Source organism: Thermoflavimicrobium daqui (assembly GCF_003313465.1).
GTDB lineage: Bacteria > Bacillota > Bacilli > Thermoactinomycetales > Thermoactinomycetaceae > Thermoflavimicrobium > Thermoflavimicrobium daqui.
The window spans coordinates 1-461,373 of sequence record NZ_KZ845664.1; the positions used below are offsets into that span (position 1 = coordinate 1).

358 protein-coding genes, 1 tRNA gene, 1 rRNA gene, 7 pseudogenes, 6 CRISPR repeat arrays, 3 riboswitches and 2 other annotated features (1 of these 378 only partly in view) are annotated in these 461,373 nt (G+C 38.7%); of the genes and pseudogenes, 290 read left to right on the forward strand and 77 right to left on the reverse strand.

Annotated elements, in window-relative coordinates; translation table 11 throughout:
- Together DL897_RS03380 and DL897_RS03385 are read left to right on the forward strand one after the other, a co-directional pair.
- Nucleotides 1–323, forward strand: a 16S ribosomal RNA gene (locus DL897_RS03380); the annotation flags it as partial.
- A gap of 782 nt (nucleotides 324–1,105) precedes the next feature.
- Nucleotides 1,106–2,398, forward strand: a pseudogene (locus DL897_RS03385) (nucleobase:cation symporter-2 family protein); the annotation flags it as partial.
- Between the two features lie 231 nt (nucleotides 2,399–2,629).
- On the opposite strand, the gene celB reads toward DL897_RS03385, so the two are convergent.
- Together celB and DL897_RS03395 are read right to left on the reverse strand one after the other, a co-directional pair.
- Nucleotides 2,630–3,919, reverse strand: coding sequence for a PTS cellobiose transporter subunit IIC (gene celB / locus DL897_RS03390; protein WP_113657747.1), 1,290 nt, complete (start codon nucleotides 3,917–3,919; stop codon nucleotides 2,630–2,632).
- 68 nt (nucleotides 3,920–3,987) lie between these two features.
- A complete protein-coding gene (locus tag DL897_RS03395) occupies nucleotides 3,988–4,290 on the reverse strand; it encodes a PTS sugar transporter subunit IIB (RefSeq protein ID WP_113657748.1) in 303 nt (100 codons plus the stop codon).
- A 728-nt stretch (nucleotides 4,291–5,018) separates the two neighbouring features.
- Nucleotides 5,019–5,277, forward strand: a binding site (T-box leader).
- A 206-nt stretch (nucleotides 5,278–5,483) separates the two neighbouring features.
- Nucleotides 5,484–5,743: a binding site (T-box leader), on the forward strand.
- Between the two features lie 103 nt (nucleotides 5,744–5,846).
- On the opposite strand from DL897_RS03395, the gene ilvE reads away from it, so the two are divergent.
- The 6 genes from ilvE (at nucleotide 5,847) to ilvD (ending at nucleotide 12,856) form a co-directional block, all read left to right on the forward strand.
- Entirely contained in the window at nucleotides 5,847–6,746 is a 900-nt protein-coding gene (ilvE, locus tag DL897_RS03400) for a branched-chain-amino-acid transaminase (protein ID WP_113657749.1), read from the forward strand.
- A gap of 30 nt (nucleotides 6,747–6,776) precedes the next feature.
- Complete coding sequence (ilvB, locus tag DL897_RS03405) at nucleotides 6,777–8,474, forward strand: biosynthetic-type acetolactate synthase large subunit (protein ID WP_113658145.1); 1,698 nt, start codon at nucleotides 6,777–6,779, stop codon at nucleotides 8,472–8,474.
- Nucleotides 8,474–8,704 carry an acetolactate synthase small subunit gene (gene ilvN, locus DL897_RS03410; protein WP_113657750.1) on the forward strand — a complete coding sequence of 77 codons (231 nt, stop codon included), beginning with the start codon at nucleotides 8,474–8,476 and terminating at the stop codon, nucleotides 8,702–8,704. The genes ilvB and ilvN overlap by 1 nt, the downstream gene beginning before the upstream one ends.
- Nucleotides 8,705–8,771: 67 nt before the next feature.
- Nucleotides 8,772–9,758, forward strand: coding sequence for a ketol-acid reductoisomerase (locus DL897_RS03415; protein WP_113657751.1), 987 nt, complete (start codon nucleotides 8,772–8,774; stop codon nucleotides 9,756–9,758).
- A gap of 28 nt (nucleotides 9,759–9,786) precedes the next feature.
- Nucleotides 9,787–11,052, forward strand: a complete 1,266-nt coding sequence (ilvA, locus tag DL897_RS03420; protein ID WP_113657752.1) for a threonine ammonia-lyase IlvA — start codon at nucleotides 9,787–9,789, stop codon at nucleotides 11,050–11,052.
- 118 nt (nucleotides 11,053–11,170) lie between these two features.
- The gene (gene ilvD / locus DL897_RS03425) at nucleotides 11,171–12,856 is read left to right on the forward strand and encodes a dihydroxy-acid dehydratase (RefSeq protein WP_113657753.1); all 1,686 of its coding nucleotides are present in this window, start codon (nucleotides 11,171–11,173) and stop codon (nucleotides 12,854–12,856) included.
- Between the two features lie 493 nt (nucleotides 12,857–13,349).
- Here the strand turns inward: ilvD and DL897_RS03430 are convergent, their stop codons facing one another.
- Nucleotides 13,350–13,601: a hypothetical protein gene (locus tag DL897_RS03430; protein WP_113657754.1), complete on the reverse strand. Its 252-nt coding sequence runs from the start codon at nucleotides 13,599–13,601 to the stop codon at nucleotides 13,350–13,352.
- Nucleotides 13,602–14,010: 409 nt separating this feature from the next.
- On the opposite strand from DL897_RS03430, the gene DL897_RS18105 reads away from it, so the two are divergent.
- The gene (locus tag DL897_RS18105) at nucleotides 14,011–14,157 is read left to right on the forward strand and encodes a hypothetical protein (protein WP_168188623.1); all 147 of its coding nucleotides are present in this window, start codon (nucleotides 14,011–14,013) and stop codon (nucleotides 14,155–14,157) included.
- Nucleotides 14,158–14,175: 18 nt separating this feature from the next.
- On the opposite strand, the gene DL897_RS03435 is transcribed toward DL897_RS18105, so the two are convergent.
- Together DL897_RS03435 and rsgA (DL897_RS03440) are read right to left on the reverse strand one after the other, a co-directional pair.
- Nucleotides 14,176–14,856 carry an adenosylcobinamide amidohydrolase gene (locus DL897_RS03435; protein ID WP_168188624.1) on the reverse strand — a complete coding sequence of 227 codons (681 nt, stop codon included), beginning with the start codon at nucleotides 14,854–14,856 and terminating at the stop codon, nucleotides 14,176–14,178.
- Between the two features lie 142 nt (nucleotides 14,857–14,998).
- On the reverse strand, nucleotides 14,999–16,075 hold the full coding sequence (gene rsgA, locus DL897_RS03440; protein ID WP_113657756.1) for a ribosome small subunit-dependent GTPase A: 1,077 nt from the start codon (nucleotides 16,073–16,075) through the stop codon (nucleotides 14,999–15,001).
- Nucleotides 16,076–16,326: 251 nt separating this feature from the next.
- Between rsgA (DL897_RS03440) and DL897_RS03445 the strand changes: the two genes are divergently transcribed.
- From DL897_RS03445 to DL897_RS03505, 13 genes are all read left to right on the forward strand, one after another.
- Entirely contained in the window at nucleotides 16,327–17,016 is a 690-nt protein-coding gene (locus tag DL897_RS03445; protein ID WP_168188625.1) for a TraR/DksA C4-type zinc finger protein, read from the forward strand.
- 160 nt (nucleotides 17,017–17,176) lie between these two features.
- Nucleotides 17,177–17,665 carry a signal peptidase II gene (lspA, locus tag DL897_RS03450; protein ID WP_113657758.1) on the forward strand — a complete coding sequence of 163 codons (489 nt, stop codon included), beginning with the start codon at nucleotides 17,177–17,179 and terminating at the stop codon, nucleotides 17,663–17,665.
- Complete coding sequence (locus DL897_RS03455) at nucleotides 17,666–18,604, forward strand: RluA family pseudouridine synthase (RefSeq protein WP_113657759.1); 939 nt, start codon at nucleotides 17,666–17,668, stop codon at nucleotides 18,602–18,604. It begins immediately after the preceding gene.
- Between the two features lie 448 nt (nucleotides 18,605–19,052).
- Entirely contained in the window at nucleotides 19,053–19,586 is a 534-nt protein-coding gene (pyrR, locus tag DL897_RS03460) for a bifunctional pyr operon transcriptional regulator/uracil phosphoribosyltransferase PyrR (protein WP_113657760.1), read from the forward strand.
- A 127-nt stretch (nucleotides 19,587–19,713) separates the two neighbouring features.
- Entirely contained in the window at nucleotides 19,714–21,081 is a 1,368-nt protein-coding gene (gene uraA / locus DL897_RS03465; protein ID WP_145962185.1) for a uracil permease, read from the forward strand.
- A gap of 31 nt (nucleotides 21,082–21,112) precedes the next feature.
- Entirely contained in the window at nucleotides 21,113–22,030 is a 918-nt protein-coding gene (locus tag DL897_RS03470; protein ID WP_113657761.1) for an aspartate carbamoyltransferase catalytic subunit, read from the forward strand.
- Nucleotides 22,027–23,328, forward strand: coding sequence for a dihydroorotase (locus DL897_RS03475; protein WP_113657762.1), 1,302 nt, complete (start codon nucleotides 22,027–22,029; stop codon nucleotides 23,326–23,328). The genes DL897_RS03470 and DL897_RS03475 overlap by 4 nt, the downstream gene beginning before the upstream one ends.
- 134 nt (nucleotides 23,329–23,462) lie before the next feature.
- Entirely contained in the window at nucleotides 23,463–24,557 is a 1,095-nt protein-coding gene (gene carA / locus DL897_RS03480) for a glutamine-hydrolyzing carbamoyl-phosphate synthase small subunit (protein WP_113657763.1), read from the forward strand.
- Nucleotides 24,550–27,771, forward strand: coding sequence for a carbamoyl-phosphate synthase large subunit (gene carB / locus DL897_RS03485; protein ID WP_113657764.1), 3,222 nt, complete (start codon nucleotides 24,550–24,552; stop codon nucleotides 27,769–27,771). The genes carA and carB overlap by 8 nt, the downstream gene beginning before the upstream one ends.
- Before the next feature lie 84 nt (nucleotides 27,772–27,855).
- Nucleotides 27,856–28,584 (forward strand): orotidine-5'-phosphate decarboxylase, encoded by a 729-nt coding sequence (gene pyrF, locus DL897_RS03490; RefSeq protein WP_113657765.1) that lies wholly within the window; start codon nucleotides 27,856–27,858, stop codon nucleotides 28,582–28,584.
- Nucleotides 28,581–29,168 carry an orotate phosphoribosyltransferase gene (pyrE, locus tag DL897_RS03495; RefSeq protein ID WP_168188626.1) on the forward strand — a complete coding sequence of 196 codons (588 nt, stop codon included), beginning with the start codon at nucleotides 28,581–28,583 and terminating at the stop codon, nucleotides 29,166–29,168. The genes pyrF and pyrE overlap by 4 nt, the downstream gene beginning before the upstream one ends.
- Before the next feature lie 308 nt (nucleotides 29,169–29,476).
- Entirely contained in the window at nucleotides 29,477–29,704 is a 228-nt protein-coding gene (locus DL897_RS03500; protein WP_113657767.1) for a hypothetical protein, read from the forward strand.
- Between the two features lie 512 nt (nucleotides 29,705–30,216).
- Entirely contained in the window at nucleotides 30,217–30,876 is a 660-nt protein-coding gene (locus DL897_RS03505; protein WP_113657768.1) for a hypothetical protein, read from the forward strand.
- A 260-nt stretch (nucleotides 30,877–31,136) separates the two neighbouring features.
- On the opposite strand, the gene DL897_RS03510 is transcribed toward DL897_RS03505, so the two are convergent.
- Both DL897_RS03510 and DL897_RS03515 read right to left on the reverse strand, forming a co-directional pair.
- Nucleotides 31,137–31,925 (reverse strand): basic amino acid ABC transporter substrate-binding protein, encoded by a 789-nt coding sequence (locus DL897_RS03510; RefSeq protein WP_113657769.1) that lies wholly within the window; start codon nucleotides 31,923–31,925, stop codon nucleotides 31,137–31,139.
- A 48-nt stretch (nucleotides 31,926–31,973) separates the two neighbouring features.
- Entirely contained in the window at nucleotides 31,974–32,834 is an 861-nt protein-coding gene (locus DL897_RS03515; protein WP_113657770.1) for a basic amino acid ABC transporter substrate-binding protein, read from the reverse strand.
- Nucleotides 32,835–33,693: 859 nt separating this feature from the next.
- On the opposite strand from DL897_RS03515, the gene DL897_RS03520 reads away from it, so the two are divergent.
- On the forward strand, nucleotides 33,694–34,107 hold the full coding sequence (locus DL897_RS03520) for an Imm30 family immunity protein (protein WP_113657771.1): 414 nt from the start codon (nucleotides 33,694–33,696) through the stop codon (nucleotides 34,105–34,107).
- A 147-nt stretch (nucleotides 34,108–34,254) separates the two neighbouring features.
- Here the strand turns inward: DL897_RS03520 and DL897_RS03525 are convergent, their stop codons facing one another.
- A complete protein-coding gene (locus tag DL897_RS03525) occupies nucleotides 34,255–34,785 on the reverse strand; it encodes a dihydrofolate reductase family protein (protein WP_206186479.1) in 531 nt (176 codons plus the stop codon).
- Between the two features lie 112 nt (nucleotides 34,786–34,897).
- Between DL897_RS03525 and DL897_RS03530 the strand changes: the two genes are divergently transcribed.
- Nucleotides 34,898–35,863, forward strand: a complete 966-nt coding sequence (locus tag DL897_RS03530; RefSeq protein ID WP_113657772.1) for a helix-turn-helix transcriptional regulator — start codon at nucleotides 34,898–34,900, stop codon at nucleotides 35,861–35,863.
- A gap of 64 nt (nucleotides 35,864–35,927) precedes the next feature.
- Here the strand turns inward: DL897_RS03530 and moaA are convergent, their stop codons facing one another.
- The 7 genes from moaA to moaC are packed head-to-tail and all read right to left on the reverse strand — an operon-like array spanning nucleotide 35,928 to nucleotide 40,446.
- The gene (moaA, locus tag DL897_RS03535; protein WP_113657773.1) at nucleotides 35,928–36,944 is read right to left on the reverse strand and encodes a GTP 3',8-cyclase MoaA; all 1,017 of its coding nucleotides are present in this window, start codon (nucleotides 36,942–36,944) and stop codon (nucleotides 35,928–35,930) included.
- 38 nt (nucleotides 36,945–36,982) lie between these two features.
- The gene (gene moaD / locus DL897_RS03540; RefSeq protein ID WP_113657774.1) at nucleotides 36,983–37,219 is read right to left on the reverse strand and encodes a molybdopterin converting factor subunit 1; all 237 of its coding nucleotides are present in this window, start codon (nucleotides 37,217–37,219) and stop codon (nucleotides 36,983–36,985) included.
- Between the two features lie 20 nt (nucleotides 37,220–37,239).
- The gene (locus DL897_RS03545; RefSeq protein WP_113657775.1) at nucleotides 37,240–37,638 is read right to left on the reverse strand and encodes a molybdenum cofactor biosynthesis protein MoaE; all 399 of its coding nucleotides are present in this window, start codon (nucleotides 37,636–37,638) and stop codon (nucleotides 37,240–37,242) included.
- Nucleotides 37,639–38,136, reverse strand: a complete 498-nt coding sequence (gene mobB / locus DL897_RS03550) for a molybdopterin-guanine dinucleotide biosynthesis protein B (RefSeq protein WP_113657776.1) — start codon at nucleotides 38,134–38,136, stop codon at nucleotides 37,639–37,641.
- 6 nt (nucleotides 38,137–38,142) lie between these two features.
- Entirely contained in the window at nucleotides 38,143–39,441 is a 1,299-nt protein-coding gene (locus DL897_RS03555; RefSeq protein WP_240627254.1) for a molybdopterin molybdotransferase MoeA, read from the reverse strand.
- A 46-nt stretch (nucleotides 39,442–39,487) separates the two neighbouring features.
- Nucleotides 39,488–39,967: a molybdopterin adenylyltransferase gene (gene mog, locus DL897_RS03560; RefSeq protein ID WP_113657777.1), complete on the reverse strand. Its 480-nt coding sequence runs from the start codon at nucleotides 39,965–39,967 to the stop codon at nucleotides 39,488–39,490.
- On the reverse strand, nucleotides 39,964–40,446 hold the full coding sequence (gene moaC / locus DL897_RS03565; RefSeq protein ID WP_113657778.1) for a cyclic pyranopterin monophosphate synthase MoaC: 483 nt from the start codon (nucleotides 40,444–40,446) through the stop codon (nucleotides 39,964–39,966). The genes mog and moaC overlap by 4 nt, the downstream gene beginning before the upstream one ends.
- A 297-nt stretch (nucleotides 40,447–40,743) precedes the next feature.
- On the opposite strand from moaC, the gene mobA reads away from it, so the two are divergent.
- From mobA to DL897_RS03580, 3 genes are all read left to right on the forward strand, one after another.
- Nucleotides 40,744–41,343, forward strand: a complete 600-nt coding sequence (mobA, locus tag DL897_RS03570) for a molybdenum cofactor guanylyltransferase (protein WP_113657779.1) — start codon at nucleotides 40,744–40,746, stop codon at nucleotides 41,341–41,343.
- Nucleotides 41,344–41,400: 57 nt separating this feature from the next.
- Nucleotides 41,401–41,751 (forward strand): Na-translocating system protein MpsC family protein, encoded by a 351-nt coding sequence (locus DL897_RS03575; RefSeq protein ID WP_113657780.1) that lies wholly within the window; start codon nucleotides 41,401–41,403, stop codon nucleotides 41,749–41,751.
- 240 nt (nucleotides 41,752–41,991) lie between these two features.
- Entirely contained in the window at nucleotides 41,992–43,290 is a 1,299-nt protein-coding gene (locus DL897_RS03580; protein ID WP_240627255.1) for an L-lactate MFS transporter, read from the forward strand.
- 161 nt (nucleotides 43,291–43,451) lie between these two features.
- Here the strand turns inward: DL897_RS03580 and fdhD are convergent, their stop codons facing one another.
- The gene (gene fdhD / locus DL897_RS03585; protein ID WP_113657781.1) at nucleotides 43,452–44,240 is read right to left on the reverse strand and encodes a formate dehydrogenase accessory sulfurtransferase FdhD; all 789 of its coding nucleotides are present in this window, start codon (nucleotides 44,238–44,240) and stop codon (nucleotides 43,452–43,454) included.
- A gap of 139 nt (nucleotides 44,241–44,379) precedes the next feature.
- Here fdhD and DL897_RS03590 point away from each other — a divergent pair, with 139 nt between their 5' ends.
- The 3 genes from DL897_RS03590 (at nucleotide 44,380) to DL897_RS03600 (ending at nucleotide 48,046) form a co-directional block, all read left to right on the forward strand.
- Complete coding sequence (locus DL897_RS03590) at nucleotides 44,380–44,745, forward strand: Na-translocating system protein MpsC family protein (RefSeq protein WP_113657782.1); 366 nt, start codon at nucleotides 44,380–44,382, stop codon at nucleotides 44,743–44,745.
- A 447-nt stretch (nucleotides 44,746–45,192) separates the two neighbouring features.
- The gene (locus DL897_RS03595; protein WP_113657783.1) at nucleotides 45,193–46,533 is read left to right on the forward strand and encodes a VWA domain-containing protein; all 1,341 of its coding nucleotides are present in this window, start codon (nucleotides 45,193–45,195) and stop codon (nucleotides 46,531–46,533) included.
- Between the two features lie 256 nt (nucleotides 46,534–46,789).
- Nucleotides 46,790–48,046, forward strand: coding sequence for a vWA domain-containing protein (locus DL897_RS03600; protein ID WP_113657784.1), 1,257 nt, complete (start codon nucleotides 46,790–46,792; stop codon nucleotides 48,044–48,046).
- A gap of 73 nt (nucleotides 48,047–48,119) precedes the next feature.
- Here the strand turns inward: DL897_RS03600 and DL897_RS03605 are convergent, their stop codons facing one another.
- A complete protein-coding gene (locus tag DL897_RS03605; protein ID WP_113657785.1) occupies nucleotides 48,120–49,844 on the reverse strand; it encodes an Rqc2 family fibronectin-binding protein in 1,725 nt (574 codons plus the stop codon).
- Between the two features lie 381 nt (nucleotides 49,845–50,225).
- On the opposite strand from DL897_RS03605, the gene DL897_RS03610 reads away from it, so the two are divergent.
- The 3 genes from DL897_RS03610 to dapF all read left to right on the forward strand — a co-directional run bounded on the left by DL897_RS03610 (nucleotide 50,226) and on the right by dapF (nucleotide 54,717).
- Complete coding sequence (locus DL897_RS03610) at nucleotides 50,226–50,759, forward strand: hypothetical protein (RefSeq protein ID WP_113657786.1); 534 nt, start codon at nucleotides 50,226–50,228, stop codon at nucleotides 50,757–50,759.
- A 191-nt stretch (nucleotides 50,760–50,950) separates the two neighbouring features.
- A complete protein-coding gene (locus tag DL897_RS03615; protein ID WP_113657787.1) occupies nucleotides 50,951–53,689 on the forward strand; it encodes a calcium-translocating P-type ATPase, SERCA-type in 2,739 nt (912 codons plus the stop codon).
- 182 nt (nucleotides 53,690–53,871) lie between these two features.
- Nucleotides 53,872–54,717, forward strand: a complete 846-nt coding sequence (gene dapF, locus DL897_RS03620) for a diaminopimelate epimerase (protein WP_113657788.1) — start codon at nucleotides 53,872–53,874, stop codon at nucleotides 54,715–54,717.
- A 39-nt stretch (nucleotides 54,718–54,756) separates the two neighbouring features.
- On the opposite strand, the gene DL897_RS03625 is transcribed toward dapF, so the two are convergent.
- Nucleotides 54,757–55,533, reverse strand: coding sequence for a DUF3153 domain-containing protein (locus DL897_RS03625; protein ID WP_168188627.1), 777 nt, complete (start codon nucleotides 55,531–55,533; stop codon nucleotides 54,757–54,759).
- A 499-nt stretch (nucleotides 55,534–56,032) separates the two neighbouring features.
- Here DL897_RS03625 and DL897_RS03630 point away from each other — a divergent pair, with 499 nt between their 5' ends.
- The 7 genes from DL897_RS03630 (at nucleotide 56,033) to DL897_RS03655 (ending at nucleotide 61,644) form a co-directional block, all read left to right on the forward strand.
- On the forward strand, nucleotides 56,033–56,410 hold the full coding sequence (locus tag DL897_RS03630; RefSeq protein WP_113657790.1) for a GntR family transcriptional regulator: 378 nt from the start codon (nucleotides 56,033–56,035) through the stop codon (nucleotides 56,408–56,410).
- Nucleotides 56,410–57,267, forward strand: a complete 858-nt coding sequence (locus DL897_RS03635; RefSeq protein ID WP_113657791.1) for an ABC transporter ATP-binding protein — start codon at nucleotides 56,410–56,412, stop codon at nucleotides 57,265–57,267. Before DL897_RS03630 ends, DL897_RS03635 begins: the two co-directional genes overlap by 1 nt.
- A gap of 7 nt (nucleotides 57,268–57,274) precedes the next feature.
- Nucleotides 57,275–57,904, forward strand: coding sequence for an ABC-2 transporter permease (locus DL897_RS03640; RefSeq protein ID WP_113657792.1), 630 nt, complete (start codon nucleotides 57,275–57,277; stop codon nucleotides 57,902–57,904).
- Between the two features lie 255 nt (nucleotides 57,905–58,159).
- Nucleotides 58,160–59,569, forward strand: a complete 1,410-nt coding sequence (locus tag DL897_RS03645) for an amino acid permease (RefSeq protein ID WP_113657793.1) — start codon at nucleotides 58,160–58,162, stop codon at nucleotides 59,567–59,569.
- A 155-nt stretch (nucleotides 59,570–59,724) separates the two neighbouring features.
- On the forward strand, nucleotides 59,725–59,883 hold the full coding sequence (locus DL897_RS18110; RefSeq protein WP_168188628.1) for a hypothetical protein: 159 nt from the start codon (nucleotides 59,725–59,727) through the stop codon (nucleotides 59,881–59,883).
- Between the two features lie 84 nt (nucleotides 59,884–59,967).
- Nucleotides 59,968–60,609 (forward strand): hypothetical protein, encoded by a 642-nt coding sequence (locus DL897_RS03650; RefSeq protein ID WP_145962186.1) that lies wholly within the window; start codon nucleotides 59,968–59,970, stop codon nucleotides 60,607–60,609.
- Nucleotides 60,610–60,702: 93 nt separating this feature from the next.
- A complete protein-coding gene (locus DL897_RS03655) occupies nucleotides 60,703–61,644 on the forward strand; it encodes a hypothetical protein (protein WP_113657795.1) in 942 nt (313 codons plus the stop codon).
- Between the two features lie 99 nt (nucleotides 61,645–61,743).
- Here the strand turns inward: DL897_RS03655 and DL897_RS03660 are convergent, their stop codons facing one another.
- Nucleotides 61,744–63,363, reverse strand: coding sequence for a putative polysaccharide biosynthesis protein (locus DL897_RS03660; RefSeq protein WP_113657796.1), 1,620 nt, complete (start codon nucleotides 63,361–63,363; stop codon nucleotides 61,744–61,746).
- 349 nt (nucleotides 63,364–63,712) lie between these two features.
- Between DL897_RS03660 and DL897_RS03665 the strand changes: the two genes are divergently transcribed.
- The 21 genes from DL897_RS03665 to spoVM all read left to right on the forward strand — a co-directional run bounded on the left by DL897_RS03665 (nucleotide 63,713) and on the right by spoVM (nucleotide 86,233).
- A complete protein-coding gene (locus tag DL897_RS03665) occupies nucleotides 63,713–64,606 on the forward strand; it encodes a YicC/YloC family endoribonuclease (protein WP_113657797.1) in 894 nt (297 codons plus the stop codon).
- A gap of 134 nt (nucleotides 64,607–64,740) precedes the next feature.
- Nucleotides 64,741–65,007: an extracellular matrix/biofilm regulator RemA gene (gene remA / locus DL897_RS03670; RefSeq protein ID WP_113657798.1), complete on the forward strand. Its 267-nt coding sequence runs from the start codon at nucleotides 64,741–64,743 to the stop codon at nucleotides 65,005–65,007.
- 12 nt (nucleotides 65,008–65,019) lie between these two features.
- Nucleotides 65,020–65,622, forward strand: a complete 603-nt coding sequence (gene gmk / locus DL897_RS03675; protein WP_113657799.1) for a guanylate kinase — start codon at nucleotides 65,020–65,022, stop codon at nucleotides 65,620–65,622.
- Nucleotides 65,623–65,636: 14 nt separating this feature from the next.
- On the forward strand, nucleotides 65,637–65,840 hold the full coding sequence (gene rpoZ / locus DL897_RS03680) for a DNA-directed RNA polymerase subunit omega (protein WP_113657800.1): 204 nt from the start codon (nucleotides 65,637–65,639) through the stop codon (nucleotides 65,838–65,840).
- A 445-nt stretch (nucleotides 65,841–66,285) separates the two neighbouring features.
- Complete coding sequence (gene coaBC, locus DL897_RS03685; RefSeq protein ID WP_113657801.1) at nucleotides 66,286–67,494, forward strand: bifunctional phosphopantothenoylcysteine decarboxylase/phosphopantothenate--cysteine ligase CoaBC; 1,209 nt, start codon at nucleotides 66,286–66,288, stop codon at nucleotides 67,492–67,494.
- A complete protein-coding gene (gene priA, locus DL897_RS03690; protein WP_338067071.1) occupies nucleotides 67,484–69,994 on the forward strand; it encodes a primosomal protein N' in 2,511 nt (836 codons plus the stop codon). Before coaBC ends, priA begins: the two co-directional genes overlap by 11 nt.
- A 23-nt stretch (nucleotides 69,995–70,017) precedes the next feature.
- Nucleotides 70,018–70,494, forward strand: coding sequence for a peptide deformylase (gene def, locus DL897_RS03695; RefSeq protein ID WP_113657802.1), 477 nt, complete (start codon nucleotides 70,018–70,020; stop codon nucleotides 70,492–70,494).
- Nucleotides 70,491–71,432 (forward strand): methionyl-tRNA formyltransferase, encoded by a 942-nt coding sequence (fmt, locus tag DL897_RS03700; protein WP_113657803.1) that lies wholly within the window; start codon nucleotides 70,491–70,493, stop codon nucleotides 71,430–71,432. The genes def and fmt overlap by 4 nt, the downstream gene beginning before the upstream one ends.
- Nucleotides 71,429–72,790 carry a 16S rRNA (cytosine(967)-C(5))-methyltransferase RsmB gene (gene rsmB, locus DL897_RS03705; RefSeq protein ID WP_113657804.1) on the forward strand — a complete coding sequence of 454 codons (1,362 nt, stop codon included), beginning with the start codon at nucleotides 71,429–71,431 and terminating at the stop codon, nucleotides 72,788–72,790. Before fmt ends, rsmB begins: the two co-directional genes overlap by 4 nt.
- 102 nt (nucleotides 72,791–72,892) lie before the next feature.
- The gene (locus tag DL897_RS03710) at nucleotides 72,893–74,503 is read left to right on the forward strand and encodes a spore germination protein (RefSeq protein ID WP_240627256.1); all 1,611 of its coding nucleotides are present in this window, start codon (nucleotides 72,893–72,895) and stop codon (nucleotides 74,501–74,503) included.
- Entirely contained in the window at nucleotides 74,500–75,693 is a 1,194-nt protein-coding gene (locus DL897_RS03715) for a GerAB/ArcD/ProY family transporter (protein ID WP_113657805.1), read from the forward strand. The genes DL897_RS03710 and DL897_RS03715 overlap by 4 nt, the downstream gene beginning before the upstream one ends.
- A gap of 230 nt (nucleotides 75,694–75,923) precedes the next feature.
- Entirely contained in the window at nucleotides 75,924–77,066 is a 1,143-nt protein-coding gene (locus DL897_RS03720; protein ID WP_113657806.1) for a Ger(x)C family spore germination protein, read from the forward strand.
- 177 nt (nucleotides 77,067–77,243) lie between these two features.
- Nucleotides 77,244–78,296, forward strand: coding sequence for a dual-specificity RNA methyltransferase RlmN (gene rlmN / locus DL897_RS03725; RefSeq protein WP_113658152.1), 1,053 nt, complete (start codon nucleotides 77,244–77,246; stop codon nucleotides 78,294–78,296).
- 176 nt (nucleotides 78,297–78,472) lie between these two features.
- Complete coding sequence (locus DL897_RS03730; protein ID WP_145962187.1) at nucleotides 78,473–79,249, forward strand: Stp1/IreP family PP2C-type Ser/Thr phosphatase; 777 nt, start codon at nucleotides 78,473–78,475, stop codon at nucleotides 79,247–79,249.
- Nucleotides 79,250–79,272: 23 nt separating this feature from the next.
- Complete coding sequence (gene pknB, locus DL897_RS03735) at nucleotides 79,273–81,033, forward strand: Stk1 family PASTA domain-containing Ser/Thr kinase (protein WP_276308556.1); 1,761 nt, start codon at nucleotides 79,273–79,275, stop codon at nucleotides 81,031–81,033.
- A 396-nt stretch (nucleotides 81,034–81,429) separates the two neighbouring features.
- On the forward strand, nucleotides 81,430–82,947 hold the full coding sequence (gene pknB / locus DL897_RS03740) for a Stk1 family PASTA domain-containing Ser/Thr kinase (protein ID WP_420824109.1): 1,518 nt from the start codon (nucleotides 81,430–81,432) through the stop codon (nucleotides 82,945–82,947).
- A gap of 184 nt (nucleotides 82,948–83,131) precedes the next feature.
- Entirely contained in the window at nucleotides 83,132–84,019 is an 888-nt protein-coding gene (rsgA, locus tag DL897_RS03745) for a ribosome small subunit-dependent GTPase A (protein ID WP_113657810.1), read from the forward strand.
- A gap of 3 nt (nucleotides 84,020–84,022) precedes the next feature.
- A complete protein-coding gene (rpe, locus tag DL897_RS03750; protein ID WP_113658153.1) occupies nucleotides 84,023–84,673 on the forward strand; it encodes a ribulose-phosphate 3-epimerase in 651 nt (216 codons plus the stop codon).
- 85 nt (nucleotides 84,674–84,758) lie between these two features.
- Nucleotides 84,759–85,310, forward strand: coding sequence for an energy-coupled thiamine transporter ThiT (gene thiT / locus DL897_RS03755; RefSeq protein WP_113657811.1), 552 nt, complete (start codon nucleotides 84,759–84,761; stop codon nucleotides 85,308–85,310).
- A 10-nt stretch (nucleotides 85,311–85,320) separates the two neighbouring features.
- Nucleotides 85,321–85,974 carry a thiamine diphosphokinase gene (locus DL897_RS03760; protein ID WP_168188629.1) on the forward strand — a complete coding sequence of 218 codons (654 nt, stop codon included), beginning with the start codon at nucleotides 85,321–85,323 and terminating at the stop codon, nucleotides 85,972–85,974.
- Nucleotides 85,975–86,146: 172 nt separating this feature from the next.
- Nucleotides 86,147–86,233, forward strand: coding sequence for a stage V sporulation protein SpoVM (gene spoVM / locus DL897_RS18980; protein WP_113657813.1), 87 nt, complete (start codon nucleotides 86,147–86,149; stop codon nucleotides 86,231–86,233).
- Nucleotides 86,234–86,680: 447 nt separating this feature from the next.
- Here spoVM and rpmB read toward each other — a convergent pair whose 3' ends face one another.
- On the reverse strand, nucleotides 86,681–86,869 hold the full coding sequence (gene rpmB, locus DL897_RS03770) for a 50S ribosomal protein L28 (protein WP_113657814.1): 189 nt from the start codon (nucleotides 86,867–86,869) through the stop codon (nucleotides 86,681–86,683).
- A 610-nt stretch (nucleotides 86,870–87,479) separates the two neighbouring features.
- On the opposite strand from rpmB, the gene DL897_RS03775 reads away from it, so the two are divergent.
- From DL897_RS03775 to coaD, 10 genes and pseudogenes are all read left to right on the forward strand, one after another.
- On the forward strand, nucleotides 87,480–87,845 hold the full coding sequence (locus tag DL897_RS03775; protein ID WP_113657815.1) for an Asp23/Gls24 family envelope stress response protein: 366 nt from the start codon (nucleotides 87,480–87,482) through the stop codon (nucleotides 87,843–87,845).
- Between the two features lie 11 nt (nucleotides 87,846–87,856).
- A complete protein-coding gene (locus tag DL897_RS03780; RefSeq protein ID WP_240627257.1) occupies nucleotides 87,857–89,557 on the forward strand; it encodes a DAK2 domain-containing protein in 1,701 nt (566 codons plus the stop codon).
- A gap of 85 nt (nucleotides 89,558–89,642) precedes the next feature.
- Nucleotides 89,643–90,500 carry a DegV family protein gene (locus DL897_RS03785; protein ID WP_113657816.1) on the forward strand — a complete coding sequence of 286 codons (858 nt, stop codon included), beginning with the start codon at nucleotides 89,643–89,645 and terminating at the stop codon, nucleotides 90,498–90,500.
- Between the two features lie 71 nt (nucleotides 90,501–90,571).
- Nucleotides 90,572–91,228 carry an L-serine ammonia-lyase, iron-sulfur-dependent subunit beta gene (gene sdaAB, locus DL897_RS03790; protein ID WP_113657817.1) on the forward strand — a complete coding sequence of 219 codons (657 nt, stop codon included), beginning with the start codon at nucleotides 90,572–90,574 and terminating at the stop codon, nucleotides 91,226–91,228.
- Between the two features lie 248 nt (nucleotides 91,229–91,476).
- Nucleotides 91,477–91,653, forward strand: a pseudogene (locus DL897_RS18585) (L-serine ammonia-lyase, iron-sulfur-dependent, subunit alpha); the annotation flags it as partial.
- Complete coding sequence (recG, locus tag DL897_RS03800; protein WP_113657819.1) at nucleotides 91,650–93,698, forward strand: ATP-dependent DNA helicase RecG; 2,049 nt, start codon at nucleotides 91,650–91,652, stop codon at nucleotides 93,696–93,698. The pseudogene DL897_RS18585 and the gene recG, both read left to right, overlap by 4 nt.
- A gap of 244 nt (nucleotides 93,699–93,942) precedes the next feature.
- Entirely contained in the window at nucleotides 93,943–94,749 is an 807-nt protein-coding gene (locus tag DL897_RS03810) for a sulfite exporter TauE/SafE family protein (protein WP_240627258.1), read from the forward strand.
- Between the two features lie 225 nt (nucleotides 94,750–94,974).
- A complete protein-coding gene (locus DL897_RS03815) occupies nucleotides 94,975–95,280 on the forward strand; it encodes a hypothetical protein (protein ID WP_113657821.1) in 306 nt (101 codons plus the stop codon).
- A gap of 456 nt (nucleotides 95,281–95,736) precedes the next feature.
- Nucleotides 95,737–96,321: a 16S rRNA (guanine(966)-N(2))-methyltransferase RsmD gene (rsmD, locus tag DL897_RS03820; protein ID WP_276308557.1), complete on the forward strand. Its 585-nt coding sequence runs from the start codon at nucleotides 95,737–95,739 to the stop codon at nucleotides 96,319–96,321.
- A 1-nt stretch (nucleotide 96,322) separates the two neighbouring features.
- Nucleotides 96,323–96,814, forward strand: a complete 492-nt coding sequence (coaD, locus tag DL897_RS03825; protein ID WP_113657823.1) for a pantetheine-phosphate adenylyltransferase — start codon at nucleotides 96,323–96,325, stop codon at nucleotides 96,812–96,814.
- Between the two features lie 21 nt (nucleotides 96,815–96,835).
- Here the strand turns inward: coaD and ylbJ are convergent, their stop codons facing one another.
- A complete protein-coding gene (gene ylbJ / locus DL897_RS03830) occupies nucleotides 96,836–98,056 on the reverse strand; it encodes a sporulation integral membrane protein YlbJ (protein ID WP_168188630.1) in 1,221 nt (406 codons plus the stop codon).
- A 221-nt stretch (nucleotides 98,057–98,277) separates the two neighbouring features.
- Here ylbJ and DL897_RS03835 point away from each other — a divergent pair, with 221 nt between their 5' ends.
- The 25 genes from DL897_RS03835 (at nucleotide 98,278) to DL897_RS03955 (ending at nucleotide 126,080) form a co-directional block, all read left to right on the forward strand.
- Nucleotides 98,278–99,048 (forward strand): patatin-like phospholipase family protein, encoded by a 771-nt coding sequence (locus tag DL897_RS03835; RefSeq protein WP_113658156.1) that lies wholly within the window; start codon nucleotides 98,278–98,280, stop codon nucleotides 99,046–99,048.
- Nucleotides 99,049–99,068: 20 nt separating this feature from the next.
- Nucleotides 99,069–100,133, forward strand: coding sequence for a SepM family pheromone-processing serine protease (locus DL897_RS03840; RefSeq protein ID WP_168188631.1), 1,065 nt, complete (start codon nucleotides 99,069–99,071; stop codon nucleotides 100,131–100,133).
- A gap of 98 nt (nucleotides 100,134–100,231) precedes the next feature.
- Nucleotides 100,232–100,741: a YceD family protein gene (locus DL897_RS03845; protein ID WP_113657826.1), complete on the forward strand. Its 510-nt coding sequence runs from the start codon at nucleotides 100,232–100,234 to the stop codon at nucleotides 100,739–100,741.
- Between the two features lie 85 nt (nucleotides 100,742–100,826).
- Nucleotides 100,827–101,009 carry a 50S ribosomal protein L32 gene (rpmF, locus tag DL897_RS03850; protein ID WP_113657827.1) on the forward strand — a complete coding sequence of 61 codons (183 nt, stop codon included), beginning with the start codon at nucleotides 100,827–100,829 and terminating at the stop codon, nucleotides 101,007–101,009.
- Between the two features lie 133 nt (nucleotides 101,010–101,142).
- On the forward strand, nucleotides 101,143–101,724 hold the full coding sequence (gene fapR, locus DL897_RS03855) for a transcription factor FapR (RefSeq protein ID WP_240627259.1): 582 nt from the start codon (nucleotides 101,143–101,145) through the stop codon (nucleotides 101,722–101,724).
- On the forward strand, nucleotides 101,724–102,710 hold the full coding sequence (gene plsX / locus DL897_RS03860; protein ID WP_113657829.1) for a phosphate acyltransferase PlsX: 987 nt from the start codon (nucleotides 101,724–101,726) through the stop codon (nucleotides 102,708–102,710). The genes fapR and plsX overlap by 1 nt, the downstream gene beginning before the upstream one ends.
- Before the next feature lie 8 nt (nucleotides 102,711–102,718).
- Nucleotides 102,719–103,708, forward strand: a complete 990-nt coding sequence (locus tag DL897_RS03865; protein ID WP_113657830.1) for a beta-ketoacyl-ACP synthase III — start codon at nucleotides 102,719–102,721, stop codon at nucleotides 103,706–103,708.
- A 12-nt stretch (nucleotides 103,709–103,720) separates the two neighbouring features.
- Nucleotides 103,721–104,662: an ACP S-malonyltransferase gene (fabD, locus tag DL897_RS03870; protein WP_113657831.1), complete on the forward strand. Its 942-nt coding sequence runs from the start codon at nucleotides 103,721–103,723 to the stop codon at nucleotides 104,660–104,662.
- 23 nt (nucleotides 104,663–104,685) lie between these two features.
- Nucleotides 104,686–105,429 (forward strand): 3-oxoacyl-[acyl-carrier-protein] reductase, encoded by a 744-nt coding sequence (gene fabG, locus DL897_RS03875; protein WP_113657832.1) that lies wholly within the window; start codon nucleotides 104,686–104,688, stop codon nucleotides 105,427–105,429.
- Nucleotides 105,430–105,652: 223 nt separating this feature from the next.
- Complete coding sequence (locus tag DL897_RS03880) at nucleotides 105,653–105,889, forward strand: acyl carrier protein (protein ID WP_113657833.1); 237 nt, start codon at nucleotides 105,653–105,655, stop codon at nucleotides 105,887–105,889.
- An 87-nt stretch (nucleotides 105,890–105,976) separates the two neighbouring features.
- Nucleotides 105,977–107,230, forward strand: coding sequence for a beta-ketoacyl-ACP synthase II (gene fabF / locus DL897_RS03885; protein ID WP_113657834.1), 1,254 nt, complete (start codon nucleotides 105,977–105,979; stop codon nucleotides 107,228–107,230).
- A gap of 3 nt (nucleotides 107,231–107,233) precedes the next feature.
- Nucleotides 107,234–107,935, forward strand: coding sequence for a ribonuclease III (gene rnc / locus DL897_RS03890; protein WP_240627260.1), 702 nt, complete (start codon nucleotides 107,234–107,236; stop codon nucleotides 107,933–107,935).
- A gap of 885 nt (nucleotides 107,936–108,820) precedes the next feature.
- Nucleotides 108,821–109,573, forward strand: coding sequence for a hydrogen peroxide-dependent heme synthase (gene hemQ / locus DL897_RS03895; protein WP_113657835.1), 753 nt, complete (start codon nucleotides 108,821–108,823; stop codon nucleotides 109,571–109,573).
- A 186-nt stretch (nucleotides 109,574–109,759) separates the two neighbouring features.
- Complete coding sequence (locus DL897_RS03900) at nucleotides 109,760–110,329, forward strand: L,D-transpeptidase (protein ID WP_113657836.1); 570 nt, start codon at nucleotides 109,760–109,762, stop codon at nucleotides 110,327–110,329.
- A gap of 341 nt (nucleotides 110,330–110,670) precedes the next feature.
- On the forward strand, nucleotides 110,671–111,432 hold the full coding sequence (locus DL897_RS03905) for an arylamine N-acetyltransferase family protein (RefSeq protein WP_113657837.1): 762 nt from the start codon (nucleotides 110,671–110,673) through the stop codon (nucleotides 111,430–111,432).
- Nucleotides 111,433–112,189: 757 nt separating this feature from the next.
- Nucleotides 112,190–113,254: a helix-turn-helix transcriptional regulator gene (locus DL897_RS03910; RefSeq protein ID WP_113657838.1), complete on the forward strand. Its 1,065-nt coding sequence runs from the start codon at nucleotides 112,190–112,192 to the stop codon at nucleotides 113,252–113,254.
- Between the two features lie 121 nt (nucleotides 113,255–113,375).
- A complete protein-coding gene (cas10d, locus tag DL897_RS03915; RefSeq protein ID WP_113657839.1) occupies nucleotides 113,376–116,315 on the forward strand; it encodes a type I-D CRISPR-associated protein Cas10d/Csc3 in 2,940 nt (979 codons plus the stop codon).
- Nucleotides 116,315–117,334: a type I-D CRISPR-associated protein Cas7/Csc2 gene (gene cas7d / locus DL897_RS03920; protein WP_113657840.1), complete on the forward strand. Its 1,020-nt coding sequence runs from the start codon at nucleotides 116,315–116,317 to the stop codon at nucleotides 117,332–117,334. The genes cas10d and cas7d overlap by 1 nt, the downstream gene beginning before the upstream one ends.
- Entirely contained in the window at nucleotides 117,229–117,993 is a 765-nt protein-coding gene (gene cas5d, locus DL897_RS03925) for a type I-D CRISPR-associated protein Cas5/Csc1 (protein WP_145962188.1), read from the forward strand. Before cas7d ends, cas5d begins: the two co-directional genes overlap by 106 nt.
- Before the next feature lie 3 nt (nucleotides 117,994–117,996).
- Nucleotides 117,997–120,102, forward strand: a complete 2,106-nt coding sequence (cas3, locus tag DL897_RS03930) for a type I-D CRISPR-associated helicase Cas3' (protein WP_113657842.1) — start codon at nucleotides 117,997–117,999, stop codon at nucleotides 120,100–120,102.
- A gap of 1 nt (nucleotide 120,103) precedes the next feature.
- Nucleotides 120,104–120,709 carry a CRISPR-associated protein Cas4 gene (gene cas4, locus DL897_RS03935; RefSeq protein ID WP_168188632.1) on the forward strand — a complete coding sequence of 202 codons (606 nt, stop codon included), beginning with the start codon at nucleotides 120,104–120,106 and terminating at the stop codon, nucleotides 120,707–120,709.
- Entirely contained in the window at nucleotides 120,691–121,683 is a 993-nt protein-coding gene (cas1, locus tag DL897_RS03940) for a CRISPR-associated endonuclease Cas1 (RefSeq protein ID WP_113657844.1), read from the forward strand. Before cas4 (DL897_RS03935) ends, cas1 begins: the two co-directional genes overlap by 19 nt.
- A 10-nt stretch (nucleotides 121,684–121,693) precedes the next feature.
- Entirely contained in the window at nucleotides 121,694–121,969 is a 276-nt protein-coding gene (gene cas2 / locus DL897_RS03945) for a CRISPR-associated endonuclease Cas2 (RefSeq protein WP_113657845.1), read from the forward strand.
- Between the two features lie 206 nt (nucleotides 121,970–122,175).
- Nucleotides 122,176–122,513: direct repeats of the CRISPR family, unit length 37 nt.
- 245 nt (nucleotides 122,514–122,758) lie between these two features.
- Nucleotides 122,759–123,157: a DUF5367 family protein gene (locus tag DL897_RS03950; protein WP_113657846.1), complete on the forward strand. Its 399-nt coding sequence runs from the start codon at nucleotides 122,759–122,761 to the stop codon at nucleotides 123,155–123,157.
- Between the two features lie 325 nt (nucleotides 123,158–123,482).
- Nucleotides 123,483–123,816: direct repeats of the CRISPR family, unit length 37 nt; unit sequence GTATCAATAAAAAACACCTCATTAAGAGGATTGAAAG.
- 851 nt (nucleotides 123,817–124,667) lie between these two features.
- The gene (locus DL897_RS03955; protein ID WP_113657847.1) at nucleotides 124,668–126,080 is read left to right on the forward strand and encodes a carbohydrate-binding protein; all 1,413 of its coding nucleotides are present in this window, start codon (nucleotides 124,668–124,670) and stop codon (nucleotides 126,078–126,080) included.
- 273 nt (nucleotides 126,081–126,353) lie between these two features.
- On the opposite strand, the gene DL897_RS03960 is transcribed toward DL897_RS03955, so the two are convergent.
- Nucleotides 126,354–127,949 (reverse strand): bifunctional metallophosphatase/5'-nucleotidase, encoded by a 1,596-nt coding sequence (locus tag DL897_RS03960; RefSeq protein ID WP_420824110.1) that lies wholly within the window; start codon nucleotides 127,947–127,949, stop codon nucleotides 126,354–126,356.
- Nucleotides 127,950–128,422: 473 nt separating this feature from the next.
- On the opposite strand from DL897_RS03960, the gene DL897_RS03965 reads away from it, so the two are divergent.
- Nucleotides 128,423–129,217, forward strand: a complete 795-nt coding sequence (locus DL897_RS03965; protein WP_113657848.1) for a serine hydrolase — start codon at nucleotides 128,423–128,425, stop codon at nucleotides 129,215–129,217.
- A gap of 264 nt (nucleotides 129,218–129,481) precedes the next feature.
- On the opposite strand, the gene DL897_RS03970 is transcribed toward DL897_RS03965, so the two are convergent.
- The gene (locus tag DL897_RS03970) at nucleotides 129,482–131,182 is read right to left on the reverse strand and encodes a bifunctional metallophosphatase/5'-nucleotidase (protein WP_240627262.1); all 1,701 of its coding nucleotides are present in this window, start codon (nucleotides 131,180–131,182) and stop codon (nucleotides 129,482–129,484) included.
- 101 nt (nucleotides 131,183–131,283) lie between these two features.
- On the opposite strand from DL897_RS03970, the gene DL897_RS03975 reads away from it, so the two are divergent.
- The 3 genes from DL897_RS03975 (at nucleotide 131,284) to DL897_RS03985 (ending at nucleotide 134,693) form a co-directional block, all read left to right on the forward strand.
- On the forward strand, nucleotides 131,284–131,622 hold the full coding sequence (locus DL897_RS03975) for a tRNA-binding protein (RefSeq protein ID WP_113657849.1): 339 nt from the start codon (nucleotides 131,284–131,286) through the stop codon (nucleotides 131,620–131,622).
- Nucleotides 131,623–132,286: 664 nt separating this feature from the next.
- A complete protein-coding gene (locus DL897_RS03980) occupies nucleotides 132,287–133,678 on the forward strand; it encodes a tetratricopeptide repeat protein (protein ID WP_168188633.1) in 1,392 nt (463 codons plus the stop codon).
- Nucleotides 133,679–133,826: 148 nt separating this feature from the next.
- Entirely contained in the window at nucleotides 133,827–134,693 is an 867-nt protein-coding gene (locus DL897_RS03985) for a tetratricopeptide repeat protein (RefSeq protein ID WP_113657851.1), read from the forward strand.
- Between the two features lie 61 nt (nucleotides 134,694–134,754).
- Here DL897_RS03985 and DL897_RS03990 read toward each other — a convergent pair whose 3' ends face one another.
- The gene (locus DL897_RS03990) at nucleotides 134,755–135,873 is read right to left on the reverse strand and encodes a hypothetical protein (RefSeq protein WP_113657852.1); all 1,119 of its coding nucleotides are present in this window, start codon (nucleotides 135,871–135,873) and stop codon (nucleotides 134,755–134,757) included.
- Nucleotides 135,874–135,995: 122 nt separating this feature from the next.
- Between DL897_RS03990 and smc the strand changes: the two genes are divergently transcribed.
- Together smc and ftsY are read left to right on the forward strand one after the other, a co-directional pair.
- Nucleotides 135,996–139,586: a chromosome segregation protein SMC gene (gene smc, locus DL897_RS03995; protein ID WP_113657853.1), complete on the forward strand. Its 3,591-nt coding sequence runs from the start codon at nucleotides 135,996–135,998 to the stop codon at nucleotides 139,584–139,586.
- Between the two features lie 11 nt (nucleotides 139,587–139,597).
- The gene (ftsY, locus tag DL897_RS04000) at nucleotides 139,598–140,602 is read left to right on the forward strand and encodes a signal recognition particle-docking protein FtsY (protein ID WP_113657854.1); all 1,005 of its coding nucleotides are present in this window, start codon (nucleotides 139,598–139,600) and stop codon (nucleotides 140,600–140,602) included.
- Between the two features lie 87 nt (nucleotides 140,603–140,689).
- Here the strand turns inward: ftsY and DL897_RS04005 are convergent, their stop codons facing one another.
- Together DL897_RS04005 and DL897_RS04010 are read right to left on the reverse strand one after the other, a co-directional pair.
- Nucleotides 140,690–141,421 (reverse strand): ion transporter, encoded by a 732-nt coding sequence (locus DL897_RS04005; protein WP_338067072.1) that lies wholly within the window; start codon nucleotides 141,419–141,421, stop codon nucleotides 140,690–140,692.
- Between the two features lie 326 nt (nucleotides 141,422–141,747).
- Complete coding sequence (locus tag DL897_RS04010; protein ID WP_113657855.1) at nucleotides 141,748–142,377, reverse strand: YdcF family protein; 630 nt, start codon at nucleotides 142,375–142,377, stop codon at nucleotides 141,748–141,750.
- 145 nt (nucleotides 142,378–142,522) lie between these two features.
- Here DL897_RS04010 and DL897_RS04015 point away from each other — a divergent pair, with 145 nt between their 5' ends.
- The 26 genes and pseudogenes from DL897_RS04015 to DL897_RS18590 all read left to right on the forward strand — a co-directional run.
- Nucleotides 142,523–145,012, forward strand: a complete 2,490-nt coding sequence (locus DL897_RS04015) for a DrmE family protein (protein WP_113657856.1) — start codon at nucleotides 142,523–142,525, stop codon at nucleotides 145,010–145,012.
- Nucleotides 145,009–146,754, forward strand: a complete 1,746-nt coding sequence (locus tag DL897_RS04020) for a nuclease-related domain-containing DEAD/DEAH box helicase (RefSeq protein ID WP_276308558.1) — start codon at nucleotides 145,009–145,011, stop codon at nucleotides 146,752–146,754. Before DL897_RS04015 ends, DL897_RS04020 begins: the two co-directional genes overlap by 4 nt.
- A 1-nt stretch (nucleotide 146,755) precedes the next feature.
- Nucleotides 146,756–150,157: a hypothetical protein gene (locus tag DL897_RS04025; RefSeq protein WP_113657858.1), complete on the forward strand. Its 3,402-nt coding sequence runs from the start codon at nucleotides 146,756–146,758 to the stop codon at nucleotides 150,155–150,157.
- Nucleotides 150,157–152,013: a DUF1998 domain-containing protein gene (drmB, locus tag DL897_RS04030; protein ID WP_168188635.1), complete on the forward strand. Its 1,857-nt coding sequence runs from the start codon at nucleotides 150,157–150,159 to the stop codon at nucleotides 152,011–152,013. The genes DL897_RS04025 and drmB overlap by 1 nt, the downstream gene beginning before the upstream one ends.
- 32 nt (nucleotides 152,014–152,045) lie before the next feature.
- Nucleotides 152,046–153,287: a DNA cytosine methyltransferase gene (locus tag DL897_RS04035; RefSeq protein ID WP_113657860.1), complete on the forward strand. Its 1,242-nt coding sequence runs from the start codon at nucleotides 152,046–152,048 to the stop codon at nucleotides 153,285–153,287.
- Nucleotides 153,288–153,449: 162 nt separating this feature from the next.
- The gene (locus tag DL897_RS04045; protein ID WP_113657862.1) at nucleotides 153,450–153,782 is read left to right on the forward strand and encodes a putative DNA-binding protein; all 333 of its coding nucleotides are present in this window, start codon (nucleotides 153,450–153,452) and stop codon (nucleotides 153,780–153,782) included.
- 30 nt (nucleotides 153,783–153,812) lie between these two features.
- Nucleotides 153,813–155,165, forward strand: a complete 1,353-nt coding sequence (ffh, locus tag DL897_RS04050) for a signal recognition particle protein (RefSeq protein ID WP_113657863.1) — start codon at nucleotides 153,813–153,815, stop codon at nucleotides 155,163–155,165.
- 29 nt (nucleotides 155,166–155,194) lie between these two features.
- Nucleotides 155,195–155,455 carry a 30S ribosomal protein S16 gene (gene rpsP, locus DL897_RS04055; RefSeq protein WP_113657864.1) on the forward strand — a complete coding sequence of 87 codons (261 nt, stop codon included), beginning with the start codon at nucleotides 155,195–155,197 and terminating at the stop codon, nucleotides 155,453–155,455.
- Nucleotides 155,456–155,487: 32 nt separating this feature from the next.
- Nucleotides 155,488–155,742: a KH domain-containing protein gene (locus DL897_RS04060; RefSeq protein WP_113657865.1), complete on the forward strand. Its 255-nt coding sequence runs from the start codon at nucleotides 155,488–155,490 to the stop codon at nucleotides 155,740–155,742.
- Nucleotides 155,729–156,259 (forward strand): ribosome maturation factor RimM, encoded by a 531-nt coding sequence (rimM, locus tag DL897_RS04065; protein ID WP_113657866.1) that lies wholly within the window; start codon nucleotides 155,729–155,731, stop codon nucleotides 156,257–156,259. Before DL897_RS04060 ends, rimM begins: the two co-directional genes overlap by 14 nt.
- An 11-nt stretch (nucleotides 156,260–156,270) precedes the next feature.
- Entirely contained in the window at nucleotides 156,271–157,017 is a 747-nt protein-coding gene (trmD, locus tag DL897_RS04070) for a tRNA (guanosine(37)-N1)-methyltransferase TrmD (protein ID WP_113658159.1), read from the forward strand.
- 104 nt (nucleotides 157,018–157,121) lie between these two features.
- Nucleotides 157,122–157,472: a 50S ribosomal protein L19 gene (gene rplS, locus DL897_RS04075; RefSeq protein WP_113657867.1), complete on the forward strand. Its 351-nt coding sequence runs from the start codon at nucleotides 157,122–157,124 to the stop codon at nucleotides 157,470–157,472.
- Nucleotides 157,473–157,640: 168 nt separating this feature from the next.
- Nucleotides 157,641–158,213, forward strand: a complete 573-nt coding sequence (lepB, locus tag DL897_RS04080) for a signal peptidase I (RefSeq protein WP_113657868.1) — start codon at nucleotides 157,641–157,643, stop codon at nucleotides 158,211–158,213.
- Between the two features lie 141 nt (nucleotides 158,214–158,354).
- A complete protein-coding gene (gene lepB, locus DL897_RS04085; protein WP_145962190.1) occupies nucleotides 158,355–158,933 on the forward strand; it encodes a signal peptidase I in 579 nt (192 codons plus the stop codon).
- 13 nt (nucleotides 158,934–158,946) lie between these two features.
- Nucleotides 158,947–159,861 carry a ribosome biogenesis GTPase YlqF gene (ylqF, locus tag DL897_RS04090; RefSeq protein ID WP_113657870.1) on the forward strand — a complete coding sequence of 305 codons (915 nt, stop codon included), beginning with the start codon at nucleotides 158,947–158,949 and terminating at the stop codon, nucleotides 159,859–159,861.
- Entirely contained in the window at nucleotides 159,815–160,624 is an 810-nt protein-coding gene (locus DL897_RS04095) for a ribonuclease HII (RefSeq protein WP_113657871.1), read from the forward strand. Before ylqF ends, DL897_RS04095 begins: the two co-directional genes overlap by 47 nt.
- A 24-nt stretch (nucleotides 160,625–160,648) precedes the next feature.
- A complete protein-coding gene (locus DL897_RS04100; RefSeq protein ID WP_168188636.1) occupies nucleotides 160,649–161,014 on the forward strand; it encodes a YraN family protein in 366 nt (121 codons plus the stop codon).
- A gap of 240 nt (nucleotides 161,015–161,254) precedes the next feature.
- Nucleotides 161,255–161,741: a CRISPR direct-repeat array (repeat unit 29 nt; unit sequence GTTTTATATTAACTATGTGGAATATAAAG).
- A 269-nt stretch (nucleotides 161,742–162,010) separates the two neighbouring features.
- Entirely contained in the window at nucleotides 162,011–162,751 is a 741-nt protein-coding gene (cas6, locus tag DL897_RS04105) for a CRISPR-associated endoribonuclease Cas6 (RefSeq protein WP_113657873.1), read from the forward strand.
- A 14-nt stretch (nucleotides 162,752–162,765) separates the two neighbouring features.
- Complete coding sequence (cas8a1, locus tag DL897_RS04110) at nucleotides 162,766–164,487, forward strand: type I-B CRISPR-associated protein Cas8b1/Cst1 (protein ID WP_113657874.1); 1,722 nt, start codon at nucleotides 162,766–162,768, stop codon at nucleotides 164,485–164,487.
- Entirely contained in the window at nucleotides 164,480–165,382 is a 903-nt protein-coding gene (gene cas7i, locus DL897_RS04115) for a type I-B CRISPR-associated protein Cas7/Cst2/DevR (protein ID WP_113657875.1), read from the forward strand. The genes cas8a1 and cas7i overlap by 8 nt, the downstream gene beginning before the upstream one ends.
- Nucleotides 165,382–166,038, forward strand: coding sequence for a type I-B CRISPR-associated protein Cas5b (cas5b, locus tag DL897_RS04120; protein ID WP_113657876.1), 657 nt, complete (start codon nucleotides 165,382–165,384; stop codon nucleotides 166,036–166,038). The genes cas7i and cas5b overlap by 1 nt, the downstream gene beginning before the upstream one ends.
- A 42-nt stretch (nucleotides 166,039–166,080) precedes the next feature.
- The gene (gene cas3, locus DL897_RS04125; protein WP_113657877.1) at nucleotides 166,081–168,402 is read left to right on the forward strand and encodes a CRISPR-associated helicase Cas3'; all 2,322 of its coding nucleotides are present in this window, start codon (nucleotides 166,081–166,083) and stop codon (nucleotides 168,400–168,402) included.
- Between the two features lie 12 nt (nucleotides 168,403–168,414).
- Nucleotides 168,415–168,933 carry a CRISPR-associated protein Cas4 gene (gene cas4, locus DL897_RS04130; RefSeq protein ID WP_113657878.1) on the forward strand — a complete coding sequence of 173 codons (519 nt, stop codon included), beginning with the start codon at nucleotides 168,415–168,417 and terminating at the stop codon, nucleotides 168,931–168,933.
- Entirely contained in the window at nucleotides 168,930–169,913 is a 984-nt protein-coding gene (cas1b, locus tag DL897_RS04135) for a type I-B CRISPR-associated endonuclease Cas1b (RefSeq protein ID WP_113657879.1), read from the forward strand. Before cas4 (DL897_RS04130) ends, cas1b begins: the two co-directional genes overlap by 4 nt.
- A 1-nt stretch (nucleotide 169,914) precedes the next feature.
- Nucleotides 169,915–170,178, forward strand: a complete 264-nt coding sequence (gene cas2 / locus DL897_RS04140; RefSeq protein WP_113657880.1) for a CRISPR-associated endonuclease Cas2 — start codon at nucleotides 169,915–169,917, stop codon at nucleotides 170,176–170,178.
- A 206-nt stretch (nucleotides 170,179–170,384) separates the two neighbouring features.
- A CRISPR array of direct repeats spans nucleotides 170,385–171,528; the repeat unit is 29 nt; unit sequence GTTTTATATTAACTATGTGGAATATAAAG.
- Between the two features lie 53 nt (nucleotides 171,529–171,581).
- Nucleotides 171,582–172,010: pseudogene (locus DL897_RS18590) on the forward strand (RNA-guided endonuclease TnpB family protein); the annotation flags it as partial.
- A gap of 95 nt (nucleotides 172,011–172,105) precedes the next feature.
- Here the strand turns inward: DL897_RS18590 and DL897_RS18050 are convergent.
- Nucleotides 172,106–172,174: transfer RNA gene (locus DL897_RS18050), tRNA-Glu, on the reverse strand.
- Between the two features lie 120 nt (nucleotides 172,175–172,294).
- Between DL897_RS18050 and DL897_RS04145 the strand changes: the two genes are divergently transcribed.
- On the forward strand, nucleotides 172,295–173,410 hold the full coding sequence (locus DL897_RS04145) for an SDR family oxidoreductase (RefSeq protein ID WP_113657881.1): 1,116 nt from the start codon (nucleotides 172,295–172,297) through the stop codon (nucleotides 173,408–173,410).
- A gap of 59 nt (nucleotides 173,411–173,469) precedes the next feature.
- Here DL897_RS04145 and DL897_RS04150 read toward each other — a convergent pair whose 3' ends face one another.
- Complete coding sequence (locus DL897_RS04150) at nucleotides 173,470–175,080, reverse strand: esterase/lipase family protein (protein WP_113657882.1); 1,611 nt, start codon at nucleotides 175,078–175,080, stop codon at nucleotides 173,470–173,472.
- Nucleotides 175,081–175,699: 619 nt separating this feature from the next.
- Here DL897_RS04150 and DL897_RS04155 point away from each other — a divergent pair.
- Complete coding sequence (locus tag DL897_RS04155) at nucleotides 175,700–176,500, forward strand: GNAT family N-acetyltransferase (RefSeq protein ID WP_113657883.1); 801 nt, start codon at nucleotides 175,700–175,702, stop codon at nucleotides 176,498–176,500.
- A 181-nt stretch (nucleotides 176,501–176,681) separates the two neighbouring features.
- Here DL897_RS04155 and DL897_RS04160 read toward each other — a convergent pair whose 3' ends face one another.
- Nucleotides 176,682–177,743: a bifunctional transcriptional activator/DNA repair enzyme AdaA gene (locus DL897_RS04160; protein WP_113657884.1), complete on the reverse strand. Its 1,062-nt coding sequence runs from the start codon at nucleotides 177,741–177,743 to the stop codon at nucleotides 176,682–176,684.
- Nucleotides 177,744–178,148: 405 nt separating this feature from the next.
- Here DL897_RS04160 and DL897_RS04165 point away from each other — a divergent pair, with 405 nt between their 5' ends.
- The 9 genes from DL897_RS04165 (at nucleotide 178,149) to DL897_RS04210 (ending at nucleotide 193,786) form a co-directional block, all read left to right on the forward strand.
- Nucleotides 178,149–179,675, forward strand: coding sequence for a YifB family Mg chelatase-like AAA ATPase (locus tag DL897_RS04165; protein WP_113657885.1), 1,527 nt, complete (start codon nucleotides 178,149–178,151; stop codon nucleotides 179,673–179,675).
- Between the two features lie 899 nt (nucleotides 179,676–180,574).
- A CRISPR array of direct repeats spans nucleotides 180,575–181,860; the repeat unit is 37 nt; unit sequence GTATCAATAGAAAACACCTCATTAAGAGGATTGAAAG.
- A 1,058-nt stretch (nucleotides 181,861–182,918) separates the two neighbouring features.
- Nucleotides 182,919–183,707 carry a prolipoprotein diacylglyceryl transferase gene (lgt, locus tag DL897_RS04175; protein ID WP_113657887.1) on the forward strand — a complete coding sequence of 263 codons (789 nt, stop codon included), beginning with the start codon at nucleotides 182,919–182,921 and terminating at the stop codon, nucleotides 183,705–183,707.
- 644 nt (nucleotides 183,708–184,351) lie between these two features.
- A CRISPR array of direct repeats spans nucleotides 184,352–184,678; the repeat unit is 39 nt; unit sequence CTATAACAATGGAAAACACCTCTTATAGAGGATTGAAAT.
- 768 nt (nucleotides 184,679–185,446) lie between these two features.
- Complete coding sequence (locus DL897_RS04180) at nucleotides 185,447–186,271, forward strand: transketolase (RefSeq protein WP_113657888.1); 825 nt, start codon at nucleotides 185,447–185,449, stop codon at nucleotides 186,269–186,271.
- Nucleotides 186,272–187,216, forward strand: coding sequence for a transketolase family protein (locus tag DL897_RS04185; RefSeq protein WP_113657889.1), 945 nt, complete (start codon nucleotides 186,272–186,274; stop codon nucleotides 187,214–187,216).
- An 11-nt stretch (nucleotides 187,217–187,227) separates the two neighbouring features.
- Nucleotides 187,228–188,661, forward strand: coding sequence for a four-carbon acid sugar kinase family protein (locus DL897_RS04190; RefSeq protein WP_113657890.1), 1,434 nt, complete (start codon nucleotides 187,228–187,230; stop codon nucleotides 188,659–188,661).
- Nucleotides 188,661–190,370: a thiamine pyrophosphate-binding protein gene (locus DL897_RS04195; RefSeq protein WP_113657891.1), complete on the forward strand. Its 1,710-nt coding sequence runs from the start codon at nucleotides 188,661–188,663 to the stop codon at nucleotides 190,368–190,370. Before DL897_RS04190 ends, DL897_RS04195 begins: the two co-directional genes overlap by 1 nt.
- A 147-nt stretch (nucleotides 190,371–190,517) precedes the next feature.
- A complete protein-coding gene (locus DL897_RS04200) occupies nucleotides 190,518–191,405 on the forward strand; it encodes a sugar phosphate isomerase/epimerase family protein (RefSeq protein ID WP_240627263.1) in 888 nt (295 codons plus the stop codon).
- A 130-nt stretch (nucleotides 191,406–191,535) separates the two neighbouring features.
- Nucleotides 191,536–192,306, forward strand: a complete 771-nt coding sequence (locus tag DL897_RS04205) for an IclR family transcriptional regulator (protein ID WP_113657893.1) — start codon at nucleotides 191,536–191,538, stop codon at nucleotides 192,304–192,306.
- 244 nt (nucleotides 192,307–192,550) lie between these two features.
- On the forward strand, nucleotides 192,551–193,786 hold the full coding sequence (locus DL897_RS04210; protein WP_113657894.1) for an allantoate amidohydrolase: 1,236 nt from the start codon (nucleotides 192,551–192,553) through the stop codon (nucleotides 193,784–193,786).
- A 317-nt stretch (nucleotides 193,787–194,103) separates the two neighbouring features.
- Here DL897_RS04210 and DL897_RS04215 read toward each other — a convergent pair whose 3' ends face one another.
- The 6 genes from DL897_RS04215 to uraD form a co-directional block, all read right to left on the reverse strand.
- The gene (locus DL897_RS04215; protein WP_113657895.1) at nucleotides 194,104–194,628 is read right to left on the reverse strand and encodes an SRPBCC domain-containing protein; all 525 of its coding nucleotides are present in this window, start codon (nucleotides 194,626–194,628) and stop codon (nucleotides 194,104–194,106) included.
- A 92-nt stretch (nucleotides 194,629–194,720) separates the two neighbouring features.
- Nucleotides 194,721–195,065 (reverse strand): ArsR/SmtB family transcription factor, encoded by a 345-nt coding sequence (locus DL897_RS04220; RefSeq protein WP_113657896.1) that lies wholly within the window; start codon nucleotides 195,063–195,065, stop codon nucleotides 194,721–194,723.
- 312 nt (nucleotides 195,066–195,377) lie between these two features.
- Nucleotides 195,378–195,896, reverse strand: coding sequence for a thiol peroxidase (gene tpx, locus DL897_RS04225; RefSeq protein WP_113657897.1), 519 nt, complete (start codon nucleotides 195,894–195,896; stop codon nucleotides 195,378–195,380).
- A 321-nt stretch (nucleotides 195,897–196,217) separates the two neighbouring features.
- The gene (gene uraH / locus DL897_RS04230) at nucleotides 196,218–196,574 is read right to left on the reverse strand and encodes a hydroxyisourate hydrolase (RefSeq protein WP_113657898.1); all 357 of its coding nucleotides are present in this window, start codon (nucleotides 196,572–196,574) and stop codon (nucleotides 196,218–196,220) included.
- Complete coding sequence (gene pucL, locus DL897_RS04235) at nucleotides 196,574–197,575, reverse strand: factor-independent urate hydroxylase (protein WP_338067073.1); 1,002 nt, start codon at nucleotides 197,573–197,575, stop codon at nucleotides 196,574–196,576. The genes uraH and pucL overlap by 1 nt, the downstream gene beginning before the upstream one ends.
- Nucleotides 197,575–198,051 carry a 2-oxo-4-hydroxy-4-carboxy-5-ureidoimidazoline decarboxylase gene (gene uraD, locus DL897_RS18945; RefSeq protein ID WP_338067074.1) on the reverse strand — a complete coding sequence of 159 codons (477 nt, stop codon included), beginning with the start codon at nucleotides 198,049–198,051 and terminating at the stop codon, nucleotides 197,575–197,577. Before uraD ends, pucL begins: the two co-directional genes overlap by 1 nt.
- A gap of 259 nt (nucleotides 198,052–198,310) precedes the next feature.
- Between uraD and DL897_RS04240 the strand changes: the two genes are divergently transcribed.
- Both DL897_RS04240 and DL897_RS04245 read left to right on the forward strand, forming a co-directional pair.
- Nucleotides 198,311–199,507, forward strand: coding sequence for a PucR family transcriptional regulator (locus tag DL897_RS04240; protein WP_113657899.1), 1,197 nt, complete (start codon nucleotides 198,311–198,313; stop codon nucleotides 199,505–199,507).
- A gap of 333 nt (nucleotides 199,508–199,840) precedes the next feature.
- The gene (locus tag DL897_RS04245) at nucleotides 199,841–201,190 is read left to right on the forward strand and encodes a nucleobase:cation symporter-2 family protein (protein WP_240627264.1); all 1,350 of its coding nucleotides are present in this window, start codon (nucleotides 199,841–199,843) and stop codon (nucleotides 201,188–201,190) included.
- Nucleotides 201,191–201,238: 48 nt separating this feature from the next.
- On the opposite strand, the gene DL897_RS04250 is transcribed toward DL897_RS04245, so the two are convergent.
- Nucleotides 201,239–202,012, reverse strand: a complete 774-nt coding sequence (locus DL897_RS04250) for a PucR family transcriptional regulator (protein ID WP_168188637.1) — start codon at nucleotides 202,010–202,012, stop codon at nucleotides 201,239–201,241.
- Between the two features lie 267 nt (nucleotides 202,013–202,279).
- On the opposite strand from DL897_RS04250, the gene DL897_RS04255 reads away from it, so the two are divergent.
- The 4 genes from DL897_RS04255 (at nucleotide 202,280) to DL897_RS04270 (ending at nucleotide 206,895) form a co-directional block, all read left to right on the forward strand.
- Nucleotides 202,280–203,518, forward strand: a complete 1,239-nt coding sequence (locus DL897_RS04255) for an ArgE/DapE family deacylase (protein ID WP_240627265.1) — start codon at nucleotides 202,280–202,282, stop codon at nucleotides 203,516–203,518.
- Between the two features lie 184 nt (nucleotides 203,519–203,702).
- The gene (locus DL897_RS04260; RefSeq protein ID WP_113657903.1) at nucleotides 203,703–205,055 is read left to right on the forward strand and encodes an allantoinase; all 1,353 of its coding nucleotides are present in this window, start codon (nucleotides 203,703–203,705) and stop codon (nucleotides 205,053–205,055) included.
- A gap of 315 nt (nucleotides 205,056–205,370) precedes the next feature.
- Nucleotides 205,371–205,751 carry a hypothetical protein gene (locus tag DL897_RS04265; RefSeq protein ID WP_113657904.1) on the forward strand — a complete coding sequence of 127 codons (381 nt, stop codon included), beginning with the start codon at nucleotides 205,371–205,373 and terminating at the stop codon, nucleotides 205,749–205,751.
- Between the two features lie 241 nt (nucleotides 205,752–205,992).
- The gene (locus tag DL897_RS04270) at nucleotides 205,993–206,895 is read left to right on the forward strand and encodes an acetamidase/formamidase family protein (RefSeq protein WP_113657905.1); all 903 of its coding nucleotides are present in this window, start codon (nucleotides 205,993–205,995) and stop codon (nucleotides 206,893–206,895) included.
- Nucleotides 206,896–207,083: 188 nt separating this feature from the next.
- Here DL897_RS04270 and DL897_RS04275 read toward each other — a convergent pair whose 3' ends face one another.
- The 3 genes from DL897_RS04275 to DL897_RS04285 form a co-directional block, all read right to left on the reverse strand.
- Nucleotides 207,084–208,937 (reverse strand): ankyrin repeat domain-containing protein, encoded by a 1,854-nt coding sequence (locus DL897_RS04275; RefSeq protein WP_113657906.1) that lies wholly within the window; start codon nucleotides 208,935–208,937, stop codon nucleotides 207,084–207,086.
- A gap of 12 nt (nucleotides 208,938–208,949) precedes the next feature.
- Nucleotides 208,950–210,749, reverse strand: coding sequence for an ankyrin repeat domain-containing protein (locus DL897_RS04280; protein ID WP_113657907.1), 1,800 nt, complete (start codon nucleotides 210,747–210,749; stop codon nucleotides 208,950–208,952).
- Between the two features lie 120 nt (nucleotides 210,750–210,869).
- A complete protein-coding gene (locus DL897_RS04285; protein WP_113657908.1) occupies nucleotides 210,870–212,024 on the reverse strand; it encodes a GNAT family N-acetyltransferase in 1,155 nt (384 codons plus the stop codon).
- Nucleotides 212,025–212,125: 101 nt separating this feature from the next.
- On the opposite strand from DL897_RS04285, the gene DL897_RS04290 reads away from it, so the two are divergent.
- Nucleotides 212,126–212,836: an aspartate/glutamate racemase family protein gene (locus tag DL897_RS04290; protein WP_168188638.1), complete on the forward strand. Its 711-nt coding sequence runs from the start codon at nucleotides 212,126–212,128 to the stop codon at nucleotides 212,834–212,836.
- A gap of 37 nt (nucleotides 212,837–212,873) precedes the next feature.
- Here DL897_RS04290 and DL897_RS04295 read toward each other — a convergent pair whose 3' ends face one another.
- Nucleotides 212,874–213,680 (reverse strand): GPP34 family phosphoprotein, encoded by an 807-nt coding sequence (locus tag DL897_RS04295; RefSeq protein ID WP_113657910.1) that lies wholly within the window; start codon nucleotides 213,678–213,680, stop codon nucleotides 212,874–212,876.
- Between the two features lie 300 nt (nucleotides 213,681–213,980).
- Between DL897_RS04295 and DL897_RS04300 the strand changes: the two genes are divergently transcribed.
- A complete protein-coding gene (locus DL897_RS04300) occupies nucleotides 213,981–216,179 on the forward strand; it encodes a DNA topoisomerase III (protein WP_113657911.1) in 2,199 nt (732 codons plus the stop codon).
- A gap of 162 nt (nucleotides 216,180–216,341) precedes the next feature.
- On the opposite strand, the gene DL897_RS04305 is transcribed toward DL897_RS04300, so the two are convergent.
- Nucleotides 216,342–217,394 carry a M14 family zinc carboxypeptidase gene (locus DL897_RS04305; protein ID WP_113657912.1) on the reverse strand — a complete coding sequence of 351 codons (1,053 nt, stop codon included), beginning with the start codon at nucleotides 217,392–217,394 and terminating at the stop codon, nucleotides 216,342–216,344.
- A 456-nt stretch (nucleotides 217,395–217,850) separates the two neighbouring features.
- Between DL897_RS04305 and DL897_RS04310 the strand changes: the two genes are divergently transcribed.
- The 5 genes from DL897_RS04310 (at nucleotide 217,851) to DL897_RS04330 (ending at nucleotide 224,551) form a co-directional block, all read left to right on the forward strand.
- Nucleotides 217,851–218,537 carry a hypothetical protein gene (locus tag DL897_RS04310; RefSeq protein WP_113657913.1) on the forward strand — a complete coding sequence of 229 codons (687 nt, stop codon included), beginning with the start codon at nucleotides 217,851–217,853 and terminating at the stop codon, nucleotides 218,535–218,537.
- Nucleotides 218,538–219,055: 518 nt separating this feature from the next.
- Nucleotides 219,056–220,960 (forward strand): threonine--tRNA ligase, encoded by a 1,905-nt coding sequence (gene thrS, locus DL897_RS04315; protein ID WP_240627276.1) that lies wholly within the window; start codon nucleotides 219,056–219,058, stop codon nucleotides 220,958–220,960.
- A gap of 390 nt (nucleotides 220,961–221,350) precedes the next feature.
- Complete coding sequence (locus DL897_RS04320; RefSeq protein WP_113657915.1) at nucleotides 221,351–221,764, forward strand: cupin domain-containing protein; 414 nt, start codon at nucleotides 221,351–221,353, stop codon at nucleotides 221,762–221,764.
- A 283-nt stretch (nucleotides 221,765–222,047) separates the two neighbouring features.
- Nucleotides 222,048–223,100, forward strand: a complete 1,053-nt coding sequence (locus DL897_RS04325) for a coiled-coil domain-containing protein (protein WP_113657916.1) — start codon at nucleotides 222,048–222,050, stop codon at nucleotides 223,098–223,100.
- Nucleotides 223,101–223,330: 230 nt separating this feature from the next.
- On the forward strand, nucleotides 223,331–224,551 hold the full coding sequence (locus DL897_RS04330; RefSeq protein WP_113657917.1) for a cytochrome P450: 1,221 nt from the start codon (nucleotides 223,331–223,333) through the stop codon (nucleotides 224,549–224,551).
- 614 nt (nucleotides 224,552–225,165) lie between these two features.
- On the opposite strand, the gene DL897_RS04340 is transcribed toward DL897_RS04330, so the two are convergent.
- Nucleotides 225,166–225,954 carry a L,D-transpeptidase gene (locus tag DL897_RS04340; protein ID WP_206186481.1) on the reverse strand — a complete coding sequence of 263 codons (789 nt, stop codon included), beginning with the start codon at nucleotides 225,952–225,954 and terminating at the stop codon, nucleotides 225,166–225,168.
- Nucleotides 225,955–226,405: 451 nt separating this feature from the next.
- On the opposite strand from DL897_RS04340, the gene DL897_RS04345 reads away from it, so the two are divergent.
- A complete protein-coding gene (locus DL897_RS04345; protein WP_206186482.1) occupies nucleotides 226,406–227,917 on the forward strand; it encodes a golvesin C-terminal-like domain-containing protein in 1,512 nt (503 codons plus the stop codon).
- Nucleotides 227,918–228,202: 285 nt separating this feature from the next.
- Nucleotides 228,203–229,366, forward strand: a complete 1,164-nt coding sequence (locus tag DL897_RS04350) for an MFS transporter (protein ID WP_113657919.1) — start codon at nucleotides 228,203–228,205, stop codon at nucleotides 229,364–229,366.
- Nucleotides 229,367–229,525: 159 nt separating this feature from the next.
- Here DL897_RS04350 and DL897_RS04360 read toward each other — a convergent pair whose 3' ends face one another.
- Nucleotides 229,526–230,401 carry a hypothetical protein gene (locus DL897_RS04360; RefSeq protein ID WP_145962192.1) on the reverse strand — a complete coding sequence of 292 codons (876 nt, stop codon included), beginning with the start codon at nucleotides 230,399–230,401 and terminating at the stop codon, nucleotides 229,526–229,528.
- A gap of 301 nt (nucleotides 230,402–230,702) precedes the next feature.
- Here DL897_RS04360 and DL897_RS04365 point away from each other — a divergent pair, with 301 nt between their 5' ends.
- Nucleotides 230,703–231,053 carry a carboxymuconolactone decarboxylase family protein gene (locus tag DL897_RS04365; protein ID WP_240627266.1) on the forward strand — a complete coding sequence of 117 codons (351 nt, stop codon included), beginning with the start codon at nucleotides 230,703–230,705 and terminating at the stop codon, nucleotides 231,051–231,053.
- A gap of 107 nt (nucleotides 231,054–231,160) precedes the next feature.
- Here DL897_RS04365 and DL897_RS04370 read toward each other — a convergent pair whose 3' ends face one another.
- Nucleotides 231,161–231,895, reverse strand: coding sequence for a PIG-L deacetylase family protein (locus DL897_RS04370; protein WP_113657923.1), 735 nt, complete (start codon nucleotides 231,893–231,895; stop codon nucleotides 231,161–231,163).
- A gap of 899 nt (nucleotides 231,896–232,794) precedes the next feature.
- Here DL897_RS04370 and DL897_RS04375 point away from each other — a divergent pair.
- Nucleotides 232,795–233,244: a hypothetical protein gene (locus tag DL897_RS04375; protein ID WP_113657924.1), complete on the forward strand. Its 450-nt coding sequence runs from the start codon at nucleotides 232,795–232,797 to the stop codon at nucleotides 233,242–233,244.
- Nucleotides 233,245–233,379: 135 nt separating this feature from the next.
- Nucleotides 233,380–233,991 (forward strand): PH domain-containing protein, encoded by a 612-nt coding sequence (locus DL897_RS04380; protein ID WP_113657925.1) that lies wholly within the window; start codon nucleotides 233,380–233,382, stop codon nucleotides 233,989–233,991.
- Between the two features lie 266 nt (nucleotides 233,992–234,257).
- Here the strand turns inward: DL897_RS04380 and DL897_RS04385 are convergent, their stop codons facing one another.
- Nucleotides 234,258–235,526 carry a dicarboxylate/amino acid:cation symporter gene (locus DL897_RS04385; RefSeq protein ID WP_113657926.1) on the reverse strand — a complete coding sequence of 423 codons (1,269 nt, stop codon included), beginning with the start codon at nucleotides 235,524–235,526 and terminating at the stop codon, nucleotides 234,258–234,260.
- A gap of 144 nt (nucleotides 235,527–235,670) precedes the next feature.
- On the opposite strand from DL897_RS04385, the gene DL897_RS04390 reads away from it, so the two are divergent.
- From DL897_RS04390 to DL897_RS18985, 9 genes and pseudogenes are all read left to right on the forward strand, one after another.
- Nucleotides 235,671–237,080, forward strand: coding sequence for a sigma-54 interaction domain-containing protein (locus DL897_RS04390; protein WP_206186483.1), 1,410 nt, complete (start codon nucleotides 235,671–235,673; stop codon nucleotides 237,078–237,080).
- 283 nt (nucleotides 237,081–237,363) lie between these two features.
- Nucleotides 237,364–238,785 (forward strand): GntP family permease, encoded by a 1,422-nt coding sequence (locus DL897_RS04395; protein ID WP_113657927.1) that lies wholly within the window; start codon nucleotides 237,364–237,366, stop codon nucleotides 238,783–238,785.
- Between the two features lie 25 nt (nucleotides 238,786–238,810).
- On the forward strand, nucleotides 238,811–239,581 hold the full coding sequence (locus tag DL897_RS04400; RefSeq protein WP_113657928.1) for a 3-hydroxybutyrate dehydrogenase: 771 nt from the start codon (nucleotides 238,811–238,813) through the stop codon (nucleotides 239,579–239,581).
- A 742-nt stretch (nucleotides 239,582–240,323) separates the two neighbouring features.
- A complete protein-coding gene (locus DL897_RS04405) occupies nucleotides 240,324–240,686 on the forward strand; it encodes a Na-translocating system protein MpsC family protein (RefSeq protein WP_240627267.1) in 363 nt (120 codons plus the stop codon).
- Nucleotides 240,687–240,800: 114 nt separating this feature from the next.
- Nucleotides 240,801–241,328, forward strand: a complete 528-nt coding sequence (locus tag DL897_RS04410; protein WP_113657929.1) for a carbonic anhydrase — start codon at nucleotides 240,801–240,803, stop codon at nucleotides 241,326–241,328.
- 307 nt (nucleotides 241,329–241,635) lie between these two features.
- The gene (locus tag DL897_RS04415) at nucleotides 241,636–243,171 is read left to right on the forward strand and encodes an NADH dehydrogenase subunit 5 (protein ID WP_113657930.1); all 1,536 of its coding nucleotides are present in this window, start codon (nucleotides 241,636–241,638) and stop codon (nucleotides 243,169–243,171) included.
- Complete coding sequence (locus DL897_RS04420) at nucleotides 243,168–245,798, forward strand: DUF2309 domain-containing protein (protein ID WP_113657931.1); 2,631 nt, start codon at nucleotides 243,168–243,170, stop codon at nucleotides 245,796–245,798. Before DL897_RS04415 ends, DL897_RS04420 begins: the two co-directional genes overlap by 4 nt.
- 124 nt (nucleotides 245,799–245,922) lie before the next feature.
- Nucleotides 245,923–246,189: a hypothetical protein gene (locus DL897_RS04425; protein WP_113657932.1), complete on the forward strand. Its 267-nt coding sequence runs from the start codon at nucleotides 245,923–245,925 to the stop codon at nucleotides 246,187–246,189.
- A gap of 124 nt (nucleotides 246,190–246,313) precedes the next feature.
- Nucleotides 246,314–246,391, forward strand: a pseudogene (locus tag DL897_RS18985) (IS3 family transposase); the annotation flags it as partial.
- A gap of 159 nt (nucleotides 246,392–246,550) precedes the next feature.
- Here DL897_RS18985 and DL897_RS04435 read toward each other — a convergent pair.
- Nucleotides 246,551–247,762, reverse strand: a complete 1,212-nt coding sequence (locus DL897_RS04435) for a NupC/NupG family nucleoside CNT transporter (protein WP_113657933.1) — start codon at nucleotides 247,760–247,762, stop codon at nucleotides 246,551–246,553.
- Between the two features lie 251 nt (nucleotides 247,763–248,013).
- On the opposite strand from DL897_RS04435, the gene DL897_RS18010 reads away from it, so the two are divergent.
- The 14 genes and pseudogenes from DL897_RS18010 (at nucleotide 248,014) to DL897_RS18125 (ending at nucleotide 312,368) form a co-directional block, all read left to right on the forward strand.
- Complete coding sequence (locus DL897_RS18010; protein WP_145962193.1) at nucleotides 248,014–248,253, forward strand: hypothetical protein; 240 nt, start codon at nucleotides 248,014–248,016, stop codon at nucleotides 248,251–248,253.
- Nucleotides 248,254–248,744: 491 nt separating this feature from the next.
- Complete coding sequence (locus tag DL897_RS04440) at nucleotides 248,745–249,575, forward strand: aldo/keto reductase (protein WP_149917157.1); 831 nt, start codon at nucleotides 248,745–248,747, stop codon at nucleotides 249,573–249,575.
- Between the two features lie 695 nt (nucleotides 249,576–250,270).
- A complete protein-coding gene (locus DL897_RS04445; protein WP_168188639.1) occupies nucleotides 250,271–251,110 on the forward strand; it encodes a polysaccharide deacetylase family protein in 840 nt (279 codons plus the stop codon).
- A gap of 263 nt (nucleotides 251,111–251,373) precedes the next feature.
- Nucleotides 251,374–255,030, forward strand: coding sequence for a dynamin family protein (locus DL897_RS04450; RefSeq protein WP_113657935.1), 3,657 nt, complete (start codon nucleotides 251,374–251,376; stop codon nucleotides 255,028–255,030).
- Between the two features lie 191 nt (nucleotides 255,031–255,221).
- Nucleotides 255,222–255,515 (forward strand): annotated as a pseudogene (locus tag DL897_RS18455) (transposase family protein); the annotation flags it as partial.
- Between the two features lie 96 nt (nucleotides 255,516–255,611).
- Nucleotides 255,612–256,649, forward strand: a complete 1,038-nt coding sequence (locus DL897_RS04460; RefSeq protein WP_113657936.1) for an amidase domain-containing protein — start codon at nucleotides 255,612–255,614, stop codon at nucleotides 256,647–256,649.
- A 596-nt stretch (nucleotides 256,650–257,245) separates the two neighbouring features.
- Nucleotides 257,246–257,437, forward strand: a riboswitch (Lysine riboswitch).
- Nucleotides 257,438–257,584: 147 nt separating this feature from the next.
- Nucleotides 257,585–259,036 carry an amino acid permease gene (locus DL897_RS04470; protein WP_113657938.1) on the forward strand — a complete coding sequence of 484 codons (1,452 nt, stop codon included), beginning with the start codon at nucleotides 257,585–257,587 and terminating at the stop codon, nucleotides 259,034–259,036.
- Between the two features lie 875 nt (nucleotides 259,037–259,911).
- Nucleotides 259,912–267,000, forward strand: a complete 7,089-nt coding sequence (locus DL897_RS04480) for a non-ribosomal peptide synthetase (protein ID WP_113657940.1) — start codon at nucleotides 259,912–259,914, stop codon at nucleotides 266,998–267,000.
- Nucleotides 267,001–267,309: 309 nt separating this feature from the next.
- Nucleotides 267,310–278,157, forward strand: coding sequence for a non-ribosomal peptide synthetase (locus DL897_RS04485; RefSeq protein WP_113657941.1), 10,848 nt, complete (start codon nucleotides 267,310–267,312; stop codon nucleotides 278,155–278,157).
- A gap of 59 nt (nucleotides 278,158–278,216) precedes the next feature.
- Nucleotides 278,217–297,374, forward strand: coding sequence for a non-ribosomal peptide synthase/polyketide synthase (locus tag DL897_RS04490; RefSeq protein WP_113657942.1), 19,158 nt, complete (start codon nucleotides 278,217–278,219; stop codon nucleotides 297,372–297,374).
- Nucleotides 297,371–308,977, forward strand: coding sequence for an amino acid adenylation domain-containing protein (locus DL897_RS04495; RefSeq protein ID WP_113657943.1), 11,607 nt, complete (start codon nucleotides 297,371–297,373; stop codon nucleotides 308,975–308,977). Before DL897_RS04490 ends, DL897_RS04495 begins: the two co-directional genes overlap by 4 nt.
- Before the next feature lie 218 nt (nucleotides 308,978–309,195).
- A complete protein-coding gene (locus DL897_RS04500; protein WP_113657944.1) occupies nucleotides 309,196–309,990 on the forward strand; it encodes a thioesterase II family protein in 795 nt (264 codons plus the stop codon).
- Nucleotides 309,991–310,537: 547 nt separating this feature from the next.
- Nucleotides 310,538–312,205 carry a tetratricopeptide repeat protein gene (locus DL897_RS04505; RefSeq protein WP_113657945.1) on the forward strand — a complete coding sequence of 556 codons (1,668 nt, stop codon included), beginning with the start codon at nucleotides 310,538–310,540 and terminating at the stop codon, nucleotides 312,203–312,205.
- 13 nt (nucleotides 312,206–312,218) lie between these two features.
- Nucleotides 312,219–312,368: a nucleoside triphosphate pyrophosphohydrolase family protein gene (locus DL897_RS18125; RefSeq protein WP_168188640.1), complete on the forward strand. Its 150-nt coding sequence runs from the start codon at nucleotides 312,219–312,221 to the stop codon at nucleotides 312,366–312,368.
- 218 nt (nucleotides 312,369–312,586) lie between these two features.
- On the opposite strand, the gene DL897_RS04510 is transcribed toward DL897_RS18125, so the two are convergent.
- Together DL897_RS04510 and DL897_RS04515 are read right to left on the reverse strand one after the other, a co-directional pair.
- Nucleotides 312,587–313,612, reverse strand: a complete 1,026-nt coding sequence (locus DL897_RS04510) for an HNH endonuclease family protein (protein ID WP_113657946.1) — start codon at nucleotides 313,610–313,612, stop codon at nucleotides 312,587–312,589.
- A 467-nt stretch (nucleotides 313,613–314,079) separates the two neighbouring features.
- Entirely contained in the window at nucleotides 314,080–314,784 is a 705-nt protein-coding gene (locus tag DL897_RS04515; RefSeq protein WP_168188642.1) for a 4'-phosphopantetheinyl transferase family protein, read from the reverse strand.
- A 286-nt stretch (nucleotides 314,785–315,070) separates the two neighbouring features.
- Here DL897_RS04515 and DL897_RS04520 point away from each other — a divergent pair, with 286 nt between their 5' ends.
- The 3 genes from DL897_RS04520 (at nucleotide 315,071) to DL897_RS04530 (ending at nucleotide 317,627) form a co-directional block, all read left to right on the forward strand.
- Complete coding sequence (locus tag DL897_RS04520) at nucleotides 315,071–315,679, forward strand: TcaA NTF2-like domain-containing protein (RefSeq protein WP_113657948.1); 609 nt, start codon at nucleotides 315,071–315,073, stop codon at nucleotides 315,677–315,679.
- Nucleotides 315,680–315,851: 172 nt separating this feature from the next.
- Complete coding sequence (locus DL897_RS04525; protein WP_113657949.1) at nucleotides 315,852–316,562, forward strand: YiiX/YebB-like N1pC/P60 family cysteine hydrolase; 711 nt, start codon at nucleotides 315,852–315,854, stop codon at nucleotides 316,560–316,562.
- Between the two features lie 69 nt (nucleotides 316,563–316,631).
- Nucleotides 316,632–317,627, forward strand: coding sequence for a hypothetical protein (locus DL897_RS04530; protein WP_113657950.1), 996 nt, complete (start codon nucleotides 316,632–316,634; stop codon nucleotides 317,625–317,627).
- 70 nt (nucleotides 317,628–317,697) lie between these two features.
- Here the strand turns inward: DL897_RS04530 and DL897_RS04535 are convergent, their stop codons facing one another.
- Complete coding sequence (locus DL897_RS04535; protein ID WP_240627268.1) at nucleotides 317,698–318,906, reverse strand: cytochrome P450 family protein; 1,209 nt, start codon at nucleotides 318,904–318,906, stop codon at nucleotides 317,698–317,700.
- Nucleotides 318,907–319,113: 207 nt separating this feature from the next.
- On the opposite strand from DL897_RS04535, the gene DL897_RS04540 reads away from it, so the two are divergent.
- The gene (locus tag DL897_RS04540; protein ID WP_168188643.1) at nucleotides 319,114–319,980 is read left to right on the forward strand and encodes a cupredoxin domain-containing protein; all 867 of its coding nucleotides are present in this window, start codon (nucleotides 319,114–319,116) and stop codon (nucleotides 319,978–319,980) included.
- An 86-nt stretch (nucleotides 319,981–320,066) separates the two neighbouring features.
- Here DL897_RS04540 and DL897_RS04545 read toward each other — a convergent pair whose 3' ends face one another.
- The gene (locus DL897_RS04545) at nucleotides 320,067–320,450 is read right to left on the reverse strand and encodes a hypothetical protein (protein ID WP_113657953.1); all 384 of its coding nucleotides are present in this window, start codon (nucleotides 320,448–320,450) and stop codon (nucleotides 320,067–320,069) included.
- A gap of 190 nt (nucleotides 320,451–320,640) precedes the next feature.
- A riboswitch (ZMP/ZTP riboswitch) is annotated at nucleotides 320,641–320,724 on the forward strand.
- Nucleotides 320,725–320,786: 62 nt separating this feature from the next.
- Between DL897_RS04545 and DL897_RS04550 the strand changes: the two genes are divergently transcribed.
- The gene (locus tag DL897_RS04550; RefSeq protein ID WP_113657954.1) at nucleotides 320,787–321,644 is read left to right on the forward strand and encodes a bifunctional 5,10-methylenetetrahydrofolate dehydrogenase/5,10-methenyltetrahydrofolate cyclohydrolase; all 858 of its coding nucleotides are present in this window, start codon (nucleotides 320,787–320,789) and stop codon (nucleotides 321,642–321,644) included.
- Between the two features lie 106 nt (nucleotides 321,645–321,750).
- Here the strand turns inward: DL897_RS04550 and DL897_RS04555 are convergent, their stop codons facing one another.
- Together DL897_RS04555 and DL897_RS04560 are read right to left on the reverse strand one after the other, a co-directional pair.
- A complete protein-coding gene (locus DL897_RS04555) occupies nucleotides 321,751–322,605 on the reverse strand; it encodes an AraC family transcriptional regulator (RefSeq protein ID WP_113657955.1) in 855 nt (284 codons plus the stop codon).
- A gap of 238 nt (nucleotides 322,606–322,843) precedes the next feature.
- Nucleotides 322,844–323,719 (reverse strand): YitT family protein, encoded by an 876-nt coding sequence (locus tag DL897_RS04560; protein WP_113657956.1) that lies wholly within the window; start codon nucleotides 323,717–323,719, stop codon nucleotides 322,844–322,846.
- Between the two features lie 540 nt (nucleotides 323,720–324,259).
- Between DL897_RS04560 and DL897_RS04565 the strand changes: the two genes are divergently transcribed.
- Entirely contained in the window at nucleotides 324,260–325,579 is a 1,320-nt protein-coding gene (locus tag DL897_RS04565; RefSeq protein ID WP_240627277.1) for a hypothetical protein, read from the forward strand.
- Between the two features lie 120 nt (nucleotides 325,580–325,699).
- A complete protein-coding gene (locus DL897_RS04570; protein ID WP_113657958.1) occupies nucleotides 325,700–326,692 on the forward strand; it encodes a lipoate--protein ligase in 993 nt (330 codons plus the stop codon).
- Nucleotides 326,693–326,779: 87 nt separating this feature from the next.
- On the opposite strand, the gene DL897_RS04575 is transcribed toward DL897_RS04570, so the two are convergent.
- The gene (locus DL897_RS04575) at nucleotides 326,780–329,101 is read right to left on the reverse strand and encodes a S9 family peptidase (protein WP_113657959.1); all 2,322 of its coding nucleotides are present in this window, start codon (nucleotides 329,099–329,101) and stop codon (nucleotides 326,780–326,782) included.
- A gap of 387 nt (nucleotides 329,102–329,488) precedes the next feature.
- Here DL897_RS04575 and DL897_RS04580 point away from each other — a divergent pair, with 387 nt between their 5' ends.
- A complete protein-coding gene (locus DL897_RS04580) occupies nucleotides 329,489–330,007 on the forward strand; it encodes a GbsR/MarR family transcriptional regulator (protein WP_113657960.1) in 519 nt (172 codons plus the stop codon).
- Between the two features lie 301 nt (nucleotides 330,008–330,308).
- On the opposite strand, the gene DL897_RS18130 is transcribed toward DL897_RS04580, so the two are convergent.
- Genes DL897_RS18130 through DL897_RS04590 form a run of 3 tightly spaced genes read right to left on the reverse strand, consistent with a single transcriptional unit; the run spans nucleotide 330,309 to nucleotide 331,605 of the window.
- Entirely contained in the window at nucleotides 330,309–330,470 is a 162-nt protein-coding gene (locus tag DL897_RS18130) for a GNAT family N-acetyltransferase (RefSeq protein ID WP_168188657.1), read from the reverse strand.
- Between the two features lie 53 nt (nucleotides 330,471–330,523).
- A complete protein-coding gene (locus DL897_RS04585; protein WP_338067075.1) occupies nucleotides 330,524–330,727 on the reverse strand; it encodes a GNAT family N-acetyltransferase in 204 nt (67 codons plus the stop codon).
- Nucleotides 330,724–331,605, reverse strand: a complete 882-nt coding sequence (locus tag DL897_RS04590) for a LysR family transcriptional regulator (RefSeq protein ID WP_113657961.1) — start codon at nucleotides 331,603–331,605, stop codon at nucleotides 330,724–330,726. Before DL897_RS04590 ends, DL897_RS04585 begins: the two co-directional genes overlap by 4 nt.
- Before the next feature lie 105 nt (nucleotides 331,606–331,710).
- Here DL897_RS04590 and DL897_RS04595 point away from each other — a divergent pair, with 105 nt between their 5' ends.
- Nucleotides 331,711–332,919 carry an MFS transporter gene (locus tag DL897_RS04595; protein WP_113657962.1) on the forward strand — a complete coding sequence of 403 codons (1,209 nt, stop codon included), beginning with the start codon at nucleotides 331,711–331,713 and terminating at the stop codon, nucleotides 332,917–332,919.
- 23 nt (nucleotides 332,920–332,942) lie between these two features.
- Here DL897_RS04595 and DL897_RS04600 read toward each other — a convergent pair whose 3' ends face one another.
- A complete protein-coding gene (locus DL897_RS04600) occupies nucleotides 332,943–333,602 on the reverse strand; it encodes a TetR/AcrR family transcriptional regulator (RefSeq protein WP_113657963.1) in 660 nt (219 codons plus the stop codon).
- Nucleotides 333,603–334,033: 431 nt separating this feature from the next.
- Between DL897_RS04600 and DL897_RS04605 the strand changes: the two genes are divergently transcribed.
- Together DL897_RS04605 and abc-f are read left to right on the forward strand one after the other, a co-directional pair.
- Nucleotides 334,034–335,182 (forward strand): FAD-dependent monooxygenase, encoded by a 1,149-nt coding sequence (locus DL897_RS04605; protein ID WP_113657964.1) that lies wholly within the window; start codon nucleotides 334,034–334,036, stop codon nucleotides 335,180–335,182.
- A 395-nt stretch (nucleotides 335,183–335,577) separates the two neighbouring features.
- Nucleotides 335,578–337,404, forward strand: coding sequence for a ribosomal protection-like ABC-F family protein (gene abc-f / locus DL897_RS04610; RefSeq protein ID WP_113657965.1), 1,827 nt, complete (start codon nucleotides 335,578–335,580; stop codon nucleotides 337,402–337,404).
- 121 nt (nucleotides 337,405–337,525) lie between these two features.
- Here the strand turns inward: abc-f and DL897_RS04615 are convergent, their stop codons facing one another.
- A complete protein-coding gene (locus tag DL897_RS04615) occupies nucleotides 337,526–338,380 on the reverse strand; it encodes a Cof-type HAD-IIB family hydrolase (protein ID WP_113657966.1) in 855 nt (284 codons plus the stop codon).
- Nucleotides 338,381–338,572: 192 nt separating this feature from the next.
- Here DL897_RS04615 and DL897_RS04620 point away from each other — a divergent pair, with 192 nt between their 5' ends.
- From DL897_RS04620 to DL897_RS04695, 16 genes are all read left to right on the forward strand, one after another.
- Nucleotides 338,573–340,081, forward strand: coding sequence for a coproporphyrinogen III oxidase (locus tag DL897_RS04620; protein WP_113657967.1), 1,509 nt, complete (start codon nucleotides 338,573–338,575; stop codon nucleotides 340,079–340,081).
- 265 nt (nucleotides 340,082–340,346) lie between these two features.
- Nucleotides 340,347–341,240 carry a hypothetical protein gene (locus DL897_RS04625; RefSeq protein WP_113657968.1) on the forward strand — a complete coding sequence of 298 codons (894 nt, stop codon included), beginning with the start codon at nucleotides 340,347–340,349 and terminating at the stop codon, nucleotides 341,238–341,240.
- Between the two features lie 388 nt (nucleotides 341,241–341,628).
- Entirely contained in the window at nucleotides 341,629–342,120 is a 492-nt protein-coding gene (locus DL897_RS04630) for a HEAT repeat domain-containing protein (RefSeq protein ID WP_113657969.1), read from the forward strand.
- Nucleotides 342,121–342,543: 423 nt separating this feature from the next.
- Complete coding sequence (locus tag DL897_RS04635; RefSeq protein ID WP_145962194.1) at nucleotides 342,544–342,786, forward strand: hypothetical protein; 243 nt, start codon at nucleotides 342,544–342,546, stop codon at nucleotides 342,784–342,786.
- 325 nt (nucleotides 342,787–343,111) lie between these two features.
- Nucleotides 343,112–343,304: riboswitch (cobalamin riboswitch) on the forward strand.
- 172 nt (nucleotides 343,305–343,476) lie between these two features.
- A complete protein-coding gene (gene cobJ / locus DL897_RS04640; protein ID WP_113657971.1) occupies nucleotides 343,477–345,117 on the forward strand; it encodes a precorrin-3B C(17)-methyltransferase in 1,641 nt (546 codons plus the stop codon).
- A gap of 119 nt (nucleotides 345,118–345,236) precedes the next feature.
- Nucleotides 345,237–346,076, forward strand: coding sequence for a sirohydrochlorin chelatase (locus DL897_RS04645; protein WP_113657972.1), 840 nt, complete (start codon nucleotides 345,237–345,239; stop codon nucleotides 346,074–346,076).
- A 24-nt stretch (nucleotides 346,077–346,100) separates the two neighbouring features.
- Nucleotides 346,101–346,883, forward strand: a complete 783-nt coding sequence (gene cobK / locus DL897_RS04650) for a precorrin-6A reductase (protein WP_113657973.1) — start codon at nucleotides 346,101–346,103, stop codon at nucleotides 346,881–346,883.
- A complete protein-coding gene (locus DL897_RS04655; RefSeq protein ID WP_113657974.1) occupies nucleotides 346,876–347,535 on the forward strand; it encodes a precorrin-8X methylmutase in 660 nt (219 codons plus the stop codon). Before cobK ends, DL897_RS04655 begins: the two co-directional genes overlap by 8 nt.
- Nucleotides 347,532–348,635, forward strand: a complete 1,104-nt coding sequence (locus DL897_RS04660) for a cobalt-precorrin-5B (C(1))-methyltransferase (protein ID WP_113657975.1) — start codon at nucleotides 347,532–347,534, stop codon at nucleotides 348,633–348,635. The genes DL897_RS04655 and DL897_RS04660 overlap by 4 nt, the downstream gene beginning before the upstream one ends.
- The gene (gene cbiE, locus DL897_RS04665; protein WP_113657976.1) at nucleotides 348,632–349,873 is read left to right on the forward strand and encodes a precorrin-6y C5,15-methyltransferase (decarboxylating) subunit CbiE; all 1,242 of its coding nucleotides are present in this window, start codon (nucleotides 348,632–348,634) and stop codon (nucleotides 349,871–349,873) included. Before DL897_RS04660 ends, cbiE begins: the two co-directional genes overlap by 4 nt.
- The gene (gene cobI, locus DL897_RS04670; protein WP_113657977.1) at nucleotides 349,870–350,580 is read left to right on the forward strand and encodes a precorrin-2 C(20)-methyltransferase; all 711 of its coding nucleotides are present in this window, start codon (nucleotides 349,870–349,872) and stop codon (nucleotides 350,578–350,580) included. Before cbiE ends, cobI begins: the two co-directional genes overlap by 4 nt.
- Nucleotides 350,574–351,365: a precorrin-4 C(11)-methyltransferase gene (gene cobM, locus DL897_RS04675; protein ID WP_113657978.1), complete on the forward strand. Its 792-nt coding sequence runs from the start codon at nucleotides 350,574–350,576 to the stop codon at nucleotides 351,363–351,365. The genes cobI and cobM overlap by 7 nt, the downstream gene beginning before the upstream one ends.
- The gene (locus tag DL897_RS04680) at nucleotides 351,362–352,462 is read left to right on the forward strand and encodes a cobalt-precorrin 5A hydrolase (protein ID WP_113657979.1); all 1,101 of its coding nucleotides are present in this window, start codon (nucleotides 351,362–351,364) and stop codon (nucleotides 352,460–352,462) included. Before cobM ends, DL897_RS04680 begins: the two co-directional genes overlap by 4 nt.
- Complete coding sequence (locus DL897_RS04685; protein WP_113657980.1) at nucleotides 352,459–353,868, forward strand: cobyrinic acid a,c-diamide synthase CobB; 1,410 nt, start codon at nucleotides 352,459–352,461, stop codon at nucleotides 353,866–353,868. The genes DL897_RS04680 and DL897_RS04685 overlap by 4 nt, the downstream gene beginning before the upstream one ends.
- A complete protein-coding gene (cobO, locus tag DL897_RS04690) occupies nucleotides 353,865–354,407 on the forward strand; it encodes a cob(I)yrinic acid a,c-diamide adenosyltransferase (protein WP_113657981.1) in 543 nt (180 codons plus the stop codon). Before DL897_RS04685 ends, cobO begins: the two co-directional genes overlap by 4 nt.
- Nucleotides 354,408–354,442: 35 nt before the next feature.
- On the forward strand, nucleotides 354,443–355,951 hold the full coding sequence (locus tag DL897_RS04695; protein ID WP_113657982.1) for a cobyric acid synthase: 1,509 nt from the start codon (nucleotides 354,443–354,445) through the stop codon (nucleotides 355,949–355,951).
- A gap of 295 nt (nucleotides 355,952–356,246) precedes the next feature.
- Here DL897_RS04695 and DL897_RS04700 read toward each other — a convergent pair whose 3' ends face one another.
- From DL897_RS04700 to DL897_RS04725, 5 genes are all read right to left on the reverse strand, one after another.
- The gene (locus DL897_RS04700; RefSeq protein WP_113657983.1) at nucleotides 356,247–357,116 is read right to left on the reverse strand and encodes a diacylglycerol/lipid kinase family protein; all 870 of its coding nucleotides are present in this window, start codon (nucleotides 357,114–357,116) and stop codon (nucleotides 356,247–356,249) included.
- Nucleotides 357,117–357,702: 586 nt separating this feature from the next.
- On the reverse strand, nucleotides 357,703–357,978 hold the full coding sequence (locus tag DL897_RS04710; RefSeq protein ID WP_113657985.1) for a hypothetical protein: 276 nt from the start codon (nucleotides 357,976–357,978) through the stop codon (nucleotides 357,703–357,705).
- A 39-nt stretch (nucleotides 357,979–358,017) separates the two neighbouring features.
- Entirely contained in the window at nucleotides 358,018–358,305 is a 288-nt protein-coding gene (locus DL897_RS04715) for a hypothetical protein (RefSeq protein WP_113657986.1), read from the reverse strand.
- A gap of 248 nt (nucleotides 358,306–358,553) precedes the next feature.
- Nucleotides 358,554–358,964, reverse strand: a complete 411-nt coding sequence (locus DL897_RS04720; protein ID WP_113657987.1) for a hypothetical protein — start codon at nucleotides 358,962–358,964, stop codon at nucleotides 358,554–358,556.
- A gap of 148 nt (nucleotides 358,965–359,112) precedes the next feature.
- Nucleotides 359,113–360,105: a CotS family spore coat protein gene (locus tag DL897_RS04725; protein ID WP_168188644.1), complete on the reverse strand. Its 993-nt coding sequence runs from the start codon at nucleotides 360,103–360,105 to the stop codon at nucleotides 359,113–359,115.
- 1,101 nt (nucleotides 360,106–361,206) lie between these two features.
- Here DL897_RS04725 and DL897_RS04735 point away from each other — a divergent pair.
- Both DL897_RS04735 and DL897_RS04740 read left to right on the forward strand, forming a co-directional pair.
- Complete coding sequence (locus tag DL897_RS04735; protein WP_113657990.1) at nucleotides 361,207–361,836, forward strand: tetratricopeptide repeat protein; 630 nt, start codon at nucleotides 361,207–361,209, stop codon at nucleotides 361,834–361,836.
- Between the two features lie 216 nt (nucleotides 361,837–362,052).
- Nucleotides 362,053–362,814 (forward strand): MBL fold metallo-hydrolase, encoded by a 762-nt coding sequence (locus DL897_RS04740; RefSeq protein ID WP_113657991.1) that lies wholly within the window; start codon nucleotides 362,053–362,055, stop codon nucleotides 362,812–362,814.
- Nucleotides 362,815–362,906: 92 nt separating this feature from the next.
- On the opposite strand, the gene DL897_RS04745 is transcribed toward DL897_RS04740, so the two are convergent.
- From DL897_RS04745 to DL897_RS04755, 3 genes are all read right to left on the reverse strand, one after another.
- Nucleotides 362,907–363,980, reverse strand: coding sequence for an NAD(P)H-dependent flavin oxidoreductase (locus DL897_RS04745; RefSeq protein WP_113657992.1), 1,074 nt, complete (start codon nucleotides 363,978–363,980; stop codon nucleotides 362,907–362,909).
- Nucleotides 363,981–363,995: 15 nt separating this feature from the next.
- Nucleotides 363,996–364,418, reverse strand: coding sequence for a hypothetical protein (locus tag DL897_RS04750; RefSeq protein WP_113657993.1), 423 nt, complete (start codon nucleotides 364,416–364,418; stop codon nucleotides 363,996–363,998).
- 115 nt (nucleotides 364,419–364,533) lie between these two features.
- Nucleotides 364,534–364,953 (reverse strand): cupredoxin domain-containing protein, encoded by a 420-nt coding sequence (locus tag DL897_RS04755; protein WP_113657994.1) that lies wholly within the window; start codon nucleotides 364,951–364,953, stop codon nucleotides 364,534–364,536.
- Nucleotides 364,954–365,229: 276 nt separating this feature from the next.
- Between DL897_RS04755 and DL897_RS18805 the strand changes: the two genes are divergently transcribed.
- The 18 genes from DL897_RS18805 to DL897_RS04840 all read left to right on the forward strand — a co-directional run bounded on the left by DL897_RS18805 (nucleotide 365,230) and on the right by DL897_RS04840 (nucleotide 385,026).
- Nucleotides 365,230–365,361 (forward strand): hypothetical protein, encoded by a 132-nt coding sequence (locus DL897_RS18805; protein WP_276308553.1) that lies wholly within the window; start codon nucleotides 365,230–365,232, stop codon nucleotides 365,359–365,361.
- Nucleotides 365,362–365,710: 349 nt separating this feature from the next.
- On the forward strand, nucleotides 365,711–366,877 hold the full coding sequence (gene sucC / locus DL897_RS04760) for an ADP-forming succinate--CoA ligase subunit beta (RefSeq protein ID WP_113657995.1): 1,167 nt from the start codon (nucleotides 365,711–365,713) through the stop codon (nucleotides 366,875–366,877).
- A gap of 48 nt (nucleotides 366,878–366,925) precedes the next feature.
- Nucleotides 366,926–367,831 carry a succinate--CoA ligase subunit alpha gene (gene sucD / locus DL897_RS04765; RefSeq protein ID WP_113657996.1) on the forward strand — a complete coding sequence of 302 codons (906 nt, stop codon included), beginning with the start codon at nucleotides 366,926–366,928 and terminating at the stop codon, nucleotides 367,829–367,831.
- Nucleotides 367,832–368,096: 265 nt separating this feature from the next.
- Nucleotides 368,097–369,194 carry a DNA-processing protein DprA gene (gene dprA, locus DL897_RS04770; protein WP_145962196.1) on the forward strand — a complete coding sequence of 366 codons (1,098 nt, stop codon included), beginning with the start codon at nucleotides 368,097–368,099 and terminating at the stop codon, nucleotides 369,192–369,194.
- A gap of 419 nt (nucleotides 369,195–369,613) precedes the next feature.
- A complete protein-coding gene (gene topA / locus DL897_RS04775) occupies nucleotides 369,614–371,689 on the forward strand; it encodes a type I DNA topoisomerase (RefSeq protein WP_113657998.1) in 2,076 nt (691 codons plus the stop codon).
- A gap of 13 nt (nucleotides 371,690–371,702) precedes the next feature.
- Complete coding sequence (gene trmFO / locus DL897_RS04780; RefSeq protein ID WP_113657999.1) at nucleotides 371,703–373,016, forward strand: FADH(2)-oxidizing methylenetetrahydrofolate--tRNA-(uracil(54)-C(5))-methyltransferase TrmFO; 1,314 nt, start codon at nucleotides 371,703–371,705, stop codon at nucleotides 373,014–373,016.
- Nucleotides 373,017–373,091: 75 nt separating this feature from the next.
- Nucleotides 373,092–373,631 carry an ATP-dependent protease subunit HslV gene (gene hslV / locus DL897_RS04785; protein ID WP_113658000.1) on the forward strand — a complete coding sequence of 180 codons (540 nt, stop codon included), beginning with the start codon at nucleotides 373,092–373,094 and terminating at the stop codon, nucleotides 373,629–373,631.
- Nucleotides 373,632–373,633: 2 nt separating this feature from the next.
- Complete coding sequence (hslU, locus tag DL897_RS04790; RefSeq protein WP_113658001.1) at nucleotides 373,634–375,046, forward strand: ATP-dependent protease ATPase subunit HslU; 1,413 nt, start codon at nucleotides 373,634–373,636, stop codon at nucleotides 375,044–375,046.
- Between the two features lie 23 nt (nucleotides 375,047–375,069).
- Nucleotides 375,070–375,846 (forward strand): GTP-sensing pleiotropic transcriptional regulator CodY, encoded by a 777-nt coding sequence (gene codY, locus DL897_RS04795; protein ID WP_113658002.1) that lies wholly within the window; start codon nucleotides 375,070–375,072, stop codon nucleotides 375,844–375,846.
- 162 nt (nucleotides 375,847–376,008) lie between these two features.
- Entirely contained in the window at nucleotides 376,009–376,713 is a 705-nt protein-coding gene (gene rpsB, locus DL897_RS04800) for a 30S ribosomal protein S2 (protein ID WP_113658003.1), read from the forward strand.
- 106 nt (nucleotides 376,714–376,819) lie between these two features.
- Nucleotides 376,820–377,482 (forward strand): translation elongation factor Ts, encoded by a 663-nt coding sequence (gene tsf / locus DL897_RS04805; protein WP_113658004.1) that lies wholly within the window; start codon nucleotides 376,820–376,822, stop codon nucleotides 377,480–377,482.
- 89 nt (nucleotides 377,483–377,571) lie between these two features.
- Nucleotides 377,572–378,309: a UMP kinase gene (gene pyrH, locus DL897_RS04810; RefSeq protein WP_113658005.1), complete on the forward strand. Its 738-nt coding sequence runs from the start codon at nucleotides 377,572–377,574 to the stop codon at nucleotides 378,307–378,309.
- A complete protein-coding gene (frr, locus tag DL897_RS04815; protein ID WP_113658006.1) occupies nucleotides 378,299–378,856 on the forward strand; it encodes a ribosome recycling factor in 558 nt (185 codons plus the stop codon). The genes pyrH and frr overlap by 11 nt, the downstream gene beginning before the upstream one ends.
- A 133-nt stretch (nucleotides 378,857–378,989) precedes the next feature.
- Nucleotides 378,990–379,772, forward strand: a complete 783-nt coding sequence (locus DL897_RS04820) for an isoprenyl transferase (protein WP_113658007.1) — start codon at nucleotides 378,990–378,992, stop codon at nucleotides 379,770–379,772.
- A 23-nt stretch (nucleotides 379,773–379,795) separates the two neighbouring features.
- Nucleotides 379,796–380,599, forward strand: a complete 804-nt coding sequence (locus DL897_RS04825; protein WP_113658008.1) for a phosphatidate cytidylyltransferase — start codon at nucleotides 379,796–379,798, stop codon at nucleotides 380,597–380,599.
- 14 nt (nucleotides 380,600–380,613) lie between these two features.
- Nucleotides 380,614–381,771, forward strand: coding sequence for a 1-deoxy-D-xylulose-5-phosphate reductoisomerase (locus DL897_RS04830; protein WP_113658009.1), 1,158 nt, complete (start codon nucleotides 380,614–380,616; stop codon nucleotides 381,769–381,771).
- 200 nt (nucleotides 381,772–381,971) lie between these two features.
- Nucleotides 381,972–383,222, forward strand: a complete 1,251-nt coding sequence (gene rseP / locus DL897_RS04835) for an RIP metalloprotease RseP (RefSeq protein ID WP_113658010.1) — start codon at nucleotides 381,972–381,974, stop codon at nucleotides 383,220–383,222.
- A 91-nt stretch (nucleotides 383,223–383,313) separates the two neighbouring features.
- Nucleotides 383,314–385,026 carry a proline--tRNA ligase gene (locus DL897_RS04840; protein WP_113658011.1) on the forward strand — a complete coding sequence of 571 codons (1,713 nt, stop codon included), beginning with the start codon at nucleotides 383,314–383,316 and terminating at the stop codon, nucleotides 385,024–385,026.
- Between the two features lie 62 nt (nucleotides 385,027–385,088).
- Here DL897_RS04840 and DL897_RS04845 read toward each other — a convergent pair whose 3' ends face one another.
- Entirely contained in the window at nucleotides 385,089–385,907 is an 819-nt protein-coding gene (locus DL897_RS04845) for a hypothetical protein (protein ID WP_113658012.1), read from the reverse strand.
- 34 nt (nucleotides 385,908–385,941) lie between these two features.
- Nucleotides 385,942–386,556: a hypothetical protein gene (locus DL897_RS04850; RefSeq protein WP_113658013.1), complete on the reverse strand. Its 615-nt coding sequence runs from the start codon at nucleotides 386,554–386,556 to the stop codon at nucleotides 385,942–385,944.
- Nucleotides 386,557–387,042: 486 nt separating this feature from the next.
- Between DL897_RS04850 and DL897_RS18135 the strand changes: the two genes are divergently transcribed.
- The 25 genes from DL897_RS18135 (at nucleotide 387,043) to DL897_RS04965 (ending at nucleotide 408,011) form a co-directional block, all read left to right on the forward strand.
- Entirely contained in the window at nucleotides 387,043–387,198 is a 156-nt protein-coding gene (locus DL897_RS18135; RefSeq protein ID WP_168188645.1) for a hypothetical protein, read from the forward strand.
- Nucleotides 387,199–387,362: 164 nt separating this feature from the next.
- Nucleotides 387,363–387,512 carry an eL43 family ribosomal protein gene (locus tag DL897_RS18140; protein WP_168188646.1) on the forward strand — a complete coding sequence of 50 codons (150 nt, stop codon included), beginning with the start codon at nucleotides 387,363–387,365 and terminating at the stop codon, nucleotides 387,510–387,512.
- A 189-nt stretch (nucleotides 387,513–387,701) separates the two neighbouring features.
- On the forward strand, nucleotides 387,702–388,163 hold the full coding sequence (gene rimP, locus DL897_RS04855; RefSeq protein ID WP_113658014.1) for a ribosome maturation factor RimP: 462 nt from the start codon (nucleotides 387,702–387,704) through the stop codon (nucleotides 388,161–388,163).
- A 22-nt stretch (nucleotides 388,164–388,185) separates the two neighbouring features.
- On the forward strand, nucleotides 388,186–389,316 hold the full coding sequence (gene nusA, locus DL897_RS04860) for a transcription termination factor NusA (RefSeq protein ID WP_113658015.1): 1,131 nt from the start codon (nucleotides 388,186–388,188) through the stop codon (nucleotides 389,314–389,316).
- 38 nt (nucleotides 389,317–389,354) lie between these two features.
- Nucleotides 389,355–389,627: an RNase P modulator RnpM gene (rnpM, locus tag DL897_RS04865; RefSeq protein ID WP_113658016.1), complete on the forward strand. Its 273-nt coding sequence runs from the start codon at nucleotides 389,355–389,357 to the stop codon at nucleotides 389,625–389,627.
- On the forward strand, nucleotides 389,624–389,920 hold the full coding sequence (locus DL897_RS04870; RefSeq protein ID WP_113658017.1) for a YlxQ family RNA-binding protein: 297 nt from the start codon (nucleotides 389,624–389,626) through the stop codon (nucleotides 389,918–389,920). Before rnpM ends, DL897_RS04870 begins: the two co-directional genes overlap by 4 nt.
- Nucleotides 389,921–389,940: 20 nt before the next feature.
- Nucleotides 389,941–392,376, forward strand: coding sequence for a translation initiation factor IF-2 (infB, locus tag DL897_RS04875; RefSeq protein ID WP_420824107.1), 2,436 nt, complete (start codon nucleotides 389,941–389,943; stop codon nucleotides 392,374–392,376).
- Nucleotides 392,348–392,659 (forward strand): DUF503 domain-containing protein, encoded by a 312-nt coding sequence (locus DL897_RS04880; RefSeq protein ID WP_240627269.1) that lies wholly within the window; start codon nucleotides 392,348–392,350, stop codon nucleotides 392,657–392,659. The genes infB and DL897_RS04880 overlap by 29 nt, the downstream gene beginning before the upstream one ends.
- Before the next feature lie 21 nt (nucleotides 392,660–392,680).
- A complete protein-coding gene (gene rbfA / locus DL897_RS04885) occupies nucleotides 392,681–393,031 on the forward strand; it encodes a 30S ribosome-binding factor RbfA (RefSeq protein ID WP_113658020.1) in 351 nt (116 codons plus the stop codon).
- 1 nt (nucleotide 393,032) lies between these two features.
- Complete coding sequence (locus DL897_RS04890; RefSeq protein ID WP_113658021.1) at nucleotides 393,033–393,992, forward strand: DHH family phosphoesterase; 960 nt, start codon at nucleotides 393,033–393,035, stop codon at nucleotides 393,990–393,992.
- On the forward strand, nucleotides 393,989–394,894 hold the full coding sequence (gene truB, locus DL897_RS04895; protein ID WP_240627270.1) for a tRNA pseudouridine(55) synthase TruB: 906 nt from the start codon (nucleotides 393,989–393,991) through the stop codon (nucleotides 394,892–394,894). Before DL897_RS04890 ends, truB begins: the two co-directional genes overlap by 4 nt.
- On the forward strand, nucleotides 394,881–395,825 hold the full coding sequence (locus DL897_RS04900; protein ID WP_240627271.1) for a bifunctional riboflavin kinase/FAD synthetase: 945 nt from the start codon (nucleotides 394,881–394,883) through the stop codon (nucleotides 395,823–395,825). Before truB ends, DL897_RS04900 begins: the two co-directional genes overlap by 14 nt.
- A 140-nt stretch (nucleotides 395,826–395,965) precedes the next feature.
- A complete protein-coding gene (rpsO, locus tag DL897_RS04905) occupies nucleotides 395,966–396,235 on the forward strand; it encodes a 30S ribosomal protein S15 (protein WP_113658022.1) in 270 nt (89 codons plus the stop codon).
- Between the two features lie 127 nt (nucleotides 396,236–396,362).
- Nucleotides 396,363–398,492 (forward strand): polyribonucleotide nucleotidyltransferase, encoded by a 2,130-nt coding sequence (pnp, locus tag DL897_RS04910; RefSeq protein ID WP_113658023.1) that lies wholly within the window; start codon nucleotides 396,363–396,365, stop codon nucleotides 398,490–398,492.
- A 99-nt stretch (nucleotides 398,493–398,591) separates the two neighbouring features.
- Nucleotides 398,592–399,557 (forward strand): polysaccharide deacetylase family protein, encoded by a 966-nt coding sequence (locus tag DL897_RS04915; RefSeq protein WP_113658024.1) that lies wholly within the window; start codon nucleotides 398,592–398,594, stop codon nucleotides 399,555–399,557.
- A gap of 190 nt (nucleotides 399,558–399,747) precedes the next feature.
- Nucleotides 399,748–401,001 carry a M16 family metallopeptidase gene (locus tag DL897_RS04920; protein WP_113658025.1) on the forward strand — a complete coding sequence of 418 codons (1,254 nt, stop codon included), beginning with the start codon at nucleotides 399,748–399,750 and terminating at the stop codon, nucleotides 400,999–401,001.
- Nucleotides 400,994–401,437, forward strand: a complete 444-nt coding sequence (dut, locus tag DL897_RS04925) for a dUTP diphosphatase (protein WP_113658026.1) — start codon at nucleotides 400,994–400,996, stop codon at nucleotides 401,435–401,437. The genes DL897_RS04920 and dut overlap by 8 nt, the downstream gene beginning before the upstream one ends.
- A 20-nt stretch (nucleotides 401,438–401,457) precedes the next feature.
- Complete coding sequence (locus tag DL897_RS04930) at nucleotides 401,458–401,643, forward strand: aspartyl-phosphate phosphatase Spo0E family protein (protein WP_168188647.1); 186 nt, start codon at nucleotides 401,458–401,460, stop codon at nucleotides 401,641–401,643.
- 339 nt (nucleotides 401,644–401,982) lie between these two features.
- Nucleotides 401,983–402,234 (forward strand): YlmC/YmxH family sporulation protein, encoded by a 252-nt coding sequence (locus tag DL897_RS04935; protein WP_113658028.1) that lies wholly within the window; start codon nucleotides 401,983–401,985, stop codon nucleotides 402,232–402,234.
- A gap of 128 nt (nucleotides 402,235–402,362) precedes the next feature.
- Nucleotides 402,363–403,268: a dipicolinate synthase subunit DpsA gene (dpsA, locus tag DL897_RS04940; RefSeq protein ID WP_113658029.1), complete on the forward strand. Its 906-nt coding sequence runs from the start codon at nucleotides 402,363–402,365 to the stop codon at nucleotides 403,266–403,268.
- A complete protein-coding gene (locus tag DL897_RS04945; RefSeq protein ID WP_113658030.1) occupies nucleotides 403,258–403,860 on the forward strand; it encodes a dipicolinate synthase subunit B in 603 nt (200 codons plus the stop codon). The genes dpsA and DL897_RS04945 overlap by 11 nt, the downstream gene beginning before the upstream one ends.
- A gap of 101 nt (nucleotides 403,861–403,961) precedes the next feature.
- A complete protein-coding gene (locus DL897_RS04950; protein WP_113658031.1) occupies nucleotides 403,962–404,996 on the forward strand; it encodes an aspartate-semialdehyde dehydrogenase in 1,035 nt (344 codons plus the stop codon).
- Between the two features lie 20 nt (nucleotides 404,997–405,016).
- On the forward strand, nucleotides 405,017–406,246 hold the full coding sequence (gene dapG / locus DL897_RS04955) for an aspartate kinase (protein WP_113658032.1): 1,230 nt from the start codon (nucleotides 405,017–405,019) through the stop codon (nucleotides 406,244–406,246).
- Between the two features lie 16 nt (nucleotides 406,247–406,262).
- Nucleotides 406,263–407,135: a 4-hydroxy-tetrahydrodipicolinate synthase gene (dapA, locus tag DL897_RS04960; RefSeq protein ID WP_113658033.1), complete on the forward strand. Its 873-nt coding sequence runs from the start codon at nucleotides 406,263–406,265 to the stop codon at nucleotides 407,133–407,135.
- A 315-nt stretch (nucleotides 407,136–407,450) separates the two neighbouring features.
- On the forward strand, nucleotides 407,451–408,011 hold the full coding sequence (locus DL897_RS04965; RefSeq protein WP_113658034.1) for a TVP38/TMEM64 family protein: 561 nt from the start codon (nucleotides 407,451–407,453) through the stop codon (nucleotides 408,009–408,011).
- Nucleotides 408,012–408,091: 80 nt separating this feature from the next.
- Here DL897_RS04965 and DL897_RS04970 read toward each other — a convergent pair whose 3' ends face one another.
- Complete coding sequence (locus tag DL897_RS04970; protein WP_113658035.1) at nucleotides 408,092–408,556, reverse strand: Hsp20/alpha crystallin family protein; 465 nt, start codon at nucleotides 408,554–408,556, stop codon at nucleotides 408,092–408,094.
- A 175-nt stretch (nucleotides 408,557–408,731) separates the two neighbouring features.
- On the opposite strand from DL897_RS04970, the gene DL897_RS04975 reads away from it, so the two are divergent.
- Nucleotides 408,732–410,402 (forward strand): ribonuclease J, encoded by a 1,671-nt coding sequence (locus tag DL897_RS04975; protein WP_113658036.1) that lies wholly within the window; start codon nucleotides 408,732–408,734, stop codon nucleotides 410,400–410,402.
- A gap of 107 nt (nucleotides 410,403–410,509) precedes the next feature.
- Here the strand turns inward: DL897_RS04975 and DL897_RS04980 are convergent, their stop codons facing one another.
- A complete protein-coding gene (locus DL897_RS04980; protein WP_168188648.1) occupies nucleotides 410,510–410,842 on the reverse strand; it encodes a tyrosine-type recombinase/integrase in 333 nt (110 codons plus the stop codon).
- Here DL897_RS04980 and DL897_RS18810 point away from each other — a divergent pair.
- The 7 genes and pseudogenes from DL897_RS18810 (at nucleotide 410,829) to DL897_RS18145 (ending at nucleotide 414,773) form a co-directional block, all read left to right on the forward strand.
- On the forward strand, nucleotides 410,829–410,987 hold the full coding sequence (locus DL897_RS18810; protein ID WP_276308554.1) for a class I tRNA ligase family protein: 159 nt from the start codon (nucleotides 410,829–410,831) through the stop codon (nucleotides 410,985–410,987). The two genes, DL897_RS04980 and DL897_RS18810, sit on opposite strands and share 14 nt — an antisense overlap.
- Before the next feature lie 35 nt (nucleotides 410,988–411,022).
- A pseudogene (metG, locus tag DL897_RS04985) lies at nucleotides 411,023–412,500 on the forward strand (methionine--tRNA ligase).
- Nucleotides 412,501–412,548: 48 nt separating this feature from the next.
- On the forward strand, nucleotides 412,549–412,662 hold the full coding sequence (locus DL897_RS04990; protein ID WP_240627272.1) for an amino acid--tRNA ligase-related protein: 114 nt from the start codon (nucleotides 412,549–412,551) through the stop codon (nucleotides 412,660–412,662).
- Between the two features lie 140 nt (nucleotides 412,663–412,802).
- Nucleotides 412,803–413,225 carry an ASCH domain-containing protein gene (locus tag DL897_RS04995; RefSeq protein ID WP_276308560.1) on the forward strand — a complete coding sequence of 141 codons (423 nt, stop codon included), beginning with the start codon at nucleotides 412,803–412,805 and terminating at the stop codon, nucleotides 413,223–413,225.
- A gap of 85 nt (nucleotides 413,226–413,310) precedes the next feature.
- On the forward strand, nucleotides 413,311–413,718 hold the full coding sequence (locus DL897_RS05000) for an NUDIX domain-containing protein (RefSeq protein ID WP_168188649.1): 408 nt from the start codon (nucleotides 413,311–413,313) through the stop codon (nucleotides 413,716–413,718).
- Between the two features lie 79 nt (nucleotides 413,719–413,797).
- Nucleotides 413,798–414,538: a metallophosphoesterase family protein gene (locus tag DL897_RS05005; protein WP_113658040.1), complete on the forward strand. Its 741-nt coding sequence runs from the start codon at nucleotides 413,798–413,800 to the stop codon at nucleotides 414,536–414,538.
- Nucleotides 414,539–414,614: 76 nt separating this feature from the next.
- Nucleotides 414,615–414,773, forward strand: a complete 159-nt coding sequence (locus DL897_RS18145) for a hypothetical protein (protein ID WP_168188650.1) — start codon at nucleotides 414,615–414,617, stop codon at nucleotides 414,771–414,773.
- Between the two features lie 884 nt (nucleotides 414,774–415,657).
- Here DL897_RS18145 and DL897_RS05010 read toward each other — a convergent pair.
- A pseudogene (locus DL897_RS05010) lies at nucleotides 415,658–415,789 on the reverse strand (His/Gly/Thr/Pro-type tRNA ligase C-terminal domain-containing protein); the annotation flags it as partial.
- 414 nt (nucleotides 415,790–416,203) lie between these two features.
- Between DL897_RS05010 and DL897_RS18990 the strand changes: the two are divergent.
- Nucleotides 416,204–416,317 (forward strand): transposase, encoded by a 114-nt coding sequence (locus DL897_RS18990; protein ID WP_113658168.1) that lies wholly within the window; start codon nucleotides 416,204–416,206, stop codon nucleotides 416,315–416,317.
- A 120-nt stretch (nucleotides 416,318–416,437) separates the two neighbouring features.
- Here the strand turns inward: DL897_RS18990 and DL897_RS05020 are convergent, their stop codons facing one another.
- Entirely contained in the window at nucleotides 416,438–417,046 is a 609-nt protein-coding gene (locus DL897_RS05020; RefSeq protein ID WP_113658041.1) for a TetR/AcrR family transcriptional regulator, read from the reverse strand.
- Nucleotides 417,047–417,192: 146 nt separating this feature from the next.
- Here DL897_RS05020 and DL897_RS05025 point away from each other — a divergent pair, with 146 nt between their 5' ends.
- From DL897_RS05025 to DL897_RS05040, 4 genes are all read left to right on the forward strand, one after another.
- A complete protein-coding gene (locus DL897_RS05025) occupies nucleotides 417,193–418,626 on the forward strand; it encodes a cytochrome P450 (RefSeq protein ID WP_113658042.1) in 1,434 nt (477 codons plus the stop codon).
- Nucleotides 418,627–420,263: 1,637 nt separating this feature from the next.
- Entirely contained in the window at nucleotides 420,264–422,177 is a 1,914-nt protein-coding gene (locus DL897_RS05030; RefSeq protein WP_113658043.1) for an OPT family oligopeptide transporter, read from the forward strand.
- A gap of 6 nt (nucleotides 422,178–422,183) precedes the next feature.
- Nucleotides 422,184–422,549, forward strand: coding sequence for a PqqD family protein (locus DL897_RS05035; RefSeq protein WP_113658044.1), 366 nt, complete (start codon nucleotides 422,184–422,186; stop codon nucleotides 422,547–422,549).
- An 89-nt stretch (nucleotides 422,550–422,638) separates the two neighbouring features.
- Nucleotides 422,639–422,818 carry a hypothetical protein gene (locus DL897_RS05040; protein WP_113658045.1) on the forward strand — a complete coding sequence of 60 codons (180 nt, stop codon included), beginning with the start codon at nucleotides 422,639–422,641 and terminating at the stop codon, nucleotides 422,816–422,818.
- On the opposite strand, the gene DL897_RS05045 is transcribed toward DL897_RS05040, so the two are convergent.
- Nucleotides 422,815–423,639 (reverse strand): SDR family NAD(P)-dependent oxidoreductase, encoded by an 825-nt coding sequence (locus tag DL897_RS05045; protein ID WP_113658046.1) that lies wholly within the window; start codon nucleotides 423,637–423,639, stop codon nucleotides 422,815–422,817. The two genes, DL897_RS05040 and DL897_RS05045, sit on opposite strands and share 4 nt — an antisense overlap.
- Before the next feature lie 18 nt (nucleotides 423,640–423,657).
- Nucleotides 423,658–424,746 (reverse strand): class II aldolase/adducin family protein, encoded by a 1,089-nt coding sequence (locus DL897_RS05050; protein WP_113658047.1) that lies wholly within the window; start codon nucleotides 424,744–424,746, stop codon nucleotides 423,658–423,660.
- 293 nt (nucleotides 424,747–425,039) lie between these two features.
- On the opposite strand from DL897_RS05050, the gene DL897_RS05055 reads away from it, so the two are divergent.
- The 21 genes from DL897_RS05055 to DL897_RS05155 all read left to right on the forward strand — a co-directional run bounded on the left by DL897_RS05055 (nucleotide 425,040) and on the right by DL897_RS05155 (nucleotide 449,867).
- Nucleotides 425,040–425,858 carry a GPP34 family phosphoprotein gene (locus DL897_RS05055; RefSeq protein WP_168188651.1) on the forward strand — a complete coding sequence of 273 codons (819 nt, stop codon included), beginning with the start codon at nucleotides 425,040–425,042 and terminating at the stop codon, nucleotides 425,856–425,858.
- A 310-nt stretch (nucleotides 425,859–426,168) separates the two neighbouring features.
- Nucleotides 426,169–426,891 carry a ClpP family protease gene (locus DL897_RS05060; protein ID WP_113658049.1) on the forward strand — a complete coding sequence of 241 codons (723 nt, stop codon included), beginning with the start codon at nucleotides 426,169–426,171 and terminating at the stop codon, nucleotides 426,889–426,891.
- Nucleotides 426,888–427,112 carry a YlzJ-like family protein gene (locus DL897_RS05065; protein WP_113658050.1) on the forward strand — a complete coding sequence of 75 codons (225 nt, stop codon included), beginning with the start codon at nucleotides 426,888–426,890 and terminating at the stop codon, nucleotides 427,110–427,112. The genes DL897_RS05060 and DL897_RS05065 overlap by 4 nt, the downstream gene beginning before the upstream one ends.
- Before the next feature lie 74 nt (nucleotides 427,113–427,186).
- Nucleotides 427,187–429,502, forward strand: a complete 2,316-nt coding sequence (locus DL897_RS05070; protein WP_113658051.1) for an FtsK/SpoIIIE family DNA translocase — start codon at nucleotides 427,187–427,189, stop codon at nucleotides 429,500–429,502.
- A 184-nt stretch (nucleotides 429,503–429,686) separates the two neighbouring features.
- Nucleotides 429,687–430,715: a BMP family lipoprotein gene (locus DL897_RS05075; protein WP_113658052.1), complete on the forward strand. Its 1,029-nt coding sequence runs from the start codon at nucleotides 429,687–429,689 to the stop codon at nucleotides 430,713–430,715.
- An 84-nt stretch (nucleotides 430,716–430,799) separates the two neighbouring features.
- Complete coding sequence (locus DL897_RS05080; protein WP_113658169.1) at nucleotides 430,800–432,299, forward strand: ABC transporter ATP-binding protein; 1,500 nt, start codon at nucleotides 430,800–430,802, stop codon at nucleotides 432,297–432,299.
- A 4-nt stretch (nucleotides 432,300–432,303) separates the two neighbouring features.
- The gene (locus DL897_RS05085; protein ID WP_276308555.1) at nucleotides 432,304–433,365 is read left to right on the forward strand and encodes an ABC transporter permease; all 1,062 of its coding nucleotides are present in this window, start codon (nucleotides 432,304–432,306) and stop codon (nucleotides 433,363–433,365) included.
- 5 nt (nucleotides 433,366–433,370) lie between these two features.
- Nucleotides 433,371–434,294 carry an ABC transporter permease gene (locus tag DL897_RS05090; protein ID WP_113658170.1) on the forward strand — a complete coding sequence of 308 codons (924 nt, stop codon included), beginning with the start codon at nucleotides 433,371–433,373 and terminating at the stop codon, nucleotides 434,292–434,294.
- A 222-nt stretch (nucleotides 434,295–434,516) separates the two neighbouring features.
- Nucleotides 434,517–435,818: an EF-P 5-aminopentanol modification-associated protein YfmF gene (gene yfmF / locus DL897_RS05095; RefSeq protein WP_113658053.1), complete on the forward strand. Its 1,302-nt coding sequence runs from the start codon at nucleotides 434,517–434,519 to the stop codon at nucleotides 435,816–435,818.
- Nucleotides 435,805–437,097, forward strand: coding sequence for an EF-P 5-aminopentanol modification-associated protein YfmH (gene yfmH, locus DL897_RS05100; RefSeq protein WP_113658054.1), 1,293 nt, complete (start codon nucleotides 435,805–435,807; stop codon nucleotides 437,095–437,097). Before yfmF ends, yfmH begins: the two co-directional genes overlap by 14 nt.
- A gap of 101 nt (nucleotides 437,098–437,198) precedes the next feature.
- Complete coding sequence (gene ymfI, locus DL897_RS05105; RefSeq protein ID WP_113658055.1) at nucleotides 437,199–437,948, forward strand: elongation factor P 5-aminopentanone reductase; 750 nt, start codon at nucleotides 437,199–437,201, stop codon at nucleotides 437,946–437,948.
- A 128-nt stretch (nucleotides 437,949–438,076) separates the two neighbouring features.
- Nucleotides 438,077–438,331 carry a DUF3243 domain-containing protein gene (locus DL897_RS05110; protein WP_113658056.1) on the forward strand — a complete coding sequence of 85 codons (255 nt, stop codon included), beginning with the start codon at nucleotides 438,077–438,079 and terminating at the stop codon, nucleotides 438,329–438,331.
- A 147-nt stretch (nucleotides 438,332–438,478) separates the two neighbouring features.
- Nucleotides 438,479–439,249, forward strand: a complete 771-nt coding sequence (locus DL897_RS05115; RefSeq protein WP_113658057.1) for a DUF3388 domain-containing protein — start codon at nucleotides 438,479–438,481, stop codon at nucleotides 439,247–439,249.
- Between the two features lie 25 nt (nucleotides 439,250–439,274).
- Nucleotides 439,275–440,294 (forward strand): helix-turn-helix domain-containing protein, encoded by a 1,020-nt coding sequence (locus DL897_RS05120; protein WP_113658058.1) that lies wholly within the window; start codon nucleotides 439,275–439,277, stop codon nucleotides 440,292–440,294.
- 40 nt (nucleotides 440,295–440,334) lie between these two features.
- Nucleotides 440,335–441,051 (forward strand): helix-turn-helix domain-containing protein, encoded by a 717-nt coding sequence (locus DL897_RS05125; RefSeq protein ID WP_113658059.1) that lies wholly within the window; start codon nucleotides 440,335–440,337, stop codon nucleotides 441,049–441,051.
- A gap of 182 nt (nucleotides 441,052–441,233) precedes the next feature.
- A complete protein-coding gene (locus DL897_RS05130) occupies nucleotides 441,234–442,679 on the forward strand; it encodes a helix-turn-helix domain-containing protein (protein ID WP_168188652.1) in 1,446 nt (481 codons plus the stop codon).
- Between the two features lie 119 nt (nucleotides 442,680–442,798).
- On the forward strand, nucleotides 442,799–443,716 hold the full coding sequence (locus tag DL897_RS05135; RefSeq protein ID WP_168188653.1) for a helix-turn-helix domain-containing protein: 918 nt from the start codon (nucleotides 442,799–442,801) through the stop codon (nucleotides 443,714–443,716).
- Between the two features lie 325 nt (nucleotides 443,717–444,041).
- On the forward strand, nucleotides 444,042–444,629 hold the full coding sequence (gene pgsA / locus DL897_RS05140; RefSeq protein WP_113658062.1) for a CDP-diacylglycerol--glycerol-3-phosphate 3-phosphatidyltransferase: 588 nt from the start codon (nucleotides 444,042–444,044) through the stop codon (nucleotides 444,627–444,629).
- Nucleotides 444,630–444,650: 21 nt separating this feature from the next.
- Nucleotides 444,651–445,904 carry a competence/damage-inducible protein A gene (locus DL897_RS05145; protein ID WP_113658063.1) on the forward strand — a complete coding sequence of 418 codons (1,254 nt, stop codon included), beginning with the start codon at nucleotides 444,651–444,653 and terminating at the stop codon, nucleotides 445,902–445,904.
- On the forward strand, nucleotides 445,901–447,490 hold the full coding sequence (locus tag DL897_RS05150; protein WP_113658064.1) for a DEAD/DEAH box helicase: 1,590 nt from the start codon (nucleotides 445,901–445,903) through the stop codon (nucleotides 447,488–447,490). Before DL897_RS05145 ends, DL897_RS05150 begins: the two co-directional genes overlap by 4 nt.
- Before the next feature lie 625 nt (nucleotides 447,491–448,115).
- Nucleotides 448,116–449,867, forward strand: a complete 1,752-nt coding sequence (locus tag DL897_RS05155) for an ABC transporter ATP-binding protein (RefSeq protein ID WP_113658065.1) — start codon at nucleotides 448,116–448,118, stop codon at nucleotides 449,865–449,867.
- Nucleotides 449,868–450,054: 187 nt separating this feature from the next.
- Here the strand turns inward: DL897_RS05155 and DL897_RS05160 are convergent, their stop codons facing one another.
- The 3 genes from DL897_RS05160 to DL897_RS05170 form a co-directional block, all read right to left on the reverse strand.
- Nucleotides 450,055–450,369, reverse strand: a complete 315-nt coding sequence (locus DL897_RS05160; protein WP_113658066.1) for a metal-sulfur cluster assembly factor — start codon at nucleotides 450,367–450,369, stop codon at nucleotides 450,055–450,057.
- Between the two features lie 109 nt (nucleotides 450,370–450,478).
- Nucleotides 450,479–450,901 (reverse strand): hypothetical protein, encoded by a 423-nt coding sequence (locus DL897_RS05165; RefSeq protein ID WP_113658067.1) that lies wholly within the window; start codon nucleotides 450,899–450,901, stop codon nucleotides 450,479–450,481.
- Between the two features lie 181 nt (nucleotides 450,902–451,082).
- Complete coding sequence (locus DL897_RS05170) at nucleotides 451,083–451,541, reverse strand: MarR family winged helix-turn-helix transcriptional regulator (protein ID WP_113658068.1); 459 nt, start codon at nucleotides 451,539–451,541, stop codon at nucleotides 451,083–451,085.
- A 1,046-nt stretch (nucleotides 451,542–452,587) separates the two neighbouring features.
- On the opposite strand from DL897_RS05170, the gene ahpC reads away from it, so the two are divergent.
- From ahpC to DL897_RS05190, 4 genes are all read left to right on the forward strand, one after another.
- On the forward strand, nucleotides 452,588–453,151 hold the full coding sequence (gene ahpC / locus DL897_RS05175; RefSeq protein ID WP_113658069.1) for an alkyl hydroperoxide reductase subunit C: 564 nt from the start codon (nucleotides 452,588–452,590) through the stop codon (nucleotides 453,149–453,151).
- A 12-nt stretch (nucleotides 453,152–453,163) separates the two neighbouring features.
- On the forward strand, nucleotides 453,164–454,693 hold the full coding sequence (gene ahpF, locus DL897_RS05180; protein ID WP_113658070.1) for an alkyl hydroperoxide reductase subunit F: 1,530 nt from the start codon (nucleotides 453,164–453,166) through the stop codon (nucleotides 454,691–454,693).
- Between the two features lie 372 nt (nucleotides 454,694–455,065).
- Complete coding sequence (locus DL897_RS05185) at nucleotides 455,066–458,107, forward strand: SAM domain-containing protein (protein ID WP_113658071.1); 3,042 nt, start codon at nucleotides 455,066–455,068, stop codon at nucleotides 458,105–458,107.
- Nucleotides 458,107–461,373 carry the 5' portion of a DEAD/DEAH box helicase family protein gene (locus DL897_RS05190; protein ID WP_113658072.1) on the forward strand. Its footprint extends 375 nt past the window's final position, so the window shows 3,267 of its 3,642 coding nt (coding positions 1–3,267); it begins with the start codon at nucleotides 458,107–458,109; its stop codon lies beyond the right edge, outside the window. The genes DL897_RS05185 and DL897_RS05190 overlap by 1 nt, the downstream gene beginning before the upstream one ends.

Genomic DNA, 461,373 nt, shown 5'->3' on the forward strand with positions numbered 1-461,373 from the left:
GCGATACCGCGAGGTGAAGCCAATCCCAAAAAGCCAGTCTCAGTTCGGATTGCAGGCTGCAACTCGCCTGCATGAAGTCGGAATCGCTAGTAATCGCGGATCAGCATGCCGCGGTGAATACGTTCCCGGGCCTTGTACACACCGCCCGTCACACCACGAGAGTTTGCAACACCCGAAGTCGGTGAGGGAACCTACCCACCCCACAAAGTACTACTTTGCGGGGAACCCCGGGAAGGACCCAGCCGCCGAAGGTGGGGCAGATGATTGGGGTGAAGTCGTAACAAGGTATCCCTACCGGAAGGTGGGGATGGATCACCTCCTTTCTACGGAGTATCTTTATCGATACAAATTTTTGAATCGAAACCTCTCGGGTCATGTTCTCACCTTTAGTTTTCAAGGAATATAAAAAAAACCTCTTTATAACTCCGTATGAGTTATAAAGAGGTTTTTTTCGTAATTAAAAAGGATAATAATAGATTAATACTTATATGAGCATGCTGCATAATTCAATTCAGAACTTAACCTAGCTCATTCCTAGAATTAGAGAGAATCACCTTTATGTAGGATCAATTTTTCTTGCAGGGACAAGAGTTTCTAAGAGCAAATCTCTAAGAAACTCTATTGATCGATTAAGGCTATGGAAGTGAGTAGGGAAGCGATAAGCAGTTTTTTTAGAAGGGCAGCCTCTATGTAATAAAATAAATATATTGACTGACTAATGATTTTGTATTATTATACTATGTAAAATTAGTATACTATTGGAATTATATTTTTAATTTGTATTTACTTTTGAAAACGGTTTCTTATAAAAATGATTAACTAAAATAACAACAAAGTCATTTTCTCCTTTGGGGATAAATTCGCTAAGGTCGATTTATCTACCAATATGATATAAAATAGGTAGCTTAAACTCTGTTAATCGGGGTTTTACTGCGCCATAGAGCTAGGGGACTGTCTGTTCCTCTATTTCTATGGTGTTTTTTATATATAACGAGATAGCTGCATAATGGATCTCTTATCCGTTCTCACCTCACTCATGTAGCTTAGAGTATAAGGGATTATTTATGCAACCATCTGAAATCATTTAAAATAGGGGGATCTGGCTGTGGAACAACAAAAGTTACCTTTATGGCGTACAACTACACTAGGGCTTCAACATATTTTAGCCATGTATGCTGGAACCATTGTGGTCCCATTAATTGTAGGGCCTGCAATTGGTTTGAATGAAAAAGAACTAGCTTATTTAATCTCGCTTGATTTTTTAGGATGTGGAATTGCTACGCTCCTTCAGGTACTAGGAGGGAGATATTTTGGTATTAAGTTACCGATCGTACTTGGTTGTGCATTTCAAGCTGTAGCACCAATGATCGCTATTGGAAAATCTTCAGGTATACCCGCTATATATGGGGCGATTATCGGATCAGGTATAGCGGTATTTCTACTTTCCAATGTTTTTGGTAAAATTTTGAAATTTTTCCCTCCAGTTGTAACAGGATCAGTTGTGACAATTATTGGGATTACCTTGATACCTGTAGCAATTAATCATGCGGCGGGAGGTATGGGTAAACCAGGCTTTGGAAGTCTTGAAAATTTGGGAATGTCTCTATTTACTTTAGCACTTGTTATCATTATTAATCGAGTTTTTAAAGGATTTATTCAGTCGATTGCTGTATTACTTGCATTAATTATCGGCACGATTGTAGCAGGATTTCTAGGGATGGTTGACTTAACCCCGGTAAAAGAGGCTGGATGGGTGCAATTAGTGCAACCTTTCTATTTTGGGATTCCTAAGTTTGAATGGTCAGCGGTTATTGCTTTAACTTTGGTATCGCTTGTTTCCATGATTGAGTCAACAGGTGTGTTTATTGCTTTAGGTGAAGTTGTTGAGAAAAAAGTGGGCCCAAATGATATCAAAAAAGGATTACGTGCAGAAGGTATGGCTCAAATCATCGGTGGTGTCTTCAATTCTTTCCCTTATACTTCTTTTTCGCAAAACGTTGGGCTTGTAGCTTTGTCACGTGTAAAAAATAATAGTGTTGTTATAGCGGCTGGATCCATTTTGATTCTCTTAGCCTTTTTTCCGAAAATTGCTGCTATCACTACCCTCATTCCTGATGCCGTATTAGGTGGAGCTATTCTTCCCATGTTTGGTGTAGTTTGTGCATCAGGTATTCGGATGTTATCTAAGGTCGATTTCTCTCGTAATGAAAATCTGATTATTGTAGCTGCCTCGATTGGAATGGGCTTAGGAGCTGCTGTTGTTCCAGCATGGTTTAAAGGAATGCCAGAAAGCTTTCGCTTGTTCTTTGAGAGTGGAATAGTAGTAGGGAGTTTAATGGCTGTTCTACTAAATATTGTGTTTAATGGGGTCAAAACAAAACCCGAACTAAAAGAAGAAGGTAAGAGCCAGATTAGCGATTCTGAAGAAAGTGAAGCAGTTGATCACCATCATAGAGGGAAAGAAACAGAAGTTGTTGCGAGTGACCAATTAAGTGAGTCGAAACCCGTTTAAACTAAATGGAACGAATAGTTGGATTAATCCATATTTAAAAAATAATAAGCCCGTACCACTTGACGCAGTGATACGGGTACTTTTTTACGATTGAAGACGAATAACGATGTTGTTCATTTATGATGCATTTTCCTGCTGTTTTACTGCTTGATTATCTCCCATTTTGATAAATGGTAAGTATAAAACGACTGCGATAACAAAGTTGATCACTTGTAAGATGACTCCAGATATTGCTCCACCGGTAACCAGATAACCACTAATAATGGGTGGTACATTCCAAGGGACTAAAGCAACGGCTTTTGGAACGAATCCGGAAGAAATAGCTAAATAGGTAATAATCGTAAGTACTACTGGGATAAGAATAAAAGGAATAATCAAAATAGGATTTAAAACAATGGGTAAGCCAAAGAGTACGGGTTCATTGATGTTAAACAACCCAGGTGCTCCAGATAAGCGACCCATCATACGATATTGTTGACTTTTTGCTACTATAAAGATAGCTGCAATAAGGGCAAGTGTGGTTCCAGCCCCACCCATGTGCACAAATACATCAAAAAATGGTTTGGTAATTGTATGAGGTACATCGGTAGCAGCTACCCCTTTTCCAAATGCTTTAATGTTTTCTTCTAATGCTGGTAAATAAACAGAATCCATAATAGGACCGAGTATATTTGTGCCATGTAGACCAAAGGACCATAATAAATGGATGAGGATAGCTACGATAATTGCTGAAGGTAATGAACTGGATAATATTGAGGTTAGTGGTTTTTGAATCGTATTAAAGATAATCTCAAATAAGCTGATTTTTGCAAGTACATTAATTATAAGATTAATAGCAGACATCAAGATGAAGATAATGGTTGCAGGAAGTAAGTCAGCAAAAGAACGTGCGACTCCATCTGGTACTCCTTTTGGCATTTTAATGGCAAGAGATTTGACTTTAACTAATCTCCGATATAATTCTGTAACGATAATAGCAATCAAAATGCTAACAAATAAACCTTGTGCTCCTAACCATGCTAGAGTAAGACCCGAAGCATCTTTAGTAGGAGGTACAAAAATAATCGTAGAACCGAAAGAAAGAACTGCTGCTGAGATGGCATTCACTTGATACGATTTAGCGAGATTATAACTAACACCTATTCCGACGAGAATGGCAAGGATAGCAAAAGAACCATTCCAAATACCGCTACCGAGCTGCTTCCATGTTTCACCAAAGGCACTAGCCATTGCTTTTTGGAAGGCTTCGATTGGTAAGCCATTAATTAGTACCGCAAATGATGCAATAATAATTAGTGGCATAATTAAAACAAATCCATCACGAATAGCAACGAGATGACGTTGAGAACCAATCTTTCCGGCAATTGGCACAAAATGTTTCTCAAGTGCTTGAATAAATCTATTCATTTTTTCCTCCTTAATAAAATAGATGTTATCGCTTTCAAATGACATAAAATTAAGCTATTAATAAATAATTACTTTTTTAATGTGAGTACATGTTCGATTACTGCTTCACCATTAACAGTGCCGTAGTGCATTGGGTTGACGGTGTCAACGGGAACACCATAAGGTTCAGCTTGTTTTTGGATATCACTTAATAGATAACGGACTTGAGGTCCTAGCAAAATAACATCAACTTCATTAATAAAGTCGTGAAGTTGTGAAGCTGGTGCTGCCCATATTTTGGCATCCATTGATTTTTTTTGCGCTGCTTCTTGCATTTTCTTAACCAAAATACTAGTAGACATCCCTGCGGAACATAGAAGTAAAATTCGCATGTAAATCCTCCTTAGAATAGGTGATAAGTACTATTAATAAAAAAGCCGAAAAACATAAACGGATAGAGTAAATCCATAACATGATCCAACCAGAATCATCAACCTATGCGCAATTGGTGTTATTTTGGCAAAATTCACGCACATTTTGGATATCCCATTATTAAGAAATAAAAAGATATACCGACTCTGATCAGATGGATGACGTTTTAAATCCGCTTATTTTTCGGCTCGTGCCTGTATAGAACAGTAACACGCCAAAGGTATTGTTTTTTATTGATTAGTTTTAATAATAAACAAGATCATAATCAATTTCAATGATTTTTTGTATCCTTTTATAATATTATGTTCTTTCAATAATGAACTGGTGGGTCAGAAAAATTGAGATAAATATCCTATATTTTCCATGATTTATATACTATGGTTGTGTCTATTGGTATTGCTCTCTTAATTCATGCCACATGCTGCGTTATTTTGCATATGATAGATTCCTATCATTTACTTCAAAAGAAAATAATTATTGAACATTTGTAAGATCTCGACTGATACTTTTTAGCTTCTTCTGATCAAAAAACCTTATTTTAAGCATGATATTAGGGGTTCAGGGTTATGAAAATAAAGTGGATTAGGGACAACCTAAATAGAAAAATAATTATTGACATTGTTGTTAGAGAGTTTTATAATCACAATAACAAGAAACACAAACAAAAAGAAATGATTTGAATATAGATTTAAAAGCGAAGAAAAGGAAAGTAGAAGAAGCTATGAATGCTCAGAGAGCTATCCCAAGGCTGAGAGGATAGTCATCATTCTTCTTTGAACGTCGTCTTGGAGCCTTGTTCTTGAAAAGGAGTTTCCTTAGTAGAGAAACAACGGAATGGTTCACGTTATAGAACTAAAGTCCAGCGATCGGGCTCGGACTTAGTGAGTCTGTTTTTCGTGAGGAGAACAGAGAAGCTGAGTGGTACCGCGAGAACTCTCGCCTCAGTAATGTAAACCGCACTTCATATGTGCCAAGTGCGTGTTTGCTTGTTGAGGCGAGAGTTTTTTATAAGCTAAATGGGCATTGCTCATAGTAATTCTTTGAAGATAGCTTATAAAAAGCCCACTTTATAAAAAATCTAACTCTTATTCTAGCTAAATCAATTAGATTGATATGACTTATTGATAGACAAAACTAGACCTATCAAACATAAGTAAAAGCAATGAAAAGGAAGAGTAGAAGAAGGCAATGATGCACAGAGAGCTATCCCTAGGCTGAGAGGATAGACATCATCCTTTATCGAACATCGCCTTGGAGCTGTACTCTTGAAAGGGAGAACATCCTAAGTAGAGAGAAAACGGAATGGTCCACGTTATCGGACTAAAGTCCAGTGATCGATTCGGACTTAGTGAGTCTGTTTTTCGTGAGGAAACAGAGAAGCTGAGTGGTACCGCGAGAACTCTCGCCTCAGCAAAGTGACACACGCGACGGGTAAAAAACGTCTGAAGTGTGATGCTTTGCCGAGCGAGGGTTTTTTATTTATACGCTTTCATTCCAAAAAGAAAGGAACTTGAAAATGAAAGAATATTTGGTCTATATCAATGGTAATTTTGTTCCTCGAAGTCAAGCTACTGTGTCTGTCTTTGATCATGGGTTTCTATATGGAGATGGAATTTTTGAAGGAATTCGCAGCTATGAAGGGAATGTCTTTTGTCTTCGAGAGCATATCAAACGGTTATATGAATCTGCAAAGTCAATTTTGCTAGATATTCCAATGACTCCTAAGGAAATGGAAGAAGCGATCGTAGAAACTTTACAACGAAACTCTTTGGCAAATGCATATATCCGTGTTATTGTTTCCCGTGGGAATGGTGATCTGGGGTTAGACCCAAGAAGCTGTATTCATCCAAATGTGATTATCATAGCTGAAGCGTTAGCGATTTTTCCTAAAGAGTTTTATGAAAAAGGACTTCGTATTGCTACTGTCCCAACACGACGTAATATCCCAGATGCACTCAATCCAAAAATTAAATCACTAAACTATCTCAATAATATCCTGATCAAATTAGAGGCAACTCAAGCCGGTGTATTTGAAGCATTAACATTGACACAAGATGGATATGTATGTGAAGGCTCTGGAGATAATGTATTCATTGTAAAAAACGGCAAAATTATCACACCACCTACGTACTTAGGAGCACTTGAAGGAATTACGCGTAACATCGTCATTGAGCTGTGTGAAAATTTAGGAATACCTTGTAAAGAAGAACCTTTTACTCGTCATGATGTATATGTGGCTGATGAAATTTTTCTCACTGGAACAGCAGCAGAAATGATTCCCGTGATTGAAGTAGATTCTCGTATCATAGGTGAAGGAAAGCCTGGGCCGGTAACGAAGCAGATTATTACCGAGTTTCGTAAACAAACCAAAGTTAGAGGTACAAAAGTACCTGGTCTTAGCCCACTAACTGCATAAACCGAAAGGAAGTGAGCTAAAGTGAAAACAATGCAAAAGCAAAGTATAAAAATGATGTCAGGTGCACAGATGGTCATTGAAACACTAAAGCGTTTAGGAATCGACACGATTTTTGGATATCCTGGTGGAGCGATTTTACCGATTTATGATGCTTTATATCATAGTGGAATTCATCATATTTTAACACGCCATGAGCAGGCAGCTATTCATGCAGCAGAAGGTTATGCCCGAGCTACTGGTAAAGTGGGTACTGTCATGGCTACCTCAGGTCCGGGAGCTACTAATTTAGTTACAGGAATTGCTGATGCATTTATGGACTCAACCCCAGTTGTGATCATTACAGGTCAAGTTGCAACTGCGATGATTGGTACCGATAGTTTTCAAGAAGTAGATGTCATAGGCATTACCATGCCGATTACCAAGTATAGCTATCAGGTAAAAGATACAGCAGAACTACCACGTGTTTTATGCGAAGCTTACTATCTCGCTGGATCTGGTAGACCCGGTCCTGTTGTCATTGATATTCCGAAAGATGTTTCCCAACGAACAGCTGAGTTTCAATATCCCGAAAAACTAAATCTTTTAGGATATCAACTACCACCAGAGCCAGATCTGGACTTAATCGAACAAATTCATGCAGCAATAACCCAAGCTAAGCGTCCACTCTTATATATCGGTGGGGGGGTGATCCATGCTGAAGCTGCAGAAGAGGTTGTTCAATTGGCTCGAAAAGCTAGAATCCCAGTTACCTCGACTTTAATGGGATTAGGAGCATTTCCACCTGATGATCCACTTTTTCTGGGAATGTTGGGTATGCATGGTACTTATGCAGCTAATATGGCAGTATTTCACGCAGATCTATTAATCGCTTGTGGTGTTCGTTTTGATGATCGAGTTACCGGCAAGTTAGACCGCTTTTCTCCCAACTCAAAGAAAGTGCATATTGATATAGATCCTGCTGAAATTGGCAAAAATGTTGCCATTGATTATCCATTAGTTAGTGATGTAAAAAAAGCACTTCAAGCATTATTAAAAAATCCACCTGTTGTTCATTCTGAAAAATGGATAGAGCAAGTACAAACATGGTATCACGAATACCCTTTGCATTACAAGCAGGAAAATACATCTTGTATTAAACCACAGTTAGTTATTGATACTTTGAGTCGATTAACAGATGGAAGAGCTATTATTACCACTGAAGTAGGCCAACATCAGATGTGGGCAGCTCATTTTTATCAGGCAAAAGCTCCACGAACTTTTATCACTTCAGGTGGTTTAGGGACAATGGGGTATGGTTTCCCAGCGGCGATGGGGGCACAGATTGCTAGACCCGACGCAACGGTGGTCTGTATTGCTGGAGATGCTTCATTTCAAATGAATCTGCAAGAGTTACAGACGATTGCTGAACGTAATTTGCCTGTAAAAGTGTTTGTTATTAATAATCATTTTATGGGTATGGTTCGACAATGGCAGGAAATGTTTCACGATAATCGATTGTCTGAATCAAAAATTGGAAATCCAGATTTTGTACAAGTTGCAGAAGCATTTCAAGTCAAAGGTATCCGTGTAACGACTGCTGAACAAGTTGAAGCAGCGATTCAAGAAGCTTTAAGTATCTCTGGACCTGTAGTCGTTGATTTTGTAGTAGAAGAGGAAGAAAATTTATTTCCGATGGTACCCCCAGGTAAAGGGAATGATGAGATGTTGGTCAAAGGGTGGGATGAGTAATGAGGCATACAGTAGAGTTACTTATGAAAAATAAAACAACAGCATTATCTAGGGTACTAGGTTTATATACCCGACGAGGACTGGAAATTGATCAATTAACATTTAATGAAATGGAAAATCCAGAACTCTCGCATATGTCTATTACTATGAAATGTGATCCCAGTGTTCTGGATCAGATGGTGAAACTATTGGACAAACAAATTGATGTTCTTCAAGTACAAAAGGTTTAAGATGAATAGTCAGATCACGTAAAACAATCAAAATCATCAAAATAGTTACAAATAAGGGGAGATTATGATGAAAATGTATTATGACAAAGATGTGGACTTAAATGTATTAAGTGGAAAAACCGTAGCGATTGTTGGTTATGGATCTCAAGGACATGCACAAGCGCAAAATCTACGAGATGCGGGTGTAAAAGTTATTATTGGTTTACGCCAAGGTAACTCTTGGAAGCAAGCTGAAGCGGATGGATTTGAAGTCATGACGGTTCGTGAAGCGGTTAGAAATGCGGATCTCATCCAAATCTTGATCCCAGATGAACACCAAGCTAAAACTTATCGTGAGGAGATCGCTCCCGAACTTGAGAGCGGAAAGATGTTGATGTTCTCACATGGCTTTAATATTCATTTTGGTCAAATTGTCCCACCAGCGGATGTCGATGTAGCGATGGTCGCTCCAAAAGGCCCTGGCCATTTGGTTCGTCGTGTATTTGAAGAAGGATTTGGGGTACCTGCACTCCTTGCCATCCATCAAGATGCGACTGGGCATGCCAAAGAAATGGCTCTTGCTTATGCAAAAGGAGTTGGTGGAACCCGTGCAGGGGTATTTGAAACGTCGTTCCGTGAAGAAACCGAAACCGATCTTTTTGGAGAGCAAGCTGTTTTGTGTGGTGGGGTAAGTGCTCTAGTTAAAGCAGGATTTGAAACGCTCGTAGAAGCAGGATATCGTCCGGAAATTGCCTATTTTGAATGTTTGCATGAGTTAAAATTAATTGTTGACTTGATGTATGAAGGTGGCTTAGCTCGTATGCGTTATTCGATCTCTGATACGGCTGAATTTGGGGATTATGTAAGTGGACCACGTATTGTTACAGATGAAACGAAAAAGGCAATGCGCCAAGTGCTCACAGAAATCCAAGAAGGTGAATTTGCGAAAAAGTGGATTCTGGAAAATCAAGCAGGTCGTCCAGCTTATCATGCAATCAAGCGAAAAGAAGCCAACCATCCAATTGAGAAAGTGGGTGCAGAGTTACGTGAAATGATGAGCTGGCTGAAAAAGTAATTATCTTTTTGCGGGGGAATAAGCCGATATGAGTGAAACAGTAACACTGAACAGTGTAACCGTAGAAGATATTGTTTTAGCAAATCATGTGTTAAAAGATGTGGTAGGCAAAACTCCTTTGCAAAAAAATAAGCGTCTATCTGAGCGCTATAACTGTCAGGTTTACTTAAAACGAGAGGACTTACAGATTATCCGCTCATTTAAGATCAGAGGAGCTTACCACTTCATCCGTAATCTATCTGCTGATGAGCTAAGACGGGGAATTGTGTGTGCGAGTGCAGGAAATCATGCACAAGGTGTGGCTTATTCGTGTCATGATCTAAAGATTCGTGGAAAAATCTTTATGCCCTCAACCACACCCAGTCAAAAAGTTTCTCAGGTGAGATTATTTGGTGGCGAATATGTTGAAGTCATTCTAACTGGAGATACCTTTGATGATGCATTTGCGGAAGCGATGCTTGTTTGTGATAAGGAAAATATGACGTTTGTCCATCCATTTGATGCACCAGAGGTGATCGCCGGTCAGGGCACCGTTGGCTTTGAGATTATGAATGATATCAGGGAGCCTATTGACTATGTATTTGTGAGCATTGGTGGAGGAGGATTGGCTGCTGGGGTAGGAACTTATATTAAAGGGATCAGTCCTTCTACCAAAATCATCGGTGTAGAGCCAGCGGGTGCTCCAGCAATGAAACAAACATTGGCTTTGGACGAGTTGGTTACTCTCCATCAGATTGATAAGTTTGTTGATGGTGCAGCAGTACAGCAGGTAGGTAGACTTACTTCGGAGATTTGTAAAGAAGTTTTAGACGATATCATCGTTGTACCTGAGGGGAAAGTTTGTACGACTATTTTGGAGTTATATAACGAAAATGCCATTGTAGCAGAACCGGCAGGTGCACTACCACTGGCTGCACTCGACACTTACCAAGATCAAATTCAAGGGAAAAATGTCGTTTGTATCATAAGTGGTGGAAATAATGATATTGATCGGATGCAGGAGATCAAAGAAAGATCCTTATTATATGAGGGATTAAAGCACTACTTTATTATTAGCTTTCCACAACGAGCTGGTTCTTTGCGCGAATTTATCAATCAAGTATTAGGACCTACCGATGATATTACTCATTTTGAGTACACCAAAAAGAATGATCGTGAAAAAGGTCCAGCATTGGTAGGGATTGAGCTTAAAAATAAAGAGGATTATCATGGGCTGATTAGGCAGATGAGGCAGCATCAAATTCATTATATAGAAGTAAATAAAGACTCGAATTTATTTCATTTATTGGTATAAAGATGGGCTTCTGGTCTTTCGGTCAGTCGTGTTTTAAAAGGTTGTGATCGAAAGACCAGTAGTTTTTATTACAGAAATAACGATAGGATTTAATCCTAAGGAGTAGGGAGGAAGATATATGAAAAAGATGAGAAGCGATATCATTAAACGTGGGTTTGATCGGGCCCCACATCGAAGCCTGTTAAGAGCAACAGGCGTTATTCAAGATGACTCAGATTGGGATAAACCATTTATCGCGATTGCAAACTCCTATATTGATATTATTCCAGGACATGTACATTTACAGGAGTTTGGAAAGTTGGTTAAAGAAGCAGTGCGGGAAGCTGGAGGTGTCCCGTTCGAATTTAATACCATTGGAGTAGATGATGGGATTGCTATGGGGCATATTGGCATGCGTTATTCACTCCCTAGTCGAGAGCTAATCGCCGACTCGATTGAAACAGTTGTTTCCGCACACGCTTTTGATGGCCTAATCTGTATTCCCAATTGTGATAAGATTACACCTGGCATGATGATGGCAGCACTTCGTGTCAACATTCCAACGATCATTGTAACAGGTGGGCCTATGAAAGCAGGTAAAACCTCTGATGGTCGCTCCATTTCCCTCGCTTCCGTCTTTGAAGGAGTTGGAGCACTACAAGCAGGGAAAATTACGGAGAAAAATCTAGAGGAACTAGAGAAATATGGTTGTCCAACATGTGGCTCCTGTTCAGGAATGTTCACTGCGAATTCGATGAACTGTTTGGCCGAAGCGATTGGATTGGCACTACCAGGAAATGGGACTATTTTGGCAGTTTCTGAAGATAGAAGAGAGTTAATTAAACGAGCGGCAAAACAAATCATGCATCTGATTGAGATCGATCTAAAGCCAAGAGATATAGTTACAGAAGAAGCGATTGATAATGCCTTTGCATTGGATATGGCAATGGGTGGATCATCGAATACTGTATTACATACACTGGCTATTGCCAATGAGGCAGGTCTCGATTATTCACTCGATCGAATCAACCAAGTAGCAGAGAGAGTTCCTCATTTGGCTAAGATTAGTCCAGCATCTGAGTATCATATTGAAGATGTGCACAGGGCAGGTGGTGTTTCCGCTATTTTACATGAGCTGAGTAAAAAAGAGGGAGCTTTGTATCTGAATACAAAAACAGTAACGGGAAAAACCTTAGGTGAAAACATTGCTGGACATGAAATTAAAGATCAAGAAGTGATTCGCCCACTTAATCATCCACATTCGGAAAAAGGTGGATTAACGATCCTATTTGGGAATCTTGCACCTGATGGGGCGGTTATTAAATCGGGGGCGGTACAGGGTGGCATACGACAGCATGTTGGTCCTGCGGTTGTATTTAACTCACAAGATGAAGCTCTTGAAGGAATTTCTACTGGTAAGGTTAAAGAAGGAGATGTTGTTATTATTCGCTATGAAGGACCTAAAGGTGGACCAGGGATGCCAGAAATGCTAGCTCCCACTTCACTCATAACGGGGATGGGGCTTGGTGCTAAAGTAGCTCTGATCACAGATGGCCGCTTTTCAGGAGCAACCCGGGGACTGAGTGTAGGTCATATTTCCCCTGAAGCAGCAGAAGGTGGGCCCATCGCATTGATTGAAGATGGAGATATCGTGGTTATTGATATCCCAGAACGAAAACTTGAGGTAAAAGTTTCACCAGAAGAAATGGATCGGCGTCGATCCCGATGGACTGGCTTTAAATCGAAAGTCAAAACAGGATTTCTTGGGCGTTATTCAAAGCTTGTTACATCAGCAAGTACGGGTGGCATCCTTAGAATCGATTGAATTTTATAGAAAAAGATGAAAATTCATGATAATTGCCGACAGGAGACTCGCCGTTTCAAAGGCGTAGAGGAATGGTGGCGTTGTTCGGTATCCCCTATATAAGGGGATGCTTAGAACAACAATTTTTTCTTGCAGGTCCTCCTTTTAAAGTGATATCAGTTGGGTACTTTTTGTACTAAAGGCACTCCTAACTTTAAATACAGGGACTGTATCAGCATGACTGATGTAGTACGGGTAGCTGTCAACCTGCCCACGATGTATCGTCAATTCAAGGCAGGAGTCTCCATGCCGTTTGTACTGCTGGATAGATACAAGCTCACCATTTCAATGATGAGTAGTTGACCTTTAGTGAATATAGTATCTCTATTGGACATTCAAGTTACTGGAAGGCTGTTGACAAACTATCACTAAGGAAACTTTGTCAACAGCCGATATTTTTCCTTTTATTTTGTAGATGGTTTGAATATACTTCTTTATTTCTTATCTTTGTAGTCTAAAAAATAAAGATTGGAACAAAGAAGCGGAACGGGATAAAGATGGGAAAAATAAATCTAAACCAACTCGTATGTGTTTGTCTATTGCTTCTTTGTGTTGAATATTGAGCTGGTATAAATATAATTCCATTTTTCCGAACCTCTTTAATTGTCCCATAAAGGACTTTCCCATTTTTAAGAAGAAGCTTAGTAGGCTTTCCAATATGCTGAAGATTTAATTGATGTGGTGGAACATATTTAAACTTTTTCATACTTCTCCCCCTCATTCAATTTCGTACATACACATAGGTTCAAAGATCATATTTTTGAATCGACTCGACTCGGGACTAAGTGTTTCAAAAGCATAGACTTAAGGAGTTATCTTGGACTTTGAAATCTAATGGTCAGCTCAAAAAGATAAATGACTGATTAAGAGGGTAACTGCTATTTTATATAGAATCATATGTAATAATAAGAAAATTGGAACAAGGTGAAATAACCAAATTTAGCATATAGGAAAAGAAAGAGGCTCATATGAGTTGAATAAGGGGGATACTTTTTGCCTAAATTGTAGCATGATATGAGGAAATGGATCATATATGTACGTTAATGTGATTCTGTACTGTATATGATCGCATTGATTATTTTATTAGATTGGAATTTTCTATTAGAGGTTATTGCATGAATCAGCCACGGATCACTTCCTCACTAACTACCGCCCAATATCAGTCAAAAGTCGATTCTAGACAAAAACCATTTGCGGCTTCGAGTAGGAATGATCTAGGTTTTGAGTCGAATGATGCAACATGCTCTAGTATTCATATCTAGTAGAAAAAACTTGCATATCTAAAATAGCTCTTGGAGTCCTATCTGATACACCGTCTGGTAGACTAATTCGCCGATAGCACTACCCAGTGGGCTTAGAATACCAGTGTATTCATGAAGATAGCGACCGATTGACTGCTGAGTACTGGCAATAACAATGGCATCCGTGTTGGTGCCAGTGGCAAGATGACCATCCTGATCTTTCACTCCTAAATCTTGTAAAGCTGCACTTTTGGCTTCAGTAGCAGTGATAATGGCGTTAACCATAGCATAAGAAGTGAGAGATCCGTCGATTACAATGATGATATTGATCGTTCCAGGTAAAGGATTCCAAGTATGAGTAGCGATTTTTTTACCTGCACGTGTGGCGTTTCCAAAACCGGCGGTTGTCCAGACAGCTAGACGAAAGAATTCGTTTTCACGAGTCTGGAATGTCCCCCTTTCAATATAAGCTGCAGTAAGTAGAGTAACTGTATCGGTCAAGGAAAAGCCATTTTCTTTTAACCAAGTTTGTGTCTCTTGTCTAGGGCTTACTGGGCAGTAGGACTTAGGTACATGACGGTTTACAATCGTAGTTGCTTGTTCTTTACCAATAATAGCGCTAGTTAATACTTGCAAAGGTTGAGCAGACTGGATCACAAGATATTCGGGATTGGCTTGATAAGAGATTGGCCAACTTGAAGCCGTAAATACAGTATTCATCATATAACCTTCCTTTAAAGATAGCGAATGAGTAGAAATTAGTTTAGGAGACCAACTGAATATAATTAGTAGTCACTATTCCCATATAGGGTGGTTTTCCTTTTCTGGAAATACAGAAAAGGAAAACCAAGTAGAGGTAGCTTTATTTTAATCTTTTTTTATTTTTAAGATGTTGGCGCTGTTCATGAGATCTTTGTTTCCAAAGTTTTTTCTCTTCTAGTTCTTTCTTTTTATCTGTTTTCCTAGCGTGATAATCGAGTTCTTTTTGTAACTTAAGAAAAGAAATATATCGCTCTAGCTTTAATGTTCCGTCGCGTAAGGCTTGCAAAATGGCACAGTCTGGTTCAGATTGATGTGAACAATTTCGAAAATGACAGGAATCGGCAAGTATTTGAATATCAGTGAATGTCTCATCCATTCCAGTGTGAATATTCCCAATTTGAATTTCTCGCATACCTGGTGTATCGATTAGACAGCCGCCGTGAGGAAGAGGAATTAGCTCACGATAGGTAGTGGTATGCCTTCCACGTCCATCTTTCTCCCGAATGGCTTGTGTTTTTTGGACTTCCTGTCCCACAAGTTGGTTAGCGAGTGTTGACTTTCCAACACCAGAGGAACCAAGTAAGCCAATAGTTTGTCCAGATTGGAGATAGGTAGTTAATTCGTCTATACCTTGATTCATGTAGACACTAATGCAATGAATGGGTACACCAATAGCAATTTGTTCGACTTGTCTTCGTTTTGAGTCGATATCATAACATAGATCGGCTTTGCTTAAAATAATAATTGGCTGAGCTCCACTCTCCCAAGCGAGAATTAGATACCTCTCAAGTCGTCGCATATTTAAGTCTTCATGAAGGGATTGTACCAAAAATACTGTATCCATGTTGGCACAAACGATCTGTTTTTCTATAGTGGATCCTACAGCTTGTCGCCAAAAAGTGGTGCGACGCGGAATAACACGATGAATGACCGCTTTTGATTCCTCTTTTTGCAAGGTAAGCGCAACCCAATCACCAACGCATGGATAATCAAAAGAATAGACAGCTCCAAAACGGAATTTTCCAGAAATCGAAGCTAAAACTTCTCCATGTTCAGTAATCACACGATAAAGACGTTTATGTTGTAAGATAACTCGCCCTAATTCAAACCCCTCTTTGGATAATATTTCTTTAATTTGGTTATGTTCAGACTTCCAACCATAATTTTTAAGAATCAATTGAATTTCCTCCCTGTGTATTAGGTTTCACAGGGAAATTTATTTTTAGATGAATAAGGTTTCCCTGTGATTCTCTTTCGTTTTAGCTTCAATCCATATCATATTGACATCACTCCTTCGAATTGATGTATTCAAACTATAAAGGAATATTTACTTATTTTAGCATACGAGAGACAAACTTAACCAACATGTTTTTAACGATGAGAGGACAGACTGTAAACAAGAACTTGGAGTGAAGGATGGCGAACAGGATGATCAATGAAAACGAGCGTAGACAATTGATTGAGCAACTAATTAATGAAAAAAGACAATTGGAAAGTCGATTAAATCGCACCCGTCATTATGGACTTGAGACAGGGATGAACGATTCAGTTGGCGAGCTCTCAGGATATGATAATCATCCAGCTGATTTAGGGAGTGAAATGTATGAACGAGGGAAAGATTTAGCCTTAAATCAAGCTGATGAAAGACATTTACATGAAATCGAGGAAGCGTTAGGGAGAATGGAATCAGGAGAATATGGTTATTGTAAAGTATGTCATCAAGCCATTCCATTTGAGAGATTGGAGGCAATTCCCACGACTGCTTATTGTAAAGAGCATTCACCTGAACAAATTTCCTCCATAAAACGTCCTATAGAAGAAGAAGTCATGGGATTTTATCAACATAAATTTATGGATCGTAGTGATTATAATGGTTATGATGGAGAAGATGCTTGGCAAGAAGTTGAGCAATATGGGACTTCAAATCCACCCGATTATTTTCAAGATGGTGAGAGTTATAATGAGCTTACTATTGATCATAATGAGCAGCGTGGTTATGTCGATTTAGTCGAAGGTTTTACTATCACTGATATGGACGGAAATAGCCCTGAAATCACCGAAATCACGCATAATGAGCCGTATCGACTGAAAGATCATGAAGAAAAAGAACGTTTTTAAGAGATAGAGTTTACAGCGGTTCGTTATATAAAAATAACGAATCGCGATTTTTGCCCGTTATTCTTTATATCGTCATTTAACCTATTTTCTTGTCTCTTCTTTGTTAGCTATGCTACAATCAGGTGGTAAATTGAACTGAGGAGACAGGAGGAAGAGTGGTTTGCGCTACTTTTTATTAGCTATAGTAATTGTAGCATTGGATCAATGGTCGAAATGGCTTGTGGTAAGCAAAATGGTTTTAAGTGAATCAATTCCTATTATAGATGGCTTCTTCTATATCACCTCGCACCGAAATCGAGGAGCAGCTTTTGGAATTTTGGAAAATCAACAATGGTTATTTATTATCGTTACTTTTCTTGTTATTGGTGGTGTAATCTATTATATCTGGAAAGAGAAAAAAAGTTCACAACAACCTGTGATGCTGTGGGCACTTTCCCTTATTTTAGGTGGTGCAATTGGAAATCTAATTGATCGAATTCGTTCAGGTGAAGTCGTTGATTTTATTCATTTACAATTTGGTAGTTATCATTATCCGATTTTTAATATTGCAGACTCAGCGATCGTCATTGGTGTTATCCTATTTGCGATTTTTATGTTATTTACCCCAGATATAGAAAAAAAGAAAAATCAAGAGGTGGGGGAGTCTTAAGTGGAGGAACACTTTGAAGAATATTCATGGTGTATTGAAGAGGGACAAAGTGGTGAAAGATTAGATAAGGTTGTATCTACTTATCAAAGTGATTGGTCACGTGTTCGTGTTCAAGATTGGATTAAGCAAGGATTTGTAACGGTAGATGGTTTGAATAAGAAAGGGAACTATAAAGTAAAAACTGGAGAAGTCATTAAGGTCCAAGTACCTCCTGTCGAAGAACTGGATGTAGAACCGGAAGCAATCCCTTTAGATATTTATTATGAGGATGATGATGTCCTTGTTGTTAACAAACCGAGAGGGATGGTGGTTCATCCAGGACCTGGAAATCCATCAGGTACTTTAGTGAATGCTTTGCTTGCGCACTGTCAGGGAGAGCTATCGGGTATTGGAGGCGTAGCACGACCAGGGATTGTACACCGGATCGATAAAGATACTTCAGGCTTATTAATGGTAGCAAAAAATGATATTGCTCATCACTCCTTAGTGGAACAGTTAAAAGAACACAGTGTTGAGCGGTTATATGTAGCGATTGTACATGGTCTTATTCCACATCAACATGGGATGATCGAGGCTCCGATTGGACGTGATATGCAACATCGACAAAGAATGACGGTTGTTGAACGAAATGGAAAGCATGCAGTTACTCATTTTTCAGTACGTGAACGATTAAAAGATACGACTTTGATTGAATGCCGTTTGGAAACAGGACGAACTCACCAAATTCGTGTTCATATGAAGTATATTGGTTATCCTCTTGTTGGTGACCCGGTGTATGGACCTAAGAAAAATCCATACCCCATCGCAGGACAAGCTTTACATGCCCAAGTAATCGGTTTTACACATCCGCGAACGGGTAAAAGAGTGCGTATCGAAGCCGAGCCCCCTGAGGATTTTCAAAAGGTTCTTCGTATTATGCGATCCCAGAAGAAAGATTAAAAATGAAAACAAAAGACTCTGAAATAAACCGTATCACATACTGAACTATCAATTTTTCAGATAAGGGTACGGTTTTTATCTTAACGAGATCAGTGGAAAGGTTTTTAAATATTTAAAGCTAAAGTCCTTTAAATAAGAGGTTTTAGGACGTTCGTATATAGGTAATGAGGTGTTAAAAAGGGAATACCAATATTCCCCTCCTTATTATATTTGACATTACCCATCGTTTGGGAGATAATACTTTTAGTCAAAGAAAGGAACCTTTAAATCCAGTCCCGTGAGGCTGGCAAGGGCACGGATCTATGAAATTGATAGGAGAAGACAGGTGACTTGTATCCTTTTTGGAAAACCATCGGAGAGGGTACAAAGAATCGCCTGCTGATCCCTTGTGCTTCTTGTCCAGTCACGGATAAGAAGTTTTTTTATATCTAAAGAAAGGGATGAAATCATGGCTGGTGACAAAGAGATTTTAGATGAAGCGGCTATTCGCCGAGCACTGACTCGCATCGCCCATGAGATTATCGAGCGTAATAAAGGTGTAGAAGAGTGTGTTTTGATCGGCATTCGAACAAGAGGAATTTTCTTGGCACGTCGATTGGCTGAACGTATCGAGCGAATCGAAGGTGTAATGCCTCCCATTGGAGAACTAGATATCACTCTTTATCGTGATGATTTAACAGAAAAAAGCTCACAACCTGAAGTAAGGGAAACCCAAATTCCTGATATCACAGGCAAAAAAGTGATTCTGGTAGATGATGTCTTGTATACAGGGCGTACTGTACGAGCGGCGATGGATGCAATCATTGATCTAGGTCGCCCGCAAATGATTCAACTAGCTGTCCTGATTGATCGAGGTCATCGTGAGTTTCCCATCCGCCCTGACTATGTAGGAAAGAATGTACCAACGTCTAAAAAAGAAGTCGTATCCGTTTATGTTAATGAAGTGGATGGAAAAGATCATGTTACGATCACAAGTGAATAACCCCTTTTAAGACGGTCCCGTGAGGCTGGCAAAGGGAGATAATAATACTTTTTTGGAGAAAGTATGTCTCTTTGCCGTGTCTAAGGCAAAGAGTTTTTTTATACTCAAATATAAGGAGTTGATTCTTTTGAAGAAAGCGATTCTTATGGATGTCCATGAAAAGCCCCCACTTCATCAGTGGTTTTTCCTTAGTATGCAACATTTATTTGCTATGTTCGGTTCAACGATTTTGGTTCCACTTTTAACGGGGCTAAGTCCGGCAATTGCTCTCATGTCAAGTGGAATCGGAACGATCGCTTATCTGATTGTCACACGAGGGAAAATTCCCGCATATCTCGGTTCTTCATTTGCTTTTATCGTACCCATTATCACGGTTTCTCAAGGAGGAAAAAATTTAGGGGATGCGTTATTCGGTTGTTTTTTAATCGGACTCATGTATGGGATTATCGCTTTATTAGTCACAAAGTTTGGCGTGAAATGGTTAGATCAATTGCTTCCGCCAGTGGTGATTGGTTCGGTTGTTATTGTGATTGGACTTGCGCTCGCAGGAACAGCCGTCGATATGGCTAGTAAAAAAGATGTAATTCAAGCAGTGCCAACCACTGCGGCTCAATTGCAAAGCTTACCAGGCTCGATTAAGAATGTAGATTTAGCTCATGGAACTGTTACTTTAAAGGTGTACTCTCTGGAGTATTTTATTGTAGCTCTTGCAACTTTAGCGTTAAGTATCATCGCTCTGCTGTTCTTCCGCGGATTCTTGAAAATCATCCCGATTTTAATAGGAATTATCGGTGGTTATATGGTTGCTTATTGGATGGGGATGGTTGATCTTACACCGGTTATACAAGCGAAATGGTTTGAGCTACCTAAATTTACGACTCCCACAGTGTCGTGGAAAGCTGCGATCGTGATGATTCCAGTAACGTTGGTGGTCTTAGCAGAACATATCGGTCATCTATTGGTTACCTCTAACATTATGGAGCGCGACTTAGCTAAGGATCCTGGACTTCACCGTTCTCTATTTGGTGATGGAATAGCTACCATGATTGCGAGTTTAATCGGTGGACCACCAGCTACAACGTATGGAGAGAATATTGGAGTAATGGCGATCACAAGGATTTTCAGTGTGTTTGTAATCGGCGGGGCCGCTGTACTCGCGATTTCCTTTTCCTTCATCGGAAAATTATCAGCTTTACTCCATTCCATTCCTACACCAGTGATGGGTGGCGTCTCTATCTTGCTCTTTGGGATTATCGCCTCGGCAGGACTTCGCACCTTGATTGATAATCGTGTTGATTTTACCAATCAGCGCAATATGGTTATCGCTGCGGTAGTCTTGGTGATTGGTATTGGTGGTGCGGTACTAAAGTTCGTGGATATTCATATCGAGCTCGAAGGTATGGCTCTAGCTACTGTCATCGGTATTCTACTCAATCTTATTTTGCCGAAGCAAGATGAAAGAGAAGCTATACAATCAACAACCGAGACTGCTTAATTAGGCAACAACACAATGGGAGGGAGTTCATATGCTTTTGGAACAAACACATTTAATAGATACAAAAGATCTTTCCCAAACAGAAATTGAAGAGATCTTAGAAAGAGCAGCATTCTGGGAACAAAATCGAGCTAAAAACCTCGTACCATTTGCTGGGCGTTTTGTGGCCAATCTATTCTTTGAGCCAAGTACACGAACTAAATTTTCTTTTGAGGTCGCTGAAAAACGATTAGGGCTTGAGGTGCTTAACTTTAGTACAGCCCATTCAAGCGTAGCGAAAGGTGAATCACTTTATGATACGGTGAAAACGCTCGTTTCACTTGGGGTTGAAGCGGCAGTGATTCGTCATCAAGAGCCAGAAGTCATCTCCGAACTCTTAGAGAGAGATACAGGTTGTGTAATTGTGAATGCGGGTACAGGTAAAACAGCCCATCCTACACAAGCTTTGCTCGATCTATATACGATGAAAAAACACTTTGGTCATGTCAGTGGGCTAAAGGTAGCGATTGTAGGAGATATTGCGCATAGTCGGGTGGCACGTTCCAATCTATGGTGCTTAGGAAAAATGGGGGCACAAGTGATGCTAAGCGGTCCGCCAGAGATGAGAGATCCTGACTTGGAGAAGTTTGCCCCTTATGTACCATTTGATGAAGGTTTACAAGTAGCAGATGTAGTGATGATGCTCAGAATTCAATTAGAACGTCATCAGGATCCAATCTTTCATGCTCAAGATCAATATCATCAAATGTTTGGTCTAACAAAAGAAAGACTGAATCGGATGAAGCCTGGTGCAGTTATTATGCACCCTGGTCCGTTTAATCGTGGGGTAGAAATTGCAGATGAACTAGTTGAACATCCTCGTTCCAAAATTTTTGAGCAAAAGGCAAATGGAGTATTTGTACGAATGGCTGTCTTAGAAAAAGTACTCCAAGGAGGGCAAGAATTATGAAAACTTTGTTGAAAAATGGGCTAATGCTGGACGAGCAGAGTAAGAAGCTGGTGAAAAGAGATATTTTGATTGATGGAGAGATCATTGCCAAAATCGCATCTGAGATCGAAGACGAAGAAGCCATGCAAATAGAAGTCGCTGAAAAATTGATTACTCCAGGTTTTATCGATCTACATGTGCATTTACGTGAACCCGGTTTTGAACAGAAAGAAACGATCGAAACAGGAACTTATGCAGCAGCGCGCGGTGGATTTACCACGGTGGCTTGTATGCCCAATACACGCCCCCCTATTGACTCTGTCCCTATTGTTGAAGAAATTCTAGAGAAGGCAGAGGAAGCGGGCTATGCACGTGTACTTCCGATCGGGGCGATTACTGTACGTCAGCTTGGCCAAGAGTTAACGGATATGGAAGCTTTGAAAAAAGCGGGTGTGGTTGCTGTATCCGATGATGGTGTAGGGGTACAAAGTAGCAAAATGATGAAAGAAGCGATGCGAAAAGCTTATGCTTTAGGGTTACCTGTGGTAGCGCATTGTGAGGATAACAGCTTAGCCAAAGGCGGCTGTGTCCATGATGGAGAATTTGCAAAGCGATATGGCCTACAAGGGATTCCTAGTGAAGCAGAATCAATTCATGTGGCTAGAGATATTCTACTCGCTGAAGATATTGGGGTACACTACCATGTTTGTCATATCAGTAGTGAACAATCTGTTCGTCTTGTTCGTGAAGCAAAAGCACGAGGACAAAAAGTAACAGCCGAGGTCACACCTCATCACTTATTACTTTGTGATGAAGATATTCCTGAACCCAACCCAATGTTTAAAATGAATCCGCCGCTTCGCTCGAAAAAAGACAGAGAAGCCTTAATCCAAGGGTTAAAAGATGGCACGATTGATGTGATTGCGACAGATCACGCTCCACATACGCTACTTGAAAAGCAACAGGGAATGGAACGTGCACCATTTGGGATTGTAGGTCTAGAAACAGCATTTCCTCTTCTATATACGAATTTAGTAAGAACAGGAGAGCTAACTTTAGCAGAACTTATCGAAAAAATGACCCGAAAACCTGCGGAATTATTTGGTCTCCCTTATGGTGTACTTGCGGAAGGAAAAGTTGCTGATATGACAGTGATTGACCTTGAATCAGAACGACCCATTGATCCAAGTGCCTTTAAATCCAAAGGTCGGAATACTCCTTTTGCTGGAACCTATGTTTATGGTTGGCCAGTGATGACCTTTTATAAAGGAGTTAAGACTTGGGATCAAGCAGATATCTTTGTCACCTTTGAAGAATAAGAATTGAAAGAAGGAAGATGCCCCAACCCGATTATAGTGATGGATTTCACTTTAAGCAGGATACCTAAGGTGAAATCCATCAAAGGGGCAAGGTGATTGGTATCATCATATTATCTCAATTGGAGGGACACTTGATGAAAGCGCGGTTAATCTTAGAAGATCGAACAGAGTTTATAGGGACTTCTTTTGGAGCGAAAGGAGAATCCTTGGGTGAGGTCGTGTTTAATACCAGTATGACAGGTTATCAAGAAATTTTAACTGATCCATCTTATTGTGGACAAATTATTACGATGACTTACCCTTTGATTGGAAACTATGGACTAAATCGTGATGACTATGAATCTTTAAAGTCCAATGCCCATGGCTTGGTGGTTCGTGAGTACCAAGAGTTTGCCAGTAATTGGCGGAATGAGATATCGATCGGTGATTGGCTGAAAGAGCAAGGAATTATCGGAATATCTGGCATCGATACCCGTATGCTAACGAGAAAACTACGCAAGCATGGAGTGATGAGAGGATTGCTTACCACGAGTGATGAACCAACGGATGTTTTAATCGAGCGTCTTAAAAATAGTCCACACATGCATGATCAAGTAGCTAGGGTTAGTACTAAAAGCATTCATATTTCTCCCAATTCGGGTAAGCGAGTGGTGTTGCTAGACTTTGGTGCCAAGCATAATATCAAGCGAAAACTGGCTGAATTGGGATGCGAAGTCATATCTGTACCATATCACACCTCGGCTACAGAAATTCTTCGTTTCCGTCCTGATGGAATCATGTTGTCCAATGGACCTGGGGATCCCAAAGATGTACCCGAAGCGATTGAAACGATTAAAGAACTACTTGGAAAAGTACCGATCTTTGGAATCTGTATGGGACATCAATTGATTGCGCTCGCTTGTGGAGCAGATACGGATAAATTAAAGTTTGGCCATCGTGGTGGAAACCACCCAGTCAAAGAGCTAGAAACAGGTCGAACAGTAATTACACCACAAAACCATGGCTATGCTGTTACTCATGAATCTCTGGAAGGGACTTTACTCGAAGCAACCCATATCGCATTAAATGATGGAACGGTTGAAGGGATATGTCACAAAGAGTATCCTGTTTTCTCTGTTCAATATCATCCAGAGTTTGCACCAGGACCACGTGATTCTGAATATCTGTTTGCTCATTTCATAAATTTGATGGATGCATTTGCTAAGAAAGGGGAAGAAGTATATGCCTAAGGATCAAAAGCTTTCAAAAATCTTAGTGATTGGCTCCGGACCCATCGTGATCGGACAAGCTGCCGAGTTTGACTATGCAGGAACACAAGCTTGTCAAGCTCTTCGGGAAGAAGGAATCGAAGTCGTATTAGTTAATAGTAACCCAGCGACCATTATGACAGATACAGATATGGCCGATCGCGTTTATATTGAACCACTCACACCCGAGTTTATTACCCAAGTGATTCGAAAAGAAAGACCGGATGGACTTCTTCCCACTCTTGGAGGACAAACTGGACTAAATCTTGCCGTAGAATTAGCTAAACAAGGTGTACTGAAACGCGAAGGAGTAAAGCTTTTAGGGACCGATCTTCGTGCGATTACTTGTGCTGAAGACCGCGAACAATTTCGTGATTTGATGAAAGAGCTTGGGGAACCGATCCCACCAAGTACGATTGTGCATACGATTGATGAAGCAATCACTTTTGCAAATGAGATAGGGTATCCGGTCATTGTTCGCCCTGCTTATACTTTGGGGGGAACAGGTGGTGGAATCGCCAAAAATGAAGCGGAACTTAGAGAAACCGTAGATAATGGCTTACGTTATAGCCCGATTACGCAGTGCTTAATTGAAAAGAGCATTGCAGGTTACAAAGAGATCGAATATGAAGTGATGCGTGACGCGCAAGACAACTGTATCGTTGTATGTAATATGGAAAACTTTGATCCCGTAGGTGTTCATACTGGAGATAGTATTGTATTTGCACCTAGCCAAACGTTATCGGATCGGGAGTATCATATGCTGCGCGACTCAGCCCTTAAAATTATCCGTGCCCTTGACATCCAAGGTGGTTGTAATGTGCAGTTTGCACTTGATCCACATAGCTTTAATTACTATGTCATTGAAGTAAATCCACGGGTAAGCCGTTCTAGTGCACTCGCTTCGAAAGCGACAGGATATCCAATCGCTCGGATTGCTGCGAAAATTGCGGTAGGATATACACTGGATGAACTGAAAAACCCGGTTACGGGTCAAACGTACGCCTGCTTTGAGCCTGCTCTTGACTATGTTGTCAGTAAAATACCACGTTGGCCTTTTGATAAGTTTGTTTCCGCCAACCGGAAGCTAGGTACGCAAATGAAGGCAACAGGTGAAGTGATGGCGATTGGCCGGACTTTAGAAGAATCCTTACTCAAAGCGGTTCGTTCCTTGGAAATTGGTGTTGATCATATTCATCTTCCAGAAGCTGGTGAATTAAGTGATGAAGTGATCAGAAAGCGTTTGGTCGAGGTCGATGATGAAAGAATCTTCTTACTAGCCGAATGGTTCCGACGTGGCTATTCACTCGAAGAGGCGCATCAGCTAACCAAAATTGATCGTTACTTCCTATATAAGCTCAGCAAGATTATTGATCTGGAACGTGACCTACAAGCAAATGGGCTTGATAATGAGAAACTCCTCCAAGTGAAACGAACTGGATTTACGGATAAAACGATTGCAAGACTGGTAAGTGTATCAGAAGAAGAAGTACGTAAACTACGTCAATCACTAGGAATTCGTCCTGTCTATAAAATGGTAGATACTTGTGCTGCCGAGTTTGAAGCTGCTACACCTTACTATTACTCCACTTATGAACAAGAAGATGAGGTTGAAAAAACAGACAAGAAAGCGGTACTAGTACTCGGATCCGGTCCCATTCGAATCGGACAAGGGGTTGAATTCGACTACGCCACTGTTCATGCCATCTGGGCCATTCGTCAAGCTGGGTATGAAGCGGTCATTATCAATAATAATCCAGAAACGGTATCAACCGACTTTAATACTTCTGATCGTTTATATTTCGAGCCACTCTATAAAGAAGATGTTCTCCATGTGATTGAAAAAGAGAAACCCGTTGGTGTTATCGTTCAATTTGGTGGACAAACTGCCTTAAATCTGGCTTATCAGCTTCGCGAGGAAGGCATTTCGATCTTAGGAACCTCGCTTGATGCAATTGATCGGGCTGAAGATCGGAAACGTTTTGAAGAATTGCTACGTCAGACTTCGATTGCGCAACCACCCGGTGCGGCGGTTACCTCGATTGAAGAGGCAGTCACAGCGGCAACTCATATCGGTTATCCAGTTTTGGTACGTCCTTCTTATGTCTTGGGTGGACGTGCGATGGAAATCGTTTATAGCGAAGAGGAATTGCGTGCTTATATGAAAGAGGCTGTGAAGATAAATCCTGAACATCCTGTCTTAATTGACCGCTACCTCCAAGGAAAAGAGTTAGAAGTGGATGCGATTTGTGATGGCGAAGAAGTGCTTATTCCTGGAATCATGGAGCATATCGAGAGAGCAGGAGTACATTCAGGGGATTCGATTGCTGTATATCCACCCCAATCACTTACCTCAGAACAAAAAGAGCGGGTATTAGAAATTACAACGAAAATTGCCAAAGCACTGGATACAAAAGGGTTAATTAATATCCAGTTTGTATTACACAAAGAGGAAATTTATGTACTGGAAGTAAACCCACGTGCTTCACGGACAGTACCTTTCTTAAGTAAAGTGACAGGGATTCAAATGGCTCAAGTGGCAACGAATATTATTCTAGGCAAAAGCCTCAAAGAGCAAGGATATACAGGAGGAATCTGGCCAGAAAGCCGTGAAATCGCGGTCAAAGCCCCCGTCTTTTCCTTCGCAAAACTACGTCGAGTTGATATCACCTTGGGTCCTGAAATGAAATCGACAGGTGAAGTGATGGGACGGGATCTCGATTATGCTCGGGCTGTTTACAAAGGCTTGATTGCATCTGATATCACTCTTCCACGTTTTGGTACTGTTATTGCTACCATCGGAGATAAGGAAAAAGAAGAAGCGATTTCGCTCATTCGCCGTTTTAACCAGCTAGGCTACCGAATTGTAGCGACACAGGGAACAGCACAAGCATTGCAAGAAGCAGGGATAATGGCAGAAGAAGTAAACAAACTCAAAGAGGGATCACCTCATATTCTTGATCTCATTCGTCAAGGTGAAGCTGATTTGGTCATTAATACATGGACTCGTGGTAAAACACCAGAGCGGGATGGATTCCGGATTCGTCGCGAAGCAGTGGAACATGGCATTGCTTGTCTGACCTCTTTGGATACAGTCGATGCCTTACTCACCACTCTTGAAGCGATTTACCTCTCAGCTGAACCGATTGGTCAGCCTGTGCAGCGTAAAGCAAATAAAGAACTGGTTACGGTATAACCAAATCATTGATCCGATTTCCTGAAGCAGAGGAGATCGGATCTTCTCAAGTAAAGAAACATTCTTTGAAAGGGGAATAGGGAGATGGAGATACAGAAACAGGTGATTATCGCCCTAGACTTTCCAGAAAAAGAGCAGGCGGAAAAAATGCTCACACACTGGGATGGGAAGGAAAAGCCGTTTATTAAAGTAGGATATCAGCTATTTTATCGAGTGGGTCCAGAGTGGGTGGCAAAGCGTAAAGAAGAAGGATACTCCATTTTCCTTGACTTAAAGCTACATGATATCCCCAATACAGTAGCAAAAGGTGTGGAATCCATTTGCTGTCTTGGTGTTGATTTTCTTACCATTCATGCTAGTGGAGGAAGACAGATGATCGAGGCGGCTCGTGAGGCTGCTGAGAAAAAGACTAGCGGAGAGCGGATTCGCCTCTTAGCTGTTACACAGCTAACGAGTACAGATCAATCCATGCTCAATGACGAGTTGGGAATACCAGGAACGATTACCGATTCGGTAGAGCGCTATGCGAAGTTAGCCTATGAGTCGGGAGCAGATGGAGTCATCTGCTCTGGGCAAGAAGCTAGCTTGATCAAAGCAGCAACATCATCTCATTTTTTAGCTGTTACACCAGGTATTCGTCCACTTGGTCATGATGTACAAGATCAAAAACGTGTAGTGACACCAACAGCTGCAATCCAAAATGGGGCAGATCATCTGGTCATAGGGCGACCGATTACAGGGGCACCATCACCGATTACAGCTTATGAAAACATTCTTTCTGAAATCAAACAAGCACGGGGGTTATCTTTATGACAAAAACATGGTCGTTATCAGAAGCTATCAAACGTACTGGTGTACTCAAAGAAGGACACTTTCTCTTATCTTCCGGTCGGCATAGTGCTAGATACATGCAATGTGCTCAATTATTACAACATCCTCAAGAAGCAGAAGCAGTGGGCCAGGCACTCTCTGATCTATTTAAAGATCAAAAAATTGATCTGGTGGTCGGTCCGGCGCTCGGTGGTGTGATTATTGCCCATGAAGTAGCTAGAGCCTTAGGAGTTCGTTGCTTGTTTACGGAACGAAAAGCAGGAACGATGGAGTTACGCCGTGGCTTTACGATTCAGCCTGGTGAGCGTGTCCTCGTGATTGAAGATGTAGTCACAACAGGTGGTTCAGTCAAAGAAGTAATCAAGGTATTAGAAGGGTTAGGGGCGGAAATCGTAGCGATTGGCTCCATGGTCAACCGGAATCAAGGACAAAATCCATTTCAATATCCCTATCAAGCATTAACTGAAATCCATATCGAAAGCTATACTCCAGAAGAATGTCCACTCTGTCAACAGGGTATTCCAGTGATTAAGCCTGGAAGTCGGAGTACATTGAAGGAAGCATAATCTTCCATTATAAAAAGTTGTACACTTCCCGAAAAAGCTTGTATCACGTCTAAAGTGGTACAAGCTTTTTGTATGTCTCTTCGTTTCTAGGATTATTATAGTGGACTAGAATGTAGATGAATTCTCGTCTTTTTTATTTGAAATTAATTTGAAAATATTATTATAGAAGAGGTAGTTTTTCTATAATAGTTAAATTTAATATAAGATAGATTAAGTTAATAGGTTAAAAAGAAATTGTTTCAGGACTGTTGATTTATATAATATTGGAATAGGCTGAGGGCATACTTTCAAATAAGGAGAAAATCAACATGATGCAACCCAAAGAGAAGTTTGATCATTTGTTTCAAAAACTATCTGAGGAAGATAAAAGGAGTTTACTAGACTATATGGAGTATTTGGTTACCCGGGCAGAACAAAAGATATGGGAGGATATTCCTGATTTTGATCATCCTTTTTCGGAAAACCAACCTGCAAGTAACCGTGAGAAAGAAGAGTACCTTACTTTGGAAGAGTTAAAGAAAGAATTAAACCTATGAAGTTTTTGCTGCAAACGAAAAGACACCTCACAGAGTGTGAAATAGATGATCATACTTTGTGAGGTGTCTTTTATCTAGAGTAACTCGGATAAAGAATGAATCTTCTCTTTTATGATTGCTTGGGCTCCCCATTCAAATGGTGAGCTTGTATCTGTCCAGCAGTACAAATGTCAAAAAGACTCCTCCTTTGAATTGACGATACATCGAGGGCAGGTTGACAATTGAAAATAAATTTAGAAATATGGTATTGATAACGATGGAACAAAATAAACTCATGTTGGAACTCGTTATTGAGTGGTTACATCGGGTAAAGGAATATAAAAAAGGGTAACAAATGGTTAAAAGCTTAGTAATTTATCAATGAATGTTTAAGTCTAGGAGAATGGATTGCATTACGATATGATAAAATAGAAAAACAAACTGTATGGATATAGTAATCATAAACAAAATACATAAAAAAGTATATTTATTTTCGATTTGTAAGTACCATGAACTAGATAAGAGGTAATGTCGTGAATGCACAAAGTATCCTAAATCAGATTGAAGAGCTACTTTTTTCCGAACAAGATGGATTGTCTACTGACATGCGATCAGGTAGAATGTTTGAAGCTGAAAGGGTTGAAAAGGTTTGCGAAAGTATTCGAGAATTGGGAAGGTTGTACGCTGACTTAGATGTTTTTCCAGCAGCAAAGCTTTTAGTTGAAACCTACCCAGAATTTGTTGATTTTGCAGAAATTGTTCGGATTAAAACAGAAGACCCAGAGCAAGTAGAGTTTGTTTTAGAATGTGGTACAAAGATTCGTGACGAGATCAAAGCATGTTTAAAAGTAGATGAATTTACTGAACGACTGAAATACAACCCGATTTTATATGCGTTGATTGCTCAATTTACCAAGGAAGGAAATCTATTTTTTAAGTTGGCAAATGGTGCAGGACTTGATGAACCAGCATGTAGAAAAATTCTTAAACTAATGAAAATGTTTTGTGATAAATGGTATCAGGAGAATAATACGAGAGAGCTACCTAAAGTCGTAATAAGCATGATGATTACACTAATGAGTATCAACACATATATATATTGGTACGAAAATGAATTGAAAAATGAAGAAGAAGCAGATCGAATTGAAGAAATCTATGATGAGATCGCTCAAGCGGTTGTAAGTTGTTTTTAGTATTTCGATGTATTATATTCTGAAACAGAATTATAATCTATAAAAAGTAGTCTGTTTATATGAGACTACTTTTTATGTACAATGAAGGCTATTAAATGGCATGGAAATATTTCTAGTAAATATCCGTGTTGTCGATTTGCATAAAGATGGGTTTTATCGAAGGTATATTTTCGTTATGTGACTAATCATGTTTAGTACGATGACTGCTAAACAAAAAAATCACCCAATTCAATTGAATTGGGTGACTATTTGAAATATAGTTATTCCTTTCCGAAGTATTTTTCATATATTTTATCATAAGTACCATTTTCACGGATTTTCTTTAAGCCTTCATTCATTTTGTTAAGGAGCTCTTTGTTCCCTTTTTGAACCAAAATGCCGTATTGTTCTATTGGCAAAGAAGAATCTTCGACAGTTTTAAATTTATCTTGTCCCAGCTTTTTGAGATAATCAATGGCTACCGCTTTATCAGTTACTACTGCATCTAAGCGCTTTAATTGTAGATCATCAATTGCACCAGGCGTATCATCATAACCTTTGAGATTTGAATAGGTTTTACCGAATGCATTTTTTACGACTTCTTCTCCCGTTGTACCAGCCATGACACCGATTTTTTTACCATTTAGCTCTTTGAGTGTTGAGATACTAGAACCTTTTGGGAGAAGAATTAATTGTTTAGCATCAAAATAGGAGTCACTAAAATCATATTTTTTCTTACGATCTTCTGTAATTGTAATAGCAGCCATTGCTACATCTGCTTTTCCACGATCAATACTATCAAAAACGGCATCCCAGCCCATATGTTTCTTTTCTATATCAAGACCGATTTCTTTGGCAATTGCGTCTATAACGTCTATGTCAAATCCAGTAAGTTTTCCATCCGGCCCGACTTTTTCAAAAGGAGGAAATTGAGCCTCTGTTGCAAAGCGGATTTTTTTAGTTTCTTGTTGGGGGCTATTCGCTTCTGAAGAGGGGGTTGATTGACATCCTATTAAGAGAAGACTCATAGCTATAAAAGCAGTAATAAAAATGGATAGACTTTTACGCATTCTTCATCGCTCCTTGAATTGGATCAATATAGCATTTGTTGTTACTATTTACTGATCACCAAAATATTTTTTATAGATTTGATCATAGGTTCCATTTGACTTGATTTTTGCTAAACCTTCATTTAACTTATTCAGAAGTTCTTTGTTCCCTTTCTTTACCATGATTCCATAACTTTCAGCAGGGAAAAATGGATCTTCGATTGCTTTAATTTTTGTGCTACCAATTTGAACGACAAAGATAGCTTTTTCATTTTTGTTTGTTAGGGTTTCTTGTTTTTTAATTTCAGCCTTTTGTAGTGTTTTTATATAATACTGGACTACTGCGCTATCTGTAACTACTGCATTTAATCGACCTGCTTCTAACTCTTTAATAGCAGAGGGGATATCATCAAATTCCTTTAGCTTTGAGTAATTTTCACCAAATTCTTTTTTAACAGCTTCAGATCCTGTTGAGCTTACTAGTGTCCCGATTTTGCTTCCTCGTAAATATGAAAGTGAGCGAGCGTTTGATTCAATGGGGACTAAAATTAATTGTTTAGTCGTAAAATATGGATTGGTAAAGTCGTATTTCTTTTGTCGTTCGGGAGTAATCGTAATAGAACATATGGATGCATCTGCTTTACCTTGTAATACTTCGGTAAATATAGGATCCCAGCCTACATGTTTGAAATCAGCATCCATTCCCACCTCCTTTATAATGGCATTAAAAATATCTACATCAAATCCAGAAATCACCCCATTTGTCCCTAGAGTAGTAAAGGGAGGAAATTGAGCATCTGTCGCAATTAATAATCTCTTCCCATTTGCAGAACTTTCCTTTCCGCCAAAGCCAATTTTCATATTACAACTAGTAAGAAAAAATATACTAGCTATAAGAAAAATAAAGGGAAAATTCCAAGCTTTTTTCATTACCTTTTTACCTCCAATAGCTTTGGATTTAAATATTTAAAAGGTGTACTTAAATTGCTTGAACTTACTTTCGTCCCATTCTTAGCTCATGGAATTTCTCAGTGCTTATCTCTGGAGATAATCTTATTAAGAGGCTAAGTCCAGCATATATAAGAGTGATTATTCCCTCATCCGTTAATAGTTTAATTTTTTATTGGATTATGTAATATACTTTGGATAATAAACCGATAATGCTCTCCCTCTCCTATGTATCTATTTAGATACTCCTAGAAATGGAATTAAGGTTGTTTAATTAGAAAGGGAAAAGCTAGATATATTAGTAGCTTTAATTGCAGATAAAGATTAATTTTATTCTGATATAATTTGTCCTCATTTTATTATTATTTATCCTTATTCATCAATTCAAAATTATACTATATGGATTGTGATATCGGCTATCTTTTATTTTCTATTTTGTAAACGCATTTTTTTCTTTATTATCCTTATTTATCTAATTAATTTATTTGTAGAATGGAACCTCTTATAAAGTCGAGGTTGCCCTCTTAATCAGTCGCTCACCGTTTTTGAACTCACTCCCTCTTAAGGTTTGGCGCAAAAGTCGATCCTATACAAAAACGATTCGCGGCTTCATCTAGGAATGATCTAGGTTTTGATTCGAATGATGCAACAGGCTCAAAATCGACTTTTCATCTATAAAAATAAACATTTCTTTAAATGGAACACTAGGAAGTTCTATTGAAGGAATAAAGGAGTAGGATGAGTTTAAAAAGGGGACGAATTAAGAAGATAACCTTTATAATAAAAAAATGATAGACTTAGAAAATAGCTAAATATCTTAGAAAGAGAAAGGTGATATTGGATGTCAAAAGAGATGTGGGTACAAACTCTTCAGGAGAACCGCTTACTTCGTTCTACTGATGAAATACAAGCTTTTGAAAATGCTTTAGAAACATTAGCCAAAGAAGATGCTAGAGAGGTAGCAATCAATCTTTATACTGTACTTGATGATCGTTGTGAACACTTTAAGGTAATGTGGAGACTTCTTCACTTTTTAGAATCGATTGATAAAACTGGAGAGGCTTTTATACAAGCGATTCCCATGATGAGCCATTCACAGGAATGGACTAAAACGCTATTATCACGTATTGCCAATCATCCGGAGTCACGAGTTCAGTTTCTCCAACATTTCAAGCTCGCTCCTACCTCTACCCAGCAGTATATTGAACAGCTTCTGGAACAGATGATGCAAGAGGATATGGAAAGTGAGTCTTAAATCAGGCATAGAAAAAGTGATGATCTATGTATCTGATTAGCATGATGTAATATTCTAAACTTAACGTAGATTAAAAATGCCCGCATCATTTTACATGAGATACGGGCATTTTTAAAAATTGAACAGATTACACACTTTCTACTAGGGCTATCGCTTTACTTCATAATGGATCATGATGCAGTCACCGAAACGGGAATGGCTTTTCAATTTCAAGAGAGTTTCAACGTTGTTTTTGTTGAATAGGGGAATTCCTTTACCGATTAAAATAGGCACTATAGTAATGATATACTCATCGATTGCGTCTGATTCTATGAAGCTCTCAATTAGTTTGCCACCGCCTACCAACCAGATATTGCCCTCAGACTGTAGTTTTACCTTTTTAATAAAAGAACTGATTTCTTCATTGATAAACTCTACGTTCTCATTACTGCCAGATGTGCTCTTAGAAAATACATAGCATTTTTTATCCGGATAAGGAAAGGAATCGGATAGTTCTGGCAGCTGATCATATGTTGATTTTCCCATAATCACAGTATCGATGGACTTGTAAAAATCGGGGAAACCATATTCTTCAGGATTTGACGGAGAGTTTTCAAGCAACCAATCAATATCACCATTTTCGCGTGCGATATAACCATCTAGGCTCATGGCAATGTAAACCACTACTTTTTTATGCAATAATAATGCCTCCTTAAGATTTTTGTTATGGGGAAGATCAAAGGGATATATTTATACTACATGATAAAAGATGACATCTATTGTCATCTTTTAAAAAAAGGTGGATGTCCAAATGCGTGCAGATCGGTTAATGTTAATCCTACTGATCCTCCAGCAAAAAGGAAAAACAACTACCCAAGAGCTCGCACAGGAATTGGAAGTTTCCAGTCGTACTATCTTGCGTGACATGGATGTTCTTAGTGGGATGGGAATCCCGGTTATTGCAGAACGGGGGAAAAATGGAGGATGGAGGCTTTTGGATGAATATCGTAAAACATTACTCACATTGAAGAAAGAAGAGATGGCCTCCCTTTTTCTCTCCTTTCCGGAAGCTTTACTAAAGGATTTGAGAATCGACAAGCCCTTTCAAATAGCTCGACAAAAGTTATTTTCCGCTCTTCCTTCTATGGTGGAACCCCTTGTACAAAAGTTTTGGGAACGGATCTATATTGATACAGAGCCCTGGAAGGAAAGCAACAAAAGAAATGATTGGATCGAGCCGATCTTACTGGCAGTGTGGGAGGAGAACCAGCTGCAAATAACTTATGAGCGAGCAGACGGACAAAAAAAAGAGCGAGTGATCAAACCACTCGGTCTGGTAGCACGAGGTAATCAATGGTATCTGGTAGCTATAAACGAGGATAATCAAATTCGAAGTTTCAAGTTAAACCGAGTTCGTTCTGTAACTATTTTAGATAAGCGATTTGAACGCCCAATTGGATTTAATATGACTACATACTGGAAGCAAACAAAGAGTGAGTTTGTCGCGAACTTACCTCGATACATCGTCCAAGTAGAATTATCCCCTTATACGTTTCAACGGATCAAATGGACGGATCGTTTTGTAAGGATTTTAGACGCTGGTCCACCCTTGTCAACTGGATGGATACCCGCTACTCTCCGGTTTGATACTGAACAAGAAGCAGCAGAAACGATACTTGGATTTCACAGTCAGGTCAAAGTCCTTTCGCCCACTTCCTTAAGAGAAAAAGTCAAAGAAATGGCTCGAGCAGTGTTAGACTTTTATGAAAGGAAGTGAACTACATTGCCATTAAATAAAGCCCCCCTTGATTTATAGGGGGGATGTGTATAAAATCGTTTTTTTATCCACCGATATAAGACATTTCAATTTTTTGACGGTGGGATTGTCTGGTCTGTTGAAGGCGCTCTTCCGAATAGCGATCCATCCGAGCTTGCCAAATTTCTATGATCTTGGCTTTGACTTCTTCATCGGTTGCGCCTGAGCGAACATATTCGAGTAGATTATATCCGCTTGATGCAAATAAGCAAGTATAAAGATGTCCATCAGATGAGAGACGAGCTCGAGTACAAGAAGTGCAAAATGGTTCGGTAATCGAAGATATCACACCAAACTCTTTATGGGTTCCTATATAGCGGTAGCGAGTAGCTACTTCTCCAAAATAATTGGGATTTATCTTTTCGATAGGCATTTCCGCATGAATTCGTTCGACAATCTCTTGTTTCGAAATAACTTGTTTAAGATTCCAGCCATTGGTATTACCTACATCCATAAACTCGATAAAGCGTAGAATAGTCTCTGTGTCTCGGAAATATCGAGCTACAGTGATAATCTCATCATCATTGATTCCCTTCATGACAACCATGTTGACTTTGACTTCTAAGCCGGCTTGATGAGCGGCTTCAATCCCATCTAAAACTTGTTGAACATGGTGATAGCGAGAATTAAGTTGGGAAAACCTTTCGTTATCTAGGGTATCTAGACTTACATTAATCCTTTGTAATCCTGCTTGCTTAAGCTTTAGAGCTAGATGGGGTAAGAGGACGCCATTGGTCGTCAGAGCAATATCTTCGATCATTTGAGTCGAAGAAATCATTCGAATTAGTTCTGGTAAATCTTTTCTTAAAAGAGGTTCCCCACCAGTGATACGAATTTTTGTGACACCTAAGGATGCAAAAATTCGTACGATCCTTGATATTTCTTCAAAACTAAGTAATTTGTGCTTAGGTAAAAAGACATAGTCGCGGCCAAAAATCTCTTCGGGCATACAGTATTGGCAACGAAAATTACAGCGATCTGTAACTGAAATACGCAAGTCTTTGAGTGGACGACCCAATTTATCCAAAATTCGCTGTTTCATCAGGAACACCCTTTTTACTATATAATCAGATAAACGGTTTACCCTCCGCTAACAGGCGGTATGAGAGCAACAGTATCATCTGGCTTAATCCTTGTATTGTTTGTGGCATAGGATTGGTTGATGGCGACCATACAAGCCTGAATTTGTTCTTGATGTAAAGGATATTGTTCACTTAGTTTTTCACGTAATTGACTGACTGTTATCGTAGATGAAGACGGAAATTCCAAGCTTTTTCCTAACTGTTCACCCAACTGGGCAAAGAATAGGATCTTCATATAATCTCCCTCCCTTGAACTTAAACCCAATATGAACCATCATCACCAAACTCTTTTTTCCAAATCGGGACGATTTCTTTTAGTTTTTCAATCGCATAGCGACATCCTTCGAAAGCGGCTTGACGATGGGGGGCAGATACAGCGATCACAACGGCGACTTCTCCGATGTCTAATCGTCCAATTCGGTGCACGATAGAAACATGAGAGCAGTCAAATTGTTCAAGTACTTCGTTCCCAATTTGTTGCAGCATTTTTTCAGCCATTTCTTCGTAAGCTTCATATTCCAAATATAAGGTTTTCTTGCCTTGGGTTAGTTCACGTATCGTACCCATAAAGGTACAAATTCCCCCACAGTTGGGATCCAATACAGAAGAGATTACTTTTCCTACGTCGATCGGCTCTTTAATTATAGCATACACCTATAGATACACCTCGCTTAGTCTTTGCATCAAGTAATTGGATAAGCCCTCCAGCTCGCTAATATTCCACACAGGGAGGGAAGGGTGCTTTAGTGGAAACCATGAAACGATTGCGATGACATTTGTCAGATGTTGAAGTAGAGAAAGATCTTCTTTTGTTTTCGTCATCAGAACCTTTTGGTAATTTGCTTGTTTAAATCCCTCGACGATTAGAATATCCAAGTCAGACATCATCTGAATCAAGTGGGATAGCTCGGTTGGTTGCTGTTTGAAAATCGCTGTTTTTTGTTTAGACGTGATAGCGATCTGATGTGCACCTGCTTTACGATGCTTCCAAGTGTCTGTTTCAGCTATATCCAATTCAAAGTCATGACCATCGTGTTTGATTGTCCCAATACGAAAGCCTTTGTGTGACCACTCTTGAATCAAATGGCAAATTAATGTTGTCTTACCTGAATTTTTGTATCCGACCACTTGGAAAATTTTGGGTGTCGTCAACGTGGATCACTCCATATTTTTTAGTGAGATGGCTTGAACGATATCCCCAGTGGATGCGCCACGCCCGCCAGCTGGAATGATAATTAAACAATCGGCATCTTTAATCGTCAAAGTGATGCTAGATTTTTCGACTCCAACAGGTCTGACATATACTTTTCCATTTTGATAAGAGGTGATCCCACGAACATAACGATCGAAAGGGCTTGGTTTACTAAAATCCTCCAAAAGAGTTGCTGTGAACATAGGTAGCTCTAAATTTGTTTTACCTTGCATTCCCCATATCGTGGGGCGGACAAATAATTCAAAACCGACAAAGCAGGCACCAGGATTACCAGATAGGGCAAATAGAAATTGTTGATTACGGACTCCGACTGTTGTGGGACTGCCTGGTCGCATGGCTAGCTTATTAAATAGCATTTGTCCATCCCATTCAGCAAAAATATCAACTAAAATATCGTAATCACCTACCGAGACACCACCTGTAGTGATCACGAAGTCCACTTCATCCAATGCCTGTAAAATGGCGGATTTCGCTTGTTGAACATCATCAGGAAGTTTTAGTTGAGAAATCGGTTTAGCTCCAGCTTGTTGAAGTAAACTTAAGAGTAGATATCCATTACTATTCCGAATTTTCCCTGGAACTAATGGCTCATCCACATCTAATAGCTCTGATCCTGTTGCAAAAATAGCCACTTTTGGTTGTTGATATACTGAAACTTCAGCATAACCAAAGGTGGCGAGAAGGGCGATAACGCCAGCATTAATTTTTGTTCCTTTCGGGAGAATCAAGGTTCCTTTGTTAATTTCAGACCCGATCGGGGCAATATTTTCCCCTTGAGGAATTGCTCTGGGAATGGAAATATAGGTTTTTCCGTCTTTTTCTAATGTGTTAGTCATCTCAATCATTACGACTGCATCTGCACCATCAGGGACAGCTGCACCTGTCATTATACGTGTAGCTTTTCCAGAAGAGATGGTTTTTCTGGGCACGGAACCGCAAGGTATCTCCTCGATCACTTCTAGCCATACTGGATTTTCTCGCGATGCCTTTTGAGTATCCGCAGTATAAATTGCAAACCCATCCATTCCTGAGCGTCGGAAGTGGGGGAGATCATCACTTGCCAAAATATCTATTGCTAAATAACGTCCATCACTTTCCGTAAGTGGGATGGTTTCTACTTTACCTGTTTGAATATGCGAGCGAATCCGATTTTGCGCTTCCATCACTTTGATTGGTTTACGCCCAAATCGTAACGAATGGGAGTCCTTATTTTTATCTGGGGGCTCGTTTGTTTGCATAGACATATTGATACCTCCATACGAAAACAAAATGATTGAGGTGGCTAAGAAGCTAGTCGTGACTGACATTCTTTGTTAAAACTTGTAAAGCGTGAGGCAAAACATCCACAATGACAGCGAAACACTCCTTGACTCCTTTTGGACTACCTGGAAAATTAATGATCAAGGTTTGATTGCGAATGCCTGCAATTGCTCTTGATAATATAGCAAATTTGGTATTGGTTAAAGTAGCGGAGCGCATTGCTTCGGGAATTCCAGGGACTTCTTTATGAATCACTGCTTTCGTGGCTTCAGGTGTGACATCACGTGGTGCAAACCCTGTCCCACCTGTAGTGAAAATGAGGTCGCATTTTTTTTCATCAGCTAATTGGACTAAGGTTTCCTCGATCGTTTTTTGATCATCAGGTATGATTTCATAAGCGATCACTTCCCATTGATTACACAGCTCTACTAGAGCTGGTCCGCTTAGGTCAATCCGTTCGCCAGTAGTACCTCGATCACTGACAGTAATGATTCCGATTTTCCAACTCACTGTGAATCAGCTCTTTCCTGATGAATATAGTCACTTTTGCCACCTGTTTTTTTCACTAAGTATGTAGGACCAATTGTCATTTCTTTATCAATCGCTTTACACATATCATAAATCGTTAAAGCAGCAACACTGACCGCTGTTAATGCTTCCATCTCTACTCCAGTAACCCCAACTGTTTTGACTGTTGCCTCAATTTCAAGCGTATCTTCTGCAACTTTCTCAAAATGTAGATCAACTCCTGTTGTAAAGATGGGGTGACACATCGGAATGAATTCAGAAGTTTTTTTGGCGGCCATAATTCCAGCTACTTGTGCTACAGCGAGTACATCGCCTTTGGCTATTTTTTTCTGCTCAATGGTGTGAAGTGTGTTTGGTTTCATGACCACACAAGACTTAGCTATAGCGGTTCGAGTAGTGGCTTCTTTGTGTGAAACGTCTACCATTTTTGCTCGTTGTTGTTGATTAAAATGAGTAAGCATATCATCTTCCTTTCATTATCAACAAAAAAAGAAAAAAAGTGAAGTATAATTGAAATGACAGCCTGTCGATCAGTTTCTATTACAAAAGCAAAAAGTATTTCATTTGTGTCAGGTTAAATAAATAAGTAAAAGAATTAAGACATAAGGGTTGGAATCCATATTAATCATTGCATAACATTATTAATAATGCAATGACTAACATTTACAAAGAGATATGATTAAATTATACTATAGTTTGCTTTTCTTGAATAAATTTCCTTTGTTTTGCCTTTTAAATCTCTGGAGAAGAGTGAGTGTATGATAACAGGAGTTATTTTGGCTGGTGGACAAAATCGACGTATGGGGGGCTATCCCAAAGCACTACTATCTTTTCAGGGAGAGCTGTTGATACAACGTCAAATGAGAGAAATGCAAAAAGGCTGTAGGGAACTATTACTGGTTACCAATCAGCCTACTTTATATAAAAAAATAGTACAGCCAAAAGTACACATCATTCAAGATGAGGTTCCTTTTCAGGGACCACTTGGTGGAATGCGTGTTGCTTTGTCAAAGGCCAGCTATGACCATGTTTGGATCGTGGCTTGCGATATGCCGTATCTATCGAGTCATATTGCTCACTGGATGGTAAAATCACAAAAAGAGATGGATTATGATGCGGTAGTTCCTGTTATTAGAGGGAAGATACACCCTTTATACGGAATTTATCATCGACGCTGTAAAAAGATAGTACAAGATTTATTACAAGAAAGCTCACGCCGCGTCATTGGATTATTAGATCGTATTGACTGGTTAGCACTTGATGAAGCATTTTTTCAGCATAAAGGGTTTGATTTACGCTTTGTAACAAATGTAAATACCCCAGAAGACTATCAGCAAGAAATATCGAAACAGGATTAGAGGAAATAAAAACTTTGTATTTATACGGGCGGTTAGAAGTCGAGGTGATTATGAATAGTGGGAAAAAAAGAGGCGCAATTTAATGAGATTGTAAGAAAAGTTCGTAAAGAGCATTTTGGAAAAGGTCCTGAGCGGATCAAAACAACCTTTGTGGATAATATGGCTATTTCTATTTTACATGGAAATCTAACACCCACTGAGAAGTTTATCGCACAAACTGCTCAGGGAGCGGAATTAATCCATACAGCACGTACCAAAATGATTCAGCAAGTATATGCAGATAAAATTCCAGAGGGTATGGAAGAATTAGTGGGAGCAAAGTTAATGAATCTATTTTCAGATATTAATATTGAAGAAGATATAGCAGTATCTGTATTCATATTTGACCGAAAAATTCAAGATAAATAGTACTATAAAATATGAAAATTTCTTGACATATTTAATGAAATAATTTATTATCAATAATAGCATGATGAATAAATGAACAATTCGTTTATTAATTATGCATGTAAGCGTTTGCTAGATGGTAACTCCTATATTCAGTTTTGTAGGGGTATTATCCGGCATGAAACAGTCTCTCTATAGGAAGAGAGTTGTTTTATGTCGTTTTTTTTGTTTGTTATTAGAAAATGTATTGGAGGAAGTATAGTGAAAAATGGAAAGAATCGATGGTTGATTGCTGCATCAGCAGTAGGAATTCATATCTCTATCGGCTCTGTTTATGCATGGAGTGTATTTACAAAACCGCTCATGAGTCAGTTTGGATGGAGTACCAGTCAAGTTTCTTTGACGTTTAGTATCGCCATTTTGTTTTTAGGTTTATCTGCAGCTTTTTTGGGTCATTTTGTAGAAAAGTATGGACCTAGGAAATCAGGGATTTTATCTTCTATTTTCTTTGGTTTAGGGATGATTGGAGCAGGTCTTGCTATTCATTTTGAATCTTTAACTCTTCTGTATATCTGTTATGGTGCTTTGGGAGGAATAGGACTTGGAGTTGGATATATCACTCCTGTGTCTACTTTGGTGAAATGGTTTCCAGATCGACGTGGGTTAGCAACAGGTCTAGCCATTATGGGATTTGGCTTTGCTTCTCTCATTAGTAGCCCGATTATGCAGAAATTAATTGTTTCGATAGGGATTGCTAATACCTTTTTTATTTTAGGAGCCATTTATTTTGTTATTATTTTTGCATCGGCTCAGTATTTGGCACCACCACCAACAGGATGGTTACCAGAAGGTTTTAAGGAAAAGCAACAAGCTGGTCAAGTAGCAGTTAAACAGGACTTAGCACAACTCACTGCTAATGAAGCTGTGAAAACGCGTCGTTTTTGGTACTTATGGATCATGTTATTTATTAATATTACTTGTGGGATTGCTATTCTTTCTGTGGCATCACCCATGGCACAAGAATTTGCAAAAATGACACCGATGGCTGCTGCAACTGTAGTTGGTTTATTGGGGCTGTTCAATGGCTTGGGACGTATTGGTTGGGCTTCATTATCTGATTTTATCGGACGTCCTACTACATATATGGCCTTTTTTATCATTCAAATTGCAGCTTATTTCATACTACCGTCTATTTCAAATGCGCTATTATTCCAAATTTTACTATTTTTGATTATTACTTGCTATGGTGGTGGCTTTGCATCAGTTCCAGCATATATTGGCGATATCTTTGGTACGAAACAACTTGGGGCTATTCATGGCTATATCCTCACAGCTTGGTCTGCAGCCGGTTTAGCAGGTCCTATCTTTACTGCTTGGATTAGAGATACGACACAAAGTTATGTCAATACTTTATATGTTTTTGCAGGTCTTTGCATTGTCGCCTTTTTGGTCTCTTTATTGATTCTTTTTGATATCAAGCGACTGCGTCAAATGAATCAGCAAGGTGAAACAAAAATGAGTGATAGAGGTATAAACACGAAGGAAAGTGTAGTAGAATGAGGAGCTACCTATAAAGCTTTTGGATATTCCTTTTGGCTTCTTTTTGGTTTCATAACATCTGAGAAAAATCGTTTGCAAGGTTTATGGTGATCCCTTGAATAGAATGGTCAAAAATGTCGGACGTGATAAGGAAGATATACTAATCACGTCCGACTTGTTGTTCATGCACAGATAATTCGCTGAGGATGTGTGTAAACATTTAATTTTCGATTCCGGATAAAGCCCACCGTTGTAATGCCAAGATCCTCTGCCATTTTTAAAGCGAGATCAGTAGGCGCTGATTTGGATAAAAGGATACTGACACCAATTTTAGCTACTTTTAATAGAACTTCTGAAGAGATTCGACCACTAAAAGCGATAAGTTTATCATGTAATGAAAAAGGATTTCTAATCCAGTATCCATAAAGCTTATCTAAAGTGTTATGCCGACCTATATCTGTCCGAGTGATCATGATCGATTCTTTATCACAGAGGGCTGCGTTGTGTACACCTCCTGTATTTTGAAAGTCGGATGAGGACGATTGGAGACTTTCCATCAGATGAAAACATTGTTCGGTGGTCACTTGTATTTGACTCATCACGGTTTTCACGGTTTTTACGTCATTATGGAAATAAAAAGATTGCCTGCTTTTACCACAACATGAGCCAATAAATCTTTTTGAATAAAACTCTACACCAACAGGTTGTTTATTTGTTGTTTCAACATAAGCGAAACCACGTTGTTCATCGATATGAATAGACTGAATTTCATGATGGAAACGAATAATTCCTTCAGCAGCTAAAAAACCAATCACCATATCTTCTAAATCAGAAGGAGTACATACAAGTGTAGCAAATTCATTCCCGTTTAGGATAAGCGTAAGAGGATATTCTACAGCGATCGAATCTTCTAAGTCTAACATGGAATTTTCATCATATTTAAGAATATTTCGTTTGGATATTATACTCATCTTTCATCCCTCATTGTTATAAATATTGAGGAGCATGTAGCTCTATTATATAATGAATACAAGTATTTAGGCAGAGATAGATAGGAAAATGAAGTGTTCGGAAAATAAAAAAATGATTACTAATATAGGATTGAATATCATGAAGAATTATGAATTAGAATTTAGCAACCTAGTTAAAGCCTTTCGTAAAAAGTCGATGGGTAAAGGACCGGTAAAAGTAACGACCACATTTTGTAAGCACTGGGCGATCTGCGAATTGGTAGGTAATTTGACTCCTGTAGAAAAGTTTATCGCTCAAGAAGCGGAAGGAAAACAGATTGTACGATCAGCCCGCACAGAGATGGTTAAGGAGATTTACAAAAAAAGTCATCCACTCGAGATCGAGACGCTTTTGGATGCCAAGCTAGTGGATTTATTTGTGGATATTAATATAGATCGAGATGTTGGCATTTCGGTTTTTGTGTTTGATCAGAATATTGAAGAAAAATTTCGAGTTAACAAGTAATCGAACCATGTTGCATAATTTGCTCAAAAACCTAGATCATTTCCTAAGATTATTTGTATAAGATCGATTAAAGGGAAGAGGGCCTAGTTAAAAATCCCCTCCATTCACTACAGCTGTGAATGGAGGGGGTTTATCTAATTAATGCGTAAGATTGTAGAATATCTCTTAGCACCAACAATATGATAATAGCTATGACCATTGCGATTAAAGCTGGATTGATATCCATATAGACAAACTTATGTGAAGTAGAAGGAAAAAGAAAGGGTAAATACAAGTCATTAGGGCTTTTTAAGGAATGAAAATCAGAATAATCTGAGCTCCCCTTTTGTGTTATGACATTTTTTCTAAAGGAGCGAAGAGTTTGAAGGGACATCGTATCAAGAAATTTCTGTGCAAAAGATCTATCTTAACGGAAAAAGATTTATTAAAGATGGGAGGAATTGAGGATTGGATAGAAAGAATTATCTGCTAATTTTAATCAGTTTGATGATAGGAGCTCTTACCGCTTGTACTTCTTCAGGAATTAGTCCAAAGGAAATAGCAATGACTCCTAAAATAACAAAGCAAAAAAATGAAAAAAAAGAGCCAGCTAAAGAGGCTAAAGGAATGCTTCTTGAAGGACCTGGTAAATGGTCAGGAGATCAATATGATCAAGGAAAGGTAAACCAAAGTTTAGATCAAATATCAGGACAAATGAGTTCGATAGAAGCTTATAGTTATTTACTTCAATTACTAGCTGAAGATTATCGATCAGCTACAGAAAAGCTAGACCGTTTTAATCCCTATCTTACGCCTAAATTAAAGGAGAAACCAGGGAAATCTACAAACCAAAAGATACATATTGCCATTTTATTAGATTCGAGTGGGAGTATGGGTCAAGTAGTAAATGGTGGACAAAAAATGAAGTTGGCTAAAAGGGCAATTCAAGAATTTGCTGCTAAACTGCCAAAAGAAAGCTCTATTTCCTTACGAGTGTATGGTCATCTAGGAAGTAATGAAGCCAAAGATAAAGAAATATCTTGTAAGAGTAGTGAATTGGTTTATGCTCAAGATTCTTACCACCATGAAAGATTCACAAGTGCTTTACATCGTTTTGATCCAACTGGATATACTCCTTTAGCACGAGGATTACAAGAAGTTAGGAAAGATTTACCTCCTGCTAAGGAAGGAGAACAAAATATTGTCTATGTAGTTAGTGATGGTGAAGAGACATGTGGAGGAGATCCAGTTGCAGAGATTGTTAAACTAAAGCAAGCACCAGTAAAGGCGATAGTTCAAGTGATTGGTTTTGATGTAAATGATCAAGGACAACAAGCATTAAAAGAGATGGCCCAAGCAGCTGATGGTACATATACAACTGTGGATTCAGGAGCAGCATTACAAAACTACTGGCGTAGTGAGCATACTCGGCTATTATTTGATTGGTTAGGTTGGCGAGCGGCCAATGAATTGGAGTTAATCACTTTAGCAAAAGATAAGAAAGATGAATTGGAAAAAATTGCTTCTCCCCGAATTGTTTTAGGTGGTAAAGATCAGAAAAGCCTTCTCTATGCACTAGCTTCTCAAGAAAAACAAAGACTAATGGAGGCTGCCAATTACCTGATTAAAAAAGGGAAGATAGCTGACGGAAAGTTACTGCAGGAAAAGATTTCCTATCGGTATAGGGCCATTGAACTGTATGTAAGAAAGAGATATCATCAATTATTAGAAACGATTGAGAAAAATCAACAACATTACCAAAAAGCGATTCAAGATCAATATCAGCAGAAAGAAAATGAGTATGATTAATATAAGAAGGTTTAGCATAAGATTCATCAAATAGGAAAAAAGTGATTTATCCTTTTTTCAATTTATCATTTACAATAAATGAGATAAAAAATGAACATGGGGCATGTCTGTTTAAGCTTTTTTAACTGACATGCCTAATTACTTTTTAGATATAAGGCTGAAAAAATGCTGATGTCCTCATGAGATTGACTTATTTAAAACAATAAGTAATTCCTAGAGGGCATCCTGATATTGAAAAAAGGAAGAGGGAGAAAGCTTGTTTAAGAAAAGATGGCTAATCGTTATCAGTTCATTATGTTTTATCCTTTCTAGCTGTTCAAGTATGGGATCTTCTGTTAAAGACCCTAAGCATGAGAAAAAATGGGCAACCGATGCTAAGACGTTCTTGCTTGCTGACTCAGGGGAATTGGCTGGTAGTAAATATGATGAAAAAAAGCTTTGGGAAAAAATTCAAGATTTACCTAGTGAATTGACGGCAGAAAAAGCTTATCGAGAATTGGTCTATCTTCTTGCTGAAGATTATCGTCCATTGGTAAAAGAATTGAATCAATTTAAACCGGAATTTCAAATAAGTCCAGTAAAAAGTGAAATGATGCATAAAAAGGTCCAAAAAATCAATCTAGCTATCGTTTTTGACTCGAGCCAAGCTGTAAATCGTAAGATAAATAATCAATTAAAACTTAACTTAGAAAAGATGGCTATCCAAAACTTTGCTACCTCTTTCCCTCGGTCATCTCATTTGACCATTCGAGGTTTTGGGGGGAAATTCCAAGCCTCTTCTAGCTGTGACAAAACGGATATCGCTGACCCTAACTCATTTAATAAATTTCAAGCAGGAGGATCAACCGCACTGGCTCAAGGTCTAATGGATGCAGGAGAAGATTTGGCGAAAAGGAGAAAAGCGGATAAAAATGTAATTATACTGATTGCTGGAGGAACTGATTCATGTAAGAAAGATCCAGTAAGCATGGCAAAAACGCTACATCAAAAAGAGGACTTAAAGGCGGAGATTCATGTCATTGGGCTAGGTACAACTCCAAGCCAAAGCACCAAACTTAAACAGGTGGCTAAAGCTGGTGGAGGAAAGTTTATCCTTGCTCAGTCTGTCTATGATATTGAGAATACATTTAGAGATAATATATATGCTGGTTGGGATTATTATGTAAATAGCTGGAAAGTGAAAAATGTTTATGCATTAAATGATTTCCAAACCAAAATCAACGAAAAAATTGAAAGATTAGTAGGGCTAAATCCTTATAAAAGTCGATTTTACCAGTTAAAAGTCAAAGAAACACAACACTTGCAAAAAGGTCTTGAGCTAATGATTGCAGCCCAAAAAATAGATCCGAAGCAAGCTAGTCAACTCAATGAAAAAATAGACAAACGCTATGATCTGATTCAAAATTTTTATTATCAACAGTATCAGGAGAAAAAGAAATTCATTGACCAACAAATTCAAAAAAGTAGCCAGGAAATCGATAAAATGTATATAAAAGCTCAAAAGATGAACTAAGAATCCTTGTGAAAACGAGGTTACTAATCCATATCGAATAGTAACCTCGTTTTTCTTGATCAATTTCTTTTCCTCAATGTTTTGGCTTGTGGGAGAGTATCTCTCTTACTTTTTGTTCATCAGGTGTTACAAATAGGGTACGTTGTTGTACGTAGTGAACAAAACCAGGTCGTGCACCAGTAGGTTTTTTCACATGCTTAATTAGGGTATAGTCAACGGGAACTTGGCTTGACTCTCTCGCTTTACTGAAATAAGCTGCTAGCATCGCTGCCTCTTGTAACGTGGTCTCACTAAAAGATTGACTACGAATAACGACATGAGAACCTGGGATATCTTTGGTATGGAGCCATGTATCCGTAGCCGAAGCGAGTTGATGGGTTAAATAGTCATTTTGTTTATTATTACGCCCCACCATGACTAATGTATGATCTGAAGAGTAAACAGATAAGGGTGTGGGCATTTCTTTCTTTTTGCGTTTTTTTGTGGGTTTTTGTCCTCCTTTTAGCCATCCTTCTTCTTGTAGCTCTTCGCGGATTTGTTCCACTTCTCTTCGTGTAGAGTTCATAAGTTGCACGAGGACGGATTCAAGGTATTCGATTTCTTCTTTGGCTTTTTGGATTTGTTCTTCATTCCATTTTTTTGCAGCTTTTAGCTTATTATACTTTTTGAAATAGCGCTGTGCGTTTTCAGAAGGAGTAAGGATCGGATTTAGCTGAATAGTTACTTCCTTACCTTCTGGATCATAATAGTTTACTACCTGAGCTTCTTGATCTCCACGCTTGAGCTGATGCATGTAAGCAGTAAGGAGTTCACCATAAATGCGATAAGAATCGGCTTTGGTTGTTTCAAGAAGTTCTTTTTCTAATATCTTGATTTTCTTGGTGTTTTTGTCGATATCATTTTGTAGTTTACGCATTAAATCTTGGGTCTGTTGTTTAATGCGATCACGCTCTGCTTTTCCAAAATAAAAAGACTCCAAACAAGCACTCATTGTAGCAAAAGTGCGCTGCTCGCCTTCTACGTGTGTAATTGGAATCGCACTAAACACACTTTTATTCGCTGTATGGATAGCCGTTGGTTGATACTTGTGCCTACGAATTTGCTCCATGACTTGGTGAAAGGACTGCCATAGTTTTTCACGACTACCAAGCTCAGCCCGGTGAGTAATTTCTTTAGCGATGAGTGGACCGATACCGGTAAAGCGTTGCATTATTTGCTTATCCAATTGACCACGATTGTAGTCAAAACCGGCAATAAATGTGTTTTTATCCACTTCAAGTGGATTTTTTTTAGCTTGATCTGGTGGAGGTGAGTAAGTAGATCCTGGTAAAACCTGTCGGTGTTGACTGATTGCTGGTGTCACACGACGAATAGCATCCAATATGGTATCTGTTTCTGGATCAAGTAAGATGAGGTTACTATGCCGTCCCATGATTTCTATCACAATGCGTCGTGTTACTTCATCTCCTAATTCATTTCGGGTGCGAAAATTGATATGGATGACCCGTTCCATTCCAATCTGTTCGATTGACTGAATAATGGCTCCTTCACAATGTTTACGCATGAGCATACAAAACATGGGCGGTTCGGTAGGATGATCCATGTTTTCTTCGATTAAATGAACCCTTGGATAAGCTGGATGAGCTGATAATAGTAAACGATGATTTTTTCCAAAAGCACGGATATATAGTAAAATTTCGATTTCACTTGGTTGATATACTTTGGTAATCCGACCACTTGACAAAGTTTGGCTTAATTCATAAACGATGGCTCGAGTCATAATTCCATCAAAAGACATGGAACATTCCTTCTTTCATTTTTAAACTCATTCATCCATTTTACTAAATTTCAAGGGAAATGTCTTTGTGTTTGAGATGATCGAAGTTAAATATATATAGAAGAAAGGATTTAGGATTCTATATGATATCTTCATTTCAAATTAAATTATGTAACGCAATCTGATTTAATAAAATTGTAGAAAATCTATCTTTTTATCCCCTTAACAGTTATCTAGATCAAAGGTATGCTGATTAAGAGAAAAAAGTAGATGGTTATCCAATAGTAAAAAGAGGTGTCATTAACCTAGTTAAAATAAGTTCATTCAACCTGTTAACTCAACAAGTGAAGTTTGAATTTGTTCATAAAAGTGATGTAAAGGTATGAATAGGGGGTTACTGGATTGTCGGCTAGTAAATGGAAACGACTCATCCTGATAGGGGGATTGATTTCTCTATTGTTAACTGCTTGTAGTAGTACCGAATTATCTCAACCAGAGGAAGCATATATTGATTATTTAAATAAAATTCAAAGTGAAGATGCAAAAATATATACAAAAGGTCTCTCCTATATCTACTATGGAAAGAATAAGCAGGCCAAAGTTAATTATGAAGGGCTTAAATATGAAACAAAGTGGAAAAAAGGAGGAAAGAGGCACTCTTTTCGTATCATGATCGCGGTCCATCCAGAAGATTCACCTTTTGATTCTACGGCAACACTTCTGTTTAAATACCCTAAAGAAGATTGCAAGAGAATGGGTAAACTGGTAGGAAATGAACAGCAAATTCCTAAGTCCAATAAAATCTATCAAGTTCATTTAAAAAAAGTGGATGATCAGTGGAAGATTGATTTAACCCGTCCGGGTACAGAGTTAAAGAAGCAAATCGAAGATATTGACTGGAAAGAAGCGAAGATGAAGCTAGAGATACCGAAGTAAATATGTAGGAAGTGGCCCTAGATGTTTGAGGGCTATTTTTATTTGCTTAAGTTTTAACTCAAAGGGCTCTGTGGTTCTCCCTTCCTCCAATTCTTGAATTTAGAATATATAAAAAATATTCCTATTATATCATTTTTGACAGCTCGTCTGAATACATATGAGCTAGAGAAAGTGGTATAAAGGAGGAAATCATGTTGTCGGATCAAGCACGGTGGGTTGATTGGGAAGCGGAGAAAGTTACTTCACACTTTCATGTAGATCCTACACTCGGACTTAATGAAAAAGAAGTGGAAGCACGACTAAAGGAAGTGGGGCCTAATCAGCTAGTAGAAGGGGAGAAAACGTCATATTTATCTGTATTTATAGCCCAATTTAAAGACTTTATGGTCTGGGTCTTACTTGTTGCGACCATTATTTCTGGTTTGTTGGGTGAATATACAGATGCGATTGCGATTATTGCTATTGTTATCATAAATGCTATCTTGGGATTTGTTCAAGAAGTACGGGCAGAACGTTCATTAAGTGCACTTAAAAAGTTATCCGCTCCAACAGCTCGTGTCCTCAGAGAAGGACAGTGGACTCGTGTTGATGCTTCTAGGCTGGTTCCTGGAGATATCATTAGTTTAGAAAGCGGAGATCGTATACCTGCAGATCTACGCTTCTTAAAAGCAGAGAATTTATATATTGAAGAGTCGGCTTTAACAGGGGAGTCCGTTCCGGTTCAAAAGATATCTGCAAAGCTATCGAAAGCGGATGTTCCTCTAGGAGATCGTAAAAATATGGGTTATATGGGCACCATGGTGGTTCGTGGCACAGGAACCGGAATTGTGGTTTCTACAGGAATGGCCACGGAAATGGGACGGATTGCCCATTTGATTGAGAGTACGGAAGAGATGGAAACTCCGCTGCAGCATCGTTTGGAACAACTAGGAAAAGTTCTTGTCATCGTTGCTTTGATGCTTACAGCATTAGTGGTGGTAACGGGGATTTTACATGGGCATGATGGATATAAAATGTTTTTAGCAGGTGTAAGCCTAGCCGTTGCAGCCATTCCCGAGGGATTGCCGGCGATTGTGACGATCGCTTTAGCATTAGGGGTTCAACGAATGATAAAAAAGCGTGCGATTGTACGAAAACTACCTTCTGTTGAAACTCTAGGTTGTGCGACCGTTATCTGTTCTGATAAAACAGGAACCTTAACTCAAAACAAAATGACAGTCACACATATTTGGACGGATAATCATGTTGTTCAAGTTTCGGGGAGAGGGTATCAGCCAGAAGGTCAATTTCTCCACGAGAATAAAGAACTGAATTTATCAACGACCCCGTCTTTGCGAAGGTTACTAGAGATTGCTGTACTTTGTAATAATGCCCAGTTAATCTGCAAGAAAGCAAAAGGTGGACTGCTTCGAAGAAAGCAAGAAGATTGGGGGATTGACGGAGACCCCACTGAGGGAGCATTATTGGTAGCAGGAGCTAAGGGAGGATTCTCCCAAAGCGGAATGAGTCATGAATGGAAGCGGATCAAAGAATATCCATTTGATTCAGAGCGGAAAATGATGTCAGTGATCGCGATGAATCAGCGTGGCAAGCAATTCGTATTTACCAAGGGTGCACCAGATATTTTATTAGCTCGTTGTACCCAAATTTATCACCAAGGGAAAATCATGGCTTTAACACCAACTATACGAGCAGAAGTGCTAAAGAAAAATGATGAGTTAGCGCGGATGGCCCTTCGAAATTTGGCCTTTGCCTATAAGGAGTTAACACCACAAGAAGCATCATCCAGAAGTTCTCATGTGGAACAAGGTTTAACCTTTGTGGGACTTGCTGGAATGATTGATCCACCTCGTGAAGAAGCAAAAGAAGCGATTCGTGTATGTCGGCGTGCCGGCATTAAAACGGTCATGATTACAGGAGATCATCAAACGACTGCCGAAGCGATAGCGGTGGAGCTAGGGATTAAGCAGCCAAATGGACTTACTATCAATGGACAAGATCTTAATTCGATTAAAGAAAAGGAATTCTTGCAAAAGGTGAATGACATCGATGTTTATGCAAGAGTTTCTCCCGAACATAAACTCAAGATTGTGAAAGCCCTGCAAGAGAAAGGACATGTTGTGGCGATGACAGGAGATGGGGTTAATGATGCCCCAGCGATCAAAGCTGCCAATATCGGTATTGCGATGGGTGTTACTGGTACAGATGTATCAAAAGAAGCCTCTTCTTTAATTTTGGCGGATGATAATTTTGCGACGATTGTTTCTGCAGTTGAAGAAGGGCGTCATATCTATGATAATATCCGAAAGTTTATCAGTTACTTATTGGCCAGTAATGTGGGGGAAATATTGGTCATGTTTTTAGCGATGCTAGGTGGATTTCCTTTGCCTCTTGTACCCATCCAAATTCTCTGGGTTAACCTGGTTACTGATGGTTTACCAGCGATGGCTTTAGGAGTAGATCCCGCTGAAGAGGATACCATGTCACGACCGCCCCGAGATAGTAAAGAAAGTATTTTTGCGCGCAGAGTGGGTTGGAAAATTGTCACACGTGGACTTTTAATTGGGCTATGTTCGCTCGCAGCATTTTGGATTACCTATACGGAATATCCAGAAAATCTGGTTCTTGCACAAACAGTAGCATTTGCTACCTTAGTTATGTCACAATTGGTTTATGTGTTCGATTGTCGGTCGGCTGGTTCAATTTTTAGTCGCACGCCTTTTGATAATAAACCGTTATTACTCGCTGTTGTTTCTTCGATTCTCTTGTTACTGGTCGTGATTTATTACACACCGTTACAGCCTATATTCCATACAGTGCCCCTAGGTATTCGTGAATGGATCTTAATCTGTGTTACTTCTGTCTTACCTGTAAATATTGCAGGAATCTTAGATCAAATTCGACCTGTAAGAAAGCTAATTAATGGATAGTCCATTTTATCATTTGCTAGGAGTGTTGATTTACATAATAATGGAAGTTGTAGAGGGTTTATAGTCGAAAATGCCTCTTTACTTGGCCTATTTTGGTTAATCAACACTACTAATTTCTCGATCTGATCATCTTGATCATTTAAGGTGCAATTTTGATCGTACAACTTGAGGTGAGAACATCAATGCAATTTACCAAAATGCATGGACTAATGAATGATTTTGTCATTACCATACATGATACAATCCCTGCTAATGTAGAGCAATTAGCAAGGACGATTTGTCATAGGAGAATAGGAATTGGTGCTGACGGGCTTGTATTTATTCTTCCATCTGAGTTAGCTGAGTTCCGCATGCGTATTTTTAATGCGGATGGCTCAGAGTCGGAGCAATGTGGGAATGCTCTACGCTGTGTTGCTAAATATTATGCCGAAAGAATAGTGACTACTAAGCCAAGTCAATGTACAGTCGAAACAGGGATTGGGATACAAAAAGTTTGGCTTGAATATAGAAATCACCAAGTTACACAGATTCGTGTAGATATGGGGGAGCCTATCTTACAGGCGGAGCAAGTTCCAGTTCTTCACCAAGAGCCCATAGTCATTCGCCAACCGATTCAAGCCGGATCACATACTTTCCATTTTACGGCAGTCTCTATGGGGAACCCTCATGCTGTAATTGAAGTGGAAGATCCTTATCAGATCCCACTTGAAACTTGGGGACCATTGTTAGAAAAACATGAATGGTTTCCACGACGTACCAATGTGGAATTTATTTCGATTCAGTCCCCCCATGAGATGACAATGCGTGTATGGGAGAGAGGTGCTGGTGAAACGATGGCCTGTGGTTCAGGGGCTTGTGCAGTGGTTGTAGCAGGAGTGCTGACGGAAAGATGTGATCGTAAAGTCACTGTTCACTTAAGAGGTGGCGATTTAGAGATTGACTGGAATGAGGAAGACCGCCATGTCTATATGACCGGACCAGCTGAGTACATTTTCGAAGGAAATTGGGTATCAAAAACGAATATTTAATATAAAAAAAAACCGCCTTTTTGGCGGTTTTTTTGCGTTCTAAGCAGCTCTTCTTGCTCTTCTCTTTCTTTTCTTTCTACCCATGACGATCAACAAGACAATGACAAAGATGATAATAATTCCCCAAGTGAACGGATTAGGGATATCTTTAGCCATATAAATATGATTATCACCAGTCGGATTCATCTTCCAAGTTAAGGTTTTTCCATCTTCGGAAACACTTGTTGCATTATGGTCGGTTGCCTCTACAGGTAAGGTTAAAATAAAGCGTAAGTTCATTTTATCAAAGACTATTTTTTTAAACTGTTCAGGAATGTTATTCAGTGCAGTACTTTGCATTTTGGATGGATCAAAGTGAGCATCTAGTTTGAGTGTGGAAAAGAATAATCCCCAGTCAATGGAATAACCAGAACCACTTCCATTCGTATTGGCTAGGGTTGTCGAATTTTGTAAAGAAGCTGCTTGTGTCGTTGCCCATTGATAAGCCGCTTGTAAATCACTACCTAAGCTGGTAGGAGGTTCTTTAATAAAATTATCTACATTTTTCGTAGCTTTCCAGCCTTTTTTCTCACCTTGTGTTATTTCTTGAATCTGAAAGCCTTGCTGTGCCAACTTTTCTTTCGTTTGATTGATTTGGTTGTTTTGTGTACCAGACATGAATTGATTGGCTAACTCAGATGTTAAAAAGGTTAATTCATATGTACCTGACAAATCAGCATTTAACTTAACATGTGCATCAACATCGACACAGCCTGTAAGTAAAATAGCAAACAATACACAAATAAGAATTGTAAGAGGTAATTTCTTTTTATTCAATATCATTTCTCCTTCTTAATATCATCACTGGATAAACAATTATGAAGAGCAGCTTGCCTAAGTATATTCGTATTTTATACTAACTGAACGAGAGGGACAACTAAATAAAAATGAAGTGATTTTCTTTGTTTCTTTAAGAAAAAACTGAAATAAAGCCCTATAAAGATAATGTTCGTATATGAATTGTTCGATGATTTGTCGAATTAGACTTTATAATCGACTTCGTCACTTTTGGTGTAATGATCTCAACGACCTTCATTTTTTTTTAATGGGAATATATGTAGAGTTCAGGGCTGATCATAAGTGGTAAGTATCAAGAGGTATCTTTGATAGAGCCATCTATGGCTAAACAAGAATCCGTCTTATTTTCATACTATTATGATAAATTATATCGAACTTGACGACTAGCGAAAACAGTTGTAATCTGTACATGTGATATATATACAGTATAAACGGAGAGTACAATATAAACGATGTTCGATCTGGATAGAGGTGGGACATGAAAATTATTATTAGCAATTCATCATCAGATCCGATTTATGAGCAAATCGCCAAGCAAATTCGTGATGACATCCTAAAAGGAAAGCTGATGGGTGGTGATGTATTACCTTCCATTCGAGTGTTAGCCAAAGAGCTCGGAATTAGTGTGATTACCACAAAGCGTGCCTATGAAAAATTAGAGCAAGAAGGATTTGTGGAAACAGTAGGAGGTAAAGGGACTTATGTTGCAGAGCAAAATAAAGATTTAATCAGAGAAAGACAGCTTCGTATTTTAGAAGAAAAAATCGTTGAAATGATAGAGGTAAGTAAAACAGTAGACATTACTTATGAAGAGTTATTGCAAATGATTCGTGTGATTTATCAGGAGGTTGAATAATGACACTCGCATTAGAAGTTAACCATGTAAGTAAAGCATATCAAGATTTTATGATCGAAGATTTAAGTTTTTCGGTTCCAAAAGGTTACATTATGGGATTAATTGGTCCCAATGGTGCAGGGAAAAGTACAACCATTAAAATGATCTTAAATTTAGTGAAGAAGGATCGGGGATCTATCAAAATTTTTGGATTCGATCATATCGAGCATGAAATAAAAGTGAGAGAACGGATTGGAATGGTATTTGATGAAAATCATTTTTATGAAGATTTAACTTGCGCGCAAGTGAAAAAAATAATTGCTCGATTCTATAAGAATTGGGATGAGCGTATTTACCACAACTATATGAAACAGTTTCAATTGCCACATGATAAAAAAGTCAAAGAACTATCTAAAGGAATGAAAATGAAATTTGCGATTGCTATGGCTTTATCACATCATGCGGAGTTGATCATTATGGATGAACCGACAGCTGGATTAGATCCAATTGTCCGAAGTGAAGTTTTGGATATTTTACAAGAGATTGTACTGGATGAGAATAAATCGGTTTTATTTTCCACACATATCACGACGGATTTGGAGAAAATTGCTGATTATTTAACTTTTATTCATGATGGGCAAGTCGTTTTTTCTGAGGCGAAAGATGATGTTCTTGAACATTATTGGCTGGTCAAGGGGGATGATTCCTTGCTCGATCAAGACCGTAGGCATTTATTTGTAGGGATTAGAAAATCGGACTATGGCTTTGTCGGCTTAACGAGAGATGTGGAGCAAGTTAGGGGAAGCTTGAAAAATTCGGTTATTTATGAAAAACCATCACTGGAAGAAATTATGATCTATACGGTTAAAAAGGGGTGATGATTTGATGCTAAATCTATTGATCAAGGATATATCTATTCAGCTGAAAACAATTCTCTTCTTTCTATGTTTTACTATTGGAAGTTTTATTTTTCTTGAAGTAAATGTTTATATGATCATACCGATTTTGAGTGCTATTTTACTAACTGTCGGCTCAGTTGGGATAGAAGAAAAAAACAATAGTGAAAAATTAGTGCTTAGTCTCCCCTTGAAACGTTCTACCATCGTATTAAGTAAATATATGAGTGTTATGATTTACTTTGGAGGAGGAATGCTCCTCGCTGTTTTATTTGGGAGCTTATTGGTAAAGATCGGGATCGCCAGAGTACTTAAATATGTGTCTTTTGATGACGTCATTCTATCTCTGATGATTACGATCTTGTATGCATCTTTGTATTTACCGATTATATTTAAACTGGGTTATAAGCAATCACGGCTCTACGTTTTTATGATGGTCATGCTTCCTTCAATGGCTACCTTGATCATAAGCGATTATCCTGATCTTACGAAGAAACTGGTTTGGTTGTCCTATGTACCGCATAAAATGCTGATGTTTGGAGTGTTTCTATTCCTTTTCATGATCTATGGTATTTCCATGTTCTTTTCCGTTCGATTCTATGAAAAGCGGGATTTCTAAGAAGTGCATAAAATAAATATAGACAAAAACAAGCCATTAAAATAAGGAGATGGCTTGTTTTTGTTTTATATTTGATTGAAATTTTGTTTCAAATGATGCTACATTGCTCTAAATAATTAATTATTGACATAAATAGATAAATTATTATTATTAATGAGAAGATATGAATGGAATAGCTAAATAGGACTATTTAGTCAATAGGCTTATGTAAAAAGAATATTAAGGTGTATCTGTATTTTTTTATGGAGGAAGAAAATGAGTTTATTTCGTAGGAAAAGTATTGAAAGTCTTGTCCAAGATAGCTGTCAGAAAAGCAAGCTTAAGCAGGAATTGGGAGCTTTGGATTTGATATTTTTGGGAATAGGTGCCATGATTGGAACTGGAATTTTTGTATTGACAGGAATCGAATCTTTAAAGTCAGGCCCTGCATTGCCAATCTCTCTTATTCTTGCGGGAATTGCTTGTATACTAGTAGCATTGGCTTATGCAGAGTTAGCTTCAATATTCCCAGTAACTGGATCTGCTTATACTTATACTTATGCTACTTTCGGTGAAATGATTGCTTGGATCATCGGTTGGAATCTGATATTGGAGTATCTATTTGTAGTTAGTTTCGTATCGGTAGAGTGGTCAGGATATGTTCAGCTTTTACTCTCGGGACTTGGGATACACTTATCGACTGCTTTCGCTGCTGCTCCATTTTCGATCCCCTTTGCAGATACGTATTTTAATTTACCTGCATTTACAATCATTATGTATGTTACTTTTATACTAGCGCAGGGGACAAGTAGTTTAAAGCGTATCAATCATATGATGGTAATCATTAAGGTAAGCGTTATTCTTCTATTTGTGATAGTGGCAGTTTGGTATGTGAAGCCTGACAATTGGAAGCCATTTACCCCATTTGGTTATGGTGGTGTTATGACAGCAGCAGATTCGGTCTTCTTTGCTTATATCGGTTTTGATGCGATCGTTTCAGCAGCTGAAGAGACAAAAAACCCTAAAAAGGATTTGCCCAAAGGCTTACTCATCTCTTTGGGAATCTGTATTTGCTTATATACCATGGTTACGGCAGTTATGACAGGGATTGTTCCCTTTCAAATGTATGAGATTAACTTGTCGTGGCCTATTGCTTTGGTATTAGAAACTACGGGACAAAATTGGATAGCGGGTTTTATTGATTTAGGAGCTATTTTGGGTATGACCACAATTTTACTGGTCATGTTATATGGACAAACTCGGATATTTTTTGCGATGTCTCGTGATGGGCTTTTGCCTAAACGCTTTTCACAGGTTAATGAAAAGCATCGTGCGCCAGTTCAGGCAACATGGCTGCTAGGAACGATCGCAGCTTTCGCTGGTGGAATACTACCTCTTAGTAAGCTTTCTGAACTTATCAACATGGGTTCTCTTTTTGCTTTTACATTGGTATGTATAGTAGTCATTGTGCTTCGATATAGTAACCCTGATTTACCACGCGCTTTTCGAAGTCCAGGTGTTCCCATATTACCTTTGATAGGGGCAGGTATCTGTATTTTTCTAATGAAGGACTTACATCTACGAACATGGCTAGTCTTTGGTGTTTGGTCATGCTTGGGACTGATCATTTATTTTACATATTCAAGAAAAAATGCTGTCATGGGTAAAGAGAGTTCAAAAAGATAGAAGGAAAATAAAGTGAGCGTTTTTCATTGTAAGAGAGAATCGTTAATGAGGGAGTTTTATTTAAAAACCCCTCGTTCTTTTTATTTATTTTCCCTATAATAAAAATAGATAGTATATTGGTTTTATTTAAAAATTTCTGGGAGTGAGGTCTGAGTATGAAGCGCTTTCTAGTCATGCTAACCAGTATCATCTTATTGATTGGTATGCAGTTTCCTAGCTCTGTACAGGCTAAACCTAGTGATTATTCCGAATTTAATCAAAAGTTTAAACAAGGAACAGAAATTCCTGGTGTAGATGGTTATTGGGTTCCTTAAGGGCTTACCTATTATCCACAAAAAAACTGGTTGATCACTTCAAACTACTATAATAATGGCAAAAAGAATTCGCCAAAGACAGCGATGATTGCCATTATTGATTTATCATCGAAAAAATTAGTGAATACGATTCAGTTAATAGAGCTAGGTGGTCCAGGAGCAATAAAGCATAGAGGACATGTCGGAGGTATTACCATTGCTGGTGACTATCTCTGGATTTCTTCGACTATTGGTGATTTAAAGTATCTATATTCGTTGTCTTTAAGTAAAGTAGAGCAAGCAAAAAATGGTGACTTAGTTAAAATGGATAGAAAGTATGGTGTGCGTGCTGCTTCAGCGATTACTTATAAAAATGGCGAACTATGGTTGGTAGAATATAAGAAAGGCTCTTGTAAAAAGGACTATAGTCATAAAAATAGTTCTGCGAAGTTGTATCGTTATAAAGTGAATACAGACGGTAGTATCAAAAAAGTTGGCGATTTTAAAATCCCTGATAGAGTACAAGTAATGATGATCACGGATACAGAGTTTTTCTTTAGCCGTTCTTGTGGACGTACAAATCCGAGTGATCTGACTATCTATAAGAATCAAAACGGCAAATTAGGAAAGTTTGTTAAATCAGTAAAAATGCCACCAATGTCGGAAGGGATCGTACAAGTAGTCCCAACTATTTTGTTGAGAGTCAAATATGAGTTACAATTTTATGAAATAATTAATATTCAATAAATAACTCTCGTGTTTCGTTATTATTTTTTGTATTATGGGAATGTACTGTCCGTTTTGGATGTCCAACAAACAGCTTTTTTGGAGGTCTGGTATATGAAACGTTCTTTAGCAATCCTAACGAGTCTAAGTTTACTAGTTTGTTTGCAGCTTCCGAGCACTACAGTCGCTGGTGCTGGTAAATATGATCATTTCAAAAAAACATTTAAAAAAGGACCACAAATTCCCGGTACATCGAAGGATAGCTACAAGTGGGTTCCTCAAGGGCTTACTTATTACCCACAAAAGAAATGGATGTTAACCTCTAGCTATTGGCATGATGCTAAGAAGAAAACGAAAAAGCCAAGTACCATTTCGATTATTGATCTACCATCTAAAAAATTTTTACGAAACTTTTACTTACTTGAACCCAATGGTTCCAAACATATGGGCCATGTTGGAGGTATTACTGTTAGTAATAATTACTTATGGATCGCTTCATCTGTTAGTGGTGGGTCCTATCTATACCGTATCTCTATAAGTAAGGTGGAAAAAGCAAAAGATGGCGTATCAGTAAAAGCGGATAAAAAGTTTAAAGTACCGACATCCTCTACCATTACTTCTAAAAATGGACAACTCTGGATCGGACAATATACTAAAGGGGCCTCATGTGCATACGATAATAAGAAGACTAGTAACTTATATCGTTACTCTGTGGATTCCAAAGGTAATATCAAACTAGTAACTCAATATAAAATACCTGACCAAGTACAAGGAATGATGATCACAGACGATCAGTTCTTCTTTAGTCGCTCTTGCGGACGTAAAAATGAAAGTTATCTGAGTATCTATAACAAATCAAATGGAGGACCTGGAGGACTGAAAAAATCGATCAGAATGTTACCAATGTCTGAGGGAATTGTGCAAGTAGGAAGTAATATGTATGTGAACTTTGAATCTTGGTCGCCACTGTATCGATTGGGCGAAGATGGAAATGGGAAAGCAGTAGAGCCAACGAAATACATTCATTATGTCCATATTAAAACGGTACAGCGTTAAACAGTTGATCGAAGTAAAACTTCTATGGATAAAAAAGTCTAGTATCGGCAAGAATCGATACTAGACTTTTTTGCTTTACGAATAACCCTATCTATCATCTTATCCTCTAACTAAACGAAGTCGTTTTAAGATGGGAAGCAAACGACCACCCATCGGCATGAGCCGCACTTCGCTTTCATCTAAAGCTTTGGTTAAGAAGAGGGCAAGGAAGAAGATGATCGCACCTAAAATCCCTAAACCAATACTAATGCCCGTATTGAGTACCCGATCGGTTAATTGGGCTGCATCGAATACAAAATGCTCCAGTACATAATAGGAAAAGAATAGACCGATCGACATAATGATCCCACTGAGTGTCGGTTTGAAAAAGAGACGGAAAAGCTTGACTTTCGCTTGTGATTTTTCAAGAACCGCCCACATATTTAAAATACAGATGACCAGATAGCAGATAACCATGGATAGAGCTGATCCTGCTATACCAATGATCGGTATGTAGATAAAGTTTCCAATCACTTTTACTACTCCACCAATAAGCATATTCCGAACAGGGATTTGATTATGCCCCATCCCTTGTAAGATACCTGTACTCGCTGTAGCAACTGTACTAAAAATAGCTGCAAAAGCTAATACAGCGACGGGAAATGCTCCTTTTGCATCTTTGTACATCATAATATTAAGAGGGCTTGCTAACATAGTAACCATTAAACTCATCGGTAAGCTCATAATATAAGTCATTTTCCAAGCTTGGGAAATAGTTCGTCCTACAGCATCCATCTCTTTTTTGGTGATATAAGCCGTTATGGCTGGTACTAAGGTTAGTGAAATAGCCGTTGAGAAGGATTGAATTAAGTTGACAAAAGGTTCTCCCCGACCATAGATACCAAATAAAGTGATGGCCTCAGAGGGACTATGTCCCATCCATTGTAAGATACGAGGGACGGTAGCAGAGTCCATCAGCTGAATTAAAGGGAAAACGAGCTGTCCTAATGTGATGGGTAGTGAGAAAATCAGAATTTTTTTAATTAATCCCCCGATTGGTTCAGGTTCGGTAGAGGGTTGTTCCTGCACTTTTTTACGCCACTCGCGTTTATCACGAAACTGATAGCCAAGGACAATGAGTAAACCGGCAATAGCTCCGAAAAGAGCCCCTGAGGTAGCACCAGCAGAAGCTACTTCGGCAGAAGCACCCGTTTTGACTAAATAGTAAATTAAAATAATCATCGTTATGACGCGAAAGAATTGTTCGATCACTTGCGAAATTCCGGTTGGCATCATATTTTGATATCCTTGAAAGTATCCGCGTATGACAGCCATAGAGGGTACGAAAATAATCGTAATGGCGAGTACTTGTAACGACATTTTAGTTGCTGGGACTTCTAAAATCGTAGTTGCGATAAATTCAGCTCCGAAAAAGAGAATGGCTGCAATGACCAAACCTGTAATGGTAAGAATGATCGATGCCGCTGTTTGAACACGTCGAGCATTCAGATGATCATTTTTCGATATACGTTCGGAGACAAACTTTGAAACGGTGAGTGGAACCCCAGCAGAAGCAATCATCAATAAAAAGGAGTAAAACGGAAAAGATGCTTTATATAAGCCGACGATCTCATCTCCGGCAATATTTTGGAATGGAACCCAAAAAAGAGCCCCCATCAAGCGAGATATGAGTATCGCAAGACTTAATATGAGTGTACCTTTGACAATCTTATTAGCCATGTATGCTACTTCCTTCTGCTATAGATTAAACACTTTTCCTATTTTAGCAGCTTTCGAGAATAAAGCATATAAAGCAACTTATTTATTCGAAAAAACTTAAATATATGAGTATGTTACTAATATGATAAAGAGTTCTTCTACTTCTTAGAAATAATTAACTCGTCTAATGAGCTGTTTCTCTGTGGTTTTTCCTTCATACTTATACTGGGTAAGATCAAGACAAAGTCATGGAACTAGAAAAGGAAATTCCGACTTATCAATTGTCTCGATCGATCGGTTTAATATATGATTGATTTTCCCTTTGATATACGAACTTGCATTTTTCATGGATTAAGGTGAAAATAGGGACATGATGATTAATAGTGAATTAAATAGTATGACAGGTTTTGGGCGGGGCGAAACCGAAGTGGATCAAGTTCGCTTTATTGCGGAGATTCGCTCTGTAAACCATCGCTTCCTTGATATTGTTGTTCGATTACCAGCTGGATGGTTATCCTATGAAGAGGTAATTAAACGTCTGGTAAAGAAATATGTTAAAAGAGGGAGAATTGATGTTTTTATTTCTGTTGATGGACAACTCCATCCAGAAAAAAATGTATCGATTGATTGGAAATTGGCAGATGGATATATTCAAGCGAGCCAAGAAATGAAAGAACGTTTCAAGATAAATGGAGAACTAACTTTATCTGACTTTTTCCGTCTCCCTGATATTTGGTTGGTTGAAGAAGGAAAATGGGATGAAGATAAATACGCCCCACTACTGCTTTCATGTGTAGAGAAAGCATGTGACGCACTTAAATCGATGCGCATGCAAGAAGGTGGAAATCTAGCTCAAGATCTAGCATTACGTACGAATCAAATTAGTCAGATTGTAGATCAAATGGAAGAGTTAGCTCCAACCGTGTCTATGCAGTTACAGAATCGTTTATACGAAAAGTTAAAAGAGTGGATGGATGGAAATAAAGAGTTAGAAGAGCGTCTCTTAAGTGAAATTGCTATTTTCGCAGATAAAGCAGATATTACAGAAGAACTTACTCGTTTAAGAAGTCATGCCAAACAATTCTATCAATGTCTATCATCGAGGGAGCCAATTGGACGACAACTGGACTTTTTGCTACAAGAAATGAATCGAGAAGTGAATACTATTGGTTCAAAAGCAAATCATCAAACAATTAGTCTACTTGTTGTCGAGGCAAAAAGTACACTCGAAAAAATGAAAGAACAAGTACAAAATATTGAGTAGAGTAAGGAGAATCAGCTCGTCTCATTGATTCTTGTGAAAAAACCGTCTAAAATAGCCTAGTAGGATTACAATTTGTCAATGAGATCTGGGAGTTCGATCTACGCTGTCATTATTTACAAGGAGGGCACTATAACTTGGGAATCAAATTAATAAATATTGGTTTTGGCAATATTGTGTCGGCAAATCGTATTGTGTCCATTGTGAGCCCGGACTCCGCTCCGATTAAAAGAATTATCCAAGAGGCTCGTGAGCGCGGTGTGTTGATTGATGCAACATATGGACGTCGCACTAGAGCTGTCATTATTACGGATAGTGATCATGTTATTTTATCAGCTGTGCAGCCTGAAACAGTTGCGCATCGGTTACAGAGCAAGGAGCATCCTGAAGAGATAGTGGAGTAGGAAGGACAAGTCATGAAAGCACATTATCAAACACAAGGTTTTTTGATTATCCTTTCAGGCCCGTCTGGTGTAGGGAAAGGTACAGTTTGTACTGCACTTCGAAAGCGCATGCCAGAACTGGCCTATTCTGTATCTGCTACTACTCGCGCACCGCGTGAAGGAGAAAAAGATGGCGTTAACTACTTTTTTAAAACGGTGGAAGAATTTAAGCAGATGATTGAAAATGAAGAGCTGATCGAGTGGGCACAATATGTAGATAATTACTATGGAACTCCACGTCACTTTGTCGAAGAAACGCTCGCATCAGGGAAAGATGTGATATTAGAAATCGATGTTCAAGGTGCCCATCAAGTGAAGGAACGCTTCCCTCATGCAATCTTTATTTTTTTATTACCACCAACGATCGAAGAACTAAAAAATCGGATTATTGGTAGAGGAAGCGAAACAGAGATAACTCTAGCCCACCGTTTGAATGCTGCAACAGATGAATTTAAACAAATTAATCAGTATGACTATGTTGTCATTAATGATGAAGTGGAAAAAGCATGTGAGCGCGTGGAAGCTATTATCAAAGCAGAACATTGCCGAGTGGATCGCTTGGTGATGACAGAGTAAAGGAGTGGATTTTCATGCTTTATCCATCCATTGATAAACTGATGAGTAAAGCAGATAGCAAGTATTCATTGGTCGTATTGGCTGCAAAACGTGCACGCCAACTGTTGGATGGTTCAGAACCACAGCTTAAACCCTATTCCAAAAAGCATGTAGGAGCAGCCTTAGAGGAAATTGTCAAAGATATTCTAGTTGCCCCTGTCGAAAATCGTAGAAAATAACCTCGAGTAGGTTAAATAGCATAGAGCAGTTGCAGTTCCATTGTCTAGGTTATGTCTAGATTAAAGCCGCGAATCATTTTTGGATGGTATCTACTTTTTTCCTTAAAGCGACAAGAGAGTCTCCAAAGTGGAACTCTATGGCGATGAGCGATGGATTAAGAAGGTAATCCCATAAAAGAAGCTTGAAAGTCGGGTTTCTCTTATGCAATTTTAGACTTCAAGGGGCTAAAAGCAAGGAGAGAAACCCATCTTAATTTCATTACGAATAGCACGAATTTATACTTGAATTTAAAGGGCAATCTTTATGATGAAAAAAGACCGAATCAATAAACATGGGCAACCTTTTTTAGGTTGTTATTTTTATTTGGGCTTTGTCATGTTAATCATAAGTGGCTGTTAGTAAAAACAGCCTTAAAAAATTATATTAGAGGAGTACAGATCAGATATGCGTGGAAAACGAATAGTGATCGGCATATCAGGTGGAATTGCTGCATTTAAAGTTGCCTCTGTGGTAAGCCAGTTATCACAGCGTGGTGCCGATGTGCGTGTGATCATGACTACATCAGCGACTCAATTTATTACCCCGCTTACCCTGCAAACCTTATCGCGAAATCATGTGTTTATCGATACATTTGATGAGAAAGACCCATCTGTTGTCTCCCATATTGACCTTGCGGATCATGCCGATTTGTTTGTCATTGCTCCAGCAACAGCTAATGTCATTGGAAAAGTGGCTCATGGTATTGGTGATGATATGCTAACCACCACACTACTTGCCACCACGGCTCCCATTGTGATGTGTCCGGCTATGAATGTGCATATGTATCAAAATCCCTTGGTACAAGCGAATATGGAGCGACTTCGTAAGCTAAAAGTCCAGTTTATTGAGCCAGCTGAAGGACAATTAGCTTGTGGTTATGTAGGTAAAGGACGTCTTGCTGAACCTGAGGAAATCGTTGAATGGATTGAACGCTTTTTTACTTCAAACAATCATGTAAAAACATTAATAGGAAAAAAGGTATTGGTAACAGCCGGTCCTACTATTGAACCATTAGATCCTGTTCGCTATTTTTCTAATTATTCCTCTGGAAAAATGGGCTTTGCCTTGGCAGAAGCAGCCGCTTTAGCTGGAGCTGAAGTTACATTGATTAGTGGTCCAGTATCTCTTCCCACTCCTCCACAGGTTCGGCGAATTGATATTGTTCAGGCTGAAGAGATGAAAGAAGAGGTTCTTCAAGCCCTTCCACAGATGGATGTCATTATTAAGTCTGCTGCAGTTGCGGATTATCGACCCCAAAAGATATATCATCAAAAGATGAAAAAAGTACAAGAAGAATTAACGGTTATCTTAGAAAAAACACCAGATATTGCCACTGAAGTTGGGAAAAGAAAACTAGCTCATCAATTGTTAGTAGGGTTTGCCGCAGAAACTCAGGATGTTGAAACATATGCATTAGGTAAACTAAAGAAAAAAGGGATGGACTTGATTGTCGCGAATAATGTGGCAGAGCCTGGTGCAGGTTTTGGTATTGATACGAATATTGTGACTGTCTATGACCAAGAAGGTGTGGTTAAAGCTTTTCCAAAAATGTCGAAAAAAGAATTAGCTGTCGAGCTCATCACTCTGATCGGAGATCGATTACATGGTAAATAAAGAAATGCGTGTGGCTGAAGTGATTGTAGATGTACCTACCCATGATACGGATCGTCCCTTTGATTATCTAATACCAGCAGAATTACAAGAGGAAATCCATATAGGAAGTCGTGTACAAGTTCCTTTTGGACATCGCAAGGTCATAGGATATTGTATTGGATTCAAAACGACTTCTTCATCCATACGTCTGAAGTCGATTTACGATGTTATGGATTTGGTACCTCCGCTTACTCCAGAATTAGTCGAGTTGGGAAAAGTAATGGCGGATGAATATCTATGTCCTACCATTACTGCACTTCAGTCCATGGTTCCCGCTGTCTTTAAAGGAAGTTATCAAAAAGTGATTCATCCTTCTTCAGAGATGTCTGAAAATATATTTTCGCTCCTTAATCCGGCTGAACAGCAACTCTTTAAAATACTTGCAGCTCGTGGTGAATATACGTGGGAGGAAGCATGTAAAATTCCTAATATGACGAGACGTCTCTTACGAAAACTAGTTGCGGAAAAAAGAATTTTTGTGACAGAACGAATTGAAGATCGTATAACCAAACAAAAGGTGACATGGGTATGGGGAAAAGACATCCATAAGCTCAAGGCTGCCCTGTCTTCTTTATCTGCACGAGCTATTCGACAGAAAGAGGTTTTACAGTATTTTATTGATCATCCAGATGAAATAGAGCTACCTAAACTTTTAGCCCGATTACAAACCACAAGATCAACAGTCAAAAAGTTAGTTGAACAAGGCTGGCTTTATTGGGAAGAGCGTGAACAGTATCGAGATCCTTATAAAAATCGGCAATTCGAACAAACCACTCCCTTGCCATTAACTCCTGAACAGCAGCAAGCTTTAGCTGGTATTTCGAAACCCATTATCGAAGAGAAGTTCCATACCATTTTATTGCATGGTGTAACGGGAAGCGGAAAAACAGAAGTATACTTACAGACTATTGAGGAAGTTTTACGTCAAGGAAGAGAAGCGATTGTTCTTGTACCTGAAATTTCTTTAACTCCTCAGATGGTCCAACGTTTTAAAGGACGTTTTGGTGAACGAGTGGCTGTTCTACATAGTCGCTTATCAAATGGTGAGCGCTATGATGAATGGCGTAAAATTCGGCGTGGTGAAGTACAAGTAGCAATAGGAGCACGTTCGGCTATTTTTGCCCCATTTCAACATATAGGCTTAATTATTATTGATGAGGAGCATGAAACATCATATAAACAAGAAGAAAATCCAAAATATCATGCCCGTGACATTGCATTATGGCGAGCACAAGCTCATCATGCTACACTAGTACTCGGTTCAGCTACACCTGCTGTAGAAAGTTATTATCATGCCCGTACAGGAGAGTATGAATGGATTCAACTTAAAGAGAGGGTGCATGGTCGACCTTTTCCTCAAGTACAAGTTGTAGACATGAGAGAAGAATTACGACTGGGTAATCGTTCCATGTTTAGTGGGGCTTTGACAGGCTCTTTGATCGAGTGTATGAAGCGTGGTGAACAAGCTGTTCTCTTTTTAAATCGTAGAGGTTTTGCTACTTTTGTCATGTGTCGAGAATGTGGGGAGACGATCACTTGTCCACATTGTGATATTTCCTTAACCTATCATCAAACGAATCAAACAGTCCGTTGCCATTATTGTGGCTATGCAGAAGGATTACCACAAATTTGCCCGCACTGTCAAAGTAAACATATTCGTCATTTTGGTACCGGAACCCAACGTGTAGAAGCAGAGCTTAAACGCCAATTTCCGGGGATACAAGTGATTCGGATGGATGTGGATACGACAAGCCGTAAAGGTGCCCATGAAAAGCTACTGTCTCAGTTTCGCGAAGGAAAAGCACAAGTATTACTAGGAACCCAGATGATTGCCAAAGGACTTGACTTTCCCAAAGTGACATTAGTAGGAGTGATTGCTGCGGATACAATGCTTCATTTACCCGATTTTCGAGCAGCAGAGCGAACTTTTCAGCTTTTAATGCAAGTAGGTGGGCGAGCAGGGCGTCATGAGCAACCAGGTAAAGTAGTGATTCAAACGTACAGTCCCGAACACTATAGCATTCGTCTAGCCGCCTCTTATCAGACTGAAACCTTTTATCATCAAGAATGCTTAATTCGAAAACGACATAGTTATCCTCCATTTTGCCGTTTATTTACGATTTTGCTTAGTTATCCAGATCGTTTGGGTCTTATGAAATACGGACAAGAGATTGTACAATTTATTCGAAACCATGCACCAACAAACTGTCAATTATTAGGACCGGTTCCACCAACCATCCCAAGGTTAAAGGATCGTTATCGGCTCCAAGTATTAATTAAGTTTCAAGCTGATCCAATAGTTACTGCCCGCCTGAAGCAAACTTTGCACAAACTTAGAAACTTATTTGATGATAAAGAGTTACGTATAAGTATGAGTCGTGAAATGGTAGATCTCATCAGTGATAGAAAAGTATTGATGAGGGAGCAAAGTGAAGAAATAGAGATATTATCGAAACATTGAATGTGAAGGGATGTTAATTAAAAATGGCTATCCGTAAAATTGTTCAATATCCAGATCCGATTCTAAAGCAAAAATCAAAAACAGTAACCAAGTTTCATGATCGACTTCATAAACTACTCGATGATATGGCAGAAACGATGTATGATGCATCAGGAGTAGGACTGGCAGCACCACAAGTAGGTATTTTAAAACGAGCGATTGTCGTTGATATTGGTGATGGATTAATTGAGATGGTCAATCCAGAGATTGTCGAAAAGAGTGGGGAACAAATATCACCACCAGAAGGATGTTTAAGTATTAAAGGACTACAAGGTGATGTGAGACGCGCACAAAAAATTAAAATAGTGGGGCAAGATCGCTATGGTAATCCAATGGAATTAGAGGCAGAGGGTTACTTGGCACGCGCTTTTCAGCATGAAGTGGATCATCTAAATGGAATTTTGTTTATTGATATTGCGGACCGTGTATTCCGACCCGTAAAAGAGGAGGAAGAGGCGTGATTCGTATTGTATTTATGGGCACCCCTGAATTCGCGGTGCCTTCTTTAGAGATGCTGATTAAAGAAAAGTATGATGTCATTGCTGTAGTGACACAGCCCGATCGACCTAAAGGGCGTAAAAAAATATTAACTCCTCCCCCGGTTAAAGAAGTCGCGCAAAAATATCAAATTCCTGTTTATCAACCAGAGCGTATTAGAAAACCCGAAGAAATGCAGAAGATTCTCGATTTGAAACCTGATTTAATCGTGACTGCTGCTTTTGGGCAAATTCTACCTAAGGAGATCTTGGAAACTCCTCGATTCGGTTGTATTAATGTTCATGCCTCCTTATTGCCAAAATATCGTGGAGGGGCTCCTATTCATAAAGCGATTATGGAAGGAGAAAAAGTGACAGGTGTAACGATCATGTATATGGTGGAAAAACTAGATGCAGGGGATATGATCGCACAGCGTGAAGAGCCGATTACTCCTACTGATCATACAGGAACGATGTATGAGAAATTAAGCATTGTCGGAGCCGAGTTATTAAAAGAAGTATTGCCACCACTGATTGCTGGTGAAATAGAGGCAATTCCGCAAGATGATAAACAAGCAACTTTTGCTTATAATATCCGTCGTGAAGACGAAAAGATTGATTGGACAAGACCTGCTGTAGAGATAGCCAATCAGGTAAGGGGGCTTCACCCTTGGCCTGTTGCTTTCACTATGTGGCAAGGAAAACCCTTTAAAGTTTGGTGGGCAGAGGTAAGCGTCGAGGAAACTGATGCGATGCCAGGAACGATTCTACAACTAGAAGAGACAGGGATTTTGGTTGCTACAGGTTATGGAGCGCTTATTTTAAAAGAGGTACAACCTGCTGGAAAAAGAAGAATGGATGTAGCAGAATTTGTCCGCGGACGACAGATGCAGATCGGGGATCAATTAGGTGATAATGAATGAGAACAAAATCAGCTCGTGAATGGGCACTCGATATTCTATTGAAATGTGAACAACATCACTCCTATAGTAATTTATCTTTAAACCAAGCCTTACAAAAAAGCCAATTGGATGCTCGAGATAAACGGCTAGTTACAGAGCTTGTGTATGGTTGTATTCAGCGTTTAAATACACTCGATTGGATCATCAATCAATTAGTTAAAAAAGGATTATCTTCATTAAAACCATGGGTTAGACAAGCGTTACGCTTAGGTATCTATCAACTTCGTTACTTAGATCGGATTCCAGAGCGAGCAGCTGTCCATGAAACAGTGAATTTAGTTAAAAAAAGAGGTCATCAAGGTATTGCTAACCTAGTAAATGGGGTACTTCGAGCATATTTGCGTCAGAAAAATAACTGGAAGTTCGAAGCACCACACACCCTGCAAGAGCTTTCTCTCGCTTATTCCCATCCTGAATGGCTGATCAAGCGTCTAGAGCAAGTCTATGGTAGCGATACATCTCGGGAAATTTTGGCTGCTAATTTACGACCAGTCAAAGTGAGCCTACGTGTTAATTCACTTAAAATCGATCAAGAATCATTTATCGAGCGCTGGCATGAAAGTGAAATGGGTGAAGCGATCCCATCGGAAATGATGCCTGATGCTGTCCGAATCGAGCAAGGCGGAAATCCCGCTTTTAGTTTACTCTTTCAGCAAGGATTTTGTACGATACAAGATGAAAGCTCCATGTTAGTTAGTCGGGTGTTGGCTCCTAAACCAGGGATGAATGTATTAGATGCGTGTGCAGCACCTGGTGGAAAAACGACTCACTTAGCGGAACTAATGAACAATGAAGGCTCCATAGTCGCTTGTGATATCCATGCACATAAAATTGATTTGATTCAAGCCAATGCGGAGCGTTTAGGTATCAAGATCATTCATCCGAAGAAGATAGATACGAGAAAGTTGGCTCAAGAAAGAGCGTCAAAAGCTTTATTTGATCGGGTATTGCTTGATGCGCCATGCTCAGGTCTTGGTGTTATTCGACGAAAGCCAGATATCAAGTGGAGTAAAGAATCAAGTCAAGTAGAGGCGTTAGCTCAAATACAAAAAGAGTTACTGGAAGCTGTTGCTCCACTTGTTCGACCTGGGGGAGTTCTTCTTTATAGTACATGTACTTTAGAACCCAGAGAAAACCAAGAGCAAGTAGCACGATTTTTACACACACATCCGGATTTTGTTCCTGATCCTCATTTCGAAGAATATTTACCACCAGCGGTAAAGAAAAAAGCACAGGGGGGTAATGGTTGGGTACAAATCTTACCACATCACTTTGAAAGCGATGGTTTTTTTATCGCTAGACTATTAAAAAAAGAATAATTTCTTCACGGATAAAGATGATATTTGTTTGATACAGATGTCATCTTTTTTTGCTGTATTTTTTTTTTAGTTCAAGGACAAATTAAGAACGTGGTGATGCGAATGAAAAATCGATCTTTTCGATTGAATCGATCTAAAAAGAAGAAAAAAATTCTAGAAAAACGTTATGAAGAAAAACTGGAAAATAAAGTAGGAAACTTAGGGATTTACGCAGACGTAGAGGAAAATGTGAAATACATCGAAACCCTGTTAGGCAAGGCTGGCGACTTGAAAATTCGCCAATTTACCATCCAATATAAGCCAGAGACAAAAGCGGCAATGCTATATCTAGATGAATTGGCAAGTAGAGATGCCAACCAAGATTTTGTATTACGTCCCCTTATGACTTATAGTGGTCTTTTCTATAAAGATACTAAAAAGGATGTCTGGGAGTTGGCTTATGAAAGCCTAGTTCAAGCAGGTGAACTAAAAGTCGAACAAGAGATGAAAGAAGCGGTCGATGCGATCCTGCGAGGGGACACGGTTTTATTTATTAATGGTTATGAGAAAGTGATGGTCATTGGTACATGTGGCTGGAAAACTAGGGGAATTGGCGAGCCACGAGCTGAATCTGTCGTTCGTGGTCCAAGAGAAGGACTGAGTGAAACCCTTTTATTTAGTTTAGGAATGATACGCCGTCGGCTTAAAGATCCTGACTTACGTGTGAAGATGTATAGCATCGGTAAACGAACAAAGACATCTGTTTCACTTATTTATCTAGAAGGAGTCGTTCAACCGGACATTTTAAAAGAGGTAAAAAATCGTATACAGCGGATCGATATTGATGGTGTGCTAGAAACAGGCTATATCGAAGAGTTTATTCAAGATCAGACCTGGTCACCGTTTCCACAATTGCAAAATACAGAGCGACCTGATGCTGTGGTAGCTCATCTATTGGAAGGAAAAATAGCTATTCTAGTTGATGGTACACCACATGCACTGATTGCGCCTGCTGTTTTTACACAATTTTATTATAGCCCTGAAGATTACTATGAGCGTTTTCACATTGCAACCTTTTTAAGATTGATTCGGTTAGTTAGTTTTTTTATTTCACTGATGTTACCTGCTTTATATATCGCGTTCGTCTCATATCATCCAGAAATGATACCTTCTAAGTTGCAGTTCAAAATGGCTTCAGGGCGAGCGACAGTACCTTTTCCTTCCATTATTGAGGCATTGCTGATGGAAATCAGTGTAGAGATATTACGTGAAGCAAGTATTCGTCTTCCAGGTCCGATTGGTCCAACAATTGGTATTGTAGGAGCATTAGTAATTGGAGATGCGGCTGTTTCCGCAGGGTTAGTTTCGCCTGCGATGGTGATTGTTGTTGGTTTAACAACGATTAGTTCTTATGCCAATCCCAGTTATAATGCAGCGATATCTGTTCGACTTTTACGCTTTCCGCTGATGATTTCAGCAGGAATTTTTGGTTTATATGGTGTTATGTTAGGACTTGTTCTTTTACTGCTTCATCTAGTCCAATTACGTTCCATGGGTATTCCGTATATGGCTCCTTATACACCACTGAATACCTCTGACTTCAAAGATACATTAGTGCGGATGCCATGGAAATGGATGGATAAACGACCTTCTTTCTTCCATCCTAAAGATAGTCAGCGGCAAGAAGAGAAGTCTGAGGCACAAGATCAAAAGAATGGGGGAGAAGCCTCATGAATAAGCCGGAATCGGGTAATTCATCACAGAGTGGTGTAACCCCTTATGAATCCTTTGCTTTTATTTATATGTCTATCTTAGGTTCAGGTATTTTTTTTCTACCGAGAACTGCGGCAGAAGTAGCTGGACCTGATGGGTTTTGGGTCATTCTTGTTTCTGGATTCATAGCAACGATCTTTGTCTATTGCTTAAGTAAGTTGTGTCAACGTTTTCCAAGACGTACCTGTATTTCTTTTATACCTGAAATTTTGGGTCCTTCCCGGAATCCGCAATTTGGAAGGATATTAAGTTTCCCGTTTTTTATCCTATTAGGGTTCTACTTGTTGTTTCTTATTGCTACCAATATACGTATTTTCGCTGAAATATTAAAGATTGAAGCCTTAAAACGGACTCCTATTGAGGCAACCATCTTTATTTTAATTTTTAGTATTGCATTTGCAGCGAAGACAAAGCCCTATATTTTATTAAAAATGAATGAGTTTTTAGTACCGTTTACTCTAATTCCCATCGTGATCTTGCTTTTTGCTGCGTTTCAAAATGGTGAGATTTTGAACATGTTACCGATGTTTCAAATGAACTTAAACTTTTTCGGTAATGCGATCTTCATCTTTATCTATGTTTTTGTCGGTTATGAAATTATGTTGATTATGGCGGGATATTATCAAAATACAGACAAGTCCTTGAAAAGTCATTTATGGGTCATGCCATTTATCACGATGATATTCGGGATTACTTTTTTGACTTCCTTAAGTGTATTTGGTCCCTATGAGATAGTCAAAATCATGTCTCCTACACTCGAGCTAGCGAAAGAGACGCGATCGCCCATGCTTATTTTAGAACGACTTGAAGCGGGGGTTCTCATCATTTTTTTGATTAACATTTTTACCACTGTCGCAAACTTCTATCATGTTTTAGTGCGAATGATTACCGAAATCTATCGATTCCCTGAAAAGGCGAATACAACCATCACATGGATTCTCTTTCCGATTGTTTATGCCCTAGCCGTTTATCTAAAAAACATTCAAGAATTGGAACGTTGGATTGATTGGCTAAGCATTACTCATTTTATAGTTATTGGATTTGCTATTTTGTGTTTGGTCATTGCTGTCATCAGAAAAAAGAAAGGTTCCCCTGCACATGAACTAGATCACCCTGGAAAGAAGGTTCAGGAAAGTGAAGATGTCTCTTGATGGATTGGTTTATGAAATCCTTCTATTTATTAATGAAGATTGGGGATGTTGATTTGCATAATCATTTGAAGTTGTAGAGGGCATATTTCGCTACGAAGCAAGACATTCATGAGACTAATTTCGTCGAAAAATGCCCCTCCCCATTACCTATTTCGGGGTTAATCAACACGATGAATTAAGATAATAGATTGATTAAGTCGTCTATGTGATTCACAGAGAGGAGAAGTAGGATGCCTCAAGCGTATATACGTAGCTTCTTACTGATTAGTATTCTTAGCTTATTTGTAGTTGGTTGTTGGGACCGACAGGAGATCGAGGAGAGAATGTCTGCCACTGCGATTGCATTAGACCGTGATCCGTCTGGCTATGAGCTTACGATGCAAGTTCCTATTCCAACACAAATTGCAGGTGGTGGCGGAGGCGGCGGAGGTGGTGGAAATGGAGGAGGTGGTGGAGCAAGCGCAGTAGATATTTTTTCGGCTAAAGGAAGAACATTAATTGAAGTGATAAGTTCCTTGGAAAGACAATCGACAAAGCCGATTTACTTAGGAAATATGCAATTGATGCTATTTGGAGAAAAGCAAGCGAGACAAGGGATTGGTTCGATATTCGATATGACGAAAAGAAATCCTGAAGTTCGAAGACAGCTATGGCCTGTGGTAGTAAAGGGAAAAGCGAAGGACGCAATAATGACACAGACCAAGCTAGAGCAAATATCAAGTAATTATTTCAGAGAAACCTTAGAAACGGGGATCAAAGAAGAAATAGTTCCAAATACATACTTGGGAAAGGTATATGTTGAATTATCGACTCCATCCAGACAAGTTCCTATTATCAATTACTTTACACCGATGAAAGATAAGTTTGAATGGAGCGGACTTGCAGTTTTTGATCGGGATAAGATGATTGGAAAGATTGAAGCGGCTGAGGATATCAATGCTTTACTTCATATGCGTTATGAAAAAAAAGGAGGATATTCATCTGTATCTTGTCCAAAGGAAAAAGGAGTGATTATATTTCAACCTGAAAAAATCACTAGGGATGTAAAAATTTCGAATCGGCCTGAAGTACAGGTAAATATTGAGATTTGGGGAATAGTCGTAGAGAAAAAGTGTTTTTATAATCTGAGTGGAAATCAATCACTTTCAGCGCTCGAAAATTATTTAAAGAGGGACTATGAAAAAAATGCAAACCGCTTGATTGATCTTGCGCAGAAGAAATGGAAAGTGGATATTTTTCATTTTAGTGAATTTGCTCGAGCTTATCACCCAGGATTATGGAAAAAAGTACACTGGGAGAAAAGTTTTCCACAAATACCTGTTCGCGTTCATTATAAAGTTAAAGTACGAGGAGTAGGAGGAAAAGTGAAATAGATTTTTGACAAGTGCTTTATAATATTTAAAAAACTATTCATAAATTGCTATGAACTTTACTCTTATTCCCTTTTCTTTCAGCCATAGGATTGATATAATAAGAAAAGTTTTTTAGCAACTCATTGAGAGTAGAAATTCATAATGGATGGTTGATAGAAGGAAATCGATGTAAATATGATGAAAAAAACATTTGCTTATAATTATAGTTATGATCAATGGGAAAGTTGGATCAATGAACACAATCATCCTGTTTATCGTGCCAAACAGGTAATGGATTGGCTTTATCAAAAGAGAGTTGAATCATTTGAAAAAATGAGTAACTTACCTAAATCCTTAAGATCACAACTAACTGAGTCCTTTGAGTTACACCCACTTAAAGTGATTACTATACAAAAATCGCAAGATGGGACAGTAAAATTTTTGTTTGGATTAGCTGATGGGCATGCAATTGAAACAGTAATTATGCGGCATAATTATGGAATCAGTGTTTGTGTAACAACTCAAGTAGGCTGTCGAATTGGTTGTACTTTTTGTGCGTCTACCTTGGGTGGATTGAAACGTAATTTAACTGCAGGAGAAATCGTTGCTCAAGTAATCATGGCACAGAAACACTTAGATGTCTCAAACGAACGGGTTAAATCGGTCGTAATCATGGGATCAGGTGAGCCATTTGAAAACTATGAAGAAACGATGAAGTTTATCCGAATAATAAATCATGCTCATGGATTAAAAATTGGACAGCGTCATATTACCGTTTCAACGAGTGGGGTAGTTCCAAATATTTATCGCTTTGCCGATGAAGATTGGCAAGTAGGGTTGGCAATTTCTTTACATGCACCCAATCAGGACTTGCGTTCAAGTTTGATGCCAATCAATCGTCGCTTTCCGTTGGCAGACTTATTAGATGCTTGTTGGTACTATCTTAGGAAGTCTGGACGTAGATTAACTTTTGAGTATGCGCTAATTGGTGGTAAAAATGATCAGGACGAACAAGCGCATGAGCTAGGTAAATTATTGCAAGGTATGAATTGCTTGGTTAATTTGATACCTGTTAACTTTGTACCTGAAAGGAACTATACCCGAACACCTCGTGATCAAATTTTTAAATTTAAACGGATCTTAGATTCTTATAAAGTAAATACAACCATTCGTAGAGAGCATGGGCATGATATCGACGCCGCGTGTGGTCAATTGCGGGCAAAGAATAGTCAGTTGATTCAAGGAGAGTAAACTGGATATAAGAGATTTTATTATTTTAAGAGGATGATCGATGCAAGGCGTTTAATTTTAAAAAGGAATAGATACAATTAATTAATATTTTGTTGCATAATCTTATTACAATCATTCATTCCTCTTTAAATCGTCAGCAAGATGGTACCACACAGATAGGGAAAGGGGTAGCCGGAATGGAGATAGCACGGCGTACAGATATCGGCCGAGTGCGCGATCTCAATGAAGATAGTACCGGTCTCTTACAAGTAAAAGCCGGAAGTATTATAGCTGTTCTAGCTGATGGCATGGGTGGACATCAAGCCGGTGATGTTGCTAGCCAAAAGGCGGTCGAAGAAATTACGAATTACCTACAGTCAGCAGACTTAGATTTAGCGACTGAAGAAAAAGGTGAGCAATTACTCCTAGCGGTTGGAACAGCCAATAATTCAGTTTATAAATTAGCTAGTCAAAACTCCCAGTTTAAAGGAATGGGAACGACGGTAGTAACGGCTATTGTGGATACAAAAGAAGTTGTTTTGGCTCATGTAGGGGATAGCCGTGCTTATATGTTGCATAAAGGCGGACTGTATCAACTTACTGAAGATCATTCTTATGTCAACTTACTAAAACGATTAAAGCAAATTACTGAAGAAGAAGCTCGAAATCATCCGCAACGCAATATGCTTGTCAGAGCAGTTGGTACTAATAAAGAGGTAGAAGTTGACTTAATTGATACCCCATGGATCAAGGATGATATCTTGCTTTTGTGTTCCGATGGTTTAACTTCGATGATAAGTGAACGTGATATTGGTATTGTTTTAAGTAACACATCGATGTCTATTGATCAAAAAGCAGATCAACTGATACAGATGGCATTGGATGCAGGGGGGAAAGATAATATTTCACTTATCTTAATTAAACATACAGGTAGCTCAAAAATACAGATGGCTCAACCACATAATTGGGGCTGAGGGGGAACGAGATCATTATGCAAATGGAAGGGAAGAAGCTAGGGGGTCGCTATGAAGTGATCAGCCGCATAGGTGGCGGTGGGATGGCGGTAGTATATAAGGCGCGTGATATACTACTAAACCGTTTTGTAGCGATTAAAATCTTAAGTGAATCCCTTAGTAATGACTCAGAATTTATCCGACGATTTAGCCGAGAGGCACAAGCTGCAGCTAGTTTGTCACATCCAAATGTTGTGAATGTGTATGATGTAGGGCGAGATGGGTATATCCACTACATTGTCATGGAACTTGTAGAAGGTCCTACATTGAAAGACTATGTATTAGAGCGTGGTCCTCTCCCTGTAGAAGAAGCTGCCCGGATTGCGATACAAATTTGTGATGGTTTAGCTCATGCACATGATAATCAAATTGTCCATCGTGATGTAAAACCGCATAATATCTTGCTCCATAGAAATGGGCAAGCGAAAGTGACCGACTTTGGAATTGCACGTGCAGCTAGCTCATCGACAATTACCCAGCAAGGTTCGGTGATGGGGTCTGTACATTATTTTTCACCAGAACAAGCTAGAGGTGGCCAGATTGGAGAAAAGTCAGATATTTATTCATTAGGTGTTGTATTATATGAAATGTTAACAGGAGAACTCCCATTTGATGGAGATTCTGCTGTAAGTATTGCGATCAAACATTTACAAGAAGAGCCACTTGATCCAAGACAGGTTAATCCCAATGTCCCTGACCATATGGCGACCATTATCTTGCGGGCTATGCACAAAGATCCAAATATGCGATATACTTCAGTGCGTGCGATGATGAAAGATTTAGAATATGCTCTACAAATGGGAACGCATCAAACTAGAAATGTATATACTGGAAGAATCGAAGATGCTTTTCAAGAAATCCCCTTGGATGATGATTCATCAACGTCTTTCCATCAAAAAAATACACAGCAATCGCCTATCCAACGACCTGGGATTCGAACGAATAACTCGATGAATACTCGAAAAGGTAGTCACCAGAAAGTTGGGGATCAGACACGTGCACGGCTCAAAATATTGGATGTACCGGCAGATGAAAATAAAACAATTCTGCAAAAGACGATGGTTTACCTTCAGGAAGAATTAACTTGGTGGCAAAAGTTATTGTTTGGCCTATTTACTTTTTTTGTCATTATTTTCTTGGCCTTTTACGGATTTAATAAGATCTTAACCCTTTTTGGAGGGGCAAAGGACTCATCACAACCTGCGGATACAGGGAACACAGTATCTGTATCACAGACAGTGAAACTCCCTGAGTTAAAAAATATGAAAAAAGATCAAGCCATTGAGAAAATAAAAGAATTGGGACTAGAAATCGATCAAGTGGAAAAAAAAAGCGATGAAGTGAAACCAAATCATGTAATACGAACAAAACCAGAGGGTGGAGCTGAGGTGAAAAAGGGCTCCACCGTTACCCTTTATATTACCCCAAAAGGAATGAAAGTGGATAATTATATAGGTATGTATGAACAAAGCTCGAGAAGGCAGCTACCTAGGTCAGGAAATGGTTACAAGATTAAGATGCACTACTGTAATGGTGGAAAGAAAGGACAAGTTTATCAGCAACATCCCTCAGCAGGTGATTATATCCAAGAAGGTGGAACTGTAGAAGTTTGGGTCGGATCAGGAAATCATTCATGTAGGAAACAACCACCTAAAGTTTCTGTGAATAAAATATCTCGATTTGTAGCTTCTGCAGATTCAAGATTTCATAAATCTGCAGATTTTATTTTTTATATGTTAGTATAATACATAAGAATAGATTAGTATAAGTATTTGTATGCTTACATGTATCTATTCTCGCCTGTCGTACGGATAAACATCATGCTGTGAATACTAACATATGGCCGAAGAAATTACGAATTATTTACAATCGGCTCAATAGGATTTACCTAAGGAAGAAAAAAGTGAACAATTACTCTTAGCAGTATATACAATCCTATTGTATATAATTGGCTAGTCAGAGTTTCCCATTTGCAGCAATAACCATAAAGGTAATGATCTTCTAGCTTTGATACTAAAGATTACTGATCATAAATACTGTATAATGGGATGGATCAACAAATAAATTGACTAGGTAAAGAAGTGATGGATGAAGCTCAACCTCATGATTGGGGCTTTAGGAGGAATAAGATCATCATGCGAATGGAAGGGAAGAAGTTAGGAGATCGCTACGAAGTGATCAGCCGTATCGGCGGCGGAGGAATGGCTGTCGTATATAAGGCAAGAGATTTATTATTGAATCGCATGGTAGCGATTAAAATATTAAGTGAATCCCTTAGTAATGATTCAGAGTTTATCCGGCGATTTAGTCGTGAAGCACAAGCAGCAGGTAGTTTATCACACCCCAATGTGGTTAATGTTTACGATGTTGGAAGAGAAGATTTCATTCACTACATAGTGATGGAACTGATTGAAGGTCCTACTTTAAAGCAATACATCTTGGATCAGGGGCCACTTTCAGTTGAAGAATCTGCTCGGATTGCGATGCAAATCTGTGACGGATTAGGGCATGCTCATGATAACCAAATTGTGCATCGTGATATAAAACCACATAATATAATGCTTCATAAACATGGGCAAGCGAAAGTGACCGACTTCGGAATTGCGCGTGCAGCTAGCTCTTCGACGATTACCCAGCAAGGATCGATGATGGGATCTGTGCACTATTTTTCACCCGAACAAGCAAGGGGAGGACAAATCGAAGAACGGTCCGATATTTACTCGTTAGGTGTTGTATTATACGAAATGTTGACGGGTAGACTTCCGTTTGATGGGGACACTGCTGTAAGTATTGCGCTAAAACACTTACAAGAAGATCCAGAAGATCCACGAAAGTTTAATCCAAGCATACCTGATCATGTGGTGTCGATAGTTTCACGTGCGATGCAAAAAGATCCAAACATGCGTTATCCTTCGATACATGCCATGCGACAGGACTTAGAGCAAGCTCTTCAATTCATGTCTAATCATACCTATTCTTCACCGCAACATTACCAAAATAAACCACCGTTTCAACAGTTTGAAAGAATGAATAAGTCTGAAAAACCAAAGCCCTATGTAAAGCCAGATCCCCCAAGGAGAGAAAATAAATCTTTCGTGGGAAAGATCGTGGTCCAATTTAAAGAGGGATCATCCAAAACACTAAAGCTACTATTTGGTTTTGTTGCTATTTGTGCAATCATTTTTTTAGCCATTAATTGGTTTGATGAAGATTCCTCAACAACAGGTGGTACTGCATCAGCATCCGAATCGGTTCAGATACCTGATTTAAAAAATATGAAGAAAGATAAAGCGATAGAGGAATTACAAAAGCTAGGATTAGAAGTTGAAGAGAAAGAAGAAAAAAGTGATAAAGTTAAAGCGAATCGCGTAGTTAAGACCGAGCCGGAAAGCGGAGCTGAAGTAGAGAAGGGCACCACGATCACCCTGTATGTGACACCTGAAGGAAAGAAAGTGGAGAAGAATTATGTTGGACTTTGGGAAACTAGACTAGATAAATCAGAAGTGAAGCACTGGTATTGTAATGGTGGCCAAGAGGGGAAAGTATATCACCAATACCCTAAACAAGGTGACTACTTAAATGAAGGTGAAAAAGTACAGGTTTGGATTGGATCTGGTAATAGCCAGTGTCAAAAGCCGCCAATAACCTCTGACAATTAATATCTCATTTTATGATTTCTGCAGATTCATGGTTTCATGGGTCTGCAGATTTTGTTTTTCTGTTAGTATAATACATAATATAAGAGGATAATGTAGTTGTACTTATTTTGAGGGGCTTTTAAATAATAAAAGGATAAAAGTACGGATACATTTTTCTAAATGAAGGGAATAAGGAGGTTGTTTGATGCCGCAAGGGCAAATTTTTAAAGCAATTAGTGGATTTTACTATGTACGTACTTTGGATGGAGAGGAGTTGGAATGTCGAGCTAGAGGGGTGTTTAAGTTTGCTAAGAAGAAAGTGAAACCTTTGGTAGGAGATATGGTCGAAGTAGAAAAAACAGGGGAAGCAGAAGGCGTAGTCGTCTCGGTAGAGCCTAGACAGACTGAATTACTGCGCCCACCAATTGCGAATGTGGAGCAAGCGATTGTCGTCTGTTCATTACGTGAACCACCATTTCAACAAATGCCATTAGATCGATTTTTGGTTCATGCTGAACGTGAGGGTTTAGAGATTGTTATTTGTTTAACCAAATATGATTTGATCGAAGATGAACATGAAGTTGCACAAATCCGAGCTATTTATCAAGCGGCTGATTATCCAGTTGTTACGACAAGCATTCGTACAGGGCAAGGTGTTGAAGAGTTACAAGCGTATTTAAAAGACCGAGTATCTGTATTTGCTGGTCAATCTGGGGTTGGCAAGTCGTCTTTATTAAATCAACTCCTTCCAAGTAAAGAGTTGCAAACCGGAGCGGTAAGTCGTAAGATTGGACGGGGACGACATACGACTAGACAAGTTGAATTACTACAGCTGTCTCATGGTGGACTCGTAGCAGACACACCAGGATTTAGCCAGCTCACTTTTCATGGTATGGAAGCAGAAGAGCTGGGCTCTTGTTTTCCAGAGATTCATAAAAACGCTTCAGCTTGCCGTTTTCGAGGTTGTCTACATATCAATGAACCTCACTGTGCCATTCGGCTCGCTGTCGAAAATAAGGATATGGATGAGTCGCGTTATCAGCACTATCTACAGTTCTTACAGGAAATTAAACAGCAACCAAGGAGGTATTAAATGATGATTAAGATTGCTCCATCGATTTTATCGGCAGATTTCGCGAGATTAAAAGAGGAAATTGATGAAATAGAAAAAGCAGGAGCGGACTGGATTCATATAGATGTGATGGATGGTCATTTTGTCCCTAATATTACACTGGGACCATTGGTTGTTAATGCGATTCGCCCCCATACATCATTACCACTTGATGTTCATTTAATGATTGAAGAACCTGATCGTTATATTTCGGACTTCGTAAAAGCAGGAGCGGACTATATTTCCGTGCATCAAGAAGCTTGTCCTCATTTGCATAGAACGATTTATCATATTAAAGAGCAAGGAGTAAAAGCAGGTGTGGTGATCAACCCAGCTACTCCTGTTGCATTGATTGAACCGATCTTAGCAGATGTGGATCTAGTTCTTTTAATGACTGTCAATCCAGGATTTGGTGGGCAAAAATTTATTGCAAGTGTACTACCAAAAATTGCTCAAGTTCGTAAATGGATGGAGGAGAAAGGCCTAGATATCCCCATCGAGGTCGATGGTGGAGTCAATCAGGAAACGGCAAGACAAGTCGTAGAAGCAGGTGCAAATGTATTAGTAGCTGGCTCGGCGATCTTTGGAGCAAATGATCGCAGGAAGGCTTTAGCGGAAATACGTGCGACTAAATAAAAAATAGAGCCTGTTCATGACATTGAATCATAAAATAATTCATTTGTTTGTGTATTTATTATTTGAAAGATAGAGGGAGAATACCATGAACCCATTATCAAAAAAGCTAGTCACCTTGATCGAAATAGCGATAATGGCTGCGATTGCAACTGTTTTAGATAAATTGGCTATTTATCAAGCACCTTATGGTGGATCCATTACCTTAGTGATGATTCCCATATTAGTTGTAGGACTTCGCAGAGGATTATGGGCTGGAATGACAGCAGGACTATTAACCGGGATTTTACAATTGCTTTTGGGAGGATATATTGTTCATCCCATCCAGTTACTTTTAGATTATCCAATTGCTTTTGGCGCACTGGGTATAGCGGGTTTAGTTCATTTAAAACAAGGTCAAAATAAAAATCGCCAAATACTTTTAAGTGGTATTGGTATTTTCATAGCGGGACTCGGACGTTTGCTCAGCCATTTTGTGTCAGGAATCGTTTTTTTTGCAGACAGTGCTCCGAAAGGGCAAAGTCCTTATCTATATTCATTTGTTTATAATGCCGCCTATATGGTTCCAAATATGATTCTTGCACTTATTGTAGCGATTATTTTAATTTATACTGCACCTCAATTAGTGTATCGTCGTTAAGATGAAAAGAGTGGTAGTAGTAGGCGGTGGTGAACTCGTACATTTGGATCTTATGCGGATTAAACCGGAGCAAGATTTTATCATTACTGCAGATGCTGGTCTCCTTCCCCTCGTGGAAGCAGGAATTACACCACATTTGGCTGTTGGTGATTTTGATACCCTCGGTTTGGATAGACTCACTTGGCTTAAGAAGCTAGGTATTCCTTTTATACAGCTGCCTTTCGAAAAAGGAATGACTGATCTTCATTTTGCCGTGGAAGAAGCTCTAAAAGTAGAGCCAGATGAAGTCGTGATTTTAGGTGCCTATGGAGGAGCACGTATTGATCATGCTTTAGCTAATATTGGCTTGCTGGAATGGATTGAAGAACAAGGGGGAAAAGGGGTCATTTATCATCATACAAATCGCCTCCGTTTGTTGGTAGCACCTATCAAAATCTATTTGAATCAAGAGGTAGGCTATTCATATGTTTCGCTTCTGCCAATCAGTAGGAGGGTGGAAGGTATTACAACTTCAGGAATGCGCTACCCTCTACAAAATGGAGTATTGATACGCGGTAGGACATTAGGGATTAGTAATGAGTTGAATGAACGGACAGCTCACATTGAAATCCATAAAGGGAAATGTTTGTTGATTGAAAGTAGTGATCATGCCTTCAATCAGTAGGACGGAGATAAAGAGATATAGTCGAAAAGGCTACTTATGCAAAGTAAGCTCTTCCAATCAATAAGGAAGAGCTTTTTTGTATGCTTCTCATGTTCTAGGGACATATTGAACTCTATAGAATATAAATAAATGGAGGTATGCAACCGTAACCGATTAGATTGGAGGGAAAATAGTGAGATTTTATACCGTTAAGCTTCCGAAGTTTTTGGGTGGTGTGGTCAAGGTTTTACTAAATATATTTGCTAAAAAAGAACAATAATATAAAAGTTTGTGGTTTTCCCCTCCTCTTGAGGGGTATTTTATTATGAGTAAAGAATCATTTGAGCTTAAACGAATTGATATACCGATTTTTGATTTAAAATGATGAAGCAGAGTGTAAGTTTGGTGTATATAAAAAACCTGTAGCTATGGGAGTTTCTTACTAGTTGTAAGGAAGAAGCTTCTTTCTACAAAAGGCTTTTCTCCCTTAATCGCTCTTGAGTAAAACCATATCACTTTTTCACAGATGTGAGCCTAAAGAATGCAAATTTTGTTTAAAGTATGTTCTATTATGTTCTATGAATCACCACAGGAGCGAACAAAGTTTAATTCATCTCACCTCTTATGAAGGTGGGGGCAACTTGTATAAACAGGTGAAAAAATGAAAACCTAGTATCTAGAGGTAGATAGATACTAGGTTTATTTCCAGAGTATATTGGAAAAATGATTACACACGGGTAACTTTACCGGATTTAAGTGCTTTGGTGCTAACGTAGACGCGTTTCGGTTTCCCATCTACGAGAATACGTACTTTTTGTACATTTACGCCCCATTTTCTTTTGTTTTTACGGTTGGAGTGGCTTACTTTGTTTCCGGTTGAACCTGATTTGCCAGTAATAAAGCAACGACGTGCCAATATGTCCACCTCCTGTTCTTTGTCACGTACCAGTTCGTACTAAATACCAAGACATTGTAGCATATCTTTAACTTATTTCGCAAGATGAAGAAAAAAGGGGAGGTTTTTCTGTTTTTCGGGAAAGGTATATAAAGTCAGGGTTGTTGATTAACTAAACATTGTAAAAGTAAGAAGGGTATTTTTCGGCTAAGAGACCTCTTGGGAGAGGACCGTATTACTTTTTGTAGGATATCGATGGGAGCGTGGCGAAAACATGAGTTTATACTCTCTTTATATTAGGTAAATCAACATGACTAATATAAAGTGTACAAATTTTGTAAGATGAAAAGAGTTGTCTCTTTCCATCTCTGACACGTTATTGTACAATTGTGCTAGCGAAAATGCCGAACCTCATCGATGTCTAGCATAAACAAGCAGCATTGCGTAGTTGGTCGCGCAGGAAAATCAAATTGCAAGGGAGGATAGCGTTGCAATAGATCAAAGGCTTAATATCTTTGATTTGTACGGCAATTTTGTCGGAAGTTACGCCTTAGGAGTGTTGTACCAAACGCGAGTAACGAAAAATAGTGAAAGTGGGCACGATGAATAAGGAAATTGCAACGAATTCACTATGAACTTAGAAGTAAACTCAACATTAGGACCGATTTATGTTACAGATTCTGTCATTGCGAATATCGCCGGGGTTGCGGCAATCGACTGCTATGGGCTAGTTGGAATGGCATCTCGCAATCAACTAAAGGATGGAATTACAGAGCTATTAGGTAGAGAAAATTTGAGCAGAGGAATTGAAGTTAGGCAGGAGAACGGTGAATATATCATTGATATATATATTATTGTGGGCTTTGGTACTAAAATTTCTGAAGTAGCCCATAATGTACAAGCGAAAATTAAATATACCCTTGACCAAATGCTTGGGGTGAAGGTAGATCAAGTCAATATTTTTGTGCAAGGAGTTCGCTTGTTGAATGAAGAGTAAGGAGGAGCACGGTGACACAGCAACAAATCAATGCAACACTTTTTCTGAATATGATGCAGGCAGGAGCGCAAAACTTAAATCGTCGGGTTGAAGAAGTTAACGCGCTGAATGTTTTTCCAGTTCCAGATGGTGATACAGGAACAAATATGAATTTAACTCTATCTTCCGGCGTTGCTGAAATGGAAAAACACGCTACAGCGAATACGGTTGGTGAATTGGCAGGCGCTTTATCAAAAGGTCTGTTGATGGGGGCACGCGGAAACTCAGGTGTCATTTTATCCCAATTATTTCGTGGTTTTGCTAAGGCGATTGATCATAAAGAGGAAATCAATGCCATTCAGCTAGCTGATGCGTTCCAACGGGGTGTAGAGACGGCTTATAAAGCAGTGATAAAGCCGGTTGAGGGGACGATTTTAACTGTAGCTCGAGAGGCTGCTGAAGCAGGAATGCGCCGTTCATGGTATGCAGAAAGTCCAGCAGCGATCTTAGAGATTATTTTAAATGAGGCTCGCCGTTCTCTTGCGCGTACACCTGAATTGTTGCCAGTTTTAAAGCAAGCAGGAGTTGTTGATGCTGGAGGACAAGGGCTTATTTATGTTTATGAAGGAATGTTTCAAGCGCTTACAGGCGAAATAAAAATCGATGAAAAGCCTACTAATAAGCAAGAAGAGATGGATTCGCTAGCTTCAAAAGCTCATCATGCAAATGCTCAATCAAAAATTGATCCTGCTCAAATTGAATATGGTTATTGTACAGAGTTTATGATTCAGCTTCATACAGACAGACGTCCAACAGAAAAATTTGAAGAGACAGCTTTCCGTCAAGCAATGACTCAATTTGGCGATTCTTTACTAGTTGTTGCTGATGACGAATTAGTAAAAGTACATATTCATGCAGAATATCCTGGGGACGCAATGAATTATGCTATGAAGTATGGAGATTTAACCCGAATTAAAATTGAGAATATGCGTGAGCAATATGCAAATGTAACCGAAGGACACGATTATACCCTTTCAGCGGGTACAGAAAAGGAAGTTCCTGCCGAAATAGAACATAAGCGCTATGCTTTGATAGCGGTAGCTGCTGGTACGGGCATTGCGGAAGTATTCCGTAGTATGGGTGTAGATGTGGTAATTGAAGGCGGACAAACGATGAATCCAAGCACAGAAGATATCGTTAAAGCGATGGAACAAATTTCTGCGGACCACGTTTTTATTCTGCCAAATAATAAGAACATTATTTTGACCGCTGAACAAGTAGATGAACTAGTAGAGCCCACAGTAACTGTTATTCCAACGAAAACGATTCCACAAGGGCTAGCTGCTTTGTTATCCTTTAATTCCGAACAGGAGCCAGAAGAAAATAAAAAGCAAATGATTGCAGGTTATCAAGCCGTTCGCTCTGGTGAATGTACATATGCAGTTCGGGATTCTAATATCGGTGGAATTGATATTGAAGCAGGTGACTTCTTGGGAATCCAAGATGGAAAAATTGAAGTGGTTGGAAAAGAAATGCTTGATACAGTTCGTGAGTTATTACGAAAAATGAATGCGGATGAAGCAGATGTAGTTACTGTATTCTATGGCAAAGATGTGACTAAAGCTCAAGTTGAAGAATTCCAAAGTAAATTAGAAGCGGAGTTCCCAGAGGCTGAATGGGAATGGCATGATGGTGGACAACCACTTTACTATTTCCTCTTTTCTGTAGAGTAATGATGTTTGTCTAAAGATAGAGGTAAAGGAGGGGATTCTGCTATGTTCTACCTCTTAGGTAGAGGAAAAGTAGCAGAGTATTGACATGTCTAAAGTGAAGGTTATTACGGATAGTTCCGCAGATATTCCTGAACAGCTGCAAAAAGAATTAGAGATTAGTGTGATTCCATTAAAAGTGCATATGGATGGGAAAAGTTATGGAGTTGAGCTACAAGCAGAAGATTTTTATCAAAGGCTAAAGCAGGCTTCCCAGCTTCCAACAACTTCCCAGTCTTCACCTCATGAACTTTGTGAGGAGTATCGGGAAGCTGCTCGAATGGGTGCGAAGCAAATTTTTTCTATTCATATCTCTTCGATGATGAGTGGTACTTATCAATCTGCTCTGATTGCGAAGGATATGGTGAAAGAAGAAGGAATTGAAGTTACAGTATTTGATTCAAAATCAGTTTCCTATGGTTTGGGTATGCTTGTAGTCGCTGTTGCTCGTGCAGCGCAAGAAGGTAAGTCGATCGAGGAATGCCAAAAGATTGCCGAAAAAGTAAGAGATCATACAGAGCTATTTTTCTTGGTAGATACCTTGGAATATTTACAAAAAGGTGGACGGATTGGAAAAGCTTCTGCACTTTTTGGTTCACTACTTAATATTAAACCGATTTTATCGATTAGCCGTGAAGGTGAAGTTTTTCCGATCGATAAAGTTCGAGGTAAAAATAAAGCGATTGGCCGCTTATTTGAGCTAATGCAACAGAAAGTACCCTCAGGTTCCCCTGTATCGGTAGGGATCATGCATGCAGATAATTTGATAGAAGGCGAAAAGTTATTAAAAAAAGTGGAAGAACTTTATGATGTACGAGAAAAAGTGATCACAACGGTTGGCCCCGTTGTAGGAACCCATGCCGGACCAAAAACAGTGGCAATTGTGCTTATTCCTTTGAAGGACTAATACATTTATTTATTCATTTATTTTGTACGCCTCTTCACTTAGTAAATACCTACGCTGAAAAGGAGGCATTTATGAAATATCGCTCTGTTTTTGATATTATTGGTCCGGTGATGATTGGACCATCCAGTTCACATACTGCTGGGGCAGCTCTCATTGGTCGTACAGCACGGAAAATCTTTGGCCGTAAGCCCCAAAAAGTGGTTATTACTTTATATGGTTCTTTCGCCCAAACATATCGCGGTCATGGGACTGATATCGCCTTGGTAGGAGGCTTACTCGATTTTGAGCCTTCCGATAAACGGATGATAAATTCCTTAACAATCGCCAAACAAATGGGAATGGAAGTTATTTTTAAAGAGTCGGCTGAGCTGACAGATCACCCTAATACAGCTCGTTTATATATCGAAGATGAAGAGTTTAGTGTTGAAGTGGTAGGTATTTCAATCGGTGGCGGTAAAGTGGAAATTACGGAACTCAATGGATTCGAGTTAACATTAACCGGAAGTGCCCCTGTTTTATTGGTGCTGCATAAAGATCAATTTGGTGCTGTAGCTCGTGTGGCTACAGTACTTGCTAAACATGAAATAAATATAGCTTATATGCAAGTGGCTCGTAAGGAAAAAGGAGCCTTAGCACTCATGTCAATTGAAACGGATCAATTCGTTGAGGAAAAAGTGCAAGAGGAAATTAGACAATTGTCGGGGATCGCGAGAGTAACTGTTCTTTAAATAGAAAGTCGCTACATAAGGAAATTTTGACAAGTAGCTAGCCGCCGTAAAAGAAACGGCGGCTTTCTTTGGAAAGGAAGTGAAGAAGAAAGATGAAACTTCAGAGTGTTGCAGAGGTTGTAACGATTGCTGAAGCAGAGGAAAGGAAAATCTCTGAGATCATGATTCAGCAAGAAGTACAAATAAATCGCCCCAATGAGGAAATTTTTGCTGAAATGGCTGATGGTACGCCATCTCATCCGGCAGAGGCAGTTGTAGGTGTGAAAAGTGTGATACCAACGGATGAAGTTATTTCAGCCATGTATAAAATGGGTCAAATGATGCCTGTAGCCCTGAAAGAAACTGCTTTAGGTGGACTTGCTACTACTCCAACTGCTCGTGCTTTTAAACAGAAAATCTTTGGGTTGGAAGCGAAAGACTTATGAATCTTGCAGAGGTCTCTGTCGATGTTTTAACGGGAGTAGGAGAGAGTCGAAAAAAAGAGCTGGAAGGGTTAGGAATTGAATCAATTGCGGATCTGCTTTCATATTTTCCTTATCGTTATGAGGATTATCGTTTAACTGATTTAATCACCGCAGAAAATGAGCAGAGAGTAACTGTTCGGGGGCGTGTTTATACTCAGCCAAGTGTAAGATGGTATGGTAAAAGTAAGTCACGCATGCATATCAAGTTGGATATCAATGGTGTATTTGTAAGTGTGATTTGGTTTAATCAAGCTTTTTTAAAGGATAAAATTCGTTCAGGTCAAACCATTCTTATATCAGGGAAATGGGATCGCCAGCGTTTACAAATTACAGCGGATCGTACGATGATTAGTGAAGAAGAACAGAAGAAATTAATCGGGCAACTTGAACCCATTTACTCCGTAGTAAGTGGTGTAAAAATGAGCTGGCTTCGAAAGCTTATCCACCAGGCTTTTGTGGAGTATGGAAAATATATTCAAGAGAACCTACCTGCTGAGTTATTAAGTCGATACAAGCTATTGCCTCGAGCTAAAGCGATGTATTTTATACATTTTCCGAAAGGACCAGCAGAAAATCATCAGGCCAGAAGGCGAATTGCTTATGAAGAGTTATTCTTATACCAATGTAAATTAATGTGGTTAAGGCGGATTCAACGAACAAAGATAGAAGGAATTGCTCATTCATTCCCGAGCGAAAAGGTAGAGCAATTTATACAAGGTTTAGCTTTTCCGCTAACCGGTGCACAGAAACGTGTCGTTCAGGAAATTTTAGATGATATGAGACAACCTATCCAAATGAATCGACTCGTACAAGGAGATGTAGGATCTGGAAAAACGGTAGTGGCGGCTATCGCTCTTTTTGCTAACTATTTAAGTGGATACCAAGGGGCTCTAATGGTACCTACTGAAATTTTGGCAGATCAGCATACTGCATCATTACAGCAATTACTTGCTCCTTTTCATATACGTGTGACCTCCTTAACGAGTAAGATGGCTGTAAGAAAACGTCGAGAAGCCTTATCTGAAATCGAGTTAGGGTTAGCTCATATTGTAGTAGGCACACATGCATTGATTCAAGAGCCAGTTGTCTATAGAAATTTAGGCCTTGTCATTACGGATGAGCAACATCGTTTTGGTGTGAAGCAAAGAGCAGCTCTTAGAGAAAAAGGTATCTCACCCGATGTATTATTTATGACTGCAACGCCAATTCCCCGGACCCTAGCGATTAGTGCATTTGGTGAGATGGATGTTTCAACCATCGATGAGATGCCTGCAGGTCGCAAACCTATTGATACCTATTGGGTAAAAAAAGAGATGTGGTCAAGAATTATTAGGTTTATAGAGAAAGAATGTCAGAAAGGGCATCAAGCTTATGTTATTTGTCCATTAATTGAAGAGTCGGAAAAACTTGATTTGCAGAATGCCCAAGAGGTATTTGAGCAGTTAACTGTGGAATTAGCTCCTATACGGGTAGGATTGTTACACGGTAGGATGAACTCAGCAGAAAAAGAAGAAGTGATGAATGCCTTTGCCGTAAATGACATCCAAGTTTTGATCTCAACCACAGTTGTTGAAGTGGGAGTCAATGTACCGAATGCTACTTGCATGGTGATTTATGATGCAGATCGTTTTGGACTAGCTCAGTTGCATCAGCTACGTGGACGGGTTGGACGCGGTGAAGGTGCATCGACTTGTATTTTAGTTGCTGATCCGAAATCAGAAGCAGGAATCGAACGGATGAGAGTAATGACAGAGACGACAGATGGATTTGAAATCTCTCAGCGTGATCTGGAGCTAAGGGGACCTGGTGACTTTCTGGGGGTAAAGCAAAGTGGTCTTCCTGACTTTAAAGTGGCAGATATTAGCGAAGATGGAAAAATTCTTGAGGTTGCAAGAAATGATGCAGCCCAAATTGTTTTAAGTGAAGACTTTGTAACCCAAGAAGATTATCGGAGCCTATATGAGTGGCTACAAACTGAAAAACTTGAATCGATGAACTTTGATTAGACACAATGTCCACTTATGATCTTTGGTAGTGAAGAAAGCGGTAAATTTTTATTGGATAAAAGTGGCATGAAGGAAAAACTAGATCAAAATGAAAAAAATAGTATAATGAATAATTGGATCCAGTTATTTTTGGTTCATTTCATAGCGAACAAATCGGTTGACAATCTCCACAAGAAAAAATACCATTTATTGTTAGGCACCCCTATTTGGGGTGTTGCTTTTTATATATAGGGGAGGAAGTATCTTGACTGAGTTGATGCAATATCTTGTCCTATTGCTAATTGGTTTAGTCGGGGCTTTTTTTTCTGGTTTACTTGGAATTGGTGGAGCAATCATTCATTTTCCTCTTTTGTTATATATTCCAAAGTGGCTAGGCATCGGAGAGCTAACACCAAGTGAAGTTGCAACAATCAGTATGTTTCAAGTCTTTTTTGCATCCTTAGCAGGGATATGGTCTTTTTATAAGCAAGGACAGCAAAAACAAACTTTGTTTCATAAGAAATTAATCGTTGTGATGGGAAGTACAGTTCTTTTGGGAAGCTTCATAGGAGCATGGGGATCGAAGTTTCTGTCTAATCAGGTCATTCAGTTGCTTTATGGGATTCTAGCCATTATCGCACTTCTGATGATGTTAGTACCCAATCGACATCCTCCTAAAAGAGCAGGAGAAGAAGTTTCTTTTCATTCATGGCTGGCTGGAAGTGTCTCATTCATCGTCGGAGTTTTCTCAAGTATTGTGGGAGCAGGAGGCAGCTTTATTTTATTGCCTTTTATGTTCAGTATATTAAAAATCCCAGTCCGTATTGCGATGATTTCCTCTTTGGTCATTGTATTGATATCTTCCATTGGAGGTGTGAGTGGAAAGTTGCTTGTAGGGCATATTCCATTTTGGGAAACATGTTTTACTGTCCTAGGCAGCTTATTAGGAGCTCCTCTTGGAACACGTATTAGCACCATGCTACATACCAAATATTTACGGATGGTATTTATTCTATTTATTCTTATCGTTGTTGAGCAGATTTGGAGCCGAATTCTTGGAGCATTTTTTTGAGGTATTTCGATGAACTCTATTATTTTCTAGTGTTATATTAGGTAAGGTAGTATCAGCAGATGCATATACATGATATGTTTAAAATACATAGTATAGTATGAGATCAAATGACAGACCCGGCTTTCCTTTTCCAATTGAATAATCGTAAGGCGAAAAAGGAAATCCACCACATAAGAAAATTTTTTCTACAAGGTAAGGTTTTATTTATGAAGTGGGGGGATCGCTGTGAAAGATGTTTTATACAGAGAGATTGCTGATGGGATTAACCAGACAGTAGGTAGAAAAGCGGTATCTGTAGAGCAATTAAAGAAAATTGTCGATGAAGGTAAGTATATTCGGCAGTCTCAAGGGAGTATGGCTTTATATCAGTTTGCACAAGAAATTCCATATCGATTTTTAACTGAAAGAGAGGCAGAAAAACTAAAGAATTCACCGAATTTTTCTGATCTATCTACCAAAACAATTGAGCTTTTATTGCTAGAACGTGTAATTACTCCATTTGAAGCTAGAATGATGAGACGATATATTTAAAATAGGTTCTTAATAAAAAAGTGGCTCGCGTAATGGACGCGAGCCTATGCTATCTTTCATCGGATGTGAAAGATACGATATGGGAGAGGAGAAACCGGAGGAAGAGCTTATGGGGAAACGTAAGTCTTCTCCGTAGTAAGACAGCTTACTTGCTGCCATTACTATGATTGCCGATATTTTTATTTTTATACATAGAAGAGGGTGTATTTCTAAAGCTAGTAGTATTGACATACCAAATTTAAGTGACGGAAAGAGGTTATGTTTTGGTAGTAGCAAAAAATACACTCTCTAGTTTTTATACTGAATGGTTAATCAATAGTCTTATTCTCCAAGCAAACTTTTTATCTGCCACCTATCGTTTTGGGATGGGCTTTTATTGATTAAACTATTTCGTAACTTTGTCATGGAATATTTTTTAATAAAATTATCTCTTTATGATAGGATAAAAATGTCATCATAAATTGTAGAGGATGTTCATTTATGCGAATTATTGCAGGGACTGCAAAAGGAACACGCTTGAAGATGGTTCCAGGTCAACATGTTCGACCAACAGCAGATCGCGTAAAGGAGTCGCTTTTTTCGGTGTTGGGTCCTTTCTTTGAAGGAGGATGGGCGTTAGATTTATTTGCAGGTACAGGCTCACTAGGTTTAGAAGCATTAAGTCGTGGGATTGAGCACACGATTTTTATCGATCAGTCTCGGACCAGTCTCGATATCGTTCGGAGTAACGTTAAGGCTTGTAAAATGGAGAGTCAAGCTGAATTTTACTGTAAGGATGCGCGGGCTGCACTTCGGGTATTAGAGCAGCGTGGCATTCAATTCCGATTGATTTTTTTGGATCCCCCCTATCAAAAACCATTACTCCTTCCCATTTTAAAACAAATTTCTAAGAGTCAATTACTTGCTGATGAGGGAGTGGTCGTGGCTGAACATCTGTCACGTCAACAACCACCTGCTTGTGTCGATTTACTTACTTCATACCGTCAATTGTCTTATGGAGATACGATGATTACTTTATATCGAAAAGGGAGGCACTCATAGCGTGAAGGTTGCAGTATACCCAGGAAGCTTTGATCCGATTACGTATGGTCATCTAGATATTATCGAACGAAGTGCAAAGATATTCGACCATGTAGTCATTGCTGTACTAATTAACTCAGCAAAGCAACCATTATTTACAGTCGATGAACGTGAACAGATGATCCGAAAAGCGACACAGCACTTAAAAAATATAGAAGTGGATAGCTTTGAAGGCTTATTAGTTGACTATATGCGCAAACGTCAGGCAAAAGTGATTTTAAGAGGATTAAGAGCTATTTCGGATTTTGAATATGAATTACAAATTGCTTCGATTAATAAAAAGTTAAGTGAAGAGGTAGAAACTCTATTTTTAATGACGAATAACCGTCATTCTTTTATTAGTTCCAGTATGGTAAAAGAAGTAGCAAGATATCATGCAGACATAAAGGATTTAGTTCCAGAACATGTTGAACAGGCACTTCTTAACAAATTTAGTCATCATAAAACCCGCTAAAAATAATAAAGATAGCGGGCTTTAACGAATAAAACGTTTGCGAGTATTACGGAGTAAAAATCCGATCCAAAAAATAAGGCATATAATTGTGAAGGATTGTAGAATCTCCTCAAACCCCCAAAGCTGATAAATAGAAGGGTTCGCAAAAGTAGGAAGATCATGTGGGAGTCGCGAAAGATACGGTTTAAGCGGATCCCATATCAGTAATGTGATGATCCCTGCTAAAAGGCCATGAAGAATACGTGCAAAAAAGTAAGGTAAGTAGCGGATATCAGTACGACTTAAAATACTAGCAATTTGTGCTTGAATGGAGAGTCCATTCCAGCCAAAAAATAAACTAACAATGACCAATTGGTATACCAATGGGATGTGTGAAGGGCTCTCGCTAACCATTTGTGATCCGATCGTAATCTCAAAAACCCCAGCAAGAAAGGGGACAGATAGTTGATAAGGAAGTTGTAACCAAGTAAATAGATGAGCAACTGCATCTGATATGAAATGAAGTAACCCAATATGATTCATCAGATAAACAAGCACTGAGAACATCATGATAAATCCGCCGATTAATAGCAAGGTTTGTACAGCTGATGTAACAGATTCTCCTAGTAGTTGACCGAGAGGTCGTCCATCTTTGACTCGGGCACGATGCATTTCTTTGAGAGCACGAACGATCAGAAACTCGGACTTTTCTTTTTGGGTGGGTGTAGGTGGTGCTTGTGATTCATGAAAACGCATCAGTAATCCTACGAGTATACTACTCCCATAGTGAGCAAGTGCTAAGACCAGCCCGACAGAAGTGCTTTCAAAAAAGCCAACTCCTACAGCACCAAAAATAAATAAGGGACCTGTTGTACTTGTAAATGAAACAAGGCGTTCTCCTTCTGCTCGGCTAATTAGTTTTTGTTCCCTCAAACGCGCGGTTAACTTTGCTCCCATGGGGTTACCTGAAATTAATCCTACAACCATGACAAAAGCACCCACACCTGGTACGCGAAATACCGGACGCATAAAAGGCTCAAGCAGAATGCCGATAAAATGAACAACTCCAAAGCTCATCATAACTTCGGCAACGATAAAAAATGGAAGCAAGGCCGGAAACACGACTTCCCACCAAATTCTTAAGCCACGTAATGATGAAAGAAAGGCTTGTTCAGGATACATAATTAAAATGGCTCCTAAAAATAGCGCAGTGAAAGCCAGAACAATCGATTGCAAACGGCGATGGAGAAGGCGTGGAACCATACTCATTCTCCTCTCACGGACAGAGCATGTTGCATGAATTGATCAAGAAAACATGTAACGCTTAAAGTGAATCGTTTTGTGTAGAGTTTAAAAACGATCAGTGGTTGATTATAAATAGAGCAACCTCGGACAAATAAAAGGTCATTAACATGTCTACGTACTTAGAGGCTTGTTTATACCTATTTCAGTGAATCTTAAAAAGATTTGAAGGTGAAGTGTGATTGAATAGGCCAAAGATTGGACTCGCTTTAGGCTCAGGATCTGCTCGAGGATTAGCCCATATTGGTGTATTAAAAGTACTAAAACAGGCAGGAGTCCCCATTGACTTTGTCGCAGGAAGTAGTATGGGGGGCTTTATTGGAGTTTTATTTGCAAATGGGATCGATCCAGAAATGATGGAAAATTTAGCGATCCATTTAAAGCGTAAGCACTTGTTAGATTTAACTGTTCCTGGGTTTGGATTTATATCGGGAGATAAGATTAAAGATCTGATTTATTTATTAACTCACCGGAAAAATCTGGAGCAGCTAAAAATACCGACAGCAGTTGTAGCTACTGATTTACTAACAGGCGAAAAAGTGGTTTTCAAAAGTGGTTCAGTAGCAGATGCTGTTCGCGCAAGTATATCGATCCCAGGTGTATTTACCCCTGTAATTAATGAGAGGCAAATTTTGGTAGATGGTGGTGTCGTCGATCGTGTTCCTATTTCAACCGTTCGAGAAATGGGGGCAGATATTGTCATTGCTGTTGATGTACTTCCACAAATAAATCAACCTGCTCGGATAAAAAATATAGTTGATGTCATTATGCAATCATTGGAGATTATGGAAAGGAGAATTTTTGATCAACAATTATTATCTGCTGATGTGCTCATTCAACCTGATGTTTCCGAAATTAGCCCTGCTTCATTTAATCGTGTTGAAGAATGTGTACAAAAAGGAGAAGAAGCAGCAAAAGCAGAGTTGGAGAAAATTCGCAAATTGATCTGGTAAGGATGCAAGGAGAGAAGAACTTGAAAAAAACAAAACAACTAGTCATATTCGGCATTTGTATAGGCTTAATTCTGGTTGGGGTGGTACTTGCTTTTTTTACCCCTGTTTCTTATTTTGCTATGTTTCCTGGAGACGCAATTGATACGCATCAATATGTAAAAGTGGCGACAAAACAACCTAATGAGAAAGGAAAATTCTTATTAACCACTGTGTCGTTAAAAAGAGCAAGTGTCCTTGACTATCTCTTTTCATTTACTTCACATGAAATGAAACTGGTCCCAGAATCAGACATTAAAAGCCAAGATGAGTCTGATAAAGAATATGAACGAAGACAAGAAGAAAATATGCGTGAATCACAAAATCACGCTATTATTTCAGCCTATCATCAAGCAAAAAAGCCGATTAAGGTTGAACATGTTGGTATAGAGGTGTTTGAGTTAACCCAAAATGCCAAAAGTGGATTGAAGGAAGGAGATTTAATTCAGGAGCTTGATCATCAAAGTATGAAAGAAAGTGTGAAGTTGCTTCAGTATTTACAAAATAAAAAAGCAGGTGAGCAAGTTGAAGTGAAATTTACCAGAAAAAATAAGCCAATGATACGAAAGATAAAGTTGGTTTCCTTACCTGTCCCCAAAGGGCAAAAGCCTAGAGCAGGTTTGGGTATTGTTCCAGTTGATCGGGTAAAAGTTACTTCAGATCCACCTGCAAGGATTAAAACGGAAGAAATTGGTGGGCCTTCCGCAGGTCTTATGTTTTCATTAGAAGTAATGGATCAGTTGTTACCAGAGGATTTAACACGTGGATATACGGTAGCGGGAACCGGAACTATTAATGAAAAAGGTGAAGTAGGACAGATTGGAGGCATTGAGTTTAAAGTGATTGCCGCAGATAGGAAAGGTGCTCAAATTTTCTTTTGCCCTAAAGACCAGCAATCGGGAGATAATAATGAAAAAATAGCGAAAGAAATGGCAAAGAGAATTAATACAAAGATGAAAATAGTTCCAGTATCGACCCTGTCAGAAGCCGTACAATATTTACGTAAACAGCCAACAATTGCACTTGCTACAAAAAGATCCGTTGCTTAGACGAAGGGGAACATAGGAGTCGCTGTCAATGAAAAAACCTTGACAGGAATGAGAAGATTGACATATAATATCCCTGTTTTCATACAAGGAGTGGAATCATGCAAATTTCCCTGCAAAAATTAAAACAGGATCAACCTTTCATAATCACAGAGTCGATATCATTAGATATTCGTAATGAAGTTGCTGGATTAAAGGGATTAGATCCGGTTCAGGTGACGGTCCAATTAGAGAAGCAGGATGCTCATCTTTTTTTAGTACAAGCACATGAGCAAACCAAAGCAACATTAACCTGTTCACGTTGTTTGACCGAGCTAGTGCTTCCAATCGAGGCGGATTGGGCAGAGTTATTTACAGATGTAGAATATATGGCTAGAGAAACAGATGATCAGGAGGTTTTTCTGATCAAAGAACAAACCATTGATTTGCTTCCGTTTATTCGTGAAGCCTTGCTACTGCAAATCCCATTAGCTCCAATTTGTCGTGAGGATTGCAAAGGTATTTGTCCTCAGTGTGGAGTTGATAAAAATATCGAAGATTGTGGTTGTGATACCACAAGGATTGATCCACGTTTAGCTAAGTTGCAGGAATTACTGAAGAGAAACGAATGACTAGCGGACTTCTCACGTTCTTAAATTTGTTGTATAATGGGCAAAGTTGCCTTTCCTTAGGAATTTGGCAGGGGGGTGAAAGAAAATGGCAGTACCTTTTAGACGTACTTCAAAAACACGTAAACGTAAACGTCGTACTCACTACAAACTAAATGCTCCTGGTGTGGTAAGCTGCCCACAATGCGGTGCACCTAAGCTTGCGCATCGTGTATGTAAAGAGTGTGGTTACTACAAAGGCGTTGAAGTTGAAGGAGTTGCAAATGTATAATCCTTCATAAAGCAAGGGTCGGCTCAATTTGAGTCGACTTTTATTTTTTCTATTGTCAAAAGGATTTTTTTTTTATATACTCTTAATTAGTACTTGGTACTAAAATGTGGTATTAAGAGGGGGTAACTCCGCTGTGCGTTTATCTAAAAAAGAAAGACAAAAAAAATTAACCCAAGCATTAGAAGAAGATCCTTTTTTAACTGATGAACAGATGGCCAGATTATGCCAAGTCAGTATTCAAACTATTCGACTCGATCGAATGGAGCTAGGCATACCAGAACTAAGAGAACGAATGAAGCACATGGCGGAGAAAAACTTTGATCGAGTTCGATCGCTTTCACCGAAAGAAATTATTGGTGAAGTGGTCGATTTACAATTAGATCATAGCGGGATATCGATTTTAGAGATCACTGAAGAGCATGTTTTTGAGCGGAATGGAATTGCACGTGGACATTATATCTTTGCTCAAGCAAACTCGTTAGCGATTGGGTTAGTGGACTCGGAAATTGCTCTAACAGCCAATGCTCAGATTCGCTTTGTTCGTCCTGTCTATTTATCCGAAAAATGTGTTGCTTATGCGAAAGTTTTAGATAATGAAAATTCTTCCCGAACCAAAATTGAAGTGAAGATCAAAGTAAATAATGAGCTAGTATTTCATGGTATATTTGATGTGTATCGAGCATTGGAAACACGAGTGGCTAAGGAGGAGTCCTAATGCGAATTGCCTTTGATTTACACGGTGGAGATTATGCCCCTCATTCGGTAATTGAAGGTGTTTCGATTGCTGCTAAAAATTGGAGAGATACGACATTCGTTTTAATAGGACAAGACCCAGATCTTGTACCACCAGGATTGGATCATATTGAATTTCATCAAGTGACAGAGCATATCGATCCTGATGATGAACCTGTCCGATCTGTTCGCCGAAAAAAAGATTCCAGTATCGTTGTTGGTTGTCAGATGGTGAAAAATAAGGAAGTGGATGCTTTTATCAGTGCTGGAAATACAGGCGCACTCATGGCAGCAGGGCTCTTTTATACGGGTCGAATAAAAGGGATTGAGCGTCCAGCTCTAGCTCCTGTCTTTCCAACACTGTCTGGTAAAGGCATCCTCGTTTTAGATGTGGGAGCAAATCCTGAAGCTAAGCCAGAACATCTTCGTCAGTATGCAATTATGGGAAGCATATACGCCAGCAAGGTTCTTGGCTTTGAAGAACCAAGAGTAGGGTTATTAAATATAGGAACCGAGACAGGAAAAGGAATTCAACTAACCAAAGAAGCCTTTAAACTATTAGAAAAGGAGTCGTCGATTCGTTTTATAGGAAATACGGAAGCAAGAGATGTATTATATGGTCCTTGTGAAGTGTTAGTATGTGACGGATTTAGTGGGAACATCTTGCTGAAGAATGCAGAAGGAGTAGCCAAGGCGATCTTTGAAAAACTAAAGAGTGAATTTACACGCACATGGATTAATAAATTGGCAGCATTGATTTTATCACCAGGACTAAAGCGTTTTAAAAAAGAAATGGACTATAAAGAGCATGGTGGAGCTCCTTTGTTGGGGTTAGCAGGACCTATAATCAAGGCACATGGCTCTTCAGATGCGAAAGCTATTTTTAATGCAGCACGTCAAGCGCGCTTATTTGTCACACAACAAGTGACAGAGCAAATGAAGCAAGAGTTTGCTAAAACGAAGGAGTGAATAATGCGATGAATTCTGTAGGTATTTTAGGAACAGGTGCTTATTTACCAGAAAAGGTGTTAACTAACGCTGATTTGGAAAAATTGGTAGATACAAGCGATGAATGGATTGTCTCACGTACTGGAATTAAAGAAAGACGAATTGCAGCACCTGATGAAGCTTCTTCTGACCTAGCTGTAAAAGCAGCTGAACAAGCATTACGTCGAGCAGGGATCGGTGCAGAAGAGATTGATCTAATTATAGTTGCAACAGTAACTCCAGATATGTCTTTTCCAGCCACATCTTGCTTGGTACAAAATCGCTTAGGAGCTAAGAAAGCAGCAACCTTTGACCTTTCGGCTGCGTGCACTGGTTTTTTATATGGAATAAGTACAGCGGCGCAGTTCATTACAACAGGTGTCTATCGCTATGCACTTGTTATCGGCGTAGAGTGTTTGTCTCGTATCGTCGATTGGTCTGATCGTTCTACTTGTATTTTATTTGGAGATGGTGCTGGTGCAGTTGTACTAGGACCTGTTGAAGATGGTTATGGATTTCAATCCTATGAGCTTCGTGGGGATGGTTCTGGTGGCGATCTGTTAAAACTAACAGCAGGTGGTTCGCGTTTACCAGCAACAGAAGAAACAGTTCAATCGCGTTTACATACGTTATCGATGGAAGGCCGTGAAGTATTTAAGTTTGCAGTTCGAGTAATCGGTAGTGCTACAGATGAAGCGCTTAAAAAAGCGGGTTTAACTAAAGAAGATATTGATTTTCTCATCCCTCATCAAGCGAATATCCGCATTATTGAATCGGCAATTAAACGATTTGGTCTAAGTGAGGAGAAGGTGATTGTAAACGTAGATCGTTATGGTAATATGTCTTCTGCATCGATTCCTGTAGCTCTTCATGAAGCTGTGGAACAGAAAAGATTGCACAAAGATGACACAATTGTGCTATGTGGTTTTGGGGCAGGCCTAACTTGGGGTGCTACTGTATTAAAATGGTCCCTAGAGTAAGGAGGAGAATATATGGGTAAATTGGCTTTTATCTTCCCAGGCCAAGGGTCACAAAAAGTAGGGATGGGTCGAGAAATTGCAGAGACGAATGAGCTCTCTAAGCAAATATTTGTAGAAGCGGATCGTGTGCTGGGTTATGAACTTTCCAAGCTTTGTTTTGATGGGCCAGAAGAAGAGCTACGCTTAACATACCATACACAGCCTGCTATCTTAACAACCAGTATTGCTTTGTATCAAGCTTTCCAAGAAGCGGGTATTACACCAGATTATGTAGCAGGACATAGTTTGGGAGAGTACTCCGCTCTTGTAGCTGCTAAAGCCATCTCCTTTTCAGAAGCAGTTTCAATCGTACATAAGCGTGGAACATATATGGATCAAGCTGTCCCTGCAGGAGTTGGTGCCATGTCGGCTATTTTACATTTGGATCGAGACAAATTGAACCGAGTGTGTCAAGAAGTAAGTAAGTCAGACTTTGTGGTTGAACCTGCAAACTTTAATTCTCCTGGCCAGATTGCCATTTCTGGACATGCTGAAGCAGTAAAGGTTGCTGGAGAGAAAGCTTTAGAAGCTGGTGCCAAAAAAGTAGTCCCATTATCGGTTAGTGGACCTTTCCATTCTTCTCTGATGAAACCAGCAGCCGATCGATTAGAGGAAGCTTTGGAACAGGTAACCATTCATGATGCACAGGTTCCAGTTGTTGCCAATGTTACTGCACGACCTGTTCAATCGGCGAGAGAAATTCGTCAGCTCTTAATCGATCAGGTGGCTTCACCCGTTTTATGGGAAGATAGTATCCGATTTATGGTGGATCAAGGTGTAGATACATTTGTGGAGATCGGGGAAGGCAAAGTTTTAAGCAGTTTAGTTAAAAAGATTCATCGAAAAGCACGCGTTCTTTCAGTACAAAATCCAGACACACTGGAGCAGACGATCGAATCACTCCAATCAAAATAATGGATAAATGGAGGAAACCATCCATGTTAAAAGAAAAAGTAGCTGTGGTTACAGGCGGTTCACGTGGAATTGGACGATCCATTGCTATTAATCTAGCCCATGCTGGTGCTGATGTCGTCATCTTTTATGCTGGAAACCAGCAAGCAGCTGAGGAAACACTACAACAAATTCAAGAAACAGGTCAAAAAGGGTTGGCTCTTAAGGTAGATGTTTCAGATAGTGAGCAAGTGAATGCAGCTTTTAAAGAAGTTGTGTCTACTTTTGGACGGATTGATATTTTAGTGAATAATGCAGGAATCACACGTGATAATCTCCTTATACGAATTAAAGAGGATGATTGGGATCAAGTGATTGATACAAATCTTAAAGGTGTCTTCTTATGCACGAAAGCAGTAAGTCGTCCCATGATGAAACAAAGAAGTGGACGAATCATTAATATTAGTTCCGTAGTAGGATTGACTGGAGGTGTTGGTCAAGCTAATTATTCGGCAGCCAAAGCTGGAATTCTAGGTCTAACCAAATCGACCGCTAAAGAACTAGCGAGTCGCGGAATTACTGTTAATGCAGTAGCTCCTGGGTTTATCGTAACGGATATGACAGATGTACTTCCAGAAGAAGTAAAAAAAGAAGCACTGGATCGAATTCCACTCAATCGCTTTGGAAGTGCAGAAGATGTTGCAGAACTTGTCAAGTTTTTAGCAAGCGATGCTGCTAGCTACATTACAGGCCAAACGATTCAAGTAGATGGTGGTCTTGTTAACTCTTAATTTGAACTCTTTAAAAATAGCAAATTACTATTTGTTGCATGCGTAATTATATTGTGATATGTAGATTATATTACTTTAATTATGCAGAAAACCTTGAGTTCTAGGAGAGTAACTTTTCTTGAGGATAACATGGTACAATCTATTTTCATTTAGCTACCAAATAAGTAAAAAAGATGCAATGGTTTTTTCACTTGTGTATACTACATAAGGGAGGTGAAATGAGATGGCAGAAACCACTTTTGAGCGTGTGAAAGGTATCATCGTAGAGCATCTCGACGTTGATAAAGAAGCAGTAACGCTTGATGCGTCTGTAAAAGATGACTTAGGTGCTGATTCTCTTGATGTAGTAGATTTAATTTTGCAATTCGAAGATGAGTTCGGCGTTGAAATCGCTGATGAAGAGGCTGAGAAAATCTCTACTGTTGGAGATATCGTAAATTATATTGAAAATAACTTGTAAATACTTAAATAAAGTCCCGCTCATACGGGACTTTATCCTACTTCATGCTCCGAGATGGATAGTAGTTTGGAGAGGCAGGAGATTAACATGACAAAAAATCGGGTCGTTATTACAGGGCTTGGCGTAATTACCCCGATCGGTAATAATGTATCTACCTTTTGGAATCATTTAATTTCTGGTAAATCCGGTGTAGGGCAAATTACAGCATTTGATACAACTGATTTTCCTGTTCGTATTGCCGCAGAGGTAACCGATTTTGATCCCCTCAATTACATTGAAAAAAAAGAAGCAAGAAAAATGGATCGCAACGTTCAATTCGCAGTGGCTGCAGCACAACAAGCGATTAAAGATGCAGGCCTAGAATTGAACCAGATTGATCCGGAACGGTTTGGAGTTTATATTGGTTCAGGAATCGGTGGTTTAAATACTTATGAAGAACAATTTAAAGTCTTACTAAATCGTGGGCCCAGACGAGTAAGTCCTTTTACGATACCAATGATGATAACCAATATGGCTGCTGGACAAGTTTCCATTCGTTTTGGTGCTAAAGGTCCCAATAGTACGTCCGTGACAGCCTGTGCATCTGGAACCCATTGTATTGGCGATGCTTTCCGATTATTGAAGTATGGTGACGCAGACGTTATGCTGGCAGGTGGTACAGAAGCAACGATTACTCCATTTGCTTTTGCTGGTTTTTCTTCGATGGGAGCACTGTCCACTCAAAATGATAACCCAACGAAGGCAAGTCGCCCATTTGACCGGGAACGTGATGGTTTTGTGATGGGAGAAGGTGCTGGAGTTTTGGTTTTAGAAACTTTAGATCATGCTTTAAAACGTGGTGCAAATATTATTGCTGAGATTGCCGGTTATGGTATGACAGCGGATGCATATCACCTAACTAGCCCAGATCCAACTGGAGATGGTCCAGCTCGTAGTATGAAAAAAGCTTATGAGGAAGCAGGACTGAATGCAACCGATGTTGATTATATTAACGCACATGGAACTTCAACACAGCTTAATGAAAAATATGAAACTCTTGCTATCAAAAGAGCATTTGGTGAACATGCATATCAGTTAGCTGTAAGCTCGAATAAGTCGATGATCGGCCATTTATTGGGTGCTGCTGGAGGAGTAGAGGCTGTAGCTACTGCTTTAACTTTAAAGCACCAAATTATTCCACCAACCATTAACTATGAAAATCCTGATCCAGACTGTGATTTAGATTATGTACCAAATGAAGCGCGTAAAGCATGTGTAAGGACAGCTATCTCCAATTCACTCGGATTTGGTGGGCACAATGCGAGTATTCTACTGAAAGCATATGAGGAAGTGTCACAATAGGTGATGAAATATCGCATGAATTTATCGCAGTTGGAACGGTTAATCAATGTTACTTTTCAAAACAAGAAACTGTTCCAACAAGCATTTACTCATACCTCTTTCGCCCATGAACGGAAAAATCATGGTATAGAGCTGGATAATGAAAGGCTTGAATATCTAGGTGATGCTGTACTTGAGCTTGCTGTTTCGGAGTATCTCTTTCATCGCTATCCAGATATGAGTGAAGGAGAGCTTACACGAACGCGGGCTAGGGTAGTCTGCGAGCCTTCTCTTGCTTCTTTTGCAAAGGAGCTTAACTTTGGACAATATGTGAGGCTAGGTAAAGGAGAAGAAATGACGGGAGGACGAACACGCCCGTCACTACTCGCCGATGTTTTTGAGGCATTTATCGGGGCGCTCTATCTAGACCAAGGACTGGATGTTGTTCGGAGTTTCCTCGGTGCCGTGGTTTTTCCAAAAGTGAGCGAGGAGTTTCTTACTCGCGTGATGGACGCCAAAAGCCAACTGCAAGAGTTGGTTCAACAAGAGCGAGTAGGTCCATTAGAATACCGCATTGTCGATGTACAAGGCCCAGCACATGATCGTCATTTCGTCGCAGAAGTATATCTGGATCAAGAACGGTTGGGAAGAGGCTCGGGACGATCAAAAAAGGAAGCAGAACAACAAGCTGCTACCCAAGCTTTGGAAAAGTGGAAAAAAAGGTAAAGTCGATCAACATGAAGATGTTGTCGTGCTCTTGTAAAGAGGCTCTTAAATGGAAAGGAATATCATTGAAGAACTTCTTTACAAGAGCTGATTGATAGGCTATGCTGCTCGTATATGGATATTTGAAAAATATGAAAATCCGCTCCTCTTGATGAGGATTAAACAACCACTCCTTTTGTTTGTTGTTTATGTATTTGTAGTTACCATATTTTCTTCTCTTCATTATCACATTTCATATAAGGATGAATGAGACTAAACAGTTATTCATAATAAAACCCTTGCTACTCCAGCAAGGGTTTTATTATATAAGTTTGCTTACTATATCCGTTTTTTTCTCTAAATATTCGTCTTACCAAGTAACTAAATTTTGTCCGCAAGCATTATAGATTATTAAACCTAAGATAAGGAATGAATACTTTACTTTCCAGCTTTAACGTGACATTTATGTGAAATATTGATCAAGATATTTTATTTATGAACATAATTATATAACATTTACATTAGATCGGTTAATAAAGATACAAAAACCTTTACCCTTGACTACAAAAAAATTCTAATTTATTCCAAATATCCATCCAAATGTTTATAAGTTTGTCTAAGTGAGATTTGTAGTCAATCATCAATAAGTGCTATGATGTAAAATAGCTTGTGATGAATTTAGAGTGATATTCATTAGCAAAGTTATGGTGGAGAGAGAAGCAAATAAAATCTAGCTTCTCATAGATGAGACAAGATATATACATGGATGAAGAGCTGATGGCAAATGCGATTTTCTGTTCATGTTGTTTACCCTTTGGGAGTAAAACCAGACAAGGATATCGCTAGATAATGAAACTTTGTCAACAAGCTGATTGATAAACACATAGATAAAGGAGTGTATTTGACATGAGTCACAACAATGTCTTGCATACCTTAGAAGGCTGGTATGCTTTACATGATTTTCGTCAAATCGATTGGGCTTTATGGAAGGAAGCATCAGAGGAAGAGCGTCAAGCAGCGATTGATGAGTTATTAGGGCTCATGAAGACTTGGACGACCCATGAAGAAGAGAAAAAAGGAAGCACATCTTTGTTTGCAATGTTAGGGCACAAAGCAGATTTAGGCTTTATTTTCTTACGTCCTAACCTACAAGAATTAAATCAAGTGAAGACGGAGTTCAATAAAACAAGATTTGCCGACTATACCATCCCTAGCACCTCCTATGTTTCCGTGATTGAATTAAGCAACTATGTGAATAATCCAGGTGAAGATCCAAAAGCAGATCCAAGAGTACAAGCTCGCCTATACCCAACGCTCCCTAAAACCGGTCATGTCTGTTTCTACCCGATGAATAAAAAGCGGGAAGGAGAAGATAACTGGTATATGCTCCCGATGGAAAAACGGCGTGAGCTTATGAAGTCTCATGGTATGTATGGACGTAAATATGCTGGTAAAGTTCAACAGATGATTAGTGGTTCCATGGGAATGGATGACTGGGAATGGGGTGTTACTCTCTTCTCTCAAGATCCACTTAACTTCAAACATATCGTATATGAAATGAGATTTGATGAAGTGAGTGCACGTTACGGTGAATTCGGATGGTTTATCGTTGGAAATGCACTGGACGAGCAAGCACTTATCGATTTATTGAAAATATAAATCATAGATAAGTAAAAAACGACCAAACCATGTATTTGTATATGGTTTGGTCGTTTTGGGTTATTTGACTTAATTTCTATGGTCTTAAGTTTTTAATTTTGTCTCATTTACTCTATCCAATTATATATAATATCGTGTAAAATTTGAATAGAATAAATACAATGGCTTAAGGGAGAATATTTAAAAGTGAAGAGAGTTAAACAGTTTATCGCAGTGTTAACCCTGTTGATTATGGTATCCTTGGGTATTCAAAATCCTGCACCAGCAGAGGCGGCACCACAATATAAAATTGAAGTGAATAAAAGAACACATCTGTTATATTTATATAAGGGTGATAAGGTGACCGATGTATTTAGTGTTGCTGTCGGGAAAAAAGGAAGCCCAACACCAGAAGGAACATTCGCCATCATCACCAAATTTAAATGCCCGCAGTGGAAGCAAGTTCCAGGGTGTACTTCTCGAAATCCATTAGGAAAATACTTTATGGGAATTAAAGTTAGCCCGAAAGATCAAGGGCGGATATATGGAATCCATGGAAATAATAATCCCGCGTCGATCGGAAAAAGCACCACACTAGGTTGTGTACGGATGAATAACCCTGCTATTGAATATATTTTTAATAAAGTGCCCAAAGGTACCCTCGTATGGATACACAGTGGAACCAGTAATCGGAAGTGGAGAGGTAAATCCGTCGCGCAATATCGTTCTGTTCCGTCAGATACAACGAATAAAAAGCTAGACCATGCTAAGATATAGACTGATAGCTTAAGACCGATAAACAACCGATTATTCTATTTTTAGTTGGACGACACTTATTTGTTTTATAGTGGATGGGATGGACAAGAAAAATCATTCATCAATAAGTTAAGCTTACCCAGCATGTTTTGGGTAAGCTTTTTTTAATAGACAGGGATTTGTTTATACTAAGTAAAGAAATGCTTGAAAGTCCCTTTTGGATTATAATTAGATTGGGAAACCAATAGCAGTTATTTATCTTTTCGTAGTTTATAGGCTATACCTAGTGAAGAGAGCAAAGTAGCTGATATAGAGTTCTTTTTTCTATGTAGATAATAGCATATAACCGGAGGGGGACAATCATGAATCCATGGATTGAGTCTTTGTTTAAACGAATTCAATACCGAGGGGACAAGAATGTCCAGTTCGAAGACTTAAGTGAGCTAATGCTTCAATTCGCTAAGCATGTCCCTTTTGAAAATATAAGCATTATTCAGGGAGAAGATTTGGCTATTCATGCCGATCAATTGAAAAGAAAAATCATCGATCAGAAGCGTGGTGGAGTATGTTATGAGCTAAACCCAATCTTTTATAATCTCTTAAAAGAGCTTGGTTTTGACGTTCAGATGATTTCAGCTACCATCTCTGGTAACGAAAAACAGGATCTGATTGGAACACATATCGCCATATCACTGATCCATAATCAAGAAAAATATATCATCGATGTAGGGTTTGGCTCCAACCTTGCCTTAAAACCGATCCCTTTTACCGGAGAATGGGTAAAGTCTGTGACGGGTGAATATCGGGTTCGCAAGGAAAAAACGAAGTGGGGAGATTATATTTTAGAAAAGGCTCGCAATGGAGAAGTAGAAATTAGCTATTTCTTTGATCTAAAACCCATTGATGAATCCTACTTAAATCATGTGAAAGATCTCATAACGAATCATCCGAACTCTCCGTTTAATAAATCCCTGTTGCTAGCCAAAATCACGGAAAAGGGTCACCAGACATTAACAGAGAATAGCTATACAGTTACCCAAAATGGTGAGAAAAATAAACAAAGTATTGATTCCACTCAGTTTAAACAGTTAAGTAAAGATCAATTTGGTATTGTATTGGAGTAGGTAGGTAAATCACTTTGTGGCTCTGGAATGGTAGGAAAATCAAGTTGTAATTTGAGTAAGAAAAGTGTAATATTTTCTAATAAGAGAAATTGAATTTCCGAACACCCTATGCTTCGGAAAAGTCCCAAGGGGTGTTCGGAAACGTGAAAGTCCTAGATATATAAGGGCTGAACTTAATTGTCAGACAGCTCTTAGCAGCGAAAATATACCTCGATAACCCGAAAAAGGCAGAGGTGTTCGGAAAGTAATCTGTGAAGCCTGTGATATCAAGGACTCTGACGACCGCTATATCAATAGAAAACACCTCATCAAGAGGATTGAAAGTGTATGGGGCAAGTTTCACTACCCAAAATGAATAAAGATATCAATAGAAAACACCTCATCAAGAGGATTGAAAGAGAGCAGACATCGAACAGGAGTTATGCTTTATTCCTGAAATATCAATAGAAAACACCTCATCAAGAGGATTGAAAGAGAGCAGACATCGAACAGGAGTTATGCTTTATTCCTGAAATATCAATAGAAAACACCTCATCAAGAGGATTGAAAGGAGACGCGAGACCATAGAAAGCTACTCGGTTAAATTGATATCAATAGATTAAAACTTAGTAAATCTATTGCTAGTTTGATTACGACTTCAAAGAGTAATGCATATATTCTGAATGGATATTCGCTAGTGAAATAAAAGAATGGAAAAAATGCCATTCTTTTTTTATTCTAACTATAGAAGAATCATTGATTAGAAAGGAAGGGAAACGTGTCAAGGCATACAAATCATCTCAGCCGATTGTTCTCGATAATTGCAGAATTGCTCTTAGACCCAGGACCTTACACAATTAAGGAGACAGCAGAAAAATATGGTGTTACAGAAAGACAAATTCGTAATGATCTTAAAAGATTGATGGAATTTTTAAATGATGCAAATCAAAAAGATTATATTATTCATAGGAAAGGGTTTTATGAGGGGAACTTTTCACGAAGTGTAGCCAATTTAAAACCAGAGGTGCGCTTATATTTATTTCTCGCTCTCAGACAAATAGAGCCGATGTTACCAGAAGAAGGAAAGCAGGCTTATGAACTTTTGTTAAAACATGCTTTTTCCGTATTACCACATCAAGATATTCATCGATTAAAAGAATGGTCGCGATTTTACCATATTAGCACTTATGGTTATCCAAAAGAGAGGAAGCATTTTTATGAAGCGCTTCATGAGATTTTTGAGGCCATTTATTATGGAAAGACGATTTCTTTCATCAAAAACGGTAAAAAACGATATTTTGATCCATATGCGGTCTATTATGTCAAAAATAATTTTTACCTTATTGGAACCTATTATCAAATAAATAAAAAAAATCTTTTACTCACTCGCTTAGATCGTGTAAAAGATTTAAAGAAGCTTTCTGAGCAACAGTCACCGTTATTACCTGAGTGTTATCATCGTCTTGAAGATGTGCGTTACAACAAGGAGCAAAAAGCAAAAAGTTTTATTTCAAGTATGCTTGAAGCAGAGAGAGATCAGAGTAAACCATCCGATTATACATTTTATATTCTAGATCAAAAAGTTTTAAACCGAATTTATGAAAAGCAGTGGCATGCCAGTCAGGAGATAAAGTTGATCTCAAAAGAAATAGTTTTAGGTAAGCGGAAAGTACTAGCAGAACTCAAATTTAAAAAAGTGGAAAGTCCAACTGAATTAAAAAAATGGGTATTAGGCTGGGGAAGTGCTATTTATGTAAAACAACCCGTATCTTTTAGGCAAGAAATTGAGCAGGAGATTAAACAGATGGTTAGTCTCTACCCAATAAACTCTTTTTTTAAATGAATAGTCAGTCTATTCGGAACCGGAAATATATTGTAGTTCCGATTCTCTTTTCATATACAAATGAATTACTTGCTATAGGGCGTTAGAAAGTAGGATAATCAGATCAGGAGGTGACGATGTATTGGGAATTTATGATTTTGCACAAAAATTATTAAATAACTTTGCGGAGCTAACTTTTAAGGGAGAGAGGTTAGCAGAGAGTCTTGCTAAATACTATAATTACAATCCTACCCGTAATCTATTGGATCAGTCCATGTGGGATCATATTCGTTCGGGTATCGAAGCATATTTATCTTTAACTCAATATTTAGAACGGTATGATCTTCCATGGGATGAGCGAGAGATGAAAGTTGCTTTGATTGGATATGCACTCCATGATTTGCATAAAAGTTCACTAGAGAAGAAAGGGTCAGAATATGGGCTTCCACCTGCCGATATCGAAGTAATTCGAGATCAACTATGTCAAGGATTGGAGATAGATCCAACTGAAATACCAGCTGAATTTATCAGAGTGGCAGGCGTTTCTAGCTTTTCTAATAAAATGGGGGATTTTAGTCACTTACCATTTACCTATCCGTGGCTGGAATTATATCATTGGATCAAACTAATGGATAAAGCAGCATCTATTACTAGTATTGCAGAATGCCAAGATGGAAAAACTCTTCATAATTTAACTCAACTATTACGATATTTGTTACCTAAAGCATTAACCGAAAAAATGCGAATCGAGTATCATTATGTACAAGATATACGTGGGATGATTAGTTCATTACTTCATGCGGGGATGGCAGAAGTAATGAAAGAGAAAGGCTATTATCCCTGGCTACGATTTGGTGATGGAACACTCTATCTTTCCTTCGAACAGGAAGAACTTTTCAAAAAAGAAGATGTAGCCAAAGAGTTAGTCCAATATTTTTTTCAGTCCATCAATCAGCAAGCAGATGAAGTAAACTCTAAAGACTTATATGATTCAAAATCTTACCGCTGTCAAACATTAGCTTTTATGATTTATAGTAAGCCAGAACAATTTGCTTATTTCTTTTATCAGCTTAGTATGGAAGGAAAAGCGAAAAATTTCCCAAGTACTAAAATTTCGGAGAAGCAACTTTCCAATTATAAAGTAAAACGGATAGAGGATATTTATGAAAAGCTGGGAATTGATCCTTCCTTCACAGAGGATTTACAAGAAAAATGGTTTTTCACTTCCAAATATTTCGCCTTTTTCCATCGGCTAATACAAAGAGTGAATAACCAAAGCCAATGGGAAGCAATTCAAGTATTAGCTAATTATCTACAATTAGAAATTGAAGATATGTATAAAGTTGTGCCTTCCAGACTCGACGGGAAGCATATGGATTTGCCTATTTGGTTATCTTATCGCTACTTAAAGTCTTTATCTATACAGGGAAAACCGGTTGAAAAAGTTCATATTGAAGAAATCAGAGAGATTGTACGAGAGATGGGAATTGACCTTTTAAGCGATCTCATCAATCCAGAGATTTGTGTAGAGATTGTGGATCAAGAAATGAAGATCTCCCAAGAACTTGATAACTATTTTGGTGAACAACTAATTTTATCTTGGGATAAACAGCGTAAGCTCAACCTGATTCAGGATAAAGAACTGTTAAAGCCTAGAAAGGCGAATCAAGGGAATGTTTGTAATTTATGTAATCGACATATTATTGGGAAAGATAAATCAATAAGAGAAGGTATTATCCAAGATATTATTCAAGTCTATAGTAACCGATTGTTACCAAAAGAGAAAAGTGTAAGTGCCTTACATTGGTGTGGTATTTGCATGTTCGAGTATCTTTTACGCCAATTGTTTGGTATGCAACGTTTTGAGAAGAAATTTTTAGCACATCGTATTTATTTGTTTGCGATTCCTTCCTTTCAATTAACAGATATAGCTTTGGTCCATCTGTATGAAGAATTAAAAACGATCTATGGGGCTATTGTCGTTCATGATCGGAAAGAGCAAATATCTTGGCAAGCGCCTTTGGTACAGCAAGATCATAGAAATCTTCGGAAAATGATTCGAGAATATTTCCGGAAGTATAGCGAATCTTTTCGATTGGAAATGGAAGAGCGTGGGAAACCACGAAGCAATCAAGATTTATTTATAGCAGGTTTTCCTAGTAATGTGATGCTATTCACTTATGACTGTTATAAATTTGATGAAAAGCTGGAACGCACTAGAGAAGAAGCCTGGATGAAAGCTTTAACTGCAGCATTATCACTCAATAAATTATTTGGTTTTCGGATCATGATTACCGAAAAGCCATTTTTAACCCTCTCTGATATTCGCGATATTCACTATGCTGTGCATTTAGATGCTCCTCCTTATAAACTTGCTAAATGGATTCAACAAAATATAGGAACGAATGTTTCGGAACTAGCGATCCCGATTGAGCATGCGACTAATATTCTATATCAACTGGCTTATATGTGGGAAGTGCATCAAAATATTCATCCTTATGATGTAAAAAAACCTACAGATAAACAAATATCGGAGGTTCTTCATCAAATTGAAACTCATGGAATTCCAGGATCTTACTTTTTTAAGCGACAGGATGTTGAAGGAAAGTATGTAAGTGAAACTTTTATTCGCTCATGTGTAGAAGTAAACCAGAGTATGGGAGGAAAGATGATGGGACTTGCACAAGAGATCGCCTTAGTCTCACTGAAGTTATATAGTCCAGATTGGAAACAAAACGGACGAGCTCATCGTTTTGAAAACTTATACCGTACTGTAACGAAAGGAATCCGTGAAGGTAGAGATCTCAGCCAGTTACACGGACTGGTATTAAAGAGACTGGAAAGACTGCATGACCAAAGTAAGAATAACAAAGACTTGATTCCCTATCCGGTTAATTTAGAGAGAGTAGAAGAACTAATTAATCTCATTTATCATCGCTTTTTTATGGAAGAATGTGGAGGGAGTTTAGCTAAACTAAGTCACAAAGAAAATCAGTTAGCAGATGGTATTTACTTTGAAACCTATCGTGAGGTTCAGAAAAGAATTCAAGAAAAAATAAAAAGTCAGGAGGACAAAGCATAATGGAAAATTGGAAGGATTCATATGTAAGAGATATTTTGTCAACACACTTATTAACACAAATCCCTTTATCTCCCCGTCGAAATTATGCAAGTATCGTGGTATTGCGTGAATTTGAGTCAACGGCTGTATTAACTACTGAAGGAGAAAGGTTAGATGTAGAGGTTGTTCGAGCTGGGCAGAAGCAAACGGAGCTGATTTCACGGGTTCTTTTACAAAAAAGAAAGCAGGTAGCGATGGAGCGACGAACAGGTCGAGCGTTTAATCGTAAGCTAGGTTGGGCAGATGAATGTGATTTTATGAGTAAGATGTGTGGAAGCTGTCCAGATTGCCTAATTTATGGTTTTGCAGCGAGTAGTAGCGAAGGATCGCAAAAATCCCGTATCTTAACAGATTCAGGCTTTTCGATCCGTCCTTATGATGCATTACAACGTTCCATCACTTTAAATGCCATACAAGATCGTACCCAAGGTGGAGTAGCTGGGAGTGCATTTGCCGAGCGAGAACATATTCGCCCACAGGCATATTTTCCAACCATTGAAACGGCTGTGGATGTAACTCCAAGCGAATTTGCTTATATTCTTCGTAACATTCTAACTACAACACGATATGGGGCAGAAAATCAACGTCAAGGATTTGTGAAAAACCATTTGGTTGCGTTGCTCTTTGGAGAGACTGAGGTGATCTCAAATCTTGCATTAGTTCAGCATTTATATGACCGATTGGCCGAAGAAAATAGTGGAAGTATAAATGAAGTGCCTCTTGATTTACAAACACTAAAAACCCGAATGGAAGAATTACTTTCGGACATTGCTGAAGAGGCTTACTTGCCAGTGCAACTTTATACGGGGGAATCATTACAAAACATCTTACAAGGTTTACGCTTTTTATGGCGTAATGAGGAGGCGAAGCATGAGTGGTTACAAGAGCTAAAAAACGATCAACAAACCTATCTGGAAAAGAGAGAGAACAAAGGGAAGAAAGAGAAAAAAGGGAAGGGGAAGAAAAAAGAGGAATCTTAGAAAAGCATTATGCTTATCGTCTTGAATTGACCCTCGAAGATTATTTATTTTTTGCCAGTATGGAAAAAGGAAGAGTGGCAGAAACTGCTCCTCTGATTCATAATTACGCACTCGCTTTTGCTCTAGGCTGGACCAGTTCTCCTTATTATCATGAAAAACAGGTTCCGCAATATCCGAGTCAATTAGATCCTCTAAATAGTAAAGGATTGTATATATTTCCAGCCATGGCGACCAAATATACATCTCGACTCATGCAATATAATACCTTGGATGAAACTTGGACTTTAGTGAAAAAAAAGAGCATTGGCTATCCAAACTGGGGATTTATCAAATGTTTGTCTCCTGGTTCAAAATTTTACACTTATGTATTAAGTGCTGATCCGATCCATTTCCCTAATCAAATTCGGTTAGGGAAATGGATGAGTTCTGTATCCCTTCAGCTGAAAGAGGTTTCGTTGCAAAAAAGTATGTGCAAACAATGTGATCACACTATGAATGTAAAGGACTTACCACATCTCCCTGTTTATTTTACATCCCTTTACAATATACTCCCTACTCGGGTGATTCAAGGTATGGTGTGGGATGAGGAGATACAAGGATATCGAATTGGAGAGGAACAAGTATTTTTACCTGAGGCTGCTTTTTGGTGGAGGGATTAGGTCATGATTCGATTAAAAGCAGAAAGAGCATACACATATGATGTACCTTTTGTGGGAGAGATCAAGCCCTATGCACATCAGATTGTACAATTAGAGCTAGTCCAGCAGGTGATACAAAAGGGACAAAAAGCTATCATCTGGAATGAAGCAATGACGGGAGCAGGGAAAACACTAGCGAACTACAGCTATTTGACAAAAAAACCTCGGGTTAAGGCATTAGGGATTTATCCTGTGAATGAATTGGTAAAAGATCAATTTGAGTCGGTTCATGATAAAAAAAGTTTACCTTTATCCAAGTGGGATGAGGTAGCCGTGTGGACAGCTGAGGAATTAAGAAAGATTCGAAGACCAGGACAGAGAAAAATAGAACAACTGTTAGAGACGATGGGGAAAAGTTATCGTGCTGTTTTATCCAACCCGGATCACTTAATGTTAATTGCCCAAGAGCGATTGTTTTCACCAAAAAAAGGCGAAAATCCCCTTCTTTTCTATCATTTGCTCCAATTTAACATGCAAATTTTTGATGAGTTTCACTTATATGATATTAGCCAAGTTAATTTTTTAGTCCAATGGATGGCGCTATTAGATACAATCTCGCCGAATCCACATGCTTTTCTATTATCTTCAGCAACACCTCGTAAGGAGTTTTTCCAATTAGCTAGCAATCTTGATTTACGAATTTATAGGGTTCAGGAAGAAATAGAAAAATGGTTAGATGAGAAGAAACCGAAGCGTAATGGTGAACGAATTTTTTTAGAACCCTTACAAATTTCCATTCAACCATCGATGCTCGACTATTGGGGAACTTATGAGAAGATCTTGGAACAATGGCATGAAGTTGAGTCTTACTTAAAAGAATATCCACAAGCAAAAGGATTAATTATTCTCGATTCCATTCATGAGGCACAGATGCTGGCTCAAGAGTTGCGTGGCCGAGGATATGATGTGGGTGAAGTGCATGGATTATCTGATCGAAAACAGAGTAGGCGGGAGTTAGGGAAACCGATAACTGTAGCTACTGCAACTGTTGAAGTTGGGGTTGACTTTAAAGGCGACATACACAAGGACTTTTTGATCTTTGAAGCGCGTAACTCAGGAAGTTTTATGCAACGTTTGGGAAGAATCGGACGTGGAAGTCGGGAGAAACCAGAGATTCCTCTATATGTATGGGCTTATGTTCCTTATTATGTGGCAGAAAATCTAAAAGAATATACCAACCAACAGATGTCACGAAAAGAGTTACAGGAGATGATTGTAGGTACCTATCGACACTTCCAAAGCTTCTATCCCTACATTCAAAAGGTAGGTGGCATGAATCTCGTTCATCACTATCATTTACTAAAGAGACATCATATTGACCGAGAAACAAATCAAGTTGTTCAAGCGATACAAGAGACAGTAGAAAAGATGTATGATGAAGGATTTGGTTCGCAAAATGAAAGATATCAGCGATGGAAGAGAGAGAAGATCATAGAACCGGTTATTCATTTTCGTGGGCATAATACGATGGAAGGAACATTATACCCTGATAAAGACCCCGAAGAGTTAGAAACCTTTTATCCGGATATTTGGTTTTGGGATGAAAATATACCCGGAAAAATAAAGAAGTATGATTTTAACTATCTACTACGACGTAGACGTGTCCGTTTTATTTCTAAAGAGGAGATTATCCATCGTGTAAAAGAGTATTTTCATGGAGCAGAATTGGAAGAGATATTGGCTGAGTTACAAAAAGATCGTGTCCTTGGTTATGCAGAAGTACTAGGCATCCGCGACAAAGCAGCCAAGCTCTATTGGAAATTACCAGTGATAGCGAATCGCCTGAAGAGAAGAATTACTCGGCTTGACCGATTAATTTTAGAAGTTGAGGACTCACCAGAATTAAAAGAGCAATTGTATTCATTATTTCAATCAGAGGAAAAAAAGTCATGGATTGTATTTTTTACCCCACAGTCAGTCAAGGAATTAAGGGAAACCCTTCGTCTTCCGCCGATGTTCCGCATATATCCTGCACGAAATTGGCAAGGGAGAGAATGGAGTATTGCCTTTAATTCAGATGCATTTCAATTATGGAGTCTTTTAGGTGAGACAGAAAATGGAGTGTTTTAAGATGAATGAACTTTTTATAGAAGGTCATGCCATTAATGCTTATGTATACTGTCCAAGGCGCTGTTACTATGAATATGTTGAAAGAGTATTCTATCATAACGTGTATACGATTCACGGAAAGTTGCTTCATGAACATGTCGATGAGGTAGGACAAGAAAAAAGGGGAGAGAGACAATTATATCGTTCTCTCTTCCTCCAGTCTCAAAAACTGGGACTTAGTATCCGCTGTGATGTGGTAGAAGAGAAAAACGGTTGTCTATATCCTGTGGAATATAAGCGTGGTCAATTAGCTAATTGGGAAAATAATCAAATGCAGCTTTGTGCCCAAGCTCTCGCATTGGAAGAATTAATTGGCAAGGAAGTTCCCTTTGGTTATCTGTTTTTTTATGGTTCATTTCGTAGACAAAAAGTAGAGTTTACTACAGAACTCAGAGAAAAGACTATCGAGATCATTGCTGTAATTCGTAAGATGTACCAGGAGAAAAACTCGCCACCTTCGGGGATTGATGACTGGAGTCGATGTAGACATTGTAGTATGGTTGACTACTGTTTACCACAAGACAGAGCAAATTTGAAAGGGAAAGTATTATGGGAACTTTTTATCTGACAGAGCCTTATTGCTTTGTGCGTAAGGAATCTGAACGACTTAAAATATTTAAAGATAGAAAATTAGTCAAGGAAGTTAAAGTTAACGAGTATATTCGTTTTTTTATTCATGAATCCTCAACATTAACCACAGATGCTTTACTTCTTTTAGCAGAAAAGGAGAAAGAAGTGATCTATTTTTCGGGTAACCAGTTTGCTGCAAGATTGGTTGGAAAGGAAAATAAAAATGTTCGGTTACGAATTGCTCAAGTAGAAGCACATCTATCAGATCAGAAAAGTTTAGAAATTGCACGTTACTTTGTGTTAGCCAAATTAAAAAATACCCGGGTTAGCTTACAACGATTTGCACGCCGGAAAAAGATAGATTTGGATTCTACTATCCTTTTTTTAAAACAGGTCATGGAGAAAAGCTTACTGGCTGAAAACTTAGATCAACTAAGAGGACTTGAAGGAGTTGCTGCTAAGGAATATTTCCGAGTATTCCCAGGATTATTATCAAGAAAAGAATTCTCTTTTCTTGGGCGAAGTAAGCGACCGGCAAAAGATCCAGTGAATGCCTTATTAAACTATGGGTATGTGCTCTTAAAAGCTGAAATCACCAGCGCTTTATTTTCTGCTGGCTTAGATCCGTATATTGGTTTTTTGCATCGTGAGAGATATGGGAGAGAATCATTAGCACTTGATATGATGGAAGAGTTTAGGGCTATTTTGGTAGATAATTTAGTAATAAAAATGATTAATCAAGGGATTATTAAGCAAAAAGATTTTGATCAGAATTATGAGGAGCCACGTTTAACAGATCAAGGACGTCGCCGCTTTTTACTTGAATTTGATCAGCGACGTAAAGATGAAGTTTTTCATGAGCTATTAAAGCAGAAGTTAAGCTATCGAGAAATAATTCAAAAGCAAGCACTTTTGTTAGCAAAATATCTTAAAAATGAAATGGATGATTATTATCCTTTTCTAACAAAGTAGGTGAGTTTAAATGAAACGAGTTGTCAGTTATGATATTATTGATGATAAACGTCGAAGTCGAGTGTTTAAATTACTTAAAGACTATGGAAAATGGGTGCAATATTCTGTATTTGAACTAGACTGTAAGGAACAAGAGTGGGTGGCCATTGAATTTCAGTTGACTAAGCTTCTTAAACAAGACGATTCACTATGTATTTATGAGATTTGTAAGAGTTGTAGTCAACGAACATTATATAAAGGAAATGTTTTATTGCAATTGGAAACAGAAAAGTGTAATATTTTCTAATAAGAGAAGTTGAATTTCCGAACACCCTATGCTTCGGAAAAATCCCAAGGGGTGTTCGGAAACATGAAAGTCCTTGATATATAAGGGCTGAACTTAATTATCAGACAGCTCTTAGCAGCGAAAATATACCTCGATAACCCGAAAAAGGCGAGGTGTTCGGAAAGTAATCTGTGAAGCCAGTGATACCAAGGGTTCAGACGATCGCTGTATCAATAAAAAACACCTCATCAAGAGGATTGAAAGATGAAACAGATATTTATGGCGGTAAATTTTTTAACCGTATCAATAGAAAACACCTCATCAAGAGGATTGAAAGTGACCGTTCATTACATGTATAACACGGTCATAGATATGGTATCAATAGAAAACACCTCATCAAGAGGATTGAAAGACAAGTACCTTGCTAGAAAGCCCGCAGCTGCAATGGTATCAATAGAAAACACCTCATCAAGAGGATTGAAACCAGAGTAGGTATATCCTAAATCAATCATACTTTTCTTCTCGATATATCAATAGAAAACACCTCATCTAGAGAATTGAAACGCCGTATTCTCTTTGGCTACGTTTTGTATAATCCAAGGTGCTGATTGAGACTGTTTTTAAAATTTATTTAATATTTTCTCGACTAAGTTTTTTATTAGATCGTAAGAATTCAAGATTCAAAGTTCAAAACGATTGGAGCTTTTTTATTTTTGGTTAATTAGATGTTTGCAAATAAAATGCCTTATTATATATTAAATTTGTACAACTCTATTTCATAAAAACATAAACAGAAATGAGGCAAGTGTTATGCTGGCGAGAAATCTAAAATGGACACTTGTATTTTCGTTGGCAATTTGGGTAGCGGCAATTTCATTTTTTATCTTTTTTGGACATGTTGTTCTTATTGATCCGGATCAAGAAGGGTTTTTGCTTCGTTTTCTCTTATTGGAGATCATGACAGGTGTGGCTTTGTATGGGGTCATGTTGATTTATCAGCGCTGTGATCACTCCAAAGATGCGGTGATTAAGTTGGGGATTTGGGGTTCAGCGATTGGACTGTTTTTAGATAGTTTTGCGATCTGGCACCATTCGATCTTTTTGCCCAATCTTTCAAATGGACAAGTGATGGCCTTTACAATTTGGTTGGGGTGTGCTTATGCACTATATCTTATGATTCCTGTATGGATGCGTCGCGTGAAGAATTAAATATAATGATGTGAAGGATTGACTCATTATTTATATCTAGGGGTTTGTTGTTTTTGATATAACAATATAAAGAAAATCGATTATTGCAAATAGACACAGAAAAGTGTAATATTTTCTAATAAGAGAAGTTGAACTTCCGAACACCCTATGCTTCGGAAAACTCCCAAGGGGTGTTCGGAAACATGAAAGTGCTTGATATATAAGGGCTGAACTTAATTGTCAGACAGCTCTTAGCAGCGAAAATATACCTCGATAACCCGAAAAAGGCGAGGTGTTCGGAAAGTAATCTGTGAAGCCAGTGATATCAAGAGCTCTGACGACCGCTGTATCAATAAAAAACACCTCATTAAGAGGATTGAAAGTGCGGAAACGCTGGGAAAGAGAAGGGGCTGGGGAGGGTATCAATAAAAAACACCTCATTAAGAGGATTGAAAGAACAATACTTATGACTACTTTTACGAGGTTATACTGTATCAATAAAAAACACCTCATTAAGAGGATTGAAAGTGGGATTCCGCGCCATGCTAAGTATCGTCTTGCTATGCCGGTATCAATAAAAAACACCTCATTAAGAGGATTGAAAGGTCCTCGTTGCTTGCGAAGATTGGCTAACACTTTTAAAGTATCAACAGAAAACACCTCATCAAGAGGATTGAAAGGTACTTAAAAAACAAATGGTTCTCCTCGAACAGGTCTGTATCAATAGAAAACACCTCATTTTATTTTCGTTGACAATATTACGATAATTATCTCCCCAACCTTAGTTCATCTTCAAATGGGTATGAAATCTTAGTAGAGGGATAGTTGAAAAGCGAATAAAGGTACTTTTTGCTTATAAAGCCTTCTATCTTGCTATTGGACTGATCCAAGTTCGATATGATAGGGGGCTTTTTATATAAACAAACTGTGTTCGTGGGGATTTCATCAATTGGACAAATTAGATTTTCATTTATTCAGCTTCTTCCTTTTTATGTGTTCAGTGATTTCTTATTTAATAGAGATTTCCATATTTATAAATAATAACATTATAATATTATATTCTAAAATAGATTCATATATAGTATAATGATAAGTATAAATAATCTAAATATATATAATTGATAATCGAGGTGGTGATTAAAGAAAATAGGGACAAGCCAATTAGAGAAGTTTGGTTAGATGTTGTATCAAGCTCTTTGTCTATATTTTAGAAAGGGAGGGAATTGCTACGATACATGGGATAGATGCCCATTGTGAAAAAATGGATTCTATATATTATGGTCAAGATTAAATCGGACAGACATGATACAACATGGGGTCAAAATCCCGAGTAGGATGAGGTTAAATTAATACACGACTCTATTTATATAAAGAATATTAAAATAGTATGTTTATATACGAAGTTCATAAGGATATGAATCGGGTTTTTATAGCAATTAAACTTGCAATGTTATGAATAGGAAAGAAACATTCATATGAAAAATACTGGATCATCGGTTATCTATGTCCATGTTTTGAGTAGCAGACTGAAATGCATTTGAATAAGCGAAAATCATTAGTTATAACGACGGTGTTGCTATTGTTACTCATGCTTGTTCCTGTAAGTGCTTTCGCGGCGAATGAGTGGCAGATCAATACTTCGTATCAAGTTGGGGATCAGGTGACTTATAGTGGAAAGTTATATCAATGTATACAAGCTCATACATCACTCGCGGGATGGGAACCGCCCAATGTACCTGCATTATGGAAATATGTGTCGGATGATCAAAATGATACCGAGCCTCCTACAGCTCCGACGAATTTAACATCACCAAGTCAATCATCGAGTAGCATTACGCTTTCTTGGTCAGCAGCACAGGATAATGTGAGAGTAGCTGCTTACGATATTTATCGTGGTTCTGATAAGGTTGGATCTGCTACAGGGACAGTTTATACAGACTCAGGATTAAAACCAGATACTTCTTATATCTACTATGTACAAGCAAGAGATGCAGCCGGAAACGTTTCAGAAGCGAGTAATTCAATCACGGTGAAGACGAAAGAGGCGACAACGCCAGGTCCTAGTCCATTACCAGATAAAAACTTATTTGTAGGGTATTATGAGTCGTGGAACGAGCCTTGGGATATTGGTGATGATCCTACTAAAGCTCCACTGGCTAATCTACCATCAAGCTATAATGTAGTGATGTTAGCGTTTGTGAAGCCAGATATTCAGTATAGTGGGAACCATAATCTTCAAGGTACTGGGCTTGAGTTTTCCTATGGTGGAGAAATGTTGTATAAAGTCATTCAAGTGTTAAAACAGAGAAATCCAGAGACGAAAGTGATTGCCTCGGTAGGAGGAGCAACTTATTGGAACTGGGATAAAGTGAATTTTAAGGATTTAAAACGGTTTGTGGATGACTTTGGTTTAGATGGGATCGACTTAGATTATGAACCAAATCGAAGCTTTGGCTGTAAGCAAAATAATGGGAAAGTATCTTGTGAGACGGATGCTGAATATGTTTCGCTTATCAAAGGTGCACGGGCAGAATTTCCGAAAGGAAAATATATTCTTGCGGTTACACCTTGGGGAGTAGGTGCTTTTGGTGAAGATAAATGGGTGAATGACTTTAAGTTTGAGTCCTCAGGTTCATTTATTAACCCGATGAAACAAGCTGGAGATCAAGTTGATTTGGTCAATCCAATGGGGTATAACGCTGGGGTTGACTTTGATCCCAAGAGTGCAGCTGATGCTTTTAAACATTATTTCCAAGGAAAAGTAGCAATGGGTGCGATGGTTCCTCCAGAAGATTGGGGTGGTCATGTATGGACACCAGAGAAAGCTAGGGATGTTGCCAAATATATGTCCGATCAAAAGTATGGGGGCATGATGCTTTGGAGTATCCACCGCGACCGAAATAAAGCATTAACCAACGCCATTGCGCAAGGTTTAGGGCTGTAAGATTGAATGGATAGGGATTTCCTCATCATTGCAAATTCATTTCGAGCAGATCATGGACTTTTTGGTTGCGATGGGTGTTGGTTGTTTTTGATAGGCAGAAACCTGGTAAATAAGCCTGCAATATCTCAGAGACTTTTACCATAAGTAAAAAGAGAATAATAAGTGGTCCTTCTGGTTGATATAAAGTAGAATATACCGAAGCTTTATAAGCATATATAAAAAACGCCCCAGTCTTGGTTTATATCAAGAGGCAGGGGCGTTTTGTTATGAATATTACTGAGCTAGCTTAATTCGTCCTTCAATCTGAGCTGAGAAAGGTTGAGGGAGTTGTTTGACATATTCGACAAGTGCGTCCAGATCAGATTGTCCTGTGACTCGATCCGTTCCTTCCTTGAATACAGTAAAATTATCCCCACCATCCGCTAAGAAGTAGTTAGCTGTAACGGTATATGTTTGGTTTGGATCGATGGGGGTTCCATCTGCTTTTTTCACTTCGATAATCCGGTCATTAGCGGGACGGTTTGGATCCCATGTGTAGGTTAAGCCGGAAACATGTAAAATATGTGGGCGGTTTGGATCAGAAAATATTTGATTTAGGGCTTGTTTAATTTGTGCACCCGTTAGTTTCATCGATACTAGATCATTATTAAATGGTTGCACAGTATATAGATCACCGAAAGTGACATCGCCTTCAGGAATATCCGCACGAACCCCACCTGGATTCATGAAGGCAAAGTCGGTATTCATTTTCCAGCGCTGAGCATCTGCGATTAGGTTTCCAGCAGCGGATTCACCTGCTTCGTTGGTTTGCTTGGTAATAGGAACGGAAGCTTTTCCGATCACTTGATTCACAATGGGAGCCACTTTTTGTTGATATTTTTTTACCATGCGATCTACGATTGGATCAGGTGTTACTCCTTCGTGTTTCGTAAAGACAATTTCGCCTTTTTTCGAGACAACATCTTTCGTCTTCCGGTCGATAATCAAGTCAACATCAGCGATTGCTTTTCCATAGTTTAAGCCTTGAACGACTAATTTGCCATTAATCGTTCCATTTAGATAGCTATGTGTGTGACCGGAGAAAACGACATCGATTTCTGGATCTAATTTTTTGGTAATGTCTGCGATACGACCGGTAATCTCTTTGGAATTTTTATCTTCAAAACCACCTTCATGTAGTAAAACCATGATGGATTTAACACCCATTTTCTTTAGCCGTTTGGCCTCACGGTTGATCGCTTCGACTTCATCGATAAACTCCACATCTTTTACTCCACTGGGAACAACGATTTTAGGTGTTTCAGTGGTTACTGCTCCGATGAAGCCAATTGGAATGCCTTTTACACGTTGAATGGTTGAAGGTGGTAAAATAGGTCGCTTACTCTTTTTATCTATCACATTTGCAGCAACATAAGGGAAGCGGGCACCTTTAAAATAACCTGTTTGAGGGTGATATCCTCCGTAAATCAGGCGTTTCATCTCTTTGAGCCCTTCATCAAACTCATGATTCCCTACTGTTCCTACGCTTACACCCATTTGATTTAATACTTCAATGGTAGGCTCGTCTTGCAATAGGGCAGAGGTGGGTGGGCTAGCTCCAACTGCATCCCCATTATGAACGATGAGAGTATGGGGATTTTGTTTCTGCCGTTCTTTTAAATAAGTTGCCAGATAAGCAGCAGTTCCAGCAGGCTTGCCGTCGACTTTTTGTATAGTATCTAGCTGACCATGGAAGTCATTCATGCTTAGAATTTGTACTTCTACTTGACGATTTCGTTTGTTGTCAGCATCTTTGGCTGCTGCTTCACTGAAAGGAGTTAGAAAAGAGGCAGCGAGCAGTGTAAATGTAGTCGCCCCAATGATCCCCATTTTTTTGTGAAATTGAAATTTCACACAATTCACCTCTCCAATATAGATAAATATTTGTATAAACCCCATTTTAAGGATAGTTTGTATAGGGTCTGTTTAGATTATATAAAGAAACAATTTAATTTTGCAAATGGATTTGTATTTTATGTCGATGTTAAATGGTATCTAAAGTCAGAAAGATATTTTATAATGGTGAGTGTTTAATAGGCCATGATTGAAAGCGGTTTCAAAAAATACATTTAGGGAAATAGAATGCAGTGACATATTTGTTTTGCTGTTTTAAAAGGAATAAAGGTAAGTATTCCAACCATTTATTGGATAATAAATGCTATTTTAGTAAAATATCAAAAGGAACAGCAGATAATTAATGATTATATCCATTATTTAATAAATAGTCATGCGAAATAATATAATGAATATATTTGGTATAACAATGATTAGTTGCTTTCTTCGAAGAGAGGAGTCAATATAAAATGGATATCACTTTATTGGAAACGCAAATAAAAAAATATGTAGACTCTTTTGATGGAAAAGTAGGAGTGGCGATTCAAACCGAAGCAGGCTCCATTCACTATCGTGAACATGAACCTTTTTTAGCAGCAAGTTTAATCAAAATACCCATTATGATTGAAGCATATCGCCAAGTACAAGCAGGAAGGTTGGACTTATATCAATTATATAAAGTTCCATCCAATCAACGTGTAGGAGGGTCAGGTGTTTTATTTAATTTAGGAGAGGAAATTCATGTTTCTTTACAAGATTTAATTTCGTTGATGATTATGATATCTGATAATACAGCAACCAATTTCATTATTGACCAAATTGGTATTGATACAGTGAATGACTTGGCATCAGAATTAAAATGCGATCAGACCATGCTAGGAAGAAAACTCATGGATTATACCGCCAAAAAAAGAGGATTTGAAAACTTTACTTCCGCATATGATATGGTCCATTTTTTTAAGGAAATGGTCGAGGGAAATAGCCTTCATCCTGAATATAAGCGCCTAATATTAAAGTCATTACGTGCTCAACAGTTTCAAAGTAAGCTACCAGGAAAATTTCTCGATGATCTAGGTGAGGGAGATTTTATCGCTCATAAAACAGGAGAGATGACGAACTATGAGCATGATGCAGGAATTTTATCTGTTGGTGGAAAAGTGGCTTATATTGCTGTGCTAACGTCAGATGGACCTGATGCATTTACACGAAGAACATTGATTGCAGATATTGGGAAAGCGGTATTTGACTTTATGAAAAGGGGATAGTGAAACATAGGAAGAAATGCCATTTGTGATTTGATTGATAAATTGTAGGTCAAATCATAGATGGCTTTTTTTGATTTGTAACGATTTATAGAGAATTTGATATGATGATGGGGACGTAGGTGGATTGATCTGCTTTTTAGGTTGGACATTGACAAGAAGCATGGGGTTATTTTCAAGAAAAAAGAAAGATGTAGAGGTATAATCATTCAAACAAACGCCTAAAGATAGCTAGCTCTTTAGGCGTTTGTTTCGATTCTTAAAGATTTAATCCACTTTTCCACCGATTACTTTCCAGTTATGATCTACTTGTGCTGAAATGGTTTTATGCTTGCGAATATAGTCTGTAATCAAGTCGGTCATTTCCACTTGAATATCTTTGACAACAGGCTTTCCAGCAAACATTTTATAATTTCCTCCACCTGAAGCTCGGTAGTTATTCATAACAACCTCATAATCTTTATCCATCTGAATCGGATTACCATCCATGTCTTTCAGTTCGACGATTCGGCTACCCTCTGGTTTAGAAACATCGATGGTGTAGCGGATTCCTTCCCACATGTCATAGTTATAATGTTGGACTTTAGGGCTGATAAACTTAGGATTCACTTCGACGGGCTGATTGCCACTATTTTGCTTAAAGTAAGTTGCAGTTTGTTCTAATGCGTCTTTGATATCTTTTCCTTTGACTTTAAGAACTTGTAAAGTATTCGAATAAACATAAGTGCTTAATACATTGCGTAAGGTAATGTTTTTGGGGAATCCGGTAGCTTCATTATTAAATAAAGCAGTGGATGAGATTTTGGCACCACTTTCTTCCATTTGGATTCGATTGATTAGTTCGATAATCGCTGTATCATGTGTACGAGTGCTGTGATGATCTTTAATCGTAAGATCCCCCTCAGCTTGACCAATTACTTCATCCAACATTTTTTGGGTATTTTGTTCATAAGTTTGGGTGAGTTTTAAAACTTCTGGATCTGGCTTTGCTTTTTCTGCTTCTAATAGTTTGGCCTTTTTATTGGTAACAGTCCAACGGTTATTTTCTTTCTTTAAGTCTAAATCAACAACAGAAAGATGGGATCCCCATTTATTAGGCTCGGTGATTAATACCCCATTTACTCTGAAATCATCAATAGGAGTATGCATATGTCCTGCAAGAATGACATCAATTCCTTTCACTTGGGTAGCTAGTTGATAAACTTGGTTTTCCCCATCGGTTTGGCTAGAAGCTTCGATTTTTCCCTCTTTGGTTTTGGTGTGTTCTAAGCCTCCATGATAAGAGACAAAGATTACGTCTGCTTTTTCTTTTTCTTTCATAATCGGAATCCATTTTTTTGCTGTTTCAACTACATCATGGAAGTCAAGATGCTTAATGTTGTCAGGTCTTTCCCAATTAGGTACTTTTTGTGTAGTAAGACCCAATACACCTACACGAACTCCATTTTTCATAGGGATGATTTGGTAAGGTTTCGTATATACTTCCGATGTTCCATTTTTGACGGTATTTGCAGATAGCCACGGAAATTTGGCCTCCTTCATGGCTTTTTCCATAATTTTTGGACCATAATTATATTCGTGATTTCCGATAGCCATCGCACTGTATCGAAGATGATTCATCGTTAGCATCATCGGGTCGATGGGTTTATTATCGACGTAAGCATGATGGTATTCGAGTGGCGAACCTTGAATCGTATCGCCACTATCCAAAAGAAGTGCCTCGGGGTTTTTCTTACGTACATCTTTGACAAGAGTGGCAATCTTGGCAAGTCCAATGTCAGCAGGCTTGTTTGTTCCATAATCGATTGGGGTGACATATCCATGTAGATCACTGGTAGACATAATCGTGAGATGGGTAGTTTGTGTCTTCTCTGTTTGAGTTGTGGATGGTTGGCAACCTAGTAGCGTGATTGAGGATAGGAGAGTGCCGCACGCAACCATTCTCAAAGTGCGAACTGTTTTTTTCATACCGTTGTCTTCCTTTCTTTACTGGCTTTGTTGTTGAAAAGGTTAAAACATTGTAAAATCATTTCAAATAAATCTAACTGAATCATATAGGAGTGAACAAGATGTCTTCAATTACTTATGAAGATTTTGCTAAAGTGGAGCTGCGTGTCGGTAAAATCATCCAAGCTGAACCTTTTCCTAAAGCGAGAAAGCCGGCTTATAAACTATGGATTGATTTTGGGAAAGAAATAGGAACGAAAAAGACCAGTGCTCAAATTACCGACTTATATCAATTGGACGAGCTTATGGGGAAAAAAGTGATTGCCGTGACCAATTTTCCAGCAAAACAAATTGCCGACTTTATGTCAGAAGTATTAGTACTAGGGGTCGCGACTGAAGCAGGAGCCGTATCGTTGCTTCAGATTGATCATGATGTACCACTGGGCAATCGAGTATATTAGTTATTTGGATAAATTTTAATAATTCTCCCCTTTATATTGTAAATATGAGTAAATTTTTATTTTATATAAAATGAAATGAAGGAGTAACATGGCATTTTTGGACCATGTTACTCTTTTATATAGGGCTATCTCTGCACTGTTTCGGTAAACGATGCTGCCATCCTGACGAGTAAAGAGGATTTTGACGATACGGTTTTAGATAGTGGGCGTATTCACCTTTCCAACTGAAAGAAATATCTACTCAAAATCTGATTATACCTTAAATTGCGTAATTCGGATATTTTCTAGAGATTAAAAATATCGATCAAGGCCAAAAGACATAACTTTTTAATACCCATCAGTAAAATATTTTTAAACTAGATAAGAATTAAATATATAAATATTAGCGATAAATACATTTCAATATATTAATAATTTTATAAATAAAAGGTTATAAACAATTTTAATTAATATATCTACTATTTTTAATAGTCGGGGTGTAAATATGAATATGTTTTTTGGTAAAATAGAAGCTACTTTAACCATTTAGAAGTAAAATTCTGTTTTAGACCCAATCCACATTGTTCTTGTTGGAAGGCATTTCATTTTTGGATCACTATTCTATCAATATATGATGCGTAGTATACTTAATTTAGTATAAATAGGCAAAATGAGAGGGATTACCATGCAAAACTATTATCAAAGTTTAGGTATCTATCCAGATGACACCTCTAATAAAAGTGAAAAACAACTACGTAGCGCTGCAGGATCAGGTGATATCGAGTCCATTCGTGACTTGGGAATCAGGCTGATGATAGAAGGGCAGCGTTGGCTTAAAGAAGCAGCAGAACAAGGCGATTTGATAGCGATGGAAGCTTATGGGCAGTTGCTCATAGCAATGGGGCAGAAAAAGCAAGGGAAGAAATGGATAAAAATTGTAGCGAATAAAGTTGATAAAACCAAATGTACGGAACAGATGAGAAAGTTAGGAGAAGTTTTGTTACGAATCGGTCTTAAAGAACAAGGTTGGGAATGGCTTGAAGAAGCTGCAGATCTTGGTGATATTGGAACCATGAAGTATCTTGGAGAGCAATTTATTCATCAAGGAAATACGCGACGGGGCAAAAAATGGCTGGAAAAAGCGATTGGCTTGGGTGATATCGAAGCGATGAAAATGTTAGGACGGCATTGTATTCAGATTGATGATCGGAATCTCCCCAGCGAAAAAGGGTTGGAATGGCTTCGGATGGCTGCGCAGCTTGGTGATATCGAAGCGATGAAGATTCTGGGGAAATATTTATTTACGGGTTCTGCTGTAAAAGTCGTCCGTTTTGAAAAAGAGGGGAAACGCTGGTTACGTAAAGCAGCAGAATTAGGTGATGTTGAAGCGATGAAAACCCTAGGTGAAAACTTAGTCATTGGTGGAGCTGTCAAGAAAGATGCAGTTGAAGGGAAGAAATGGCTGGTTAAAGTAGCAGAACGAGGGGACATCGATGCTAGAGAGAATCTAGGCGAATACTTGATTAATGGAATTTTTCTTAAAAAAGATATCGAAGAAGGGAAGAAATGGTTACTGAAAGCAGCGGAAGATGGAAGTGAGGTAGCAAAGCGAGAGCTCGCTCTTCGTTTATTTTTTGTAGAAGAGGATAAAGACGGAGAAGGAAGGAAGTGGTTGGAAAAAGCTGCTGAGACGGGTGAAATCTTAAGTATGGGTCTTTTAGGGAACGAATTGTTAGAAGCTGGCGAGAAAGAAGCCGGGATGAAGTGGTTAAAAGAAGCATACCGTCGCATTACAGCGGGATTTTTCCCCTTTGGTCGCAGATATGGCCAATATCTCTTGTTTGAAAAAGAGGGCTATAAAGACCATGAACTCATGTCTGCGCGCATTAATGCCGAAAATGGAAAAATGGCTTTGAAACGAGATGCCCATTTAGGCGATATCGAGTCAATGCGTATTTTAGGGCAAGTTTATATGGAGCAGGGTGATGAAGAAGAAGGAAACAAATGGGCTCGTCTAGCAGAGCTTTTCGAAAAAATTAAGTTCATCGTGGAAGAAGATAAAAAATCGAAAAAATAGATAGTCAAAATAATGGCATCCTTATCTTTTAGTAGAAGGGATGCTCTTTTTTTCACAAAAAAATAGGAAGGTATGTACAGATTGCTTCTATCAAGTTAAGGGTAAGGAGAAAATAGAAACCTCTTAATCAATGAAAAGGTGATTGGGAATGATAGATATCTATGAAATCTTAAAAATATCACAAGATGCGTCGATCGAAGAAGTGAAACAACAACTTCAAATAGAGTTAAGGAAATGGAGTTATCGTATCAATGCTCCCCAGCTAGAACATCGACAAGAAGCAGAACGGATGTTGCAACGCTTAGAGCAGATCCAAGATAGGATTATGGAAGAAGAAAACAAACCAATCAGTCAAAAAGATGATGACTCGCAAAAGTTTTTACCTAGCATACAAACGGAAATGGAACGATCAGAGATGTCTGAGATTCAAAAAGAAAGACAATGGGAGCAATCTGACATCATTCAAGATCAAGAGCGGCTATCCGATACGATCGTAATCGATGAAAATACTCTTCGAGAAGCAGTCAAGTCAGGGGATAGAGAAGCCATGCAAAAGTTGGGTTCATACTTGCTTACTGCAGGTGGTCTAGGACAAGATCAAGAAGGAGAATATTGGATTCGTGAAGCAGCGAAACAAGGCGATGCCGAAGCGATGAGATGTCTTGGACATCTATTTTTGCAAAAAGAATATCTAAAAGATTATCTCAAGAAAGGAAAAGAGTGGTTAGTCAAAGCGGCTCAAGCTGGGAGTATCCAAGCGATGCGAGAATTAGGTCTGGTGCTACTTCAAGGCAATCGATTAAAAAAAGATCGAAAAGAAGCAGAAAAGTGGCTAAGAAAGGCAGGAGAAGCAGGGGATGTAGCAGCCATGAAAGAACTAGGCTTCCGACTGATGAAGGGAGATGGATTGAAGCGAAATGAGAAGTGGGGGAAATATTGGCTGACCAAAGCAGCACATGCAGGAGATCTGGAGGCGAAGAAAAAGCTCGAAAATGATTCGCAAGAACATAAATAAAGATATATGATCCATCGACATTTCGAGCAAAATCTTCGTGCAAGAAGTATAATGATTGCTCCTAGGAAGTCTTATGACGTAATTTATGGATGAATCGAAACAACAAGTAAATGATGAAGTGAAGGATAGCAACCAGTAATAGACTTAAGCAGATGAACAGGATCCCACCAGGAGATAAATAAGGATAAGGAAGCAGGATGAAAGCGATGATCATCGGAATCAAATAGGGGAGCAAATATAACCATTTCTTTCTCATAAGATTGGCAAGGGCAAAGAATAGGAAGCTCAAAAAGATAATCATGACAAATAAATAAATCATTATCTCCTTTACCATATTGGTTTGAAATAATTGAGTAGCCAGTGGTAAGGAAGTTCCATCTGCAATCGTAAATAACCATAAAGAAGGAATCTTCTGGGTTTGGATTCCATAGTGATTAGGAGTCTGTTTGGTAAAAGGAAGATTAGAATGAACGAAATAAGGTTGCTTAAAAACTAATTCCAATCGTAGATCAGGTTTGTCCCAAAAAGCATTAGGTGGAAACAGGAATAAATGGGACTGGATGGACTGAGCTACCTTCTGAGAAATAAACTCGCCCCGGTCTCGATAAGAAATGGTTAATTCTGCTTGTTGCTGTGCTGCCAGCGTTATTTTCGTTTTAACCCCCACAGTATTATCAAAGCTTTGCGATGTTAATTTTGCAAGTGGTTGATGATAAATCGGTTCAACCAGCCATTCCTCCTTCACTTTTGGCACTAGCCACTCACCTCGATTCATATATCTTAGATATTGATAATCGATGGGCTTCTCATTTAAGCTGAGTTTGAGCTTTACATCATTTTGTAGCTCGTGATGGGCTTTCTTTGCCGTTTTATTCGCTTCGGGTGTGAGTTCATATAATAAGTAAGTCAAATCAAGGTTTTGTGCCTGCTTCGACTGATTGACAAGTAGATACCGGATCGTAACAGTGGGTTGGATTTCCCCAATGCTCTTTTTTTCTGAGAAAGTATAGCGAACTATTGCCTTTTTAATTTTAACCTCAGGGGGTAAAGGATGATTTTTCTCTGTGAAAAAACCTCCCGTACTAGGGGGACTGCCGATATAAGCGTAACTATGGGAAGGAATAAAGATACCCATTATGAATGCTACTAGGAAAAGAAGTAAGATAGATATTCTACGCATAAGCTTCACCTCGCATTTGCTAAATGATTTAGAAAAAACAAAGGTATTCTAAGCTATTTTCTCGCTGCTACCTTTTTTATGCTAAAATATAGCAGTTGACTTGATAGAGAGGAGGGATTTTTATGTATTTAAAACGGCTGGAGATGTCCGGTTTTAAGTCATTTGCCAATCGAACCGAGCTGGAATTTGTGCCTGGAGTGACAGCTGTCGTCGGACCCAATGGTAGCGGGAAAAGCAATGTCACCGATGGAATCCGCTGGGTGCTTGGAGAACAAAGTGCCAAATCACTTCGTGGCTCCAAGATGGAAGATGTTATTTTTGCTGGTAGTGATTCTCGTAAGCCTGTTGGTTTTTGCGAAGTTTCCATTACCTTTGATAATACGGAGAGAAAACTCCCTATTGATTATACCGAAGTTACCGTTACACGAAGGGTGTATCGCTCGGGAGAAAGTGAATATTTTCTGAATAAGAAGCCATGTCGCTTAAAGGATATTACCGAGCTGCTGATGGATACGGGAATTGGTAAAGAAGCTTATTCGATGATTGGACAAGGGCGGATCGACGATATTCTCAGTACCAAGTCGGAAGATCGCCGAGCGATTTTCGAAGAAGCAGCAGGGATTGTCAAATATAAAGCCCGTAAAAAAGAAGCCGAAAAGAAATTGGAAAATACGGAACAAAACTTAAGTCGTATTCATGATCTCATTCATGAATTGGATAATCAAGTGGAACCATTGGCCGAGCAAGCAGAAAAAGCAAAGCGATATAAAGAATTAAAGAAAGAGCTTGAGAGAATCGAAGTCGGTTTATATGTACATAAGATCGAAACCTTACATGAAAATTGGCAACAAACAACGAAAGAAGTGGAAACCCTTACTCAAGAGCAAGTGCTTCTTTCTACGAATATAAGTAAGAAAGAAGCAGCTTTGACAGAACTAAAGGTGCAACTGGGTAAGATGGATCAACTATTTGAAGAGGTACAAGCTGAATTGCTAACTGCTAGTGAAGAATTAGAAAAAGCAGAGGGGCAGCGCGAAGTCTGGCTGGAGCGAAAAAGAAGTCGTGAACATACGATCGGTCAGCTTGAGGAACACATTCAAACCATTGTACTTGAGCTTAATCGATTAAAAGAGGAAAAAGAAGGAATCGATTCGCGCCTCGTACTAAAAAAACAAGAATTGGCAGAGGCAGAAGCACAGTGTTTGCAAGCTCAACAACAGATGTCTTTACTTACTGAAGATGAAAGCGATTCATTGGATGAGTGGACTCAAACATTACAAAAACAAAAAAATCAATGGGTAGCCCTACAAAGTGAACAACATTATGTCACTGAACAAGAACAGCAACTTCAGGAGCAATGGGAACTTGATCAAGAGAGAATTCAAGAAATAGAAGCACAAATAGAATCTGGGCAAGTTGACCTGCAAACCATGACACAACAACTTACTCATACTGAGGAGAATCTTCAAAAATTAAAGGAACAAGCCCAAACACTAACCGAAAAGCGACAAGAAATAGAACGACAAGAAAAAGCATTGGCTGGGGAAAATAGGAAATTTGAACAGAGCTTTAACCGTTTACACTCCCAATTGGATGTGGCTAAAGAGATGGAAGCTGAACATGCTGGCTTTTTTCAAGGGGTGAAAGAGATTCTTCAAGCACGAGATCGTGGTGAACGGTCGCTGCAGGGAGTGCATGGTGCAGTTGCCCAATTAATCCGTGTACCAGAAGAGTATGAAGCGGCAGTAGAAACAGCGCTAGGTGGAGCCTTGCAAAACTTGGTTGTTGAAGATGAGTATACGGGTCGGCAAGGAATTGCGTATCTGAAGCAGAAACGGCTAGGAAGAGCTACTTTTTTACCACTTTCTGTTATTCAGGGAAGATCCATCCCAGCCTATGAACGAAGCCTGCTACAAGGAATCTCTGGAGTTGTTGGCATCGCTTCAGAAGTCGTCCAAGCGGATACCCCCTATCAAGCACTGGTTTCTTATTTATTAGGGTTGGTCGTCATTGTAGAGAATTTGGAGCATGCTAACCAAGTGGCAAGAAAGTTACAATATCGCTATCGTGTTGTTACACTAGAAGGAGATATCGTAAGCCCTGGTGGCTCGATGACAGGTGGAAGTCGTCAACAAGCCAAAAGCAATTTGCTGGGACGAGCACGTCAGATTGAGTCATTAGAACAGCAAATCACCGATTTAAAACAGGCATGGCAAAAAGTCGAACACCAAATCCATGAGCAAGCGATACAAAAGCAACAGTTGGAACAAGAATGGGAAGAAATTCGTTCACAAGGAGAGAAATTACGGCTCCAAGAGCAAGAGCTACGTGGACAAATACGTGAGCTGGAAAACCGACAACATCGCTTGATGGAGGAATTAAGGCAATTCCAAAACAAGAAGCAGCAAACTGAAACAAAGCATAAAGAGCTGATCACCCGTCAACAACAAATCAAAGAAGAATTAGAGAGACTTGAAGTGGCAAATCAACAGTTAGAACAGCAAATTATCGCCTGCCAGCAGCGAGTTAGGGAGCAAGCTTCTGCGAAAACCGATGCTCATGAACAGCTGACGGAATGGAGAGTGACCGTAGCTAAACTACGTCAAGAAACAACTAATCTAACCGAAAACGTAGAGCGGATCGAACAAGAGTGGGCTCGTACGATCATGAAACAGGAGCAAACCCAAGTCGAGTTAGAAAATTTGGTACAAAAGCAAACGATGAGCCAGCAGGAATTGGAAGAATTGGCGGCTCATATTGAGAGCCTACGTGAGAAAAAGCTCTTGGCACAAGAAAAAGTGGCGAAAACCCGTGAGCAAAGAGAAGAGTTGCAGCGGTTACGTGAAGAGCAAGAAAATGAAATTCGTGAAGAAGGGCAAAGGTTACAAAAGCAATCAGAAAATCTCAAGAGCGGAGAGGTTCATGCTAATCGTTTAGATGTTGAGCTCAATCACTTGTTACAGAAGCTAGCGGAAGAATATGAGATTACCTTTGAGCGAGCTAGAGATCTCTATACTCGCCCGGAGGAACCCCAAAAAGCAGAACGTCAGGTGCGTTCATTTAAACAACAAATTACCTCTTTAGGTGAGGTGAACTTAGGAGCCGTCGATGAATACCAACGCTTAACAGAGCGATTAGATTTTCTAAAAAGCCAAGAAGATGATCTATTACAAGCCAAGCAAACTTTATATGAAGTGATTGGTCAGATGGAAAGTGAAATGGGAAAACGTTTTGGTGAAGCTTTTACCCTGATTCGCAGTGAGTTTCAAGAAGTATTTGTGCAGATGTTTGGAGGTGGACGAGCTGATCTTCATCTGAGTGATCCCGATAATCTCTTGGAAACAGGCATTGATATTGTCGCTCAACCCCCGGGTAAAAAGCTACAAAATTTGACTCTCTTATCAGGAGGAGAGCGTGCTTTGGCTGCCATTGCCCTATTATTTGCCGTCTTACGGATCAAACCGGTCCCCTTCTGTGTACTGGATGAAGTGGACGCAGCCCTCGATGAAGCGAATCTAACTCGCTTTACTCGTTATATGCGTGAATTTGCCAACCATACTCAGTTTATTGTGATTACTCACCGCAAACATACCATGGAAGGGGCAGATGTCCTGTATGGAATTACCATGCAAGAATCGGGTGTTTCCAAGCTGGTTTCTGTGAAGTTAGAAGAGTATGATGGAGAAAGAGAAGTAGCTGCTACAATAGGATAGGAGGGTTTGAAGTGAGTTTTTTTAAGCGATTAAAAGAAAAAGTAGCCCAAAAAACAGAATCAGTCACCCAAAAGTTTATCTCAGGATTAAGTAAAACAAGCTCTTCATTTATGGGAGCGATCACGGATTTATTCGCGGGTAGAAGTAAGATTGATGAAGATTTGTATGAGGAATTAGAGGAAATCTTGATCGGAGCCGATGTAGGGGTTACTACCACGATGGAGCTAGTAGAGCGTCTACGTAAAGAAGTAAAAGAACGTAAAATCAAAGACCCTGCCGAGCTTCAGCCACTTCTATCAGAAATTATCGCTGATATGCTAGAAATCGAAGAAAAAGACAGCCCTATACGTATGAATCCAGATGGCATGACCGTCATTTTATTTGTAGGAGTCAACGGTGTCGGAAAAACGACAACGATCGGCAAGCTAGCTAACCGTTTTAAAAATGAAGGAAAAAAAGTGGTGTTGGCTGCTGGGGATACATTTCGGGCTGGTGCGATTGAACAATTAGAAGTGTGGGGGAATCGTGTCGGTGTTGATGTGATTAAACATCAAGCAGGAGCAGATCCAGCCGCTGTGATATATGATGGTATTCAAGCGGCAAAATCTCGGAAAGCGGATGTCCTTCTCTGTGATACGGCAGGGCGCCTACAAAATAAAGTGAATTTGATGGAAGAGTTAAAGAAAGTACACCGTGTCATCCAGCGTGAAATTCCTAATGGCCCTCATGAAGTACTGCTTGTCCTAGATGCGACCACGGGACAAAATGCACTGATGCAGGCTAAAACATTTGGTGAAGCTGTTAATGTGTCGGGGATTGTCCTTACCAAACTCGATGGCACAGCCAAAGGTGGTATCGTGATTGCGATTAGTCACGAATTGCAAGTACCTGTAAAACTGGTGGGTCTTGGTGAAAAGCCCGATGATCTACAAGATTTTGACACCACTCAATTTGTCCACGCTCTATTCCAAAGTGGAATCGATGAAGAAGTAGAAGTGACTGAGGTAAAAGGATAATTCCAAATAAGAAGGAGTTCTCTATGAATGATACGAAGAGAATTCCTTCTTTCTTTTTATATAAAAGATGATATATGCAGTTAGAGTCTAACTTTTTGGGGTGATATTCACCGTATTTTTAGACTGTTGATTATGACCGATTGTAGAATCGGAAGAGTGGATAGGAATTGTACCTTGTTGTAAATCTCTTCGAAGAAGCATAATTTCTTTTTTTAATTCATCCATTTCTTGGGTTAACTTGGTGTGGGCATCGACTTCAGACTGTTCTCCATTTCCAACTTTACTTACAATGACACCAACAAATAAATTTAGGATAACAAAAGTTCCTACTAAAATAAACAAAATAAAATAGATCCATGCCCAAGGAGCCTGTTTTAAAACCGAGTGCATGATATTGCTCGCCCACCCATCTAGTGTGACGACTTGAAATAGCGTAAGTAGAGTTTGGTGTAAAGAGCCAAAGTATGTTGGTGAAATCTTAGAAAATAACATGGTTCCAACTACCCCGAAAATATAAAAGAAAAGACCTAGGAGCAAAGAAATGTTTCCAAGTGCTGGGATGGTCCGTAATAAGGCCTCAACAAGTCGACGTAAAGAGGGTATGGTTGAAATAGCTCTTAGTACGCGGAGAATACGAAGAATCCGTAATACTGTAACAAAGTGAGCATCGGTGAAAGCAAAGGAACTAACAACGAGAATAAAATCAAAGACATTCCACGGATCATGAAAAAATAAATAAACTTTCTTAAATGAAAGTAGTTTCAGGGTGATTTCGATAGTAAAAAAGCAAAGAATCAATCGATCTAGCCATAAAAACAACTCTTTATTCGGCTAATAAATGGAAGGATAGGTTTCTAATCCTACTAATAAGGCATTTAAGATAATGAAAAAAATCACAGCACGCGAAAAAAAAGGATGGTTAGACCATCGGCTTATTATTAGCAATATCGATTTAGAACTAGAGTGTGTTTCTTTGGTATGAGGCAATAACATGGAAATACCCTTTCTAAAAGTTTTCTGTAAAGTGCGCTTATATAAACTGAGTATAATCATTTTATGTTAAGAATTTGTTAAAAGTGGTCCGATATTTGTGAGAGTGATAGTAATAAGAAAACCTAATCTTTGTCATGGGCACCGATCGAAAACTATAAGAGAGCGATATCTCCTTTTTTTCCGTATTCGTAAATACGAAGATACTCACCATAAACAATCGAACGATGACTAGTCTCTTTCATCCAATCATCTCGTGTGACTTTCTTGTTTTGAAGGGTCGAGTGTACAAGCAGAGGGGAAAGCAGCACATGGTCTGGAAGATATTTTTTCAAAGTGCGATATTGTCTACCTGAAGCAAAGGCTTTACTGGCAAAAAGCATGGTTTGGATTGTATCAAAGTCAAAAATCTCTTTGGCATATCGTACATTTTCCAGAGAGTTAGTGGATCGGTCTTCAATAATTATTTGCTCTTTTTTTACGCCTAACTCAATGAGCTTCATCTGAATCACATGTGCCTCGGGTGTAGTGCCATAAATCCAAGAATCAGGGCGTTTCTTCCCGGGCATATAGCCACCAGTAATGAGAAGTTGCTTTGCTTTCCCTTCATGATAAGCTTTAGCAACGGTCTGCCAAATCTCCGGATGGGACCCACCAAAAACGAAGAGAAGATCATAAGATTCCAATTGTGGAAAATCTGCTGGCTGTAAAAAAGTTAGATCAGTGATGATTTTAATCTCCTGCTTGGACAGTGGTGGAACAGTAGGCTGTTTGGGGATGGACATTTTTGTATGCTCCTTTGTATATGATTTTTTAGTGTTTATTTTTAATCTAATATTTATAATTGTCTTCCTTGTTTTTTTATATAAAAAAATATACTATAAATTAAAGGGCAATAATTAGGGATTGCTACTGAGGTGATGTATCAATATGGAAATAGATTATATTGATGAGTTTCTATCTGGATTTCATGTTTCTGCAAGATCATCAAAAAAGGAAACGGAAGTTCATCCTATAATTAAAAACATCGTCTTTAAAATAAAACAAGAAATAGATTCTAAAAATATCCATATAGTTATAAAATTACCTAAAAAAAGTAATATCGCTTTATGGATAACAACTATTTACCATTTGCTTTGGCTAAAGGAAAATTATAAAAGGATTGAATTGGAAAAATCTGATTTAAAGATCGGGCAAAGACTTTTGCTAAATGGATGTTTAGTAGAATACTTGGGAAAAAGTATAGATGGTAAAAAAATAAAAGTTAGGTGTAAAGATCTGGATTATCAGTTTTCTTTTAAACATGTGTATAGTTTGATTTTAGTTGAGAATGATAGGCGCTCATTAGCAAAGCATACAAAGTTACAACAAACGTTTAAAAATACTATTTCTAAAGTTGCTAAACTATATTCATTGAATGCACAAGCGGTTCTTCAGTCTGTTTTAAATTGTAATGTATTAATAGCTAATTATAAAGAAGTGAATGAATTTGGGAAAAAATTAAATATCAACGGAACTCGAATCTCTGATTTTTTTCCATGGTACAGCCTAAGTTCTCAAGAAAGAAATAATTCATATGCGTATACTGTACTTAGTTTAAGTGGAACATGTATAGTTTCGAATAATTTTCTAAGTCTTATTGATCATATGGAAGAAAATAATTCTTCAGTTAATGTTGTATTTGTTGATGGAGTAGAGATTTTTGAGAAAGAGTTTTATGATATTAGGGAAGAATTTATCAATAATAAAATCCCTATAGTTTTTTTTTCTGATGAGAAAAATGATGAGATCGTAGATCAACTAAAAGATGAAGGGTTTACTATTATAGATATGATGAACAAAGTTCAAGATAGCGATTTACTGTTTTGTTCATATTCAAATCCATTTTATGAAATTGACAATTACCTTTATAATTATTTAAACCTTGAGTTAATAGACCACCCCATATCCGAGCCTATGATTATAAAACTCCCTAATATGTTAGAAGAGATCAGAAAAGATATAGGATTAAAAGAAACACGTGTCAAAGACTTGTATTATAAACTATTTATTAAAATGGTCTATCTTACAAAAATTATCAGAATACCAGATGCAACATTCGTAAAAAATCAGATAGCTGAGATTGAAAAGTATAAAGATGAAGTTGACAAATTAAAAATGTGGATAGGTAAGAGAGAACAAGAGCTCATTTTAAGAGTAATTAGTAAACTAAAAAAATTAGTTAAGGTAATTTGTAATAGTGTCAAAAACGGAAAAGTGAAAGCAATAAATACTTTAGTTAAGAAAAATCCTAGTAAGAATTACCTTCTAATTGTTGGAAGTGAAAAGGAAAAAGTAGAGACACAAAATTATTGGATTAAAAAAACTTGTAATTTATATGTATCTACTCTTTCCGAATTGAATCGTTTAAAAATAGATCAACGGAAATTTGCAAAAATTATTATTAGTGGGTGGTTTGGTAAAGAAAAAGTAAAAAAAATAAAAAGAACATATTTCGGGAGCAATTATACAGTGCTTCTTTATTCATTTGAATTGGATTGGTTTAACAAATATATTGGAAAAGAGAAAGTATTAACACAACAAAAGTATGATTTAGAATTGCCTAATGCTGAAGATAGAATTGATCAAGTGAAAAAAGAGATTTCAGATCTTCAGATTAAAAGATACTGTGAAAATAAGTCAAATAGAGATTTGGTTAAAGCAAAAATGGTAAGGTTTCATAATAATAAGTGTGCTTTTTTTCATGAAGGGCATAAACTCTATCAGGTTAATAATTTAGTGTATAGAAAGGAAAGCCAGTTACTAAATGACATCCCTAAAAAGACTGTTAAGGAAATAAGATTGGGAGATTACGTTATTTTCAGGGAACGTGACTCGGATATTATACGAGAATTAGTAGATCAGAAACTAAAAAAAGAGGGAAGGTCTTATTTGCGAGATTACGCTGCGTTATGGCGGAAGGCTTTATGGGAAATATATAAACTAGCTCATGAAGATTTAAGTATGACCGTTAGATTGTTGGAGAAAAATGGGTGCACACGGCATACTGTTACAGTTAAAAATTGGTTGTTTAACGATTTAATGATTGGTCCACGAAATTTCGATGATGTAGAAATTATTGCTAAAACAAGCAATTATCAACCTTTGATCAAACATATGGATCAAGTTGCAAATGCAGTGGATGAACTTACTAAAATACATCGTTCAGTTGCACATGAACTTCAACATGAAATGCTTCGTAAGTTAACGGATAAGGTTCCGAAAGATAACTTACAGTCTTACGATGATTCTTTTATGCTAGATGGACTAGGTAGGATCTATTTATTAAGAGTGGAATATATTTCAGAAGAATGGGTAAAAGTCGATGCTAAAAATATTAATAAGCTAATTAATATGGAGGGGAATTTATGGCTCGAATGATACCCCCTTATATTTCGGATGATGTTAAGAGCTCGGGCGAAAAGATCATATTCCAGTTGTTTGAAAATGATCCAGATACCAAAGATTGGGTTGTTTTACATTCCCTTTCATTGTCACAACATGTGAGTAAAGTATCTGGAGAAATTGATTTTTTGGTTTTAGCTCCTAATGTAGGTATTTTCGTTTTGGAAGTTAAAAGCGGAAGAGTTGAATATAAAGATGGAGTTTGGTGTTACCAAAATCGATACGGAGAAAAGTTTAAATGTATGAGAGGTCCCTTTAAACAAGCTGAAGAAGCTATGTTTAGTCTTCAAAATCATATTAGAAACAAGTATGGACCTAATCATCATTTATCTAATTTACTTTTTGGTTATGGAGTGATGTTTCCGCATATTGCATACAAACAGTATAGTATTGAATATGATCACTGGTGTGTTTTTTCGAGAGAGAATGCGAGATCTAAAGATGGAATTAGCCAGTTTATTAGAAATTTATCTATGCAAACAAAAAAGAAGTTAGCATACAGGAATATCCAAAAGAATCTACCTTCCCCAAAGGATATAGAAAAGATCGTAAATCTTTTAAGAGGAGATTTTCAGTGTGCAATTAAACCAAAACATCTTATTGAGGATGTAGAAGCGGAGATTATAAAGTATACCGAAGAACAGTGTAGGGCTTTGGATAGTCTCGAAGATAATCCAAGATGTTTTTTTAGAGGTGGAGCAGGTACTGGTAAAACAATGATTGCGATGGAATCAGCCAAACGGAGTGCGATTCGTAAGCAAAAGACCTTGTTTTTATGTTACAACTGGCCTCTCGCCAACAAGTTAAAGCGGGATTTGAAAGGAATAGAAAACTATGTTACGGTAAGCCACTTTCATGGTTTTCTTAGTTTATTAAGCGAAAATAAGATTTCAAAACTAAGAAAAAAAAAGCCAAATGAATATTTTAATTCCAGAGTGTACTTGCAAGATGACCTTCCGAATTTTGCATTAGAAAGTATCTGGTATGGTGATTTTCGTCCGTTTGATAAAATTATTATTGATGAAGCACAAGATTTGCTAAAAGAAAATTATTTAGATGTGGTTGATGCGTTGTTGGACGGTGGGTTAGCTGGTGGGAAATGGGAAATGTATGGAGATTTTAATCAAGATTTATATATTAAACAAAATGAAGAAGTAATGCTTCAACTCTTAGAAAAGAGATCCAACTTTACTAGATGTCGTCTATTAAAAAACTGTAGGAATACAAAAAACATCTGTATTCAAACATCATTGTTGACAAGGCTAGAGCTACCAGAAGTGTTAGTAAGAACAAATGAGATGGTTGATTATTATTTTTATCAAAATCAAGAAGAGCATATTCAAAAAGTCGAAAATGTTCTATATTCCTTAAAGGAAGATGAAATACCACTTCATCACATTACGATATTATCCCCCAGATCATGGGAAAATTCAATTGTATCAAAAATTAGCCAACAGCGACTTCCTATTGTTCAGTTGGAAAAGGTGGATATGAATAATTTAATGAACAAACTTACTTTCTCTACCATTCATAGATTTAAAGGGCTAGAGAATTTTTATATCCTGATTTGTGATATTGAACAATTAACTGCTGACTATATTCGCCCGATTCTCTATGTAGGAATGACACGGGCAAAATTAAAATTAGACTTATTTTTAAATAAAAACCTAGAAGAAGAGAGAAACAAATTACTACTGGATAGCCTTAAGGGGGATTGACATGGCTAATTTTACAAGAGATTTTATTATTCAATTCTTGAAAAGTGAAATTATAGGACCTGGTGAAGGAGCTGATAACGAAGTTTTAGAAGAGAGACCTCGTCAAAGATATGGTGCAGGGATTTTGTTTCCACAAGGAACTATGATTAAAGATACTCACAATTCGACAGATGATATTGTAAGGCTTGAGAGTGATGAACCGAAACCATTGATAGAATCTTTTGGAGAGCGAGGTGAAGACTTTGACGAAGAAAATCAGTATTTTAATGATGATTCAATTCAATTGGCAAATGATACTTTACCTTCTGCTATGGGGGTAAGTTGTTTTATGTTACCGATTAGGGAAGGGTTAGCCGTTAAGATTTCGGCAGCTCGTTACCATCCACAGCAAAAGCCAACGAAAAAAAGTGGCGGAAAAGAATTTATAAAAACCACTTATCGCAGAGAAAAGTTAGATACAATATTAAATCTTTCATCAGATAACTTACCTAATGGGAAAAATAAAAAGAGCGAATTCCCCATTAAAAAAGGTGAAAAAAACACAGGATTAGTTTTTAAAATCTTTGATCGAACCCCACCCACATTACAAAAGCAAGAAAAGAAACTATATACTTTTGTTCTTGTGAATGAAAATATGATAGATAAAAAGATAGATGATGAAGACTGTTTTTTTCAAGTGTCATTTAAGGTATCTAGTAAGGGAAAAGCTTGTTTCTATCCCTATCCCAATAATAAATTAATAGGAAATTCAGAAGATGAAAAGTCAACTCAGCTTCTATACCGTAACTATCATACATATGCGGTAGGACATGGATGTGCTGCTTCTTGGGAAGAAAATGATGAAGCTATAGCTTACTCTGTACAAACAGATATTTTACCTACTTATGAAATGAAACCAATCGTCCCTACCAATTTAGACGATATTCATCTTAGTATGTTTGAATTTAGCGATAAAGGTTGTAGCAAAACACTGATTCAAACACTTCGGAAACTATGTGATAGGTATGAAAGTTGGATTTTAAAGCAAGAGCTACTTTTGGTTGAATTAGAAGAAAAATATAAAGAAACAGCCGATAAACATATTATAAACTGTAAAAAATGTTTAAAAAGGATGCGAGATGGGATTGAAATCTTACACTTAAATAAGGATGCATTAAAAGCATTTCAATTAATGAATCGAGCTATGCTACAGCAGCAATTACATTATGGATTACCGCTAAGAGTGTGGAAAAAAGCAAATGACGATGACGAGAATAATTTCGACCTTGATCCATTAGCATATAAAAATGATTTAGAAGATCCAACTACTTGGACGAGCTCTGAATATGGATTATGGCGACCATTCCAAATCGCCTTTATACTTATGAATTTAAGATCGATAGTTTCTCCAGAAAGTCCTGATAGAAATATTGTTGATATTATTTGGTTTCCTACGGGGGGAGGAAAGACAGAAGCATATTTAGGTTTAAGTGCGTTTACAATGCTTTACCGTCGCATATGTAATCCAGATGACGAAGGAACAACTGTTTTAATGAGATATACACTACGGTTGTTAACTACTCAGCAATTTCAAAGAGCAACATCCCTAATCTGCGCATTAGAAAAAATTCGTGACGAGATGACTGATAAGTTGGGAAGTCACAGATTTACTATAGGATTATGGGTTGGTAGTCGGTTAACTCCTAATAGTAGGGATGGTGCTGATAATGCATATAAGAACTTAGAATCTTCCGGAAAAAATCCTTTTGTTATTTTAAAATGCCCATGGTGTGGAGCAGAAATGGGAGCTATAAAAAAGCATTTGGTAGGGAACAAAAAGGGTAGAAAAAGGAACAATCAAAGAAATTATATTATTAAAGGTTATTGTAAAGATAGCAAAACCGTTCGTTTTCGATGTGGGGATAAAAAATGTAGGTACTCTAAAAGAAAGAATCCTCTACCAATTATAGTGATTGATGACGATATTTATGAAAATCCTCCAAGTTTACTAATTGGTACAGTGGATAAATTTGCGAGTCTTCCTTGGAATACCAAAATTCGAAAGCTTTTTGGATTTCGAGAAAGTAGAAAAGATGTCACACCACCACAGCTAATCGTTCAAGATGAGCTTCATTTAATATCAGGTCCTTTAGGATCAATGGTTGGTCATTATGAAACGATGATTCAGGAGCTGTGCCGAGATCGTCGTACTGGCTTTCTTCCGAAAGTGGTGGCTTCTACAGCAACGATTAGTCGTGCAAAGGAGCAATCTAATGCACTATATAACTGTGGTATCGAAAATGTATGTCAGTTTCCACCCCAATGTTTAAATGCTGGTGAATTATTTTTTGCAAAAACAGATCATTCTCAAGAAGGACGTATTTATGTTGGAGTTCATGCTTCAGCATTGCCTTCACATGCTACAGCCCAGGTACGTGTAGTATCTGCTTTATTACAAGCTAGTAAATCGGCACCTGTAACATCAGAAGAAGAGAGAAATCCATATTGGACGATTCTCAATTACTTTAATAGTGTTCGAGAATTGGGACATGCAGCAACACTTGTTAATGCTGACATTCGTGAATATATGAGATCGATGTGTGCTAGAAAAGGTTTGCAGAAAACTGAAGGGGATAATCCAAGACGATTTGTAAGGCGGATGATTGAACTAAATAGCCGTCTATTAGACGATGAGGTCCCTAAAATGTTACAAGCTTTAGAAATTCCATATCCAAGTAAAGATGATCAACTACCTGTTGATCTATGCTTGGCTACGAATATGATTTCTGTAGGAGTGGATGTAGCTCGTCTTGGACTTATGACTGTTATTGGACAACCTAAAACAACATCAGAGTATATCCAAGCTACCAGTAGAGTAGGGAGATCATCTAGAGGTCCAGGGTTAGTAGTTGTTATTTATAATACCGGAAAGCCACGAGATCGTTCATTATATGAACGTTTCCATTCATATCATCAAGCAATTTATAGTCAAGTGGAGCCAACAAGTATTACTCCATTTTCAATTCCAGTGAATGAACGAGCGTTACATGCATTGTTAGTAACTTATATTAGATACTTTGGCAGTGAAGATAATAGTAAACATCCTAGACCATTTCCAGAAACTAGGTTGTTTGAAAAATTTAAGTCTTTATTACATGATCGTGTAAAAAATATTGATCCTGATGAGCTTGAAAGAACAATTAAATTACTTAATGCACGGATTAAAGAGTGGAATGAATATTTACCAGGAATTTATGGGAATTTTGAACCTCCGAAGGAATTCCCCTTAATGTACCCAGCTGGAAGTGATATAAAATCAAGCTGGGCAAAAAAGTCATGGTCTACTCAAGGCTCTATGCGTAGTGTTGATGTAAACTGTGTTGTTAAGCCAATCGAACGTTATTTAAGTAAGGAGAATGAATGATGACCCACAGAAAGGTTCGACGCAGCCAGTTAATCTCTCCTTGGGGAGTAGGACAAATGATCAACTTCCGAAGTGATGAATCTCTAATGGTGTGTGGACTAGATGCATGGGAAAGAGAATATAAACTTGGGGGGGAGATAAAAGAGTTTAAGATTAATGAAGAGCGTTTGCAGAAACGCCTAGGTGTAAAACACTTTAGGCTACCCCCTGATTATCGTGTGGAAGGAGCGCAAGATGGAAAGAATAAAAGACTTATGATTCCAAGTATCCGCTTTCCATTATGGCATTTTTGTCCTCGCTGTGGTGATATGGAGAAACTATCGATATACTCTGAAAAAACGAAGTGCAAAGGTAGAGAGTTCAAAAGGAAAAAATCTGAAGATAATTCTATTCCGTGCCGTAATATGAACGAACGTTCACGTAGACATTTAATTCCAATCCGCTTTATTGCCGTTTGTGAACACGGACACATTGAGGATTTTCCTTTTATGGAATGGGTACACCGTGGAAATAATTATTCTGCAAATTGTCGGTTGACACTAGAAACGGAGAAAAGTAGCGGCTTGTCTGGAATATTAATAAAGTGTACTTGTGGAAAGCAGCGTACAATGAAGGATAGCTTTAATCATAAGGCTCTTAGTCCCTACAAAAAGTGCAGCGGGAACCGCCCATGGCTTGGTGAAGTTGATAACCATGAAAATATTTGTAGCGCAGATTTAAGAGTTGTACAAAAAGGTGCATCCAATGTTTACTTTCCACATGTTATTAGTTCTATTTATGTGCCTCAATGGGAGAGTACGGCTCCCAAAAACTACACTGACGTTTTAGAGGAAGAATGGGACTATTTAATGTCTTGTAAAATAGATGGCGAACTAGATAAGAGAGTTTTTGATTATATTGCACGCCATCACGATTTAAATCATAACGTACTGTATGAACTAGCAGTAAAAAAATTAGAAAACGAAAATAAAAATCCTTTATCTGTAACGGAGGAAATGTCAGAAGAACAGTATAGACAAATAGAGTATGAAGCAATACTTTCCGGGTTGGGTGGGGAAAATCAAGAATTCTTTGTAACTAGGAAAGACATGAATGATTATGATTCGGTGATTAGAGATCACTTTTCAAACATAAATCTCTTACATAAGCTTCGTGAAACACGAGCGTTTGTGGGATTTTCACGTTTAATACCAAATGAGACGAAGACGTTTAGAGAAAGAAAAGAAGAGTTATCCCTTAAAAAAATTAACTGGTTACCTGCAATTATTGTTAAAGGAGAAGGGTTTTTTATAGAGTTTCATAAAGATAAACTAAGCATATGGGAGAAAAATCTATCTGTTATTCAAAGGGTTGAACGTTTAAAGAAAAATATAGGTGAATCTAACTATTTTAATCACTTAATCGAGGTAATTACCCCACGCTTTTTATTAATCCATACATTTGCCCATGCATTAATTAATCAATTAAGTTTTGAATGTGGTTATGGTAGTTCTGCTTTAAGAGAGCGGATTTATTGTGGTAATGATATGCAGGGAGTTTTGATTTATACTGCCTCTGGAGATTCAGAGGGTTCATTAGGAGGACTAGTACGACAAGGGAATCCAGATCAGTTAAAGAATGTTATATCTTCAGCCTTAACTTCTATAAAATGGTGTTCTTCTGATCCTGTTTGTATGGAAAGTGGTGGACAAGGACCTAATTCATGTAATCTAGCCGCCTGTCACAGTTGTGTTCTCTTACCAGAGACTTCATGTGAATGGGGAAATCGGCTCTTAGATCGTTCCTTATTAATAGGAACATTTGAACAGCCAGAGATTGGTTATTTTTCTGGATTTTATACTGTCGATAGTGAGTAGACCTCCACGAACAAGATAAAGGAGGTTCAAACGTGAACTATATTGATTTGTTTGCTGGAGCAGGAGGATTATCAGAGGGGTTTATCCGTGCAGGCTTTTTTCCAGTTGCACATGTAGAAATGGATGTATCTGCAACTCAAACATTATGTACAAGAGTAGCCTATCATTACCTTAAGAAAAAGAATCAGCTTGAGATTTACCAACAATATTTACAGGGAAAAATCAGTCAAGAACAATTCTATAGTACTATTCCTAATTCACTACTGCAAACGATAATTAATCAAGAGATTTCAGATGAATCAATCGATTGCATTTTTGAAAAAATAGAAATGGTAATGAAATTAAAAGGAATTGATAGTATCGATTTGATCATCGGTGGACCACCTTGTCAGGCTTATTCATTAGTTGGAAGAGCTCGAGACCCGTATAGCAAAGAACATGATCCACGTAACTATTTATATAAACAGTATGTTAAATTTCTTAAGAAGTTTAAACCAAAGATTTTTGTATTTGAAAATGTGCCTGGAATTTTAAATGCTGGAAAAGGGAAGTTGTTTGAAGATATACAACAGTATTTGAATGAAGCTGGTTATGAGATAGAAGCAAAAATACTAGACTCATCAAAGTTCGGTGTTCTACAGCAAAGAAAGCGAGTTATCTTAATTGGATGGAAAAAAAAGCTAAGGCTTAGTTATCCCCAATTTCAAGAAATCGCACATCATTATTTAGTAAAAGATTTAATTAGAGATTTTCCAGAGATGAAACCAGGAGAACGGATTGATTATGGTAGTTATGTGAAAGAACCAAGTGAATATCTTAAAAAATATAAAATTCGAAGTGATAAGGACCCACTTATTCAGCATATAACACGACCACATAATGATAGAGACAGAGAAATATATTATTACGTAATTGATGTTTGGAATCGTGAGAAAAGGAGACTGAAATATACTGAACTACCAGAGCGTGTACAAACACATGGAAATAAAGAATCTTTTCTTGATCGATTTAAAGTAGTAGCTCAAGATTTACACTTCTCTCATACTGTAGTTGCCCATATAGCAAAAGATGGTCATTATTATATACATCCGGATATTCAACAGCTAAGATCTATATCTGTACGGGAAGCTGCAAGATTACAGTCATTTCCAGATAATTATTATTTTGAAGGCTCTCGTACAGCTGTGTTTACTCAGATCGGGAATGCCGTACCACCTTTAATGGCAGAACAAATTGCTCAAGAAATTAAAAAAATGCTTATTGCTAGCTCTTAGATATCAGTAGTCGATGTAAATGTAGTAAAATGAGGGAATCCTATTCTATCTCTCTCCATCTTATACTTGTTAACTAAAAAAGCTTGACACCTATCCGGTTTTTGCATATGATAGTTACCTGTAAAGGTTAAAGCCTTGACGGCATAAATCGAGGTGACTCCGATGTTGGAGCGAACCACAGAGATGAACCTCCTATATGACTTCTATGGTGTGCTGCTTACAGAAAAACAGCGCAACCTCTTGGAGCTTTATTATCTCGAAGATTGGTCATTAGGAGAAATTGCGGAAGATCAAAAGATTTCTCGCCAAGCTGTGTTTGAAGCGATTAAGCGGGCACAAGCTACTTTAAATGATTTGGAAAATAAATTAGGTTTACTAAAAAAATATCATGAACGACAAAAAATTGCACAAGTGTTTCGAAATGAACTCGAGTTGTATCCCGAAGCGAAACGAGCAGTAGAGCCGCTGATTCATAAGTGGTTGGAAATAGATTAAAAAAGTGATGGACGGGGAAGGAGGGGCACGATGGCATTTGAAGGGTTAGCTGAACGACTGCAAGCTGTCATGCAAAAGTTAAGAGGTAAAGGAAAAGTGACAGAGGCAGATGTAAAAGAAGCAATGCGTGAAGTACGCCTTGCCCTATTGGAAGCAGATGTAAACTTTAAAGTAGTAAAATCATTTGTGAATCGCGTCAAAGAGCGAGCCATTGGGCAAGAAGTTCTCCAAAGCTTAACACCTGGTCAACAAGTGATTAAAGTAGTCAATGAAGAACTCACTGAATTGATGGGTGGAGAACAAAGCAAACTTGCGAAATCCAATCGCCCGCCTACCGTCATTATGATGGTCGGTTTGCAAGGTGCTGGTAAAACGACGACCACTGGAAAGCTCGCTCGTTTCTTAACCAAGCAAAATCACCGGCCTTTATTAGTCGCTGGGGACGTATATCGTCCTGCGGCGATTCGACAGCTTCAAGTTTTGGGTGAGCAACTTGAGACGCCTGTGTTTTCATTAGGAGACAAGGAGGACCCTGTCAAGATTGCTGAACAGGGAATTGCTCATGCCAAAGAAAATAACCATGATTATGTGATTATCGATACAGCGGGTCGTCTGCATATCGATGAATCGATGATGGATGAATTAAAAGCGATTCGTGAAAAAGTATCTCCTGATGAAATCTTGCTCGTGGTTGACGCGATGACAGGACAAGATGCGGTGAACGTGGCAGAAAGCTTTAATAATGAAATGGGGCTTACCGGGGTTGTCCTAACCAAGTTGGATGGTGATACCCGTGGCGGTGCAGCTCTTTCGGTTAAAGCAGTAACGGATTGCCCGATTAAGTTTGTCGGTATGGGTGAAAAGACAGATGCCCTTGAACCGTTCTTCCCAGATCGGATGGCTTCTCGAATTCTCGGCATGGGTGATGTTCTTACCTTAATTGAAAAAGCACAACAAGCCGTTGATGCCGAAAAAGCCAAAGATCTCGAACGGAAGATGCGGACCCAAACTTTTACCCTCGAAGACTTTCTAGATCAACTACAGCAAGTACGAAAAATGGGTCCGCTTGAAGATATGTTAACGATGCTACCAGGAGCAGGTCAGTTAAAAGGCTTAAAAAACTTTAAGGTAGATGAGAAACAGATCGGAAGAGTAGAAGCGATTATTCAATCGATGACCCAACAGGAAAAACTACATCCAGAAATCATTAATGCAAGCCGTCGTAAGCGAATTGCAAATGGTAGTGGGACGACAGTCCAAGATGTTAATCGACTGCTTAAGCAATTTGAAGATATGAAGAAAATGATGAAACAATTTTCTTCAATGACTCAAAAAGCGAAAAAGAAAAAACGGGGCGGTTTCCGCTTTCCGTTTATGTCTTAGTGGGATTCTGTGTAGGGAGGTGAAAAAGTATGGCAGTAAAAATCCGTCTCAAACGTATGGGTGCAAAAAAAGCTCCATTCTATCGTTTGGTAGTTGCTGACTCACGTTCTCCACGTGACGGACGCTTCATCGAAGAGATTGGTTACTACAATCCACTCACGGAACCAGCCGTTGTGAAAATCGATGAAGAAAAAGCACGTGAATGGTTGGCCCGTGGTGCACAACCTTCTGATACGGTTCGTGGCTTACTACGTAACCAAGGTATCTTAGACAAAACTGATAAAAAATAAGTGCTGCTTCATTAATAAGCGGAGGTTCACACATGAAAGAACTGGTTGAATACATGGCTCGTTCATTGGTAGATGAACCAGATCATGTCCAGGTAACGGAAAAAGTGAAAGATGATCTGGTTCAATTCCAACTGTCTGTCGCACCGAAAGATATCGGAAAAGTGATTGGAGTCAAAGGTCAAGTGATTCATTCGATTCGTCATGTCGTACAAGCGGGATACCTCAAAGATCATAAAAAGGTTCAGATTGATGTTGTAAAGGGAGGAAACAATCTTGCAACACGGTGAATACTTACATGTTGGACGTTTAGTCTCTACACATGGGATCCGTGGAGAAGTTCGTGTCCTTCCAGATACGGATTTTCCTGAAGAGCGTTTTGCTCCAGGAAATGAGCTCTTTTTATTGCATCCTAGTTTATCGGAGCCGCTTATACTGAGGATAGAGAAGAGCCGACCACATAAAAACGTGTGGTTAGTAAAGTTCACTCAGTGGAGCGATATCAATGAGGTAGAACCGTTTAAAGATGGGAAGCTTGTTGTTTCCAAAGAGGATATCGTACCTGTACAAGAAGATGAAGGAGAGTTTTACTTTCATCAAATCGTCGGCTGTGATGTGATCACAACTGAAGGTCGTCATCTGGGGAAGGTACAGGAGATATTGCAATTGCCTGCGAATGATGTTTGGGTTGTACGACCTGATCCAAAAGGCAAAGATCTGCTTCTTCCGTATATTGATGAGGTTGTTAAACAAGTTGACACGAAGAAAAAACAAATCATCATCAAGTGGATGGAAGGACTGGAATAATATTGGCACAGTTGAATTTTGATATACTAACCCTTTTTCCCGAAATGTTTCAAGGCTTCTTAAATAGTAGTATTATTAAGCGGGCACATGAAAAAGGGATTATCGAGACCAATTTGATCAACTTTCGCGAATTCGCCAACAATAAGCATCAGACAGTAGATGATGCTCCATATGGTGGTGGCGGTGGAATGGTTTTAAAACCAGAACCATTGTTTGAAGCAGTTGATCACTTACTTCAAAATGTGTCAGAGCGTCCTCCTATCATATTGATGTCACCACAAGGTGAACCGTTCACACAACGTAAAGCGGAAGAATTAGCACGCCATTCTCACTTAATCGTGTTATGTGGCCATTATGAAGGTTATGATGAACGGGTACGTCAATATTTAGTTACGGAAGAAATCTCGATTGGAGACTATGTATTAACGGGTGGAGAGCTACCAGCTATGGTGCTCATCGATAGTATAGCTCGGTTAATACCAGGTGTACTAGGTAATGAAACATCAGCGGTATCTGACTCCTTTTCCACAGGACTTTTAGAGTATCCCCAGTATACTCGACCTGTAGAATATCGTGGATATCGTGTCCCAGATGTGTTATTATCTGGTCATCACAAAAACATCGAAAAATGGCGGAGACAAGAATCGCTCAGACGTACATGGATGAGAAGACCTGACTTGCTCCAGTCCGTTGATCTAACTCCAGAAGACATCACTTTTCTAAAACGTCTAAAAAGCGAAGCAGATAAAGATCAGTAATTGTAATTTGACTAAAGCGTGTGATAAAATATCTCCGTTTGAAGTGCATGGTATAAATAGATGAAAGTCACATATACATTAGGCTTGGAAGGAGGTCAAGATCTATGCATCCAATTTTGCGTGAAGTAACTCAAGGACAACTTCGTAATGATATTCCACAATTCCGTGCTGGAGATACCCTTCGTGTACACGTAAAAGTACGTGAGGGTCAACGTGAACGGATTCAGGTTTTCGAAGGTGATGTCATCCAACGTCGTGGAGGTGGCATTTCTGAGACCTTTACAGTACGTAAGATTTCTTATGGTGTAGGTGTTGAACGTACATTCCCATTGCATTCTCCAATTATCAGTAAGATCGAAGTAATGCGTCGTGGTAAAGTACGTCGTGCGAAACTATACTATCTACGTAAGCTTCGTGGTAAAGCTGCTCGTATTAAAGAAATGCACCGTCGATAATCTTTGGAGGGAGGGCTTGAACCTGATTCAAGCCCATTCCTATTTTATCTCAGAAGTGGCAATGCTGATACGGGAGGTGTAAACTTGTTGCGAATCATATAACAATCCTATTCATCGATCGATATTTTTTTCGTGGGCAACTATGTTTTCGCAATAAGTGAAGTCTACATGAGTCAACAGTTTACTCCTCGATCGGAACATTTAAGTCGCAAAAAAAAATTGCAACGAGATAGTAATAAATTTCGTCCGAAAGACTGGCTTCAAGCGATAGGGATTGCCATATTGCTCTCGATTATTGTGCGATTCGTCGTGTTTGAGCCGTCAGTTGTGCTAGGCCCTTCGATGGAGAAGACGATGGTAACTGGTGATTTAGTAATGGTTAATAAGTTAATATATAAGATTCGTGACCCAAAACATGGTGAAATTATTGTATTTCATACTGACAAGCAAAAGGATTTTATCAAAAGGGTGATTGCTTTGCCAGGAGAAACCGTTGAAGCCAAAAATAATACGGTTCTTGTGAATGGTAAAGCGATAGACGAGCCTTATTTAAAAAATACGCAGACACTAGACTTTACACCTGTGACAGTGCCACCTAAGCATGTGTTTGTCTTAGGAGATAATCGAACGAATAGTACAGATAGTAGAAACAAAGATGTAGGACCTGTTTCTATTGATAAAATTGTTGGTCGAGCTGATTTTATTTATTGGCCAATTAGTCATCTACAATGGATATGGTAGAAAAACTTGATGATCAAATATTTGATGATCAAGTTTTTTTTTATTGTTTTTGCCAATGTATCTTGATATACTATTTTAAGTATTTATTTGAATTTTTTTCCTTTACTAAGGCTCTTTAAGTTCGGAATTTTCGTTCATATATTGAGGATTTGGGAAAGGAGTCAACTTACGGCTTTTATGAATCAAACAGCAGTAAAAAATAGTAAAGTGGTCTTACATGGTTTCTTAGATTATTTAGAGTGGATCTGGTATACTGGAATCGCCATCATATTGGCACTCTTAGTTCGAACTTTTTTATTTCAGCCTGTACCTCTGTCGGGACCCTCGATGCTTCCTACATTTCATCAAGGTGATTGGGTTGTGATCAATAAGTGGGTTTATACTTTTCGTCCACCGAAACGTGGAGAGGTGGTTATTTTTTATGGACCTAATCAGCGTATTTATATTAAGCGAGTAGTGGCCGTCGGTGGTGATACCATCGAAGCAGATCAAGGAAACGTCTATGTGAACCGACATCGTATCAATGAAAGCTATCTCACGTCTACATATACCTCTTATTTTTTTAAACGAAAAGTTCCTTGGGGAAAGCTATTTGTAATGGGAGATAATCGCTTAAATAGTATGGATAGTCGAGACTTTGGTCCGATTTCCGTCAATCAGGTCATCGGTCGAGCCGACTTGGTGATATGGCCCGTAAGAGACATCAAATGGATTAACTAAGTAGGTGACAACAGTGAGTATTCAATGGTTTCCAGGACATATGGCAAAGGCTCGTAGGCAAGTCAATGAAAAACTAAAGTTGGTCGATATTGTCTTTGAGCTTTTAGATGCACGACTTCCATTATCAAGTCGCAATCCGATGATGGATGAATTAGTCAAAAATAAACCGCGCCTCATTCTTTTAACCAAATGTGATTTAGCTGATGAGCGGGTTAATAAAGAGTGGGTTTCTTATTTTCAAGAAAATCAAATCGGTGTTTTACCTATTGATGCCCAAACAGGAAAAGGGGTTGGGCAAATACCACGCGTGTGTGAAAAAGTTCTCCAAGATCTTTTTGCCAAACGAGCAGAAAAAGGCATCAAACTCAAGCGAATTCGGGCGATGGTGTTGGGTATTCCAAATGTTGGAAAATCATCACTGATTAATCGATTAGCCAAAAGGAATGCTGCCAAAACCGGAGATCGCCCGGGCATTACGAAAGCACAGCAATGGATTCGGGTTGGAAATACCTTAGAGCTTTTAGATACACCAGGTATTTTGTGGCCGAAATTTGATGATCCCAAGGTAGGACTTCGCCTAGCAGTCAGTGGTGCGATCAAAGAAGAAATTTTGCCCCTCGATGAAGTGGCTCTATATGCACTTGAGTATTTATCTCGGCATTACCCCCAATTATTACAAGAACGGTATAAACTGAAAGACTTAGGCCTACCACCGATTGAGATTTTAAATGAGATTGGAAAAAAACGAGGTTGTTTGCAAAGAGGCGGCGAAATTGATTATGATAAGGCAATTGAAATTGTTTTGAATGACTTGCGTTCAGGCAGAATGGGGCGTATATCGTTTGAGCGACCCATAGACTGGGAGGAGACAGAAGAAGAGCATGTTCAAAACAAAGACGATTCATCAAGTGAAGACATGGTTAAGTGAACAAACTCAAGTGACACAGGAGATTCTGGATGCACTGTTATCTGATTCACGAGTGGGAGTACGCAAACTAGCAGAATCTTATATTCGGGAGCAAAAACGGCGAGAGAAGGAGCTAGCCCGACTTGAGCTTATGTGGAAGTACGAGCAAGTAGGCTGGCAGAAAGGTTATCAAGTGATCGCTGGGATTGATGAAGCGGGTAGAGGGCCACTTGCAGGACCTGTTGTCGCTGCTGCGGTGGTGCTACCCGAGGATTTTGATGTAACTGGTTTAAATGATTCAAAGCAACTAACCCGATCCGAACGTGATGAACTAAAGGTACGAATTGAGGAGCAAGCCATTTCTATTGGTGTAGGGATGGTCGATGTAGAATATATTGATCGTTATAATATATTACAAGCTACATATCATGCGATGCGACTAGCAATTAGTAAATTATCAATTCAACCAGACTATCTACTCGTAGACGCTGTTCGTATCCCCAAAATCCATTTGCCACAAGAGGGAATTATCAAAGGTGATCAGCTCAGTCATTCCATTGCTGCGGCTTCGATTATTGCCAAAACTGCCAGGGATGAGTGGATGTTGCAAGCAGCACAAAAGTATCCATACTATGGTTTTGAAAAGCATATGGGTTATGGTACTCCTGAGCATTTAGCTGCTTTGATGAAATGGGGAGTCTCACCGATTCATCGTCGAAGTTTTGCACCGATCAAAGAATTGCTGGAAAAAGAGAGAGAACAAACTCGACAAGTTGGCTCTTAACTGATATGGGAAAGGAGCGTTCCTTTGAAAAGAGATCGACGCCGCGAAATTGGTCAAGTGGGTGAGCAAGCTGCTGCTGATTTTTTAAGCAAGCAGGGCTTTCAAGTTATCACTCGAAACTGGTCTACACGCCTCGGAGAACTTGATATCATCGCAAGAGACGGGGAAGCCCTCGTGGTGGTAGAAGTTCGAACAACGACTAGTCAACGCTTTGGCTTCGGATATGAGTCCATCGATATGCGCAAACAGCAAAAAGTGCGTCGATTGGCGCTCCAATATATACATCAGCAGCGGATCACCCACATACCTCTTCGATTTGATGTAGTTTCTGTACTACTCGATCAAGAACGAATTCCAAAGCAGATCGATCATTTGAAAGGAGCTTTTTAGTTTTTTTATTGAATGGTAATAGAGAAGATAGACCCATTTTCCATATATTTCATCCGTTTGCCGTAAACCTCTTTTTGAGGGTATATACCTTAGTTCCTTATATATCAAGGGATTTGATATTTAAATTGACTTTTCAGAAAACAATACTGGAGGTTTACGGCAAAATAGGGTACTTTACAATGTAGCAGATATATGATTAGACTAGATCATATAAGGGTTTTGCCCCGTGTGAAAAATGGGGTTTTATATTAACTATGTGGAATATAAAGGAGGGACGGAGAAACGGGGCAAGAGCTTCGAGCCGGGTTTTATATTAACTATGTGGAATATAAAGTCGAGGAGGAGTCACAAGCGCGATCGGCGAGACTGTGTTTTATATTAACTATGTGGAATATAAAGGGTGGTCCCATGATCAGCGTGTGCCCTTCTTTGATTGTTTTATATTAACTATGTGGAATATAAAGTATATAAACATAACACACGAAAACTTACATAAACTTTTGTTTTATATTAACTATGTGGAATATAAAGTTTTTAGTTACCAATGCAGTGATGATATTTTCTTTCGTTTTATATTAACTATGTGGAATATAAAGTATAGCATATAAAAGCGTATATAATAATTATGTTTAGTTTTATATTAACTATGTGGAATATAAAGGTATGAAAAATTCCTCTCTCTCAAACTGTTTTGTCTTGTTTTATATTAACTATGTGGAATATTAAGATATTAATAGTCAAGTCACTCAATCATAATAGCATTCCTATTTTAACTATGTGGAAAAAAGCGCTGATCTTGGGTGTTTTTTCTTTTTGACAAGTATATATAAACTAATTATATTTGATCTATAATTTATTATAAAATTTAAATTAGTGATTATTATAGAGAATAATCTTATTAGCACATCTTGACCGAATAGAGAAATTATATTATCCTACATTCATAGTAAAGAGGTGTTATAAGAATTTGATTCATTGTATTTTATAGGGGGTACTATGAGAATAAAATGTTCATTTATCTGTGATGAAATACCAATTTCTTATCGTATGCTGTTTGTAAGTATTTTAAAAAAGTGTTTAGAGCAAGCAAATGAAGAGTATTTTAATCAGCTATACTACTATCAAAAGCAACATCGAAATAAGAGAAGTAAAAACTTTACCTTTTCCGTATTTCTAAGAGATTATCAATTGGACAAAGAGGTATTTCGATTAGATCAAGGGGAAGTAGAATGGTTTATTAGTTCACCAGATCGCGAGTTTATCCTTTATTTATATAATGGGTTGCAAAAAAATAACTCATTTAACTTTCAAAAGTATGAGTTACATCGAAAGAGGATTGATTTACTTCCTGAAAAAATAATTAATCATTCAGCAATCGTTTGCCAAACGATGTCCCCAATCTATATCAAAAATAAAGATCAACAAGTATTATCCCCTGATCAAATCGAGTACCATCACGAGCTAAACTATATCGCCAATATCACTTTAAAAAATGCACGAGGAACAGGCTTAAAGAAAGAGTTGCAATTCAAACCACTAGACATGAAAAAAATAGTAAGTAAAGAAGCGATTGCAACATTTCAGAAGGAAACCAATCGTCCGTATTTATATGTTGAAGCATATAAGGGGCAATTTCAATTACAAGGTGATCCAGAAGATTTAAATATGCTTTATCAAACAGGATTATCATTCCGCAGAAATGCTGGATATGGGATGTTTGAAATCCTCTCTACATAAAAGAAGGTGTGATCGTGCGATTCAAGTTATATTTAAATGATTGGTTTGTAAATGCGGGAATTTTGGGTTTTCTAAAGGTGTTATCTAGGTATGAAGATGAATCACTCTACCAGATGGGTCCAAATTATATAGAGTGTGATTCTAGAATCTTAGAGACCTTTGCAGAAAAGTTCTTTGAAGTGTTATTGGAGAAATATAGCAAATATGAGCAGGATAAAAAGCAGTTAACTTTACGTCTACAAAAAGCAAAGAGTGATCCCAAACAGTTCACTGACCAGCGTAACAAAACATTTGATTTAGTGAAGAGCACCATTGATAAATTAAAAAAGAAAGTTGAACGAGGATATCTTTCTGAAAGTGTATTAATTGAATTAAAGAGATTGCACGAAAAAAAGAAAGAGACGAAAAGCATAGAAGAGCTTGAAACGGTTATTCAACAATATTTAGAAATCATTTCGATGAAAGATGTCGAAGAGTCTTTAACGATTAATTTGATACGCGCTGAATTTATGAAGTTGTATGGCCAGCCTAGCTTTTTAAACCCAAGTTTTCAAGGTATTACAAATGACTTTATTCATCGATTTAAAGAAGATTTTATGATACCTGTTATGCAAGAGCTTGATTTTATACAATGGATACAAAATAGAGATTTGGAATTGATAGAGAAAGACTTAAAAAAGGAAAAGGCTCGTTCAAAGTGCTTTAGTGACCAATATAAATTATATCGAAAAGTAGGAGAAATTCTTCCATGTAGTTTACTAGAAGAGAGATTCCCAGGAACTCTACAACTTGAAGAAATGCATTTTTCTCCATTGGGAATTAGTGCAAAAATAGAAAATGTATTTTGGAATGGTAAAGAAAGTACCTATATTTCTCATTTAGCAAGACTTATCTTATTTTGCATTCCTTTAGGGGTATGTGCCTTTGATCGACAAGAAAAAGGGTATAATCAGTCATCTAATGAATGGCAGCGGATCTATACTTTTGTGAATGCAGATACCTCTATTCGACAACTGAAAAAAATTAATGATGAGTTTGTATTAAGAAAAGATCGGGATCATCCTTTTTCCGAATTGATTTATGATCTGTTACAAGAAACAGAGAAGAAGTCTATCTGGACATTACAGAATATTATGTTTGTTGAATTTTATGGTGAAGGAAAAAATACACAATTAAACTATTTTCATATTTCTAAACGAATTGCTGAGTTTTTCTCCTCAAAGAATAGCAAAGATCTTGAACAAATTCGCTATGCCTCATTTCGGAATCAAGTGATCCAAGCGATCTTGGATCGAAAAGATCCGATGGGATTTATTGAGAGACACTTACGACAAATGATTCAAGAGGGGAGAAGTGCTTGGGGATGTCAAAAGGCACTGCAGGCTCGCTATAAGCTAAATCAAATGATGCAGGGGGAACAAGATGTGGATGCTAGGAGATTGAAAAAAGTATTTGATGAAGGAAAAGAAATATCTCATTATTTTCATAAAAATGACCGAGCAAATCAGCTTGCTGGCTTATCCTATCGACTGCTAAATGCTTGTAAAGCTGGAAATAAGAATCAATTTTATGATAGTATACTTCGAATTTATATATCAATGGGACGAGAGATTCCGCCAAGTATACTAAATATATTTCACGAACAAGATTTATCCTTTGAAGAATGGGGATATTCCTTTATCAGTGGTTTGCAAAGCTATGAAAATAATAATAAGGAGGAGCAGGATCATGTCTAAAGGATTAACTTTAACGATCATTTTTCAAGCTAACTCGCTAAATTATGGAGAAGGGATGGGGAATGTCTCAGAGTTAAAAAAGCTAAGTCGAAGCAATGGTCATACCTATACCTTTGCTTCAAGACAATGCTTACGTTATGATATCGTCCGTCTGGGAAATGAGTTATTTAATTGGAACTTACAAACAGTTGTTAAGAATAATAAAACGATTCAATTTCGTCCAGATGCTTCGATTCGGGAGTCTGAGGAGATGGATTTATTTGGTTATATGAAAACAGTCAAAACTGTAGGTTCTATAACCAGAGAGGCAGTTGCTCGTCTAACCCATGCTATTTCTTTAGAACCGTATCGAAGTGATATGGACTTTTTAAACAATATGGGCTTAGCACGTCGAATCGATGAAGATAATAATTTAGCGAATATCGAACAACACTTTAGCTTCTATACTTATACGGTTACGATTGATTTAGATCGGATAGGTGAAGATAAAGAGATCTCCTTATCTTCACAAGAGAAAGCACAACGTGTTACCCAGCTACTTACCATTCTCAATTTGTTAAATCGGAATATACGTGGAAGACAAGAGAATTTATCACCCCTATTTTTGATCGGCGGTATGTATGATATAGCAAATCCGTTTTTTTATGGCCGGGTAAAATTGGACAGTAAGAATGGTGGTTTCGCTCTATCTCCCTCTTTATTACATAGCGCTTTAGAAAAAAAATATGGAGCTTTTACAGTGATGGATCAGACACATATGGGACTGACAAAAGAGGTTTTTGACAATGAGGAGGAGTTAACACATTTATTACCAGAAGGTCAGGTTCATACAGTCCAAGGAATGTTTGATTTTCTAATCGATGAAGTGAACCGATATTTTGTGGTGAATGAGTGATGAAAGCACTGAAACTTAAGCTATTTCAAGAGACTGCCTGTTATACGAAACCTTTCGCTCGAAAAGTTGGAGAGACTTATCCACTTCCTCCTTATTCCACTGTGATCGGTATGCTTCATCGGGTGCTAGAAGCAACAACCTTTCATCCGATGCGAGTGAGTGTGCAAGGAAATTATGAAGATAAATTCATAGATTATCGTCGTACCTATATGATTAAAAAAAGTGAAGTGACGACAGTTCCACTGAATATCCACTTGCTGTATAATATCGAACTCTTGATCCATGTTCAAACAGATGAAGAGAAATTGAATCTATTATATGAACGTCTGCAGAATAATGCCGAGTATTTAAGTTTAGGTAGAAAAGAAGACTTAATCAGAATGGATGAGGTTAAGTTAACAGATATACACTATTGTGAATCGGAATATGAAGAATATACATTAAAAAACAATATATATATACCTGTCGATGCTTTAGAAGAAGGTGAAGTGAAAGGAATTCACTATCGCTTAAATACTCGCTATCATCTCGTGAACCATGTTCGTAAATGGGAGAAGGTGGATGTACTCTATTTATCGGCAGGAGATACGTTAATTGAAGATGGATACTGGATGGATGATGATAATGAGTTGGTTTACTTTCACTCCTCACACTAATGGGTGAGGAGTTTTTACCACAGCTAGAAAGAGTGAAAGTCGATGGATATGATTTATGCGAAGTCAGACCCTATGGAAACACTACAAGAACATACTGATCGCTTACTCGAAAACTTATCGTTGCTCAAGGAAACCTATCCACAAGTTTTTTTAGGAACAATGGATGATCGGTTCGAAGAGTTATTAGAAATCGCTGTTCGTTATCATGATGCAGGAAAAGTAAATCCTTATTTTCAAAATCTAATTCGTAAGCAGTTAGGTTTAAGGCTGCTAGAAGTAAATACATTGCAAAATATTCCGCATAACTATTTGTCTGTTTTGTTTTTACCTATTAAAAAGCTACAACATGAGCAAGGATTTTCCAAACAACAATTAAAAGCATTGATTCAAGCCGTTGCCTATCATCATGAAAGGGATCAGAAAATACCGAAGGCTTCGGAAATAAGGGGTTTAATTCAGATATTACAATCCTATCGATCGTTGGTAGAGCAAGAACTAGACATAGAAACTAACCCCAAATTTGAGGAAAAGAATTTAAAAAGGGCGCAAAATCGACTAGAAGTAGAAGATGAACATTATCTTTTATATGTATTGCTCAAAGGAGTACTTCATCGCTTAGATCATGCTGCTTCGGCTTGGGAAAAAGTAGAATATCATGCAGATAAATCGATAGAAGATACTACATATCACTATATTCGAAGACGATTGGGCAAAGATTTACGTGACCTTCAAAAGTTTACTTATGGTCATCAAGACCATCATCTAGTAATCATTGCCCAAACAGGGATGGGTAAAACTGAAGCAGGATTACTCTGGTTAGGAAAAGATAAGGGATTTTTTACATTACCTGTTCGTGTAAGTATCAATGAATTATATCGTCGTGTAACCGAAAAAATGGCATTTGTAGATGAAGAAGGAAACCCAATCGCTGGATTACTTCATTCTAATGCATTAAGTTATTTAAATAGTATGGCAGAAAATGCGGAAAGCGATGAACAACAACTAGAATATAGTGAGCAGATATTTAAACAGTCACAATTGCTATCCAAAAAGTTAACCTTTACCACCATTGACCAAATTTTAACATTCCCATTATTATTCCGTGGTTATGAAAAATGGTATGCAACCATGTCATATGCCAAAGTCATTATTGATGAAATTCAAGCCTACTCTCCACGAATCATGGCGATTTTATTGAAAGCATTAGAGATGATCCATCAAGTAGGTGGGAAATTCTTAATTATGACTGCTACGATGCCACACTTCTTTTTGGAGAGCTTAGAGAAGCGTCTTGTCTTAAAGAATCAATATATCAAGCGAGTTTTTACTGAGAATACAAAAAGGCATAAGTTATCGATTAAGGAATCAAGCATTTTTGAAGCGATACCGCGATTATTGGAACAAAGTAAAAATAATCGTGTTTTGGTGATCTGTAACACGGTGAAACGCAGTTGCGAACTATATCGAAAATTGCAAGAAACCGGAGCGAATATACGACTTTTGCACTCTGCATTTACTGCAGAAGATCGAGCTCAATTGGAGAGAGCGATTATTGATTTTGCTCCGAATCAACAAGACAGAGAATCGAAAGCTGGAATTTGGATTACAACACAGTTAATCGAAGCATCTATAGATGTAGACTTTGATGAATTACATACAGAATTATCTACCTTAGATAGTTTATTTCAGCGTATGGGACGGTGTTATCGAAATCGTGAGTTGGATCGAGAAGAAAGTAACATTTGGATCTATACCGATGAAGTATCAGGAATCGGAAGTGTTTATGATCAAGATATAATAAGATTAAGTAAAGAGGCGTTGGAAGATTACAATGAGTCCATTTTAGATGAAGATACGAAAGTTAACTTAGTTGATCAGATATATCGAACGGAAGTATTAGCTGATACGAATTATTACCGAGAATTTAAGAGTGCTCTAGAGATGCTGGACACTCTACAACCTTATGAATTAAATCGTTCTCAAGCACAAAAGATCGTCCGAGAGATTGATAGTGTACAAGCAATTCCTCGGATCATTTATGATCAGATGGATAATTTATTTACTGAATATGAGCAGTTGTTAATTGATGAAAAAGAGGCTCGGAAAAAGCGAGATTGGCAATTACTTAAGGAGTTGCGAATAAAAAGGAGACAACTGCGAGAAAAGATAGAGAGAAAAACGGTTCATATCTTATATCAAAAAGTAAATAAAAAAGGAGATCTATCCCCCTTACCTACTCGATTTAAAGGTTTAGAGCATTTGTTTATTTTAAATCGTCATTATGAATTTGACACAGATCAGTTATCAGGTCGAGGTGTAGTAGAGAAAGAGGAAAGTGAATCTACAGAGGAACTATTTATTTGAGGTGAATACGTTTTGGATATAAATTTTGATGATTTAAAGGTTCAAGGAATTCAGATGCAATATTATTATGTGTGCCCTCGGAAGCTTTGGTTGTTTTCCAAACAGATAACGATGGAGCATACCAATGATCAAGTTTTACAGGGGAAGATCCTTCATGAACAAGCCTATAGTCGTGAGAAAAAAGAAGTGTCAATTGATAACTTGATTAAATTGGATATGATTTCGGATGATTATGTGGGTGAAGTTAAATCAAGTAGTAGAATGATGGAAGCGGATCGAATGCAATTACTATATTATTTATATTATCTAAAACAATTAAAGATTGAACGAACCGGAAAGATTCACTATGTAAAAGAAAGACGAACTGAAGAGGTCTATTTAACGACAGAAGATGAGAAAAAGGTTGAAAAAGCGTTGGTTAAAATTCGGGAAATTAATTCTTGTGAATCTCCTCCATCTAAAAAACGTCTTCCATACTGTCCGAAATGTGCCTATTATCTTTTTTGCTTCGTTGGAGAGGTGGAAGAATGACAGAAAAGTATATTTTTAGCAATGGACGATTCATGCGCAAAGATAACACAATACTGTTTATTGATCATGAAGGAAATAAAAAATCGTTACCCATCGAGCAAATAGAGTGTCTCCATATATTTGGTGAAGTAGATTTTAATAGTAAGTTCTTTAGTTTAATGGGGCAGGAGAATATATTTATTCATATGTATAATTACTACGACTATTATGTCGGGAGCTTTGTACCACGAAAAAAGCAGTTATCTGGCTATGTTGATGTACAACAAGCCATGCATTATTCCGATTATAAAAAGAGAATGTATCTAGCCAAAATGTTTGTAGAAGGGGCGATCCATCATATATTGAGAAATTTAAAGAGAAAAAAGGGGTTAACAGAAGCGACAATCCATTATATAGAAAAAGAGCGTAGTGGAATTAATCACGTAGAAAAAGTAGACGAGTTAACGGGAATTGAAGGGAGAATCCGTAGGGCTTATTATCAAGCATTTAATAAAATGATATCTGATTCGTATTTTCATTTTTCAAAAAGAGAGAGAAGACCTCCTACTGATCCCCTTAATGCATTGATTTCTTTTGGGAATTCTCGAATGTATACTACTGTACTTACAGAGGTATATCAAACAACTCTAAATCCAACCATTAGTTATTTACATCAGCCTACCAGTAAGAGATATTCACTATGCTTGGATATATCGGAGATTTTTAAACCACTAATCGTAGATACAGTTATTTTTTCTTTGATTAATAATCGGATGTTAAATGAAAAACATTTTGACTGGATGGAGTCTTATTGTTATTTAAATACGCAAGGAAAACAGATTTTTTTGGCTGAATATCAGAAAAAGTTAAAATCGACGATTAAACATCGTCAGTTAAAGAGAAAAGTATCCTATAAGAATTTAATCAAATTAGAAGCCTATAAGATTATTAAACATGTGATATATGATGAAATTTATAAACCATTGAAAGCATGGTGGTAGTATGTTTGTGATTATTACATATGATGTTGAGGAAAAGAGAGTTTCGAAGGTTCATAAAGTACTAAAGCGTTATTTAACTTGGACACAGAATTCTGTATTTGAAGGTGAAATCACAGAAGGTAAGCTAAAAAAATGCTTAGCTAGTTTGCATAATATCGTAAATAAACAAGTGGATTCTATTCATGTATATAAAGTTCAAAATGCAAAAATGATGGAAAAGACAGTATATGGACAGGAAAAAAACTTCGACAGTATGTTTTTGTAATCTATTCCATATATTTCATCGATTTGCCGTAAACCTCATTTTGTGAAGAAGTAGTATAAAACTAGGCATATCAATGGATTTCACTTATAAAATGATTTTTCAGAAAACAGAACTGTAGGTTTACGGCAAAAAGGAGGCATTTACAATATGATCAATAAGCTGTTAAGCTAGAGAATATAAGGCATTTGATGTGTTTGAAAAATGGGGTTTTATATTAACTATGTGGAATATAAAGGTAGAAGAGATTACAGAGGTGTGGGGCTTTGGATTTGGTTTTATATTAACTATGTGGAATATAAAGCTGAACCCCCTGAAACCCCCAAGACAGCGCACGGGAGTTTTATATTAACTATGTGGAATATAAAGGATGTCAATGTCGGAGTCTATGAAGTTTGAAAAGTAAGTTTTATATTAACTATGTGGAATATAAAGCGGCTGCTAAAGTAACGCTTCATGTTCTTATCCCTTGTTTTATATTAACTATGTGGAATATAAAGATTAAAACGGAAAATGAGCTAGCGACTTTGGCGAGTGTTTTATATTAACTATGTGGAATATAAAGCCAGGAAGCGACGGATTAACTCAGCGACTATCTGTGAGTTTTATATTAACTATGTGGAATATAAAGTCTTTAATTTCCGGTCACGATAGGACTTTTGCTTACGTTTTATATTAACTATGTGGAATATAAAGACGGGAGGAGTCGCAGGGGATGGGGTGGCGGGAGAGGTTTTATATTAACTATGTGGAATATAAAGTCTTACTTCCCGTCACCTTATAATTCAAGCGCTTTAGTTTTATATTAACTATGTGGAATATAAAGAATAGAATTTCATTTCTTCCCCTTTGTCAACACTTGAAGTTTTATATTAACTATGTGGAATATAAAGACTGTTGTTAGGGATAATTTTGAATGTAAAATAGTTTTGGTTTTATATTAACTATGTGGAATATAAAGGATAATATTAAATGTACGAAACAGGGAGAATATATCGTTTTATATTAACTATGTGGAATATAAAGTTGCTAAGGATAGTAATTCATTTTTATCCTTAATATCGTTTTATATTAACTATGTGGAATATAAAGTTTATAGGTAATTCCATTACAGATTTCACATAACGAGGTTTTATATTAACTATGTGGAATATAAAGGAGCTAAAAGTGATGCAGATCATACTTTCTTTTGGCAGTTTTATATTAACTATGTGGAATATAAAGACAGTATCACAGATACGCTTACACACATCTACGAGAGTTTTATATTAACTATGTGGAATATAAAGGCAACACGTATCACTTTTATTGCTAGCTCAAACCTGTTTTATATTAACTATGTGGAATATAAAGCCTACTCTTATTAGTGTCATTCCCTCTAACAAGCAATGTTTTATATTAACTATAACGTATTAAAAAATCTAGCAGATGCCTTTTCTCGCTTCTTCAAAAAGCAGAATGACCGCCCAAAGTTTAAGAGTAGAAAGAATCCTATTCAATCTTATACCAGTCAATGCAATTATCCAAAGCAAGGAAAACCAACAATTGAAGTCACGGGAAATAAAATCAAACTCCCTAAGCTCGGTTGGATAAAATTTGCTAAATCTCGAGAAGTAGAGGGACGGATCCTTGTTGCTACGATTTGGCAGAATCGATCGGGTAAATACTTTGTGTCGATCCTTTGCGAAATGAATGTTTGTCCATATATTCCAGTACCCAAAGATAAAGGGGTTGGTGTTGACTTAGGACTCAAGGATTTTATTATTCTTTCTGATGGTAAGAAAGAAAACGCTCCTAAGTTTTTTAGAAAGTACGAGAAACAGCTAGCGAAAGCTTAGCGAGATATCCAATACTTAATCATTTTCCAGAACACAAAAAAGCCCTCGATTTCGCTAATAGCAAATCAGGGGCTTATCTTATGCGAAATGAAAAATGCGGGAAGGACTCAAACCTTCATTTCCTGCAGGAAAGGCAGGCGTTTTAATTAAACTACCGCATTACACAGGAAGGAGTTTGACCTTCATCCCCATGCTTGAAAGGCAGGTGCTTTAATTAAGCTACTGTGTACAGAAATTTTAGCATATGTTATGATGTTTGTAAATATTTATAAGGTGATAAAATGTTAAATCAGGAAAAACAACATGAAAATAAGCAAAAAAAGTATAAATGTTATGTATGCAAACAGCCCATTCTAGTTAAGCATCCCCACTATCAAAAGCTTTGTTATGAATGTGGTGAATTTAACGAAAAGAAGCGATTGGCTAAACATAACTTAAGCGCTTATATTGCTTTGGTTACTGGTGGGAGAACTAAAATCGGATACTATACTGCTTTACGATTACTGCGAGATGGGGCACGGGTTATCGTCACCAGTCGATTTCCTTATAACGCTTTGTTGTCTTATATTCAGGAGCCGGATTTCGAAATGTGGAAAGATCGAATTCAAATTTATGGGCTTGATTTTAGACAGCTCGATAAAGTAGAGAAGTTTACATATTTTTTAGATCAACATTTTCCATACATCGATATTATTATCAATAATGCTGCACAGACCGTCCGAATGTCAGATGAGGAATATCATGCATTGTCTTTAAACGAACTTGAATTACAAAAACAACTAACTAGTAGTCAAATCTTACAACTTACAGCGGATGAAATTCCGGTTTCCGAGTTTGAAGATTCAAATATCATATCTTCAGAATTTCAATCCTTACAGCTATTCAATCGAGAGGTCGAGTTAATGTCACAGTGTTCACCACAGCAAAATTCTTGGATTGCACAACCTCATCAAATATCAGTTGTAGAGATGTTAGAGGTTCAAGTGATTAATGTGACAGCACCTTTTATGATAAATACAAAATTAAAATCAGCGATGTTACGAAGTCCGAATCGGAATCGATTTATTATTAATGTTTCCTCTGCAGAGGGGAAATTTAATATGAAACGCAAAGGTAGTTATCATGTACATACGAATATGGCGAAGGCTTCATTAAATATGATGACGCTTACCATGTCCAAAGAATATAAGAAGGATCGGATTTTTATGACCAGTGTGGACCCAGGTTGGGTATCCAATCAAATTCCAGAAGAAGCGAAATCGAAGACGAAAATTCAGCTCCCACTAGACTTCCATGATGCAGCTGCTCGGATTTGTGATCCAATCTATGAGGGTAAAGATGTAGAAAAGCCACATACGGGTGTGTTTTTTAAAGATTATCAGGTCGTTGATTGGTAATGCATCCTTATAAAAAAGCCGTTTTCCTCCATAGTTAGAGGGAAACGGCTTTTTATTATTTAGTTTGCTACATGAATGGAGACGACTTCGGTTCGCTCAAAAGGCTTCCCATCTTTGGTTTTTCCTTTGATTTCAACAGTGATATTCATTGTACCTGACTTGGCAGACGCCTTTAACTCCTTGATTAACTTCCCTTTTCCATTTGGTTTTGCTTCAGGTTGGCTTGTCCGCTTTTTATCGGTTGAAACCGTTTTCATTATAACTTTAAGAGAAGATAAGTCATATTTTTCAGGTTGATTTAATTGAACTTGGATAGGGATATTTTGATTCGCTTTGACTGTTTGATCCACATGGACCGAAACAGTGTCAGCCCCATTAAAATAAGTGGTTAATAAATATGCATCTTTTTGTTTGCTGTTAATTTTTACTTTCCACTGTCCAGCTTCAGGTTGTTTGATTACAAATGCTTGTTGGTTGGCACCTTTAAAAAATTCCTTATCTTCATTTTGATGATATACGGTACTCTTGTTGTTATAAATTTTGCCGGATGGTGAAATAAGTGTAACCTTCGTATTTTTATATTTAGTCAGTAAGTTAAACACAGCTTCTTTCGCCGACGAATCGACTGAGACATATTTTTCTACAGATTGATTCGCTTTCAGTGGTCCACCTGTAACGGATTCTTCCATGGGTTGTGGCGGTGTAGATACTTTAGGAGCTTCTACGCGAAGATTGCTACTAGCGGTAAGGTTAGAAACAATTTTCGGAAATACCTCTGAACCTTTTCGCATCTGGTCGTGATCGAGCTTCGCTGTAAACATGTGATTACCATATGGAAGTTTGGTACTCCATTCGTTGACCATCCCATCATTAGGACCATATTGCGAAAGATAAGATCCACCAAACCAAAGTGCTTTAAATGTTGGACCCCAATGGGTTCCAGCGGAAGTATAATATTTATTTTTATTAACATGGGTATGCGAATCGGTTTGCTCACGGAATTTTTTCATATTCCCTGTTTGGAGTGACTCCGTTCCTTTATCTTTTCTACCTAGTAGTTCAGCAAGCCAACCAGCATACCAGCTATACGCAAGATCAGCCAGGTTTGATCCATGATGTGGTGAAGCTAAACTAATCGCTTTATTCACATATGGATAAGCATTATAGTGTACAAGGGCTGCTTGAGTATCTACGCCACCTTTACTATGACCAACAATATTTACTTTTTGTCCAAAATAAGCATAAATTTTTTGTAAAGTTTCTGCGAGTAAGCGACCATTTTCCCAAGGAGTTTGTGCTTCACCGTTTGCATCATAGAGTTGTACAAAGGCAGTTCGAAAGCCATTTTGATAAGCTAATTCATACATTTCATTATGACCATAATAGGTGGTATCTCCCCACCAATAAGATTGTGCTTCACCGTGAAGACCTTGTACAAAGACAATGGGTGGTTGATTATTCACATTAGGTGGTGTAGCTCCTAAAAACCAAGTGCCGGGCTTTTTGGGGTTATCTTGATTTAACATCGGTTTAGGAAGTGGAACAGATGTTGGTTGAATCGAATTTGAACTCGAACTATGTTGGGTTGCTGCTAGGGCAGGTGTAGCACTCATCGCTAATAGAGTCGTAATACCTAAAGCAGATAAGGCGATACGCAAAGAACGTTTCAAGTAGATTCTCCTTTCGATATTGGAATAAAACACCAAAAATAATAGAGTATATAGAAGTATTATTATTTATTCTATATACTCTATTATTTTAAATGTTTATTATTATAATGTAAATATGATTTATTATATTCAGTATATTCATTAAATTATATATAGAGTGTTAATTTGAGTTAATAATGGATAAGGCTTATTTCGATATAACAATGATTTATATGTTTTCTATAAAGATCAGTAACGTGCTTAGGTAATCATTGATGGATATTCAGTTGAAATGGGATCGATTTTTATATCATTGTACATGATACAGCCAGTTGGTTAATAACTTTTCTTCCTTAGAAAATTTTTATATGGGTTAGTTGGTCTTGATTCAACTTATCAATTAAACCTATACTATCATGTGGGTTTTTTTGGTATGATATTTAGTAGATAGAGTTATAAGAGCATGCCTAATCATTCGTTCAAAAACTTAGATCACTCCTAGATTAAGAGTGAATCGTTTTTGTGTAGGATCGACTTTTGCGCCAACCCTTTAACGGGAGTGAGTAGTGAAGCATGAGCGACTGCTTTAGAAGGCAGCCTCTATAAATCAAATTCATAGTTTAAAGGAAGGAGCCGCCAAGTGATAAAGACTATAGGGGAAGAAGTAGCGCAGATAATAGAACGGCATTTGATTAAGCACTGGATGTATTTTAAAAATACTCAAGAAAGTATCCATATTGATAATGCTACACTTAAATACATTTCTGCTCCTCCGTATAACCGTGTTTTATATACAGATTGGCTAGGTCTTAAAAAGCAACATCAAGAAGCTACGGTTCATCAATTAATTAAGCACTGTGATCAAGAAGGTGAGCCACTCTTATGGATGATCGGTCCTTCGACAAAATCATTCGATTTAGATAAAGCCTTAATAAATATGGGGCTTAGACATCATGAAAATTGGATCGGGATGGTAAAAAGCTTAACAGATTATACTTTGGCAAATTCCTATCGTCATGATTTTATATTTAAACGAGTGATGAATGAAGATGATCTAAAAAAGTGGGTTGATGTCTATGTAAGGGGGTATGGAAAGCCAACTGATGATAAGGAAGCTATATTTGATCGTTTTAAACAAATAGTTAAAAGTAAGCAAAATGAATATCAATTGTACTTAGGAAACTATCAAAATGAACCCGCTGTAGCAGGTACCTTATTTTTTGATCATGATATCGCAGGTTTATATTGTATTACGACTGCTCCACAAATGCGACGAAAAGGACTCGCAACCATTTATCTACAAAATTTGCTTGATACAGCCAAGCAGCAAGGAGCTTCCACATGTATTCTCCATGCCACTGATGCAGGAAAACCAGCTTATGAAAAGTTAGGCTTTCAGTCGGTTTGTATGTTTCAAGTTTACAAATGGAATAAAGTATAGGGCTATTCATGTGGATTCGCTGGTATATGCTTTTGTTCAAATAACCAAGGGAATGTACAAGAATCTCAAAATAAAAACAAGCTATTCATTCTTTAGGTTATAAAGAAAGAGTAGCTTGTTTTTATTTGAAAGTATAAGGGGGATGAGAACTTCTCATGGATATCTTCAAAGTTTCATCCATTTATATGAGGGTATTCCTTATTCCTTGCTGTTCATGATGAATTAACCATTTTTTGCGTCCTAATCCGCCACCATAGCCACCTAGTTCACCACTAGAATTGATAACACGGTGACATGGAATGATGATCGCGAGCTGATTAGCACCATTTGCTTGAGCAACAGCACGATAGGCAGTAGGATTCCCAAGTGTAGCTGCTATTTGAGCATATGACCTTGTTTCTCCAAAAGGAATTTTTTGTAGTTCTTCCCAAACCCGCTTTTGAAAGTGGGTTCCAAGTAAAAATATGGGTGTCTTAAATTCTCTTAGCTTACCATCAAAATACTGATTTAGTTCATGTTCAATGGATCGAATGGGTTTAGTATAACCAGGAATAATCGCAGATTTTGTTTTCTCTCTTAGGCGTTCGATCTCTCGTTCCAAACCTCGACGATCCACAAATTCTAAAAGATAAAGTGCTTCTTCACTTGCGATTGCAATCATTGGACCGAGCTGAGTATCTAGCCATGATGCATATAGAATGTTCAACTTTCCATGCATGGTAGGAGCTGACCCCATAATACGGAAAAACGCATCCCTAAAACCACTACTAGATTCATAACCGGTTGATAGCTGTGCATCGATGACTGCTTTACCTGCTCTAATTTGTTGCATAGCTAGTCCCATTCTCCGTGCCCGTGCATATTCGACGAATGTCATGCCAAATCGTTTTTTGAACTGACGGCGTGCTGTTGAAGGATCAATGGATAGCTTTTGAAAATCTTCATCCTTCCATCTTTTCTCAGGGTTTTCTTCAACCGCTGTTACCAGCTTTTGGACAAGCTCTGAAACATGATTGGGATGAGAAAGTGGACAACAGCGTTTACAAGGGCGAAATCCAGCTAGAAGTGCTTGCTGAGCGGTGGTAAAAAATTCGCAGTTCCTAAATTCCGGCTTTCTTGCTGGACAGGTCGGGCGACAAAATACGCCCGTTGTTTTGACACCTACATAAAAAACACCTTCATACTCTGTTTTTCTGTCTATTAATGCCTGATAATATTCTTTTTTATTTTCGTCTGTTATCATTCTTGTGTTATCTCTCCTTAATTACGATCCCCTAAACCGTTCGATATGTTCCTATTATATTTAAGTTGATAAAATGCCGCCGCCGAAATTTGAGCATGGATTTTTTGTTTTATGGAACAGGGTAGTCCCTTGATCTAGATAATCAGAACCTCATTGGGAAGCTAGATTTTTCCTTAGAAGCATGCCAAGATTTGAGTATGGCTAAAACTATAACAAATGAACATAAAAAGGAAGGAACGTTGAATAAACAAAAATGCGAGTGAATCGATTGCTTTCTATAAGTGTTGCATACTCATACGTTGATCCAGAATCCAATATCTAGGAAATAATAAAATCGATGCAGGTTTATGTAAAAATTTGCAGAAATGGTAATCATGAAAATTTGATGGTTCGGAGGAAGGATCTTTGTATGCCAAAACTTATAGCGCTAGTGTCCTTGGAATCGATGGATTTATCGTTGAAGTGGAAGTCGATATTAGCAATGGGTTACCTGTCTTTGAAATTGTAGGACTACCCGACTCAGCAGTAAGAGAAGCAAAAGATCGTGTTCGAGCAGCGATTAAGAATAGCCAAGCTAATTTTCCCTTACAGCGAATTACGACCAATCTAGCACCAGCAGATATCAAAAAAGAAGGTTCAGGTTTTGATCTAGCTATTGCACTGGGTCTTCTCGTAGCTAGCGATCAACTTAAAATAGAAGAAATAAAAGAGACTCTTTTGATTGGAGAACTTGCATTAGATGGAACTCTTCGCCCACTCCATGGCGTATTGCCCATGGTCATGTCAGCCAAAGAGCAGGGATTCAAACAAGTCCTACTACCTTACCCCAATGCGCAAGAAGGAGCTTTAGTCGAAGGGATGAGAGTGATCCCGATCCAGACACTACAGGAAGCGACGCTCTTTTTTCGTAAGGAATGGACCCCCGCATCGATTGAGACAGATATATCTAATGAAACTTCTATGCATACCGTTGATTTTTCTGATGTTCAAGGACAACATCATGTCAAAAGGGCGATGGAAGTGGCAGCAGCAGGTGGGCATAATCTCTTGCTCATTGGACCGCCGGGCTCTGGTAAAACGATGCTAGCACGCAGGATCTCAACAATTCTCCCTCGCATGAGTTTGCAAGAATCACTAGAGGTGACCAAGATCTGTAGTATTGCGGGTTTAACGACCGAACGTGGACGATTGGTGACAGAACGCCCCTTTCGCTCTCCGCATCACACGATCTCACAGGCAGGCCTTATTGGTGGAGGAACCATTCCGAAACCAGGCGAAGTGAGCCTAGCGCATCGAGGGGTATTATTTTTGGATGAGTTACCTGAGTTTTCGAAAACTGCGTTAGAAGTACTCCGACAGCCCTTAGAGGATCGAGAAGTCACCATCGGACGAGCGCGCGCTGTACTAACATACCCCGCTGAATTTGTACTAATAGGATCGATGAATCCTTGTCCTTGTGGATTTTTTGGTTACGATGAAGATCGTGCTTGTACATGTACACCCCGCCAAGTACAGCGCTATCGATCGAAGATATCAGGACCGTTACTTGATCGGATGGATATTCATATCGAAGTACCTCGGGTTGATTATAAAACTTTATCCTCATCGACTACGAGTGAACCATCCGAAACGATTCGTAGGCGGGTTAATCAAGCACGTGCAGCCCAAGCGGAGCGATTTCGTAGTTCAGATACCTTATGTAATGGGTCAATGGGTGCCAATGACATTCGGAAATATTGTAAGTTGGATAAAGAATCACGGGATTTACTAAAACAGTCTTTTGATACTCTCGGCTTAAGCGCTCGTGCCCATGATCGTATCCTTAAGGTAGCGCGAACGATCGCGGATCTCGCTCAAAAAGAACAAGTGGAGCTAGAGCATATCGCCGAGGCAATCCAGTATCGAGCATTGGATCGGAAATTTTGGGAGTAGAGTTTGATACACCTACTTAGGAAACAGTTACTGAAACAAGAATTTAGAGGACATAAGACCAAAGATTAAAATTGGATTGATACTATATAGAGGAAGTAGACCCCTTTGAAGCTATCGATGTCTACTTATTAAACCTAATTTGCCAATAGAACTATGCCTAGAATAGAGCGGCTATTTTTTAAGCTGCTCTATTATTTATGGAAAAATTTAACCATTCGATTTAGAAAAAATACCCCTAACCTTTGAAGGGATTCTTCAATAGATAGGGAATAATATAAATTAAGTAGAACCGATTTGACGAGCACCTCGGTTTGTCAAAAATCCCTGGCGTTGCTCGTAACCCTTGATATATCTAAGCTAAATGGGCTTGAAAGTCCTTGTGTAGCAAGGGGTTGAGGAGTATGCTCTTGAATTGAATCCACTTTGGAATGAAAACACGGACGTATTGTTCCTTCTTTAATAAGGTACTGATCTTGGAAAACATGAATTGAATCCAAGATGGAATTGAAACAAGTAGGAGGATGCCTCCATGAGCTTTTTCCGTCCATGCAACTTTCCATATTTTTCATGGAAGTATACCGCCCATTCGAATTGGTAAGCAATGGAATAGATAAATGTATACTTCTTAGTTAGTTGTATTTGATTAACTATTCAACACTTGATATTTAATTAGCAATAGTATAACCTTTTAGTAAGGAATTCTGTTGCTTTGCGAACACCATGAGCTTCTGGAAAATCCCAAGGGGTGTTCGGAAATGTAAAAGTCCTTGGCATATAAGGGATAAGGGAATTGTCAGACAGCTCTTAGCAACGAAAAATCACCTTAAAAAGCTGAAAAAGGCGTGGTGTTCGGAAATAGATCTATGAGGGCAGTAATACCAAGGACTCTGACGGCCGCTGTATCAATAGAAAACACCTCATTAAGAGGATTGAAAGTTTCAATATTGTGGACTAAAAAGGCTAAGGATATTAATGTATCAATAGAAAACACCTCATTAAGAGGATTGAAAGAGGTTGCCTCTATCTTGAAAGGTAGTAAAGTATCATATGTATCAATAGAAAACACCTCATTAAGAGGATTGAAAGTCTCCAAACTTATCACTATGCCATTTGGCAAAATACAGGTATCAATAGAAAACACCTCATTAAGAGGATTGAAAGTCTATGTGTAATCGTAACAGTTTACACACATGTTAGGTATCAATAGAAAACACCTCATTAAGAGGATTGAAAGTATATTTTGCTTCCACATTAATCGGTATCCGCTATTAGTATCAATAGAAAACACCTCATTAAGAGGATTGAAAGTACTTTCTTTATCTAGTAGATAGGTTCCTTTACTGTATCAATAGAAAACACCTCATTAAGAGGATTGAAAGTAAATACTCTAGATCGTCGATTCGGAATAAACCCTGGTATCAATAGAAAACACCTCATTAAGAGGATTGAAAGTTTGCTGCTTCACTTCCTATTTCAACAACGATCTCGTATCAATAGAAAACACCTCATTAAGAGGATTGAAAGAATGAGTTGGTTCAAAACCCCCCAAGGAGGGGATCAAGTATCAATAGAAAACACCTCATTAAGAGGATTGAAAGTGAAAAATTAACAGGCTTATGCTATGACGAGTCCAGTATCAATAGAAAACACCTCATTAAGAGGATTGAAAGGATGTTCCAAGCTTAATAAACTATCATCTGCTGAAGTATCAATAGAAAACACCTCATTAAGAGGATTGAAAGGGTATAATCAACTAGTAGAGGATTGGAACTACTCATGTATCAATAGAAAACACCTCATTAAGAGGATTGAAAGTAGAAGAAATAAAGAATCTACCAGATAGTAGTATAGATGTATCAATAGAAAACACCTCATTAAGAGGATTGAAAGTTCTTGTCCAAAATCCCATCCCCACAAATCATAATAGTATCAATAGAAAACACCTCATTAAGAGGATTGAAAGTATCCTAAAACTAGCCCCGTCTTGGGGCATTGAAGTATGTATCAATAGAAAACACCTCATTAAGAGGATTGAAAGACTTTGTTTTTAGGGTAAACGGTGCTTTCAATCTTTAGTATCAATAGAAAACACCTCATTAAGAGGATTGAAAGGGGTAAGGCTCACCTGTTATTTTTTGATATTCTTCGGTATCAATAGAAAACACCTCATTAAAAGGATTGAAACGTAAATAAATGGACCTGAAAGCCCTTGTGTGGTAAGGAGTTTAGATGTATATTCTCTTGAATTGAATCCAAAATGGAATTGAAATGACTGCTTTATCACTAAAAAATTGGCTAGCCAGTTTCCTTCAAAGTAATATATAGAAACAATGAAAAACACTTCATATAAGAAAACCAAAACAATCAAATAAAAAAACTAAACCCCATTTGGCTACTTCATCACCAGATGGGGTTTTATATTGTGAAACGGAAGTATTTTATTAAATAAACACATTGAATAGTATCACGTCCTAGCTAACTTTTTTTTGAAAGAGTTTGGTGTACGATCCACTCTGAACAACCTAATGTTTCATGAGCTCTTTCTGACATACCGGACACTGGATCAAGAAGTAGGTTTTACAATATAAAGTGGAAATGGATAAATCATGTGGATGATATTGGAGAGGTGGGAAAGAAGTTTTAGAGATGGATCAATGGTTAAAGTTTTCATTTCATATTGGATACAATACCTCTTAATATAATATTCTCTATTTGACGGATAATTCCTAAATTTGTTTCCTTATGCTAAGTATATGGCAAGCATTCGGGTAAATAGGGAAGAAGAGTTTGCTCCTGTTAAAAATAAAATAGGGCCAGATAGCCCGGATACAGCCCAGAAGTTCATTTTCGATTTACATCATAAATGGTTAATAAAAGATCAAATGATTGAAATTTCTCCTCTCCTTTCTTATACTGGAGAAGGGCTGAATAAAGAATTGTTAAACAGTAATAATAGAGTTCATTGATTATAAAATAAGATATTCATTCTGTGTGGCATAAAGAGCTGGTTGCTTTCATGCTCAGCTGATTGGAATGATTTCCATTGCCTATGGTCTAACCATGATTATATTTACAACACTTATCTAACGAAAGCAATCAATGAACAAAGATTCTTAGCAACTATTGCACCCCTATGGATATTTAGTATGGGTTCTATTTTCATTCATATCTTATATCTGATGTATTTACTTTATTAGTAGTAATAGTAGTAATTATTATATATAGTAAGTGAGGAAGATCATTTTGCATCAATTTTTAGGATATTTAGGCTCTTTTCCTATCCGTTCATATAGTATCATATTCGCTTTGGCCGTCTTATTAGGGTTAGGGGTTACTATTACGCTAGGAAAGCTCCAAAAGAAAGATGAGCTAGTTAAACACCTTTGGAATCTTTTTATTCCCATGATGATCGGAGCGATCATAGGTTCCCGATTCTGGCATGTATTTTTATTTAACTGGAACTATTACTCACAACATCCTAGTGAGATTCTAGCAGTTTGGCAAGGTGGATTATCTATTCAAGGTGGGATTGTGGGGGCAATTATTGTTGCCATCTGGTATGTACGGAAACATCAGATTTCGTTTTGGGAGTTAGCAGACTTGTGTACTCCAGGACTTATATTAGCTCAGAGTATTGGAAGAGATGCCAATCTAATGAATGGAGATGCATTTGGAGATCCAACAGGAGGCGATTTTGGTATTCTTTATCCAGAAGGTACTATTGCACGAGAGACTTTTGGAAATCAACCACTATGGCCTGCCGAAATATGGGAAGGACAAATGGATGTGATCATTTTTGCCATTCTTCTTATTCTTATGCAAAAGAAGTTAAGACCCGGCTATCTCTTCCTCATTTACAACGTTTTATATAATATCGGTCGATTCGCATTGGAAATGCTTCGAGGTGATTCTCCACAGTTTCTATTTGGTTGGACTGCTGCACAATGGACCTCGGTGAGTGTGATTTTCATTTCACTGGTGATTGCTGGATTTCTTCACTTTACTTATGATAAAAGAAATCAAATTACATAGGTGATTGAGTTTTTCATCATACTTTGTATCTATTCTTTGCGAAATGAATACTTGCCCATACGTTCCAGTACATAAAAATCAAGCGGTTGGTATTGACTTATAGCCATCAGTAGCTAAGAGGTTTGTTTTTGTGTTGATTTCAACTGTTAAAACGACACGCTAATTAGCCCAGGGGTAGCTTTACCCTTGGGCTTAATATATTGTGCTACGCGGAGACTAGATGTTTCTCTTATTATAATTATAAAGATGAGGTAGCAGGGCATAACATTATATATAAATACTCTCATGGTTATATAATTAAATAAGTTTTGTTAACGGAAACTAGTAATTTTGAATCGCTGGGTGCTTCCTAATCAATTTATCACGATAAATAGCCGAACATTTAAAAAAGTGTTTTTGATCTAGCAGGAATTACTCGATGGATAGAGAATACTATATAAAAAGTAGAAGGGATTTGCGAGCACGATGAGCTTCGGGAAAATCCCAAGGGGTGTTCGGAAATGCGAAAGTCCTTGGGATATAAGGGTTAAAGTGAATTGTCAGATAGCTCTTAGCGATGAAAAATTGCATGAAAACAACTGAAAAGGTGAGGTGTTCGGAAAAGGGGGTACAATGCAAGTAGTACCAAGGCCTTCAGACATCCGCTATAACAATGGAAAACACCTCTTATAGAGGATTGAAATATAAGTGGATAATATCTTTTCATACTTCATTTTCTATAACAATGGAAAACACCTCTTATAGAGGATTGAAATTTATAGCGCGGGTGCTTGGTCAAGCTGGATCAAGCAATAACAATGGAAAACACCTCTTATAGAGGATTGAAATTGCATTGGACAAAAGTCCCAACACTTTCGAGAAAATAACAATGGAAAACACCTCTTATAGAGGATTGAAATAATTGTAGACCGTGCGAAACGATCCAGTTTAGTAAATAACAATGGAAAACACCTCTTATAGAGGATTGAAACTTGGCAGGGTCTAAGTTATAAGGTGGTTCCATTTGCATAACAAAGGAAAACCCCTCATCAAGAGGATTGAAACGCTTGTTGCAAATAAAAAAAGTAAACAATGGTTACTAAATCGAATAAAAAGCAATAAAACCGCCCTAATAAGGTGGATAAGCTTTGCTTTCTGAGGTTGAATGCCTAGCTTTTGACAGAATGTGCCTTTTCCTTAAACCCATAATCAAAAATACGATGATCATAGAATAGTGGTATTTATTGGATCGTAGAAATGGCGACAACCCGCTAACGACCAACATTCCTCCTTATAGGAAGGGATGTTGGTTTTTCATACTTATTAAGCAAATATTTAGAAATCCACCTCTTAAAGCGGTCCTATTAGCCCGAATAAAAATATTTAGAAAATGCTTGACTGCAAAATTAATAACCACTATTATAAATAGTAAGGAAATTATTTTCCTCTTGCCTTTATCTAAAATAAGAAATGGCGTTTCTTAATAAGAAAAATACGACTCTAAAAAAGCGCATATGAATGGTTATAGGGTTGTATTCTATCAAACAACTGATTAGTCAGATTAGCTAACGATGGACGTAATTAATTCCGTTTACTAGATGTTAGGTAAAATGATACGTAATGGATCAGTCGATATTCAAGGCTATTATGGGCAAGTAAGGATCACCATCGTCTTGATAAGAAATGTTATTTCTTTATAAGAAACAATATGATTTATTTAAGAAACAGCATTTCTTATTAAGGGAATAAGGAGGTAAATCATGGCCCTAAGTGAAAGTAAATTGGCATATTATCAGGAATTAGCGAAAACGATCCGTCAGCATATTGTTCGCATGACTCATCATGCTGGAAGTGGACATCCTGGAGGATCGCTTTCGGCGACAGAGATTTTAACCAACCTCTTTTTTGAACATATGAATGTAGATCCGCAAAACCCAGACTGGGAACACCGTGATTATTTCTTCCTCTCCAAAGGGCATTGTACACCTGTCTATTATTCCGTATTAGCAGAAAAGGGCTTTTTCCCTGTTGAAGAACTACTTACTTTCCGAGATGTAGATGGTCGTTTGCATGGTCATCCTTGTAGCGAACATTGTCCAGGTGTAGATATTTCTTCTGGCTCTTTAGGACAAGGGTTGTCTGTAGCGAATGGTGTTGCCTTGGCTGCAAAGTTAAATGGGACCAATCAGCGCGCCTATGTCATGATTGGGGATGGCGAATTGCAAGAAGGGCAGGTATGGGAAGCGGCGATGACGACTCCTCACTATCAATTAGATAATGTGTGTGCCATCGTCGATTGGAATAAGATCCAGCTAGACGATTATGTAGAGAATGTCAAAGGACTAGGTAATTTGGTAGGAAAATGGCGCGCTTTTGGTTGGCATGTCATCGAAATTGATGGACATGATCTAAATCAAGTGGATCATGCTTTCCATGAAGCCAAGCATGTCAAAGGAAAACCAACTGTTATTCTCGCACATACCATCAAGGGAAAAGGGATTTCTTTTATGGAGAATACAGATAAATGGCACGGATTGGCCCCCAATGATGAAGAACTTGAGCTTGCATTAAAGGAGTTGGTATAAATGGCTTTACGAGCTCCACGTCAGGGATATAGTGATGCTTTAATTCGCTTAGGTGAAAAAGCTGAGAATCTCGTCGTACTTGATGCAGATTGTGCCAAATCAAATCTGACGAATCTCTTTAAAGAAAAGTTTCCAGAGCGATTTTTTAATATTGGGATTTCTGAATGTGATTTAGTAGGGACGGCTGCTGGACTTGCTTTAGCTGGAAAAGTCCCATTTGCCAATGCTTATGCAAACTTTTTAACAGGACGCGCTTTTGATCAAATGCGGATATCGGTTTGTTATGCCAATAACAATGTGAAAGTGATCGGTCATAACGCTGGTACTTCTCCAGCGCAAGAAGGTGCGACTCATTTGCCATTGGAAGATATTTCGTTGATGAGATCGTTACCAAGAATGACCGTTATCGTTCCAGCTGATGCGATCGAGATGAAAAAAGCGGTGGTAGCGGCATATGAACATCATGGTCCTGTTTATCTGCGTGTAGGTAAATTACCTGTTCCGATTGTAACAAAAGAAGAGGATCCATTCGAGATTGGTAAGGCGATTACTTTTAAAGAAGGTTCAGATATCTCTCTAATCAGTACAGGGATGATGCTAGATGAGACACTAAAAGCAGCAGCCATACTAGAAAAAGAAGGACTTCAAGCGGAAGTGATTCATGTGCATACGATTAAGCCGATTGATGTGGATGCGATTACCCGATCGGCTGCCAAAACCAAACGCGTCGTTACGGTGGAAGAGCATTCAATTATCGGTGGATTGGGCAGTGCTGTCGCTGAAGTTTTGGCAGAACACCAACCAACCCCGATGCGCCGTGTCGGAACGCAAGACCGCTTTGGTGTTTCAGGGAAAATGGACGAATTACTTGATTTCTTTGGTTTAAGAGCAGCGAATATTGTAAAGGCGGCTAAAGATTGTTTCGAGGTGATTAAGGTCTCCTAGGAGTGGATGATATGAATGATGTTTCGAAGTTGTGGAAGGATATTCCCCCTCTTTTGAAGATAGTAGGAGCACGTAGACAGATTCAAGATTGGTGGGTTAAGCAGAGACATAAGATCGTTGTGTTAGATGATGATCCGACAGGGGTGCAAACGGTTCATGATGTCTCTGTGATTACGGATTGGAGTAAACAATGGATATTGAAGGCACTTCAGGAAGACAACCACCTCTTTTATATTTTGACTAACACGAGAAGTATGGAACCTGATCAGGCGGAACAGATCAACCGAGAGATTATCTGTCAATTAGTGGAATGTGCACAGGAATTAAAGATTAGCTTTTCAGTGATCAGCCGGAGTGACTCCACTCTTCGAGGGCATTATCCTCTAGAGATCGATGTCATACAGGAAGAGATCGAGCGGAAAAATGGGATGTCAATGGATGGACACTTAATCATTCCTGCTTTTTTCGAAGGAAAACGATATACCATTAGGAATACCCATTACTTACTAGAAGAAGAGACTCTCGTTCCTGTACATGATACAGAATTCGCAAAAGATACCGTATTTGGTTATCAAACAGGAGTTCTTCCGGATTGGATTCAGGAAAAAAGAGGAGCAGTCACAAAAACTCCGATCCATGTCATCTCGTTAGAAGATATTCGACTGGGAGGAATAGATCGCGTATGCAAAATCCTTTGTTCTGTAGAGAATCATGCTCCAATAGTTGTTAATGCTGTTGCTTATGAAGATTTAGAAGTAGTATCCCTTGCACTAATCAATGCTTGGGAACAAGGTAAAAACTTTCTTTATCGAACTGCCGCCTCATTTGTCAAAGCATTTGCCGGACTGGAAGACCGTCCATTACTCACGGGCGAGGAAATGATTAACACAGCGGGGCGAGAGCATGGGGGGTTGATTGTTGTAGGGTCACATACCCGAAAAACAACAGAACAATTGCAGCATCTCGTTCAGGAACAGAAGGTGAACATCGTTGAAATTGACGTTACAAAACTTTTAAATCAAGAGAATCGTCATCAAGAGATAGCTAGGGTTACTGAAGAGATGAATCGTTTTATCAAACAAGGAATCAATACTGTAGTTTATACTTCTCGTGATGTGATTATCGCCCCTGAAAAGCTAAGAAACCTCGATATCAGCCAGACCATCTCCCACAGCCTTTCAACTCTAGTCAATCACTTATCAGTTTCTCCTCAATTTATTATCGCCAAAGGTGGTATTACTTCCAGTGATATTGCTACAGATGGACTTTGTATCAAAAAAGCGAAAGTATTGGGGCAAGTAGTGTCTGGAATTCCTGTTTGGTTTACGGGTTCAGAGTCTCGTTTTCCCTACACTCCATATGTGGTCTTTCCCGGAAATGTAGGTGAACGAGGAACTTTATCAGAGATTGTCGCGAAGATACAAAATATTAAGGAGGGTTCATGATGGCAAAACAAAAAATGTTGGCTGCTGAAGCGATTGCTCTATTGTTGGAGAGAAAAGGGGTAGAGCATGTCTATGGTGTACCTGGGGCAGCGATCCTACCTTTTTATGATGCCATTCGAGAATTAACAGGTATTAAGTCGTATGTGGTTCGTCATGAGCAGACCGGAGCATTCATGGCTGATGGTTACTCTCGGGCTACCGGAAAAGTAGGGGTTTGTGCAGCAACGTCTGGTCCAGGTGGAACAAACCTCTTAACCGGATTATATGGAGCCTATATGGATTCAGTGCCCATGCTCGCTTTTACTGGACAGGTAGCCACCCCACTGATCAATACGATGTCATTTCAAGAAGCCCCTATAACTGAGATGGCTAAACCCGTATGTAAAGCGGTTTATCTGCTCACTGAGCCAGAGCGAGCAGCAGAAGTTGTTCACGAAGCTTGGGAAGTAGCAACGACAGGAAGAAAAGGACCGGTGTTGATTGATTTGCCAGTCGATGTGCAAAAAGTAGAGATCGAAGTAGATTTAGACGAGTTTGTCAGTCAACCCGATATTCTTCCAGAAGCGACGGATGAAGAGATACAGCAAGTGATTCGGCTTTTAAACGCAGCACAGAAGCCAGTTCTCTTGTCTGGAGGAGGGATAAATTTAGCGAATGCGACGGAAGAGCTGAAGGAATTAGCAGAAACATTACAAGTACCTGTTGTCACTGCCTTGATGGGAATTGATACCTTTCCGAATGACCATCCGTTATTTGCTGGTCGGATGGGAACGATGCTTAATACCCCATATGGTAATAAAACGATTTTAGAATCGGATCTGATTATCAACTTAGGAGGTCGCTTTGGCGATCGGAGCATCGGATCTGTGGAAGTATTTAAACGAAATGCGAAGATAGTACATGTGAATTTGGATAAAAAAGAGATTGGTAAATATGTGGAGACAGAGTTAGGAATCGCTGCCGATGTAAAATCCTTTATGGTGAAACTGGCTAAAGCAGCCAAAGAGGCGAGAGACGAAGAGCCGGCGAAGCTTGATCTAACGGTTGAACGGCAGAAACATGCTCGCAAAACGGATTTTGAAGATATACCGATTAAACCACAACGTGCTTTACAAGAACTCAGGGAGTTTTTGGATCGTGATGCTTTTGTCTCTCATGATTGTGGGATTAGTCAGATCTGGTCATGTCAATTGTTTGAGACCTATGTACCCCGTTCCTATCTGATTACAGGTGGTGCTGGTACCATGGGATGGGGGTTAGGAGCTGCGATGGCAGCAAAATTAGCATTTCCTAAGCGGCAGAGTGTGAATGTAGTAGGAGATGGAAGTTTAGGCATGTCCTTACAGGACTTAGCAACTGCCGCCAAATTTGATATCCCTGTGATTGTATTTGTCTTGAATAACGCACTGTTAGGATTGATCCGTCAACAGCAAAACTGGTTCTATGATGAGCGTCGCATTTCTACGGATTTAGTTTACCGAAACGAATTATGTGACAATGAGCTGCGAGGCATCGACTTTGTCAAAACGGCCGAAGGTATGGGAGTGCGTGGTGAGTTGGTCACACATTATAACGATATTAAACCCGCATTACAACGTGCAGTGGAAAGTGGAAAACCATACTTGATCGAAGTGGTTGTCGCTCCAGATGCTATCTGTGGTTTCTCTAATGATGGATCATTAACTGGAATCGACTATAAGCAAAATTAATAGCGAATTCGGCCATAAACAAAGGGTCATTCCTTCAAGCAATGAGCAGATGATTCGTGAAATAGCTTCAATGAATATTTCGATCGTAGATAAAAGGGAGGGAGTCCGGGTTACCGGCAGAATATGAAGGGTGATTTACAATATTTTATGAATGTAGGTATTGTTCATTTTATGGCGTTTCCGGAAACGATCGCTGGAGATGGGCCTATTGTCGAAACAGTAAAGAAGATAGCTACAGATGACTTCTTTTCCTCCATTGAGATCACTCGCATTAATGATCAGAATCAACGGCAGATCGTGACACAGATGTTAGATAGTGCAGGATTTAAACGAGGATTTGGTGCACAACCTATCTTGCTTAGTCATCGTGCAGATCTGAATTCGTTTGATCAAGAGAAGAGACAACAGGCCATTTCCTTAATTAAAAATGCGATCGATCAAGCTTATGAGGTAAAAGCAGAAAAGCTAGGATTATTAAGTGGACCGAAACCGGAGACCAATGAGGAAAAAGCGTTGGAGCTTTTGAGTGATTCCTTAAAAGAGATATGTCGTTATGCGAAGAGTAAAGGAGATTTGGTCATTTCCTTAGAAACATTTGATGATGATACGGATAAGAAATGTTTAATTGGTCCAAATCGTTTGGCGGTAGAGGTAGCAAAAGAAGTAAGAAAGGTCGATCCTACTTTTGGCTTGATGCTTGATCTAAGCCATTTACCGATGCAAAGAGAATCATCACGAGATGCGCTTTATACAGCACGTGACTATATCAACCATGCCCATATCGGGAATTGCTATATTAATAATCCAAGTGATCCGGCATATGGTGATCAGCATCCACGTTTTGGTTATCCAGGTAGTGAGTGTGATACAGAAGAGTTAACAGAGTATTTAAAAATATTATTGGAAATTGGATATATTGAAGAGGGATCTGACAATGTGGTGGCATTTGAGGTTAAACCAGTTGGCAATGAATCCTCCGAAGTCATTATCGCCCAATCAAAACGTACTTTGGTTAGAGCTTGGAACCGTCTTTAATACAGATAGAAGGATAATAAGGTGCGATCGTCAGATGGAGAAGGTAGACAAAATTTCCTCTTGGAAGTTTTGTCTACCTGATATATATTATTTTGTTGTATGATAATTTGAAAAAGAAGGTGTTTTAAAGATGCCAGATGATAAATATGTAAAGTCTGTCGATCGTGCCTTACAACTTTTTGATGTGATTAGTACAAAGCGAGAAGGATTTGGAATTACCGAGTTATCGAATAAAGTGTTGCTCAATAAAACCTCTGTGTATCGCATGTTATCTACTCTAGTTAAGCATGGATTGGTGGAGCAAGATTTACAGACAGGAAAGTATAAGTTAGGGTATAAAGTTTTGGAAATCAGTTCTAAGTTATTAGAAGGTCTGGATCTACGTATGGAAGCGAAACGATATTTGAAGGAACTTGAAGCTCATACCAATGAAGTGATTCATCTGGTTGTATACAACCAACGTGAAGCCGTCTATATTGAAAAGTTAGAAGGAAATGAAACCTTAAGGATGCATTCTCGTGTAGGTGCTCGTGCCCCTCTGCATTGCACTTCAGTCGGTAAGGTGATTCTTGCCTTTTTGCCAGCGGAAGAAGTCGAAGAGGTATTAAGAGATTACTCTTTTCATGCTCATACACCCCATACGATTACTGTGAAAGAGGAATTACTACAACACTTACAAGAGGTTCGTCAGAAAGGTTTTGCCCTGGATTTGGAAGAAAATGAGTTAGGGATTAATTGTATTGCTGCTCCCATTTTTGATCATCAAGGGCATATTGTTGCCGCTATCAGTGTATCAGGTCCTGTTATACGGATGACTCCGCAACGATTAGAAGAACTTCAAGGATTGATGATGGAAATAAGCCGAAAAATCTCATCTCGACTTGGTTACAACAGTTATTAAGTAACACCTTGCCCAATGCATTTTGCTAAGAGGATGTAACGAAATGGTAAGATGCATTTGGGTATATTCATAGTAGCTACCTTGTACCAATTTAGCTACGATATCTTCCTCAATGTTTTCCTCATGATAAACCTTCCTAAAATATTTTCTCAACCAACTTAATCCAATAACGTAATAGATGAAGCATTCTTAATCCCGAGCAATAACATCTTTGTGGAATGACCATATGAGAAGGGGGATTCGAATGCAAAACTTAATTCAACCGAATGCGGAAAGAATGGTTAGTAGAATTGAGTCATTAGCTAAGTATAGTAGGTCAAAAAGAGGAGTAACTCGCCTTTCTTTTTCTGAAGAGAGTGAACAAGTGAATCAATTGGTGTCAGAGTGGATGCAAGAGGCAGGAATGAGTGTCAGACGAGATGCGGTCAATAATCTGATCGGTAGATATGAAGGCACAGATCCTACAGCGCCAGTACTGCTGATCGGTTCTCACTTGGATACGGTGATTGAAGCAGGAAAATATGATGGTATTCTAGGTGTAATTACGGGTCTTGAGGTAGTACAAACTTTATTTGAGAATAATCTCCGTTTGCCATTTCCGATTGAAGTGATAGGTTTTTGTGATGAGGAGGGAACACGTTTTCATACGACTCTATTAGGAAGTAGAGCGATTGCTGGAACGCTTACAAGTGAGGATTTATCCGCTTGTGACTCAGATGGGCTTAGTTTAAGCGAAGCGATGAAAAGGATAGGACTAGAACCCACTCATTTTAAGCAAGCAGCTAAAGATCCGAAGTCGATTCTAGGGTATTTAGAAGTGCATATTGAACAAGGTCCAGTGCTAGAAAAATTGAATCAGGCATGTGGAGTGGTTGCTGGAATTGCTGGGGCAACGCGATATGAATTTTGTGTAGAAGGAGAAGCGGGTCATGCAGGTACAGTACCTCATATTCTACGCAAAGATGCATTAACAGGGGCAGCAGAAATGATTTTAGCTGTTGAAGAAATAGCTCAACAGATGGAATCTCTGGTAGCAACCGTGGGTAAATTAGAAGTATATCCAGGTGCGAGTAATGTAATTCCTGGACAGGTAAAAGGGACACTCGATATTCGTTCGATTAATAATCGAGTTAAACATCAGGCATTCCATCAGATTTTATCCACATGGGAAGAGATTTGTAAGGGAAGAGACTTAACTTTAAAGCTAAAAAAGGTAATGGATTCTCCTGCAGTATCATGTTCAAGCAAGTGGATTGAGCGAATTGGAAATGCCTTAGAAAATCATGCGATGAAACGGGTTGTGATTCCAAGCGGTGCAGGGCATGATGCGATGGCCATTGCTGAAATTGCGCCAATCGGGATGATCTTTGTCCGATGTCGAAAGGGAATTAGCCATCATCCTGATGAGTATTGCTCGCCAGAAGATATGCAAATGGGAGCTACTATCTTATTAGATGTTGTAATGCAAATCAATTCATAAAGTACAAACTTAGTCTCTACGATCCTACCGATATACATCATTCGATTGAAAATCCAGATCATACCTAAAGGAAGTCGCGAATTGTTTTTGTGTAGGATCGACTTTTGTACAAGACATTAGCGGGAGTGAGTGGAAAAGCGATGAGCGGCTGATTAAGAGGGCAACCTCACTTTCGTTTATAGCAACTCGATTTAAAAATGATATATAAAATATGGGAAACCCCTAAATTAGAAAAATTCGTTCTTTAATTTAGGGGTTTTTCGTCTATACTTAACTGTTATGCAATTGTATTGTTTAAAATCACCTTGTTATGATATCTACTGAAGCTCTTGTAGGAGGTAAGCAAGGCGATCCAAAGATTCAGCCATTCCTTCGATCATACCCATATCCAGTACGAACTTGAGTGCCTCGGCAGATGCGAATCTAGTATGATTAATCAGTTTCGTCTTCCCTTCGAATTCAAGGAATGTCAAAGTGATCAACATCTCAGGCATTCCCTCGATGGCATTGCCTTCTTGATCTGTAAATGTATCGATACAGACGATTTTCTCCGGCTCGATAATTTCTTGATAGACAGCTTTACACCAGGATTCTTGGCCATAAAATTCCCCTTGGTTCTTATCTGTGCATCTCATACAATAATGCCATATACCGTTGGGCTTAAAATCAAACTGACGAATTTCGGTATGCCATCCTTTGGGTCCCCACCAGTGAGCCAGATGCGTAGGGTCTGAAAATACCTTAAATACAAGCTCGCGAGGCGCATCAAAAGTACGTTCCATGATCAATGTCTGATCCTCTACTTTTGATGTCATGTTGTATGTTGGGTTTACGTTTGACATTTCGATTCCCCCTTAAATTTTGCTTCAATAGTCCAATACGAAATAACCTTATTCCAGCAAGACGGCTAGTATACTATTCCTTCGCTGCGATCCTAATCCTTGTCATGATGTTTCTTTTCCTTTACTTGCAATTCACGCAGATAATCGTCCAATCGATCAAATCTTTCCTCCCAGATGTGATGGAATGATTCAAGCCAAGTTTTTAGCTCGATAAACGGTTGACGTCGTAGCTTGTAGATTCGTCGATTGGCAATAGCTTGCACCTCGACAAGCCCAGCATCACTAAGTACACGAAGATGTTTGGAAGCTTGTGGCTGGCGGAGCCCAAGATGCATGGCTATTTCTCCTACTGTAAGGGGCTTATCACGCAAGAGCTCGACAATGCGTAAGCGGTTGGGCTCAGCAAGAGCACTTAATGTTGCTTTTTTCATGCCCATATAAGCTTCTCCTTTCATTTCTAATATAACATATAGAGAATATTCCTGTGAAGGAATATTAGGTATTTTGTGATAGATGGATATGGACCGAAGTTTGCAGTTGTAGTCCTCTTTTGGTAAGCTAATCGATTCCTAAACCTTGCCTTTAACTGATTTTAATACGGGAGGAATTTATCTCTAAGGATATTCGAAAGATAATAAATGAAAAGAGTGAAGTAAGGGGGAAGGATGATATGCCTAAAACGATAAAAAAGAGTATTATCCACTTACACAGTAGATAATACTCTTCATTTTCGATCAGTTAATTGTATTTTATAGACATGCCTTGACGGCCATGAGAGCTGCTTCATAGTTGGGATGTTGAGTCACTTCAGGCACATATTCAACATAGGTAATGATGTCCTGAGTGTTAATGACAAATACAGCACGACATTCTAAGCGATTTTCTTTGATATAAGTGCCATAAGCCGTACCAAAAGACATGGTTAGATGATCCGATAAAGTTTGGACACGCTCTAATCCAGCAGCTCCACACCATCTGCTTTGGGCAAAGGGAAGGTCGGCACTGATCGTTAATAAAACGACTTGGTCACTAAGATCGGAGATAAGCTGATTAAACTGTCGGGTTTGCTGGTCACAAACTTCTGTATCAAGTGATGGAACCGTACAGATGATCCGGACTTTTCCTTTATATTGTTCGGAAGTAACAAGGGTGCGATCATTCGTTAAAACTTCAAAATAGGGTGCTTGATTACCAACCTTCATCTCTGGACCAATCAATGTAATGGGCTGTCCAGCTAAAGTAACTACATTTGTACGCTCTAGTTGCATATACCATACCTACTACTATAAACATAGAACAATATCCTTATTCTTATAATATTTCTGTTTATTTATGTTTAACTCCGTCTTCTACTCGTACAATTTGCTATAATAACCATAGGTTTCCGATTATCTATCAGTACATATTGAAAGCTTTAGGTATTTTTGAACCGCCTCGGCTTTTTCAATAATCAATGCGTACCTTAGATAAGCGATGTCCAACATTTGTACAGAATAAGGATATTATTCTTTGAGTAGCAGATTTTCGCCTCCTTTTGAAAAAATTTTCTGCCTTCCCTAATATTTCATTTTACTCATCCTAGGAAGAAGTTAGCTTCCTCTATAGGTACTATAACCGCCTGGGGCTACTAAGAGGGGAACATGATAATGCTCATGGGGATTTTGAATCCCAAAACGGAGAGGGACGATATCCAAAAAAGAGGGTTGAGGGGAATGGATACCTTGTAAGCGGAAATAGTCACCTACATAAAAGTGAAGCTCATATATACCTGGGATGAGTTCTTCATGGGTGAGAAGAGGAGAATCGATCCGACCATCATGATTGGTAAAGACTTGGCGAAGAAGTGTTAATGATTGATCTGAATTAACTCGGAAACAGTGGATCTTTAACTCTTGGGCTGGTTTTCCCTGCATTAAATCAAGTACATGAGTAGTCAAACGTCCCATTAAAAACCCCCTCGAATGCCTACAAATGATCTGGTAGGATTTTCTTGCATTTCTTTATGATTTTGATAAAGATCTTGCCGAGTAACGACAAATCCTTGGAACCCATATGGAGGACGTGGCTCTGTATATACTTTACCTTGACCGGTAGAGGTTTTATCAACCACAGTATCCCAAGTACGGTTATTTGTTTCAAAGCTGATTTCAGAGAGTTGAGGGAAGCGTTCAAGGACACGGCAACCAATGTGATAGATGAGGTGTTGGATGGACTGATTATACAATTCGTGGAAAACAGAGCGCGCAATATCACGGACTTGTTCGGCAGGGACATAGTTAGAAGTGTTTTGACTTAAACCATCTTGTGTTTGATTATACTTCCAATCCATGTTGAGGTAGATAAAGAGAGGGCGATCCGTCTCCTCTGGTAAAGTGGTATATTCATCTCGGATAAATCCTTGAAAAGCACTACCACTTACCTTGATGAGATGAAGATTAGCAATTCCACTACTATATTCAAGTACTTGATTTCCATGTGAAGTACGTGCAACTTCCATCGTGACCCGAGCATGTTCATTGCGAGAGTGTCGAAATACAAGCCCACTCTCCTGAAGTCCATACTCTCCAGGAACAAGGGTATAGTCAAAGGGAATTTCTACAGCGGATATTTTGACTGAGGTAACATGAGCATAAGTATCTAAAAAGCTGTCACTTACAAATTTTAAAAAACCATCGATGGTCGATCCTTCATAGTGGGCAGCATGACGTTGAATAAAGTTTTTCATGGAATCGGTAGCAATTACAAAGGAGTTGTCACCTTCGGTAAAGGAAGAGAGAAATCGACCCTTGAGCGAAATATGAGCGTTTAACCCAAAAATTATATTACTTCGACCAGTAAAGGGTGATTCAGGGATGGCTTTGATTCCTGTGAGAGGTTTTGCATACGTACGATAAACAAAGACATCACCTTTACCATAGTACATGATTCTTTCCTCTTGTTGATTCATCATGAACCCTCCTTAACAATGTCGTTTAAACGAAATCTGGCGATTTGATAGATTTCTTGTAATGCTTGTTTAAACTCCACTTCAACACTGTGTTTGAGCCTCTCTTTGATCGCGATGAGAATCTTTTCCTTGGATTGTCCCCGCACGGCCATAATGAATGGAAAGTTGAACTTCTCCTGATATGCTTGATTCAGTGATAAAAATTCATCATATTCTGTTTGTGTTAGTCGATCTAAACCGACTCCAGATTGTTCCTGCTTAGAAATAGAGGTCATTGGAACACGAGCAGCTAGCTTGGGGTGAGCGCGTAGTAAGTCGAGTTGTTTGGAAAACGGAGCGTTTTCAACAGTATGAACCATAACGAGATGAAGGTCAGCAAGTGTGGAGAAAGGGCGTTGTTTCCATGACTCTTCGGCAACCCAGGGAGAGTGTTCAAAAACCCAACCGAATACTTGTGTAAAATGAGGTTGGTTCATGAGGTTCACTTCCTCGAGCGTTACCTTCACGGTGATCCATCCTTCCGTATCCGCCATGACAATGATGCTATGGTTGGAGAGCGTTTACAGTTTTTTCTGCAAACGGTAAGTTAATATCATTGTAAACGTTCTCTAGCATGGAGTCATTGGACAAAGGAGACAAATCTACCTCCTCTTGATTGTGCATCATGCATAGCGAAAGATGGGAGGTGTTTCAACCATCAATAACGGATAGATATAGATAAAAAGGGGAATGTGAATGAGTCTAATGATGTTGGAAGCCTTACGTATTTCACCTTTGGATCGTTGTAAAGTGGTTGCGGGGCAAAAGGGATTAAGTCGTCGAATCTGCTCGGTCAATAGTTTTGATGCTCCTGATGTGCTCCCATGGCTAAAACAAGGGGATCTCGTTGTCACAACGGGATACGTTTTTAAAAACGATGAAAAAACACAAGTGGAATTGATACGTAAATTAGCAAAGAGAGGATGCGCGGGTTTAGGAATTCAAATCAATCGGTTTTTATTGGATTTACCGAAAGCAATGAGGCAGATTGCCGATGAATGTGATTTTCCATTGCTCGAAATACCTTATGATTTATCTTTAACGGATTTGTTGCTTCCTTTGTTGAGAGAGATAGTTACAAAACAGGAAGAATTAGATCAAAGACTGGATAAAAATGACCACTTTTTAACCAAGCTGCTCAGTGATGAGCTGAGAGATGAAAATATTATTCTTTCTACAGGTTCAGAGATCGGACTATTACCTCATCATCAATATATCTGTATTTGTTTAAAAGTAGATAGTCAGTATAGCGATCCGGTTTGGTTGGAACAGAGGACTCATGAGATAGCCAAAGAGATGAATGTTTGTGTATTAGTATCAAAAATAGATGACGGGGTCATCTTGTTACAAGCGCCGTTACAAGAACAGATCTCGCTTGCATGCTTGGCAGAGCAATTCGGAAAACAGCTATGGGAAAGATGGAAGGAGAGTGATGAAAAAGCGAAGATCCAGATAGGAATTGGTGAACCTTGCGATGATGTGAAACAGATTAGTAGAAGCTATCAGGAAGCGAAGGAAGTGTTAAAGCTATCTGAACAGATGAAGATGAGCCAGTCCAAGGATATCTATCATTATAGTGATTGGAGCCCGTTTATTCTTTTTCAACAATTACCCCATGAACAGCTACGAAATTATGTAATAAGAACTTTGGGTGAGCTATTAAAGGTCGATCAAGAACATGATGGTCATTTAATCGAAACGCTTGAAACCTATTTAAATTGTGGTAGTCAGATTTCCGAGACAGCACGACGTCTTGGAATCCATCGTAATACGGTCACTTTTCGTCTAAATCGATTAAAAAATTGGATCCATGAAGATTTAGCAAATGGTGATCATCTATTTCGGCTACAATTGGCTATTTATCTTAGAAGATTAATTGAACCCAAGGATTGAAAGCGCTTTCTGACGTTTTCAATCCTTTTTTAGTATACTTTTTATACAATAAAAACTAAATTAATTATCTAATAAATAATTTTAATAAAATTTAGTATTGAAATTCGATTTAATATAATGTTAAAATTCCATTAATCGCTTTCTCTCTAAAAGGCCCATTAGACATCTGACCGTATATCAACTAATTTGATTCTTTTGAAGAAAACTTAATCATCATGATAACAGACTCTCTTAGATTGAACTTTAGCTGTGCCTAGCAGGGAGTTTGAGGTTGAGTTATGAAGTGAGACGGTCTTAAGGCATGACAACAAGTGGTCCAAGGAGGGGGACATAGTGAAAGAAAAGAAGTTATGGAAGATCATTTTGTTAGGTTTACAACACGTTTGTGTCATGTATGGTGGTGCAGTGGCTGTTCCTCTTATTATTGCACCAGCTATTGGTTTAACCGAACAACAATTAATCTATTTAATTTCATTTGACTTGTTTACCTGTGGTATTGCTACTTTGATCCAAGTATGGGGAAATAAGTTTGTAGGTATTAAATTGCCAGCCTTAATGGCGGTTTCATTTATTGTGGTAGAGCCAATCATCGCTATTGGCAAAATTCATTCAATTACGGGGGTAATTGGAGCAGTCATTGTATCAGGCGTTGTTGTCACGATAGTTGCTCAATTTATCGGTAAGCTAATTAAATTTTTTCCTCCTGTAGTTACAGGCTCGGTTGTATTGATTATTGGAACATCATTGATGCCGGTGGCCATGAGTAATGTTGCTGGAGGGACTGGATCGGCAAACTATGGACACATAGAAAACTTTATGCTTGCCGTTTTTACTCTCCTGTGCTTCTTGATCTTAAACTATGTGCTCAAAGGCTTTATGAAAGCGATCTCGGTCTTGATCGCGATGGTACTAGGAACGTTGGTAGCTGGCATGTTTGGAATGGTTGATTTCAAAGCGTTAAGTGAAGCAGCTTGGCTTACCCCATTAACTCCTTTCTACTTCGGAACACCTACCTTTCAACTTTCCTCCATTTTGACGATGAGCATCATTGCTATTCTAATCATGATTGAAAGTGTGGGGGTATTTTTAGCCCTTGGAGAATTTTGTGATAGAGAAATAAAGGAAAATGATATTAAAAAAGGAGTTCGTGCAGAAGGGATTAGCGCGATCATAAGCGGTGTTTTTAATTCTTTTAATCATTCCACTTTTTCGCAAAATGTAGGGCTTGTCTTTCTCACTAAAGTGAAACAGAGAGTGGTGCTTGTAGCTGCCGGGGTCATATTAATCTTATTAGGGTTCTTACCTAAAATAGCAGCTTTAACGACCATGATTCCTAAACCTGTATTAGGTGGAGCGATGATTCCCATGTTTGGAATGCTGATTGCTGCGTCCCTCCAAATGATTGCAAAGTCAGATATGAAAAAATCATCCAATCAATTGGTTGTGGCAGTAGGAGTGGGATTAGGATTGGCTGTGAAAGGGGCTCCAGATGCATTTAAAGGATATCCCGAACTTGTTCAGCTGTTATGTAGTAATGGAGTCGTAATGGGAACCTTAACGATGTTTCTTTTAAACTTATTCTTAAATCGGACAAGTAAAGATGATCTTAATGAGCAGAAACACGAACAAAGGACTACGGATAACCTCGAAATCGTTAAGCCTGTAAAATCAGATGGAGTATAATTGCTAGATATCTAGCCTACATGTTAGAAATAACCACTTAATCAGTGATCAAGACTGTTGGAGGATTCGTGTGATGTGTAATCCTAATTGTAAGCGAAAGACCACCTTAGGATCTTGTAAATCCATGCCTAGCAATTCTTCAATCCGAGCGATTCGAAACTTTAATGTATTACGATGCACATAAAGTTGATGAGCAGCTTCGCCGATTCGCTTTCCAGTTGCCAAATAAACATCAAGAGTATGTAATAAATCCGTTCCTTTCTCGTAATCATAACGCTGTAATGGTTCTAATGTTGCCTGATAATAAGATTGAAGTATCTCCTCAGGTATATGTTGGAGTAGGATTTCTGGCTCAAGAAAATGAGAAGAGGCTTCTGGTTGAGCAGGGTTTTCGGACGAGTTGTCCATCCGCTGATGAGATTCTTGTTCTATTTGTTTTTGTTGTTCGATAATCTCTTTACCGAATTTTAGCAATAAATCAGATAAGACAACATCATAAGGAATTTCGATCAAAGGCAGATTAAGTCGATTGGCTTCATCAATCATCGCTTTGGGAATATGAGGTAAAAATCGTTTTACCTTGATGGCAAGACCTGCACAGTGATGTTTGGCTAATTCTCTTAATAAGTGAGTTTGTGTTTGCAGATCATCCTTAAAAACATATCCAGTAGTGAGTAATAAATCGCCCGGACTCGCAGCTGGGTTAGGATTGTCTAGAATTCCAACTGAATGAATAGGACGATAAATCCCGCGTTTACCAGCAACTAAAATGCAACGGTTAAAAAAATTCATCTCTAAGGCTTTGGCAATAGTAAGTTTCATCATAGCGCCTCCAGTTTAGTACACAAAAAGAAAGCGTATCCATTTCCCTTTTATTTTGATTATAATATGTAGATAGTTAATTAGAATATATATTTATTATTTTATATAGAAAATAGTTTAAGAAGTAGTAATAAAGGGGTAATGAGAAGATAGATTGAGAAATAAATAAAGACTTGAATCGCTATATAAAACCGCCGCTTGAGATATGATGATGCCAATAAAAAGAAACATTGTTTCTTTATAAGAAACGAAAAGGGGATGAAGAGAATGGAAAAGGCAAAATTGGAAATCATTCAGTGGATCGAAGAAAATCGAGAATCTGTCATTCAATTTGTACAGGAACTTGTTTCTATTCCGTCAGATAACCCTCCAGGCGACTGCTATGAGATTGCCCAACACATTGAAAAGCGACTCAAGGAGTTTGAGTTTGCAGATATTCAATTTCTTGAAGTAGATCCCAAAGAAGTAGAAGCAAATGGGATGATTCGAGCGGCCAACGTTGTGGCTACAACCCAATTTGGAGATGGATCGGGAAATTCCATCGCGCTAAACGCACATGGGGATGTGGTCGCTCCAGGAATGGGATGGACACAAGATCCTTATGGTGGTCAAATTGTTGATGGTAAGATCTATGGTCGTGGAGCAGCTGTATCGAAGTCAGATATTGCCACCTATACCTTTGCGGTGATGGCGTTACGTAAGTTTGCAGCTGACTTGTCTGGTGAAGTGGCTCTAGCATTTACCTTTGATGAAGAAGCAGGTGGAAATATTGGACCTAAGTGGCTATTAGATCATCAATATATTAAACCAGACATGGCGATTGCAGCTGGCTTTACGTACTCGATTGTAAATGCTCATAATGGATGCTTACATTTAGAAGTGAAATTAAAAGGGAAATCAGCACATGCAGCAGCTCCGCATACAGGGAATGATGCTTTGGAAGCGATGACAGGAGTATTGCAGACGATCTATCACTATCGAGATAGCTTACAAGCGATAAAATCGAATATCCCTGGGATTGATCATCCATCGATTGTTGTTGGGCTAATTTCAGGTGGAATCAATACCAATGTGGTACCTGATCAATGTACCATTCGTTTAGATCGCCGCTTGATTCCAGAAGAAGATGGAGCCAAAGTAGAAGCGGAGATTCGTTCTCTCATCCAAGAAAAGGTAAAGGAATATGAGGGCATTGAAGTTGAAATTACCCAGATTTTATTAGCGCATAATTTTGGTCCAACTCCTGAGGACACAGAATTGATAAAGACTTTAGGCCATAACTGGCGGGAATTGATGGATGGTGAATTGATGATTGATGGAGTTCCACTTTATACAGATGCAAGACATTTCTCCCAAGCCGGTATTCCTACCGTTTTATTTGGTGCAGGTCCCCGAACCCTTTTAGAAGCAAATGGTCATCGAGCGGATGAACATGTTCGAGTGGAAGACCTGATTAAAGCGACAAAGATTGTTGCCATCACATTATATGATCTGCTGAAAAAGTAGCTAAAGGAGTATCAAGTAATGATTATGGTTAAATGATCTACAAGGAGAGGGTTGTTTTCCAAATTGATTTTTGGAACGAGACTTTCTAATTAGTAAGGCAATAAAAGATGTGTATACGGTGGAAATCAACCTTCTCCTTATTTTTGTAATAGACCATTATGATTCCTAAAGAGGTGAATCCAAAGTGGATCTGCTTATTAAAGATGGTCATGTCGTGTTGGCAAATCAAGTGATAATAGCGGATATCGCCGTGGATAATGGGATCATCGTAGAGATTGGCAAGATAAGGAATTCAAAGGCGAAAAAAACGATCGATGCAAGTGGGAAAGTTATATTTCCAGGAATGATCGATGTTCACGTTCATTTTAATGAACCGGGGCGTACAGATTGGGAAGGTTTTACAAGTGGTTCAAGACAAATGGCTAAAGGTGGTTGTACAACATTTATAGACATGCCATTAAATAGTATTCCCTCTACAACTACAGTCTCGGCTTTAACTGAGAAAGCAAAGTTGGGGATGAAGAAGTCATTGGTTGACTTTGGCTTATGGGCAGGGTTAGTGCCTGAGAATGAGCCGGAAATTGAAGGGTTGGCTGAGGCAGGAGCTATTGGCTTTAAAGCATTTATGTCTGCAACGGGAACTTCTGAATTTTCTGCGGTCGATGATTTCACGCTCTATGAAGGAATGAAGAGGATTGCCAAGTTAAACAAAGTGTTAGCGATCCACTGTGAATCCAATTCCATTATCGAGCGACTCACGGCGATCAAGAAGGAGAAAGGCTTGGTTACAGCTAGAGATTATGTGGAGTCTAGACCTGTTCTTGCTGAATTGGAAGCGGTTAACCGAGCTTTATTATACGCTCAGGAAACAGGATGTGCCGTTCATTTTGTACACATAAGTAATGCCAAAACGGTACAATTGATTCAAGCTGCTAAAGAGCGTGGGGTCAATGCAACCGTAGAAACCTGTCCCCACTATTTATTGTTTAATGTAGACGATTTCGCCAAAAAGGGAGCTGTCGCTAAGTGTGCTCCTCCCATTCGAGAAGAGAAAGAGAGAGAGGAACTTTGGAAAGAGCTAAGTAGTGGGAATATTGATATCATTGCTTCAGACCATTCCCCTTGTCCTACACCGCTAAAGACAGAATTTGAAAAAGATCTATTTCAAGCTTGGGGGGGAATTACAGGCGGACAATATACACTGGAAGCAATCATTGATCAAGCACATATCGAGCGGAATATTCCACTAACGCAAGTGGCCAAATGGCTGTCATCGGAGCCTGCAGAAAGATTTGGTTTAGCTCCTCGTAAAGGATCGATTGCTATCGGTGCAGATGCCGATTTGGCTATAATCGATTTACAGCAAACACACCTTCTTACCCAAGCAGACCTAGCTGCCCGTCATCCTCATTCTCCCTATATCGGGATGGAGTTTCGCTGCCGTGTGATCAAAACCATTCAACGAGGGCAGCTTATCTATGATATGGAAAGCGGATGGATTGACCGAAAGAAAGCAGAGTGGCTTAAACCTATATAAGCAATCTAAATATAAGTTAGATGATCGTTATTTTAATTGTATAAATACTTTTTAATGTATATCAACCACAAGTGTGAGGGGTTTGGAAAGACAGATTCAAGAGAGGAATTTCCATAGAGTAGTTATAAAATGAGTCATATTATAATCCATAATGATCCGAAAGGTCAGAAATATACCAAACTGGGAATAAAGTAAATCCCAGTTTTTATTATGTTAAATTAAAATGAAATGTTAACAAAATAGTAGTAATGGGTTAAAAAAAATTATATGATGAATATGGAAAATAGTTAATTAAATAAAAAGGAGAAAAGTTTAATGAGCAACTGGGCCGAATGGGAAATGGAAAGAAGAATTAAAGAAGTTTTAGCTAAAGCCAAAAACGATCGGGACCCAAATCATACTTTTGGACGTCCTTTATATACTGCTTATCAGATTGCGATTGGTATTTGTCGCCAAGACCCCTCTTTCTTGGAAATGACAGGAGCGGCTATTGGGGGCGAAGGTACGGGTGATCAGTTTACTCTTGCTAAATATATTGCTGGTCAACTATCCAGACGAATTCAAGAAGGGGAAATCGACGAGATTGAAGGATTCTTCCTCGCCAATGACTTTGGTTTAGAACTGGAGTATGAATTTAAAGGCGAAGAAATTGAAACCAATCCGACTCGTGATACAGTTCTTTTTCGATTAAAATAGAATGAAGAGTAGAGAGTAAAGTGGATCAATGAAAGATCCACTTTATTTATTAATATAACAATGCTACTGCTAAACTATCTATCAGGCATAATGGTAATTAACAAGGATATTAATCCTTCCCCAAAAGGTAAACCATCGCTCTTTGATAGGTATGATATATTGATTCTTAGTAGTATTCTATATCCTTTACCATATATAATTGATATATTTCAACCGTTAATCATAAAAAGGAGGGAACCAGATGACTGTGAAATTTTCTTGTGAACATTCGATTTATGCGTTTAGTAAGGATCATACACCGCTTGCTCGAGTGGCAAGTGGAAGTCAAGTGGAGATTGAAACATATGATTACTTTACCAATCAAGTCAAGTCTACAGAAAGTTTTACTTCGATGGATTGGAATCAAATCAATCCAGCAACAGGACCGATCTATGTAGATGAAGCTAAGCCAGGGGATATTTTAAAAGTAAAAATTGAAAAGATTGAATTAGCAGAAGAAGGAGTTATGGCTACGGGTAAAGATCTGGGAGTCATGGGAGATGTATTAGACCAATTATATGCCAAGTCCATTCCGATTCGGAATGGGAAAGCGATTTTTAATGATCAATTATCCATTCCACTGAATCCGATGATTGGTGTGATTGGAGTAGCACCAGCTGGAGAAGCTGTTTCATGTGGGACTCCAGGTGCACATGGTGGAAATATGGATACGACATTGATTACAGAAGGAGCCACTTTATATCTTCCTATTTTTGTCGAAGGAGCTTTGTTTGGATTAGGAGATTTGCATGCAGCTATGGGAGATGGAGAGATTGGTGTTTCAGGTATTGAAATTCCAGGTAAGGTGACTATCACATTGGAAGTGATCAAAGGTTACTCGATCCCTAACCCGATGCTTGAAAACAAAGACTCCATCGTTACGATTGCTTCCCAACCTACCTTAGATGAAGCTGTCAAAGTGGCTGTAAAGGATATGTTTTCTTTTTTATCTCCTAAAATGCCCCTCTCATCAGCCGAATTAACCATGCTCTTTAGTGCTGTTGGACAGACACAAATCTCACAAGTGGTTGATCCTTTAATGACAGCACGTTTTGTTGTACCGAAATGGGTATTGGCTTCCTATTCCATTTCTATTTTTGTGTAATTGATCGGAATTCTTGCTAAAATGGAATTATTTTATTTTATAAGGAAAAGGGTAGGTTTTATAGGTTCATAGAGAAATTTTTCTTAAGATAGATTCCTAATAATCAACCCAAAGAGACTTGAATCCACTAGGTGGCTTCTCAAGTCTCTTTTTCACTTTTGGGAATAGGTGCTAGATTCAATACTTAACTATAGTGGTATTTTGTATTCTTGGACATGGGTTAATACGATCAAGTTTGTGCCAGTATGGTCCATACATATTTTTTTAATCTCATTTTCCTCAAAAAAGATTTTTCTGGTTACTTCACCTGTTTCTGCATCGAGGAAGACGAGCAGTCCATCTGGACAATTCACAACTACCTCATCGCTAGTAAAAAAGACGGGACGAAGAATACCACCTGGATACCCTTGCTCAAACATACTACGAGGATCTTCGGTAATCTCGGCTGCAATCGGTACGCGCCATTTAATCCGTTTTTTTTGGGTCGAAAGAACGAGAACATCCCCTAGCCATCCTTTGGGACGGTCTGACAGATAGTTTAATGCCATTCCCCAAACAGCGATCCATTTTCCATCGGGACTAAAAGAGGCATTGGATGTACAGTCGATAAACTCATGGGAGGGACCATCTCCTAAGTTATAATAGATAAGATCGGTTTGATTGAAATGGGTGGAGCTAATATCGATGGTTGCACCACCTTGATCATATTCGGTAGAAAAGAAATATTTCCCATCGGGTGATGCAGAACAGGGGGAACTTATATATGCTGGAGTCATCTTCTTCGTTTTTAGATCGATCACTTGGTTACCATTCAGGATCCATCTTCCATTAGGGGTGATCATGCAGTGATCTGCTTTTGTAATTCGATGGATCACTTCGAGTGTTTCAAAGCTTCGTTGTTCGATGTAGTGAAGATGAGGAGCTTGAATAAGGATGGACGATTGATCCCATGAGAGATAAAGTTTTAACCTGAATTGGTCTGTCTGGATTTGCTGTTCGCATTTAAGAAAAGAATCAAAATCTACTTTATCGAAGAGTTCATTTTCGAGTGCCCATAAGAATTCCTCTTTTTGTGGATGCGTTGGATCATAAGACCATTTAACAAGTCGTCCTCCTTCCATCGCCGATATTAATTGTGGCTTGGATGGATGAATGACAAAGCCGTACGGCTTGGCATTAGGGACAACTGGATAGGGATTAGACAATTTTTCTAGTTTTTCTTTGAGTTCTTCAAAGAGAGGAGAATGTTTATTCCCTGCATGCATGGGCAGCTTCCCATTGTAGGATCGGATGGATAGATCCGCACCATTTGATAGCAGCAGTTTGATGAGTTCTTTGTATTCATCATAGCTATTATAGTAATCAGCATAGTAGACGGCTTTGTGTAAAGGCGTTTCTCCAGAATGATCTTGGATGTTGGGATTAGCTCCAGCTTTTAGTAAGATTTCAGCAAGGGGTTTTGCTTTTTGGATAATGGCATAGTGCAAGGCTGTGTATCCATCTTCATCTTGAAGATGAAGATCTGCTCCATGTTGAATCAAATATTGGACAATCTCTGAATGATTGTTTTTGGTATGTACCATCAGTGGTGTTTTTCCCCAGAGTGCTTTACTATTGATCTTTTCTCCATTGGCAAGCAGTTGGACAACTTGTTCCAATGATTTAGCTTGATGTAGTTTTTGATTTTCTACTTTACTCCAATGTCCCTCAACTATGTCCCGAATCATCCATGCGTTGGGATAATTAAGATATCTTTTGCGTAAAGTGACTCCTTTTTCCAATAGAACTTGAACAACACTTTTTCGTAACTTTTTACATGCAGTATCAATGGGAGGTAAACCCTTATCGTTTTTTGCTTCCGGATCTGCTCCTGCTTGCAGTAATATTTGAGCGATGATATCGTTTTTAGCATAATGAAGCGGTGTATTCCCTTCCATATCTCGCCAGTGTACTGCATCAGGGGATTTCTTTAACATTTGTCGTAACGCTACTTCATTACCAAAAGTACATATCGAGAATAGTTCTTGATCTTGATAGCGCATATTTTTCTCTCCCTATGGATGTGGTAGTTGCATGGTGATCATTTCAGAATCGGTAGCGATACGGAGCTCTCTCGTGTTCAATATCTGACCAAGAGCTAGGATAGTTTGGCTATTAAGTTGTTGTTTTTTCCGTAGTTCTCCTGAGTTTCGATCAAAGAATAACAGAGAGCCATGTGGAATTGTAGCAATCACTGTATCATCGACAATACATACTTTTCCAGCATAGCCATCTGGAAAACCTTGTTCTTTTAATGGGAGACTCATGCCGGTAACATCTTGATCGAGCTTGACTCGCCATGCAATTTTGTTTTGCTCAGGAAGGTAAAGGCCTACAAATCCCACTTCCGGTTTTTGATTGGTAAAAGTGGTATAAATGGATGACTCAAAGAATGCTACTGCTTGTCCATCATCTGAAAAGGAAAGATCGACTATACAGGTATAATCGCCATAGTCATACTTCACCTCGGGTTTGCAGAAAGATGCTTGCTGCCAATCATATGAAATGAGTCCGAGATGATCTGAATGGTAAGATGAATAGAAGATATGCTTAGAATCAGGAGACCACCGGCATAAGGATGGTTGAAAGGATTTGTCCAATGGGATGTTAGCAGCTTCCCATGTTTTGCTGGAAAAATGATAGATATATTGATCTACAGCCAAGTAATCTCCATTCGGCGAAAAATCAACGCAATAGATGGGCATTTTTATCTCTTTTGGCAATTGGAGAGTTTCAATGAGTGAGAAATCTTTATAGTTTCGAATTTGTACTCCCCAGATCTGTGGAGCTACGATGGCTAGCTTTGATCCATCGTGGGAAATGGAAAGGCTATAAAATTTGTATTGTCCTAATGCAATAGACTGGCTTACTTTGGGTTTGGGATGATATACCATCTTTCCAAGAACTCCTTCGGAAAACGGGGCAAGTACTTCATCATAATAAGGATGAAGGCGATAAACAGAGCCAATCACTGGCTTTATTGCCAAGACAGAGTTCTCCGTAATTTTTTCATGGAAAGAAGGAGATAATGGTTCCTGCTTGGTAAGCTGTGAGGCTTTAGCCAATAGGAACTGAAATATCTTTTCTGACTTTGTGACATGTTGGGGCAATTGTCCATGCCTGCTTTTGAGCAAAGGAGATGCGCCATGTTCGAGCAAAAGAGAGACTAGCTCTATGTTATTTGTGCTTGCGGCGATATGTAAGGCTGATTTTTCATTTCGAAAGCTGCAAAAATTGGGATCCGCACCGCCTTTAAGCAGAAGTTTGACCATCTCCAGATTGTCTAAGTCGATTGCAATGTGTAATGGTGGTTCCTCATCAAACGGGGCGATATGGGGATTAGCACCCTGTTTTAGTAATAAAGAAACAACAGAAGGTTGGTTATTTTTAACAGCGTCGATTAAAGGAGTTATTTCATCTTCATTTTGCAATTCTACATCTGCCCCTGCCCCTAAGAGCAATTGCACGAGCTTCTCATTACCCAGAGCCGCAGCAATATGGAGAGCTGAGTTACCATCTCGATCTTGATGATGGACATCAGCTCCCTGTTCAAGTAAAAATGCCACCACATCGACTCGTTCATCCCAAACGGCAGTCATCAGAGGTGTTTCTTTAAAGTCATTGGTACGATTTAGCTCTGCTCCCAGCCTGATTAACAACTCTCCGACAGCCTGATTCCCTGCATAATGGAGAAGAGTATTCCCATTAATAAATGAAGCTTTGACAAGTTCTGGATTAGATTGCAAGATCGTTTGCAATTCTACTAAATTGCCCTCTAAGCAAATTCGTAGAATCCCGCGTTTTTTGGGTACCATGTAAGCCTCTCCTTACAAAATTAGCGAAATAAAAGAATAATAGGGTGTTTCTACTCTAATATATTGTATTATTATTTCTTAATTATAGAATATATTGGTAGAAAAAAATAGCTGACTCAATTACAATTTATATTTTCGGAGTAATGGAACAGCTAGTTTTTGCAGGATACGACTTAATCCTCGCCAAGCTTGTTGTTGAAATTTTGGAAGGTGTTCTACATAAGCCATGGTATACTCCAGTGCAGGGTATGCTCCACGACAACGTTTAAAAGAAGCAGCCCCAGAGCTTTGATGAAGTAATAATTGGTGTTCATGTGCTTTTTGTACAAGCAAGGAAGATAACATCCGGTACAGTCCCAGCTTTTGAGATAGATGAATATCATAGCCAAAAAAAGGAGTGGTCATGGATTGGTTTTGGATAAAAAAACCAATCATTCCATCGATCTGTTCATTCTTTTGTAAAGCATAGACATGTAGAAATTTTTCTTGAATCGCATGAATTAAATAAGAGAGCTGAAACTGTGGATTATAAAGAGAATATTTTTTTAAATAGAGTAAATTATAAAGTTCAATTAGCCGTGGTAAGTTTTTTTCAGGAATCTCTGTCGCTTCGATCACTCGGTAATCGGACTGTTCCAGCAATTTTTTATCACGATTCAGGAGCCAGCGTGTTTTGCTATTTAGGTTAGACTGTTGTGCGGGATCATAAAAGTAAACTTGACGACTCGGAATAGCTAAATAGTGGTGATTCAGAAAGATTTCTACTTGACCATTTGGATAATGTTCATTTACTGAACGAAATAAAATAGCATGGTTAGGAAATTTTGTTGTTAAAAAAGAAGTGATCGACTCAACTTGTTGTGTTGTAAGAGTAGGGTAGAGATTCGTTGAAACAAGCCAATTATTAACTATAACCACTTGATTGAAATGACAGGCACGCAAATAATAGTCAAGTCCACTAAGAGGTGGTTGAAGTAATAAAGATAGCCAATATTTTTTTAAATTTCTTAGTTCTTCTTTGGCATAGCTAATATAATGCGTATAAGGAGAAACCACATACGAGTTCTCATATTCTTTTTGATTAATGGTAATAGGTAGTACTAGCGAACCGACTTGTAGAAGTTGTAGCTCTGTTTGTACATTATTGATAAAAGTTTTTGTCCCTTTTTGCATAAAGGGTGTAAAATAGTTTTGTAAAAATGTTCCCTGCTCTATTTCATTCCAGTTCAGTTTTGATAGGCTGTCTTTATCAAACAAATATAGATTTTGATTCATATTTAAACCTTTCATAGTGTGATAGATAAAAAGATTTTATCATATTATCAGTTGCTATTAAGTTAAGAAAATAAAGGATTGAAATGAGGAGTATGATCAATATGAAACAGATTTATAGAATAGGAATTTTAGCAGGAATGGGACCACGTTCGACGACTCCTTTTCTGGAGTCTGTCCTAGATGAATGTGAGCGTCAGTATGGAGCTAAATGGGATAACGACTTTCCACATATGATGGTTTATTCACTACCAACCCCTTTTCATCCAAAGAAGCCACTGAATCATAATCAAATGGTAAAGGCAATTCAGATCGGAATCGAGGCCTTGGTAAAAGTTGACTGCGATATTATTGCCATTCCATGTAATTCAGCCCATTTATACTATCCTGAGATATGTAACATGACATCGATCCCAGTTTTAAATATTATCCATGAAACGATGGAATGCTTGAATCCTCAAGTTTCTAAAGTTAGTTTACTAGCTACGCGAGGTACCATTGAAAGCGGATTATATCAAGAACAGTTAAAACAAAAGAATAAGACGATCTACTGGAATGAAGGATATCAGGAAAAAGTGGATGAATTAATCTTAATGGTGAAGGGTTCAGGAGTTTCTGAAGAGATGCTAACTTTATGGAAAGAGATTGAATCGATACTCATAAGAGAAGAGGTTACAGAAGTGATTAGTGCCTGTACAGACTTATTCTTTTGTAGAGAATATAGTCAGCTTAAGATCTATGATTCATCTAAAATACTCGCCAGAAGTTTAGTGAAAAGATATATGAGGGAAGGATTAACGGATGTGGAAATTTGATTAAAATAGCGCCCTATCGAAGGCGCTTTTCTTATCTTTATAAATGGTCGAACTCAGATCCACCTCTTTTTTCCACAAAAAAATCTTCAAGAATCTCCATGATGTGGTCAATATGCTTTTTGATATCCTGGTATTCTTCAGTTATTTCCTGTAGATTTTTCTCTGCTACTTCCTCTTCATGCTTGGAATAAACGACATCTAACAGTTTAGCTTGATCTAAAAGAAGGCATAACGCTGCTGTTTCCTGACTGATACTATCTTTCTGTAGGATCGTGTTTCTAACTTTTTGCACAATTGCATCTAGGAAGGTGTTATTCACTTCACCATTAAATTCAACGTAGTCATAGTGTTCCTCAAAAATCCACTCAAAAAATCCTGAATCGGACTCTTTTAATTGGATCGCTCCTTTTTTCTGCAGAGTTTGCAAAATACTTTCAAATAAGCCTTGTTTGGTTTCTAGTAGGAAATATTTAATCCAGTCTTGTAAGTTTTCTAGTGGCTCTTCCTCTTCCAGAATATATTTGATCCAGCCAGCTAAGTTATGGGGTTGTTCCTTATTTTTCTCTTTTTCTAATCTTTCCTCTATATCTTCTAAAAGATGTTCGGTATATTCGCTATTACACTGATGGTCATGAATTAAATGAACCTTATCCTCATTAAAAAAGCCCTCTTCATCTTCAATAATCTCAATCATACCTTGTTGTAGCAGATCAATTATCATTGCACCTACAAAAATATAGTTACGCTCTTCATGTTCTTCCCAGAAGCTAATTTTTTCATTGGCATAGGATCGATATGAAATATCCATGAGTATAAACTCTTCTGTTAAAGTTAAATTATTCATCAATGGAGCCTCCTTTATCTATTTTCAACACTCGATTCCAATTATATTATATATTTTTACAATAATATAATAAATATATAATCCAATTAATCTATCTGCCTGCTTTATAAGTGTGATCTAGATGTGCAATATCCTCCATTGAATTATTATGATCTATATGAAATGTTCAAATGACTACTTCAGCTTGATATGTTGTAAGAGAATGGAAAGCGTTTGGTTTTGCGTATTTGTTTACGATAAAATAGTGTAAGCATAATTAATAATAGAAGAAACAGGTAGTGTTGTTGAGAGGATGTTATTATGGGTAAAACAGTAGTATTGGCAGAAAAGCCTTCAGTAGGTAAGGATATAGCCAAAGTATTACATTGTCATCAACAAAAGAATGGCTATTATGAAGGAGATCGCTATATTGTAACTTGGGCATTTGGGCATCTAGTTACATTAGCTGATCCAGAAAGATATAAAGAAGCATACAAGACATGGCGATTGGAAGATCTTCCTATTCTTCCAGATCGATTGAAGCTGGTTGTTATCAAAAAAACGAGTAGACAATTCCAACAGGTAAAGACATTAATGACAAGACCCGATATCAAACAGATCATTATCGCGACAGATGCAGGTCGAGAGGGCGAATTAGTAGCGAGATGGATTATCGAGAAGACGAAGGTGAAAAAGCCGATTCAACGTCTTTGGATCTCTTCGGTTACAGATAAAGCGATCAAAGAGGGCTTTCAACGATTAAGAGATGGTAAACAGTATGAAAATCTGTACCGATCAGCAGTGGCACGAGCGGAAGCGGACTGGATTGTAGGAATCAATGCAACACGAGCCTTGACATGTAAGCATAATGCCCAGCTCTCTTGTGGACGAGTGCAAACTCCCACTTTGTCGATGATTGCAGAGCGAGAAATGGAAATCAGGAATTTTCAATCAAAGCCATTTTATGGCATCGAAGTGACTGCAGATAACCTACTTAAACTGACATGGCAAAATAGGAAAACGAATGATGGGAGAATCTTCTCCAAAGAGAAGTGCGAACAACTTTTGACCAAGTTGAAAAATCAGGATGGGATCATTACGGAAGTGAAGAAAACAAAGAAGAAGAGATTTGCTCCTGCTCTCTACGATTTGACGGAATTACAAAGAGAAGCAAATCAACGCTTTGGGTATTCAGCGAAGGAAACGTTGTCCATTTTACAAAAGTTATACGAATATCATAAGGTTCTCACTTACCCAAGAACTGATTCACGATATCTATCATCAGATATTGTGGGTACGTTAAAGGATCGAATTGAAGCTTGTCGGGTTGGGCCATATCGTACCTTGGCTTCACAGGCTATGAAACACTTAAGACCCAATAAGCATTTTATAGATGATCGTAAGGTTTCTGATCATCATGCGATCATCCCAACCGAAGAGCCAGTTATTTTGGACAAATTAAGTCTAAAAGAGAGAAAGATCTATGATCTAGTCGTAAGAAGGTTTTTAGCTGTGATGTATCCACCATTTGAATACGAGCAAACCATAGTGCAAGTGGAAATCGCTGGTGAGACATTTATCGCAAGAGGCAAAGTGATACTAGCACAAGGCTTTAAGCAGGTGTATGAAGATTACCCAGAGGAAGAAGAAAAAGGGGAAGGAATCAAGGAGCAAATCTTACCAAAGTTAGAAAGAGGAAGCCACTTAAAGATAGGATCGATCGTACAGACTGAAGGTAAGACCCAGCCACCTGAGCCATTTACTGAAGGTACCTTAATTGCTGCGATGGAGAACCCGGTGAGATTTATGAAACGTGAACGGAACGATTTGATTAAAACGTTAGGGGAAACGGGTGGACTAGGAACAGTAGCGACACGGGCAGATATTATTGAAAAACTATTTGCCACTTTCCTGATTGAGAAGAAAGGTAAATATATTTATATCACCTCCAAAGGGAAGCAACTACTAGATTTGGTTCCGGAAGAGCTAAAATCGCCAGCTTTAACTGCCGAGTGGGAACAAAAGTTAGCTGATATCGCCAAAGGAAAATTAAATCAGGATATTTTTATTAAGGAAATGAGAAAGTATGCGAAAGATGTGGTTCAAGAGATTAAAGAAACAACTAAAGCATTTAAGCATGACAATTTGTCAACGAAAAAATGCCCCGACTGTGGGAAAAGATTATTAGAAGTTAAGAGCAAGAAGGGACAAATGTTGGTTTGCCAAGATCGAACATGTGGTTATCGAAAAGGTGTTGCTCGTGTGACCAACGCACGATGTCCAGAATGTCGTAAGAAATTAGAGTTGCGTGGTGAAGGAGAAGGACGAATTTTTGTCTGTGGTTGTGGGTATCGTGAAAAATATGCTTCCTTCGAAAAGCGAAAGGAGAAAGAAAAGAAAGGAAAAGTATCCAAGAAGGAAATAACAAAATACCTGAAACAACAAAATCAGCTCCAAGAGCAAGGAAACCCTGCTTTAAAAGAAGCATTGGCGAAGTTATTTCAGAAAGATGGACGATGAAATTATTTTATAATCATGACTTATTGTCGATAAGCAAAGAGGAATCGTATGTAGAAAAACGATTCCTCTTTGCTGTATACCATTTTATAAGGGAAAATTCCTAAGTTATATAGAGACTAAAAAATAGAGAGATTTACTTACTAGATTAGTATGGTCTTGTTTTTACTCGTCTTCTGCCTTATCCGTTCTCGATGTTTGTGTCGGCAGCGAATCCCAGAAGTCAGTATTGACAGTGTGAATGGTTCCATCTGCGATGCCTCTTACTGTAGCATCTAAAGTAGTAATCGTCTGTTTGATCAGATAGCCATTACTCTTTTGACCAATGACATAATCATCATTGTAATGGTCGGACATTCCACGCATCTCAAATAATAAAGTGGGGATACCATATTCTACGGCTATTCCATTGCGAGCGATATTGGTAGTAGTTCCCCCTGAATACTTAGCTAAATGACCCCAGCCTTTTTCATTTACAGCGTGATAAACCAGTGCACCTAATTTCTTCGATTTTTCTAATACACTTGGATGGACAGAAGAGTTCGTTGGATATAGGATCGATCCAGATACTAATTTGCCATTGACTTCACTTTGTGTCCCTTGATGATGGAGATCAATCATGTAGTTAATCTTATACTTTTTTAATACATGATTGTGAAGTGCTTGTGTTTCAGGTTGCTGTTTCGTATCATGATCTCGATTTAAATCAACTTTTACAGCATTATAGCGAGTCAGATGCCTACCTCCATCAGCTACATAGTCATCTAAGGGGAAGTTCACATCGCCCATCGCTCCATCAGCGTTTAGCATGGGCAAAATGAGAACGTTTACGTTATTGAGAACCCCTTTTGTCTTCGCTGTGCCTAAGTGTTTGATAAATTCTAAAGCACCTTCAGTAGTTAATTGTTCGTTTCCATGTTGTTGTGTTAAGAATAAAATGGTCGGATTGTTAGGATTGGATATGTACTTAGCAAGGTACAAATCTCTTCCTTTCACCGACTTACCGATTACCTCCAGTTCCATGGCTTCTTGCTTTTGGTCTTGGGTCTTGAGTTCCTTTACCATTTCATCATAAGTGTGAAGAATAGAAGTTCGGATAGATTCATTTCCTCCATAATTAGGTCCTTCTCCTACTGCTCCAACAGGTAACGATGTTCCAAACATCCCAGCGAGTACGATAGCACCTGATAGTGAAAGCATCAAGATTCTCTTTTTCATAGAAATCCTCCTTTTTTAAATGGTTCAACATCATAGAATGATATGATCCTACTTCGATTTAGTTATGAATGGGTTTATAAAAATGATACAATATACTTACATAATAATTATATAATATACAATAAAAGCTTATAAGGAAATATTAATTGTATTTACTGTAATCAATAAACTAAGTTTGTTTATATGATTTTTCTATTTAATCAAAAAAATCGTTAAGGATAATTATTTACATACCAGGCGATGAAAAGTACACTTAGACTATAGTAAGCTTTGTTCAACAAGCAGAAAAGATAAAGCTAACTACGCGAATGGGACTTAACTTAGTCGCTGCTAAAAAAGAATGAGTGATGGAAGAAAGTATGGAGCAGTTCTATTACCTGATTCATTTAAGAGCTGCCTTCTTTTTGTAATGGTTGAATGGCTTGCATATGTAGATGTTTCAGTTGGAGGAGTAATATGGAATTATGTTATCATCAGGAAGCCTTACAATTCATGAACTTGAAACCATCTATATCAAAGACACGGTTACTAGCTCTTGAAGAAATGGAAGCAAAATATCAGCAGGTTTTACCCAGGGCATTTAAGGAACTATATGTTTTAAATGGAATCGAAGAATGGTTTAAAGAAACGAATCAAGACTTTTTAAAGCAGATCGATGCCCTTTTTATTGATCGATGGGAAGACTTTGAAGAGGAAATAGTAAGTAAGGATATTACATTAGCTCATTTAAAAAAAGGAACCATTCACTTTTTCACAGAGAATCAAGGAGTGGTTACCTGGGAAATGCTTTTAGATGGATCGGATGATCCTCCAGTGGTTGTAAAATCAATATGGGAAGAGTGGGTGATCGCAAGTCCTCGCTTATCTGATTTTTTCTTAGCAGTTACTTGGGATCATGCATTGCTTCGAGAAAACTGTGAGTGGGTTTCCATCGATTTTGAGGCTGCTAAGCCATTCTTATACACAGAGTTTAAGCAACTGCCGACTACATATGGATGGCCGGTAGAGGGACCATCGCTTCGCTTTCAAAAGGGAAATTGGCGTCTGCTTCTTCAAGGTGGTGGTCGTGAAGATGTATGGATGGGTGGCTGGGAAGATGAAGAGGAATTTGAAAGATTTGCGAAGCTGGTTCATATTTACTAGCGCATGTTGCATCACTCGATCAAAAGCATAGCTCATTCATAGAATAAGAGTAAAAGTGGGGAAGCGATAGGTAATCGATTTAAAAGGCAACCTCTGGAATCATTTGATGAATATCCATCTTGACATCGATTCGATCAGATAGTAGAATAACGAAAAAATCGGTAATCAACAAGCGAAGCGGAAAGATCTGCCTTCGAACTCCCTAAGATCCAGAGAAGTACGCCATTGGCTGGAAGCGTACACTTATAGTTCAGAAGGATACCACTTTCCAAGCTACCATCAGGGAGTAAAGTTTATTTTACAAAATGATGGTCGGGGTGTACGTTATACACAAATAAGGATGTAGCTTTTGTATGTTTTAAGTGCTGCGTTAAATGCAGGGTGGAACCACGGGAATAACGCTCTCGTCCCTCACTAGGGGGATAGGGGCGTTTTTTATTTGTTTAAAATGAAGAGAAAAGGGTGTATTTCAAGTGGCTGAGCAAATAAAAGTGATACTTAAAGATGGATCAGAAAGAATGGTAGAGGCGGGTACGCCATTTGCCGAAATTGCCGCATCCATCTCTCGAAGTCTAGCGAAGAAGGCAGTGGCTGCTAAAATCAATGGACAAGTTGTTGACCTTTCTCGTCCGTTAGAAGAAGAAGGGGAATTAGAAATCTTGACTCTACAAGACCCTGAAGGCGTGGAAGTGATGCGTCACACCGCTGCCCATGTAATGGCACAAGCGGTAGCACGCTTATTCCCTGGTACGAAGTTTGCGATTGGCCCCGTGATTGAAAATGGTTTCTATTATGATTTTGCAGATCATACTTTTACTCCAGAAGAACTACCTAAGATTGAGCAAGAAATGAAAAAGATCATCAAAGAAAATCTACCACTTGAACGACAAGTTTTATCACGCGAAGAAGCGTTAAAATTTTTCCAAGAGCGTGATGATCGCTTTAAAGTAGAAATTATTCATGACTTACCAGAAAATGAAGTGATTACGATTTATCGGCAAGGAGAGTTTGTAGACCTATGTCGCGGTCCACATCTCCCTTCAACAGGTATGGTGAAAGTATTTAAAATTATGTCCATCTCGGGTGCTTATTGGCGAGGAGATTCCAATCGTGAAATGCTTACCCGTCTTTATGCAGCTGCTTTTCACAAGAAAGAGGAACTGGATGAGTATATCCATCTGTTAGAAGAAGCAAAGCAGCGAGACCATCGGAAATTGGGTAAAGAGCTAGATATTTTCACTCTCTCGAGAGAAGTAGGACAGGGACTACCTATTTGGCTTCCAAAAGGGGCGACGATTCGTCGTACCATCGAGCGCTATATCGTTGATCTAGAGGAAAGTTTGGGTTATCAGCATGTATATACCCCACATCTGGCTAACGTAGAACTTTATAAAATCTCGGGTCACTGGGAGCATTATCATGAAGATATGTATCCACCGATGAAAATTGATCAAGAAGAGCTTGTGCTTCGTCCTATGAACTGTCCACATCATATGACTGTGTATAAATCGCATTTGCGTAGTTATCGGGATTTGCCGATCCGAATTGCTGAGTTAGGAATGATGCATCGTTATGAAATGTCGGGAGCACTTGCTGGTCTACAACGCGTACGAATGATGACACTCAATGATGCCCATATTTTCTGTCGTCCTGATCAAATTAAAGAAGAATTTGCGCGTGTGGTACGCCTTATTGAACGTGTGTATAAAGACTTTGGTATTACGGATTACTACCATCGTTTATCATACCGTGATCCAGAAGATAAAGAGAAATATATTCAAAACGATGAAATGTGGGAACTGGCACAAAGTATGCTTAAAGAAACCATGGATGAAATGGGACTCAACTATGTAGAAGCTCCAGGAGAAGCTGCCTTTTATGGTCCAAAACTCGATGTCCAAGTGAAAACGGCACTTGGAAAAGATGAAACCCTCTCTACTGTGCAGTTAGACTTCCAACTTCCTATGCGTTTTGAGCTGGAGTACATCGGTGAAGATGGAAAAGGGCATCGACCCGTCGTAATTCATCGCGGTATAGTAGGAACAATGGAACGGTTTGTTGCCTTTTTGATCGAGCAATATAAAGGGGCATTTCCTGCTTGGCTAGCTCCAATTCAAGCTCGTGTGCTGACCGTGAATCCTGTCTATGATGCCTATGCGGAAGACGTCGTGTCTTATTTGCGTAGTGTGGGCTTACGGGCTGAGCTTGATACCAGTAATGAAAAGCTAGGCTACAAAATTCGTAAATCACAAACAGAGAAAATTCCATACACCCTAGTCATTGGTGAGAAGGAGCAAGAGGGACGTACGGTAAGTGTTCGTCGCTATGGTGAAGGTGATTTGGGCACGATGTCCTATGAAGCTTTTACCAATAAGCTGTTAGAGGAAGTTCGGAATAAAGAGTTACTGGTAAAAAGTAAGTAGATCGCATCGAAAATAATTATTAAAAATAAAGCCACATCAAGCTAGTTATTGGATGTGGCTTTCATATAAATGAGACCAAAAACGATTCGCTCTTACTCTAGAAGCGAATCGTTTTTGTGTGGAATCGATTTTTGCCCCCAAATCTTTAGCGGGAGTGAGGTAGAAAGCGATGAACGACTGTTTTATGCAATAACTTCGATTCATTTTAAATCTACCTTTTAAGAGGTTACACAATCATTTCACTGCTCACATCATTTAGTTGAGAAAATAGCAGTGTAATCAAATTTTGATCGAATTATATGAGTAATATATAAATAATTATTGTATATTATTTAACTATTATTTAATATTGAAATATAATTATATATAATCGGATTAGGAGGAAGAAAGATGAAAAATATTAATCCCAACGATGTATCCACCCATTCTTTTAATTGGGGAGTTATTAAATGGTTTGTGACTCCAACATTAATAAAAGACGCAACGATGACTTTCGGCGAAGTTATTTTGCTTCCAGAACAAGGGCATGATCGCCATAACCATCCAAATGCTGAAGAGATTTTATATGTTCTTTCTGGAGAAGGCGAGCAAATGATCGATGACCAAGAACCATTTTCAATCAAAGCAGGCGATGTTATTTATATTCCAAAGGGTATTTTTCATTCAACATATAATAAAGGTTGGGAGCCTTTGCGGTTATTAGCCATATATAGCCCAGGCGGTTCAGAACGAGACTTAGCTTCTTTACCGGATTTTAAAGAGATTCCTGCTGGAGAATATCAAACCTTTATCCGTAAATCATAAAGCACTAAATTATGTCCAGCGACTGAGTAGATGTATAACATTAATTACAGATTATACGCTCTGGAACGTCTATGACTTTAGGTTCCGACCCTTGTAGATGTATAACATTAATTACAGATTATACATAAGAATCCACTCCAATCGGGTAGTGGATTTTTCTATTAATCTATTGAATCATAATTTTTTTTCTATAAATTATCATTTAAAGTTGACAAACAGGAACGCACGTTCTATAATTTAGCTATACATAAATTTAGCGGTTTTATATTAAGGAGGAAAACGGATGGGTAAAATCACCGAGAAAGATACAAAAGCAACTATCCTAAAAGCACTTCGTGAGGCAGAAAAACGGATTGCGGAATTAGAGAAAGGAAAGCTAGATCCTGTTGCCGAAACGACCGCTAAAAAGACTACGGAAACAATAACTAAAGCGAATCAGATCATGGAAGGTAATATAGAAGATAAAATAACCGATCTGTCTAAGTCGGTTAGCAGTCTCCTAGGCAAGATTAGTGAGGATATTACTGCACAAACCAATAATTTGAAAACAGTTAAAGAGGCTATCGCGATTAAGGAAGCAGAACTCAAAGAATTATTTGGTATCGAAAAAGAAGCGCATACTTTGGCTGGACTCGTCAATGCGCACCAAGAGTTGAAGCTAGCCCAAGAAAAAGAATTAGTAGAAGCCAAAGAAAACGCAACTACGGAGCTAAATGAGATTTTAGATCAAATTAAAAAAGCACGTGAAGAATATGAAGTACTAGTGAAAGAACAAAAAGCAAAGTTAGAGCAAAGTCAAAAGCGTGAAAAAGAAGAGTTTAAATACGATTTTGAAAGACATAAAAAACAATCATACGATAATCTGGAAGATGAATTGGCTGCGAAACGGAAAGAGTTTAACTTAGAAGTAGAGAAAAAGAACGCCGAGTTAGATCAATATAAAAAATCTCTGGATGAACGTGATGTTGCTATCCAAAAAAGGGAAGAGAAGATGAGCCAGCTAGAAGCTGAAGTAGAAGCCTTCCCGAAAAAATTGGATGAAGTAAAAGCAGAAGCGGAAAAGAAAGCAGAAGCAGAGATCAAGAAAGTACTTGCGATTCGTGAAGCAGCACTTAAAAGAGAAGTGGAAGCAGACCGTCGTATTCTGGAAACAGAACGTGATAATCTCAAAGCTCAGCTTGAGACAGCGAATGAAAATATGGCTACATTACAAGCGAAATTGGATGAAGCATATAAGCGTATTCAAGAAATGGGGATCCAAATGGTATCCAGTTCAAACGAATCAAAAGCATTTGATAAAATTGCTGCACTTGTTACTGATAAGAGCAGTAAGTAATGGTAAAACCCGTATTGCATTTCTATGTGATACGGGTTTTATTTGTTAAGGATTTATTTTATTTTCTTGTTTTAAGTTATTTTCACAGCGTTTTACCTCTCTCTTAACAGGTGTATGGATTGGGTGAAATATTCATAAAATATACAGTATTATTTGAATTTTTATGTTAAAATGATATATATTCTTTTCACATTATTTTTAAGGGACTGGATCTACAAGGAGGATAAAGAATGGACGTCCAATTTGGGAATGTGATTATTAATGATATTGCTAATTTTGATAGTCTTGAAGCAGCATGGGATTGCTTTAATTGGTTAAAGCATATGAGAGAAAATCATCCAGTATATTATGATCCGAATGAAGATGTTTGGAATGTTTTTTTATACGAGGATGTAAAACGGGTCTTACATGATCACACCTTATTTACAAATAAAAAGAAACGTAGTTTTATCCCCATCCCTCGCAATTTAAATAATAGGAGTAATTTAAATTTTTCGGACCCACCTGAACATCAAAAAAGAAGAGCCCTTCTTGCCAAAGCTTTTACACCAAGAAGTTTAAAAGATTGGGAGCCTCGTGTTCAAGCCATTACAGACGAATTAGTCGATGAGATGGAAGGTCGAAGAGAGATCGATATTGTCCAAAGTTTATCGATTCCCCTTCCTGTGATTGTTATAGCTGATCTATTAGGAGTTCCATCAAAAGATCGTAACATCATAAAAAAATGGTCAGATACCTTGTTTTATCCATATGAACAAGGAAGCATGGATGAGATCAGAAGAAAGAAACAACAAGCTCATCAAGAATTTTTTCAATACTTATATCCTATCGTTCTGGAAAAGCGGCATCAACTTACAGATGATATTATTTCTGATTTAATAAGAGCAGAGATTGATGGAGAGCGATTAACGGATGAAGAGATCGTATTAAGTAGTATAGGCCTTTTAGGAGCTGGCAATGAAACCACAACACAATTGATTTCTAACTGTTTTTATTGTTTTTTAATCGATAAACCGAGTACATATAAAGAATTGCGAGAAAATCACGATTTGATTCCGAAAGCGATCGAAGAAGTTTTACGCTATCGTTTTTTTGCAAAAATGGACCGTGAAATCGCGCAAGATACCAATGTGTTTGGACCTAAAATGAAAAAAGGACAAGCGATTGTAGCATGGATCAGTGCTGGTAATCGAGATGAACGTCAATTTGCTTCACCTGAAGAATTTGATATTTATAGAAAAGGAAATCAAAGTCATTTAACATTTGGAGCTGGACCCCATTTTTGTTTAGGTGCTCCTCTCGCCCGAATGGAGGCAAGAATTGCCTTGAAAACGTTTATTAAGCGTTATTCTAAGGTTTCGATTCCAAAGACATTTAGGCTCCAAGACCATTTGATTAAATCAGTAAGCTATGCATCGTTAAAAAGCTTCCCTCTTATAGTAGAAAAATAAATAGGAATCGATTGGACAGTCGCAACCATCCGATTTCATTTTGGAGGGCGACTGTTTTTATTTTTGCATAAAGAACATGCTGTTATATTGTAGAGCATGTTGTATAACTCGATTAAAACACAGATCATACCAAGAGGAAGTTACGAATCGTTTTAGTGTAGGATCGACTTTTGCGCCCAATCTTTGGTGGGAGTGGGGAAGCGATTAGCGGTTGGAAATAATGGAATAGATATATAGATATTTGTAATATTTATAAATAGTCTATGAATCATAGAGACAATGAAAAAACTAATCTTGTATAATCTATAAAAAATAGGTTGATAGGTGATGCTATGTTCAAATTGTTAGCTAAAATATTTGAGATTAGAAATAGTTATTATGCGTTCTTCGGAGCAATTGTTTTAACACTTATTTTATTTGGAAATGCAATCGTCAGATTTTTTCAAGGTAAGATGTTGGTTGGGATCGTGTTTTTGGTATTGTCTGTTCTTTCAATCCCTTTGATAAAGTTTGTTTATAATAAAAGAAAAAAATTTACAGACTAAAGAAAAACAGGTAGGGATTAACAATCCCTACCTGTTTTTTGGACTTGAGCCAGTTTCTAATTACACCATTTATACTTGATGCCCCCATTGATTACCTCGCCATACCCCATTACTTTCCCCTGAATGAATCCAGACAGGTGTACCAATAGGAATGAGGCTATATAATTCAATGACATCTTGGTTATACATACGTACGCAACCATTTGAAGCATAGTTACCAATTGAATCAGGATTATTCGTTCCATGAATCCCATAGGTGCGACCACTATCCCCATTGACCTGAAGGCCATTCCACCTTGGGCCTAGTGGATTCTCAGGTACGCCTCCCGGAATGTTTTTCCATCCAGGTTTAACGAACTTAACGATAATCGGAAAGGTTCCTTCAGGTGTTCTTGAAGGATCACGACCCGTTGCGACCGGAAAAGTTCTAATCACTTGACCATCCTGATATAAAAATAGTTGATTGGTTTGTTTGTTAATCTCAATTTGATAAGATGCAGTTTGAGCTTGATGGCTTGTAGTCGTATTTGACTGGGTTTCCTTTTGTTCCCACTCTGTCACTGTTTCAGTAGTAAGGGCTTTTTGATGATATTCTTTCTTTTTATCGATAGAATGATCCTGATTGGGCTCTGGTTGTTTTGGCTTCTGCTTATCTGTAACAGGAGACAAATGGGTGACTTTATCGGATTGAATCTTGGGAGCATTCTTCGTTTCTTTTTGAGGTGATGGTAGCTCATTGCCACATCCTGAAATAAAAATAATAGATAAAACTAAGATTAAGATCATCGGAACTATCTTTTTAAAAAGAGAAGACGGAACTAATCTATCGAATAATTGTAAATAATCGTTGCCTTTCATCTTTCTATTTCTCCTATCGCATCCTTTTTTATAGCTAATATAACTATCATAGTAATTTATATAAAATAATCAATCTCCCATTTTTGTTAATAAAACTATATTTTTCCATAAAAGAAATAGATTTTTGCTATATGTTGATTTTAATTTTATAGAAGATGTAACAAAATAGAATGTGATGGTATAGACATCGTGTTAAACGGGAATGGAATTAAGCATTCATTAATCCGCTTTTATTTAATTGATCAGTCGGCTCTCTTTGATAAGTGATAAACTAAATAAATTGGTAATTTATAGGATTGATTATATTTTTTCTATTGAATAGAAAAGTAAGACTACAATAGCAAATTAAGTAAGTGAAATTCTATTTAAATAATGGATATATATTGATATATTAATAATATATTGTATAATTAAAATAGAATTATAATTTAATAAAAGGGAGGAACTCAAATTGAAACGACCTTACCTCATGGGCTTATCACTTCTTTGTGTCTTATTCAGTTTGCTACTCCCAACACAGTTATTTGCTACCAATCAATCTGTAGCAAAATCGAATAATTTATCTGAATTTTTCAAACAAGCATCGATTGAATATCATGTTCCCGTCGAAATCTTACTCGCGATTGGTTATGCTGAAACCAGATGGATGGATCATAAAGGAAAACCGAGCCAATTAAATGGGTTTGGTATTATGCATCTAGCTGAGAATCCTACCAATCAAACACTGGTTGAGGCTAGTAAACTATTAAAAGTAGATAAAGAAACTTTGAAAAAAGATATGAAGCAAAATATTCGTGGTGCTGCAGCTGTTCTTAAGCAATTAGCTAAGCAGAATAACAAGGGGGTCATCCCAAAAAATCTAGCTGACTGGTATACCACTGTGGCGAGTTATAGTCATCTGTCCAACAAGCTAACACAAAAATGGTATGCTGATGATGTTTTTAATTTTATCAATCAAGGGGTAAAACGTGTCATTCATCAAGAAGAAATTATCTTGCCTCCAACGAAGGTAATACCTAATCGTGGAGACTATGAAAATATCGTCATGCCGAGTGCTACACCTGACTATCCGAATGCACGTTGGGTTGCCGCTTCAAGTTCCAACTATACCTCAGCAAATCGTCCAGCTGATGGGAATAAGATAAATTATGTGATTATCCATACCACACAAGGATCATATGCTGGGGCTATTAGTTGGTTTCAAAATCCTGCTGCTCAAGTGAGCGCTCACTATGTCATACGTTCAAGTGATGGACAAGTAACACAAATGGTTCAAAATAAAGATATTGCTTGGCATGCAGGAAATTGGACTTATAATGCTCAGTCGATTGGAATTGAACATGAAGGTTATGTCAATGACCCTGCTTGGTATACGGATGTAATGTATCGGTCTTCTGCCAATTTGACTCGTTGGCTCTGTGATAAATATGGCATTCCCAAAGATCGCACCCGGATTATCGGGCATAATCAAGTCCCAGGTGCGACCCATACAGATCCAGGCACTCACTGGGATTGGAATTACTATATGAATCTAGTGAAAAATAATACAGGTGATCCAACTGGGATCATCGTTGATAATGAAACCGCTGGTCGCTTCACGGCTAGTAGTAATTGGGATGTAAGCACCTATAGCTCAACCAGATATGGAAGTAATTATCGTTATGCAACCCCACAAGCAGTAAGCGATGTAGCTTGGTATAAAATCAATGTTCCTTCTGCAGGTAGCTATGATGTCTATGCATGGTGGCCCACTGCGCAATATAATCCAAAAACGCCTTATATCATTAAGACCACCACAGGTAATCAAACGATATATGCTGACCAAAGTAAAAATGGGGGGAAATGGAATTATCTAGGTACCTTTCAGTTAAGCGCAGGGGATTATAACGTGGTTGGAGTCTCTAGATGGACAGGGGGGAGTGGATATGTCGTAGCTGATGCGGTAAAAATAGTGAAGAAATAATAAGGGATAGATACAGAGCGGGAATTGTATATAATATGGAGAAGAGTAGTTGTTTGATAACAAAATAACTACTCTTTTCTATCATTCATCCAAAAACCTAAGTCAGTTCGGGATCTCTTTGCTATAGAATTAACTATTTTTAAGTAATCATATGAATGATAAAGGAGTAGCGCCTATGATATATGCAAGACCTCCCTGCTAATCATTAAAGTCAAATCATTCACGAGCACCTCCTCCATGTTCTGGTTTAGCAAAAGCAAGCCAAAACATGAGAGGAGCTTCATCATGAATGATATGAACAATGTTTGGAGATTGTATGTCATTCGATTCTTTCAGAGTCTGATCCCTGCATATGTAATTGAGAGGTTGTTTTGGGAACAAAGAGGTATGACCATCCAGATGGTGGTATATACAGAGATTATTTACGCAGTCACTATCGTTTTATTGGAAGTTCCGAGCGGAATCATGGCAGATAAATGGGGTCGGAAGAAATTAATGGTGCTAAGTGCCTTTTTGGGCTGCTGTGAGTTTTTGATTTTGGTCTTTGCAACTGAGTTTTGGCACTTTGCTATCGTTGTTTTCCTAGCAGGTATAGCTCGTTCTGCATGTAGTGGATCAGAAAACGCACTACTTTATGATTCATTATTATTAAATGGGAAGGAACAGTCCTTTGAGAAATACCAAGGGTGGTTAAATGGGTTTGATTTGATAGCTGCTATCATCGCAGCAGTGTGTGGAAGCCTATTGGCTAATCGATTTGGATTCGAATTGAATTATTGGCTGTCCTTCATTGGTATGTTTGTTTCCTTCTGTGTATCATTGATGCTCGTTGAGCCAGTTATTAAAAGCGACACGTCTGAATCAATAGCGATCAAAGAATATGTAAAAACGTCGATACGCTTTTTTTATAAGAATCCAGGAGTTTGTTTAGTGATCCTGTCTGGAATGATTACAGGTGCAGCTTTGAACTTCATTGATGAGTTCTGGCAACTTTATATAAATCGACTAGGGATCCCTGTGATATTTTTCGGGGTATTTTCAGCTTGCCTGATGTTTTTGAGACTTCCGGGAAATATGTTTGCATATGCGTTAAAAAGTCGGTTTCGTTATCGGAGTTTGTTGTTAGGTGTAACGGCTTTGTTTGCAGTAGGATTTTTTTATATCTCTGTAGTAAAAGACTATACGAGTTTAATGGTTATTTTCCTTATTTGTTTGTGTTCAGGTATCATCGAGCCAATTACAACTGGATACTTACACCATCGGATTGATTCGAACATAAGGGCAACTCTAGATTCTTTTCAGTCGCTAGGTTCGAATCTAGTACTGATTATAATGAGCGTAGGATTTGGTTTTTTCTCAGCAAGATTGGATATTTTTGGAGGCTATGGGTTCATTGGCTTTATTTGTGGTGGGTTTTTTGTTTATTTTTTTCTGGTATCAAGGTCATGATATGATAAATAGTATTGAAATAATTGGATTGAAAAGAATAAGATGGAGGAAACCCAAAAAAATTGGATTTCCTTTAGTTTTATTGAATGATCAACATTTAAAATTGAACAGGCTTGTTGCTAATAATAAAAAAACACTAAAAATGACATGGAAGCTTGATTACTTCATTTTTCGATAATATTCGTAGGCATGAATGCCGATCCCTAGAAAGTTTGGATAGCTCTTGAACTCGTTATATACTTGGCTTAGATGCCCTTCCATATTAGCAAGATTACCATCTCCGAAGGTATTATCCTTAGTTACTCCGCTAGCGATGGGATGCGTTTCTATTGAAACGATTACTTTTTTTCCGATTTGTGCAGCGTAATTGACTTCCCCTCGTGCCCAGCTGATAATTTGATCAGCTTGGTCACGATATGCCATTACAGAAACATAATCACTCCGCTGTTGGACATATTGATTTACTTTATAATAATTTTGTTGCGCATGATCTGGAGAATCAAACCAAGCAGCAATTGCATATCCGAGTTTTAGTGAATGATCATTGGCAATATAAACACGGTCGATCATTTTTTTGTAAGCATCTAAATAAATAGACATTTGTTGTTTTTGCCAAGGCTCTACATCAAATTGAATTCCAGCAAATCGGCTATTGATAGGAGCTGTTTGATTATATTTTTTGACCCTATTTAAAAATTGAACCGCATCCTGACCATCGTTTTCAACCCATTTTACATCGCCACCTAATGCATGGACTTTCACACCGATCTTATTCATCTCAGCGATAAACTGCTGTAATCGAGAAGGATCTTGATTACTTTCGATATTTTTCAATTCGAGTGAAGATGCGAAGAATATTTCTTGAATTCCTTTGTCTTTTATAAATTTGGCTAGCTGATTCCGTTCAAGCGTTTGATTCTCATCATTTCCTAAAAATTGATCCGCATTCCATACATACATAAAGCGATTTTGTACTAAAGTAGCGGCAGAAGTATCCTTAGGGATCATTGCTATAAGGAATGTTACTATAATCATCAAAAACCTCTTCATCCTTATATCTCCTTTTAATTAAGAATATTGTACTATATTAATTATATTAAATGTATACGAAAATAAAAAGGGAATAAGAATAGAAAAGAAAGGTGATATGATATTGTAGAACTTGGGGAAAATTCGGAAGATGGGCAATCGAAAATGGCTGAATAATGGTAATAATATGCCATTCACTGGTAGTAGATTTATTTTGTAACCTAAAAAAATCTATCCTTGAAGGGAATAACACTAAAAACTTAGTGAAAAATAGGGGTAAAATTATATCTGCTAGGAGGAGTTTTTGGTGTCATTTATTCAGGAAGCATTGTTGGAATATAAAGAAGGGATCGCGGAGTTTGGTGAAAGGTTGCCAGAAGTAGCTCGAACATATCATCAGTTTACAGAAGCCTGTTTTGAAGAAGGGGAGCTATCGAAAAAGACTAAGCATCTCATTGGTGTATCACTTGGTTCATATACGAATGATGAATATTGTATAATCTTTCATGTGAAAGGAGCATTAGATCAAGGAGCGAGTGAAAAAGAAGTGTTAGAAGCAGCAGCGGTAAGTGGAGCCTTCGGAGGGGGAATGGCTATGTCACAAGCAGTCACCTTAGTCCAAGAAGCATTAAGAGAGTTTCAAAATAACGTGCATTAGGTTCAAGAAGATGAAGCCAGCTTTTTAGTAAGAGTAAAAAAGCTGGCTAACCGCTAGGTTCCCTTGGATATAGGGATTCCTAGCGGTTGTTATTTGTAAACTATTATTTAACTCTCGATACCTACAAATAGGTCGTTCTCGACTCTCTCTATAGTGGACGGAGGGTGGGGCCAAGCGAGTATATAATGATTCCGATCAGGGATGCTGGTGTTATGCCCTTCAGCGATTCCCGGAAATACTTTATCGACGGACATATTTTGGGTCTTATACTCTAGCAATGCTTTTCTTACGGGCTCTTTGTACTCTCTTACATCGACGATGGTGTGGATCGCTTCATCAGGATCGGTGTTGACTTGCCGGCTCATTTGTCGACCAACTGAGCCCGGAATGGTAATATAGTAAAGCTTTTGTATACTAGGTAAGTTGGATTCGCTAACCGCTTTAAATGTAGCTTGAGAAATAGCAGTATGATCTTTATGTCCTGATATTCCATGTGGGGCAAAGGTTACCACCACTTGGGGTTGGGTGTTTTTCATATAGGTGATGATATCTTGACTCATATCCTCAAGTGGGACATCGGGTAAGGTGCCGTCTTTGTACGGTAAGAAATGGAGATGATGAATACCTAAGTGAGCTGCTGCTCTTTCTAGCTCTTGTTCTCGTACTTTTGGAAGCTCTTCTTTGGTACATTGCGGTGGATTGCCTGTTTTTCCTGCTTCTCCACGGGTAGCGCATATCAGATGAATATCAACATCTCCTTGAGCGACATATTTGGCGATGGTTCCACCTGTTGTAAACGATTCATCATCAGGATGAGCGAAGACGAATAGGATTCGTTTCATAAAATAGGTTCCTTTCTTTTTAACAGTTTCCGCTTAGTGGTGTTGGTTCCTTTTAGAGGGAAACTCATATCTAAATAATGGGCTCTAAGTCTAAAAAATTAGGATTTGTATCAAATGAAGTAACATGTTATTTACTATCTCGTATTTATTATACGATAAGTGCATCATTGAGATGTAATTTTTCCAACATACAATCCACCGCTTATTAATTTAGATAACTCCCCCTATTGTAAATAATCTGGTATGTTTGAATAATTGATCTCCTATTACCCTTTTATTTAACTTCCGTTTATCTCCATCCCTTATGATTCGAAATGATGTTTCGAATCCCAGAAAAAAAGGTTTTGATATGGATATGAGTAAGTTTCTTTCGAAATAATGGGTTGAGTAATCTATCTAAAGAGGCTGTTGCATTAATCAACCGCTCATCGTTTTTGAACTCACTCCCGTTGCGGTTTGGCTCAAAAGTTGATCCTACACAAAAACGATTCGCTCTAATTCTAGGAATGATCTAATTATGCAACATGCTCATCTAAAAGAGAATGATGTGAGATGACGCTATATCTGCTTCTCTATTTCGCTTCATTCTTAGTATTATAAACTACTTTATCTCTTATGAAGAGTTATCTTATTTAAATGAGATATAGTAAAAATCAGCAACGCTTTATTATAGTAAAGAAAAATACTGCAATCCCAGGAGTATCAAGGGGTTTAGCTACTATATAAAAAGCGATGACAAGGTAACAAAAGCAAAATTTTGTAACCTTTTTCATTGGTAATTGGGATTAATACTTTTTAGATATAAAATATGATAGGATAAAATTGATAAATACCAAGAATTACCTAGATCATTTCTCTTTCAAAGTGATTGAGTGAATAATTCGAAATGAGGGATCGTCATGAAACCGTATATATATAATATCTACTTTACAAGAGATGATATAAAACAGCCTCCCATTCGATATAGCACCGATCAAAAAGAGATCGAACAAGTGAAGCAAGAATTTTTAGGGAACCATATTGATGAAGATGGTAAGATTGAGATTTTAAAGATAGACTATCTTGGTCAAGGGAAATTGGGCTTATATGAAGAGGAATATTATGAAGAAATACGTGGATGGCATATCGATGAGGAGAATCCAATTCCAATGAAGTTTACCGAAGAGGGAGTCTTCTTGCCGAAAGACACTTGTATGGTTTCACTCGGAAGTCTGATGGTAGATGGATATAAAGATCTTACTACCGAAGAACAAGAATTAATCGATAGTGCTATGTATGCGTTGGAGAAATTTTTTAGACTTTGTGAATTTGCGGATGATGAGGAACCATCGAATAACACTTCTTTATAAAAAGGATTTATATATGAATATGCTATTAACTCGTTGAATTGAATTAAAATCTTATGATACGATAAAATTGGAATATAAGTTTTATATCAAAATGTATCTATCGAATCAAAAATTCAATTTGAAGGGTTTGATAGCATGTTTGGAAAAGTAGCAGCTGATGTACTTGGATTAAGTGATATTGGCTCTGTTATTCATCCGGAAAATTATGACAAAGTGGACTCTGATGACTATATCATGCATGAGGATGGAGAAAAAATTTACTTTTTAATTAAATCAAAGTCATATGAATATTGTTTCACCAATAAAGCTTTGATCCATCTCGATGGAACAAGTGCAATGAGTAAGAAGCGAGTTCTAAGACGACTTGATTATTATAACCATCACATTTCAGGTGTGCTTTTGGAAACTGCGGGAACTGTTGATCTAGATGTGGAAATTAAATTTAAAATGGGCTCTATACCCTATTCGATTGATGTGCACAAAAAGCATCTGGAAGAGTTAAAGGATTTATATAAAGTATTGACAAAAATTGCTGAGATCTCTAATGATAATGAGCAGATTTTAAAATATGCACAACAAAGTCTTCAAGTAGCTTCTTCTACCTTAAATCGCCATGCCGCTGAAGAAGATTTGGTAGGACAGTTTGAAAAATTAAATCAACTTTCTTTTTCATGGTTGGTGGATGCAAAGAAAAAATATTGTCTAAAAGATTACGGATTTGTGTTTGATCAATTTATTAATAACTAAATGTTTGTTGATGATTAATTGATAGAAAGCAAATGACCTTTTTATATTTTCAAAGACTAACTTTCTTCATTTTCTTAGGAAAGTTAGTCTTTTTATTTTTAGTTATGTTTATTTGTTTATACAAGCTACATCATGTTGCATTATTCAATTAAAAATCCAGATCATACCTAGAGGAAGTCGCGAATCGTTCTTATGTAGGATCGACTTTTGCACCAAACCTTTAGCAGGAGTGAATGGAAGCGATGAGCGGCTGAGGCAACCTCAAGCTATTCTTTAGCATTTAGTTCTTTCGTCCCTGTTACATTTTCTTTGATCCAGTTCTTCCCTTTAAGAATGCGTGTGATCAACATACCTGCAACTGTATCTCCCGTTGAATTAACCATGGTTGCTGGAGGATCAACGATGGTTCCCAAAATGGCTAAAACGGGCAAGGCTTCAGGAGGGAAACCATACATCGTGACAATTAATAACTCCCCGATAAATCCACCGCCAGGGACACCTGACATCACGACACCACTTAGTATGGCGATAAGAATGGCGGTAAGGTAGGTATCGAATCCGGTAAAAGGCATTTGAAAAATCCCAAATAGGAAAGTGATTTTTAAGATCGCACTTAAACAAGACCCATCCATATGAATGGTCGATCCGATCGGAATAACGATCTCTCGGACTTCTCGATCTACACCGATTTTTGCTGAAGCAGCTAAGTTAGCGGGTATAGTCGCTACACTACTCCCTGTTCCGAGCGAGGTAACTGCAGGGGTAAGGATGTTTTTCCAAAAAGATCGAATTCCTACCTTTCCACTAGCGATATATGCGTATATGGTATAAAAAACAAAAAAATAAATAATAGCTGTGGGATAATAGACTGCGACAGCTCGGGCATAAGAGCCCAGAAGTTGGGGACCAAATACACCGACTAGGTTTGCAAAATAAGCACCCAGACCGATCGGAGCGATCCACATAATAATAGTGATAAACTTCATCATCACTTCTGATAAGGCATCGAGTCCTTGAGCGACTTTTCTCCCTTTTTCTCCTGCCAAGCTAATCGCCATACCAAATAGAATAGCAAAAATAATAAGTGGTAGCATGTTTTTACGAGAAAGTAAGTCTTTAAAGTCAGAAACCGTAAACGTAGAAACAATTTGCTCCGTTGTTTTTAGAGGTTCTGTTGTTTCAGGTTTTGGAAGTGTAATTTGTACACCTTCTGCGGGAGGGAAAAAGTGGGTAGCACCTAACATGATAATGGCAGAGATGAATCCAGTAATTATAAATACAACCAGCATGATGCTGAGAATTTTTCCGAGTGTTTTTAAGTTAGCGATATTGGCCACGGTACTACTAATTGTAACCAATACAAGTGGAACAACAATGGTAAAGATGAGATTAAGAAAAATATCACCAATCGGTTTCAGAGCGGAAGCTTTAGGGCCGAGCCAGGTTCCGAGTAAACAACCGATTGCAATCGCGATCAAGATGAAAATGGGAAATCGGTAATGTTGAAGAATACTACTTTTCTGGGTATTAATCATAAAGTTACCTCCATTAATAATGGTATATTTTAAATATAACTGATCTTCCATAAATAGTCATGAATAAATCAATAGTGTCTGCTGGTGAAGTAATGATCAGAGTTCATTTAGTCGAAAAACATATGAGGGGCGTGGTGGCTGACTATGGATAAAGGTATAGAGAAAGAACGTCTCTTGGAAGTTTATCGTCAAACACTAGCTTCGAAGGAAATGATCGAAGCGGCTTTTGAAAGTGCATATGAAGGGATAGTCATTACGGACAATAAAGGAATTATTATAATGATCAATAAAACATATGCCGAATTTTTAAGAGTAAGAGTAGATGATGTGATCGGTAAGCATGTTACTAAGATTATAGAAAATACACGAATGCATATCGTGGCGCAAACAGGTAAGGCAGAATTGGCCCAAGTACAAAGAATACATGGTGGGAAAATGCTTGTTCATCGCATTCCGATTTTTCATAATGGGCAAGTGATTGCAGTTGTAGGGAAAGTCCTTTTTCAAGATGTAAAAGAGCTACATGCATTATCGAAGCGAGTTAATCAATTAGAGCAAGAGCTCAGCTATTATAAAGGTGAGTTTTTAAAACATTTAGGAATCCGATATGGATTAGAGGATATTATTGGTAGTAGTCCAGTATTACAAAAGTTAAAAAAATTGGTTAAAAAGGTGGCAGCCAGTGATACGACAGTATTTATCGGAGGAGAAAGTGGAACAGGCAAGGAAATGTTTGCTCATGCCATTCATCAGTTAAGTCATCGGAGACTAGAGCCATTTGTAAAGGTGAACTGTGCAGCTATTCCTGAAAGTTTGCTAGAATCCATTTTATTCGGTTATGCTGACGGGGCTTTTACGGGAGCAGTTCGGGGAGGACGAAAAGGAAAATTTGAGATGGCACACGGGGGAAGTATTTTCTTGGATGAGATTGGGGAGCTGACTTTATCGATGCAAGCAAAGTTACTACGTGTATTGCAGGAAAAAGAAATCGAACCTGTTGGAGCTATCCACCCCGTGAAAATAGATGTACGAATCATTACGGCAAGTAATCGCCATTTAGATCAAATGGTCAAAGAAAACAGATTTCGTGAGGATTTGTACTATCGGTTAAATGTACTTGCCTTAACCTTGCCACCTCTTCGGGAAAGATTAGAAGATATTCCTGAATTAACCTATCATTTACTCGATGAGTTAGCTCAAGAAATTGGTGTATATGTAAAAGGGGTAGCTCCTGAGGTGATGGATTGTTTGCTTGCTTATCATTGGCCGGGCAATGTTCGTGAACTAAGAAATGTGTTGGAACGTTCATTACACTTGATGGAAGGAAAAATGATTCAGATTGAACATTTACCCTATCATCTAGTGACTCAACATCAAACAGCACAGCATCGATACTCTTTGCGTACCGCAGTCGAGCAAGCCGAACGAGAGATCATTCATCGCGTTTTAAAAATAACGAAAGGGGATCGAGAGCAAGCAATTCAACTTCTTGGAATCAGCCGTTCCGGTTTTTATCATAAACTAAAGAAATATATGCTTTCCTCCGTGAAATAAGAGATGATACGACTTGTATTGATTTATAAGTAATGGAAGGGAAAGAAAAAGTCGTCAATAAACTTTGTCTACAAACTATCAGTCCAATATTTTAGACTGATCGTCCAAAAAAATAGATGTAGCAAAAAAGGGCGAACATGCCCTTTTTTGTTTTAGTGATATGAAAGATGATTCCAAAATATTGGACAGAATTGTCGATGGAATCGATATATTCGTTTGGCATCGTTTTTGCATCTATGTGGAGTAAAGGCTGTAAAAATTGAATAAGAAGGAGGAATTTGATTTGGCAGTTTTGGGTATTTTTCTGGCCCTTGGCTTATTAATTTTTGTTGCTTATCGGGGCTATCCAGTTATTTTATTTGCACCGATTTTCGCTTTGTTGGCGGGTGTACTGTCGGGATTACCAGTATTACCTACTTTTACAGAGGTATTTATGGTTAAAGCGGCAGATTATGTGAAGCTTTACTTTCCTATTTTCTTATTAGGGGCTGTATTTGGTAAGGTGATGGAAGATAGTGGGGCTGCCCGATCGATTGCACGAGGATTAACGGGTACCTTTGGTAAAAACCAAGCTATTTTAGCGGTAGTGCTGACTTGTGCAGTCTTGACTTACGGAGGAGTTAGTTTGTTTGTCGTTGCTTTTGCGGTATATCCGTTTGCATCAGCGCTATTTCGTGAGGCCAATATTCCAAAGCGTCTCATCCCTGCAACGATTGCACTTGGGGCGTTTACTTTTACCATGGATGCTTTGCCAGGTACGCCTCAGATTCAGAATATTATCCCTACAGCTTACTATAAAACGACTTCTTTTGCTGCGCCTATTATTGGAACGATTGGGGGTCTATTGGTTGCCTGTTTTGGTCTATGGTGGTTATATCGACGGAAGAATAGACTAATAGAGAGTGGAGAAGGATATGGTTCTAATCATACAAATGAACCGGAAGTAACTCATGGAGAAAAACTCCCTAACTTTTGGTTATCACTCGTTCCTTTGCTACTTGTTTTAACCGGAAATGCCTTACTTACTTATCAGATATTACCGACGTGGTATCCTTCATCCATTTTAAAACAATTTTCCGGGTTAAATATGAAACAAGTATTGGGGATCTGGTCTTTAACTTTGGCACTCGTGATTGGAATTGTATTTGCTATCTTTATTTGGTTGATCTATTGGCAGAAAAATCAGCATGTTGGAACAGATGGAATTAAAAAAGCACCTGTATTTAACTTAGCTAAAACATTGACGGCTGGTACTTTAGGATCACTACTTGCTATTATGAATACAGCTTCAGAAGTTGGCTTTGGGAATGTGATTTCTTCAATGCCTGGCTTTAAAACAATTTCTGATTTCTTATTGTCGATGAAAACCAGTCCTCTTATCTCCGAAGCATTGTCTATTAATATTTTAGCCGGAATTACTGGATCAGCCTCTGGTGGGATGAGTATTGCACTGGATACCATGGGAGCCAAGTATTTAGAATGGGCGACAAGTGCAGGGATTAGCCCTGAACTTCTACATCGAATCGCTTCGATGTCAGCAGGAGGAATGGATACATTACCACATAATGGAGCGGTGATTACCCTCCTTGCTATCTGTGGTCTAACCCACCGACAATCGTATGGAGATATTTTTGCGATTACAGTGATAAAAACGTTGGTTGTACCGATTATGATTGGATTTGCTTTACTAACTGGCTTGGTATAAATAACTTAAGAAAGGAAGAATGATGATGATCCAACAACGAACCGTAATCGTAACTGGAGCAGCAGGGACAATTGGCTTTGCGATCGCGCAAGCTTTTGCACATAGTGGAGATCATGTAGTTATTGTAGATCTGAAAAAAGAAGAAGCGATTCATGCAGCTCACAAAATCACCCAAGAAACAGGAATAGAAGCATCAGCTTATCCTGTTGATATAACAGATGAAGAACAAGTAAAGGGCTTAGTCGAAAAGGTCATCAAAAAGCAGGGGAGAATTGATGTGATTGTTAATAATGCTGGTTTACAACATATTGATTCAATAGAAAACTTCCCGCTTGAAAAATGGAACCAATTGATTAATGTCATGCTGACAGGACCATTTTTATTAATCAAACATAGTGTTCCTTGGATGAAGCAGCAACGATATGGTCGGATTATTAATATTTCCTCAGTTCACGGAAAGACAGCTTCACCATTTAAAGCAGCTTATATTTCAGCAAAACATGGAATTATTGGATTATCTAGAACAGTGGCTTTGGAGACGGCTTCTTATGGAATTACGGTTAATTCGATTTTACCTGGAGCAGTAGATACTCCACTCATCCAAAATCAGTTGCAAAAACTGTCTGAAACAGAGGGGATTTCCCGAGAAGACGCATTACACAAGCACTTATTAAATAAACAGATGATTAAGCGATTTATTAAGCCAGAAGAAGTTGCAGGTTGTGCTGTTTACTTAGCATCTGATCTCGCTGCTTCTATTACAGGTGAAGAGATTCGTGTTTCAGGAGGTTGGTAGAAAAATAAAGAGTATGGTTGCATAGTAAAAGATGGGAGAAAAGGATGCTGAAAGTATCACCTTTCTGATTCATTTTAGATATACTTAGAGGTTCCTAATGACTCTGTAAATGGATAGAATGATAGGTTTAGTGTTAACCACTCAGTAACTTTTTGATAACAGGAAATAAATTAGGAGCAAAAATAGTTGCTCCTAATCCTAATTATTTATTCTGGAGCCTTTTTCTTATTGACTGTCATATATTGTGGCTTGGTGAAATGTTTGTCCTCATAGAATAATAACTAGAGGCTTATATGTTTGATCGAAAAAAAGATCATCAGCCACTTCACTTAAATGGACTTTGTTTCGATTAGCAAATCGATGTGTATGAGGTACAGCTATTTTGCAAAGGGCAGGCTGTGCGATACGAAGTTCTTGTGACAGCTTTATTTTACCATTGGCTATAGCGTACTATAGAGGTGTTTTCGGTTATTTATAAAGAACGTTTCTCCTAAATATTTTAGGTAATCAGCTTGACATTCGAACAGCTGAAAGGTAAAATGTAACTACAATATTAAAGCTACGATAGATTATCAATTTAGCTACAAAGAAAATTGTATTAGCACTCGGATAATGTGCCATTGTTCCTGTGAAAATACAAATAGAGACTTTGTGGCGGCTAGATTGAAATAAATCGGTATACCATATAACTATATTATTACATAGTTATATGGTATACCGATTTTTTATTAGGAGAGAGAATATGACAAAAGGTCAATTAGAAGCAGAAATCAGTAAAGCATTAACGCAATGGGAGAAAGAGTATCTAGGTCGCGGATCAGTTATGGTAAAGACCGATATCCTTCGGGATATGGTGTTTGTTAGCTTAAAGGGAATATTAACTCCTTCTGAATATAAATTATCTGAAACAAAAGAAGGAAGATCGTCCATTAAGAAAATTCGTAATGAACTGGTAGAATCAGGTAGAGATGAATTAAGTAAAATTATTAAGGATCTAACTGGTGAAGATATAATCACATTTCACACGGATATCAGCACAAAAACTGGTGAGCGAATTATGGTCTTTAGGTTATCTACTAATTTAGAGAAAAAGCTCATGTCTTAACTAAAAATATAACTAGGGAGATCTTTAATAAATAGGCCCATTTTTTGAGTACTAGAAAGGGATCAGTTGAAGATAAACTCGTAATATTACTTTATAAAAAAGGAAGTGAATACGATGTCTGTGTATACAATTTTTAATAGCCAATCTGACATCATAGATTCGCTTAATCAAAAAAAAGTATTATTCATTATTGGGATGGAGGAAGCATTGGAACAATGGTTGTATTCTGCCACTCATCTTCCGCCAGAAAAAATGTTGGTTTTAGTAAGTCATGGCCCTCTTATTTCAGAACCATTTGATAGCCTTATGAGAAGTGTGATCATTGCAGTAGCTCAAGAAAATGTTGAGGAAATTTTTGTTATAGGTGCAATAAATAACAACGAGTTTGAGCTGGTTGAGAAGGATTTGATTTCCATAGTAAACAATGGAAAAGTCCCGTTGGCTAATAAAGACTATTTATCTGAATTCAAAGAAAATGATATTTTTCAGTGGTTGAAGGGAAGCGAAACAGTAACAGATAGTATTAAAAAGTCTATGGATTTTATTCGTCAGCATCCGTTAATGCCATCTGGAGTTAAGGTCTATGGTTTATCCGTGGATACTGTTAGTGGAAAATTATCAAGCGTAGTGGAATACGAGTAACAAGTATAAGTAAGTATTATAAATGTAATTAGAGTTGTGAACCCGATGTCCATCCATAAACTTAATCTCTTGAGGTTGAGCAAACAATATTCGGTTCAGGAAGAATGTGTCAGAGTTCTTGTATTATTTGGTAACTATGATTATAAAAAGGGAGATCTTCTAAAAAACCTTATTTGGTTAGTTGGAGATAACCCGACAACTTTCAGAATTGGGGTTTTCATACCGATCAATTCTGAAATTGTCGGGTTTTTTATTGGAGATATCACTTCATACACACAATGTCTTAAACATTTTTTAGGAGGTTCAGATGTTAGTTTTATTGGATTCTCTGCCAATATTGACAGCTTTTTCTGTATCGCTTGCTGTTTGTGTACTTAGCGCATTCATTTTCTTACATCCACGGGTTCCCCTGGGATTTATTCGTCTTCATCTGGGAATAATTACTTTACCCGTATTGATTGCCTTGTTAGCACTTATCACTACTGATGCAAGTACTATTATTGGGCCTTGGCGTTTAGATCCTCTAGCTTGGTTGATGGTTTTGTTTGTTCTTACGATAGGATTAGTGGTGCAGCGTTATTCCGTACGTTACTTTCTTGGTGATCGCTCTTATCGAAAATATTTTGCGTTGTTGACATTCACTATAGGTGCTGCTTCATTTGCTTGGCTAAGCAATGATCTTCGTTGGCTGGTGATTTGGTGGGGCATCACTCTCCTAGGGCTGATATTACTCATAAGCTTGAACAAAGAGTGGAAAGTGGCTAGAATGGCGGCTATATTTTCTGGTCGTCTGTTTGTATTCAGTTGGCTTGCTTTATTGGTAGCGATTATCTGGCTTTCACAAGCTACAGGACACTGGCAGTTATCCCTTATGATGGCCAAAGATAGCTTGGCGCAAATCAGCTCATGGGAGCGAACGGGGATAAACATGCTGTTGGTATTAGCAGTGGTGATTCCAGCAGCACAATGGCCTTTTCAACGCTGGTTGTTGGAGTCAGTGGTTGCTCCGACACCCGTTTCTGCTGTTATGCATGCGGGTTTGGTGAATGCTGGAGGAATTATGCTGACTCGATTCGCACCTCTATTTAGTGGAGATTTAGCTCAGATCTTTTTAATTATTCTTTCCAGTATCTCAATCCTGCTGGGGACCGGAATCAGTCTAGTTCAAGTGGATTACAAACGCCAGTTAGTTGGCTCTACGATTGCTCAGATGGGGTTCATGCTCATCCAATGTGCATTGAATGCTTATTTGGCAGCTATTATTCATCTCGTGTTACATGGTTTATTTAAAGCAACCCTTTTCTTACAGGCTGGCTCAGCGGTACGTCGCTACGAGCGAACATCTCGACCGATTCAAATATCGTCATTATTATGGATCATCGTAGGGAGTGCTTTAGGCCTCTTAGTGGTGATTTATTTTTGGCTAACTGCTCCTGAAATGGGTTATCAATTGATTAGTGCTCTCATTTTTGGATGCTCACTGTTTTTTGCTTGGACACAACTTGTGGCTTTTGGATACGGGCTCATTGGACGTATCGCGGGATTTTTCCTGTTAGGAGGAGCAGTAATGGTGTTCAGCATTATTCATGCTGCTTTCTTTGAGTTGTTACATGAAACTGTTTATCAAGTTGTACAACCGCCTACGCTAGTGGTCATTTTGGTCATGGTCATCCTGTTGTCTGGTAGTGCTTTAGGTGTATGGTTAACTCGTAGTCGTTCTTCCACTGCCTTCGCAATCCTTTACTTATGGCTGGTACGATTGGGTGAGCCTCATTCTGATTTGGTCGAAAGCCATCCAAACTATCTTGCACAATATCTGTACTGGGGAGGGAATCGACGATGACTGTAACATCCACATTACTCGAAAAAGTAAATTTGCAAAAGGAAAAGTTGACTCAAGATGCCCCTCACCTTGATATTAATCATCTTGTTAAATCAGCCAGCCGTGTTATTGCACCGCTTTGGCCTATTGCCACATTTGCCGCACGTAATCCCTGGATGGGACTTGAAGGACAATCATTTGAACAGATAGCACGCTGGCTCAAAGATTCTCGTGATGTAGATATATATCCTTGTCCCTCCTTGATACATGCCGCACAGAAGCGCGGTGAGATTAATGAGGATTTTCTGGAAACGGCGCTTAAACGTTGGCTTGATATACAGTCTATTAAATTGCCACGTGGGGTAGCAGAGCGATTCTGTCGGGCTGCACTTAAGCTAGATGAGTTACCTTCCACCCTATTGGAAGCACTTGAGGTGAAGGTTTTGGCAGAAAAACTAAGTGCTTTAAAGCCGCAGAATCTTGAAAAACATCCATTGAAACCACTAAGCCTGTGTTTGGAACAGCAAAGCGGTGAGAAGGTGGCCCATGCTCTTGATCATCACATAATCAAGTGGTGCAAATTGTTCTTGGATGAGTCCCAAGCAGCTTGGTCACTTCCGAATCGCGAAGAGGGTTTTTACCGTGCGTGGCGCCGACTTATCCAATATGATCCTTCACTTAGTCACACACAACGACAGCGCCTCAAAGATTGGCCGCAAGAAGCACATACTGCTCTAAAAAAAGCATTATTGGCACTTAAAATCCCTCAGTCAGAGATACAGGACTATCTTGAGGCACATTTGCTGGCCTTGCCAGGATGGACAGGAATGATGCTCTGGCGTTCCCAACAATCAACACAAGAAAGCTCTCTTCTAACAGAATATTTGGCGGTTCGAATTTCGATGGAATGGACCTTAATCAAGCCTCATCTGCCTTTGCTTAAGCAAAAAGATGAGGATAAATGTTCTCTTGTTCCGTTGATTGCCGCTTGGATTCATTGGGGTGACATGACAATCGAAGATTGGACAAAGTTGTCTATACCCGAACAAAAAGCACGCCTTACACTCGCCTACCGTTTTGATGAAATAGTCCGACGTCGGCTTTGGCTGGAAGCTTGGGAACAAACATATACAGACCAATTAATTGAGATGGTCTTATCAAAACAGCTGGTATCAGATCAGAAAAAACAGACGTTAGCACAATTTGCATTCTGTATTGATGTGCGTTCAGAGCCTTTTCGTCGAAAATTAGAAAAAGCAGGTCCTTTTGAGACACATGGAATGGCTGGTTTTTTCGGATTACCTATAAAGACATGCGAACTTGGCAGTCAACATGCTCATTCTTCCTTGCCAGTAATACTCAAACCGCAATATAAAGTAAAAGAGTCTTCTCCTGAGTTTGAACTCAAATCATATCAACAACGTCGCCAGACAGCAAATTCACTTAGCTACACCTTTAAAATGATGAAACAAAACTTGCTTACCAGCTTAATGTTGCCAGAGGTAAGTGGACCTTGGCTCTGCTTGCAGTTGTTGGCGCGTAGCTTTGTTCCACGCAGTGCAGGTCATATCTTCCGCAAACTCCAAGAAGCATGGCTACGCAAACCTTCCACAGAACTCTCGCTCGACCGCGAGTACAACTTGGAAACAGAGTTGCCAATAGGTTTTTGTGAGGAAGAGAAAGTTCATTATGTACGACAAGCTCTGAAAATGATGGGACTCACAGATCATTTTGCTCCATTAGTGGTTATTTGTGGACATGAAAGTCACAGTACTAATAATCCCTATGCTGCCGCACTGGATTGTGGTGCTTGTGGAGGGGCATCTGGCGGATTCAATGCGAGAGTTTTAGCTGCTTTGTGTAATCTACCAAAGGTAAGGGAGATCCTCAAAACAGAGGGAATTTCGATTCCGGAAGACACGGTTTTCGTAGCCGCTGAGCATATCACAACACTTGATGAATTGCGTTGGATATATGTTCCTAAGCTTTCAGACGCGGCTCAAGAAGCATTTCAACATATCCAAACGATATTACCAAAAGTTAGTAATGATGCAATTGCTGAGCGATTATCGCAATTGCCGAATCTGGGCTTTCGCTCCAAAAATCCGAGGGCTGAGGCACAACGTTTTGCGGAAGATTGGAGTGAGGTACGTCCAGAATGGGGGCTAGCGCGTAACGCCGCGTTTATCATCGGCGACCGTCGTCTGACTCAAGAGTGCGATCTCGATGGGAGAGTTTTTCTGCACAACTATGACTGGCAGAAAGATAAAGACGGTACTCTGCTTTCTAACATTATTGCTGGACCAGCGACAGTTGCTCAATGGATCAACCTACAGTATTACGCATCTACCGTTGCACCTCATTATTATGGGAGTGGGAATAAAGCGACCCAAACAGTTACTGGAGGTCTTGGCGTAATGCAGGGGAACGCTAGTGACTTGTTAGCTGGACTACCCTGGCAGTCCGTGGTGCGATCGGATCAAGAAGTCTATCATGCTCCTCTGCGTTTGCTGGTGGTGATCCAAGCACCACAGGAATATGTGGTACGATTGCTAGATCATGACCCTACCTTTCGCCAGAAAGTTCAAAACAGATGGCTTCGACTAGCGAACATCGATCCAGAAGGATACTGGAAGATCTGGTCATAAGGTCATAACCAATTAGCACGTTTGGGAGATCTTTAATACAAAATCCCCTCCGTTTATCGTTACATTGATGTGCACTGAAAAAACACCTTCCTGAATCGTAAAGATTCAGTGGAGGTGTTTCTTTATGGAAAAGAAAAATGATTTACTGATATCTCATATTAGCCATTTGGAAATCGGACACTTTATTTTTCCTCCACCCTTGATGCGTTTAATCGTGAAATTATCAGCTATAAGGTTAGTACTGCCTGATCTTTCTCTTATGTTAGAAACTCTTGAAGAAGCTTGTTCTAAGCATCATGTCAATACTACAATACTTCATTCAGATCAAGGGAGAACCTATACTGCTAGGATGTTTCAAGAAGTTGCTAGGAAAAAAAGGCATTATCACTAGCATGTCCCGTAAGGGAAATTGCCATGAATGCCCTTATAGAGTGTTTCCACTCCCATTTAAAATCAGAAGCATTCTACTCACAAGACCTCAAAAATATCAGTGACTCTGATGTACTCAAGTTGTACAAAAATACATTCATTATTACAATAACCAACGTATTCAGGAAAAATTAAATTACCTGTCACCTGTAGAGTACAGGTAACAGGTAAGCTGGGTGTTTTTCTTTGTCCCATCATCGGGGTTCAGTGCACAATAAAAAGTAGGGATGACAAATACAAGAAACTTTTGGGTCATCTCCATGATAGGAAATAGACGCATGTTTGTGTTTTTTGTCCTTCTATCGCCCTAGAATTCCTAGAAGTTAACCTATCAGCATCCCAGCAATCGTGGCATTCATAAGATTTGCGATCGTACCCGCTAAAAGAGCTTTTAAACCTAAACGGGCAACATCCGAGCTGCGTTCAGGTGCTAAGCCACCGATCGTACCAATCTGAATAGCAATCGAACCTAAATTGGCAAATCCACACAAAGCAAATGTTACAATCGCTACTGTTTTAGCAGATAGATGAGGAATTTCAGGAGCAAATGAAGTATAAGCAACAAATTCATTTAGAACTAGTTTTTGACCGATAAATCCTCCTGCAGCTATGGCTTCAGACCAAGGGACACCGATAATAAAAGCGACAGGAGATAGGATATAACCCAATATTTTTTCTAAAGTTATCCCTGTTACTCCAAACCATCCACCAATTCCTCCTAAGATTCCATTGAAAAGAGCGATTAATGAAATGAAAGCGAGTAAAAGCCCTCCGACATTAATAGCCAGTTTAAGACCATCCAATGCACCACTTGCGATTGCGTCAATCAGGTTGACAGACTGGCTTTTATCAATACTAACTTCTTTTGCACTTTCTGTATTCCTATCTTCAGGAAAGATAATTTTAGCGATGGTTAAGCTGGCAGGTGCTGCCATGATACTTGCTGTTAAAAGATAAGGCAGTGGAACACCGATTAAAGCATAGCTAATCAATGTAGAACCTGCCACAGAGGTAAATCCAGATGTCATAATGGCGAATAATTCGGATGAGGTAAGTTTATCTAAATATAAACGTATTAATAAGGGGGCTTCTGATTGCCCTAAAAAGACGGTTGCGATCGCGGAAAGTGATTCGACTCGGCTTGTTTTCATCAGCTTGGCAATTGCGCCTCCAAATACACGGACGATCCACTGAATAATTCCAAAGTAATATAAAACTCCGATTAAGGCTCCTAGGAAAATAATAACAGGTAGTACTTGTAACGCAAAAATAGGTGGTTTATTAGGTTGAATCAATCCACCAAATAAAAATTGGATTCCTGCGTTGGCAAAGTTAATTAAGGCTTGTACTTTTAGACTAAGCCATTTTAATGCAGCCTGCCCAAGGGACCATTTTAAAACGATCAAAGCAAATAGAAATTGAATCAAAAAGCCAATAACTACTGTACGAAGTCGAATTTCTTTTTTATTGTTGGACAACAAAAAAGAAATCAAAAAAAGAAAAGCAATTCCAACCAAACCCCAAAGTATTTTCATCTCAAGCACCTCTATTTATAACATCAGTAGACTATTTTTATCTTAGACTTTGTTGTAAGTATGCATTAAATGTCTGTGGATTATCCATAGAGTTTAGTTGGTAACTAAGTATTGTTCCTAATAATTACTCGATTAAAAAATAGATGTTTATGTATTATTTGAATAATATACTTATGTCTAACACATAATCTCTTCTTTTCCATATCTTAGTTATGTAATAGGAGAACTAAGAGGGAAAGGATGTGTAATGGTTGAGATTTCCAATGGTAATCCGATTAAGACGTGGTCAGCGAGTTCGAGTACTTTGTGGAAATCGAATCTTAAATCGAGAAAGATTTCGTATTCGTTCAGGAGAGGCTCTTTTGGTTTCGTGTGGCGTAGAGCGTTTTCTGTTTATTTGTGGAGTTGCCCCATTCCGAATTATTCGGAGACGCGTTCCGGAAGACACACTAGTAACTGTAAGATGTAGAAGAAGAAGAGATTTTATATAGTATCTGGTTAAAATAATTATTCTATAAAATATGAAAAAACTGTTTTGCCGTAAAACCTTAGAGACCACTGATAACCTGGTTTTCCTTTTCCAATTATTTTGCTTGTTATATTCAGCAAGAGGAAAAGGAAAACCATGATTAGAAACTATGAGTTGATTTATGATTTAGTTTTATCCTTAAATTAGTTTGTTTCACAAACAAAGAGAGAGGTAATGAACTAATAAGCTAAAAAATAGCTCCCTTCTCCTTGATGAAAATGAAAATCCCTGCTGAGCAAGGCTTCTTAAATAGAATAAGATGGGAATGATCAATAGATTGATTCTAATCAACATAACAGTAATATTTACAGGAAGTGCTTATGAAAATACTTTAACATTTCTTTTATGTTTTTGGTTTATACTAAATAAAAGAGTATATTTTGTATGAAGAATTTTGTTTTAAGTCCGTAGAATTAAAAGGAAACAATTTGACTATTGAATAGAGGGTTGCTTATGATTCGACATATTGCAGATTCAGTTCAATTACATAATGGAATTAAAATGCCTTGGTTGGGGTTAGGTACTTATAAAGTGAAAGAGGGAAATGAAGCAGAGCAGGCAGTACGTACTGCACTTGAGGTAGGGTATCGTAGTATTGATACAGCTGCTTTATATCAAAATGAAGAAGGTGTTGGTAAAGCAATTCAAGATTCAGCTGTGTCGCGTGAAGAAGTATTTGTTACTACAAAAGTCTGGAATACAGATCAAGGATATGATGAAACACTTCGGGCTTTTGAAGAAAGTCGATCAAAGTTAGGATTAGAGTACATAGATTTATATTTGATTCATTGGCCTGTAAAAGAAAAGTTTAAGGAAACCTGGCGAGCATTGGAAAAATTATATCAAGATGGATGGGTGCGTGCGATTGGTGTGAGTAATTTTCAGATTCATCATTTAGAAGAGCTAAAAGAAAGTTGTAAAATAAAGCCAATGGTAAATCAAGTAGAGTTTCATCCACTACTTACACAAAGAGAGTTATTAAACTATTGTCAGCAAGAGATGATTCAATTAGAAGCTTGGAGTCCTCTAATGAGAGGAAATCAGCTAACCCATCCAACACTGACTCAATTAGCCGCAAAATATCAAAAAACACCAGCACAAATCATTTTACGTTGGGATCTACAGCACCAAGTAATTACAATTCCAAAGTCGATTCACGCTGACCGAATAGCAGAAAATGCTGATATCTTTGACTTTGAGCTTTCGGTTGATGACATGAAACAAATTGATGCTATGAATCAAAACAAGCGATTTGGACAGCATCCAGATCACTTCCAATTTTAGATGATATCTTTAGGAGTTGTCTTCATTTAAATTAAGAAGCCAACTCCTAAAGATAAGCTATAAAGCCTCCTTATAAAATCTCCTTATTTGGATTTTTTTCTTTTCTGTTTTGCTTTTTCATGATAAAATTGATTTGCTTTTATTTGCTTTATACATAATTTTGGGTTAAGACTTAATCGCATCGGCTAAATTGACAAACTTTATTAATCATCGACTTGCTTTAATATTATCGATGATATGATCTATATTTAAAAGATACTAGATGAATGGAACGGTGTGAATATTCCGTCTATTCATAAAGGCTCGTATTCATCTAAATCACTTTATCATTACTAGGATTTGAAGTATGGATACTGAGGGGAATCTATAAAACGACCATAAACATTTCGATATTTTGCTATAATTTATTTTATAAATTAGTTAAAATAGCGATGATATATGCTAGAATATAAAGTGAAATTCCTTTTTGGTATGTCGTGAAATGGTAGGGATCTTTCTAAAACCCTTCTTTTTTTATTTGTATAACGGTGTTGCATCAAAGATATCATCAGTATTTCAAGAGAAAAAGGAAAATACTTACCAGAAAACTATGTTGATAAGTTAATATGATGACATCAACATGCAAACATCTATGAATCATGTTAGTAGAGAGCAGATGGAAGATATTTAGAGAGAATTGATGGGGGAAACTGAGAGTGAGTAGAGTAAATAAGTTCATCCGTGTAGGGGCTGCTCTATTATCAATTGGCTTAATTATTAGCGGATGTCGTATTGTGCATGAATCGGAGGATCCAGCAAGCAAAAAGCCAACACCTCAAGGTCAGCAACAGTATGCTGGAGGGAAACAACAAGAAACAAAAACCAATTTAAATCCTCTGTTAAAGCAAGAAGAGTTTGATAAGGTGAAAAAGTATGAACGGAATCATATTATATATAATGGTCCCAAAGACAAGAAACAAGTTGCGTTAACTTTTGATGATGGACCAGATCCACGATATACCAAACAAGTACTAGAGATACTTAAGCAAAATGATATAAAAGCGACCTTTTTCCTCATTGGACAGCATGTTAAACAGCATCCTGATCTCGTCAAACAGGAAATTGATGAAGGTCATACAATAGCAAGTCATTCTTGGGAACATAAACAATTACCAAAATTAAGCCCCGATCAGCTAAAAGAGGATTTAAATAAAACAAGAGATGCAATTAAAGAGGCATCTGGAAAAGAAGTTATGTTGATGCGCCCACCTTATGGAGATGCGAAAGGGATTGGAGAAACTATAAAAAAAGAAGGCTTTTTAATTGTAAACTGGGATGTCGATACAAATGATTGGAGAGGGCGCACACCTGAACAAATGTTTGAAGTGATTCAAAAATTTACGGGTAATGGTAGTATTATCCTTCATCATGATGGCGGTGGAAATCGTTCAAATACAGTATCCTCTTTGAATAAAACGATTCAAACATTAAAATCAAAAGGATTTGAGTTTGTTACAGTTGATCAAATGTTAGGCATTCGTCCTTATGCTAATTAGGAAATGCTTAGGTTGTAATAACACTGCAAAAAGTCTCCATGCTCTTGGCTGGGGACTTTTTTTTACTGATGTCTATAGAGTAATATATCATAAATATGTTAGTCTCTTACTTGTAAATATATGAAATCAATCCTAATCGCTTTTGTACACACTCCTCGTGACTAAGAATGGCTCATTCAAAGCATTCTCATTGATCTAGAAAGAACACCCGCTTTTGCAAATAAATGAACTTACCCAAAAACTTGAAGAAAGGAAAGCAGTAAATGATCGAATCTAAGCAATTAGAAATGGTAGGGAGATTTGGAGCTATCGTATTAGAGATGGAAAAGCAAGGTGATGAATGGCATCGGCAAAAAATCTTGGATTTATTACGTAAGGTTTATCAAGAGGAGTTTGTCATTGCCTTTTGTGGCCATTTTTCTGCGGGAAAATCAACGATCCTCAATGAACTGTTTGGAGAAGATATACTTCCTACAAGTCCCATTCCTACCAGTGCCAATCTTGTTAAGATTCAATCTGGAGAAGAGAGAGTTACTCTTTTACTTAGTTCAGGAAGTAGACATACTTATAAAGGCACTTATACGAAACAAGAACTGAAAGAACTATGTAAGAACGGTGAAGAAGTGATTGAAGTACATGTTTATAAAAATAGTCACTTACCTGAGGGAGTGAGTTTTTTAGATACACCAGGGATTGATTCTACCGACGATGCCCATCGAATGGCGACGGAGTCAGCCCTTCATTTAGCAGATGTTATTTTTTATATGATGGACTATAACCATGTTCAATCAGAAGAAAATTATTTATTTATTAAAAAGCTAACAGAAAGAAATAAGCGGGTTTATTTAATTATTAACCAAATTGATAAGCATCGCGAAGAGGAATTACCCTTTTCCTTTTATCAGCAAAGTGTAGAAGAGTCTTTTCAAAATTGGGATATTCGAACAGAAGGTATCTTTTACACTTCATTACGGGATCGTAACCATCCATATAATCAACTACCTTTACTAAAGGATGTCATACAGCATCTGATCGAGCAACGAAAAGAGATTTTAAGTCAAAGTGCAATCGCTGAAATAACTTATTTAATTGACGAACACCTTTATTTCATTGAGGATCAAAATGCTTCAAAGATCGAATCACTAAAAGAGAAACTCATCTCTCATTTATCCCATGAAGAGACGATTGAGCAGCTTAGAGTATTAAAAGAGCAACAGGAACACTTGCAAAAAAAGCAACAGCAAATAGAAATAGACTATCGAAAAGGGATGGAATCCATATTACAAAATGCTTATCTCATGCCTTATGAGGTGCGGGAGCTAGCAGAGAAGTATCTGGAGTCAATCCAACCTGAATTTAAAGTTGGTTTTTTGTTTACAAAATCCAAAACAGAGCAAGAAAGAGAACGCCGTAAGCAGCTTTTTTATGATCGATTGAGACAAACGATTGAAACACAACTCGATACACATATGAAGCAGTATATTATCCAATTTATGAAAAGCCAAGAGATCCATCTGGAAGATCTGGCTGCGCAAGTGTATCAATCTTTGGTTCCGATTGATCCTGAATTGTTGGAGAGAACGTTGAAAGTAGGAGCCGGCTTAAATGGGAATTATGTTTTACAATATACCGAAGATCTAGCCCATGAAGTGAAGAAAAGTTATCGACAGTGGGGAAATGAACGGCTAAAGTGGATTGTAGAGCAAATGCAGAGTATGTTTCATTCCCAACTGCAACAACTCACCCAGCAAATGGCTGCTTTTGAACAAGCATGTCAAGCCCAAGAGCAATTATCGGAGATGGCGAAGCAACGGAAACATTATCAACAAGAGCTACTCGCTGTTCTTCATGGTACGAAAGAGATCGGGAAAGTTCCAATTGAATCTATGCTAATAAACGAAGAAAAGGTACCATTATCGACTGATAAATGGGCTGTAAAGCCAAATGAATCGATCACTTCACCTATAAACGGAGAAAAAATAAACCTGAATGAATTAAAGCCACCAGATTTTCCTGCTAAGATCAATCAGCTACTGGATCATGTTCAGATGGCAGAAAAAGTGATGGATGGAGTAACTGGAATCCAATCGATTTACAAAGAGCTATGCGAAAAACGAAAAAGGGTAGCCGAAAAGCAATTTACGATAGCACTGTTTGGGGCTTTTAGTGCGGGAAAATCATCATTTGCCAATGCGTTAATTGGTGACAAAGTTCTACCCGTATCACCTAATCCAACCACGGCAACGATCAATAAGGTTTGTCCACCCAATCAAATGTATGCTCATGGACAAGCAGTGATTTATTTCAAATCACCCAAGCGTTTATTTGAAGACTTACAACATGTGTATCAGCTATTTCAAAAAGACATAGTAACTTTAGATGAAGGGCTGGAGGGTATTTCAGATTTACTTAAGACATCGGAGCCGAATGCTCGACAGAAAACAAGCTTTTCATTTTTATCTGCAGTAAAATATGGGTACCAAAAACAAAAGGATCAGCTAGGCAGAAAAAAAGTAATTTCATTGGCAGATTTAGATGACTATGTAGCTAACGAAGCTACCTCATGCTTTGTGGAATTAGTGGAGCTTTACTATGATTGTCATTGGACAAAGCAAGGGATTACTCTCGTTGATACACCGGGTGCTGACTCCATTAATGCTCGTCATACTGATGTAGCATTCCAATATATCCGCGATGCTGATGCCATTTTATATGTTATGTATTATAACCATGCCTTTTCACGTGCTGATCGTGAATTCTTAATTCAACTAGGAAGAGTAAAAGATACTTTTTCAATGGATAAGATGTTCTTTCTAATGAATGCAGCCGACTTAGCTACATCCGATGAAGAGTTAGAAGCTGTTGTAAAATATTTACAAGAGCAATTATTACAATATGGTATCCGAAATCCTCGATTATTTCCTGTTTCGAGCCTACTAGCTATACAAGAAAAACAAGGATCCCATCTTAAAGACCAAGATTCAGGTATAAAAACTTTTGAAAAAGCTTTTACTTCCTTTATCATGAAAGACCTTCTTTTGGTATCTCTTCGTCAGCTTATTGGTGATGTACGTCGTGGAACCCAGATGCTTACACATTTGATTGAGTCGGCACAACAAAGTAATAAGACAAAACAAGAAAGACAAGAAAAACTCAACTTAGAGCAGACACAAATCATCGAGAAGATCGATAAGTGGAATGCAGATAGTGTGGTATACGCGTTAAAGAAAGAAGTAGAAGAGCTCCTATATTATGTCAATCAACGAGTACTTTTACGATATAATGATTGGTTTGTCGAGATTTATAATCCTAGTACCCTTCGTGATGACGGAGGACAGATCCAACAAAGACTACAAAATTGTACTTTAGAACTAATTGATGTACTCAAACATGATCTGCTGCAAGAGTTGCGAGCAACTTCATTACGGTTAGAGAAATGGATGCATCAAAAACTACAAACTCAATTAGAAGCGATGGTTTCTGGATGTCTTCAAGTTAATACAGAGCTTCCCCTTTCTTCACAGTTCAATCCTATGTTTACAACACCCGTATTAACTGAGCCACTAACGAAACTTGATATGCAGTTATTTAAAAAAGCATTATCACGCTTTAAAAATGCCAAATCATTTTTTGAGAGAAATGAAAAGATGCTGATGCGAGATGAAATCAAAACGATTTTGGAAGGAGTAATGGTAGATTACTTTAAACAGCAAGTTGAGATGCTGTTTACTTACTATGAACAAGAATGGAATAAAAATCTGATTAAAATCAAGGAGCAAATACGGACTGAATGTCACGATTACTATCAAAGCTTAAGTAGCGTACTATCGGAGTCGATCGATATCAATCAACTAGATCTTATACAAAAACAATTAAAACAAAGATTGTTGCAAATGGAACATACGATCGAATCCTGCTAAAAAAATCGCGATCATCAGCGTTAAATAACAGACTTCTTCAGAAATCGTTATAGAGCAATGATTTCTGAAGAAGTCTTTTTTATTCAACCATTTTATTCTTTTTAACCCCAAAAGAGGGATAATATGTAATTTATAGAATAGAGTATATAATCAGTATTAGGTGATAAAATGGCTGATATCAGACATGTCCTGTCTGCAAGAAGAGAAAAAAGGTCTCTTCTAGAAACTACGTTTGTTCCTGTGGGTATCAAGAACATCGAGACACACATGGAACGAGAAATATTTTAGCCAAATCGCTCTATGGAGCGATTCATTACCTCGATGTTTCCACGAAACAAACGTATCTACGGATCGCTAAGCGAGAAGTAGTAGATGGTCTGTTCCGACCCTGGTACATCCTTTTTGTACCTGTTGCTTACTTAGGAATCCAGATGACTTTCCGATCACTTCGATCGAGTATCGAAGGCAAACCTTTCGATACGTGAGAGTTTCTTGATTCTGATGGTAAGAAACTCCCTCTTCTTAGCGTTAGCGTAAGTGGGAGAGGTTCATTTACATAAATCGGGAATGGAGGGATTCCAATGAAGAAAGGTTACTTATGGTTGGGTGCTGTATTGGGAATGTTCATTTTAGTTTTTTCTTTTCCTTTCGCTGTTTATGGTACTTGGGATATTTCTAATCACATATCGTCTGCTAAAAAATCAAATCCCAGTGATGAGGTAGGACAACCTATTACTTACTACAAGGAGCGAAATATTACTCTTCCTAAAGATTATCAAGTGGCAATTAAGCTTGTAAAACGGTTTGCGAAAAAGCAAAATATTCCGCTTAAAGTGGATGGAAATGACCCGAAGTATAGGGAAGTTGTTTTTATGGCGGCATTGAATTTGGAATCTTATTCGCTAAGAGAACGCAAGATTATAGTCGATTATGCTAAATATATCGATGCCTATGAAAACAAACAAAAAAATGAGCGGATTAAAAAGTTAGAAAGAAAATCGTGGCTAGGTCAACTTACACCAAAAGAAAAAGAGGAACTAAAAGGATTATTACCTGTTCCTATGAGCTCAAAGATTGAGAGACCAAGCAACTCCTCGCCAAAAGGGAAGATCCAAACGAAAGCAAAAGCACAAAACCGATATAATCGGATTGCTGCAAGAGATTATGCCTATAAATGGTGGAATAAGAGAAACAATGAAGAGTATGGTTACTACAGTCGAGTAAGTGGTGGATGCTATGATTGTTGGGCAGATTGTACTAATTTTGTATCACAAATTATAAAAGTAGGAGGAATCAAACAAATAAGTCAAGGAAATAATGTCTGGTTTTATTCAGATAAAAAGCCATCGTTTTCATGGGGCGTTGCCAATAGTTTTTTTCGACATTTTAAGGAAAGAGCGCAAATGGTTAAGAAGGAAGCAGAATTAGAGGTTGGGGATGTTATCAATGTTGATTTTGATGGTGATCAAGATATGGAACATACGGCAGCAATAACCAAAAAAGAGGGAAATAAAGTTTATGTCACCTATCACTCAAATGATACCAAAGATCGGAGTATTACTGATTGGGTTTTATTGTACAATGTGTACGGATGGCAAATGGGAACAGCCAAAAATTAAAAAATAAAGGGCATCATATTTAGGATTTCTATGGCTAAAATCCATATTTATCCATGAATAGACCTGTTATTCTTTAAAGAATAGGTCTATTATTTTTTGTTTTAGTCTACTTATTTTCTATTCAAAAATAGCAGGGCTGTTGATTTGTATCATATTGGAATGAAGTGAGGGCATGTTTTTGCCACGTGACTAATGATTCTTTCAAGGATGAGTCCGAGTCCGCTTCTGCTCATTCCATCAGATGGAACGCTGGGAGCTGTATGGAAGTAACACGCGGAAGTCATTGGGCTAAAAGCCCATCAGATTCCATTTACTTCCGCTAGGTAAGACATGATAGAAGTTCTTATAGGCTTTGCCTCTTAGAACTTCTTATCCCGTAGAGCGGGGCATGAGGTCGACTGAGTCGAAAAATGCCTTCCTTTCTTACCTATTTTTGGTTAGTCAACACTCCTGCCAAAATAGTATAGTTATGATATGAAAATAAAATTTACATGTTAAATAATAGTATTTGATTTTTTAATATAAATTAGTTATTTTATAGATATGACACAATAATTGAATCGATAAATAATTAAATACAACACCCTAACACTACTCGATGAAGTAGAGGAGCGACTTTTATTAGTACTCAAATAGGAGATATAGAGAAATCGTTGATGATTTGATGAAAGGAAAAGTCGCCGAAGTCTTTCTAGCTTTCTCTAGGCTAGAGGATTGGGGCTATATCCGAATAGGGTATAGAACTGTCACGATGATTTTCGAAGTAATCGTGGAGCGCTATTTCAATGGAAGTATGGGGTACGGGTTTTTATATAAAAAATGCCGTCCTATATTTTCGGACGGTATTTTTTATTTATATAAACCTATTATATGAATGAATAAAAGTAATATTGAATTAAGAAACTAGAAATCATCAAGATGAAAGGTGAAAAGTGATGGAGAGTACAGGACAAACCAGCTTACAGCGGAAATTAAAAACAAGACACATGTCCATGATAGCCATTGGGGGAGCGATCGGAACTGGATTATTTGTCGCAAGTGGGAAAGTGATTCATGATGCTGGACCGGGTGGGGCATTGGTTTCCTATATTGTCATTGGTATTATGGTTTACTTCTTAATGACGAGTCTTGGAGAATTAACTACTTTTATGCCAGTATCTGGATCATTCAGCACATATTCAACTAAATTTGTTGACCCTGCTTTAGGTGTTGCTTTAGGTTGGAACTATTGGTATAACTGGGCTATTACTTTGGCAGTAGATATTGCCACTGGTTCGATGCTTATGGAATATTGGTTTGATAGTGTCGATTCGATAGTGTGGAGTGCTTTATTTCTTATTCTATTATTTGGATTAAACTATATATCGGTCAAAGGATATGGGGAGTCTGAATATTGGTTTGCTTTTATCAAAGTAGCAACTGTCGTTATTTTTTTGATTATCGGAGTATTAACGATTATCGGACTAATGGGTGGAGAGGCAGTCGGATTTAAAAACTTTACTTTAGATGATGGTCCTTTTCATGGAGGGTTTTTCGCTATCTTAGGTGTATTTATGGTTGCTGGATTTTCCTTTCAGGGAACGGAGATTGTTGGCGTAGCCGCTGGTGAAAGTGAAGATCCCAAGAAAAGTGTACCAAAATCAGTAAAGCAAGTGTTTTGGAGAATCCTACTTTTCTATATTTTGGCAATTTTAGTAATTGGATTATTAATTCCTTATAATGATCCTAGGTTGTTAAATGAAAGTGAAAGTGTGGCATATAGTCCGTTTACCCTGGTATTTGATCGAGCTGGTTTGGCATTTGCAGCTTCTGTCATGAATGCGGTTATACTTACATCTGTGTTATCTGCTGGAAATTCTGGTATGTATGTGGCAACACGGATGTTATGGAGCTTAGCAAAAGAGGGACAAGCACCAAAGATTTTTGCAATGTTAAATAAACGTAGTATCCCAGTTCCTGCCCTTCTTTTGACGACACTCGTAGGTGCCTTAACTTTCTTATCCTCTTTATTCGGTGATAAAACGGTATACACTTGGTTGATTAATGCTTCGGGTCTTTCTGGTTTTATCGCTTGGGTAGGGATTGCGATCTGTCATTATCGATTCCGAAAAGCTTATGTAGCACAAGGTTTAGACTTGAATGATTTACCATATCGTGCAAAATGGTTTCCTTTCGGCCCTATCTTTGCCTTTGCTTTATGTATGATTATTATTCTAGGGCAAAACTATGAAGCCATTTTACAAGGTAAATGGTTGGATGTGATGTCAACCTATATTACACTCCCCATCTTTTTACTAATTTGGTTGGGCTATAAATTTGCAAAGAAAACAAAAGTGGTCCCCATTGATCAGATCGATTTTGATGCGATTAGAAAAGAGATGAAATAAGAGGAAAAATAGGTTGAGATGATCTTCCGATTGGCTTCCCTTTCTAAAATTGCTATTAGGCACGCTTTGGCATTGAGTCAAAGTGTGTCTTTTTGTATATCTTCCTTGGCTGGTGATAAAAGACAACTCACTACTTGGATTTACGAAAATCTCTAATATGACTATAAATGGATTATAGTAACAATAAATATTTTCTAATTAATGGAATGCACTTTTAAAAAACGATTGATTATTTTAACTATTTCTAATTAATTATACTATATTTATATTATAAATTGGGTCAGTTATATATAAAAAGTATATTGACAATCTATTTTGTTTTTAATAGTATAAAGTAAAATTTAATTTGATATTTTCAAGGGGATTATATTGGTTTGTGTAGAAGTTCTTGTTTTATCTAGGTTTGTTGTGCATATATTTTGTTTGTGAATTATTCAATTTGTATTTTGTATAAAAATAATATCAATTAAAATTTAAATTATAAAATAGATAAAGGGATGAAGGTGTGATAAAAATATACCGAAGTGAGATGGCGAGATTTGTATCATTTAGAAACTGGAGAAAAGAGGCCTATTTTTGACTTATGTAAGTGGATATATGACAGTAGATCTTTTAGTGGTCATTCCAAGCAAATGATAAATGACAATATGGATGATACATGGAGCAAATTTTGGAGTGTGATACATGATTCGACACCCTTTGTACTATGGCTAAGAGCGAACTATTCTTATGTAGGATCAGCTTTTGGCATGAAGTGAGTTCGAAAACGATTAAGTTAGAGGGAATCCTCTATTTTTCGTATGGATTAAAAGCGTATATATGTACATAAATTACTATATATTGGTAACGGATTATATTGTTCGGAGGGTACATAGATGAATTTACATCATCCGCCGTTGTCGGTTTCACAAAAGGCACTTGCTTATTGGAGAAAAGTATTAAGTGATGCTACGGTTTTACAGTTGCCAACTGATTTTCCACGCTTAGCTAACACTTCTTATCGATCAGCAACTTTTGAAAAGGAAATTCCTTTTTATCTGATTCAAAAAATCCAACAGATTAGTCAGGAAGAATCGATCGAAGTTTCTGTAGTATTGTTTTCTATTTTTCAAATATGGATGAGTCGTTATAGCGGTCAAAAAGACTTTGTTGTAAGTGGCAGTCTCTGTGAAGAAGTAGAAAATCAACAGTCTGCTAATTTGCTTCCTTATCGGGTTACATATAAAGGGAATCCAAAGTTTCGTGATTGGCTGTGGAAAATAAACCAACTGGTATCAGAAACAAATAGCCACCTCATCGATCCGTTTTCCGTTGACTTACAAGATCTACAGCTTGAAAGTGAAGAATATACTTCTTTTTTCAAAATCCAATTTGTTTGGAATGAGTCAGACAATTTCAAACCACTTCATCTATCATGTGACCTCAAGTTATCGATACATGTAAGACAGGATAATTGGGTAGCTCGATTAACTTATAACCAAAGTCTATGGGCAGAAAATACGATTTACCGCATGGTTAAGCATTTTGAAAGGCTACTACAGGAAATTACTGATAGCTCGGATAGAACAATTCATCACATTCCTATTTTGACAAATGAAGAGGAAGATTTATTTTATAAATGGAATCAGACAAAAATGGATTACCCGCAGGATCGGCTTGTTTATGAGTGGATAGAAGAGTGGGCTCGTTTATGTCCAGATAGAGTAGCTGTTTCTATGGATGGAAGCGTATTGACATATCGCGAGTTAAATGAAAAAGCGAATCAATTGGCAAGGCATCTACGGAAAATAGGAGTGAGTCCCAATCAATTTGTAGCAGTGTGTATGGAACGTTCTTTTGAGTTATTAATCAGTTTATTAGCTATTTTAAAAGCTGGTGGAGCATATGTTCCCATTGATCCTAAGTATCCGAATGAACGAATTACCTATATGCTACGCGACTTAGGGACATCTGTAAGATTAACGGAGTCAAAAGTGGCTCAAAAAGTAGAAGAGTTAAGTAAAGAGTGTATTTGTATCGACAAACAATGGACGATGATATCCAATGAAAGTACAGAAAATCTTAAGCTAAATCATACAACCGATCAACTTGCTTATCTCATTTATACCTCCGGATCGACAGGTCAACCTAAAGGCGTGATGATTAATCATCGTTCCTTACTAAATCTAATTTTCTGGCATCGAAAGGCTTATCAGTTAACCGAACAAGACCGGACTACATTGCTTGCCGGGGTTGGTTTTGATGCTTCTGTTTGGGAAATATGGCCGACATTATCGGCGGGGGCTTGTTTAATAGTTCCAGATGAAGAAATACGGGTCAATCCCATCGCACTAAAAGAATGGTTAATTCAAAATGAAATTACGATCAGTTTTTTACCAACGCCCCTTTTAGAGAGCATGCTTTTCTTAGACTGGCCTAAGCAAGTTAAATTACGTAAATTATTAACGGGTGGAGATCAACTTCGGTACTATCGACCGGTAGATTTCCCAGTTGATGTAATAAATCACTATGGCCCAACTGAGAATACAGTAGTTACCACAGCTGTAGAAGTACCCAAGGGAGCAATCCATCAACAAAAGCCTGCGATTGGATACCCGATTTCAAATACGGAAGTTTATGTATTAGACGAATACCTTCAACAAGTACCCATTGGTGTTTTTGGTGAACTGTATGTAGGGGGAGCTGGTTTAGCTCAAGGATATTGGAATCGGGAAGATTTGACCAAGGAACGTTTTATTTCTCATCCATTTCAAAAAGACAAGAAAGCAAAACTTTATCGTACTGGTGACATTGTTCGTTTTTTACCTGATGGTAATCTAGAGTTTTTGGGACGAATGGATCACCAAGTAAAAATTCGTGGATTTCGTATCGAGTTAAGTGAAATCGAGACTGTTTTAAGTCAACACCCATTGATTAAGGAAACATTAGTAATCCCCTATACAGAGGATAGGACTGGTGAAAAACAGCTAGTAGCTTATATCGTAACTTCAAGTGGTCAAGAAGCGGATTGGAAAGCTTTTGTACAATCGAAGTTGCCCAATTATATGGTTCCAACTGCTTTTATCGTATTAGAATCATTTCCACTTACACCTAATGGTAAAATCGATCGTCAAGCCTTACCAACTCTAAAGGATATAAGTAGTCAAATCTATATCGCTCCACAGACTACACTCGAAAAAGAAATAGTCGATATTTGGTCAGAAGTGTTAGGGCATAAACCAATTGGTCTTCATGATGATTTTGTTTCTTTAGGTGGGCATTCTTTGCTAGCTGCACAAATCATGAATCGGATCAATCAACGTTATCATTTGAAATTACCTACAAGTATGATATTTGAGGCTTCGACAGTAAAACAGCTTTCTCAAGTGGTCAAAGAGAGACATCAAGACTTCAAAGAATATCGCTCCTCTCTACAAAAGATAGAGCGAGCACATAGTCATTCCTTTCCCATGTCTTTTGCGCAGCAACGATTATGGTTTCTCAATCGATTTATTAAGAATACAGCGACATATCATATCCCTTTTTTGTTACAGATGAAGGGAAGGTTAAATATCATGGCACTTCGACAAAGCTGTGATCAGTTAGTCGAGCGCCATGAATCATTACGAACTCTTTTTAAAGAGATAGAAGGGCAAACGGTTCAAATTATTCAAAACCAAATTTCCTTTGGTTGGATTATGAAAGATTTTCGAATGGTTAATAATCCGAAAGAGATGGCAATGAATTGGATTGAGCAGGAAGCACATGCTGAATTTGATTTAGAGCAAGGACCCTTATTGCGAATCAGTCTGCTTCGTATTGCGGAAGAGGAATGGTTGTTGTTATTAAATATGCACCATATTATTTCGGATGGCTGGTCAATGGGAGTTTTACTTCAGGAGCTATTTCAACAATACAATGCTATTATTCAAGGAAGGAAGGCAAACTTATCGGATATTCCGATTCAATATGTAGACTATACAATTTGGCAGAAAAAAGAGAAGTTCCATAAACAGTTAGCATATTGGAGACAAAAGTTAGCTAACGTTCCCGTTTTAGAGCTTCCTACCGATCATATTCGTCCTTCTGAGCAGACGTATCACGGAGAATCTTATTCGATAAATTTACCGAACCGGCTTGTACAAGGCTTGAAAAAGATGAGCCAACAAGAAGGTACCACCTTATTTATGACTTTATTAGCCGCATTTAAAGTAATGTTGTATCGATATACAGGGCAAACAGACCTAGCAGTAGGAAGTCCAGTTGCCGGTCGGAATCATCCAGAATTGGAAAAAGTAATTGGTTTTTTTGTGAATACACTCGTTCTTCGAACCCAATTCTCTGGTAATTTCCGGTTTAAAGAGTTACTTCAACAAGTTCGAGACGTAGCGATTGAAGCTTATGATAACCAAGATATCCCGTTTGAACAGGTTGTACATAATATACAGCCTGAAAGGAGTCTAAGTCATTCTCCACTTTTTCAAGTCATGTTTGGATTTCAAGATATGCCAGAAGTAAGTGAAAGTGTAGCTGGGTTACAGGTTGAGTCATTAGGGTTACAGCAAAAAACGGCTAAATTTGATTTAACACTGATGATGTATCAGAAGCAGGAACAACTGATTGCTACATTTGAATATAGTACCGATTTATTTGTAGAAAGTACGATTCAGCGGATGGCAGCTAATTTTATCACCCTCTTAGAAGGGATATTAGATCATCCAGAATGTACGATTAGTCACTTGCCACTACTTAGCCAACAAGAGCAAAGACAGCTAAAAGCATGGAACGATAATAGGAGTATGATTCCTCATATTTGCATGCATGAATGGTTTGAGCAACAAGTTAAACGGACTCCAGATCAGATAGCGATTAGATCTGAAAAAGAGGATTGCTCTTATTTAGAGTTAAATATGCGAGCTAATCAACTGGCACACTATCTACAAAGCCTTGGTGTTGGACCAGAAGTGGCCGTCGGAATTTGTATGCAGCGCTCTGTTGATCTGATCGTAGGGATGTTAGGTATTTTAAAAGCGGGTGGAGCTTATGTTCCGCTTGATCCAGCCTACCCGAAGGATCGTATTGCTTATATGGTAAATGACTCGCAGATTACGGTTCTTCTCACGGAAGCAAGTTTGCTTTCATCATTACCTCTGAATAACACAAGGACTGTTTGTATCGATCGAGATTGGCCGCTGATCGATCAGCACAGTAACGAAAATGGCCAATGTCAAATCCATCCTAAAAACTTGGCATACATGATTTATACTTCTGGTTCTACGGGCAAGCCTAAAGGGGTTATGATTGAACATCATAGTGCTGTTGCTTTAATTTCTTGGGTACAACAAGAGTTTGTACCGGAGGAATTGCAAGGAGTTCTTGCTGCCACTTCTGTTTGCTTTGATTTATCTGTGTTTGAAATATTTGTCCCATTATGCTGTGGTGGTACAGTCATTTTAGCAGAAAATGCACTTGAATTACCCTATTTATCTGCTCGTCATCAAGTCACATTGGTAAACACAGTGCCTTCTGCTGCGAAAGAACTCTTAAAAATGAATGGGTTTCCAGAGTCAGTCAAAGTAGTGAATCTAGCTGGAGAACCACTCCCGCTTACTCTGGTTCAACATTTGTACCAATATGGAGTTCAAAAGGTATATAATCTCTATGGTCCATCAGAGGATACAACTTATTCTACCTATGCATGGATTAAAGCGGATGAAAAACGTAGTCCTGTAATTGGTCTCCCTATTACTAATACACAAGCTTATGTATTAGATGCACACTTACAGCAAGTACCGATTGGTGTACCAGGTGAGTTATATCTTGGAGGGGCTGGATTAGCTAGAGGTTACTTGAATAATCCCGACTTAACGGCTGAACGTTTTATATCAGTTAGTGTGCACGATGAGCCAGTCAAACGTGTTTATAAAACAGGGGATTTAGTACGATATCGTGATGATGGTAATCTGGAATTTTTGGGACGTACTGATTATCAAGTAAAAGTTCGAGGTTTTCGAATTGAACTAGGAGAAATTGAAACTCATCTTAGGCAACATCCAGAAGTTCAAGAGGTCGTTGTGGTAGTTAGAGAAGATCAACCTGACGAAAAAAAATTAGTGGCATACCTTGTTTTAAAAGATGAAAAAGAGATGAGCATAAACGATTGGCGAAAATATTTGAAGAAAAGGCTACCCGATTATATGATCCCAGTCGCTTTTGTCATCCTAAAACAAATGCCACTTACACCCAATGGAAAGATTGATCGAAAAAAACTACCAGCACCTAAATGGAATCGTTCTGAGCTAGGCATGCGCTACCAAGCCCCACAAACTCCTCTCGAAAAAGACTTGGCTGATATTTGGTGTCAGGTATTAAATGTTGACAATGTAGGAGTTTATGACAGCTTTTTTGCTTTGGGTGGGGATTCAATTTTATCTTTACAAGTGATTGCTCTTGCTAATCAAAAAGGAATTTATCTAACACCTAGACATTTTTTTGAGTATCAGTCCATTGCTGAGTTAGCTAAGGTGGTCGCAGAGGAAGAAATTCCTATTCAAGCGGAACAAGGGGTGGTAACTGGAGATATTTTTCTCACTCCAATTCAACATTGGTTTTTTGAGCAGAGTATCCCCAATCGCCATAATTGGAATCAGTCCATTCTGATGAAACTACATTCTAATATTGATTTTTCGTTACTACAACAAGCTTGGAGTTGGGTGATACAACATCATGATACTTTACGCCTCCGCTTTGCCAAAGAAAAGCACGGCTTTAGGCAATGGAATGCCGCGGAGGAGAAGGGGCTGGTTTTTCATCGGATTGATGGGTCGAGTATACCGCTTTCACATCGACAGCAGTTTTTGGAACAGGAGCGAAAGAAAGCTGAGAGTGGTTTACATCTAGAGACAGGACCGATTATACAAGCGATTGCTATTGATTTTGGGGAAGTTGATACCAACTACCTAATCATGGTTATTCATCATTTGGCTGTCGATGGTGTATCTTGGCGTATTATTTTAGAAGATTTGGAGAGGGTATATGGACAATTAAAAGAAGGTAAACAAGTTACTTTGTTACGAAAAACAACTTCTTATCAAGAATGGGCCAAACTGCTACGTAATTATGCTTGCTCAGAGAAGCTTAAGGAGGAAAGAAAGTTTTGGCAAGAACAATTAATAAAAGCAACTTCTTCGATTCCATTAGACTTTCCTAATCAGTCAGAGAGGAAGAAAGAAGTTGAGCAATTGACCATCGATCTAACTCCAATAGAAACCCAGATGCTATTAAAAGAAGCACCCAATAAATTACGTGCAAAAGTTCCAGAAATTCTACTTGCAGCTTTGGTGCAAACATTTGTTAAGTGGACAAAACGAGATTCATTCCTTGTTAATCTAGAAAGTCATGGTCGAGAACTAATTGATGATCGAGTTGATTTAACACGTACAGTCGGTTGGTTTACAAGCATTTACCCAGTATGGATTCATCTTGGTAGAGCTAAGAGGTTGGAACAAGTATTAGCACGCGTGAAAGAACAACTGCGACAAATTCCTACTAATGGTTTGGGATATGGTGTTTTACGGTATTTAGCTGATTCTGAGACAATCAAGCAAATGAGAAAGCTTCCAGAAGCAAAAGTTAGCTTTAATTACCTCGGACAATTTGATCAACTGGTAGATGGATCGATCTGTTTTGATCAATTGGTGCAATTTTACGGACCGAGTGAGGAGCAAGAAAGTATGCGGCCACATATCATCGATGTTGCAGCATTGATCAGAAATGGACGATTACAAATGATCTGGACATATGATCAGGCTTACCATCGGTCAATAACGATTAGGAACTTAGCGAATGACTATGTACATTGGATTCAAATGTTGCTTCATCACCAACAAGCAATCTTAACTCCAGCCGATTTTTCAAAAGCGAAGGTGAGTCAGACAGAACTGAATAAAGTGTTAGCCAAGCTAGCACAAAAAAAGAAAAAGTAAAAGAAATATAGTAGAGTCATCTTAATCAGACATCGGTCACGAAGAGAGATAACCTTATCACTACGGGGCAAGAAGTTCTAAGAGTAGAAGGCACGATGAACTACTATAACTTTGATTATCCAATTCGACATGACTGATGGTAGAAACGAGATAGTAAATTCAAAAATGATACATGGTTGAATGAGAGGAAAGTCACAGGTTAAAAATTGCCCCTTTATTTATAGGGGGCTCTTTCCATGAAATAGGAAATAGGATAATATTGGGAATAGAGCTGAATTTGGATTACTTCAACAGAAAGGGCGATCAGTCTTGCTAACGGAGGAGATTCAAGATTTATACGAACTGACCCCTGTCCAACAAGGTATTTTGTTTCATTCGCTTTATGACAAAGATCTCCAATTTTATGTCAATCAAGTCACTTTTACACTAACAGGTACACTCGATATTGAAAAATACCAAATGGCTTGGCACTATGTGGTGAATCGACATCCTGTTTTACGTACGTCCTTTGTTTGGGAGGAAGTAAAACAGCCTTTGCAAGTGATACTTCGACAAATCGATTTGCCCATTGTTTATGAAGATTGGAGTCCTTTGTCTACTTCAGTACAGGCTAAAAAGTGGCAGGATCTGCTTAGACAAGATCGTGAAAAAGGCTTTCAATTAGATGAAGCTCCATTGATGAGATTAACGATTGTACAATGTGAAGAACAGAAAATTCAAGTGTTATGGAGTTTTCATCATCTGATTTTAGATGGGTGGAGCTTACCCATTTTATTAAAAGAGGTATTGGCTACTTATGAAGCTGATGTTACTGGAAAAGGTCTTTATTTACCTGAACCCCGACCGTTTAGTGATTATATCGAATGGGTGCAGGAGCAAGATAAAAGACAAGCGGAGCTGTTTTGGCGTCAATTGTTAAAGGGGTATTCTGAACCGATATCATTACGAGTAGAAAAGTCAAATCCATATTCCGAATCATCATTATTATTGCAAGAAATGGAATTGTATATTCCGGAAGAAAAGTATTCTCAAATACAAGAAAAAATCCGACAACAACATTTAACAGTGAATACATTGATACAAGGAGCCTGGGCGTTCATTTTAAGCCGATACAGTGGTCAGAAAGATGTTGTTTTTGGTACAGCCGTTTCGGGACGTCCTACACACCTACGCGGTTTTGAGTCGATGGTAGGCATGTTTATGAATACACTTCCCACCCGCATTCAACTTCCTCAAGCTCAAACAGTGGGAGAGTGGCTACATGGTATTCAAAAGCAACAAGCCGAAATACGAGATTATGAGTATAGCTCGCCAGCAGATATAGAAAGCTGGAGTGATATACCTAGTCATGCTTCGCTATTTGATTCATTACTCGCTTTTGAAAACTATCCGATGGTTTCATTAACTGGTGGAGGAATTAAGCTTACAGATCTAAGGTCGATTGAGCGGCCACATTATAGTTTAAATCTGGTCATCATCCCTAGAGAAAATCTTTTAATCAAATGGCTGTGGGACCCAAATCGATATACACGTGAAACGATTGAACGGATTTCGCAGCATTTTTTAACACTATTGGATCAATTGACCGAGGATATGGAGCAGCCTTTATCTCAGATTTCGCTTTTGAATCCCGAAGAACGAATGCAATTACTAGTAGAGTGGAATCAAACCAAAACTGATTATCCACAAGAGATGAGTGTTCATGAATGGATAAAACTTAAAGCTATACACTCTCCTGATCAGATTGCTGCTGTGGATGACAAAGACATACTCACTTATGGTGAATTAAATCGACGTGCTAATCAATTAGCACGATATCTGCATAAGAAGGGAATGCATACAGGTGATTTAGTAGGTATTTGTATGGATCGTTCGTTTGAGCTGCTTGTTGCTGTCTTGGGCGTTTTAAAAGCAGGTGGTACTTATGTGCCCATGGATCCAGCCTATCCAGATGAACGTTTGGCGTATCTGCTTCAGGATTCCCAAGCACGCATCGTACTTACTCAAGCGGTCTATAGTCAGAAGCTCATGAGAAATCAAGAGCAGATGATTGTTTTGGATTCAATTTGGGATGAGATCACATTAGAAAGTGAAGATGAACTGGAGCTTATGACGGAAATGGATCAGCTTGCTTATGTGATCTATACATCAGGCTCTACAGGTCTTCCTAAAGGAGTCCAAATCTCTCATCGTTCCCTTTTAAATTTGGTGTTTTGGCATATCAGAGAGTATCAACTAAGTAGTGAGGATCGAACAACGTTAATCGCTGGAACAGCCTTTGATGCCTCTGTTTGGGAAGTTTGGCCAACACTCGTTGCAGGGGCAAGCTTATATATACCAAATGAAGAAACGCGTTTATCTCCTGCCCATTTACAGCAATGGTTGATAAAAAACGAAGTAACGATTTGTTTTTTACCAACGCCGATTTTAGAAAGAATATTAGCTCTCAATTGGCCCAAAGAGGTAAAGTTACGCAAATTGCTAACGGGTGGAGATCAACTGCGTTACCTTCCACCTCCAAATTTTCCGATTGAGGTCATCAATCATTATGGACCAACGGAAAATACAGTAGTTACTACAGCATGTTCACTTAAAGAATGTGAGAATATCACAGGAATGCCCCCAATCGGAAGACCGATTGCCAATACCGAGGTGTATGTACTCGATTCTGACCGTCATCCTGTACCTATTGGAGTTCCTGGAGAGTTATATGTTGGTGGGGATGGTTTGGCACGTGGATATCATCTGAAAGATGAACTGACGAATGAACGTTTTATCCCGCACCCTTTTCGTCAAGAGTTAGGAGCTCGACTCTATCGAACAGGAGATTTAGTACGGTTTTTACCAGATGGTCAACTTGAATTTTTGGGACGGATGGATCATCAAATTAAAATTCGTGGATACCGGATTGAGCTAGGAGAGATTGAAGCCAATTTATTGCAGCATCCTGCTATCAAAGAAGTAGCTGTCATTCCTTATGAGCAGAATAAGGAAAATGCATACTTGGTTGCTTATTATGTTTCGGAATATATGCATGAGGTAGAAGAGTGGAAAACTTTCCTAAGTAGCAAATTACCTGATTATATGGTGCCGACTGTTTTTATTCAATTGGATCATTTGCCACTTACCGCTAATGGGAAAATTGATCGAAAAGCCTTACCTGCTCCTGAAGAAACGATGGTTATAGCCGAGTTCATGCCTCCACGGACTCCAGTTGAAGAGATCATTTGGGGGATATGGAGCGAAGTATTACATCGAGAAAATATTGGAATTCACCAATCCTTTTTTGAAATGGGTGGTCAATCTCTGCTAGCTACACAAGTAACCGCCCGATTAAGTGAGGCTTTTCATATCGAGATACCTATTCGAATCCTTTTTGAAAAGACGACGATTGCTCAGTTAGCTGAATGGCTCGAGGTAAAACTGCGCGGGGATCACAAGCGAATAAAGCAGGAAGTTAAACAGAGTGATAAGCAAGATGGACCTATTCCACTCTCCTATGCACAAAGGCGGCTTTGGTTTTTAGATCAATTAATGACCGATCAAGGTACTTATAATGTCCCATTTGCCATTCGCCTCCACGGTGAGCTAAATGTAGAAATCTTAAAGCAAAGCTTTCAGCAGCTGATTCAAAGGCAGTCATCTTTGCGCTTGACCGTTCATGAAATCGATGGGCAAGCGTGGCAACTATTACAAGAGGAACTCTCTGATTGGTGGGAGTTCTACGATATGCGTGTAGTGCTTCAGGCAGAAGAGGAAGCGATGGAATTTGTAAAGCTAGATGCAGGTCGACCCTTTGATCTGACGAATGGTCCGCTGTTTCGTGTACATCTGTATCAAATTAAAGATCAAAGCTGGCTTCTTTATGTCAATATGCATCATATCATCTCAGATGGTTGGTCCCTTCGTATCCTGCTGGATGAGCTATTTGAACTGTATGAAAGTCAAATACAAGGAAATCAAGCCAAACTTTCTGAACTACCGATTCAGTACGCTGACTTTGCAACTTGGCAACGCCAGTGGCTACAAGGTGATATTCTTGAGCATCAATTAGCGTATTGGAAACAACAGCTACGAGACGTTCCTGTATTGGAGATACCTACCGACTATCCACGTCCCTTAGAGCAAACGTTTCGTGGAACGACTTATCGCTTTTCGCTTGGATCTGATCTGTGTCATCGTCTTCAGGAGATTTGTCGTCAAGAAGGAGTTACGTTGTTTATGACCTTGCTCGCAGCATTTCAAACACTACTCAGTCGGTACAGCGGGCAAGAAGATATTGCGATCGGTAGTCCAATTGCGAATCGTTCTGAAAAAAGTTTAGAAGGGCTTATCGGATTTTTCGTGAACACGTTAGTTTTGCGGACGGATCTTTCTGGAAGTCCTAGTTTTCGAGAGCTATTAGCTCGTGTACGTGAAGTGTCTCTGGGGGCGTATGCCAATCAAGATGTCCCTTTTGAAAAAATTGTAGATGAGTTACAGCTAGAAAGAGATTTAAGCCATACCCCCTTGTTTCAAGTAATGTTTGCACTACAAAACCTCGATTTAACACTACCACAAGTCGAGGGGCTTACCAGTGAGTGGATTGATGTTCCACATCAAGTGGCTAAGTTTGATCTAACTTGTAATATAACGGAAATGACCGATGAGCTCATTGTTGATCTGGAATATAATACGGATTTGTTTACAGCTGGAACGATCAAGCGGATGGCAGAACACTTTACCCGTATCTTAGAAGAAATGGTCGTTGATCTTGATCAACCAATTACATCTTTTTCACTTTTGACAGAGTCTGAACACGATTGCTTAGAGAAGTGGAATCAAACTCAAAAGTCTTATCCCCTACAAGAGGGTGTTCATGAACTTGTAGAAAAGGTGGCAAAGCAATACCCCGGATCGCCCGCTGTAGTGAGTAGTGAAGGAAGTTTAACCTATAAGGAATTAAATCAACGTGCCAATCAACTTGCGCATTATTTGCTCAAATCTGGAGTTAAACAAGGAGACTGGATCGGTATTAGTATGGATCGATCTGGTGATTTAATCATTAGTTTACTTGCTACTTTAAAGATCGGAGCCATTTATATACCTATTGACCCAGCTTATCCGCAGGAACGTATTGCCTATATGTTAGAAGATTCTCAGGCGAAAGTGGTTTTGACCCAATCTTATTTAAAACATCAAGTTCCTAACGGATATAGCATCATTGTGTTGGATCAAGCTACACAAGCTATCGAACAAGAAAGTATAAAAGATCTCCATACACCACTGGATCCAGAGCAGTTGGCTTATGTAATTTATACATCAGGATCAACAGGAAAGCCCAAAGGAGTAATGATTCGTCATCGTTCGCTACTTAATCTTGTGTTTTGGCATATAGGGGAATATAAGCTTACTACACAAGATCGGTGTACATTATTGGCTGGAGTGGCTTTTGATGCTTCTGTTTGGGAGATTTGGCCTGCACTCGCTTCTGGAGCGACCCTTTATATTCCTGATGAGGGAACTCGCCTATCTCCAGTCGATCTTCGCAATTGGTTAATTGAACAGAAGATTACAGTTAGCTTTATCCCTACTCCATTATTGGAAAAATTACTGGTTTTAAAATGGCCGAGATCGATGTCACTGCGTAAATTTCTGACAGGTGGGGATCAATTAAGAGTTTATCCACCACGTGATTTCCCAGCTGATGTCATTAATCATTATGGACCAACTGAAAATACAGTGGTAACTACGTCCGCACCGGTGCTAAGGGAAGGTAACCAAGATCGATTACCGGTGATTGGTAAACCGATTGATAATACAGAAGTGTACGTGTTAGATGCTTATCGAAAGCAAGTTCCCATTGGTGTTCCGGGAGAGCTTTATATCAGTGGTGAGGGAATTTCCTTAGGATATTTAAATCGTCCTGAACTGACAGAAAAGCACTTTATTCCGCATTTATTCAAGGCTGATACATCCGCTCGCTTATATAAAACAGGGGATTTGGTACGGTTTTTACCAGATGGTCAACTTGAGTTTTTAGGAAGGATCGATCAGCAAGTTAAAATACGTGGCTTTCGAATTGAACTGGGAGAGATTGAAGCGATCTTAGCTGAATATGATGTAATCAAAGAAGTAGTCGTGATAGCAAGAGAGGATCAACCAGGAGAGAAACGCCTTGTTGCTTATGTAGTCATCAAACAGGAAGAGACATTTTCAACCTACGATTGCAGGCGCTATCTTAAGAAGCATTTGCCAGAGTATATGATTCCCACAGCTTTTGTAGTCATCGATGCTCTTCCACTTACTGCTAATGGCAAAATCGACCGCAAAGCACTACCAGCTCCATCATATGAAGGAACACTTGAATCACGAAAGTATGTAGCAGCAAGAAATCCTATTGAACAGATCTTTGTAAAGATTTGGCAGCAAATTTTAGGGGTAAAACGCATTGGAATTCATGATAACTTTTTTGCTTTGGGTGGGGATTCGATTTTAAGTATCCAAATTGTGTCCAAAGCGAAACAACAAGGATTAAAAATCACACCCAAACAGCTGTTTGAAAATCAAACCATTGCTGAGCTTGCATTAGTAGCAAAGCACGAAAATCAAGTAGAAGCAGAACAGGGAATCTTGACCGGAAAAGTACCTTTGACTCCAATCCAGCATTGGTTCTGGGAGCAAAAAGTTGTCAATCGTCACCATTGGAATCAATCAGTATTGTTAGAGGTGAAAGAGCGATTAGAACCAGATTTACTGATGCAAACATTGCAGGAGCTACTTACTCATCATGATGCCTTACGATTACGTTTTGTTGAAAAGGATGGGGTAGTAGAGCAAAGTTATCAGACAACTGAAAACAGTGTTCCATTTCGTTATATCAACTTGGAAAAGTATACACCGACGATACAAAGTCAGTTGATCGAACAAATTTCGGCAGATGTACAAAGCAGTTTAGATATCACACGTGGTCCGATTTTGTGGATGGTTTACTTTGATTTAGGTGCTAAGGTTCCAGGGCGTCTATTATGGGTTATCCATCATTTAGTAGTCGATGGGGTATCATGGCGGATTTTGCTTGAAGACTTAGAGACCGTTTATTACCAGTTAAAACAGAGAAAGCCAGTTCAATTCCCAGCAAAAACGTCTTCACTCCAACAATGGATGGACGTATTGTACGATGAAGCAAAATCAGAAGAGACGAAGCAAGAGCTTGATTATTGGTTAACTTGGATTGAGAAGGATCTACTTCCTTTACCTGTGGACTATTCTTATGGAGAAAACACAGAGAAATCGGTACGCAAAGTGACATGTCAGTTAAGTAAAGAGGAAACACGTGTGTTGCTACAAGATGTACCTCAAGCGTATCGAACACAAATGAATGAGGTTCTTCTTACAGCACTAGCACAAGCAATCAATCAATGGACCAAACAATCAGCAATCTGTGTCCATATAGAAGGACATGGGCGAGAAGAGCTTCATCCAAGTATCGATTTATCTCGAACGGTGGGTTGGCTTACGAGTTTGTATCCTGTTTGTGTTGATCTAACTGATCAAGTAACCATTTATCAACGATTAAAAACGGTAAAAGAGCAGGTTCGCCAGATTCCAAGACGCGGAATTGGATATGGTCTATTACGATATTTACACTCTGATCCAACCATTAAAGCGAAGCTTGCCCCCATGTCGCCAGAGATCAGTTTCAACTACTTGGGGCAGCTGGATGGCACGATTTCACGGGGAGCACTATTTCAAGGAGAAGCACCTGAAGATCGTGGTAAGCATATGGATGGTAACTCGATTCGACCGCATCTTCTTGATGTAGTAGGGGCTATTATGAATGAAAAGTTACAGATGACTTTCTGGTATAGCGAAGCAATGCATCGACAGGAGACGATTGAGCAGTTGGCCTCCGATTTTATAACAGCGATCAGAGATATCATCGCCCATCGCTCATCACCCGAAGCAGGTGGTTATATCCCCTCCGATTTTCCGCTTGCTGAGCTTTCACAACAGGAACTAGAGCAGTACTTGGGTGAAAGCCGTCAGATCGAAGATGTATACCCACTCTCTCCTCTACAGCAAGGGTTGTTGTTTCATACTTTGTATGGAGAGGAATCAGGGGATTATGTGGTTCAGATGTTGCTTACTTTTCAAGGGAAGTTAGATCCGGTTGCATTTGAAAAAGCTTGGCAAACAGTAATGAATCATTATGAAATTTTACGAGCTTATGTGATTTGGAAAGGTCTTAAAACTCCTCATCAAGTGATTGCTGGTGAAGTACCCGTACCCATTCAGTTGGTAGACTTGTCCCGTTATACTCCTGAAGAGCAAGAGCAGAAAATACAAGCATTTCTGGAAGCAGATCGCAAGCAAGGCTTTTCTTTAGATCAAGCTCCACTCATGCGGTTAACACTTTTTCAAAAAGGGATAGAAAGCTATCAACTCGCTTGGAGTTATCATCATGTTATTTTGGATGGCTGGAGTATGCCACTTGTGATCGAAGATCTACTCCGTAGTTACGATGGATGGATAAGTGATTCAAGTTTTCAACTTCAGGAAGTTCGTCCATATAAAAACTACATTCAGTGGCTTAAACAGCAAGATTTGGCTGAAGCTGAAGCATTTTGGCGCAAAAAGCTTCAAGGGTATACGACACCACTTTCTCTACCTATTGAAAAGGTGCAAGCAGAGTCCGTTCCTCCAGATCCTAAGCAAAAAGTGTTTTCCCTGTCAAAAGAGTTAACGAACGAACTACAAGCATTTGCTCGTCAAAATCACCTAACCTTAAACACGTTAATTCAGGGAGCATGGGCCTTGCTACTTAGCCGTTATAGTGGAGAAAGGGATCTGGTATATGGGGCAACCGGTTCAGGTCGGCCCGCTGAACTCACGGGAATTGAGAAAATGGTAGGACTGTTTATTAACTCTTTACCTGTTCGTGTGTATCTTCCAACTGAAGAGTCTATTTTAAACTGGCTACAAAATTTGCAACAGGAACATTTGGAAATGCGACAATTTGAATATACCCCTCTATTAGATATTCAAGGATGGAGCGAACTGTCGCGGGGAGTTAATCTGTTCGACTACATGTATGTATTTGAAAATTATCCAGTTGGGGACTTCATGGAGGAAACACAGGGTGAATTGCAACTAACACAAATAGATGGTAGTGAACAGGTAAATTATCCATTGGCACTCGTTGTCGCACCTGGTAAACAAGTATGGATGAAATGGTTATACGACCAAAATCGCTTTACGAATGAAACGATTGAGCAAATGAGTCGGCACTTAGAGATTTTGCTAAGACGTATGATCGATATGCCAAAACAACCTTTAGCTACTCTATCGATTCTTACAGAAGAAGAAGAGCGCCAGTTAGCAGAGTGGAATCAAACTCAATCACCTTACTCATTAGATTGCTTGGTGCATGAATGGGTAGCCAGACACGCAGAAAAACAGCCGAACTCATCTGCCATTGTCTCCATAGATGAAATCTGGAGTTATGGGGAGTTAAATGGACAGGCGAATCAACTTGCCCATTACTTACAAAAATGTGGAGTTGGACCGGATACATTAGTAGGGGTTTATCTAGAGCGTTCCCCCGAAATGATTTTAAGTCAATTAGCCATATTGAAAGCGGGAGGAGCTTATGTTCCACTTGATCCAGCTTTACCATCTGAGCGAGTGGCTTGGATGCTACAAGATGCAAGTATTTCGATTGTGCTAACTACCCAAAAATGGGGAGCCAATCTGTCACAAGCTAAGACAAAGGTACTATGCTTAGATACAGATAAGGGCAACTGGCTTGACGAGGCAAGAATAGAGCCGACATCCAATGTAACCGCAGATCACTTAGCTTATGTCATCTATACTTCAGGATCGACAGGTACACCCAAAGGGGTAGAAGTTTGTCATCGGTCACTCATCAATTTACTACATTGGTATCAAAAAACTTTTTCACTTACATCAGGAGACCGGATAGCACAAATGATGGGAGTAGCTTTTGATCCTTCCGTTTGGGAAGTATGGTCAGCATTATGGGTTGGAGCTAGCTTATATCTACCTACGGAGGAAGATCGTTTATCTCCTGTTGCGTTAAAAGACTGGATATTAAAGCATAAAATTACGATTATCTGTGTTGCACCATCCATGCTAGAAAGTTTGTTTTTGCTTTCATGGCCGGAAGATATTTCATTACGCTTCTTATTTACTGGCGGAGATCAACTATATGCTTATCCACCGCCTAATTTCCCCGTCAAGGTATTCAATTTATACGGACCGACAGAAAGCACGGTGTTGGTTGCCGCTGCTTGCATCAATGGACGAAACCCATGGTCTACATTGCCACCGATCGGGAGAGCCATCGACAACATTGAGCTCCATGTACTGGATGACCAGCTGCTGCCCGTTCCGATTGGCATTCCTGGTGAGTTATACATTGGTGGTGAGGGGCTAGCACGTGGTTATGTAGGGCAAGATGAATTAACCCGTGAGCGGTTCATATTCCATCCATTTAGTGATGAACCTAAAGACAGACTATATAAAACAGGGGATTTGGTACGCTACTTACCAGATGGTCAGTTGGAGTTTCTTGGTCGTATCGATCATCAGGTGAAAATTCGTGGTTTCCGAATTGAATTGGGAGAAATCGAAACGGTGCTCAATGAGCATCCAACGATTAAAGAAACTTTGGTTCAAGTATTTGAAGAAACGCCGGGCAAAAAACAGTTAGTCGCATATGTCGTTGCTAGTGAAAATCGGAAAGATGAATGGCGAGAGTGGTTGGAACAAAGGTTACCGAAGTATATGATTCCGGCATTGTTTGTAGTGCTAAACGAGTTTCCGCGTACCACAAATGGAAAAGTTGATCGTAAGAAATTGCCAAAGCCGGATTATAGCTTATTCCAGGTTGAGTATGTACCTCCGCGAACGCCGATGGAAAAGAAGATTACTAAGATTTGGGAAGAAGTATTGCAAGTAGAGCGAGTCGGATTACATGATAATTTCTTTGAGCTAGGTGGACACTCATTACTTGCTACCCAAGTGATATCGCGGATTAATGAAACACTTCGTGCGGAACTACCGATTCGTTATGTTTTTGAGCGGCCAACCGTGGCTGAGCTTGTCAAACAGATTAAATCAACTTTGCGATCGCAATTTGTAGTCAAACGTTAAATGGATGAGGGAGATGACTCTCCCTCCTACATCACTTCATAGGGAAGGGTTGACAAAAGGTGAAAGTTCGCAGTTTCCAGATGGAGATTGAAGAAATAGAAAAGCGGTTATGTCAACATTCTGCTGTAAAAAAAGCGATAGTTGTTTTGCATGATATAGAAAAGGTTGTACCTTGTCTAATCGCCTATGTTGTTTTACATCCAGAATCCAAAGAGACTCGAGAGTCCTTACTCACTTTTCTATCGGAAACATGCATAGATGTGAAGCCTGCGGATTTGGTTGTACTGGATACTTTCCCACTAACCTCAGAAGGAAAGGTTAATCTAAAAGCTCTACCACTCCCATCTCATCTTAAGCAGGTTTTACCACGCACGTTAACAGAAGAAATGATTGCGGAAGTGTGGATGGAAATATTTGAATTGGAAGAAGTGAGTGTATACGACGACTTTTTCCAAATGGGTGGGGATAGTGAACTTGCTGAGGAGTTACATATTTATCTTCAGCAAGCTTTTCAGATGCCTCTCTCACCAGGCTTAATTGATGAGGCACCTACTATCGCACAATTGGCTGAACGAATTGATTTAGAGTTATCGGATCATCGAGTAGAAAAAGCGAGTGTTACGACTATCCCAATCGCCAATCGAGATCAAGGTTATCTCCCTATGTCTTATGCACAAAGAAGGTTATGGTTTTTTGAAAAACTAATGCCAAATACTGCAGTATATAATATTCCCTTTGCAGTTCGTCTCCAAGGAGCATTAAATATACCAGCTTTAGAGCAGAGTTTGCAAATGCTAGTAGACCGTCATGAAGCATTTCGTACTACATTTACAGAAATTGAGGGAGAGCCGGTACAACTACTTTCTAGTAGGTTGGAACTAAAGGTCGTACAAGAAGACTTGCGGAATGAAAAGGACCCAGAAGCAACTTGCTTACATCTAATCAAAAAAGATGCGGAACAGGCATTTGATTTAGTTAAAGGTCCTCTAATCCGTGCTCGACTCTTCCGTTTAAGCTTATCGGATTGGGTTTTATCACTGACAACCCATCACATGGTTGCAGATGGTTGGTCCATGGGTATTTTCTTTGATGAGTGGAGTCAGCTTTATCAAGCCCTTGTCCGCGGGGAAGATTATCCATTATCAGAGTTATCCGTTCAATATGGAGACTATGCTGTTTGGCAACAAGAATGGTTACAAGATGAGGTACAAGCGAAGCAACTTTCTTATTGGAAGAAACAATTAGCGGATCTACCAGTACTTCAGCTTCCTACTGATCAACCACGCCCATCCAAACAAACCTTTCACGGAGCGATTCATAGCATAACCATTGAAGCGGATTTAACGAAGCGATTACATACACTCAGCCAAGAAGAAGGGGCTAGCTTATTTATGACCCTACTCTCGGCTTTTCAAACATTATTAAGCCGTTATAGTGGTCAAGAAGATATTGTCGTTGGAAGCCCCATTGCGGGGAGAACGCGCCAAGAGCTTGAGAAAGTCATTGGTTTTTTTGTCAACACCTTGGTATTTCGTACGGATTGCTCGGGAAATCCGAGTTTTCGTGAATTACTTGCCCGTGTTAAAGAGGTAGCATGGGAAGCTTATGCTAATCAAGATGTTCCTTTTGAAAAAGTGGTTGATGAACTACAACCTGAACGGAGCCTAAGTTATTCACCGTTATTTCAGGTGATGTTTACACTTCAAAATATGCCTTTGCAATATACAGGTGTCGATCATTTAACAGTAAAGCCGTTGAGTGTACAACAAGATATCGCGAAATTTGATCTTACACTTACCATGATGGAAAGTACAGAGGGACTGTCAGCAACGTTTGAATATAATACTGATTTATTTACAGAGGAAACGATAAGAAGGATGGCGGGGCATTTTCGACAAGTATTAACGGAGATTGTAGCTGATCCTAGCCAACCGATCGGACAGATTTCTCTATTAACAAAAGAGGAGTTGGAACTACTTCATCAGTGGAATCAAACGCAGGTCAACTATCCACGACAATCATCGGTTGCAGAAGAATTTGCTTTACAAGCTAAAGAAACGCCTGATCGAGTGGCCTTGATTTATCAAGAGCAAAGTTTAACTTATCAGGAGTTAAATCAAAAAGCCAATCAACTTGCCCATTATTTACGTAAGCAGGGGATTGGGCGCGAGACAATGGTTGGAGTGGCCATGGAGCGATCGCTAGATCTGGTGGTGGCGATTCTCGGGATTTTAAAAGCGGGTGGCGCCTATGTTCCACTAGACCCAACCTATCCGAAAGACCGACTTGCCTATATGATTGAAGATGCTCAAGTGGAGATCATTTTGACGCAAGCCCATCTTCCTGTACAGTGGGAACTTACAAGTACATCTGTGATTGTATTGGATCAGGAATGGGCGGAAATCACTAATGAAAGTCTAGAAGATCCTCCTCTCCTTTCGAGTGGAGAAGATTTGGCATATGTGATGTATACATCAGGCTCTACAGGTAAACCCAAAGGAGTCGAAGTGGTACAGCGTGGGATTTTACGCTTGGTTAAAGGGGCGAACTATGCGCAGTTTACGAAGGATGAGGTGTTCCTACAGTTAGCTCCGATCGCTTTTGATGCTTCTACCTTTGAAATTTGGGGGAGCTTGTTAAACGGGGCCAAACTAGTCATCATGCCACCTCATACCCCCTCATTGGAAGAGATAGCTTCCGTATTAAAACAAGAAAAGGTAACAACACTTTGGTTGACTTCAGGTTTATTTAATCTCATGGTAGAACACCAATTAGAATCACTTCGAGGGCTCCGTCAACTTCTGGTTGGTGGTGATGTCGTATCTGTACCTCATGTAAAAAAGGTTTTGGCCTTTGGTCATGTTCAGGTTATCAATGGCTATGGTCCAACTGAAAATACCACCTTTACTTGTTGTTACCCGATCCCTACGACTTGGCAAGGGACAACATCACTGCCCATCGGACGACCAATTAGCAATACAGAGGTGTATGTATTGGATCGTTGGGGAAAGCATGTACCCATCGGGGTTCCAGGTGAACTCTATGTAGGTGGAGATGGCTTAGCTCGTGGCTATTTACGTCGTCCAAAGCTAACCGAAGAACGGTTTGTAAAACATCCTTTTTCGAAAGAAATGAATGCTAAGCTTTACCAAACGGGCGATTTGGTACGATATTTGCCAGATGGAAATCTCGAATTTTTAGGGAGGCTAGATCACCAAGTAAAAATACGCGGGTTTCGGATTGAACTAGGAGAGATTGAGGCAGCTCTTAGCAAACATCCTGCTGTGAAAGAAGCGGTTGTGATCGTTCGTGAAGATACACCAGGAGATAAACGACTTGTTGCTTATTTGATTGTTACAGAAGATGTGGTAAATGAAAGGCAATGGCGAAGCTATTTACAAGATCAGCTGCCAGAATATATGATTCCTGCTGCTTTTGTGCAAATGGATGAGTTTCCTTTAAATCCTAATGGAAAAGTTGATCGTAAAGCATTGCCTGCCCCAGCTATCCCTGAACCAACAGAGAAAAAAGCGAGACATCGTACACCGTTAGAGGAGATTATTGCAGGTATCTGGTGTGAGGTATTAAAGGTAGAGCACGTAGACAGCCAGCAAAATTTCTTTGAATTGGGCGGAAATTCTTTGCTAGCAACGAAAGTGATATCAAGGATGAATCATGTTCTTAAGATCGAGATCCCACTTAGAACATTGTTTGAGAAACCAACCATTAAGGATCTAGCCCAAGAGATTGAAACATGGCTTCATGCTGAGATAGCTCCCTCAGAGCGAAATATTCAACCCAGAGAAGACCAAATAGCTGAGCTCCCCTTATCCTATGCACAGCAGCGTCTTTGGTTTTTGGAGCAGATGCTGGATCATACGGGTGTTTATCATATTCCGTTGGCGATACGGATCAAAGGCGAGCTAGATAAGAATGTACTTCAACAAAGTTGGCATACGGTCATTCAACGACATGAATCATTACGTACTATTTTCCAAGAATCTGAAGGGCAAGCGGTTCAAGTGATCTTACCAGAGATAACCGACTGGTGGGCGGAGTTTGACTTGCGTACCGAAAATCATGCAGAATCAGTTGCTATGGAAATGATAAAGAAAGATGCAGACAAATCATTTGATCTATCACAAGGACCGCTCTTACGGGTGAAATTGTTCCAAATAGAAGAGAAAGACTGGCTGTTATATGTCAATATGCATCACATTATTTCAGACGGTTGGTCTTTAGGAGTTTTAACGGAGGAGTTGTTTGGCTTATACCAAGCAATGCTTGATAATGAGCCGTACTCTTTACCTGAATTACCGATCCAATATGCGGACTATACGATTTGGCAAAGAGCATGGCTTCAAGATGAAAAATTAAGCAAACAGCTAGCTTATTGGAAAGATCAATTAGCTGATTTGCCTGTTTTACAGCTCCCAACGGATTTTCCACGACCTGCTGAGCAAACATTTCATGGAGCGACCTATCAGATAACGTTACCAACAGAGCTGCTTATCAAATTACAAAGACTAAGCCGGAAAAGTGGTTCCACTTTATTTATGACGCTGCTTGCTGGTTTACAAGTATTGCTTAGCCGTTATAGTGGTCAAGAAGATATTGCAGTGGGAAGCCCGATTGCTGGACGAAATCAGGCAGAATTGGAAAAATTGGTTGGTTTTTTTGTCAATACTGTGGTATACCGTACCGATTTATCAGGGAATCCATCCTTCCGTGAATTATTAGATCGTGTACGTCAGGTTGCAGTGGAAGCGTATGCCCATCAAGATATTCCGTTTGAACGATTAGTTGATGAATTACAACCCGAGCGTTATCTTAGCCATACCCCACTCTTTCAAGTAATGTTTGCCTTACAAAATGCTTCGGTTACTGTACCTGAAGTGCCCGGGCTCTTGGTCGAAACAGTAGAGCTACCTCATCATACGGCTAAATTTGACATGGTTGTTAACGCAGCAGAAAGTACAGAAGGTTTAGTGATTGCCTTTGAATATAATACCGATTTATTTGCAGCAGAAACTATTGAGAGAATGGCTGCTCATTTCTCATTATTGTTAGAAGAAGTTGTCGCACATCCAGACTGTCCCATTCGTCAAATTTCTCTTTTAACCGAGCATGAACGTAGGCTCCTTAACGAGTGGAATCAAACAGAAATCGAAGTTCCAGAAAACAGGCTCGTCCATGAGTGGATTGCCCTAAATGCGGTGGAACATCCTACTGCACTGGCAGTTAACAGCCCGCAAGGATGCTTCACTTATCAAGAGCTAAATCAGCGTGCGAATCAACTAGCTCATTATATGCACAAACAAGGGGTTAGAAAGGGCGATCGTGTAGGAATTTGTGTAGAACGTTCCCTTCATTATGTGGTGGGATTACTAGGAATTCTCAAAGCAGGTGGAGTTTATGTGCCGATTGATGCTGCTTATCCGAGAGAGCGGATGCAATATATGTTGGAGGATACCCAAGCGGTCATGTTATTGACCCAAACCCATTTGCAAACTTCTTTACCTGCATGGAAGAAAACCGTGTATCTTGATGGTATCGAAGAAGAGCTAAAGCAAGAGAGTGGGTTAGAGCCTGCGGTTCATTTGACTAAAAATGATCTTGCTTATGTCATTTATACCTCTGGCTCTACTGGAAAGCCCAAAGGAGTGATGGTGCCTTATCGATCGCTACTTAATCTTGTATTTTGGCATCTGCGTGAATATCAATTAACATCCCAAGATCGTACGACCTTTTTAGCAGGAATGGCCTTTGACGCTTCGGTTTGGGAAATTTGGCCTACGTTGGTAGCAGGCGCTTGTTTATATATCCCTGATGAGGAGATTCGCCTTTCTCACTATGAATTGCGGGATTGGTTCATTCAAAACAAAATTACCGTCAGCTTTGTACCCACGCCATTATTAGAGCAATTACTAACCATACCATGGCCAAAACAGCTATCTCTTAGAAAGATATTAACAGGTGGGGATCAACTTCGTTCTTATCCGACCAGTGATTTCCCAGTAGATGTAATCAATCACTATGGACCTACCGAGAATACGGTGGTCGCAACAGCAGCTGTGGTTCCAAAGCAGTCTGACCAGAAAGGGTTACCTCCAATCGGTTATCCGATCGCCAATACAGAAGTATATGTATTAGATCATTATCAACAGCAGGTTCCTATAGGCGTTCCAGGTGAGCTATATATCGGTGGGCACAGCTTAGCGGACGGATATTTCAATCAGAGTGAACTAACTCGTGAGCGATTTATCCCGCATCCATTTAACAAACAACCTCATGCCCGTTTGTATAAAACAGGTGATTTGGTTCGTTTCTTACCAGATGGACAATTGGAATATTTAGGACGGATCGATCAACAGGTCAAAATTCGTGGTTTTCGTATTGAGCTAGGTGAGATCGAAGCAGTTTTGAGTGGCCATCCAGCTGTGAAGGAAGGGGTCGTTGCTGTACAAGAGATAGCACCAGGGGATAAACGTTTAATTGCCTATGTCGTAGTGGATGAAGAACAAGTATTTTCTGAGGAAATTGGAAAGCAATATTTAAAACAACATCTACCTGAATATATGGTACCTGCAGTCTGGGTTACTTTAGAAGACCTCCCTCTTACTGCAAATGGGAAAATTGATCGTCAAGCCCTACCCAAACCGATCTGGAAGATGGATCAAGAAACCTACGTAGCACCCCGCAATAAAATCGAACAGAAGTTGGCCGCTATTTGGCAACAAGTATTACGACTTCCACAAGTGGGAGTTCATGATAACTTCTTCCGCTTAGGTGGAGATTCCATTTTAAGTATTCAAATTGTTGCTAAAGCCAAACAGCAGGGTTTACACCTAACACCCAAACGATTATTTGAAAATCAAACGATTGCCGAACTAGCTCAGGTTGTTGGGAAAGTTGCTAATATTGAAGCGGAGCAAGGAATACTCACAGGCGAAGTACCGTTTACTCCGATTCAGAAATGGTTTTTTGAGCAAGACATCCCTCATCGTCATCATTGGAATCAGTCTATGTTTTTACAAGTAGCTGAGCGCTTAAAACCAGATCTTATTCAACGAACACTCGCTTACTTGCTAATGCAGCATGATGCATTACGTCTTCGTTTTGAAAAATTGGAACAAGGTTGGCGACAAGTTTATGCAGAAGTGGAAGAAGCCAACTCGTTTACAATGTTCGATCTAACCAAAATCGATATAAAAGAAAGAAGAATCATCATTGAAAACGAGGCGATAAAAGCGCAGCAGAGTCTAAATATCTTTCAAGGACCTTTGTTACGAGTGATTTATTTTGATTTAGGTGACTCCGAGCCGGGACGACTACTATGGGTAGCTCATCATTTGGTGATCGATGGTATTTCTTGGCGAATATTACTAGAGGACTTTGCTACCGTTTATAAGCAGTTAGAAAGTGGTAAAGTAGCCCAACCTTTGCCAAAGACAACTTCCTATCGGGAATGGGCTTACGAGTTACGCCAGCTTGCAAAATCTGAGCAGTTACAGCAAGAGGCCGTATATTGGTTAGAACAAGCCCAAAAGCCAGTGGCGACTCTACCTGTTGATAACAAGCATGGTAAGAATACAGAAAGAGAAGCGGATAGCATCACCCTGTCCTTAAACCAAGCAGAGACACGGACGCTCCTTCAAATGAGTAATGAAAAATATCGTGCACAGATTCATGAAATTTTGCTTTCTGCATTAGGAAAAGCCTTCATGCACTGGACTGGGCAAACGACTTTTCGTATTCATTTAGAAGGGCATGGTCGTGAAGAGTTGAAAGAAGGAATTGACTTATCCCGAACGATCGGCTGGTTTACGAGTATGTATCCATGGGTGATGGATTTGTCTGAAGCAAAGTGTAATAGTGAGATCGTCCGAGTAGTGAAGGAGCAAGTTCGCCGCACTCCTAAGCAAGGCTTGGGATATGGTGTCATACGCTATCTCAGTCAAGATCATGAAGTGAAGGAAGTGCTTAGTCAGCAACCTACGCCGAAGGTCAGCTTTAACTATCTGGGACAATTTGATCAGTCGACCGAACAAGTGGGTCTCTTCTCAGGCGTTGCTCCTGAATACGCTGGAAGTTATGCAGATCCTCAAACACCACGTGCTCATCTCATTGATGTAATTGGAGGTGTGTCACAGGGACAGCTTCACCTAACTTGGAGATATAGCAAAGAAATGTATCAACAAGAAACCATAGAGCAAGTGGCCGTTATGATGATGACATCTTTGCGAGAGCTTATTCACCAAGAATTGAGTGATAAGACGACTTGCTATATTCCATCTGACTTTCCGTTGGCTGAGTTAACTCAAACAGAGCTGGATCAATGTCTTGAACCCCATGGGGTGGTAGAAGATATCTATCCGCTCTCACCACTGCAAGAGGGGCTTTGGTTCCATTCACAAATGGGAACAGGTATAGGTGACTATGTTGTTCAAATGTCATTCTCCCTAACAGGTGATTTGGATCTCCAAGCGTTTCAAGAAGCTTGGCAACAAGTGGTCAATCGTTATGCTGTATTACGCACAGCGATTAAAGCTCAAGGGCTGACTCGCCCCCATCAAGTGGTATATGCTTCTGTTCCTGTTTCATTTATAGTGGAAGACTGGTCGAGCCATACGTTAGAGGAACAAGAACAAAAATTAGAAAGGGTGTTAGCGCAGGATCGGAAACTAGGATTTATCTTGGAACAAGCTCCTTTAATGCGGTTTACCATCATACAGAGAGGGGATCAGGCTTATCAGTTTATTTGGAGCTATCATCATGTCATTTTAGATGGTTGGAGTATGCCACTTGTATTCCAAGATCTATTTACAATCTACCATCAGTTAACCACAGGGCAGAGGATAGAACTTGAAGAAATGCGACCTTATCGTGATTATATCGCTTGGCTCAAACAGCAAGATCTCATGAAAGCAAAAGAGTTTTGGCGGCAGAAACTAAAAGGATTTACCACACCGACAACCCTTCCCATTGAGAGAAAGGTTACAGAATCGGCAGCAGAAAACTATAAACAGCATGTGGTTTATCTATCGGAACCGTTAACGGCAAAATTAGAAGACTTTGTAAGAGGGCATCAATTAACCCTTAGCTCGTTGATACAAGGAGCTTGGGCCTATCTGCTAAGTCGTTATAGTGGAGAGAAAGATGTATTGTATGGGGCGACTGGTGCTGGAAGACCCGCTGACTTATCAGGTGTAGATCGGATGGTTGGTTTATTTATCAATACATTGCCAGTCCGGGTTCAAGTGTCTGAAGAGCTCACGATCCAAGAGTGGTTACAATCATTCCAGTTGGAACAGATGGAGCTTAGGCAGTATGAATTTACACCGCTTCACGAGATTCAGGGACTCAGTGAACTACCTAAAGGAACACCTTTGTTTCAAACATTGGTCGTATTTGAAAACTATCCAGTTGGTGAGGTTGCTGAACGCATTCCTGGAGGTCTTCGTATTCATCAGGCTGAAGGTGTGGAACAAGTCAGCTATCCACTTACCCTTATCGTAGCGCCAGGAGAGAAGCTGTATTTGAAATGGATGTATCGGGATAATCATTTTGCTGATGAAGCGATTGTGAGAATGTGTGAGCATCTACAAATGATTTTAGAAGAGATGGTAGCTGATCCGACCCGTAAGCTTAAAGAAGTCAATCTCTTAACCAAACAAGAAGCGCATCAGCTTACTTTGTGGAATGAAAACGAGCAGCCGTACCCTGACAAACGACCCATTCATGAATGGATTGCTAGACAGGTGGAGAAAACGCCACAAGCGGTTGCCGTTATGACGACGGAAGGAGCATGGACTTACCAAGAGCTTAATGAGCGAGCCAATCGATTAGCCCATTACCTCCTGAAAAATGGAGTCAATCAACAAGCACGTGTAGGAATTTTTATGGAACGCTCGCTTGATCTACTGGTTAGTTTATTGGCTGTGCTTAAAGCGGGTGGAACCTATGTCCCACTTGATCCAGCTTATCCGAAAGAGCGAATCGCTTATATGTTGTCTGATGCAGAGGCACAAGTCATCTTAACCCAAGAGTCGCTTAAAGGGGAGCTATCGGATGTTGTCGATTGGGTGGTAGCTGTTGATCAAGAATTCGCCTTATGGTCAGAGGAGTCCAACTTTAATCCGTCTGTTCAGGTTGACTCAGAGCAACTCGCCTATTTAATTTATACATCAGGCTCTACGGGTCTTCCTAAAGGAGTGATGATAAGCCATCGTAATGTTTCGGCTTTCATTCACTGGGCGAAATCCCTATTTACACCTGAAGAGTTAAAAGGAGTACTTGCTGCTACTTCGATCTGTTTTGACTTATCGATCTTTGAGATGTTTGTCCCACTAAGTGCGGGTGGCAAGGTGATCTTAGCGGAGAATGTACTCGAGTTACCTGAGCATCCAGCCAAAAATCTGATTACTTGTATCAATACGGTACCCTCTGCTATGACTGAGCTTTTACGAATGCAAGAAGTACCACCCTCTGTTCGAACTGTCAACTTAGCAGGTGAACCGCTCCCGCATGCATTGGTTCAACAAATTTATGCGCTTGGAACAGTAACCAAGGTATACAACTTATATGGGCCATCTGAAGATACAACATACTCCACCTATGCTTGTATTGAAAAAGATGGAAGCGAAGCTCCGCCCATTGGACGTCCGATTACCAATACCAAGGCATATGTATTGGACTCGTCATTACGTCCCGTAGCTATCGGTATTCCGGGAGAGTTATATCTGAGTGGAGCGGGAGTTGCTCTTGGCTATTTAAATAAAGAAGAGATGACACGAGAGCGATTTATTCCTGATCCATTTAGTTCCGATCCAAAAGCACGTTTATATAAAACCGGTGATTTAGTTCGTTATCGTGGGGATGGGCAATTGGAGTTCTTAGGACGAATCGATCATCAGGTGAAAATTCGTGGCTATCGGATTGAATTAGGTGAAATCGAAGCGGTACTTCGGCAAGATGAGAGCATTCGCGATGTGGTTGTGGTGGCTCGTGAAGATCAGCCTGGAGCTAAGCGTCTGGTTGCTTATGTCGTAGCAGAACAGGATCAGTCTAGTGATTGGCAACAAAGAATCAAACAGAAATTGCCAGACTATATGGTACCCCGTGTTTTTGTGATGATGGATCATCTACCACTCACCCCGAATGGTAAGATCGATCGGAAAGCTTTACCCGCACCCGAGCAAACCATATCGATGAAGCAGTATGTCGCACCTAGAACGGTAGCCGAAGAGATGATGGCTGCCATCTGGTGTAAGGTTTTATCCTTAGAGCAAGTAGGTGTTTATGATCATTTCTTTGAGTTAGGTGGGCACTCCCTCTTGGCGACACAAGTTGTATCGCGAAGTAAGGAAGTGTTTGGTATTGAATTCCCATTGCGATTACTCTTTGAAAAGCCGGTGCTCCATGAATTAGCACAAGCGATCGAAATGGAAACGATGATGGAGCAGAATGAAGAGAGTTCGATAACGATCGAGAAGGCTAAGCGAACATCTACGAACTTGCCACTCTCCTATTCTCAACAGCGCTTATGGTTTTTAGATCGTCTCAAGCCGGAGAATGCTGCCTACAACCTACCATTTGCCTTACGGATCCAAGGAAAAATCAATCGAAAGGCGATGGAAGAGAGTTTGCAAACGCTAATAAGGCGACATGAGACTCTGCGAACAATTTTCCAAGAGATCAAGGGGCAACCTGTACAAATCATAGAGGAAGTGGAATTTAGCTCATTGGAGTTCGTGGATTTACGTTTAACAGCGAATCCATCTGCTAAGGTGTTGGAACTCATCACCCAAGATCTCAATCAGCCATTTTATCTTCATAAAGGACCGTTATTTCGAGCGAAGTTATATCAAGTAGCGCATGAAGAATGGATCTTTTATGTGAATATGCATCATATCATCTCAGATGGCTGGTCACTTCAAGTCTTTTTGAAGGAATGGCTCGCGTGTTATCAAGCACTTATCGAAGGTCAAGAAGCAAGTATAGCTCCACTTCCGATTCAATATGCAGACTTTGCTATTTGGCAGCAGAGTTGGATGGATGGAGCGAAATTAGAGGAACAATTGACTTATTGGAAAAATCAACTGAAGAATGTCCCGATTCTGCAATTACCGACGGATTATCCACGTCCTTCTGAACAAACATTCTGCGGGGCCGATTATCGCATGAATTTGCCTCATGAATTAGTTAAGCGTTTGGAGGAACTGGGTCATCAAGAGGGAGCAACCTTATTCATGACCTTGCTTGCTGCATGGAATGTACTCTTGAGTCGTTATAGTGGTCAAACTGATATTGCTGTAGGTAGCCCCATTGCTGGCAGAAATCATAAGGAAACAGAAGGTTTGATTGGCTTTTTCGTTAATACGTTGGTTTTTCGTACTGATCTTTCAGGAAACCCAAGTTTCCGAACCTTATTGAGACAGCTACGAGAAGTTGCCTTGTCTGCATATGCTCATCAAGATGTACCATTTGAAAAAGTAGTTGACGAACTACAGCCAGAGCGTCATTTAAGCCATTCTCCACTTTTCCAAGTGATGTTTGCCCTGCAAAATATGCCAGAGATGGCAGATCGGGTAACAGAACTATCCATTGAACCCTTTGACCTTCCAATTACAACTGCAAAATTTGATTTGACTTTAACGATGGGAGAAAGTAGCCAAGGATTTACGGCTGTATTTGAGTATAATACGGACTTATTTAAAGCGGAGACCATCGCACGTCTAGCTCAGCATTTCTACCAAGTACTTGAAGCAATTGCCCAAAATCCAGAACAACCGATTCATCACATCCCCATCTTAACGGAGCAAGAACAAGAGCTATATCAACAGGTCAATCAAACGCAGATGGATTCATATGACGGCTGTATTCATCAATGGGTTGAGAAACAAGTAGCGAGAGATCCACAGGCTATCGCGATTGTCAGTGAACACACTTTCGTCACTTATGGTGAACTAAATGCTCGAGCCAATCAGCTAGCCCGTTACTTACAAAAAATAGGTATCGCACCAGGAGAGCTCGTAGGAATCTGCATGGAACGAACCCCCGCGTTGATCGTTGGAGCACTAGCTATTCTTAAAGCAGGGTGTGCCTATGTGCCGATGGACCCCGAATATCCAACAGACCGGTTAGAATATATGGCCTTGGATGCACAAGTTTCAATGATCCTAACAGAGACAGCTTATCAAGAAAAATGTTCATTCGAATCGGTGCCATATACGATTTGCTTGGATCAGATCGCAGACAAATTAAGCTTAGAAAGCGAAAAAGAACTTTCAGGACTGGCGACGGGTGATCAGTTAGCCTATCTCATTTACACGTCAGGTTCTACAGGTCAACCCAAAGGAGTACCCATTACACATCGTTCGCTCGGGAACTTAATCACTTGGCATCATACAACTTATGAATTAAGTAGCCATGATCGAACTACCTTAATAGCTGGTGTTGCCTTTGATGCATCCGTATGGGAAATTTGGCCTACTTTGACCGCGGGAGCAGCACTGTATATTCCAACGCAAGAAGTTCGCTTGTCGCCTACCCACTTACGTGACTGGCTACTTGAAAACCAGATTACCATTAGCTTTTTACCAACACCTTTATTGGAAAGTTTATTGCAGCTAGAATGGCCAAAACAAGTTGCTCTGCGCAAACTGTTAACAGGTGGGGATCAGTTACATGTCTATCCAGCCAGTGATTTCCCAGTAGATGTAATCAATCATTATGGACCGACCGAGAATACGGTGGTTACAACTGCTTATCCCATACCGAAAGGAGAGACTTACCAGGGATTACCTGCTATTGGTCAGCCCATTGGTGGGACCGAAGTTTATGTGCTAAGTCCATTTAACCAACCTGTTCCAATAGGTGTACCTGGTGAGCTACATATTGGTGGAGTTGGTTTAGCAAAAGGTTATCATCGCCGACCCGAACTCACAGCGGAGAAATTTGTAACGATTGAACAAGAGCGTTTGTATAAGACTGGAGACTTAGTACGCTTCCTCTCAAATGGAAATCTTGAATTTTTAGGTCGGATCGATCAGCAAGTGAAAATTCGCGGTTTCCGAATCGAGCTAGGTGAAATAGAGGCCATCTTAAGTAGTTATCCAACGATTAAAGAAGCAACTGTAAGCGCAAGTGTCGATGAAAGGGGAGAAAAACGGCTTGTTGCTTATGTAGTCGCAGATGGTGAAGCGGAGGAGATGAAGTGGATCGAGCATCTGAAGCAGATGCTTCCTGAATATATGATTCCTTCAGCTTTTGTCAAACTAGATGCACTTCCACTCACCGCGAATGGGAAGGTGGATCGACAAGCTTTGCCTAAACCCGAATGGGCGGAAAAAATACGAGCAGGAGTGGAACCACGAACACCTGTGGAAGAAATGATTGCTGGGATTTGGAAATCATTATTACCAGTGGAAGCTGTGTATATTCATGACAATTTCTTTGTACTTGGAGGACATTCTCTCTTAGCAACACAGGTAATCTCTCGTATCAATGAAGCTTTCCAAATTACCTTACCACTTCGTAGCTTATTTGAGGCACCGATACTCAAAGACTTAGCCCAGCAGGTAGAAACTGCTTTACAGGAAGGAAAAGGGAAGGCTTTACCTCCACTCATCCCAAGTGATCACAGTGAACCGCTTGCGCCCATGTCCTACGCTCAGCAACGTCTATGGTTCTTAGATCGATTGCTTCCAGATCGTTCCGTTTATCATATCCCATTTGCACTACGGATTCGGGGTGATCTTCACGTTGATCTATTACGTCAAAGCCTGCACTCGCTCATTCAGCGTCATGAAACACTGAGAACGATCTTCCAAGAAGAAGACGGGCAGGCTGTCCAGGTGATTCAAACATCGGATCACTTGAAGTTTAGGGAGATTGATCTACGGGCAGAGCAAGATCCGTGTGAGTCAGCCATGCAGCAAATCCATGCAGATCTACAAATATCTTTTGTCCTTACCCAAGGACCGCTCCTGCGGATGAAGCTATTCCGAGTGGCGGAGGATGAATGGCTGTTCTATCTAAATATGCATCACATTATTTCAGATGGATGGTCAATCAGTGTTTTCATTCGAGAGTTGTTTACTCTCTATAACGCATTCAAGCAGGGAGAAGATAATCCGCTTCCAGCATTAACGATTCAATATCGAGACTTTGCTAGCTGGCAAAAATCTTGGCTGACGGGAGAAGTATTGGAAAAACAGCTTGCCTACTGGAAAAAACAGCTTGCAGATGTCCCTGTGTTACAGCTTGCGACAGATCGTCCGCGACCAGCTGAACAGACCTTCCGAGGGGCGACATATCAAATCGTCTTACCGACTAAGTTATTAGCTGACTTAAAAGAGCTAAGTCAACAAGAAGGAGCCACCTTATTTATGACATTGTTGACTGCTTTCCAGCTCTTACTGAGTCGATATAGCGGTCAAGAAGATATTGCGGTAGGTAGTCCTGTGGCTGGACGAAATCAGAAGGAAATCGAAAATCTCATTGGTTTCTTTGTGAATACATTGGTATTTCGTACAGACCTATCAGGAAATCCGAGTTTCCGAGATTTGTTAGCACGAGTTCGCGACGTGGCGCTTGAAGCGTATAGCCATCAAGATGTTCCATTTGAAAGAGTAGTGGATGAAGTCCAACCCGAACGCCATCTAAGTCATACACCGTTATTCCAAGTGATGTTTGCACTGCAAAATACACCACGTGATTGGCACGAAGCCCACGACTTACAGATGGAAACGGTCACACTCGAGCAAAATTCGGCTAAGTTTGATCTAACGTTAACGATGGCAGAAGCATCCGAAGGTTTAGTAACAGCATTTGAATACAACACGGATCTATTTACAAAGGATACGATTCAGCGTATGGCTGTACAGCTTCAACTGCTCCTCGAACAGATTGTTCGTAAGCCTGAGGCAGCGATTCACCATTATTCAATTGTGACTCAGGATGAGAAACAGTTAATAAGTGCATGGAATGAAACAAAAGTAGACTATCCACAAAATCGACCGGTTTATGCTTGGATCGAAGAGAATGCGAAACAACAGCCAACAGGGGTTGCAGTGGTAAGTTTACAAGGTACGCTCACTTATCAAGAACTGAATGCACGAGCCAATCAATTAGCACATGCACTACAGAAACGTGGGATAGGATCAGAACAGCTCGTTGGTGTATGTATGGAACGCTCGCCAGAGCTATTGGTTGCCCTTCTCGCTATATGGAAGGCTGGAGCAGCTTATGTACCAATGGACCCCAGTTATCCGGAAGACCGTCTAACATACATGATATCTGATTCGCAAGTGCCTATCATGCTTACCCAGTCTCATCTACAAGAGAAAGTAGAGGGCAGCTCTACGACTGTATGGTGTGTGGATACGGATGAAGAACTTTGGATAACTGAAAGTAAAGCCGATTTAGAAGTATCCGTATCTGTCGATCAACTAGCTTATATGATCTATACCTCTGGATCAACTGGAAAACCGAAAGGGGTAATGATTACCCATCGTTCTCTGCTTAATTTGGTGTTCTGGCATCAGCGTACGTACCAATTAACTTCACAAGATCGGACGACTCTGCTTGCGGGAACTGCTTTTGATGCCTCTGTCTGGGAAATCTGGCCTACTTTAGCTAGTGGGGGAGCGCTCTATATCCCGAGTGAGGAAATACGCATGTCTCCAACTGAATTAAAGGATTGGATGATTGAGCAGCAAATCACTGTCAGCTTCTTGCCTACTCCATTGTTAGAGAGCATGTTACTACTTGAGTGGCCAAAGCAATTACCGTTACGAACATTATTAACAGGTGGCGATCAGTTGCGACATTATCCATCACCTGATTTTCCAGTCGAGGTCATTAATCACTATGGGCCTACAGAAAATACGGTCGTAACCACAGCTGCGAAAGTGGTCACTTCCACAAACAGTGAGCTAACTACGCCACCAATTGGGCGACCGATTGCCAATACAGAAGTATATGTCCTTGATTCACAACGACAACCTGTACCCATCGGGGTTCCCGGTGAGCTTTATGTAGGAGGAGCCGGACTCGCTCGTGGCTATTACCAGCGCCCAGATCTGACAGAGCAAAGCTTTATACAACATCCATTCCGTCCTGACAGTCATGCACGTCTCTATAAGACTGGGGACTTGGTTCGCTTTCTCCCCGATGGTCAGCTTGAATTTTTAGGACGCATCGATCATCAGGTGAAAATTCGCGGCTTCCGCATTGAGCTAGGGGAAATTGAAGCAGCCTTAAGTAGTCACCCAGCGATTCAGGAATGTGTAGTTATCGCTCGAAGTAATGAACAAGGGTTAAAACAGTTGGTAGCCTATGTCGTTACGAAAGAGACACTTTCACGTAACGAGTTACGCCAGACCTTAAAACAGACCCTACCTGAGTATATGATTCCAACTGCGTTCGTCTGGCTCGATCACTTGCCACTAACTAACAATGGCAAAATCGATCGCCGAGCACTTCCAGCACCAGATACGTCTGATTATCTAGACCAAACACACTATGTCGAAGCTAAAACCGAAGTTGAAGCCCAACTGGTAGAGATTTGGAAACAAGTCCTACGGCTCCAACGTGTTGGAATCCATGATAACTTTTTCCAACTAGGTGGGGACTCAATTTTAAGTCTGCAAGTAGTGGCGCGAGCGAATCAAGCGGGATTAAAGCTCACACCTAAACAGCTCTTTGAAAATCAGACGATTGCTGAACTAGCCACAGTGGTAGGGAAAGCACCAGTTATTCAAGCTGAACAAGGCTTAGTCACGGGTGAAGTACCACTTACCCCGATTCAACATTGGTTCTTTGAGCAAGAACTGTTAGAGCGCCATCACTGGAATCAATCGATGTTCTTACTAGTCAAAAAGTCGCTACAACCGTCCCTATTGGCACAAGCGCTTAAAGCAGTGGTATATCAGCATGATGCCCTGCGGCTCCGCTTTAGGAAACAAGGATCCAAGTGGTATCAAGTTCATACCCCATTGGAGGAAGCTTTACCTTTCCAATATGAAGACTTATCCCGTCAATCAGATGACGAGCAAAAGAAAACGATGGAGCAAATTGCCTCCCAAGCACAGTCAAGTCTTCATATCGAGGAAGGCCCAATTTGGAAAGTCGTGTATTTTGACTTAGGTTCAGCAAGGTCCGGTAGACTATTATGGGTTGTACATCATTTAGTCATCGATGGGGTTTCTTGGCGCATCTTGCTAGAAGATTTACAAACTGCTTATGAACAGCTAAGGCGTGGGGAAGAGATCCAACTTTTACCGAAAACGACTTCCTTTAAAGAATGGTCTACCCAACTACAGGAATATGCGCAAACAGAATCGGTTCTTGCTGAAGCAAGTTACTGGTTATCTCATTCATCTAAGCAGGTTACTCATTTACCCAAAGACTTTGTATCCGGGGAGAATATAGAAGCCAAAGCTGATAGTGTCGTACTTCATTTAGATGAACAAGAAACAGCGCAATTGCTGCAAGAAGTTCCAAGTCAATTTCATGCACAAATCACGGAAATTTTATTAACAGCATTGGTACTTGCTACTTCACGTTGGACGAAGAAACGTTCGGTATGGGTGCATCTTGAAGGACATGGCCGTGAAGAAATCGCTGAAAATATTGATTTATCACGGACTGTAGGTTGGTTTACCTCCATGTACCCCGTTCACTTGGATTTGGGCAGAGCCAATACCCAAGGAGAGGCACTCAAAACGATTAAAGAACAGTTACGTCAAGTACCACGACAAGGATTGGGGTATGGGTTATTACGTTATTTACGTACCAAAATGGACCAGCATGTAGGGGAGAGTGATCAAGCCGAAATCAGTATGAACTATCTAGGGCAATTTGACACCGTCACTTCCGATGGAGGTTTGTTTGTAGGAAATGCACCTGAATTTGCAGGACCCCCTATCCATCCAGCAAACAAACGAGCCCATTTGATTGATGTGGTAGGTGCTGTAACAGGTGGCAAGCTGCATCTCTCTTGGATCTTCAGCAAAGAAATATTTAAGCGTGAAACGATTGAACGAATCGCCCAAGATTATCTGGATGCTTTACGCTCATTTATCGCACCAGAGAATCGCCATGAGATGTGGAGTTATTCGACGACGGACTTCCCTGAAGCTGACCTTTCAGATAAAGATCTATCCAAAGTTTTAACATTACTTCAGAAGAAGAGAGGCAAATCAACATGATGGAAGAAATTCAAGATATTTATACTTTATCGCCCTTGCAACAAGGGCTCCTCTTTCACTCTGTTTATGCGGAAAATTCTGGGATGTATTTTACCCAAATGACTGTAACGATCAAAGGGAACTTGGACGTTTCCGCATTTGAAAAAGCTTGGCAACAAGTAGTCAATCGGCATACTATTTTGCGAACCGGCTTTATCTGGGGTGAAACAGAACAACCGCTTCAAGTGGTTTATCGTGAAGCAAAGATCAAGATTTCTCAGTTAGACTGGCGCTTAGTACCACGGGATCAGCTTCAGCCAAAACTAAACTCTTGGCTTGAACAAGATCGGCTGCAAGATTTCGATTTAGCTGTGGCGCCATTGATGCGACTGACATTGATTCAGACCGCTCAAAATCAGTATGAATTTGTTTGGGGATATCATCATGTCTTGCTTGACGGCTGGAGTTTACCCATTGTATTAGGAGAAGTATTTCAGTATTATGAAGCTTTTTCAAAAGGGAAAGAGTTAGAATTAGCCAATCCTCGCCCTTATCGTGACTATATTTCTTGGTTACGTAAACAAGATGTAAGTCAAGCGGAAGCATTTTGGCGTGAATTCCTTCGTGGATTCACGTCTCCCACCCCGCTGGGAATTCAAACAGAGAAAACGGATGAAACGGGTTATGAAACCACTTATTGTACCTTATCCAAAGAGACGACTGAAACTTTACATCAATTGGCCCGGAATCACCAAATTACTGTAAATACAATCGTTCAAGGTGCTTGGGCACTGTTGTTACATCGCTATAGTGGTGAATCAGAAGTCCTATTTGGAACGACTGTATCAGGACGGCCTGCTGATTTAATCGGCGTCGAACAAATGGTTGGTTTATTTATCAACACCTTACCCCTGCGTATCTCGATGGATCATGAAGACTCTATTTTAGAATGGTTAAAGAGACTACAAGCTAGACAAGTCGAAATGCGGCAATATGAGTATAGTTCCCTCATTGATATTCATGGTTGGAGCGAAGTGCCAAGGGGAACTCCGCTCTTTCACAGTTTATTCGTCTATGAAAATTATCCAGTAAGTGAAGGTAAGACGACAGAGCAAGGGGAGGATGAGTTACTTCTTAGTAATGTACGTGCTGTGGAACAGACCAACTACCCTTTGACCTTGGTTTGTGCTCCGGGAGAAGAGCTATTGTTAAAAATGATGTATGATCGTAGTCAATTTACAGAAGAAATGGTACAGGAGATTTTAAAGCACGTTAGCTATATTGTGGAGCAAATGGGGGCGGATTTGAAACAACCATTAAGACAGATTTCACTCCTTACTCCAGCAGACGAACAGAAAATATTAGTAAAATGGAATCAAACAGCACTGGATTTCCCGGGCAATGTTATGATTCATCAACTATTTGAAGAGCAAGTTGCCCGTACACCCGATCAAATAGCGGCTATTTGGGGAGAAAAGTCGCTTACCTATGCAGAGCTGAATCAAAAGGCGAATCAGTGCGCTCACTATTTACAAAGTTTAGGAGTAGGACCTGAAAAGATGGTTGGTATTTGTATGGATCGCTCTTTGGACTTAATCATAGGGATTTTGGGCACTTTAAAAGCGGGTGGTGCTTATGTCCCGCTCGATCCAGCTTATCCCAAAGAGCGTATCGCTTATATGCTTGAGGATTCACAGACTTCTCTACTTCTTACACAATCATCCTTGGTATCCCATTTACCAACTCACAGTGTCCAAGTTATATGTTTCGATACGGATCAGGACCATATGGCTTCGATGAGCTCTAGTAATTTAGAAAATACAGGTACTTCACGACAACGTTCACATATTATTTACACTTCGGGATCAACAGGTAAGCCTAAAGGGGTCATGATTGAGCATCGTAGTGTAGTGGCACTGCTCATGTGGGCTTCACAAGTCTATTCAGCTGAAGAGTTACAAGGGGTTCTTGCTTCAACCTCGGTATGCTTTGATTTATCCGTATTTGAAATGTTTTTACCGCTTTGTGTAGGTGGAACAGTGATTGTAGTAGAAAATGCGCTGCAACTACCAGAGATTCCAGCTAAAGAACAAGTGACCCTCATTAATACAGTACCTTCAGCAGCCAATGAGTTACTCCGATTAAAAGGGATTCCTTCTTCAGTAAAAGTGATCAATCTAGCTGGAGAACCACTACCTAACTCACTGGCACAACAGCTTTATCAATTAGGAAATATTGAGAAAGTATATAACTTGTACGGACCTTCCGAAGATACGACCTATTCAACCTATTCACTGGTGCAAAAAGGTGCAACCACACAGCCAACGATTGGACGTCCGATTGCCAATACAGAAGCGTATGTTTTGGATGCCGAGCTAAGACCGGTTCCCATAGGGATATCTGGTGAATTATATCTAGGAGGAGCCGGGCTCGCCCGTGGCTATCTCAATCAACCAAAACTTACGGCAGAACGTTTTATCCCTCATCCTTTTCGCTCTAAGACAAAGGAATGGTTATATAAAACAGGTGACTTAGTCCAGTGGCTACCCGATGGTAACTTAAAATTTTTGGGACGACTTGATCATCAAGTGAAAATTCGTGGCTATCGGATTGAGTTAGGTGAGATTGAAGAAGGACTACGGTCTCATCCAGCTGTCGAAGAAGTGGTGGTGATAGCGAGAGAGGATCAACTCGGGGAAAAGCGTTTGGTTGCTTACTTGGTACTTAATCATACAGCAGAAGAGATTTCGGTAAGCGAGTGGCGTTCTTACCTTGCACGGACATTACCTGAGTATATGATTCCTTCTATATTTGTCCAATTGGAGCAACTCCCACTCACACCCAACGGAAAAATAGACCGGAAAGCCCTGCCAGCTCCAGAAGATAGTCGTCAAGGGGAGTATGTCGCTCCGCGAACCGCGATGGAGAAGATCGTTGCCGATATTTGGGCAAGTGTTCTGAAGATCGATCAAGTGGGAATTCATGAAAACTTTTTTGAACGAGGAGGGCACTCGCTTTTAGCTACACAAGTGATTTCTCGTCTTCGTGAAGCAATCCCAGAAAGAGAAATTCCACTTCGGATTGTTTTTGAGAAGCCAACGGTTGCTGCCATAGCAAATTGGCTTGAAGAGTCCGTGGAAGATCAACATAAAACTAAACAAGTCATTCCCCCTACTGTTCGTAAAAATGGCATGTCTGCTGCATCTTATGCGCAGCGTCGTTTGTGGTTTGTCGAACAGCTTATCACTGGAAGCTCCGCATATAGTTTACCTTTTGCTATTCGCATCCAAGGGGAGATCAAGGTTAAACAGCTGGAACAAAGCTTTAAAACATTAATCACTCGACATGAAACCTTACGTACGACTTTTACAGAAGTAGACGGCGAAATTATGCAGGTCATTGCGGATGAAATTCCTTGGTTCTTGCCAGTCTATGACTTAACCGACGAGCCAAACTCGCTCCATCGAGCCAAAGAGCTGATCGAACAACATGCTGCACACCCATTTGATCTAGAACAAGGTCCATTATTGCGAGCTAGCTTATTCCAACTGGCAGAGCAAGACTGGGTTTTATTTATCAATATGCATCACATTATTTCAGATGGCTGGTCCTTACAAATTTTCTATCAGGAGTTATTTACCCTTTATCAAGCACAGATCCAAGAAAAAGAGATTTCATTACCACCGTTAGCCGTCCAATATGCCGATTTTGCAACTTGGCAGAAGAATTGGTTGCAAGAAGAGGTGATGGAAAGCCAGTTGGCTTATTGGAAAGAAAAGCTAGGCGGTGAACTTCCAGTATTACAACTCCCTACTGACCGCCCCCGCCCCTTACAGCAAACTTTTCAGGGGGCAACACATACGATTGCTTTTTCTGCTAATATTACAGAGCGCTTAAAAGAGATTAGTCGAAACGAAGAAGCGACCTTATTTATGACCTTACTCGCTGCATTTCAAGTTTTACTTAAGCGCTATAGCGGGCAGGAAGATATCATTGTCGGAAGTCCTATTGCTGGGCGAAATCGGCAGGAATTAGAAGGCTTAATTGGCTTTTTTGTTAATACACTCGCGTTTCGAACCAATTTATCCGGAAATCCTACTTTTCGAGAACTATTGGCTCGTGTACGAGAAGTAGCCTTAGAAGCTTATGAACATCAAGATGTACCTTTTGAAAAAGTGGTAGATGAAGTACAACCCGAACGGAGTTTAAGTCATTCATCACTCTTTCAGACCATGTTTGTTTTACAAAATATGCCCTTTACTATGCAAAGTTTAGAAGGGCTATCCCTTGCTCCATTTGACTTTACCAATCAAACGGCAAAGTATGATTTAACATTAACCATGTTGGAAACAGAGCAAGGGTTAGTAGCTCATTTTGAATACAATACGGATTTATTTGATGCCACCACCATTGAGCGGATGGCCAAACATTTTCAGCAGTTACTAGCTGGCATTGTTCAGTCACCAGAACAGGAGATTTCCAAACTTCCTATTTTGACGGAAGAGGAAAAAGAACTATTCTACTGCTGGAATCAAACACAAGTTACCTATCCACGACATGCTTCGATTGCTGATGTGTTTACAGAGCAAGCGGCGACTACACCTGATCATATCGCTATCGTTTGTGGACAGGACCAAATCACCTATCGTGAGCTCAATCAGAGAGCAAATCAATTGGCACGCTTCCTTCAGAAGCAGGGTGTTGGCTTAGAGACGATGGTAGGAATCGGCATGGAAAGATCGATCGAGCTGATCATCGCCATGTTGGGGATTGCTAAAGCAGGAGGGGCTTACGTTCCGCTTGATCCAACTTATCCATCCGAACGAATAAACTATATGATGGAAGATGCTGGGATAAAACTGGTCCTTACTCAATCGCACTTGCAAACGAAGTTTTCTCTTGGATCTACTCATACATGGGCACTTGATCAACAATGGGAGTTGATTGAGCAAGAGAGTACAGCCGATTTAGCTCCACTTGCCAACGGGGAGAATTTGGCTTATGTCATGTATACATCGGGTTCTACAGGAAAGCCCAAAGGAGTCGAAGTGGTTCATCGGGGAATTGTTCGCTTGGTACGAGGAGCGAATTATGTACAATTAACTGCCGATGAAGTCTTCTTACTACTAGCTCCGATTGCATTTGATGCTTCCACGTTTGAAATTTGGGGGAGTTTACTAAACGGTGCTAAACTTATCATCATGCCATCGCATGCTCCGTCATTAGAAGAGATTGGGCAAGTATTAAGGCAATATAAAGTGACCACACTTTGGTTGACGGTTGGCTTGTTTAATCTTATGGTAGAAAATCAACTAGACGCCCTGCGTGGTTTACGTCAGCTACTGGTGGGAGGAGATGTTGTATCTGTCCCACATGTCCGAAAAGTATTAGCCCTTGGTGGTATCCAAGTTATCAATGGTTATGGGCCGACTGAAAGTACAACTTTTACTTGTTGCTACCCAATTCCAGCAGACTGGCAAGGAGAAACGACGATCCCGATTGGCCGTCCGATTAGTAATACGGAAGTTTACATTTTAGACCAAGAGGGGCAATCTGTACCCATTGGGGTTTCAGGAGAGCTATATATCGGTGGAGATGGCTTAGCACGAGGCTACTTGGGACGTCCTGATTTAACTCGAGATCGCTTTGTCAATCATCCTACTGTTAAAAATCCACAAGCTCGTCTATACCGTACAGGTGACATAGTTCGTTATCTGCCCGATGGTTCTATTGAATTTTTAGGAAGAATCGACCATCAAGTAAAAATTCGTGGTTTTCGAATTGAGCTTGGCGAAGTAGAAGCGGCGATCCGTAAGCATCCTACTGTTTCTGAAGTCGTGGTAATGGTTCAGCATACCGAAGCTGGGAAACGTTTAGTCGCTTATGTTGTTGCTGAATGCGATCAAGCAGAATTACGAACTTTCCTGAAAGAAAGCTTGCCAGACTATATGATTCCCACTGGATTTATGTTTTTAGAGCAGATCCCGCTGACACACCATGGGAAGATTGATCGACAAGCATTGCCCACTATTGATTTGGCATCGAGCCGGGAAGAATCTTATATTGCGCCACGAACGGAAGTAGAAGCGACGCTTGTCCGTATCTGGCAAGATGTTTTACAGATTGAAAGAATCGGTATCCATGATAACTTCTTCTCTTTAGGTGGGGATTCGATTTTAAGTATCCAAATTGTTTCCAAGGCGAAACAAGCTGGACTCTCTCTCACCCCCAAACAAATTTTTGAACAACAAACCATTGCTGAACTGGCTCAAGTGGTGCAACAAACGACAACAACACAAGCCGAACAGGGGCTCATAACCGGTGAAGTACCACTTCTTCCTATACAACATTGGTTCTTTGAGCAAGAGCTGCCTAACCCTCATCATTTTAATCAAGCAATCATGTTCTCTGTCCATCAACCGCTGAAGTGGGAAAACATTCAGGAAACAGTTCGTCAATTACTTCTTCATCATGATGCTTTGCGCCTTCGCTATCAACGTCATGGAGAAACATGGAAACAAATTTATGAACCCATGGGGGATCATATCCCTGCACATTATTTCAATTACCAATCAGTGCCGAAGGAACAACAAAGGGAACAGATCGAACAAACAGCCAATCAGATTCAAATGAGTTTGGATTTGGAAAAAGGTCCCGTTTTCCAAGTGGCTTATTTTGACCTAGGTGATGAGGAACCGTCCCGTCTCCTGTTGGTAGCTCATCATTTAGTCATCGATGGTGTTTCTTGGCGAATCATCTTAGAAGATTTTCAAACGATCTATAGCAAACTAAGGGAAGGGAAAAAGATCCAGTTACCTCCGAAAACATCTTCGGTGAAAGAATGGGCACAAATTCTGCAAACGGTTGCCCAATCAGAAGGATTAAAAGATGAATGCGACTATTGGAAACAGCAAACGGATCAAATCGAAGAGATTCCAGTCGATTTTAAAGAAGGGCAAAATACGGAGGCTTCTGCTAAATACATGCATTTCACCTTATCTCGTGCAGAAACGCAAAGCTTACTTCAGCAAGTTCCAACCACTTTGCGTTCACAAATTCAAGAGGCCTTATTGACTGCCTTGGCTCGTGCGATGACAAAATGGACACAGCAACCCAAGCTCACCCTTCATTTAGAAGGACATGGACGTGAGGACATTGTTGAGGGAGTAGATCTTTCACGAACAGTAGGCTGGTTTACCAGTCTATACCCGATTTGTTTAAAGTTAAAGTCTAATTCTACCTTGCTCGAATCATTAAAAATGATTAAAGAGCAAATTCGTCAAGTTCCACAAAAAGGGATTGGTTATGGACTCCTACGTTACTTAACTGAAAATCAAGTAAACCCATTATCAGAACCGAGGATTAGTTTCAACTATTTGGGACAATTTGGTCAAGTCGAAGCAGAGGATAGCTTATTTATGGGAGCACCCGAATCGGTGGGACAAACGATAAATCCAGCAGCACAAAGAGCTTATCTTTTAGAGGTAACCGGTATGGTTTCTGGAGGGCAGCTTGTAATCACTTGGAAATATAGCCAAGAAATTCATCGTTCTCAGACGATTGAGCATGTAGCCCTACAGATGATGCAAGAATTACAAGCAATCATTGAGCAAAGTGAACAACCAAGTGTTCTCATTTATACACCTTCTGATTTTCCATTGGCGAAGGTAAATCAAGCTCAACTTGATCAGTTATTGACCAAAAATGCATCCCTTGAAAATCTTTATCTGGCAACACCATTACAGCAAGGTATGTTGTTCCATTCACTATATGCCCAAGAAAAAGGTGACTATATCACACAGATCGCCTTTACGCTCAAAGGAAAAGTAGATCCTGTCGCCTTTGAAAAGGCTTGGCAGCGGTTGGTAGATCGTCATCCGATCTTACGTACTTCCTTTGCCACCGCGAACTTAATAGAACCGCATCAAGTGGTTCATTCTTCCGTTCCGGTGGAGCTGTATCAATTGGATTGGCGTGAGATGGAGCCATTAGAGCAACAGGAACGTTTTAAAAAGTGGCTAGCTGAAGATCGCCGCCAAGGATTTGACTTTCAGAGGCCTCCTCTGATGCGCTGGACATTGATCCGTTTAGCAGACGATGTTTATCGCTTCCTGTGGACACATCATCATATTTTATTAGATGGGTGGAGCATTTCTTTAGTATTAAAAGAAGTATTTGCGAATTACTTTAGTGATCAGAACAGTCAAGAAGTCGCCTTTTCTGAGAGTCCTTCATACGAGAAATACCTTCATTGGTTGCAAAAGCAAAGTTTGACAGAGGCTGAAACATATTGGAAAGAAAAGCTCAAAGGGTTTCAGACCCCTACCAAAATCGCTTTTGCCAAGTCTACTTCAAAGGAGATAGTTCCACAACGGGAGCAGAGATTAAGTTTACCAAGTGCGGAGATGGAAGCATTAGAGCGGTTTGCTAAACAGCATCAACTAACTGTAAATACTTTGGTTCAAGGAGCATGGGCTTTGGTACTGGGGCATCTGAGTAATGAGACGGATCTGCTTTATGGGGTGACAGGTTCTGGAAGACCCACTGATTTACCTCATGTAGAATCCATGGTCGGATTATTCATCAGTACTCTACCAATGCGAATCAAGCTAACAGGTGAAAAGTCAATTCTGGATTGGCTTCACGATCTACAACGGGAGCAAATTGAACTCACGCATTACGAATATACACCATTGGTCGAAATTCAAAAATGGAGTGAGCTGCCACAAGGAGTACCGCTATTTGAAACCTTATTTATCTTTGAAAACTATCCAATCCAAGAAGTGACGACAACGGATCAAGGCGAGCTGGAAATTACGGATCTTTACACGAATGAGCAAAATAACTTCCCGCTAACCGTGGTAACAGGTCCCGGACATGAGCTGCTGATCAAAGTGATGTATGATCCGAGCTACTATGAAGATGCAAGTATTACACGCATACTCCATTATCTTAAAACGGCATTGCAACAAATACGTCATATACCTCATGCTAAGTTAGATGAAATATCTATATTATCTCAAGCGGAGCAACAGCAAATATTAACTGCTTGGAATCAACCCGCTCTGCGCGTGGACTCGAAAACAACGATTCCTTTGTTGTTTACGATGCAAGCAGAGCGAACTCCTGATAAGATCGCGATCGAATGGAAAGGACAACAAGTGACGTATCGGGAACTAAAAGAACGATCCACTCAGCTAGCACAATACTTACAACGTTTGGGAGTGGGCCCGGAAACATTGGTTGGGGTATGTATGGAGCGAAATATTGATCTGATTATCGCTATGATGGGTATACTTCAAGCGGGAGGAGCTTATGTTCCACTTGACCCTCATTACCCTGCTGATCGAATTGCTTATATGTTGCAACACTCACAAGCGAAAGTAGTTATTACCGAAGAGGCTCTCCTGTCACGTATTCCAGCAACGGATGCCCATATACTTACTTTGGATACAGAATGGGCGCAGATCACTACTGCAGAATCTGTAGCACAACCTCTATTTCATGAGTTAACGGCTAATCACCCTGCTTATGTGATTTATACATCCGGCTCAACTGGTTTACCTAAAGGAGTGGTAATTGAGCATCGAAATGTGGTTGCACTAATTAGCTGGGCACATGATGAGTATGCGGAAGAAGACTTGCAAGGAGTTTTATTTACCACATCAATCTGTTTTGATTTATCCGTCTACGAACTTTTTGTTCCGTTGACCATGGGTGGAACGGTTATTATAGCAGAAAATGCACTAGAGCTATCTTCCCTAGAAACTATTCAACCCATTACCTTAATCAATACAGTGCCATCGATCATGACGGAAGTATTGCGTGTGACTACCCTGCCACCAACGGCACGAATTGTAAATTTATGTGGTGAGCCTTTATCCCAAGCCTTAGTCGAAAAACTATATGCGATCGAGACCGTAGAGAAAGTATATAACCTCTATGGGCCTACAGAAGATACCGTTTACTCATCAGTGGAAGTGGTTGATCGCAATTTGCAAACAGCACCACCGATTGGTAGACCGATGCGTGGTACGCAAATGTATGTGTTAGACTCAAGGCTTCAGCCAACACCATTGGGAGTTCCTGGTGAACTATATATTGCCGGAGCAGGACTCGCACGTGGTTATTTACATCAGGCTGAATTAACGGCAGAACGCTTTATTGATAACCCTTGGAGTCAGGAGCCGAATGCTAAGATGTATAAGACAGGGGATCTAGTTCGCTGGAATGAAAATGGTGTGTTGGAGTTTATCGGTCGGATTGATCATCAAGTTAAAGTACGTGGATTCCGGATTGAGCTCGGTGAGATTGAGACCATACTCAATCAACATGAACGTGTTCAAGAAGCTGTTGTGATGGTACGGGATGATCATACAGGTCATAAACAATTGGTGGCCTATCTGGTTTTAGAGACAAAAGATATTTTGGAATCATCCAGATGGCGTGAATATCTACAAACCAAACTACCTGACTATATGATTCCATCACACTTTGTCATATTGGATGCTTTTCCACAAACACCTAATGGAAAAATTGACCGCAAAGCTTTGCCTGCACCCGAGATGCAACAGCAAATTGACAAAGTCGTACCGCCACGAACGGAAACAGAGCGACAACTGGTTCAAATCTGGGAAGAAGTCTTACAGACACGATCGATTGGAATTCATGACTCCTTCTTTGAACTTGGAGGTCACTCACTCATAGCTTTACAAATCATGTCACTCATTCAAGTTCGCTTGCAAAAAGAGATATCTCTCGCCACTTTATTTAAGGCACCGACAATTGAAGCATTAGCAGTACATCTGGAAAGTGACGAGGTAGCTCTCTCACAACCACTGGTCTTACTGAATAAAGGGGATAACGTAGAGCCACCATTATTCCTGATCCATCCACAAGGTGGAGGAATCTGGTCATTTTATGAGTTAACCCAACAGTTGGATTCACATCTAACCATCTATGGTATCCAGTCTGTCGGCTATGAAGCAGGTGAGAGACCACTGCTTACAGTAGAAGAGATGGCTATCCGCTACTTAGAGGAAATGAGGCAAGTTCAACCGCAAGGTCCTTACCGCTTAGCAGGTTGGTCCATGGGAGGCGTGATTGCATTTGAGATAACTAAACAGCTCGAGCAATCAGGTGAGCAGGTCGAATGGCTAGGACTTATCGATAGTACTTGGATTTCAGATGAACGACGTCAAGCATTCCGCCAATTCATGTTGGATCCATGGGTGCTTCGTGAGCAGGCTAAATTACTGCAAATGGACCCTGAATCATTCTATCAAGAGGTAAGTCAAGTAGAGATGTTAACAAGCGAGCAATTGCTTTATCAACTCGAGGAAGCTGACTTAGCGAAGCGGAAAGCCCTGATTTGGTTACTCAATGGCTTTGCGTATACCAACTATCAGATGAATAATTCAATTACGTCAGATATTCACTTATTCCTTGCCGAAGAAAAGCAGTTACTACAAGGAAATGATGATTGGACATCTTTTACCAAAGGGGAAGTACGAAAACGAATTATATCAGGAAATCATCTCACGATATTTGAATCACCCTATGTCAACGAGTTGGCTCAGCAAATTCGACAAAGTTGGCATATTCATCTCGCAACTAAAAAATAACCATTTCTTTAATGAACACCAGGAGGGAGCAGCCCTTCTGGTGTTCAATTGATGAATGAAAAATATCTAGAATCAAGCTTTAAGAACTGCGATTAAAAAACGATAAGTAGATAGTTTATAGAGTTATCTTTATATTATAAGATAAAGAAATGAACGACCATTTGGAATGGTGGTTTAATTACATCGTTTTCGTAAAACAGAGAAAAAGGTGGTAGCGTATGCAAACAACAACTCCATGGTTATGGACTAATCATCGTATCAAAGAAGCTAAACTACATCTATTTTGTTTTCCATATGCTGGTGGAAATCCGGTGATATTTCGATCTTGGCAAGAAAAATTCCCCGCTTCGATTGGAGTTATTCCTGTCTGTCTTCCAGGAAGAGGGATGCGGATGGCTGAACCATCGTATACGGACTTATATCAACTGATTCATGATCTTGCTGAAGCCATGTTGCCTTACCTGACTAAGCCATTTATGTTTTTTGGACATAGCATGGGTGCACTGGTTAGTTACGAGCTGGCTCGATATTTGCAGGCTCGCTATCAAGTCCAGCCAGAACACTTGATTGTATCCGCTTTTCGAGCACCTCATCTTCCTGATCCCAATCCACCGATTTATCATCTCCCTGATGAAGAGTTTTTACATGAGTTGTCTGAAATGAATGGAATGCCTAAAGAGATATTGGAAAACAAAGAGCTCCTTGATTTATTTTTACCAACACTTCGAACCGACTTTCAAATATGTGAAACATACACCCATCGTCCAGGGCTTTTGCTAAACTATCCAATTACTGTATTGGGTGGTAAATATGATCCTGATCCAAGCATAGAAATTTTGCGACCTTGGAAGGAACATACATCCAGTACATGTAAGCTCCAAGTATTCGATGGTGATCACTTTTTTATTCATGCCAAAGAAGAAGAAGTCATTCAATTTCTTTGTGAAATGCTGACAACATGGCTAGAATCGAATGCTTCAACTGATTCCCATGTAGCTAAAATGAGAGACTAAGGAGTAAATTCCAGTGAATAACTGATTCTTTGCTATGAAATAGACTGGCTGCTTAATCAAATAGTCAGTCTTTTTTATATCTACCAGACATTCTTTGTCAATAGTCTCGTAAAATTTTTTCAAGCACTAGATCGATTCCAGCGAAGTAATCTTTAGCGGAAATCGAAACAGGGATATCAGGCATAAGTGAAGATTTATTCGTCAATGCTTGATTAAAAAACTTTGTGGAATACAGGATGTAGATCTATTTCAGTAAATAATTCCTTTAAATGTTGTAAAAGGTATTTGTGCCATTTCTTGGATTCGAAGATCTCTTTGAACCTGATTAGAGAGAAAGCGAGTTTGAATTCATCCATCTATTTAAGAATTTGCCAGTTCTTCTATTCGAAAGATTTGAAAGAACGGCCATTTGTTTGGTATAGTATGTATTCCAAATCTTTTCTAGCCCCTCGCCCTTTTTTAAAGGAAAGAAGGAAGTAATTACAAAAATGAATCGATTAAGCATTTGGGGGTTTAAGGGAAGTGCTACGAGAGGAGAGTCGTTTTCATGGTAAGCCGATTGGAGATTGAGCAGATCAAAACAAAAGCACATCAAGGCGACACATTCGCAATGGGCTCACTCGGAATATATCTCTTAGATGGTAGAGGAATGCCGAAAAATAAAGTAGCGGGCGAAAAATGGCTCCGTAAAGCTTCTGGGCTAGGCGATACACGGGCTATGCAAGAGTTAGGAAAACGTTTCCTCGATGGCAGAGGACTTGATAAAAATCAACAAGAAGGTGAAAAGTGGTTACGTCAAGCTGCTAATAATAATAGTGATGGGATGTTTGAATTAGCCACACGGTTTTTAATTGGCATAGGGATCAACCAAAATATAACGGAAGGCGAAAAATGGCTTCGTCAGGCTGCTCAACGTAAACATAGTAGAGCCATGAACCTACTTGGACATCTCCTGATTGAAGGAAAAATACTAGTGAAAAATAAAGAAGAAGGTCGAGGCTATCTGCAAGAGTTGAAGAGTCAACAAATCTATATTGCTGAATTATTTGCCAATACTGAAAATGACTATGAGTATATGGTAGATCTCGGAACGAAGTTAATCGAAGGTAGAGAATTGGAGAGAAATATTGAAGAAGGCGAACAATGGCTCCGCCAAGCTGTAGAAGCAGGTTGCTCATGGGCGATGTCTGAATTGGGTGAGTATTTGCTGCTGGGAAAGGGATTGTCCCCAGATCGAATAGAAGGAGAGAAATGGCTCCGGCAAGCTGCAGAGCTAGGTGAAACATTAGCGATGTATGAACTAGGGGAAAGGTACCTAGATGGAAATCTCCTACCGCAAAATATGGTAGAAGGAGAAAAATGGCTGCGAAAAACTGCTGATGCAGGGGAAGTTTGGGGGATGATAGCGTTAGCAAAGCGCTTATTACTAGGAAATCAGTTGCCGAAAAGTATCAAAGAGGGTGAAAAGTGGATCCAGAAGGCGATGGAATCTAGTACTGTATGGGAATGGGAGCTGCTTTCATGTGGTGAAGAGCTACTAGATCGAGATGAATTTGTAGCATATCGAAAAGAAGGTCTTCAGTTTCTAGAAAGATTAAGCCAATTAGGCAACTTATTCGCCCAAGTTTCTTTAGCAGAACGTCTCATCGAGGGAAAAGGTTGTCCCAAAGATGTAATCAGAGGAGAACAGCTACTACTTGAAGCAGTGGAACTTGGAAATGAAAAAGCGATGCTACAGTTGGGAAAAAGATTATTGGATAGCCCTAAGTATAGCCAAGATAAAAAAGCAGGTGAAAAATGGTTAAGAAAAGCCGCTGAACTGCAAAATACGGATGCGATGTTAGAACTAGGATACCGTTTGCAAAGTGGGCAAGGAGTTCAAAGAAATGAAGAAGAAGGAAAAAGGTGGACGAATCGAGCCGTTGACTTATTATCCATTCAAGCAATGACAGGCAAAGATTATGCAGCCCAGCGTTTAGGAGCGATTTACTTAGATGGATACGGAGTAGAAAAGAATATAGATGAAGGAGAAAAGTGGTATAAAAAAGCAATTGACTGGTATCGCCCCGAAGCCATGTTAGAATTAGCCCAACGCTTCCTTACAGGTCAAGGTATACCTCAAAACAAAATAGAAGGGGTGAAATGGCTAAAGCATGCGGTTAAACACGGAGAGCAACAGGCCGTTATTGAGTTAAAAAAGTATCATTCTATTTAAAGAAGAGAATATCATGTTATCAGACCAACAAAAAGTAGCCGTTTATGGAAGAAATCAATCATATACAACCATAGAACATCGTGTCCTCAATCTAACCTCTGAAGTAGGGGAATTAGCCAACGACAGGACTTCTAAGCCAACCCTAGTTGGGAAAAAGAATTAGGGATGACTCTGTCTAGCTAATCAGACTCAGACGAATTTAGCAAAAGCCTTATCTAAATATGAACAAAGAATGATCTAGAAAGTTGATCCTAGTTTAGGAAGATAAGTAGAAAAGTCCGCCAAGTTATAAGGGATGACGGACTTTTCTTTGTGAGCTATATGAATATGGTTTCCCCATTTTGAAGGATTAATTAAAACTATCGTGACTTTAAAAATCTATTAAAAAGAAGGTTCAAATTCTATTTCACTTTTCCAGGTTGTTGTTATAATATCTAGGGCTCGTTTATTTATATTCCGTAGGAAATCAATACGTTGTTTATTTGTTTCTCCTGTTTGATTAATTAAAGTTTCTCTTAATGGATGATGACTTTCAATAAAGAAACTATTTCGTTTATGCAAACGATCAAGGTATTTACTAGCTGGTATATTAGCGAACTTTCCATTTTCACCACGATTACAAGATGGACAAGCAAGAACTAGATTCCAGACTCCATTTAAATCGATATCTAAGTGTGCTTGTAAAATGTGTGGGAAGAAGTGGTCTACATCAGCTAATATCTCCGAACCAGGTTCAATACTAATATCGTTAAAACAGTAAAAGCACTTTCCTTTTTGATATCCGTTAAGAGCATCACGGGAAGAAGTAACATTTTTTCTTTTATTATCTTTGTTAATATAAAATTCACCTGAGTGATGATCATAGTTCATAACTAGTAAGCTTGGAGCGATATTCAGAGACCAAGCTGTCTCGACCAATCTCCATCTAGCTTCTATTTCGTACGGGAAGTTAATGGCATTATCACTTTCGAACAGTTGGTATACATGATCAGTAAGAATAATTCCCCTCTTCCTGTTCTTATGTACAACTTCGAAAAATTGAATAGGAATGGTTTTCCCATTGACTTGATGAAAAGCATCAAGAACAACTTCAAAAGCATGTTTTTTAGTAAGTTGTAACATTTGTTGATATGGTAAGATACCTCGAATATAGTTGCGGCAACCATCTAAGAATTTACTACTTCTAGCGGTAGTTTGCTTATCAGTTAATTTAAGATGTTCAATCATATGTTTAGAAAAGGGAATAGATAATTCTTCAAGAGGAAAAAATGTATTTTCTTGTTGTGAAGCTAGTTCAATTAAAGATTGAGCCAAGGAGAACTTATAGGAAGCACTATTACGTCCAAATAAGATAATGGCACGAAAATAGGAAGAAAGTGAGGGATATTCTTCTTCAAATATGCCCAAGGTGTACATCCTTTCTGGTTGTCATTGCATATTATAGGAGATTATTTACGAAAACTACTTTAGAAATAATAATGATATTACGACAATTGGTATACAACTTTATAATAAATTAATTAAAATCAGAAATAAACATTTAGATTCGTTTTGTAATTATGATTGATCAAATAAGGGAATAAAATAAAACAACTTTAGTCCAACTGACTAAAGTTGCATTCTAGAAATAGAAAATATAATAGACTCCATTTAACAATCAATTATTTCGCTCTACAAGCTGGTTGCACCCCTTTTCAGAAAAAAACTAATCTTCTTATGTCATTAATTGTTTTTTGGCTTTCATTTCAATCGTATCAAATCGATATAAATTAACGAATAAGTGAGTAGTAATGTTCTGTTAATGTATTGGAAATCCACCAAGGGATATGACTTTGATGAAATTAGAAAGAAATTTAGCGTAGAGATAAACGCTCCTATTTAGTCGTTGTTAAGACAAATTGTTGCCTTTGTATGATAAAGTCACCACTAGCGCATACCACTGTACCAAGATAGTTTTCTCCGACATCAACCGTGTACATTTGCCAGCGCTTTGGTTCGTTAGGATTTACTTGATCTTCGATGATTTTTGGATAGTGCCAATCCAGGGAGATACTAAATTTCTGTAATGGATAGGAAAGACCTTTTCCGATTGCTTTAATATAGGCTTCTTTTCGTGTCCAAAGAAGAAAAAAGGTGGATTGTTTTTGATCAGTGGGTAGCTGTTGAAAAGAGTGTAGTTCTTGTGAAGACATAATATGGGGTGCTAGACTTAAATGGTCAAAATCAGAACGGATTTGTTCAACATCGACTCCGATGGGCTGATGTGAAATGGCGATCAGAGCTCGTAAGCCTGAATGACTCAGATTATAATGGAGCGGTGGATTCGATGGATAAGTAATGAGGGGTTTGCCATGTGATTCAGTCCCAAACATAATCTTTTCTGGAGAAATTCCTAAATATTTGCTTAAAATGATACGAACAGCTCCATGTGATACTGTATAGGACTTTCGATCTTTTGCGAAATGGAAACGTTGTGCTTTTGACTGCTCTTCAGGTGATAGAAGGTAGAAGATCGAGTCAGGGTCAAATTGAGAAATGTCTACCAACCATACATGTACTTCTTGTGGGGCAAGAATCATAAACATATCCCTTTCTTTTTGTTAGAAATCATGAATTATTTTGTATTCACAATACGATACTATATAAACCTTTTATATTAATCAAGAGCATATACATATAGTAGATGAATCATTTTGGCATGGATTCGATTTTCCCAAGGGGCAAGTATTTAAAACAGAAAGCAAATAGAAAATTGTCAAATTAACTCCAAATTTTTCAGATTTAATAGCTTTTAAGCATAACGAATAGTATGCTAAGATAATGCTATTAGCTGTATTACCAAATTATGCCGCGAGGGAGAGTCGGTTGAAATTGAAACGATGGATGATCTTCTTATGGTTACTACCTCTTTTACTTACTTCAGGCTGTGGAATCTTTCAAAATGCCAATGAGCCAAGTGTAAAGGTAGTCAAACCAAACGAAACAGAAAATCTAGACAACGAGTCTCCTGATAAAAATGAGTCATCCCCTTTACCAAAATCAACCCCACCACTGGAAAATAAAGGTGAAAGTCCAGATTCGAGCGAGGAAATCAGCGAAAGTGAAAAAAAGGTATTAGAGCAATTTATTCGTAACTATCATCAAAGCTTTGTGAATGCTATCAATGGAAAATCATTTCAATTGGTTGCAAGTTTTCTCGATCCAAGTGGCCCACATTATCGGGAGCAGGCCAAAGTAGTTCGTGCTCTAGGAAACAAAGGGATTTATGAAGCACATAATAAAACGGAATTACGTACTCTTACCAAACCTGATCCTTCAACATATCATGTTACCACCTATGATGAGTTTTATATCAATTACCCCAATGGAACGAAAAAGTTTAAAAGCTTTTTAACTAAACATGTGGTAAAGAGAAATGGAGGCTTCTTACAAATTCAAGCACTCTTAAGTCAGCAAACATTAGAAGAAAAATAAAAAGAGATCAATGAATCAACTGAGCTATTATAGTTGGTTCTTTTTTTATTTTTATTGAAACCATAAGAGAGTGGGAGTGAGTATAATAGTTTAAAAATTGACAAAAATACATAAAAAGAGATAGAATAAACATGTAAAACTAGATCAAAATGGGAAAAGGTGCTCTTAGCCTATGATTTGGAGAGTGATTCATATGCATTCTATTCTATCCATCATTTTTATAACGAGTATTGTTGCAATGATGAGCTTGTCTTCTAACAGTGTTATCGCGAAATCAGATGAATTAACAGCTAAACAAAAACAAGAAATAGCATGGGCGAAACAAAGGACACAAATCGAGATGAATCATCCCAGTAAGGAGCTGGACTTATCAGAATATAAATTGATTTTAAAACAAAAAGGACTACATGATCCACAAGCACTTATTCAAGCTGGAGCAATTGGTAGCTATGGAGATATCCTTGTTACATTAGATGGAACGAGTAATGGTTCAATGGGATGGGCGGGAGGTCATGCTGGAGTTGTGCATACAGATAAGGAGTATGTAATAGAAAGTTTTGGGAATAAATCGAAAGAGCTCAATGGTGTTCGAAAGTGGCCAAATGACTGGGAAAACCGATATAAACATATACGAGGTTTATATGTATCAGGAGCTGGTCCAGAACATTATCAACAAGCAGCCAATTATTCTCAAGATCAATTAGGTAAGTCATATAACTATAATTTTTTCAATAAGAAAACCACAGCAAAATTTTATTGTTCGCAATTAGTTTGGCGTGCTTGGATGAACAATGGATATGACTTAGATGATGGTGGTGCGGTATGGCCGATCGATCTAATTGAAAGTCCAAATACCAAAGTGTTCTATTCTAAAGGAGACTAAAGATTTTGTATATGAACTGGATTTTAGAATCATTTTTATGATCATTTTATTGTTATTTGAGGAGGATGAATGAAACGGGAAAAGTATCTTCTCCATCTATTTTGCCTGATCCTCATCGTTTTTTGTATCTCTGATTGTGTGAAAGTAGAGAAGGCGGTGAATCTGACTCAGGGTAATTTTGGAGTCATTTATACCCATGCAAATAAAGAAGATAGTGAGTTAGTGATTCTAGATCGATCTGGAAAACGAGTGGATGCCCATCAATTTCATGAGATGGGGATGTTTCAGATTGAAAAAGGGAAGGAAAAACGGTTAGTATTGCCAGTTAGGTTTGGAGATAAAATGTTTTATATTCATAGAGATGGGCAGGTGTTATGGAATAAAACACACGCTTATCCCTTGGACGTCAAAGAAGATAAACAGATTCGTATCACCACTTTTAATTCTGCTTACGATTGGGGAACCCTTCAAATCGAATTACCAGGAAAAACGTATCGGCTTAAGCAACTAGGCTTTTTAAGAACGACAACTTACGATGATAAATATATTTATGCATTTGTCGATTTTCCTGAAGCAAAGAAAGCAAAATTAATTGTCGTGAGGAGAGATAATGGAAAGAAACAGGAAGAAATTCCTATGCCCATTCTTCATGCAAATGATATGAAAATGATCCATGGACACTTACTTATTTCATCCAATGATAATCATTTTCTATTGGACATCCATACAAAAAACTGGAAGCTGAACAAGATTAACCTTCCTTTTGCCCAAACACAATACATACTCCCTGCTCAAGAATATATCTATGTGACTTATCGAGGGAAAAAAAAGGTAACGAAATTAAATCCAAAGACTTTTCAAGTGGTAACAACGAATGAAGTACGATATCCTATTTATAAAGCGGAAATGGATCAGAAAAATCTTTATATCTTAAGCCAACTCGAACATCCATCCTACGCAGGAGTAGTTAGCATCTATGATTTAAAAACATGGATACTTAAAAAGCAATTTTTTTTACCACAGGTAAGAGAAATGCAAGTCCAAGATTTTACTGTATTTAGTTGATGAAAATAGGAGAACTCCAGAGACTAATGGTTTCTGGAGTTTTTTAGATGAATGGACTTTCCTGACTAAGCTAAAACCGAATAGGTATACTTTTAAAGCCGCGCATCAAAAAAGTAGCTTGCCATTCCAGTTGATCTCGATCTACAGAAAGCTCAAATTGAGGGATACGTTGTAAGAGAGTTTGAATAGCAATTTGACCTTCTAATCGGGCGAGTGGTGCTCCAAGACAGAAATGTATTCCTTTACCGAAGGCGATATGTTCATTTTTTTGACGGGTAATATCTAGATGATTGGGATGAGGGAATTGGGTGGGATCGCGATTTGCTGACGCAAGAGAAATGAGTACGAGGTCGTTCTTAGCTATTGTTTTACCATGTAGATGGATTTCTTCAGCAGCCCATCGATTAGTAGCAAACTCTACAGGACTCATATAACGAAGAAATTCTTCAATGGCAGTATCGATGTAGTAAGGATAATTTCTTAATTTTTCACATTGATCAGGGTGTTGTAACAACGAAAAAAGGCCATTCCCAATTAGATTGACGGTGGTTTCATGACCTGCGATAATCAATAAAAATATCATCGGATATATTTCTGATTCGGACAATTTATCTGAATTGATACTAGATTGGATCAGCGCGGATATTAAGTCATCTTGGAGATGTTGCTGTCGTTTAGCTACAAGCTCTTTCAAATAGTGATTAAAATTAACAATTTCTGGTATTATCTGCTTTCTTCGGTCAGGACGATTGAAAGCGTAAATGATTGCATTGGACCAATGGCGAAATTGAGAGCGATCTTCAATAGGGATGCCTAAGATTTCAGAAATGACAATAATGGGTAAGGGGAAAGCATAATCTTGGATCAAATCCATTTGATTATTTTTAACAACTTGATCGAGAAGTTGATTGGCTATATCTTGAATGCGTGGGCGTAAATTTTCCACCATCCGTGGAGTAAAAGCTTTTTGGACCAATGAACGTAGACGCGAATGATCGGGTGGGTCTGTATTTAACATATGATTAAAAAGGTTGGCCCAATCGGATTGGAGTGAATCTTCACTAAATTGCTCTTCGATAAAAGTTACAGGTGTTTTTTTAAGGAGACGTTTATCTTTTAATAGAGAGATCGCATCATCATATCGGGTAATTATCCATGTCGGGTTGCTAAAAGGTACCTGAGTGGTATAATGAACCGGATCATCCGTTCGTAATATTTCGTATAACTCATAAGCCTTATCTTTAAAATCAGGTGCAAACGGGTTGATTGACGGTATCATAAAATGTCCTTTCTTCATTTAGTTATATTGGATACTAAATCCATATTTATCATTTTCCCTAAATCGTTTTAAAACAAACTAGCCCAAAATGTTTCATTATGAAGAATATAGCCCTTTTGGGTTATTTTTGAATCATACGAAATATACATACAAGTAAAAGGGAATGGATGTGATAGAAGAAGTGATTGCGAAGGAAGGAAGATGATCTTGCCTTATTGGATTTTACTCAGTGTCGTTTTGATTGTTACGATGTATATAACGATGATGATCTCTTCTTATAAAAAACAGATCTCTAACATGTCTGCTATGATGATTGCGATGACTGTTTCGATGATATCAAGCCTATATTTGGGAACTATTTTGGGTGTAATTGGGCAAAATCGGATGTTAGAGCCAACGATCATGGCTATTGTTTATGGGATGATTATCGGATATTTACTCGGTAAACCGTTTACGATACTAGCTATATTAGATGGCGTCATGGCTGGAGTTATGGGAGGTATGATGGGAGCCATGCTAGGAGTCATGGTTCTCAATCAGTCTCCCTTTTGGGTCTTATTATTATTAGGGATTATTTTTTTATTTATTATGTTGCTTTTGTATCACTGGGTTAAACAAAAGGCAGCGGAACAGCATTCAATATCTGAGAAATATACATGGATTTTCTTTTTATCGTTACTCTTATATATGATAAGTTTTTTAGTTTTCTCAGCTGAGTCCAGAACCCAGCTAATCAATTGGTGTCGAATTCCAAATTCAATAACCAATCAAGTTAAAGAGCCTGAAGTGAAAGTAGAAGCGAAAAATGGTCACCAAGATATCCGAATTCAAGTACAAGCGACCGGTTATATTCCAAATCAAATCAAAGTGAAAGCAGGAATCCCTATTCATATTCATTTTATCAATCCTGATCCCCAAAATTGTGCTTCTCATATCATTATGGAGGACTTCGGGATTAAACAGTTTTTAAAGAAAGGTGAAACAGTTATTAAATTGCCAGCCCAATCTAAAGGAACATATTCATTTCATTGTGAAATGAATATGTTTTTTGGAAAGATTATTGTGGAGCCGTAAGCAGTTGAGCTGATATAGATAGTCGTTTTTCTGGTACATCTATATCAGCTCTATTTTTTATGGATTGGCTGTTCCTTTAAACCTACTTAGAGTCTTCCACCATGTTTTTCTAATAATTCGCAGGCTTCATCAAATCGACTTTCATCAGTAATGACGGTAAGACAAATATCTTCTGCATGGTCGAAGGCAGAACCATCTGCCATTCCACTAGCATCAGGATGAGCGGTAGCTAAGATTCGTAAATCATTATTGATGGGGGGTAGACCCAGTGTCGTTGTGGTTAACGAGTTAGCTTGGCGATGAAAGAGCCCATGGGTTTCATCATCTAAGTCAGGCTCTCTTCCACCACCAGGTATAGGGGAAAAGCGATCCACTTGAACGATATCAAAACCACGCTCTTTTAATTCATGAGCAGCTGCTTGTGCTTTGTCGACAGTATGAAAAAAAGCGAATATATTTTTTTGTGTCATAGACTCCTCCAACTTTATTTTACTATTAATGTATCCGATCCATCATTAAGTTATTGCAAGGATCATGAAATCGAGGAAACGATTTTTATTTCGGAGATTGGCTGTTTTTGAGGAGCATACACCTTATACTTGAAATGAATATCGTTTCAAGATAAAATGAACTTGTTCTTGCAAAAAAAAGGAAGCAGAGATGAGGTACAGTAACTGGCGAGAAAGTGGAAGAAACCACAAGGGAGCTGTACGGATCTGAATGCCGCTCGCCTGGGCAAGAGACTATATACACTGGTAGAATCAATCAGTATATATAGTCTCTTTACCATTTTGGGAGGCGAAAAGATGAGTAAAACTTTGATATTGGACGGGCTACGGGTGGCACGAGAAATTCATCAGCAAACTCAAAAGCGAGCACAAAAATTACGAGAACAAGGTATAGTCCCGTGTTTGGCTACGGTGTTAGTAGGGGATGATCCTGCATCTCATACATATGTGCGTATGAAAGGGAAGGCTTGTGAGAAATATGGGCTCTCCTCCATTCGTATTCAATTACCTACAGAAACAACGACAGAAGAGCTGGTCGCTAAAATTGAAGAGCTTAATCAAGATGAGCGAGTGCATGGGATTTTGTTACAACACCCTGTTCCATCGCAAATTGATGAGCGTAAAGCATTTGAAACGATTGCACTACATAAAGATGTCGATGGGGTAACGAGTCATGGATATGGGGAAGTTTCCATGGGCTTTGGAGAGTTTCCTTCTTGTACACCTGCTGGAATCATGGCTATTTTAGATTATTATCAAATCCCAATCGAAGGGAAACATGCGGTTGTGATTGGTCGAAGTCCGATTTTAGGAAAGCCAGCATCACAACTTTTGCTCAATCGGAATGCAACCGTTACTGTATGTCATTCGCGGACAGTTGATCTTGCGAACCACGTCTCGCAAGCAGATATTATTATCGCGGCGGTAGGTAAACCGCGTTTCGTCCAAGGAGATTGGGTGAAACCAGGGACCGTAATTATTGATGCAGGATACAATAAAGGGAATATTGGAGATGTCGACTATGAGGCTTGTTTCTCCAAAGCGAGTGCAATTACGCCTGTACCCGGTGGACCCGGTCCTGTCACCATTGCTATATTACTAAAACATACTGTCGATGCAGCAGAAAGAATGCTGAACAGGCTAGTTTATAAATAAAAAGGAAACCATACTGAAGTACAAGTCTATATAAAATACATAAAAAAACGAGTATAAAATAAATCCTATTTTACACTCGTTTTTTTTATGATCAATAATTATCCATTTACCGTTTTTTTTCGATGGGTATCCATAGTTCATTTTTGTTTTCTTCGATAGGTAAATAGCATTCGATTGCAGGTAAATAAGCAAGGTCATAAATGGATGCTGGAACCCATTCTGTATATAAACGTTTCCAAATCTCTTGAATTCCTAAGGGATGACCTGGTGCTTCGAATACCGCCCATGTAGCTTCAGGAAAATCAATTTTTATCATCCCCTTTGGTGGAATGTGGTCGGAAGTGATTGCTAATAAATAGTTAAATTCTTCATTCTTACCGAATTCCCCATCTGCACAAACCCCTAAAATGCCTCTTAATTTGTGTTTAAGTTTACGAATTTTCCATAGTTCCTCAAAGATTCCCTCTCTTTGTGCATTTGCCCATATACGAGGTATGATGCTAAAAGCATCATTTGTGTTGATTCGTTCTTTTAGTCCCACAATGGAGAATGCCGTGATTTCTTCAATCCTATAGTTCATTTCCGTAACTCCTTTGATTGAAAGTTGAAAAGTTATTCGTGGGTAAGCTTTAAGATGTGTTCCAAGATTGCGGGCTGCTGTCGGTGTAACCCCATGCAAATGTTGAAATGCTCTAGTAAATGCTTCAGGAGAATCATAGAGATATTTGCTTGCAAGATCAATGACTTTAATATTACTGTTTTGCAGTTCAAAAGCCGCTAGTGTAAGACGTCGTCGCCTAATATATTGCGATAACGACATATCCGTAATATAAGAGAACATACGTTGAAAATGGTAAACAGAGCAACATGCCAATTTCGCTACATCAGAGTAGTCAATCTTTTCTGTTATATGATCTTCTATATAGCTGATCGCTTCATTCATTCGTGTAACCCAATCCATTTTTACTAGCATCCTTTCTACTGTCAAATAATAAAAATTATTCCTATAATAACTGGGGTTATTCTGCAAACCAGAGCGATGAGCAGCTGTATGATGCAAAGCTTATCATAGATAAAATCCGAATGTCTGATATTCTCTGCACGATAATGCAAGGTGATTATATTCAGAGGAAGGAAAAAAGCTTGAGAACCGATTTTTCCCAAGCTTTTTGAATGCTCCACAAATAAAGAGCTTTTCTCTATTTGGTTTGTGCAAATCCTTCACCTAATACCTCGATGGAGTTAGAAATAATGACAAAGGAAGACGGATCCGCTTCTTTAACTAATTGCTTTAACTTCGTTAACTCACTTTGGTCTAGCACACAGAGTAGGACAGGGCGCTGGTCATTGGTATATCCACCAACGCCAGAGAGTTTTGTCACACCTCGATCGATCTGTTTTAGAATTACTTCTCGAATTTCTTCTTCTTTGTTAGAGATGATAATAGCCATTTTGGTATAACTCATCCCTATTTGAACCACATCAATGATTTTTCCTGAAATATAAATACTAATGATAGCATATAAGGCAAGTTCGAGATTAAACACGAGTGCTGAGATCAATACGATAATACCATCGATTAAAACCATGCTAATTCCAAGAGAAAGATTTGTATACTTATGGATAATTTGACCAATGATGGCTGTTCCTCCAGTTGATCCTTTACCACGAAAAACTATCCCCAGTCCTAAGCCGATCCCAAGTCCTCCGAATAACGCTCCTAATAAAGGATCGTGTGTAATGGGCTTGATCCCTTCTGTCAAATAAACGACTAACGGTAAAAATGATGTGCCAACCAGAGTTTTAAGGCTAAATTCTTTTCCAAGTAGTATCATACCTAAAAAGAATAAGGGGATATTAAAACCCCATTGGACAAATGATGGTTTAAAGCCCCATAAACCATACAGAACCGTACTTAACCCACTTACTCCGCCAGCGGCGATGTTATTAGGTAACAAAAAGAGGTTAAAAGCCAGTGCGATAATCGCTGCGCCTATCAGGACTTCGAGATATTCTAAGAGTAAAATGACACGAGGTGGAAATGACAAAATACGACGATAGATAGCTTCTCCCATACTATTCACCTCTTTTTTGTATGAATTAATTTTGCCCAGACTTTTGGCAGTATAACATCAAGCAGAAAATATTGTAAACAACATCAATGTGACGCTTTACCCTGATATAGCTTTGCAGAAGTATAACCAATTTGAGAGAAAATGATGTTTAAAACATGCTCAAATATCGTAAAGCCTATTCATCCAACTAAATGAAGACCGATATGTAATAAGGAATAAAACAAAATGGATCAACATAAACATGTAGGCGACAACAACTTGGACAAGATTGCTGTTTTTAAAAAGGAAATGACCGAAGCGATTTTCAAGTTTATCGAACAAGGTAGGCTGTGTCGCATTTAGACTGATAGCTAGTGTAGGATAGCAAAAGCGAAAAAGATATACAGGCTATGATATGGATAAATGAAAATTATAATTTTTTATATGAATCTTAAAATTAACTCGCATGTTCAATTTGATTATGAAGGGAGTGGATGAAACATCGAACTAACTACGATTCACGGCATCTATTTATTATTTATTCTATTAATTATCACCGTGATGATTTTTCGTAGAGATCCGTCGCTAATCTGTATGATCGGTATCTTTACGATTGCATTGGTTGCGACAGAATCATTGATTCATTCCGTTGGCATCATCTTTTATAGTTTTGTATACACGTTGCGTGAACTATTAGGTACAGTGATGATCGTCTGTGTTATTGTTGCCATGAGTCGTGTATTGACAGATTCCGGAGTCAATGAAGTTATGATCCGCCCCATTACGAAATGGATTCGAACTCCCAGCCAAGCATATTGGATTATTGGCTTTACGATGATGGTCGCTTCTTTCTTTTTTTGGCCTTCCCCTGCTGTTGCTTTTATCGGAGCGATCATGTTACCTGTTGCTTTAAAAGCAGGCCTTCCTGCTTTAGGAGTGGCGATTACGATGAATTTATTTGGCCATGGGGTAGCATTATCAGGGGATTTTATCATTCAGGCGATTCCTTCTCTTACAGCTAAAGCTTCAGGGCTTACTGTAGAACAATTAGTATCTGCTAGTATCCCTCTTGTGGTAATGATGGGAGTAATTACTACTGTGGTCGCTTATTTCCTAATTATGAAGGAGACAAAATCTGGAGGGATTCAACTCCCTATTCAATCGTTAAAGAAGCAAGAAACTGAGCAGAAAAAACGATTAAACTGGAGAGTAAAGCTACTCGCTGTATCGATCCCGATCTTATTTCTACTTGATATTATTGCCATGAGAATTTATCGACTCAAGGGAGAAGATGCTACAGCTTTACTGGGAGGAACCGCTTTATTGATCGTTATCATTACCATCTGTTTCTGTTATCAAGAAAAGCGATTCCAACGGATAACGGAATATTTATTACAAGGGTTTAAATTTGGCTTTACTGTATTTGGAGCTGTCATTCCGATTGCTGCATTTTTTAGTTTGGGGGGCTCCGGAATCGAACGCATTATGGGAAATGTGCTCCCCACCACATCACAAGGAATTGTGAATGACTTAGGGGCGGTACTCGCTTATACGATCCCGTTTAATGAAAGTATCGGAGTACTTGCATCAATGCTTGTAGGAGTGATTACTGGATTAGATGGATCAGGTTTTTCAGGGTTATCTTTAGTTGGATCAACTGCCAAATTATTTGCGATGACGATGGATGCGAATACCGCTCAATTTGCAGCACTCGGTCAAATTGCTGCAATTTGGGTAGGAGGAGGAACGATTATTCCTTGGGCTTTAATTCCAGTAGCTGCAATTTGTGGTATCGATCCGATCGAATTGGCTCGTCGCAACCTATTTCCGGTATTAATCGGTTTATGTGCTACGACTGGCTTTGTCATTATACTAGGTTGATAAGAGGGTCTCTATTTATTTATTAGGGGTCCTTTTTATTGTTTCAAGTAAAAATAGTTATTGATCACAAGTTATTTTTTTGTGTTAACATACTATCAGTGAGTAAAAGGAGGAAAGAGTATGTTATTTCTCGACAACCAGAATATAACAGATCCGCGTATGAACTTAGCGATTGAAGAATATGCTTTAAAGCATTTGGATATTGAAAATACCTATTTACTTTTTTATATCAATCAACCCTCGATTATTATAGGAAAACATCAAAATACAGTTGAAGAGATTCACGTGGACTATGTACGTGAAAATGATATTTATGTGGTTCGCCGTTTATCAGGAGGAGGAGCCGTTTATCATGATTTGGGGAACTTAAACTTTAGCTTTATTACCAAAGATGATGGTAAAAGCTTCGCTAATTTCCGCAAGTTTACAGAGCCAGTGATTCAAGCGTTGAACCAGCTAGGTGTACCTGCAGAGTTAAGTGGACGTAATGATATATTAGTTGAGGGTAAGAAAATTTCAGGTAATGCGCAGTTTTCTTCTCGTGGACGGATGTTTAGTCATGGAACACTGATGTTTGATGTGGACTTAGAACGGGTGGGACATGCTTTAAATGTGAAAAAGGAAAAGATTGAGTCCAAAGGGATTAAGTCTGTTCGAAGTCGCGTGGCCAATATCACTGAATATTTGCAGCATCCGATGACGATTCAAGAGTTTAGGCACTTCATTTTACAACACATTTTTGCGCAAAAAGACCCCATTCCAGAGTATAAGTTCACAAAGCAGGATTGGGAGAAAATACATCAAATATCGAAAGAGCGTTACCAGAGCTGGGATTGGAATTATGGCGAATCACCTATCTTTAATGTGAAGAATACCAAACGGTTTCCCATTGGTTCCATCGATCTTCGCCTTAATGTTGGTGAAAAAGGTATTATTCAAAGCTGCAAAATCTACGGAGACTTTTTTGGTGTTGGGGATGTGGCAGATATTGAGCAACGTCTTATCAACAAACGGTATGATCGCCATGAGATCGAACAAGCTATCCGAGATCTGAATCTCGAATATTACTTTGGAAAAATCTCTAAGGAAGAATTTTTGGATTTAATCTATTAAAAGTAGATAAGGGTTCCGCTAACAGCTTCCAAATGGAAATATGCGGTTTAGCGAAACCCATTTTTTATGACTTTCTAAATATGAGGATCATCCTGGGAATTTAGGATCTTGAATCAGATACTCTTTGGGGGGCTTTGCTCCTAAAAGATGTTCGACAAAGTAATCCCAACGACGACGAATAAAATAAGCATCTGCTCCGATTCCATGGTGACGATTCGGAATGATCATAAGGTCAAAATCTTTGTTTGCTTCCATTAAAGCATGAACCATTCGCATGGTTAAAGCAGGATGAACATTGTCATCCATATCTCCAGTAACTAAAAGCAATTTCCCCTTAAGATTGGCAACGAGGGTGGTATTATCCTGTTTTTGATATAGTTCGGGGTCGAAGAGCCCTTGGAACCGCTCACCCCATGAAGCCAGATAGTAACGTTGATCATGATTGCCACACCCTGCTATGGCTACCTTGTACACATCTGGATAAGTTAGGATTGCTCGTGCTGCTCCATATCCTCCTCCAGATTCACCATAAATCCCAACACGGTTTGGATCTAAAAAAGGAAATTGCTGTGCCAGTTGGGCGATTGCTGCAACATGGTCTTCAAGACCTGCAGCTTTTTCTAGTCTTCCATCGGAGTAATCGTGGAAGGCTTTTGAGCGGAACGGTGTACCTCTACCATCCATAATCATTACAGCAAATCCTAACTGGGCAAAGGCTTGAGCACAGCCTGTAAAATCGACAGGGGCATTATACTCTCCACCCCAAGTAAATTGCTTTGGAGTATGGGCAAGCTGTGGACCACCATAAAAATAATCGAGAATGGGATACTTGTTCTCACGATTTAACTGAGCAGGCGGAACTAGGATACCATATAAATCGGTTATCCCATCCGCAGCCTTGACCGTAAATCGTTTAGGTATTTGGTAACCTTTATCCAATAGAGGGGCAATGTCAGCTTGCTCCAGTTCAAGAATGAGACTGCCATCATTTCGACGTAATACGGTTTTAGGTGGCTTGTCTATACATGAAAAAGTATCAATAAAAAATTGATGATTAGGGGACAAAGATATTTCATGTTCACCCTCTTCAGGTGTTAACAGGGTGAGTTCTGTACCATCGAGACGAACGCGATACAAATGTTGGAGATAAGGGTCACGTCCTGCTTCCCGACCACTCCCTGTAAAGTAAATCCAACCTTTCTCTTCATCAATTGCTAGAAGGCGACGAACAACCCAAGAGCCTGAGGTAATCTGTTTTTTTAGTTTCCCTGTCTGACCGTCAAATAGATAGAGATGAGACCACCCATCTCGTTCAGAATGCCAGAGGAGGGAATTACTTTTACACAGCCACCGTATATTCATTCCTCCAGCCAAGCTTGCCAGATTATATAAGTCTGTAAAAAGGAATGATTTACTCTTCTCTTCTAAAAGGGTACGAGTTTTTCCTGTTGCGGTATCCACGACTAACAATCGAACAGATCGATAATCTCGAGCCATGTCTATAAAATAGACGAGATGGCTATCATCTGACCAGTAAGCTGTTTGTAAACTAGGTGTAAGAGGTGACATAATCCCTGTGATAACCGGTTTTGCCTGAACTGGAATCATCGTACCTTTTTCGAGATCAAAGATAACGAATTCAGCTAGAGGAAGATGCTTATCTCCAACCAATGGAAAGCGATAAGAATGGATAATTGGTGCTTGGGTTTCGTCAAGTGGAACCGATTGTAGTAAATGCATTTGGCGAACCTTACGTTGATCTAAGCGATGGGACAATATTTTTTTAGAGTCAGGTGACCACAATGCAGCAGGTGGGAGTTTTTCATTGTATAATCGATCAAAAACAGCACTCGTACGAGCTTCTGGATGTGTACCATAATCATAGTAAGGTTTACCATCCAAGGTAAGAGGAATGACCTTATCTGTTTGTAAACAGCGTAAAAATAAGTTATGCTCCTCAACAAAAATAGACCATTTACCATCTGGAGAAGGTAGTTCATATGGAGGTATTTCCTTGGATGGATTGGTTTTTCTACATTCATACGTATCTAAATGACAAATCCAATGTGTTTCATCAACTTGAAACTGAATAGCCTGCTGATTATCGACATAGCTAAAAGATTCAAAAGGAAGATGATTTGGATGATATTCATGTTTTAATGCATTAGAGAGGGCATTTGCTAACTTGACATGATCAAAGGCAGGTTCTTTCGATTTTTTGGATGGGTTGACGAAAATAAACTGTTTTCCACATTCATTCCCTAGTCGTACATCTCGACGATACCAAAAGCATCCTTCATTTCCAACCCACTGTGGCGAGATATTTCCATTTAATACATCCTTTACTGTATTCCAAGCCAATAAACTCTCTGCGCGTTGGTACTGTTCATAGGTAATAGCAGTTGTCATAAAAAGCCACTCCTTTTATACTTATTTTTATTACTAATATTAATATCGTTAATGATGTTGTTAACGATATTAATATTAAGATAGAAAATCTGACCTGTCAATACAGAATTTTTGATAGAATAGATCAAATTCATCACCACAAACATTATTAGTCATGTGCGAAAAATTTAGTTCATTCCAATATTATGTAAATTAACAACCCTGATATTCAAAGTGATAATCTTAAAGAAAGCTACAAGAAATTTCTATTAATAACTAATAACAAATGAATAATAAAACAAAGAACCTCGGATAAAGGAGAGATCTCTGGATATTCTTGACATCAGAGATAAGACATTTTATTATTAATAACATTAAATATTATGTTAACGAATAGGAAGAGATAGCATGTCTAATCTCCAAAAACTACAAGCGAAGTTTAATCATGAGATGGATCAAATAAGTGACGATCGAAGTAGTTTATTAACCAATCGACTTTTTTCGTTGCTTTTATTTTCGATTAAACCATTGAGTTTACAAGAAATGGCCGACAAACTTGAGGTATCCAAAGCTGCGGTAAGTGTTCGGATTCGTGAATTGGAAAAGGCGGGTATGTGTATTAAAACCTCTAAAATCAGTGATCGGCGAGATTACTACCAAATCGCTCATGACTACAGCTTTTTTTTGATGGGTGGATTCCTAGAAAAAATGAATCGTTTCTTGAAAGGTATGGAGGAATTGTTACAAGAGTGGCCAGATGAATCGGAAATTTCAGAAGAACAAATCGATGTATCTCATATAGCTAAACAAAGAGTAATGGAATTTAAATTATTCAGTGATATACTTTTGCAACGCTTACAAGGTTTTGATGAAGAATGGGAAGAGAAAAGGAAGGAAATAGGTAGACATCCATTCAGAGATGTTTAATCGTCTCCACTTAAACCTATCTTTCTTTATATAAAAGATTGGATTTCTCTTTGAGTAGAGGAATTCAATCTTTTTTGTTAATGATAGAAAATACAATTGATTATATTTTATGGCTACTGATGGTTTTATGGATGAAAGAAGTTCAGCAAAGAACAATAAATAGATTAAAACATGAAGAAGAACTAAATTAAGTGAAAAAAAGAAAAACAGATAAGGTAACAAATGAATGTTTTATTACCTTATCTGTTTTCTGTTATTTAAATATAGTTCATATCCTTTTTCGAACAAGGATGCTTGATTTTTAGCTATATGCTTGAGCAGCGAGAGCGAATAAGTGATCTCTAGATGGAAGTGAGCTACTATTACGTAACATAACAGGTGGCTGCCGTACTATCTTAAATCCTCTTTGTTGTAAAAAGTCGATAAAAGTTGTGTGCTGAGAAGGAGTATCGATCCGGAGAATAGTCTATCAAAACAACAGATACCAATAAACTGCAAATTCAATCGTATCGGGATCTAGTCCTTTATATAGATTAAGATCGAATCTAAGCCACAAGACTCATAAAATTGACAGGCTCTAACATTGGTGTTCTGAGTTTCTAACATCATCCCTAGTAAACCACGACGGATTGCCCAATGCTTCGCATATTCCATCAATTTTTTGCCAATCCCATACCTTCTAAAATTTAGATCAACCTTGATGTCTTCAATATAAGTCACTGTAACTGGTCTTGTTTTTTTATGAGCTGGATAAAAGCATGAAGTGCTTTGGACATAAATACGTCATGGCGATGAATAAAAGATATACAGACTTGGGCAAAGCTCGGGGGTAAAGAATGGGGATAAAGGAGAGCGTCTGGTGAATACTGCTGATATTTCTCGAGTATAGAACGGGTTGTAATCCCAATCCCAAGTCCTGCTTGGATACAGCCGAGGATGGTATCAATGCTACTAAATTCTCGAAATAGTTTAGGGATGATTCCCGCTTCATGTAACCATTTTTCCAGACGCGCTCGATAAGCACAACCTACTCCAAATACAAGGATGGGCTTTTGTTGCAAAAGAGAAATAGGGTCTGTCTCTGATAGATGGCTAACTACAACGAGCTCCTCATGCCAGATAGGGATTGTGCTTAGATCAGGGTGCTGAATCGGATCGGGAACAAAGGCACCATCCAACTTATAATTGAAGACGTGTTCGACTAAAGCAGTTGAAGAGGCGGTTTCAAGTGAACAGTCCACTTGTGGATAGGTTTGACAGTACTGAGTTAGCACAGGTGGGAGACGAACGGCAGCTGTAGACTCAGTCGATCCAAGGGAAAGGGAACCAGTAACAATGGATGTCTCATTACGTACAGCTTTTATTGTTTCATCCAGCATATGTAGGATTTTTTCTGTATAGGATAGGAGCGTTTTGCCTGCAGAAGTGATTTGCACACCCCGACTATGTCGATAAAAAAGTGTGGTATGTAGCTCTTTTTCTAGTTGTTTGATCCGATTGGTTACATTGGACTGTACATAGTTAAGCTTTTGGGCTGCTTTGGAAATACTTTGTTCCTGTGCTACGATCTGAAATATTTTTAAATCTTGTAGATCCATAAATTCCTCCAAAGCTATCATTAAAATTGATAGAATCATTCACTTCCATTCATTTTTAATGATAAGATAAATGATTTAGTATGTAAATGAAAGGAAGTGATTTTAGTGGAGGTCAATCGATGGAAAATACTTGGTTTAGCTACAGCTGTACAAGCAAGCTCGACCATGATTACTTATGGAGTGGGACCGATTGCGACCGTTTGGCAGGAGCAGCTAGGTTTATCTCAGAGTCAAGTAGGCTTTCTAGTATCTACAGTAAATCTGGGCCCTCTTTTTTCGATGATCTGGTTGGGACGAGCCTTAGATCGCTATGGTGAACGATGGTTAATGGGGATGGGAACGATTTGTATAGGAGGTATGTTCATTGGCATTTCGATGGTACAACAATATTTGATTCTATGTTTGGCTTTGTTGGGGATTGGACTTTTTTATGGAATTGCCCAACCTGGAGGAACCAGAGTAATCACTCGGCTTTTTTCCAAGGAAGAGCGTGGTCTGGCGATGGGAATTCGTCAAGCAGCCATTCCTTTAGGTGGTGGTCTGGCTGGATATTTCGTTTCGACCTTCAGTGAATTGTATCACTTATCACTAACAATGACAGTTCTTGGCAGTTTAGCAGTATTAACTGGAATGATTTTTCTATGGGGTTTTCGTAATGAAAAAGGGAAGGAAGTAAAAAAAGAAAAGACCTCATCATTTCGCCTAACCCTTCGTATTCTATGGCAAGATCGCAGGCTATATCCACTCATAGGGATCGGAATGGTTTTGATATCTTTACAAGCAATTTTGGTAGCACACTTAACGGCTTATTTGAAGCTATATTCAAGCTATAGTGCGAGAGAGGCGGCTATGTTGTTTGTCTTCACCTTCTTCATGGGCATGATCGGGCGTATTCTATTACCTTGGCTAGCAGATCGATTTGGATCACAAAATTATGCAAATTATTTAGCTTGGTCAGCAGGAGCAGTCATTCTCGGATTATGGTTACTGATATTAGCTCCCAAAGCAATACCGATGGGTATAGCAATTCTTATATTTAGTTGGTTGGGATTGTTCGCCTTAGGTTGGTATAGTTTTTTTATACTGGAAGTAACCAAGCGATCAGCAGATGATGCTGTAGGAGTCACGGTGGGATATGTTTTGACATGGAATCAAATCGCATTGATCTTAAGCCCTTGGTGGTTTGGTATATTGGTTGACTTCTTCCATGACTTTAAGCTAGCTTGGATCAGTTGGACAGGGTGTATGTCTCTGATTCTCGTAGTTGCTCTTATCTTTGAATATCGATATAGAAGAACCCAAACCAGAGCTTAACCTGTTTTGGGCTTGGATAAGAATTAGGGATGGGATGAATTTGATAAATGCTCTTTTGATTGGTATATGCCGTATTTTAAAATTTCACACACTTCGGTAATTTCTTGATAAATATCTTCAAATAAGCTCAATCCTTTGTCGGATTGGGTTTGTAGCGTTTGGATATGTTTATTAGAAACGGCTTCAAGCAATAAGAAAACGGTCTGTATGGTTTTATCTTGATTGATTCCAGGACGAAAGTTCGAACGATCTATATTAGAGAAGAGGAGAGATGAGTTTAATTGATGAAATTCTTCCAGTTTGTCTTTGATCTCATTTCTTAATTCATCAGGAACCTCATATACAGAAGCAAAGAGAAAACGATATTCTAAGGGGTGTGTTGTAAATACATCGATTTTGATCTTGCCAAATAGAAGAAGCCGATCAAATAAATCCGTCGGTAACTTTTTGACTTGAAGAAGGATCTGATTTTTGATGAGGTGGAGGCATTGATCAAAAATATGTAGATATAGATTCTTTTTATTTTTAAAGTAGTGAAACAAGAGCCCTTTCGATATGCCAGCTGCTTGGGTAATTTGATTAGTAGAAGCTTTATCATAACCTTTTTCTGCAAATTCTTTCAACGAAGCTAGATAGATTTTTTCCCGTTTATCCTTAGGAATCTGTAGGTTGATCGAAGTCATGAAAATCACCTTTTTTAAATTAGTTTTTATTAGGAGCCGACTACTGAAAGTGAACAAGTATATCTTAACTGGAATGGTTAGATATTTCCACTTTCATCACAGGACGGTTATTTGTAAACCTTTCTTTAATGGACTGATCTTGAATGCAATTCAGGATTGGTTCATGGATAGGTAGAATTTTTTATTCTTATTATTGACCATATGGTCAATGTCCTTAAATACAGTATATCGATTCATGACCCAATGGTCAATATATAGTCAAAAAAGCAACCATGAGTTCAAATGTTTTTTTGGTAAGCTTAAAATAAGTTAAATCGATAACCTGACATCTATCGACTCAGATTTAGCCATCTCAAAACATGCTGATAAACTTCAATCAAAAGAGAAGAAGCAGAATAATATGATTTAAATATAGGGAGAGAGGGCACTAGATGAAAGCCATTATTGTTGGAGCTGGAATCGGAGGGCTCTGTGCAGCTATTTCCTTAAAACAAGCAGGATTTGAAGTGGAAATTTTTGAACGTGAGCCTGAAATTAAGCTGGTAGGAGCCGGATTATCTCTTTGGGAGAATGGTACGAAAGGGCTTGAACTATTAGGATTAGGGGATTCACTAAAAGAAATAGCTGTACCAAATGGTGGAAAAATTTGCGATTGGCAAGGAAAACCATTTTCTTCAGGAAATGAAGAATCGATTGTCCATATGGTTGATGTTCCAGTAATGGGAGTTCATCGAGCTGATTTACATGCTTTGTTAATGAAAGAAATTGAAGAAAAAGAACTTCATTTAGGTTCGGAGTTTATTTGCTTTGAACAGACTTCTGATGGTGTTACTGCTTATTTTAAAGACGGATCCATTGTTAAGGGAAGTATTTTGATTGGTGCTGATGGGGTAAAGTCACGGGTTCGAGAGCAGCTATTTCCACAGATTAAAGTGAGATATGCAGGTTATCTGGCTTGGAGAGGTGTAGCCTATCTAGACCATTCTAATCTCAAACATGGTGAAAATTTCGAAGCGTGGGGTTTTGGTCAACGCTTTGGTATTCTTCGACTAAGCCAAAATCGGATCTACTGGTTTGCCACGATTAACTCTCCCCAAGATCTTCGATCAGAAATAAACAGACACCCATCTTTTTTATTAGATCGGTTTCAAGGTTGGCTTTCGCCAGTAGAAGAGTTAATCCAGATGACAAAAGATCACGATCTCTTTTGCCATGCAATATATGATATGGATCCGATGCGAAGATGGGGATTTGGTCGCGTCACTTTGCTAGGAGATGCAGCTCATGCAATGACTCCAAATTTAGGTCAAGGTGCAAACCAAGCGATCGAAGATGCCCTTGTCTTAAGTAAAATGATCCAAGAGAATGATCAACTGGATCAAGCTTTACTTCAATATGAAAATAAACGAATCCAAAGAACTTCTAAGCTTATTCTCCAGGCACGTCAAGTGGGGAGGGTTGGACAATGGTCCCATCCGTTTGTATGTCGGGTTCGTGACCTTATTTTTCGTAAAACACCAAACTCAGTGCTTAAAAAACAATTTTCCTTTATCAAAGAGGATTTTTTAAACAGTAATTAAATTGGACTTGAGATCGCAAATATGGTAAAATGACTGCAAATAATTGTGGGTGGAGGTATTAAAGGAGCCATGCGCATTCATTCCGTTCGATAAGACCCAATGATTCATATAGATACGGTGGTCTTTACTGCTTGTAAGAGCAAGCGGTCGGAATGCGTATGCCCTTTTTTATATATCGTAGGAATCGATAGTGTGAGTTTAGAGTAAATTGTCTTGGTAATAGATCAGCTTTTACAATGATAAACGGCTGATTTCTATTCAAATGGTGATTACAAATCAACTCCACTTTTTGTCGGTCTCTCTTTTTGGTATACAACTCAAACTGACCCTTCGCATCATTCAAGCAGATAGGCTACCGTTTTAGCCTATTACTTTATTGATGCGGAGGTTTTTTTATGTTGATTTTAAAAGTGGAAGATTTAAAAGTAGAGCTACAAGGTCAACCTGTTTTTGACAAAGTGTCATTAGAGATTAATGAAGGTGAGCGCATTGCTTTAATAGGGGGAAATGGAGTAGGGAAGACCACATTACTTCACACGTTGCTAGGACGAATTTCACCGTTAGAAGGTAAAATTTATCGTCGCTACCCCGTCAAGTTGTGGGGACTTTTAGAGCAAGATGGAATTGACCTAGAGAATCAAATAGTAAGAGAATTTATTCAGTCAGGTAATACCCAACTCTATCAATTAAAACAAGAGTTATTACAGTTAGAAGAAAAAATGGCACGATTAGAAGGAGAAGAGTTAAACCAAGCCGTAGAGCGATATGGTATAATATTCGATCGTTATCAAACGATGGATGGGTTTGGAGGGGAACATAAAGTAGAATCCTTGCTAAATCGGTTTCGTTTACCAGGTGAACAATTTTTTCGACATCTAAGTGGGGGACAAAAGACCAAAGCTCAGCTTGCTCGTATTCTTATTCAAGAGCCTAATTTCTTACTGCTTGATGAGCCAACCAATCATTTGGATTTGGAAACACTAAATTGGCTGGTTCAATTTCTCAACTCCTTTCGAGGGACGGTTTTATTTGTATCACATGATCGCTCTTTTATCGATCAGATAGCCGATAAAACGGTAGAATTAACCTCACAAGGATCAAAAACATATCCAGGAGGGTATAAAGATTATTTGCAGGAAAAAGAGCGTGAACGAAAAGAGCAAGCTGCTTTGTATAAAAAGCAACAACAAGAAGAAAGAAAACTTCAAGAAGCGATAAAGCGTTACCATGAATGGTTTAATAAAGCACATGCCGCTGCGGGAGAGCGAAACCCATTTTATAAAAAGAAAGCCAATAAGCATCAAACCCGTTTGCAAGCAAAGGAAAAAGCACTGGAGCGATTACAAGAAGAAAAAGTAAATAAGCCACAAGAGCCTACTCGTATTCATGCAAAACTTGAAGGTAGTTCTTCTAAAGCTCATCATTTGATTCGTATGGAACATGTTCATTTTCAATACGGGTCACAACCCATTTTTCAAGATTTGAACCTCGTGATTTCTCGTGGTGATAGGCTCGTCGTGATGGGACCGAATGGGAGTGGGAAAACGACATTTTTAAAGCTTCTAGTAGGGAAACTTTCACCACAGTCTGGAACAGTGATCCACCATCCTACACTAAAAATTGGTTACTTTGCACAGGAGCTAGAAAATTTAAATGAAGATCAAACCATTCTTGATCATTTGTTAGATTTACCTATGATGACTCAACGAGAAGCGCGCCAGATCTTAGCCAGCTTTTTATTCCGAAGAGATGAAATCTATCAAAAAGTTGGGAACTTAAGTATGGGAGAGCGCTGTCGGGTCGCTTTTGTACGGCTATACTTTTCTGATGCTAATTTATTGGTATTAGACGAACCGACCAATTACTTGGATATTTCTGCCCGAGAATGGATTGAGGAAGCACTACAACATTATCCAGGGGCTTTGGTCATTGTTTCGCATGACAATTATTTATTAAGAAAAGTGTCTAATCGAGTACTGGCACTTCAAGATGGAAAAGTAGAGTTTTATCCCGATAGCTATGAAAGATATCAAGCTTTTCTAACTGAGCGTTCTACTCAACCGTCTAATCCAGAGGTTGATCAACAAATCCGTCTCCTACGTTTAAAGTTGGCCCAGTTGATCACGTCAGAAGCAGATGAGTCCACCACCATCTCTCCTTCACTTAAAAAACAAATCCAAGAGGTCAAAGCAGAGTTAGAGCGCTTAGAAAGATTAGACTAGTCAAGTATAGGTTTAGAGAGGGTAACAAAGGTTCATTGGATTTATTTCCAATGAACCTTGTTTTATTCTATCATTCATGGATCAGTATGGTCATTTTAGAAGAAGGAAGCTAGTTTAGCATTTAAGCAGAAACATATTTATCAAGAGCATAAGCGACCCCATTTTCATCATTGGATAGAGTCTCATGGTGACAGATTTGTTTGACTTGATCGACAGAATTCCCCATCGCAATGGATAATCCCGCGATCTTCATCATGGAAAGATCGTTTAAATTGTCGCCGATGGCCACTGTATCTTTTAGTGGGATTTGTAGATGATTCGCTAGCGATTTTAAACCATTCCCTTTTTGGGCATCAATATGATTGATTTCGATGTTATGTGTAGCTGAAGCAGTAATTGCTAAATGAGGGTTTTCGGCTAGGATCTGGTGCAATCTTGCTAGTTTTTCCTGCTGATAGGAGAAAGCTAAAATTTTATCAACCAAAATGGACTCAGCGAATAATGGCTGACAGCTTTTCACAGGAATGTAGCTTGCTTTTTCAAAAATAAACTGAGTCCACATGTTAAATTCTGTCATGTCCATTTCAGGATTAGCACTTTTCGTTATATCTAGTTCTAATTGGAGGCTTTGTTTTCCATATTCAGGAGCATAAACTCCTTGATGGGTATATAGATGATAATAAATAGCATGTTCTTCAAGATATTGAATGATGTTTTCGGCATCGTGTTGGCCTAAAGGTGTTCTCTTGATGATTTGATGATTATAGAAAATAACAGCTCCATTGGCAGCGATGATCGGGCATTGGAGGTTGGCTGCGTCAAGAAGCTCTTGGGCATCTTCTACGGAGCGACCTGTACAAATGGAGATGATATTTCCCAGTGACTGAGCCTTTTTGATTGCGTCGGCATTCTCTTTGCTAATGACTCTTTCCTTTGAAAGTAGTGTGCCATCCATATCAATTGCAACGAGTTTCATGTTCGTTTTCCTCCGATATATTTCATGATAATTAGAATTTATTTATATACACCATATCAATCACTTTTTTGTATTGCAAGAATGATGCCCTATTATTCGTTCTCGATATAAGCGATATGAATGCAAAACTTCAGTTGATTTCCCTTGAAGCTTCCAGTAGACTGAAAGAGCAAATTGGGGGAGGTGGCATTTTTGCAACGAATTTATTTAAAAGGAATTCATAAAGACTTTTATCGGGAAATTGAACTGATTGCCTCCTTATTTTTTGAAGAGGTAAAGGTGACAGACTCATTGGCAGAACCGGTGGATGCCGTTCTCCAATTTAGTATAAAAGAAGCGAATCCTGCTTCAGTGACAGTCCTCTTATCAGAACCATCTGGTGAACAAACATGGCAAGCTTTTCATCAGCAAGAGATTCAAGAGACAGATGTCAAAGCGTACCGAAAGCGTCTAAAGAAATTGATTAGTTATACCGTCTTACAAGTATTCCAGCAAGCAACAGGTATCATACAATCATGGGGAATTTTAACAGGTGTACGACCGACCAAGCTCTTACACTCGATGTTGTTAAAAGGAAGTAAAGCCACTGAGGCAGCTCAGGTGTTACAACGGGAATATTTGCTTCAACCAGAGAAGATTGAAATCTTACAAGAAATTATTGAACGGCAATTAACCATGTTACCGGATCTTTATTCATTAGATCGAGAAGTAAGTCTTTATATTGGCATTCCATTTTGCCCAACGAAATGTGCCTATTGTACGTTCCCAGCTTATGCGATCCAAGGACGCAATGGCTCGGTTGAAGAGTTTTTGGCAGGGCTACATGAAGAGATCGCCGCTATAGGAAATTGGCTGAAAGAGAGAAATTTGCCGGTAACGACGATTTATTATGGTGGGGGAACACCTACCTCCATTTCAGCTACTCAAATGGATGCTTTATTTACTCAGATGAAACGATATATTCCTACGTACAACCAAGTTCGGGAGATTACCGTTGAAGCGGGGAGACCAGATACACTCGAACCCGAAAAACTAGCACTACTTAAACAATGGCAGATTGGTCGAATCAGTATCAATCCACAAAGTTTTAAAGAAGAAACTCTAAAATTGATCGGAAGGCATCATACGGTAAGAGAAACACTGGAGAAATATCAACTAGCCCGCGAAATGGGGATTAGTAATATTAATATGGACTTAATTATTGGGCTTCCCAATGAAAGTATGGAGGAATTTCAAAACTCGTTGGAAGTTATTCAGGAGTTAAAGCCTGAATCGCTAACGGTTCATACTCTCTCATTTAAACGAGGTTCGATCATGACGCAAAATAAAGAGAAATACCGTGTAGCAAAGCGGGATGAGATCGAAGAAATGGTACGGATGGCACGGGTGTGGGCAAAGCAAGCTGGATATGTTCCTTATTATCTATACCGTCAGAAAAATATATTGGGAAACCAAGAAAATGTCGGCTATGCTTTCCCAGGACAAGAAAGTTTATATAACATTATCATTATGGAAGAAAAACAGACAATTATCGGCCTAGGTTGTGGGGCAGTTAGTAAAATGGTAGCACCACAAACTGGGAAAATTAAGCGCTGGCCTAATCCGAAGGAACCGCAAGCATATATTAATACCTACCAGCAGCATATCCATGGAAAACTCCAAACTTTAGATGAGATGTTTGGATTTTCGATATTAGCATAGAAGATAAAACAACCAACTTATAATGATGAGTTGGTTGTTTTTTTCTCTAAACGAGATTTTATTTATTTTCACCTTATTATTTACAGAACATATATTCTTATATTAATATAACATTATCTATTCTTGAGCAAGTTGCATCATGTGATAAAAACCTAGATCATTCCTGAAGATAGAACTCGTCTTTTCAAAACGAAAAAAGCGATGAGTGGTAAATTTAAGAGCAGCCTCTATTTTTAAAAATAAAATGGATAAAGAAGGTGTTTAGATGTACTACGAAGAAGTTACCGACCCTATTTTAAATAAACATAGGGAGTCATTGATCGACTTATTGCTGACATCTTTTAAAGATGATATCTCCGAAAAAGATACAGCGATTATACATATCGAAGTAGGGAAAATGCTTACTTTTCATACAGCTGTTTGCCAACAGCCCTATCAACAACCTTATCTAAATAAACCTATTTATTATAATATAGAGTCGCATTTTGCAACCCAACCGTCTATCCAAGTCACTTCTCCTATTCAACGCCTGTCCATTGATATAGCAGGAACACAATTAGATCGATGGATATCCAACGTTTATACCCCTTATGAGACAAAAAGAGAAATCATTCAGTCTATTGGCAAATGGTTGAGTAAACTTTATAAAAAAGAACTTCCCCATATTTCCCAAATGATCTGTACCTCTAATTGGTGGATGCTCGATTATATGAACTTAAAAACGGGGAATTTAAACACGGTTAGACTATTAAAAACCAAAATCAAAGAGATTGTTTTAAAGAATTTTGAAGAACAGCGAGAATCGGTAGTTGAATCAGTGAAAGAGGCTTTAGTAGATGCCAAAGATAAAAAAATCGATTATCTGCTGGTAGGATATAACTTTCACACAGAAGGTTCTCAATGGGATTGTGGTTTTATGTACGATGTGTTTGCCTGTGACCAGAGAAACTGGGAAGAGCCTCCTTCACTTTGCTGTGGCTCAGTTGCCTTTTATAACCATTGGCACGAAAAAGTGATTGAATGTTTAGATGCACATGAACAAATTGAAGATATCGCTTGGAATTTATACAAACCTTGGTTAACCAAAGTAGTTCAATCCATCCCCGAAGTAAAGGCGTTTTCACTTCCTGTTAAAGTAGGACGGTCTCCGTATTACTAATAGAATGGGAAAAAGAAAACCGCTGCACGAGCAAGCTTTCTCTATAAAGGGACTTTTATTCTCGTTATTTGTTGAAGAACTATTTAATACCTCATATGGATCAAGGAGCTTTATGATTTATGATCTAGATGGTAATAACTTAGAGTTTGTAAAGGAAGTGTTATTGTCAACTATACCGTGTTCTTATCGATAGATGACTTGATTCTGAGGGGATCAAGTCGTTTTCTTTTTCTAGTAAAGATATGATCCAATTGTGTGCCACGATTTCAATAGGATATAGGTTAAAAATCATCTCATTTTTATACAAAATTAAAAGGATATTGAATATTAATAGCGAATATTCACTTCATATTTATTTTGAAACATTTTTTAGATAGGTTGTGAGTTAATGATAGAAAAAGGGTCAAAAGAGAAAAAAAAGCCATCTCTAGATAATAAAGCAGGATTATCCCCATGGAATCATATAACAGATGCTGAAGCAAAGCAGCTACGCCAAGGGGGAATGGTTGCACAGGACGAGTTAGAAGCAGAAGAAGTCTATTCAATATCTGAATTTATCCAAGCACTTTTTGAAACAAATGAAAAAGTACGAATGACCGCGGCTTATCGACTGAGCCGAATGGGGAAAGAAGCGATTGAACCGTTAGAAGCATGTTTACAGTCTGACATAGAAGATGTTCGTTTTTGGGCTGCTTGGGCAATCACAATGATTGATCCATCCCAAGATAAATACGTATCATTGATGATTCAGCAAATGACAAAACAAAATCATAACCGTTATATATTTGTTGCTGCTACTGAAGCTTTGCATGAGGTGATGAGTTATAAGGCTTCCCGAAAAGGTTCAAATAAGCCCAATCGATTATTTATTATAAAATAAAAGAGATCATCGGCTTATTTCAGGAGTGTTGACTAACCAAAAATAGGTAAGAGAGGGAGGTATTTTTCGACTAAGTCGACCTCATGCCCCGCTCTACGGGATAAGAAGTTCTAAGAGGCAAAGCCTATAAGAACTTCTATCATGTCTTACCTAGCGGAAGTAAATGAAATCAGAAGGGCTTTTAGCGCAATGACTTCCGCGTGTTACTTCCATACAGCTCCCAGCGTTTTATCTGATGGAAGGAGCAGAAGCGGACTCGGACTCATCCTTGAAAGAATCATCAGTCACGTGGCGAAAACATGCCCTCACTTCATTCCAATATGATGCAAATCAACAGCTCTGCAAGCTGCTTTAAAGCGATTGCCACTAAGCACGATTTCGGTTAAATTAAAAAGGAGGTTTAAGCAGAAAGGGAGAACGAGATTGAGACGAGTAATGGGCGCTATTTGCATGTTATTTTCGGTTTCGCTATTAGGATTTTTAATTTGGGTTCATCTCTTTTTATATGAAAAAAAATCAGAAGGAAACTTATTTTATATTTTATTTACGTTGCTCGAAATGAGTAAATTTCTCTATTTGATTATCATCGGGTTTAGTGTTATCTTTTTTGGGTTTGGAGTTTATCTGCTATTCAAAAAGAAAAAAAATAAAGCTGTCAATCAATAACAAAGACTGCGATCTTATCATAAGTATCGCAGTCTTCTTTTCATAAATCATATAAAAATATTTTATATCAAATGAATTTAGTTTGGAGGAAAGTGAAAAAGGGAACATAATAAATGAGATATATTGTGGATTTTTTAGAAAATAATATAAAACATGATTGAATTAATAGGAGCAGCATCGAATAAGGTGATTGATGGGGAAAACGAACTATATCACTGAGAAGATACTCTATTAAGTTTTAGCGTGTTTATAAATTGAATATAATCTAAATCTATTGTCTGTAATAAATTTATTCTATATACTCATATTGGTAGCTCTTTGAAAATTGCACAGCTTGGGAAAAGGTGGAATAGATGGTCAGTCTATTCCTTAATAGGGAAGTCCGGTGTAAATCCGGCGCGGTCCCGCCACTGTAAATGGGAAGTCCTGTCAAGTCACTGTGAAAGATGGGAAGGCTTGACATTGTATGAGACGTTTGACCCATGAGCCAGGAGACCTGCCTTTTCTAACAACACTGCTCAACCTACGAGGATAGGAAGGTGTTACACTCGGAAAATTTTGATGCTTGAGTGATGAATTTTGTCATGATCGATGAAGCTTAAAAACCGAATTGTAACGCTTTTCGCTTGGTTAGCGGAAGGCGTTTTTTATTTTGTCAAAAACGATGAGCGACTGGGATAAGAAAGGTGGATGAGAAGAGTGGAGATAAGCAAGGGAAAGTTGCTAATTATCGGCTTTGGTCCGGGAAATTTCGAGCATATTACAAAGCGAGCCAGAGAGGCGATTCAAGAAAGTGATGTTATTGTTGGTTATAAAACCTATGTTGATTTAATTCAAGATCTATTGACCGATCAAGAAATTGTCCGTACAGGGATGACTGAAGAAGTTAGCCGTGCACAGGAAGCTGTTCGACTGGCAGAGTTGGGCAAAAAGGTAGCCGTCATCTCTAGTGGTGATGCTGGGGTGTACGGTATGGCCGGACTAGTTTATGAAGTATTGATTGAACAGGGTTGGCGTCCAGAGGGTGGAGTGGAAGTAGAAGTAATCCCAGGAATCTCTGCGATCAACTCCTGTGCTTCTTTGCTTGGGGCACCAGTGATGCATGATGCATGTACGATCAGCTTAAGCGATCATTTAACACCATGGGAAACGATTGTAAAAAGAATCGAAGCTGCAGCACAAGCAGACTTTGTCATTGCATTATACAATCCACGTAGTGGTCGAAGAACGAGACAAATTGTAGAAACACAAAAAATTTTATTAAAGTATCGTTCACCAGATACACCTGTTGGTTTAGTCAAAAGTGCCTATCGCGATCGCCAACATGTGGTCTTAACAACGCTAGATCAAATGCTTGAACACGATATTGGTATGCTAACAACTGTGATTATTGGGAATATGAGTACATTTTTCTACGAAGGACTTATGATCACACCTCGTGGTTATCAGCGGAAGTATACATTAGATCAAGCCGTCCAAGAACTAAAGCCACATCAACGACTGCAGGTGGAAGCTGAACCTTGGTCGTTAAATGCTATCGAACAAAATGCCGAAAATCAAGCAAAAGAGAGTTCGACAAAGTTAGTTCATCCTGCCGAATTGGCTCAAGAGGCTTTGGGGCTTCTTAAAGCAAAAGGAATGGTGGAAACGTCGGTCATGACAGATCTCCCTACTCGTCCTCCAGTTTCTATCTTTGAAGTGGCTGTATCACCCGGTGTGGCGAATAAGAAAATTACACCTGATCAACTTGCCCTCATTGCGGATATGGCAGGTGAAAAGGGAGAGATCGAATATACACCACATCATCAATTCATTTTGCGTGTTCCGACAGATGAACCCAAGCAGATTGTGGATCGTTTAACCGAAGCGGGTTTATTGTTAAGCTCTATCGGTGATGTCGTTCAACTAAAGGCTTGTGATTTTTGTCATGGAGATAAGGGAGAAGCGATCCCGACGGCAGAGGAGATTCATCGCCGACTTGATGGTTTGCATGTACCCAAAGAGTTAAAAATCGGCTTCAATGGTTGTGCCATGGCTTGTTATGGAGCAGTTACCGAGGAAATAGGGATTGTGCATCGTCGAGGAACTTACGATCTGTTTCTAGGTGGGAAGAAAATGGGTCGAAATGCACATGTAGCCCAACGAGTGGCAGAAGGAATGACCGCAGATGAAGTGATCGAAGCTGTTGAAAAAGTTGTACAAATTTATGCTGAACAAGCTCATCCGAATGAGCGTTTTAATAAGTTTTTCAAGCGAGTTAAAGAAGTAGCTGGCTTTCAATATCAAGAGGAAAAAAAGCCAGTCATCCCTGAGCTAGCTTGTGGAGATTAAGTCTGTGATCGACTGAAAGCTGAAAAACAAAGATGATGCCAATAACAGACCTAACCGAAAGTATCTGCAGTTTGATTTTTACTAAATAAGAGGTCGAATCAATTAGAGGAGGAATTATGTTGGAAGCGATTTTATTTGTAGGTCATGGCAGTAAAGATCCGGAAGGAAATGAAGAATTAAAGTCTTTCACGAAGCGGATGGAAAAATGCCTAGAAGCTAAGATTATCGAGACTTGTTACCTAGAGTTTGCAGCTCCTGATATTCCACAAGGGATTGATCGTTGTGTAGAGCGTGGAGCGAAAAAAATCACATTGATCCCCATGATGCTTTTTGCTGCAGGACATGCCAAAGTGCACATTCCCTTTGCCATTCATGAAGCGCAAGAAAAATACCCTGAAGTGGAGTTTATTTATAAACGTGCGATTGAAGTGGATGAAGATATTCTTCATATCATGGAACAACGATTGGCAGCAGTTCGCTCCGAGATCAAAGAAGATACAGCTATTCTGGTCGTAGGCCGTGGTTCAAGTGATCCACAAGCCAATAGTGATTTATACAAAGTAGCTCGTCTTTTTTGGGAGAAAACACCAGCCAAATGGGTCGAAGTTGCTTTCATGGGCGTTACTGAACCTCTCTTCCATGAAGGGTTGGAGCGATGTATTCGTTTAGGAGCGAAAGAGGTGATTGTACTACCATATTTCCTCTTTACTGGTGTGCTAATTAAAAGGATGGCGCGGTTTATGCAAGAGTTTCAAGAGAAATATTCAACGATTTCTTTTGCGATGGCACCCTATTTTGGCATGAATGATGAACTATTTCCGGTTTTCCAAAATCGCTTCAATGAAGATGAAAGTGCATTGGGTTGGAATTGGGAAGAGTTGATAAAGTTAGCCATTGCTCAAGGAATCGAACATCATCATCATCACCACCACGACCATGATCATCACCATCATCATTAAACTCTTCAGGAAAGGAACGAAATCATGCTGTTGTTTTTAGCTGGGACCAGCGATGCGAGAGAGTTGGCAGTTCGTCTGCACCAAGAAAACTTTTCACTTTTAGCGACTGTTGTATCGGATAGTGCAGCCAAAAGTTTACACGAAGTGGATATTCCTGTGCGGACAGGCAGGTTAACACAAGAAGAAATGATGCAACTGATTCAAGATTTGGATATGGATCGAGTGATTGATGCGAGTCACCCTTTCGCCGAAGAAGCATCTAAAAATGCGATGGCAGCAGCACAGGCTTGTCATATTCCTTATATTCGCTATGAACGCCCAACTTGGTCATATGACCATCATCCTCAAATTCAAGTGGTTTCCTCCTATAAGGAAGCCGCAGAAGTAGCTGCACATAAGTCAGGGGTGGTCATGTTAACCACAGGGAGCAAAACGTTACAGATTTTTGCTGAACGACTACTAAGTGAACCTGCGATTCGCTTGGTGGCACGAATGTTACCACGTATAGAAAACATGGAGAAGTGTCAGGAACTTGGGATTGAGCAGAAAAATATTGTGGCGATGCAAGGACCGTTTGGCAAAGAACTCAATCAAGCTTTATATCGTCATTATGCAGTAACAACGGTGATTACCAAAGAAAGCGGAAAAGTAGGGTCCGTCGATGAAAAAGTCGTCGCTGCACTCGAAATGGGAATCGATGTTATTTTGATTTCGCGGCCGAAATTGGATTATGGTGAAGCATACTCTGATATCGAGCAGTTGGTTCAGAAATTAATCCATCAAAGAGAGGGAGAGCATTATGACTGATCAACCATTTAAACCGATTACCACTGTACCTCATCAAATTGAAAGTTTAAGCTTTGACATTATTAAAGATGAATTAGGAGATCATCCTTTCTCAGATGAACAATTTCCTGTTGTCCAACGTGTCATTCATGCTTCGGCAGATTTTGATCTAGGGCGTAGTCTCCTCTTCCATCCACAAGCCATTCAGGCAGGGATTCAGGCGATTCGTAGTGGAAAGCCAGTTGTTGCAGATGTGCAGATGGTGCAAGTAGGAATTAGTAAGCCGCGCCTAGCCCAGTTTGGTGGCGATGTTCGTGTTTATATCTCTGATCCTGATGTGATGGAAGAAGCCAAGCGATTAGGTACCACACGCGCGATTGTTTCGATGCGGAAAGCAGTGAAAGAAGCAGAAGGAGGCATTTTTGCGATTGGAAACGCTCCCACTGCGTTATTAGAGTTAATTAACCTAGTGCGCGAAGGAATTGCCAACCCAGGCTTGATCGTCGGAGTGCCAGTTGGCTTTGTATCAGCGGCTGAATCAAAAGAAGAGTTGGCGAAATTGGATATTCCTTTTATTACGAATCTGGGACGTAAAGGTGGTAGCCCAACAGCAGTCGCTATCGTGAATGCTTTATCTCTACTTGCGACAAAGGTGGATGAGGAAGGCAGATGAAAAAGCAAGTCGTGGAAAAAGATCCAAAAGAGATGCGGCATGGTTATACAACAGGAGCATGTGCTACTGCTTGTACGAAGGCGGCGTTACTCTCCATGATTACACAGCAGCCCGTCTCTGAAGTAGAAATTACTTTACCGATTGGGGAAACGGTACGCTTTAAGATGGAGCAAGTACAAGTAGGAGAAGAGCAAGCAGCATGTAGTGTCATTAAGGATGCAGGTGATGATCCCGATGCGACACATGGAGCGCGAATTGTGGCGACCGTATCTTGGAGCCAGCAGCCGGGTGTACAGTTGGATGGGGGAGTCGGGGTGGGTCGTGTGACCAAACCGGGACTCCCTGTTCCTGTTGGGGAAGCGGCGATTAACCCCGTTCCACGTAAGATGATTATGCAAACTGCGAATGAAGTCATATCCGAATTTGAGATTCAGCGTGGAGTGAAGATAGTCATTTCGGTTCCTGATGGAGAAGAGATTGCCAAAAAAACATTAAATGAACGACTTGGAATTATGGGTGGGATCTCGATCCTCGGTACCCGGGGCATTGTAGTTCCATTCTCTACCGCTGCATACCGAGCTAGCGTAGCACAAGCGATTCAAGTAGCAAGAGCTAATGGTTGTGAACATTTGGTACTGACAACAGGGGGCAGCAGCGAGAAACATGCCATGAGGATGCTGCCAGACCTCTCTGAGGAAGCTTTTATTCAGATGGGAGATTTTGTTGGTTTTGCATTAAAACACGCAAAAAAAGCAGAGGTAAAGAAAGTAACCTTAGTCGGAATGATGGGCAAATTTTCGAAGGTAGCTCAAGGGGTGATGATGGTTCATTCCAAGAGTGCACCTGTCAGTCTAGACTTTCTTGCCCAAGTTGCCAAAGAAGTAGGTGCGACTGCGGATATACAAGCTCAAATTCGTGAAGCTAACAATGCGACACATGCAGCCCAGATTGTTGAAGAAGCTGGTTATACTTCATTTTTCTCTCTATTATGTCAAAAAATTTGTCAGCAAAGTATGGAGCATGTAGAAGGTGGATTTATTGTTGAAACCATTTTAGTGAAAATGAAAGGTGAGTTGTTGGGGAGGGCGACAGTGGCATGAGCAACCAAGTAAAGGTAATTGGGATGGGTGATGATGGACAAAATGGTTTGTTTCCATCCTATCGTAAGTGGATTGAAAGGGCTGATGTACTGGTAGGAGGGAAACGTCTACTTGACTTTTTCCCTACTTTTACAGGCAAACGAATCGTGATTCAAGGTGGATTCAAATCCGTGTTAGAGAAAGTACAAGAAGCGTCGAAAGAACAGGACGTGGTGATCCTTGCTTCAGGTGATCCTTTATTTTACGGGATCGCCAGCTTCATTATTCATAAGCTCGGTAAAGAACGGGTTGAGGTTCATCCACATCTGAGCTCGCTACAACTCGCCTTTAGTCGTATGGGTGAAAGTTGGCAACAAGCGCGAATTGAAAGTGTACATGGGCGACCACTTCAAGGATTAGTACAGCGTATCGATGGACAAGACAAAGTAGCTATTTTAACCGACCAAACCAATTCGCCAAGTGCAATTGCTAAGTATTTATTGGAATTTGGGATGACTGAATATCAAGCATTTGTAGCCGAGAATTTGGGATCGCTAGAGGAGAGATGTACGTGGTGGGAGTTACCCGATCTAGTCGATGCCTCATTTTCTCCACTTAATGTCGTGATTCTCAAACGAAAGTCTGACTCCGTCTACCATCCATGGTCGCTTGGGATTGCTGATCAGGAATTTGCACAACGAAGGCCGGAAAAAGGATTGATTACCAAGAAAGAAGTTCGTGTGGTAAGTCTCGCTGAGATGAAGATCAAAGAGAATAGTATTATATGGGATATTGGAGCGGGATCAGGCTCTGTTTCTGTGGAGGCTACCAAACTAGCACCACGAGGTCAAGTGTTTGCTATCGAAAAAAATGCGCAAGACATGGAAAATATTCATGCTAATCGCATTAAATTTCGAACAGACTTTACAGCAATTCATGCTAAAGCACCGCAAGGATTATCTGAACTTCCTGATCCTGATGCTGTGTTTATCGGGGGGAGTGGAGGAGAGCTCCGCGAATTATTACAGATTTGTTGTACACGTCTCAAACAAGATGGTCGAATCGTGGTTAATGCAGCGACGATTGAGACTTTGTCAGTCACCATGGAGACACTCAAAGAAGAAGGATTACATACACGCGTCACTTTGTTACAAACGGCACGAAGTAAGCCGATTTTAAATCTCACTCGCTTCGAAGGGTTAAATCCGATTTATATGATTGTGGGCGAGAGATTAGAAGAAGAGGGGAAATCAAGATGATTGGACGTTTATACGGTATTGGAGTAGGACCTGGAGATCCTGAACTGATTACAGTCAAAGCCTATCGTATTCTGAAAGAATCTCCAGTAATCGCTTATCCTAAAAAGCGAATGGGTGAAAAAAGCTATGCACTACGAATTGTAGAAACTTATGTTCAGCCACTGGAAAAAGACATGCTCGGTTTAGTATTTCCAATGACCAAAAATCGCGATGTGTTAGAAGAAAAGTGGCAAGAGACGGTGAAACGAATTTGGAAGCATCTAGAGCAAGGCAAAGATGTGGCTTTTGTTACAGAAGGAGATCCATTGTTATACAGTACATTTATTCATTTAAGTCGAACCATGCAAAAAAATCATCCTGAAGTAGAGATTCTCTCTGTTCCGGGTATTTCATCGATTCATGGTGCAGCAGCACAGTTAGGACTCCCACTGGCTGATGGCGATGAACGAGTCGCGATTGTTCCCGCGACAGCTGATAAAGAGGCGATGAAAAAAGTACTCCAAGAACAAGATACGGTTGTTTTCCTCAAAGTAGCTAAAGTGCTTGATCTCATGATTGAAATATTAGAGGAACAAGGGCTTGTTGAACAGGCGATGGTAGCAAGTAAGGTGACTTCCGATCAAGAGAAAATTTGGCGTGATGTCCGCGAGTTGAAAGGAGTCAAACTCAACTATCTCACGCTGATGGTGGTGAAAAAATCATGTTAGAGCCCAAAGTTTATATTATAGGTGCTGGTCCTGGAGATCCAGAACTGATTACTGTTAAGGGACAGCGCATTCTCCAAACAGCGGATGTTATTTTATATACGGATTCATTGGTAAGTGAGGAATTGGTGGCTCAAGCCAAAGAAGGAGCCCTTGTACTTAAAAGTGCGGGGATGGATCTAGAGAGAATTGTAGAAACGATGGTCCAAGAGGTGCAAGCCGGAAAAAGTGTAGCTCGTGTTCATACTGGTGATCCGGCTGTCTATGGTGCAATCTTCGAGCAAATCGCTTGCTTAAAGGAATTAGGAATTGAAGTAGAGATTGTACCAGGAGTTAGTTCTGTGTTTGCCTCAGCTGCAGTTCTAGGGGCAGAGCTAACGATTCCAGAACTAACTCAGACTGTGATTTTAACACGGGCAGAAGGGCGTACTCCTGTCCCCGAACGCGAAAAGTTACGTGATTTAGCTCGTCATCATTCTACCATTGCGTTGTTTTTAAGTGCCACCCTAACGAAAAAAGTCGTACAAGAATTTTATGATGCTGGTTGGTCAGAAGATACACCAGTAGCGGTGGTACAACGGGCGACTTGGCCAGATCAAAAAATCATCCGGACAACGTTAAAAGAGCTAGATGACCAGATGCGCCAAGCGGGAATTCGCAGTCATGCCATGATTTTAGCTGGATGGGCTCTTGATCCCCACTTACATGAACGGCATAGCCAATTTCGTTCGAAGCTTTATGATAAAACCTTTACACATGGCTACCGCAAAGGGGTGGAACCATCATGAGTAAACAGATTGCGGTAGTGGCGATTACCAAACACGGCGTCCAAATGGCGCGAAAGCTCGTCGAGATTCTTCCGGATTCGGATCTATATTATATGGAGAAATTTGCCACAGGCGATGAAGAAAATAGAGGGTTTTATTTATTTCCTGGCTCTGTAAGTAAGCTTTTACCCGATCTATTTGCTCGTTATCGTGGTTTGGTTCTGATTATTTCCTTAGGAGCAGTCGTCCGGATGATCGCCCCGATTTTAAAGGATAAGAAAACAGATCCGGCTGTGGTAGTTGTGGATGATCGAGGTGAACATGTTATTAGTGTTTTATCCGGTCATTTAGGTGGAGCCAATGAGCTGACACGACGCGTAGCACGTATTTTACAAGCACGACCGGTTGTGACAACAGCTTCGGATGTTCAGCAAACCATTCCTGTTGACTTATTTGGGAGTCAATTCGGCTGGGAAATCGAAAGCTTTGCCAAAGCGACACCTGTAAGTGCGGCTGTAGTCAATGAAGAAAGAGTATTAGTCATTCAAGAGTCAGGGGAAACCAATTGGTGGACCTATGATAAGCCGATCCCAGACCATATTCGTACGGTACGTTCTATGGAAGAAGCCTCAAATCATCCTTTTGATGCAACACTTGTTGTTACTCATCGACTACTTACTCCAGACGAAGAAGAACGGTTTTTAGCCAATGGTGTATTATACCGTCCCAAAGTGTTAGTACTTGGAATTGGCTGTAACCGGGGAACTACACTGCAAGAGATTGAACAAGTCGTTCAGGAAACTTTGCTAGAGTCACAATTATCCATCAAAAGTGTGCGGAATATCGCGACAATTGATTTGAAAAAAGATGAACAAGGTTTACTTGCGTTATGTAAAAAATACGGCTGGCATTTAGAAAGTTATACCCCTTCTGAATTAAATAAGGTTCCACTCGAACATCCTTCTGAAACGGTTTATAAATATACGGGTGCTTATGGTGTTAGTGAGCCAGCAGCTCTTTTATCAGCAGGGGCTTCCAAGTGGATTTTGCCAAAGAAAAAATCGGGAAATGTAACAATCTCGATCGCAATGGTTCCCCATCAGGAGGTGCAGCGATGAGTCAAGAAAGACCTCGTCTTGTTATTGCTGGAACCGGGAGTGGCGTAGGAAAAACAACCTTTACGCTTGGATTGATGGCAGCGATGAAAAAGCGAGGGTTTAAAGTTCAAGGTTTTAAATCAGGACCGGATTATATTGATCCCAGTTACCATACCGCTGTGACCGGGCGACCTTCAAGAAATCTCGACACTTGGATGTGTTCAAAGGAACAGATGAAAGAGATTTTTTGGCGAGGAAGTGAAGGCGCTGATTTGTCCATCATCGAGGGAGTGATGGGCTTATACGATGGAAAAAGTCCTTTAAGTGATCAGGGAAGCACAGCAGAAATCGCCGTTTCCTTGGCAAGTCCGGTGATTTTAGTGGTAAATATTCAAAGCATGGCACGAAGTGCTGCTGCAATTGTTAAAGGATATCAATTACTCAATCCTTCTGTCTCCATTCAAGGTGTCATTGTTAATCGAGCTGGAAGTGAAGGACATGTAAAGCTTGTCCAAGCAGCCATTGAACAAGAATGTGACGTTCCGGTACTAGGATGGTTAGAACGTGAGCAAGCCATCGATATTCCCGAACGACACTTAGGTTTAATCCCAGCGATTGAACGTGGTGAATGTGAGCTATTGTTTTCTAAATTGGCTGCACTGATGGAAGCAAAAGTAGATTTAGATCAATTATTTCACATCGCTCAAAGTGCAGCAGCTTTACCAGAGCCTACTCCTTCTTTGTTTGCGATGAGGAAGCCAGTTCCTGAAGAAAATAAAGTGGTGATCGCTGTAGCGAAGGACGCTGCTTTTAATTTTTATTATCCTGAGAACTTGGAGTTACTCGAACAAGCAGGAGCAAAGTTATCCTATTTTAGCCCGCTTCGAGGTGAAAGGATACCGGACGAAGCGGATGGGTTATTGATAGGTGGGGGCTTCCCTGAAGAGTTTGTCCAAGTGCTTACTGCGCAAACAGAGGTGAAGCAAAATATCAGAGAACGGATTGCCGCTGGGCTTCCTACTTTAGCGGAGTGTGGTGGATATATGTACCTTTGTCGGGCGATCATTGATCGTGCAGGTGAAAGTTATCCGATGGTTGGTGTGATTCCCGCTACAGTTACGATGCAAAGTCGTTTAGCAGCCCTTGGGTATCGCGAAGTTCATGCCACTTCGAATCACCTTTTATTAAAAAAAGGAGAGATCGCACGTGGACATGAATTTCACTATTCCAAACTGACAGCTGAAACGGAAGATTTCCCACCAGCTTATGAGTCGATTGGCCGACGTGGAAAAAAAGTAGAGGGCTACCACCAAGGGAATTTGTTAGCAGGTTATACCCATCTACATTTTGCTTCCAATCCAGCCATGGTTGACCGCTGGATTCGTCAATGTCAGACGTATAGACAGCGAAAGGAACAGATGCGATGACTCAGAAAAACAAAGGTCTTACTTTGGTTTATACAGGGAACGGAAAAGGAAAAACAACAGCTTCGCTTGGACTTGCTTTAAGAGCGGTTGGGCGAGGGATGAAGGTTTGTATACTACAATACATTAAATCCCCACAGCGAACCTATGGGGAGCAAATCGCTTTATGTAAATTGGGAGTAGAGATTAAACAATTAGGGATTGGATTCACTTGGACCAAAACGCCTGATGAGCATCGTCAAGCTCTTCGTACTGCTTGGGAAATCACACAAGAGAAAGTGATGAAGGGAGATGATGACTTAATCATTCTAGATGAAATCAATAATGCCCTAGCGATTGAGCGTTTTCCGATCGATGATGTCCTACCTGTAGAAGAAGTGCTAAAACTAATTCAACAACGTCCACCCCATCTTCATTTAGTATTAACAGGTAGAAACGCTCACCCACAGGTGATCGCTATAGCTGATCTAGTCTCAGAAATATCAGAGGTAAAACATTATTATCAGGAAGGAATTCCAGCTGTACGTGGCATTGAATTTTAATTTTTGATAAAAAATCAGCTAGAAGGATGACATCAATGAAAGCGATTATGTTACAAGGAACAGGGTCCGATGTTGGGAAAAGCGTCATATGTACGGCCTTATGTCGTTACTTTTATCAGCAAGGATATCGTGTAGCACCATTTAAATCACAAAACATGGCATTAAATTCATATGTGACCCAAGATGGCAAAGAAATCGGTCGTGCACAAGGTGTTCAAGCAGAAGCTGCTGGGATCGAAGCGTTGGTCGATATGAATCCGATTTTACTTAAGCCCAAAGGTGAAATGGTTTCTGAAGTGGTGGTACACGGACGCCACTTTGCGGATATGGAGGCTGGAACTTATCGTGCACAAGTATTAGAAAAAATGTTACAGCCTGTTCAAGAATCATTAGACCGTTTAGCACAATCATTTGAACTGTTAGTCATTGAAGGAGCTGGAAGTCCAGCAGAAATCAATTTAAAGGATCGCGATATTGCAAATATGCGTGTAGCCAAATTAGCAAAAGCTCCAGTTATTCTTGTCGCAGATATTGAAAGAGGTGGCGTATTTGCTTCGATTATTGGCACCTTGGCTTTACTAGATCCTGATGAAAAAAAACGAGTTAAAGGGTTTATCATTAATAAATTTCGTGGACGAAAAGAACTTCTTGATTCTGGGATAACATGGCTAGAGCAAGAGACAGGACTTCCAGTATTAGGTGTTTTACCCTATATGGAGATGAAAGTAGATCCAGAAGATTCGATGGCATTAGAAAGTCTGCAATTTAAATCAAAGCATGAGCAAAGAAATAGGAATGGGTTAGATATCGCTATCATTCGCTTTCCGCGTATTTCTAATTTTACCGATTTTCTACCGTTATGGAATCAGCCCGATGTCTATATTCGCTATATCAAGTCGCGGCAAGAATTAAAGCAACCTGACGTTATTATTCTACCTGGAACAAAGAATACTATCGAAGACTTACACTGGCTTCGTGAAACGGGGCTTGCAGATGAGATATTACGATTACATCAACAAGGAAGTCAGGTAGTAGGCATTTGCGGTGGATATCAAATGTTGGGAGAGAAACTGATCGATGAGGATCAGATTGAATCGAATGAACGAGTGATAGAACCTGGTCTTAATCTACTTCAACTTAAAACCTGGTTTGTTCCACAAAAGAAAACGATTCGAGTATCTGGAGAAATTCTAGCTGAATTTGGCCAAAAAACGAAAGTAGAAGGGTATGAGATTCACTTAGGTCGTACACAACGGATCGATGAGCGACCTTTTGTTTGTTTGGATGATGGGAGATTGGATGGTGCTATTTCCATAGATGAACGTGTATGGGGAACTTACTTACATGGAATTTTTGATAATGATCATTTTACCTCTCACTGGTTAAATCAGTTACGTCGTCAAAAGGGAATACCCGAACAAGGGGTTCTTCTAGGCTCTACACAGAAACTAGAGCGAGACAAAGTGTATGATGATTTAGCAGACTGGATCAAACAATATATCAATTTACAGCAACTCAAAGAGATTATAGGACTGACTCCATGAAAAAGATCCAGCATCGACTTGCTGGATCTATCTGTATATTGAATTTTTTATTTGCAGTTACAGTCAGGTTTACCACAGCAATCATCTCTGCCACAGCGAGGGCACTTTGAACGAATGTGCAGCACAATTTCCACCTCCCAGGTATTTTGGATCTTAGAAGGGGGGACGAGTGCTACGAATAAACGAAATATATGGTGATGTGGATCATATATTATTGTATAACATGAATAAATTTCTGTAAATAATAAATTGGTATAATATTAAACCAAATTGATATTCGTGACAGATTTCTCTTCTATAAAACCAATAAAGATTGAGGTTGAATCGTCATATCAAGTGGGGTAGATCCATATATTTCCCCATCGACATGAATCGTAAGTGGCTGCTCAGACTGTACTCGAATCTCTTTTCCACGGTAAATGGAGACATAGGGATGATCGATATGAGTTCCTTGATATACTCTGGGAAAAACACGTAATAAGGTTCGACGACGACAATATTTTACACAGCAAATATCTAGCCAACCATCATCGTTTTGTGCCTGGGGACAAATCTGCATCCCACCACCATAAAAGGGAGTGTTATTGATGGCGATTAACCAAATCCCATCATAATGATAAGTTTGTCCATCAACAGTAATCGTTACATGAGAGGGTCGATACGTCCATAAACAGCGTATCATAATGAATAAATAGATAAATTTACGAAAAAGCTTTTTTAGCACCGACTTATTTGCTGTATCAGCTACTAAGGCGTCCAGACCGATCCCGGTAAAACCAATCATCATTTTTTGCCCCAGCTTAGCTGTATCGATTTTACGAACCTGATGAGCTAAGATTCTTTCTAAGGCTTCGAGTGGGTCCAATGAAATCTTTTCGGCGCGAGCAAAGTCATTTCCAGATCCAGCCGGGATATAACCCAGCGGAATTTCTGTACCAACTAGTCCATTTCCGACTTCATGAAGTGTTCCATCTCCGCCAATGGCAATAACCGCTTGTAAGTTGGTATGATTTACTGCTTTGACAATTTCAGTAGCATGCTTTGGATACTTTGTAAATTCTACTTGATAAGCAATTTGTCGTTCTTTTAAGATGGGTTCGATTTTGTTCCATACTTTTTTGCCACGACCTCTTCCCGATCCCTGATTGACGATAAATAGCCGCATCTTTAATTACACTCCTTGGGTATTTATTTTCATATCTATTAGCGGATATAAATTCAATTATGCTAGGGATTACTCTACATATATGTTAATCAACTTTTTTTATTTATTTGTGCGTCAAAAAGAGTATCATGTGCCTTATGGATAAGGTATCATAGGTTTTAAGTTGCTTCGCTTAAAAATAGGAGTATATAAATGGTAGGTTGAATTAATCATAATATAATTGACTGATTGGTGCGATAGAATTTTCGAGTACCACCACAGTCCATCTAATTTTCTACCTCTTTTTCATCATAAGCCGATTACTTACGGAACATACGCTATGTTTATAAAAAAAAAGAGGGCGGTAGGCCCTCTTAATCGTTAGTTAAGCTTACGCCGCCTCTAACTTTATCAAAGGTCGTTGCATTTCCTCTATTTCTTTGTCTGACTCTTACACGGTTGTCATGACCGCTGATAGGACCAAGAACAATGCGTTGGATAATGTTACCTTTCCGGCTAATTCCTCTAAATCTTAATGCACGTCTTCTTCTTCTGAAGCACATAGTATTCACCTCCTTTCAAGGAGTATGTTTGAATACTCAGTTTTCTAGCCGGATTTATTATTGACGGAAGCGTCATGGCAATCATTAATAACTGTTGCATTCCCAAAGTTGGTTGGAATTTGAATAATGATATTGATATATCCACTAATCGGTCCATTAATGCTAGCGATATTTTGGATGGTGGCATTTGTCTCTCGTCTTCGAGACAGGAGTCGTCTACGATGTTGACGCTTTGAATGAAGTCGATATCGTAGACCCTTTAATTTTTTCCTAGTCTTTTTGTAGCGCATCGTTCGATAACGTGATGGATAGCGTTTCATTGGCAATCATCCTCTCAGTCTCAAAAAGGAGGCGAGGATTTAATCTGGTTTTTGAATTGCCTTATTTAAAGCCTTAACGATTGACAAGGTGACTTTATCTTTAACTTCAGGCTTTAAAGCATCGATAAGATAGAGAGTGCGTGAAGAAGAGTTTTTTATCATTTCATTCACTTTTTCTTGAGATAAGATTTCATTTAGGTATAAATAGATCTCTTTTCTAAGAAGCTTTTGGAGTTGAATCTCTATCTCTTTACTTAATTGTCTACTCAACTCCTTGCTGAATGCACGAGACATATCTTCGAAATATTTATTCTTTTTCCCCGGCAAATGATTTCTGCACCTCCTCTACCTTATCGAACTCTTTATATAGTTTATTCAGGTCTAGTGATTTTGGTGTAAGGTTCTATGAATAAATAGATAGATTTCTAATTCCGTCTGCTTTTGTAAACTTTGTTTTGTTAATAAATCATATGTTGTAAGAGTGAAAGAGGTGCAGCGATAAAGATAAAATAGATCAATTCCTATGCCTGAATAAATATAGTTATATAGACTGTGAATCTAGTGAAATCGCTGAATTAATCTTCATCATCATAGAACTCCTCGATTATATCTTCCAACTCCATGAGTAAATCCTCGATGCGTCTACGTGTTTCCTTTTCTGACTGACCCTCTATCACATCTTTCACATGATGATCCTCGCTACGATTTCTCTTGTCACCATCTTCTGTTATATTTAGCTCGTTGACTTTATTACCTTCTAAAAGAATATGGGTCCCCTCCGGGATTGGTTTATCAAAAGTCATGCTTTTATCGTTATTGACTATAGTCACTTTAAAATGATTCAGCTTTTCTTGGATCGTTTGATCTGCTTTTTTTAGCCGATGTTTTTTTTGATCAGCAGGGCGCGAGATTGATATTTTATCGAATGAATAATCATCGTTTATAGTTAATCGCTTTCGCTTAGATGCCTTTTCCTTAAAACTCATATGGAACACCTCCAGACTTATTCTATATAAAATATGAGTGAATTAAGAGTTTTGCCATAGAGGTAAACCTATTTTTGTTAGGCAGATTGATAGAAAAAAAACGAGCGAGCGTTAGAGATAATTACTCCAACAACTCGCTTTCTTCCAGTTATATATACTTTTTCATCATGTGTAGCATAAAAGAGGTTTTTTCCTGTTGACTTTGTATAAACTCTTGGACTTCATCGAGATCCATGTCATGGTACCATTTTTTATATAAAAATAAATAGAAGTAATGAGGAAAAGCAAGATCTGTATATAGAAGACCAAGCTGTTTAAAAGTAAGAGGATTTTCATTTAGATAAGAGGAAAGAAATGCATGGAAACTTGAAGGGTTCCACTTTTCATCAATAGACATTATCTTAAAAATCACCTTATTCATATCCCGTGATGGATAATCATATCGAACAAATTCCCAATCGATGACATACCACTCATCACCGTCGACTCTGACATTATTACGATGGAAATCTCCATGACATAAAAATTGTTGATGAAGTGGAGTTTTTTGGAGCTCATGAAAATAAGGAAGGTGAAGCAAATGATGTTTGACTTCTTTACCGATTTTAAGGAAAAAGTCGATATGCTTAAGAATCCATTTCTTTTTCGCATTCTTCGTATGAGATCGCTTCCTCTTCCATTTTTTGATAAAATATAACTTATCTGTATACTCTTCTTCCCAATAATCGATAGACGATTCAATATCAGCTTGGGAAGGTTGATAACCTAAAGAAGCAGAGTGGATACGACCTAAATAAGTAGCAATTTGTTGGTATGACTTTGCGCTGGTATATCGAAATGGATTACCAGGTACCCATTCTTGTAGAAGGTATGGAGTATGGTCATAGACAAAGTATAGTTTATTATTTTGTGTTGGAATGACTCTTGGAATACGAATTCCTTTGTTTCGTAAGTGATTTTCTACTTCTAATATAAACTGCTGGTGACCTTCAGAAATATATATCCCTTTGAGTACATAGGTTTTTTGTTTAGTTGATAAAGCAAGAACAAAGGTTCTACTGGTATCGTGTAAAATCTTAAATTTTGTAACTGGAGGAAGATTATATTTTTCGATAGCTGTTTGTACAAGTTGATTCGTCAATCTATTCACCTCCTGATATAGGAAGACCCCTTCCAGTCCGATGGAAGAGGTCATATTGACAAAAAATGAAACAAAAACTAGCAATCCGAGCTAAAGATAGTGCTCGAACTAGAACTGGAGCTAGAGGAGCTATGGCGACGTTTCTTGTGTTTATGACAGTCTGAGCTCGAGGAGCTATGGTGATGTTTCTTGTGTTTATGACAGTCTGAGCTCGAGGAGCTATGGTGATGTTTCTTGTGTTTATGACAGTCTGAGCTGGAAGAGCTATGATGACGTTTCTTGTGCTTATGACAGTCTGAGCTAGAGGAGCTGTGGTGGTGTTTCTTGTGCTTATGACAGTCTGAACTGGAGGAGCTATGATGTTTTTTGTGCTTATGACAGTCTGAACTGGAAGAGCTATGATGTTTTTTGTGTTTATGACAGTCTGAGCTAGAGGAGCTATGGTGATGTTTTTTGTGCTTATGACAGTCTGAACTGGAGGAGCTATGATGTTTTTTGTGTTTATGACAGTCTGAGCTAGAGGAGCTGTGGTGGTGTTTCTTGTGCTTATGACAGTCTGAACTGGAGGAGCTATGATGTTTTTTGTGCTTATGACAGTCTGAACTGGAAGAGCTATGATGTTTTTTACGTTTTTTATGCTTATGACAATCTGAGCTAGAAGAGCTATGATGTTTTTTACGTTTTTTGTGCTTGTGGCAGTCCGAGCTAGAGCTGGAGTCATGCCTAAATTTTTTACCCATAAAACTATTTACCTCCTTTTTGATTTTCTACCATATGCTATGCAAAAGTTTTTTATATGCCATATGCGGCTAACTATTCTTGGAAAAATAGATAAATAAACATAATAAAAGAAGCGAATCTTTGATAGAATCTCTAAAAAAAGACTTTTATGTGTTACATATTCCAATGTGTAAATTTTTGTTAAAAAAAACTAGGAATTTATATATAAAATATGAAGATATTAAGTCAGATTTTATAATTGGTAGATAGAAAATAAATTATGTAGTATACTGAATTCAGAATACCAATGTATTCTATTTATGTACTCCCGAATAAATTCCATGATTTTATCAACGGATTGATTGGAGTGCGAAAAATAAAATGCATCTTTATGGACTCAAAGAGACTTTGCCGAATCTGTCTTTGTTTACTCGATTTGATCCAGATCGATATTATCGGGAGGTAGCTACGGATCAAGCGGGGTTGGAAAGCGCGATTCGTATAGCAAAGAAATTGCTTTATAATATAGAAAGGCAACCATACGATGAGGGGAATCAAAAAGTCCTTCTCTTTATTAATAGTTATTTAGGAAATGCGTATCGGGTGCTTGACCAGCCAGAGCCAGCGATCGAGTATCTTACCGTAGCAGAAAAGTTGGCTCGTCAAATCGGGAATCCGGCTATTTTGTCTCGAACTTTGATTCGCCTTGGAGAGGCTTATAAATATGGAAGCCAATATGACAAGGCACTAGAATGTTTTCAAGAAGTCAAAGATTTAACTCAATGTGATGAACTATATTTCTACTATGACTTTGCACTACAGCATATTGGCAAATGTTTGATGGAATTAGGGCGTTATGACGAAGCATTAGAGCACTTTCATAAAGCATTAGCTTTACGAAAACAAAAAGAAAAAGAGGAGCTTATTAAATCAACAGAAGTAGCTTTAAAGCTGGCGCAACAATTAAAAGATCAAGAAGGTTGTTTAGGTTTTGATGATGAAGAAGGTTAGTTTTACACTTGGATTGAAAGCGCTTTATTTTTGACTGATGATAATTTTTGAAAAAGACTCGGCTAATATGAATAAGCTGAGTCTTTTTGTTGCTTTTGAGAAGGAAAAGAAACATAATAAAAGTGAATTGTTTAAGAAGGTGAGAGTATGATCCAGTATAAAACAAAAAATGTTACCGTTTTTCAAAGTGTTCTATATTAAACAACATCTACTGTAATTACTACAGAAGATCTTGTACTTGTCGTAGATCCAACTTGGCTACCTGATGAAGTCTTAGCGATTCAGAGAGAAGTAGAGCAAATTCGGCAGGGAAGAGAAGTATATTTGCTATTTACTCATCACGATTTTGATCATATTTTAGGATATGGTGCTTTTTCAGATGCGAAGGTGATTGGAAATCATCTGACTGCAACGTTATCCGATGAAGTGAAGCAAACAGCTATTCAGCAAATCCATGCTTTTGACCAGAAATATTACTTAAAGCGAAACTATCCTGTTACTTTTCCTCGATTTGATTATAAAATCTCTCGTGATGGCGAAGTAATCCAGGTCGGTCAGACGCAACTTACTTTTTACTTAGCTCCAGGTCATACACTGGATGGTCTCTTTTGTATTGTGGAGCCACTTGGGATTTTTATCGCAGGCGATTACCTTTCCAACATCGAGTTTCCTTATATTTATCATAGCAGTGAAGCTTACGAACAGACTTTACATAAGATTAAATTGGTTCTAAATAATCACGATATTCGATTGCTTATTCCTGGGCATGGTCAAGTGACATCAAGCCAAGCAGAAATGATTCAACGGAAAGATCAAGGGTTAGAATACATTCGTAATTTAAGAGATGCAGTTGCTCATCATAATCTGGCATGGTTAGAAAAGTATTTTGCGCAATATCCTTTCCCTCTGGGGATGAAACCATTTCATGAGGAGAATATTAAGCTCGTGCAAAAAGAGCTTCAAAAAGAAGGCGAATAAAGACTATTGTTGAAAGGCTCTGATGAAGCAATGATTCGTCAGAGCCTTTGCATATAATTAGCTGATCCGACAAAGTCTTCATTTTTTAATCGTTATTCGATGATTTCTTGTGCTTCGCGGATGATTTCTTGAACGACTTCATGTGCATGTTGTCCTTGTTTCAGGAGATGTGTTGCTTGTCCAGCCCACAATGATAAAAATTGAGCTTTTTTCTGCTGTGAGGCTGCTTGACGAATAGGGCTGGTTAGGGCATGTTGGCTGGGAAATGGAAGGGGTGGGACACCTGTTGCTTCAAATTGGTCAATCAATGTATTACGTAAGCCGCGAGCAGGTCTTCCAGTAAAAGCAGTAGTTAAGACGGTACTTTCTTCTGTACTGGTCAGCAATGCTTCTTGATAAGTGGCATTCGCCCCTGATTCGATGGTCGTTAAAAAACGGGTCCCAAGTTGGATTCCCTGTGCACCAAGAGCAAGTGCCGCAACCAGACCTCTTCCATCCATGATTCCACCTGCAGCGACAACGGGGATATGTACATGATCGACAATTTGGGGAATCAGTGAGAATGTTCCAATATTGGCCCCCATCGGATGGTGCTTTAGAGTAAAAGTTCCACGATGTCCCCCTGCATCGCTACCTTGTGCTACGATAAAATCAGATCCTTTTTCTTCAGCGAGTATAGCCTCTTCCACTGTAGTTACCATAGTTGAGACAAACTGCCCCTGTTTATGAGCTTCTTTGATCACTTCATCGGGAAAGATACCAAGTGCAGAGCTAAGGATAGGTACCTTCTCATCAAGGAGAACATCGATTTGTTTAGTGAAGCGGTTGGGGATTTGTAGAGGTGGAGAGGGAGGTTGGATGTTTAATTCTTCATAAAATGGCTGAAGAACTTGCTCTACTTCCTCTAGTCTAGAAAAATCGTCTTTCATTTCCAATGCAAATAGATTCACTGAAAAAGGTTTTTGCGTATATTGACGAATGGTACGTACGGCTTGTCGAATCTCTTCCGGCGATAGATATGCAGCACCTAATGACCCGAGACCACCCGCTTCAGATACACTTGCTACCATTTCAGGAGTGGTAATGCCACCTGCCATCCCTGCTTGAAAGATAGGATAACGAATTTGTAGTAATTGGCAGATAGGAGTTTGTAACTGAATTTTCATCTTGATCGCTCCTGTTTAAGCTTCATTTGCTATATAGTCTGGAAATTCTTTGATAAAATGTTGTACAATCACTGGATAATCTTCGTCCGAGATCTCCACGATTTTATCTTCCTGAATTTCAAAGAAGTATAGCTGCTCACTAGGATTATCTGGCGCATAGTACATTCCGATGAGTTTGTCTTGAAAAGAAAAAGTTGCCCCCAATGCTACAGAAAAAGTGGCTTCTTCTGTTTCGAGCTCTTGAAAAAAGACTGGCTCGACTTGATCTAAAATCATTTCAACATAAGTTTCACCAGGGTAGCGTAGAACAAGCGAAGTATTCTCTTCTTCGACGATGTAAAGTTGTTTTGTATTTTCTTTTTTCCATAATAATAATAAATGCTTCACATTTTGATGAATAAATAAAAATTGATAGGGAGTTTGAAAGCGGATTTCCACTTGATCACCTCGATGGATAAAAAACTAACTCTATTCTAACATTTATAAAAGCAAAAACACAGGGAGTGCCCTGTGCTTCATGATAGAAAAGAGATGAATGAAAATAGGGGGAAGGTTAACCCTCTACCACCGTAATATATCCGATCATCGGTCCTTGCTGTTGAGTCGTATAGTGATTATGGCAGATGAGCTCAAAAGTTCCTACTTGCTTAGCTTGAAAAGTTACTACCGAGGTTTTTCCTTTTTGCACGATTCCTTGAATATTAAGTTTGGGAATGGAAAAATGGTGTTCCTTCCCATGAAATCCATGAATATGTAAAGCAATTGTTTCTCCTTTTTGGATGATAACTTGTCCTGGATCAAAGCGATAAACTTCGGCTTCTTTTCCATTTATTTTAGCCTTATATTCGACTGTGAAGAGGTGAATATCTCGAGCGGTAGATGTAGGCTGACTAGCTAATGCAGGATAAGGGTAAAGGGAAATCATGAAAAGAAAGATTAGGAGTGGAAATAAGCGTTTGGCTATTCTTAGCATCGTTATACCTCCATAATTGCTTCATTAATGCAAATACCTCTTTTAGAAAAACTGATGAATCATCGATGTACATGCAAAAAACAATTTCTTCATATAATATGGATTAAGTGGACATTTTTATACCACTGTGATCAAGTCATCACGATCAGGTTTACCACTTACACGGATTTGTTAGATTCTTGTATAGGATAACGTTTTCGTTTCAGATAAAGCGTGGTATACTGGGATTGATCTATAGTCTGTTGGCTTAGATGAAAGAAGTAGGAGGTTTTTACGTTGAGTAAGCAACACGAAGCACCAGAAAAAGAATCTTATGATGCACTTTATCTTGTAAATGGAGTAAGCTGGTCATTTGGTATTTTATTCTTGATTTTTATTGTTTTAACTGTAGTTAAATTCTATATGTAATACTTAAGCTGAAGAAAAGGCTGGTGTATAACTGGTCTTTTCTTTTTGTAGATGATTGAAATTATAGAGTTGACATAGGATTTAGAATTAGCATGAACTCGAAGCCAAAAATCTAGATATAAGCCTATGTCATGGAGGTAAATGCTAATTTGACATTTTATCTTTTTGATACGAAAAAAAACGTTAGATTGGTATGTTGGCAAATCCCCATGCCATGCGCTATACTTGCATTTGTGAGCCAAACTACGATGGAATGTATCATTCTTTTTTATGGATATTTTTTACATATTACGTAGTAAGTTTGGCAAAATACATGGAGCAAAAGACATTTTTGATTGGAGGATCGGGAATGAACGTACATGAGTACCAAGGTAAAGGGGTTCTAAAAGAGTATGGTGTTACCGTTCCAAATGGATATGTTGCTTTTACTGCCGATGAAGCGGTGGAAGCAGCCAAAAAATTAGAAGGAGATTTATGGGTTGTTAAAGCGCAAATCCATGCTGGTGGACGCGGTAAAGCCGGTGGAGTGAAGCTAGCTCGTAGCCTAGAAGAAGTTCGTGCGTTCGCGGACGAACTGCTAGGAAAAGTTTTAGTAACACATCAAACAGGTCCAGAAGGTAAAGAAGTCAAGCGTTTATTAATTGAAGAAGGATGCCCGATCGATAAAGAATACTATATCGGTGTTGTGATCGATCGTTCGACCGAGCGGGTGGTCATGATGGGGTCTGAAGAAGGTGGCACAGAGATTGAAGAAGTAGCTGCTAAAACACCCGAGAAAATTTTCAAAGAAGTTATTGATCCTACAGTAGGAATGTTACCATTCCAAGCTCGTCGTCTAGCTTATAACATCAATATTCCTCAAGATAAAATAAATCATGCTGTGAAATTTATGCTTAGTTTATACCAAGCATTTGTGGACAAAGATTGCTCCTTAGCAGAGATCAACCCACTTGTCACTACGAAAGATGGTCGTGTTATGGCACTGGATGCCAAGTTGAATTTTGATTCCAATGCGTTATTCCGTCACAAAGATATTTTAGAGCTAAGAGATTTAGATGAGGAAGATCCTAAAGAGATCGAAGCATCGAAGTATGATCTAAACTATATTGCATTAGATGGAAACATCGGTTGTATGGTTAATGGAGCCGGTTTGGCGATGGCTACGATGGATATTATTAAGCATTACAATGGAGAACCAGCTAACTTCCTTGATGTAGGTGGTGGGGCAACCGAAGATAAAGTAAGAGAGGCTTTTAAAATTATTCTATCCGATGAAAATGTAAAAGGAATTTTTGTCAATATTTTTGGTGGCATTATGAAATGTGACGTCATTGCAACAGGGGTTGTCGAGGCGGCTAAACAAATTAAGTTAGACCGTCCACTTGTTGTTCGCTTAGAAGGAACGAATGTGGAATTGGGTAAGAAAATTTTAGATGAATCTGGTTTAGATATTGTGTCAGCTGATTCAATGGCAGATGGTGCGGAGAAAATTGTCGAATTGGTAAAAAATAGCTAAGAAGATAAAAATAACCAATTTAACCAGAGGGAGAAAGGCGGGTCTCGATTGAGTATTTTTGTCAATAAAGATACGAAAGTAATCACTCAAAATATCACAGGGGCAACTGGACGTTTCCATACCAAACAAGCATTAGAATATGGTACGAAGGTAGTTGCTGGAGCAGCACCAGGAAAAGGTGGCATGGTCGTTGAAGGAGTACCTGTATTTAATACAGTAGAGCAAGCCGTAGCTGAAACAGGTGCGAATGCCTCGGTAATTTATGTTCCTCCAGCATTTGCAGCAGATGCGATTATGGAAGCTGTAGATGCTGAGCTAGATCTTGTCGTTTGTATTACCGAAGGAATTCCTGTGTTGGATATGGTGAAAGTAAAACGCTTTATGGAAGGAAAGAAAACCCGATTAATTGGACCTAACTGCCCAGGTGTCATTACACCCGGAGAGTGCAAAATTGGAATTATGCCAGGGTATATTCATACTCCAGGTCATGTGGGTATTGTTTCACGTAGTGGTACCTTAACTTATGAAGCTGTTCATCAGCTGACTACTCGTGGTATTGGTCAATCAACTGCTGTAGGAATTGGTGGAGACCCTGTAAACGGTACAAACTTTATCGATTGCCTAAAAGCATTTGAAGAGGATCCAGATACCAAAGCGGTTATTATGATTGGGGAAATTGGTGGTACAGCAGAAGAAGAAGCTGCTGAATGGATTAAGGCTAATATGACAAAACCAGTTGTTGGCTTCATTGGTGGTCAAACTGCACCTCCTGGAAAACGAATGGGACACGCAGGTGCGATTATCTCTGGTGGAAAAGGAACAGCTGCTGAAAAAATCGCTACTCTTGAAAAATGCGGTGTAAGTGTGGCATCAACACCAGCGGTAATCGGCGAAACCTTGGTTCGGGTGCTAGAAGAAAAAGGTATGCTAGGGGAATGTATTACTAAAAACTAAGATGGATCAGATGAACCTTGGATATCTTTTCCAGATCATAAAAAACCTAACATCCTCGTTTACTAGGATGTTAGGTTTTTTATTCATAAACTCTGATTTCAATTGATCTAAATTACAGCAGATGAAAATTGAAATATTTGCAGGATTTTCCTATAATTCCGCCAAATGTATTTGATTGTCTTTTGAAGCAATACATACTTGAAATGACTAAGGAGCCTTAGGTTCCTTTTTTCTTTCATTTTAATTGGAAAAATTAGGTGATGATATGGAAAGACGAGAAGGACTCATTGCACTTCGGCAGATCAAAGGAATTGGCTGGCATACGATTGATAAGATGTTGAAGATGGATTGGTCACCAGACCAAGAGCTGACTACAGAGCTGCTTGATTTTTTGTCAACAAGTAAAATATCTAAAAAATCAATTGAATTTCTTAGAGGAAACTGGAGTCCGACCTTTATCAGACAAGTTAATGAGGAATTGAAGCAAAGAAAAATAATAACACAAACTCTTTGGGATGAGGATTATCCAGATTTACTCAGAGAAATCGCTCAACCGCCTTGGGTTTTATACATGAAAGGAGATCCGGCATTATTAACTGATTATCTTTTAGCTGTTGTTGGAACGAGAAGACCCACTGCTTATGGAATTAAGACTACACGTTTTCTCTGTGAAGAAATCGTGGCTAGTGGATGGGGAGTTGTAAGTGGAATGGCATATGGTATTGATGTTGAAGCACATCGAACGGTTTTAAAAGCGGCAGGAAAGACGATCGCTGTACTTGGAACAGGTGTGGATGTTATTTATCCCAAAAACCATCGTTTTATATATGAGGAGTTAATACAACATGGTACGGTCATATCTGAAATGCCACTAGGAACACAGCCACACCCAGGATTATTTCCCCAGCGTAACCGAATTATTAGTGGACTTTGTATGGGAACAGTTATTGTAGAAGCTGCAGAGCGAAGTGGCTCTCTGATTACTGCTAATTATAGTATGGAGCAAGGACGAGAAGTATTTGCCATTCCGGGGCAAGTAGGCAATGAGCAAAGTCAAGGGACTTTAAGACTAATCCAACAAGGGGCGAAATGTGTGACGAATATCGAAGATATCCTTGAGGAGTATCCCTATATCCCACGTCAATATCAAGTCAAACATAAAGGCGGAGCAGAAATATCCGTATGGAATGAAAAGGAACAGAAAGTACTTCAATGTGTTACAACGGAGCCTCAACAAATCACGATCATTATCGAGCGACTAAAAGAAGAAATGTTGATTGGAGAAATACACCAAACCCTCTTATCACTGCAACTAAAAGGAGATATCATTCAACTTCCAGGATCTTATTATGTACGTAAATAGAAACAGGATGTGGAATTGCATAATAATGGATGATAGTGAAGTTTTGATCGTGTGACTGATGATGTCTATCAAGGATCCCGCGTTTGAATCATTTCATAGAACTTCTTTGATCTCATCATTCTTAAGACACCACTTGTCCTTATAAGGGAAAATTGCTAGGTGCTCTGATTCTTGGTCTGATTAAAAGCGGGGATCAAAATATGTAATATGTACTATTCTAAGAATAGGGCTAAATCTATCCCAGAGGACTAAAAAAGAAAGTGGTTCACTGTACTTAAACTTTATATAAAATGGAAGAAGCTTGCCGAGCATGTTCTAAATTTGGTATTGTAACAAATACGAGTGTGAACAATAGGTAAACAATAGAAGATGGTAGAGTGCTTCATATAGAAACAAAGTTATGAGAGGAGGTACGATTGATGGCCGATTCGTTGGTTATCGTTGAATCACCTGCTAAAGCAAAAACAATTGGAAAGTATTTAGGAAAAAAATATATTGTGAAAGCTTCGATGGGACATGTGCGGGATTTACCCAAGAGTCAATTAGGGGTCGATATAGAAAATCATTTTGTACCTAAGTATATTACGGTTCGGGGAAAAGGGGATGTGCTTAAAGAGCTTCGTGATGCTAAGAAAAAAGTGAAGCGAGTTTACCTAGCTGCTGACCCCGACCGTGAAGGTGAAGCGATTGCTTGGCATTTAGCACATAGTTTAGACCTACCTATTGATGAGAAGTGTCGTGTCGTATTTAATGAAATTACGAAGCAAGCGATTAAGGAAGCATTTAAACATCCACGTCAAATTAATTTGGATTTGGTAAATGCCCAACAAGCCCGAAGAATACTTGATCGCTTAGTGGGCTATGGTATTAGCCCATTGTTATGGAAGAAGGTTAAAAAGGGATTAAGTGCTGGAAGAGTTCAATCGGTCGCCGTGAAGCTTATTATTGATCGGGAACGTGAGATTCGTAATTTTAAGCCGGAAGAGTACTGGACCGTAACAGCTCATTTATTGGCTGGAAAAGATCAGCTTGAAGCCAAGTTTCATGGATACGAACAAAAAAAAGTAGAACTGAAATCAAATGAAGATGTGGAGAAACTCCTTACAGAAATCAAGGGAAAGCGGTTTGTAGTGGAACAGGTTAAGGAGAGTGAAAGAAAACGTCAACCTTCACCACCATTTATTACGAGTACGCTCCAACAAGAAGCAGCAAGGAAGCTCAATTTTCGCACTCAAAAAACGATGGCGGTTGCACAGCAACTCTATGAAGGAGTTGATATTGGGAAAGAAGGTACAGTAGGATTAATCACTTATATGCGTACTGATTCTACACGAATTTCGGAGGTAGCACAAAAAGAGGCAACCGATTATATTATCAAAACCTATGGAGAAGACTTTATTCCTACGCAGCCTCGGACATATAAGAAAAAATCGGGTGCACAAGACGCACATGAAGCGATTCGCCCAACTTCTGCCATGAGAACTCCACAGATGTTAAAAGAATACTTATCACGTGATCAGTATCGTCTATATAAGCTCATTTGGGAGCGCTTTGTTGCCAGCCAAATGGCACCAGCGATCTTAGACGCGGTTTCTGTAGATATTACAGTTGGGAAAGCGTTATTTCGGGCTACTGGATCAAAAGTGAAGTTTGCTGGATTTATGAAGGTATATGTTGAAGGAAATGATGACATAAAGCGTGACGAGGAAGAAAAATTCTTACCTCCTTTACAAGCGGGTCAAACACTTAAACGTGAAAATATTGAGCCCAAACAACACTTTACCCAGCCACCTCCACGATATACAGAAGCTCGTCTTGTTAAAACGATGGAAGAAAAAGGGATTGGACGCCCAAGTACGTATTCCCCAACCTTGGACACCATCCAAAAACGAGGGTACGTTCGTTTAGAGGAAAAACGATTTGTACCTACAGAGTTAGGTGAAATCGTTATTCAGTTGATGGAGGAATTTTTCCCAGAAATTCTAAATGTGGAGTTTACGGCACATCTTGAAGAAGACTTGGATCAAATTGAAGATGGAAAAACCGATTGGGTTGAAATTTTAGATGAATTTTATAACCCATTTAAAGAACGTTTAACTTATGCCGAAAAAGAAATGGAAGAAGTAGAGATTGTGGATGAAGTTTCCGATGAGCTATGTGAGAAGTGCCAAAGTCCGATGGTATATAAATTCGGTCGCTTTGGAAAGTTTTTAGCGTGCTCAGCTTTTCCAGAATGTCGCTTTACTAAAGCTATTCTTAAGTCTACAGGGGTAACTTGTCCAAATTGTCAGCAAGGAGAGATTGTGGAACGAAAAACGAAGAAAAATCGATTATTCTATGGTTGCAATCGATATCCCGACTGCGACTTTGTATCCTGGGATAAGCCTGTAGCTAGACCTTGCCCAAAATGTAACAGTCTTTTAGTGGAAAAAAAGAAAAAGAAAGAGACCATGATTATTTGTACAAATTGTGATTATGAAGAATTAAAAAATTAAGGGGATGAGCATCATGACTAAACAGCAAGTAACTGTAGTAGGAGCAGGGCTAGCTGGAAGTGAGGCAGCTTGGCAGATTGCGGAGCGAGGAATACCTGTTCGTCTGTATGAAATGCGACCGAAGAAAAGAACACCCGCACATCGTGGTGGACAATTTGCGGAATTAGTTTGTAGTAATTCATTACGATCCAATAGTTTAAATAATGCTGTTGGGATTCTTAAAGAGGAAATGCGTTATCTCAATTCATTAATTATAAAATCAGCAGATAAACATGCAGTACCTGCTGGTGGAGCATTAGCCGTTGACCGGGAGAATTTTTCTGAGGAGATCACCCAAACGTTACATCAACATCCGATGATCGAGGTTATTACAGATGAAGTAACTGAGATTCCTCACGGTCCCACTATTATTGCTACAGGACCACTTACTTCCGATCGACTTTCTGATCAACTAAAAGCTTTAACAGGAGAAGAATATCTATATTTTTATGATGCTGCAGCTCCAATTATCGAAAAAGATAGCATTGATATGAATAAAGTTTTCGTTGCATCTCGTTATGATAAAGGAGAGGCTGCTTATTTAAACTGTCCAATGAACAAAGAAGAGTTTGAGCGATTTTATAATGCTCTTGTGTCTGCAGAAGTAGCCCCTCTAAAAGAATTTGAGAAGGAAATTTATTTTGAAGGATGTATGCCAATAGAAGTATTGGCCAAAAGAGGGGAGAAGACGCTTCTTTTTGGTCCTCTTAAACCAGTTGGATTAGTCAATCCCCATACAGGGGAACGTCCCTATGCAGTCGTTCAGTTACGACAGGATAATCAAGCCGGAACACTATATAACATTGTCGGTTTTCAGACACATTTAAAATGGGGTGCACAAAAAGAAGTATTTCAATTAATCCCAGGACTTGAAAATGCAGAAATTGTACGTTATGGAGTGATGCACCGTAATACTTTTATCAATTCACCTAAGCTACTAAAGCCAACTTATCAGATACGAGATCGAGAAGATCTTTTTTTTGCAGGACAGATGACTGGCGTTGAAGGCTATGTGGAGTCGGCTGCTTCTGGACTGCTTGCTGGAATCAATGTGGCACGTTTGGTAGCAGATCAAAAGCTAGTTGTGCCACCAGCGACAACGGCGATAGGAAGTTTGGCTCATTATATTACAACAGCAGATCCAAAACATTTTCAACCGATGAATGCGAATTTTGGTTTGTTTTCTCCACTAGAGGAGCGAATTCGTTCAAAGAAAGAACGGACTGAACGCTATGCCAAACGCGCTATAGGGAACATTCAGAATTTTATTTCCAACCTAAACAATTAGCCTTGCTAAGTTTTTGTATAGTGTGATACCATGACCGTGTGGTCGAAAGAGCAGATGAGAGGCTGGTGACATACATTGCAACAGTTTCATGCAACGACGATTTTTGCCATTCGTCATAATGGAGCAGGAGCAATTGCAGGGGACGGTCAAGTTACTTTTGGCAATCAAATGGTTATGAAGCATGGAGCCAAAAAGATTCGGCGTCTATATCGCGGAGAGGTTTTAGCTGGATTTGCAGGTTCCGTTGCCGATGCGATTACTCTATTTGAAAAATTTGAGATGAAGCTAGAGGAATATCAAGGTAATTTAGCGAGAGCTGCTGTCGAACTTGCTAAGGAATGGCGCTCAGATAAAGTACTTCGGCGTTTAGAAGCGATGATGATCGTTTTAAATAAAGAAAAGATGTTTTTGATCTCGGGAAATGGAGAAATCATTGAGCCAGACGATGGCATTTTAGCGATTGGCTCAGGTGGGAGCTTCGCTCTTTCTGCTGGTAGAGCACTTCAACGCTATGCGGATCATATGTCAGCTAGAGATATTGCCAAGGCTGCTCTTACTATCGCTAGCGAAGTTTGTGTGTTTACAAATAATCAAATCATCATAGAGGAGGTATAATCTTGGCTAGCGTAGGTAAAAATTCTGAACAATGGACCCCTAGACAGATTGTTGCTGAACTCGATAAATATATCGTCGGACAACATCAGGCTAAACGAGCAGTGGCCATTGCTCTCCGTAACCGATATCGTCGAAGTTTATTATCACAAGAGCTAAAAGACGAAGTCGTACCGAAAAATATTTTGATGATCGGGCCAACAGGAGTTGGTAAGACAGAGATAGCTCGTCGCTTAGCCAAGTTAGTTGGAGCGCCATTTATTAAATTGGAAGCCACCAAATTCACTGAGGTTGGCTATGTTGGTCGGGACGTAGAATCGATGATTCGTGATTTGGTTGAAACAGCGATCCGTATGGTTAAATCGGAGAAATTGGAAAGTGTAAAAAGCCAAGCACGTGCTTTAGCAAACGATCGAATTGTAGAGATTTTGGTACCTGCTAAAAAAACGACGAGTCATTTTAAAAACCCATTCGAAATGTTGTTCTCACAAAATAATAAGCAAACCCCAAGTAGTTCTGATTCTGATGAACAAGGGCAAGTTGCTTTAAGACGGCGTGAAGTTAAACAAAAATTGAACGCTGGGGAATTAGAAGATCAAGTAATTGAGATCGAGATCGAAGAGCAGGCTCCAACCATGTTTGATATGTTTGCTGGGACAGGTGCCGAACAAATGGGCATGAATATGCAAGAGGTATTAGGACAATTTTTACCGAAAAGAACCAAAAAACGCCGTTTACCTATTCGTGAAGCACGGGAGGTGCTCACACAGGAAGAAGGTCAAAAACTAATCGATATGGATCAGGTCATTCAAGATGCATTAGAGCGGGTCGAGCAATCAGGAATTATCTTTCTCGATGAGATTGATAAAATTGCAGGCAAAGATCGACAAGGGCCTGATGTATCAAGAGAAGGCGTGCAGCGAGATATTCTGCCGATTGTAGAAGGATCTACCGTCATGACCAAATATGGGCCCGTTAAAACAGATCACATTTTATTTATGGCTGCGGGAGCGTTTCATGTTGCAAAGCCATCAGACTTAATTCCTGAATTGCAAGGTCGTTTTCCAATTCGTGTAGAATTAAAAGATCTAACAGCAGATGATTTTGTCAGGATTTTAACAGAACCGAAAAGTGCCTTGATTAAACAATATACAGCACTTTTAGAAACGGAAAATATTCATATTTCCTTTACCGATGAAGCGATTCGGGAATTAGCTAGTCTTGCAGCCAAAGTGAATAGTGGTACTGAAAATATCGGAGCACGTCGATTGCATACGATTATGGAGCGTTTACTAGAGGAGCTTTCATTTGAGGCACCCGATATTGAACTGGAAGAGTTTGTGATTACACCCCAATATGTTCGCGAACGCTTAGCGGATATTGCAGAAGATCGAGATTTAAGTCAATATATTTTATAGACTTGGAAGGAGGCTACCCAGTCATGATATTATTAGACAAAGCAAGACAAATCAATCGTTTGTTGCAAAGAACTGGGGGACAAGCAGTTAGCTTTATGGAGATGGCCGAAGTATTAAGAGATATTATCGGCTGTAATACGTATGTTGTGAGCCGAAAAGGAAAGGTGCTTGGCTTTGGTGTTGCCCAAGAGTATGCAGATGATGAGATTAACAACTGGGCACTTCGCGAAGGCAAGATTCCTGAAATGTATAATGAACTGCTGTTGGAATTTAGAAATACACAGCATAACTTGGATGAAAAGAGTCCATTTGATTTTACAAGGCAATTGAATGAAGTAGCCCAACATCGCTATATTACCATTGTCCCAGTCATTGGTGGAGGAGATCGTTTAGGAACCCTTTTACTTACTCGATTTGATCAAGAGTTTACCAATGATGACTTGGTATTGACTGAATATGGAGCAACAGTAGTAGGAATGGAAATTTTACGTGAGAAAGCAGAGCAAGCAGAAGAGGAAGCGCGTAATCGTGCTGTAGTTCAAATGGCGATTAGCTCTCTATCATATAGTGAGCTTGAAGCAGTTGAACATATCTTTGAAGAGCTTGATGGTAAAGAAGGATTGCTTGTTGCCAGTCGGATTGCTGATCGTGTAGGTATTACCCGTTCGGTTATTGTTAATGCGCTGCGGAAGCTAGAAAGTGCTGGTGTAATCGAATCACGTTCTCTTGGAATGAAAGGAACCTACATCAAAACTTTAAATGACCGGCTGATTCCTGCTTTAATGAAGCATCGTTCTTAATTTACTGGAAATGCTTGCGAAATGCTTACGGTTTATGGTATATTCGTGATTGGTGTAAAGAGCACACACGCTGAAGGATTGGTAGCAGACGGTGCCGACTTGTTCGGTCTCTGACTCCTGATGAATTCAGCGGAGGATGAAAACCACAAGGAGGATTAATCGATGGCAGTTGTAACGATGAAACAATTGTTAGAAGCAGGGGTTCATTTCGGACACCAAACACGCCGTTGGAACCCAAAAATGAGCAAGTATATTTTTACAGAACGTAACGGTATTTACATTATTGATTTGCAAAAAACCGTTAAAATGATGGAGCAAGCTTATAACTTCGTTCGTGAGCTTGCAACCCAAGATGCTACTGTTTTATTTGTTGGAACGAAAAAACAAGCACAAGAAGCTGTAAAAGAAGAAGCTGAGCGTTGTGACATGTTTTATATAAACCATCGTTGGCTTGGTGGAACCTTAACCAACTTCCAAACCATTCGTAAACGGATCGATCGTTTACATGAATTAGAGAAAATGGAACAAGATGGTATTTTTGAAGTTCTTCCTAAAAAAGAAGTGATCTTGCTGAAAAAAGAACAAGCACGTCTGGAGAAATTCTTGGGCGGCATCAAACATATGAAAAAATTACCTGATGCCATTTTTATCATCGATCCACGCAAAGAACGTATCGCTGTAGCAGAAGCACGCAAGTTGAATATTCCAATCATCTCGATTGTGGATACCAACTGTGATCCAGATGAAGTGGATTATGTTATCCCTGGTAACGATGATGCCATCCGTGCTGTTCGTCTCTTTACTGCAAAAATTGCTGATGCAATTTTAGAAGGTAGACAAGGCGAGCAACAAAACACCGCTTCTTAAGAAAATGAGAAAGGGTGGCAAGTTTGATCTTAGCCACCCTTTTATAAACATAGGGTAAATACAAAAATAGTAAAATTTGTAAATTGAATGAAAGGTTGGAAACAATATGGCAGTAACAGCCGCTTTAGTTAAAGAACTACGTGAAAAAACAGGCGCTGGCATGATGGATTGTAAAAAAGCCTTAGTAGAAACCAATGGTGATCTTGAAAAAGCGATTGAATACCTACGTGAAAAAGGAATGGCTTCAGCTGCTAAAAAAGCAGGCCGTGTCGCTGCTGAAGGAGCTGTAGGATCATACATACATGCGGGTGGCCGTATCGGTGTGTTGGTAGAAGTGAACTGTGAAACAGACTTCGTTGCAAATACGGAAGAGTTTCAATCTTTAGTTAAAGATGTTGCGATGCAAGTTGCTGCGATGAATCCAAAATATGTTCGTCGTGAAGAAGTTCCTGCACAAGAAGTTGAAAAAGAGCGTGCTATTTTAAAAGAACAAGCTCTTAAAGAAGGAAAGCCTGAAAAAGTAGTAGAGAAGATTGTAGAAGGTCGTTTAAATAAATACTACGAAGAAGTTTGTTTATTAGAGCAAGTGTTTATTAAAAATACGAGTGAAAACAAAAATAGAACGATTGACCAGCTCGTTAAAGAGCACATTGCACGGATTGGTGAGAACATCTCCATTCGTCGCTTTGTCCGTTATGAATTAGGTGAAGGAATTGAAAAGCGCCAAGATAACTTCGTAGAAGAAGTTATGGCGCAAGTGAAGAAGTAACGGGAAAGGCAAACATATAGGGAACACTAACCTGTGTTCCCTTTTTTTGCAGAGAATATAAGCCCTATTGGTAGAAATGGAGGAATGGTATGAGCACTCCAAAATATAAACGGATTGTATTAAAATTAAGCGGTGAAGCTCTAGCAGGAGATCAGGGATATGGTATTGAGTCAGCAGTAATTTCCTCCATCGCCAAGCAAATCAAAGAAGTGGTAGATTTAGGTGTAGAAGTTGCGATTGTCGTAGGTGGCGGTAATATTTGGAGAGGAATTTCTGGGGCTTCTAAAGGTATTGACCGAGCAACGGCAGACTATATGGGAATGCTGGCAACAGTGATGAATTCCCTCGCTTTACAAGATGCATTAGAGTCCATCGGAGTACCTACCCGTGTCCAAACATCCATCGAAATGCGGCAAATTGCTGAACCCTACATTCGACGAAAAGCAATCCGTCATTTGGAAAAAGGGCGTGTTGTCATTTTTGCAGCTGGGATCGGAAACCCATTTTTCTCCACTGATACGACAGCAGCACTTCGAGCCGCTGATATCGAAGCGGAAGTGATTTTGATGGCGAAAAATAATGTAGACGGTGTTTATAGTGCAGACCCTAGTTTAGACCCAAGTGCACATAAATATGACACATTAACCTTTTTAGATGTACTTAATCAAGGCTTGGGAATTATGGACTCAACTGCTGCTTCCTTATGTATGGATAATGATATTCCTTTAATTGTTTTTAATATTTCCACGGAAGGAAACATTCAACGTGTAACTCTGGGAGAACATATTGGAACTGTAGTAAGAGGGAGTGTTTCAAATGGTAAATGAGATTAAAAAGCAAGCACAGGATAAGATGGAAAAAGCCATTCAAGTATTGAAAAAAGACTTGGCATCACTTCGTGCCGGTCGGGCAAATCCTGCATTACTAGATAAAGTCATTGTTGAATATTATGGTAGTGAAATGCCAATTAACCAGTTAGCCAATATTTCTACTCCAGATCCGCGCTCTTTACTTATTCAGCCATGGGATAAATCGGCTCTAGCGGAAATTGAACGTGCGATTTTGAAATCGGAGTTAGGGCTTACACCATCGAATGATGGAAGTGTAATTCGTATTAACTTACCAGCTCTGACCGAAGAGAGACGTAGTGAACTGGTGAAACTGGCACGTAAAACGGGTGAAGAGGCGAAAGTTGCCATTCGAAATGTCCGTAGAGATGCAAATGACGAACTAAAAAAGCTTGAAAAAAATGGTGAAGTTCCGGAAGATGTAGCTCGTAGAGGACAAGATGAAGTACAAAAACTAACAGATCGCTTTATTAAAGAAATAGATAATGTTGTCCAAGCAAAAGAAAAGGAAATTATGGAGATTTAGGTGCATATAATTGGGTTAAAACCCCTTCGACAAGTGAGGGGGTTTTCCAGCTACATAACCTATTTCTTGCATAAGCTCAGTTGTAATATACTAGATATACAAAAAGAGCTAGTTAGTTCCGGAGGAATGGAATATGCTTAAATCTTTTAAACGTTGGATGGGTTCAGGAGGAAATAGTGGGTTAACACAAAGTGAACTATTAGAGGAGATTCGTAAGCACCCGATTCCTGAACATATCGGGATCATTATGGATGGCAATGGTCGTTGGGCAAAGAAACGTGGTTTAATCAGAACAGCAGGGCATGCAGCCGGTATGAAAAGAGTCCGTGATATTATTCGAGCTGCTGATGAAATTGGGATAAAAGTCTTAACTTTCTACTCATTTTCCACAGAAAATTGGAAGCGCCCTAAAGAAGAAGTTGATTATTTAATGAAGCTTCCAGTTAAATTTCTAAAGACTGACTTGCAAGAACTGATTGACCGAAATGCGAAGGTACAAATATTAGGTGAAAAAGAAAAAACTCCTTCGTTTACACAAAAAGCATTGGAAGAGTTTGAAGACAAAACGAAAAATAATACAGGCCTTATCATTAACTTTGCGATTAATTATGGTTCGCGTGATGAAATTCTTCGCGCCATTCATCATATCATAGATGATGTTAAAAAAGGAAATATTGATAAAGACGACATTAATGAAGAGTTGATGAATCGTTATTTGCTTACATGTGGCTTACCTGATCCAGACTTAATTATTCGTACCAGTGGTGAAATTCGTATAAGTAACTTTTTATTGTGGCAGTTGGCTTATAGTGAGCTGTTTTTCACTGATACATTATGGCCTGACTTTACCGATATACTGTTTTATGAAGCGATTAATGACTTCCAACATCGCTCTCGTCGATATGGAGCAGTGTAAGAAAGACAGGGGTTAAGAAGATAATGAAGCAAAGAGTTCTTACGGGGGTGTTGGGGGCAGCCGGTTTTCTTTTTCTCTTGTGGTTGGGGAATTGGTGGTATTCTGCAGGTCTTATCATTTTAGCCACCATTTCTTACTTAGAATTTTGTCGGATGCAAGACTTAAGCTGGAAACAGTTTCAAGTCATTATTGGATTGGGTTTTGTTTGGTTACTTATTCTTACAACAGGACTCGATCAACAGTTGCCTCTACCATCCTTTCCTATTTTTGGAGATTTAAAATTAATTAATTTTGCATTGGTTCTGTTTTTAATTTTAATTGTACTCACAAGGAACCAATTTGATATTCACCAGATGGCTTATTTATTCGTCGGGGCATTATACATAGGTTATGGTTTTGCATATATGATTCAGACCATCTGGAGAACGGATGGTTTGGCATTGACTTTGCTAATTATTTTGGTGATATGGGCAACAGATTCGGGAGCTCTCTTTTTGGGAAAGCGTTTTGGAAAAAAGAAGCTTTGGCCTGATATCAGTCCAAATAAAACTGTTGAAGGATCAATTGGCGGTCTCGTGTTTGGGGTAATAATGAGTATTATCGTTTTGCAGTTTTTCCCTAAACTCGGAACCTTACCTGCTGTGATTTTATTGGGGTTTGTTATTTCATTTTCTGGCCAAGTTGGAGATTTAATTGAATCTGCTTGGAAGCGAACGACAGGTGTGAAGGATACAGGAACCATTTTACCAGGTCATGGCGGGATCTTAGATCGATTTGATAGTCTGTTATTTACATTTATTATTCTACATCTACTAGAGATTGTTTGAAGGGAGTAAAGGGGATGTCAGAAAAGGTAGTCATTCTAGGGTCTACAGGGTCGATTGGAACAAATACTCTTGAAGTCATTCGGCAGCATCCAGAAGAGTTTACTGTGGTAGCGCTAGCAGCAGGTACGAATGTTGAGGAAATGATCAAACAAGCCAAAGCCTATCGACCCAAGGTAGTATCAATGGCAACCAAAGAGGCAGCAGAAAAAGTTCGTTTTGCCTTAGATGACTCCATTCAAGTACTTTATGGGGAAGAAGGTTTACTAGAAGTTGCTACTTACCATGAAGCCACCTTTGTTGTTTCAGCGATTGTAGGAAGTAGGGGGCTTGCACCTACACTTGCAGCTATTCAAGCTGGAAAAAAGATTGGTTTAGCAAATAAAGAGTCGTTAATAACAGCAGGTCATATTATTACAGAAGCTGCCAAGAAAGCAGGCGTCCCTATTTTACCTATTGATAGTGAGCACTCCGCTCTTTTTCAGTGTTTAAATGGGGAAAGGAAACAAGATGTTCAGAGATTAATTGTGACAGCTTCAGGTGGAGCATTTCGTGACTGGTCACGAGAACAACTAGTCAATGCGACGCCTGCTGATGCACTTAAACATCCAAATTGGTCGATGGGACCAAAAGTAACAGTAGATTCGGCAACCTTAATGAATAAAGGGCTTGAAGTAATGGAGGCTCACTGGCTATTTGGGTTTCCTTATGAACAGATTGAGGTACTTATTCATCCACAAAGTATTATTCATTCAATGGTAGAGTTTCATGACGGAGCTATCATGGCTCAGTTAGGATCGCCAGATATGAAAGTACCAATTCAATATGCTCTATCTTATCCTAAACGCTTGCCATTATCTGGTGAACCGCTTGACTTTGTGCAGATATCGCGGTTAGATTTTCGTAAGCCTGATTTTGTTCAATATCCATGCTTAAAGATGGCATATGAAGCTGGACGAGCTGGTGGAACCATGCCAACAGTCTTAAATGCAGCCAATGAAGTCGCGGTAGAGCAGTTCTTGGCTGGCGAGATTCCGTTTTTAGCTATTGAGCACAAGGTTGAGGAAGCATTGTCATCCCACCAATGGATACCGCATCCCTCTTTATCTGAAATTGAAGAGGCAGATCGGTGGGCAAGAGAGTTTGCTAAAAAGATAAAAATAGCCCATGTGTAAATAAAAATATGCTATATTTTGGGATTCAACATTTTGATTATGCCTAGTCTAAAAAGCGAGTCGTTTTTGTATACAATCAATGAGGATAAGAGATTCTTAGAGCAAGGAGATGTAAATAAATTCAAAGACGGTAAGCGAATTTTAGAAGGCAATCCCTATCAAAGTCTTGCCATTATAGCAGGGTGGTGAAGAAGTCAAATATGCAAACAATCTTGGTTTTTATTCTTGTATTAAGTGTGCTTGTTTTTTTTCATGAACTAGGCCATTTTTTATTTGCTAAACGTGCAGGGATTTTAGTCCGTGAATTCGCCATTGGATTTGGTCCCAAAATTTTTGCCAAGAGATACGGAGAAACACTGTACTCCATTCGGATATTACCACTGGGTGGTTATGTTAGAATGGCCGGTGAGGACCCGGAAATGGTTGAGATTAAGACAGGGACGCTTATCTATGCAATGAAGAATGAGCAAGATCATCTCGATCATGTTTATTTGTATGATCCACAGACGGAAAAGCCCCTTGTGGTTGGTCGAGTTATTGAAATCGACATGGAGAAAGACTGTTATATCATTCTGCAAGATGAATATGGAGAAGAGACGAAGTATTCTCTTGATCGCCAAGCATTCATTCATTATGATCCCAAGAATCAAGTCCAAATAGCTCCACTAGATCGCCAGTTTGGTTCTAAAACAGTGGGTCAAAAAGCAATGGCTATTTTTGCGGGGCCGTTATTTAATATTCTCTTAACGATTGTTTTATTTATTGTACTCGCTTTTCAAATAGGGATTGAATCAAAACTGGTTGTAGACAAAGTTTTAACCGATACACCTGCTGCTCGAGCTGGTATAAAAAATAAAGATGTCATTACAGAAATCAATGGTGAAAAAGCAACTTCACAAGTGCTTATTTCTGAGATTCAAGAATCAAAAGGAAATCCAGTTCAGATCATGATTGAGCGGAATGGTCAAAGACATCCATTGAAAATCGCTCCCAAAATGGAAAATAATACTTATTTGATCGGGGTCGTACCTGTGCAGCATTATAGAGAGCCAAGCATCATCGAAGCGATTTCTGATGGATTTAAGCGTACGTATAACTGGAGTATTTTGATTTTAGATAGCTTTGTCAAATTGATCACAGGAGAGGTTTCAGTCAAAAGTCTAGCAGGTCCTGTCCAGATGGGGGATATGACTGGTAAAATAGCTAAAAAAGGCGTAGATCCTTTAATTCAATGGACTGCTGTATTAAGCTTAAACTTAGCTATATTCAACTTATTACCCATTCCAGCATTAGATGGCAGCCGACTTATTTTTATTGGGATTGAGGCGATTCGCGGACGACCCATCCATCCAAATAAAGAGAACTTAGTTCATCTAGCTGGTTTTGCTTTACTCATGGTTCTTATGTTAGTTGTTACGTATAACGATATTATGAAAGTTTTTTTCACTTAAAGCAGATGCAGTTATAGCGATTCGTTACTTTGAACCATAAGTAACGAATCGTTCACTATTTGTAGGCTCAAGTAGAAAATGAGGGATAGGTATGAGACAAAAAACTTCACTAATACCAACATTACGCACTGTTTCTGAAGCAGAAATGATTAGCCATCAACTACTTCTCCGAGCAGGATATATGCGCCAAGTTGCAGCTGGTGTTTATAGTTTTTTACCTCTTGGACAACGCGTACTACAAAAAATTATTGACGTGGTACGAGACGAGTTAAATCGTGCTGGAGCACAAGAGTTACTTATGCCTGCTCTCAATCCAGCAGAATTATGGCAAGAATCTGGGCGTTACAATACGTATGGACCTGAACTTGTCAAACTTCAAGATCGTCATGGTCGTGATTTTATTTTAGGACCAACCCATGAAGAAACCATCACTGATCTCGTTCGCGGTGAAGTCAATACATATAAAAAGCTTCCAATGACTTTGTATCAGATTCAAACGAAATTTCGTGATGAAAAGAGACCACGTTCAGGGTTACTTCGTGGTCGCGAGTTTTTAATGAAAGATGCTTATTCCTTTCATGCAGATCGTGAATCGCTAGATCAAACTTATGAAGAGCTCTACCAAGCTTATGTTAATATCTTTACCCGACTAGGTCTTAACTTCCGAGCAGTCGAAGCAGATGCTGGAGCCATTGGGGGTAAAGGAACTCATGAGTTTATGGTTTTGTCAGATGCTGGAGAAGATACGATTGCGACCTGTGAAGCTTGTGACTATGCAGCTAATATCGAAATGGCAGAGGTCATTTACAAAGAGCAGACTCATGAACAATCCTCAATTCCAGCTCCTGAAAAAGTGGATACACCTGGCAAAAAAAGCATTGAAGATGTGTCTAGCTTTTTAAACTTACCATCTAATCAGTTTATCAAAAGTTTATTCTTTATCGTAGATGAAGAACCTGTCCTGGTGTTGGTTCGTGGTGATCATGAGGTGAATGAAGTAAAAGTAAAAAATCTTTTAGATGCTAGTGTATGTGAACTAGCCGATGAGGAAACGGTGCGACGGATTGCAGGAGTAGAAACGGGATTTGTCGGTCCGGTTGGATTAAAGGAAAAAGTAAAAATCATTGCGGACCAAGCAGTTCAATCGATTGCAGATGGTGTTATGGGAGCTAACCTTGTTGATACTCATCTGGTTCATGTTCAACCCAAGCGTGACTTTACTGTAGATCAGTATGCGGATATTCGTCAGATTCAAGAAGGAGATGCTTGTCCGCGTTGTGGTGGAATGATCCAATTTGAGCGCGGAATTGAAGTCGGTCATGTCTTCAAGTTAGGGACGAAATATAGTGAAGCGATGAATGCCAACTTCCTCGACGCCAATGGAAAAGAGCAACCTTTCATCATGGGATGTTATGGAATTGGAATCTCACGCTTAGTGGCTGCAATCATTGAGCAACATCATGATGAGAATGGTATGATTTGGCCAATTAATGTCGCACCATTCGCCGTTCATTTGATTGCCGTCAATATGAAAAAAGATGAGCAAGCTACGATTGCTGAAGGTTTATATGAAAAATTAACGAAAGCGGGCATTGAAGTACTTTTTGATGATCGATTTGAACGTGCGGGTGTGAAATTTAAAGATGCAGATCTCATGGGGATTCCAGTTCGAATCACTGTTGGTGCGAAAGCAAGTGAAGGAATGGTAGAGATAAAACTGCGCCGTACTGGAGAAAGCGCAGAGCTTGCTCATGAAGATGTGCTTAAAGATTTACCAAACTGGTTACAAAAAGCAGATCAGTGATCTAATAAAAAAACGACATCTCCTAATTGATAGAAGAGATGTCGTTTTTTCAAACTTACTCATTAAAAATCATTTCTAAAAATCATATTTGGAATTCCTGCATATTCCAACCTTTGTTTATATTGAGTTACTACCAAAGGGCGAGCTTCCATATTGATGGTTTGATTCGCAGGAAGTTGAACTTTCCAGTCTACTTTAATTGGTAGAGTTTCATTCGGTTTAAGTTCATACCCTAGTGGTGGAAATGCCTGATTAAAGGAGTGACCTACTTTTATATGCTCATGATTAAACTGTATATTCGGATTGTTCAGTAAAATACCTTTAATGCTAACTGAATGATCATTTGCATTCCGTAGTGCAATGATCAGAGGCTTGGAATGAGGAAATACACCTGCACTTTCGGTTAAAACTGTTATACCTGAAAAGGAACCTCTCCTTACTTGAACACGAATTTTCCCTAAATCATAGACTTTTTTATGTTGTTCCGTGTTAATTCTAATCTGAGTAAAAACATGCTTTCCTAACTGATTAGTTTTTAGTCGTATACTAAGTGCTTTTTGTTTTAATTTTCCTTGTGGTGGATTTTCTTCTAATGAAACAGAAGTTTGCTGAACAATATTGGTTTTGGGTAATAATTCAACCCCTATTTTCTTTGAGTCAAAAGTTATGTCAGGAGTATGGTTAAATGCTAAATTTAAATAAAATGAATCAATTGAATCCTCCTTGGATTCATTCCCCAGATAAGCTTCGTAAGATGATTCATTTTTAACGAAGGTCATCATTGGTTGTGTAGATCTTTCCATTACAACTGGTTTTGAGCAACCTGTGATTAGTCCTACAACGATGATTAAAATCACTACATAATCATTTCGCAACGACAAAAAGAATCACACTCCTTTCCTAAATTGAAGAGCCCTACTTGGTTATCCAAGTTATATACGTTGGATAATAAGTGGTTACTTTTTTACTACCCGACATATATGACCATGTTCCATCAATTGCCATGATCGACGGCGCTGCTTCTAATGTTACTGACTGATTAGGCCTTAGTTTTACCTCGAACTTGCATGATCGTTTCACAGTGTTTGTGGAAGAATACCCCATTGCAGCTCTAAATGCCTCTTGAAAGCCAGCATCGATACTTGTGTTATATGTTGTTGATTTTTCTGCTGATTCTTCAAAAGTATGTGTTACTGTTGTTTTTGAGTGATTGACATATTTAGCAACTGTAAATGGGACAAAACACAACCTTGATTCACGTTCAAACTTATATTTATCAAATGCTTGAGCTTTAGCGACGCTATTTAGATTAAATTTAAATTCTTTCTTTGGTTTAAAGTAATTCATTTTTCGTGTAGAATTTGGAGTAAAATCATCTTTTCCACACCAGTTACCTGAAGGTTTTTTACGCAAAGCTGTCACCTGCTTACGCTCATCATTATTTTTAGCTTCAGTAGTGATATTAGAAAAAAGAGAATTTGATAAAACAACAAATAGGATAATAAATAAGACACAAAAAAATTTTCTCAAAACTTTTCCCCTCCCTAGATTATTTCAAAATAACGACCAAGAATATATTTGACTAAAAACTAATAATACCTCCAATATACAAAAAATAAATTTTAGAAAGATGACCTCAAGCTTTAAATTGTACTTAACTTTTATAAACCTGTTTATTAAATGATGGAATACCTTACAAAGTGCCACAAAAAAATGACATTCGTTCTAAAAATGTAGGCTATGTCGTTTTTGATAGGCAAGCGAAACCTCCTCTATGAAAAGATATACTTTTTTTAATACTAAATTTCTTTATATATTCCCTTTTACAAATGAAATTTAAATAAAAAAATGAACAAAATTACTGTAGTTAACAATATAGATATTATATGAAAATAAAATATAAAATTATAAATAATAACTCTATATTAATTTGACATGCGCAGCCTATTTTTGTATAATATTTATACTAGTCAGTAAAATAATCACCTAACCGTTTTATATAGAGAGGAGGATAGTATGATTTGGAGAAAAAGAGAGAAAGAAGAAGAAAAAGAAGTAAAAAATTACGATGAATGCCCAAATTGTGGATACAAACACATTTATAGAGTCGGTAACTTAGCTGAGTGTGAACGATGTAAAAACAAATGGGAAGAATACACGGGTTGGATTTAAAACTTTAAAACCGAGTTGTTTAACCAGGTATCTGCTAATTTTCTTCAAACATACTATTGCTTATCGACTCCTATATAAACATTTTTTGGATAATCAATGTTGCCGAATAAGTGCATATAATTACCACTAGAATGAGTAGTAAGTAATCCCGGGGAGGGATGTAGATGGCCAATTCTCAAAAAAAGGTTCATCTATCTAAGCAACTAGATGTTTATAAATATCGGTTATGTCCATATTGTCAGGGTAGGCAAGTATATTATACAGGGACTTATTGGGAATGCAAAAAATGTGGCAAAAAATGGAAAATATATTAGGTAGAAAAAATCGTACATCTCGATTCATAATGATAAAGAATAACGTTTTTCATGAATCGTTGCCAGCTCTTTTATGATTGTGATATAATCAACTTGGTTATACTTTAGGTAGATATTTCAGTTTAGAAAGAGTGGGTTTTGTGGCCCACTCTTTGCATTTGCTTCGATGCAAATGAAGGAGGAGTTTGTTTGAGCCGCCAAGTCATTGAAACGGTGGAAAAATTAGCTTTGCCTATTTTACAGGCAGAAGGACTAGAATTAGTCGATGTAGAGTTTATTAAAGAAGGACAAAATTGGTTTTTGCGTATTTTTATCGACCGGGAAGAGAAAGGAGTCGACTTAGATGATTGTAGCCGGGTAAGTGAGCAGTTGAGTGAAGTACTCGATCAAACTGATCCAATACCAGGGGCATATATATTAGAAGTTTCATCCCCAGGTGCGGAAAGACCACTAAAGAAGCCGGCAGACTTTCGAAAAGCGGTGGGTAAATATGTTCATATTTCTACATATGAACCGATTGAAGAAAATAAAGTGTTTGAAGGCACGCTTACTTACTATGGCGAAGAATATCTAACTGTAGAGGTGAACGGTCGTTCGCTAGATCTTCCACTGGAGAAGATTGCAAAAGCTCGGTTAGCTATTGTCTTTTAATGCGAAGGGAGGATAAGGACCGATGAATGTCGAGTTCATCGAGGCCCTTGAACAGCTAGAGAAGGAAAAGGGAATAAGTAAAGATATTTTAATTGAGGCAATTGAAGCAGCACTGATCTCAGGTTATAAGCGTAATTTTCATTCAGCACAAAACGTGCGTGTAGATATTGATCGACAAACAGGGCGGGTACGTGTTTTTGCACGTAAAACAGTAGTAGAAGAAGTGTTGGACCCACGCTTAGAGATCTCCCTCGATGCGTCGCGGGAAATAAATCCTTCTTATCAATTGGGAGATATTGTAGAGATCGAAGTGACGCCTGCAGACTTTGGACGGATTGCTGCCCAGACAGCGAAGCAAGTTGTAACGCAGCGTATTCGTGAAGCTGAACGTAGTATCATTTATCAGGATTTTATCGATCGTGAAGAAGATATTATAACAGGAATTGTACAACGATCAGATAATCGCTATTATTATGTCGATCTTGGGCGAGTTGAAGCTATGCTCCCATTTTCTGAGACGATGCCAACCGAACGATTTAAGCATGGTGATCGTGTAAAAGTGTTTATCACGAAAGTGGAAAAATCGACAAAGGGACCCCAAATCTTTGTGTCTCGTACTCATCCAGGATTGCTCAAAAGACTGTTTGAGTTAGAAGTCCCAGAAATTTTCGATGGTGTTGTAGAGATCCGTTCTATTGCGCGGGAAGCTGGACATCGTTCGAAAATAGCTGTTCATTCAAATGACGCAAATGTTGACCCAGTCGGTGCATGTGTAGGTCACCGTGGTATGCGTGTGCAAACAGTGGTAAGTGAACTAAAAGGGGAAAAAATCGATATTGTCCGGTGGTCTGATAATATCGAAGAGTGGATTGCTAATTCATTAAGTCCTTCAACAGTTCTATCCGTTACCATTTTTGAAGACGAGAAAACGGCACGAGTGGTAGTTCCCGACCATCAATTGTCTTTGGCGATTGGAAAAGAAGGACAAAATGCTCGTTTGGCAGCAAAGTTGACTAACTGGAAAATTGATATCAAGAGTGAATCAGAATCCTTAAAAGAGAATGATGTGTTGGTAACATCACATGATGATCAGGAGAATACCTCTTTGCATTATGATCAAGAGGGTACGCCTTCTGATGTAGATGAAAACTAAACCACCTTTTTGCTGATGTAGGAGGAGGTATCTGGGGAATGAAAAAACGCAAAATTCCTATGAGAAAATGTGTTGCTTCACAAGAGATGTTTCCAAAAAAAGAGCTGATTCGCGTAGTTCGGACCCCAGAAAATGAAGTCGTAATTGATCCGACAGGGAAAAAATCCGGACGAGGAGCTTATCTTTGTGCTAAGGAAGAGTATATTGTGTTGGCCCAAAAGAAAAAAGCACTCGACCGGGCTTTAAAAGTCCAAGTTGACTCTAGTATTTATGAAGAACTTAGAGAATATATAAAGGGAAAAGCTGAATGAATAAGCTTCTGAATACATTGGGTCTAGCTATGCGAGCAGGAAAAATTATCTCTGGAGAAGATCTAGTGATTCGTGAGATCCGATCTAAAAAAGCGAAGATCGTTATTTTAGCAACTGATACAGCGAGAAATACTGAAAAAAAGATAAGCGACAAATGTCAATTTTATCAAGTTCCAATGATCCGTTTTGGTACTAGGCAAGAATTGGGGAACGCCATAGGTAAAACAGAGCGAGTTGTGATTGCGGTGACAGATTTCGGTTTCGCTAAAATGATCCAACAACTCGTTCAGTAGCTAAACGGAGGTGAATGTATTTGACCAAAATACGAGTCTATGAATATGCCAAGCAGATTAATGTTAGCAGTAAGGAACTGTTAAATATCCTTGAGCAAGTTCATGTGAAAGTAAATAATCATATGAGCGTCATGGATGAGGGAATGTTAAAGAAAGTGGAGCAATATATGAAACAAAATAGAGAAGGTAATTCTGCACCAAAAAATAAGGAGCAAAATATGCAGGTAGAGAAGAAACAGAAAAGCGTGAAATCGACGCAAGAATCAAGGGGAAGCCGTCCACAACGTCATTCAGACAATAACCGAACCCAGCAAGGTAAAGGAAATCGGACAGGGCAAGGTCAAGAAAAACGAACACAGCAAGGGCAAGAAAAGCGCACGGGGCAAGGGCAAGGAAACCGTACACAGCAAGGAAATAGAGGAAGTAAAAACTTTCAAGGTAGAAATAATCAGAGAAACAATGCGAATAAACCGCCTCAATCGAAAGGACTTACAGAAACGAAAAAAGTGATTGTAGCACCTGAAAAAGCTGTAGAACGAAATGAAAGTCGTAATAAGAAAGACAAGGATCGCAAAGGGAAAGGCCATCATTCTAAATTTAAAGATGAGACAATCAAAAGCTTTTCTCCTTCCAATCCAAAGAGACGTGGTAACAAGAAAGATAAAAAAGAAATAGTTATCAAGGAAAAACAAGCACCTGTTTTACCAAAAGAGATTGAAGTATCAGGACCTCTTACTGTAGGTGAATTTGCTAAACTCTTGCGTAAAGAAGCATCTGAAGTAATTAAAAAGCTAATTATGTTAGGAATTATGGCGACGATCAATCAAGAAATCGATGTCGATACGATGACCTTGATTGGGGATGAATTTAATGTCACAGTGAACTATAAAGAAGAGGTCGACGAGTCTAATTTTGAAGAAGTGGAAGAAGTCGATGCACCCGAAGATTTAATTGAGCGCCCTCCTGTTGTTACTATCATGGGACACGTTGACCATGGGAAAACTACTTTACTCGATCGATTTCGGGAATCCAATATTACCGCAGGTGAGGCTGGAGGAATTACCCAACATATCGGTGCGTACCAAGTAGAAGCAAATGGAAAGAAAGTTACCTTTCTCGATACACCTGGCCATGCAGCTTTTACTACGATGCGGGCTCGTGGAGCAACTGTAACAGATATTACCATTCTCGTTGTAGCTGCTGATGATGGTGTCATGCCTCAGACAGTTGAGGCCATTAACCATGCGAAAGCAGCAGAAGTTCCAATTATTGTTGCTATAAACAAAATGGATAAGCCAGATGCAAACCCTGATCGTATTAAGCAACAGCTAACAGAACATGGACTTGTTGCAGAAGATTGGGGTGGAGATACTATTTTTGTACCTGTTTCTGCAATAAAGGGAGAAGGAATTGATGATTTACTCGAGATGGTTCTTCTTGTAGCAGAGGTACAGGAGCTAAAAGCGAATCCAAATAAACGAGCGCGTGGTGTTGTGATCGAAGCGGAATTGGATAAAGCTCGTGGAGCAGTTGCAACTGTTCTTGTACAAAATGGTACGCTCAAAGTAGGCGATGGGATTGTTGCAGGTAATTACTTCGGTAAAATTCGAGCGATGATCAATGATCGGGGGCGTCGAGTAAAGGTAGCACCTCCTTCGGCACCTGTGGAAATATTAGGCTTATCGGATGTTCCAAACCCAGGGGATCCATTTATGGTTTTTGAGGACGAACGAAAAGCTAGAGCAATTGCTGAGAAAAGAGAAGCAAAACAAAAAGAAGAAGAACGCGGTGCAATGAGTCGTGTAACCCTGGATGACCTATTTAAACAGATTCAGGAAGGCGAGATTAAAGAGTTAAACGTAATTATTAAGGCCGATGTTCAAGGTTCAGCTGAAGCACTTAAAGGATCGCTTGAAAAAATTGATGTTGCAGGGGTTCGTGTGAAAATCATTCATACTGGTGCCGGAGCGATCTCAGAGTCAGATATTATTTTGGCTTCTGCATCCAATGCGATTGTGATCGGTTTTAATGTTCGTCCCCAACCCAATGCACGTGTGATGGCCGAACAAGAAAAAGTGGATATCCGCTTACATCGGGTTATTTATAATGCGATTGAAGAGATTGAAGCTGCCATGAAAGGGCTTCTAGATCCAGAGTTTGAAGAAAAAGTCGTAGGAACGGTGGAAGTCCGCCAAATCTTTAAAGTTTCTAAAGTAGGAACGATTGCAGGGTGTTATGTGACCGAAGGAAAAGTAGTTCGTGATGGTCATATTCGTCTCATTCGAGATGGAATAGTCATTCATGAGGGGAAACTGGATACCTTAAAACGATTTAAAGATGATGTGAAGGAAGTTGCTCAAGGTTATGAATGTGGTTTAACGATTGAGAATTACAATGACATTAAAGAAGGAGATGTCATTGAAGTTTATGTCATCGAAGAAGTGGAGCGCAAGTAAGGTGATTGTTGGCTTATTGGAATGTGAAGGCTGGGTGATCAGCTCCACCTCCTTGAAAGATAAACGTCGGGTCATAAAAAGTGCACTTACTCGTATTCGTAATCAATTTAACTTAGCTGTTTCAGAGGTAGGTCAACAAGATGATCGACAAAGGACCATTCTTGCAGTCGTAGGAGTTGGGAGTAATAAACAGATACTAGAAAGTGAACTCAGGCAAGCACTACGACTGCTGGAAGAAACCGATGGTTTAGAAATCATCAACACAGATTTAACATATATGTAATGCAATGAGGAGGAGTCTATGATGGCTCGGATTCGTGTGAGTCGTGTGGGCGAACAGATCAAGAAAGAGTTAGGCTGTATATTACAACGAGAATTAAAAGATCCACGGATTGGTTTTGTTACAGTGACTTCGGTCGAAATGAGTGGGGATTTACAAATCGCTAAAGTATATATTAGTGTTCTAGGACCAGTAGATGAAAAGAAACAAACATTAGTGGCTTTAGATAAGGCAAAAGGGTATATTCGTTCGGAAATCGGACGTCGTGTCCAATTAAGATATATTCCTGATCTTCAGTTTGTTATGGATGAATCCCTAGAGCATAGTGAACATATCAATCGATTGCTCGATGAAGTGAAGCCGGAGATTGATTAAAATGCATAACTTTGATAATGCTACTCAATTTATAAAAGAGGCAGATCAACTTTTGGTTTTATCTCATCTTCACCCAGATGGAGATGCTATCGGCTCAACCCTTGCAGCTGGGCATCTTCTTCGCTCTTTAGGTAAAAAAGTAACAATGGTGAATGAATCACCCATCCCACAAAAATTTCATTTTTTATCAGGAGCCAAAGATATCTATTTACCAGATAACATCTCCGAGAAATTTCGCTATGTTGTTGCCCTTGATGCAGCAGATCAGGCAAGAATGGGGCAGTGTTCCCGATTGTTTACCCGAGATGTTCAGATACTGAATATTGACCATCATGCAACCAATGATCAATTTGGAACGATCAATATTGTTGTTCCAACTGCTGCGGCTACAGCAGAGATTTTATTTGATTGGATCGAGTTTATGAATGTTAAATGGGATTTACCCTTGGCTACTTCAATATATATGGGGTTGTTAACGGATACAGGCGGTTTTCGTTATTCTAATACAACTCCCAAGGTTTTTAGACAAGCAGCACAATTGGTTGAACTAGGTATTGAGTCACATGTTATTGCCGATATTGTGTTAGAGAGTACAACACTAGACCAACTTCGATTATTGAAAAAAGCATTATCTACCTTGCAAGTTTCAGCAAATGGTGAAGTGGCTTGGATGGTATTGAAGCGAGAGGATGTAGGGCCGGACCAAGAGATGGAAGGCATAGTCAATTATGCTCGTAATATTGTAGGTGTTGATGTAGGAATTCTCTTCCGTGAGGTTGGTGACCAATTGGTAAAAGTAAGTCTTCGTTCGCGAACCAAGACCGATGTAGGAAAGCTTGCCAAATCATTTGGCGGAGGTGGACATGCACGGGCAGCCGGTTGTACGATTCATACTGATTTGTCACAAGCCTTGCAGCAAGTTTTAGCCTATTTATCTGTGGAACGGGAGTGTGACCAATGATGGCACTCCATGGTGTTATCCCTGTCTTTAAGCCAAAAGGGTACACTTCCCATGATATTGTCGGGAAGATCAGGAGATTGACTGGACAAAAGAAAGTAGGTCACACAGGCACGCTTGATCCCGAGGTGGAAGGCGTGCTCCCTATTTGTCTAGGACAAGCAACACGAATCGCGGAATATGTACAGTCATTTCCTAAAAGATATCAAGGCTCCATGATGTTAGGAATTTCTACTGATACGCAAGATCAAACAGGTCAAATTGTTGAACAAATTCCTGTAAGGAATGTTTCAGAAAAAGCAATTCAGCAGGTATTTGAGCGCTTTCAAGGAGTTATTGAACAAACTCCACCGATGTATTCAGCGGTAAAAGTGAAAGGGAAACGCTTATATGAATTGGCACGTTTAGGAAAAGAAATAGACCGCCCTAAACGAAAAGTGACCATTTATGAGTTAACCTATACACAAATCCATAATGATGAAGAATATCTAAAGATTGACTTTGATGTACAATGTTCCAAGGGGACTTATATTCGTACATTGTGTGTAGATATAGGTTTGGCTCTTGGCTACCCAGCTCATATGATGTCACTCGTTCGAATAAACAGCGGTCCTTTTCATATTGATGATTGTTTTACTCTGAAAGAGCTACAAACAGTGGCAGAGAACGGAACATGGGAAACTGTTTTATATTCAATCGATGAAGTTTTAGGACAGTTCCCTAGCTTAATCGTTTCTGATGAGGATGAACGGCGGGTGTTAGATGGTTGGTTTTTAGAGTTAGAGCCTCCTATGATAAGCTCACTCGTACGGATATATACGGAATCAGGTCGCTTTTGCGCTCTTTATCGCTGTGATAAAGAGGAGGCGAAGCCAGAAAAAGTATTTCGGGATGTGGACAGCTAAAATGGAAGTGATTCATTTATCTTATCCGTTAGAACAACAGATCAGCTTGCCTACAACGCTTGCTATTGGCTATTTTGATGGGGTTCATCGTGGCCATCAAGCCGTGATTACTCGTGCAAATCAGCTAGCTGAAGAGCTGGGAGTAACTCCAGCAGTCATGACTTTTTTTCCTCATCCACGTGAAGTTCTTGGACTAGCCCAAATTACTCGCTATCTCACTCCGCTGCCTGAAAAGCTAGCACTTTTTCAAGAATTAGGAGTGGGATGTACTTATGTGATGAGGTTTGATCATACTTTTGCTAAGCTTACAGCAAAGGCATTTGTACAAGAAATTCTTGACCCTCTACAAGTAAAAGGAGTAGCTACAGGGTTTAATTTTACTTTTGGTAAAAATGCTTCTGGAAAAGCAGAAGACTTAATTGCACTTGGAAAAGGAAAATTCCGAGCAGAAATTGTGGAAGCAATTCAGTCTGAAGGGCTAACTATTAGCAGTTCTCGCTTACGGCAAGCATTATTAGAGGGAGATGTCCACGTTGCTCGGGAGATTTTAGGCAGAAACTACTCGATTGCTGGGACAGTAGTTCATGGGGATAAACGAGGTCGTCTCTTAGGCTTCCCTACAGCAAATATTGAACTCGAGAATCCTTTCTTTATACCAAAGCGTGGAGTATATATTGTGCAAGCTTATTTTGAGCAAGAGGTTGCTATGGGGATTATGAATATAGGAATTCGTCCTACTTTTAATAACCCTGGGGGACAGGATCGTTTAGAAGTCCATCTGTTAGACCGAACAGATGATTTATACGAGAAAAAGATGAAAATAGAATTTCTTCATTATTTACGGGAAGAGAAAAAATTTGAATCCAAGGAAGCTTTGATTGACCAGATTCAAAAGGATAAACAATCCGCTTATCGATGGATAGCTAAATAAACTTTTAGGAACTTATTGTATTTATATTTTTATTTATGTTATACTAAACCACAGTATGTAAGAGATACCTTAACGCGGATTATCGATAGCCTCGACGATAATCTGGGTTACAGGTGAAATAAATATGGAGGTGAACCAGGATGGCATTAACCCTGGAAAGAAAACGTGAAATTATTGATGAATATAAGACACATGAAGGTGACACTGGATCTCCAGAAGTTCAAATCGCCCTTCTTACTTTTAGTATTAATGAGCTAAACACACACTTGAGAGATCATAAAAAAGATCATCATTCACGTCGCGGTCTTTTAAAAATGGTTGGGCAACGTCGTAATTTGCTCAACTATCTGAAGAACAAAGATGTTACACGTTATCGCGAATTAATTAAGAAGTTGGGATTACGTCGATAATCAATGGAGCGGGGTTTTTTTTACCCCGCTCTTTTCAATCCTTTTTAAAATCAATACAGAAGGAAATACTGTTTATATGAAGAATAAAGGAAGTTGTCGGAGTTTGAGAGGAGGAATTATACATACTATGGAGCCGAAAATATTTGAAACAGAGCTAGCTGGTCGTAAATTACAGCTAGAAATTGGTAAATTTGCTGGTTTGGCAAATGGTTCTGTCATGGTTCGTTATGGTGATACGGCTATTCTTGCTACCGTCGTTGCTTCCAAAGAACCAAAGGATACAGACTTTTTCCCACTAACCGTAAACTATGAAGAACGATTGTATGCAGTGGGTAAAATTCCGGGTGGTTTTATTAAAAGAGAAGGCCGTCCCAGTGATAAAGCTGTTTTAGCAAGTCGTTTGATTGACAGACCGATTCGTCCATTGTTTCCTGAAGGATTTCGCCATGAGGTACAAGTAGTTACGATTGTGATGTCAGTTGATCAAGACTGCTCTACAGAAATCGCTGCCATGATAGGTGCTTCTTGTGCCTTGACCATTTCAGATATTCCATTTTATGGTCCCATCGGTGGTGTGATCGTTGGCCGGGTGGATGGTAAGTTTGTCATTAACCCAACGGTTGAGCAATTAGAAAAGTCGGATTTACATCTTGTGGTTGCAGGAACGAAGGATGGTATAAACATGGTTGAAGCAGGTTCCGAAGAGATTCCAGAAGAGATGATCTTGGAAGGAATTCTCCAAGGCCATGAAGTGATTAAAGATATCGTGTCATTTCAAGAGCATATCCGTGAAGAAATTGGTAAAGAAAAAATGGAACCTGAGTTGTTCCAAATCGATAGTCAGATTGACACACGTGTACGTGAACTTGCTACGAACACTTTGACACATGCCGTTCAAGTTGTAGAGAAACAAGCAAGACAAGACGCGATTGATCAAGTGAAAGAGCAAGTATTGGAACAAATGGCTGAAGAGCTGGACGAAGATACATTTAATGATAAAGAAAAAGAGATCCTTATGGTCTTAGATTCCATCGTTAAAGAAGAAGTGCGACGCTTGATCATTGAAGAAGGTAAGCGCCCCGATGGACGTACTGCGGATGAGATTCGTCCTCTAACTAGTGAAGTCAATATCTTGCCACGTACCCATGGCTCTGGCCTATTTCGACGTGGACAAACCCAAGTACTTAGCATATGTACATTAGGAGCACTAGGCGATGTGCAAATTTTAGATGGATTGGACTTGGAAGAATCGAAGCGCTTTATGCATCATTATAATTTCCCACCCTTTAGTGTAGGTGAATCTCGACCTCTGCGGGGACCAGGTCGTCGGGAAATAGGTCATGGAGCCTTAGGTGAGCGGGCACTCGAGCCTGTCATTCCTTCAGAAGATGAATTCCCATATACGATTCGCTTAGTATCAGAAGTGCTGGAATCCAATGGTTCTACATCCCAAGCCAGTATTTGTGCCTCAACCTTAGCGCTCATGAATGCAGGCGTGCCAATTAAAGCTCCTGTGGCTGGTATTGCAATGGGGTTAATTAAGGAAAAAGATCGAGTGGAAGTACTGACAGACATCCAAGGAATGGAAGATCATCTGGGTGATATGGACTTTAAAGTTGCTGGTACACGTCATGGTGTAACTGCTTTACAAATGGATATCAAAATTTCTGATATTGACCGTTCTATTTTGGAAAGAGCATTAATGAAAGCTAAAAATGCACGGATGGTTCTTTTAGATAATATGGCACAAGCAATTGATAAACCAAGTACAGAGTTATCACCTTATGCACCGAAAATTTTAACCTTAAAAATCCATCCTGATAAGATTCGTGAAGTGATTGGACCAAGTGGACGTGTCATTAATCGTATTATTGAAGAGACTGGTGTGAAAATTGATATAGAGCAAGATGGTCGTATCTATATCTCATCCGTTGATGTAAAACAGAACGAAAAAGCAAAACAAATTATTGAAGACTTAGTCCGTGAAGTCACAGTGGGTGAAATTTACCTAGGAACTGTAAAACGTATCGAGAAGTATGGAGCCTTTGTCGAGATTTTATCAGGTAAGGAAGGTCTAGTGCATATTTCTCAACTTGACCTCGCTCGTGTAAACAAAGTGAGCGATGTAGTAAATATTGGAGATACTATTTTGGTGAAAGTTACAGAAATTGATGATCAAGGACGTATTAACTTGTCACGTAAAGCGGTGCTCAAAGAAGAAGAAGCGAAGAAGGAAAAGGAGAAACAATCTTCTTAGCCTTTCTCACAAAAGAGTCAGAGAGATCTGCCTCTTTTTTTATTCAAGAATAGGGATTCCTAGAAAAGCATAAGTTAATAGGAAAGGAGGCGTAGTAACTTGAAAGTTTTTTTACTCACATTTGCTTTATTTTTTTCTTTTACCTTGATTCAATCTGATCCCGTAACTGCTTATGTTCAGGCAGTCAAACAGGATCAATCATTCCCTATTCTTAAAGAAAATGATATAACGAAGTTACGTGAACGTATACAACAAGAAGCTCCGAGTAAGTACATCGCACCGATCGATGCTCGAGTTGATCGTATATGGAAAGGGATTCCGGGACTTAATGGAAGAGAAGTCGATATAGAGGCAACCATACGTAAAACCCTTAAACAAAAAAAAAATAAAGAGCAGATTCAGTGGGTATATAAAAAACTTTTACCACAAAAATCATTAGATGACTTAGGAGCTGTACCTATCTATCGTGGAAATGAAAATAAAAAAGCTGCTGCATTAATGATCAATGTGGCATGGGGAACCGAATATCTTCCACAGATGTTAAAGATTTTAAAACAAGAGCAAGTGACAGCGACATTCTTTCTTGATGGATCTTGGCTAAAAAAGCATCCTGAGGAAGCGAAAAAAATTGTCATGGCGGGACATGAGATTGGAAATCATGCTTATTCACATCCATTACTTAGCCGTATGACACAAGGACGTATTGAACGAGAGATTGCACAAACGAATCAATTAATAAAGCAAACATTGAAATTAAATAGTAGCCTCTTTGCTCCACCGGCAGGAGATTTTGACCAGCGTGTTGTCGATATCGCTCATCAACATAAGATGAGAACGATTTTATGGACTGTTGATACAGTTGATTGGCGGAAAGACTCTACTCCTGATAAAATGGTGGCACGTATCGAAAAAGGTGTTTCTTCTGGTAGTTTGATTTTAACTCATCCTACAGATCGGACTGTTGTTGCACTCCCGCAAATTATTCGTTCAGTGAAGAGAAAAGGTATAAAATGGATCACAGTGGGATCTATGCTTTCATCGAAACGTTTGGAAGAGATTGAGTGACTAGGCTATTTTTGATATAGTAGGGATGCTTATATCGTTAGGACTTGCTGCATGGACTGCTTACAATCTTTTGCATCTGGAAGATAGCGATATCTCTTAAAAGTGAGTATGACAGAAGAATAATAACATGCAACAGTCTTTTTTATTTTTATGATGTGGGGATGAGCCGGTCGTAGATAGGGGGATCTTTGTGATCATAAGAGAGACTTTGGCTAATGGAATTCGAATTGTGGCAGAATCAATTCCCCATGTACGCTCAGTAGCGCTTGGGATTTGGATTGGAGTCGGCTCAGAAAATGAGCCAAAAGAGCAAAATGGTATATCCCATTTTATGGAACACATGATGTTTAAAGGGACAAAAAAGCGAACAGCTCGTCAAATTGCTGAAGCCTTTGATGAAATTGGCGGGCATGTTAATGCTTTTACATCGAAAGAGATTACTTGTTATTATGCTAAAACATTGGATCAACATTTTCCTGTAGCCTTAGAGATTTTAGAAGACATGTTCTTTGAGTCCAACTTTGCTGAAGAAGAGATTGAAAAAGAGAAGAAAGTTGTCATTGAAGAGATTCGCATGGTTGAGGATACTCCTGATGATCTTGTTCATGATCTATTATCTGAAGTGTCATTAAGAAATCATCCGTTAAGTTATCCAGTTATAGGTACGGTGGAGAATGTCCAAAGCTTTACACGAACGGATTTAATTCGTTATAAAGAGGATTTCTATCGTCCGCAAAATGTAGTAATCTCGATTGCAGGAAATCTGCCATCTGATTTTCTGGAGCAAATCAAAGCTGTCTTTAGCAAACATAAAGGTGAAGATAACTCATCAAAGAGTAAGAAACCGCTTTTTACTCCCTATGTAAAAATAAAACAAAAGGCAACGGAGCAAACACACATGTGTATAGGGCTTTCAGGGCTTTCCGTTGCTGATGAACGAATTTATCACTTGGTTTTACTTAATAATGTGTTAGGCGGAAATATGAGTTCACGCTTATTTCAAGAGGTGCGTGAAGAGCGTGGGCTTGCTTATTCTGTTTATTCATATCATTCAGCTCATCGGGAAGCTGGGTTATTTGCTATTTATGCTGGAACCAAACATGGACAGGAAGAAGAAGTTTGTAAACTAATTCGAGAGATTTTGTACCAGGTAAGCGAGAATGGAATACTACCTTCAGAGCTAGCTAAGGCGAAGGAGCAGTTAAAAGCTAGTATGATGTTAGGACTGGAAAGTACCAATAATCGCATGAGTCGATTAGGGCGTAATGAGCTTCTTCTAAACAAACATCTTTCTTTAGATGAAGTTATCCAAAACGTAGAAAAGATTTCTCTGGCAGATGTTAATCAAGTAGCACAAGAGATCTTCTCTTCTCCAATGTCTCTAGCACTGATTTCACCTACGGGTGAAGTTCCAACTTCATTTAGGGGGCAGTCGATTGTTTAATGTGAAAATTCGTCAGCTATCTGGTAATGAAGATTTACCATTTTTGAAGCAGATGTCAGCAGGTTCAAGTGGGTTTGATCTGTATGCAGCGGTTCAAGAATCTTTAATCATTTTACCAGGCAAATGGAAGCTCATCCCTACTGGAGTCGCGATAGCTATGCCACAAGGGTTGGAAGCGCAAGTTCGACCACGGAGTGGTTTGGCATTAAAGCATGGGATTACTGTCTTAAACACACCAGGTACCATTGATGCTGATTACCGTGGGGAGATCGGAGTGATCCTACTTAATCTTGGTGAAGAGGCATATACTGTAGAGCGCGGACATCGAATAGCTCAGCTTGTCTTCCAACAAGTACCACCTGTTCAACTGGAATGGACAGACGAATTGGATCAAACTCTACGTGGAACAGGCGGTTTTGGTCATACTGGCAAATAGGAGAAGGGGGAATTTTGAAGATGTTAGAATCACTTCAAATTAGACGTTTAGAAGAAGATTTAGAACAACTTCGCTCTAAACTGATACAGTCGGTTAATGGAGAGTATTCAAGTCTCCTCGCCCCCCATGTCTTACCGCTTAGTCAACAATTGGATCAATATATTCTGGAATATTATCAGTTAAAAAGTCAACTTCAAACCCATTAACCATGTGGTACATGATTTGATGAAGCCGACCATTATAGTATCAAAGGTGGTAGGCTTTATTTTTTTATCCTTTATAAAAGAGTAAGGCTTATAGACCAAAATAATTATTTATGATTAGCATATTGCATAATTCGCTCCAAATCCTAGGCCATTTCTAGACGTAACCACAAATCGCTTTTGTGTAGGATTAACTTCAGACTGAGAAGGTTTTACTCAACAGAAAAGGAAAGCCACCATATAAGGAAATTGAGTAGGCAAGATCATTCATTTTTTTGGTATGATAACGCTGTTTATCCTCATATATTTGTACCACTTCCTCATTAAAGGAGTGGTACAAATATGAGATGGAGTGAATTCTTGAATAAAGAGTGTGTCGATTTGATCAGTGGGGAGAAATTAGGTAACTTTTCATATTCAGATTTAATCATTGATCCCTCTACAGGAAGCATCCAATCGATTTGTATGCCGATTCGAACCTCTTTTTTTAAAAAAAATATCACATCGCTAGAGTTAAGTTGGCACATGATTAGAAAAGTGGGACCTGAGATGGTTATTATTGACTCATCGATCGGAAAAACCGGTATGAGGTAATCGCTAAAGATCAGTAGGTAAAACGGGAACCGATTTAATTACCTATACATATGATGCAATTAGAGCAGCACAAAGAATGATTTGATTTGTATTACCGGTTAGGCTTCCGGGGAGAGGGGTCGGAATAGATGCTTACAGGCAAGCATGTGGTGTTCCTCGGTGGAGATGCCAGACAACTAGAAGTGATTAAAAGCTGTATTCAAATGAATGCAAAAGTGAGTTTAGTTGGATTTGATAATTTACAAAGTCATTTTAGTGGAATGATGCATAAAGAACTACATGCAGATACGTTTAAACAAGCGGATATCCTCGTTTTACCCATTGTGGGAACTGATGAAAAAGGCCAATTAAATAGTGTGTTTACTTCAAAAAAACTTGTTTTAACCAAAGAACATATGGAGTCCTTACCAAAGCATTGCATTGTTTATGCAGGAATCGCAGGAACTTATCTAAAAGATTTATGCCGCGCTCATCAAATTCAATTAATCCAGCTATTAGATCGTGATGATGTAGCCATATATAATTCGATTCCTACAGTTGAAGGTGCGATCATGATGGCGATTCAACACACGGACTTCACCATCCATCACTCCAATTGTATTGTTCTTGGATTAGGTAGAGTGGGCATGACTTTAGCAAGAATTTTAGCAGCGATGGGAGCGAAGGTGAAAGTAGGTGTACGGAGTTCAGCAGATATAGCAAGAGCTTTTGAAATGGGACTGCAACCTTTTGATATCGCTCATTTGGCCCAAAAAGTACAAGATGCGGACTTTATTTTTAATACAGTCCCGGCTTTGATTATGACTGCATCTGTACTTGCTCACGTTCCCCATGATGCAGTCATCATTGATCTGGCTTCGAAGCCGGGTGGCGTTGACTATCCATTTGCGGAGAAGCGAGGAATTAAGGCAATCCTTGCACCTAGTTTACCAGGAATAGTGGCACCAAAGACAGCTGGTAAAATTCTAGCTAAAACCATGACTAAACTTATGATGGAGGCAATTCATAAGGAGGGAGATCCTATTGAACTTTAATGGAAAAACCATCGGTTTTGGATTAACGGGATCTCACTGTACACATGATGAAGTGCTTCCTCAAATCAGTCGGCTAGTAGAGTTAGGTGCGAATGTCATTCCAGTGGTTTCGCATACAGTAGCAAACGTTGACAGTCGTTTTGGTAAAGCAGAAGCATGGATAGAGAAAATAAAGAACATAACTGGAAAAATGCCTCTGATGTCCATTCCAGAAACGGAACCGATTGGTCCTAAAAAAATGTTAGATTGTTTGGTTATAGCTCCTTGTACAGGAAATTCATTGGCAAGATTGGCTAATGCACTAACAGATGGTCCAGTATTAATGGCTGCTAAGGCTCAAATGCGTAATCATCGACCCGTGGTCATCGCGATTTCATCCAATGACGCGTTAGGATTAAATGCAGCCAATATCGCCAAACTTTTAGCCGCCAAAGATATATATTTTGTTCCTTTTGGTCAAGATAATCCACAAGGAAAACCCAAGTCGATGGTAGCAAGAATGGAGCTAATTCCAGAAACTTGTTTACAAGCAATCGAAGGTAAACAGTTGCAACCGCTTCTAGTTGAAAAATATCGCTACTTGACAACATAATAGAAAAGGAAGTTAAATTAGTAGAAACTAGTCCCCTATTCAAAACGATACAAAGGGGACTTCCTTATTATTTTGATGAAATATTGGGAGGGAACTGTATCATGGCTAATAAAACATACACGGTTGCAGTTGTAGGAGCTACTGGAGCAGTTGGAGAACAAATGTTAAAATTTCTAGAAGAACGACAATTTCCAGTGAAAGAATTACGTCCACTCTCTTCCGCGCGTTCTGCTGGAAGTACCATTCGCTTTCGTGGAGAAGATATCGTTGTTCAAGAAGCGTTACCAGAAGCTTTCGAAGGTGTCGATATTGCCTTGTTTAGTGCTGGGGGAAGTGTAAGTGAAAAATTAGCACCTGAAGCAGTAAAACGAGGTGCTGTAGTGATTGATAATACTAATGCATTCCGGATGCATCCAGATGTACCTCTTGTAGTCCCAGAAGTCAACAAGGAAGCGATTCGTCAGCACAAAGGAATTATTGCCAACCCTAATTGTTCAACCATTCAAATGGTAGTAGCTTTAAAACCATTGTATGATCGTTATGGTCTTGATCGGGTAATTGTATCGACTTATCAAGCGGTATCTGGCTCTGGATGGCAAGCAGCTATTGAATTACAAAAGCAAAGTCAAGCAGCCCTGAATGGAGATGAACTTCCACTCCAAGTCATGCCTGTCGGAAAATTAGATAAACACTATCCAATTGCCTTCAATGTACTTCCTCAATGCGATGTTGCCCAAGATAATGGTTTTACCTTAGAAGAAATGAAAATGGATAGAGAGACCCAAAAAATCTTCAATGATCATGAAATTAAAGTAACAGCTACTTGTGTACGTGTTCCGGTCTACCGAGGACATAGTGAATCTGTGTATGTTGAGTTAAAGAAAGACTTTGATCTAGAAGAGGTACGTACCCTTCTGAGTGAATCGTCTGGAATCATCGTAGAAGATCAGATTCAAGAACAAATTTACCCGATGCCTATTCATGTAGAAAACCGGACGGAAGTTTTTGTTGGTCGGATTCGTCGTGACTTACATCATCCACATGCCTTGAATCTATGGGTGGTTGCAGATAATCTATTAAAAGGAGCAGCAACCAACGCCATTCAAATTGCTGAAGCATTGATATCTGAAGAATAGAGATAGAGAAGGGATTCATCATGAGAATACTGGTACAAAAGTTTGGGGGAACTTCTGTAGCTACACCTGAGACACGTGATCGTGTTGTACATCATATTAAACAGGCGCTAGCAGAGGAATACCGATTAGTGATAGTCGTTTCCGCGATGGGAAGAAAAGGAGCGCCCTATGCCACGGATACTTTACTAAGTTTAGTTAGAGATCAAGGTGCAGGACTCCCCCCTCGTGAACTCGATTTGTTATTAAGTTGTGGGGAGCTTATTTCGGCAGCAACCCTTTCTGGCTTACTTCACCAGCAGGGGATTGAAAGTGTTGTATTGACTGGTGGACAAGCGGGAATTATTACCAATAACCAATTTACTAATGCTCAAATTATTAAGGTGAATCCAGAGCGGATCATAAGAGAGCTAGAAGAGAACAAAGTGGTGATTGTTACTGGCTTTCAAGGACAAACTCCGGATGGAGAAGTGACTACCCTCGGTCGAGGAGGTAGTGATACATCTGCTACAGCTTTAGGAGTGGCTCTACAAGCAAAATACGTAGATATTTTTACAGATGTTGAAGGTGTAATGACTGCTGATCCACGAATTGTCGAGGATGCAACTCCACTGGGCTATGTTACCTATTACGAAATGTGTAACTTAGCATTTCAAGGGGCGAAGGTAGTTCATCCACGGGCAGTAGAAATTGCCATGCAGACGAATGTTCCGATTCGTGTTCGGTCAACCATGTCTGACCATCCTGGAACGTTGGTCACCAATATAGTTGAAACGAATCAACTGGCTGGTGAAGTTCAGGACCGTTTAATCACAGGGATTACCCAGATGCCCTATGTTACACAGGTGAAAATCGCTATTTCACATGATGAATTTGATCTCCATCTCAAAGTATTTCAAGCGATGGCAGATCATGCAATTAGTGTGGACTTTATCAGTGTAAACCCAAGTGAGATTGCTTATACGGTCAAAGATGAGCAAGCGGAACAAGCAAAAGCGATTTTGTCTGAGTTAGGAATTGAGCCAGAGCTACACCATCATTGTGCTAAAGTTTCTACTGTGGGTGCTGGAATAGCGGGGATACCTGGAGTAATGGCTAAAATTGTTGAAGCTCTAACTGAGGAGGATATTCAGATCTTACAATCTGCAGATTCACATACGACGATCTGGGTTCTTGTCCGTGGAGAAGATATGATTAAAGCAGTTCGAGCGCTACACCGTAAATTTAACCTACATCGGTTAAATTACACCTAGGAAAGGAAGAAAGACTATGTTATTTGGACGCTTAATGACAGCAATGATTACACCTTTTACGAAAGACCATGCAATTGACTGGGTGAAGCAAGCAGAGGTGATCGACCATCTGATTACAACAGGTAATGATACGATCGTTGTAGCAGGAACGACTGCAGAATCCCCCAATCTTTCGCATGATGAGAAGTTACAGTTATTTCAATTTACTCTTGAGAAAGTAGCTGGTCGGGTTAAAGTAATTGCTGGTACAGGCAGTAATAATACGACACAGACGATCCAACTAACAAAAGAAGCAGAGGCATTGGGTGTAGATGGTGTCATGTTAGTTGCCCCCTTCTATAACAAGCCTTCACAAGAGGGACTATTTCAGCACTTTAAAACAGTAGCAGAAGCAACAAAGTTGCCCATCATGCTATATAATGTTCCAGGTCGTACAGGGGTGAATATGACCGCTGAAACAATGGCGCGCTTGGCTGAGCTAGAAAATGTCGTAGCAATTAAAGAAGCAAGTGGAAATCTATCCCAAATTGCTAATCTCATTTCAATGGTTCCAGACGATATAGCTGTATACAGTGGTGATGATGCACTTACCCTTCCTATTCTCTCAGTAGGAGGAGCAGGAGTGGTCAGCGTAGCTAGCCATGTACTGGGACGAGAAATAAAAGAAACGATAGAGGCCTATTTTGCAGGAAATGTAGCTCATGCAGCTCGGTTATTTCGGAAATACTTACCAGTTTTTGAAGGGATATTTTTTACTTCTAGCCCTGTACCAATCAAATATGCTTTATCGAAAAAAGGTCTTTGTGAGCCAACGGTTCGTCTCCCACTCGTTGAGCTTGATGAGCAACAAGTGGTGCAAGCACAGTCTTGGTTACAGTTAATTCCATAATTCATGCTTATATCTTATACGCCTGTTTACTCGAAGGCACAGAGTATGCGGGCGTATTATTTATGAAGCCTGTTACATCCTAGATCATGCTTTTGTGTATGATTGACTTTTTTATTCGATAATGTCTAAATAGGGATACTATTCAAAAACTTACTCTATTGGATTTTAGGCTACCACGAAAGGTTCATTTCATGTAAACTTCAGAGAGATTGACATCTTATTCAGCCGTTCATCTTTTTTTGTGCAACATGCTTTTCAGAATGTAAACATAATCAGATATCTTATGGTAAATATTTTTTCATTCGGAGTCGGAAAATGATCAATCAGATGATACAATGGTTTGATGAATGGGGAATGTGGGCAATACCAGGAAGCTTACTACTTAATATCGTGATCAATGTCATAGGCGTTGTTCCTTCCGTAATGGTAACAGGAATCAACGTAATGATGTGGGGTCCCTTGATGGGAGGGATTCTTTCTTGGATTGGAGAAATTTTGGGGTCAATAACTGCTCTTTGGCTTTATCGCCTAGGTATTCGCTCATTTAAGAAAATGAATTCGAAACAATGGCGATGGATTGAATCATTAAATCGATGGCCACGAAAAAAGCAATTTCTCTCCCTTCTTGCAGCTCGTATTACTCCCTTTATTCCCTCCATGATTGTAAACTTAGCAGGTGCTTTTACAAATGTACGTATGATGGACTTTATAATCACAACAGCAATCGGTAAGATTCCTTCGATTTCATTAGAAGTACTGGTAAGCTATGATTTTTTACATATCAGTGAGAATTATATACGTTTGATTCTAATTTTAATAGGTATGGGGCTAGTTTATTTTGTGATCAAAGTCCCTAGCAAAAATAAAAGTAAATAAATGATGACTATAAACCGACCCTAAAAATAAGAGAGGTCGGTTTATTCATTAAAGATTGTGCGGTTTGGGTTAGAATAGGTTTATGGATCATCTTTACCATCAGAATCATCTCTTACGTCAATTTTACGTGGTTGACGTGTTTGATCTTTAGGAACATAAATGTAGAGAATACCCCGTTTGTGCTCAGCAGTGATCATGTCAGTCGATGCATTTTGTGGCAATGTGATTGATCGACTAAATGACCCATAACGACTTTCGATGACATGCATTTTATTTTCTTCTTTTTTTTCTTCAATCCGTTTTTCCCCAGATATCGTTATGACTAGATCCTGAATCTCAACGTGTACATCCTTTGTTGAAATCCCAGGTAATTCAGCCTCAATAACGTATCGTTCTGGTTCTTCTCGTAAATTGATAGGGGGTATTAAAGATGTACTCTCTTTAAGAATAGAATCATCAAAAAAGCGCTGAAAAGTACGATTGAGTTCATCACGAAGTTGCGAAAGTGGATAGCGAAAACGGTCGGATCGTTCGATAAAGCTCATCAGACAACCTCCTTATGACTTAGTATAAGCAAGTTACTTTTTTATACTCTTCATGACTTAGGAAAATATTTCGCTAAAACTGGTTGCATATTTAAAATTTAATCGTATATAATGGAACCAAGTGAGATTTGTGCGGTTAGGGTGAACAATCAACTTTATATAGGAGGTTAGTTTTTTGAACAAAAACCAACGAGGCAAATTGTTGATTTTTGCTCTCGGTGGGTTGGATGAAATCGGAAAAAATATGTATGTTGTCCAATATGGGAATGATATAGTTGTGATCGACGCGGGTCTAAAATTCCCTGAGGAAGACATGTTAGGTATCGATATTGTTATCCCAGATATTAGCTATTTAGTTGAGAACCAAGAAAAGGTACGCGGAATTATTTTAACACATGGACATGAAGATCATATTGGTGGGCTTCCTTATATTTTAAAACAGCTTAAAGTGCCTATATATGCTACGAAGCTAACGATGGGCTTAATTGAACATAAATTAAAAGAAGCTCACATTCTAAACGAAGTGAAACGGTATATAATCAGCAACCAATCGGAAATTACCTTAGGTTCTATGAAAGCAACGTTTTTCAATACAAATCATAGCATACCTGACTCAGTTGGCGTGTGTGTTCAAACTCCAGAAGGGGCGGTTGTACATACGGGGGACTTTAAATTTGATATGACTCCTGTCAATGGACATCTGGCCGATATGCATAAAATGGCTGAAATTGGTAAAAAAGGTGTTTTATGTCTGTTATCGGATAGTACGAATGCTGAACGGAGTGGATTTACTGGTTCGGAGAGTACAGTAGGAGAGGGAATCCAAGAAGTATTCCGTAAAGCCAAGCAACGGGTGATTGTAGCTACTTTTGCTTCTAATATTCACCGTATACAGCAAGTTGTAGATGCTTGTCATATTTATGGGCGAAAACTGGCAGTAGTAGGGCGTAGTATGGTTAATGTGGTAAATATTGCCTCAGAACTGGGATATTTGAACATTCCTAAAGATCTCCTTATTGAGCCAGATGATATCAATCGATTACCCGCACATAAAGTGGCTGTAATCTCTACAGGTAGTCAAGGGGAAAGTATGTCAGCGTTGAATCGAATGGCCAATGCTTCACACCGCAAAGTAGAGATTTTACCAGGTGATACGGTAATTATTGCAGCTACTCCAATCCCAGGTAATGAAAAAATGATTGGTCGTATCGTTAATCAACTCTTCCGTATTGGTGCTGATGTTGTTTATAGTACTACTTCACATGTTCACGTGTCTGGTCATGGTTCTCAAGAAGATCTCAAGCTAATGCTAAATCTGATAAAACCACGTTATTTTATTCCGATTCATGGCGAGTATCGTATGTTACTAGCTCATGCCCAACTAGCCGAATCAGTCGGGGTTCGACCTGAAAATATATTTATCTGCGATAATGGAGATAGTTTAGAGATTTCAAATGGAAAAGCAAGATATGGTCCGAAAATTTCTACAGGTAAAGTATTAATTGACGGATTAGGTGTTGGTGATGTTGGAAATATTGTTTTAAGAGACCGCAAATTATTATCTCAAGATGGAATTTTAGTAGTTGTAGTCACCCTAAGTAAAACCAATGGAACGATTCTATCCGGACCTGATATTATCTCACGGGGCTTTGTATATGTCCGGGAGTCGGAACAGTTGTTAGACGATGCTACGCAAGTCGTCAATCAAACAATGGAAAGATGTATGAAAGAGCAAGTAAGCGAATGGGCTTCACTGAAAACAAGTATTCGCGATTCATTAAGTAAATTCTTATATGAACGGACACGTCGTCGTCCAATGATCTTACCAATTATCATGGAAGTGTAGTTGGTAGTTGGTTTTTAGATGCCGCAATCCCTTAATATGAAAGGGGTTGTGGCTTCTATGTTTCATCAAGGCTGGAGAATGCTAACATTTTGCTAACCTTTAGTCTGCTAAAGCGATTGTTTCGTATTGATCAAGTTAATAGCTTCATCTAATTTGTCGGCTGCCTGTTGTTGCATAGTTGGCGTAACATGGCTATAGGTATCCATCGTAATGGAAATACTCGAATGCCTCAATCTTTCTGCAACCACTTTTGGATTTTCACCAAGAAGCAACAGCAGAGTAGCATGGGTGTGACGAAGCGCATGGAATTTTATTTTTGGGAAATTGTATTTTTCAATGACATAATTTAAATCTCGGTTCAGATCGCCTAGATCAAGAGGTTTACCTACGTTGTTACATACGACTAGATCAAAATCCTGAAATCCTTTGCCAAGGCGCAATAATGGGATTAAACATTTAGGAAATTTAGCTGGTTCATTGTTGCCGGCAGATGTTTATGCGCGTTTTTTGCGGCAAGAAGGGGAAGAAGTGCTTTTTATTTGTGCAACGGATGAACATGGTACACCAGCAGAATTGTCTGCTTAGCGGCTGGTCTGGACGTTGAAGAATATTGCAAACAGATGCACAATGTACAAGCCGAGATTTATCAGCGATTTGGTTTATCATTTGACCATTTTGGAAGAAGTTCATCAGAACAAAACCGAGAGATAACCCAGTATTTTTATCGTAAACTCGAAGAAAATGGATTTATTGAAGAAAAAATATTCAGCAGATTTATTCGGAAGAATCGGAAGAAGATGGCCGTTTTTTGCCAGATCGTTATGTGCAAGGGACATGTCCTAAATGTGGTTATGAAGCTGCACGTGGAGATCAGTGTGAAAATTGTACATCTGTTCTTGAACCGACTGAATTGTTGAATCCACGATCTGCTTTGTCAGGTAGCACCAATCTAGAAGTTCGGTCAACAAAGCATCTTTTTTTACGATTAGATTTATTAAGTAAAGAAATACAGGATTGGGTTCAGTCGCAAGAGAATTGGCCAAAGTTGACAAAATCAATTACTATGAAATGGATTAACGAGGGTTTACAACCACGAGGTATTACCCGTGATTTAACTTGGGGAGTTCCTGTACCGAAAGCTGGTTTTGAAAATAAAGTTTTTTATGTATGGTTTGATGCCCCCATTGAATATGTAGGCGGAACAAAGGAATGGTCTGATCAGAAACCAGATGAGCGAAATTGGAAAGAATGGTGGTATGATCAGCAAGATGTTATTTATACTCAATTTATGGCAAAGGACAATGTGCCATTTCATTCCGTTTTTTGGCCAGCAACAATTTTAGGAACTCGTGAACCTTGGACACAAGCAACACAAATTAAAAGTTTTAATTGGTTAGTTTACTATGGAGGCAAGTTTTCAACAAGTCAAAAACGAGGGGTCTTTATGGATCAAGCATTAGAAATATTGCCTCCTAATTATTGGCGTTACTATTTAATTGCGCAATCCCCAGAAACGACTGATTCGAATTTTACGTGGGAAATCTTTGCAAGTATGATAAACAAAGATTTAGTTGGTGCTTATGGAAACTTCATCAACCTTACATTGAAGCTAACTGCTTCTAAATTTGGAACGGCTATTCCAGCACAAGGAGAATGGACAGAAATAGAAGAACGTTTACAAGAAAAATGTATTGAGTTAATGAAAGAGTATCGTTCTTTATTCGAAAAATTGGATCTTCGTAAAGCAATATCGACTTTACGTGAGTTATGGACGCAAGGGAATCTATATTTAGACGAAAGAGCCCAATGGAGTTTAATACATACAGATCGTGAAGCGGCTGGGATGGTTTTACGAACAGCAATCAATTTAATTCGCGTGTTCTCAATCGCAGCGAGATCTCTGATTCCCTTCACCACTGATAAAGTGTTTAATTCTTAGAATTTAGACCCCAAAGAAGCTGATATTCCATTTGTTGAAGCGGTAGATTTAAAATACCTTAAGGGTGATCATCCATTTGAAGTTCCTGACCTTTTGTTTCAACGTATTGATGATGAAGCCATAGCAAAATATCAACATAAATTTGGTGAACCCAATTGAACAAAGGAAACGTTTAGAGAATTAAATACGAGCGGAGATGAAGAATCAATGGAGATGGATGAGGATTATGTCACAGCAATGGAATACGGAATGTCGCCGATTTCTCGTTGGGGATTTGGGATAGAACGAATGATTAAAATGTTGACGAGTTGTGACAATTAAAGATACTGTACTATTCCCGATTACAAGGCTGAAACAGTCTGAATAAAAACGTTGATGGATGTCTAGTTTTATTAGGCATCCTTTAATCTTAGGAGATGGAAAGGAACAGATGAATCCCACAAGAGCAGAAGAGAATTCCCATACTTTTTAGCTTACATGAACCTTATTTTGAGGAAATCAAAAGTGGGATCAAACGTTATGAATATCGGAAGCGTTATGTAGAACAACCATCAATCGTATATATCTACTGTACAAGCCCAGTAAAAGCAGTGAAGGGAATTGTTTTATTTGATACTCCTATCATAGGTCCTCCTGAATTAATAAGCGAAATTTCAGAGAAGGAAACAGGTGAGGGAGCTCTGACTGCTGAGTATTTAAAAGGAAAGAAAAAGGGTTATGCAATACCTGTAGAGTCTTGGAAGGAAATAGAGTCGATTTCCTTAGAAGAATTACGAGATCAAGTATCAGGTTTTGTGCCTCCTCAATCGTACTATCGATTAGACAACAAACCAGAATTGTTGGAGTATCTGGAATCCAAAAGAATTGTTGGTTTAACAAAATAAACAATATAGCTATTTCTTTCATCGTGGGCGTATGCTCGCGTTTTTTATATTTATTATAATCAAGACTAAAAATACTAAATGCAGAGTGATTATAGCAATAGCTGCAAAATGTGCTGTTGTGTTAAAACAAAGTAAGGTTTTAGTTTTAAAGAAAACAGTAGAAGAAATGAACGGAGACTTCTCAAAAAGTAGTTACGATCTCCTTGGAGGGCGTGTCAGATATGGAGAAGAGGTTGAAGAAGCACTAAGACGTGAACTTCTAGAGGAAGCCGGGATTACATGTGAGAAATTTAACTTAATAACAACTTGGCCTGTTATTCGTTCTGATGGTTTACAGATTCATATTTTTCTATACAGAGCTGATTTTAAAGGTGGGGTAATTACCTTGAGTTCAGAACATGATGATTATCAATGGATCAGTTTACAAGATGGGGCTACATCATCTCATCCGAAATGGATTACAAGGTCAATTTCTTTGGCTTTGGAAAGTTAAGATTACTGCAATTATCCACAGCCTTAGGTTAATTTGAGTAGTTTCCATCTACAACAAAAAAAGGGGATTGTTTTAAAAGATGAGGTCTTATGCTGTAATTACAGATATCCATGGCAATTATCCGGCTTTAGCAACAGTGTTGAAAGAGATCGCTAAACTATCAGTGGACCAAATTTTTTGCTTAGGCGATATGATTGGCATCGGTCCTTACTCGAATGAGGTATTGGAAACGGTATTTTCTCTTGACAACATAACGATCATTACTGGAAATCATGACGAAGCAGTATACGCACTAGTAAATAATCAACCTTATCCTGTAAGTCATTTAAAAGAAAAAGAACACCATCGATGGATTGCAGATCAACTATCTGTTGAGCATGCACACCACCTTTCAAAATTGCCTCGCTGGGCTTCAATCGAAAATTCTAGCATCCATCTGGTTCACTTTCATCTACAAAAACAGAAAGAATATGCTCACATTAGTGAAAATCCTTATACTTCAACGGGAAAGGCGTATCCAGTACCCGAAATAGATATGAAAAAAATTTTTCAGGATTATACAAATCACGCTCTAGTACTGTTTGGACATGTTCACGACACATATCAATTTTCTATTGGTCAAACTTTGTTTTTCAATCCTGGCTCATTAGGCTGTAATCATCAACCGTATGCACGCTTTGGGCTTGTAAAGATAAATGATCAAAACGTTCAAGCTGATTTTCAAGCTGTTTGGTATGATAAAGATGAATATGTTCGGTCAATACAAGCCATACAGTATCCAGATTATCAATTAATCCTACAAATATTCTTTGGGGTGTAACAAAGGTATTTATCAATATTTACCAAGAAGCGCGAACCTCATGATCTGGTTAGACCCTAGGAGGCTCGCACCCCAGATGTGGCATGGGTTTTCACGAATTTCAGCCGAAAATGTGGAGATGAAAAAGGATGATAAAGTGGGGTTCGCGTTTCAGGTATGTAGGAGCCAGTGGAAGCAGGGGTTAGCGACACGAGCTGTTGCATCAAAGCAGAGTTCTGCTATTGAGTTGAAATAACGTTTTGGTTTTAAACCTCCAATCGGCTCGGTTGCATCGAAGCAGGGCACTGCAATTGAGTTGAAACAGTATTGACTAATTACCGGTAAATGTTTGGTGGCGAGGTGATCAATCCGATTAACAACATGCTAACATTTTTGCTAACGCACTATTGATCATTAGGGTGAACACGGTGCTTTTTAGGGAGGTATCAGCTTTCACTATATGCGATAGAATCAACGTTTTGACATAGTGGTTAATTAGAGGCTCCAGCCTCAATGAAAATGGAAGTGTAGTTGGTATACCCTAAACTTAAGCCGTTAACCCTTGACTCGTCAGGGGTTGCGGCTTTCTTGTTTTTTGGAGAAGAGTATTTGGTAACATTTTGGTAACCTTTATTAAAATAAATTCATGGAGATGCTCATTTATGGAATTTTTTATATCCTGTAGAAAATGTGGTATTTTGTCGCCTTGTTGATTGGCAAACATGGGATATTAATATCGGTACTGAAGATTTGTCTCATATGATTGCATTACATTGATTTCCTAAACGTAGAGCATTATATGAAGAGGATTTAATTCGTAGACATCATAGGAAGCTAATAAAGAATGGAGTAAAAAACTATAGCCTAAGTGAACTATGGGTTGATTATCGATTGTCTGTTATTCGAAAAATTTTTTTGCCAGTCAGACAATGGCATAGTGGAGAAATATCTCCTCAGATATGGTGGAATCATCTTGAAAAAATTTTTTTAGCTTTCGATGATTTACACTGTTTGACGTGATTAGAGCAGAAATTAATTTAACCAAAAAAAACACCTCCTGAAATGTATTATCAAATTCGGAGGTGTTTTTTTTGAACAAGTTAGTAATCCAGTATTATGTGATAGTAAACGATTTTTGTACTAAAATCGTATTTTTTCTTCAAGAAAAGTTTTTAATTCGCTAATCGGTATCCGTATTTGTTCCATTGTATCCCGATCCCGTATGGTAACTTGACCATCTTGCTCAGAGTCAAAATCATATGTAATACAGAATGTATTCTATCTGTTTTGCTGTTGGGGCAATTATAGTATTAAAAACAATTTTGTCATGGTTATTCAAAAGAAAATCAGTAAAAATATTTTTATTACATATCTCTTATCATTGTAGAATTTTATATATTGATTGGATATTATTAACATATCGATTAATACGACTACAAAAGAAAAATTACAAACCCATGAGATTGGTCCGAACAAAAAAATAATAAAGGATAATATGAAGTATATGTTTTTTAATTGACACGTCCTTATATTCTCTCCCTTCCTAATTCAAAATAATAAGCTCATCTATTATATTTAGCTAAGCTTATTATTTTGAATGTTAATCTAAAAAGTGGACATAGAGAATTGAGAATGACAAATAAAGTCAAATTTAATTGAGGTGTCCATTATGAATAAAAATATGATATAGAATTCTATGAAAAAATAGTCCAAAATATCCTAGAAATCGGAAAATCAATCGCTCAAATAGCCCGAAACCTTGGTATATTAGATAAAACCCTCTACTACTGGGTAAGGTAATAAACAAACTATCCAAATAAAACTAGCTATGGCTTCTTCCGTCTAGGGCTAATTTTTATTTTTCTTCTCTAACTGTGTAAGATGAGATTCTCCCTATGATTTTTATCAAAAATAACCCCTTCATTCATCGTGCTTAGTTTCACTCCTTTGAGATTTTCCCATTAAGCCATAGTAAAAAAGTCGATTGATCTCCTGAAGTATTCCCTGATTTGTATAAGAAAAAAGTTCTGGTTGAGCTAATGCCTCTTTAAATATCTGAATGTAAAACAAAATCGCCTCCATTGAAATAGATGGGTCTATATACCCTTCTTTCTTTCCTAAATCAATCATTTTTCTAAAAAAGGGAATCGTTTTCTCTCTATAAAAATCCTCAATGAATGCTCGAAAAGCTGAATCGTTCACGTTAGCACGAATAAAGTCAAAATTTAGCTCTTTCACTGTATTAGGATGATCAAATATAATTTTCTCCATTTTATTCGGAAATGGAAGATTCTCCTCTAATATTTTTTCGTATGTTTCCATCGTTTTGTTCATTAAATTAACCATTACACTTCTAATAAGCACTTCTTTGTTTCCGAAATAATTATAAATAGTTACTGGTGAGACTCTTGCCTTCTTAGCTATTTCATTTATACTAACCTTTTCTACTCCATATGTAGAAAATAGTTCGGATGAAGCTCTAATGATTTGTTCTTTCTTCTTTTCTGTACGAAGTTGATATCCATCCATTATTTATCACCTCGGCACTAATATACTAAATGATTTGTAATGAATCAATTTAAATATTTCAAAACACTATTGTTTGCGTAGAAGAAATGATATATTATGAATAATATATACTAAATTTATTCATTTCATTCAAATGGGGTGTATCTATGAGCAAAACCCATCACACCAATACAAACAATACACCACCTCTACCAATCATTCCGGGTCCAAAGGCGATTTTTGGCTGGAGAATAAATATGCTTAAGTTTTATCGTCATCCGTTTAGGTACTCACGTTGGTTATATCAAACCTATGGCAATCTGGTCGGACTTGAACAAGGAAACCCCTCAAATGTCTTTGCTTTCGGACCTGAATTAAATTATCAGATTCTCACAAATTCAGATTTATTTGAGGTGAGTCCCTCCACTGTCGCAAAAGTACCACGCGATACAGCACTGGGTCGTATGTTTTTTAATAACCTATCATTAATGACAGGTAAAAAACACAAACAACATCGTCGTTTAATACAACCTGCTTTTCATAGACAACAGATTATTCAATACTTGCAAGATATGGTTTATCTTACAGAACAACTAGTCAATGAATGGAAAGATCAAACTCGCATTGATCTAAATATAGAAATGAAGAAATTAACTCAGCGTATCGCTGTCAAGACACTCTTTGGATTGTACAATGAAACAGAACTAGAACGAGCCGGCGCATTCATTCAAGGTCTGACCAAATCTTTACCCTTAGTCATCGCAGCCCCTATTGATCTACCTGGCACCCCCTATCGTCGGACAGTGCGTTATGCCGAACAATTGGAAATGTATGTTCGTTCCCTGATCAAGCAAAAACGAGCTCAGCCAAATGCACAAGATGTACTCGCCTCTCTGATCCAAGCTCATGATGAAGATGGTACCAAATTAAGTGACGAGGAGTTAATCGGTCACACTTTCTCTTTATTTGTCGCTGGACATGAGACGACAGCCAATGCTCTAACATGGATAATTTTCCTTCTCAGTCAACATCCTAATATTCACCAAAAACTCTTAGCAGAGCTAAACGATAAACTACATGGAAATCCACCAACCGTGGAACAGCTCAGCCAATTATCTTTGCTCGAAGGAGTAGTGAAGGAAAGCTTACGCTTACTTCCTCCTGCAAGCATCGGAATTCGGATTGCTACGGCTCCATGTACTTTAGGGGGTTATCAGCTTCCTAAAGGTTCAAATATATACTATAGTCAATTTGTTACACATCGATTACCTGAACTATATGATGAACCCAATTGCTTCAAACCCGAACGTTGGGCTACGATCAAACGATCACCCTATGAATATCTTCCATTTAGTGCTGGGCAGCATATGTGTATTGGTTGGAGTTTTGCTATACAGGAAATAAAAGTCGTCTTAGCTATCCTATTACAAAAGTACCGTTTTTCAGTTGTCCCTCATACTAAGATTCAACCCAATTTAATGATGAGACCAGTTTATGGAATGCCAATGAACATTTCCCCACAAGACGGTCAGGTATCACAAGCACCTATTCGTGGAACAATTCATGAATTGATAGATATACCTATAAGTTCATCTCTATAATAAGAAGACGACGCAAAAGCAAAAAGAAAGAGATTTTCAAACAACATATCGTACTAATTTAATTCGAATTCAAGATCAGCTATATATTGTAGAGAAAGGGATGACTCCCAACCTTTTGAGTCATCCCCGTTATTTATGCTACAGTTACCTAGCATTAAAATAATTACCCTACTTTTATCTCACAAAAGAGACAGGATAACAATTTATCCTGTCTAAATAAGTATTGTATTGGTGACCATACGTGTAGAGAAACTTAAAGCTAATACAAAATGTAAAAATACTGAAGGAGGAATAAATGTAGATAGTTAAAATTGTATATTATTAATCAATATTTTCAGTCATTTACTCATCGTTATGCAGCTCATCTTCTTATAACAACAAATTGATTTAAATTATCCTTCTGGTGGGTCACTAATCATGGTAACACCTCATTTTAAAATCAAATGAATTAACTAACACTTGGAGGATCGCCGATTATTCTAAGCACCTCCTAGTTATTTTATAATATAATTTTACTCCTAACCAGAATCACAGTGATAATTATTGTTTTGGATTTTCTTCTGACTATTTTCAGTCCCCCCTATCATTTTTCTCTTTCATCTTGGGTACCTACAGTAACATAACATGAAATTTTAAACGAAATTAAATTCCCATCTTTTTATGACTATAAGCATCGGGTTTTTTATAGATCCCACTATTAAAGGCGATGGATAACGACTTCTATGAATTTAACATACTTGCGTAAGAAATCTCCCGCTTCTATAAGCGGCGAGATGAATTACGGGTCAGACGAGAGAGGGAGGTTTTTTGACCCTCTCGCAAGTCTGACCATTTTTTCTCTTTTCAGAATTGTTTTTTGCCTACTTATTTCACCTCGATGTTTCCACGAAACAAACGTATCTACGGATCGCTTAGCGAGAAGTAGTAGATGGTCTGTTCCGACCCTAGTACATCCCTTTTGTACCTGTTGCTTACTTAGGAATCCAGATGACTTTCCGATCACTTGGATCGAGTATCGAAGGGAAACCCTTCGATACGTGAGAGCTTCTTGATTCTGATGGTAAGAAACTCCCACTTCTTAGCGTAAGTGGGAGAGGTTCATTGTTACAAAATCGAAATTGAAGGGTTTAAGTTTTAAGGCATGATTTGGATGGATGTTTGCAACAATGAATGCCTTTTCGACTCTTATTACATTGCCGTGATCCTTTAAATTCAAGGATCATGGCTTTTTTTGTTGTGATGAATAGAGTAGATAGTCTTAAGTTAATTAACAGATTTACTATGGAATACAATTATTTTCATGTTATTTATGTTTAATGAATATTATGTATATGTACTTATTTATATGATAATAACTGGTTTTTTTATATTTATACTTGGAAATTAATATATTATTATTGATTTTTATTAGTGATTTATATAATATATTAAACATATTCTGGTTTAGTTTTTTCGGAGATAACATTTAGTATCTACAAATTGTTAAACTATTTATTGTAATTCAATTATTATTAATCACTTTTTATTAAATTGTTAAATTCATAATTTTTAGGAAGAGGACAAAGGGTATTATTTTTTCCTTTAAATTATCTTAACAATTTAATTTTAGATATTTTTACAGAAGAGGAGGACTACCATTGAAAGCAACACAAACTAAACAGGATTCAGTTTCTTCATCGAAGTTTGTTCCTTACATTCCTGCTTCGAAGTCGTTACCTGAATTAACTGCTGTTGCCATTATTTTTGGGATTATTTTAGCAATTATCTTTGGAGCTGCGAATGCTTATCTAGGACTAAAAGTAGGTCTAACCGTAAGTGCTTCGATTCCAGCTGCTGTTATTTCCATGGCTATTTTACGAGGAATTTTTCGTCGAAAATCGATCTTGGAGAATAATATCGTTCAAACGATGACAACTGCCGGTGAAGCGGTGGCTGCCGGAGCGATTTTTACGATTCCTGCTTTGTTTTTATGGGATTTAAAGCCTAGTCAACTATTGATTGTATTCATCGCGATTACAGGTGGAATTATGGGTACACTAATGATGGTTCCACTTAGACGCTTACTTATCGTCAAAGAGCATGAAACATTACCATATCCTGAAGGAACCGCTTGTGCAGAGGTTTTGAAATCGGGAGAAACAGGTGGGAATAGTGCTCGTCTGATCTTCTCAGGATTTATTATTGGTGGATTATTTAAAGCACTGGGAGATGGATTTAAGTTATTTAAAACTTCTGTTGAGGCCAAAGTAGTTGGTCTTAAAAATGCTGTTGTTGGGATGGATGCTATGCCAGCGATGCTTGGGGTCGGTTATATTATCGGACCACGAATTGCTGGTGAAATGATTGCAGGTGGACTGCTTGCATCACTCGTTTTCGTACCACTCATTAGTTTCTTTGGAGCTAGCAATACCGGGGTGATCTTCCCTGCAGACATAACGATTGGAAAGATGGTCGCAGGTGATGTTTATGGTAATTATATCCGCTATATTGGTGCGGGAGCTGTGGCGATGGGAGGAATTATCACCTTAATCAAAACACTTCCAACTCTATTTACTTCTGTTCGCGATACAGTCATCGGTCTGAGAGGAAAAGGTAGAGGTGTGCGAACTCTCGAACGTACAGATCAAGACATATCGGGTAAATGGTTAGTCATTGGAATTATCGCAGTGATTTTAGTGATTGCTTTTAATCCGATGACGCATATTGGCATTGTTGGAGCTATTGCTATCGCGATATTTGGATTCTTATTTGTGGCTGTAGCATCAAGGGTTGTCGGAATTGTAGGAAGTTCATCGTTGCCCGTTTCTGGTATGACTATTGCTACCTTATTAATTGTAACTGTGATTTATAAAGCAATGGGAATGTCTGGAACCAAAGGAATGGCAACAGCACTAATTACAGCAGCTATTATTTGTATGGCGCTTGCCATCGCTGGTGACATTTCTCAAGACTTAAAAACAGGTTATTTAGTGGGAGCTACTCCTTGGAAACAGCAGCTCGCTATGATGATTGGAGTAGTTGCAAGTGGTTTAACCATTGGATTTATCCTTATATTGTTTGATCAAGCCTATCATTTGGGTAGTGACGCTCTACCAGCTCCTAAAGCCGTACTCATGAAGATGATCATTGAAGGATTAATGGATGGAAATTTACCTTGGGAATTAATCTTTATCGGTGCTGCGCTTGCAATCTCAATCGAGTTTTTAGGATTAAACTCTTTAACGGTAGCGGTTGGTTTCTACTTACCACTTGCAACAAGTGTACCGATTATGATCGGTGGAGCCATTCGTTGGTTAACGGAGCGCTTTAGCAAAGAACCAAAGCTAAAAGCTGAGCGTAGCGAAAGAGGAACCTTATTTGCATCTGGTTTAATTGCCGGGGAAGCTTTAATTAGTGTGGTTGTTGCTCTCTTAATTGTTCCTGGTATTGTGAACCCAGATGCACCTGCAAAAATAGATAGTATGCTATTACCATTTGTACTCTTTATTGCATTAGGTGCAGTCTTATGGTGGATATCGGTAAAATCCAGTAAGAAAAAACAGGAAGGGTAAAAGATAATGTCCAATTCTTTCCTGAAAAAAAAAGGTAAAGAAAATGTCTTGGATAAAATCCCTGTTTTAAAAGAACTATATCAACTTGAATCCATTGATGAAGAAACCGTCCAAGTGGTTATTCCACGAACGAGTTTTATTGAACGACTTTCCGTTCGCTTTTTAAAGCAACCTTCACATATTCGTGTACGACTTGATCGTTTAGGAAGTTTTGTGATTGGTTGCTGTGATGGAAAGCATCGTGTCGAAGAAATTCAAGAGAAATTAATCGATCACTTTGGTGAAGAAGCAGAACCAGTATTACCTCGATTAGTTCAATTTCTTCAAATCATGGAGGTTAATGGTTGGATTACTTGGAAAGAGGCTGACTAAAAAGGTCAGCCTCTTTTTTATACATATATGCATGAGATCCGTGAAAATCACACATGTTAATGATATAAATAAATGCTGGATGTGATTGGATGCAATTGGCGCTTTGGTTTAAATGGATGATTGTGATCCTTGATGTACTTTTTATAGGTACTTTGTTTGTAGTAGGTTTTTATCGAACACACCAGCTTCCTACAGAAATACAAGAAATAGACGAATTTGAGGAAATAACTTCTACGAATCAAAGAGAGTGGCCATGTCAAAATGACTAGCCACTCTCTTTATTTATAGAAAGTCCATTTTCAACGGTGGAGAACGACTTTTGCTGTGTAAAGAAAGAATCATACATCTTTTTACATAGAGCCATATAAAGTTTTGGAGCAATCCGTTTGAAAAGAAGCAGCCAAAATAGCTTCTTTGGGATAACTTTCACTCGAGGTCGGTCGATAAGTTTGATCGTTTCATTAGCGACTGTCTCTGGATCGAGTAATTGACGTGCAATTAAGGATGGAAAAAGAGTTTTAGGATCTTTACCTTGGAAGAAAGGTGTTTGTACAGGACCAGGACACAAGATACCTACTTGAATTTGAGATCCATATTCAAGCTGTAGGGACTCAGAAAATCCGATCAATGCAAATTTAGAAGCGGAATAAGCTGATAAATTGGGAACGCCTGTTAGCCCAGCGATGGAAGCAATATTAATGATTTTTCCCCCGCCTGCACCCAGCATAGAGGGTAAGATTGCTTGGATTAAGCGAACAGTTGCCAAATAGTTGGTCTCTAAAATTCCTTGATAATCAGTAAAGGAAGTTTCTAATGTACCACCAAATGTCCCATACCCAGCATTATTAATCAGAATATCGATCTGTCCGTATTTGCTATATGCATACTGGACTAGTTTTTTTACTTGCTCCTGTTGTGTAATATCCGTTACAAAATAGTCACATTCCAATTCATGAGCAAGGGATTGGAGCTTATCCAGTCGGCGTGCGACTAGGAGTGGGAAATACTGATGGGTTCTAACCAGTTTCCTTGCTATGGCTTCACCAATCCCGCTCGATGCACCGGTTAAGAGAACAATCTTTTTAGTCATCTATTTTATATCCTTTATTTATGACATGGGAACTTGGGGTAAGATACGACCTTCAATCCGTTCAAAGATATCTTCGAGACTCTTTCCTGTGATTGTAAGACCATGATTTTTTAAACCAACCACTGCACGTGTGGGGTCTTCTGCCTGACGGATTTGCTCTGCGACCGCCTCAGCCAGCTGAATGGTTCCACAAGGATAGTTAATTTCTGTAGAAGGGATATCTTCCATCCAAGCATGAATATGTACAATAGCCCCTACCTCTGGATGTTCAGTATAGATCATCCAATGTTCAATGGCATCGACAGAGGCTCGACGAGGAGTAACATGAGGTGGTACGCTGATTTCCATTGATAAATCTTTGTCGTTAAACGATTTGATATATAGGATATCGCGACCGATCTCGGTTAAAGAGGCCTTATTTACTCCACTGGCGCTCATCCAAAACTCATTTTTCTGTTTGCGTGCACTTAGATTCCCATAGCTAAGTCCACCAATTCCATATAGACGTTGAATATGACGAAGCTCTTTGGGGGATAAAAGTTGATCAATCGGAAATGGTGTAGGGAGAAGATTCAATTGATCTAATTTTTGTCCGGCTTTACGTAAGCTTGAAGTAATCTCATCTCCCTGCCATAAGTCTTGTGGTAAGTCTGGAATAAAAATATTATCAATCACTAACTGTGAAGTAGCAAGTGGACGAATGCGATTGAAAACTTCCTGAAAGTAATCAGGGCTTGCTTCCTTATGTTTTGTCGAATAACATCCTTGCTCCAAAGTAACAAAATATGTTTGATGTGGGACAGATGAACGATCGAGATAGATCATCATGTTACCAAGTGAGCGTATAAGAAGTGGATAGGCTTTTTGTAATATATGTTGAGTGGGTTGATTATTTTCCACAATACTTAATACAAAGGTTCCTTTTCCTTTTCTACGAAAGTATTGTGGGTCAGCCGGATCAACAAAGTTAAATACGAGTTGAACATCTGGATACGATTCTTCTACAAAATTATACCCATTGGTTTGCATAATACGTTTTAAGCCTGTAGCAAAGCGATCTAATGTAAGGGTTTTTTTTGAGTTACCTATCATGGTAAATGTTTGCATAAGAAATTCCTCCATTCAGAGTCGTGTTAGTTATTTTTACCAATGATTTTAAATTTATAAGGAGTGATTTCTTGAAAAGATTACTTTTTATGTACAGAGGATATGTAAAATTGAAAATTAAAATATATAAAGTAGCTACTTGATAATTGTCTGAGTTTAAAAGAGTCCTTTTGTTTTTTAAAGTTTAATGAGTAGTGATATTTTTTGTTGATAGATTTATCGGATATAAATATAATCTTAAATGTTAATGAAATATTAATTCTATATTTAACCATAAGAAAATGGAGGCCATTATGAGAGATTCACTTACTCTTACAGAGAAATTTGCTTTACTTTATATGAATGGACTGAATCATGATGAAGACGTATTTGCTGAAGAATACAAAGAAGAAAAGAATATGTATGCGATATTGATTGAGCTTCTGATGGAGAAGTGTATTCAAATAAATGATCGACGTGTAGTTGAATTTGTTCAACCTCCTTTAGATCAACCTAAATATATGAATTTGGTCATTAAAGCTTTATCTGATCCCAATCCTTTACTAGCAAGAAAGCTCAAATCTTGGGTTGACTTTTTTAAAGCACGTGAGGAACTCCTTCATAAAATTCATTCGGATATTTTAGACAGATTGAAAAATAAAGACTTATTATTTGATATAGAGGAAAAACAGGTTTATTTAGTGATGACAAAAACCATCTATCACTTGGAAACAGATACTACCGAAAGTATGATAAAGCAAATGAAAAAAGAACTAATGGGAGATGAACCACTAACCAAGCAAACTTTTGCTTTATACCTTCTGCTTAAGATTACAAAGGTAGTAGACTATTATTTCTCTAAAGATATACAACGTAAAATAAATCAGATTCTAGATCTATATCTAACAGAAAATCAAGAAATTAAAGGCTGGATTCGTCAATTGCTCAGTACAGGAACAAAAGCTCCTAAAAAGAAGAATAAAGTAAAACGGAAGACAGATGAAGAAGATGATGAAGCTATCTATGAAAATGATAGAGAAGAAGATAATGATAACCAAGAAGGTGATGATGACGAAGATGAAGAAGGATTCATAGAGGCTGTTGGAGAATTTTTGTCTGAGATCTTTGACTAAACTTCTCCTGCCTTTTCGTCAAGAAAAGAAAGCTTAGGAACCCCCATGAAAAGAGATTTTACAGGAAATAGCCCGTCTAAAAGGCGGGTTATTTCCATTTGTAATGGTTGATATTATTAATCGAGATAGGAGGAATGATTAAAAAATAACCTTTTTGCTTCGTTTTCTGTCCCTTATAAGCAGCCCTTATATGATTGCCTGAAGTTTATGAGAGCTTTTTTGCTATTGATTTAGAAATAAAAAGTCGATAAGTCGATGAAGATTCGTACATACTATCTATAAACGAACTACAACTAAAAGGAGACTAAAAATGATTAATCAGCTACAAAATGAGCAGAATCCGTCAATCGAAGAGGAACTGAAAAAGAAAAATGTGATGCAATCGATCCAGCAACTTGGACAAACGACGGTACCTTCTCTAGAATCGAATATTTATTGTTTACCAGTAATTGGGCAGATTGAAGGACATTTAGTTATGCCACCCCAAAATAAAACGACCAAGTATGAACATGTTATTCCCCAAATTGTTGCAGCAGAACAAAACCCGAAAATCGAGGGAATGGTCATCGTATTAAATACAGTAGGAGGGGATGTAGAAGCAGGTTTAGCGATTGCAGAGATGATCGCTTCTATGAGCAAGCCAACCGTATCCATCGTACTAGGTGGAGGGCATAGTATCGGTGTTCCGATTGCCGTTTCATCAGATGTTTCCTTTATTGCAGAAACAGCTACCATGACGATACATCCAATCCGATTGAATGGTTTAGTCATAGGGGTTCCCCAAACATTTGAGTATATCGAAAAAATGCAAGATCGGGTGATTCAGTTTATTGCTAGACATTCAAAAGTTGATGATGAAAAATTACGCGATTTGATGTTTCGTACGGGTGAGCTGGCTAGGGATATTGGTACCAATGTGGTTGGGAAAGATGCCGTAAATATGGGGCTCATTGATCGAGTGGGTGGGATTTCCGATGCGATGATCGAATTAAATCGCTTGATCAAAAAAAATAAAGGAGAGTTATTACAATGATCCACTATACACCATTACCTCCTGAGCTGATTTTTTATAATCCAGAGGAGTCAGCATCATCGTCTCTTCGAGAAGTGATGATTGACGGAGTGCAGATGTTAGTAGAAATAAATCCAACTATGGAATTGAAAATTGTAAGACTTTTAAGCGGGAATCCAATGCATTACTTAGATCCCCGCTTACAACCTGGTAATATACTACAATTGATTCCAAAAATTTAGAAGTGTTTTTTCTGTTGGCGAGCGGACCATGCTATAATAAATTTTATGGATGGTTAAAAAGAGAAGGTGGTAGGATGGCTAGAAAAAAGAAACAATCGGCTCGCCAGACACAAATAAAAAAAGAGATCTTATTTGAAATCTATGGATTGATCATTCTTGCTCTTGCATTGATTACTTTAGCAAGCTATGGTGCAATCGGAAGAAATTTAACCTACTTAGCTCGATTTATCGTAGGGATGTGGGACTTTATTATTCCTTTATGTGCGATTGGTGTAGCTATCTATGTGATGGTGAGACGGGAGTGGCCGAAAGGTTGGTCCCCCCGCCTAACAGGAATTTTAAATATTTTGTTGGCTCTGTTAATGTTGAATCATTATTTTACTTTTGAAAAACTAGAAGCGAGTGGCCTTACTCAGACAGATTCTGTTTTTACAGTGATCGATACAACATGGGAGATGCTCTTAAAGGAAAGAGCGACAGAAGCAACGAAAGATGTGGGTGGAGGCATGATTGGGGCAATCATTTATGGCTTAGCCCACTTTTTATTTGATGATGTGGGGACAATGATTGTAACGATTGTGTTAATTTTAACAGGAGTGTTACTAATCACAGGATTTTCTTACGTTTGGCTATTTCAAAGTGGAAAGAAAGTACTAAAAGGGCATAAAAGACAATTAAAGAGCTGGTTAGCAAGGTATTTACAACAGAAGTATCTTGTAGGAAAGTCAAAAAAACATAAGAAAAAACATTCCAATAAGAAGGAAATCCCTTTTCCTTACTTCAAAGAAGAAGAGTTGGAGGATGTACCTCCTACCATCTCTGACTATCAAGATCAAGAATCTTTAGAAATGAATCATGATCAAGAACCACCACAGCAATTAACTCTACCTTTAGAAGCAGAGCAAGTTGAGAAAGAGCTAGAGAAGAAGGAAAAAGAGGAGGAAAAAGCAGGAGTTGAAGTTCAGTTAGAAACAAATGTGGATATGAAAAACTATCTTTTACCTCCTTATCATTTATTGCAAAAGGTGAAAAAAGGAAATAATAGTGATAAACAGGATTTAAGTTCAAATGCAAGAATACTTGTGAAGACTTTGGCTAGTTTTGGGGTCGAAGCTAAAGTTATTCATATTCATCGGGGTCCGACAGTTACCCGTTATGAGATTCAGCCACAAGTGGGTGTAAAAGTAAGTCGTATTGTAAATTTGGCTGATGATCTCGCTTTAGCGTTAGCAGCAAAGGATATACGGATCGAAGCACCTATTCCTGGAAAATCGGCCATTGGAATCGAAGTTCCTAATCCTGAAATTGCTGTTGTAAGTTTAAGAGATGTATTAGAAAGTGCTTCCTTTGAAAACTGGCCACAACTAAGTATCTCAATCGGGAAGGACATTACGGGCAAACCCGTTTTAGGACAACTAGGTAAAATGCCTCACTTACTAGTTGCTGGAGCAACAGGATCAGGAAAGAGTGTATGTATTAATGGTATTATTCTTAGTATTTTATATAAGGCTAAACCCAATGAAGTGAAGTTAATGATGATTGATCCTAAAATGGTAGAGTTAAATGTTTATAATGGAATTCCCCACTTATTAACACCTGTTGTTACAGAATCACGTAAAGCAGCTATGGCACTCAAAAAAGTAGTTCATGAGATGGAAAGACGCTATGAACTATTTGCCAAAAGTGGTGCACGAGAGATTGAACGTTATAATCAGCTTAAAGAGGATGTAAGTGAAAAACTTCCTTATATTGTAGTTATTATCGATGAGTTAGCTGATTTAATGATGGTGGCTCCTGCTGATGTAGAGGATGCAATTTGTCGTCTTGCCCAAATGGCTCGTGCAGCGGGAATCCATTTAATCATTGCTACTCAGCGACCTTCAGTAGATGTAATTACGGGAGTAATTAAGGCGAATATCCCATCACGAATCGCCTTTACAGTCTCCTCACAAGCGGATTCACGTACAATCTTAGATATGGGTGGAGCAGAGAAGCTACTAGGGCGTGGGGATATGTTGTATTTGCCTACAGGAGCTTCAAAGCCGATCCGTGTTCAAGGGTCTTATGTATCAGATGAAGAAGTAGAGTCTGTGGTAAAGTTTGTTAAAGAACAACAAAAACCAGTTTATGATGAAAAAATGATTCCATCTACAGAAACAGGGACAAAGCAAGAGGTGACAGATGAATTATATCCACAAGCTGTACAGGTGGTTGTCGAAGCGAAGATGGCCTCTGTTTCGCTATTGCAACGACGTTTACGGATTGGATATACCCGAGCCGCTAGATTAATAGATATGATGGAAGCCAATGGTATTGTAGGACCTTATGAAGGAAGTAAACCCAGAGAGGTATTAATTGGAAAAGAAGAAATTTCGTCAAATAGAAAGTAGCGCAAATGCAAAACACATGATATAAATATAAGGGGTAATTTTTTGAAGAAATGCTTTTGTATCTATTTCGTTGTATTTATAGTTTCTATATCATAAAATTATCCTAATTTCGTACAGCGTGTTATACATACTATTCTACTTTACAAACATGCTGTGAAAAATAGATAAAGGGAGGAACTTTTTGATGAAAAAGAGATCTTGGCTTGCACTAATGCTAAGTTCTGTACTCGTTCTCGCAGCAGGATGTAGCACTAGTCAGCAAGGCGGAGGAAATGACAAAAATGCGGGGTTTAAACTAGGTCTGGTGACAGACACAGGTGGGCTTAATGATCAATCATTCAACCAAATTTCTTGGGAAGGCGCAAAAAGAGCAGAAAAAGAATTGAAAGTTGATATTAAAGCATTAGAATCCAAACGTGATGAAGATTATGTGCCAAACCTAACCAAGTTTGCTCGGGAAAAGCGGGATATTATTTGGGCAACTGGTTTTAAATTTGAAAAGCCAATCCCAGAAGTTGCTGATCAATTCCCAAAAGTTCACTTTGGAATTGTGGATAGTAACCTAGGTGGTAAAGTTCCAAAAAACGTGATTGCTGTTACCTTTAAAGAGCATGAAGGTTCCTTCTTAGCGGGTGTAGCAGCAGCTTTAACGACGAAATCCAATAAAATTGGCTATATCGGTGGAATTAGCTCTCCTCTTATTAAGAAGTTTGAATCCGGTTTCAGAGCGGGTGTACAAGCAGCAAATCCAAAAGCACAGGTACAAGTTGCTTATGCAGAAAGTTTCACAGACGTAACTAAAGGTCGTTCGCTTGCTAAAAATATGTATAATGGCGGCGTTGATGTCATTTTCCACGCATCAGGTGGCGTAGGTAAAGGATTATTTGATGAAGTTAAAACGAGAGAAAAAGGTAAATTCTGGGCAATTGGTGTAGATATGGATCAATCCGCTTTAGCGCCTGATCATACCTTAACGTCGATGGTTAAGCGTGTAGATACTGCAATTTTTAATATTACGAAGGATCTTAAGGATAAAAAACTCGAGGCTGGGAAACATTTAGATCTTGGTTTTAAAGAAGATGCTTTAGGACTCGCTGATAGTAAGCATATGAGTGATGATGTTAAGAAAAAAGTTGAAGAGTTTAAGCAAAAAATCATCAAAGGCGAAATCAAAGTCCCAAAAGATGAGAATGAGCTAAAGTCCTTTAAATAATTAAAAAAAAATAAAGGCTAGCCTATAGCTAGCCTTTTTTGTTCTAGTTTATATGGAGGTGAAATTGAAGTGAATGCGGTTGAAATGGTTGGGATCACAAAGCGCTTTCCAGGAATAGTAGCGAATGATGATATCCATTTGACAGTCAAACAAGGAGAGATTCATGCACTATTAGGTGAGAATGGAGCAGGGAAATCTACTTTGATGAATGTTCTATTTGGTCTATATCAACCTGAAGAAGGCGAGATCAAAATAAAAAATAAAAAAGTAACGATTACAGGACCTACTGTTGCTAATAAATTAGGGATAGGTATGGTTCACCAGCATTTTATGTTAGTACAACCATTTACGGTAACTGAGAATATTATTCTTGGGGACGAACGTACTTCATCTGGGTTTATTGATTATAAAAAAGCAGAGAAAGAAATTCAACAGTTATCTGATCAGTATGGTCTAAAAGTAGATCCGCGAGCGAAAGCTTCTGAGATATCAGTAGGCATGCAACAGAGAGTAGAGATTTTAAAAACATTGTATCGTGGGGCAGATATTCTCATTTTTGATGAACCTACAGCGGTATTAACTCCGCAAGAAATTGAAGAGTTAATTGAGATTATGCGTAATCTAATTAAAGAGGGCAAAACTATTATTTTTATTACACATAAATTGAAAGAAATTATGAGTGTATGTGATCGTGTTACAGTTATTCGTCGTGGTAAAGTAATTGATACTGTCAATGTAGCCGATACGGATGAAAATGAACTGGCTGCACTGATGGTAGGTCGTGAGGTATCATTTGAGGTTAATAAAGAAGAAGCTAAGCCAGGTGAAAAAGTATTGGAAGTGAAGAGCCTGGTTGTAGAGGATCATCGAGGCATCCATGTAGTCGATGGTCTTGAATTAGAGGTTCGAGCTGGCGAAGTTGTAGGTATTGCAGGGGTTGACGGAAATGGTCAATCAGAATTGATTGAAGCGATTACAGGTTTAATGCCTGTGAAAGATGGATTAATTCAATTGAATGGAAAAAAGATCAATATTCTTGGAACAAGGAAAATTATAGAAGCTGGTGTCGGTCATATTCCAGAGGATCGGCATAAAAGAGGTCTCGTATTGGACTTCTCCATTAGTGAGAATATGGTTTTACAAACTTATTATAAGCCACCGTTTTCCAAAGGGTTGATCATGCAATATCGTGAAGTGGATAAATATGCGACCCGATTAATTGAGGAGTATGATGTGCGAACACCAAGCCAGCAAACATTAGCACGGTCTTTATCTGGTGGAAACCAGCAAAAAGCTATTATTGCCCGGGAAATCGATCGAAATCCCAATTTATTAATTGCGGCTCAACCAACTCGTGGTTTGGATGTAGGGGCTATTGAATTTATTCATCAGCGGATTATTGAACACCGTGATAAAGGAAAAGCAGTATTATTAGTATCTTTCGAGCTAGATGAAATATTGAAACTCAGTGATCGAATTGCTGTAATTTATGAAGGGAAAATTATTGGATGGGTAGATCCAAAAACAACGACGGAAGAAGAGCTAGGATTATTAATGGCTGGTCGCTCTAAGAAGGAGGGATAATAAATTGTCTCAACTAAATAAACAATCGACAATTGTTACGGCTTTAATTTCCATTTTTCTAGCAATGATTATTGGATCAATTGCTATGCAAGTTGCAGGTTATAATCCTTTCGCTGCATATCAAGCGCTATTTGTAGGTTCATTATTTCAAGCATTTGATCTAGGAGAAACCATTCGAACCACTACACCTTTGATTCTTACAGGTTTAGCAGTAGCCATTGCTTTTAGAACAGGATTGTTCAATATTGGTGTAGAAGGTCAAATGATTGTGGCACAGTTGGCATCCCTTTTAGTAGGGATTAAGCTAAATTTACCACCTGTTCTTCATATGATTGTGGCGGTTCTAGTAGGCGGGATTGCTGGAGCTATTTGGGGGTTTATTCCAGGTTTTTTAAAAGCAGTTCGCGGTGTGAATGAAGTTATTATCTGTATTATGATGAACTTTATTGCACTTTATTTATCCAATGTGTTAGTTCGAAACTGGTTAAGCGAGCAAGGGACTGACTCAACTCCAAAAATTCCAGAAAGTGCTTCTTTACGAGTAGATTTCCTTTCGGAAATGTTTGATAGCTCAAGGGTGCATCTGGGAATTATCATTGCTCTGATTATGGCTTTTGTTATGTATATTCTGTTATGGAAAACTAAGAGAGGTTATGAACTAAGAGCCGTTGGATATAACCCTTCAGCAGCAGAGTATGCAGGAATAAATGTCAAAAGAAATATCATTTTATCCATGGTTATCAGTGGCTTTTTTGCTGGATTAGCTGGAGCTGGTGAATTGTTAGGTACTCAGGGATATATGGCGATTCAGTCTGCATTTACAGGTATTGGATTTGATGGAATTGCGGTTGCACTTTTAGGAGCAAATACGCCAATTGGTGTAATTTTAGCCGCATTATTGTTTGGAGTCTTAACTTATGGATCACAGAATATGGAACACGTAGCCCAGGTTCCTCCTGAACTCATTCGTGTCGTAGTGGCAGCCATTATTTTCTTTGTAGCAGCAAATATCTCTGGAATACTTTTAGGAGCTGTGAAGAAAAAGAGGAGGGCAAAAGAATCGTGATTGATATGTTAACTAATATTCTTCAGACGACGGTTCTTTATTCTACACCGCTCATCTTAGCAGCAATGGGGGGCTTGTTTTCGGAACGCTCCGGTGTAGTTAATATTGGACTAGAAGGCTTAATGACGATGGGAGCATTTATCGCAGCTATTACATCTCTTAGCACTGGCAATCCCTGGATTGGTTTAATAGCAGCGATGATTGCAGGTGTGATTTTAGCATTACCTCATGCAGTCGCAGCCATTACATTTAAAGCAGATCAAGTCGTTATTGGGGTTGCTATCAACTTTTTAGCTTTAGGGCTTTCCGTTTACTTAGTCAAGTTTATGTATGATGCCGGACAGACACCTACAGTGCAGAAAAAGTTAGAAGCGGTAGCTATTCCTGGTTTAAGTAAAATTCCTATACTTGGACCTTCGATCTTTCAAGCGTCTCCTTTTACCTATATAGCTATCGTGGTTGTAATTCTTAGTTATATCATTTTATATAAAACTACGTTTGGAATGCGTCTTCGGGCAGTAGGAGAGCATCCACATGCGGCTGAAACAGCTGGTATAAGTGTAATTGCTATGCGTTATACAGCTGTATTAATTAGTGGTGCGTTAGCTGCTATTGGAGGGGCATGCTTATCCATTTCGATTGGGAGTGAATTTAACCAAGGAACTGTAGCTGGACAAGGTTTTATTGCTCTAGCTGCACTGATTTTTGGTAAATGGAATCCTTTTGGAGCCTTAGGAGCTGCAACATTCTTTGGATTTGCGGTAGCTCTTTCCTTAATGGGGCAGCTAATTGGGCTATCCAAATACGTTCCAAGTGAAGTACTGAGTATGCTACCCTATGTTTTGACGATTATTGCATTAGCTAGCTTTGTGGGTCGAGCTGTAGCCCCTTCAGCGCTAGGTAAACCATTTGAAAAAGGTAGTCGTTAAGACTATAACATCCCAAATCATATAGTGGTTTGGGATGTTATTTTTTGGGGCTTACTGAGTGATTTTCTTTAAAGTATATGTTTCAGGCTGGAATATGAAGTGTATAAGTGGATTTGTAAAAAAATTTTTGGATATACTAAAAAAAACGCTACAAATGATTTCCAACTTGTTTGGGTTGGTCTATAATGGAAAATATATGTTAGTTGAAGGAGAGGTGCCAACGTGACATACTCCCAATTTGAAACCATTTCTTTGGGAAATCTGCGAGTTCATGTGTATTCAAGTCCTAAATTTAAAACAACAACTTTGTCGATTTTGATTCAACAACGTCTCGCTCCAGATGTGCTTACGAAAACTGCTTTGCTTCCAAATGTCATGCAGCGTGGAACAGCCTCTTATCCATCTACTTTATCTCTAAAAAGAAAACTTGCAGATCTGTATGGTGCTATTTTATTTGGTGATGTGTATAAACGTGGTGAACGGCATATTATCCAGTTTGGTTTAGAAATTGCCAATGAGCAGTACTTGCAGGAGAAAGAATCACTACTTCAAGCAGGACTTTCATTTTTATGTAATGTTCTAACAGAGCCGCAGATAGAAAATAATGGCTTTGTAGAGTCGTATGTAAATCAGGAAAAGACGATTCTGAAGCAAAAGATAGAGAGTTTACGTGATGACAAGATTCGTTATGCTGCGCAAAGAAGTATGGAAGAAATGTGTAAAAATGAGCCCTATGCTTTATTTAATCATGGTCGGCTAGAAGATTTACCAAATATAGGCGCGCAAAATTTATATACATACTATCAAGAAGTTTTAAATACCTGCCCGATCGACATTTATTGTGTAGGGAATGTTTCTTCAGAAGAGATTTTACAACTGCTTGAAAAACGACTCCCAACCGATTTTATTTCAGCTTCACGAAATCCAATTCAAATAACCAGTACAACTCCATCCGTTAAAGATGTTAAAGTAGTTGTTGATCGCATGGATGTCAAACAAGGAAAATTGAATATGGGATGTAGAACCCATATAACAGCAAGCGACCCAGAGTATCCTGCCTTAATTATGTACAATGGTATTTTAGGTGGGTTTCCTCACTCGAAGCTTTTCACAAATGTACGGGAAAAGGCTAGCTTAGCTTATTATGCTTCATCTAGTATTGAAAGTCACAAAGGATTACTTACGATTCAGTCAGGAATCGAAATTGGTAATTATGAGAAAGCAGTTGCTATAATAAAAGAACAGCTGGAAGCAATGAAACAAGGTCAATTGAGTGAAAATGAAATTAATCAGACCAAAGCTACAATCTCCAATCAGTTTCGCGAACAACAAGATCGTCCGTATGATTTAATTAATTTCCACTTCCATTCGCTACTAAGTGGTACTCATCGTTCCTTATCAGATATGCTTGAACAAATAAAGGGAGTTAGGAAAGAAGATATTCAAAAAGTTGCTGAGAAGGTGCAACTGGATACGATCTATTTTTTACGCGATCAGGGGGGAGACCCACATGCAAAAGATTGAACATAAACAGGTTCAAGAAACACTATTTCATGAAAAGTTGCCAAATGGCTTAGAGGTATATATTTTACCAAAAGAAGGTTTTGCAAAAACCTATGCCACTTTTACCACGAAGTATGGCTCAATAGACAATACTTTTCAGGTTCGCGGAAAAGAAAAAGTAAGTGTACCCGATGGAATTGCTCATTTTTTAGAGCATAAAATGTTTGAACAAGAATCAGGAGAAGATGTATTTCAACAGTTTTCACGTCAAGGTGCTTCGGCAAATGCGTTTACAAGCTTTACGAAGACAGCTTATCTGTTTTCATGCACTGAAAATATTGCCCAAAATTTAACAACGTTAATCGACTTTGTGCAAAGTCCGTATTTTACAGATGAGAACGTAGAAAAAGAAAAAGGGATTATTGGTCAGGAAATTCGTATGTATGAAGATAATCCTGATTGGCGAGTTTATTTTGGTCTTATTGAAGCAATGTATCAAAATCATCCAGTCAAAATCGATATTGCGGGTACAGTCGAATCGATCTCTAAGATTAGTAAAGAGATGCTGTATACCTGTTATCACACTTTTTATCATCCAAGCAATATGCTTTTATTTGTAGTAGGATCGATAGATCCTAATCAAATCATGGAACTGATTAAGAGCAATCAAGCTGCCAAGTCGTTTGAACCTCAAGCTGAGATTCTGAGGTACTTTAAAGAAGAACCAGATGAAGTAGCAGAAAAAAGAAAAGAAATCAAACTCAGTGTTGGTATTTCAAAGTGTATGTTTGGCTTTAAAGAAAGTCAGCAAGCACTAGGGAAAACAGGTATTGAGATGCTGAAACAAGACCTTGCGACCAAAATCGCTCTTGAAGCGTTGCTAGGTAGTGGATCAGAACTATATCAAGCTTTGTATGATGAAGGGTTAATTGATGAGCAGTTTGGTTTTGACTATTCTTTAGAGCAAGGATATGGTCATTCTTTGATTGGAGGGGATACACCCCATCCAGATAAGCTTCTTGCTCGAATTCAAAGTGAACTTCCAAAGCTTGTCCAAAAAGGGATTGTCATCGAAGATTTCGAACGGATTCGCAAAAAGCGGGTTGGGTCAGCACTACGTTCTCTAAACTTTCCCGAATGGATAGCCAATCAATTTACAGGTTATCGTTTTAATGATATTGACTTATTCCAAGTGATTCCCATACTGGAACAGCTTACACTCGAAGATGTGAATAGTCGAATGCGAGAACATATTCATTGGGATCGTTTTGCTATATCCTTAGTTCAACCCATTAATTAGAAAGCGTGAGACTGTTGACAATCCAACCATATAAGAAAATTTGTCAACACTTCAAGCGTATCTTCCAAAAAGAAGGTACGCTTTTTTATGGAGGAAGATGAATGAAACTATTACAAGGACAAACCGCATGGATTACTGGGGGAAATAGAGGCATTGGAGCAGGGATTGCCATAGCACTTGCAGAAGCTGGAGCTAATCTGGCAATTGGTTTTCGAGAACAGGCAGAACAGGCCGAAAAGATCGTGACCATGTGTCAAGAGTTAGGAGTTCAAGCAATTCCAGTACAAATGGATGTAAAGGATTTTACGGCAATGCACGAGGCTTATCAATCTGTACGCTTTAACTTAGGGGAGCCTTCTATATTAATTCATAGTGCAGGTATTAGCCAAATAGGACTTTTTCAAGATATGACTCAACAACACTATGAGGAAGTCATGGATGTTCACGTCCGTGGAGCTTTTCATTTGATTCAATTCGGTTTACCAAGCTTACTTAAGCGAAAAAGCGGTCGAATCATTTTATTATCTTCCATTTGGGGAGAAACAGGTGGGGCTGAGGAAGTTTTATACTCGGCAGCTAAGGGAGCATTAAATGGAATGGCTAAAGCGCTTGCTAAGGAGTTAGCCCCCTCTGGGATTACGGTTAATGCAGTAGCACCTGGGGCCATTCATACACAAATGTTAAATCAGCAACTAACAAAGGATGAACAATATGAACTAGCCAAAGAGATTCCCATGGGAAGGCTTGGTACAGCTGAAGAAGTAGGTTCGCTTGTTCGTTATTTATGTTTACCCGAAGCAGGATATATCACGGGTCAAGTGATTCATGTTAATGGTGGATGGCATACATAAACTTTTTTAAGACTGTTACGAGAAATATCTATAGATAACTTTTTTGGTGATCATTCCTTGTATAAAACAGTAATGTTTCGGTCATATTACACCTAGACGCACTATAGTTGTAAACAAGGAGGGTTACCATGTCTGTTTTAGAAAACTTTCAGGAATGGAAGAATTTTTTATCAGAGCGAGTCAATCAAGCACAAGGTCTTGGTATGGATCAAAATACAATTAGCGATCTAGCTTATCAACTGGGAGATTATTTAGCTAAAGATGTTGATCCTAAAAATGAACAAGAACGTTTACTTCAAGAATTATGGTCTGTTGCAAGCGAAGAGGAACAAAAAACCATCGCAGGTTTAATGGTGAAAATGGTTAATGATGGTAAAAAATAAAATATATGTTAAAACGCCCGATTAGGGCGTTTTATATTTTGAAAAGAAATGATTCTTTTGCTGAAGAGGGTTCGCACATGTCTGAACATATGTTATACTTAAGAACATAAATTACGGAAAAGAATCAAAATAAAGGGGATGTGTTGCTTGGGTCAAGATGAATGGTACTTAGAATATGAGATCCACAAAAATAGACCTGGTTTATTAGGAGATATTGCATCCTTATTAGGAATGCTTTCCATAAATATAATTACAATTAGTGGTGTCGAAAATCAGCGGCGTGGAATGTTATTACGAACAAATGATTACAAAAAAATCGAAGTTCTAAGGCAAATATTGGAAAATGTTGATAATATTACTATAACTGCATGGCGTCCACCAAAGCTGGTTGATCGAATCGCAATTCGACATGGAAGATATTTGGATCGCTGTTTGGAAGATAAACGAACTTTTCGATTCACACGTGATGAACTTGGATTACTCGTAGATTTTATGGGAGAGTTGTTAAAGAGAGAAGGAAATCAGTTGATAGGTGTTCGAGGGATGCCTAGAGTTGGCAAGACGGAATCCATTGTTGCATCAAGTGTATATGCAAGTAAAAAGTGGGTTTTTGTATCTTCGACTTTGCTTAAACAAACGATACGAAGTCAATTGGCTTATGATGAATTGTCAGATCAACATGTCTATATTATTGATGGAATTGTATCTACAGTACGTTCGACAGAGTCACATGATATGTTAATTCGCGAAATTTTTCGAATGAATGCAGCTAAAGTGATTGAGCATCCTGACATCTTTGTGCAAAATACAGAGTTTACCTTAGATGACTTTAATTACATCATTGAATTAAGAAATCATCCAGATGAGCAGATTACATATGAAGTAGTTGAAAATAGAAGGATGGATTTTTTTGAATAGATAAATAGAACTGGGAGGGGAGCGTATGTACACCATCGGACAACAGCTAAGACAAGCTCGTGAACGTTTAGGAATCAATTTGGAAGAAATGGAAAGAAGAACAAGAGTGCATATAAGTTATTTGCAGGCACTAGAGAATGATCAAATGGACTCTTTATTCAATCCTGTATATGTACGAGCTTATATTCGTGCATATGCAAAAGAAGTAGGATTACCTGATCAAGCATTAATTGAACAGTATGAGGCAATGGCCAGTCAAACCAATCAAACAACAATGAAGAAGTCCATGGTCAATACGCATCCTCATGCCACTAATCAGTCTGTGGCTATGCCAAGACCAAACAACAGCTCTTATCAAAAAGAGGAATCACGTAATAAAACAAAAGTGATTCAGAGTGCTAGAAAAAATTCTCCCCAAATGCAACCTAATGTTTCTCAAATACAGTCAAGCCAAAAAACATTAAGTATGAATACGATCCAAATGAGTAGTGCGCATTTAAATCGTAAATTTGCACCAAGAAAAGTTGCAATGCGAGCAAAAGAACAAGAAATGAGCTCACTAGCTGGAGAAAAGAAGAAATCTTCTCCTTGGAAATGGATTACGGTTATCTGTGCTTTGCTGTTAGTCGGTGGTGGAGGCGCTTACTTTACATGGAATGGTAAGTCATCAGGAGAAACGAATGCTGCAGCAAACCCTCCTATTGAAAATCCTGGTATAGTGGGAAGCTCAGGACCCTTACTTGAGCCTGGTGAAGCGAATGATGAGTTAGGGCAAATGTATTATATTTCCAACGTAAATAAACTTGAAGTAAAGTTTATGGGTAGAAATAAATCCTCTAAATTTAAGTTTGGCACTTCCAAAGATAACGCAAAAGAGATGGTATTAAAGCCAGGTGAAACATTTTCAGTAAATACTGCAGGGAAAAGTGAGATTTGGTTTTGGTTTGAAATCCCATCAAGTTTTGAAGTTACCATTAATGGTCAAATATTAGATACATCTGCTCAAGATCTTGCCAAAAGTTATCGTGTCCAAATTAAAAAATAGCCATTATAATTAATTTGTAGACTTAAGGAGGTGGTCATTATTGTCTACAGTACTATTAGGTCAGCAGCTCAAACAAGCACGTCTTGCAAGAGGTCTTACAGTAGAAGAGATTGCAGAGATGGCACAAATTGATATAAAATATGTAAAGGCAATCGAACAAGGGCGGTTCGAGATATTTAATAATACAGCTTATTTGCGTTCTTACATACGATTTTATGCGAAATGTGTTGGTTTAAACCCCCAACAGCTTTTGAATAACAGTGGTTTATCTTATAAAAATAACGAAACCCAATCAACTAGACATATGCAGACCAGATCATATCGTCCGGTTAATCAATCGAAATCGCAAATAAGAAGAAATGTTGAACTCGAGGAAACAAGCTCTCATCGATTCCAAGAGACTAAACGTTATCAAGTGAATGTGGTTCCATCTGAAGAAAAAAATAATCGGAATACACGTTCAAATAAATCAACGTCTGCTACCCGCTCAAATCATGTAGTCAACTCCGCAAATCCAAAACGTTCACAAACAGTTAGAAGAAGATCAGCTGTTTCGAGTGAAAAAGATACACACGAGAAAGAAAGTGGATCTGAAGGTCAACTTTCACGCACAGCAACATTGAGCAGAAGTGACCGAAAGAAGCGAATACGAAAAGAAAAATCGGCTAACCCGATTTACACAGGCTTTCTAATTGTTGGTACTGTTTTATGGGCGTTAGCCACATTGGGCTTAGTATATTTAAAGTATATTTCTTAGAGGAGCTCTCAAATGAATGAGGGCTTTTTTGACACATGATAAACCACCATGTTATGCTGAAAGCGAAATATGGAAAACGAAAAGTGGAAATTGAGTGATAAGAGCTTATCAAACTAAAAATAATACGCTTCTTTTTGGGGCGGGCGGTGAGTGGGAACAACAACCTTTAGGAGGTGGCAGGGGTGTCTGTTGAAATAGGTGCTTTTTTACGTCAAACACGCGAAGCGATTGGCCTGTCCCTTGACGAGGTTCAGGAAAAAACGAAAATTCAAAAATCGTTTTTAGTTGCTATTGAAAATGGTGAATTTCATAAATTACCAAGTCCTTTTTATGTTCGTACATATCTCCGCTCTTATGCCAATTGCTTGAAAATTGAGCCACAACATATCTTACGACAATATCGTAAACAAGAACAAGAAGAAAGACAAAATAAAGGAATTCATGGTAGTGGTCGAACGAGCCAAATGACAGGACATATACCAAACATCATGGAACCGAATGTTTCAGAAACAAATACAACTCAAATTCGTCCACCCATCTTATCCAACTCACAAAAGCATCGAAGAGTGAGCCGACAAACAGCTTTAACAGTCGTGTCAACTCAAAATAACAATGAGGCACAGTCTAAGCGGAGAAATTTATTTGCAACGCAACAAATGAATCTTTCTTCTTTACACCAATCAAAACAAGAAATGGCAGTGGCAGCTGAAGAGCTTTCTGCACAACAGTCAAGACAGCAAAAAGAGATAGGTAAATCGTCAACTTCTCCTCGGAAGATGTCAGCCTTCCAACAGGCTGAATCAAATAGAAGTAAAAATCAAACAGAAATATTTACAACTGCGAATTTAGATAAAAAGCAAACGACTCTAAAATCTCCTTTACCTAACAAAAATACAAATACAAATCCGAACATATCAAAACCAGATCCGAGTAGCATAAATGGGTCGGATCAGGGGTTAGCTGGTAAAACGGTTTTTTTACGCTCGGCAAAACCAATGTCAAAGCTACCAAATCAGCCTACTCCAGCAGAAGCAGCAACTAAGCCAGATATTCCCAAAGGGGATGAGTCTTTATTCCCGACTCGTGGTAGAGGAAAAACATCCAAACGCAAGGTAGCAGGGAAGCGCTCAACGAAAGTTTTTATAGCCTCTGCTGTGATCTGTATTCCACTTCTCTTTTTAGGATACTATTTTTTATTTGCTGATAAAGATGACCCAAAAGATGAAACTAAAACATCTACACATAAAGTGGTACAAAATAATAGCAGTAATAAGAATCAATCCCAAGAAAAGCCTACACAACCTCAATCGGATGCAGGACCGGGTGAAGTAAAAATCAGTGATGCAGCCAATAATAGCTATCTGTTACAAGGTGGAGATCAATTGCAGATTAAAATAGAAGCGACAGCAGGTGAGTCGTGGGTAAATATTCGAAATCAGCCTAAATATAATAAGGAAGTAACTGTAAAGGATGCTACGGTTAAACCGAAACAGGCACCGTTGGAGTATAGTTATACATTTAAAGATCAACCGCTTTTTATTCAATTAGGACAGCCACAAAATGTCAAAGTTTATTTAAATGGTGATCCGATTCAATCTGGACAACTTATTGAGATTAAGAAAAAATAGAATGAAAGCCAGCTTTGTGTGTATAGTGAACAGGCTGGCTTTTCATTTTGACTTTTTTTTTGAGTATAAGATATACTTTTAAAGAAATTGGGCACTTCATTTAGCAGGAGGTATTCATATTGTCCAATCCAATTACTGAAAAGTTGCGATTGGCTAGGGAACAAAAGCGGTTAACGTTAGCCCAGATTGAAGCACATACCAAAATTCCCGTGCGTTATATCTTATCTATCGAAAAGGGGGACTTTGCCGCTATACCACCTAGTGTTCCATTGACACTACATATACGTTCCCTCGCCCAACTACTTGAGGTTGATCCAGCTCCTATTTTGCAAGCTTATCAAAATACAAAAAGGAGAGCAAAACCATCACCCTCCTCTTCTCAAACTACCATGATTTTTCAATCTGCTGCTCTACCCAATACAGGTAATAACTCTATGAATATGGGTGGAACACCTGCAAATCATGGACAAACTTTTTTATCTAGAAAAGAAACTATGAAAGTAAGGAAGCTTCAAGAACAATCGATCAACAGTTGGCAGAGATGGTTATTCAAATGGTATGTATATGTTCCTATCATCGCTGTGTTTATATTAGTACCGATTGCTATTTGGCTCTGGAATGATAGTGAACAGGAGGCCCCTACGAAGGCAAGTACAACTACACCAGTTAGCCAAGCTTCTACTACATCACCCAGTCCAATTGTTGAACAAAAAAAAGCTGAGATTCAACTAGTTCGAGCAGCAGAAACGAGCCAAGATGAGACAGATGTTTATGAAGTAAAAAATGTAGAACAGTTAAGAGTGAAAATTGAAGCCACAGGTTCGGTAAAAATATCAGCACATATGGGAGATAAAAAGGGAAAGGTTTTGCTTAATAAAACTTTAACGGCAGAGGAAAGTGAAGAAGTAACAGATCAAAATGGGATCTTTATCACGGTTTCTTCTCCAAAACAAGTTGTTTTATATATCAATGACATCATTATTGATACCTCAAAAGCAAAGAAAGCACAAAACTATCAGTTTAAATTAAGTAATTAGTCCTCCACATGAGCAGAAGGGTGATTGAAATTGCCTTTCTGCTCTTTTTGACACGTGTAATCAGCTTAGTTTATACTTACCTAAGAATTACTTAAGCGTTAAGCAAAAATGTTGTGCTTTAAAAACTTTGAAGCTTAGTTAAGTTTCCCAGCGATTTATATTTTCTTGAAATAAGTACAGAGGGGGTTATGACTTAACGATCTTTAAGGTGCACACTTTTAAGTTTTAAGCAGTCTTGTCTATCAGCTGGGTGAAATAATAAATACTTAAGTGTGAGGGTGACCTCCATGACGGTACAGATCAGCTTATCAGGGGGTAGATTTTAGTGAACTTGGCCAATAAAATTACACTAGCTCGCATTTTTCTTGTACCTGTGGTCATGATTTTTTTATTGGTGCGGTTTGATTTGGGTTCTGTTCATCTAGGTCAAGTCACTTTAAAAGTTAGTGAGCTAGTTGCGACCCTCATTTTTATTTTAGCAGCTGTGACAGATGGGTTAGATGGTTATATTGCTCGTAAAAATAAGATTGTAACCAATTTGGGGAAGTTCTTGGACCCATTGGCTGATAAATTATTGATTACAGCTGCCTTAATTTCATTGGTAGAAATGCAGCGATTAGAAGCGTGGGTTGCAATTGTGATCATTAGTCGTGAATTTGCTGTAACAGGACTTCGCCTAATCGCCGTAGCAGAAGGGTATGTGATTGCAGCTAGTCCACTTGGCAAGTTGAAAACGATTATACAAATTGTTGCGATTGTTTCACTCATGTTGAATAATGTTCCATTCTCTATTTTCTCGTTTCCATTTGCTAATATTGCTACAGTACTTGCTGTGGCCATTACTATTATATCGGGCCTAGACTATTTCTACAAAAATAGAAAGATTGTTGCGTTAACTAAGTCAGAGCAATAGAGAAGAGAGGATATTTAACCCATGCGTGCTGAGATTATTACTGTTGGGACAGAATTAGTTTCGGGTCAAACATTGGATCGTCATTCCTATTATTTGTCACAGGAATGTTATACTTTGGGAGTCCCCGTTTACTTTCATACTTCTGTTGGAGATAATGATAAACAATTGATGGATGTAATACGACTTGCTCATTCACGCTCTGATTTAGTTTTTTTATGTGGAGGACTTGGTCCCACAGAAGATGATTTAACTAAAGAAGTTTTAGCTGAATTCTTAGCTGAAGAGTTGATTTTAGATCCAAAAGCCTTGGACCATTTAAAGCAAATTTTTATACATCGTTTGGAAGAGATCCCAAGCAATAATTATAAACAAGCTTATGTATTTAAAAACGGAACCCTATTTCATAATTTACATGGAACTGCACCAGGACTCACAGTTACGAAAGATCAAGTAACTTATATTTTGCTACCAGGTCCTCCAAGAGAGCTTAAACCCATGTTTGAAGCAAGTGTACGCCCTTTTTTAATGCGCTTACTATCTCAAAAGTCGGTGATTAGACTAAAAGATTATGGTTTTTTTGGTATTGGGGAATCGAGCCTAGCAGAAAAGTTAAATGATTTAATACAAAATCAATCGAATCCTACCATAGCTACATATGCAAAGGATGTAGGTGTGATATTACGACTAACAGCGTATGCTACAGATGAAGAAGAAGCAGAGCGCTTATTTGCACCTCTGGAGGAAGAGGTTTTCAGACGAGTTGGAAGTTATTGTTATAGTAAACAGAATGAATCATTGGAAGAAGTTGTTTTTGGACTGTTATCTCAGCAAAATAAGACCGTGGCATTTGCTGAGAGTTGTACTGGTGGGCTTGCTACCCATTTACTTACAACGGTTCCAGGATCTAGCAAAGTGGTTAAAGGTGGACTTGTCTGTTATACCAATGAAATTAAGACCTTAATGGCAAATGTACCAGAGGACACTTTAAATAAATATGGATCAGTAAGCTTTGAGACTGCAAAATATTTAGCAGATAATACTCGGCAGCAATTTACTACCGACTATGCACTGAGCATAACAGGTATAGCTGGTCCAAGTGCTACAGAAGGGAAGCCGATTGGCCTGATTTGGATCGGTTTGGCTGAAAGAGGAAAAGTCACTCGTGTATATCAGCTCCAATTAAAGGGTTCCCGTAAGCGAATCCAGCTATTGGCAGCGAACTATGCTTTATTCATCTTACAGCAACGTATAAAGAAAGGTGAACTTATGCAATGAATCGTTTCGAGCAATTTAAGTTAAGTCAAGATATTTTAAAAGGGATTCAAGACTTAGGATTTGAAGAGCCTTCGCCTATTCAGAAGAAGTGTATCCCATCTATTCTACGTGGTGAAGATGTGATAGGGCAAGCACAGACTGGGACAGGTAAAACCGCAGCTTTTGGAATTCCAGCTCTTGAAAAGATAGATACGCATATTAATAAGGTGCAAAGTATCATTTTGGCTCCGACACGTGAGCTAGCTATTCAAGTTTCTGAAGAAATTCGTCGTATCGGGCGACCTAAGCGTGTTCGGACTTTACCCATTTATGGCGGACAGGCAATTGGACGTCAAATTAAAGCTTTACAGCAAGGTGTGCATGTGGTCATTGGTACTCCCGGACGATTATTGGATCATTTACGCCGTGGCACATTAAAGACAGACCATGTGCGAATCGTTGTTCTTGATGAAGCAGATGAAATGTTGGATATGGGTTTTATAGATGATATTGAAGAAGTCATGCAATTTGTACCCAAAGGACGTCAGCTCCTTCTTTTTTCAGCAACGATGCCAAGTGCCATTCGGCAGCTGGCGCAAAAATATATGCGTAAGGCAAGAATGATTACGGTCAATCATGGTGAAGTGACTGCTCCAGCTATAACACAGGTTTCCTATCGTGTACTAGAGAATTTTAAAGTTGAAGCACTATGCCGAATTTTAGATAGTGAAGAGATTGATTTAGCCATCATTTTCTGTCGAACTAAAAAAGGAGTAGATGATCTAACAGAGTCATTACAAGCACGAGGATATTTAGCAGGTGGGCTACATGGTGATTTGACACAACAACAACGTGATCGAGTGATGAGTGCTTTCAGACAAGGTGAGATCGAATTACTGATTGCAACAGATGTGGCTGCACGTGGGATTGATGTCGGTAGTGTATCCCATGTTGTAAACTATGATATTCCTCAAGATGTAGAGAGTTATGTTCATCGAATTGGTCGTACAGGGCGAGCAGGACGAAGAGGTATGGCTCTTACCCTCGTAACGCCACGAGAAATGAAACAGCTTCGACAAATCGAACAAGAAACAGGTGCACGTCTTACTCCCAAAGAGCTTCCAACCCTTGAAGAGGTAGCTGCTAAACAGCAAGATAGCTGGATCGCGCAAATGGAGGAAACGATTCAATCGGATATAGACTTTTCCATGCTCGGAGAGATGATTAGCCAGCTTACAGCAAAATTCTCGCCCGAGAAAATCATGGCAGCAGCGCTACATTTAGCTTTCTTCGAACGATTCGCAAAGAATGAAGATACAGCTTATAATTTTGGGGAAACCGGAGCAGCTCCAGGTATGGTACGTTTCTTTATCAATGTGGGACGTAATGCCAATTTGGGTCCGCAAGAATTAGCTAAAGCGATTGCTGAACATGCAGGTATATCCCATCGACAAATAGGAAAAATTAATATTTATGATCGTTTTTCTTTTGTAGAAGTACCTAAAGAATTAGCACCATTTGTATATGAAGCGCTTAGACAATCTCGTATCAATGGTGCGAGAATTAATATGGAACCAGCTCGTCCTCGAACTCGTTCAACATTTTGAATATTATAAGATGAACTTAGAGGATGTATCGGTTTTTTTAGATGACAAATACTTTTCTCTTTGAATTGAAAATGCTATTCTTTCTCTTATACTCCTAGAAAGAATAGCATTTTTTGTTTCTTTGGATATGATAAGGAGCCAACCACATTTTTTATATCTTTTGCTTTAGTAAACGTAGAGCATAATCTTTCTGAATAAATACCATTTATGTAGATAATGGAACTATAAATAAAAAAAACTTTTAAATTTAGATTTCGCATACTTAGATAGGCGAAGCTATATTTGATAAGGTATTTCGATATTTAAAACAATTATAAATTGTTTAGACTTTAATCTAGTTTACTGTGGATTGTGGAAACGCTGCGCAAATACTAAAATACGTGCTATACCATTCATACAAGCGCCTTCAAAAAGGGAAAATGATTGTTTTGATCCAAATTCTCTTAGTTCAAATAAGTGATTTCTGAATAAATCGGAAGTTATATCTTTATTAGTTATGAATCTTCTCTGAATTAGAGACCTCTGATGCATTTATATGCTTAAGGTTTGATTTAAATTTAGTTCAAAATTGTATATGATATTTAGGGAGCAAACCAAGTGAACATAGATAAACGGAGGAGAATACATGGAGAAAAAGCCTGATATGAAAATAAATATAAAACGATTTATTAAGCTGATAGATTTCAAGGTTTTACCTAAGCATCTCATTGTTCTTGTATTGGGATTAAGTTTGATTTCAACCATTGCTGGACTAGTTGTACCATGGTTTACTAAAAATCTGGTCGATGTGATGACAGTTAGTAAACTTGATCTGACTACCATTTTCATTTTAATAGGTGCTTTTATCATCCAAGCGGCTGCTGGAGGTTTTTCAACCTACTATTTAGCATATCTTGGAGAAAAAGTTGTATCCAATTTACGAAAACGTTTGTGGAATAAAACATTATTACTCCCTGTTTCTTATTTTGATCAGAATCGTTCGGGGGAGACGATTAGTCGGATTAATAATGATACAGCAGTGATTAAAGATTTGATCAGTGTTCAGTTAGTATCGATTTTTACAGGTATCATTTCTTTATTTGGTTCTCTTGCTATACTTTTCTATTTAGATTGGTCGATGACACTAGTAATGCTTACTTCTGTTCCCATTATTTTTCTGGTTATGAGACCAATTGGTCGAAAAATGTATTCGATTTCTAAAAATTTACAAGGTGAAATGGCTCATTTTACTAGTTTAATGACACAGGTTGTTTCGGAGATTCGATTAGTTAAAGCTTATGTAGCTGAGCCAGTAGAAAAGAAGCATGGGGAAAAAAGAATTGATCATCTCTTCAAAGTTAGCCTAAAAGAAGCGAAACTCACTGCGATTCTTCAGCCATTGATGAGCTTTGTAATGATGTTTATGTTAGTGGTAATTATCGGCTATGGTGGATATCGAGTTGCTACGGGAGCTTTAAGTGCAGGTGATTTAGTAGCATTTATCTTGTATCTATTCCAAATCATTATGCCACTTACCATGCTGACTCGATTTATGACAAGTGTTCAAAAAGCGATGGGAGCAACAGAACGAATTAATCATATTTTGGAAAACGAACAAGAAGAGATGGATGTAAAGGAAAAAAGAGTTGATCCTTCCTTACCTATTTACTTTGATCATGTGAAATTTTCTTATTCAGAAAATGATTGGGTTATCGATGATGTTAGTTTTACGATTCAACCAGGTAAAGTTACGGCGTTAGTCGGACCGAGTGGAAGTGGGAAAACGACAATATTTTCCTTATTGGAGCGCTTTTATCCAATAGCAGAAGGAGAAATTCGTTTAGGAGATACACCATTATCTGAGTTTGGGCTAAGAGAGTGGCGTAGCTGTATCAGTTATGTATCCCAAGAAAGTCCATTACTAGCTGGTACGATTCGTGAAAATATCTGCTATGCGATGGAACGAGAAGTGACAGATGAAGAGCTAAATAGAGCTGCAAAACTAGCTTATGCGGATGAATTTATTCAAGAGTTACCCAATGGATTTGATACAGAAGTGGGAGAACGGGGTATCATGCTATCGGGAGGACAACGGCAACGGATTGCGATTGCACGAGCGATCTTACATGATCCGAAAATTTTGATGCTGGATGAGGCCACTTCTGCTTTAGACTCTACCTCAGAAAAGGTAGTCCAAGATGCATTACAAAATCTAATGAAAGGACGAACCACAGTAGTTATTGCGCATCGCTTATCGACAGTAGTAGATGCAGATCAAATTCTCGTCTTAGAAAAAGGAAAGCTGACTGGAGTTGGCACTCATGAAGAGTTGTTAAATAATCATTCACTTTATCAGAAGTTGGTTAAGCAACAGTTTAAATGGGAGAAAAGTTTATAGAGTATCAATATCGATTTATGCTACAAAATGTGTAGAAAAAAAAGAGAATGATCTATTGCTTAACTCGAATAGGAAAGCACCGATTTGTCATCAGTTATAAATGGATTTGGAATTTAAATTGATAAAAAGCCCTATGTCTTTGGACTCAGATGATAAACCAAAGCATAGGGCTTTTGACTTTAAAAGATTAATCTGGAATTCCTAAAGCAATCTTCGCATAGCGAGACATACGGCTTTTATCCCAAGGTGGATTCCAAACAATGTCTACTTCGACTTCTTTGACCCCTTCTACTTTGCTCACTGCATCTTTGACAAGGCCATTAATCATTCCAGCTAAAGGACACCCGATCGCAGTCAGTGTCATGGTGACTTTGACATTTCCATCATCATCGATATCCACACCATAGACAAGCCCTAGATTGACAATGTCAATGTTGAGTTCAGGATCATTCACTTCTTCAAGGACTTCCATGATCTCTTCTTGCATTTTTGCTTTGTCCATGAATTTGTTCCTCCTTTGTATGCTTTATCAATAGTGTACCATGAGTGGGGGGGGGATGAACAATGAAAGAGGGAAATGTCAATCACACAGAATTTAAATAGAGTCTAATTTACATGTTCGTTTTCGGGGACTTTCGTACATAGATCAACTTGAAGATATATGCCATATAGACTATGGTCCAAGGAATGATAGTCATATTTTTAATTACAAAGTATATGGCATTTTTTACCTCTTCAGGCTCAAATGAAGTAATATGGGTTAAATCGATGAATGAAAGTACAATGGGCTCACTGGTAATCAAACTGATAATACCATTGATAATGGCTGCAAAGATCGCAAAAAAAACTAGATGCCATGCAAGCTCTTGCCATTTGATTTTCTTCATATCTTGAGAGAGTGATGTCCAGACATCTGTAGTAAATATCGATCGTAAAGATATTTTTCTCCCGAATGCTAATATATAAAGAAATAATACGACTCTTGTTAGTTCAGTAATCACTTCTAAGATGAAAGGTGTACCTTCATCTAGCATCTGTAAGGCTCTCATTGTTGATGGGATAAAGGATAGTAAGACTAACAGTAGATGAGAATAAAAAAATGATATAGATTGACCAAATAAAGATAATGACGAAAGCATATGATGTCGTATTGGTTTTAGTCACATAAGTGAATTCCTCCTCTCTATTAATTTCCTTACAATTGTGAACGTTGTATTATTTATCCCGACTTGTGTTCTTTGCTTTTTGCAGCTTACTTGCTGCTTGTTCGAGAATATGAATTGTTTTATCGATGTATCTAGAAATGGCTTCTAGTTCCTGTTGATTGAAACTAGACATTAACTGGCTCATTTCTTGTATCATCGGTTCCATGAGTGGTTGAATTTCATTCTTAGCCTTTTCCATGTTAGGTTGGATGATTACTCGACGTCGATCTTTGGGATCTTTTTCTCGACAAACAAAACCCGCTCTTTCTAGTCGATCAATAACAGCTGTTATAGCTCCTGTAGTAAGACCCGTTAATTCAGCAAGCCTCCCTGCTGGAATAGCCCCCTCTTCGTGTAGAATCCCTAAACACTTATGATCAGTAATATTTATTCCTAATCGATCAGCAAGGGCCTGATGAAAGAGAACAACGCGTAGACTTAGTTCATGGCCAGGATTTCGGTTCAGCAAATTATTTTACCTCCTAATTTTCTTAGTTACTAAGATAAATGAGCTAAAAAAATCCATCTCATCCTATTGACATAATCTTAATCTGCTAGAATTTTTATTTCCCAAGAACTGACAATGACTTTAACACCCTCAGAATTGGTTAAGAATATATTTTAATTATAGAGTTAATTATCTTAATTATCAAGATAATATATCATAAATTATACGGATTTATGACGTGCTTTGCAAAACAAAAGTGAATGGGAGATGAAAATGCTGTTATGAGTCTTGACTAAACACTTGATGAGTAATAATATTTTGAATTTATCAAAGTTAGCTTTGCTGGAATATGAAGTTTGATTAGATATCTGTCTAGTAAAAAACAAAGTCCCCTCTGTTAATCATTTTTCTCGACACAAAAGAGGGGACATATTGATTGTGGCTTCCATCCATGCACACCCGATGACCGTCAGTGTCATGGTGACCTTAACATTTCCATCATTATCAATATCTAATGCTATAAAACAAGCCCTTGGTTCACGATATCGATATTCAACTCAGGGTCATTGACTTCCTCAAAGACTTCCATGATCTCTTCTTGTATCGCTTTGTCTATAAAATGGTCCTTCCTTTGTAAATCAAACCATGAGAGAAAAGAATGAAAAAGAAAAGCACGGCTATCATTAAATATCGAAACTTAAGAATTGGAATTAAAATCTTATTGAAAATATGATTTAGTCAATAAATCTGTATAAAAATATCGTTAAATTAAATAAAGATGATTGTGGGAAAACTTTATTGGCGATTAGAGATCATTATCATAATATCTATTGGTTTAGTTCATAACCTTTCTTTATTAATCTCAAGGACCATCTCATCTTTTATATTAACTCGTTGATTCTCAACCATAGAAACAATAATTTCATCAGAAAGCAATTTAGAATAAAACGATTATACAAGATTTTTATTTACGCTTGACAGCGAAGAATTTCTAGGTAATAATAATGACTAGATTATAATTATTATATATAAATAAATGTTATAAAATACTTAGGAGGAATTTAATTATGTCTCTAATTGGTACTGAAGTAAAACCATTCAAAGCACATGCTTACCATAATGGCGAGTTTATCGAAGTTACCGAAGCTAATTTTAAAGGTAAATGGAGTGTAGTTTGCTTTTATCCTGCAGATTTTACATTCGTTTGCCCTACTGAACTTGAAGACCTGCAAAATCAATATGCAACTCTGAAAGAACTTGGGGTTGAAGTATACTCCGTTTCTACAGATACGCATTTTACACATAAGGCATGGCATGATCACTCAGAAGCGATTAGCAAAATTGAATATATTATGATTGGTGACCCATCTCAAAAGCTCTCTCGCAACTTCGAAGTGTTAAACGAAGAAGAAGGTCTAGCTGATCGTGGTACTTTCATCATCGATCCAGACGGTATCATTCAAGCTGTTGAAATTAATGCAGGCGGTATCGGCCGTGATGCAAACACGGTTGTGAGCAAAATCAAGGCTGCACAATATGTTCGCAATAACCCAGGTGAAGTTTGCCCAGCAAAATGGGAAGAAGGAGCTGCAACACTTAAGCCAAGCCTAGATCTTGTAGGAAAAATTTAAGGAGCATGACCGATGAAACTGGATGCAGATATAAAAGCACAACTAGCTCAATACCTTCAATTAATGGAAGGTGATATACTTCTAAAAGTCAGCGCAGGCTCCGATAACGTATCCCGTGACATGCTGTCTCTAGTAGATGAATTGGCTACCATGTCATCTCATATTAAAGTGGAAAATACACAATTAGAGAGAACTCCGAGCTTTAGTGTGAATCGTATCGGCGAAGACACTGGAGTAACCTTTGCTGGTGTTCCTCTGGGACACGAATTTACTTCACTTGTGTTGGCTCTACTACAGGTTAGTGGAAGAGCTCCAAAAGTTGATCAGAAGGTCATTGATCAGATTAAAAGCGTGAAGGGCGAATATCATTTTGAATCCTATATCAGCTTAAGCTGCCACAACTGTCCGGATGTTGTGCAGGCACTAAACTTAATGAGCATTCTCAATCCTGGCATTACACATACCATGATTGACGGTGCAGCTTTCAAAGAAGAAGTTGAAAGCAAAGAAGTCATGGCTGTGCCAACTGTCTTCCTAAATGGCGAACCCTTCGGCAGTGGTCGTATGACCCTTGAGGAAATCCTCGCCAAGATGGGGAACGGCCCCGATGCGTCAGAGCTTGCTGATAAGGATCCATTCGATGTTCTCGTTGTTGGAGGCGGACCAGCTGGTGCCAGTGCAGCGATCTATGCGGCACGTAAAGGTATACGTACAGGTATTGTTGCTGAACGCTTTGGCGGTCAAGTAATGGACACCATGGGCATTGAGAATTTTATCAGTGTGAAATATACGGAAGGTCCTAAGCTTGTAGCAAGTTTGGAAGAACATGTCAAAGAGTATGGTATTGATGTAATGAACTTACAGCGTGCCAAGCGTTTAGAAAAGAAAGACCTGATCGAAGTTGAACTAGAAAATGGCGCTGTACTAAAGAGTAAAGCTGTCATTCTTTCAACTGGGGCACGCTGGCGTAATATCGGTGTACCCGGTGAAGCAGAGTTCAAGAATAAAGGTGTAGCATACTGTCCTCATTGTGATGGTCCGTTGTTTGAAGGAAAGCATGTAGCGGTTATTGGCGGTGGTAACTCTGGTATTGAGGCGGCCATTGATCTTGCAGGTATTGTGAAACATGTAACAGTTCTTGAGTTCATGCCAGAGTTGAAAGCTGATTCTGTCCTACAGGAACGCCTTTATAGTCTCCCTAATGTCACTGTCCTCAAAAACGTTCAAACAAAAGAAATTACCGGTACTGACAAAGTAAATGGTATTACCTACATGGATCGTGAGACAGAGGAAGAACATCACATTGAACTGCAGGGTGTATTTGTTCAGATCGGACTTGTACCAAATACCGACTGGCTAAGTGAAACCGTTGAACGTACCCGCTTCGGTGAGATCATTGTCGATAAACATGGCGCTACGAACATCCCTGGAGTGTTTGCTGCAGGTGACTGTACGGATAGTGCGTATAAGCAGATCATTATTTCGATGGGATCAGGTGCTACAGCAGCCTTAGGTGCATTCGATTATCTCATTCGAAATTAAGGAAAGAGCATAAGTAAGACTACTGATATAATAGTTTTACAGACTATATCTTCAATTTCCGAAAGTCGCTTTACTATTTGTTTCATAGTAAAGCGACTTTCTGTGTTTTTTGGATATTAATATGGAATTTGAAAAATAGTAAAAGTTACGCCTATAAAGCGAAACTCTCTCCGTTGTATCAATGAAATGAAGGATACTTTTCGATTGTAGTCTCCATATCACTGGAAATAGATGTTATAGTCGGAATAGTTAGTTATTATGTTTGGTTGGAGATTTTGTGCTATTATAGAAAGAGTTAAATATATTTTGCCTCAATTTATACTATTAATACTAAATTTAATTAACAGTATTTTATTAATGGAGGTTTGCATAATGTCAAATGAGATAATTGATAAAAAAAATGTGTTTAGTCCTGTGAGTTATGAAGTACTGTATGATCCAATCAAGAAAACAATACCGTTACTTGATGTTAAGATTCGTTCAGAGGAAGATGGAAGTGTATACTTTGCGGCCAATTTGATTGAAAAATGCATTGAGATTGCCAAAGAAATGAAACCAAAAATGTCAACAGAGTTTTTGGCTGAGATGCAAATGGATGAGTCAGCTATCTTCAATAATTTTGTTACACTAAATTTTAAAGATAAGCAAAAAGAGCATCGTATTTTGCTAAAGCTTATGGATCTAATGAAAGAAAAGATGCGATCAGCAGGAATCAAACCAATTAGTGACCCTCTTGCTATACTAAATAATGGGAAAACTTCTCCTTTTCTAACTTTGAAACGAGAACAAAAGCAATTGATATTTGGTAAATTGGCATATGAAACCACTGTAAAGCAGATGAGGCAGCAAAAAATTTTACGCTCAGATGATCTGAAGATCAGTTTCCAAACTGATAGACTATTAGATGACTTAAAAGAATCAATGGTTCGATATGTTAATCATCACCATGATCTATCTGAAGAGGAAAAAGAGGATATCGAAGAGCAAATTCGTTCGGAAGCATATTTGGTTGATTCTATACAACATTTCATTGAAGAGAATCGTTTTGCTACAATCAAGCGTTGTGCTAGCTTTTTGTATCTAGATTATATTCTTGATGGGATGGATAAAAAAGTTATTAAGAAATATCAAAATGAATTTTTAATGCTTAAAAATTATTTAAAACGATATGAACATTTTGAGGATATATGTACAAAATTTGTGCTTGAAGCTGAATATGAACCAATTGACATACTGGGCAAATCCCGTGATTTTTTAAATGCTGTTCGTCATGAACAAGTATTTGATTGTTTACCAATTATAGGCGAATTATCACAAATGATGATGGGGACAAATAGTGAAGGGAAAAGCATTGAACAATATGGGATGAGCCTAAAGTTAAACGGGATGGTACAAAAGGCGCAAAAAGAATCTTTTGTTTATCAGATTGATAAGCTAAAGGAGCTAGCTGAAGAGGGTGGGAAGAAAGATTATTTTGAATCCCCAAGAAAAATGCGAGATCAATTTTGGTACTCTATACGTGATCTTATTATTTTGAAGTACTTTTTGTTGTACTTAGATGATGACAATTATGATCCTATTTCAGAATTAATACGGGATTTAGATTATATTACTTCCTTTCATGGTAGTTCAAGTCAAGAAGAAGTTCATAAGCGTTTTAAAGACCTAGCAGAAAATTTCTATGAAAAGCATCAAGATGAAATTGATCGATTAAAATCAAACTTAAGGCAGATCAGTCAAATGCTACGTGATAGTTTAAATACTAATTTAAATAAAATAAATAATCAAAAACAAATAAAAGTCTATACACGATGGATGACTTTTTTTAAAAGTATTTTGGATGATCAGTTGCTGAAAGCAAATCGAGATCGTATTTTACGAAAAGAACTAAATACACATAATTATAAATACACAATCTTAACCAAAGACCCAATGAAAGAAAAAAGTTTATTTAGTTTTGAATATCGCATCGAGTTTAGTAATCGATTTATATATGCTCACTCTGGACAAGAAAAGATCAGCTTGGAAAATAGAGTTAGTAAAAAGGACCAAACAATGACAGTAATGTTTTTGCCGAGTGTAAAGCGTGATTCTAGTATGTTAAGTCAAAAATCTGAAGAGATTTTAAGAGAAAATCAAGCTCTGCAAAAAATCTATATACCTTATCCACCCAAATTATTTACAAATGATCATAAGCAACAAATTAACCGTTTTCTATTTTTATTTGTCTATCGATTGATAGTTTATCTATTCTTATTGGCTTATACTAAGCAATTATCAAAAGAAAACCAATATTTTTTCCTTGGACTATGGCATATTCATGAATACTATAGTGAGGGTTACACCTCAATGGATACGCTTATTCGTAGATTTTGTAAGGAATTAGAATTTCTATTTGGGATGAGCCATCCAGCTGGTTCACAAGGATTTGTATTGGGAACAAAGAATGATAATGTGAAAAATGATAATACGAGCTGGTCAATGTATGCTAATATCCGTAAACAATTCCAATTAGAGAATCCAATTCAAAAAGATAAAATCGCTATCGTTACAATTACCTCTCATAAAACAGATACTTCAAAAGACCATCGTGACAAACAGTATCGTACAGGGATTTTTGGTGAAGTATATGGAATTTACAGTCAGAATAACTTAAGTGTTTTTAAACGATTATGGACTTTCTTTGATCATAATGATGAAACCATTTTTAAGCGATCACCTGTACTGGAAGATATGATGCATCGGTTGTATCAGGATGGTTTTAGACATGTTTTGTTTGTAGCTAAAGCGCCCTATACCAGTACATTTCTTAATAAAAAAGAGGATCAAAAGGAACTCTATTTTATGAATGAAGAATTATTGACCTCGTTGTTGCCTGCTGAGGATTTTCGACTATATCCCATTCATTATCATGTCAAAAGTGTTCATGATATGCGAAAAGGAAACTATCAAAAAAACGCACTCTTTATCGAAGATACTAGCGATATCCAGAAAAATCTTTATCAAGATCATGAAGGCCTGGTTCCGATTTTACAACTGTATAGTGGGAATAGCTTACCAAGGAAAAATAATCCTTTTGTTTATCATAGTCTGATTACCTATCAAACATGGAACCGTATTTATAAAGACGAAGTATTAAATAATGCGATTCAAACAGGTCTTATTAATCCAGAGGGTATCAAAGCAGATCTTATTCGTGCACTATTGCTCTTGCATACAGTTCGTTTTGAAGCAGATAAAAAGAACCAAATGACCATCGTAGTAGATCCATATAAGAGGTTAATAGGAAATGATGGTGTAGCAAGACGATCGGTGATTGAAGTTCCATGGGGAGATAGAGTGATAAAGAATAATCAGCTTGCTTATTTTTCCTATTTGCATAGTAAAGTTTTTGATAAGAAGGAGAAAGTATAATGGAAAACTATAAAAACGATTATGGTTATGTTTATGAATACGGCTATAATATTGGGTTGTTTTCAGGATTGGTACAATTAAAATCTAAGCGACAGATCTCAATCAAGGATGAGAAAATAAATCGTATAAAAAAATGGCTTGCTCGTAATGACCAAAACGTATCTGCACTTATTATTTCCTTTTGCCGAAAACACTCCATTACAGACCAAGTGATGATAGAGAGAGTTCGTCGAAATATTTGCCGGATATTTTTCTTTGCATTTTTTGCCGGTCAACAGATGGTACAAAATTATGTAAAGTCTATAGGAATGCGACCAGAGGTTATTTACCTCCAAATTAATACCAGTGATCCATTAAATCGAGGCCTAAATCAAAAAAAAAGCCATGAGGTAATCACTCAGGAGGTTGCTGAAGCATTCAAATACGATATGAAACCTTCAGAGATCGATTCTTATCAGCAGAAAGGAAATTTTTTGAAAGCCGATAGCATTATTTTATTGAAGGCAAGGAGACGCTATTTTTTATTGGTAACTGATAATAGTTTGTATCTACACCACTTAGTCGATGTTGAGGAGCCATATCAACTTTTACAAAAGTTATTACAAATTAGAGGTGAACTAGGAGCTAAGACAAAGTTTCGACATATGTCAATAGAAATGCCTAATATAGAAGATATCCAATTGGATGAAATATTAATAAAATATGCTGGTATGATTAGGGATAAGAGTTTGTTAAAAATAGTGCAAGCAAGCTCTTACGCTTATTCATTTTTGCAATTTATTTCTAAAAGAGATGTTCCAGTGAAGGAATTTTATGTTTCGATCATGGCGCAGGTCGATTATGATTACTCTTTAATCAATTTTTCACTGCCCCAGAGTCATTGGCAGCAGACAGAAAAAGGAGATTTACTGTATAAATGTTTTGAGACATACCGAAAAGATATTCAGTGGTCGGATTTGGATTACATGGAGATTCCAAAAGATGTTAAGAGATTATTGCGTAATAATATTCTACATAATACAGCAATAAATAAAGATGAACTATCAGAATTTATGGAGCATGTAGAAGGGAACTATATGATCTCAGACTATATTGAGGGGTTTCAAGGTACAGCAGATAAAAATGATGCAGGTCTAACGTTTCGAGATACTCATGCCGAAGAAGTAAAAAAAGGTTTAAATAACCCTGAGCAAAAAATTCTTTTTTTAACGGGGAATCCTGGGATTGGAAAAACAACGGCAATTAGTGATGAATTGAAAAAACACGAGAAATTTTTTTTTCTTTATACAAGCTGCCGACGTGCAGTTAATGACGATATTTTAGATAAGTTTAGCAAAGAAAATCGTTTGTTTTCGGATGACCTAGTTGTATTAAATACCACATATACAGATGAAGAAAAAATAAATGGTCAAACAGTACATGTAGTCAACGTAGTAATCAATGACTGGGATCGACTTCCTAAAAATGGGAAAATTACCTATCTTAAAAAATTTCGGGATCGAGATTTTGAAGCAGGATCAACACCTTTTTATAATGCAGGTGATAATGAATTTAGAGAGCTTTATCAAGCGCGACCGGGAGTGTTACAGCGGTTATCTGAAGGGATTTGCGAACAGATAAACAATCCAAGGATTAATAAAGTGATAGGGACGTTTTCTATTCAAGCACTGAAAAGAACAAGGCGAAAAAGTAATACCATGGAGCATATTTATCGAATGTTTCCTTTTGTAAAAAAGCGAGCAGAGACAGATATTAGCATCAACCTAGATGCATTTGACCAGTTTGTAGAAAGATATCCGGTTTGTTGGATTATGATTGATGAAATCACAGGAACAGATGAGGGAGCATACCTATATCAGTTATTGAAAAAGTTTTTATTCAAAGATATTTATCAAGAGCTAGATTCACAGCGTAGAGCGAAGTGGAATGTAAAATTAATTATCGCTGATGCTTCTATCACTAACGAAACAATTATTCAGCAAAGTTTGGAGAGTCGAGAATCATTTGATTATCCAAAGGTATATATAACTCAAGGTGAACAAGACATAAAATCATTGGAAAGCAAGGAAATCTCTATATCTGTATGTAACGGAACATCACTTAAAGGTTGGTTTGTAAATGCAAATTCTTATCCAGCTAGTAAATTAAAACTTTCTTATCATATTGGGGTACAAGGAATTCGATTGGATAAAGAGCAAACAAAAAAATCATCAAACAAGCGAATAGAGAATGAAAAAAGGATAGAGGATAAGCATGATGCAATAATTTTGGAAAAAATTTTTACTCACATTAGTGGAGCGCAACAAGAGCAAATCATTGTCTATGTACAAAATATCCATCGGATTGAAAAATTAAAACAAATGTTTATTGAACGATATATTCAAGAAAATGGGAAAGAACCACAAGAATATGAACAGTATATGACTATCACTTCACAACTTACACCAAAAGAACGGCTAACAGCATTGAAGGTAACTGATCAAGTACAATGTGTATTTATGACCAGTTCTGCGTCACGAGGCATTTCCTTTCCTAATGCAACCAAAATTTTAGCAGTTCTACAAACCTTTCGCTTGGAAAGGGAATTGGTAGAACAGGTACAAGTTTACTATCGGATGAGAGGGCATAAAGAATGGGATCATGGCAAGGAAAAAATGATTGAATTTTTTGTTGTAGATTCCTATGTATATGATCTAAAAACTGAACAAGGACAGAAAGATCGAACATTAATTCACTTGCTATCCTTTTTAACACTTGTTCGAGCTTGTTTAGTTAGCCGAATGTTTGGTGAGTCTAAGATTGGGAGAAATTCATTTAGTCTTGTTCCATTGGGGGGGAAGGGAATTACCCCTATCCAGAATAGCATAATCCAAGATGTAGCAGAGATTATCAGACTATCAAAAAAAGAACTTGCAAGAAAAGGGAGATTTGACTTATTACGTGAATTAACAGAGGAACTGGAGCGTGTATTCGGTACTATTCAAGTGCAGACAAACGATGAGATCTATCGAACAGGGTATGAGCCAGATAATATATTTCAAAGATTTGTAGATTGTGCAAAATATAATTTGGCCAATCTGCTTGATTTTCAACCTTTTCATTCGTATTTTTTTGTCAATGGCATGATTATTTTCCGTATACAAAAAGAGTTTAGTCAAAGAGCATCTTTTTCTGTTTCTGATCGTCAGAGTAACCTAGAGTTGAAACAAAAAATAAAACAAGTAAAAAATACAGATCTTTCAGATGACCTTAAGAAAAAACTAAAT

Coding starts and splice junctions, on each gene's coding strand:
- celB (WP_113657747.1), bottom strand. CDS start 3,919: ATGAATAGATTTATTCAAGCACTTGAGAAACATTTTGTGCCAATTGCC.
- DL897_RS03395 (WP_113657748.1), bottom strand. CDS start 4,290: ATGCGAATTTTACTTCTATGTTCCGCAGGGATGTCTACTAGTATTTTG.
- ilvE (WP_113657749.1), top strand. CDS start 5,847: ATGAAAGAATATTTGGTCTATATCAATGGTAATTTTGTTCCTCGAAGT.
- ilvB (WP_113658145.1), top strand. CDS start 6,777: ATGCAAAAGCAAAGTATAAAAATGATGTCAGGTGCACAGATGGTCATT.
- ilvN (WP_113657750.1), top strand. CDS start 8,474: ATGAGGCATACAGTAGAGTTACTTATGAAAAATAAAACAACAGCATTA.
- DL897_RS03415 (WP_113657751.1), top strand. CDS start 8,772: ATGAAAATGTATTATGACAAAGATGTGGACTTAAATGTATTAAGTGGA.
- ilvA (WP_113657752.1), top strand. CDS start 9,787: ATGAGTGAAACAGTAACACTGAACAGTGTAACCGTAGAAGATATTGTT.
- ilvD (WP_113657753.1), top strand. CDS start 11,171: ATGAAAAAGATGAGAAGCGATATCATTAAACGTGGGTTTGATCGGGCC.
- DL897_RS03430 (WP_113657754.1), bottom strand. CDS start 13,601: ATGAAAAAGTTTAAATATGTTCCACCACATCAATTAAATCTTCAGCAT.
- DL897_RS18105 (WP_168188623.1), top strand. CDS start 14,011: ATGAATCAGCCACGGATCACTTCCTCACTAACTACCGCCCAATATCAG.
- DL897_RS03435 (WP_168188624.1), bottom strand. CDS start 14,856: ATGAATACTGTATTTACGGCTTCAAGTTGGCCAATCTCTTATCAAGCC.
- DL897_RS03445 (WP_168188625.1), top strand. CDS start 16,327: ATGATCAATGAAAACGAGCGTAGACAATTGATTGAGCAACTAATTAAT.
- pyrR (WP_113657760.1), top strand. CDS start 19,053: ATGGCTGGTGACAAAGAGATTTTAGATGAAGCGGCTATTCGCCGAGCA.
- DL897_RS03470 (WP_113657761.1), top strand. CDS start 21,113: ATGCTTTTGGAACAAACACATTTAATAGATACAAAAGATCTTTCCCAA.
- DL897_RS03475 (WP_113657762.1), top strand. CDS start 22,027: ATGAAAACTTTGTTGAAAAATGGGCTAATGCTGGACGAGCAGAGTAAG.
- carA (WP_113657763.1), top strand. CDS start 23,463: ATGAAAGCGCGGTTAATCTTAGAAGATCGAACAGAGTTTATAGGGACT.
- carB (WP_113657764.1), top strand. CDS start 24,550: ATGCCTAAGGATCAAAAGCTTTCAAAAATCTTAGTGATTGGCTCCGGA.
- pyrF (WP_113657765.1), top strand. CDS start 27,856: ATGGAGATACAGAAACAGGTGATTATCGCCCTAGACTTTCCAGAAAAA.
- pyrE (WP_168188626.1), top strand. CDS start 28,581: ATGACAAAAACATGGTCGTTATCAGAAGCTATCAAACGTACTGGTGTA.
- DL897_RS03500 (WP_113657767.1), top strand. CDS start 29,477: ATGATGCAACCCAAAGAGAAGTTTGATCATTTGTTTCAAAAACTATCT.
- DL897_RS03510 (WP_113657769.1), bottom strand. CDS start 31,925: ATGCGTAAAAGTCTATCCATTTTTATTACTGCTTTTATAGCTATGAGT.
- DL897_RS03515 (WP_113657770.1), bottom strand. CDS start 32,834: ATGAAAAAAGCTTGGAATTTTCCCTTTATTTTTCTTATAGCTAGTATA.
- DL897_RS03520 (WP_113657771.1), top strand. CDS start 33,694: ATGTCAAAAGAGATGTGGGTACAAACTCTTCAGGAGAACCGCTTACTT.
- DL897_RS03530 (WP_113657772.1), top strand. CDS start 34,898: ATGCGTGCAGATCGGTTAATGTTAATCCTACTGATCCTCCAGCAAAAA.
- moaA (WP_113657773.1), bottom strand. CDS start 36,944: ATGAAACAGCGAATTTTGGATAAATTGGGTCGTCCACTCAAAGACTTG.
- moaD (WP_113657774.1), bottom strand. CDS start 37,219: ATGAAGATCCTATTCTTTGCCCAGTTGGGTGAACAGTTAGGAAAAAGC.
- DL897_RS03555 (WP_240627254.1), bottom strand. CDS start 39,441: ATGTCTATGCAAACAAACGAGCCCCCAGATAAAAATAAGGACTCCCAT.
- moaC (WP_113657778.1), bottom strand. CDS start 40,446: ATGCTTACTCATTTTAATCAACAACAACGAGCAAAAATGGTAGACGTT.
- mobA (WP_113657779.1), top strand. CDS start 40,744: ATGATAACAGGAGTTATTTTGGCTGGTGGACAAAATCGACGTATGGGG.
- fdhD (WP_113657781.1), bottom strand. CDS start 44,240: ATGAGTATAATATCCAAACGAAATATTCTTAAATATGATGAAAATTCC.
- DL897_RS03590 (WP_113657782.1), top strand. CDS start 44,380: ATGAAGAATTATGAATTAGAATTTAGCAACCTAGTTAAAGCCTTTCGT.
- DL897_RS03605 (WP_113657785.1), bottom strand. CDS start 49,844: ATGTCTTTTGATGGAATTATGACTCGAGCCATCGTTTATGAATTAAGC.
- DL897_RS03615 (WP_113657787.1), top strand. CDS start 50,951: ATGTTGTCGGATCAAGCACGGTGGGTTGATTGGGAAGCGGAGAAAGTT.
- dapF (WP_113657788.1), top strand. CDS start 53,872: ATGCAATTTACCAAAATGCATGGACTAATGAATGATTTTGTCATTACC.
- DL897_RS03630 (WP_113657790.1), top strand. CDS start 56,033: ATGAAAATTATTATTAGCAATTCATCATCAGATCCGATTTATGAGCAA.
- DL897_RS03635 (WP_113657791.1), top strand. CDS start 56,410: ATGACACTCGCATTAGAAGTTAACCATGTAAGTAAAGCATATCAAGAT.
- DL897_RS03640 (WP_113657792.1), top strand. CDS start 57,275: ATGCTAAATCTATTGATCAAGGATATATCTATTCAGCTGAAAACAATT.
- DL897_RS03645 (WP_113657793.1), top strand. CDS start 58,160: ATGAGTTTATTTCGTAGGAAAAGTATTGAAAGTCTTGTCCAAGATAGC.
- DL897_RS18110 (WP_168188628.1), top strand. CDS start 59,725: ATGAAGCGCTTTCTAGTCATGCTAACCAGTATCATCTTATTGATTGGT.
- DL897_RS03650 (WP_145962186.1), top strand. CDS start 59,968: ATGATTGCCATTATTGATTTATCATCGAAAAAATTAGTGAATACGATT.
- DL897_RS03655 (WP_113657795.1), top strand. CDS start 60,703: ATGAAACGTTCTTTAGCAATCCTAACGAGTCTAAGTTTACTAGTTTGT.
- DL897_RS03660 (WP_113657796.1), bottom strand. CDS start 63,363: ATGGCTAATAAGATTGTCAAAGGTACACTCATATTAAGTCTTGCGATA.
- DL897_RS03665 (WP_113657797.1), top strand. CDS start 63,713: ATGATGATTAATAGTGAATTAAATAGTATGACAGGTTTTGGGCGGGGC.
- gmk (WP_113657799.1), top strand. CDS start 65,020: ATGAAAGCACATTATCAAACACAAGGTTTTTTGATTATCCTTTCAGGC.
- rpoZ (WP_113657800.1), top strand. CDS start 65,637: ATGCTTTATCCATCCATTGATAAACTGATGAGTAAAGCAGATAGCAAG.
- coaBC (WP_113657801.1), top strand. CDS start 66,286: ATGCGTGGAAAACGAATAGTGATCGGCATATCAGGTGGAATTGCTGCA.
- priA (WP_338067071.1), top strand. CDS start 67,484: ATGGTAAATAAAGAAATGCGTGTGGCTGAAGTGATTGTAGATGTACCT.
- def (WP_113657802.1), top strand. CDS start 70,018: ATGGCTATCCGTAAAATTGTTCAATATCCAGATCCGATTCTAAAGCAA.
- rsmB (WP_113657804.1), top strand. CDS start 71,429: ATGAGAACAAAATCAGCTCGTGAATGGGCACTCGATATTCTATTGAAA.
- DL897_RS03710 (WP_240627256.1), top strand. CDS start 72,893: ATGAAAAATCGATCTTTTCGATTGAATCGATCTAAAAAGAAGAAAAAA.
- DL897_RS03715 (WP_113657805.1), top strand. CDS start 74,500: ATGAATAAGCCGGAATCGGGTAATTCATCACAGAGTGGTGTAACCCCT.
- DL897_RS03720 (WP_113657806.1), top strand. CDS start 75,924: ATGCCTCAAGCGTATATACGTAGCTTCTTACTGATTAGTATTCTTAGC.
- rlmN (WP_113658152.1), top strand. CDS start 77,244: ATGAAAAAAACATTTGCTTATAATTATAGTTATGATCAATGGGAAAGT.
- DL897_RS03730 (WP_145962187.1), top strand. CDS start 78,473: ATGGAGATAGCACGGCGTACAGATATCGGCCGAGTGCGCGATCTCAAT.
- pknB (WP_276308556.1), top strand. CDS start 79,273: ATGGAAGGGAAGAAGCTAGGGGGTCGCTATGAAGTGATCAGCCGCATA.
- pknB (WP_420824109.1), top strand. CDS start 81,430: ATGGAAGGGAAGAAGTTAGGAGATCGCTACGAAGTGATCAGCCGTATC.
- rsgA (WP_113657810.1), top strand. CDS start 83,132: ATGCCGCAAGGGCAAATTTTTAAAGCAATTAGTGGATTTTACTATGTA.
- rpe (WP_113658153.1), top strand. CDS start 84,023: ATGATTAAGATTGCTCCATCGATTTTATCGGCAGATTTCGCGAGATTA.
- thiT (WP_113657811.1), top strand. CDS start 84,759: ATGAACCCATTATCAAAAAAGCTAGTCACCTTGATCGAAATAGCGATA.
- DL897_RS03775 (WP_113657815.1), top strand. CDS start 87,480: ATGAACTTAGAAGTAAACTCAACATTAGGACCGATTTATGTTACAGAT.
- DL897_RS03785 (WP_113657816.1), top strand. CDS start 89,643: ATGTCTAAAGTGAAGGTTATTACGGATAGTTCCGCAGATATTCCTGAA.
- sdaAB (WP_113657817.1), top strand. CDS start 90,572: ATGAAATATCGCTCTGTTTTTGATATTATTGGTCCGGTGATGATTGGA.
- recG (WP_113657819.1), top strand. CDS start 91,650: ATGAATCTTGCAGAGGTCTCTGTCGATGTTTTAACGGGAGTAGGAGAG.
- ylbJ (WP_168188630.1), bottom strand. CDS start 98,056: ATGGTTCCACGCCTTCTCCATCGCCGTTTGCAATCGATTGTTCTGGCT.
- DL897_RS03845 (WP_113657826.1), top strand. CDS start 100,232: ATGCAAATTTCCCTGCAAAAATTAAAACAGGATCAACCTTTCATAATC.
- rpmF (WP_113657827.1), top strand. CDS start 100,827: ATGGCAGTACCTTTTAGACGTACTTCAAAAACACGTAAACGTAAACGT.
- plsX (WP_113657829.1), top strand. CDS start 101,724: ATGCGAATTGCCTTTGATTTACACGGTGGAGATTATGCCCCTCATTCG.
- DL897_RS03865 (WP_113657830.1), top strand. CDS start 102,719: ATGAATTCTGTAGGTATTTTAGGAACAGGTGCTTATTTACCAGAAAAG.
- fabD (WP_113657831.1), top strand. CDS start 103,721: ATGGGTAAATTGGCTTTTATCTTCCCAGGCCAAGGGTCACAAAAAGTA.
- fabG (WP_113657832.1), top strand. CDS start 104,686: ATGTTAAAAGAAAAAGTAGCTGTGGTTACAGGCGGTTCACGTGGAATT.
- DL897_RS03880 (WP_113657833.1), top strand. CDS start 105,653: ATGGCAGAAACCACTTTTGAGCGTGTGAAAGGTATCATCGTAGAGCAT.
- fabF (WP_113657834.1), top strand. CDS start 105,977: ATGACAAAAAATCGGGTCGTTATTACAGGGCTTGGCGTAATTACCCCG.
- rnc (WP_240627260.1), top strand. CDS start 107,234: ATGAAATATCGCATGAATTTATCGCAGTTGGAACGGTTAATCAATGTT.
- hemQ (WP_113657835.1), top strand. CDS start 108,821: ATGAGTCACAACAATGTCTTGCATACCTTAGAAGGCTGGTATGCTTTA.
- DL897_RS03905 (WP_113657837.1), top strand. CDS start 110,671: ATGAATCCATGGATTGAGTCTTTGTTTAAACGAATTCAATACCGAGGG.
- cas7d (WP_113657840.1), top strand. CDS start 116,315: ATGGAAAATTGGAAGGATTCATATGTAAGAGATATTTTGTCAACACAC.
- cas3 (WP_113657842.1), top strand. CDS start 117,997: ATGATTCGATTAAAAGCAGAAAGAGCATACACATATGATGTACCTTTT.
- cas4 (WP_168188632.1), top strand. CDS start 120,104: ATGAATGAACTTTTTATAGAAGGTCATGCCATTAATGCTTATGTATAC.
- cas1 (WP_113657844.1), top strand. CDS start 120,691: ATGGGAACTTTTTATCTGACAGAGCCTTATTGCTTTGTGCGTAAGGAA.
- cas2 (WP_113657845.1), top strand. CDS start 121,694: ATGAAACGAGTTGTCAGTTATGATATTATTGATGATAAACGTCGAAGT.
- DL897_RS03950 (WP_113657846.1), top strand. CDS start 122,759: ATGCTGGCGAGAAATCTAAAATGGACACTTGTATTTTCGTTGGCAATT.
- DL897_RS03955 (WP_113657847.1), top strand. CDS start 124,668: ATGCATTTGAATAAGCGAAAATCATTAGTTATAACGACGGTGTTGCTA.
- DL897_RS03960 (WP_420824110.1), bottom strand. CDS start 127,949: ATGGGGATCATTGGGGCGACTACATTTACACTGCTCGCTGCCTCTTTT.
- DL897_RS03965 (WP_113657848.1), top strand. CDS start 128,423: ATGGATATCACTTTATTGGAAACGCAAATAAAAAAATATGTAGACTCT.
- DL897_RS03970 (WP_240627262.1), bottom strand. CDS start 131,182: ATGAAAAAAACAGTTCGCACTTTGAGAATGGTTGCGTGCGGCACTCTC.
- DL897_RS03975 (WP_113657849.1), top strand. CDS start 131,284: ATGTCTTCAATTACTTATGAAGATTTTGCTAAAGTGGAGCTGCGTGTC.
- DL897_RS03980 (WP_168188633.1), top strand. CDS start 132,287: ATGCAAAACTATTATCAAAGTTTAGGTATCTATCCAGATGACACCTCT.
- DL897_RS03985 (WP_113657851.1), top strand. CDS start 133,827: ATGATAGATATCTATGAAATCTTAAAAATATCACAAGATGCGTCGATC.
- DL897_RS03990 (WP_113657852.1), bottom strand. CDS start 135,873: ATGCGTAGAATATCTATCTTACTTCTTTTCCTAGTAGCATTCATAATG.
- smc (WP_113657853.1), top strand. CDS start 135,996: ATGTATTTAAAACGGCTGGAGATGTCCGGTTTTAAGTCATTTGCCAAT.
- DL897_RS04010 (WP_113657855.1), bottom strand. CDS start 142,377: ATGTCCATCCCCAAACAGCCTACTGTTCCACCACTGTCCAAGCAGGAG.
- DL897_RS04015 (WP_113657856.1), top strand. CDS start 142,523: ATGGAAATAGATTATATTGATGAGTTTCTATCTGGATTTCATGTTTCT.
- DL897_RS04020 (WP_276308558.1), top strand. CDS start 145,009: ATGATACCCCCTTATATTTCGGATGATGTTAAGAGCTCGGGCGAAAAG.
- DL897_RS04025 (WP_113657858.1), top strand. CDS start 146,756: ATGGCTAATTTTACAAGAGATTTTATTATTCAATTCTTGAAAAGTGAA.
- drmB (WP_168188635.1), top strand. CDS start 150,157: ATGACCCACAGAAAGGTTCGACGCAGCCAGTTAATCTCTCCTTGGGGA.
- DL897_RS04045 (WP_113657862.1), top strand. CDS start 153,450: ATGTTGGAGCGAACCACAGAGATGAACCTCCTATATGACTTCTATGGT.
- ffh (WP_113657863.1), top strand. CDS start 153,813: ATGGCATTTGAAGGGTTAGCTGAACGACTGCAAGCTGTCATGCAAAAG.
- rpsP (WP_113657864.1), top strand. CDS start 155,195: ATGGCAGTAAAAATCCGTCTCAAACGTATGGGTGCAAAAAAAGCTCCA.
- DL897_RS04060 (WP_113657865.1), top strand. CDS start 155,488: ATGAAAGAACTGGTTGAATACATGGCTCGTTCATTGGTAGATGAACCA.
- rplS (WP_113657867.1), top strand. CDS start 157,122: ATGCATCCAATTTTGCGTGAAGTAACTCAAGGACAACTTCGTAATGAT.
- lepB (WP_113657868.1), top strand. CDS start 157,641: ATGAGTCAACAGTTTACTCCTCGATCGGAACATTTAAGTCGCAAAAAA.
- DL897_RS04095 (WP_113657871.1), top strand. CDS start 159,815: ATGTTCAAAACAAAGACGATTCATCAAGTGAAGACATGGTTAAGTGAA.
- cas6 (WP_113657873.1), top strand. CDS start 162,011: ATGAGAATAAAATGTTCATTTATCTGTGATGAAATACCAATTTCTTAT.
- cas7i (WP_113657875.1), top strand. CDS start 164,480: ATGTCTAAAGGATTAACTTTAACGATCATTTTTCAAGCTAACTCGCTA.
- cas5b (WP_113657876.1), top strand. CDS start 165,382: ATGAAAGCACTGAAACTTAAGCTATTTCAAGAGACTGCCTGTTATACG.
- cas3 (WP_113657877.1), top strand. CDS start 166,081: ATGGATATGATTTATGCGAAGTCAGACCCTATGGAAACACTACAAGAA.
- cas1b (WP_113657879.1), top strand. CDS start 168,930: ATGACAGAAAAGTATATTTTTAGCAATGGACGATTCATGCGCAAAGAT.
- cas2 (WP_113657880.1), top strand. CDS start 169,915: ATGTTTGTGATTATTACATATGATGTTGAGGAAAAGAGAGTTTCGAAG.
- DL897_RS04145 (WP_113657881.1), top strand. CDS start 172,295: ATGTTAAATCAGGAAAAACAACATGAAAATAAGCAAAAAAAGTATAAA.
- DL897_RS04160 (WP_113657884.1), bottom strand. CDS start 177,743: ATGATAACAGACGAAAATAAAAAAGAATATTATCAGGCATTAATAGAC.
- DL897_RS04180 (WP_113657888.1), top strand. CDS start 185,447: ATGGCCCTAAGTGAAAGTAAATTGGCATATTATCAGGAATTAGCGAAA.
- DL897_RS04185 (WP_113657889.1), top strand. CDS start 186,272: ATGGCTTTACGAGCTCCACGTCAGGGATATAGTGATGCTTTAATTCGC.
- DL897_RS04190 (WP_113657890.1), top strand. CDS start 187,228: ATGAATGATGTTTCGAAGTTGTGGAAGGATATTCCCCCTCTTTTGAAG.
- DL897_RS04195 (WP_113657891.1), top strand. CDS start 188,661: ATGGCAAAACAAAAAATGTTGGCTGCTGAAGCGATTGCTCTATTGTTG.
- DL897_RS04200 (WP_240627263.1), top strand. CDS start 190,518: ATGAATGTAGGTATTGTTCATTTTATGGCGTTTCCGGAAACGATCGCT.
- DL897_RS04205 (WP_113657893.1), top strand. CDS start 191,536: ATGCCAGATGATAAATATGTAAAGTCTGTCGATCGTGCCTTACAACTT.
- DL897_RS04210 (WP_113657894.1), top strand. CDS start 192,551: ATGCAAAACTTAATTCAACCGAATGCGGAAAGAATGGTTAGTAGAATT.
- DL897_RS04215 (WP_113657895.1), bottom strand. CDS start 194,628: ATGTCAAACGTAAACCCAACATACAACATGACATCAAAAGTAGAGGAT.
- DL897_RS04220 (WP_113657896.1), bottom strand. CDS start 195,065: ATGGGCATGAAAAAAGCAACATTAAGTGCTCTTGCTGAGCCCAACCGC.
- tpx (WP_113657897.1), bottom strand. CDS start 195,896: ATGCAACTAGAGCGTACAAATGTAGTTACTTTAGCTGGACAGCCCATT.
- uraH (WP_113657898.1), bottom strand. CDS start 196,574: ATGGGACGTTTGACTACTCATGTACTTGATTTAATGCAGGGAAAACCA.
- pucL (WP_338067073.1), bottom strand. CDS start 197,575: ATGAATCAACAAGAGGAAAGAATCATGTACTATGGTAAAGGTGATGTC.
- uraD (WP_338067074.1), bottom strand. CDS start 198,051: ATGAACCAACCTCATTTTACACAAGTATTCGGTTGGGTTTTTGAACAC.
- DL897_RS04240 (WP_113657899.1), top strand. CDS start 198,311: ATGAGTCTAATGATGTTGGAAGCCTTACGTATTTCACCTTTGGATCGT.
- DL897_RS04250 (WP_168188637.1), bottom strand. CDS start 202,012: ATGAAACTTACTATTGCCAAAGCCTTAGAGATGAATTTTTTTAACCGT.
- DL897_RS04255 (WP_240627265.1), top strand. CDS start 202,280: ATGGAAAAGGCAAAATTGGAAATCATTCAGTGGATCGAAGAAAATCGA.
- DL897_RS04265 (WP_113657904.1), top strand. CDS start 205,371: ATGAGCAACTGGGCCGAATGGGAAATGGAAAGAAGAATTAAAGAAGTT.
- DL897_RS04270 (WP_113657905.1), top strand. CDS start 205,993: ATGACTGTGAAATTTTCTTGTGAACATTCGATTTATGCGTTTAGTAAG.
- DL897_RS04275 (WP_113657906.1), bottom strand. CDS start 208,937: ATGCGCTATCAAGATCAAGAACTATTCTCGATATGTACTTTTGGTAAT.
- DL897_RS04280 (WP_113657907.1), bottom strand. CDS start 210,749: ATGGTACCCAAAAAACGCGGGATTCTACGAATTTGCTTAGAGGGCAAT.
- DL897_RS04285 (WP_113657908.1), bottom strand. CDS start 212,024: ATGAATCAAAATCTATATTTGTTTGATAAAGACAGCCTATCAAAACTG.
- DL897_RS04290 (WP_168188638.1), top strand. CDS start 212,126: ATGAAACAGATTTATAGAATAGGAATTTTAGCAGGAATGGGACCACGT.
- DL897_RS04295 (WP_113657910.1), bottom strand. CDS start 213,680: ATGAATAATTTAACTTTAACAGAAGAGTTTATACTCATGGATATTTCA.
- DL897_RS04300 (WP_113657911.1), top strand. CDS start 213,981: ATGGGTAAAACAGTAGTATTGGCAGAAAAGCCTTCAGTAGGTAAGGAT.
- DL897_RS04305 (WP_113657912.1), bottom strand. CDS start 217,394: ATGAAAAAGAGAATCTTGATGCTTTCACTATCAGGTGCTATCGTACTC.
- DL897_RS04310 (WP_113657913.1), top strand. CDS start 217,851: ATGGAATTATGTTATCATCAGGAAGCCTTACAATTCATGAACTTGAAA.
- thrS (WP_240627276.1), top strand. CDS start 219,056: ATGGTAGAGGCGGGTACGCCATTTGCCGAAATTGCCGCATCCATCTCT.
- DL897_RS04320 (WP_113657915.1), top strand. CDS start 221,351: ATGAAAAATATTAATCCCAACGATGTATCCACCCATTCTTTTAATTGG.
- DL897_RS04325 (WP_113657916.1), top strand. CDS start 222,048: ATGGGTAAAATCACCGAGAAAGATACAAAAGCAACTATCCTAAAAGCA.
- DL897_RS04330 (WP_113657917.1), top strand. CDS start 223,331: ATGGACGTCCAATTTGGGAATGTGATTATTAATGATATTGCTAATTTT.
- DL897_RS04340 (WP_206186481.1), bottom strand. CDS start 225,954: ATGAAAGGCAACGATTATTTACAATTATTCGATAGATTAGTTCCGTCT.
- DL897_RS04350 (WP_113657919.1), top strand. CDS start 228,203: ATGAATGATATGAACAATGTTTGGAGATTGTATGTCATTCGATTCTTT.
- DL897_RS04360 (WP_145962192.1), bottom strand. CDS start 230,401: ATGATTATAGTAACATTCCTTATAGCAATGATCCCTAAGGATACTTCT.
- DL897_RS04370 (WP_113657923.1), bottom strand. CDS start 231,895: ATGAAACGAATCCTATTCGTCTTCGCTCATCCTGATGATGAATCGTTT.
- DL897_RS04375 (WP_113657924.1), top strand. CDS start 232,795: ATGAAACCGTATATATATAATATCTACTTTACAAGAGATGATATAAAA.
- DL897_RS04380 (WP_113657925.1), top strand. CDS start 233,380: ATGTTTGGAAAAGTAGCAGCTGATGTACTTGGATTAAGTGATATTGGC.
- DL897_RS04385 (WP_113657926.1), bottom strand. CDS start 235,526: ATGATTAATACCCAGAAAAGTAGTATTCTTCAACATTACCGATTTCCC.
- DL897_RS04390 (WP_206186483.1), top strand. CDS start 235,671: ATGGATAAAGGTATAGAGAAAGAACGTCTCTTGGAAGTTTATCGTCAA.
- DL897_RS04400 (WP_113657928.1), top strand. CDS start 238,811: ATGATCCAACAACGAACCGTAATCGTAACTGGAGCAGCAGGGACAATT.
- DL897_RS04405 (WP_240627267.1), top strand. CDS start 240,324: ATGACAAAAGGTCAATTAGAAGCAGAAATCAGTAAAGCATTAACGCAA.
- DL897_RS04410 (WP_113657929.1), top strand. CDS start 240,801: ATGTCTGTGTATACAATTTTTAATAGCCAATCTGACATCATAGATTCG.
- DL897_RS04415 (WP_113657930.1), top strand. CDS start 241,636: ATGTTAGTTTTATTGGATTCTCTGCCAATATTGACAGCTTTTTCTGTA.
- DL897_RS04420 (WP_113657931.1), top strand. CDS start 243,168: ATGACTGTAACATCCACATTACTCGAAAAAGTAAATTTGCAAAAGGAA.
- DL897_RS04425 (WP_113657932.1), top strand. CDS start 245,923: ATGGAAAAGAAAAATGATTTACTGATATCTCATATTAGCCATTTGGAA.
- DL897_RS04435 (WP_113657933.1), bottom strand. CDS start 247,762: ATGAAAATACTTTGGGGTTTGGTTGGAATTGCTTTTCTTTTTTTGATT.
- DL897_RS04440 (WP_149917157.1), top strand. CDS start 248,745: ATGATTCGACATATTGCAGATTCAGTTCAATTACATAATGGAATTAAA.
- DL897_RS04450 (WP_113657935.1), top strand. CDS start 251,374: ATGATCGAATCTAAGCAATTAGAAATGGTAGGGAGATTTGGAGCTATC.
- DL897_RS04460 (WP_113657936.1), top strand. CDS start 255,612: ATGAAGAAAGGTTACTTATGGTTGGGTGCTGTATTGGGAATGTTCATT.
- DL897_RS04470 (WP_113657938.1), top strand. CDS start 257,585: ATGGAGAGTACAGGACAAACCAGCTTACAGCGGAAATTAAAAACAAGA.
- DL897_RS04480 (WP_113657940.1), top strand. CDS start 259,912: ATGAATTTACATCATCCGCCGTTGTCGGTTTCACAAAAGGCACTTGCT.
- DL897_RS04495 (WP_113657943.1), top strand. CDS start 297,371: ATGATGGAAGAAATTCAAGATATTTATACTTTATCGCCCTTGCAACAA.
- DL897_RS04500 (WP_113657944.1), top strand. CDS start 309,196: ATGCAAACAACAACTCCATGGTTATGGACTAATCATCGTATCAAAGAA.
- DL897_RS04505 (WP_113657945.1), top strand. CDS start 310,538: ATGGTAAGCCGATTGGAGATTGAGCAGATCAAAACAAAAGCACATCAA.
- DL897_RS18125 (WP_168188640.1), top strand. CDS start 312,219: ATGTTATCAGACCAACAAAAAGTAGCCGTTTATGGAAGAAATCAATCA.
- DL897_RS04515 (WP_168188642.1), bottom strand. CDS start 314,784: ATGATTCTTGCCCCACAAGAAGTACATGTATGGTTGGTAGACATTTCT.
- DL897_RS04525 (WP_113657949.1), top strand. CDS start 315,852: ATGATTTGGAGAGTGATTCATATGCATTCTATTCTATCCATCATTTTT.
- DL897_RS04530 (WP_113657950.1), top strand. CDS start 316,632: ATGAAACGGGAAAAGTATCTTCTCCATCTATTTTGCCTGATCCTCATC.
- DL897_RS04535 (WP_240627268.1), bottom strand. CDS start 318,906: ATGATACCGTCAATCAACCCGTTTGCACCTGATTTTAAAGATAAGGCT.
- DL897_RS04545 (WP_113657953.1), bottom strand. CDS start 320,450: ATGACACAAAAAAATATATTCGCTTTTTTTCATACTGTCGACAAAGCA.
- DL897_RS04550 (WP_113657954.1), top strand. CDS start 320,787: ATGAGTAAAACTTTGATATTGGACGGGCTACGGGTGGCACGAGAAATT.
- DL897_RS04555 (WP_113657955.1), bottom strand. CDS start 322,605: ATGGATTGGGTTACACGAATGAATGAAGCGATCAGCTATATAGAAGAT.
- DL897_RS04560 (WP_113657956.1), bottom strand. CDS start 323,719: ATGGGAGAAGCTATCTATCGTCGTATTTTGTCATTTCCACCTCGTGTC.
- DL897_RS04565 (WP_240627277.1), top strand. CDS start 324,260: ATGATTTTTCGTAGAGATCCGTCGCTAATCTGTATGATCGGTATCTTT.
- DL897_RS04570 (WP_113657958.1), top strand. CDS start 325,700: ATGTTATTTCTCGACAACCAGAATATAACAGATCCGCGTATGAACTTA.
- DL897_RS04575 (WP_113657959.1), bottom strand. CDS start 329,101: ATGACAACTGCTATTACCTATGAACAGTACCAACGCGCAGAGAGTTTA.
- DL897_RS04580 (WP_113657960.1), top strand. CDS start 329,489: ATGTCTAATCTCCAAAAACTACAAGCGAAGTTTAATCATGAGATGGAT.
- DL897_RS04590 (WP_113657961.1), bottom strand. CDS start 331,605: ATGGATCTACAAGATTTAAAAATATTTCAGATCGTAGCACAGGAACAA.
- DL897_RS04600 (WP_113657963.1), bottom strand. CDS start 333,602: ATGACTTCGATCAACCTACAGATTCCTAAGGATAAACGGGAAAAAATC.
- DL897_RS04605 (WP_113657964.1), top strand. CDS start 334,034: ATGAAAGCCATTATTGTTGGAGCTGGAATCGGAGGGCTCTGTGCAGCT.
- abc-f (WP_113657965.1), top strand. CDS start 335,578: ATGTTGATTTTAAAAGTGGAAGATTTAAAAGTAGAGCTACAAGGTCAA.
- DL897_RS04615 (WP_113657966.1), bottom strand. CDS start 338,380: ATGAAACTCGTTGCAATTGATATGGATGGCACACTACTTTCAAAGGAA.
- DL897_RS04625 (WP_113657968.1), top strand. CDS start 340,347: ATGTACTACGAAGAAGTTACCGACCCTATTTTAAATAAACATAGGGAG.
- DL897_RS04630 (WP_113657969.1), top strand. CDS start 341,629: ATGATAGAAAAAGGGTCAAAAGAGAAAAAAAAGCCATCTCTAGATAAT.
- cobJ (WP_113657971.1), top strand. CDS start 343,477: ATGAGAAGAGTGGAGATAAGCAAGGGAAAGTTGCTAATTATCGGCTTT.
- cobK (WP_113657973.1), top strand. CDS start 346,101: ATGCTGTTGTTTTTAGCTGGGACCAGCGATGCGAGAGAGTTGGCAGTT.
- DL897_RS04655 (WP_113657974.1), top strand. CDS start 346,876: ATGACTGATCAACCATTTAAACCGATTACCACTGTACCTCATCAAATT.
- DL897_RS04660 (WP_113657975.1), top strand. CDS start 347,532: ATGAAAAAGCAAGTCGTGGAAAAAGATCCAAAAGAGATGCGGCATGGT.
- cbiE (WP_113657976.1), top strand. CDS start 348,632: ATGAGCAACCAAGTAAAGGTAATTGGGATGGGTGATGATGGACAAAAT.
- cobI (WP_113657977.1), top strand. CDS start 349,870: ATGATTGGACGTTTATACGGTATTGGAGTAGGACCTGGAGATCCTGAA.
- cobM (WP_113657978.1), top strand. CDS start 350,574: ATGTTAGAGCCCAAAGTTTATATTATAGGTGCTGGTCCTGGAGATCCA.
- DL897_RS04680 (WP_113657979.1), top strand. CDS start 351,362: ATGAGTAAACAGATTGCGGTAGTGGCGATTACCAAACACGGCGTCCAA.
- DL897_RS04685 (WP_113657980.1), top strand. CDS start 352,459: ATGAGTCAAGAAAGACCTCGTCTTGTTATTGCTGGAACCGGGAGTGGC.
- cobO (WP_113657981.1), top strand. CDS start 353,865: ATGACTCAGAAAAACAAAGGTCTTACTTTGGTTTATACAGGGAACGGA.
- DL897_RS04695 (WP_113657982.1), top strand. CDS start 354,443: ATGAAAGCGATTATGTTACAAGGAACAGGGTCCGATGTTGGGAAAAGC.
- DL897_RS04700 (WP_113657983.1), bottom strand. CDS start 357,116: ATGCGGCTATTTATCGTCAATCAGGGATCGGGAAGAGGTCGTGGCAAA.
- DL897_RS04710 (WP_113657985.1), bottom strand. CDS start 357,978: ATGAAACGCTATCCATCACGTTATCGAACGATGCGCTACAAAAAGACT.
- DL897_RS04720 (WP_113657987.1), bottom strand. CDS start 358,964: ATGAGTTTTAAGGAAAAGGCATCTAAGCGAAAGCGATTAACTATAAAC.
- DL897_RS04735 (WP_113657990.1), top strand. CDS start 361,207: ATGCATCTTTATGGACTCAAAGAGACTTTGCCGAATCTGTCTTTGTTT.
- DL897_RS04745 (WP_113657992.1), bottom strand. CDS start 363,980: ATGAAAATTCAGTTACAAACTCCTATCTGCCAATTACTACAAATTCGT.
- DL897_RS04755 (WP_113657994.1), bottom strand. CDS start 364,953: ATGCTAAGAATAGCCAAACGCTTATTTCCACTCCTAATCTTTCTTTTC.
- sucC (WP_113657995.1), top strand. CDS start 365,711: ATGAACGTACATGAGTACCAAGGTAAAGGGGTTCTAAAAGAGTATGGT.
- dprA (WP_145962196.1), top strand. CDS start 368,097: ATGGAAAGACGAGAAGGACTCATTGCACTTCGGCAGATCAAAGGAATT.
- topA (WP_113657998.1), top strand. CDS start 369,614: ATGGCCGATTCGTTGGTTATCGTTGAATCACCTGCTAAAGCAAAAACA.
- trmFO (WP_113657999.1), top strand. CDS start 371,703: ATGACTAAACAGCAAGTAACTGTAGTAGGAGCAGGGCTAGCTGGAAGT.
- codY (WP_113658002.1), top strand. CDS start 375,070: ATGATATTATTAGACAAAGCAAGACAAATCAATCGTTTGTTGCAAAGA.
- rpsB (WP_113658003.1), top strand. CDS start 376,009: ATGGCAGTTGTAACGATGAAACAATTGTTAGAAGCAGGGGTTCATTTC.
- tsf (WP_113658004.1), top strand. CDS start 376,820: ATGGCAGTAACAGCCGCTTTAGTTAAAGAACTACGTGAAAAAACAGGC.
- pyrH (WP_113658005.1), top strand. CDS start 377,572: ATGAGCACTCCAAAATATAAACGGATTGTATTAAAATTAAGCGGTGAA.
- frr (WP_113658006.1), top strand. CDS start 378,299: ATGGTAAATGAGATTAAAAAGCAAGCACAGGATAAGATGGAAAAAGCC.
- DL897_RS04820 (WP_113658007.1), top strand. CDS start 378,990: ATGCTTAAATCTTTTAAACGTTGGATGGGTTCAGGAGGAAATAGTGGG.
- DL897_RS04825 (WP_113658008.1), top strand. CDS start 379,796: ATGAAGCAAAGAGTTCTTACGGGGGTGTTGGGGGCAGCCGGTTTTCTT.
- DL897_RS04830 (WP_113658009.1), top strand. CDS start 380,614: ATGTCAGAAAAGGTAGTCATTCTAGGGTCTACAGGGTCGATTGGAACA.
- rseP (WP_113658010.1), top strand. CDS start 381,972: ATGCAAACAATCTTGGTTTTTATTCTTGTATTAAGTGTGCTTGTTTTT.
- DL897_RS04840 (WP_113658011.1), top strand. CDS start 383,314: ATGAGACAAAAAACTTCACTAATACCAACATTACGCACTGTTTCTGAA.
- DL897_RS18135 (WP_168188645.1), top strand. CDS start 387,043: ATGATTTGGAGAAAAAGAGAGAAAGAAGAAGAAAAAGAAGTAAAAAAT.
- DL897_RS18140 (WP_168188646.1), top strand. CDS start 387,363: ATGGCCAATTCTCAAAAAAAGGTTCATCTATCTAAGCAACTAGATGTT.
- nusA (WP_113658015.1), top strand. CDS start 388,186: ATGAATGTCGAGTTCATCGAGGCCCTTGAACAGCTAGAGAAGGAAAAG.
- rnpM (WP_113658016.1), top strand. CDS start 389,355: ATGAAAAAACGCAAAATTCCTATGAGAAAATGTGTTGCTTCACAAGAG.
- DL897_RS04870 (WP_113658017.1), top strand. CDS start 389,624: ATGAATAAGCTTCTGAATACATTGGGTCTAGCTATGCGAGCAGGAAAA.
- DL897_RS04880 (WP_240627269.1), top strand. CDS start 392,348: ATGTCATCGAAGAAGTGGAGCGCAAGTAAGGTGATTGTTGGCTTATTG.
- rbfA (WP_113658020.1), top strand. CDS start 392,681: ATGGCTCGGATTCGTGTGAGTCGTGTGGGCGAACAGATCAAGAAAGAG.
- DL897_RS04890 (WP_113658021.1), top strand. CDS start 393,033: ATGCATAACTTTGATAATGCTACTCAATTTATAAAAGAGGCAGATCAA.
- truB (WP_240627270.1), top strand. CDS start 393,989: ATGATGGCACTCCATGGTGTTATCCCTGTCTTTAAGCCAAAAGGGTAC.
- DL897_RS04900 (WP_240627271.1), top strand. CDS start 394,881: ATGTGGACAGCTAAAATGGAAGTGATTCATTTATCTTATCCGTTAGAA.
- rpsO (WP_113658022.1), top strand. CDS start 395,966: ATGGCATTAACCCTGGAAAGAAAACGTGAAATTATTGATGAATATAAG.
- pnp (WP_113658023.1), top strand. CDS start 396,363: ATGGAGCCGAAAATATTTGAAACAGAGCTAGCTGGTCGTAAATTACAG.
- DL897_RS04930 (WP_168188647.1), top strand. CDS start 401,458: ATGTTAGAATCACTTCAAATTAGACGTTTAGAAGAAGATTTAGAACAA.
- DL897_RS04935 (WP_113658028.1), top strand. CDS start 401,983: ATGAGATGGAGTGAATTCTTGAATAAAGAGTGTGTCGATTTGATCAGT.
- dpsA (WP_113658029.1), top strand. CDS start 402,363: ATGCTTACAGGCAAGCATGTGGTGTTCCTCGGTGGAGATGCCAGACAA.
- DL897_RS04950 (WP_113658031.1), top strand. CDS start 403,962: ATGGCTAATAAAACATACACGGTTGCAGTTGTAGGAGCTACTGGAGCA.
- dapG (WP_113658032.1), top strand. CDS start 405,017: ATGAGAATACTGGTACAAAAGTTTGGGGGAACTTCTGTAGCTACACCT.
- dapA (WP_113658033.1), top strand. CDS start 406,263: ATGTTATTTGGACGCTTAATGACAGCAATGATTACACCTTTTACGAAA.
- DL897_RS04965 (WP_113658034.1), top strand. CDS start 407,451: ATGATCAATCAGATGATACAATGGTTTGATGAATGGGGAATGTGGGCA.
- DL897_RS04970 (WP_113658035.1), bottom strand. CDS start 408,556: ATGAGCTTTATCGAACGATCCGACCGTTTTCGCTATCCACTTTCGCAA.
- DL897_RS04990 (WP_240627272.1), top strand. CDS start 412,549: ATGGAGATGGATGAGGATTATGTCACAGCAATGGAATACGGAATGTCG.
- DL897_RS05005 (WP_113658040.1), top strand. CDS start 413,798: ATGAGGTCTTATGCTGTAATTACAGATATCCATGGCAATTATCCGGCT.
- DL897_RS18145 (WP_168188650.1), top strand. CDS start 414,615: ATGTGGCATGGGTTTTCACGAATTTCAGCCGAAAATGTGGAGATGAAA.
- DL897_RS05020 (WP_113658041.1), bottom strand. CDS start 417,046: ATGGATGGATATCAACTTCGTACAGAAAAGAAGAAAGAACAAATCATT.
- DL897_RS05025 (WP_113658042.1), top strand. CDS start 417,193: ATGAGCAAAACCCATCACACCAATACAAACAATACACCACCTCTACCA.
- DL897_RS05035 (WP_113658044.1), top strand. CDS start 422,184: ATGTCCAATTCTTTCCTGAAAAAAAAAGGTAAAGAAAATGTCTTGGAT.
- DL897_RS05040 (WP_113658045.1), top strand. CDS start 422,639: ATGCAATTGGCGCTTTGGTTTAAATGGATGATTGTGATCCTTGATGTA.
- DL897_RS05045 (WP_113658046.1), bottom strand. CDS start 423,639: ATGACTAAAAAGATTGTTCTCTTAACCGGTGCATCGAGCGGGATTGGT.
- DL897_RS05050 (WP_113658047.1), bottom strand. CDS start 424,746: ATGCAAACATTTACCATGATAGGTAACTCAAAAAAAACCCTTACATTA.
- DL897_RS05055 (WP_168188651.1), top strand. CDS start 425,040: ATGAGAGATTCACTTACTCTTACAGAGAAATTTGCTTTACTTTATATG.
- DL897_RS05060 (WP_113658049.1), top strand. CDS start 426,169: ATGATTAATCAGCTACAAAATGAGCAGAATCCGTCAATCGAAGAGGAA.
- DL897_RS05065 (WP_113658050.1), top strand. CDS start 426,888: ATGATCCACTATACACCATTACCTCCTGAGCTGATTTTTTATAATCCA.
- DL897_RS05070 (WP_113658051.1), top strand. CDS start 427,187: ATGGCTAGAAAAAAGAAACAATCGGCTCGCCAGACACAAATAAAAAAA.
- DL897_RS05075 (WP_113658052.1), top strand. CDS start 429,687: ATGAAAAAGAGATCTTGGCTTGCACTAATGCTAAGTTCTGTACTCGTT.
- DL897_RS05080 (WP_113658169.1), top strand. CDS start 430,800: ATGGTTGGGATCACAAAGCGCTTTCCAGGAATAGTAGCGAATGATGAT.
- DL897_RS05090 (WP_113658170.1), top strand. CDS start 433,371: ATGTTAACTAATATTCTTCAGACGACGGTTCTTTATTCTACACCGCTC.
- yfmH (WP_113658054.1), top strand. CDS start 435,805: ATGCAAAAGATTGAACATAAACAGGTTCAAGAAACACTATTTCATGAA.
- ymfI (WP_113658055.1), top strand. CDS start 437,199: ATGAAACTATTACAAGGACAAACCGCATGGATTACTGGGGGAAATAGA.
- DL897_RS05110 (WP_113658056.1), top strand. CDS start 438,077: ATGTCTGTTTTAGAAAACTTTCAGGAATGGAAGAATTTTTTATCAGAG.
- DL897_RS05120 (WP_113658058.1), top strand. CDS start 439,275: ATGTACACCATCGGACAACAGCTAAGACAAGCTCGTGAACGTTTAGGA.
- DL897_RS05145 (WP_113658063.1), top strand. CDS start 444,651: ATGCGTGCTGAGATTATTACTGTTGGGACAGAATTAGTTTCGGGTCAA.
- DL897_RS05150 (WP_113658064.1), top strand. CDS start 445,901: ATGAATCGTTTCGAGCAATTTAAGTTAAGTCAAGATATTTTAAAAGGG.
- DL897_RS05155 (WP_113658065.1), top strand. CDS start 448,116: ATGGAGAAAAAGCCTGATATGAAAATAAATATAAAACGATTTATTAAG.
- DL897_RS05160 (WP_113658066.1), bottom strand. CDS start 450,369: ATGGACAAAGCAAAAATGCAAGAAGAGATCATGGAAGTCCTTGAAGAA.
- DL897_RS05165 (WP_113658067.1), bottom strand. CDS start 450,901: ATGCTAGATGAAGGTACACCTTTCATCTTAGAAGTGATTACTGAACTA.
- ahpC (WP_113658069.1), top strand. CDS start 452,588: ATGTCTCTAATTGGTACTGAAGTAAAACCATTCAAAGCACATGCTTAC.
- ahpF (WP_113658070.1), top strand. CDS start 453,164: ATGAAACTGGATGCAGATATAAAAGCACAACTAGCTCAATACCTTCAA.
- DL897_RS05185 (WP_113658071.1), top strand. CDS start 455,066: ATGTCAAATGAGATAATTGATAAAAAAAATGTGTTTAGTCCTGTGAGT.